This window comes from Phenylobacterium sp. J426 (genome assembly GCF_024699945.1).
In the GTDB taxonomy this organism is placed as follows: Bacteria; Pseudomonadota; Alphaproteobacteria; order Caulobacterales; family Caulobacteraceae; genus Phenylobacterium.
Window position 1 is genome coordinate 2,956,160 of sequence record NZ_JAJOMY010000001.1, and the last position, 443,845, is coordinate 3,400,004.

Annotated in this window: 421 protein-coding genes, 9 tRNA genes, 65 pseudogenes and 1 riboswitch (2 of these 496 cut by a window edge); of the genes and pseudogenes, 268 read left to right on the plus strand and 227 right to left on the minus strand. The window is 69.0% G+C overall.

Annotated features, from left to right (window positions below):
* Nucleotides 1-231 carry the 3' end of a DUF1993 domain-containing protein gene (locus LRS10_RS15580; RefSeq protein WP_257838074.1) on the plus strand. 276 nt of this gene lie to the left of the window's left edge, so only the last 231 of its 507 coding nucleotides appear in the window; the start codon falls outside the window, past its left edge; it ends in the stop codon at nt 229-231.
* A 13-nt stretch (nt 232-244) separates the two neighbouring features.
* Here the strand turns inward: LRS10_RS15580 and ruvX are convergent, their stop codons facing one another.
* Entirely contained in the window at nt 245-715 is a 471-nt protein-coding gene (gene ruvX / locus LRS10_RS15585) for a Holliday junction resolvase RuvX (RefSeq protein ID WP_257838075.1), read from the minus strand.
* Nucleotides 716-786: 71 nt separating this feature from the next.
* Between ruvX and gatC the strand changes: the two genes are divergently transcribed.
* Nucleotides 787-1,074 carry an Asp-tRNA(Asn)/Glu-tRNA(Gln) amidotransferase subunit GatC gene (gene gatC, locus LRS10_RS15590; RefSeq protein ID WP_257838076.1) on the plus strand — a complete coding sequence of 96 codons (288 nt, stop codon included), beginning with the start codon at nt 787-789 and terminating at the stop codon, nt 1,072-1,074.
* Nucleotides 1,074-2,547 (plus strand): annotated as a pseudogene (gene gatA / locus LRS10_RS15595) (Asp-tRNA(Asn)/Glu-tRNA(Gln) amidotransferase subunit GatA). Before gatC ends, gatA begins: the two are co-directional and overlap by 1 nt.
* Nucleotides 2,548-2,699: 152 nt before the next feature.
* Here gatA and LRS10_RS15600 read toward each other — a convergent pair.
* Complete coding sequence (locus LRS10_RS15600; RefSeq protein ID WP_257838077.1) at nt 2,700-3,014, minus strand: hypothetical protein; 315 nt, start codon at nt 3,012-3,014, stop codon at nt 2,700-2,702.
* Between the two features lie 138 nt (nt 3,015-3,152).
* Here LRS10_RS15600 and gatB point away from each other — a divergent pair, with 138 nt between their 5' ends.
* Complete coding sequence (gene gatB / locus LRS10_RS15605) at nt 3,153-4,652, plus strand: Asp-tRNA(Asn)/Glu-tRNA(Gln) amidotransferase subunit GatB (protein ID WP_257838078.1); 1,500 nt, start codon at nt 3,153-3,155, stop codon at nt 4,650-4,652.
* Nucleotides 4,653-4,667: 15 nt separating this feature from the next.
* On the opposite strand, the gene LRS10_RS15610 is transcribed toward gatB, so the two are convergent.
* On the minus strand, nt 4,668-5,117 hold the full coding sequence (locus tag LRS10_RS15610) for an RcnB family protein (RefSeq protein ID WP_257838079.1): 450 nt from the start codon (nt 5,115-5,117) through the stop codon (nt 4,668-4,670).
* Nucleotides 5,118-5,306: 189 nt separating this feature from the next.
* Between LRS10_RS15610 and LRS10_RS15615 the strand changes: the two genes are divergently transcribed.
* The 3 genes from LRS10_RS15615 (at nt 5,307) to LRS10_RS15625 (ending at nt 6,695) form a co-directional block, all read left to right on the plus strand.
* The gene (locus LRS10_RS15615; protein ID WP_257838080.1) at nt 5,307-6,047 is read left to right on the plus strand and encodes a glutathione S-transferase N-terminal domain-containing protein; all 741 of its coding nucleotides are present in this window, start codon (nt 5,307-5,309) and stop codon (nt 6,045-6,047) included.
* Nucleotides 6,048-6,225: 178 nt separating this feature from the next.
* Nucleotides 6,226-6,498: a sel1 repeat family protein gene (locus LRS10_RS15620; RefSeq protein WP_257839182.1), complete on the plus strand. Its 273-nt coding sequence runs from the start codon at nt 6,226-6,228 to the stop codon at nt 6,496-6,498.
* A 107-nt stretch (nt 6,499-6,605) separates the two neighbouring features.
* A tRNA-Ser gene (locus LRS10_RS15625) sits at nt 6,606-6,695 on the plus strand.
* Between the two features lie 59 nt (nt 6,696-6,754).
* On the opposite strand, the gene LRS10_RS15630 is transcribed toward LRS10_RS15625, so the two are convergent.
* Both LRS10_RS15630 and LRS10_RS15635 read right to left on the minus strand, forming a co-directional pair.
* Nucleotides 6,755-8,164 (minus strand): response regulator, encoded by a 1,410-nt coding sequence (locus LRS10_RS15630; protein ID WP_257839183.1) that lies wholly within the window; start codon nt 8,162-8,164, stop codon nt 6,755-6,757.
* A 141-nt stretch (nt 8,165-8,305) separates the two neighbouring features.
* Nucleotides 8,306-9,127 (minus strand): alpha/beta fold hydrolase, encoded by an 822-nt coding sequence (locus tag LRS10_RS15635; protein ID WP_257838081.1) that lies wholly within the window; start codon nt 9,125-9,127, stop codon nt 8,306-8,308.
* 193 nt (nt 9,128-9,320) lie between these two features.
* Between LRS10_RS15635 and LRS10_RS15640 the strand changes: the two genes are divergently transcribed.
* The 5 genes from LRS10_RS15640 (at nt 9,321) to LRS10_RS15660 (ending at nt 14,204) form a co-directional block, all read left to right on the plus strand.
* Nucleotides 9,321-10,244 (plus strand): redoxin family protein, encoded by a 924-nt coding sequence (locus LRS10_RS15640; protein ID WP_257838082.1) that lies wholly within the window; start codon nt 9,321-9,323, stop codon nt 10,242-10,244.
* 1 nt (nt 10,245) lies between these two features.
* Entirely contained in the window at nt 10,246-11,334 is a 1,089-nt protein-coding gene (locus tag LRS10_RS15645; RefSeq protein ID WP_257838083.1) for a hypothetical protein, read from the plus strand.
* A 205-nt stretch (nt 11,335-11,539) separates the two neighbouring features.
* Nucleotides 11,540-12,772: an NAD(P)/FAD-dependent oxidoreductase gene (locus tag LRS10_RS15650; RefSeq protein ID WP_257838084.1), complete on the plus strand. Its 1,233-nt coding sequence runs from the start codon at nt 11,540-11,542 to the stop codon at nt 12,770-12,772.
* On the plus strand, nt 12,772-13,116 hold the full coding sequence (locus LRS10_RS15655) for a nuclear transport factor 2 family protein (protein ID WP_257838085.1): 345 nt from the start codon (nt 12,772-12,774) through the stop codon (nt 13,114-13,116). The genes LRS10_RS15650 and LRS10_RS15655 overlap by 1 nt, the downstream gene beginning before the upstream one ends.
* Entirely contained in the window at nt 13,113-14,204 is a 1,092-nt protein-coding gene (locus LRS10_RS15660; protein WP_257838086.1) for an ecdysteroid 22-kinase family protein, read from the plus strand. The genes LRS10_RS15655 and LRS10_RS15660 overlap by 4 nt, the downstream gene beginning before the upstream one ends.
* A gap of 9 nt (nt 14,205-14,213) precedes the next feature.
* On the opposite strand, the gene LRS10_RS15665 is transcribed toward LRS10_RS15660, so the two are convergent.
* Entirely contained in the window at nt 14,214-15,692 is a 1,479-nt protein-coding gene (locus tag LRS10_RS15665) for an NAD(P)/FAD-dependent oxidoreductase (RefSeq protein WP_257838087.1), read from the minus strand.
* A gap of 294 nt (nt 15,693-15,986) precedes the next feature.
* On the opposite strand from LRS10_RS15665, the gene LRS10_RS15670 reads away from it, so the two are divergent.
* A complete protein-coding gene (locus LRS10_RS15670; protein WP_257838088.1) occupies nt 15,987-17,474 on the plus strand; it encodes an NAD(P)/FAD-dependent oxidoreductase in 1,488 nt (495 codons plus the stop codon).
* Nucleotides 17,475-17,490: 16 nt separating this feature from the next.
* Here the strand turns inward: LRS10_RS15670 and LRS10_RS15675 are convergent, their stop codons facing one another.
* The 4 genes and pseudogenes from LRS10_RS15675 to LRS10_RS15690 all read right to left on the minus strand — a co-directional run bounded on the left by LRS10_RS15675 (nt 17,491) and on the right by LRS10_RS15690 (nt 19,968).
* Nucleotides 17,491-17,715, minus strand: coding sequence for a hypothetical protein (locus LRS10_RS15675; protein WP_257838089.1), 225 nt, complete (start codon nt 17,713-17,715; stop codon nt 17,491-17,493).
* A 114-nt stretch (nt 17,716-17,829) separates the two neighbouring features.
* Nucleotides 17,830-19,212 carry an AMP-binding protein gene (locus LRS10_RS15680; protein ID WP_257838090.1) on the minus strand — a complete coding sequence of 461 codons (1,383 nt, stop codon included), beginning with the start codon at nt 19,210-19,212 and terminating at the stop codon, nt 17,830-17,832.
* Nucleotides 19,184-19,390 (minus strand): annotated as a pseudogene (locus LRS10_RS15685) (AMP-binding protein); the annotation flags it as partial. The pseudogene LRS10_RS15685 and the gene LRS10_RS15680, both read right to left, overlap by 29 nt.
* 116 nt (nt 19,391-19,506) lie before the next feature.
* A complete protein-coding gene (locus tag LRS10_RS15690; protein ID WP_257838091.1) occupies nt 19,507-19,968 on the minus strand; it encodes a hypothetical protein in 462 nt (153 codons plus the stop codon).
* Nucleotides 19,969-20,106: 138 nt separating this feature from the next.
* Between LRS10_RS15690 and LRS10_RS15695 the strand changes: the two genes are divergently transcribed.
* Complete coding sequence (locus tag LRS10_RS15695) at nt 20,107-20,259, plus strand: hypothetical protein (protein WP_257838092.1); 153 nt, start codon at nt 20,107-20,109, stop codon at nt 20,257-20,259.
* Here the strand turns inward: LRS10_RS15695 and LRS10_RS15700 are convergent.
* Nucleotides 20,256-20,795: a sigma-70 family RNA polymerase sigma factor gene (locus tag LRS10_RS15700; RefSeq protein WP_257838093.1), complete on the minus strand. Its 540-nt coding sequence runs from the start codon at nt 20,793-20,795 to the stop codon at nt 20,256-20,258. The two genes, LRS10_RS15695 and LRS10_RS15700, sit on opposite strands and share 4 nt — an antisense overlap.
* A 246-nt stretch (nt 20,796-21,041) precedes the next feature.
* Here LRS10_RS15700 and egtB point away from each other — a divergent pair.
* Nucleotides 21,042-23,255: pseudogene (gene egtB / locus LRS10_RS15705) on the plus strand (ergothioneine biosynthesis protein EgtB).
* Between the two features lie 9 nt (nt 23,256-23,264).
* On the opposite strand, the gene LRS10_RS15710 reads toward egtB, so the two are convergent.
* The 5 genes and pseudogenes from LRS10_RS15710 to LRS10_RS25210 form a co-directional block, all read right to left on the minus strand.
* A complete protein-coding gene (locus tag LRS10_RS15710; RefSeq protein WP_257838094.1) occupies nt 23,265-23,477 on the minus strand; it encodes a general stress protein in 213 nt (70 codons plus the stop codon).
* A gap of 282 nt (nt 23,478-23,759) precedes the next feature.
* A complete protein-coding gene (locus tag LRS10_RS15715; protein WP_308237967.1) occupies nt 23,760-24,968 on the minus strand; it encodes an ATP-binding protein in 1,209 nt (402 codons plus the stop codon).
* Nucleotides 24,969-25,092: 124 nt separating this feature from the next.
* Nucleotides 25,093-25,831: pseudogene (locus tag LRS10_RS15720) on the minus strand (response regulator).
* 66 nt (nt 25,832-25,897) lie between these two features.
* Nucleotides 25,898-26,254 carry an MBL fold metallo-hydrolase gene (locus LRS10_RS25205; protein ID WP_374570102.1) on the minus strand — a complete coding sequence of 119 codons (357 nt, stop codon included), beginning with the start codon at nt 26,252-26,254 and terminating at the stop codon, nt 25,898-25,900.
* Nucleotides 26,211-26,465, minus strand: a pseudogene (locus LRS10_RS25210) (MBL fold metallo-hydrolase); the annotation flags it as partial. The pseudogene LRS10_RS25210 and the gene LRS10_RS25205, both read right to left, overlap by 44 nt.
* Between LRS10_RS25210 and LRS10_RS25215 the strand changes: the two are divergent.
* The gene (locus tag LRS10_RS25215; protein ID WP_374570104.1) at nt 26,383-26,565 is read left to right on the plus strand and encodes a hypothetical protein; all 183 of its coding nucleotides are present in this window, start codon (nt 26,383-26,385) and stop codon (nt 26,563-26,565) included. The pseudogene LRS10_RS25210 and the gene LRS10_RS25215 overlap by 83 nt on opposite strands.
* Nucleotides 26,566-26,647: 82 nt before the next feature.
* Here the strand turns inward: LRS10_RS25215 and LRS10_RS15730 are convergent.
* Nucleotides 26,648-28,097 (minus strand): annotated as a pseudogene (locus LRS10_RS15730) (amino acid permease).
* Here LRS10_RS15730 and LRS10_RS15735 point away from each other — a divergent pair.
* From LRS10_RS15735 to LRS10_RS15745, 3 genes are all read left to right on the plus strand, one after another.
* The gene (locus LRS10_RS15735; protein ID WP_257839248.1) at nt 28,012-28,230 is read left to right on the plus strand and encodes a hypothetical protein; all 219 of its coding nucleotides are present in this window, start codon (nt 28,012-28,014) and stop codon (nt 28,228-28,230) included. The pseudogene LRS10_RS15730 and the gene LRS10_RS15735 overlap by 86 nt on opposite strands.
* A gap of 90 nt (nt 28,231-28,320) precedes the next feature.
* Nucleotides 28,321-30,765, plus strand: a complete 2,445-nt coding sequence (gene hrpB / locus LRS10_RS15740; RefSeq protein WP_257838095.1) for an ATP-dependent helicase HrpB — start codon at nt 28,321-28,323, stop codon at nt 30,763-30,765.
* Between the two features lie 72 nt (nt 30,766-30,837).
* A complete protein-coding gene (locus LRS10_RS15745) occupies nt 30,838-31,137 on the plus strand; it encodes a hypothetical protein (protein ID WP_257838096.1) in 300 nt (99 codons plus the stop codon).
* Between the two features lie 3 nt (nt 31,138-31,140).
* On the opposite strand, the gene LRS10_RS15750 is transcribed toward LRS10_RS15745, so the two are convergent.
* From LRS10_RS15750 to LRS10_RS15760, 3 genes are all read right to left on the minus strand, one after another.
* Nucleotides 31,141-31,599 (minus strand): carboxymuconolactone decarboxylase family protein, encoded by a 459-nt coding sequence (locus LRS10_RS15750; RefSeq protein WP_257838097.1) that lies wholly within the window; start codon nt 31,597-31,599, stop codon nt 31,141-31,143.
* 63 nt (nt 31,600-31,662) lie between these two features.
* On the minus strand, nt 31,663-32,451 hold the full coding sequence (locus tag LRS10_RS15755) for an RNA methyltransferase (protein ID WP_257838098.1): 789 nt from the start codon (nt 32,449-32,451) through the stop codon (nt 31,663-31,665).
* A complete protein-coding gene (locus tag LRS10_RS15760) occupies nt 32,448-33,371 on the minus strand; it encodes a class I SAM-dependent methyltransferase (RefSeq protein ID WP_257839185.1) in 924 nt (307 codons plus the stop codon). Before LRS10_RS15760 ends, LRS10_RS15755 begins: the two co-directional genes overlap by 4 nt.
* Nucleotides 33,372-33,510: 139 nt before the next feature.
* Here LRS10_RS15760 and LRS10_RS15765 point away from each other — a divergent pair, with 139 nt between their 5' ends.
* The 4 genes from LRS10_RS15765 to LRS10_RS15780 are packed head-to-tail and all read left to right on the plus strand — an operon-like array spanning nt 33,511 to nt 37,059.
* Nucleotides 33,511-34,146, plus strand: coding sequence for a TetR/AcrR family transcriptional regulator (locus LRS10_RS15765; RefSeq protein ID WP_257838099.1), 636 nt, complete (start codon nt 33,511-33,513; stop codon nt 34,144-34,146).
* A gap of 59 nt (nt 34,147-34,205) precedes the next feature.
* Nucleotides 34,206-34,937 carry an ABC transporter substrate-binding protein gene (locus LRS10_RS15770; RefSeq protein ID WP_257838101.1) on the plus strand — a complete coding sequence of 244 codons (732 nt, stop codon included), beginning with the start codon at nt 34,206-34,208 and terminating at the stop codon, nt 34,935-34,937.
* Entirely contained in the window at nt 34,934-35,920 is a 987-nt protein-coding gene (locus LRS10_RS15775) for an iron ABC transporter permease (RefSeq protein ID WP_257838102.1), read from the plus strand. Before LRS10_RS15770 ends, LRS10_RS15775 begins: the two co-directional genes overlap by 4 nt.
* Nucleotides 35,917-37,059, plus strand: coding sequence for an ABC transporter ATP-binding protein (locus tag LRS10_RS15780; protein ID WP_257838103.1), 1,143 nt, complete (start codon nt 35,917-35,919; stop codon nt 37,057-37,059). Before LRS10_RS15775 ends, LRS10_RS15780 begins: the two co-directional genes overlap by 4 nt.
* Nucleotides 37,060-37,335: 276 nt before the next feature.
* Here LRS10_RS15780 and LRS10_RS24510 read toward each other — a convergent pair.
* Nucleotides 37,336-37,659, minus strand: a pseudogene (locus LRS10_RS24510) (transglycosylase SLT domain-containing protein); the annotation flags it as partial.
* Nucleotides 37,660-38,207: 548 nt separating this feature from the next.
* Nucleotides 38,208-38,822 (minus strand): hypothetical protein, encoded by a 615-nt coding sequence (locus LRS10_RS24515; RefSeq protein ID WP_308237968.1) that lies wholly within the window; start codon nt 38,820-38,822, stop codon nt 38,208-38,210.
* Between the two features lie 478 nt (nt 38,823-39,300).
* Here LRS10_RS24515 and dapA point away from each other — a divergent pair, with 478 nt between their 5' ends.
* The 5 genes from dapA to LRS10_RS15810 all read left to right on the plus strand — a co-directional run bounded on the left by dapA (nt 39,301) and on the right by LRS10_RS15810 (nt 43,268).
* A complete protein-coding gene (gene dapA / locus LRS10_RS15790; protein ID WP_257838104.1) occupies nt 39,301-40,188 on the plus strand; it encodes a 4-hydroxy-tetrahydrodipicolinate synthase in 888 nt (295 codons plus the stop codon).
* Nucleotide 40,189: 1 nt separating this feature from the next.
* Complete coding sequence (gene smpB, locus LRS10_RS15795; RefSeq protein WP_257838105.1) at nt 40,190-40,648, plus strand: SsrA-binding protein SmpB; 459 nt, start codon at nt 40,190-40,192, stop codon at nt 40,646-40,648.
* Nucleotides 40,645-41,373, plus strand: coding sequence for a GNAT family N-acetyltransferase (locus LRS10_RS15800; protein WP_257838106.1), 729 nt, complete (start codon nt 40,645-40,647; stop codon nt 41,371-41,373). Before smpB ends, LRS10_RS15800 begins: the two co-directional genes overlap by 4 nt.
* 72 nt (nt 41,374-41,445) lie before the next feature.
* Nucleotides 41,446-42,189: a DUF885 family protein gene (locus LRS10_RS15805; protein WP_257838107.1), complete on the plus strand. Its 744-nt coding sequence runs from the start codon at nt 41,446-41,448 to the stop codon at nt 42,187-42,189.
* On the plus strand, nt 42,162-43,268 hold the full coding sequence (locus LRS10_RS15810; RefSeq protein WP_257838108.1) for a DUF885 family protein: 1,107 nt from the start codon (nt 42,162-42,164) through the stop codon (nt 43,266-43,268). Before LRS10_RS15805 ends, LRS10_RS15810 begins: the two co-directional genes overlap by 28 nt.
* A gap of 130 nt (nt 43,269-43,398) precedes the next feature.
* Here LRS10_RS15810 and LRS10_RS15815 read toward each other — a convergent pair whose 3' ends face one another.
* The 3 genes from LRS10_RS15815 to LRS10_RS15825 are packed head-to-tail and all read right to left on the minus strand — an operon-like array spanning nt 43,399 to nt 46,119.
* Nucleotides 43,399-44,781 carry a M20/M25/M40 family metallo-hydrolase gene (locus LRS10_RS15815; RefSeq protein WP_257838109.1) on the minus strand — a complete coding sequence of 461 codons (1,383 nt, stop codon included), beginning with the start codon at nt 44,779-44,781 and terminating at the stop codon, nt 43,399-43,401.
* 53 nt (nt 44,782-44,834) lie between these two features.
* Complete coding sequence (locus LRS10_RS15820) at nt 44,835-45,503, minus strand: uracil-DNA glycosylase (RefSeq protein WP_374570111.1); 669 nt, start codon at nt 45,501-45,503, stop codon at nt 44,835-44,837.
* Nucleotides 45,490-46,119: an NYN domain-containing protein gene (locus LRS10_RS15825; protein ID WP_257838110.1), complete on the minus strand. Its 630-nt coding sequence runs from the start codon at nt 46,117-46,119 to the stop codon at nt 45,490-45,492. Before LRS10_RS15825 ends, LRS10_RS15820 begins: the two co-directional genes overlap by 14 nt.
* Before the next feature lie 22 nt (nt 46,120-46,141).
* On the opposite strand from LRS10_RS15825, the gene folK reads away from it, so the two are divergent.
* The 8 genes and pseudogenes from folK to LRS10_RS15860 all read left to right on the plus strand — a co-directional run bounded on the left by folK (nt 46,142) and on the right by LRS10_RS15860 (nt 52,351).
* The gene (gene folK, locus LRS10_RS15830; RefSeq protein WP_257838111.1) at nt 46,142-46,648 is read left to right on the plus strand and encodes a 2-amino-4-hydroxy-6-hydroxymethyldihydropteridine diphosphokinase; all 507 of its coding nucleotides are present in this window, start codon (nt 46,142-46,144) and stop codon (nt 46,646-46,648) included.
* Between the two features lie 63 nt (nt 46,649-46,711).
* Nucleotides 46,712-47,122, plus strand: a complete 411-nt coding sequence (locus LRS10_RS15835; protein ID WP_257838112.1) for a YciI family protein — start codon at nt 46,712-46,714, stop codon at nt 47,120-47,122.
* Entirely contained in the window at nt 47,119-47,448 is a 330-nt protein-coding gene (locus LRS10_RS15840; RefSeq protein WP_257838113.1) for a hypothetical protein, read from the plus strand. The genes LRS10_RS15835 and LRS10_RS15840 overlap by 4 nt, the downstream gene beginning before the upstream one ends.
* Nucleotides 47,449-47,538: 90 nt before the next feature.
* Entirely contained in the window at nt 47,539-47,898 is a 360-nt protein-coding gene (gene rpoZ, locus LRS10_RS15845; RefSeq protein ID WP_068876771.1) for a DNA-directed RNA polymerase subunit omega, read from the plus strand.
* Between the two features lie 155 nt (nt 47,899-48,053).
* Nucleotides 48,054-50,222 (plus strand): bifunctional (p)ppGpp synthetase/guanosine-3',5'-bis(diphosphate) 3'-pyrophosphohydrolase, encoded by a 2,169-nt coding sequence (locus LRS10_RS15850; RefSeq protein WP_257838114.1) that lies wholly within the window; start codon nt 48,054-48,056, stop codon nt 50,220-50,222.
* A 97-nt stretch (nt 50,223-50,319) separates the two neighbouring features.
* Nucleotides 50,320-50,640: pseudogene (locus LRS10_RS25220) on the plus strand (tetratricopeptide repeat protein); the annotation flags it as partial.
* A 107-nt stretch (nt 50,641-50,747) separates the two neighbouring features.
* Nucleotides 50,748-51,959: a tetratricopeptide repeat protein gene (locus LRS10_RS15855; RefSeq protein ID WP_257838115.1), complete on the plus strand. Its 1,212-nt coding sequence runs from the start codon at nt 50,748-50,750 to the stop codon at nt 51,957-51,959.
* Entirely contained in the window at nt 51,959-52,351 is a 393-nt protein-coding gene (locus LRS10_RS15860; RefSeq protein WP_308237969.1) for a DUF6165 family protein, read from the plus strand. Before LRS10_RS15855 ends, LRS10_RS15860 begins: the two co-directional genes overlap by 1 nt.
* Here the strand turns inward: LRS10_RS15860 and LRS10_RS15865 are convergent.
* Genes LRS10_RS15865 through LRS10_RS15880 form a run of 4 tightly spaced genes read right to left on the minus strand, consistent with a single transcriptional unit; the run spans nt 52,348 to nt 54,667 of the window.
* Nucleotides 52,348-52,959, minus strand: coding sequence for a glycosyltransferase family 9 protein (locus LRS10_RS15865; protein ID WP_257838116.1), 612 nt, complete (start codon nt 52,957-52,959; stop codon nt 52,348-52,350). The two genes, LRS10_RS15860 and LRS10_RS15865, sit on opposite strands and share 4 nt — an antisense overlap.
* A complete protein-coding gene (locus LRS10_RS15870) occupies nt 52,911-53,270 on the minus strand; it encodes a hypothetical protein (RefSeq protein ID WP_257838117.1) in 360 nt (119 codons plus the stop codon). The genes LRS10_RS15865 and LRS10_RS15870 overlap by 49 nt, the downstream gene beginning before the upstream one ends.
* Nucleotides 53,267-54,232 (minus strand): alpha/beta fold hydrolase, encoded by a 966-nt coding sequence (locus tag LRS10_RS15875; RefSeq protein WP_257838118.1) that lies wholly within the window; start codon nt 54,230-54,232, stop codon nt 53,267-53,269. The genes LRS10_RS15870 and LRS10_RS15875 overlap by 4 nt, the downstream gene beginning before the upstream one ends.
* Before the next feature lie 18 nt (nt 54,233-54,250).
* On the minus strand, nt 54,251-54,667 hold the full coding sequence (locus LRS10_RS15880; protein ID WP_257838119.1) for a hypothetical protein: 417 nt from the start codon (nt 54,665-54,667) through the stop codon (nt 54,251-54,253).
* A 125-nt stretch (nt 54,668-54,792) separates the two neighbouring features.
* Here LRS10_RS15880 and pyrE point away from each other — a divergent pair, with 125 nt between their 5' ends.
* The 3 genes and pseudogenes from pyrE to acpS all read left to right on the plus strand — a co-directional run bounded on the left by pyrE (nt 54,793) and on the right by acpS (nt 56,529).
* Nucleotides 54,793-55,377 (plus strand): orotate phosphoribosyltransferase, encoded by a 585-nt coding sequence (pyrE, locus tag LRS10_RS15885; protein WP_257838120.1) that lies wholly within the window; start codon nt 54,793-54,795, stop codon nt 55,375-55,377.
* Nucleotides 55,374-56,135, plus strand: a complete 762-nt coding sequence (locus tag LRS10_RS15890; RefSeq protein WP_257838121.1) for a pyridoxine 5'-phosphate synthase — start codon at nt 55,374-55,376, stop codon at nt 56,133-56,135. Before pyrE ends, LRS10_RS15890 begins: the two co-directional genes overlap by 4 nt.
* Nucleotides 56,132-56,529: pseudogene (gene acpS / locus LRS10_RS15895) on the plus strand (holo-ACP synthase). The gene LRS10_RS15890 and the pseudogene acpS overlap by 4 nt, the downstream one beginning before the upstream one ends.
* On the opposite strand, the gene LRS10_RS15900 reads toward acpS, so the two are convergent.
* Nucleotides 56,526-57,428, minus strand: a complete 903-nt coding sequence (locus LRS10_RS15900) for an EamA family transporter (RefSeq protein WP_257838122.1) — start codon at nt 57,426-57,428, stop codon at nt 56,526-56,528. The pseudogene acpS and the gene LRS10_RS15900 overlap by 4 nt on opposite strands.
* Nucleotides 57,429-57,510: 82 nt before the next feature.
* On the opposite strand from LRS10_RS15900, the gene LRS10_RS15905 reads away from it, so the two are divergent.
* The 4 genes from LRS10_RS15905 (at nt 57,511) to era (ending at nt 61,771) form a co-directional block, all read left to right on the plus strand.
* On the plus strand, nt 57,511-59,253 hold the full coding sequence (locus LRS10_RS15905) for a DUF4153 domain-containing protein (RefSeq protein WP_257838123.1): 1,743 nt from the start codon (nt 57,511-57,513) through the stop codon (nt 59,251-59,253).
* A gap of 111 nt (nt 59,254-59,364) precedes the next feature.
* Entirely contained in the window at nt 59,365-60,141 is a 777-nt protein-coding gene (gene lepB, locus LRS10_RS15910) for a signal peptidase I (protein ID WP_257838124.1), read from the plus strand.
* Nucleotides 60,138-60,860, plus strand: coding sequence for a ribonuclease III (gene rnc / locus LRS10_RS15915; RefSeq protein WP_257838125.1), 723 nt, complete (start codon nt 60,138-60,140; stop codon nt 60,858-60,860). Before lepB ends, rnc begins: the two co-directional genes overlap by 4 nt.
* On the plus strand, nt 60,857-61,771 hold the full coding sequence (gene era / locus LRS10_RS15920) for a GTPase Era (RefSeq protein ID WP_257838126.1): 915 nt from the start codon (nt 60,857-60,859) through the stop codon (nt 61,769-61,771). Before rnc ends, era begins: the two co-directional genes overlap by 4 nt.
* Here era and LRS10_RS15925 read toward each other — a convergent pair.
* The 4 genes and pseudogenes from LRS10_RS15925 to LRS10_RS15940 all read right to left on the minus strand — a co-directional run bounded on the left by LRS10_RS15925 (nt 61,759) and on the right by LRS10_RS15940 (nt 65,491).
* Nucleotides 61,759-62,874 (minus strand): xanthine dehydrogenase family protein molybdopterin-binding subunit, encoded by a 1,116-nt coding sequence (locus LRS10_RS15925; protein WP_257838127.1) that lies wholly within the window; start codon nt 62,872-62,874, stop codon nt 61,759-61,761. The genes era and LRS10_RS15925 overlap by 13 nt on opposite strands.
* 3 nt (nt 62,875-62,877) lie before the next feature.
* A pseudogene (locus LRS10_RS15930) lies at nt 62,878-64,019 on the minus strand (molybdopterin cofactor-binding domain-containing protein); the annotation flags it as partial.
* Between the two features lie 3 nt (nt 64,020-64,022).
* Entirely contained in the window at nt 64,023-64,997 is a 975-nt protein-coding gene (locus tag LRS10_RS15935) for a xanthine dehydrogenase family protein subunit M (protein WP_257838129.1), read from the minus strand.
* A complete protein-coding gene (locus LRS10_RS15940; protein WP_257838130.1) occupies nt 64,994-65,491 on the minus strand; it encodes a 2Fe-2S iron-sulfur cluster-binding protein in 498 nt (165 codons plus the stop codon). The genes LRS10_RS15935 and LRS10_RS15940 overlap by 4 nt, the downstream gene beginning before the upstream one ends.
* Before the next feature lie 184 nt (nt 65,492-65,675).
* Between LRS10_RS15940 and LRS10_RS15945 the strand changes: the two are divergent.
* The 6 genes and pseudogenes from LRS10_RS15945 to LRS10_RS15970 all read left to right on the plus strand — a co-directional run.
* Nucleotides 65,676-66,161, plus strand: a pseudogene (locus LRS10_RS15945) (arylamine N-acetyltransferase); the annotation flags it as partial.
* A gap of 73 nt (nt 66,162-66,234) precedes the next feature.
* A complete protein-coding gene (locus LRS10_RS15950; RefSeq protein ID WP_257838131.1) occupies nt 66,235-66,477 on the plus strand; it encodes an arylamine N-acetyltransferase in 243 nt (80 codons plus the stop codon).
* Nucleotides 66,474-67,208: a DNA repair protein RecO gene (recO, locus tag LRS10_RS15955; protein WP_257838132.1), complete on the plus strand. Its 735-nt coding sequence runs from the start codon at nt 66,474-66,476 to the stop codon at nt 67,206-67,208. Before LRS10_RS15950 ends, recO begins: the two co-directional genes overlap by 4 nt.
* 80 nt (nt 67,209-67,288) lie before the next feature.
* Nucleotides 67,289-69,544 carry a DNA topoisomerase IV subunit A gene (gene parC, locus LRS10_RS15960; RefSeq protein ID WP_257838133.1) on the plus strand — a complete coding sequence of 752 codons (2,256 nt, stop codon included), beginning with the start codon at nt 67,289-67,291 and terminating at the stop codon, nt 69,542-69,544.
* Between the two features lie 459 nt (nt 69,545-70,003).
* Nucleotides 70,004-70,696 carry a mechanosensitive ion channel family protein gene (locus LRS10_RS15965; protein WP_257838134.1) on the plus strand — a complete coding sequence of 231 codons (693 nt, stop codon included), beginning with the start codon at nt 70,004-70,006 and terminating at the stop codon, nt 70,694-70,696.
* A gap of 16 nt (nt 70,697-70,712) precedes the next feature.
* The gene (locus LRS10_RS15970) at nt 70,713-71,273 is read left to right on the plus strand and encodes an NADPH-dependent FMN reductase (protein WP_257838135.1); all 561 of its coding nucleotides are present in this window, start codon (nt 70,713-70,715) and stop codon (nt 71,271-71,273) included.
* A 19-nt stretch (nt 71,274-71,292) separates the two neighbouring features.
* Here LRS10_RS15970 and LRS10_RS15975 read toward each other — a convergent pair whose 3' ends face one another.
* The 3 genes from LRS10_RS15975 to LRS10_RS15985 all read right to left on the minus strand — a co-directional run bounded on the left by LRS10_RS15975 (nt 71,293) and on the right by LRS10_RS15985 (nt 73,630).
* On the minus strand, nt 71,293-72,165 hold the full coding sequence (locus LRS10_RS15975) for a universal stress protein (RefSeq protein WP_257838136.1): 873 nt from the start codon (nt 72,163-72,165) through the stop codon (nt 71,293-71,295).
* 80 nt (nt 72,166-72,245) lie between these two features.
* Complete coding sequence (locus LRS10_RS15980) at nt 72,246-72,848, minus strand: NAD(P)H-dependent oxidoreductase (protein ID WP_257838137.1); 603 nt, start codon at nt 72,846-72,848, stop codon at nt 72,246-72,248.
* A 14-nt stretch (nt 72,849-72,862) separates the two neighbouring features.
* On the minus strand, nt 72,863-73,630 hold the full coding sequence (locus tag LRS10_RS15985; protein ID WP_257838138.1) for an SDR family NAD(P)-dependent oxidoreductase: 768 nt from the start codon (nt 73,628-73,630) through the stop codon (nt 72,863-72,865).
* A gap of 143 nt (nt 73,631-73,773) precedes the next feature.
* On the opposite strand from LRS10_RS15985, the gene LRS10_RS15990 reads away from it, so the two are divergent.
* The 7 genes and pseudogenes from LRS10_RS15990 (at nt 73,774) to greA (ending at nt 80,410) form a co-directional block, all read left to right on the plus strand.
* Complete coding sequence (locus LRS10_RS15990) at nt 73,774-74,403, plus strand: LysE family translocator (protein ID WP_257838139.1); 630 nt, start codon at nt 73,774-73,776, stop codon at nt 74,401-74,403.
* Between the two features lie 193 nt (nt 74,404-74,596).
* Nucleotides 74,597-74,851 (plus strand): annotated as a pseudogene (infA, locus tag LRS10_RS15995) (translation initiation factor IF-1); the annotation flags it as partial.
* Between the two features lie 222 nt (nt 74,852-75,073).
* The gene (locus LRS10_RS16000; RefSeq protein ID WP_257838140.1) at nt 75,074-75,931 is read left to right on the plus strand and encodes a DUF2189 domain-containing protein; all 858 of its coding nucleotides are present in this window, start codon (nt 75,074-75,076) and stop codon (nt 75,929-75,931) included.
* Nucleotides 75,932-76,011: 80 nt separating this feature from the next.
* Nucleotides 76,012-78,960, plus strand: coding sequence for a PAS domain S-box protein (locus LRS10_RS16005; RefSeq protein WP_257838141.1), 2,949 nt, complete (start codon nt 76,012-76,014; stop codon nt 78,958-78,960).
* A 162-nt stretch (nt 78,961-79,122) separates the two neighbouring features.
* Nucleotides 79,123-79,323, plus strand: coding sequence for a hypothetical protein (locus LRS10_RS16010; RefSeq protein ID WP_257838142.1), 201 nt, complete (start codon nt 79,123-79,125; stop codon nt 79,321-79,323).
* An 87-nt stretch (nt 79,324-79,410) separates the two neighbouring features.
* Nucleotides 79,411-79,866 (plus strand): pyridoxamine 5'-phosphate oxidase family protein, encoded by a 456-nt coding sequence (locus tag LRS10_RS16015; RefSeq protein WP_257838143.1) that lies wholly within the window; start codon nt 79,411-79,413, stop codon nt 79,864-79,866.
* 49 nt (nt 79,867-79,915) lie between these two features.
* Complete coding sequence (greA, locus tag LRS10_RS16020) at nt 79,916-80,410, plus strand: transcription elongation factor GreA (protein ID WP_257838144.1); 495 nt, start codon at nt 79,916-79,918, stop codon at nt 80,408-80,410.
* 6 nt (nt 80,411-80,416) lie between these two features.
* On the opposite strand, the gene LRS10_RS16025 is transcribed toward greA, so the two are convergent.
* Nucleotides 80,417-81,097 carry a PAS domain-containing protein gene (locus tag LRS10_RS16025; RefSeq protein ID WP_257838145.1) on the minus strand — a complete coding sequence of 227 codons (681 nt, stop codon included), beginning with the start codon at nt 81,095-81,097 and terminating at the stop codon, nt 80,417-80,419.
* A gap of 171 nt (nt 81,098-81,268) precedes the next feature.
* Between LRS10_RS16025 and LRS10_RS16030 the strand changes: the two genes are divergently transcribed.
* Together LRS10_RS16030 and LRS10_RS16035 are read left to right on the plus strand one after the other, a co-directional pair.
* Nucleotides 81,269-82,741: a M48 family metalloprotease gene (locus LRS10_RS16030; RefSeq protein WP_257838146.1), complete on the plus strand. Its 1,473-nt coding sequence runs from the start codon at nt 81,269-81,271 to the stop codon at nt 82,739-82,741.
* 51 nt (nt 82,742-82,792) lie between these two features.
* Nucleotides 82,793-83,509: a glycine zipper 2TM domain-containing protein gene (locus tag LRS10_RS16035; protein WP_257838147.1), complete on the plus strand. Its 717-nt coding sequence runs from the start codon at nt 82,793-82,795 to the stop codon at nt 83,507-83,509.
* Nucleotides 83,510-83,601: 92 nt separating this feature from the next.
* On the opposite strand, the gene LRS10_RS16040 is transcribed toward LRS10_RS16035, so the two are convergent.
* Nucleotides 83,602-84,591: a nitronate monooxygenase family protein gene (locus LRS10_RS16040; protein ID WP_257838148.1), complete on the minus strand. Its 990-nt coding sequence runs from the start codon at nt 84,589-84,591 to the stop codon at nt 83,602-83,604.
* A 244-nt stretch (nt 84,592-84,835) separates the two neighbouring features.
* On the opposite strand from LRS10_RS16040, the gene LRS10_RS16045 reads away from it, so the two are divergent.
* Nucleotides 84,836-85,636, plus strand: coding sequence for a DUF6544 family protein (locus LRS10_RS16045; RefSeq protein ID WP_257838149.1), 801 nt, complete (start codon nt 84,836-84,838; stop codon nt 85,634-85,636).
* 110 nt (nt 85,637-85,746) lie between these two features.
* On the plus strand, nt 85,747-86,277 hold the full coding sequence (locus LRS10_RS16050; RefSeq protein WP_257838150.1) for a hypothetical protein: 531 nt from the start codon (nt 85,747-85,749) through the stop codon (nt 86,275-86,277).
* On the opposite strand, the gene LRS10_RS16055 is transcribed toward LRS10_RS16050, so the two are convergent.
* The 3 genes from LRS10_RS16055 to LRS10_RS16065 form a co-directional block, all read right to left on the minus strand.
* On the minus strand, nt 86,249-87,193 hold the full coding sequence (locus LRS10_RS16055; RefSeq protein ID WP_257838151.1) for a TraB/GumN family protein: 945 nt from the start codon (nt 87,191-87,193) through the stop codon (nt 86,249-86,251). The genes LRS10_RS16050 and LRS10_RS16055 overlap by 29 nt on opposite strands.
* Before the next feature lie 89 nt (nt 87,194-87,282).
* A complete protein-coding gene (locus LRS10_RS16060; protein WP_257838152.1) occupies nt 87,283-88,161 on the minus strand; it encodes an alpha/beta fold hydrolase in 879 nt (292 codons plus the stop codon).
* 188 nt (nt 88,162-88,349) lie between these two features.
* Nucleotides 88,350-88,835: a flavodoxin family protein gene (locus LRS10_RS16065; RefSeq protein WP_257838153.1), complete on the minus strand. Its 486-nt coding sequence runs from the start codon at nt 88,833-88,835 to the stop codon at nt 88,350-88,352.
* Between the two features lie 417 nt (nt 88,836-89,252).
* Here LRS10_RS16065 and LRS10_RS16070 point away from each other — a divergent pair, with 417 nt between their 5' ends.
* The gene (locus LRS10_RS16070; RefSeq protein WP_257838154.1) at nt 89,253-90,269 is read left to right on the plus strand and encodes a serine hydrolase; all 1,017 of its coding nucleotides are present in this window, start codon (nt 89,253-89,255) and stop codon (nt 90,267-90,269) included.
* Nucleotides 90,270-90,418: 149 nt separating this feature from the next.
* Here LRS10_RS16070 and LRS10_RS16075 read toward each other — a convergent pair whose 3' ends face one another.
* Nucleotides 90,419-91,774 (minus strand): amidohydrolase family protein, encoded by a 1,356-nt coding sequence (locus LRS10_RS16075; RefSeq protein WP_257838155.1) that lies wholly within the window; start codon nt 91,772-91,774, stop codon nt 90,419-90,421.
* Nucleotides 91,771-93,087, minus strand: a pseudogene (locus LRS10_RS16080) (amidohydrolase). Before LRS10_RS16080 ends, LRS10_RS16075 begins: the two are co-directional and overlap by 4 nt.
* A 258-nt stretch (nt 93,088-93,345) precedes the next feature.
* Here LRS10_RS16080 and aspS point away from each other — a divergent pair.
* Nucleotides 93,346-95,124 carry an aspartate--tRNA ligase gene (gene aspS, locus LRS10_RS16085; protein ID WP_257838156.1) on the plus strand — a complete coding sequence of 593 codons (1,779 nt, stop codon included), beginning with the start codon at nt 93,346-93,348 and terminating at the stop codon, nt 95,122-95,124.
* A 40-nt stretch (nt 95,125-95,164) separates the two neighbouring features.
* On the opposite strand, the gene LRS10_RS16090 is transcribed toward aspS, so the two are convergent.
* Both LRS10_RS16090 and LRS10_RS16095 read right to left on the minus strand, forming a co-directional pair.
* Nucleotides 95,165-96,169, minus strand: coding sequence for a pentapeptide repeat-containing protein (locus LRS10_RS16090; RefSeq protein WP_257838157.1), 1,005 nt, complete (start codon nt 96,167-96,169; stop codon nt 95,165-95,167).
* Nucleotides 96,170-96,254: 85 nt separating this feature from the next.
* A complete protein-coding gene (locus tag LRS10_RS16095) occupies nt 96,255-98,759 on the minus strand; it encodes a ribonucleotide reductase (protein WP_257838158.1) in 2,505 nt (834 codons plus the stop codon).
* 189 nt (nt 98,760-98,948) lie between these two features.
* Here LRS10_RS16095 and LRS10_RS16100 point away from each other — a divergent pair, with 189 nt between their 5' ends.
* Both LRS10_RS16100 and LRS10_RS16105 read left to right on the plus strand, forming a co-directional pair.
* On the plus strand, nt 98,949-99,353 hold the full coding sequence (locus LRS10_RS16100; protein ID WP_257838159.1) for an NADH:ubiquinone oxidoreductase subunit NDUFA12: 405 nt from the start codon (nt 98,949-98,951) through the stop codon (nt 99,351-99,353).
* A 2-nt stretch (nt 99,354-99,355) separates the two neighbouring features.
* The gene (locus LRS10_RS16105) at nt 99,356-99,997 is read left to right on the plus strand and encodes a DUF2155 domain-containing protein (RefSeq protein ID WP_257838160.1); all 642 of its coding nucleotides are present in this window, start codon (nt 99,356-99,358) and stop codon (nt 99,995-99,997) included.
* Here the strand turns inward: LRS10_RS16105 and aat are convergent.
* The 4 genes and pseudogenes from aat to aroQ form a co-directional block, all read right to left on the minus strand.
* Entirely contained in the window at nt 99,925-100,584 is a 660-nt protein-coding gene (gene aat / locus LRS10_RS16110; RefSeq protein ID WP_257838161.1) for a leucyl/phenylalanyl-tRNA--protein transferase, read from the minus strand. The genes LRS10_RS16105 and aat overlap by 73 nt on opposite strands.
* 9 nt (nt 100,585-100,593) lie before the next feature.
* Nucleotides 100,594-101,948: pseudogene (accC, locus tag LRS10_RS16115) on the minus strand (acetyl-CoA carboxylase biotin carboxylase subunit).
* Between the two features lie 4 nt (nt 101,949-101,952).
* Nucleotides 101,953-102,441: an acetyl-CoA carboxylase biotin carboxyl carrier protein gene (gene accB, locus LRS10_RS16120; RefSeq protein WP_257838162.1), complete on the minus strand. Its 489-nt coding sequence runs from the start codon at nt 102,439-102,441 to the stop codon at nt 101,953-101,955.
* A 39-nt stretch (nt 102,442-102,480) separates the two neighbouring features.
* Nucleotides 102,481-102,918, minus strand: a complete 438-nt coding sequence (gene aroQ / locus LRS10_RS16125) for a type II 3-dehydroquinate dehydratase (RefSeq protein ID WP_257838163.1) — start codon at nt 102,916-102,918, stop codon at nt 102,481-102,483.
* A gap of 116 nt (nt 102,919-103,034) precedes the next feature.
* On the opposite strand from aroQ, the gene thiS reads away from it, so the two are divergent.
* From thiS to LRS10_RS16140, 3 genes are read left to right on the plus strand one after another with little or no spacing between them, the layout of a single operon-like run.
* Nucleotides 103,035-103,235, plus strand: coding sequence for a sulfur carrier protein ThiS (gene thiS / locus LRS10_RS16130; protein WP_257838164.1), 201 nt, complete (start codon nt 103,035-103,037; stop codon nt 103,233-103,235).
* 1 nt (nt 103,236) lies between these two features.
* On the plus strand, nt 103,237-104,025 hold the full coding sequence (locus tag LRS10_RS16135; RefSeq protein WP_374570133.1) for a thiazole synthase: 789 nt from the start codon (nt 103,237-103,239) through the stop codon (nt 104,023-104,025).
* Nucleotides 104,025-104,837, plus strand: a complete 813-nt coding sequence (locus LRS10_RS16140; protein WP_257838165.1) for an SDR family oxidoreductase — start codon at nt 104,025-104,027, stop codon at nt 104,835-104,837. Before LRS10_RS16135 ends, LRS10_RS16140 begins: the two co-directional genes overlap by 1 nt.
* A 158-nt stretch (nt 104,838-104,995) precedes the next feature.
* On the opposite strand, the gene LRS10_RS16145 is transcribed toward LRS10_RS16140, so the two are convergent.
* The 5 genes and pseudogenes from LRS10_RS16145 to LRS10_RS16160 all read right to left on the minus strand — a co-directional run bounded on the left by LRS10_RS16145 (nt 104,996) and on the right by LRS10_RS16160 (nt 110,069).
* A complete protein-coding gene (locus LRS10_RS16145) occupies nt 104,996-105,412 on the minus strand; it encodes a DsbA family protein (RefSeq protein WP_257838166.1) in 417 nt (138 codons plus the stop codon).
* Between the two features lie 199 nt (nt 105,413-105,611).
* A pseudogene (locus LRS10_RS16150) lies at nt 105,612-105,749 on the minus strand (DsbA family protein); the annotation flags it as partial.
* 27 nt (nt 105,750-105,776) lie between these two features.
* Nucleotides 105,777-107,202: pseudogene (locus LRS10_RS16155) on the minus strand (M48 family metalloprotease).
* A gap of 79 nt (nt 107,203-107,281) precedes the next feature.
* Nucleotides 107,282-107,986, minus strand: a complete 705-nt coding sequence (locus LRS10_RS24525) for a hypothetical protein (RefSeq protein WP_308237971.1) — start codon at nt 107,984-107,986, stop codon at nt 107,282-107,284.
* A gap of 76 nt (nt 107,987-108,062) precedes the next feature.
* Nucleotides 108,063-110,069 (minus strand): ribonuclease E/G, encoded by a 2,007-nt coding sequence (locus LRS10_RS16160; protein ID WP_308237972.1) that lies wholly within the window; start codon nt 110,067-110,069, stop codon nt 108,063-108,065.
* A gap of 460 nt (nt 110,070-110,529) precedes the next feature.
* Here LRS10_RS16160 and LRS10_RS16165 point away from each other — a divergent pair, with 460 nt between their 5' ends.
* Entirely contained in the window at nt 110,530-111,759 is a 1,230-nt protein-coding gene (locus LRS10_RS16165; RefSeq protein WP_257838167.1) for an N-acetylmuramoyl-L-alanine amidase, read from the plus strand.
* An 18-nt stretch (nt 111,760-111,777) separates the two neighbouring features.
* On the opposite strand, the pseudogene corA reads toward LRS10_RS16165, so the two are convergent.
* Nucleotides 111,778-112,744, minus strand: a pseudogene (gene corA, locus LRS10_RS16170) (magnesium/cobalt transporter CorA).
* A 203-nt stretch (nt 112,745-112,947) separates the two neighbouring features.
* On the opposite strand from corA, the pseudogene LRS10_RS16175 reads away from it, so the two are divergent.
* Together LRS10_RS16175 and prfB are read left to right on the plus strand one after the other, a co-directional pair.
* Nucleotides 112,948-115,384, plus strand: a pseudogene (locus tag LRS10_RS16175) (penicillin-binding protein 1A).
* 59 nt (nt 115,385-115,443) lie between these two features.
* Nucleotides 115,444-116,564: pseudogene (gene prfB / locus LRS10_RS16180) on the plus strand (peptide chain release factor 2).
* A 3-nt stretch (nt 116,565-116,567) separates the two neighbouring features.
* Here prfB and LRS10_RS16185 read toward each other — a convergent pair.
* The 4 genes from LRS10_RS16185 to tyrS form a co-directional block, all read right to left on the minus strand.
* Nucleotides 116,568-116,978 carry a polymer-forming cytoskeletal protein gene (locus tag LRS10_RS16185; RefSeq protein ID WP_257838168.1) on the minus strand — a complete coding sequence of 137 codons (411 nt, stop codon included), beginning with the start codon at nt 116,976-116,978 and terminating at the stop codon, nt 116,568-116,570.
* A complete protein-coding gene (locus LRS10_RS16190) occupies nt 116,959-118,113 on the minus strand; it encodes a M23 family metallopeptidase (RefSeq protein WP_257838169.1) in 1,155 nt (384 codons plus the stop codon). The genes LRS10_RS16185 and LRS10_RS16190 overlap by 20 nt, the downstream gene beginning before the upstream one ends.
* A 194-nt stretch (nt 118,114-118,307) precedes the next feature.
* On the minus strand, nt 118,308-118,769 hold the full coding sequence (locus LRS10_RS16195; protein WP_257838170.1) for a peroxiredoxin: 462 nt from the start codon (nt 118,767-118,769) through the stop codon (nt 118,308-118,310).
* Between the two features lie 11 nt (nt 118,770-118,780).
* Nucleotides 118,781-120,037, minus strand: coding sequence for a tyrosine--tRNA ligase (tyrS, locus tag LRS10_RS16200; RefSeq protein WP_257838171.1), 1,257 nt, complete (start codon nt 120,035-120,037; stop codon nt 118,781-118,783).
* Nucleotides 120,038-120,290: 253 nt separating this feature from the next.
* Here tyrS and LRS10_RS16205 point away from each other — a divergent pair.
* The 6 genes and pseudogenes from LRS10_RS16205 to LRS10_RS16225 all read left to right on the plus strand — a co-directional run bounded on the left by LRS10_RS16205 (nt 120,291) and on the right by LRS10_RS16225 (nt 125,804).
* Nucleotides 120,291-121,398: pseudogene (locus tag LRS10_RS16205) on the plus strand (anhydro-N-acetylmuramic acid kinase).
* Between the two features lie 16 nt (nt 121,399-121,414).
* Entirely contained in the window at nt 121,415-122,443 is a 1,029-nt protein-coding gene (locus LRS10_RS16210; RefSeq protein ID WP_257838172.1) for an amidohydrolase, read from the plus strand.
* Nucleotides 122,440-122,727: a hypothetical protein gene (locus tag LRS10_RS16215; protein WP_257838173.1), complete on the plus strand. Its 288-nt coding sequence runs from the start codon at nt 122,440-122,442 to the stop codon at nt 122,725-122,727. Before LRS10_RS16210 ends, LRS10_RS16215 begins: the two co-directional genes overlap by 4 nt.
* Before the next feature lie 87 nt (nt 122,728-122,814).
* Entirely contained in the window at nt 122,815-124,626 is a 1,812-nt protein-coding gene (locus LRS10_RS16220) for an NAD(P)/FAD-dependent oxidoreductase (protein WP_257838174.1), read from the plus strand.
* Between the two features lie 414 nt (nt 124,627-125,040).
* Nucleotides 125,041-125,304 (plus strand): annotated as a pseudogene (locus tag LRS10_RS25225) (M23 family metallopeptidase); the annotation flags it as partial.
* A 110-nt stretch (nt 125,305-125,414) separates the two neighbouring features.
* A complete protein-coding gene (locus LRS10_RS16225) occupies nt 125,415-125,804 on the plus strand; it encodes a hypothetical protein (protein WP_257838175.1) in 390 nt (129 codons plus the stop codon).
* On the opposite strand, the gene LRS10_RS16230 is transcribed toward LRS10_RS16225, so the two are convergent.
* Nucleotides 125,801-126,184 carry a nuclear transport factor 2 family protein gene (locus LRS10_RS16230; RefSeq protein ID WP_257838176.1) on the minus strand — a complete coding sequence of 128 codons (384 nt, stop codon included), beginning with the start codon at nt 126,182-126,184 and terminating at the stop codon, nt 125,801-125,803. The two genes, LRS10_RS16225 and LRS10_RS16230, sit on opposite strands and share 4 nt — an antisense overlap.
* 1 nt (nt 126,185) lies before the next feature.
* Nucleotides 126,186-126,836, minus strand: a complete 651-nt coding sequence (locus LRS10_RS16235; RefSeq protein WP_257838177.1) for an alpha/beta hydrolase — start codon at nt 126,834-126,836, stop codon at nt 126,186-126,188.
* Nucleotides 126,837-126,995: 159 nt separating this feature from the next.
* Between LRS10_RS16235 and LRS10_RS16240 the strand changes: the two genes are divergently transcribed.
* The 10 genes and pseudogenes from LRS10_RS16240 (at nt 126,996) to LRS10_RS16285 (ending at nt 134,538) form a co-directional block, all read left to right on the plus strand.
* A complete protein-coding gene (locus tag LRS10_RS16240; protein ID WP_257838178.1) occupies nt 126,996-127,433 on the plus strand; it encodes an Rrf2 family transcriptional regulator in 438 nt (145 codons plus the stop codon).
* A pseudogene (locus tag LRS10_RS16245) lies at nt 127,430-128,203 on the plus strand (cysteine desulfurase family protein); the annotation flags it as partial. The gene LRS10_RS16240 and the pseudogene LRS10_RS16245, both read left to right, overlap by 4 nt.
* A gap of 369 nt (nt 128,204-128,572) precedes the next feature.
* Nucleotides 128,573-130,042, plus strand: a complete 1,470-nt coding sequence (gene sufB, locus LRS10_RS16250; protein ID WP_257838179.1) for a Fe-S cluster assembly protein SufB — start codon at nt 128,573-128,575, stop codon at nt 130,040-130,042.
* Nucleotides 130,042-130,452 carry a hypothetical protein gene (locus LRS10_RS16255; protein ID WP_257838180.1) on the plus strand — a complete coding sequence of 137 codons (411 nt, stop codon included), beginning with the start codon at nt 130,042-130,044 and terminating at the stop codon, nt 130,450-130,452. Before sufB ends, LRS10_RS16255 begins: the two co-directional genes overlap by 1 nt.
* A 2-nt stretch (nt 130,453-130,454) precedes the next feature.
* Entirely contained in the window at nt 130,455-131,201 is a 747-nt protein-coding gene (gene sufC, locus LRS10_RS16260) for a Fe-S cluster assembly ATPase SufC (RefSeq protein WP_257838181.1), read from the plus strand.
* A complete protein-coding gene (gene sufD / locus LRS10_RS16265) occupies nt 131,198-132,223 on the plus strand; it encodes a Fe-S cluster assembly protein SufD (protein WP_257838182.1) in 1,026 nt (341 codons plus the stop codon). Before sufC ends, sufD begins: the two co-directional genes overlap by 4 nt.
* A pseudogene (locus LRS10_RS16270) lies at nt 132,223-133,436 on the plus strand (cysteine desulfurase). Before sufD ends, LRS10_RS16270 begins: the two are co-directional and overlap by 1 nt.
* 10 nt (nt 133,437-133,446) lie before the next feature.
* Complete coding sequence (locus LRS10_RS16275; RefSeq protein ID WP_257838183.1) at nt 133,447-133,809, plus strand: SUF system Fe-S cluster assembly protein; 363 nt, start codon at nt 133,447-133,449, stop codon at nt 133,807-133,809.
* The gene (locus LRS10_RS16280) at nt 133,809-134,219 is read left to right on the plus strand and encodes an iron-sulfur cluster assembly accessory protein (protein ID WP_257838184.1); all 411 of its coding nucleotides are present in this window, start codon (nt 133,809-133,811) and stop codon (nt 134,217-134,219) included. The genes LRS10_RS16275 and LRS10_RS16280 overlap by 1 nt, the downstream gene beginning before the upstream one ends.
* Nucleotides 134,220-134,265: 46 nt before the next feature.
* On the plus strand, nt 134,266-134,538 hold the full coding sequence (locus tag LRS10_RS16285) for a 2TM domain-containing protein (protein WP_257838185.1): 273 nt from the start codon (nt 134,266-134,268) through the stop codon (nt 134,536-134,538).
* Nucleotides 134,539-134,563: 25 nt separating this feature from the next.
* On the opposite strand, the gene LRS10_RS16290 is transcribed toward LRS10_RS16285, so the two are convergent.
* From LRS10_RS16290 to parE, 5 genes and pseudogenes are all read right to left on the minus strand, one after another.
* Entirely contained in the window at nt 134,564-135,367 is an 804-nt protein-coding gene (locus LRS10_RS16290) for an enoyl-CoA hydratase/isomerase (protein ID WP_257838186.1), read from the minus strand.
* 86 nt (nt 135,368-135,453) lie between these two features.
* Nucleotides 135,454-136,500: a GGDEF domain-containing protein gene (locus LRS10_RS16295; RefSeq protein ID WP_257838187.1), complete on the minus strand. Its 1,047-nt coding sequence runs from the start codon at nt 136,498-136,500 to the stop codon at nt 135,454-135,456.
* A gap of 100 nt (nt 136,501-136,600) precedes the next feature.
* Nucleotides 136,601-138,176, minus strand: a pseudogene (locus LRS10_RS16300) (DEAD/DEAH box helicase).
* A gap of 162 nt (nt 138,177-138,338) precedes the next feature.
* Nucleotides 138,339-139,016 carry a hypothetical protein gene (locus LRS10_RS16305; protein ID WP_257838188.1) on the minus strand — a complete coding sequence of 226 codons (678 nt, stop codon included), beginning with the start codon at nt 139,014-139,016 and terminating at the stop codon, nt 138,339-138,341.
* Nucleotides 139,017-139,066: 50 nt separating this feature from the next.
* A pseudogene (gene parE, locus LRS10_RS16310) lies at nt 139,067-141,120 on the minus strand (DNA topoisomerase IV subunit B).
* 157 nt (nt 141,121-141,277) lie between these two features.
* Between parE and LRS10_RS16315 the strand changes: the two are divergent.
* Nucleotides 141,278-142,183: an alpha/beta hydrolase gene (locus LRS10_RS16315; RefSeq protein ID WP_257838189.1), complete on the plus strand. Its 906-nt coding sequence runs from the start codon at nt 141,278-141,280 to the stop codon at nt 142,181-142,183.
* Here LRS10_RS16315 and LRS10_RS16320 read toward each other — a convergent pair.
* The gene (locus tag LRS10_RS16320) at nt 142,173-144,101 is read right to left on the minus strand and encodes a M61 family metallopeptidase (RefSeq protein ID WP_257838190.1); all 1,929 of its coding nucleotides are present in this window, start codon (nt 144,099-144,101) and stop codon (nt 142,173-142,175) included. The two genes, LRS10_RS16315 and LRS10_RS16320, sit on opposite strands and share 11 nt — an antisense overlap.
* 91 nt (nt 144,102-144,192) lie before the next feature.
* On the opposite strand from LRS10_RS16320, the gene LRS10_RS16325 reads away from it, so the two are divergent.
* Entirely contained in the window at nt 144,193-144,558 is a 366-nt protein-coding gene (locus LRS10_RS16325) for a Kazal-type serine protease inhibitor family protein (protein WP_257838191.1), read from the plus strand.
* On the opposite strand, the gene LRS10_RS16330 is transcribed toward LRS10_RS16325, so the two are convergent.
* From LRS10_RS16330 to LRS10_RS16340, 3 genes and pseudogenes are all read right to left on the minus strand, one after another.
* Nucleotides 144,555-145,052 (minus strand): DUF3237 domain-containing protein, encoded by a 498-nt coding sequence (locus tag LRS10_RS16330; RefSeq protein WP_257838192.1) that lies wholly within the window; start codon nt 145,050-145,052, stop codon nt 144,555-144,557. The genes LRS10_RS16325 and LRS10_RS16330 overlap by 4 nt on opposite strands.
* A 106-nt stretch (nt 145,053-145,158) precedes the next feature.
* A pseudogene (gene glnA / locus LRS10_RS16335) lies at nt 145,159-146,569 on the minus strand (type I glutamate--ammonia ligase).
* A 48-nt stretch (nt 146,570-146,617) separates the two neighbouring features.
* Complete coding sequence (locus LRS10_RS16340) at nt 146,618-146,956, minus strand: P-II family nitrogen regulator (RefSeq protein ID WP_257838193.1); 339 nt, start codon at nt 146,954-146,956, stop codon at nt 146,618-146,620.
* Nucleotides 146,957-147,195: 239 nt separating this feature from the next.
* On the opposite strand from LRS10_RS16340, the gene LRS10_RS16345 reads away from it, so the two are divergent.
* Genes LRS10_RS16345 through LRS10_RS16355 form a run of 3 tightly spaced genes read left to right on the plus strand, consistent with a single transcriptional unit; the run spans nt 147,196 to nt 150,761 of the window.
* Nucleotides 147,196-148,737 (plus strand): acetyl-CoA acetyltransferase, encoded by a 1,542-nt coding sequence (locus tag LRS10_RS16345; RefSeq protein WP_257838194.1) that lies wholly within the window; start codon nt 147,196-147,198, stop codon nt 148,735-148,737.
* Between the two features lie 6 nt (nt 148,738-148,743).
* Complete coding sequence (locus tag LRS10_RS16350) at nt 148,744-149,313, plus strand: histidine phosphatase family protein (RefSeq protein WP_257838195.1); 570 nt, start codon at nt 148,744-148,746, stop codon at nt 149,311-149,313.
* A gap of 29 nt (nt 149,314-149,342) precedes the next feature.
* Nucleotides 149,343-150,761, plus strand: coding sequence for an NAD(P)H-hydrate dehydratase (locus LRS10_RS16355; RefSeq protein ID WP_257839189.1), 1,419 nt, complete (start codon nt 149,343-149,345; stop codon nt 150,759-150,761).
* Here the strand turns inward: LRS10_RS16355 and LRS10_RS16360 are convergent.
* Together LRS10_RS16360 and LRS10_RS16365 are read right to left on the minus strand one after the other, a co-directional pair.
* Nucleotides 150,758-151,597 carry an HAD family hydrolase gene (locus LRS10_RS16360; protein ID WP_257838196.1) on the minus strand — a complete coding sequence of 280 codons (840 nt, stop codon included), beginning with the start codon at nt 151,595-151,597 and terminating at the stop codon, nt 150,758-150,760. The two genes, LRS10_RS16355 and LRS10_RS16360, sit on opposite strands and share 4 nt — an antisense overlap.
* Before the next feature lie 225 nt (nt 151,598-151,822).
* The gene (locus LRS10_RS16365; protein ID WP_257838197.1) at nt 151,823-152,845 is read right to left on the minus strand and encodes a lysylphosphatidylglycerol synthase domain-containing protein; all 1,023 of its coding nucleotides are present in this window, start codon (nt 152,843-152,845) and stop codon (nt 151,823-151,825) included.
* A gap of 86 nt (nt 152,846-152,931) precedes the next feature.
* On the opposite strand from LRS10_RS16365, the gene LRS10_RS16370 reads away from it, so the two are divergent.
* Nucleotides 152,932-153,603, plus strand: coding sequence for a BON domain-containing protein (locus LRS10_RS16370; RefSeq protein WP_257838198.1), 672 nt, complete (start codon nt 152,932-152,934; stop codon nt 153,601-153,603).
* A gap of 4 nt (nt 153,604-153,607) precedes the next feature.
* On the opposite strand, the gene LRS10_RS16375 is transcribed toward LRS10_RS16370, so the two are convergent.
* The gene (locus LRS10_RS16375; protein ID WP_257838199.1) at nt 153,608-154,018 is read right to left on the minus strand and encodes a hypothetical protein; all 411 of its coding nucleotides are present in this window, start codon (nt 154,016-154,018) and stop codon (nt 153,608-153,610) included.
* A gap of 68 nt (nt 154,019-154,086) precedes the next feature.
* Here LRS10_RS16375 and LRS10_RS16380 point away from each other — a divergent pair, with 68 nt between their 5' ends.
* Nucleotides 154,087-154,404: a polyhydroxyalkanoic acid system family protein gene (locus tag LRS10_RS16380; RefSeq protein WP_257838200.1), complete on the plus strand. Its 318-nt coding sequence runs from the start codon at nt 154,087-154,089 to the stop codon at nt 154,402-154,404.
* Nucleotides 154,405-154,468: 64 nt separating this feature from the next.
* On the plus strand, nt 154,469-154,870 hold the full coding sequence (locus LRS10_RS16385) for a hypothetical protein (protein ID WP_257838201.1): 402 nt from the start codon (nt 154,469-154,471) through the stop codon (nt 154,868-154,870).
* Here LRS10_RS16385 and LRS10_RS16390 read toward each other — a convergent pair.
* From LRS10_RS16390 to LRS10_RS16400, 3 genes are all read right to left on the minus strand, one after another.
* The gene (locus tag LRS10_RS16390; protein ID WP_257838202.1) at nt 154,820-155,392 is read right to left on the minus strand and encodes a YihY/virulence factor BrkB family protein; all 573 of its coding nucleotides are present in this window, start codon (nt 155,390-155,392) and stop codon (nt 154,820-154,822) included. The genes LRS10_RS16385 and LRS10_RS16390 overlap by 51 nt on opposite strands.
* Nucleotides 155,389-155,811: a YihY/virulence factor BrkB family protein gene (locus LRS10_RS16395; RefSeq protein WP_257838203.1), complete on the minus strand. Its 423-nt coding sequence runs from the start codon at nt 155,809-155,811 to the stop codon at nt 155,389-155,391. The genes LRS10_RS16390 and LRS10_RS16395 overlap by 4 nt, the downstream gene beginning before the upstream one ends.
* A 193-nt stretch (nt 155,812-156,004) precedes the next feature.
* Complete coding sequence (locus LRS10_RS16400) at nt 156,005-157,882, minus strand: ABC-F family ATP-binding cassette domain-containing protein (RefSeq protein ID WP_257839190.1); 1,878 nt, start codon at nt 157,880-157,882, stop codon at nt 156,005-156,007.
* A 254-nt stretch (nt 157,883-158,136) separates the two neighbouring features.
* Between LRS10_RS16400 and ndk the strand changes: the two genes are divergently transcribed.
* Nucleotides 158,137-158,556, plus strand: a complete 420-nt coding sequence (gene ndk, locus LRS10_RS16405; protein WP_257838204.1) for a nucleoside-diphosphate kinase — start codon at nt 158,137-158,139, stop codon at nt 158,554-158,556.
* Nucleotides 158,557-158,632: 76 nt separating this feature from the next.
* Nucleotides 158,633-158,992, plus strand: coding sequence for a DUF6481 family protein (locus tag LRS10_RS16410; RefSeq protein ID WP_257838205.1), 360 nt, complete (start codon nt 158,633-158,635; stop codon nt 158,990-158,992).
* A 9-nt stretch (nt 158,993-159,001) separates the two neighbouring features.
* On the opposite strand, the gene LRS10_RS16415 is transcribed toward LRS10_RS16410, so the two are convergent.
* Nucleotides 159,002-159,214, minus strand: a complete 213-nt coding sequence (locus LRS10_RS16415; RefSeq protein ID WP_257838206.1) for a hypothetical protein — start codon at nt 159,212-159,214, stop codon at nt 159,002-159,004.
* A 227-nt stretch (nt 159,215-159,441) separates the two neighbouring features.
* Here LRS10_RS16415 and LRS10_RS16420 point away from each other — a divergent pair, with 227 nt between their 5' ends.
* From LRS10_RS16420 to LRS10_RS16440, 5 genes are all read left to right on the plus strand, one after another.
* Nucleotides 159,442-160,080 (plus strand): DsbA family protein, encoded by a 639-nt coding sequence (locus tag LRS10_RS16420; protein ID WP_257838207.1) that lies wholly within the window; start codon nt 159,442-159,444, stop codon nt 160,078-160,080.
* Between the two features lie 95 nt (nt 160,081-160,175).
* Complete coding sequence (locus tag LRS10_RS16425; protein WP_257838208.1) at nt 160,176-160,793, plus strand: ATP-dependent Clp protease proteolytic subunit; 618 nt, start codon at nt 160,176-160,178, stop codon at nt 160,791-160,793.
* Nucleotides 160,794-160,933: 140 nt separating this feature from the next.
* On the plus strand, nt 160,934-161,224 hold the full coding sequence (locus LRS10_RS16430; protein WP_257838209.1) for a hypothetical protein: 291 nt from the start codon (nt 160,934-160,936) through the stop codon (nt 161,222-161,224).
* A gap of 4 nt (nt 161,225-161,228) precedes the next feature.
* Nucleotides 161,229-162,620, plus strand: coding sequence for an alpha,alpha-trehalose-phosphate synthase (UDP-forming) (otsA, locus tag LRS10_RS16435; protein WP_257838210.1), 1,392 nt, complete (start codon nt 161,229-161,231; stop codon nt 162,618-162,620).
* A 147-nt stretch (nt 162,621-162,767) separates the two neighbouring features.
* Complete coding sequence (locus LRS10_RS16440) at nt 162,768-163,712, plus strand: glycosyltransferase family 4 protein (RefSeq protein WP_257838211.1); 945 nt, start codon at nt 162,768-162,770, stop codon at nt 163,710-163,712.
* A gap of 4 nt (nt 163,713-163,716) precedes the next feature.
* Here LRS10_RS16440 and LRS10_RS16445 read toward each other — a convergent pair whose 3' ends face one another.
* Entirely contained in the window at nt 163,717-164,343 is a 627-nt protein-coding gene (locus LRS10_RS16445) for an HAD family hydrolase (protein ID WP_257838212.1), read from the minus strand.
* A 237-nt stretch (nt 164,344-164,580) separates the two neighbouring features.
* Here LRS10_RS16445 and clpX point away from each other — a divergent pair, with 237 nt between their 5' ends.
* The 9 genes from clpX (at nt 164,581) to LRS10_RS16490 (ending at nt 174,722) form a co-directional block, all read left to right on the plus strand.
* Nucleotides 164,581-165,843, plus strand: coding sequence for an ATP-dependent Clp protease ATP-binding subunit ClpX (gene clpX, locus LRS10_RS16450; RefSeq protein ID WP_257838213.1), 1,263 nt, complete (start codon nt 164,581-164,583; stop codon nt 165,841-165,843).
* Nucleotides 165,844-165,967: 124 nt separating this feature from the next.
* Nucleotides 165,968-166,693: a DNA alkylation repair protein gene (locus tag LRS10_RS16455; protein WP_257838214.1), complete on the plus strand. Its 726-nt coding sequence runs from the start codon at nt 165,968-165,970 to the stop codon at nt 166,691-166,693.
* A gap of 285 nt (nt 166,694-166,978) precedes the next feature.
* On the plus strand, nt 166,979-169,381 hold the full coding sequence (lon, locus tag LRS10_RS16460; RefSeq protein WP_257838215.1) for an endopeptidase La: 2,403 nt from the start codon (nt 166,979-166,981) through the stop codon (nt 169,379-169,381).
* 152 nt (nt 169,382-169,533) lie between these two features.
* Nucleotides 169,534-169,839: an HU family DNA-binding protein gene (locus LRS10_RS16465; RefSeq protein ID WP_257839191.1), complete on the plus strand. Its 306-nt coding sequence runs from the start codon at nt 169,534-169,536 to the stop codon at nt 169,837-169,839.
* Nucleotides 169,840-169,922: 83 nt separating this feature from the next.
* Nucleotides 169,923-170,023: riboswitch (yybP-ykoY riboswitch) on the plus strand.
* A gap of 85 nt (nt 170,024-170,108) precedes the next feature.
* A complete protein-coding gene (locus LRS10_RS16470) occupies nt 170,109-170,681 on the plus strand; it encodes a TMEM165/GDT1 family protein (RefSeq protein ID WP_257838216.1) in 573 nt (190 codons plus the stop codon).
* Nucleotides 170,682-170,707: 26 nt separating this feature from the next.
* The gene (locus LRS10_RS16475; RefSeq protein ID WP_257838217.1) at nt 170,708-170,872 is read left to right on the plus strand and encodes a hypothetical protein; all 165 of its coding nucleotides are present in this window, start codon (nt 170,708-170,710) and stop codon (nt 170,870-170,872) included.
* Nucleotides 170,873-171,008: 136 nt separating this feature from the next.
* Entirely contained in the window at nt 171,009-172,541 is a 1,533-nt protein-coding gene (gene istA, locus LRS10_RS16480) for an IS21 family transposase (protein WP_257839117.1), read from the plus strand.
* 9 nt (nt 172,542-172,550) lie between these two features.
* Nucleotides 172,551-173,291 carry an IS21-like element helper ATPase IstB gene (gene istB / locus LRS10_RS16485; protein ID WP_257836904.1) on the plus strand — a complete coding sequence of 247 codons (741 nt, stop codon included), beginning with the start codon at nt 172,551-172,553 and terminating at the stop codon, nt 173,289-173,291.
* Nucleotides 173,292-173,327: 36 nt separating this feature from the next.
* Nucleotides 173,328-174,722 carry a peptide MFS transporter gene (locus LRS10_RS16490; RefSeq protein ID WP_257838218.1) on the plus strand — a complete coding sequence of 465 codons (1,395 nt, stop codon included), beginning with the start codon at nt 173,328-173,330 and terminating at the stop codon, nt 174,720-174,722.
* 3 nt (nt 174,723-174,725) lie between these two features.
* On the opposite strand, the gene LRS10_RS16495 is transcribed toward LRS10_RS16490, so the two are convergent.
* Nucleotides 174,726-174,802, minus strand: a tRNA-Val gene (locus LRS10_RS16495).
* Between the two features lie 63 nt (nt 174,803-174,865).
* On the opposite strand from LRS10_RS16495, the gene LRS10_RS16500 reads away from it, so the two are divergent.
* The 3 genes from LRS10_RS16500 to LRS10_RS16510 all read left to right on the plus strand — a co-directional run bounded on the left by LRS10_RS16500 (nt 174,866) and on the right by LRS10_RS16510 (nt 178,581).
* The gene (locus LRS10_RS16500) at nt 174,866-175,783 is read left to right on the plus strand and encodes an aldo/keto reductase (RefSeq protein WP_257838219.1); all 918 of its coding nucleotides are present in this window, start codon (nt 174,866-174,868) and stop codon (nt 175,781-175,783) included.
* An 81-nt stretch (nt 175,784-175,864) separates the two neighbouring features.
* Nucleotides 175,865-177,787, plus strand: coding sequence for an NAD(P)/FAD-dependent oxidoreductase (locus tag LRS10_RS16505; protein ID WP_257838220.1), 1,923 nt, complete (start codon nt 175,865-175,867; stop codon nt 177,785-177,787).
* 20 nt (nt 177,788-177,807) lie between these two features.
* Nucleotides 177,808-178,581 carry an MliC family protein gene (locus tag LRS10_RS16510; RefSeq protein WP_257838221.1) on the plus strand — a complete coding sequence of 258 codons (774 nt, stop codon included), beginning with the start codon at nt 177,808-177,810 and terminating at the stop codon, nt 178,579-178,581.
* A gap of 48 nt (nt 178,582-178,629) precedes the next feature.
* Here LRS10_RS16510 and LRS10_RS16515 read toward each other — a convergent pair.
* Nucleotides 178,630-178,706 (minus strand) — tRNA-Asp (locus LRS10_RS16515).
* A gap of 191 nt (nt 178,707-178,897) precedes the next feature.
* Between LRS10_RS16515 and LRS10_RS16520 the strand changes: the two genes are divergently transcribed.
* From LRS10_RS16520 to lpxB, 43 genes and pseudogenes are all read left to right on the plus strand, one after another.
* Complete coding sequence (locus LRS10_RS16520; protein ID WP_257838222.1) at nt 178,898-179,275, plus strand: NADH-quinone oxidoreductase subunit A; 378 nt, start codon at nt 178,898-178,900, stop codon at nt 179,273-179,275.
* Nucleotides 179,245-179,826, plus strand: coding sequence for an NADH-quinone oxidoreductase subunit B family protein (locus LRS10_RS16525; RefSeq protein WP_257838223.1), 582 nt, complete (start codon nt 179,245-179,247; stop codon nt 179,824-179,826). Before LRS10_RS16520 ends, LRS10_RS16525 begins: the two co-directional genes overlap by 31 nt.
* Nucleotides 179,823-180,455, plus strand: a complete 633-nt coding sequence (locus LRS10_RS16530) for an NADH-quinone oxidoreductase subunit C (protein ID WP_257838224.1) — start codon at nt 179,823-179,825, stop codon at nt 180,453-180,455. The genes LRS10_RS16525 and LRS10_RS16530 overlap by 4 nt, the downstream gene beginning before the upstream one ends.
* Nucleotides 180,452-181,687: an NADH-quinone oxidoreductase subunit D gene (locus LRS10_RS16535; RefSeq protein ID WP_257838225.1), complete on the plus strand. Its 1,236-nt coding sequence runs from the start codon at nt 180,452-180,454 to the stop codon at nt 181,685-181,687. Before LRS10_RS16530 ends, LRS10_RS16535 begins: the two co-directional genes overlap by 4 nt.
* Nucleotides 181,684-182,358: an NADH-quinone oxidoreductase subunit NuoE gene (nuoE, locus tag LRS10_RS16540; RefSeq protein ID WP_257838226.1), complete on the plus strand. Its 675-nt coding sequence runs from the start codon at nt 181,684-181,686 to the stop codon at nt 182,356-182,358. Before LRS10_RS16535 ends, nuoE begins: the two co-directional genes overlap by 4 nt.
* A complete protein-coding gene (nuoF, locus tag LRS10_RS16545) occupies nt 182,358-183,671 on the plus strand; it encodes an NADH-quinone oxidoreductase subunit NuoF (protein ID WP_257838227.1) in 1,314 nt (437 codons plus the stop codon). The genes nuoE and nuoF overlap by 1 nt, the downstream gene beginning before the upstream one ends.
* Nucleotides 183,672-183,677: 6 nt before the next feature.
* Nucleotides 183,678-185,717, plus strand: a complete 2,040-nt coding sequence (nuoG, locus tag LRS10_RS16550) for an NADH-quinone oxidoreductase subunit NuoG (RefSeq protein ID WP_257838228.1) — start codon at nt 183,678-183,680, stop codon at nt 185,715-185,717.
* A 3-nt stretch (nt 185,718-185,720) separates the two neighbouring features.
* Complete coding sequence (gene nuoH, locus LRS10_RS16555; protein WP_257838229.1) at nt 185,721-186,809, plus strand: NADH-quinone oxidoreductase subunit NuoH; 1,089 nt, start codon at nt 185,721-185,723, stop codon at nt 186,807-186,809.
* Nucleotides 186,806-187,006, plus strand: coding sequence for a hypothetical protein (locus LRS10_RS16560; RefSeq protein WP_257838230.1), 201 nt, complete (start codon nt 186,806-186,808; stop codon nt 187,004-187,006). Before nuoH ends, LRS10_RS16560 begins: the two co-directional genes overlap by 4 nt.
* Nucleotides 187,007-187,013: 7 nt before the next feature.
* A pseudogene (gene nuoI, locus LRS10_RS16565) lies at nt 187,014-187,506 on the plus strand (NADH-quinone oxidoreductase subunit NuoI).
* Between the two features lie 61 nt (nt 187,507-187,567).
* The gene (locus tag LRS10_RS16570) at nt 187,568-188,191 is read left to right on the plus strand and encodes an NADH-quinone oxidoreductase subunit J (protein WP_257838231.1); all 624 of its coding nucleotides are present in this window, start codon (nt 187,568-187,570) and stop codon (nt 188,189-188,191) included.
* Entirely contained in the window at nt 188,188-188,493 is a 306-nt protein-coding gene (gene nuoK, locus LRS10_RS16575; protein ID WP_257838232.1) for an NADH-quinone oxidoreductase subunit NuoK, read from the plus strand. Before LRS10_RS16570 ends, nuoK begins: the two co-directional genes overlap by 4 nt.
* A gap of 7 nt (nt 188,494-188,500) precedes the next feature.
* On the plus strand, nt 188,501-190,735 hold the full coding sequence (gene nuoL, locus LRS10_RS16580) for an NADH-quinone oxidoreductase subunit L (RefSeq protein ID WP_257838233.1): 2,235 nt from the start codon (nt 188,501-188,503) through the stop codon (nt 190,733-190,735).
* Between the two features lie 15 nt (nt 190,736-190,750).
* Entirely contained in the window at nt 190,751-192,232 is a 1,482-nt protein-coding gene (locus LRS10_RS16585; RefSeq protein ID WP_257838234.1) for an NADH-quinone oxidoreductase subunit M, read from the plus strand.
* An 11-nt stretch (nt 192,233-192,243) separates the two neighbouring features.
* Nucleotides 192,244-193,675 (plus strand): annotated as a pseudogene (gene nuoN, locus LRS10_RS16590) (NADH-quinone oxidoreductase subunit NuoN).
* A gap of 4 nt (nt 193,676-193,679) precedes the next feature.
* On the plus strand, nt 193,680-194,420 hold the full coding sequence (locus LRS10_RS16595) for a biotin--[acetyl-CoA-carboxylase] ligase (protein WP_257838235.1): 741 nt from the start codon (nt 193,680-193,682) through the stop codon (nt 194,418-194,420).
* Nucleotides 194,421-194,428: 8 nt separating this feature from the next.
* Nucleotides 194,429-195,202 carry a type III pantothenate kinase gene (locus LRS10_RS16600; protein ID WP_257838236.1) on the plus strand — a complete coding sequence of 258 codons (774 nt, stop codon included), beginning with the start codon at nt 194,429-194,431 and terminating at the stop codon, nt 195,200-195,202.
* Nucleotides 195,202-196,884: a ribonuclease J gene (locus tag LRS10_RS16605; RefSeq protein WP_257838237.1), complete on the plus strand. Its 1,683-nt coding sequence runs from the start codon at nt 195,202-195,204 to the stop codon at nt 196,882-196,884. Before LRS10_RS16600 ends, LRS10_RS16605 begins: the two co-directional genes overlap by 1 nt.
* 50 nt (nt 196,885-196,934) lie before the next feature.
* Entirely contained in the window at nt 196,935-197,315 is a 381-nt protein-coding gene (locus tag LRS10_RS16610; protein ID WP_257838238.1) for a hypothetical protein, read from the plus strand.
* A gap of 48 nt (nt 197,316-197,363) precedes the next feature.
* A pseudogene (mce, locus tag LRS10_RS16615) lies at nt 197,364-197,787 on the plus strand (methylmalonyl-CoA epimerase).
* Nucleotides 197,787-198,047, plus strand: coding sequence for a DUF1467 family protein (locus tag LRS10_RS16620; protein ID WP_257838239.1), 261 nt, complete (start codon nt 197,787-197,789; stop codon nt 198,045-198,047). The pseudogene mce and the gene LRS10_RS16620 overlap by 1 nt, the downstream one beginning before the upstream one ends.
* A gap of 95 nt (nt 198,048-198,142) precedes the next feature.
* A pseudogene (proS, locus tag LRS10_RS16625) lies at nt 198,143-199,462 on the plus strand (proline--tRNA ligase).
* Nucleotides 199,463-199,518: 56 nt separating this feature from the next.
* Nucleotides 199,519-200,754 (plus strand): lipoprotein-releasing ABC transporter permease subunit, encoded by a 1,236-nt coding sequence (locus LRS10_RS16630; protein WP_257839192.1) that lies wholly within the window; start codon nt 199,519-199,521, stop codon nt 200,752-200,754.
* Nucleotides 200,747-201,436, plus strand: coding sequence for an ABC transporter ATP-binding protein (locus LRS10_RS16635; RefSeq protein WP_257838240.1), 690 nt, complete (start codon nt 200,747-200,749; stop codon nt 201,434-201,436). The genes LRS10_RS16630 and LRS10_RS16635 overlap by 8 nt, the downstream gene beginning before the upstream one ends.
* A gap of 131 nt (nt 201,437-201,567) precedes the next feature.
* Nucleotides 201,568-201,657: a cell division inhibitor SidA gene (gene sidA, locus LRS10_RS25230; RefSeq protein WP_374570193.1), complete on the plus strand. Its 90-nt coding sequence runs from the start codon at nt 201,568-201,570 to the stop codon at nt 201,655-201,657.
* 13 nt (nt 201,658-201,670) lie between these two features.
* Nucleotides 201,671-205,125 (plus strand): annotated as a pseudogene (gene dnaE, locus LRS10_RS16640) (DNA polymerase III subunit alpha).
* Between the two features lie 205 nt (nt 205,126-205,330).
* Nucleotides 205,331-205,666 (plus strand): hypothetical protein, encoded by a 336-nt coding sequence (locus LRS10_RS24530; RefSeq protein WP_308237973.1) that lies wholly within the window; start codon nt 205,331-205,333, stop codon nt 205,664-205,666.
* Between the two features lie 10 nt (nt 205,667-205,676).
* Nucleotides 205,677-206,024: a GNAT family N-acetyltransferase gene (locus LRS10_RS24535; RefSeq protein WP_308237974.1), complete on the plus strand. Its 348-nt coding sequence runs from the start codon at nt 205,677-205,679 to the stop codon at nt 206,022-206,024.
* Between the two features lie 202 nt (nt 206,025-206,226).
* A complete protein-coding gene (gene rpsB / locus LRS10_RS16650) occupies nt 206,227-207,102 on the plus strand; it encodes a 30S ribosomal protein S2 (protein ID WP_257838241.1) in 876 nt (291 codons plus the stop codon).
* Nucleotides 207,103-207,192: 90 nt separating this feature from the next.
* Nucleotides 207,193-208,128: a translation elongation factor Ts gene (tsf, locus tag LRS10_RS16655; RefSeq protein WP_257838242.1), complete on the plus strand. Its 936-nt coding sequence runs from the start codon at nt 207,193-207,195 to the stop codon at nt 208,126-208,128.
* 98 nt (nt 208,129-208,226) lie between these two features.
* Nucleotides 208,227-208,945, plus strand: a pseudogene (gene pyrH / locus LRS10_RS16660) (UMP kinase).
* Between the two features lie 47 nt (nt 208,946-208,992).
* A complete protein-coding gene (gene frr / locus LRS10_RS16665) occupies nt 208,993-209,559 on the plus strand; it encodes a ribosome recycling factor (protein ID WP_257838243.1) in 567 nt (188 codons plus the stop codon).
* Between the two features lie 42 nt (nt 209,560-209,601).
* Nucleotides 209,602-210,378, plus strand: coding sequence for a polyprenyl diphosphate synthase (gene uppS, locus LRS10_RS16670; RefSeq protein WP_257838244.1), 777 nt, complete (start codon nt 209,602-209,604; stop codon nt 210,376-210,378).
* Entirely contained in the window at nt 210,356-211,195 is an 840-nt protein-coding gene (locus tag LRS10_RS16675; RefSeq protein WP_257838245.1) for a phosphatidate cytidylyltransferase, read from the plus strand. The genes uppS and LRS10_RS16675 overlap by 23 nt, the downstream gene beginning before the upstream one ends.
* Nucleotides 211,186-212,389: pseudogene (dxr, locus tag LRS10_RS16680) on the plus strand (1-deoxy-D-xylulose-5-phosphate reductoisomerase). Before LRS10_RS16675 ends, dxr begins: the two are co-directional and overlap by 10 nt.
* A gap of 17 nt (nt 212,390-212,406) precedes the next feature.
* The gene (rseP, locus tag LRS10_RS16685; protein WP_257838246.1) at nt 212,407-213,621 is read left to right on the plus strand and encodes an RIP metalloprotease RseP; all 1,215 of its coding nucleotides are present in this window, start codon (nt 212,407-212,409) and stop codon (nt 213,619-213,621) included.
* A 29-nt stretch (nt 213,622-213,650) separates the two neighbouring features.
* A pseudogene (gene bamA / locus LRS10_RS16690) lies at nt 213,651-216,028 on the plus strand (outer membrane protein assembly factor BamA).
* Nucleotides 216,029-216,035: 7 nt separating this feature from the next.
* Entirely contained in the window at nt 216,036-216,692 is a 657-nt protein-coding gene (locus LRS10_RS16695; RefSeq protein WP_257838247.1) for an OmpH family outer membrane protein, read from the plus strand.
* A gap of 40 nt (nt 216,693-216,732) precedes the next feature.
* Nucleotides 216,733-217,734: pseudogene (lpxD, locus tag LRS10_RS16700) on the plus strand (UDP-3-O-(3-hydroxymyristoyl)glucosamine N-acyltransferase); the annotation flags it as partial.
* 9 nt (nt 217,735-217,743) lie between these two features.
* Entirely contained in the window at nt 217,744-218,214 is a 471-nt protein-coding gene (gene fabZ, locus LRS10_RS16705; RefSeq protein ID WP_257839193.1) for a 3-hydroxyacyl-ACP dehydratase FabZ, read from the plus strand.
* Nucleotides 218,215-218,218: 4 nt separating this feature from the next.
* Nucleotides 218,219-219,016: an acyl-ACP--UDP-N-acetylglucosamine O-acyltransferase gene (gene lpxA, locus LRS10_RS16710; RefSeq protein ID WP_257838248.1), complete on the plus strand. Its 798-nt coding sequence runs from the start codon at nt 218,219-218,221 to the stop codon at nt 219,014-219,016.
* Nucleotides 219,016-219,846, plus strand: coding sequence for an LpxI family protein (locus LRS10_RS16715; protein ID WP_257838249.1), 831 nt, complete (start codon nt 219,016-219,018; stop codon nt 219,844-219,846). The genes lpxA and LRS10_RS16715 overlap by 1 nt, the downstream gene beginning before the upstream one ends.
* Nucleotides 219,847-219,870: 24 nt before the next feature.
* The gene (lpxB, locus tag LRS10_RS16720) at nt 219,871-221,022 is read left to right on the plus strand and encodes a lipid-A-disaccharide synthase (protein WP_257839194.1); all 1,152 of its coding nucleotides are present in this window, start codon (nt 219,871-219,873) and stop codon (nt 221,020-221,022) included.
* A 54-nt stretch (nt 221,023-221,076) separates the two neighbouring features.
* On the opposite strand, the gene gltA is transcribed toward lpxB, so the two are convergent.
* The 3 genes and pseudogenes from gltA to lexA form a co-directional block, all read right to left on the minus strand.
* Nucleotides 221,077-222,357, minus strand: coding sequence for a citrate synthase (gene gltA / locus LRS10_RS16725; RefSeq protein ID WP_257838250.1), 1,281 nt, complete (start codon nt 222,355-222,357; stop codon nt 221,077-221,079).
* 57 nt (nt 222,358-222,414) lie between these two features.
* Nucleotides 222,415-223,822 (minus strand): annotated as a pseudogene (gene gltX, locus LRS10_RS16730) (glutamate--tRNA ligase).
* A gap of 552 nt (nt 223,823-224,374) precedes the next feature.
* Nucleotides 224,375-225,064, minus strand: coding sequence for a transcriptional repressor LexA (gene lexA, locus LRS10_RS16735; protein ID WP_257838251.1), 690 nt, complete (start codon nt 225,062-225,064; stop codon nt 224,375-224,377).
* Nucleotides 225,065-225,612: 548 nt separating this feature from the next.
* Here lexA and LRS10_RS16740 point away from each other — a divergent pair.
* Nucleotides 225,613-226,053 carry a hypothetical protein gene (locus LRS10_RS16740; protein ID WP_257836339.1) on the plus strand — a complete coding sequence of 147 codons (441 nt, stop codon included), beginning with the start codon at nt 225,613-225,615 and terminating at the stop codon, nt 226,051-226,053.
* Between the two features lie 402 nt (nt 226,054-226,455).
* On the opposite strand, the gene LRS10_RS16745 is transcribed toward LRS10_RS16740, so the two are convergent.
* The 4 genes from LRS10_RS16745 to LRS10_RS16760 all read right to left on the minus strand — a co-directional run bounded on the left by LRS10_RS16745 (nt 226,456) and on the right by LRS10_RS16760 (nt 230,034).
* Complete coding sequence (locus LRS10_RS16745) at nt 226,456-227,505, minus strand: IS110 family transposase (protein WP_257838252.1); 1,050 nt, start codon at nt 227,503-227,505, stop codon at nt 226,456-226,458.
* A 142-nt stretch (nt 227,506-227,647) separates the two neighbouring features.
* Nucleotides 227,648-228,421 (minus strand): indole-3-glycerol phosphate synthase TrpC, encoded by a 774-nt coding sequence (gene trpC, locus LRS10_RS16750; protein ID WP_257838253.1) that lies wholly within the window; start codon nt 228,419-228,421, stop codon nt 227,648-227,650.
* Nucleotides 228,418-229,431 carry an anthranilate phosphoribosyltransferase gene (gene trpD, locus LRS10_RS16755; RefSeq protein ID WP_257838254.1) on the minus strand — a complete coding sequence of 338 codons (1,014 nt, stop codon included), beginning with the start codon at nt 229,429-229,431 and terminating at the stop codon, nt 228,418-228,420. Before trpD ends, trpC begins: the two co-directional genes overlap by 4 nt.
* Before the next feature lie 12 nt (nt 229,432-229,443).
* Nucleotides 229,444-230,034, minus strand: coding sequence for an aminodeoxychorismate/anthranilate synthase component II (locus LRS10_RS16760; RefSeq protein WP_257838255.1), 591 nt, complete (start codon nt 230,032-230,034; stop codon nt 229,444-229,446).
* A gap of 50 nt (nt 230,035-230,084) precedes the next feature.
* On the opposite strand from LRS10_RS16760, the gene LRS10_RS16765 reads away from it, so the two are divergent.
* Complete coding sequence (locus tag LRS10_RS16765; RefSeq protein WP_257838256.1) at nt 230,085-230,288, plus strand: hypothetical protein; 204 nt, start codon at nt 230,085-230,087, stop codon at nt 230,286-230,288.
* Here LRS10_RS16765 and LRS10_RS16770 read toward each other — a convergent pair.
* The 3 genes and pseudogenes from LRS10_RS16770 to LRS10_RS16780 all read right to left on the minus strand — a co-directional run bounded on the left by LRS10_RS16770 (nt 230,254) and on the right by LRS10_RS16780 (nt 234,753).
* Nucleotides 230,254-231,225 carry a winged helix-turn-helix domain-containing protein gene (locus LRS10_RS16770; RefSeq protein WP_257838257.1) on the minus strand — a complete coding sequence of 324 codons (972 nt, stop codon included), beginning with the start codon at nt 231,223-231,225 and terminating at the stop codon, nt 230,254-230,256. The two genes, LRS10_RS16765 and LRS10_RS16770, sit on opposite strands and share 35 nt — an antisense overlap.
* Nucleotides 231,226-231,304: 79 nt before the next feature.
* Nucleotides 231,305-232,840, minus strand: a pseudogene (gene trpE / locus LRS10_RS16775) (anthranilate synthase component I).
* Entirely contained in the window at nt 232,837-234,753 is a 1,917-nt protein-coding gene (locus LRS10_RS16780; RefSeq protein WP_257838258.1) for a peptidylprolyl isomerase, read from the minus strand. The pseudogene trpE and the gene LRS10_RS16780 overlap by 4 nt, the downstream one beginning before the upstream one ends.
* Nucleotides 234,754-234,883: 130 nt before the next feature.
* On the opposite strand from LRS10_RS16780, the gene tpiA reads away from it, so the two are divergent.
* A complete protein-coding gene (tpiA, locus tag LRS10_RS16785; RefSeq protein ID WP_257838259.1) occupies nt 234,884-235,627 on the plus strand; it encodes a triose-phosphate isomerase in 744 nt (247 codons plus the stop codon).
* Here tpiA and LRS10_RS16790 read toward each other — a convergent pair.
* Entirely contained in the window at nt 235,624-236,037 is a 414-nt protein-coding gene (locus LRS10_RS16790) for a VOC family protein (RefSeq protein ID WP_257838260.1), read from the minus strand. The genes tpiA and LRS10_RS16790 overlap by 4 nt on opposite strands.
* A gap of 11 nt (nt 236,038-236,048) precedes the next feature.
* Nucleotides 236,049-236,588 carry a GNAT family N-acetyltransferase gene (locus tag LRS10_RS16795; protein WP_257838261.1) on the minus strand — a complete coding sequence of 180 codons (540 nt, stop codon included), beginning with the start codon at nt 236,586-236,588 and terminating at the stop codon, nt 236,049-236,051.
* 111 nt (nt 236,589-236,699) lie between these two features.
* On the opposite strand from LRS10_RS16795, the gene secG reads away from it, so the two are divergent.
* The 4 genes and pseudogenes from secG to rpmF all read left to right on the plus strand — a co-directional run bounded on the left by secG (nt 236,700) and on the right by rpmF (nt 239,473).
* Nucleotides 236,700-237,134 carry a preprotein translocase subunit SecG gene (secG, locus tag LRS10_RS16800; RefSeq protein ID WP_257838262.1) on the plus strand — a complete coding sequence of 145 codons (435 nt, stop codon included), beginning with the start codon at nt 236,700-236,702 and terminating at the stop codon, nt 237,132-237,134.
* A gap of 63 nt (nt 237,135-237,197) precedes the next feature.
* Nucleotides 237,198-238,839, plus strand: a pseudogene (locus tag LRS10_RS16805) (CTP synthase).
* A 16-nt stretch (nt 238,840-238,855) separates the two neighbouring features.
* Nucleotides 238,856-239,209 (plus strand): MmcQ/YjbR family DNA-binding protein, encoded by a 354-nt coding sequence (locus LRS10_RS16810; protein WP_257838263.1) that lies wholly within the window; start codon nt 238,856-238,858, stop codon nt 239,207-239,209.
* Between the two features lie 81 nt (nt 239,210-239,290).
* Nucleotides 239,291-239,473 (plus strand): 50S ribosomal protein L32, encoded by a 183-nt coding sequence (rpmF, locus tag LRS10_RS16815; RefSeq protein WP_257838264.1) that lies wholly within the window; start codon nt 239,291-239,293, stop codon nt 239,471-239,473.
* 63 nt (nt 239,474-239,536) lie between these two features.
* Here the strand turns inward: rpmF and LRS10_RS16820 are convergent, their stop codons facing one another.
* Complete coding sequence (locus LRS10_RS16820; RefSeq protein WP_257838265.1) at nt 239,537-239,836, minus strand: enoyl-CoA hydratase-related protein; 300 nt, start codon at nt 239,834-239,836, stop codon at nt 239,537-239,539.
* Between the two features lie 76 nt (nt 239,837-239,912).
* A pseudogene (locus tag LRS10_RS16825) lies at nt 239,913-240,311 on the minus strand (enoyl-CoA hydratase-related protein); the annotation flags it as partial.
* 112 nt (nt 240,312-240,423) lie between these two features.
* On the opposite strand from LRS10_RS16825, the pseudogene eno reads away from it, so the two are divergent.
* The 8 genes and pseudogenes from eno (at nt 240,424) to lpdA (ending at nt 248,407) form a co-directional block, all read left to right on the plus strand.
* Nucleotides 240,424-241,705, plus strand: a pseudogene (eno, locus tag LRS10_RS16830) (phosphopyruvate hydratase).
* A gap of 301 nt (nt 241,706-242,006) precedes the next feature.
* Entirely contained in the window at nt 242,007-242,303 is a 297-nt protein-coding gene (locus LRS10_RS16835) for a septum formation initiator family protein (protein ID WP_257838266.1), read from the plus strand.
* Between the two features lie 51 nt (nt 242,304-242,354).
* Nucleotides 242,355-243,389 carry a pyruvate dehydrogenase (acetyl-transferring) E1 component subunit alpha gene (gene pdhA, locus LRS10_RS16840; protein ID WP_257838267.1) on the plus strand — a complete coding sequence of 345 codons (1,035 nt, stop codon included), beginning with the start codon at nt 242,355-242,357 and terminating at the stop codon, nt 243,387-243,389.
* Nucleotides 243,386-244,792: a pyruvate dehydrogenase complex E1 component subunit beta gene (locus tag LRS10_RS16845; protein WP_257838268.1), complete on the plus strand. Its 1,407-nt coding sequence runs from the start codon at nt 243,386-243,388 to the stop codon at nt 244,790-244,792. Before pdhA ends, LRS10_RS16845 begins: the two co-directional genes overlap by 4 nt.
* Complete coding sequence (locus LRS10_RS16850) at nt 244,789-245,193, plus strand: GFA family protein (RefSeq protein ID WP_257838269.1); 405 nt, start codon at nt 244,789-244,791, stop codon at nt 245,191-245,193. Before LRS10_RS16845 ends, LRS10_RS16850 begins: the two co-directional genes overlap by 4 nt.
* Nucleotides 245,190-246,528: pseudogene (locus tag LRS10_RS16855) on the plus strand (pyruvate dehydrogenase complex dihydrolipoamide acetyltransferase). The gene LRS10_RS16850 and the pseudogene LRS10_RS16855 overlap by 4 nt, the downstream one beginning before the upstream one ends.
* 8 nt (nt 246,529-246,536) lie before the next feature.
* Nucleotides 246,537-247,016: a glutathione peroxidase gene (locus LRS10_RS16860; RefSeq protein WP_257838270.1), complete on the plus strand. Its 480-nt coding sequence runs from the start codon at nt 246,537-246,539 to the stop codon at nt 247,014-247,016.
* A complete protein-coding gene (gene lpdA, locus LRS10_RS16865; protein WP_257838271.1) occupies nt 247,016-248,407 on the plus strand; it encodes a dihydrolipoyl dehydrogenase in 1,392 nt (463 codons plus the stop codon). Before LRS10_RS16860 ends, lpdA begins: the two co-directional genes overlap by 1 nt.
* A 37-nt stretch (nt 248,408-248,444) precedes the next feature.
* Here lpdA and LRS10_RS16870 read toward each other — a convergent pair whose 3' ends face one another.
* The 4 genes from LRS10_RS16870 to LRS10_RS16885 all read right to left on the minus strand — a co-directional run bounded on the left by LRS10_RS16870 (nt 248,445) and on the right by LRS10_RS16885 (nt 251,859).
* A complete protein-coding gene (locus tag LRS10_RS16870; protein WP_374570221.1) occupies nt 248,445-248,810 on the minus strand; it encodes a DoxX family protein in 366 nt (121 codons plus the stop codon).
* 69 nt (nt 248,811-248,879) lie between these two features.
* Nucleotides 248,880-249,287, minus strand: coding sequence for a hypothetical protein (locus LRS10_RS16875; protein WP_257838273.1), 408 nt, complete (start codon nt 249,285-249,287; stop codon nt 248,880-248,882).
* Nucleotides 249,288-249,326: 39 nt separating this feature from the next.
* A complete protein-coding gene (locus LRS10_RS16880) occupies nt 249,327-250,880 on the minus strand; it encodes an AMP-binding protein (protein ID WP_257838274.1) in 1,554 nt (517 codons plus the stop codon).
* Nucleotides 250,881-250,971: 91 nt separating this feature from the next.
* Nucleotides 250,972-251,859 (minus strand): SIMPL domain-containing protein, encoded by an 888-nt coding sequence (locus LRS10_RS16885; RefSeq protein WP_257838275.1) that lies wholly within the window; start codon nt 251,857-251,859, stop codon nt 250,972-250,974.
* A gap of 125 nt (nt 251,860-251,984) precedes the next feature.
* Between LRS10_RS16885 and lipA the strand changes: the two genes are divergently transcribed.
* Both lipA and LRS10_RS16895 read left to right on the plus strand, forming a co-directional pair.
* Nucleotides 251,985-252,944, plus strand: a complete 960-nt coding sequence (gene lipA / locus LRS10_RS16890; RefSeq protein WP_257838276.1) for a lipoyl synthase — start codon at nt 251,985-251,987, stop codon at nt 252,942-252,944.
* 1 nt (nt 252,945) lies between these two features.
* On the plus strand, nt 252,946-253,422 hold the full coding sequence (locus tag LRS10_RS16895; RefSeq protein ID WP_257839195.1) for a type II toxin-antitoxin system RatA family toxin: 477 nt from the start codon (nt 252,946-252,948) through the stop codon (nt 253,420-253,422).
* 8 nt (nt 253,423-253,430) lie between these two features.
* Here LRS10_RS16895 and LRS10_RS16900 read toward each other — a convergent pair whose 3' ends face one another.
* The gene (locus LRS10_RS16900) at nt 253,431-253,922 is read right to left on the minus strand and encodes a CinA family protein (RefSeq protein WP_257838277.1); all 492 of its coding nucleotides are present in this window, start codon (nt 253,920-253,922) and stop codon (nt 253,431-253,433) included.
* 95 nt (nt 253,923-254,017) lie between these two features.
* On the opposite strand from LRS10_RS16900, the gene LRS10_RS16905 reads away from it, so the two are divergent.
* Nucleotides 254,018-254,710 carry a hypothetical protein gene (locus tag LRS10_RS16905; protein ID WP_257838278.1) on the plus strand — a complete coding sequence of 231 codons (693 nt, stop codon included), beginning with the start codon at nt 254,018-254,020 and terminating at the stop codon, nt 254,708-254,710.
* Between the two features lie 35 nt (nt 254,711-254,745).
* Entirely contained in the window at nt 254,746-256,302 is a 1,557-nt protein-coding gene (locus LRS10_RS16910) for a spermidine synthase (protein WP_257838279.1), read from the plus strand.
* 6 nt (nt 256,303-256,308) lie between these two features.
* Here LRS10_RS16910 and LRS10_RS16915 read toward each other — a convergent pair.
* Nucleotides 256,309-257,448, minus strand: a pseudogene (locus tag LRS10_RS16915) (bifunctional 2-C-methyl-D-erythritol 4-phosphate cytidylyltransferase/2-C-methyl-D-erythritol 2,4-cyclodiphosphate synthase); the annotation flags it as partial.
* 90 nt (nt 257,449-257,538) lie between these two features.
* Here LRS10_RS16915 and dusB point away from each other — a divergent pair.
* From dusB to hflX, 9 genes and pseudogenes are all read left to right on the plus strand, one after another.
* Nucleotides 257,539-258,546, plus strand: a complete 1,008-nt coding sequence (dusB, locus tag LRS10_RS16920; protein ID WP_257838280.1) for a tRNA dihydrouridine synthase DusB — start codon at nt 257,539-257,541, stop codon at nt 258,544-258,546.
* Nucleotides 258,543-259,662 (plus strand): annotated as a pseudogene (locus LRS10_RS16925) (nitrogen regulation protein NR(II)). The gene dusB and the pseudogene LRS10_RS16925 overlap by 4 nt, the downstream one beginning before the upstream one ends.
* Nucleotides 259,659-261,080: a nitrogen regulation protein NR(I) gene (ntrC, locus tag LRS10_RS16930; protein WP_257838281.1), complete on the plus strand. Its 1,422-nt coding sequence runs from the start codon at nt 259,659-259,661 to the stop codon at nt 261,078-261,080. Before LRS10_RS16925 ends, ntrC begins: the two are co-directional and overlap by 4 nt.
* A 144-nt stretch (nt 261,081-261,224) precedes the next feature.
* Complete coding sequence (locus tag LRS10_RS16935; RefSeq protein WP_257838282.1) at nt 261,225-262,217, plus strand: hypothetical protein; 993 nt, start codon at nt 261,225-261,227, stop codon at nt 262,215-262,217.
* Between the two features lie 34 nt (nt 262,218-262,251).
* Complete coding sequence (locus LRS10_RS16940; RefSeq protein ID WP_257838283.1) at nt 262,252-263,373, plus strand: PAS domain-containing sensor histidine kinase; 1,122 nt, start codon at nt 262,252-262,254, stop codon at nt 263,371-263,373.
* Between the two features lie 14 nt (nt 263,374-263,387).
* Entirely contained in the window at nt 263,388-264,779 is a 1,392-nt protein-coding gene (locus LRS10_RS16945) for a sigma-54 dependent transcriptional regulator (RefSeq protein WP_257838284.1), read from the plus strand.
* A gap of 1 nt (nt 264,780) precedes the next feature.
* Nucleotides 264,781-265,644, plus strand: a complete 864-nt coding sequence (locus LRS10_RS16950; RefSeq protein WP_257838285.1) for a D-amino-acid transaminase — start codon at nt 264,781-264,783, stop codon at nt 265,642-265,644.
* 102 nt (nt 265,645-265,746) lie between these two features.
* Nucleotides 265,747-265,992 (plus strand): RNA chaperone Hfq, encoded by a 246-nt coding sequence (gene hfq / locus LRS10_RS16955; RefSeq protein WP_111274395.1) that lies wholly within the window; start codon nt 265,747-265,749, stop codon nt 265,990-265,992.
* Nucleotides 265,993-266,039: 47 nt separating this feature from the next.
* Nucleotides 266,040-267,309 (plus strand): annotated as a pseudogene (gene hflX / locus LRS10_RS16960) (GTPase HflX).
* Here hflX and mazG read toward each other — a convergent pair.
* From mazG to LRS10_RS17010, 10 genes are all read right to left on the minus strand, one after another.
* A complete protein-coding gene (gene mazG / locus LRS10_RS16965; RefSeq protein WP_257838286.1) occupies nt 267,306-268,118 on the minus strand; it encodes a nucleoside triphosphate pyrophosphohydrolase in 813 nt (270 codons plus the stop codon). The pseudogene hflX and the gene mazG sit on opposite strands and share 4 nt — an antisense overlap.
* Nucleotides 268,119-268,194: 76 nt before the next feature.
* Nucleotides 268,195-268,686, minus strand: a complete 492-nt coding sequence (locus LRS10_RS16970) for a hypothetical protein (RefSeq protein ID WP_257838287.1) — start codon at nt 268,684-268,686, stop codon at nt 268,195-268,197.
* A gap of 102 nt (nt 268,687-268,788) precedes the next feature.
* Entirely contained in the window at nt 268,789-269,508 is a 720-nt protein-coding gene (locus LRS10_RS16975) for an SIMPL domain-containing protein (RefSeq protein WP_257838288.1), read from the minus strand.
* A 109-nt stretch (nt 269,509-269,617) separates the two neighbouring features.
* A complete protein-coding gene (locus LRS10_RS16980) occupies nt 269,618-269,998 on the minus strand; it encodes a putative quinol monooxygenase (protein ID WP_257838289.1) in 381 nt (126 codons plus the stop codon).
* Nucleotides 269,982-270,599: a phosphoribosylglycinamide formyltransferase gene (locus LRS10_RS16985; RefSeq protein WP_257838290.1), complete on the minus strand. Its 618-nt coding sequence runs from the start codon at nt 270,597-270,599 to the stop codon at nt 269,982-269,984. Before LRS10_RS16985 ends, LRS10_RS16980 begins: the two co-directional genes overlap by 17 nt.
* Nucleotides 270,596-271,426, minus strand: coding sequence for an MBL fold metallo-hydrolase (locus tag LRS10_RS16990; protein ID WP_257838291.1), 831 nt, complete (start codon nt 271,424-271,426; stop codon nt 270,596-270,598). Before LRS10_RS16990 ends, LRS10_RS16985 begins: the two co-directional genes overlap by 4 nt.
* Nucleotides 271,423-272,199, minus strand: a complete 777-nt coding sequence (locus LRS10_RS16995) for a TatD family hydrolase (protein ID WP_257838292.1) — start codon at nt 272,197-272,199, stop codon at nt 271,423-271,425. Before LRS10_RS16995 ends, LRS10_RS16990 begins: the two co-directional genes overlap by 4 nt.
* A 6-nt stretch (nt 272,200-272,205) precedes the next feature.
* Nucleotides 272,206-273,207: a DNA polymerase III subunit delta' gene (locus LRS10_RS17000; RefSeq protein ID WP_257838293.1), complete on the minus strand. Its 1,002-nt coding sequence runs from the start codon at nt 273,205-273,207 to the stop codon at nt 272,206-272,208.
* Nucleotides 273,200-273,835 (minus strand): dTMP kinase, encoded by a 636-nt coding sequence (gene tmk, locus LRS10_RS17005; protein ID WP_257838294.1) that lies wholly within the window; start codon nt 273,833-273,835, stop codon nt 273,200-273,202. Before tmk ends, LRS10_RS17000 begins: the two co-directional genes overlap by 8 nt.
* Nucleotides 273,836-273,874: 39 nt before the next feature.
* Nucleotides 273,875-274,804 (minus strand): septal ring lytic transglycosylase RlpA family protein, encoded by a 930-nt coding sequence (locus tag LRS10_RS17010; protein WP_257838295.1) that lies wholly within the window; start codon nt 274,802-274,804, stop codon nt 273,875-273,877.
* Nucleotides 274,805-274,920: 116 nt separating this feature from the next.
* On the opposite strand from LRS10_RS17010, the gene LRS10_RS17015 reads away from it, so the two are divergent.
* From LRS10_RS17015 to LRS10_RS17035, 5 genes are all read left to right on the plus strand, one after another.
* Nucleotides 274,921-275,011 (plus strand) — tRNA-Ser (locus LRS10_RS17015).
* Nucleotides 275,012-275,232: 221 nt separating this feature from the next.
* Entirely contained in the window at nt 275,233-275,859 is a 627-nt protein-coding gene (locus LRS10_RS17020) for a thermonuclease family protein (RefSeq protein ID WP_257838296.1), read from the plus strand.
* 50 nt (nt 275,860-275,909) lie between these two features.
* Nucleotides 275,910-276,491, plus strand: coding sequence for a hypothetical protein (locus tag LRS10_RS17025; protein ID WP_257838297.1), 582 nt, complete (start codon nt 275,910-275,912; stop codon nt 276,489-276,491).
* Nucleotides 276,488-276,622 carry a hypothetical protein gene (locus LRS10_RS17030; RefSeq protein ID WP_257838298.1) on the plus strand — a complete coding sequence of 45 codons (135 nt, stop codon included), beginning with the start codon at nt 276,488-276,490 and terminating at the stop codon, nt 276,620-276,622. The genes LRS10_RS17025 and LRS10_RS17030 overlap by 4 nt, the downstream gene beginning before the upstream one ends.
* A 197-nt stretch (nt 276,623-276,819) precedes the next feature.
* Complete coding sequence (locus LRS10_RS17035; protein ID WP_257838299.1) at nt 276,820-277,254, plus strand: TIGR02391 family protein; 435 nt, start codon at nt 276,820-276,822, stop codon at nt 277,252-277,254.
* A 58-nt stretch (nt 277,255-277,312) separates the two neighbouring features.
* On the opposite strand, the gene LRS10_RS17040 is transcribed toward LRS10_RS17035, so the two are convergent.
* From LRS10_RS17040 to LRS10_RS17085, 10 genes are all read right to left on the minus strand, one after another.
* Nucleotides 277,313-277,549 carry a hypothetical protein gene (locus tag LRS10_RS17040; protein ID WP_257838300.1) on the minus strand — a complete coding sequence of 79 codons (237 nt, stop codon included), beginning with the start codon at nt 277,547-277,549 and terminating at the stop codon, nt 277,313-277,315.
* A gap of 240 nt (nt 277,550-277,789) precedes the next feature.
* Nucleotides 277,790-278,041: a hypothetical protein gene (locus LRS10_RS17045; protein ID WP_257838301.1), complete on the minus strand. Its 252-nt coding sequence runs from the start codon at nt 278,039-278,041 to the stop codon at nt 277,790-277,792.
* A complete protein-coding gene (locus LRS10_RS17050) occupies nt 278,031-278,546 on the minus strand; it encodes a hypothetical protein (RefSeq protein WP_257838302.1) in 516 nt (171 codons plus the stop codon). Before LRS10_RS17050 ends, LRS10_RS17045 begins: the two co-directional genes overlap by 11 nt.
* 7 nt (nt 278,547-278,553) lie before the next feature.
* Nucleotides 278,554-279,531 (minus strand): phage major capsid protein, encoded by a 978-nt coding sequence (locus tag LRS10_RS17055; protein ID WP_257838303.1) that lies wholly within the window; start codon nt 279,529-279,531, stop codon nt 278,554-278,556.
* A 543-nt stretch (nt 279,532-280,074) separates the two neighbouring features.
* Complete coding sequence (locus LRS10_RS17060) at nt 280,075-280,503, minus strand: hypothetical protein (protein ID WP_257838304.1); 429 nt, start codon at nt 280,501-280,503, stop codon at nt 280,075-280,077.
* 1 nt (nt 280,504) lies between these two features.
* Nucleotides 280,505-280,771, minus strand: a complete 267-nt coding sequence (locus LRS10_RS17065; protein WP_257838305.1) for a hypothetical protein — start codon at nt 280,769-280,771, stop codon at nt 280,505-280,507.
* A gap of 380 nt (nt 280,772-281,151) precedes the next feature.
* Nucleotides 281,152-281,574: a hypothetical protein gene (locus tag LRS10_RS17070; RefSeq protein ID WP_257838306.1), complete on the minus strand. Its 423-nt coding sequence runs from the start codon at nt 281,572-281,574 to the stop codon at nt 281,152-281,154.
* 182 nt (nt 281,575-281,756) lie between these two features.
* A complete protein-coding gene (locus LRS10_RS17075; protein ID WP_257838307.1) occupies nt 281,757-282,188 on the minus strand; it encodes a hypothetical protein in 432 nt (143 codons plus the stop codon).
* A gap of 224 nt (nt 282,189-282,412) precedes the next feature.
* Entirely contained in the window at nt 282,413-282,778 is a 366-nt protein-coding gene (locus tag LRS10_RS17080; RefSeq protein WP_257838308.1) for a helix-turn-helix domain-containing protein, read from the minus strand.
* Nucleotides 282,779-283,134: 356 nt separating this feature from the next.
* Nucleotides 283,135-283,350, minus strand: coding sequence for a hypothetical protein (locus LRS10_RS17085; protein WP_257838309.1), 216 nt, complete (start codon nt 283,348-283,350; stop codon nt 283,135-283,137).
* A 215-nt stretch (nt 283,351-283,565) separates the two neighbouring features.
* Between LRS10_RS17085 and LRS10_RS17090 the strand changes: the two genes are divergently transcribed.
* From LRS10_RS17090 to LRS10_RS17100, 3 genes are all read left to right on the plus strand, one after another.
* Nucleotides 283,566-284,174, plus strand: coding sequence for a hypothetical protein (locus LRS10_RS17090; protein ID WP_257838310.1), 609 nt, complete (start codon nt 283,566-283,568; stop codon nt 284,172-284,174).
* Complete coding sequence (locus LRS10_RS17095; RefSeq protein ID WP_257838311.1) at nt 284,146-285,345, plus strand: site-specific integrase; 1,200 nt, start codon at nt 284,146-284,148, stop codon at nt 285,343-285,345. Before LRS10_RS17090 ends, LRS10_RS17095 begins: the two co-directional genes overlap by 29 nt.
* A gap of 332 nt (nt 285,346-285,677) precedes the next feature.
* Nucleotides 285,678-286,109 carry a DUF2147 domain-containing protein gene (locus LRS10_RS17100; protein WP_257838312.1) on the plus strand — a complete coding sequence of 144 codons (432 nt, stop codon included), beginning with the start codon at nt 285,678-285,680 and terminating at the stop codon, nt 286,107-286,109.
* Here LRS10_RS17100 and LRS10_RS17105 read toward each other — a convergent pair.
* Nucleotides 286,106-286,621: a TadE/TadG family type IV pilus assembly protein gene (locus LRS10_RS17105; RefSeq protein WP_257838313.1), complete on the minus strand. Its 516-nt coding sequence runs from the start codon at nt 286,619-286,621 to the stop codon at nt 286,106-286,108. The two genes, LRS10_RS17100 and LRS10_RS17105, sit on opposite strands and share 4 nt — an antisense overlap.
* Entirely contained in the window at nt 286,618-287,112 is a 495-nt protein-coding gene (locus tag LRS10_RS17110; protein WP_257838314.1) for a TadE/TadG family type IV pilus assembly protein, read from the minus strand. Before LRS10_RS17110 ends, LRS10_RS17105 begins: the two co-directional genes overlap by 4 nt.
* 150 nt (nt 287,113-287,262) lie before the next feature.
* Here LRS10_RS17110 and LRS10_RS17115 point away from each other — a divergent pair, with 150 nt between their 5' ends.
* Nucleotides 287,263-288,876: a pilus assembly protein TadG-related protein gene (locus LRS10_RS17115; protein WP_257838315.1), complete on the plus strand. Its 1,614-nt coding sequence runs from the start codon at nt 287,263-287,265 to the stop codon at nt 288,874-288,876.
* Here LRS10_RS17115 and LRS10_RS17120 read toward each other — a convergent pair.
* The 3 genes and pseudogenes from LRS10_RS17120 to LRS10_RS25235 all read right to left on the minus strand — a co-directional run.
* Nucleotides 288,827-289,360 carry an MOSC domain-containing protein gene (locus LRS10_RS17120; protein WP_257838316.1) on the minus strand — a complete coding sequence of 178 codons (534 nt, stop codon included), beginning with the start codon at nt 289,358-289,360 and terminating at the stop codon, nt 288,827-288,829. The genes LRS10_RS17115 and LRS10_RS17120 overlap by 50 nt on opposite strands.
* Before the next feature lie 84 nt (nt 289,361-289,444).
* Entirely contained in the window at nt 289,445-290,581 is a 1,137-nt protein-coding gene (locus LRS10_RS17125) for an MFS transporter (RefSeq protein ID WP_257838317.1), read from the minus strand.
* Nucleotides 290,582-290,633: 52 nt separating this feature from the next.
* Nucleotides 290,634-291,161, minus strand: a pseudogene (locus tag LRS10_RS25235) (MFS transporter); the annotation flags it as partial.
* Between the two features lie 87 nt (nt 291,162-291,248).
* Between LRS10_RS25235 and LRS10_RS17130 the strand changes: the two are divergent.
* Nucleotides 291,249-291,479, plus strand: coding sequence for a sulfurtransferase TusA family protein (locus LRS10_RS17130; protein WP_257838318.1), 231 nt, complete (start codon nt 291,249-291,251; stop codon nt 291,477-291,479).
* Here the strand turns inward: LRS10_RS17130 and LRS10_RS17135 are convergent.
* From LRS10_RS17135 to LRS10_RS17145, 3 genes and pseudogenes are all read right to left on the minus strand, one after another.
* Nucleotides 291,476-292,384, minus strand: a complete 909-nt coding sequence (locus LRS10_RS17135; RefSeq protein WP_257838319.1) for a YihY/virulence factor BrkB family protein — start codon at nt 292,382-292,384, stop codon at nt 291,476-291,478. The genes LRS10_RS17130 and LRS10_RS17135 overlap by 4 nt on opposite strands.
* A 196-nt stretch (nt 292,385-292,580) precedes the next feature.
* Nucleotides 292,581-293,691 (minus strand): annotated as a pseudogene (locus LRS10_RS17140) (CaiB/BaiF CoA transferase family protein).
* A gap of 59 nt (nt 293,692-293,750) precedes the next feature.
* On the minus strand, nt 293,751-294,515 hold the full coding sequence (locus LRS10_RS17145; RefSeq protein ID WP_257838320.1) for an SDR family NAD(P)-dependent oxidoreductase: 765 nt from the start codon (nt 294,513-294,515) through the stop codon (nt 293,751-293,753).
* 118 nt (nt 294,516-294,633) lie between these two features.
* Here LRS10_RS17145 and LRS10_RS17150 point away from each other — a divergent pair, with 118 nt between their 5' ends.
* Entirely contained in the window at nt 294,634-295,965 is a 1,332-nt protein-coding gene (locus LRS10_RS17150) for a diguanylate cyclase domain-containing protein (protein WP_257838321.1), read from the plus strand.
* Here the strand turns inward: LRS10_RS17150 and mfd are convergent.
* Together mfd and LRS10_RS17160 are read right to left on the minus strand one after the other, a co-directional pair.
* The gene (gene mfd, locus LRS10_RS17155; RefSeq protein WP_257839196.1) at nt 295,962-299,414 is read right to left on the minus strand and encodes a transcription-repair coupling factor; all 3,453 of its coding nucleotides are present in this window, start codon (nt 299,412-299,414) and stop codon (nt 295,962-295,964) included. The two genes, LRS10_RS17150 and mfd, sit on opposite strands and share 4 nt — an antisense overlap.
* 28 nt (nt 299,415-299,442) lie before the next feature.
* Nucleotides 299,443-299,730 carry a succinate dehydrogenase assembly factor 2 gene (locus LRS10_RS17160; protein WP_257838322.1) on the minus strand — a complete coding sequence of 96 codons (288 nt, stop codon included), beginning with the start codon at nt 299,728-299,730 and terminating at the stop codon, nt 299,443-299,445.
* A gap of 59 nt (nt 299,731-299,789) precedes the next feature.
* On the opposite strand from LRS10_RS17160, the gene recG reads away from it, so the two are divergent.
* Complete coding sequence (recG, locus tag LRS10_RS17165; RefSeq protein WP_257838323.1) at nt 299,790-301,862, plus strand: ATP-dependent DNA helicase RecG; 2,073 nt, start codon at nt 299,790-299,792, stop codon at nt 301,860-301,862.
* A gap of 101 nt (nt 301,863-301,963) precedes the next feature.
* Here recG and LRS10_RS24540 read toward each other — a convergent pair whose 3' ends face one another.
* From LRS10_RS24540 to kdsA, 5 genes and pseudogenes are all read right to left on the minus strand, one after another.
* Entirely contained in the window at nt 301,964-302,581 is a 618-nt protein-coding gene (locus LRS10_RS24540; protein WP_308237975.1) for a DUF3089 domain-containing protein, read from the minus strand.
* Between the two features lie 25 nt (nt 302,582-302,606).
* Nucleotides 302,607-303,071 (minus strand): annotated as a pseudogene (locus LRS10_RS24545) (DUF3089 domain-containing protein); the annotation flags it as partial.
* Between the two features lie 3 nt (nt 303,072-303,074).
* Entirely contained in the window at nt 303,075-304,076 is a 1,002-nt protein-coding gene (gene rfaD, locus LRS10_RS17175; protein WP_257838324.1) for an ADP-glyceromanno-heptose 6-epimerase, read from the minus strand.
* Nucleotides 304,073-305,542, minus strand: a complete 1,470-nt coding sequence (rfaE2, locus tag LRS10_RS17180) for a D-glycero-beta-D-manno-heptose 1-phosphate adenylyltransferase (RefSeq protein ID WP_257838325.1) — start codon at nt 305,540-305,542, stop codon at nt 304,073-304,075. The genes rfaD and rfaE2 overlap by 4 nt, the downstream gene beginning before the upstream one ends.
* Nucleotides 305,543-305,588: 46 nt before the next feature.
* On the minus strand, nt 305,589-306,446 hold the full coding sequence (kdsA, locus tag LRS10_RS17185; protein ID WP_257838326.1) for a 3-deoxy-8-phosphooctulonate synthase: 858 nt from the start codon (nt 306,444-306,446) through the stop codon (nt 305,589-305,591).
* 157 nt (nt 306,447-306,603) lie between these two features.
* Between kdsA and LRS10_RS17190 the strand changes: the two genes are divergently transcribed.
* From LRS10_RS17190 to LRS10_RS17205, 4 genes are read left to right on the plus strand one after another with little or no spacing between them, the layout of a single operon-like run.
* Nucleotides 306,604-307,815 carry a cyclopropane-fatty-acyl-phospholipid synthase family protein gene (locus LRS10_RS17190; RefSeq protein WP_257838327.1) on the plus strand — a complete coding sequence of 404 codons (1,212 nt, stop codon included), beginning with the start codon at nt 306,604-306,606 and terminating at the stop codon, nt 307,813-307,815.
* Between the two features lie 47 nt (nt 307,816-307,862).
* Nucleotides 307,863-308,864 carry a cysteine synthase A gene (locus LRS10_RS17195; protein WP_257838328.1) on the plus strand — a complete coding sequence of 334 codons (1,002 nt, stop codon included), beginning with the start codon at nt 307,863-307,865 and terminating at the stop codon, nt 308,862-308,864.
* A gap of 5 nt (nt 308,865-308,869) precedes the next feature.
* Nucleotides 308,870-309,712, plus strand: coding sequence for a 3-mercaptopyruvate sulfurtransferase (sseA, locus tag LRS10_RS17200; protein ID WP_257838329.1), 843 nt, complete (start codon nt 308,870-308,872; stop codon nt 309,710-309,712).
* 51 nt (nt 309,713-309,763) lie between these two features.
* The gene (locus LRS10_RS17205; RefSeq protein WP_257839197.1) at nt 309,764-310,204 is read left to right on the plus strand and encodes a GNAT family N-acetyltransferase; all 441 of its coding nucleotides are present in this window, start codon (nt 309,764-309,766) and stop codon (nt 310,202-310,204) included.
* A 464-nt stretch (nt 310,205-310,668) separates the two neighbouring features.
* On the opposite strand, the gene LRS10_RS17215 is transcribed toward LRS10_RS17205, so the two are convergent.
* Nucleotides 310,669-311,295, minus strand: coding sequence for a transporter substrate-binding domain-containing protein (locus tag LRS10_RS17215; RefSeq protein WP_257838330.1), 627 nt, complete (start codon nt 311,293-311,295; stop codon nt 310,669-310,671).
* Nucleotides 311,296-311,377: 82 nt separating this feature from the next.
* On the opposite strand from LRS10_RS17215, the gene metC reads away from it, so the two are divergent.
* The 5 genes and pseudogenes from metC to LRS10_RS25245 all read left to right on the plus strand — a co-directional run bounded on the left by metC (nt 311,378) and on the right by LRS10_RS25245 (nt 315,918).
* Nucleotides 311,378-312,565 carry a cystathionine beta-lyase gene (metC, locus tag LRS10_RS17220; RefSeq protein WP_257838331.1) on the plus strand — a complete coding sequence of 396 codons (1,188 nt, stop codon included), beginning with the start codon at nt 311,378-311,380 and terminating at the stop codon, nt 312,563-312,565.
* Nucleotides 312,566-312,631: 66 nt separating this feature from the next.
* On the plus strand, nt 312,632-313,627 hold the full coding sequence (locus LRS10_RS17225) for an SDR family oxidoreductase (RefSeq protein WP_257838332.1): 996 nt from the start codon (nt 312,632-312,634) through the stop codon (nt 313,625-313,627).
* Between the two features lie 85 nt (nt 313,628-313,712).
* Nucleotides 313,713-314,333: a hypothetical protein gene (locus LRS10_RS17230; RefSeq protein ID WP_308237976.1), complete on the plus strand. Its 621-nt coding sequence runs from the start codon at nt 313,713-313,715 to the stop codon at nt 314,331-314,333.
* A gap of 25 nt (nt 314,334-314,358) precedes the next feature.
* Entirely contained in the window at nt 314,359-314,511 is a 153-nt protein-coding gene (locus LRS10_RS25240; RefSeq protein ID WP_374570261.1) for a hypothetical protein, read from the plus strand.
* Nucleotides 314,508-315,918 (plus strand): annotated as a pseudogene (locus LRS10_RS25245) (NAD-dependent succinate-semialdehyde dehydrogenase). The gene LRS10_RS25240 and the pseudogene LRS10_RS25245 overlap by 4 nt, the downstream one beginning before the upstream one ends.
* Here LRS10_RS25245 and LRS10_RS17240 read toward each other — a convergent pair.
* The 15 genes and pseudogenes from LRS10_RS17240 to LRS10_RS17310 all read right to left on the minus strand — a co-directional run bounded on the left by LRS10_RS17240 (nt 315,869) and on the right by LRS10_RS17310 (nt 325,900).
* On the minus strand, nt 315,869-316,672 hold the full coding sequence (locus tag LRS10_RS17240) for a pseudouridine synthase (protein ID WP_257838334.1): 804 nt from the start codon (nt 316,670-316,672) through the stop codon (nt 315,869-315,871). The pseudogene LRS10_RS25245 and the gene LRS10_RS17240 overlap by 50 nt on opposite strands.
* 51 nt (nt 316,673-316,723) lie before the next feature.
* Entirely contained in the window at nt 316,724-316,924 is a 201-nt protein-coding gene (locus tag LRS10_RS17245) for a hypothetical protein (RefSeq protein ID WP_257838335.1), read from the minus strand.
* 112 nt (nt 316,925-317,036) lie between these two features.
* Nucleotides 317,037-317,525, minus strand: coding sequence for an OsmC family protein (locus LRS10_RS17250; RefSeq protein ID WP_257838336.1), 489 nt, complete (start codon nt 317,523-317,525; stop codon nt 317,037-317,039).
* A gap of 24 nt (nt 317,526-317,549) precedes the next feature.
* Nucleotides 317,550-317,626, minus strand: a tRNA-Arg gene (locus LRS10_RS17255).
* A gap of 17 nt (nt 317,627-317,643) precedes the next feature.
* A pseudogene (locus LRS10_RS17260) lies at nt 317,644-317,953 on the minus strand (ETC complex I subunit).
* A gap of 39 nt (nt 317,954-317,992) precedes the next feature.
* Nucleotides 317,993-318,069, minus strand: a tRNA-Pro gene (locus LRS10_RS17265).
* A 60-nt stretch (nt 318,070-318,129) separates the two neighbouring features.
* The gene (locus LRS10_RS17270) at nt 318,130-318,555 is read right to left on the minus strand and encodes a PaaI family thioesterase (protein WP_257838338.1); all 426 of its coding nucleotides are present in this window, start codon (nt 318,553-318,555) and stop codon (nt 318,130-318,132) included.
* On the minus strand, nt 318,548-319,042 hold the full coding sequence (locus LRS10_RS17275) for a DUF192 domain-containing protein (RefSeq protein ID WP_257838339.1): 495 nt from the start codon (nt 319,040-319,042) through the stop codon (nt 318,548-318,550). Before LRS10_RS17275 ends, LRS10_RS17270 begins: the two co-directional genes overlap by 8 nt.
* A 37-nt stretch (nt 319,043-319,079) precedes the next feature.
* Nucleotides 319,080-319,664, minus strand: coding sequence for a cold-shock protein (locus LRS10_RS17280; RefSeq protein ID WP_257838340.1), 585 nt, complete (start codon nt 319,662-319,664; stop codon nt 319,080-319,082).
* Between the two features lie 141 nt (nt 319,665-319,805).
* A tRNA-Glu gene (locus LRS10_RS17285) sits at nt 319,806-319,880 on the minus strand.
* Nucleotides 319,881-319,938: 58 nt separating this feature from the next.
* Nucleotides 319,939-321,729, minus strand: coding sequence for a single-stranded-DNA-specific exonuclease RecJ (gene recJ / locus LRS10_RS17290; protein ID WP_257838341.1), 1,791 nt, complete (start codon nt 321,727-321,729; stop codon nt 319,939-319,941).
* 80 nt (nt 321,730-321,809) lie between these two features.
* Complete coding sequence (gene glpX, locus LRS10_RS17295; RefSeq protein WP_257838342.1) at nt 321,810-322,763, minus strand: class II fructose-bisphosphatase; 954 nt, start codon at nt 322,761-322,763, stop codon at nt 321,810-321,812.
* Between the two features lie 61 nt (nt 322,764-322,824).
* A pseudogene (locus LRS10_RS17300) lies at nt 322,825-324,112 on the minus strand (homoserine dehydrogenase).
* Nucleotides 324,109-325,332, minus strand: coding sequence for an LL-diaminopimelate aminotransferase (locus tag LRS10_RS17305; protein ID WP_257838343.1), 1,224 nt, complete (start codon nt 325,330-325,332; stop codon nt 324,109-324,111). Before LRS10_RS17305 ends, LRS10_RS17300 begins: the two are co-directional and overlap by 4 nt.
* A gap of 124 nt (nt 325,333-325,456) precedes the next feature.
* Nucleotides 325,457-325,900, minus strand: a complete 444-nt coding sequence (locus LRS10_RS17310; RefSeq protein ID WP_257838344.1) for a hypothetical protein — start codon at nt 325,898-325,900, stop codon at nt 325,457-325,459.
* A gap of 78 nt (nt 325,901-325,978) precedes the next feature.
* Here LRS10_RS17310 and phaC point away from each other — a divergent pair, with 78 nt between their 5' ends.
* Nucleotides 325,979-327,901 carry a class I poly(R)-hydroxyalkanoic acid synthase gene (phaC, locus tag LRS10_RS17315; RefSeq protein WP_257838345.1) on the plus strand — a complete coding sequence of 641 codons (1,923 nt, stop codon included), beginning with the start codon at nt 325,979-325,981 and terminating at the stop codon, nt 327,899-327,901.
* On the opposite strand, the gene LRS10_RS17320 is transcribed toward phaC, so the two are convergent.
* Complete coding sequence (locus LRS10_RS17320; protein WP_257838346.1) at nt 327,898-329,097, minus strand: tetratricopeptide repeat protein; 1,200 nt, start codon at nt 329,095-329,097, stop codon at nt 327,898-327,900. The two genes, phaC and LRS10_RS17320, sit on opposite strands and share 4 nt — an antisense overlap.
* Before the next feature lie 158 nt (nt 329,098-329,255).
* Here LRS10_RS17320 and LRS10_RS17325 point away from each other — a divergent pair, with 158 nt between their 5' ends.
* From LRS10_RS17325 to LRS10_RS17340, 4 genes are read left to right on the plus strand one after another with little or no spacing between them, the layout of a single operon-like run.
* Nucleotides 329,256-329,585 (plus strand): PadR family transcriptional regulator, encoded by a 330-nt coding sequence (locus LRS10_RS17325; protein WP_257838347.1) that lies wholly within the window; start codon nt 329,256-329,258, stop codon nt 329,583-329,585.
* The gene (locus tag LRS10_RS17330) at nt 329,582-330,148 is read left to right on the plus strand and encodes a DUF1700 domain-containing protein (RefSeq protein WP_257838348.1); all 567 of its coding nucleotides are present in this window, start codon (nt 329,582-329,584) and stop codon (nt 330,146-330,148) included. Before LRS10_RS17325 ends, LRS10_RS17330 begins: the two co-directional genes overlap by 4 nt.
* A 13-nt stretch (nt 330,149-330,161) precedes the next feature.
* Nucleotides 330,162-330,743 carry a DUF2807 domain-containing protein gene (locus LRS10_RS17335; protein WP_257838349.1) on the plus strand — a complete coding sequence of 194 codons (582 nt, stop codon included), beginning with the start codon at nt 330,162-330,164 and terminating at the stop codon, nt 330,741-330,743.
* Nucleotides 330,634-330,957, plus strand: a complete 324-nt coding sequence (locus LRS10_RS17340; protein WP_257838350.1) for a DUF2807 domain-containing protein — start codon at nt 330,634-330,636, stop codon at nt 330,955-330,957. The genes LRS10_RS17335 and LRS10_RS17340 overlap by 110 nt, the downstream gene beginning before the upstream one ends.
* A gap of 86 nt (nt 330,958-331,043) precedes the next feature.
* Here LRS10_RS17340 and msrB read toward each other — a convergent pair whose 3' ends face one another.
* The 6 genes from msrB to LRS10_RS17370 form a co-directional block, all read right to left on the minus strand.
* Nucleotides 331,044-331,535 (minus strand): peptide-methionine (R)-S-oxide reductase MsrB, encoded by a 492-nt coding sequence (msrB, locus tag LRS10_RS17345; protein ID WP_257838351.1) that lies wholly within the window; start codon nt 331,533-331,535, stop codon nt 331,044-331,046.
* A gap of 43 nt (nt 331,536-331,578) precedes the next feature.
* Nucleotides 331,579-331,977 (minus strand): hypothetical protein, encoded by a 399-nt coding sequence (locus LRS10_RS17350; protein WP_257838352.1) that lies wholly within the window; start codon nt 331,975-331,977, stop codon nt 331,579-331,581.
* Nucleotides 331,978-332,053: 76 nt separating this feature from the next.
* Nucleotides 332,054-333,022, minus strand: a complete 969-nt coding sequence (gene argC / locus LRS10_RS17355; protein ID WP_257838353.1) for an N-acetyl-gamma-glutamyl-phosphate reductase — start codon at nt 333,020-333,022, stop codon at nt 332,054-332,056.
* A gap of 77 nt (nt 333,023-333,099) precedes the next feature.
* Entirely contained in the window at nt 333,100-333,591 is a 492-nt protein-coding gene (gene rpsI, locus LRS10_RS17360; RefSeq protein WP_257838354.1) for a 30S ribosomal protein S9, read from the minus strand.
* Nucleotides 333,591-334,064, minus strand: a complete 474-nt coding sequence (rplM, locus tag LRS10_RS17365; RefSeq protein WP_257839198.1) for a 50S ribosomal protein L13 — start codon at nt 334,062-334,064, stop codon at nt 333,591-333,593. Before rplM ends, rpsI begins: the two co-directional genes overlap by 1 nt.
* A 180-nt stretch (nt 334,065-334,244) precedes the next feature.
* Nucleotides 334,245-335,276 (minus strand): COX15/CtaA family protein, encoded by a 1,032-nt coding sequence (locus LRS10_RS17370; protein ID WP_257838355.1) that lies wholly within the window; start codon nt 335,274-335,276, stop codon nt 334,245-334,247.
* Between the two features lie 94 nt (nt 335,277-335,370).
* Between LRS10_RS17370 and LRS10_RS17375 the strand changes: the two genes are divergently transcribed.
* On the plus strand, nt 335,371-335,568 hold the full coding sequence (locus LRS10_RS17375) for a DUF2842 domain-containing protein (RefSeq protein WP_257838356.1): 198 nt from the start codon (nt 335,371-335,373) through the stop codon (nt 335,566-335,568).
* Here LRS10_RS17375 and LRS10_RS17380 read toward each other — a convergent pair.
* Nucleotides 335,565-336,242, minus strand: a complete 678-nt coding sequence (locus LRS10_RS17380) for a TonB family protein (RefSeq protein ID WP_308237977.1) — start codon at nt 336,240-336,242, stop codon at nt 335,565-335,567. The genes LRS10_RS17375 and LRS10_RS17380 overlap by 4 nt on opposite strands.
* A gap of 70 nt (nt 336,243-336,312) precedes the next feature.
* On the opposite strand from LRS10_RS17380, the gene LRS10_RS17385 reads away from it, so the two are divergent.
* Nucleotides 336,313-336,389, plus strand: a tRNA-Pro gene (locus LRS10_RS17385).
* Nucleotides 336,390-336,411: 22 nt separating this feature from the next.
* Here LRS10_RS17385 and LRS10_RS17390 read toward each other — a convergent pair.
* The 6 genes from LRS10_RS17390 to LRS10_RS17415 all read right to left on the minus strand — a co-directional run bounded on the left by LRS10_RS17390 (nt 336,412) and on the right by LRS10_RS17415 (nt 340,405).
* Complete coding sequence (locus tag LRS10_RS17390; RefSeq protein ID WP_257838358.1) at nt 336,412-336,822, minus strand: MerR family transcriptional regulator; 411 nt, start codon at nt 336,820-336,822, stop codon at nt 336,412-336,414.
* Nucleotides 336,823-336,837: 15 nt separating this feature from the next.
* Nucleotides 336,838-337,140 (minus strand): integration host factor subunit alpha, encoded by a 303-nt coding sequence (locus LRS10_RS17395; protein ID WP_257838359.1) that lies wholly within the window; start codon nt 337,138-337,140, stop codon nt 336,838-336,840.
* A 99-nt stretch (nt 337,141-337,239) separates the two neighbouring features.
* Nucleotides 337,240-338,220 (minus strand): beta-ketoacyl-ACP synthase III, encoded by a 981-nt coding sequence (locus LRS10_RS17400; RefSeq protein WP_257838360.1) that lies wholly within the window; start codon nt 338,218-338,220, stop codon nt 337,240-337,242.
* 1 nt (nt 338,221) lies between these two features.
* Complete coding sequence (plsX, locus tag LRS10_RS17405; protein WP_257838361.1) at nt 338,222-339,271, minus strand: phosphate acyltransferase PlsX; 1,050 nt, start codon at nt 339,269-339,271, stop codon at nt 338,222-338,224.
* A gap of 93 nt (nt 339,272-339,364) precedes the next feature.
* Complete coding sequence (locus LRS10_RS17410; protein WP_257838362.1) at nt 339,365-339,832, minus strand: DUF177 domain-containing protein; 468 nt, start codon at nt 339,830-339,832, stop codon at nt 339,365-339,367.
* Nucleotides 339,833-339,880: 48 nt separating this feature from the next.
* The gene (locus LRS10_RS17415) at nt 339,881-340,405 is read right to left on the minus strand and encodes a ubiquinol-cytochrome C chaperone family protein (protein ID WP_257838363.1); all 525 of its coding nucleotides are present in this window, start codon (nt 340,403-340,405) and stop codon (nt 339,881-339,883) included.
* 112 nt (nt 340,406-340,517) lie between these two features.
* On the opposite strand from LRS10_RS17415, the gene LRS10_RS17420 reads away from it, so the two are divergent.
* Entirely contained in the window at nt 340,518-341,006 is a 489-nt protein-coding gene (locus LRS10_RS17420; RefSeq protein WP_257838364.1) for an outer membrane protein assembly factor BamE, read from the plus strand.
* An 81-nt stretch (nt 341,007-341,087) separates the two neighbouring features.
* Here the strand turns inward: LRS10_RS17420 and LRS10_RS17425 are convergent, their stop codons facing one another.
* Nucleotides 341,088-343,208 (minus strand): sodium-translocating pyrophosphatase, encoded by a 2,121-nt coding sequence (locus tag LRS10_RS17425; protein WP_257838365.1) that lies wholly within the window; start codon nt 343,206-343,208, stop codon nt 341,088-341,090.
* 210 nt (nt 343,209-343,418) lie between these two features.
* Nucleotides 343,419-343,847, minus strand: a complete 429-nt coding sequence (locus tag LRS10_RS17430) for a hypothetical protein (RefSeq protein ID WP_257838366.1) — start codon at nt 343,845-343,847, stop codon at nt 343,419-343,421.
* A 115-nt stretch (nt 343,848-343,962) separates the two neighbouring features.
* Here LRS10_RS17430 and LRS10_RS17435 point away from each other — a divergent pair, with 115 nt between their 5' ends.
* Nucleotides 343,963-344,910: a retroviral-like aspartic protease family protein gene (locus tag LRS10_RS17435; protein ID WP_257838367.1), complete on the plus strand. Its 948-nt coding sequence runs from the start codon at nt 343,963-343,965 to the stop codon at nt 344,908-344,910.
* 3 nt (nt 344,911-344,913) lie between these two features.
* Here LRS10_RS17435 and thiL read toward each other — a convergent pair whose 3' ends face one another.
* The 6 genes from thiL to LRS10_RS17465 are packed head-to-tail and all read right to left on the minus strand — an operon-like array spanning nt 344,914 to nt 348,993.
* Nucleotides 344,914-345,861 (minus strand): thiamine-phosphate kinase, encoded by a 948-nt coding sequence (thiL, locus tag LRS10_RS17440; RefSeq protein ID WP_257838368.1) that lies wholly within the window; start codon nt 345,859-345,861, stop codon nt 344,914-344,916.
* On the minus strand, nt 345,845-346,294 hold the full coding sequence (nusB, locus tag LRS10_RS17445; RefSeq protein ID WP_257838369.1) for a transcription antitermination factor NusB: 450 nt from the start codon (nt 346,292-346,294) through the stop codon (nt 345,845-345,847). The genes thiL and nusB overlap by 17 nt, the downstream gene beginning before the upstream one ends.
* Nucleotides 346,291-346,755: a 6,7-dimethyl-8-ribityllumazine synthase gene (ribH, locus tag LRS10_RS17450; RefSeq protein ID WP_257838370.1), complete on the minus strand. Its 465-nt coding sequence runs from the start codon at nt 346,753-346,755 to the stop codon at nt 346,291-346,293. The genes nusB and ribH overlap by 4 nt, the downstream gene beginning before the upstream one ends.
* 10 nt (nt 346,756-346,765) lie before the next feature.
* The gene (locus tag LRS10_RS17455; RefSeq protein WP_257838371.1) at nt 346,766-347,356 is read right to left on the minus strand and encodes a riboflavin synthase; all 591 of its coding nucleotides are present in this window, start codon (nt 347,354-347,356) and stop codon (nt 346,766-346,768) included.
* 5 nt (nt 347,357-347,361) lie between these two features.
* Nucleotides 347,362-348,006, minus strand: a complete 645-nt coding sequence (locus tag LRS10_RS17460; RefSeq protein WP_257838372.1) for a RibD family protein — start codon at nt 348,004-348,006, stop codon at nt 347,362-347,364.
* 48 nt (nt 348,007-348,054) lie between these two features.
* The gene (locus tag LRS10_RS17465; RefSeq protein WP_257838373.1) at nt 348,055-348,993 is read right to left on the minus strand and encodes a LysR family transcriptional regulator; all 939 of its coding nucleotides are present in this window, start codon (nt 348,991-348,993) and stop codon (nt 348,055-348,057) included.
* Between the two features lie 106 nt (nt 348,994-349,099).
* Here LRS10_RS17465 and LRS10_RS17470 point away from each other — a divergent pair, with 106 nt between their 5' ends.
* Together LRS10_RS17470 and LRS10_RS17475 are read left to right on the plus strand one after the other, a co-directional pair.
* The gene (locus LRS10_RS17470) at nt 349,100-349,384 is read left to right on the plus strand and encodes a DUF4242 domain-containing protein (protein WP_257838374.1); all 285 of its coding nucleotides are present in this window, start codon (nt 349,100-349,102) and stop codon (nt 349,382-349,384) included.
* A gap of 66 nt (nt 349,385-349,450) precedes the next feature.
* Complete coding sequence (locus tag LRS10_RS17475) at nt 349,451-350,362, plus strand: diiron oxygenase (RefSeq protein ID WP_257838375.1); 912 nt, start codon at nt 349,451-349,453, stop codon at nt 350,360-350,362.
* A 99-nt stretch (nt 350,363-350,461) separates the two neighbouring features.
* On the opposite strand, the gene nrdR is transcribed toward LRS10_RS17475, so the two are convergent.
* Nucleotides 350,462-350,935, minus strand: coding sequence for a transcriptional regulator NrdR (nrdR, locus tag LRS10_RS17480; protein WP_257838376.1), 474 nt, complete (start codon nt 350,933-350,935; stop codon nt 350,462-350,464).
* A gap of 31 nt (nt 350,936-350,966) precedes the next feature.
* A pseudogene (gene glyA / locus LRS10_RS17485) lies at nt 350,967-352,257 on the minus strand (serine hydroxymethyltransferase).
* 197 nt (nt 352,258-352,454) lie between these two features.
* On the opposite strand from glyA, the gene LRS10_RS17490 reads away from it, so the two are divergent.
* Together LRS10_RS17490 and LRS10_RS17495 are read left to right on the plus strand one after the other, a co-directional pair.
* Nucleotides 352,455-352,889 carry a MucR family transcriptional regulator gene (locus tag LRS10_RS17490; RefSeq protein ID WP_257838378.1) on the plus strand — a complete coding sequence of 145 codons (435 nt, stop codon included), beginning with the start codon at nt 352,455-352,457 and terminating at the stop codon, nt 352,887-352,889.
* 3 nt (nt 352,890-352,892) lie between these two features.
* A complete protein-coding gene (locus LRS10_RS17495) occupies nt 352,893-353,135 on the plus strand; it encodes a hypothetical protein (protein ID WP_257838379.1) in 243 nt (80 codons plus the stop codon).
* A gap of 12 nt (nt 353,136-353,147) precedes the next feature.
* Here the strand turns inward: LRS10_RS17495 and hemA are convergent, their stop codons facing one another.
* The 4 genes from hemA to LRS10_RS17515 form a co-directional block, all read right to left on the minus strand.
* Nucleotides 353,148-354,377 (minus strand): 5-aminolevulinate synthase, encoded by a 1,230-nt coding sequence (hemA, locus tag LRS10_RS17500; RefSeq protein ID WP_257838380.1) that lies wholly within the window; start codon nt 354,375-354,377, stop codon nt 353,148-353,150.
* 190 nt (nt 354,378-354,567) lie between these two features.
* The gene (mmsB, locus tag LRS10_RS17505) at nt 354,568-355,458 is read right to left on the minus strand and encodes a 3-hydroxyisobutyrate dehydrogenase (protein ID WP_257838381.1); all 891 of its coding nucleotides are present in this window, start codon (nt 355,456-355,458) and stop codon (nt 354,568-354,570) included.
* Nucleotides 355,455-356,516, minus strand: coding sequence for an enoyl-CoA hydratase/isomerase family protein (locus LRS10_RS17510; protein ID WP_257838382.1), 1,062 nt, complete (start codon nt 356,514-356,516; stop codon nt 355,455-355,457). The genes mmsB and LRS10_RS17510 overlap by 4 nt, the downstream gene beginning before the upstream one ends.
* Entirely contained in the window at nt 356,513-357,652 is a 1,140-nt protein-coding gene (locus LRS10_RS17515) for an isobutyryl-CoA dehydrogenase (protein WP_257838383.1), read from the minus strand. Before LRS10_RS17515 ends, LRS10_RS17510 begins: the two co-directional genes overlap by 4 nt.
* A 98-nt stretch (nt 357,653-357,750) precedes the next feature.
* Here LRS10_RS17515 and hemB point away from each other — a divergent pair, with 98 nt between their 5' ends.
* Both hemB and LRS10_RS25250 read left to right on the plus strand, forming a co-directional pair.
* Nucleotides 357,751-358,767, plus strand: a complete 1,017-nt coding sequence (hemB, locus tag LRS10_RS17520; protein ID WP_257838384.1) for a porphobilinogen synthase — start codon at nt 357,751-357,753, stop codon at nt 358,765-358,767.
* Between the two features lie 50 nt (nt 358,768-358,817).
* Nucleotides 358,818-359,027, plus strand: a pseudogene (locus LRS10_RS25250) (NUDIX domain-containing protein); the annotation flags it as partial.
* Here LRS10_RS25250 and LRS10_RS17530 read toward each other — a convergent pair.
* From LRS10_RS17530 to LRS10_RS17540, 3 genes are read right to left on the minus strand one after another with little or no spacing between them, the layout of a single operon-like run.
* Complete coding sequence (locus LRS10_RS17530) at nt 359,009-360,013, minus strand: alpha/beta fold hydrolase (RefSeq protein ID WP_374570301.1); 1,005 nt, start codon at nt 360,011-360,013, stop codon at nt 359,009-359,011. The pseudogene LRS10_RS25250 and the gene LRS10_RS17530 sit on opposite strands and share 19 nt — an antisense overlap.
* Nucleotides 360,014-360,024: 11 nt before the next feature.
* The gene (locus LRS10_RS17535) at nt 360,025-360,507 is read right to left on the minus strand and encodes a GNAT family N-acetyltransferase (protein ID WP_257838386.1); all 483 of its coding nucleotides are present in this window, start codon (nt 360,505-360,507) and stop codon (nt 360,025-360,027) included.
* Nucleotides 360,504-361,370, minus strand: a complete 867-nt coding sequence (locus tag LRS10_RS17540) for an NAD(P)-dependent oxidoreductase (protein WP_374570305.1) — start codon at nt 361,368-361,370, stop codon at nt 360,504-360,506. Before LRS10_RS17540 ends, LRS10_RS17535 begins: the two co-directional genes overlap by 4 nt.
* Nucleotides 361,371-361,451: 81 nt before the next feature.
* On the opposite strand from LRS10_RS17540, the gene LRS10_RS17545 reads away from it, so the two are divergent.
* The 5 genes from LRS10_RS17545 to LRS10_RS17565 all read left to right on the plus strand — a co-directional run bounded on the left by LRS10_RS17545 (nt 361,452) and on the right by LRS10_RS17565 (nt 367,738).
* Nucleotides 361,452-362,357 carry a flagellar motor protein MotB gene (locus tag LRS10_RS17545; protein ID WP_257838388.1) on the plus strand — a complete coding sequence of 302 codons (906 nt, stop codon included), beginning with the start codon at nt 361,452-361,454 and terminating at the stop codon, nt 362,355-362,357.
* 76 nt (nt 362,358-362,433) lie between these two features.
* Nucleotides 362,434-363,207 (plus strand): arginyltransferase, encoded by a 774-nt coding sequence (locus tag LRS10_RS17550; RefSeq protein ID WP_257838389.1) that lies wholly within the window; start codon nt 362,434-362,436, stop codon nt 363,205-363,207.
* A gap of 96 nt (nt 363,208-363,303) precedes the next feature.
* Nucleotides 363,304-364,011, plus strand: a complete 708-nt coding sequence (locus tag LRS10_RS17555) for a chromosomal replication initiator DnaA (protein ID WP_308237978.1) — start codon at nt 363,304-363,306, stop codon at nt 364,009-364,011.
* An 18-nt stretch (nt 364,012-364,029) separates the two neighbouring features.
* The gene (locus tag LRS10_RS17560) at nt 364,030-366,237 is read left to right on the plus strand and encodes an RNA degradosome polyphosphate kinase (RefSeq protein WP_257838390.1); all 2,208 of its coding nucleotides are present in this window, start codon (nt 364,030-364,032) and stop codon (nt 366,235-366,237) included.
* Nucleotides 366,218-367,738, plus strand: coding sequence for a Ppx/GppA phosphatase family protein (locus tag LRS10_RS17565; protein WP_257838391.1), 1,521 nt, complete (start codon nt 366,218-366,220; stop codon nt 367,736-367,738). Before LRS10_RS17560 ends, LRS10_RS17565 begins: the two co-directional genes overlap by 20 nt.
* A 469-nt stretch (nt 367,739-368,207) precedes the next feature.
* Here LRS10_RS17565 and rnd read toward each other — a convergent pair whose 3' ends face one another.
* Nucleotides 368,208-369,383, minus strand: coding sequence for a ribonuclease D (gene rnd, locus LRS10_RS17570; RefSeq protein ID WP_257838392.1), 1,176 nt, complete (start codon nt 369,381-369,383; stop codon nt 368,208-368,210).
* Nucleotides 369,384-369,464: 81 nt separating this feature from the next.
* Between rnd and purM the strand changes: the two genes are divergently transcribed.
* From purM to LRS10_RS17585, 3 genes are all read left to right on the plus strand, one after another.
* Entirely contained in the window at nt 369,465-370,490 is a 1,026-nt protein-coding gene (gene purM / locus LRS10_RS17575; RefSeq protein ID WP_257838393.1) for a phosphoribosylformylglycinamidine cyclo-ligase, read from the plus strand.
* A gap of 89 nt (nt 370,491-370,579) precedes the next feature.
* Nucleotides 370,580-371,359 (plus strand): DUF3313 domain-containing protein, encoded by a 780-nt coding sequence (locus LRS10_RS17580; protein ID WP_257838394.1) that lies wholly within the window; start codon nt 370,580-370,582, stop codon nt 371,357-371,359.
* Between the two features lie 28 nt (nt 371,360-371,387).
* The gene (locus LRS10_RS17585; RefSeq protein ID WP_257838395.1) at nt 371,388-372,110 is read left to right on the plus strand and encodes a hypothetical protein; all 723 of its coding nucleotides are present in this window, start codon (nt 371,388-371,390) and stop codon (nt 372,108-372,110) included.
* Here the strand turns inward: LRS10_RS17585 and LRS10_RS17590 are convergent.
* The 4 genes and pseudogenes from LRS10_RS17590 to LRS10_RS17605 form a co-directional block, all read right to left on the minus strand.
* On the minus strand, nt 372,091-373,146 hold the full coding sequence (locus LRS10_RS17590) for a 2-oxoacid:ferredoxin oxidoreductase subunit beta (protein WP_257838396.1): 1,056 nt from the start codon (nt 373,144-373,146) through the stop codon (nt 372,091-372,093). The two genes, LRS10_RS17585 and LRS10_RS17590, sit on opposite strands and share 20 nt — an antisense overlap.
* Nucleotides 373,143-374,984 carry a 2-oxoacid:acceptor oxidoreductase subunit alpha gene (locus tag LRS10_RS17595; RefSeq protein ID WP_257838397.1) on the minus strand — a complete coding sequence of 614 codons (1,842 nt, stop codon included), beginning with the start codon at nt 374,982-374,984 and terminating at the stop codon, nt 373,143-373,145. Before LRS10_RS17595 ends, LRS10_RS17590 begins: the two co-directional genes overlap by 4 nt.
* Nucleotides 374,969-376,477, minus strand: a complete 1,509-nt coding sequence (locus LRS10_RS17600) for an FAD-dependent oxidoreductase (RefSeq protein ID WP_257838398.1) — start codon at nt 376,475-376,477, stop codon at nt 374,969-374,971. The genes LRS10_RS17595 and LRS10_RS17600 overlap by 16 nt, the downstream gene beginning before the upstream one ends.
* A gap of 67 nt (nt 376,478-376,544) precedes the next feature.
* Nucleotides 376,545-376,760: pseudogene (locus LRS10_RS17605) on the minus strand (glutamate synthase); the annotation flags it as partial.
* A 302-nt stretch (nt 376,761-377,062) separates the two neighbouring features.
* On the opposite strand from LRS10_RS17605, the gene LRS10_RS17610 reads away from it, so the two are divergent.
* From LRS10_RS17610 to LRS10_RS17620, 3 genes are all read left to right on the plus strand, one after another.
* Nucleotides 377,063-377,242, plus strand: a complete 180-nt coding sequence (locus LRS10_RS17610) for a hypothetical protein (protein WP_257838399.1) — start codon at nt 377,063-377,065, stop codon at nt 377,240-377,242.
* Nucleotides 377,243-377,309: 67 nt separating this feature from the next.
* The gene (locus LRS10_RS17615) at nt 377,310-377,828 is read left to right on the plus strand and encodes an AraC family transcriptional regulator (protein WP_257838400.1); all 519 of its coding nucleotides are present in this window, start codon (nt 377,310-377,312) and stop codon (nt 377,826-377,828) included.
* Complete coding sequence (locus tag LRS10_RS17620) at nt 377,800-378,324, plus strand: AraC family transcriptional regulator (RefSeq protein WP_257838401.1); 525 nt, start codon at nt 377,800-377,802, stop codon at nt 378,322-378,324. The genes LRS10_RS17615 and LRS10_RS17620 overlap by 29 nt, the downstream gene beginning before the upstream one ends.
* 65 nt (nt 378,325-378,389) lie before the next feature.
* Here LRS10_RS17620 and tig read toward each other — a convergent pair.
* Nucleotides 378,390-379,747, minus strand: a pseudogene (tig, locus tag LRS10_RS17625) (trigger factor).
* 179 nt (nt 379,748-379,926) lie between these two features.
* Between tig and LRS10_RS17630 the strand changes: the two are divergent.
* Nucleotides 379,927-380,011, plus strand: a tRNA-Leu gene (locus tag LRS10_RS17630).
* 48 nt (nt 380,012-380,059) lie between these two features.
* Nucleotides 380,060-381,286, plus strand: coding sequence for a glycosyltransferase (locus tag LRS10_RS17635; RefSeq protein WP_257838402.1), 1,227 nt, complete (start codon nt 380,060-380,062; stop codon nt 381,284-381,286).
* On the opposite strand, the gene LRS10_RS17640 is transcribed toward LRS10_RS17635, so the two are convergent.
* The 3 genes and pseudogenes from LRS10_RS17640 to LRS10_RS17650 all read right to left on the minus strand — a co-directional run bounded on the left by LRS10_RS17640 (nt 381,283) and on the right by LRS10_RS17650 (nt 383,524).
* Entirely contained in the window at nt 381,283-381,597 is a 315-nt protein-coding gene (locus LRS10_RS17640) for a peptidase inhibitor I78 (protein ID WP_257838403.1), read from the minus strand. The two genes, LRS10_RS17635 and LRS10_RS17640, sit on opposite strands and share 4 nt — an antisense overlap.
* Nucleotides 381,594-382,040, minus strand: a complete 447-nt coding sequence (locus LRS10_RS17645; protein WP_257838404.1) for a DNA polymerase III subunit chi — start codon at nt 382,038-382,040, stop codon at nt 381,594-381,596. The genes LRS10_RS17640 and LRS10_RS17645 overlap by 4 nt, the downstream gene beginning before the upstream one ends.
* A gap of 31 nt (nt 382,041-382,071) precedes the next feature.
* A pseudogene (locus LRS10_RS17650) lies at nt 382,072-383,524 on the minus strand (leucyl aminopeptidase).
* A gap of 140 nt (nt 383,525-383,664) precedes the next feature.
* On the opposite strand from LRS10_RS17650, the gene lptF reads away from it, so the two are divergent.
* The 10 genes and pseudogenes from lptF (at nt 383,665) to LRS10_RS17700 (ending at nt 394,270) form a co-directional block, all read left to right on the plus strand.
* Nucleotides 383,665-384,801 carry an LPS export ABC transporter permease LptF gene (gene lptF / locus LRS10_RS17655; protein WP_257838405.1) on the plus strand — a complete coding sequence of 379 codons (1,137 nt, stop codon included), beginning with the start codon at nt 383,665-383,667 and terminating at the stop codon, nt 384,799-384,801.
* Nucleotides 384,798-385,901 (plus strand): LptF/LptG family permease, encoded by a 1,104-nt coding sequence (locus LRS10_RS17660; RefSeq protein WP_257838406.1) that lies wholly within the window; start codon nt 384,798-384,800, stop codon nt 385,899-385,901. The genes lptF and LRS10_RS17660 overlap by 4 nt, the downstream gene beginning before the upstream one ends.
* An 88-nt stretch (nt 385,902-385,989) precedes the next feature.
* On the plus strand, nt 385,990-388,341 hold the full coding sequence (locus LRS10_RS17665; protein ID WP_257838407.1) for an LPS-assembly protein LptD: 2,352 nt from the start codon (nt 385,990-385,992) through the stop codon (nt 388,339-388,341).
* Nucleotides 388,331-389,719, plus strand: coding sequence for a peptidylprolyl isomerase (locus LRS10_RS17670; protein ID WP_257838408.1), 1,389 nt, complete (start codon nt 388,331-388,333; stop codon nt 389,717-389,719). Before LRS10_RS17665 ends, LRS10_RS17670 begins: the two co-directional genes overlap by 11 nt.
* Nucleotides 389,716-390,717 carry a 4-hydroxythreonine-4-phosphate dehydrogenase PdxA gene (gene pdxA, locus LRS10_RS17675; protein ID WP_257838409.1) on the plus strand — a complete coding sequence of 334 codons (1,002 nt, stop codon included), beginning with the start codon at nt 389,716-389,718 and terminating at the stop codon, nt 390,715-390,717. The genes LRS10_RS17670 and pdxA overlap by 4 nt, the downstream gene beginning before the upstream one ends.
* Nucleotides 390,714-391,539: pseudogene (gene rsmA, locus LRS10_RS17680) on the plus strand (16S rRNA (adenine(1518)-N(6)/adenine(1519)-N(6))-dimethyltransferase RsmA). Before pdxA ends, rsmA begins: the two are co-directional and overlap by 4 nt.
* A gap of 96 nt (nt 391,540-391,635) precedes the next feature.
* Nucleotides 391,636-391,944 (plus strand): annotated as a pseudogene (locus LRS10_RS17685) (5-oxoproline transporter, DUF969 family subunit); the annotation flags it as partial.
* A gap of 67 nt (nt 391,945-392,011) precedes the next feature.
* Entirely contained in the window at nt 392,012-392,329 is a 318-nt protein-coding gene (locus tag LRS10_RS17690; RefSeq protein ID WP_257839199.1) for a DUF969 domain-containing protein, read from the plus strand.
* Nucleotides 392,326-393,276, plus strand: coding sequence for a DUF979 domain-containing protein (locus tag LRS10_RS17695; protein WP_257839200.1), 951 nt, complete (start codon nt 392,326-392,328; stop codon nt 393,274-393,276). The genes LRS10_RS17690 and LRS10_RS17695 overlap by 4 nt, the downstream gene beginning before the upstream one ends.
* Nucleotides 393,260-394,270 carry a DUF2891 domain-containing protein gene (locus LRS10_RS17700; RefSeq protein ID WP_257838410.1) on the plus strand — a complete coding sequence of 337 codons (1,011 nt, stop codon included), beginning with the start codon at nt 393,260-393,262 and terminating at the stop codon, nt 394,268-394,270. Before LRS10_RS17695 ends, LRS10_RS17700 begins: the two co-directional genes overlap by 17 nt.
* On the opposite strand, the gene LRS10_RS17705 is transcribed toward LRS10_RS17700, so the two are convergent.
* Together LRS10_RS17705 and LRS10_RS17710 are read right to left on the minus strand one after the other, a co-directional pair.
* Nucleotides 394,267-394,527: a hypothetical protein gene (locus tag LRS10_RS17705; protein ID WP_257838411.1), complete on the minus strand. Its 261-nt coding sequence runs from the start codon at nt 394,525-394,527 to the stop codon at nt 394,267-394,269. The genes LRS10_RS17700 and LRS10_RS17705 overlap by 4 nt on opposite strands.
* Before the next feature lie 32 nt (nt 394,528-394,559).
* Nucleotides 394,560-395,135: a hypothetical protein gene (locus LRS10_RS17710; RefSeq protein WP_257838412.1), complete on the minus strand. Its 576-nt coding sequence runs from the start codon at nt 395,133-395,135 to the stop codon at nt 394,560-394,562.
* Between the two features lie 217 nt (nt 395,136-395,352).
* Here LRS10_RS17710 and LRS10_RS17715 point away from each other — a divergent pair, with 217 nt between their 5' ends.
* Nucleotides 395,353-395,904: a DUF4402 domain-containing protein gene (locus LRS10_RS17715; RefSeq protein WP_257838413.1), complete on the plus strand. Its 552-nt coding sequence runs from the start codon at nt 395,353-395,355 to the stop codon at nt 395,902-395,904.
* Nucleotides 395,905-395,909: 5 nt separating this feature from the next.
* Nucleotides 395,910-396,245, plus strand: a complete 336-nt coding sequence (locus LRS10_RS17720; RefSeq protein WP_257838414.1) for a hypothetical protein — start codon at nt 395,910-395,912, stop codon at nt 396,243-396,245.
* 2 nt (nt 396,246-396,247) lie between these two features.
* On the opposite strand, the gene LRS10_RS17725 is transcribed toward LRS10_RS17720, so the two are convergent.
* The gene (locus tag LRS10_RS17725) at nt 396,248-396,715 is read right to left on the minus strand and encodes a hypothetical protein (RefSeq protein ID WP_257838415.1); all 468 of its coding nucleotides are present in this window, start codon (nt 396,713-396,715) and stop codon (nt 396,248-396,250) included.
* Between the two features lie 503 nt (nt 396,716-397,218).
* Between LRS10_RS17725 and LRS10_RS17730 the strand changes: the two genes are divergently transcribed.
* Both LRS10_RS17730 and LRS10_RS17735 read left to right on the plus strand, forming a co-directional pair.
* Nucleotides 397,219-397,770 carry an OmpA family protein gene (locus tag LRS10_RS17730; protein ID WP_257838416.1) on the plus strand — a complete coding sequence of 184 codons (552 nt, stop codon included), beginning with the start codon at nt 397,219-397,221 and terminating at the stop codon, nt 397,768-397,770.
* Nucleotides 397,771-397,902: 132 nt separating this feature from the next.
* The gene (locus LRS10_RS17735; RefSeq protein WP_257838417.1) at nt 397,903-398,733 is read left to right on the plus strand and encodes an aldo/keto reductase; all 831 of its coding nucleotides are present in this window, start codon (nt 397,903-397,905) and stop codon (nt 398,731-398,733) included.
* A gap of 186 nt (nt 398,734-398,919) precedes the next feature.
* On the opposite strand, the gene LRS10_RS17740 is transcribed toward LRS10_RS17735, so the two are convergent.
* Together LRS10_RS17740 and LRS10_RS17745 are read right to left on the minus strand one after the other, a co-directional pair.
* Nucleotides 398,920-399,336 (minus strand): cytochrome c, encoded by a 417-nt coding sequence (locus tag LRS10_RS17740; RefSeq protein WP_257838418.1) that lies wholly within the window; start codon nt 399,334-399,336, stop codon nt 398,920-398,922.
* A gap of 2 nt (nt 399,337-399,338) precedes the next feature.
* Nucleotides 399,339-400,889: a flavin monoamine oxidase family protein gene (locus tag LRS10_RS17745; protein WP_257838419.1), complete on the minus strand. Its 1,551-nt coding sequence runs from the start codon at nt 400,887-400,889 to the stop codon at nt 399,339-399,341.
* A gap of 324 nt (nt 400,890-401,213) precedes the next feature.
* Here LRS10_RS17745 and LRS10_RS17750 point away from each other — a divergent pair, with 324 nt between their 5' ends.
* The 4 genes from LRS10_RS17750 to LRS10_RS17765 all read left to right on the plus strand — a co-directional run bounded on the left by LRS10_RS17750 (nt 401,214) and on the right by LRS10_RS17765 (nt 404,667).
* On the plus strand, nt 401,214-401,495 hold the full coding sequence (locus tag LRS10_RS17750; protein ID WP_257838420.1) for a hypothetical protein: 282 nt from the start codon (nt 401,214-401,216) through the stop codon (nt 401,493-401,495).
* 141 nt (nt 401,496-401,636) lie between these two features.
* The gene (locus LRS10_RS17755; RefSeq protein ID WP_257838421.1) at nt 401,637-402,629 is read left to right on the plus strand and encodes a hypothetical protein; all 993 of its coding nucleotides are present in this window, start codon (nt 401,637-401,639) and stop codon (nt 402,627-402,629) included.
* Between the two features lie 220 nt (nt 402,630-402,849).
* Nucleotides 402,850-404,316: a M10 family metallopeptidase C-terminal domain-containing protein gene (locus LRS10_RS17760; protein ID WP_257838422.1), complete on the plus strand. Its 1,467-nt coding sequence runs from the start codon at nt 402,850-402,852 to the stop codon at nt 404,314-404,316.
* Between the two features lie 168 nt (nt 404,317-404,484).
* Nucleotides 404,485-404,667: a DUF3606 domain-containing protein gene (locus LRS10_RS17765; RefSeq protein WP_257838423.1), complete on the plus strand. Its 183-nt coding sequence runs from the start codon at nt 404,485-404,487 to the stop codon at nt 404,665-404,667.
* Here the strand turns inward: LRS10_RS17765 and LRS10_RS17770 are convergent.
* The 12 genes and pseudogenes from LRS10_RS17770 to fabD all read right to left on the minus strand — a co-directional run bounded on the left by LRS10_RS17770 (nt 404,664) and on the right by fabD (nt 412,973).
* The gene (locus LRS10_RS17770; protein ID WP_257838424.1) at nt 404,664-405,110 is read right to left on the minus strand and encodes a GNAT family N-acetyltransferase; all 447 of its coding nucleotides are present in this window, start codon (nt 405,108-405,110) and stop codon (nt 404,664-404,666) included. The genes LRS10_RS17765 and LRS10_RS17770 overlap by 4 nt on opposite strands.
* Nucleotides 405,111-405,155: 45 nt before the next feature.
* On the minus strand, nt 405,156-405,491 hold the full coding sequence (locus tag LRS10_RS17775) for a hypothetical protein (protein ID WP_257838425.1): 336 nt from the start codon (nt 405,489-405,491) through the stop codon (nt 405,156-405,158).
* A 117-nt stretch (nt 405,492-405,608) separates the two neighbouring features.
* Nucleotides 405,609-405,785, minus strand: coding sequence for a hypothetical protein (locus LRS10_RS17780; RefSeq protein ID WP_257838426.1), 177 nt, complete (start codon nt 405,783-405,785; stop codon nt 405,609-405,611).
* Between the two features lie 103 nt (nt 405,786-405,888).
* The gene (locus LRS10_RS17785) at nt 405,889-406,368 is read right to left on the minus strand and encodes a flavodoxin domain-containing protein (protein ID WP_257838427.1); all 480 of its coding nucleotides are present in this window, start codon (nt 406,366-406,368) and stop codon (nt 405,889-405,891) included.
* A complete protein-coding gene (locus tag LRS10_RS17790) occupies nt 406,352-406,840 on the minus strand; it encodes a hypothetical protein (RefSeq protein WP_257838428.1) in 489 nt (162 codons plus the stop codon). Before LRS10_RS17790 ends, LRS10_RS17785 begins: the two co-directional genes overlap by 17 nt.
* Nucleotides 406,841-406,932: 92 nt before the next feature.
* The gene (gene gmk / locus LRS10_RS17795; RefSeq protein ID WP_257839201.1) at nt 406,933-407,538 is read right to left on the minus strand and encodes a guanylate kinase; all 606 of its coding nucleotides are present in this window, start codon (nt 407,536-407,538) and stop codon (nt 406,933-406,935) included.
* A gap of 116 nt (nt 407,539-407,654) precedes the next feature.
* The gene (locus LRS10_RS17800; RefSeq protein ID WP_257838429.1) at nt 407,655-408,536 is read right to left on the minus strand and encodes a YicC/YloC family endoribonuclease; all 882 of its coding nucleotides are present in this window, start codon (nt 408,534-408,536) and stop codon (nt 407,655-407,657) included.
* 163 nt (nt 408,537-408,699) lie between these two features.
* Nucleotides 408,700-409,551: pseudogene (gene mltG, locus LRS10_RS17805) on the minus strand (endolytic transglycosylase MltG); the annotation flags it as partial.
* Nucleotides 409,548-410,827: pseudogene (gene fabF, locus LRS10_RS17810) on the minus strand (beta-ketoacyl-ACP synthase II). The pseudogenes mltG and fabF, both read right to left, overlap by 4 nt.
* An 82-nt stretch (nt 410,828-410,909) precedes the next feature.
* Entirely contained in the window at nt 410,910-411,149 is a 240-nt protein-coding gene (locus LRS10_RS17815) for an acyl carrier protein (RefSeq protein ID WP_012522113.1), read from the minus strand.
* A gap of 123 nt (nt 411,150-411,272) precedes the next feature.
* Nucleotides 411,273-412,014, minus strand: a pseudogene (fabG, locus tag LRS10_RS17820) (3-oxoacyl-[acyl-carrier-protein] reductase).
* A gap of 14 nt (nt 412,015-412,028) precedes the next feature.
* Nucleotides 412,029-412,973 (minus strand): ACP S-malonyltransferase, encoded by a 945-nt coding sequence (gene fabD, locus LRS10_RS17825; protein ID WP_257838430.1) that lies wholly within the window; start codon nt 412,971-412,973, stop codon nt 412,029-412,031.
* 115 nt (nt 412,974-413,088) lie between these two features.
* Here fabD and LRS10_RS17830 point away from each other — a divergent pair, with 115 nt between their 5' ends.
* The 9 genes and pseudogenes from LRS10_RS17830 to alr all read left to right on the plus strand — a co-directional run bounded on the left by LRS10_RS17830 (nt 413,089) and on the right by alr (nt 422,247).
* Entirely contained in the window at nt 413,089-414,162 is a 1,074-nt protein-coding gene (locus LRS10_RS17830; RefSeq protein WP_257838431.1) for a zinc-binding dehydrogenase, read from the plus strand.
* A gap of 103 nt (nt 414,163-414,265) precedes the next feature.
* Nucleotides 414,266-414,790: pseudogene (locus LRS10_RS17835) on the plus strand (calcium-binding protein); the annotation flags it as partial.
* 62 nt (nt 414,791-414,852) lie between these two features.
* Entirely contained in the window at nt 414,853-415,404 is a 552-nt protein-coding gene (locus tag LRS10_RS17840) for a peroxiredoxin (RefSeq protein ID WP_257838432.1), read from the plus strand.
* A gap of 185 nt (nt 415,405-415,589) precedes the next feature.
* Nucleotides 415,590-415,952 (plus strand): 30S ribosomal protein S6, encoded by a 363-nt coding sequence (rpsF, locus tag LRS10_RS17845; RefSeq protein ID WP_257838433.1) that lies wholly within the window; start codon nt 415,590-415,592, stop codon nt 415,950-415,952.
* 15 nt (nt 415,953-415,967) lie between these two features.
* A complete protein-coding gene (gene rpsR / locus LRS10_RS17850; RefSeq protein WP_257838434.1) occupies nt 415,968-416,252 on the plus strand; it encodes a 30S ribosomal protein S18 in 285 nt (94 codons plus the stop codon).
* 13 nt (nt 416,253-416,265) lie between these two features.
* Nucleotides 416,266-416,856, plus strand: a complete 591-nt coding sequence (gene rplI / locus LRS10_RS17855) for a 50S ribosomal protein L9 (protein WP_257838435.1) — start codon at nt 416,266-416,268, stop codon at nt 416,854-416,856.
* Nucleotides 416,857-417,019: 163 nt separating this feature from the next.
* Nucleotides 417,020-419,491 (plus strand): TonB-dependent siderophore receptor, encoded by a 2,472-nt coding sequence (locus LRS10_RS17860; RefSeq protein ID WP_257838436.1) that lies wholly within the window; start codon nt 417,020-417,022, stop codon nt 419,489-419,491.
* A 168-nt stretch (nt 419,492-419,659) separates the two neighbouring features.
* A complete protein-coding gene (locus LRS10_RS17865; RefSeq protein ID WP_257838437.1) occupies nt 419,660-421,156 on the plus strand; it encodes a replicative DNA helicase in 1,497 nt (498 codons plus the stop codon).
* A gap of 1 nt (nt 421,157) precedes the next feature.
* Nucleotides 421,158-422,247: pseudogene (gene alr, locus LRS10_RS17870) on the plus strand (alanine racemase).
* Between the two features lie 6 nt (nt 422,248-422,253).
* On the opposite strand, the gene LRS10_RS17875 reads toward alr, so the two are convergent.
* Nucleotides 422,254-422,661 carry a YIP1 family protein gene (locus LRS10_RS17875; protein WP_257838439.1) on the minus strand — a complete coding sequence of 136 codons (408 nt, stop codon included), beginning with the start codon at nt 422,659-422,661 and terminating at the stop codon, nt 422,254-422,256.
* A 301-nt stretch (nt 422,662-422,962) separates the two neighbouring features.
* Between LRS10_RS17875 and radA the strand changes: the two genes are divergently transcribed.
* The 5 genes and pseudogenes from radA to LRS10_RS17900 all read left to right on the plus strand — a co-directional run bounded on the left by radA (nt 422,963) and on the right by LRS10_RS17900 (nt 428,195).
* Nucleotides 422,963-424,333, plus strand: a complete 1,371-nt coding sequence (gene radA / locus LRS10_RS17880; protein WP_257838440.1) for a DNA repair protein RadA — start codon at nt 422,963-422,965, stop codon at nt 424,331-424,333.
* Nucleotides 424,334-424,335: 2 nt separating this feature from the next.
* Entirely contained in the window at nt 424,336-424,953 is a 618-nt protein-coding gene (locus tag LRS10_RS17885) for a CvpA family protein (RefSeq protein WP_257838441.1), read from the plus strand.
* Nucleotides 424,950-426,450, plus strand: a pseudogene (gene purF / locus LRS10_RS17890) (amidophosphoribosyltransferase). The gene LRS10_RS17885 and the pseudogene purF overlap by 4 nt, the downstream one beginning before the upstream one ends.
* Nucleotides 426,447-427,436 (plus strand): bile acid:sodium symporter family protein, encoded by a 990-nt coding sequence (locus tag LRS10_RS17895; RefSeq protein ID WP_257838442.1) that lies wholly within the window; start codon nt 426,447-426,449, stop codon nt 427,434-427,436. The pseudogene purF and the gene LRS10_RS17895 overlap by 4 nt, the downstream one beginning before the upstream one ends.
* Before the next feature lie 12 nt (nt 427,437-427,448).
* The gene (locus LRS10_RS17900; RefSeq protein WP_257838443.1) at nt 427,449-428,195 is read left to right on the plus strand and encodes an SDR family NAD(P)-dependent oxidoreductase; all 747 of its coding nucleotides are present in this window, start codon (nt 427,449-427,451) and stop codon (nt 428,193-428,195) included.
* Here the strand turns inward: LRS10_RS17900 and der are convergent.
* The 12 genes from der to LRS10_RS17960 form a co-directional block, all read right to left on the minus strand.
* On the minus strand, nt 428,143-429,672 hold the full coding sequence (gene der / locus LRS10_RS17905; RefSeq protein WP_257838444.1) for a ribosome biogenesis GTPase Der: 1,530 nt from the start codon (nt 429,670-429,672) through the stop codon (nt 428,143-428,145). The genes LRS10_RS17900 and der overlap by 53 nt on opposite strands.
* A gap of 21 nt (nt 429,673-429,693) precedes the next feature.
* Nucleotides 429,694-431,082, minus strand: coding sequence for a PQQ-like beta-propeller repeat protein (locus LRS10_RS17910; RefSeq protein ID WP_257838445.1), 1,389 nt, complete (start codon nt 431,080-431,082; stop codon nt 429,694-429,696).
* Nucleotides 431,079-431,870, minus strand: a complete 792-nt coding sequence (locus LRS10_RS17915; protein ID WP_257838446.1) for a tetratricopeptide repeat protein — start codon at nt 431,868-431,870, stop codon at nt 431,079-431,081. The genes LRS10_RS17910 and LRS10_RS17915 overlap by 4 nt, the downstream gene beginning before the upstream one ends.
* An 81-nt stretch (nt 431,871-431,951) precedes the next feature.
* The gene (panB, locus tag LRS10_RS17920; RefSeq protein WP_257838447.1) at nt 431,952-432,779 is read right to left on the minus strand and encodes a 3-methyl-2-oxobutanoate hydroxymethyltransferase; all 828 of its coding nucleotides are present in this window, start codon (nt 432,777-432,779) and stop codon (nt 431,952-431,954) included.
* 2 nt (nt 432,780-432,781) lie between these two features.
* Nucleotides 432,782-433,153 (minus strand): hypothetical protein, encoded by a 372-nt coding sequence (locus LRS10_RS17925; protein WP_257838448.1) that lies wholly within the window; start codon nt 433,151-433,153, stop codon nt 432,782-432,784.
* Nucleotides 433,146-433,727 (minus strand): RNA polymerase sigma factor, encoded by a 582-nt coding sequence (locus LRS10_RS17930; protein ID WP_257838449.1) that lies wholly within the window; start codon nt 433,725-433,727, stop codon nt 433,146-433,148. Before LRS10_RS17930 ends, LRS10_RS17925 begins: the two co-directional genes overlap by 8 nt.
* A gap of 27 nt (nt 433,728-433,754) precedes the next feature.
* Nucleotides 433,755-434,135 carry a DUF6249 domain-containing protein gene (locus LRS10_RS17935; RefSeq protein WP_257838450.1) on the minus strand — a complete coding sequence of 127 codons (381 nt, stop codon included), beginning with the start codon at nt 434,133-434,135 and terminating at the stop codon, nt 433,755-433,757.
* A gap of 107 nt (nt 434,136-434,242) precedes the next feature.
* Nucleotides 434,243-434,548 carry a hypothetical protein gene (locus LRS10_RS17940; RefSeq protein ID WP_257838451.1) on the minus strand — a complete coding sequence of 102 codons (306 nt, stop codon included), beginning with the start codon at nt 434,546-434,548 and terminating at the stop codon, nt 434,243-434,245.
* Complete coding sequence (locus LRS10_RS17945; RefSeq protein WP_257838452.1) at nt 434,538-435,074, minus strand: RNA polymerase sigma factor; 537 nt, start codon at nt 435,072-435,074, stop codon at nt 434,538-434,540. The genes LRS10_RS17940 and LRS10_RS17945 overlap by 11 nt, the downstream gene beginning before the upstream one ends.
* Nucleotides 435,071-435,511: a hypothetical protein gene (locus LRS10_RS17950; protein WP_257838453.1), complete on the minus strand. Its 441-nt coding sequence runs from the start codon at nt 435,509-435,511 to the stop codon at nt 435,071-435,073. The genes LRS10_RS17945 and LRS10_RS17950 overlap by 4 nt, the downstream gene beginning before the upstream one ends.
* 133 nt (nt 435,512-435,644) lie before the next feature.
* Entirely contained in the window at nt 435,645-435,992 is a 348-nt protein-coding gene (locus LRS10_RS17955) for an ArsC family reductase (protein WP_257838454.1), read from the minus strand.
* 18 nt (nt 435,993-436,010) lie between these two features.
* A complete protein-coding gene (locus tag LRS10_RS17960) occupies nt 436,011-436,565 on the minus strand; it encodes a 2'-5' RNA ligase family protein (protein WP_257838455.1) in 555 nt (184 codons plus the stop codon).
* A 512-nt stretch (nt 436,566-437,077) separates the two neighbouring features.
* On the opposite strand from LRS10_RS17960, the gene LRS10_RS17965 reads away from it, so the two are divergent.
* Together LRS10_RS17965 and LRS10_RS25255 are read left to right on the plus strand one after the other, a co-directional pair.
* Nucleotides 437,078-438,094: an IS110 family transposase gene (locus LRS10_RS17965; protein ID WP_257817796.1), complete on the plus strand. Its 1,017-nt coding sequence runs from the start codon at nt 437,078-437,080 to the stop codon at nt 438,092-438,094.
* A 511-nt stretch (nt 438,095-438,605) separates the two neighbouring features.
* Nucleotides 438,606-438,898: pseudogene (locus tag LRS10_RS25255) on the plus strand (DUF2243 domain-containing protein); the annotation flags it as partial.
* A 407-nt stretch (nt 438,899-439,305) separates the two neighbouring features.
* Here LRS10_RS25255 and LRS10_RS17970 read toward each other — a convergent pair.
* The gene (locus LRS10_RS17970; RefSeq protein WP_257817830.1) at nt 439,306-439,668 is read right to left on the minus strand and encodes a response regulator transcription factor; all 363 of its coding nucleotides are present in this window, start codon (nt 439,666-439,668) and stop codon (nt 439,306-439,308) included.
* A gap of 427 nt (nt 439,669-440,095) precedes the next feature.
* Between LRS10_RS17970 and LRS10_RS17975 the strand changes: the two genes are divergently transcribed.
* A complete protein-coding gene (locus LRS10_RS17975; protein ID WP_257838456.1) occupies nt 440,096-440,728 on the plus strand; it encodes a TetR/AcrR family transcriptional regulator in 633 nt (210 codons plus the stop codon).
* A 230-nt stretch (nt 440,729-440,958) separates the two neighbouring features.
* Here LRS10_RS17975 and LRS10_RS17980 read toward each other — a convergent pair whose 3' ends face one another.
* The 4 genes and pseudogenes from LRS10_RS17980 to LRS10_RS17995 form a co-directional block, all read right to left on the minus strand.
* A complete protein-coding gene (locus LRS10_RS17980) occupies nt 440,959-442,038 on the minus strand; it encodes an MFS transporter (protein ID WP_257838457.1) in 1,080 nt (359 codons plus the stop codon).
* Between the two features lie 76 nt (nt 442,039-442,114).
* A pseudogene (locus tag LRS10_RS17985) lies at nt 442,115-442,534 on the minus strand (MFS transporter); the annotation flags it as partial.
* The gene (locus LRS10_RS17990; protein WP_257838458.1) at nt 442,521-443,645 is read right to left on the minus strand and encodes an HlyD family secretion protein; all 1,125 of its coding nucleotides are present in this window, start codon (nt 443,643-443,645) and stop codon (nt 442,521-442,523) included. The gene LRS10_RS17990 and the pseudogene LRS10_RS17985, both read right to left, overlap by 14 nt.
* Before the next feature lie 6 nt (nt 443,646-443,651).
* On the minus strand, nt 443,652-443,845 hold the 3' portion of the coding sequence (locus LRS10_RS17995) for a hypothetical protein (RefSeq protein ID WP_257838459.1). Its footprint extends 58 nt past the window's final position; 194 of the gene's 252 nt are visible here — the last part of the coding sequence; its start codon lies off the right edge, out of view — the gene reads right to left on this strand; its stop codon occupies nt 443,652-443,654.

Consider the following 443,845-nt stretch of genomic DNA (forward strand, 5'->3'; position numbering starts at 1 on the left):
GCTCGGGTGAAGGCCTATGTCGCCAGCGTAGACGCGGACCGGTTCGCCGGTCGCGAGACCGCCACCGCCACGGTCAGCCTCGGCGTCATGGAGCCGACGTTCCCGATCGGCCAATGGGTGCCGAACTTCGCGATGCCGAACTTCTATTTCCACCTCGGCATGGCCTACGCGATCCTGCGCCAGCGCGGCCTAGACCTGAACAAGCGGGACTGGTTCGCCGGCGGCCTCTGACGAACCCCGGGCTCTAGCCGTTCCGGAGCCGGTCCAAGGCGCCCTGCAAAATCCAGGCGGCGGCCATCTTGTCGACCACGTCGGCGCGGCGGGCGCGGCTCATGTCCGCCTCGCCGACCAGCATGCGGTTGACCGCCATGGTCGACATCCGCTCGTCCCAGAAGGCGATGGGCAGGTCGGGCCGCAGGCGCAGCAGGTTGCGGGCGAAGGCGCGGTTGGACTGGCAGCGCGCCCCTTCCGTGCCGTCCATGTTCACCGGCAGGCCGATCACGAGGCCCGAGGCCCGGCGGCTCTCCATCAGCTTGAAGAGCGCGTTCGCGTCGTCGGTGAACTTGGATTTGCGGATCAGCTCGAGCGGCGAGGCGACGAAGCGGGTGGCGTCGGAGACGGCGACGCCGATGGTCTTCTCGCCGAGGTCGAGGCCCACGAGGGGCGTGTTCTTCGCCGTCGCGGCGGGCAGTTCCAGAAGGTCGATGACGGCCATCGGCTCCTCATAGCTTGCAAAATGCTGCGCCGCACGGCTAACCCACGCCTCTGACTTCAAAGGAGGATGGCATGGCCATCGACGCCGCGACCGTGCGCAAGGTCGCGAGGCTCGCGCGGATCGCCGAGCCGGAGGACCGCCTGGAGCCGCTGGCCAAGGAGCTGTCCGGCATCCTGAACTGGATCGAGCAGCTGAACGAGGTCGACACCGACGGCGTCGAACCCATGACCACGTCGGTCGAGACGGCGCTGCCGATGCGCGACGACATCGTCACCGACGGCGGCGACCCGGCCAAGGTGCTGGCCAACGCGCCGAAGGCGAACAAGAACTTCTTCGTCGTGCCGAAGGTGGTCGAGTAATGGCCGAGCTCACCTCGCTGACGCTGAAGGCCGCGCTGGACGGCCTGGCGTCCAAGTCGTTCTCGGCGGTCGAACTGACCCAGGCGCACGTCGAGGCCGTCGAGGCCGCCCGCGCCCTGAACGCCTATGTCGTCGAGACGCCCGAGAAGGCGCTGGAGATGGCGCGCGCCTCGGACGAGCGCCGCGCCCGCGGGGGAGGCCGGCCGCCTGGAGGGCGCGCCGCTCGGCATCAAGGACCTGTTCTGCACCGAGGGCGTGGAATCGACCGCCGCCTCGAAGATCCTGCGGGGCTTCAAGCCGACCTACGAGTCCACCGTCAGCGCCAACCTTTGGCGCGACGGGGCGGTCATGCTGGGCAAGCTCAACATGGACGAGTTCGCCATGGGCTCGTCGAACGAGACCTCGGCCTGGGGGCCGGTGGCCAACCCGTGGCGGGCGGAAGGCGGCAACGCCAAGCTGACGCCGGGCGGCTCTTCGGGCGGTTCGGCCTCGGCGGTCGCCGCCGAGCTGTGCCTGGGCGCCACGGCCACGGACACCGGCGGCTCGATCCGCCAGCCGGCGGCCTTCACCGGCACCGTGGGCATCAAGCCGACCTACGGCCGCTGCTCGCGCTGGGGCATCGTGGCGTTCGCCTCGTCGCTGGACCAGGCCGGCCCGATGGCCCGCACGGTCGAGGACACGGCGATCCTGCTGTCGTCGATGGCCGGCCACGACCCGAAGGATTCCACCAGCCTGCCGGTCGAAACGCCGGACTTCGCCAGCTTCTGCGGCAAGTCGGTGAAGGGCCTGCGCGTCGGCATCCCGAAGGAATACCGCGTCGACGGCATGCCGGCCGAGATCGAGAAGCTGTGGGAGCAGGGCATCGCCTGGCTGAAGGAGGCCGGCTGCGAGATCGTCGAGGTCAGCCTGCCGCACACCAAGTATGCCCTGCCGGCCTACTACATCATCGCCCCGGCGGAGGCGTCCTCGAACCTCGCCCGCTACGACGGCATGCGCTACGGCCTGCGCGTCGACGGCCAGAACCTCACCGACACCTACGAGAAGAGCCGCGCCGAAGGCTTCGGCGACGAGGTGAAGCGGCGGATCCTGATCGGCACCTATGTGCTGTCGGCCGGCTACTACGACGCCTACTACCTCAAGGCCCTGAAGGTCCGCCGGCGCATCGCCGACGACTTCGACCAGGCCTGGCAGAAGGTGGACGCCCTGTTGACGCCGACCGCGCCGTCGGCGGCCTTCGCGCTCGGAGAGAAGTCGGACGATCCCGTCGCCATGTACCTGAACGACATCTTCACCGTGACGGTGAACCTGGCCGGCCTGCCGGGGATGAGCGTTCCGGCCGGCGTCGACGCGGGCGGCCTGCCGCTGGGCCTGCAGCTGATCGGCCGCAACCTGGACGAGGGCACGCTGTTCTCGCTGGGCTCGGCCATCGAGAAGGCCGCGGACTTCCGCGCCAAGCCTGCGAAGTGGTGGTGAGGTGACCAATCCCTCCTCTTCGGGGGAGGGAGAGCTCGCCGGAGGCGAGCAGGGTGGGGTTCGTGGACCAGGCTCGGCGCCCGGTCGTGACCTCCCCACCCGGCGGCGCTTGCGCGCCTGCCACCCTCCCCTGGAGGGGAGGGACTCGGGCCTTAGCTGATCTTGTCGAACTCGGCCTGGATTTCCTTGAGCTTGGCGTCGTCGATGGCGCCCTGGCTCATCGGGGCGACCTGGGCCAGCGTCATCGTGCCGATCTGGTCGTAATAGGCGGTGATCGCCGGGATCGCGGCCTCGAGGACGGCCTTGGCCTTCTCGTTCTTGACGATCTCGCCGATGGTCGTGCTTTCGACCGAGAGCTTGCCGGCGGCCGGTGCGGCCGCGCCGTGGTTGGCGTGGTTGTGCTCCTGGGCGAGCGCGGGGCCCGCGACGAGGGCCGCGGCGACGGCGGCGAGCGCGATGATCTTCATTTGGGTCTTCCTTCCCCCGGGGAGATTTGTCTGGACGCTGTAAAGCGCCACACAGCTTGAGGCCATTTCATGACGTTTGCGCAAGAGGGTACGTGATCGTGCTTCACCTCGCGCGCGACCGGCAGTAGGGAAACGGCCATGAGCGAGACCGCCACCCCCAAGCAGATCCAGGGCCGCACCGGGCCGTGGGAAATCGTCCTCGGCCTCGAGATCCACGCCCAGGTGTCCTCGAACGCCAAGCTGTTCTCAGGCGCCGCCGTGGGCTTCGGCGCGGGACCGAACGAGCAGGTCAGCCTGGTGGACGCGGCCATGCCCGGCATGCTGCCGGTCATCAACCGCCACTGCGTGGAGCAGGCGATCAAGGCGGGCCTTGGCCTGAAGGCGCAGATCAACCTGAAGAGCCGCTTCGCCCGGAAGAACTACTTCTACCCGGATCTGCCGCAGGGCTATCAGATCAGCCAGTTCGACGAGCCGATCGTCGGCGAGGGCGAGGTGCTGGTGGAGCGCGACGACGGCTCGACCTTCGCCGTGCGCATCGAGCGGCTGCACCTGGAACAGGACGCCGGCAAGAGCCTGCACGACCAGGACCCGAACTTCACCTACGTCGACCTGAACCGTGCGGGGACGGCGCTGATGGAGATCGTCTCGCGTCCCGACATGCGCTCGTCGGACGAGGCGGCGGCCTATGTAAAGAAGGTCCGCACCATCCTGATCTATCTCGGCGCCTGCGACGGCGACATGGAGAAGGGCAATCTGCGCGCCGACGTGAACGTCTCGGTCTGCCGTCCCGGCGACTACGAGAAGTACCGCGAGACCGGCAGCTTCAAGCACCTCGGCACGCGCTGCGAGATCAAGAACGTCAACTCGTTCCGATTCATGCAGCAGGCGATCGAGTACGAGGCCCGCCGCCAGATCGAGATCATCGAGGATGGCGGCAAGGTGGACCAGGAGACCCGGCTGTTCGATCCCAACAAGGGCGAGACGCGGTCGCTGCGCTCGAAGGAAGAGGCGCACGACTACCGCTACTTCCCCGATCCGGACCTGCTGCCGCTGGTGCTGGACCCGGCGTGGGTGAAGGAGATCGAGGGCCGGCTGCCCGAGCTGCCCGACGCCAAGAAGGCGCGCTTCCAGTCGCAGTACGGCCTGTCGGCCTACGACGCCGGCGTGCTGATCGCCGAACAGGCGAAGGCGGACTTCTACGAGGCCGCCGCCAAAGGTCGTGACGCCAAGCTGGTGGCCAACTGGGTGACCAACGACCTGGCCGCCCGCCTGACCGCCGCCGGCCAGGAGATTTCGGATTCGCCCATCGGCCCGGCGGCCATCGCCGAGCTGGTGCAGCTGATCGAAGAGGGCGTGATCTCGTCGAAGATCGCCAAGGACGTCTTCGAGCGGATGTGGGCGGGCGAAGGCGCGGCCTCGGAGATCGTCGAGAAGCAGGGGCTGAAGCAGGTCTCCGACACCGGGGCGCTGGAGACGATCATCGACGACCTGATCGCCGCCAACCCCGGCCAGGCCGCCGCCGTGAAGGACAAGCCCCAGGCGATCGGCTGGTTCGTGGGCCAGGTGATGAAGGCCACCCAGGGCAAGGCCAACCCGGGCGTGATCAACCAGCTGCTGAAGGCGAAGCTGGGGCTCTAGGCCCCGGCGTCGTCGTCAATCGGGGATGACGTCGAAGATGCGGCCTTCGCGGTCGGTCAGCACGAAGGCGTCGCCCGCCCGCCGCCAGGTGTAGCCGGCCGGCGGCGGCCGCAGGCGATAGCGCGGATAGTCGGCGACCGGCGGGCCGCGATACTCGGGCGGCAGCCAGCCGCCGGGTCGCGGGCCGGAATAGGCGCCGGGCGGCGGGCGATCGTCGTCGCGGCGGTCGTAGCCCCGGCGCTCATAGCCCCGGCGCTCATAGCCTCGGCCTTCCGGCGGACCGCGACGCTCGTAGCGCGGGCCGTCGTCGCCGCCGCGGCGCTCGTAGCCGCGTGGCCCTTCGGCGCGTCCGCGGCCCTGATTGCCGCCCTGGCCTCGGCCGTCCTTGGCGAACGCCAGGTCGGCCGCGATGGGCGAGGCGGCGACGGCCAGCACGGCGGCGAACATGAGGATCGGGCGTTGCATCACGCCTTCGGGTCTCCGAGGTTTCGGCAGCGAACGTACGATGACATGCGCCCGGCGTCGTGAACTGAGGCTGAACGCGCCACCGCAACGCTTGGGCGGGGCCGGAGGCTCCGCCGCGGCGGCTTGCCACAGGCGCGCGTCTCGCCATCTATGCCGTCAGGGCCAGGCATTTGAGCAAGAGGGAACGACATGGCTTCGCCGATCGAGGTGCATTACTGGCCGACGCCCAACGGGCACAAGGTGACCATCGCGCTCGAGGAGATGGGCCTGCCCTATGAGATCGTGCCGGTGAACATCGGCCGCGGCGACCAGTTCAAGCCCGAGTTCCTGGCGATCAGCCCCAACAACCGGATGCCGGCCATCGTCGATCCCGACGGCCCCGGCGGCCAGCCGATCTCGATCTTCGAGTCGGGCGCGATCCTGCAGTACCTCGGCCGCAAGACCGGCCAGTTCTATGGCGGCTCCGGCGACGAGGGCGAGCGGCGGCGCGTGGCCGTCGAGGAATGGCTGATGTGGCAGATGGCCAACCTCGGCCCCAACAGCGGCCAGGCCAACCACTTCCGCAACTACGCGCCCATGATGACGTCGGACCAGCGCCACATCGCCTATGGCGCGGTCCGCTATTCGAACGAGGTGCACCGCCTGTACGGCGTGATGGAGACGCGGCTGGAGGGGCACGAGTATCTGGCCGGCGAGTATTCCATCGCCGACATGGCGACGGCGCCGTGGGTCAGCGCCTGGAAGGCGCTGGGCATCCACTTCGACGACTTTCCGAAGACGAAGGCCTGGCACGAGAAGATCCTGGCGCGAGAGCCGGTGAAGCGGGCGCTGGCCAAGGGCGAGGAGCTGCGACGCGGGCCGGGACTGAACGCCTCGGGCAAGGATGCGGAAGAGGCGCGCAAGGTGCTCTTCGGACAACGTGCGCGCTAGGGCTGCGCGCCCCAGTTGAACGGCCGAATTCTAGGCCATTTCGCCGCACTGTTCTTGGATGAAGGCTGGACAACGGCGCGTTTAACCATGTGTTCAGCTTAACCTTGGTTACCTCGTACCTGTAAGCCGGAAGAGGGCTCGAGAATCGAGGCCGCCGGCTGAGACAGGGATGAAGATCATGCTGGCGAGCATGGAGATGAAGAGCGAAGGCTTGCCGCTCCCCACGGTCGACGCCACGGGCGACGAGCTGTTCCGACTGGGGCTGCTGTATTCGACGGGGCAGGGCGGCGCGCCGCTGGACTATGTTTCGGCGCACATGCTGTTCAACCTGGCGGCGATGCGTGGCTCGGTGGAGGCCAAGATCTACCGCAAGGAACTGGCGGACGAGATGGCCTCGGACGAGGTCGCCGAGGCCCAGCGCCAGGCGCGCGAGTGGCTGGCCCAGGGCTGAGCGGCGCCTGAGCGGCGGAAGGTCATTTTGCCCGGCGAGACCGCTAGGCAGAGCGACCTTCGTCCGCTAATAACCGCCCTCCGCGGGCGGTCTGCCGCCGGCGTGCTGGTGACGTGGCCGAGTGGCTGAAGGCAACGGTTTGCTAAATCGTCATACGTGAAAGCGTATCGAGGGTTCGAATCCCTCCGTCACCGCCACTCTGTTCCCGGACATCGGCCTCGCCCGCGCCGGCCTCTTCGTGGGGCGGGGGTCTGCCCTATTCCGCGGCCATGGCGGCCGTGGCGAGAACCTGGTGGAGCGCCTCGACGAGCGCGTCCGGACGGACCGGCTTGGCCAGGTGAAGATCGGCCCCGGCGGCCAGGGCCTCGCGGCGGTGGTGTTCCATGGCGTTGGCGCTGAGCACGATGATGGGCGTTCGCGCGCCGCAGGGCCGTTCCCGTTCCGCCTGGCGGATTTCGCGTATGGCGGTGAGCCCGTCCATGACCGGCATCTGGATATCCATCAGCACGACGTCGAAGGCGCGCGCGCGCCAGCTGTCCAGGCCGAGCCGGCCGTTGTCGGCGAGCACAAGGTCGACGTCGAAGGCCTCCAGAATCAGCTGCACGACCCGCTGGTTGGTGGGGTTGTCCTCGACATAGAGCACCTGCAGGCGTTGGTCCGGGGGCGGGGAGGCCTCGGGCGCGATCCCGGGCGGAGGGAGGCCGGCCGCGTGGGGCAGGCGTTCCAGGGGCAGGTCGACGACGAAGACGCTGCCCGCCCCGCGCTCGGAGGCGGCGGAAATCGACCCGCCCATGAGCTCGACCAGCGACTTGCAGATGAAGAGCCCGAGGCCCGCGCCGCCAAACCTGCGGGTCGGGCCGGTGTCGGCCTGGGCGAAGCGGTCGGAGAGGGTGGCGAACTCGGCGGCGTCGAAGCCGATCCCAGTGTCGGCGACCTCGATCCGGACCCGGCCCTCGTCCGACGACACGGCGAGCCGCACCTGCCCGGCTTCGGTGAACTTCAGCGCGTCTGAGGCGAGGTGTCCGACGATCTGCTTGAGCCGAACCGCATCGCCCAGATATTCGCCGCCGAGGTCCGGCGCGATGTCGACGACGAAGTCGAGTCCCTTCTCGCCGGCGCGCAGACGGGCGAGGTCGATGACGCCGCCGAGCTCGGCCAGAAGATCGAAGGGGCGAGCCTCGAGCTGCAGCGCGCCGGCCTGGACCCTGGAGACCTCTAGCATGTCGGAGATCAGCCGCTCGAGGCTGAGGCCCTGCGCCTGGATGATCTGCAGCAGCTCCTGCTGGCGGGCATCGAAGCCGTCATCGGCGAGAAGGCTGGCGGCGCCCAGGAGACCATTCAGCGGCGTGCGGATCTCATGGCTGATGTTGGCCAGGAAGTCGGCCTTGGCCTGGGCGGCTTCCCGGGCGACGCGACGGGCCTTCGGGACCTCGGCCTCGTAGGCCCGGCGGCCGGCCGCGCGCCAGACGGCGAGACGGACGAGCCCAGGGCCATCGACATCGGCGGGCGCCTGCGTGGCGTTCAGCATCACCGGCAGGCGCGCGCCGTCGGCCGTCACCAGGTCCAGGGCGATTTCGGCGAGCTGGCCGCCCAGCGCCAGTTCCTGGGTGAGCCTTGTCTGCAGCAGCAGGCGACTGGCGACGGTGAGCAGGGTGGCCAGCTTCACCCCGACCAAGCCGCCCGCAGGCCTCTGTGTCAGGCGCTCGAAATACGGGTTCGCGTAGCGGATCGTCAGGTCCGGCCCGAGCTCGACCAGGCCGCAGGGGGGCGTTGGCGAGCAGGTCTGGAGGGCCGTTAGGGGCGCCGTTCACTGCGGGGCCGTTCCGCGGCGGGTCTGATCGGCGAGGAAGGCGCCGATGCGCGAGATCACCTGATCGGGGTGCGTGAGGTGCGGGCTGTGGCCGCTCGCCTGCAGGACCTGGCGGGTGCTGCCTTCGATGGCCGCATTGACCCAGCGCCCGACCTGGGGCGGGGCGAGGGCGTCGTCGCTGCACTCGATCAGCAGCGTGGGAACGCGCACCTGCCGGTAGGCCGCGCGATGGTCGGACTTGAAGGTGGCGCGGGCGAAGTCGGCGGCGATGGCGGGATCCGCCTGGCAGACGTTGCGCCGCCACTCTTCCTCGAGCTGCGGCGCCTGGTCGGCGCCGAACACGATCGGCGACAGGACCTGCGAGAAGTCGATCTGGTTCTTGGCCATCAGCTCGAGCAGCTCGTCGAGGTCGGCCTCGGCGAAGCCGCCGACATAGTCCTCCGTGTCCGAGTAGCGCGGCGAGGCGCAGATCAGGACCAGACCTCCAAACAGCTCGGGCCGCTTCACGGCCGCCAGGACGCCGATGCTGGCGCTGACGGAATGGCCGACGAAGATCACGTCCTTGAGGCCCAGGTCGTCGCAGAGCTGGATGGCGTCGTCGGCATAGGCGTCAAGCGACCCGTAACGCTGCGGGTCGTAGCCGGAGGCGTTCGATCCCCCGGAGCCCACATGGTCGAACATCACGCAGGTGGCGCCCGCCGAGAGCTGAGGCGCCACGAAGCGCCACATGTTCTGGTCGCAGCCGAACCCGTGCGACAGAAGGAGCGTCGGGCCGCCCTCGCCGCGGATCGTGGCGTTGTTACGCTGTGCGGCGTTCATCGGACGTCAGGCTCCTGCACCCGACACCTGTTACGCGTGCAATCCCAAAATATCCTGAACGCGCCGCCGCCCTCGGGGCGGCCTGCTGCGCCGCCCTCGCAGTCTTCCCGGCCGCAAGGTGACGCCTCCGTCATCTTCTGGCCAATCGTTCGAACGTGAAGTATGCAGGGAGGTCATCACGCCGGAGAACGACATGCGCCGCTCGACCCTCGCCACCGCCGGGCTCCTGATCTTCGCCGCGACGCTGGGGTCGGCTGCGATCGCCAAGGGGCGGGTGGCGACGCCCGTCGCGGCGCCGGCCGCCAGCGTGACCACGGTGGACAACTTCCGTCTCGTGACCGCGGCGGGGCGCTCGGAAGATCTCTACCGCTACAGCGACGCCAAGGCGGTGGTGATCGTGATGCACGCCGTCGGCAGCCCGCAGGTGCGTGCGATGGCGCCGAAGCTCCGGGCGCTCCAGGAGGCGTACGAGCCGAAGGGCGTGAAGGTCCTGATGCTGAACTCGACGGCGAAGGACAGCCGCGAGGCCGTGCTGGCCGAGACGAAGGCGCTGGGCCTCGGCGCCGTGCCGGTGATGATGGACGACAACCTGCTGGTCGGCGACCAGCTGGGCGCAACGCGGGTGTCGGAAGTCTTCGTCATCGACCCGAAGTCGTGGAAGACGGTCTATCACGGCGCCCTCGCCGATGGCGCCAAGGGCGATGTCGCGGCGCGCGCCCTGGATGCGCTGATCGCGGGCCAGCCGGTGACGACGGCGTCGGTCCCGGCCAGCGGCGCGGCGATCAGCTTCCCCGACCGCCTGTCGGCGGCCAAGGCCAGGTTCGCGACGATCTCCTACGCGAAGGAGATTGTGCCGATCCTGGAAGAGAAGTGCGTCGCCTGCCACCAGCAGGGCGGCATCGCGCCGTTCGCCTTCGACAGCTACGAGAAGGTGAAGGGCTTCTCGCCGATGATCCGCGAGACCATCCGGACCGACCGGATGCCGCCGTGGGACGTCGATCCCAAGGTCGGCCACTTCAAGAACGACAAGAGCCTGACCCCGGCCGAGATCAAGACGCTGGTGCGGTGGATCGAGGCGGGGCGCGCCGCGCGGCGACGGACCCGACCGTCTGGCTGAGGTGAAGCACGTCGCGCCTGACTGGCCGCTGGGCACGCCGGACCTGGTCATCGAGATCCCGTCCTACACGATCCCGGCCAGCGGCATCGTCGACTACCAGTATCCGGTGATGGACAACCCGCTGAAGGAAGGCCGCTGGCTCAAGGCCTCGACCGCGCGGGTCCAGCAGCGCCAGGGCGTGCACCACATCCTGTCGGGCCACATCCCGGAAGGCGCCGACAAGATGGGCGGCATGTCCAACTGGGGCGGCAGCGTCGGCGGCTACACCGTCGGCATGGAGAGCATCGTCCAGCCGCCGGGCATCGGCAGCTATATCCCCGCCGGCGGCTCGATCGGCTACCAGATGCACTACACGCCGTTCGGCAAGGAAGTGCTCTCGACCCAGCAGATCGGGCTCTACTTCTACAAGCCCGGCGAGATGCCTGACCTGGTGATGCGCGAGAACACCATCGTGCAGTCGTTCATCAAGATCCCGCCAGGCGCCGAGGCGCACGAGGAGACCGGCTACCTGGCCTTCCCGCATGACGCGCTGCTGTATTCGGCGGTGGTGCACGCCCACTACCGCGGCACCTATTCGAACCTGAAGATCCGCTACCCCGACGGGAAGGAGAAGATGCTCCTGAACGTGCCGAAGTACGACTTCAACTGGCAGCGGATGTACGAGTTCGCCGAGCCCATCAAGGTGCCGGCCGGCTCGAAGCTGATCGCCACCTACATCTACGACAACTCGAAGCGGAATCCGGCCAACCCGGACCCGAGCAAGGAAGTCACCTGGGGCGACCAGTCGTTCGAGGAGATGTTCTTCACCCAGTTGCGCTATCGCTGGGTCGACGAGACGGCCGCCAAGCAGACGGACTACGACGAGCAGATGCTGAAGGGGCGGCTGATCGGCATGATGGACGCCAATCTCGACGACAAGGTCCAGATCGACGAACTGAAGGGCGGCATCGGCGACGCCATCCGGCCGCGCTTCGCCCTCGCCGACACCAACAAGGATGGCGGCATCGACGCCAAGGAGTTCGAGCCGATCCTCAAGATGATGGGCGAGGCCGGCCGCCGACGGGCGCCCCAGAAGACCGCGGCGAAGTAGCGCCTGGAGGCGCCCGCACGTCGCGGTGCGCCCCTCCGCCGACGACGTCCCGGGCTGGCGTGGGCGCTTCGGCGCAGGCGCGGTTCCGAGGCGCCGGGCGCGTGACGGGCGGCCAGGCCCGCGCTTCCCGCTTGGATGACGCCGCGTCGCCGTGGTTGGCTGCCGTCCAGGATCGCATCAGACGGTCCTTCCAGGGCAGGACATCATGCAGGCGTACGACCTCGTCATCGTGGGCGGCGGCATCGGCGGCGCGGCGCTGGCGACCGTGATGGCGCAGGCGGGCCGCTCGGTCCTGCTGCTGGAACAGTCCGAGAGCTACCAGGATCGCGTGCGCGGCGAGTGGATCGCGCCGTGGGGGGTGGACGAGGTGAAACGCCTCGGACTCTACGACCTGCTGCGCGCGGCGGGCGGCCACCATCTCGCCCGCCATGTGACCTTCGACGAGGGCAAGGACCCGGCCGCGGCCGAGGCCGAGGCCCTGCCGCTCGACATCTTCCGCCCGGAGGTGCCCGGGCCGCTCTGCCTGGGTCACCCGAAACATTGCCAGACGCTGTTTGACGCCGCCACGGCCGCCGGCGCCGAAACCCTGCGGGGCGTCCGGGTGATCTCGACGAGCGCCGGCGCCGCCCCGTCGGTGACGTTCGAGGCGGACGGGCAGGCGAGGGAGGTCCGCGCCCGCCTGCTGGTCGGCGCCGACGGGCGCACGTCCCAGGTCCGGGAGGCGGCGGGCATCCCGCTGCACCAGGACCCGCCGCACCATTGGTTCGCCGGCCTGCTGATCGAAGGCGCGCCCGGCTGGCAGGAGGACCTCCAGGCCATCGGCACGGAGGGCGACTTCGGTTTCCTCGCCTTCCCGCAAGGCGGCGGGCGCATCCGCCTGTACGGCGGCTACGCCCTGGACCAGGCGCGGCGGTTCAAGGGTCCGGAGGGGCCGCGCCGCTTCCTCGACGCCTTCGCCTTCGAGAGCGCGCCGGGCAACCGGCACATCGTCGAGGGCGAGCCGGCCGGGCCGCTGCTGAGCTACATCAACGCCGACGCCTGGACCGACCGGCCGTTCGCGCCGGGCGTGGTCCTGGTCGGCGACGCCGCCGGCTGGAACGACCCGATCCTGGGGCTCGGCCTGTCCATCACCTACCGCGACGTGCGCATCGTCAGCGACATCCTCAAGGCGTCCGACGACTGGTCCGAGGCGGCCTTCGCGAGCTACGCCGAGGAGCGCGCCGAGCGCCTGCGCCGGCTCCGGTTCGCCGCCAGGCTCCAGTCGGCGCTGGACATGGAATTCGGCCCCGAGGCGACGGCCCGGCGGCACAGCTATCACGCGCGCGGCGCGGCGGACCCGACCCTGAAGCTGCACGGCCTGGCGGTGATGGCCGGTCCCGAGCTCGCACAGCCCGAAATCTTCACCGAGGCCCACTGGAAGCGGGTGATGGAGGCCTGATGGATATCGCCGACTACAACGCCCGCTGGCTCAACGCCTGGACCGACAAGGACGTCGACGCGCTGTGCGGCTTCTATGCCGATGACTGCGTGTATCGCGATCCGCAGACCGCCGGCGGCCTCTCGGGACAGGCCGCGTTGCGCACCTATCTGACCGGCCTGTTCGCCGCGACGCCGGCCATGACCTACACGCCGGACGAGACCTGGCCGATCCCCGGCGGCTTCTGCGGCCGCTGGTATTGCGAGATCGAGGGCGGCGGCCGCCTGCGCGGCTTCGACCTCGTCATCCTGGACGGCGAGCGGATCGCCCTGAACGAGGTCTATGTCCACCAGATGCCCGCATGACCCAGACCCTCACGAAGCCCGACATCCGCCGGCCCGGCGACATCGACGCCGCCTGGCTGACCGCCGTCCTGCAGGGGCAGGGCGTGGACGCCGTCGTGGGCTCCTTCGAGGCGCGAAATGTCGGCACCGGGCAGATCGGCGAGAGCGTCCGCTTCCGGCTGACCTACGAACGCGACGCCGAGGGCGCGCCGCGCTCGCTGGTGGGCAAGTTCCCGTCGCCCGACGAGACCAGCCGCCAGACGGGCATCATGCTCAGCAACTACCTGCGAGAGGTGCGCTTCTACCAGCAGCTCGCGCCCAAGGCCCTGGTGCGCACGCCGCGTTGCTGGCTGGCGGACACCAACGCCGACGGCGGCGAGTTCGTGCTCATCATGGAGGACCTGGCGCCGGCCGAGCAGGGCGACCAGCTGAAGGGCGTCACCCTCGAACAGGCCCGCCAGGTGATGGAACAGGCCGCCCGCCTGCACGCCTCGCACTGGGGCGACGACAGTCTCGACGACCTGCCGTGGGTCTCCGGCTCGGCTGCCGCGCCGCCCAGCGCGGTGACGCCGGAGCTGGTCGGCCACCTGTGGCAGGGGTTCCGCGGTCGTTACGCCGAGCGGCTGCAGCCCTACTGGATCGAGGTGGGCGAGACGCTGACCCGGAACTGGGGGCGGTACACCCATATCCACGACGGGCCCCGGTGCCTGACGCACAACGACTTCCGGCCCGACAACATGATGTTCGCCACGCCGGCCGGCGGCCATCCGGTGACGGTGCTGGACTGGCAGTCCTTCGCCTATGCCGCCGGGGCCACCGACGTCGCCTATTTCCTGGCCGGGGCGCTGCCGCCGGACGTGCGGCGGGAGAACGAGGCGGAACTGCTCGCGCTATACCACCGCCACCTGACCGAGCTCGGCGTCAGCGGCTATCCGATGGCCGACCTTCGGGGCCACTACGCCCAGGGCGGCTTCCTGCTGTTCCTGACCGCCTTCTTCGCCTCGATGGTGGTGGTGCAGACTCCGCGCGGCGACGACATGTTCATGCAGATGCTGGGCAGCGCCTGCGACCACATCGCCGACCACGATGCGCTGAGCGTGCTGGCCTGACGCCGTACGTCAGGCGGGCTCGGCGGCCTTCGTCCGGGCCTCGACGCCCTCGTAGCGGAAGGCGGGGTCGTCGAGGTCGATCAGCGGCAGCTCGTCCTTCTCGCGCCAGTAGTCCTGGCTGTGCTGCCACTCCGGCTTGTCGCCGCGCTTGGGCAGGAGATGCATGGACCGCATCAGGTAGCCGGGGTTGAAGTTCTCCGGATCGATCCACGGCTGCAGCGGCATGTCGGCGTCCTCGGGCCGCAGCGCGACGGTGACCTTGCGGGCGCCCTTGGCGTCCATGTGTCCGAGGAGGCGGCAGACGAAGTCGGCCACCAGGTCGGCGCGCAGGGTCCAGCTCGCCCGGAAGTAGCCGAACACCCAGACGAGGTTCGGGACGCCGGTGAACATCATGCCGCGATAGGTGACCGTGTCGGCGAAGTTCAGCGCCTTGCCGTCGATGCTGAAGGCGATGTCGCCCAGGACGCTGAGGTTGAAGCCGGTGGCGGTGATGATGACGTCCGCCTCAAGCTCCTGGCCCGATGTGAGCCGGATGCCGTCCGGCGTGAAGCGTTCGATGTGGTCGGTCACCACCGAGGCCTGGCCTCGGTTCACGCACTGGAACAGGTCGCCCTCGGGCACGAAGGCGATACGCTGGCGCCACGGCCGGTAGCTCGGCGTGAAGTGCCGGGCCGTGGCCTCGGGACCCACGAAGGCGCTCACGCCAGCCAGCAGCTCCGCCTTGACCGCCTCGGGTTCCTCGAACGCGCGGCGGGTGAACTGGTCCTGGTCGTGCAACAGCTTGCGGCGGACGATCTCGTGGATCCAGCTCTCGTCGATCTTCAGCTCGCGCAGGATGTCGGCGAGCTCGTTGGCGTTGCGTCCGGGGATGAAATAGGTGGGCGAGCGCTGCAGCAGGGTGACGTGGCCGCAGGCGTCGGCGATCGCCGGCACGAGCGTGGCCGCCGTCGCGCCAGAGCCGATCACCACCACCTTCTTGTCGGCGAGGTCCAGGTCCTCGGGCCATGTCTGGGGATGGACGATGCGGCCCTTGAAGTCGGCCATGCCGGGCCACTGGGGGGTGTAGCCCTCAGCGTGGCGGTAGTAGCCCTGGCACATCCAGAGGAAGTTGCAGGTGAAGGCCACGGCTTGGCCGGTGTCCAGCCGCTCGGCCTCCACGGTCCAGAGGTTGTCGCGGCTCGACCAGGCCGCCGCGGTGATCCGGTGGCGATAGCGGATGTGGCGCGCGAGGTCGTTCTCCTCGATCACCTCGCCCATGTAGTCGAGGATCTCCTCGGCCGTGGCGATGGGCGGCCCGACCCAAGGCTTGAACCGGTAGCCGAAGGTGTAGAGGTCGCTGTCCGAGCGGATCCCCGGATATTTGTGGGTGAGCCAGGTGCCGCCGAAGCTCTCCAGGGTCTCCAGCACCACGAAGCTCTTGCCGGGGCATTGCTTCGTCATGTGGTAGGCGCCGCCGACGCCCGAGATGCCGGCGCCGACGATCAGCACGTCGAAATGCTCGACCCCGGTGCTGGCGCGAACGGCGCGCGGGGGGTGCGGAGACCTGGTTCATGGCGTCATCCCTGTCCGGCGGCGCTCGTGCGGCGCAGCTTCCCTGTCACGGCAGGATCGGGCCGTGGCTCAGGAAGCGATTTGATCCATATCAAGGGTAGGTAATCAATGATAACTTTGCGGCAGGTTCCCAGCGCCTCCGCGGGGCGGCGCCAAACCTTTGGGGCTGGTACCTGATCGACGTTCAGATATCTTCCCGGCCAACCGACCAGAACAGGGTGGACGCTTAGAATGGCTGTCGAACACTTCGACGTGGTGATCGTCGGCGCCGGCCTGTCCGGCATCGGCGCGGGCTACCACCTCAAGACCGAGGCTCCGGACCGCAGCTACGTCATCCTGGAAGGCCGGGACGCGATCGGCGGGACCTGGGACCTGTTCCGCTACCCCGGCATCCGGTCGGACAGCGACATGTACACCCTGGGCTATGCCTTCAAGCCCTGGACCGAGGCCAAGGCCATCGCCGACGGGCCCTCGATCCTGAAGTACGTCCGCGAGACCGCCGCCGAGCACGGCATCGACCGCCACATCCGCTTCGGCCATCAGGTGAAGGCGGCGTCGTGGTCGAGCGAGGCCGCGCTCTGGACGGTGGAGGCCCTCAGCGGCGGCAAGACCGTCCGCTTCACCTGCAACTTCCTGTTCCTCTGCGGCGGCTACTATTCGTACGAGGGCGGCTACACGCCGGAGTACCCCGGCCGCGAGCAGTTCAAGGGCGCCTTCGTCCATCCGCAGCAGTGGCCCGCGGGGCTGGACTACAAGGGCAAGCAGGTCGTGGTGATCGGCTCGGGCGCGACGGCGGTCACCCTCGTGCCGGAGATGGCCAAGCAGGCCGCCCACGTCACCATGCTGCAGCGCTCGCCCACCTACGTCGTTTCGCGCCCGGCCGAGGACAAGATGGCCAATGCGCTTCGCAAGTGGCTGCCGGGCAAGCTGGCCTACGACATCATCCGTTGGCGCAACGTCCTGTTCGGCATGTACTTCTTCAAGATGGCCCGCGAGAAGCCGGCCGCCGTGAAGGCGCGGATCCTGAAGATGGTGCGCGAGGAGCTCGGCCCCGACTACGACGTCGAGACCCATTTCACGCCCACGTACAATCCCTGGGACCAGCGCCTGTGCCTCGTGCCGGACAGCGACATGTTCAAGATGATCAAGTCCGGCGCCGCCTCGGTGGTCACCGACCACATCGAGACGTTCACGGAAGACGGCATCCGGCTGGCGTCCGGACAGGAGCTGAAGGCCGACGTGGTCGTCTCGGCCACCGGCCTTGTGCTGGAGGTCTGGAACGGGGTGGAGCTGACCGTCGACGGCCGCCGCGTCGACGCCTCGCAGACGCTCTCCTACAAGGGGATGATGTACGAGGGCGTGCCGAACATGGCCTCGGCCTTCGGCTACACCAACGCCTCCTGGACGCTGAAGTGCGACCTGACCTGCGAATACGTCAGCCGCGTCTTGAACCACATGACGCGCACCGGCCTGCGGCAGGCGACGCCGGTCAACGACGACCCGACCGTCCGGCAGGAGCCGTGGCTGGATTTCTCGTCCGGCTACGTGCAGCGCGCGATGGCCAAGTTCCCGAAGCAGGGGAACAAGCCGCCGTGGAAGCTGTACCAGAACTACGCGATGGACCTGATGGCCCTGCGCTACGGCAAGCTGGACGACGGCGTTCTGCGGTTCAGCAATCCCGCGTCCGCGGCGCGCGAGCCCAAGAAGCTCGCCGCCTAGCGGTCCGTCGGCGCGGTCAGTAGGCGAAACAGTCCGCCGGCGGACGTTCGGCCTTCGGCAGGGGCGCTTCGGCGCCGCCTGCGCCGCCCCGCGGCCAGCGCGAGGTGACGAAGTGGCCTTCGTCGGGATCGGGGCCAGGACGCGCCTTGGTGCGGCTCAGCTGAACCTTCAGGCGGGTGAGGAAATCGTCGAGGCTCTCGTCCGAGCCCGTCAGATCGGGTCTGAAACTGCGCTCGTGCATAGCGACGTTATACGCCGATCGATCTGCGGATTCCAGCCCCCGGCTTTGCTTTATTTCCGGTTAAGTCAACGGGCTTTGCTGTCGCGGAACCGACTTTTCAGGGGATAAGTCAGATCAGCCCACGTTCCGTTCGCGGCCTTCCCAGTACGGCTTGCGGAGTTCGCGCCGCAGGACCTTGCCCGAGGGATTGCGGGGCAGGGCGTCGACGAAGTCCACGCTCTTCGGGGCCTTGTAGCCGGCGATCCGCTGGCGGGCCCAGGCGATGATGTCGGCCGGATCGGGATCTTCGCCCGGCTTCTTCACGCAGACCGCCTTCACGGCCTCGCCCCACTTGTCGTCCGGCACGCCGATCACCGCCGCGTCGGCGACGCCGGGGCAGCCCAGGATCGCGTTCTCCACCTCGGCCGGATAGACGTTCTCGCCGCCCGATACGATCATGTCCTTCACCCGGTCGTGGACGAAGAAGAAGCCGTCGGCGTTCATGAACCCGGCGTCGCCCGTGCGCAGCCAGCCGTCGGGCCGGATCGTCTCGGCGGTGGCCTCGGGCCGGTTCCAGTAGCCGGCCATGATGATCGGGCCGCGGATCTCGATCTCGCCGATCTCGCCGGGCGCGACCTCCTCGCCGGCCTCGTTGGCGACCCGGACGCCCAGTCGGGGCCAGGTGTGGCCGCAGCTGCGGAGCAGTTCGCCGCGGTGGTCGGCCGGCGACAGGGTGGTCCCGGCGCCGCAGGTCTCGGTCATGCCGTAGAACTGGATGAAGCCGCACCCGAACCGCTCGGTCGCGGCCTTCAGCACCGCCTCGGAGATCGGCGAGGCGCCGTACGAGACGGTCTTCATCGTCGAGAAGTCGGTGGCCTCGATCCCCGGGGTCTGCAGCAGCACATTGATCATCACCGGAGCCAGGAAGGTGTGGTTCACGCCGGCCCGTTCGATGGTCTCCAGCACCTTGGGGGGATCGAAGTCGGCCATGAGGACGATGCGGCCGCCCGAGGCCAGCCCCGAGAAGCTGATGTTCGTCCCGGCCACGTGGAACAGCGGCATCAGGATCAGCACGGTGTCGTCGGCCTCGTAGGCGAAACCCGGCACCTCGAAGCGGAGTTCGAGGAAGGCGGCGTAGTTGCCGTGGGTCAGCCGCACGCCCTTCGGCAGCCCGGTGGTGCCCGAGGTGTAGAGTTGCAGGACGTCGTCCTCCAGCGTCGGACGCGCCAGGTCAGGCGCCGGCGCGGCCTCGCGCAGGGCCTCGAAGCTGTCGAAGCCGGGGTGCGCGCCGCCGACCGCGATCACCCGGATCGGGCGGTCGATCTGCGCCGTGACCGTTTCCGCACAGGCGAAGAATTCGGGGCTGACGAAGAAGACGTCGGCGCCGCTGTCGGCGAGGATGAAGGCGATCTCGGGCGGCGCCAGGCGGGGAGTTGATGGGCGCCAGGGCGGCGCGCGCCTTGGCGGCGCCGAAGAAGATCTCGTACCAGGCCTCGGAGGCCCGCCCCAGCCAGGCAACCCGGTCGCCGGGCTTCACGCCCGCGGCCTGCAGCAGACCCGCCACCTGGTTCGACCGCCGCTCCAGTTCCGAATAGGTGAGGGTCCGGCCTTCGAACTCGATGGCCACATGGTCGCCGCGCGTCGCGGCGTGCACCGACGGAATGTCGGTCAAAAGCTTGATGGCGTCCTGGCTCACGCGCGTTCCCCGTCTGAGCGTGCCTTCGCGGCCGCTCCTTTGTTGACTGGAACGCTAATAGACGCCGCGGGTCTCGCCAATGTGTCGCTGCGGCAGCGACGTGCGCGGCCCGCCGCTCAGCGGCGGCCGCGCGAGCGCCCGTAGGCCTCGTCGTAGCGCCGGCTGCGCTCGCGCCGCCAGGCCTGGTACTCCGCGTCGTGGCGGCGGAGCTGCTCGTCGCGCCAGCTGAGATAGTCGGCGTCATGCTCCACATGCGGGTGATAGGCGTAGTCGTGCGGGACGCCGAAATCCTCATAGCCCGAGATGTCGGGGTTCAGCTCGAGATCGCCGTAGGGCCCGCCCCGCTGACGCCAGGTCTCGCGGTCGCCGCCACGGGGGGCGCGCCGGTCATCCTCGCCGCGCCCGTACTCGCCGCGCTGGGGATCATAGCCCGAGCCGTAGTTGGTGCGGTCCTGGTCGTAGAGGGAGCCGTAGCGGTCGCGCCGCCAGGGCTCGTGCTCGCCCTCGCCGTGGCCGCCCCGGTATGTGCCCCTCTCTCCGCCGCCGCTCCATGAGTTGCGCTGGTCGCTGCGGTCCATCTCGGTCTCCTCCGGCGTTTTCAGCGTCAGCCTAACCGGCGGGGCGGCCGAGTGTTCCGCATTGTCGCACCCCGCTTGCGCCGGCCCGCGACGTCGGTCACTTGCGCGAAAAGCCGTCACCCGGCGGGAAGAGATGAGATGCGCAAGAGCGACAAGGCCGCCGCCCTCGACAAGGACCTGAAGGCGCTGTTCGGCGCCCTGCAGGCGCGTGCGCTGCCGGACCGCGTCCGCTGCGTGATCGATCAGATCTATGTCGTCGAGCCGCCGGAGCCGGTGCGCAAGGCGTCCTAGGCCGTGCCTGCCGCCGTCATCGACTCGAGCGCCATCACGTCGGTGGCGTCATCGGCGTCCATGATTTTCAGCAGCCTGGCCCGGGCCCGGTTCACCCGGCTCTTTATAGTGCCCAGCGCGCAGCCGCAGATCTCGGCCGCCTCCTCGTAGGAGAGGCCCGCCGCGCCCACGAGGATCAGCGCCTCGCGGTGCTCGGCGGGAAGCTGCTGTAGCGCCGCCTGCAGCGAGCGCATCGCGACGCTCCAGTCCTGGGTCGGCGGAGACTTCAGCGTGCTGGCGTACTCGCCCTGCTCGTCGCGGACCTCGCGGCGGCGGCGGAGGACGTTGGTGTAGTAGGTGTTGCGCAGGATCGTGAACAGCCAGGCCCGGAGGTTGGTGCCGGGCTCGAACTTGTCCCGGTTCGTCCACGCCTTGATCAGGGTGTCCTGCACGAGGTCGTCGGCGTCCGAGCCGTTGTGGCTGAGGGACCAGGCGAAGGCCCGGAGCGCCGGGATCATGCCCACCACCTCGTCCCGCCAACTGGACGTCGAATCCATACTGTCCTCTCGGGGGCCGGCCGCGCGGGCCGATCATTTGGCTAGCTGTCGATTGGCCCGTTCAACGCGTCCCCTATCCATCTGTTCCGGGAACCCGGAGCCGGAAAAGCTGACGGATTCTAGGAACTTCCGGCGCGAGGTGACGTTGCTGCCAAACGCTCCAGCTTCACAAAAGCGAATGGCGCGCGTTGCCGCTGCGGGGCGCCCAACCCACATGGTTGAGCTGGCGGCGCCTTGGGAGGGACCATGCGACCCATCGACCGTACGGGGGAGGCCCGCGCCGCGGGCGGACCCACGACCGCCTCCGAGACGCTGACCCGGTACCAGGCGGTCCGGCGGGCCAGCGAGGCGCTGATCCGGTCGCTGACGCCGGAGGACATGCAGGCCCAATCAATGCCCGACGCCAGTCCCACCAAGTGGCACCTGGCGCACACCAGCTGGTTCTTCGAGACCTTCCTGCTGCAGCCGGGGCTCGCCGGCTACAAGCCCTTCGACGGGCGGTTCGCCTATCTGTTCAATTCCTACTACGAGGCCGTGGGGCCCCGGCAGCCGCGCCCGGACCGCGGGCTGATCACGCGGCCGTCCCTGGACGATGTGCTGGCCTACCGCGCCCACGTGGACGCCGGCATGGAGCGCCTCCTGGCCGAGGATCTCGGCGCGCGCGCCGATCTGCTGGCTCTCGGGCTGCACCATGAGCAGCAGCATCAGGAGCTGATCCTGATGGACATCCTGCACCTGTTCGCCGCCTCGCCGCTGAAGCCGGCCTACGCCCCGCCGCGCACCGCCTCGGAGCGGACGCCGGCGCCGCTGGCCTGGTCCGGGTTCGAAGGGGGGCTGGTGGAGATCGGGCACGAGGGCGAAGGTTTCGCCTTCGACAACGAGACGCCGCGCCACAAGGTCTGGCTGGAACCGTTCCGCCTGGCCGACCGGCTGGTGACCAACGGCGAATGGCTCGCGTTCATGGCGGACGGCGGCTATCGCCGGCCCGAGCTCTGGCTCTCCGAGGGCTGGGCGACCGTACAGGCCGAGGGCTGGCAGGCGCCGCTCTACTGGGAGGAGGGCGAGCGGGGCTGGCAGGCCATGACGCTGCGCGGACTGCGTCCGGTCGACCCCGCCGCGCCGGTCAGCCACGTCAGCTACTACGAGGCCGAGGCCTATGCGACCTGGGCCGGCGCGCGTCTGCCTACGGAGGCCGAGTGGGAGCACGCCTCGGCGCAGGCCTGGCACGACGGCAATGTGCTGACCTCCGGCCATCTCACGGCCCAGCCGGCTCCGGCCGGCCGCGGCCTGCGCCAGATGTTCGGCGATCTGTGGGAATGGACCCGCAGCGCCTATGGCCCTTATCCGGGCTTCAAGCCCGCGGCGGGCGCGGTCGGCGAATACAACGGCAAGTTCATGGCCGGCCAGTTCGTGCTGCGCGGCGGCGCCTGTGTGACCCCCGGCGGGCATATCCGGGCGACCTACCGCAACTTCTTCTATCCGCAGCAGCGCTGGATGTTCTCGGGCGTGCGCCTCGCGAGGGACGGCGCCGGCGAGGCCGTCTCGGACTTCGAGGCCGACGTCCTGGCGGGGCTGAAGAAGCCGCAGAAAAGCCTGGCGCCGAAGTATTTCTACGACGCGGAGGGCTCGCGCCTGTTCGAGGCCATCACCGAGATCCAGGAGTACTATCCGACGCGCACCGAAATCGCGCTTCTGCGCGGCGCGGCCGCCGAGATCGCCGCCGAGATCCCCGAGGGGGCGGCGCTCGTCGAGTTCGGCAGCGGCGCCAGCGTGAAGACCAGGATCCTGCTCGACGCTGCGCCGCAGGTTTCGCTGTACGCCCCTATCGACATCAGCGGTTCGGCGCTGTCCGAGGCGGCCGGGGCCATCCGCGCCGACTATCCGCAGCTGGCCGTGGGCGCCGCTGCAGGACGATTTCACGCGGGCCCTACAATTGCCGGCAGAGGCGGCGGGTCGCCCGGTGGTCGGCTTCTTCCCCGGTTCGACCATCGGCAATTTCACCCCGGACGAGGCGGAGGCGTTCTTGGCGGGCGCCCGCCGGCTCCTGGGCGAGGGGGGGCGGCCTTCCTTGTCGGCATAGACCTGAAAAAGGACCGCGCGACGCTCGAGGCCGCCTACGACGACGCACTGGGAGTGACGGCGGCGTTCAACAGGAACCTGCTGGTCCGGATCAATCGCGAGCTTGAGGGAGACTTCGATCTCGACGCCTTCGCGCACCGGGCTGTCTGGAACGAGGCCGAGAGCCGGGTCGAGATGCATCTGATGAGCCTAAAGGATCAGGCCGTAACCGTCGCGGGCGAGCGCTTCCGCTTCGCGGCCGGAGAAACCCTGCACACCGAGAACTCCTACAAGTTCACCGTGGAAGGCTTCGGCGGCCTCGCAGCCCGCGCCGGGTGGCGGCTCGAGCGGTGGTGGGCCAGCGCCCACCCCGCCTTCGCCATGACGCTGCTTCGAGCCTAGGGCGAGCGCCTAGGACTCGCGGCCGCGCGAACGGCCGCCGCCGCGCGAAGCCTCGCCACCCTTGCGGCCGGCCGAGGCGGCGAGGTCACGGTCCTTGGCGAAGCTGCGCTTCTCGCCGGGGACGCTGGCCCCGCCCTTGCGGGCGATCTCACGGCGCCGCTCGGGGTTCATGGCCGCGAAGCCGCGGCGGGCTCGCGGCTTTCCGGTGTCAACGCTGGGCATGTTTCAACTCTCCTAATCGGGCGACGAGAGGGGGAGGTCTAGCGAGGCGCCTCCGACCGGCCGCTCGCCTTCACGCGGCCGTTCGGGATCTGGAGCCGGGACGGGGTCGTCGCCGCGGCTCACCGGGGCATTTTTGTCTTCTGGGTCTGCCGGTTCGGACATGGCGTCTCGCAGAGGTTAGCGGTCTGGCTAACCAACAAGGCCCGGCAGAGGTTGCGTGAACGGACGCTTCTTATTGCCGCCTTAATTGAGCCGCGGCGGCCGCGGTCGGCGCGCGGCGCTCTACAGGGGCAGCAGCACCCGCGCGGTGAGGCCGCCGCTGGGGCGGTTCACAAGGTCGACATCGCCGCCGTGCCCGCGGGCGATGGAGCGCACGACCGCCAGGCCCAGGCCGATTCCGCCGGTCTTGCGATTGCGGGACGGCTCGCGGCGATAGAAGGGCTCGAACACCCTCTCCGCGTCCTGCGGCGGGATGCCGGGGCCGTCGTCCTCGATCTCGACCACCACGTTCGTATCGTCCTGGAACACGCGGGCGCGGGCGCGGCCGCCGAACTTCACCGCGTTCTCCAGCAGGTTGGCGAAGAGGCGGCGCAAGGCCATCGGATCGCCGACGAGGACCACCTTGTCGCCCGGCTCCATCTCGGCGGGGGCGCCGGTCTCGGCCATCTCGTCGCACAGGCTTTCCAGGAGCGACGAGAGCTCCAGAGGCGTGCGTTCGCCTGCCCGGCTGGTGTCGCGCACGAAAGCCAGGGTGGCGGCGATCATCTCCTCCATCTGGTCGAGGTCCGAGGCGAATTTGGTGCGCTGGTCCTCGGGCAGGCCCTCGATGCGGAAGCGGAGGCGGGTCAGGGGCGTGCGCAGGTCGTGGGCGATCGCGCCCATCATCGCCGTGCGATCCTCGACGTACCGGCGCAGGCGCGTCTGCATCTCGTTGAACGCCCGCGTGGCCTGGGCGATCTCGATCGGGCCCTTGAGCGCCAGCGGCGGCGCAGTGGGGTCGCGGCCCAGCCGCTCGGCGGCGGTGGCGAAGCCCTTGATCGGCGCCGACAGCCGGCGGGCGAAGATCCACGCCACCGGGGCCATCGCCAGGGCCGAGAGCACGAACCACAGCGCCAGGCGCTTCTGCCAGTCGGAGAGGCCGAACGGCTGGCGGGTGCCGACCACCAGCCAGCGGCCGTCCGGCTGGCGGACGCCGAGCTCGAAGGGCGCGGTCAGGAAGTGTTCCTCGCGGACGCCCTCGCGGGCGGCGCGGTCGCGCAGCACGCGGCTCACCCGGCGGTCGGCGAGGGGACCCCGTTCGCCGGCGATCACCACATCGGCCACGCCGACGCCGAGGTCGGCGGCGATCCGCGCCCGGATGATCGGGATCGAACGGCCTTCGAGCGGCGGCGAGGGAGCCTTGTCCTCGAACCGCCGGCGCAATGGCGGGCGTTCGGTGAACGTCGGCGGGTTGCCAGCGGCGGTGCGCACGATCTCGACCACCCGGTACACGTCCGGCGTCGGCGGCGGCAGGCTGAAGAGCAGCAGGATGCTTATGGCCCAGGCCGCGACCAGGGTGAGCCCCGTCAGCGTCAGGAGCTGGACGAAGAACGAGGCGGCGGGCCCCCCGCGGGGCTCATGTGCGCTTCACCTTGGCGGTGAACATGTAGCCTTCGTTGCGGATCGTGCGGATCAGGTCATGGCTGTCGCCGCCGTCGTCCAGCTTGCGGCGAAGGCGGCTGATCTGGACGTCGATGGCGCGGTCGAAGGCGTCGCTGTCGGGTCCGCGGGCGTATTCCAGCAACTGGTCGCGGGTCAGCACCCGCTGGGGACGCTCGACGAAGGCGCGGAGCAGGCTGAACTCGCCCGACGACAGGTTCACGACCACGCCCGCGGGGGAGCGGAGCTCGCGCCGAACCAGATCGAGCCGCCAGCCGGCGAACTCGCAGCCGGCCCCCCAGCGCGCCCGGGGTCGCCCGCTGCTCGGCCCGGCGCAGAACGGCGCGCACGCGGGCCAGCAGCTCGCGCGGATTGCAGGGCTTGGCCAGGTAGTCGTCGGCGCCGAGTTCGAGGCCCACGATGCGGTCGGTGTCCTCGCCCATGGCCGACAGCATGATGATCGGCGGCCCGGTCTCGTTCGCGGTCAGCCGCCGGCAGATCGCCAGCCCGTCCTCGCCCGGGAGCATGACGTCCAGCACGATCAGGTCGACGGGCCCCCGTTCCAGGGCGCGTTCCATCTCGGGGGCGTCGGCGGCGGTCTCCACCTTGTAGCCATGGCGTCTCAGGAAGTCGGAGACGACGTCCCGGATGCCAGGATCGTCGTCCACCATGAGGATGCGCGCGCCGGCGCCGGCCATGTCAGCAGCAAGCTCCATGGGCGCCACCTTGCGGTGACGCGGTGACTCTCGAATGTCTCGGATGAAACGCGTGTGTCACGGCGCTCATTCGCCGGCCAGCACGTCGTCCGCCACGAAGGGGTTGCTGCGCCGCTCCTGGCCGAAGGTCGACATCGGCCCATGCCCCGGGACGAAGCGCACGTCGTCGCCCAGCGGCCACAGCTTGCGGGTGATGGAGTGGATCAGGTCGGCATGGTTCCCACGCGGGAAGTCGGTGCGGCCGATGGACCCCTGGAACAGCACGTCGCCGACCTGGGCGAACCGCGCCTCGCGGTGGAAGAACACCACGTGGCCGGGCGTGTGGCCCGGGCAGTGGATCACCTCGAACTCGGTCTCGCCGAGGCTCACCCTGTCGCCGTCGCCCAGCCAGCGGTCGGGGGTGAAGGTGCGGGCGTCGGGCATGCCCCACTTGGCCCGAGGCGCCGATGTCGTCGATCCAGAACTGGTCGTCCGGGTGCGGCCCCTCGATGGGAACGCCGGTGGCCTCCTTCAGCGCCGCCGTGCCGCCGGCGTGGTCGAGGTGGCCGTGAGTGATCCAGATCTTCTCCAGCGTCAGGCCCTGGTCCTTCAACGCCTGGAGCAGGCGCGGGACCTCGCCGCCGGGATCGATCACCGCCGCCTTCCTGGTCTTGGCGCACCAGACGATGGTGCAGTTCTGCTGCAGCGGCGTGACCGGCGCGACGACGGCGCGGATCGGAAGCGGAGGAGGCTGAGGCGCGTTCATGTCGCCCTATGATCGGGGTTCTGGCGCCCAAAGAAAAGGCCCGGGGGTCGCCCCGGGCCTCTCCGTCTCGTCTAGTCCCGCTGACCGGGGACCGGCGCGCCGGGCATCGGCGGCACCGGCCCGGGCGGAGCGTCCGCGTCGAGCTCCGGCACATCCACGACGCCGCGGCCCACGTGGCTCTTCCGGTAGCCATAAAGGAAATAGACCACCAGGCCGACGATGGCCCAGGCCACGAACATCAGCTTGGTCTCGTTCGGCAGGCTGAAGAACAGGTACACGCAGCCGGCCGCGGCGAGCGGGGCGACCACGAACACCGCCGGCGTGCGGAACGGCCGGGCCCGGGTCGGGTCGGTCCGGCGCAGCGTCAGCACCGCGATCGCGACCATGGCGAAGGCGAACAGCGTGCCCGAGTTCGAGATGTCGGCCAGCACGCCCACCGGGAAGAAGGCGGCGAACAGCGCCACGAAGACGCCGGTGACCACGGTGATCACGTGCGGCGTGTGGTACTTCGGGTGCACCTTCGACAGCACCGCGGGCAGCAGGCCGTCGCGGCTCATCACGAAGAAGATGCGGGTCTGGCCGAACATCATCATCAGGATGACCGAGGGCAGGGCCAGGCCGGCGGCGAGGCCGATCAGGTTGCCGATCTGCGGCCAGCCGATCTCGCGCAGGGTCCAGGCCAGGGCCTCCTTCGAGCAGACGACCTGCGACTCGCCGATGGCGGCGCAGGCGGCGGAGAGCTCGGGGCTGCCGGGGCGCAGGCCGGCGCCGTCGGCGCCGAGCACGGGCTGGGCGCCCACGGTGCCGATCACGCCCGAGGCGACCAGGATGTAGAAGATGGTGCAGATCGCCAGCGAGCCGATCAGGCCGATGGGCATGTTCCGCTGCGGGTTCTTGGTCTCCTCGGCCGCCGTCGAGACCGCGTCGAAGCCGACGTAGGCGAAGAAGATCGAGGCCGCCGCCGCCGAGATGCCGGCGATGCCGAGCGGCGCGAACGGAGTGAAGTTCTCCATCTTCATCACCGGCACCGCCAGGACGATGAACAGCGTCAGGGCCGCGACCTTGATGGCCACCAGCACGGCGTTGACCGTCGCCGACTCTCCGCGTGCCGATCACCAGCAGCCAGGTCACTAGCAGGGCGATGCCCATGGCCGGCAGGTTGACCATGCCGCCGTCCAGCGGACCGCGGACGAGGGCGTTGGGAATGTCGATGGCGAAGGCGTTCTCGATCAGGCCTACGACATAGCCGGACCAGCCCACCGAGACCGCGCCGGCGGCGACGGCGTATTCGAGGATCAGCGCCCAGCCGACCATCCAGGCCAGCATCTCGCCCATCACGGCGTAGCTGTAGGTGTAGGCGGACCCGGAGACCGGGACCATCGAGGCCATTTCGGCGTAGCAGAGCGCCGCCACGGCGCAGACGAAGCCGGCGATGATGAACGACATCATCATCCCGGGGCCCGCCTTCTGGGCGGCTTCGGCCGTCAGCACGAAGATGCCGGTGCCGATGATGGCGCCGATGCCCAGCATGGTGAGCTGGAACGCGCCTAGCGATCGTTGCAGTGATTTCTTCTCCGCGGTCGCCAGGATCGCGTCGAGCGGCTTAACACGCCACATATTCCCTCCGAGCAGCGGCCCCCCTGGCCGCCGTTGATCAAGTTTGGGCGGACCGTTGCGTGCTTGGCGCCTCGTGGTCAAGCGGCAACGCTGGCGGGGGCCGGGCGCATTGGCTACAGGCGCAGGGATGCTTCCCGTCCACGAGGCCCTGCCTGCGCTGAAGGCGCAGCTTGCCCAATCCAACGCCGCCGTCCTGGTCGCGCCCCCCGGGGCGGGCAAGACCACGGTCGCGCCGCTGGAATTGCTGGGGGAATCCTGGGCGGCGGGCGGGAAGATCATCGTCCTGGAGCCGCGCCGCCTGGCCGCTCGCGCCGCCGCCCATCGCATGGCCCAGACCCTCGGCGAACCGGTCGGCGAGACGGTCGGCTTCCGCGTCCGGATGCAGAGCCGGGTCTCGGCCCGCACGCGGATCGAGGTGGTCACCGAGGGCGTCTTCACGCGGATGATTCTCGCCGACCCGGAGCTGGCCGGCGTCGCCTGCGTCATCTTCGACGAATTCCACGAGCGCAGCCTGGACGCCGACCTGGGCCTGGCGCTGGCCCGTGACGCCCAGAAGGTGCTGCGCGACGACCTGCGGCTGCTGGTGATGTCGGCGACGCTCGACGGGGCGGCGGTGGCGCGGCTGTTGGACGACGCGCCGGTGGTCGAGAGCCGGGGCCGCATGTTCCCGGTGGAAACGCGGTACCTCGGGCGCGACGACAGCCAGCGGCTGGAGGACCGCGTCGTGCGCGCCGTCGAACGCGCCCTGGCCGAGGAGAGCGGCAGCGTCCTGGTCTTCCTGCCGGGGCAGGGCGAGATCCTGCGCACGGCCGAGCGGCTGGCGGAACGTCTTCGACGGCCGGAGGTGGATGTCGCGCCGCTCTATGGCGCCCTCGATCCCCGGGACCAGGATCGCGCGATCGAGCCGGCGCCCGCCGGCCGCCGGAAGGTGGTGCTCGCCACCGCCATCGCCGAGACCAGCCTGACCATCCAGGGCGTCCGGGTCGTCATCGACTGCGGCCTGGCCCGCGTGCCGCGCTTCGATCCCGCCAGCGGCCTGACGCGGCTGGCCACCGTCCGCGTCAGCCGCGCGGCCGCCGACCAGCGCCGCGGCCGGGCCGGGCGGACCGAGCCCGGCGTCTGCTACCGCCTGTGGGACGAGGCCGAGACCCGCGCCCTGCCGGCCTATGCCGATCCCGAGATCCTCGACGCCGACCTCTCGGGCCTGGCGCTGGATCTGGCCCGCTGGGGCGTGAAGGACCCGGCCGACGTCGCGTTCCTCGACCCGCCGCCGGCCGCCGCCTTTGGCGAGGCGCGGGCCCTGCTGCGACGCCTGGAGGCGCTGGGCGACGACGGGGTGCTCACGCCGCATGGGCGCGCACTGGCCGACTTCCCGCTCGCGCCGCGCCTGGCGCACATGGTGCTCAAGGCCGCCGACACCGGGCAGGCCGGCCGCGCGGCGCGGATCGCCGCCCTGATCACCGAACGCAATCTCGGCGGCCGCGACGCGGACCTGCGCCATCGCCTGGAGGGCCTGGAGCGCGACCGCAGCCCGCGGGCCCGCGACGCCAAGGCGCTGGCCGATCGCTGGGCCGGCCTCGCGCCGAAGGGCGGCCGCAAGGCCCAGGGAACCGAGCCCCTGTCGGACGGCCTGCTGCTGGCCTTCGCCTATCCCGAGCGGGTGGCCAAGGCGCGCGGCGGGCAGGGCGAATTCCAGCTGGTCAGCGGCCGCGGCGCCTTCGTGGAGCCCACCGATGCGCTGGCGCGCGAACGATGGCTGGCGGTGGCGGAGCTCGGCGGCGGCGACCGGCGCGACCGCATCCTGCTGGCGGCGCCGCTGGAGGAGGCCGAGCTCGCCGCCTTCGCCGATCAGTTCGAGGTCGAGGAGCGTCTGGACGAGAGCGGCGGCGGCCGGCTCCGCGCCAAGCGCCTGACCCGGCTGGGCCGGCTGACGATCCGCGAGGAGATCGACGAGAACCCGGATCCCGCCCTGATCGCCCGGGCGCTGGCCGACCGGGTCCGCCGCGACGGGGTGAAGATCCTGCCCTGGGGCGAGGCGGCCGCGTCCCTGCGCCAGCGGGCCGCCTTCCTGCGCGCCCGCGATCCCGCCTGGCCGGACCTGTCCGACGCGGCCCTGCTCGCCCGGCTCGACGAGTGGCTGGCGCCGGTGCTGACCGGCCTGCGGGGGCTCAACGCCCTGAAGCCGGACGTGCTGGACGGGGCGCTCCGCACCCTCGTGCCCTGGGACCAGCAGCGCCGGCTCGACGCCGAGGCGCCCGCCCGCTGGACCGCGCCGACCGGCAACAGCTTCGCGATCGACTATGCGGCCGAGGCCGGTCCCCGGGTCGACGTCCGCGTGCAGGAGGTCTTCGGCCTCGCCCAGCACCCGACCGTCGGCGGCGTCCCGCTGACGCTGAGCCTGCTCTCCCCGGCGCACCGGCCCATCCAGACCACCCGGGACCTGCCGGGCTTCTGGAAAGGCTCGTGGAAGGACGTGCGAACCGAGATGCGGGGCCGTTATCCCAAGCACGTCTGGCCGGAGGACCCCGCCGCCGCGACGCCCACTACGCGCGCCAAGCCGCGGGCGAGTTGACTCAACCGTCGGGTGAAACCTTTGGCGTTCCGGGCGTTTCCTTCCCAGGCGGCGATGCCGCCCGAGAGGATGGTGAGCGCTGTGGACGCCCGCGTCGCGCCTGGATTTGCCACCGGATCCGGCTCCGGTTCCGGCCTGAACCATGAGGACATCGCCGATCGCCTGTCCGAGATGATCGCGCTGCTCGAGGCGCTGGAGCAGGCGGAGTTCCTGAGCGAGGCGCCCGAGCGCGCGGGGGCCCGGGCGCGTCACCAGCTCGGCTCCAGCCTGCTCACGCTGCTGGCGCGCCAGCTCCGCGAGCTTCGCGCCGCGGTCGCCGATCCCGCGGTGGGCGTGCCGGCGGACGACCTGTCCGCCGAACTGCCGGCCTGAACGTCAGGCCGCGGCCTTCCAGGCCCTCGGGTGCTGCGTGCGAAAGCCGACCGCCAGCCGGTTCCAGCCGTTGATCGTCACGATCAGCATCGTCAGCCAGACGATCTCTTCCTCGCTGAAATGCGCCTTCAGCGGATCGTAATCGGCGTCCGGGGCCGCCGTGTCGGCCACCCGCGTCACCGCTTCGGTCCAGGCGAGGGCGGCGCGCTCCCGAGGGGTGTAGAGGCTGCTCTCGCGCCATGCCGCCAGCAGGTGCAGCCGCTCCTCGCTCTCTCCGGCCTTGCGCGCATCCTGGGTGTGCATGTGGAGGCAATAGGCGCAGCCGTTGATCTGCGAGGCGCGGGTCTTCACCAGCTCGGCCAGGGTGAAGTCCAGACCGCTGGCCTTCACGGCGTTCTCCAGGCCCAGCATGGCCTCGAGCGCCTGGGGCGCGACGGCGTAGTAGTTGAGGCGGGTGGTCATCGGGGGAGGTCCTTCTCTCTGGATGACCTCAGGACGCGCGGGCGCCGGCCCGTGTGACAGGCTTCAGCTCGTGGCGGCGTAGATCATGATCCCGGTCGCCACCGACAGGTTCAGGCTGTCGGCCCGGCCGCGCATGGGGATCTTCACGTTCAGGTCGGGCAGGGCGGCCATCTCGGGCGTCAGGCCCTGCTGCTCGTTGCCCATCAGGATCAGCGCCGGCTTGCGGTAGTCGGCCGTCGCGTGGCTCTGGGTGGCGCTCAGCAGCGTGCCGACCACCGAGCCGGGCCAGCTTGGCCGCCACGCTGCGAACTCCGCCTCCGTGGCACGCGACAGCGGCACGGCGAAGATCGAACCCATGGTCGCCCGCACAGCCTCCACCGAATAGGGATCGCAGCATTCGCCCACCAGGATCACCGCGCCGCAGCCCGCCGCGTCGGCGGTGCGCACGATCGTCCCGAGGTTCCCCGGGTCCCGCACGCGATGGAGTGCGACGACGCAGGCGGCCGCGCCCGGATCGATCTGGGCCAGCGGGCGGAAGACCTGGGGAAAGACGCCCACCACCGCCTGCGGATTGTCGCGCTTCGACACCTTGGCGAGGATGTCGTGGTTGACCTCGATGACCTCGCCGCCGGCGGCCCGCGTGGCCTGCGCGGCCTTCTTCAGCAGCGGATGGTCCGCGGCCTCGGGCCCGTGCATCAGGATTTTGGGGGCGTGGCCCAGCTCGACCCCTTCGGTGACGTGCTTCAGGCCCTCGGCCAGGAACAGGCCGGTCTCGTCGCGGTCCTTGCGCAGATGCAGGGCGCGGACGGCCTTCACCGTGGGGTTCGAAAGCGAGGTGACGGTGCGGCTCACGGAGCGCCCCCTTGAGACCACCGCGCGTAGAAGCTCATCCCGATCTGCCGCTCGGCGCCGTCCTCGACCAGCGCCAGCTCGCCCCAGTCGATCCGCCCGCCGCGATCCTGCAGCACCTCGGCCAGCAGGCCCGACAGCGCCGCACCCGAGATCCGCTCGGCATAGGCGTTGAGGATCAGGAACGAGGCGTTTTCCGAAAGAAGTTCGCCACATAGCCGCGCGAGTTCAGGCAGGTCCTCAAACAGGCGCCAGACCTGACCGTCGGGCCCGCGGCCGTACTTCGGCGGGTCCAGGATGATCCCGTCGTACTTCGAGCCGCGCCGCACCTCGCGCTGCACATAGCGGCGGGCGTCCTCGACGATCCAGCGGATCGGCCGCTCGGCCAGCTTCGACAGCTCGGCGTTTTCGCGCGCCATCGCCACCGCCTTCTTCGAGGCGTCGACATGGGTCACCTGCGCGCCCGCCGCGGCCATGGCCAGGGTGGCGACGCCCGTATAGCCGAAGAGGTTCAGCACCTTGGGCTGGGAGCCGTCCTGCCCCGCCCTGCGGACCGCCTCGTCGAGGAACGCCCAGTTGGCGGCCTGCTCGGGGAAGAACGCCAGATGGCGGAAGGCGGTGAAGCGGCCCAGGAACCGCACGTCGCGCCAAGCGAGCGGCCACGCCTCCTCGTGCCTGCCCTGGAAGCGCCAGCGTCCCGCATCCTCGTCGTCGGTCGCCGCCGCCGGGTCGAACACGGCGTCCGCCTTCGCCCAGAGGTGGGGTTTCTGCGGCGCCCACAGGCACTGGGGTTCGGGGCGCACGACGGTGTAGGACCCGTAGCGCTCCAGCTTCCGGCCGTCGCCGGAGTCCAGCAGGGCGTAGTCCGCCCAGCCTTCGGTGCGCATCACGCCGGGCGCGTCGGCGACGGTGGGGCGGCTCATGGCGGCCTTGAAGCGCAAGCTGCGCTCCTCGTCCAGTGCGTCGGCCGTCGTCCGCAGGCTGCCGCAACGTGGGCTTGCCACCGGTGGCGATTTGGGGTCCGGTGCGCGTCAGGGGCGAGTGCTTGGGGACCTGTGTGACGTGACGGCTGTTGGGACGACGACGCGGAAATCCGCGCGCAAGGCCAAGGGCGACGGACATCTGCGCCGCGCCGAGATCCTCGAGGCGGCGGAGCGCATCTTCGTGGCCGAGGGCTACGAGGGCGCGACGATCCGCAAGATCGCCGACGAGGTCGGCGTGTCCTCCACCGCGCTCTACATGCACTTCCAGGACAAGGGCTGCATCCTGCTCGAGATCTGCGAGCGGACCCTCAAGGCCCTCTACGAGACCAACCACGAGATCGCCGCCAAGCCGGTCGATCCGGTCGTCCGGGTGCGGATGATGCTGGAGGCCTACATGCGCTGGGGCCTGGCCCATCCCAACGCCTACCAGCTTGTCTATTCCACGCCGCGTCCGGTATCGGCGCAGCCCTGGCCCGAAGGCACGGCGGACCTGAGCCGACAATGCTACGAGATCTTCTCCGGCGTGGTGCGCGAGATCGCGGCGCTCGGCCGTCTGCGGACGGGCGGGGCCGATTCCGCGGCCCAGGCCCTCTGGATGGGCTGTCACGGCGTGGTGGCGCTGCTGACCGCGCGCCCGGGCTTCGGCTGGGCGGACCGCGAGGAGCTGATCCAGGTGAGCCTCGAAGGCATGCTGCACGGGCTGGTGGTGGACTGACACCCGCGCTGGCCGGAGCGGCTGCGCTGCTCGCCGGCGGCGCCGAGGCCGCTCCGCGGGTGCTGTCGCTCGATTCCTGTGCCGACCAGTACGTCATGGGTCTGGCCGCCCGGGCGGACATCGTCGGCCTGTCCACCCGCGCCGACGACGCGGACAGCCGCCTCCGCCATCTGGCGCGCGGCCTGCCGATGCGCCGGGTCGACCTGGAGTCGGCGCTGGCCGCGCGGCCCGACGTGGTCGTCCGCTACTGGGGTGGCGAGCCGCGGCTGATCGCGGCGCTGGAGCGGCGGGGGGTGCAGGTGATCACCATCCCGGACGCCACGGACTTCGACGATATCCGCCGCAGCGTCCGGCGGGTCGCCGCCGCTCTCGAACGCCGTCCGCAGGGCGAGGCCGCGATCGCGGGCATGGACGCCCGCCTGGCCCGCGCCGCCGCGCCCTGGAAGGGCGCGCGGGCGCTCTACATGACGCCGGGCGGCGTCACCGCCGGGCAGGGGACCCTGATCGACGCGGTGCTCCGCGCCGCGGGCATGACGAACGCCGAGGCCCGCCCGGGCTTTCAGACCATCTCCCTGGAAGACCTCGCCCTCGCGCCGCCGCAGGCGGTCGTGCTGGGCTTCTTCGACACCTTCCAGCTCTCGGGGGACAGCTGGGGCGTCGGTCGGCACCGGGTGCTGCAGCGGACGGCGCGCACGCGGCAGGTGGCCAGCCTGCCCGGAGCCCTTCTGGGCTGCCCGGATTGGGGTGCGGCCGAGGCGGCGAGCCTACTGGCCGCCAAGGCGCCGCCATGAGGCCGCTGGCGCTAAACTTTCTCCTGGCGATGGCGGCGCTGGCCTTCGCCGCCGGCGGCCTGCTGCTGGGCGAGACCCAGCTCACCTCCGCGCAGGTGGCCGGGGCGTTCGCCGAGCCACTCTCCGGTCCCGGCGTGGTGCTGTGGGAGATCCGTCTGCCGCGGACGGCCGCCGCCCTGGTGGTCGGCGCGGCCCTTGGCCTCGCCGGCGCCGTCATGCAGGGCCTGCTGCGCAACCCGCTAGCCGATCCGGGCGTGCTGGGCGTTTCCGGCGGCGCGGGCCTCGGCGCGGCGCTGGCCATCTCACTGGGCCTCGCCGCCACGCCCGGGGCCATCGAGGGGGCGGCCCTGGCCGCCGCCCTGCTCGTGGGCCTGCTGCTGACCGGGCTCGCCGCTCGTTTCCGCGAGCCGGAGACCCTCATCCTGTTCGGCGTCGCGCTCTCGGCGTTCCTCGGCGCCCTGACCTCGCTGGTGTTCAACTTCTCGCCGTCCCCCGTCACCCTGGCGGAGGTGTTCGCCTGGCTGCTGGGATCGGTCGCCAACCGCGACTGGATGGACATCGGCCGCCAGATCCCGGCGCTGGCGGTCGGCGTCGGCCTTTCGATCTACGCGGCCCGCGGACTCGTGATGCTGACGCTGGGCGAGGAGGCTGCGGCGCTCTCCGGGCTGCCGATGACGCGCCTGCGCGCCGCCGCAGTCGCCGGGGCCTCGCTGCTCACCGGCGCCTCCGTCGCCATGGCCGGCATCGTCGGGTTCGTCGGCCTGGCCGCGCCCCACCTGGTCCGCGCCGGATCCGGCGGCGATCCGGGTCGGGTGCTGCTGCCCTCGGCGCTGGCGGGCGCCGTGCTGCTGGCCGCCGCCGATCTGGCGGCCCGGCTGATCCCAACGGATCTCGAGCTGAAGCTGGGCGTCGTCACGGCGCTGTTCGGCGCGCCGCTGTTCGCCCTGATCGCGTGGCGCGCGGCGCGGAGCTGGCGCGGATGACGCCGGCGCTGCTCCTCGAGGACGCCGTCGTCCGCCGTGGCTCCGCGGCCGTGCTCCACGGCGTCGGTTTCGCGGCGAGGGCCGGAGAGGTCCTGGGCGTCGTGGGCGCGAACGGTTCGGGCAAGACGACTCTGCTGCGCGCCGCCCTGGGTCTCGTCCGGCTGGCTGGCGGCCGAGCCGAACTCGCCGGCCGCGAGGTGCGGACCCTGTCCGAGCCCGACCGCGCCCGGCTGGCCGGCTACCTGCCGCAGGACCGCCACGTCGGCTGGAACATGACGGCCTGGCGCATCGCCAGCCTCGGCGCCGTCCAGGCGCGGCCGGCGGAGGCCCGCGCCCGGGCTGAGGCCGCCCTCGACCGCGTGGGCCTCCTTGCCCTCAAGGACCGCGGGGTGCTGGAAATGTCCGGCGGCGAGCGGGCCCGGGTGCTGCTGGCCCGGCTGCTGGCGACCAATGCGCCGCTGCTCGTCGCCGACGAGCCGATCGCCGGCCTCGACCCCGACGCCCAGCTCCTGGCGCTGGACCTGCTGCGCGAAGAGGCCCGGCGAGGGGCGGCCGTCGTCCTGACCCTGCACGACCTGCCGCTCGCCGCCCGCTACTGCGACCGCCTGCTTGTCCTCAGTCGAGGACGGGTGCTCGCCGACGGTCCGCCCACGGGGGCGTTGACGCCGGCCGTCCTGGCCGAGGCCTTCGCCCTCGACGGCCGGTTGGCGCTCACCGCCGACGGCGCCATGCTGGCGGCGAAGCGGCGAGGGGGGGCGGCCATGAGGTTCGCGCGCTGGACGTTCACGCTGGGCGGGGTCTGGGGGATCCTGGTGGTCGCGCCCATGCTGTTCCTGGAAGGCTGGATCGCCGCCAACGACCGCGGCCCGACCGCCTATCCCGAGACCTACTATGGGTTCGTTGGTGCGGTGCTGGCCTGGCAGCTGGTCTATCTGACCATCGGGCGCGATCCGGCGCGCTTCCGGCCGATCATGCCGCTGGCGGTGCTGGCCAAGCTCGGCTTCGGCGTCACCGTTTGGCTGCTGTACGCCGCCGGCCGCACGCCGATGGGCGTGGCGCTGGTGGCGAGCCCCGACCTGGTGCTCGCGGCGCTGTTCTCCCTGGCCTACCTGCGGACGCGTCCGCAGGCGGAGGCCTAGGGGCTGGCCGTCTGCACCGGCATCAGGGACGGGTAGCCGTAGCCGCCGCGCTTCAGGTCGCTCGACAGCGTGATGGGGGGCCGAGCCGCCGTTCAGCTTGGCGCGATAGACCTGCATGTTTTCCATCACCCGCATGATGTAGTTGCGGGTCTCGGAGAACGGCACGCACTCGATGAAATCGAGCGGGTCGACCGCGGTGGTCCGCGGATCGCCGCACATGTTGATCCACTGGGCGGGCCGGCCGGGGCCGGCGTTGTAGCCCGCTGCGGCCATGATGTAGGAGCCCGAGAACCGGTCCAGCACCTGGCCCAGATAGGCCGAGCCCAGCTGCATGTTGTGTTCGGGGTCGTTCAGGCGATCGACCGTGTGCGAGACGCCGATCCGGCGGGCCACGAGGCTGGCCGTCGTGGGCAGCAGCTGCATCATGCCGCGGGCGTCGGCGCTGGACCGGGCGAGGGGATCGAAGCCGCTTTCCTGGCGCGTGATGCCCAGAACCAGCGCCGGCTCGGGCCCGCCGGCCACTGTCGGGGGCGTGCGGTAGGGATAGCCGCGGTCGCCCAGGATCAGCCCGCGCTGCGCCGCCGCGCGGACGGCCTTCATCGAGGTGTCCTGGTCGCCATAGGCCCGCGCCAGGTCGACCAGCTGGGCGGCCTCCTGGGTCGTGGGCACCACGTCGTCGATGTGCAGGGCGAAGACGCGGAACAGGTCGCGCTGGCCCTGTTCGACCAGCAGCCGGGCGGCCTGCACCGGCTCGCGGGCCTCGAAGCGCGCGCGATCGGCGGCGGTGATCTCAGGGTCTTTCGGCACGTTCAGCCGCAGCCCCAGCTTCTCGGCCGACAGCTGGCCGTAGAAGGTGGTCACGTGCTGGGCGCCCTGGGCGTAGAAGGTCTCGGCGGCGGCGTTCTCGCGGCGCGCCTCGGCCGCGCGGCCCTGCCAGTAGAAGGCCCGACCCTTGGTGATGGGCGAGGAGCCGATGCTTTCCAGGTTGGCGAAGTGCCGTCCGGCCGCCACGGGATCGTTCAGCTTCGAGAGCGCCAGCCAGCCGGCGTAGAACTCGGCGTCGGCCGCGTCCGAACCCTTGGTGAGGCCGGAATTGGCGGCCGCCTGATAGGCGCTGCGCCAGTCGCCGTTCTTGATCGCCGCCAGGGTCAGGCGATGCCGCTCGAACCAGATGCGGTCGGCCTGTTCGTCGGTGACGACCGTCCTGGGGAAGTTGGCCACCTGGGCGAGGGCCAGGGTGTCGAGCCCTTGCGCCGCAGATAGCCCGCCCGCTCGAAGGCGACGCCGGGCTGGGCCTGCTGCGCCGGCGTCAGCGCGCCGTACAGGTCGTTGGCGTTGGCCGCGTCGGCGCGCAGGGCGATGCGGGTCAGCGCCGCCGCCTGATCGCCGGCCGGCAGCAGCGCGATCATCTCGCGGGCGGCCGGCCCCTGGGCGCCGTACAGCAGGACGTCGGCGCGGCGCGCGTGGTCCTCGATCGTCAGCGCTTCGGGGAAGCGGGCCAGGATCGTGCGCTGGACGTCGGCCTCGAAGCTCCTGGTGGTCCACCAGCGGCGAATCAGGTCGCGGGCGACCTCGGTCTGGCCCTGCAGGCGATAGGCCGACGCCAGCGCCAGGGCGCCGTGGGCGGTCTGCGGCTCCTGGCCGGCGAACCAGGCGATCACCTCGGCCGGCGTCTTGCCCGACGTCGCCAGCAGCTTCTCGGCCGCGGCCTGGCGCCGGGCGCCGCGGGGCCAGCCGGCGAGCTCGCGGCGCGCAGTGTCCACGTCGTAGAAGCCGAGCGATTCTGGAATTGCCGTCGACGAGCGCCCAGGTGGCGGTCTTCTTCGCCATCGGATCGCTGATGCCGGCGATGGCGTTGCGGGCGCCCGAGATGTCGGCGCGCCGGGCGGCGTTCAGCGCGGTGGCGAACAGCGCCTGGTCGGCCGCGCTCAGCGTGCGGCTGCCCACGGGTCTCGGAGGCGCCGGCGCAGGCTGCGGCGCCGCTGCCGGCGGCGCGCGTTTGATCAGGTCGCCGATCGGGTCCGCGGGCTGGGCCCGGGCGACGGCGGCGGCCAGAGCCACGAGGCTCACGGCGAGGAAAACTTTGCGGGCCTTGGAGTCCAACCTCTCCCCCCCGGCGAAAACTGGAGACGATGATGCGAAACGGAATCGGCGTTGCGGGTTCGACCCACGCCAACATATTGTCCCGCGAAATCTGAACGTCGCCCCAACAAGCGACCTTTTCACGGCAATTTGCACACCATGTCCGAACCCATGTTCCGGGGCGTCCTTCCGGCGCTCGTCACGCCGTTCCGCAACGGCGAGGTCGACGAGGAGGCTTTCGTGGCCCTCGTCGAGAGGCAGATCGCAGGCGGCGTCCACGGGCTCGTGCCGGTGGGTACGACCGGCGAGACCGCCACCCTCAGCCACGCGGAGCATCGCCGCGTCGTGGAGCTCTGCGTGCAGACCGCGCGCGGCCGCGTGCCGGTGGTCGCCGGCGCGGGATCCAACTCCACCGCCGAGGCCATCGAGCTGGCGCGCCACGCCAAGACCGTCGGCGCCGACGCCGCCCTGGTGGTGACGCCGTACTACAATCGTCCGAGCCAGGAGGGCCTCTACGCCCACTACAAGGCGATCAACGACGCGGTTCAGCTGCCGATCCTGGTCTACAACGTGCCGGCCCGCACCAGCGTCGACATCTCGAACGCGACGCTGGAGCGCCTGGCCAAGCTGCCCAACATCGTCGGCATCAAGGACGCCACCGGCGACCTGCCGCGCGCCAGCCTGCAGCGCCTGGAGTGCGGCGACGACTGGGTGATGCTGTCGGGCAACGACGACGGGGGGCTGGGCTACATGGCCCACGGCGGCCACGGCTGCATCTCGGTGACCTGCAACGTCGCCCCTGAGGCCTGCGCCGACTTCTACAACGCCTGCATGGCCGGGGACTACGCCACGGCCCTGGCGCACCAGGACAGGCTGATCCGCCTGCACAAGGCGCTGTTCGCCGACGCCTCGCCGTCGCCCACCAAGTTCGCGCTGGCCCACCTGGGCCTTTGCGCCGACGAGACGCGCCTGCCGATCACGCCGTGCTCGGAGGCCGCCCGCGCCGAGGTCCTAGCCGGCCTGCGCGAGGCGGGCCTGACCGACTGACATGGCCGGGAAGCTGATCGCCGAGAACCGTAGGGCGCGGTTCGACTACTTCCTCGAACAGACCTTCGAGGCGGGCCTCGCCCTGACCGGGTCGGAGGTGAAGAGCCTGCGCAACGGCCGGGCCAACATCGCCGAGAGTTATGCGGCGGTCGAAGGCGACGAGATCGTGCTCGTGAACGCCGACATCCCGCCGTACGCCCAGGCCGGGCCGTACTTCAATCATGAGCCGCGGCGGCACCGAAAGCTGCTGATGAAGCGGCGCGAGATCGACAAGCTGATCGGCGCGGTCCAGCGGGAAGGGCGCACGATCATCCCGACCAAGCTCTACTGGAACGACAAGGGCCTGGCGAAGCTCGAGATCGCGCTGGCCAAGGGCAAGCAGACCCACGACAAGCGGCAGGCGACCGCCGAGCGCGACTGGCAGCGGGACAAGGCGCGTCTCCTGCGCGACAAGGGGTGATCGACCCCCGGCTCGTGGAGAGCCTCGAGCGCGCCACCGTCGAGGCGGTCGCTCCTGTCGAGGTGCTGGAGATCGCCGGCTGGCTGGTCCCGCTGGACGCCGGGACCGTCGGCCGCGCCAAGTCGGCCGTGCCGCTGTCGCACGAGGCCGGTTGCGAGGCGCTCGACGAGATCCTCGCCGCCTACGGGACACGCGGCCTGCCGCCCGCCTTCCGCATCGCCGACGTCGAGGGCCTGGACGAGGTCCGCGCGGCGCTGCAGGCGAGGGGCTTCGGGCCCGCCAAGCCGACCTGGGTGAAGATCGCCGACGCGCTGACCCTGTCCGGCTTCTGCGTTCCCGACGCCGAGCTGCTGGACACGCCCGACGCCGCCTGGGGCGAGGTGTTCCTGGGCGAAGGCTTCGATCCCGCCGACGGCGCGAGCCGCGTCGCCACCCTGACCCGGTCGCCGGACGCCCTCTATGGCGCGGTCCGAGAGCACGGCCGTACGCTCGCCGTGGGCGCCGTCAGCTTCGGCCGCGGCTGGGCCGGGGTGCATGGGATGCGAACCGCGCGGCACGCCCGCGGCCGTGGCTATGCCGGCCGCCTCCTGGCGGCGTTCGGCGGCGCGGCGCTGGCCCGCGACGTGCGACGGGTGTTCCTCCAGGTGGAGGAGCCGAACCCCGCCCGCAGCCTCTACCGCAAGGCGGGCTTCGAAGCGGCCTGGCGGTACTGCTACTGGGGCTAAGCCTGTCCAAGAATTCACTTCCGGCGCGGAGCGCCGGCGCCTAGACCTCCCAACACAACCTTGGGGGTTCTCATGATCCGTACCGCCTGTTCCGTCCTGGCGCTGACCGTCGCCCTGCTGGGCGCGCCCGCCCTGGCGCAAACCGCCGCCGCACCCGCCGCCGCGGCCGCCCAGTCCGAGGACGCGCGCCTCGCCGCCTTCTTCCAGGAGGCCTTCCTGGAGAGCGCCCGCCTCAGCCCCGAGACGCTGAGCCAACTGGGCATGAAGGAGCGCTACGGCGAACTCGGCGACTACACGAAGGCCGGTTCGGATCGGCAGCTCGCCGTCGCCGAGGCCCAGCTCGCCCGCATGAAGCGCGACTTCGACCGGGCGAAACTCAGCGCCAGCTCGCAAGTCTCGTACGACCTGTTCGAGAAGAACGTCGCCACCCAGCGGATGTTCGGCAAGTGGTACTGGCAGAGCTACGCCGTCACCTCGACGGGAAGCGCGCTCGACGGCCTGCCGGTGATGCTGATCAACGTCCACCGCGTGGACAGCGTCGCCGACGCCGACGCCTACGTCTCGCGCCTGCGGGCCGTGGAACGGGTGGGCGCGGAGGTCGCCGCGGACATCGACGAGCGGACGGCCAAGGGCTTCCTGCCGCCGGCCTTCGTCTTCGGCCGGGTGATCCCCGACGCGCAGAACCAGCTGAAGGGGGCCCTTCGACGGCGGGCGCCGACCACGCGGTCTGGGCCGACTTCAAGAAGAAGGTCGCCGCGCTGCAGACCGACGACGCCACCAAGGCCCGGTTGCTCAAGGACGGCGAGGCCGCGCTGAAGACCGGCTGGACGAACGGCTACAAGCGCTATGTCGCCAGTCTGGAGCGCATGCAGGCCAAGGCCACGACCGTGAACGGCGTCTGGGCCCTGCCGCAGGGCGAGGCCTTCTACGGCGACCTGCTGTCGTTCTTCACCACCACGCCGCTGACCGCCGATCAGATCCACCAGATCGGCCTGTCGGAAGTGGCCCGCATCCGCGGCGAGATGGGAGCCATCCAGAAGAAGGTCGGGTTCAAGGGCACGCTGAACGAGTTCTTCGCCCACCTGAAGACCGATCCGAAGTACCGCTATCCAAACACCGACGCCGGCAAGCAGCAGTACCTGGCCGACGCCAAGCAGATCATCGCCACCTACATGGATACCGCCGCGAACAAGCAGTTCTCGGTGCTTCCGAAGGGGGCTCTGGAGGTCCGCGCGGTCGAGCCGTTCCGCGAGAAGACGGCGTCCGTCGCCTTCTACAACACCGGCACGCCCGACGGCTCGCGGCCGGGCATCTTCTACGTGAACCTCTCGGACATGAACCAGGTGTTCAAGCCGCAGCTGGAGGCGATCGCCTATCACGAGGGCGCGCCGGGCCATCACTTCCAGATCGCCCGCAGCCTCGAGCAGACCGACCTGCCGATGTTCCGCCGGTACGCCTACCAGGGCGCCTATCAGGAGGGCTGGGGCCTCTATGCCGAGAAGCTCGGCAAGGAAGCCGGCTTCTACCAGGATCCCTACAACGACTTCGGCCGGCTCAGCCTGGAGATCTGGCGGGCGGCGCGCCTGGTGCTGGACACCGGCATCCATGCCAGGCGCTGGAGCCGGGACCAGGCCGTCCAGTACATGCGCGACAACACGCTGAACTCCGAGCGCGACATCCAGAGCGAGATCGACCGCTACTTCACGAGCCCCGGCCAGGCGACCAGCTACAAGATCGGCCAGCTGAAGATCAGCGAACTGCGGGCCAAGGCCGAGAAGCAGCTCGGTCCCAAGTTCGACATCCGCGCCTTCCACGAGACGGTGCTGGCCGCCGGCGCCATCCCGCTAGACGTCCTGGAACAGCGTGTGGACGCATACATCGCTGGAGCACGCTGAGGCGCACCCAAGTCCCTCATTCCGGCCGCCGCAAAGCGGAGAGCCGGGACCCAGGAGGTTCTGCAGTGCGGCGGCCCCTGGGTCCCGGACAGCCGTTGCGCGGCTTCCGGGACGCCAAGAAGGCGGATAGCTATTTCGCCAGGTCCTTCAGCAGCGAGCGCCAGTGGTCCAGGGAGCCGTCGATGGCGGCCACAGGCGCACGCTCGTTCAGGCCGTGGGCGAAGCTGTCCTCGTTGCGCATGAAGAGGCCCGACACGCCGTAGCTCGGTACGCCCAAGGCGCGGAAGTGCATGCTGTCGGTGGCCCCGCTCGACATCGAGGGCGTGACGGGCAGTCCGGGGTAACGGGCGTTCACCGCCTTCTTCACCGCCGCCATCACGTCGGGCCGCAACGGGGAGGCCGGGCTGTCTACCGAGCCGTCGTCCGTCACCCGCGCCACCGTCAGGCCGGGCTCGGCCATCACCTGGTCCAGCGTCTTGCGGACCTCCTCGGCCGGCGTGCCCGGGAAGATGCGGCAGTTGACGGTGGCCTCGGCGCGCTGGGGCAGGGCGTTCGGCGCGTGACCCCCGGAGATCATGGTCGCGACACAGGTGGTGCGCAGCTGGGGGGCGATGTCCTTGTCGGCAGAGAGCGTGGCGATCGCCTGCGGGTCCTGCGGGTTGGCGGCGAACCGCTTCAGCGCCTGGCCGACAGCCCCCGGTCGCTTGTCCGCCATCGCCGCGGCCGAGGCGCGGGTGATCTCGTTGGCCATGACCGGGAAGCGGTAGGCGTCCAGCTTCTTCAGCGCCTGGCTCATCCGGTAGATCGGGTTGCCGGGCGTCGGCGCGCTGGAATGACCGCCCGGATCGGTGAGGGTCAGGGTGAAGTCGGCATAGGTCTTCTCGGCCGCCTGCAGGCCGTAGGCGACCGGCTTGCCCTCGGCGTCCAGCGTGCCGCCGCCGCCGTCGGCGTTCAGGGCGAACTCGGCGCCCTTCAGCTCGTTGGCCAGCCACTGGGTCGTCACCATCTTGGTCTCTTCGTCGCCCGAGAGCGCCAGGATCACCTCGCGGCCGGGCTTCCAGCCTTCACGGCGCAGCTGGGCGAGCGTGGCGACCACCATCGAGACGTCGAACTTGTTGTCCTCGGCGCCGCGGCCATAGACGTAGCCGTTCTCGACGACCGCCTTGAACGGATCGCGCTCCCAATCCTCCCGCTTGGCCTCGACGACGTCCATGTGGCCGAGGATGACGATGGGTTTCTTGCTGCGATCCGAACCGGGATAGCGGGCGATGAGCGCCGCCGTGCCGGCCATCGGCCGAATGGTGATCTCGTCCGGCCGGTAGCCCGCCTTCACCAGCACGCTCTTCAGGTAGTCGGCGTAGGGGACCATCTGGTCACCGGGATTGACCGTCCGGAAGCGGACGCCGGTCGTGAGGATTTCGAGCGCCTGGTCGTGCAGTCCCGGCGGCGGGGCCGCGACGGCGGGCAGGGCGACGGCGGCGACGCAGGCCGAAACGAGCAGGGTGCGGATCACGCGGAACTCCGGGGCAAAGCTTGGCCGCGACGCTATAGGCCGCGCTCCGGCCGTCAACGGGGCGCGTCGATGATCGCCCGCGCCCGCCGGAAAACCGCCTCGAACATCTCCGGCGTCAGGCGCCCGGTGTTCGTGTTGAGGCGGGAGCAGTGGTAGCTGTTCAGCACCACGTACGGACCGGCCGGGAACTCGGTCCCGTGCCCCGCGATGCCCGCCGAGGCCTTCAGGCCCAGCGCCCGCAGCACGTTGCGCCGCGAGACGTCGCCCAGGGTGACGATGACCTTCAGGTTCGGGAGGTGCTCCAGCCGCGAGGTGAGGAACGGCCGGCAGGTCGCCTCCTCGATCGTCTCGGGCTTGTTGCCGGGCGGGGCGCAGCGGACGGCGTTGGTGATCATGCAGTCGACCAGCTCGACGGTGTCGTCAGCGCGAGCCTCGTAGCGCCCGCGGGCGAAGCCGGTCCTGATCAGCGTTTCGTAGAGGATGACGCCGGCCCCGTCGCCGGTGAACGGCCGACCGGTGCGGTTCGCGCCCATGCGTCCGGGGGCCAGGCCCACCACCGCCAACCGCGCCGCCGGGTCACCGAACGAGGCCACGGCGCCGTTGAAGCCGCCGGGCACGGAAATCTTGTTGGCCTCGCGGTACGCCACCAGCCGCGGGCATAGCGGACAGTCCGAGGGCGCCTCGGGCCCCGCGGTCACGGCGTTCACTTCAAGCGCCGGCATCGGCCAGGGGATTGCTGCGCGAGGCGCCCGGCGGGTCGTCGCGCTCCACGCGGGGGCTGTTGCTCTCCTGGATGAACTTGGGCAAGCGGGCCGGCCGGCCGATCAGGTCGGCGAGGTCGGCAAGGTCCACGAAGGTGTCCGCCTGCCGGCGCAGCTCGTCCGACACCATGGGCGGCTGGCTCTTCACCGTGGAGACCACCGTGACCCGGCAGCCCTTGCGCTGCACTGCTTCCACCAGCGCGCGGAAGTCGCCGTCGCCCGAGAACAGCACCACGTGGTCGACGCTGCCCGACATCTCCAGCATGTCGACGGCGATCTCGACGTCCATGTCGCCCCGCCAGCGCTTGCGGCCCTGGCTGTCGGTGTACTCCCGCGCCGCCTTCGTCACGAGCCGGTAGCCGTTGTAGTCCAGCCAATCGACCAGCGGCCGGATCGGCGAGTACTCCTCGTTCTCGACCAGAGCCGTGTAGTAGTAGGCCCGCACCAGCACGCTGCGCTTGCGGAACTCCTCGAGCAGCTTGCGGTAGTCGATGTCGAAGCCGAGGCTCTTGGCCGCCGAGTACAGGTTGGCCCCGTCGATGAACAGCGCCAGGCGGTCCGTGGGGTAGAAGCTCATCGCTAGGAAAATCCCGACATCTGTGGCGTCCGATCCGGACCGGGCGGCGGTCATCGCGCTGGGCAGCAATCTGGCGGGCGGCTTCGGCTCGTCCGAGGCGTTGCTGGAGGCGGTGCTGGCGCGGTTCCCGACGGTCGGCTTGAAGGTCCTTCAACGGTCGTCCTGGTGGCGCTCCGCCGCCTGGCCCGACCCGACCGGTCCTGAGTACCGCAACGGCGTCGCGCTTGTCGAGGCGGACCGCCCGCCGGCCGAGATGCTCCGCGCCCTGTTCGATATCGAGGCGCAGTTCGGTCGCATCCGCGGCGAACGCAACGCCGCCCGGACGCTGGACCTCGACCTGATCGCCCACGGCCGGACCGTGCTTGAGACACCCCACCTCACCCTGCCGCATCCGCGCGCCCACGAACGACGGTTCGTGATGGGGCCGCTGGCCGAGGTCGCGCCCGGCTGGACCCATCCGGTGCTGGGACGCAGCGCCGCCGAGCTTGCCGAAACGGCCTCCGTCGGCCTCGATGCGCAGCCGGCCTGAACCATTTTGTCGGCGGCTCGTCGGGCCGCGCGTCCTCGGGGCGCATCAAAGGGAGATCCAACCATGCGCTTCATGCTGATCCGCCACGCCGACGAGGCCACCGAGGCTGGCGTCATGCCCAGCCGCGAGCTCGCCCAGGCGATGATCGACTACCACGAGGAGATGGGCCGCCATCTGAAGGTGCTCGGCGGCGACGGCCTGCATCCCAGCCGCCGGGGCAAGCGCATCTCGTTCCCGGACGGCAAGCCGCTGATCGTCGACGGGCCCTTCGCCGAAACCAAGGAGCTCATCGCGGGGTACACCCTGGTCGAGGCCAAGGACTGGGACGAGGTCATGTCGTGGGCCGTGCGCTGGCCCTGCATCCTCGAGGAGGCGAACGTCACCCTCGAGGTCCGCCAGGTCTACGAACTCGAGGATTTCGGCGACGTCTTCGCGGGCGAGCTCGGCGACAAGGCGCGGCAGGCGATACCTTGAGCGTGCTGGCGGCGCCGCCGTGGATCCAGGTCCTGGTCGCCGCCGAGGCGGCTGCCATGGCCTGGCTGACCTGGCGCTTCGCCTGGCGAGGCCTCGCCTGGGGCCTTGCTGCGGCCCTCGCCTTCTGGTTCGTGCTGGGCCTTTCCGCCTCGTATCTCGTTAGCCGCCTGGAGGGCGGCGGCGCGACGCCGCTCGCCGACATCCTGGCGGGCGCGGTGAGCGGGACGGGCAGGGCGGCCCTCATCGCCCTGCCGCTCACCGCCGCCGGGGCCGTCCTCGGCGGTCTCCTGCGCCGCGTCCTCCGGCCGGCGAGGCGCGGAGCCTAGGCGCTGCGGCCGACCGCCCCGCCATGCGGCGTTGCACAATGGCGGCCGAACCTCTATTTTCGCCGGTTCTATCCCCGCTCTGAGGACTCCATGGCCCGCGTCACCGTCGAAGACTGCATCGAAAAGGTCCCGAACCGCTTCTCGCTGGTTCTGCTGTCCGCGCATCGCGCGCGCGCCATCTCGGCCGGCTCGCAGATCATGGTCGACCGCGACAACGACAAGAACCCGGTCGTGGCCCTGCGCGAGATCGCCGACGACGTGGTCGACGCCGAGGAGCTGAAGGAGACGCTCATCGGCACGCTGCAGCGCGTCGACGAGCGGTCGGAAGCCGAGGAAGAAGCCGAAACGCTCGCCCTGCTGGCCGATCCCACCCACATGCAGATGTCCGAACTCGAGCTGGTTCGCGCCCTGCAGAGCGACCGCGACGGCGGCCAGGAGGAGCGGTACTGAGCCCGGAAGGCGCAGAACCACTCATCCAAGAGGCGGCGACCGAACCCGCCGCCCTCCCGGAAGCTCGCCCGTCCAAGACGGCGACCGACGCTCCCGCTCCCAACGCCAATCCGGCGCCGATTTCAGCTCCGACGGCCGTTCCCAAGCGGCCGCGGATGCTGCGTCAGTTCGAACTGATCGAGAAGGTCAGGTCCTACGACCCCAGCGCCGACGAGGCGCTGCTGAACCGCGCTTATGTCTACGCGATGCGCCAGCACGGCTCGCAGAAGCGGGCCTCCGGCGACCCCTATTTCGCCCACCCGATCGAGGTGGCGGGCATCCTCACCGACTACCGGCTGGACACCGAAACCATCGTCACGGCCCTGCTGCACGACGTCATCGAGGATACCGACGCGACCCGTGAGGAGATCGACAAGCTGTTCGGCGCCGAGGTGGCCGAGCTGGTCGAGGGGGTCACCAAGCTCTCCAAGCTAGAGCTGTCCTCCGAACACCTCCGCCAGGCCGAGAACCTGCGGAAGTTCATCCTGGCGATCTCCAAGGACGTGCGCGTCCTGCTCGTGAAGCTGGCCGACCGGCTTCACAACATGCGAACGCTGCACTTCATCAAGACGCCGGCCAAGCGCGAGCGTATCGCCCGCGAGACGCTCGACATCTACGCGCCGCTGGCGCGCTCCATCGGCGTGCACCGCATCTGCGCCGAGCTGGAGGAACTGGCCTTCGCCCACCTCAACCCGGTGGCCCGCGACGCGATCATCCGCCGCCTGGAGGTGCTGCGCCACGAGCAGGGCGGGGCGGTCGCCCTGGTCAGCCAGGAGATCACCAGCCGCCTCGACACCGCGGGCATCCCCAGCCGCGTGTTCGGCCGCGAGAAGCACCCATTCTCGATCTGGCGGAAGCTGCAGCGCAAGTCGATCGGCTTCTCGCAGCTGTCCGACATCTACGCCTTCCGGGTGATCGTCGACAGCGAGGACGACTGCTACCGCGCACTCGGCGTCATCCACCGCGCCTGGCCCAGCGTGCCGGAACGGTTCAAGGACTTCATCTCGACCCCCAAGCGCAACAACTACCGCTCGCTGCACACCACGGTGGTCGGCCCGCGCGGCATGCGGATCGAGATGCAGATCCGCACCGAGGCCATGGACCTGGTGGCCGAAGAGGGCGTGGCCGCCCACTGGCGCTACAAGAACGAGAGCTACGGCTTCGACCCCGAGGCCCAGAGGGCCGCCGGCGGGCGCGACCCGCTGGTCAACCTGCGCCACCTCGTCCAGGTGCTGGAGCACGGCGGCGACGCCGAGGAACTGGTCGAGCACGCCAAGCTCGAGATGTACCTCGACCAGGTGTTCGTCTTCACGCCCAAGGGCCGCCTCGTCAGCCTGCCGCGTGGCGCGATGCCGCTGGACTTCGCCTACGCCCTGCACACCGACATCGGCGACACCACCATAGGCGTGAAGATCAACGGCGAGCTGAAGCCGCTGCGCACCACCCTCTCGAACGGTGACGTCGTGGAGGTGATCCGCGGCGGAAAGCCGGTGGTGCCGCCGGACTGGCGCTCGCTCACCGTCACCGGCCGCGCCCGCTCCGCCATCCGCCGCCACATCCGCCAGACCGAGCGCGAGGAGTTCGTGCGCCTCGGCCGCGCCACGGTGGACCAGGCCTTCGAGGCGGCCGGAAGGAGCCGCAAGGACGTGTCGCTGCGGCCGGCCATGGACCGCTTCGCCGTGGCCAGCGAGGACGACCTGTTCGACGCCGTCGGGCGCGGGCGGGCCCCGCCGAACCAGGTGCTGGAGGCCGTCTTCCCCGGCATGAAGGCCGCCGAGCGCGAGGCGGCCGCGGCCCGGCGCCACATCGAGGACGGGAAGTCCGCGCGGCTCTACGTGCGCGGGGGCGGCCTGACCCCGGGCGTCTCGATCCACTTCGGCGAGTGCTGCTCTCCGGTGCCGGGCGACCGTATCGTCGGCATTCTCGAGAGCGACGGCCGGGGCCTCACCGTCCACACCATCGATTGCGAGCGTCTCGAGGCCTTCGAGGACCGCGAGGAGCTCTGGCGCGACCTGCAATGGACGCCCGAGGCGGAGCGCAACGCGACGGCGCGCGCGCGCATCACCGCCACGATCCGCAACGCCCCGGGCGTTCTCGGGCAGGTCTGCGGCATCATCGGCGAGGCGGGCGGCAACATCGTCAACCTGCGCATGCACCACCGGCAGCAGGACTTCTTCGACGTGGACGTGGACGTCGACGTCAACGACGCCAAGCACCTGACCCACATCACCGCGGCGCTCCGGGCGAGCCCCAGCGTCGAGACGGTCGAGCGGACCAAGAGCTAGAGTCCGCGTGAAGGGGCCGTCGTTCCCGTCGCCGCCGGCGCCCTTGCCGGGCCTTGGCGCGCCGAAAGCGGCCGCGTCCGCGGTCGATCCGTTCGAGATGGCCGCCGGCCTGATGCAGCAGGGCCGCCTGGCCGAGGCCGAGCGCCTGTTCCGGGCCCTCCTCGCCCAGGAGCCGCAGCACGCCGAGGCGCTGCATGCCCTGGGCCTCATCGCCCACCGCGCCGGCCGGTCGGCCGAAGGGCTCGACCTGCTGAACAAGGCGCTGAAGGCTGCGCCGAAGTCGCCGATCATCCTCGCCAACCGCGGCCTGGTGCTGGCCGCGCTCGAGCGGTTCAAGGAGGCCCTGGCCGACTACGACCGCGCCATCGCCCTCAACCCGATGTTCGCGGAGGCCGTGTTCAACAAGGCCAACGCGCTCCTCCGTATGGGGGCCTGCCGCCGGCGCTGCAGGCCTACGAAAAGGCGCTGGCGCTCAATCCGCAGAACGCCATCTGGCACGCCGCCCGCGCAGAACTGCTGCGCCGCATGGCGCGGGAGGACGAGGCGATCCTGGGCTTCCGCGAGGCGGTGCGGCTGCAGCCGGGCCTCGGTGCGGCCCAGGCCCAGCTCGGCGACCTGCTGCTGGGTGCGGGCGAGGCCGAGGCGGCGCTCGAGGCCCTTGCGAGGGGCGCCGAGGCCGCTCCGAACGATGCCGGCGTCTTCTTCAACCTCGGCAACGCCCAGCGCCGCCTCGGGCGGACGGACGACGCTGTCGAGAGCTACGGCCGCGCCGTCGGCATCGATCCCGACTTCGCCATGGCGCACCAGAACCGCGCCGTCTGCCGTATGCTGCTGGGTGACTGGACCGGTGGATTCGAGGAATACGCCTGGCGCCACCGTTGTCCGGGGCCGGAGCTGCGCGCCTATCCGCAGCCGGCTTTCGACGGGACGCAGGACCTCCCGGGCCGGACGCTCTTCATCTACCCCGAACTGTTCCTCGGCGACCTGATCCAGTTCGGCCGCTACGCCCGGCTCGCCGAGGACCACGGCGCGCGGGTGATCCTCGCCGCGCCCACGACGCTCCACGGCCTGCTGTCGAGCCTCAGCCCCACGATCGAGCTGATCGGCAACGACGAGGCGCCCCCGGCTTTCGACCTGCACTGCCCGCTGATGGACCTGCCCAGGGTCTTCGGCGCCACGCCCGACGACGTGAAGGTGGCCGAACCCTATCTCCGCGCCCCGCCGGAGCGCGTCGCCGCCTGGCGCGACCGGATCGGCGAGGCCGGCTTCCGCATCGGCGTCTGCTGGCAGGGCAGCACCCGGGCCGGCGCCGACCTGATGGGCCGCTCATTCCGCCTCGCCGATCTCGCCCCGATCGCCGACCTGCCGAGCGTCCGCCTGATCAGCCTGCAGAAGCGCGACGGCCTGGACCAGTTGGCGGACCTGCCGCACGGCATGAGGGTCGAGACGCTGGGGGCCGGCTTCGACGAAGGCCCGCACGCCTTCCTCGACACCGCCGCCGTGGCCCAGGTCTGCGACATGGTGATCAGCGCCGACACCGCGCCGGCCCATGTGGCGGGCGCGGTCGGGGCCCGCACCTGGCTCGCGCTGCCGGCCACGCCGGACTGGCGCTGGCTGCTCGCCCGCGACGACACGCCCTGGTATCCCGCCATGCGGCTGTTCCGGCAGGCGGAGCGCGGCCACTGGGCTCCGGTCTTCGCCGCCATGGCCGAACAACTTTCGAAGGAGCTGTCCTGATGCCCGACGCGCCGGTCTCCTGGGGCGAGCTGATCGACAAGATCACCATCCTGGAAATCAAGGCGGAACGGCTCACCGCCCCGGCCGCGCTCGCCAACGTCCGGCGCGAGCTGGACGCCCTTCGCGCCGTCGAAGCGCAGCTGGCGCCCGATCCCGAACTCGCCCGCCTCAAGGCTAAGCTCGTCGAAGTGAATGGCGCGCTGTGGGACATCGAGGACGACATCCGCGAGAAGGAGGCGGCGAAGGATTTCGGCCCGCGCTTCATCGAGCTGGCGCGATCCGTCTACATCACCAACGACCGCCGCGCGGCGCTGAAGCGCGAGATCAACCGGGTCACCGCGTCCGACCTGGTCGAGGAGAAGAGCTACGCCGACTGGCAGGCCAAGCCCTAGCCAAGGCGGCGCGCCACCATTTCCAGCGCCTGCCGCCAATCGCCCGGGCGGCCCTGCCGGTACAGGCGGGCGCCGGGATACCAGAGGCTCCGGGCGCCTTCGCCCCACCGCCAGTCGACCCCGTGCGCCGGCAGCAGGATATGGACCGGCTTGCCCATGGCCCCGGCGAGGTGGGCCACCGAGGTGTCCACCGTCACCACCGCGTCCAGGCCAGCGATGATGTCGGCGGTGTCCTGCATGTCCCTCGCGCCCGTCTGGGCGGGATCCAGGCTCACTGTCGGGAAGGGGATCACGACGTCATCGCCTAGCGATCGGTGGCTGTCGTTAGGATGGGTGGGATTGCCGCGGCGGACCAGCCCGATCCCGCCCGTGGCGCTAGCAGGCGGGGTTCCGCGGAGATAGGGCTCGCCGGGGATCTTGAACTGGCCCAGCCGCAAGGGCAGGTCCGCGAGCATCACGAAGAGGTCCGGCTCCGGGAACTCCATCCTGCCCTGAGCCGCGACGAGACGAACACCCAGAGGCTCGAACAGCCGCGCCAGCGGCGGCAGGCAGACCAGCGTCACGTCCGCGCCGCGGGCTGCGAGCTGCGGCGCATAGCGGGCGAACATGATCTGGTCGCCCAGGCCTGCTCGGGCCAGATCACGATGTGGCGGCCCGCGATGTCCTCGCCCTGCCATTCGGGCACGCCGAGCGAGCAGCGCGCAATGCCGAGGCCCGGGACGCTCCAGCGATGAGCGTAGAGCGGCAGCCCCTCGCGCAGCTTGCCCTGCGCCATCAACGCCAGCGCCAAGGCATGCCGTCGTGCGGCGTCGCGCTGAGCCATGGCCGCGGCCTTGCGAAGGTGCGGCTCGGCCCGTGCCCACTCGCCCCGAAGCGCGTGGTAGCCGCCCCGGGCCTGCGGATCGGCGGGCCCGGTCACGGCCGACCGCCGGCGACCGCAAGCACATGCTCCACCCCGCGCACCACGGCGTCGCCGTGGGTGCGGCCCAGGATGCTGGTGTGCGTCGCCGCCGCGACGTTCTCGAAATAGCCGTGGGCGGACGCTTTGGCCGGGCCCATGCGCGGGCTGTCGGGCGCCCGGTCGCCGGCCAGGATCACGGCCACGGGCATCTCGCGGGGCAGGGGACCCGCCGCGATCGCCTGCCGCGCCGCCCGCTCCCACTGCAGGCCCTCGGCCGCCGCGCCGCGCGCATGCCGGCCGGAGACCCAGATACGCCGCTTCTCGGTCACCCGGTCCTGCGGCAGGCCGATCCGCTCGGCCCAGTAGTAAAGCGGCTTGGTCAGCCCGATCGAACCGGCCACGGCGCCGGTACGCGCCACCGCCTTGAATACGCCCAGGAACTTCCGCGTCCGCGGATCGTCGATGGCTTCCGGCGTCGTCGCGTCCACCAGCACGACGCCCAGCGTCCTGTCGGGGTGGGCGGTGGCGAACCGGCGCACGTGAAGCCCGGCCATGGAGTGTCCGACGAGGACGTAAGGGCCTTCGTCGCCCTTCGCCTTGATCAGCGCCTCGAGGTCGGCCAGCGCCGCGTCGCCGTCGCGCGGCGCGGGGCCCGCATCCGAGTAGCCCAGGCCGGCCCGGTCGTAGGCGCAGCTGCGCAGCCCCTTCGCGGCCAGTTTCTGCTGGAGGGCCGCGAAGTCGGTGGCGGCTCCGAACGCGCCGTGCTCGAGCCAGATGCTGGAGCGGGCGTCCGCCGCGCCTTCGCAGACGACCCGCAGCTTCCGACCCCCGACGTCGACGAACTCGCCGCGCGGCTTCGCGTGCGCCGCCGTCGCCACGACCACCAGACCCGCCGCGATCCACGCGCCCACGACGAGGACCACGCCCACCAGGAACTTCACCATGCGGGCAAGGTAGGGGGTGGGTAGGGCCTGCCGCAATGGGCCTGGTCCGGCCGACTACAGCTCGGGGAGCTTGGACGGCGTGTCGGTGAAGAAGATCTGTCCGACCGTCCACTCCTTGGGCGTGCGGTAGAGATGCATGTTGAAGAAGAGCGGCCCGCGCTCGGCGCGGACGAGATAATTTCGGCGAAGGTAGTTGGAGCCCCACTTCTCCTCGCCGACGAGCTCCCAGTCGATCACCTTCCCGTACAGCTGCAGGGCGTTTGAGGTCTGGCTCGCCAGCAGCTGGAGTTCAGTCTTCTTCTGCTCCATCAGTGTTCCGCGCCCGACGTTCGCGTACGCCGCGTTGGTATCGCCCCGCTGGATGTCCTTGAACAGCCGCTCGACGACCTGATCAGCCGAGTCCGGCTCCGCCGTCATCGCGACCGCCGGCGTGAAGAGCAGCGCAAGCGCCACCAGTAAGAACCTGAACATCTGAATCCCCCGACTGCCTAAGGACGCCAGGGTTGGGTATCCCGCAGGCCAAGGCAAGCAGGGCATGCCACGCCGCAACGGCTGGCATCTTCCGAACCCTGCGAAACGCGACTATCTCGGGCGCCATGAACACCGAAGACGTCCTCGAAGAGTTCCGCGGCGCCGGCGCGCTGCGCGAAGGCCACTTCATCCTGGCCTCGGGGCGCCACAGCCCGATGTTTCTGCAGAAGAACCTGGTCTTCCAGTACGCCGACCGCACCGAGCGGCTGTGCAAGGCGCTGGCCGAGAAGATCGTCGCCCAGTTCGGCAAGCCCGACGTGATCGTGGCGCCGGCCGTCGGCGCCATCATCCCCGGCTACGAGGTCGCCCGCGCCCTGGGCGTGCCGTCAATCTACGTCGAGCGCGAGGATGGCAAGTTCCGGCTGCGCCGCGCGTTCAAGATCGCGCCCGGGGCCAAGGTGGTCGTCGTCGAGGACGTGATCACCACGGGCGGCTCGTTCCGCGAGGCCGTCGAGCCCGTCCAGGAGGCCGGCGGCGAGGTGGTCTGCTGCGCCTGCATCGTCGATCGCTCGGGCGGCAAGGCCCAGGTCGGCTGGCCGCTGGTGGCGCTCGCCACCGTCGACGTCCCGTCCTACGCCCCCGACGAGATTCCGCCCGAGCTCGCCGCCATCCCGGCCGAGGAGCCCGGGTCGAAGAGGCTCCGGGGATGAGCAAGCTCAGGCTGGGCGTGAACATCGACCACGTGGCGACCGTCCGGAACGCCCGCGGCGAGAGCTACCCCGATCCCGTGCGCGCCGCCGAACTGGCGCTGGCCGCCGGGGCCGACGGCATCACCGCCCACCTGCGCGAAGACCGCCGCCACATCTCCGACGCCGACATCGACCAGCTGGCCGTCATCTGCCGCAAGCGCGGCCGCCCACTGAACTTCGAGTGCGCCGTGACCCCCGAGATGGAGGCGATCGCCCTCAAGCACCGTCCCCACGCCGCCTGCCTGGTGCCCGAGCGCCGCGAGGAGGTGACCACCGAGGGCGGCCTGAACGTGGCCGGCGGCCATAACACGATTGCGCCCGTGGTGAAGCGGATGGTCGAGGCGGGTATCCGCGTGTCCTGCTTCATCGACGCCGACCTGGCTCAGGTCGCCGCGTCGAAAGCCGTGGGCGCCCAGGTCGTCGAGTTGCACACGGGAGCCTATTGCGAGGCCGTCCGTCACGGTCATCGCGACCAGGCCGAACGGCTGCTGGAGAACCTGAGGGCCGCGGCGGGCGAGGCGGCTCGCCTGGGTCTGGAGGTCCATGCCGGTCACGGCATCGACTACGAGACGGTGAAGCCCGTGGCCGCCATCCCCGAGCTTGCCGAGCTCAACATCGGCCACTTCCTGATCGGCGAGGCGATCTTCATCGGCCTCGGTCCCGCCATCCAGCGGATGCGGGCGCTGATGGACGAAGCCCGCGCGCAGGTCGCGGCATGATCATAGGCATCGGCTCGGACCTGTCCGATATTCGCCGCATCCAGGCGAGCCTGGATCGCTTCGGCGACCGTTTCCGCCACCGGGTCTTCACCGAGCTGGAACGCACGCGCTCCGACCGCAAGGCCGACGCCGCCGCCAGCTACGCCAAGCGCTTCGCCGCCAAGGAGGCCTGCGCCAAGGCGCTCGGGACGGGCATGCGTCGAGGCGTGTTCTGGCGCGACATGGGCGTCGTCAACATGCGCTCTGGCCAACCCACCATGCAGCTCACCGGCGGCGCGCTGAAGCGGCTGGAGGAGATCACACCCCCGGTATGAAGGCGGTGATCCACCTGTCCCTGACCGACGATCACCCCTACGCCCAGGCCTTCGTGATCATCGAGGCGCTGCCGGCCTAGACCTGAGCTTGCGCGAGCCGCCGACGCTCCCAGGCCGGATAGAGGGTGTTCAGCGCCAGCCCGCCCAGAACGAGCACGGCCGCGGTGAGCTTCCAGGAGGTCAGCGGCTCGCCCAGCAGAAGAGCCGAGGCGCCCATGCCGAACACCGGCACCAGCAGCGACAGCGGCGCGATGGTGGCCGCGGGGTGCCGGGCGAGCAGCCAGGCCCAGCTCGCGTAGCCGAAGATGGTGTTGCCCACCGACTGCCACAGCACGCAGGCCCAGGTGCCGAGGTCGGCGGCGGCGAAGCCGCCCTGGATCGCCGGCCAGCCCTCGAAGAGGAACGACAGCACGAACAGCGGCGGCGCGGCGAAGAGGCTCGACCAGACCACATAGGCCAGCATGTTCACCGGCCCGGCCGTGCGGGCCACGGTATTGCCCCCGGCCCAGCCCAACGCGGCGCCCACCACCAGGGCCAGCCCCAGGACCGTCACCTCGGCGCTGGTGTGCGCCATGAGCCAGATCAGACCCGACGCCGCGAGCCCCAGGGCGACCAGCTGGAACGGCCGAATCTTCTCGCCGGCCAGGACCATGGCGAAGCCCACGGTGAAAAACGCCTGGATCTGCACCACAAGTGAGGCCAGCCCCGGCGAGATGAACTGGGTCATGGCGATGTAGAGCAGGCCGAACTGGCCCACCCCGATCAGCACGCCGTAGGCCGCCAGGTTGCGCCACGAGACCGCCGGCCGCTTGAGGAAGAACACCGCCGGCAGCAGGGCAAAGGTGAAGCGCAGGGCCGCGAACAGCAGCGGCGGCAGGTCGTCGAGCGCCCAGCGGATGACGACAAAGTTGGTCCCCCACACAGCCACCACGGCCAGCGCCAGGAGGGCGTGCAACGGCGGCAGGGCAGGGCGACTCATGCTTGCTAGATAAGGCTGCTAGCCTTGCCCCGCACCGTCCAGTTTCCGACGGGTGGACCGACCATCGCCATTGGGGAATGCGATGACCGAACCGCAGACGTCAGCCGCCTCGGGTCCGGCGCTGCTCGCGGCGCGGCTGGGGATCGGCTTCGCCCAGGGCGTGGCGCTCTACCTGCTGGAGCGCTTCGGCAAGGGCCTTCCCGACCCCGTGCTGGGCGCGCTGGCTCTGACCCTGATGCTCGCGCCCATCGTCGCGCTCGGCGCCATCGGCGCGACGCGGGCGCGCACGCTCGCCATCTGGCTGGCGACCGCCGTCCTGGCGCTTCTCGCGCTCGGCGCCTACGACGGTTTCGTCTTCAACTTCGAGACGCCGTACCGGTCCGAGTTCTGGCCGCGCGCGCCTCTGCTGTTCTTCGCCGCCACGGCGCTGTTCGTGGCCCACCACCTGATCCTGCCGGCCGACGCCGAACGGCGCTGGGTGGCCGGCTACAGCAGCTACTTCGACGAAGGATGGAAGGACGCTGTCCGCCTCGTGCTCGGCTGCGCCTTCGTGGGCGCCCTGTGGCTCCTGCTCTTCCTGGGCGCCGCGCTGTTCGACGCCATCCAGCTCAAGTTCCTGGGGGAGCTGATCCAGAAGCCTTGGTTCGCCTGGCCGGCCACCACGTCCTTCTTCGCCATCGCCGTTCACGTCACCGCCGCCCGCGCCGGCCTCGTGCTCGGCGCGCGGACGCTGGCGCTCAATCTGCTGGCCTGGCTGCTGCCGCTGATGACCGTCATCGCGGGCGGCTTCCTGGTGGCGCTGGCGTTCACGGGCCTTGGTCCGCTCTGGGGCACGGGGCGGGCGGGCGGCATCCTGCTCGCGGCGTCGGCGGCGCTGGTCGTGCTGCTCAACGCCACCTACCAGGACGGCGAGCGCGACGGCTATCCGCCGGTGCTGCTCAAGTGGGCGGTCCGGATCTCCGCCGTCCTGCTCGCGCCGCTGGTCGCCGTGGCGATCTACGGCCTCGCCCTGCGGATCGGCCAGCATGGCCTGACGCCCCAGCGCGTCCACGCCATAGCCTGCCTCGTCGTCGCGACCGCCTATGCGGCCGGCTACCTGTGGGCGGCGCTGGCGCGCGGCCCGTGGATGCGCCGCCTGGAGCGGGTGAACGTCCTCACCGCCCACCTGATCATCGCCGTGATCCTGGCCGTCTTCTCGCCAATCCTGGATCCCGCGCGGCTGTCCGTCGCCGACCAGATGGCGCGCTTCCAGAGGGGCAAGGTCGCGGCCGAGAAGCTCGACTACAGCTTCCTCGCCTTTGAGGGCGGGCGCTGGGGGCGGGAGGCCCTGTCCGAACTCCAGAAGGATGCGCGGCCGTTCGTTCGCGAGCGCGCCGGCGAGGCGGCCCGCAAGAAGCATCGTTGGGAAGACGTGACGCGGACGCCGCAGGCGCGGCGGATGTCCCTGACGGCGCTCGACACGCCGTTGCCGGAGAGCTTCCTCGCCCAGTCGTGGCCGGCCGAAGACGAGCCGTCGCGCGCGTGCGGCGACGCTTGCCCAGCCCTCGTCCGCGACGTCGATGGCGCTCCGGGCGACGAGGTGATCGTGCTTGCGACGCTCCCTCGGGTCTATTCGCAAGGCCCGGGGGGACGCTGGCGCCTGGTCGGCAGGTTGAGCAGCGCGCTTTGCGAGGGCGACCTCGAAGCGCTCAAGGCCGGGCGCTTCACGCTGCAGGACGCCGCAGGCAAGGCGGTTGTGATCGATGGAAGAGCGCGCAGCTTCGTGCGGGACACCACCTGTCCGGGAGGCGCACGACCGCCCGCGATGAGCGAACATCCGTGGTAAGCCGCACCGCCCGTGACGACGTGTTCACGGGCGTTCCGCTTGCCCGCAGGCTAAGCAGCGTCTAACCCACACTCCGCTTCGGTACGCCGGGGCGTCCTCCAGGGACGGTATATGAGCGAGAACGTGCAGGCCGCACACAGCCCCGACAAATCCGGCGCCGCCAACGAGTTCTTCGAGATCATCAAGACGGTGGTCTATGCGCTGCTGATCGCGCTGTTCCTGCGCGTGATCTTCTTCCAGCCCTTCACCATTCCGTCGGCCTCGATGGAGCCGAACCTGTACGAGGGCGACTACATCATCGTCTCCAAATTCAGCTACGGATACTCCAGGCACTCCATCCCGTTCAGCCCCGACCTGTTCGAAGGTCGCATCATGGGTTCGGAGCCGAAGCGCGGCGACATCGTCGTCTTCAAGCTGCCCAGCGACAACCGCACCGACTACATCAAGCGCGTCATCGGCCTGCCCGGCGACCGCGTGCAGATGAAGAACGGGCTGCTGCACCTCAACAACCAGCCGGTGCTCCGCGAGCAGCTGCCGGTGGGCCGCACCGACGCCGGCGGCTTCATCCGCGAGGTGGCGCAGTATCGCGAGACGATCGCCGGCCACCCCTTCGCCACCCAGGACTTCGGCACGGACGGCGACCTCGACAACACCGAGGCCTATGTGGTGCCCGAGGGGTACTACTTCATGATGGGCGACAACCGCGACAACTCGCTGGACAGCCGCGTGCCCCCCGGGGCGGGCGGCGTGGGCTTCGTCCCGGCCGAGAACCTGGTCGGCAAGGCGCAGATCATCCTGTTGTCCTGGGAGCCGGAGGCCTCGATCTTCAAGCCCTGGACCTGGGTGCTGGACGCCCGTCCCAGCCGCTTCTTCAAGGTCCTGCATTGAGCGGCGACAAGCGCGCCGCGGCCGTCGCCGAGCTGGAACGGCGCATCGGCTACGTCTTCGCCGACCGGGAGCTCCTGGAACGCGCCCTGACCCACGCCAGCGTCGGAGACGGGGCGCGCGAGGTGCGCCACAACGAGCGGCTGGAGTTCCTCGGCGACCGGGTGCTGAACCTGTGCGCCGCCGAGCGGCTGATGGCGCTGGATCCCGACGCCCGCGAAGGCGAGATGAGCCGGCTGCTGGCCAGCCTCGTGAACTATCACGCCTGCGCGCGGGCGGCGAAGCGGGCGGGCCTGCCCGAGGCCCTGCGCATGTCGGCCTCGGCCACCAAGGTCGGCGCGCGCAAGTCAGACGCCGTGCTGGGCGACGCCTGCGAGGCGCTGATCGCCGGTCTGTACATCGACGGGGGCCTGGAGACCGCTCGCGCGTTCTTCCTGAAGTTCTGGGCCGAGGAGTTCGCCAGGCTCGACGAGCCGCGCGCGAAGGACCCGAAGACCCAGCTTCAGGAATGGGTGCAGGGCATGGGCCTGCCGTTGCCGAGCTACGAGATCGTCTCCCGCGAAGGGCCCAGCCACGCGCCGTGCTTCACGGTGGAGGTGCGGGTCGAGAGTTTCGGCGCCGAGCGCGGGGAGGGGCCGTCCCGCCAGGCGGCCGAGAAGGCCGCGGCCCAGTCCATGCTTCTGAAACGTGAGGGCCCCGAGCCCGGAAAGGGCGCCGTATGAGCCGCGCCGGCTTCTGCGCCATCATCGGCGCGCCCAATGCGGGCAAGTCCACCCTGACCAACCGCCTGGTGGGCGCGAAGGTCACCATCGTGACCCAGAAGGTCCAGACCACGCGCTTTCCCGTGCGCGGCGTGGCCATCGCCGGCGACACCCAGATCGTGCTCGTCGACACTCCCGGCATCTTCCAGCCGCGCCGGCGGCTCGACCGCGCGATGATCCGCGCCGCCTGGGGCGGGGCCGAGGACGCCGATGCCGTGGTCCACCTGGTCGACGCCGCCGCCCAGCTCGGCGACAAGCCCGCCGACAAGAAGGCCAAGGTCGACGTGGAGACCATCATCGAGGGCCTCAAGACCTCCGGCCGCAAGGCCATCCTGGCGCTCAACAAGATCGACGCCGTCAAGCGAGACGAGCTGCTGGCGATCTCACAACGTCTATTCGAAACAGGTGTTTACGACGAGGTCTTCATGATCTCGGCGACCACCGGGTCGGGCGTCGACGACCTCAAGGCGCGCATCGCCGCCCTGATGCCGGAGGGCGTGTGGCTCTATCCGGAGGACCAGACCGCCGACCTGCCGGCCCGGCTGCTGGCCGCCGAGATCACTCGCGAGAAGCTGTACCTCCGCCTGCACGAGGAGCTGCCGTACGCGGCCACGGTCGAGACGACGAAGTTCGAGGAGAAGGACGACGGGTCCGCCCGCATCGAGCAGACGATCTACGTCGAGCGCGAAAGCCAGCGGCCGATCGTGCTGGGCAAGGGCGGCCAGACGGTGAAGTGGATCGGCCAGAAAGCCCGCGAAGAGCTCTCCGCCATCCTCGACCGTCCCGTGCACCTGTTCCTGCATGTCCAGGTCGACGAGAAGTGGGCCGACAAGCGCGAGTTCTACGGCCCCGGCCTCGACTACGACGCCTGATCCCGGAACCGTCCGAGGCCGGGCAGCAGCTTGTCCAGGGTGATCGGATAGTCCCGGACCCGCACGCCGCAGGCGTTGTAGATGGCGTTCGCCACCGCCGCGCCGACGCCGCAGATGCCGAGCTCGCCCACGCCCTTGGCCTTCAAGGGGCTCGCCTTGTCGTCGAGCTCGGGCAGGAAGACGACCTCCATGTCCGGAATGTCGGCATGCACCGGCACATGGTACTCCGCGAGATCGTGGTTCACGTAGGAGCCGAACCGCGGGTCCAGGGCCACTTCCTCGGTCAGCGCCGCTCCGATGCCCATGGTGACGCCGCCCAGGCACTGGGAGCGCGCGGTCTTCTCGTTGAGGATCCGGCCCGCGGCGTGCACGCTGAGGAACCGCCGCACCCGCACTTCGCCGGTGTCGATGTCGACGGCTGCCTCGCAGAAGTGCGCGCCGTAGGACTGCTGGGAGTACGTCTCGGCCAGGTCGCCGGGCTTGAAGTCGCCCAGCACCTCGATCGCGCCGTCCGCCGCCAGCTCCTCCAAGGTGCGCGAGACGTTGCCTGCGACCAGGGCGCCGTTCTCGAACCGCGCCTCGTCGGGCTCGACGCCTGCCCGCCGGGCCAGCTCGATCTTCAGCGCCTCGGCGGCCGTGTAGAGCGCCGCTCCCGAGCTGTTGGCCCCGAACGAGCCGCCGGAGCCTGAGGCCTCCGGATAGTCGGTGTCGCCCAGCCGCACCTCTACCCGCTCGGGCGGCAGGCCCAGCAGGTCGGCGCCGATCTGCGTCAGGATGGTGTAGCTGCCGGTGCCGATGTCGGTCATCGCCATCTCGGCCACCGCGCGGCCGTTCGGTTCGAGCCGCAGGCGGCACTTGGAGGGCTGCAGGATCACGCTGCGGCTCGCCGCCGCCATGCCGAGCCCGATCAGCTGCCGGCCCTCGCGCACCTGGCCGGGCTCCGCCTTCCGGCGGTCCCAGCCGAAGAGCCGAGCGCCTTCCTCCATGCAGGGGATCAGCGCGCGAGTGGAGAAGGGGACGTGTTTCTCCGGATCTTCCGGCGGCTCGTTGCGGCGGCGCAGCTCGATGGGATCAAGTCCGGCCTGCTCGGCCAGCTCGTCCATGGCGCACTCCAGCGCCATCATCCCCACCGCCTCGCCGGGGCCCGCATCGAACAGCCGATCGGCACGTCCAGCGTCACCAGCCGGTGCGTCGTACGCCGATCCGGCGCGTCGTAGAGGTTGCGGGTCTGCTGGGCGGCTGGCTCGTTGAACGTCTCGTCGGGATTGTTCTCGGACCAGACGTCGTGGGCGATCGCCGTCAGCCGGCCGCTCTCGTCGGCGCCCAGCCGGATGCGCTGGATCGTCGAGGGCCTATGCCCGGTCATCTCGAACATGTGGGTGCGCGGCAGCACCACCTTCACCGGCCGCCCCTTCAGCTTGTGCGAGGCCAGCGCCGCCAGGATAGCGTCGGCCCACACGTCCAGCTTCCCGCCGAACCCGCCGCCGATGTAGCGACTGATCATCCGCACCTTGTCCTTCGGCAGGCGGAAGGTGGCCGCCACGCTGCCGGCGCCGGGCGCCACCATCTGGTGCGAGGTGTGCAGCGTCAGCCGCTCGTCCGTCCATTCGGCGATGGTGGCGTGCGGCTCCATCATCGCGTGGCTCTGCACGGGCGTCGTGTACTCGAGGTCCAGCTGCACCGGAGCCTTGGAGAACGCCCCCTCGAAGTCGCCCACCAGGCTGTCGGCCTCGTCGTCGTCCGGGGGCGCGATCCCCTTGGTCATGTTCGGCCGCAGTTCGGTCTCGAACGTCTCGGGGTCGTAGGTGACCCGCACCAGGCGCGCGGCCGAGCGCGCCTGTTCGAACGTCTCCGCCACCACCAGGGCCACCGCCTGGCCGTAGTGGTCCACCTGGCTGTCATTCAGCTCGGGGACCGCCTTCTTGCCCGAGGTGGGCCCATCCGGCGTCCGCGGCGCCTGGCCGTTCGGCGGGTCGACGTTGCGCCAGGTCAGCACCGTCAGCACGCCCGGCTGCCGCTCCGCTTCCGCGGCGTCGATGTCCGCGATCCGGCCCTTGGCGATGGCGCCCGGCACGGGGTAGCCGTACGCCACCTGGCCGAAGCCTGCATACTCCGCCGCATAGGGCGCGCGGCCGGTGACCTTCAGCGCGCCTTCCACGCGGTCCAGCGGCTTGCCGACCGCGCCGTCAGGCCGGCGGTCGATCTCGGTGTCGCCGATGGGTTCCTTGAACTCGAACTCGAAATCCATGGCTCAGCCCTCGCAGCCGGCGATGACGCTGGCCAGCGTCTGGCGCGCCAGCGGGATCTTGAAGCCGTTCGCGCCATGGCCCCGCGCGCCGGCCAGCAGCACGTCGGCCGCCGCCTGGGCCGCCTGGCCAGGCTTGGCATCCGCCATCGCCGCCTCCGCCTTCTCCGAGCGCCACGGCTTGTGGGCCAGGCCGCCCATGGCGACGCGTCCCCCACGCACCCGGCCCTCGGCCTCGTCCAGCACCGCCGCCACAGACACCAGGGCGAAGGCGTAGGACGCCCGGTCCCGCACCTTGCGATAGACCTGTTGGCCCGGCGGCGGCGGCGGCAGGGCGACATGGGTGATCAGCTCGCCGGCCTCGAGCGTGGTGTCGATTTCGGGCCGGTCGCCCGGCAGCCGGTGGAAGTCGGCGATAGGGATCGACCGCTCGCCCTCGGCCGAGACCACCTCCACCGTCGCGTCCAGGACCCGCATCGCCACCGCCATGTCGGACGGATGTGTCGCGATGCAGTGGTCGCTCTGCCCTACCACCGCATGGATGCGGTTGAAGCCGGCCAGGGCCGAACAGCCCGAGCCGGGTTCGCGCTTGTTGCAGGGCTTGGCGGGGTCGTAGAAGTAGTAGCAGCGGGTCCGCTGCAGGAGGTTGCCGGCCGTCGTGGCGCGGTTGCGCAACTGGCCTGACGCCCCCGCCAGCAGGGCCCTCGCCAGCACCCCGTAACGGCTCCGCACCCGCGCATCGGCCGCCAGGTCGCTGTTGCGCACCAGCGCCCCGATCCTCAGCCCGCCGTCGGACGTCTCCTCCACCTGGTCGAGCCCCAGCCGGTTCACGTCCACCAGATGCGTGGGCGCCTCGATCTCGTGCTTCATCAGGTCGAGGAGGTTGGTGCCGCCGGCCACGAACCGCGCCTGCGGATGGCCCCGGATGGCGGCCACGGCGGCCTCCACGCTCTCGGGGCGCTCGTAGGTGAACGACTTCACGCCGCGCCTCCCACGTCCTTGATCGCCGCCAGGATGTTCGGATAGGCCGCGCACCGGCAGATGTTCCCGCTCATCCGTTCGCGCACCTCGGCGTCGGAAAGCTCCGGCTCGCGCTCCAGGTCCGGCGTCACGTGGCTCGGCATGCCGCCTGCCAGCTCCTCCAGCATGCCCACCGCCGAGCAGATCTGCCCCGGCGTGCAGTAGCCGCACTGGAAGCCGTCGTGGTGCAGGAAGGCCGCCTGCATCGGGTGCAGCCGCTCCGGCTCGCCCAGGCCCTCGATGGTGGTGATCTCGCTGCCCTCGGCCATCACCGCCAGGGTCAGGCAGCTGTTCACGCGCCGCCCGTCCATCAGCACCGTACAGGCGCCGCACTGGCCGTGGTCGCAGCCCTTCTTCGAGCCGGTCAGCCCCAGGTGCTCGCGCAGCGCGTCCAGCAGGCTGGTGCGGACGTCCAGCTCCAGAACCTTCGCCTCGCCGTTCACCTGCAGGCGCATGGTTAGCGTCTGGGGCGGGCGGGCGGCAGGTGCGCCCTTCGGAGCCCTGGGGGGCGGATACGTTCGGCATGGCTGAAGTCTCCCTCAGCCGGGCAACGCCGCAGCCGGGCGGATGATCCCTCGGCGTCCAAAAGACGCCGGCCGCGCTCTTCGCTTTGGCCAAGCCAGGCCCTAGATGTGCGGGATGGTCGACCTCGACGCCTATTTCGCCCGCATCGGCTACGCCGGCCCCCGCGCCGCCACCGTCGACGTCCTGCGCGACCTCCACCGGCGGCACCCGGCGGCGATCCCGTTCGAGGCCATCGACTGCCTGCTGGACCGCGGCGTCGACATCAGTCCAGCCGCCGTCGACGCCAAGCTGATCCATGCCCGCCGCGGCGGGTACTGCTTCGAGCACAACAGCCTGTTTCGGCGGGTGCTGGAGGCCCTGGGCTTCGAGGTCGAGGGTCTGGCCGCCCGCGTCCGCTGGAACATGGCGCCGGACGTTCCGCCCCAGCCGCGCACCCACATGGTCCTTCGCGTTGTCGCGGAGGGGCAGGCCTGGCTGACGGACGTCGGCTTCGGCGGCTGCGTGCTCGACGCGCCGCTGCGTTTCGAGCCGCACCTGGAGCAGGAGACGGCCCACGACCGCTACCGCCTGACGCCGGTCGGCGAGGACCTGCGCCTCGAGGTGCTTCGCGAGCCCGGCTGGGTCCCGGCCTACGACATCGGGCTGACCCCCCTGCGTGCCGCGCGACTACGAGATGGCCAACTGGTTCACCTCGACCCACCCGACAAGCCACTTCCGCCACAACCTGCTGGCCGCGCGGACGACGCCCGAGGCGCGCTACGCGCTGCTCTTCAACCAGCTCACCGTCCGGCCGCTGGACGGCCCGGTTGAGAGGCGCACGCTCGACGCCAACGGAATCGAGGCCGCGTTGCGCGATGTCTTCGGCCTGGCTGTCGAGCCCGACTGGCGGCCGATGATCGAAGCCGCTGTCCGGTGAACGAGTTCGAAGACGACGCCTACGTTCTGACCGCCCGGGTCCACGGTGAGAGCGGGGCGATCGTCGAGCTCCTGACCGAGCGGCACGGCAAGTACGCCGCCCACGTCGCCGGCGGCAATTCGCGCAAGATCCGCCCGTTCCTGCAGCCCGGGGTCCGTGTCCTCGTCCGCTACCGCGCCCGTGTCGCCGAGCAGCTCGGCTCGGCCCAGCTGGAGCCGGTGGGCGAGGGACCCGCGGCCCTGTTTGACGATCCCCTGGCGCTCTCGGGCCTCTCGGCCGCCGCCGCCGTCGCGGCCGGGGCGCTGCCCGAGCGCGAGCCGCATCCGGGCGCCTTCCTGGCCTTCGAGGCCCTGGTCGGCGCGCTCGCCCACCCCGACATCTGGCCCGCGGTGTTCGTCCGCTTCGAGGCCGGCCTGCTGCAGGACCTGGGCTTCGGCCTCGACCTGTCGAAGTGCGCCGCCACGGGCTCGGTCGACGACCTGGTCTATGTCAGCCCCCGCACGGGCCGGGCGGTCAGCCGGGCCGCCGGCGAGCCCTACAAGGACCGGCTGCTGACCCTGCCGCCCTTCATGCTGGCCGCCCAGTACGGCCTCGGCGCCGGCGACGTCTCGGCCGGCCTCGCGCTCACCGGCCACTTCCTGGAAGCCTTCATCTTCGGTCCGCTGAACCGCCCGCTGCCGCCCGCGCGCCTGTGGCTGCTCGACCGGCTCGAAGAGGCAGGCAGGCTCTAGCTTCGCCTCCACCCAAGGCTCGTCCTGCCTGCGGCGCTCCGGCGGATGCGGCGAATCCCCCGCCTTGCTAGAAGGTCCCCATGACCGTCATGACTGCCCCGCCCGGGTCGGGCGAACCCGACCGGATCATTGAAGAGCCGCTCTCGGAAGCTCTCAGCCGCCGCTACCTGGCCTATGCCCTATCGGTGATCACCGACCGGGCGCTGCCCGACGTGCGCGACGGCCTGAAGCCGGTGCAGCGCCGCGTGCTCTACGCCATGCGCGAGATGCGGCTGAACCCCGAGAGCGCGGCGCGCAAATGCGCCAAGGTCGTCGGCGAGGTGATGGGCGGCTATCACCCGCACGGCGACCAGTCGATCTACGACACCCTGGTCCGCATGGCGCAGTCCTTCGCCCAGCGCTACCCGCTGGTCGACGGCCAGGGCAACTTCGGCAACATCGACGGCGATAACGCCGCGGCCATGCGCTACACCGAGGCCAAGCTGACGGTGGCGGCGACCCTCCTGCTGGACGGGATCGAAGAGGACGCCGTCGACTTCAAGCCCACCTACGACGGCTCGGACGACGAGCCCGTGGTGCTGCCGGCCGGCTTCCCGAACCTGCTCGCCAACGGCAGCACGGGCATCGCGGTCGGCATGGCCACCTCCATCCCGCCGCACAACGCCGGCGAGTTGATCGACGCCTGCCTGCTGCTGCTGGACCAGCCCGAGGCCTCCACCGAGGCCCTGATGCAGCACGTCCAGGGTCCCGACTTCCCGACCGGCGGCGTCATCGTTGAGCCGCGCGGCAACCTGGCCGAGGTCTACGCCACCGGCCGCGGCGGCGTCCGCGTCCGCGCGCGCTGGGCGAAGGAGGATCTGGGCAAGGGGACCTACCAAATCGTCGTCACCGAGATCCCGTACCAGGTGAAGAAGGCCGACCTGGTCGAACAGCTGGCTGACCTCATCGAGGGCAAGAAGGCGCCGCTGCTGGGCGACGTGCGCGACGAGTCCGCCGAGGACGTGCGCCTGGTGCTGGAGCCCAAGAGCCGCAACGTCGAGCCGGAAGTGCTGATGGAGAGCCTGTTCAAGCTCTCTGACCTCGAGACCCGCTTCTCGGTCAACATGAACGTCCTGGACGCCCGCGGCACGCCGGGCGTGATGAACCTGCGCCAGGCGCTGCAGGCCTTCCTCGATCACCGCCGCGAGGTGCTGGTCCGCCGTGCGCGCCATCGGCTGGAGAAGATCGAGGCCCGCCTCCACATCCTCGACGGCCTGATGATCGCCTACCTCAACCTGGACGAGGTGATCCGCATCGTCCGGTTCGAGGACAAGCCGAAGGAAAAGCTGATCGAGACCTTCGGGCTCTCGGAGATCCAGGCCGACGCCATCCTCAACACCCGCCTGCGCCAGCTCGCCCGGCTGGAGGAGATGGAGATCCGCCGCGAGCACGCTGAGCTGTCGGAAGAGCGCGACGGCATCGTCAAGATGCTGGCCTCGGACAAGGCCCAGTGGAAGCTAGTCGGCGAGGGTTTGCGCCACGTGAAGGCCCAGCTGGGCGACCTCAACGTCCGCCGCTCCACCTTCGCCGAGGCCCCGCAGATCGACACCGAGGCGGCGCTCGAGGCCATGATCGTGCGCGAGCCGATCACCATCATCCTGTCCGAGCGCGGCTGGATCCGTGCCGCCAAGGGGCGGGTCGAGGACCCCTCGGAGCTGAAGTTCAAGGAAGGCGACAAGCTGCAGTTCCTGGTCCCGGCGGAGACCACGGACAAGCTGCTGATCTTCGCCTCGGACGGCCGCTTCTTCACGCTCGGCTGCGACAAGCTCCCGGGCGCCCGAGGCCACGGCGAGCCGCTGCGGCTGATGATCGACCTCGACGACCGCGTCGGCATCATCGACGTCTTCCCGCACAAGGCGGGGACCAAGCGACTGCTGGCCTCGAAGCAGGGCTATGGCTTCATCCTGCCCGAGGAGGAGGCCATCGCCTTCCGCCGCGCGGGCAAGCAGGTGCTGAACGCCGGCGATCCGACCAAGAAGGGCGAGGGGGCCGCCGTCTGCCTGCCGGTGACCGGCGACCAGGTCGCCGTCGTCGGCGACAACGGCAAGCTGCTGATCTTCCCCACCGCCGAACTGCCCGAGATGCCGCGCGGCAAGGGCGTGAAGCTGCAGAGCTACCGCGAGGGCGGCCTGCGCGACGCCATGGTCTTCAAGGGGGAGGAGGGCGCGACCTGGGTCGACGCCGCCGGCCGCACGCGGAACTGGGAAGAGTGGCGCGAGTGGATCGGGCGCCGGGCCGGCGCAGGCAAGCTGGCTCCCAAGGGCTTCCCGGCCAACAAGCGGTTCCGGCCGCGCTGATGGCGGCGCCCGCGGCCAAGGCGACCGAGGCGGTCGAGCTGCCCAAGGTCGACGTCTCCTTCGCCCAGGTCTGGATCGACCTGGTCGCCTGGGTGCAGGCCCACGGCGTGCAGATCGTCCTGGCCCTGGCGGCGGGTCTCGTCCTCTACCTGGCGCTGGAGCTCGTCCGGGGGCTCGCGTCGCGGCTGAAGGACCGGGCGGGCCAGCCGCTGGGCTTCCGCGCCCTGGTCGGCCGCGCGGCGTCAAAGACCACCCACCTGTTCCTGGCGCTGGCCGCCGCCCGCCTCGTCGTGGGTTACGCCAACCCGCCCGAGCCGGTCGCGGGCACGGTGCAGTTCCTATTCACGATCTCCGCCGCCTTGCAGGCCGCCATCTGGATCCGCGAGATCGTGCTGGGCCTCATCGAGCGCCGCACGGCGATGGAGGGCCACAGCGAGACCCCTGGCCAACGCCGCGGGGGTGATCCGGCTGCTGGTCACGGTCGTGATCTTCGCCATCGCGATCATCGTGGTGCTGGACAATCTCGGCGTGAACGTCACCGCCCTGGTGGCCGGCCTCGGCATCGGGGGCATCGCGATCGGCCTGGCCGCTCAGGGCATCTTCTCCGACCTGTTCGCGGCGCTCTCGATCATCTTCGACAAGCCGTTCCGGGTGGGGGAGACGATCACCTACGACACCTCCACCGCAACGGTGGAGCGCATCGGCCTGAAGAGCACGCGGCTGCGCGCCATCACCGGCGAGCGCAAGATCGTCTCCAACGCCAACCTGCTCCAGAAGGAGATCACCAGCTACCAGACGCTCGACCACCGGCGGCTGAAGTTCGTGCTGAGCGTGATCTACCAGACGGACCCCGAGCTCGCCGCCCGCATCCCCGGCATCCTGCGCGAAATCGTCGAGGCCGAGGGCGGGACCTTCGTGCGCGCCGGCTTCGTGGCCTTCGCCGCGAGCTCGCTCGATCTCGAGGTGGACTACGACGTGTATCGCCCCGAGTGGGACCAGATCCACGCAGTGCGTCACCGCATCGGCCTGTCGATCCTGCGGCGCTTCAAGGCGGAAGGGATCGAATTCGCCTATCCGACCCAAACCACCTTCACGGCTGCGCCCGACGGGCGGATGATCCTGCCGTACGCCGAGCGGGGCCCGCTGCCCTGACGCCGGAGGGCGCCCCATGTCCGCAGACACCGTTCACATCGTCGCCTTCGCCGGGAGCCTCCGGAAGGCCTCCTACAACCGGGCGCTGCTGGCTGCGGCCGCAGAGCTCGCGCCGCCGACGCTCACCCTCGAGGTCTTCGACCTGATCGACGTGCCGCTCTACAACGCCGACGTGGAGGCGGAGGGCGACCCGCCGGCGGTGGTGGGGCTGAAGCAGGCCATAGCCGCCGCCGACGGCGTGCTGATCGCCACGCCGGAGTACAACCACGGCGTCCCGGCGGTGACGAAGAACGCGGTCGACTGGGCCTCGCGCCCGCCGCGCGGCGCGGCGCTCGGCGGCAAGCCGGTGGGGATCATCGGGGCCTCGCCCGGCCAGACCGGCTCGGCCCGCGGCCAGAGCCAGCTGCGCCAGGCCTTCGAATTCACCAACTCCTACTGCATGCCGCAGCCCGAACTGCTGGTCTTCCGCGCCCACGAGAAGTTCGACGAGGCGGGGCGACTCGCGGACGAAGTCACCCGAACCTACCTCGGCAGGTATCTGACGGCCTTCGAGGCCTGGGTGCGACGGTTCGCCTGAGGAACGGGGCGGCCGGCTGCTAGTGGCTGGTCAGGATGAACCGGTGCGGCTCGCGCAGCAGGGTCCGCGTGACGCCGCCGAACACCCACTCCGCCGCCCGGCTGTGCCCGTAGGCGCCCATGACGATCAGGTCGGCGTCCGCGGCCTGCGCCACGCGGTCGAGCTCGCCGGCCACGGCCTCGTCACGACCGGTGACCACCTCGGTCCGCACGGTCGCGCCCTGGCGCTTCAGCATGGCCGCCACGTCGCCGGCCTGGAACGCCACGGCCTCGACGTCCTTGTCGGCGCACACGGCGGTGACGATCACCTCCTGGGCGGCGATCAGGAACGGCATGGCGTCGGCGATCGCGCGGCGGGTCTCGCGTGTGTCCTTCCACGCCACGACCACACGCTCCGCCCGCAGCCTGCGCGCCTCGTTCGGCACGATCAGAACCGGTCGGCCACTCTTCATCACCACCTCGGCCGGATCGGCGCTGCGATATGACGAGGCGTCCTGCCGCGGCGGGCTCATGACGATCAGGTCGGCGGCCCGACTGGCGTCGATCAGGGCGCGGTCGGGGAAGGCGTTCGCCTGGCGCCACTCGATCCGGACGCCGGCGGCGTCGCGGCGGAAGGCCTCTTCGGCGGCCCTGATGTTCCGGTCGATCTGCTGCTGGGCGGCGGTCAGCCATTCCGCCAGCACGACGCCGCCGAACGGATCCATCGAGAACGCCGCGTCCAGCATCTCGGCGCCCACGCCGATCAGCAGGGCGTCGCCGTCCCGCGCCAGATGGGCGGCGGCCTCCACGCGGTTGGACGCCGAAAGCTCCGGTTCGGCATGGACGAGAAGGGTGGCGAAGCAACGGGCCGCCGAACGCGCGGCCGGTACGGGACGATCCTGGGTCATGGACATGACGACCTCCTGCGGTTGCCGTCTCACTGTGCGCCCGGTTCGGCCGGCGGCATTGATCTGCCTCAACCGGCGGTCAGAGATCAGGCGGCGCCGCCCGCGGGGATCTGATCTCGGATCGTCTGTGCCACCCGCAGCAGGACCTCGTCGATCACGTCGGGCCGCACGTCTGACACCATGCCGCCAAAGTGGACGTGGTCGACGACGGACAGGCCGCACGTCCCGGCTAGATGATGGTCGAACAGCCGCTCGAGATCGTGCAGCACGTGGGTGTCCCGCATCCAGTGGTCGGGCGAGCCCGAGGTGGTGAAGCTGAGCAGCCGCCGGCCCGTCAGCCGTGGCTCGTTTCCGCCGAAGGCGGGCGTGAAGCCGAAGCCCATGCCGAACACCCGGTCGACATAGCCCTTCAGGATCGCCGGCGGCCCGTTGAACCAGACGGGATAGACGAGGACGAAAAGGTCGACGTCCGCCAGCCGCTCCCGTTCGGCGAGCACGTCGGGCCCGAAGCGCGGCTCGCCGGGACCCGGGATCTCCTCGGCCCGAAGGCAGGGGTCGAACCCCATGGCGTAGAGATCGCGAACGATCACCTGATGCCCCTGGGCCGTCAGGGCCTCGGCGCAGGCCTTGGCCAGGGCGGCGTTCAGGCTGTCCGGCGCGGGATGGGCGCGGATGACGGCGGCCTTCATCGACATCTCCTTCTTCAGCGGGCGGTGTAGCCGCCGTCGACGACGACTTCGGTCCCGGTGACGAACTTGGACTCCTCCGAGGCCAGGTAGACGCAGGCCCAGGCGATGTCGTCGGGCTCGCCCAGATGGCCCAGCGGATGCAGCGCCGCGACGGCCTCACGCCCGGCGTCTACGTCGCCCTGGCCTTGGAGGAAGCCTTCGACCATCGGGGTCCAGATGAAGCCCGGATGGACAGAGTTCACGCGGATGCGATCCGGCGCATAGAGCAGAGCATCGGTCTTGCTCATCAGCCGCACGGCGCCCTTCGAGGCGTGGTAGGGCGGCACGTCCGGCGCCGAGATCAGGCCATAGATGGACGAGAGGTTGATGATCGAGCCCGACCCGGCCTGGCGGAGATGCGGGATGGCGTGCTTGGTGCAGAAGAACACGCCCTTCACATTGATCGCCTGCACGAAGTCCCACTCGGCCTCGGTCAGTTCATGCGTCGGCTTGTTGGCCCCGGCCACGCCGGCATTGTTGACCAGGATGTGCAGGCCGCCGAACCGCTGGGCGATCTCGCCGATCACCCGCTGCACCTCGGCCTCCCGCGCCACGTCCAGGGTCCAGAAGCCGGCCTGATGGCCCGCGCGGCGCAGGTCCTCGGCCAGCGCCAGGCCTTCTTCTGCGCGAACGTCCGTGAGGGCGACGGCGGCGCCTTCTTCCGCCATCCGCCGCGCGATGGCGGCTCCGATGCCCACGGCCGCCCCGGTGACGACGGCGGTCTTGCCCTTCAAGCGATCCATGGCTTAGCTCCACGTCCTGCCGAAGCCTGCCCTCGGAGATCGCGCCGCACATTGCGCTGTATCAAGGGTGCGGCGGAAAGGGTCCCTAAGGTCCGCCCATGAGCCTCCACCTGAGCTTCCACCGCGCAGCGGGCGGCTGATCCGTGCCCGAGCTCGCCCGGCTGGCGCCCTTCTTCTTCGCGGTGCTGGTGCTCGAACTGACCCCCGGCCCCAACATGGGCTACCTCGCGGTCGTGGCCGGCCAGGCCGGACGGCGCGCGGGATTGGTCACCATCGCCGGAGTCACCGCCGGGCTGGGGCTCTGCCTCCTCGCCTCCATCGGCGGGCTTGCCGAGCTGATGGCGGCGCGGCCGTCGTGGCTGGAGGCCCTGCGGTGGCTGGGCGTCGGCTACTTCCTCTGGCTCGCGGCGGACGCCTGGCGGACAGCCGGCAGGCCTGCCGACCCGGCGCGAATCGACGAGCCGCGCCTGTTCGTCAGGGGCTTCGTGTCCAACCTGCTGAACCCGAAGGCGGCGCTGCTTTACGTCTCGCTGCTTCCGGGCTTCCTCGACCCGGACGCCGGACGCGTCGAGGTCCAGGCGCTGGCGCTGGGGCTCGTGCATATTGCGGTCAGCATCGCGGTGCACCTGGCCATCGTCCTGGGCGCGGCCCGGGCGGCCGACGCCCTGGCTGGCGACGGTCGGCTGGTCGCCTTGCAGCGCGGCGCGGCGCTGTTGCTGGTCGCCGTCGCCGCCTGGCTCGCGGCCGGCGCGTTCGCCGCGCCGGGCCCGTGACGCCCGTCGGGCGAGGAACTCCTGTCAATTTGCCGTACGATCGCCTATCTAGGGGCGCGCGCCGTCGGGTCTGTGCCGCTGCCGAAGCGGTCGATCAACGTCCGATGCGGCGCCCATTGGCGCACATCACGTCCAGTTCCGTTCCCGTCGCCCGGCCTGGCGCGACGAAGCGGTTCGGCCACGGTTTGCGTTGATGCGTAGAACGTCCTGTCCACGCCTGAAAGGAACACTCTTGGCGAAAGAAGAACTTGTCGAATTCGAAGGCCTGATCACCGAGCTCCTGCCGGAAGGCCGCTTCCGGGTGAAGCTCGAGAACGAGCACGAAATCCTGGCCTACACCGCCGGCAAGATGAAGAAGCACCGCATCCGCGCCATGGTCGGCGACCGGGTCACGGTCGAGATGACGCCCTACGACATGGATCGCGGCCGCATCACCTACCGTCACCGCGACAACGCGCCGCGCGTCGGGGCTGCGCACCCGCGTCCGCAGTATCGCGGCGGCCGCTAGGCGCTGAGCGCGGTCGAGCGCAGGTGATGCGCACGCGCCTGCCCATCCATGCTATGCTGGCGCCGTAACCCAAGGCGGCGGCCAGCGCCGGACCCTTGCGTACGATAGGAGCCTCGCGCCGCGCCGCGGCCTTGCCGAGAACAAGGCCCGAGAGGTGCTGTGATGGCTGCGACCGTCGGTAATCCGTTCGAATACGTTCTCAAGCGGCTGAGCTGGGCGCTCTCCGGCGGCGGTCGCGTGGCCGATCCGCTCGGCCGGGTTCACGCCCGCCACGTCCCGGAGGTGCTGCCTCTGACCGCGGCCGACCTGAAGGACGCCCTGCGCCGCGGCGTCGCCGACTTCGCCGCCGCGCGCGACGACGTCGCGTTCATCGCGATCTTCTATCCGCTGGCGGGCCTTGTCCTGGCGGCCGCCTTCCTCCGCTACGACCTCCTGCCGATGATCTTTCCGCTGGTGTCCGGCTTCGCGCTGCTGGGCCCGTTCGCCGCCGTCGGCCTCTACGAGATCAGCCGCCGTCGCGAGGCCGGCGAGGACGCCCGCTGGTGGCATGCGGCCTCGGTGCTGGGGGCGCCCGGCATGGGCGGCATCCTGCTGATGGGGCTGATCCTGGTCGGCCTGTTCCTGGCCTGGCTGGGCGTGGCCTACCAGATCAGCCTGCTGGCCTTCGCCGACGCGCCGCCGGTCACCTTCCGCAGCTTCCTCGCGCAGGTCTTCGCCACGGGCGAGGGCTGGGCGATGGCGATCATCGGCGTCGCCGTGGGTTTCGTTTTCGCCGCCGTCACCTTGGCTATCAGCGCCATCTCGTTCCCGATGCTCCTGGATCGGCGGGTGGACGTCGACGTCGCCATCCGGACCTCGCTGAAGGTCGTCGCCCGCAATCCGGGAATCATGGCCCTTTGGGGCCTCATCGTCGCCGGATCCCTGGCGCTCGGCGCGCTGCCGGCCCTGCTCGGGCTGATCGTCGTGGTGCCGGTGCTGGGTCACGCCACCTGGCATCTCTATCGCAAAGCCGTCGCCTGACGCCGTTCGGCGGCGGAACCTTCGGCGGATTCGGGGCTTAACATTTGGCGCCTAAGTCGACCCGGGCGTGGGGGGGAAGCATGTCCGGGGCCAAGGTCCAGTCCGTCGCTGAAATCATGGCATCGCTCGACCAGACGGTGTCGCCTCTGGGCGGCAAGGCCGACTGGCCGGCAGAGCTGTGCGCCGTCGTCGATCTGATCCTGCCCGCGAAGGCCGAGATCGTGCTGTTCTGGGGCCCGGACTACGTCGCGCTCTACAACGACGCCTATGCGCCAACGATCGGCGACAAGCACCCGCGCGCCTTCGGCCGCCCGGCGATCGAGCACTGGCGTGAACTCTGGGACGACCTCGAGCCGCTCCTCGCCGGCGTCCGCGCGAGCGGCAAAACCTTCCATGCCAAGGACCGGCCCTTCTATATCGAGCGTCGGGGAGGGGAGGGCGAGACGGTCTATTTCGACGTCTCCTACTCGCCGGTCCGCCGGGCCGACGGCGGGGTCGGCGGCGTGCTCTGCATCGTCAGCGAGACCACCAGCCGGGTCCGCGCCCTGGAACGGGTGGCGAATTCGGAGGCGCGGTTCCAGGCCATCGCCGATTCCATCGACCAGATGATCTGGGCCACCCGGGCCGACGGCTTCCACGACTACTACAATCGCCGCTGGTACGAATACACGGGCACGCCGTACGGCTCGACGGACGGCGAAGCGTGGAACGGCATGTTCCACCCCGACGACCAGACCCGCGCCTGGGAGGTCTGGCGCCGTTGCCTCGAGACGGGCGAACCCTATCACATCGAGTACCGCCTCCGGCACAGGTCGGGACAGTACCGCTGGGTGCTGGGCCGGGCCCAGCCGGTGCGCGACGAGGCCGGCCGCATAGCGCGCTGGTACGGCACCTGCACGGACATTCATGACCTGAAGGTCGCCCGCGACGCCCTGCAGGAGGAGCGCGAGGCGCTGCAGATCCTGAACGCGGTCGCCGCGCGGGTCGCGGCCGAGTACGACCTCGAGAAGCTGGTGCAGACCGTTGTCGACGCCGGCGTGGAGCTGTCGGGCGCCGAGTTCGGAGCCTTCTTCTACAACCTGCTCAACGCCGACGGCGAAAGCTACATGCTCTATGCGCTGTCGGGCGCCGAGCGCTCGGCCTTCGAGAAATTCCCGATGCCGCGCAACACGGCCGTCTTCGCACCCACGTTTGAAGGCGAGGGCATGGTCCGCTCCGCCGACATCACCCAGGATGCCCGATACGGGAAGAATGCGCCGCGCAAGGGGATGCCCGAGGGCCACCTGCCGGTGCGCAGCTACCTGGCGGCGCCCGTCACCTTGCGCTCGGGCGAGGTGGTGGGCGGGCTGTTCTTCGGCCACGCCGCGGCCGGGGTTTTCGACGAGCGGGCCGAGCGACTGGTCGAGGGGTTGGCCGCCCAGGCCGCTGTGGGCATCGAGACCTCGCGCCTGGTTCAGCGCCTCCAGCGGCTCAACGAGGGCCTGGAGGGCGAGGTCGCGGCCCGCACCGCCGAGCGCGACCAGATCTGGCGGACCAGCCAGGACCTGCTGCTGGTCGCCGGCCTCGACGGCGCGTTCCGCAGCGTCAGCCCGGCCTGGGAGCGCACCCTGGGCTGGCGGGCTGACGAACTGGTGGGCCGCAGTTCCGACTGGCTGACCCATCCCGAAGACTTGGAGCATACCCACGGCGAGATCGCGCGCCTCGTGGGCGGCGAGGTCACCGAGGCGTTCGAGAACCGCTTCCGCCACCGCGACGGCAGCTACCGCGTCCTGGCCTGGACGGCGACGCGGGAGGGCGAGCTGATCTACGCTGCTGGCCGGGATGTCACCGCCGAGCGCCGCCGCCAGCAGGAACTGTCCGACACCCAGGAGCGCCTGCGCCAGGCCCAGAAGATGGAGACCGTCGGCCAGCTCACGGGCGGCGTCGCCCACGACTTCAACAACCTGCTCCAGGTGGTCACCGGCAATCTCGAGACGCTGCAGCGCCATCTCGGTCCGGATCAGCCGCGCCTGCGGCGCGCCGCCGACAGCGCCATGACCGGCGCCCGGCGGGCCGCCACCCTGACCCAGCGTCTGCTGGCCTTCGCCCGCCGCCAGCCGCTGAACCCGCGGCCGCTCGATCCCAACAAGCTGATCCAGGGCATGGCCGAACTGCTGCACCGCACCCTGGGCGAGGCCGTCGCGGTCGAGACGGTGCTGTCGCCGGGCGCCTGGCGCGTCGAGGCCGACGCCAACGGCCTGGAAAACGCCATCCTCAACCTGGCCATCAACGCCCGCGACGCCATGCCGGCCGGCGGCAAGCTGACCATCGAGACGGCGAACGCCCACATCGACGCCGACTACGCCCGCCGCAACCTTGAGGTGATGCCCGGCCAGTACGTGATGTTCTCGGTCTCCGACACCGGCCACGGCATGACGGCCGACGTGGTCGAGAAGGCGTTTGAGCCCTTCTACACCACCAAGGAGGTGGGGCGCGGCACGGGTCTCGGTCTCTCCATGGTGTACGGCTTCGTCAAGCAGTCCGGCGGCCACGTGAAGATCTATTCCGAGGTGGGGCAGGGCACGACGGTGCGGCTCTACTTCCCGCGTCTGGCGAAAGCGGCTGACCTCGACGAGGACGAGCCGCCGGCCTACGCCCCCGAAGGCGACAACTATGAGACCATCCTGGTGTGCGAGGACGACGACGACGTCCGCGCCTATTCGGTGGAGGCGCTGCGCGAGCTGGGCTATCGGGTCCTGGAGGCTCACGATGGCCCCTCGGCCCTGCGGCTTCTGGAACGGCAGGAGGGCCGCGTCGACTTGCTGTTCACCGACGTGATCCTGCCGTCCGGCATGACCGGCGCCGAGGTGGCGAAGGCCGCGCGCGAGATCCAGCCGGGCCTGCCGGTCCTCTTCACCACAGGCTACGCCCGCAGCGCCATCGTCCACCACGGTCGCCTCGACCCGGGAGTCGAGCTGATCACCAAGCCCTTCACCTTCGCCGACCTCGCCGCCCGCATCCGCGACAGCCTGGACGCCGCCCGGCGCTGAAGCATCGGCGCCGTTCCGCCCCTATGTCGTTTCCTGACAGACGCCTTGCCTGCAACCGTGGGATGGTGAGCCATCGTCGACCACGGAGTTCGGGCGCCGGCGACTGAGAGAGTGGCCTGACCAGAGGCTCCGTGCTCCCGCCTGAAGCGACGGAGCATCCCCATGCCGGTCTATACCTTCCACCCCTGTCGACCCGACGGGACGTCCGACACCTTCCTGGCGCTCGACCTGCGCGGCGACCACGAGGTCGAGGTCATGGCATGCGACCTGCTCGTTCAGCACCCCAGCTGCGCCTGCATCGAGGTCTTCCAGGAAGACCGCCGCGTGGGGGAGTTCCACCGCGCCGGCGCCACGGTCGACTGAGCCTCCTGTCGTCGGGGTCTTGACATAGCGCAAGGCCAACGGCCGCGAGGCGGGACATCCTTCGTCGTCCATCGAAGGAGCCTGCTCATGGCCATCCCCGAAGATCTGACCGCCGTCCTCAGGGAGGGCCAGGACATGACCCTCGCCACCGTGATGGAGAACGGCGCCCCCCACGCCACCACGGTCAGCTATGCGAGCGACGGCCGCTCCGTCGTGTTCGGCTGTTCGGCGGCCTCGCAGAAGGCGCGGAACCTGGCGCGCGACCCGCGCGTCGCGCTGACCATCACCCTGCCGTACCGCGACTGGAGCCAGATCCGCGGCCTCTCCGCCATCGGCCGGGCCCGCCGCCTCGACGGCGACGAGGCCGCCGCGGCCGGCCTGTTGTTCCTGCAGAAGTTCAGCGAGCTGGCCCAGTACGTGGACACCGCGGACAGCTCCGAGCTCGCCCTGTTCGAGATCATGCTCGAGAACGTCGGCGTCCTCGATTACCGCAAGGGCTTCGGCCACGTGGAGCATGCCTGGCTGGTGGGCGAGCCCGCCTGAGCCGACAGAGGCCCTTCCACCGGGGCCGGCCAGCGCCTAAGTCCCTGTCATGGCCGTCGCATTCACCCGGGAAGAGGACTACGAGGCGCAGGCGGCCGACCTGCCCGACCGTCCGATCTCGCCGCACCCCAACCTGGTGACGCCGGAAGGGCTCGCCGCCATCGAGCGCGAGCTCGCCGCGGCGCGCGCCGCCTACACCGAAGCCCAGGCCACGGCCAAGGACGGGCCCGGCGTCAGCGCCGACCGCACGGCCATGGCTCGGGCCACGCGCGACCTGCGCTACTGGTCGGCGCGGCGCGCGAACGCCCAGCTGACCACGCCCGAGGGGCCCGCCGACAAGGCCCTGTTCGGACGCACCGTCGAGATCGAGCGCGAGGACGGCCGGCGGCAGGTGTTCCGCATCGTGGGCGAGGACGAGGCCGATCCCGCCCGGGGCAGCGTGTCCTACGTCTCGCCGCTGGCGAAGGCGCTGCTGGGAAAGGCGGTGGGCGACATCGTGACCGTCAACGGGGCCGAGGTCGAGGTCGTCGCCGTCCGGCCCTGAGCCGGCCTAGGTTTCGGCGGTCCCGCTCACGTCCTGGATCACCGCCGCCACCCCGCCGGTCATCAGCGGCACCACGTCGAACCGGAACACCTGGCCCGGACGCCCGGCCGAGGGGAGCTCCTGACGCTGAGGATTGCGCGTCTGCAGCACTTCGCGCACCAGCCGCCCCGGCGCGCTATCGGACGAGCCCGGGAACAGCTCGTCGATCGAGCGCTCCAGCATCTCCTCGCGGGTCAGGCCGTACAGCCGCGCCGCCGCGCTGTTGACGTAGGTGAAGCGCAGGTTGCGATCGAGGGCGACGTAGCCGTCGGCCAAGCCGTCCAGCGCCGCGGCCACGGCGGCCTCTGCGTCGTAGCGGACGGTGATGTCCTCGATGTAGACGAAGAAGCCGGGGATGCGCCCGTCGGCCTCCCGGGCCGGCGCGAACACCATCCTCACCCGCCGCGCGCCGCGCCGGCTGTAGGCCAGGCTGGACTCGAACTCCACCGTCCCGCCGTCCAGCGCGGTCTTGACGTAAACCTCGGTGCTCTCGGCCGCCTTGGAACCCAGCACATCGGCCAGGGTACGGCCCACGACCTTGTCCGCCGTCTGCCCGAACCACCGCTCGTAGGCCTTGTTCACGAACCGGTAGACGCCGGTCCGGTCGACATAGGTCGTGGGCAGCGGCGAGGCGGCGACCGCGCTCATCACCGCTTCAAGGGAAACGCCGTTTAACAAAGGAAAAGTCCGCAGGGGTCGGGCCTTTGCAGTAGAGCAAGCGCCCCGGCTTGGCGAGCGTTCCGCAGCCTTGGCCTTGCGCGGGCCGGAACCCAGCGGCGAAAAACGCTTTCTCCCCGGCGCAAACTCGGAGTGACGCCCATGACCGCCCGGCGACTGAAGCGCAAGATCCTGGCCGGCGCCTGCACGGCGGCCTTGGCCCTCCAGGCGACCGCCTCCGGCGCCGCAGCGCAGGGGATGAACCCTGGCAATCCGCCCGTGCCGCGCGAGCACGCGGCGGCGGTCGAGACCTACGGCGGGCTCTACACCGGTCCGGCCGCGGCCTACGTGGCCCAGGTCGGCGGCCGGGTCGCCCAGGTCTCCGGCCACCGGGCCGCCTGCGGCTTTCATGTGGTCAACAGCGACGTCGTCAACGCCTTCACCAGCCCGCCCGGCTGCCACGTCTACATCACCCGCGGCCTGCTGGGCCTGCTCAGCAGCGAGGACGAGCTGGCCGCCGTCCTCGGCCACGAGGTGGGCCACGTCACCGCCAACCACGCCGGCAAGCGCCAGCAGCGCAGCACCATCACCGGCCTTGGCGCGCTGATCCTCGGCGCCGCCACGGGCTCGAACGATCTCGCGCGGCTGGCGAGCGGCTTCGGTCAGCTCAACGTCCTGTCCTACTCCCGCGCCCAGGAGCTGCAGTCCGACCAGCTCGCCGTGCGCTACCTCACCGCCGCCGGCTACTCCCCCTATGCTCTGGCCGACGTCATCACCGCCCTGCAGGGCCAGGAGCAGCTGATGGCCCGCGTCAGCGGCCGCGAGCAGAAGGCCGCCCCCGCCTGGGCCCAGACCCACCCACTGCACGGTGACCGCATCACCCGCGCCGTCCAGCACGCCCGCGCCACCGGCCAGCCGCCCGGGCCCGAGCGCGAGGCGGAGTACCTCGCCCGCATCGACGGCCTGGTCTTCGGGGATGACCCACGGCAGGGGTTCGTCGAAGGCCGCCGCTTCATCCACCCCGATCTCGGCATCGCCTTCGAGGCGCCCCCCGGCTTCACCCTCACCAACGGCTCCAGCGCGGTGAAGATCGAGGGCCAGGGCGGACAGCAGGCGCTGTTCTCCACCGCCCCGCTGCGCGGCGGCCTGGAAGCCTATGCCGAGGACGCCCTGCGCCGGGCCGTCGGCCAGACCCAGGTCCAGACCGGGCGGCCCGAGCGCACCCGCATCAACGGCCTGGAGGCGGTGATCCTGCCGGCCAGGGCGCAATCGCAACGCGGTTGGCTGGACCTGACGGTGGCCGCCTACGCCACCGGCCCCGATACGGCCTATCACTTCGTCACCCTGGGCCCGGCCAACTCCGGCCGCACCTTCGAGCCGTTGATCGGCTCGTTCCGCCGCTTGAGCCGGGAGGAGGCCCGTACCGCCCGTCCGCGTGTGATCCAGGTGGTCCAGGTCCGCCCCGGCGAGACGGTCCAGTCCCTGTCGGGCCGCATGGCGGTCGAGGCCGCGCCCGAAGCCCACTTCCGGCTGCTGAACGGCCTGCGCGACGGCGACGAACTCCGTCCCGGGCAGCGGGTGAAGATCGTCGCGTACGAGGGCGGGCCGGCCCGGTCCGCCCGGCGCGGCGACTAGGGAACCTCCACCTTGGCGCAGGTGTTTGGCCGAGGAACGAAGGAAAAACCAATGCGCAAGAGCCTCATCGCCGGCGGCGTCGCCGCCCTGGCCCTCATCCCCAGCCTCGCCCACGCCCAGCAGACCTGCGAGGAGCGGCGCAACAACCGCATCGCCGGCACCGTCGTGGGCGGCGCGCTGGGCGCCATCGCCGGCAGCGCGGTGGCCGGCCGCGGCGACCGCAACGAAGGCGCTGTCATCGGCGGCCTGGCCGGCGCGGTCATCGGCAACCAGGTGTCCAAGGGCAACGGCGACTGCCGTCGCGCCTACGGCTGGTACGACAACAACGGCGTCTGGCACTCCAACGCTGTCGAGCGCAGCTATGCGCAAGGCTACTACGACCGGAACGGCAACTGGATCGAGGGCCGCCCGCCGGCCGGCGACTGGGATCGCAGCGGCCGCTGGGCCATGTCGGCGAACAGCTACGGCGCAAACGCCAACAGCTACGGCCCGCCTGGTTATACCTACCGCTACCGCTCGGAATGGCGCGACGCCCCTGAGGACATCCGGGCCCGCACCGACTGGCTCGAGAACCGGATCGTCCGCAGCCGCAACAGCGGCGCCATCTCCCGCCGCGAATCCCAGCAGGCCATGAACACCCTGCAGGACATCCGCCGCCAGGAGCGCACCTACTGGCGTGACGGCCGTCTCGACCCGCGCGAGGCCGACACCCTGATGGCCCGCCTCGACGACCTCAACGCCAAGATCCGCTACGACCGCCGCGACTAGGCGTCGCGTCGCCGGCTTCGACCTCCCCCGCGTCAGCGGGGAGGGGACGACCGGCTGCAGAGGGGCCGCCGGCCCCGCCGCTAGACGGCTGACTAGGCCGCGGCGCCGCTGCTCGCGAAGCGGTCCAGACGGCTGCGGATGATCGCGTCCGCCTCGCTCATGATGCGCTGGATCAGCTCGGCCACGGTGGGCACGTCGTGGATCAGGCCGACCACCATGCCGCAGCTCCAGCCGCCGGCGTCCATCTGCCCGTCCTTCATGATCGCGGGATAGACGCCGGCCACCTCGGGCGCGATGTCGGCGAAGGTGATCTTGTCGCCCAGCGTCCGCTCCTTCTCGAGCAGCCGCTCGACGCCGGCGTTGGTCAGGACGCGCTCGGTGTTGCGCAGCGGCCGCATGATCAGCCGGGTGTCCAGCTCGTTGGCGGCGAGGATCGCCTGCTTCACGTTCTCATGCACCGGCGCTTCGACGGTCGCGATGAAGCGCGTGCCCATGTTGATTCCCTCGGCGCCCAGCGCCAGCGCCGCGACGAGCTGGCTCCCGGTCGCACAGCCGCCGGAGGCCACGAACGGGATCTTCAGCTCTTCCGCCGCACGCGGCAGCAGCACCCAGTTGCCCACGTCGTCTTCCCCGGGATGCCCGCCGCACTCGAAGCCGTCGACGCTGACCGCATCGCAGCCGATCGACTCGGCCTTCAGCGAGTGCCGCACCGAGGTGCACTTGTGGATCACCTTGATGCCGGCCTCTTTCAGGGCGGGCAGCCACTTCTGCGGATTGTTGCCGGCGGTCTCCACCGCCTTGACGCCGCTCTTGACGATGACTTCGACGAAGCCCGGGTAGTCCGGCGGGGTCACGGCCGGCAGGAAGGTGAGGTTCACGCCGAAAGGCTTGTCGGTCATCTCGCGGCAGCGCCCGATCTCCCTGGCGAGGTTCTCGGGCGTGCCCTGGGTCAGTCCGGTGATGATCCCCAGCCCGCCAGCGTTGGACACCGCGGCCGCCATCTCGGCGTAGCCGACCATGTGCATGCCGCCCTGGATGATCGGGTGCTCGATGCCGAACAGTTCGGTGATCTGCGTCTTCATGGCCTTGTCCCCTGCAACGTCACCGGAAGGCGTACAGGGGCGCCGTGGCGTGCGGCAATCTGAATTGTCACGGAGAGAACGGCGGCGCGGAGCCCCTTACCTGGGACCGCGTGCTGATCTGGATCAAGGCGCCGCCGCCCGGGCGCGCGCGAAATAGGCGTGGAGGCGGTCTCATGACGGGTGGTCGCAGGAAGATGGTTCTGTTGGCGGGCGGGGGGCCGCCGTCGCCTTCGGCGCGGCGGCAGTGTCGCTTCTGGTCATGCGGGATGGCGACCGGCGCGCGGATGAGCAGGCGATGGACGCCCTGCGGCCGGGCGGCGCCGCAGCGCCCCGGACGTTCGATCCGGCGATGGTGGCCGATCTGCCGGAACCCGCGCGCCGCTACTTCCTGTACGCGATTACGCCGGGAGCCCCGCTGAGGCTCGTCGCCGACATCGAGATGACCGGCCAGCTCAGCCTCGGCTCAAAGGCCAAGCCCAACTATCTCTCCATGACCGGACGACAGGTGCTGCGGCTCGACGGGTTCGTGTGGCGGGTTCGGGCCGGCGGCCGCGGGATGTGGTTCTCGGGGTCCGACGGCTATGCGGACGGCGAGGGCTGGACCCGCTTCTGGCTCTACGACGCCATCCCGATCGTCCGTGAGGGCGGCGGAGACGACATCGCCAGGTCCGCGGCCGGCCGCGCGGTGGCCGAGTCGCTGTTCTGGGCGCCCGCCGCCCTTCTGCCGTCGGAACAGGTGCGGTGGGAGGCGGTCGACGGCGACACGGCCCGGGCGATCGTGACTGTCGCCGGGCATGAACATCGGGTGGAGCTCACCGTCGACCCCGACGGAAGACCGCGTTCGGTGTCCCTCATGCGCTGGAGCCGCGAGAACCCGGAGAAAACGTGGCGGCTGCAGCCTTTCGGCGGGACGATCGAGGCCATCCTGGAGGTCGACGGCTATCGGGTGGCCGAGGCGGTGGACGGGGGCAACTGGTTCGGAACGCCGGACTACTTCCCCTTCTACAAGGCGCGCGTCACGCGGATCAGCCTGCATCCGGGTTGAGCCTGCGGAAGACAACGTCCGCGCCTGCGCCAAGGAACGACCAGCAATCGGCGCCGGTCCGGCTTTCGGAGTGAAGTCAACGGGTAACCAGGATCTGTTCTAATGCCGCCATGCCTCAGTCCGACGCCCAACAGTACCCGGGTGAACTGACCACCTCCGCCGAGCTTCTCAGGCTTGCGGTCGAGTATCGCGCCGCCGCACAGGCGACACGGAAGCTCGGGCGACCCGGCGAGCGGTTATCTCTGGCGCCGTACAGACTGATCGCGATCCATGCGATCGAGCTCTATTTGAGCGCACTGTTATTGCACATCGGCCACAGGCACGCCCGCGTGCGGGGCCTGCAGCACGATCTGGCGGCTCGGGCGGACCTCGCCGCCCAGGGCGGCCTAAAGCTGCGCCTCAAAACCGATGCACATCTACGTACGCTCGCGGACACCCGTGAGTACCTGATCAGCCGTTACGCACCGGAAGCCGCCACCATGCTTTCGCAAGTCAACCGTCTGGCTGCGAGCCTCGACGAGGTGGCCCGGAAGGTCGAGGCGATCATCGCGCGGGCGCCGCCAGAACCTGGGTCGCACGCACAGTTCTTCGTCGTCGAACCCGTGCGCGCCGCTAGTCCACCAGCTCGGATGGATCGGTAATCTCGTAGCCGCGGCGGGCGAGCTGCTCGAGGACGCCGTCCCGCAGGAGCAACTGGCGCAGCGGGACAACGGCGACCGAGGCGCCGGGGGTCTTCAGGGCCTCGCTGATCGCTTCGACCTGGTCCATCACGCTGGCGGCGACGAAGGCGTCCATGAACAGCTCGCGGCAGATGTCGCCGCCCTTCGGGACGTCGAGCGCCCGCCGCACGTCGCCGCGAGCCCACGCCTCGGCCGCGGCGCGATAGCGTTCGGGCGGCGTCTCCACATTTTCGAGGTTGCCCTCCAGGCACTGCGCCACCTTCTCCTCCTCACGCATCTCGCGGGCGGCGGACTTCAGGACCGGCACGAAGCGGTGGGTGACATGCTCGACTTTCACCCGCCCGCGCCGCGCGAGGTCGCGCGCCGTCCGCTCGGGCGCCTGGCCGCCGTCCAGCTTCCAGTGGTCGTAGTAGTCGTTGCGCAGGAGCCGTCCCGCCCATACCGGCGTCCATCCGTCGTAGCGTGACGCCGGTTTGCCCAGGGCCGTGCGGGCGACGGCGAAGCGCGCGGCGAGTTCGGGCGGGACCGACTGCTCCAGCGGGGTCTTCTGCTTCAGCTCGCCCCGCAGCCTGAGCAGCGAGAAGGCGTCGCCGAGACCGACGGAGGCTCCCGATGGCAGGATGAGGGTCTTGGCGCCGCCGATCCTCTGCTCCAGCGGCGTCGCATTCCACTGCACCGACTTCGGCAGCGGCCCCATGGGACCGCCGAGAATCCAGACGACGGACTCGCCGTCCCGCACCTCCCACCATGCCGGATTGGGCTTCGCCGCCGTGACCACCAGGGCCTCGACGACCGTGTCCTGCCCGTCTTGCGCGGCGACCGCGCCCGGCGCGTAGCCTGCGAGGAGAGCGAGGACGGCGACGTGCAGCAGGCGCATGCCGTGATGCTTCTACGCCCGGTCTGGCTTGGCAAGCCGCTGCGGTGTTTGCGCCTGGCGCTCGCCGCCCTCGCCAGCATCAGGCCCGCCTATTCCGCGGGCTCCAGCGCCTCGCCAGCCACGGGGTCGCCCGCCAGGGTTCCGTCGAGCCAGGCCAGGATGTCGTGGTTGATGATCTCAGCGTGCGTGGAGGCCATGCCGTGCGGCAGGCCGGCATAGACCTTCAACGTGCCGTGCTTCACCAGCTTGATCGCCTTCAGCGCCGAGTCGTGGATCGGCACGATCTGGTCGTCGTCCCCGTGAAGGATCAGCACCGGCACGTCGATCTTCTTAAGATCGTCGGTGAAGTCCGTCTCGGAGAAGGCCTTGATGCAGTCGTAGTGGCCCTTCACGCCGCCCATCATCCCCTGCAGCCACCATTTGTCGATCAGCCCCTGGCTGACCTTCGCACCGGGCCGGTTGAAGCCGTAGAACGGCCCCGCCGGGATCTCCTTGAAGAACTGGGCGCGGTCGGCGAGCGTGCTGGCGCGGAAGCCGCCGAACACCTCCAGCGGGAGACCGTCGGGGTTGCTTTCCTTCTTCACCATCACGGGCGGCACGGCGCCGATCAGGACGGCGCGCGCCGCGCGGTCTGTCCCATGGCGGCCAAGGTAGCGGGCGACCTCGCCGCCGCCGGTCGAGTGGCCCACATGGATGGCGTCCTTCAGGTCCAATGCCTCGACCACCGCGCGCAGGTCGTCGGCGTAGGCGTCCATCTCGTTGCCGTCCCAAGTCTGGGTCGAGCGGCCGTGGCCCCGGCGGTCGTGGGCTACGGCGCGGTAGCCGTGGTCGGCGAAGAACATCATCTGCGCGTCCCAGTCGTCGGCGGTGAGCGGCCAGCCATGGCTGAACACGATGGGCTGCCCATCCTTGCGACCCCAGTCCTTGTAGAAGATCTGGGCTCCGTCCTTCGCGGTCACATAGGGCATTGCAGGCCTCCTTCGAGCTTGCGGGAGGGCAGGGGTTTCTCCTGCCGCGCGCGACCGTACGCCCGCTCCACGACGGCGCCGCGACGATCCGTTCGGCCTCTCGAAGATGTGAGCGGTATCTCTGCCGGCCCCGTCGTGGTGCGAACATTTTCGGCGCCCAGCGATCCGGAGGGCTGCGCCATCTTCCGTCAGAAGACGCCCATGGCGAGGCCGGCCGCCAATCCCTGGCCAAGGTCGCGGGCGGCCGAGAGGTCGGCGGGCTTCAGCATCTTCGGCGCCGCGATCGCCTCGGCGGTCTGGGCGTGGGTGCAGACGATGAGGGGCTCGGCCACGGCCTTCAGACGCCAGCCGGTCGCGATCCGGGCGAGCTGGCGCGCGGCGTTGCGTCCGTCGCTGCCGGCGGCGATCACGCAGCCATAGGGGCGGCCGTTCAGCCGCTCCAGCACGGCGTAGTAGGTGCGGTCGAAGAACTCCTTCATCTCGCCGGACAGCGCCGCCAGGTTCTCGGGACCGGCGAAGAGATAGCCATCGGCGGAGAGCAGGTCGTCCGCGCTCGCCTCCGCCGCCCGCCGCACCACCACCTCGGCCTCGGCCCGCGCTCCCTCCGCCGCCGCCTCGGCCAGGGCTTGCGAGGCGCCGGTGCGCGAATGCCAGACGATCAGGAGTTGTTTCATGACCTCAGCCTAGCTGTTGTGCGGAACGAAGCCGACCGTCTAGGGTCGCCGCAAACAAACCGAATGTTCGAGGGGGAGCTTCCATGATCATGACCCGCCGCCGCGCCGCGGCCCCAATGGCCATCGCGGCCGCCATCGCCCTGGCCGTGAGCCCTGCGTCGGGCTTCGCCCAGGCCGCGAGGAAGGCGCCGGCGCTGGAGCTCACCCAGACCGTCGCGCCCGAGGCAGTCGGCTTCGACAGCCAGCGGCTGGCCCGCCTCGACGCCTACATGGCCAAGGTGGTGGCCGACGGGCGCGTGCCGGGCATGACCACCTTCCTCGCCCGCCACGGCAAGGTCGTGTCGTTCAAGACCTATGGCGCGAAGAGCTACGGCGGCCCGCCGATGACCCCCCGACACCATCTTCCGCATCTATTCGATGACCAAGCCGGTCACCGGCGTGGCGATGATGATCCTGTTCGAGGAGGGCCGCTGGCGCCTCGACGACCCGGTCACCCGCTACGTGCCCGAGTTCAAGAACCTGAAGGTGGTCAAGAGCATCGACGGCAACGGCAATGTGACGCTCGAGGACATGCGCCGCCCGCCGACCATGCGGGAGATCATGAGCCACACGGCCGGCTTCGGCTACGGCCTGCAGGACGACCACCCCATCGACAAGCTGTACCGCGAGAAGGAGGTGCTGGGCGCGCCCTCCACCAAGGCCATGATCGAGCGCACGGCGCAGATCCCGCTGGTGTTCCAGCCGGGGACCAACTGGCGCTACTCCAGCTCGGTCGACATCCAAGGCTACATCGTCGAGAAGCTGACCGGCCAGACGCTCGGCCAGTTCATGGAAAGCCGCATCTTCAAGCCGCTACGGATGAACGACACGGCCTTCTACGTGCCCGCCGCGAAGGCGGGCCGCCTGGCGCCGGTCTACTACTTCAACCGCGACACCCAGAAGGTCGAGGAGGCCAAGCAGCTCTTCGGCGGCGACATGCCGACCTACCTCCAGCCGCCGGCGTGGGAGAGCGGCGGCGGCGGCCTGGTGTCGACCACCATGGACTATGCCCGCTTCGCCCAGATGATCGCCAACAAGGGTGAGCTCGACGGCGTCCGCATCCTGTCGCCGGCCTCGGTCGAACTGATGGGCACGAACGTCATCCCCAACGATGTCCTGGTCTCGTCCAACGGCACCACCGGCTCGCGCTTCAATGAGGCGGTGGGCTTCGGCATGGACTTCATGGTGGTCAACGACCCGCGTGCCGCCGGCACCCTGGAAGGCAAGGGCAGCATGAGCTGGGGCGGCGCGGCCGGCACCTGGTTCTGGGTCGACCCGACCAACGACATCATCTTCGTCGGCATGATCCAGCGCCTTGGCGGCTCCGGCGGCGACGACCTCGGCGCCGCGGCCCGCACGCTCACCTATCAGGCGCTGGTGAACCCGGAGAAGTGAGGTTTCCGTCCCTCCTCTTCAGGGGAGGGACAGCTCGCCGGAGGCGAGCAGGGTGGGGGTCTCTCGATCCGGCGCCGAGCCCGGTCGTGGTCCCCCCACCCGGCCGCTTCGCGGCCATCCTCCCCTGAAGAGGAGGGATCAGTTCTGACTTACTTCGAATACGCCGGCGGCAGGGGCCGGTTCAGGTCCTTGTACCGGTCGCGCAGCTCGTACTGGCGCGAGGTCAGGGGTTGGGGCTCGCCGCGGATCAGGATCAGTTGCGGCCGCGACAGGGGCTCGAAGGGATCGCCCGACCAGACCACCAGGTCGGCGTCCTTCCCTGGCTCCAGCGAACCCAGCCGGTTCGCCACGCCGAAGGCGCGGGCCGGGTTGATGGTCACCGCCTTCAGCGCCGCCTCGTAGGGCAGGCCGTAAGCCACCGCGTTGCCGGCGTTGTAGCGGGTCTCATGGGCCCGGTGGGCTCCGCCCTGGCCCTCGATGATGACGCTGACGCCGGCGGCGTTCAGCCGGGCGGCGTTCTCCAGGCTGGCGCCCAGGCTCTCGAAGCTGGCCGGGCGGTTCTGGATCGGATTGAGGATCACCGGCACGCCGGCGGCGGCGATCTCGGCCGCCACCCGCCAGCCCTCGGTCGCCCCCGACAGGATGACCTTCAGCTTCTCCTCCCGGGCCAGCTTGAGCACGGCCCGGATGTCCGAGGCGCGGTTGGCGACCGCGATCAACGGCATCCTGCCCTCGACGACCGGGATCAGCGCCTCGAGGTCGGCTTTCGACAGCGCCAGGTCGCGGTAGCCAGCCCGCTCGTAGGCTGCCCGGTTCGCCCGATAGGCCCGGACGTCCTGCAACACGGTCTTCAGGAGCACGATCTGCGCCCCCCGCGCGCCGCCCGACAGGTTCGCCCCGCGGTCGCCGAACGGCGCCACCATCGCCACCTTGGCGCGGACCAGCGGTTCGCCGTCCTCCGCCAACTGGATCACCGCCGCCTGGCCCGAGAACAGGCCGTGGGTGTGCTCCGAGGCCCCGCCGCCGGCCGTCAGATCCTCGGCGCCGTCGTGGCTGTGGCCGTCATCGTTGTCGCTGCCCCGGGTCGCCGGCCTCGGCGTCACCACGGCGCTGGTGATTCCGCCCAGCCGGGCCACCGGGATGACGAAGCTGTCGGGGTTGAGCGCGTACTGCACATCAAAGGCGGCGCTGAGCTCAGGGTTGTTGACGCTGGCGTCGGAGCCGAGGGCCCCGATCTCCACGGCGCCCAGCAGGCTGTTTGCGGCGACGAAGCCGGGGGTCACGATCCCGCCCTTTGCGTCGACCACCTCGGCGCCCGCCGGCGTCGGCACATTGGGGCCGACGGCGACGATCTTGCCGTCTCGGACCACCACCGTTCCCGAGGCGATCTCGCCGGCCGGCCCGGCGGTCAGAACCCGGGCGTTGGTGATGGCGTAGGTGGCCGCGCCGGCCGGCCCGGCGAACGCGACGCAGAGGGCCGCGACGGCGGTCAGGGTACGTTTCATCGCAGGCCCCCCAGGCCGAGCTCGAAGTCCGACTTGGCCTGGTAGGCCGGGTTCGTCCGGTCGTAGGTCACCGCCCCGTCGATCCATACGCGTTCAGCCCGCGCATAGACGGAGAAGGGGTTCTTGTCCCACAGCACCACGTCGGCGCGCTTGCCGGGCTCCAGCGTGCCGGTCTCCTTCAGGATGCCGATCGCCTTGGCCGGGTTCGCCGTGATCCACTTGATCGCTTCGGCCTCGCTGATCTGCAGGCCCGCGGCGCGGCCGGCGGCGAGAGCCTCGGCGGCCTCCTGGTTCAGTCGCTGGATCAGGTCCGGATCGTCGGAATGGATGATGGCGCAGGCGCCGGCGGCGTGGATCAGGGCGGCGTTCGCCTCGATGCCGTCGAACTGCTCCAGCTTGCCGCCCCACCAATTGGCCCAGGTGGCGGCGCAGATGTCCTTCTGCGCCAGCACGTCGGCGATCTTGTAACCCTCGGTCGTGTGATGGAACGAGGTGATCCTGTAGCCGAACTCGGTCGCCACATCGATCATCTGGGCCATCTCGTCGGCCCGGTAGCAGTGGTTCTGGACCAGGATTTCGCCGCGCAGCACCCCGCGAGCGTGTCGAGCTGCAGGTCACGCTTCGGCGGGTCGGCCTTGTCGCCGGTTTCCGACTTTGCGTGGTAGGCGTCCCACTTGCGGGCGTACTCGGCGGCGTTGATCCACGCGGCGCGGTAGCCCGCCACATTGCCCATCCGGGTCGAGGGCGACCGGTTGCGGCCGCCATAGACGCGCTTGGGGTTCTCGCCGCAGGCCATCTTCAGACTGTGCGGCGCGCCAGGGAACTTCATCGCCTGGGTCGTCCGGGCGGGCACGTTGCGGAGCGTGACCCCGCGGCCGCCGAACAGGTTGGCCGAGCCCGGCAGGATGTGGACGGTCGTGACGCCGCCCGCTCGGGCCAGGTTGAAGCCCGGATCCTGCGGCCAGACCGAGTGCTCGGCCCAGACCTGGGCGGTGTTCGGGTCGGTGATCTCGTTGCCGTCGGAGTGTGCGGGCACGGACGGGGGAGGGATAGACGCCAAGGTGTGAGTGGGCGTCGATGACGCCGGGCGTCACCCAGCGGCCGCGGGCGTCCACCACCTCGTAGCCGGCGGGCGGGGCGGCAGCGGGGCCGACCGACTCGATCCTGCCGTCCCGCACCAGCACCATGCCGTTCTCGATCTGCGCGCCCGTGCCGGTGAGGACGGTGGCGCCGACCAGGGCCGTGGCGCGGCCGGGCAGGGGGCGATAGGTGCTGGCGAAGGCCTCGCCCGAGGCTTCCAGACCCCGGGGCAGCGGCTTGCTGCTCGACGCCACGGCTTTCGGCGATTCCTCCGCCGTGGTGGCGCAGGCGGCGAGGCTCGCCGCCAGGCTGGCCGCCAGCGCGGCCTTCAGAATCTGTGACACTCGGGTCCCCCGAACTTTCCCGGCGCGGAGTTGAGGCGACGCCGGGCGTTCAAGTCAAGGTCGCAGCCGGGTCCGCCGTCCTTGACAAGCGAAGATGCGCATGCGCCCTTCCGCGCCTCGCAAATCAGCCGATTTCAGCCACTTTTCATGCACCTTTACCGCACCCACACCTGCGGCCAACTCCGCGCTTCCGACACCGGCTCGCAGGTCCGCCTGTCCGGCTGGCTTCACCGCAAGCGCGACCACGGCGGCCTGATCTTCATCGACCTGCGCGACCACTACGGCCTGACGCAGCTGGTGGTCGGCCCGTCCACGCCCGGCTTCAACCTCGTCGAGCACCTGCGCGCCGAGAGCGTGATCCGGATCGAGGGAAAGGTCGTCGCGCGTTCAGCCGAGACGGTGAACGCCAACCTTCCGACCGGCGAGGTCGAGGTGCAGGTGAGCAACGTCGAGATCCTGTCGGAAGCCGCCGAGCTGCCGCTGCCGGTCTTCGGCGAGCCCGAATACCCGGAAGAGATCCGGCTGAAGAACCGCTTCCTCGATCTGCGCCGCGAGACACTGCACAAGAACATCGTCCTGCGCTCGAAGGTCATCCAGTCGATCCGCAACCGGATGATCGCCCAGGGCTTCCTCGAGTATCAGACGCCGATCCTGACGGCCTCCTCGCCGGAGGGCGCGCGCGACTTCCTGGTGCCGTCGCGCCTGCATCCGTCGAAGTTCTACGCGCTGCCGCAGGCGCCGCAGCAGTTCAAGCAGCTCTTGATGGTCGCCGGCTTCGACCGCTACTTCCAGATCGCGCCCTGCTTCCGCGACGAGGACCTCCGCGCCGACCGCAGCCTCGAATTCTACCAGCTCGACGTCGAGATGAGCTTCGTGACGCAGGAAGACGTCTTCGCCGCCATCGAGCCCGTCATGCACGGAGTCTTCGAGGAGTTCGGCGAGGGCAAGCCGGTCACACCTTATCCTTTCCCGCGAATCCCCTATCGCGAGGCGATCAGCAAGTACGGCACCGACAAGCCGGATATGCGCAATCCGCTGGTGATGCAGGAGGTCTCCGACCACTTCCGGGGCGGCGGCTTCGGTCTGTTCGCCCGCATTCTGGAAGACGCCAAGAACGCGGTGTGGGCCATTCCCGCCCCCAAGGGCGGCAGCCGCGCCTTCTGCGACCGCATGAACAGCTGGGCGCAGGGCGAGGGCCAGCCGGGCCTGGGCTATATCTTCTGGTCCGAGGACCAGGGCGGCTGGGGCGGTCCGATCGCCAAGAACCTGGGGCCGGAGAAGACCGCCGCCGTCATGGGCCAGCTCGGCCTGGGCGCGGGCGACGCCGCCTTCTTCGTCGCCGGCGACCCGAAGGTCTTCTACAAGTTCGCAGGCTCGGCCCGGACCAAGGTGGGCACGGACCTGAACCTCATCGACGAGGGCAAGTTCGAGTTCGTCTGGATCGTCGACTTCCCGATGTTCGAGTGGAACGAGGACGAGAAGCGGGTCGACTTCTCGCACAACCCGTTCTCGATGCCGCAGGGCGAACTGGAAGCGCTGAACACCAAGGATCCGCTGGATATCCTGGCCTACCAGTACGACATCGTCTGCAACGGCTATGAGCTGTGCTCGGGCGCGATCCGGAACCACCTGCCCGAGATCATGATCAAGGCCTTCGCGACGGCCGGCTACGGACCGGAAGTCGTCGAGGAGCAGTTCGGCGGCATGCTGAACGCCTTCCGCCATGGCGCGCCGCCGCACGGCGGCCTGGCGCCCGGCATCGACCGGATCGTGATGCTGCTGGCCGGCCAGACGGCGATCCGCGAGGTCATCGCCTTCCCGCTGAACCAGCAGGGCGAGGATCTGCTGATGAAGGCGCCGTCCGAGGTGACCGAGAAGCAGCTCAAGGAGCTGCACATCCGGCTCGCGCCGCCGATCAAGGCCTAGTCGCCCTGGCCCCGCGGCCTTCGTGGACCGGGGCGGCGCCCTAGTCGCTCGGGCCGAGGGTGATGATGTAGCGCGGCCCCTCCGGCGATGATGGCGGGGCGGGCGGCGCAGGCGGCCGCGGCGGCTTCACGATGACGCGCACGCCCTGACAGCCCTTTCCGGTGAGTCCGGCCGGCAGCCTGGTCCGCGAGTCGGCGCAGGCCTCGTCCACCTGCTCCTGGGTCAGCCCCCGGGCGCCCGAGAGGTCGGCGCCCCCGATCATCGCCCGCCGCAGGTTCGCGTCGCGGAAGTCGGCGCCGTCGAAGCTGGCGTGGCTCATCGAGGCCCCCCGCAGCTCGGCCGAACGGAAGGACGCCTTGTCGAAGCGGCCGTGGGACAGCATGGCCGCCGTCAGGTCGGCGTCCTGGAACACCGCGCCGGTGGCGTCGACCTTCTGCAGGTTGGCCGCCTTGAGCGAGGCCGATCGGAAGCTGGCGCCCCGCAGCGTGGCCCGGCTGAAATTGGCGCCGGCGGCGTTGGCGTCGGTCAACACCGCCTTGGTCAGGTCCGCCGAGTCGAACATGCCGCCGCGCAGCTCGGCGCTGCGCAGCACCACGCCGACCATCACCGCCTTCTGGAACATCGCGCCCGTGGCGTCGGCGTCCGTGAAGTCGGCCTTGGTCAGGTTGGCCGAGCCGAAGTGCACGCCGTGCGCCTCCGCCGCCCGAAGCCGGGCGCTGGAGAGGTTGGCGTTCGAGAAGTTCGCGCCGCTCATTCCCGCGTCGGTAAGGTCGGCGCGAGACAGATCGGCCCCCTCAAAGGAGGAGGCCTGGAACCGCGCGTCACGCAGGTTCGCGCCGACGAGCGCTGCGCCCGAGAAATTGGCTCCGATGATGTGAGCGCCGGCCAGGTTGCGGCCGGACAGTTCGCACTTCACGCAGCTGCCGCCGAACGAGGTGCGGCGGGCCACTTCCTTGTCGCCGAATGCAAGAGCTTGCCCGGCCAGCGCGCTCGCCGCCAGGAAGGCGGCGGCGGCGATTTTCAGGCGGGCGGAACGCTGGGTCACTTCAGGCCATCCTCATGGTCTTGAGCCCCACCTGTGCTCCGGGCCGCCCCTCGGCGCCACTTAAATCGCTGTAACTTTGAGGAACTTAGCCCGTCTGGTCCTCGCCGAAGCGGCCCGCGCGTGCGCCGCATGTCTCGCAGATCATGGCCTGGCCCTTCCGCACCACGGCGATGTCGCCGCAGGCGGCGCACACCTCCGCCGCTTCCAGCACCGCAGGCCCCGGATTGCGGTTCGCGGTCGGCAGGAAGACGAGGTTGTCGGGGGTCGATCCGCGCGAGAACCCACGCGAGATGAAGCGCGAGGCCGGCTGCGGCGCGGGCTCGGCGTCGCCCGCGGAGTCATGGCCGGCATCGGCCTTGCCGTTGCCAAGGCCATCGGCGTTCAGCGCGCCCGGGTCCTCGCTAGCCAGGTCCGAGCGGCCCAGATAGCTGATCCCCAGCTCGCGGAAGATATAGTCGAGGATCGAGGTCGCCGACTTCACCGTGTCGTTGCCGGTGACCGGTCCGGCGGGCTCGAACCGGGTGAAGACGAAGGCGTCCACGAACTCCTCCAGCGGCACGCCGTACTGCAGCCCGATAGAGATCGCGATGGCGAAGTTGTTCATCAGGCTTCGGAAGGCGGCGCCTTCCTTGTGCATGTCGATGAAGATCTCGCCCAGCTCGCCGTCGTCGTACTCGCCCGTATGGATATAGACCTTGTGGCCGCCCACTGAGGCCTTCTGGATGTAGCCCTTGCGGCGGTCGGGCAGTTTGCGGCGTGTGCGGTCGCGCTCGACGATCCGCTCGACGATGCGCTCTTCCGGCGCTCCGGCGGCCTGCGGTGGCGGCTCCCGCCGCTCGGGCAGGTCTGCGACGCTGGGAAGCTCCAGGACGGCGTCGGCCGGCGCGGCCTCGCGACGCAGACGCAGGGGCAGGCGGCTCGCCGAGAGCGCGGCCTGGAAGTCGGCGGGTGTCGCGCGCCAGGGGAGGGCGGTTTCGACGACCGGCGGCGCATCGAGCGCTGGCCGAAGGACGCTGAGCATCTCGACCTTGGCCGCGACGCTCAGTTCGGCCGCCGGTCGCAGATGGCGCTGTTGCGCCTCGGTCCCGACGCCGCTTCCGGTCAGGGTGTCGGCGCCCAGAGCGTAGGTCTCGGCGGCGAGGGCGTCGTCGCAGGCGAATCCGGCCAGCGCCAGCACGTCCAGGGCGGGATCGGTCAGCTGCTCCGGCGTCGCGCCCAACACGTCGCGGAGGAACCCGTCGCCCAGGATGCGGGGGGCGAACGCCTCGGCGAGACGCGCGACGAACGGCAGCTCGGCCTCGGCGGCGGCGATCTCGTGCTCGGAGAACCCGCGCGCCGCCAGGGACTGGACGTTCACGCCGGGCGCCTCGCCCAGGCTGCGGCGGCCCAGCAGCACCGCCTCCGCAGCGGCGCGATCGAGGGCGAGCGCATCCAGCCCGCGTAGCGCCGCGTCGGAGAGCACGCGCAAGATCTCGCCTTCGGCCGTCTCGGCGAGCGTGACCGGGCCGTTCCAAGGAGCGGCGTCCAGCCGCCCGCCCAGGCGCAGCGCCAGTTCCGGATCGTCGAAGGCGCCTAAGCGGCATTCGACGCCAGCCTCGCCGATCACCCGCCTTGCGGCGGCGTAGAGGTCGTGCGCTGCGGCGCGGCCCTCGTCGCTGCCGTAGTCCTGGCCCCGCGCGACCAGCCAGTCGCCGAGGCCGGCGAGGCCCAGCAGCCCCGGCTCGTCGGTGGCCGCCAGCGCCACGGCCGCCAAGTGGACGGCGCCCTCGAAGGCGTCCCAGTCGAAGCCGGCCTCGCCGAAGAAGGCCATCAGGTCGACTCCGCCCCGCGGCCAGGCGGCCAAGCCCGCCAACGCCTCGCCATCGGCGCGTTCGCGGACCGCGATCACCGCGCCGGTCGTCCAGGCGGCGCGGGCGAGGGCTCGCATCTCCGGCGGATCGGCGTCGCCGATGCGGCAGATCAGGTCCGGCCCCGTGGGCGCGATGTTGGACGGCGGCGCGGGCCACAGGCTCTCGCCGCTACGGGCCAGCGCCACGGCGTCCAGGATGGCGGCGTCGGAGGCGCCGGCGGCGCGGGCGGCTTCGGCCGCGCGCGCCAGGCTGCTGTTGCGGGTCGGATCCGCGCAGGCCTCTGCGTCGCCCTCACAGCGCAGGATGGCGTCCATCACGGCCTGCAGCCGCGCCGACAGCCGCTCGGCCGCGGCCTGGGCCGCCTCCCGCCCCCGGTGGGCCGCCTCGAGCGCCTGCAGCGCGGGGACGAAGTCCGGAGCGGCGGCGTCGATCACCCGGAGCGTCCGCCGCGTCCCATCCACGATGGCCACCGCGCCCAACAGCAGCGCCTCGGTCAGCCCTTCGCGGAACCGGCGCCGCGCGCGGAGATCCTTCACCAGGCCCTTCGCCTGGGCGCGCGCCGTCAGGGCTTCCGAATATTCGACGATGGCGGCGGCGAGATCGACGCGGCCGCCGGCCCAGTCCAGCCAGGCTTCGACGCGGGCATCGGTCCAGTGGGCGGGCGCGTCCACCTCGACCAGCCCGTCGGGCCTCTCCACGATGCGGCCCTCTATTCCCACGCGCGGCGCGTCACGGCCCATGAGCGACTCCCCTGTCGGGAAGCCTAGGCCGGCGAGTCGCGGCGCGCCAATAGATGTTGGGTGTCTGCGCCCGCTCATCCCCAACATATTGCTTTCGCGGAAGGGTGGCGCGAGCGCTGGACGCTCATGGGGCGCCCGCCTATAGTCCGCGCGCGTTTCGAGCCCCGAGAGCCCGCTGAGAGCCCTTAAGTGTCTGTCCTGAAGACCATCTTCACCTGGTGGAACGGCGCCACCGCCGGCGTCCGCTTCACCATCGCCCGTCGCGGCGTGTTCGTCGGCCAGGACGACTACGGCAACAAGTACTACGAGGCGCGCGACGCCTCCGACAGCTACGACGCCAAGCACAAGCGCCGTTGGGTGATCTTCAACGGCTACGCCGAGGCCTCCAAGGTCCCGCCGGATTGGCACGGCTGGCTGCACCACACCTTCGCCGAGCCGCCCACGACCGCCCCGCTGCCGCGCAAGGGGTGGGAGAAGGAGCACCGGCCGAACCTCTCGGGCACCATCCATGCCTATCGGCCGAAGGGCTCGCTGGCCCGCGGCGGCGAACGCCAGCGCGCGACCGGGGACTACGAGGCGTGGAAGCCCGAATAGCCGTGGCCCGCCGCCCCGCCGCGTCCGCCATCCTCAAGCGCACGGTTTCCGCCGTCGCGGCGGGCGCCGTGCTGGCGGGCGGTCTCGTCGCGGCCCAGCCCATACCGCCGCCGACCAACCTGCCACAGGAAGCCGCGCCGCCCGGCGGGGAGGAGCCGCGGGCCCTCGCCATCCCGACGCCGGAGCCCCTGGCGCCGCCGCCGGTGGAGACCCAGGAGGCGGAGCCCGCGCCGGCGCCGAAGGCTCAGGTGGCGGAGAAGCCGGCCGAGGCCCCGACCCGACGCGCGCGCTACGACGTGGCGGTGATCCAGGCGCTGGACAAGGTCACGGCCGAAACCCTGAAGTTCGAGGCGCCGGTGGGCCGCCCGGTGCGCTGGAAAGGCCTGATCTTCACCGTGCGTGCGTGCGAGCGCTCGGCGCCTGACGAGCCGGTCGAGGACTCGATCGTCTATCTGACCATCGATTCCCAGCCGCGGCCGCAGCCCGGGCGCCCCACGCCGCCGCCGCGGCAGGCCTTCAAGGGCTGGATGTACGCCTCGTCCCCCGGGCTCCACGCCCTGGAGCACGCCACCTACGACGCCTGGGTGATCAGCTGCAGGGCCGCCGCGCCCGTCGCCGGGGCTCCGTCGGCGCCCCAGCGGTAGAAGTCGGCTTCGGCGGCCAGCGCCCGCCCAAGGCGGCGGTGGTATTCCAGCCGCGCGATCTCGGTCGCGCCGAACTGGGCCAGGTGCTCCGTCATGAACTGTGCGTCCAGCAGGATGTAGCCGCCGGCGATCAGCCGCGCGACCAGATGGACCAGGGCCACCTTCGAGGCGTCCCGCGCCCGCGAGAACATGCTTTCTCCGAAGAACGCGCCCTGCAGAGACACCCCGTAGAGGCCGCCCACCAGCTCGTCGTCCCGCCAGCACTCGACGCTGTGGGCGAAGCCATGCGTGTGGAGGTTCAGGTACAGCGACTCGATGGGGCGGTTGATCCACGTCTCCGTCCGCCCTGGGCCCGACGCGGCGCAGGCCAGAACCACCTGATGGAAGGCGGTGTCGATGCGGATCTCGAACGGCTCGGCCCGCACCGTGCGGGCCAGCCGCCTCGGTGCGTGGAAGGCGTCCAGAGGGATCACCCCCCGCCGCTCCGGGTCGATCAGGAAGACCCGCGCGTCCTCCCGCGCGTCGGCCATCGGGAAGACGCCGCGCGCGTAGCAGTCCAGCAGGTCGCGAGCCTCGAACTCGGCCATCGGCCGACCTTAGCCCTGAGCCTCCGCCTGCGCCTTCATCCAGCGTTCCAGCCAGTGGATGTTGTAGTCGCCGCGCAGGATGTCCGGCTGCACCAGCAGTTCCTGGAAGAGCGGGATATTGGTGTCGATCCCGCCGACGACGACCTCGCCCAGACAGCGGCAGAGGCGCGCGATGCACTCCTCCCGGTCGCGACCGTGCACGATGAGCTTGCCCACCAGGCTGTCGTAGTAGGGCGGGATCGAATAGCCGGCGTAGAGTGCGCTATCCATCCGCACGCCCAGCCCCCCGGCGCGTGGAAATCCGAAACCAGGCCAGGCGAAGGCGTGAAGGTCTTCGGGTTCTCGGCGTTGATGCGGCACTCGATGGCATGGCCCTCGAAGACCACGTCCTCTTGCCGGAACGACAGCGGCAGGCCGGCGGCGATGCGGATCTGCTCTCGTACCAGGTCGATGCCGGTGATGGCCTCGGTGACGGGATGTTCCACCTGCAGGCGCGTGTTCATCTCGATGAAGAAGAACTCGCCGTTCTCGTACAGGAACTCGATGGTGCCCACGCCCAGGTAGCCGATGGCGCGCACGGCATCGACAACCACCTTGCCGATCCTGGCCCGGGCGGCCGCGTCGATGACGGGCGAGGGGGCCTCTTCGAGAACCTTCTGGTGGCGGCGCTGCAGCGAGCAGTCCCGCTCGCCCAGGTGCACGACATTGCCATGGCTGTCGGCCACCACCTGCAGCTCGATGTGCCGCGGGGTCTGGAGGTAGCGCTCCATATAGACGGCGTCGTCGCCGAACGCCGCCTTGGCCTCGGAGCGCGCCGTCTGCACGGCCTCGATCAGGTCGTCCTCGGTCTGAGCCACCTTCATGCCGCGTCCGCCGCCGCCGGCCGCCGCCTTGATCAGCACCGGGAAGCCGATGTCCTTCGCCGCGGCGATGGCCTCTTCCTCGGTCGTGACCGCGCCGTCCGAGCCGGGCACGACGGGGATCCCGGCCTCCTTCACCGCCTGCTTGGCGGTGATCTTGTCGCCCATCAGCTTGATGTGCTCGGACTTCGGCCCGATGAACGTGAAGCCGTGCGCCTCGACGATCTCGGCGAAGCGGGCGTTCTCGGACAGGAAGCCGTAGCCTGGATGGATCGCCTGGGCGCCGGTGATCTCGGCCGCGGCGATGATCGAGGGGATGTTCAGGTAGCTCTTCGCCGCCGGCGCCGGCCCGATGCAGACGCTTTCGTCGGCCAGCCGCACCCACATGGCGCCGGCGTCGGCTTCCGAGTGCACGGCGACGGTGGAGATGCCCATCTCCTTGCACGCCCGGTGAACGCGAAGGGCGATCTCGCCGCGATTGGCGATCAGGATCTTGTCGAACATCGCTCTACTCGATGATCGCGAGCGGTTCGCCGAACTCCACCGGCTGCGCGTCCTCGACCAGGATCTGCACGACCTTGCCGCCCTTCGGCGCCGGGATCGGGTTCATGGTCTTCATCGCTTCCACGATGAACAGGGTCTGGCCGGCCTGCACGGTGTCGCCGACCTTCACGAAGGGGTCCGAGCCGGGGTTCGGCTGCAGATAGACGGTACCCACCATCGGCGACTTCACCTCGTCGCCCTTGGCGCGGGCCGGCGCGGCGGCCGGAGCCTCCGCCGCCGCCGGGACGGGCGCCGCCGCCGGGGCCGCATGGGCGACCGGGGCAGGGGCCGCGACGTGCACGGCGGTCGCCGTCAGCGTCTTCGCCACGCGGATCTTCAGCTCGCCCTGCTCGACCTCGATTTCCGACAGACCGGTCTCGGTCAGAATGTCGGCCAGTTTGCGCACCAGGCGGGCGTCGAACGGATCGGCGGGCGCCTTCGGACTGCTAGCCATGGAACGACCCTTTTTCTTCTCTAGAGACTTGTCGGGAAATCAGCGGGCCAGGCCCGCGGCGGCCTCGACGGCCAACGCGTAGCTCGACGCTCCGAAGCCGGAGACGACCCCGGTGGCGGCGAGCGAAACATAGGTCTCACGGCGGAACGCCTCGCGGGCGGCCGGGTTCGACAGATGACACTCCACCACCGGGATGCTGAGCATCTTCAGGGCGTCCAGGATGGCGATGGAGGTGTGGCCGTAGGCGGCGGGATTGAGCACCAGGGCGCAGGCGGCCTCGCGCGCCTCCTGGATCCAGTCGACCAGCTCGCCTTCGTAGTTGGATTGACGGAACACGACCTCACGGCCCAGGGACTTCGCGCGCGCCTCGCAGAGGCGGCGGACGTCTTCCAGGGTGTGATGACCGTAAATCTCCGGCTCGCGGGTCCCCAGGAGGTTGAGGTTCGGCCCGCTCAGCACATAGATCGGTTTCGACATTCGGCTCCGCCGTCGATTCCGCGCCCTTGTAACGGTCAGCGGCGGAGGCCACAAGCAAGCCGAACCCCCAAGCCGGCCCCCCATGTCTACGGGAGGGCGGAGTCGCCGAGCGTTTGATGCAACTGACCGTGAACGGAGAGAGCCGGAACTTCCAGGGCGTGCCTGATGTGGCCGCGCTCGTGGCGGCGCTCGGCCTCGACGCGCGTAAGGTGGCCGTGGAGCGGAACCTGGAGATCGTGCCGAAGTCCGCCTATGCGGCGACGGCGCTCTCCGACGGCGACCGGATCGAGATCGTGCATTTTATCGGAGGCGGCTGACGTGGACGGCTCGACCCAGACTGACGACATCTGGACGGTGGCCGGGCGCACCTTCCGCTCGCGCCTGATCGTCGGCACAGGCAAGTACAAGGACTACGCCCAGAACGCCGCCGCCGCCGAGGCCGCGGGCGCCGAGATCGTGACCGTCGCGGTGCGGCGAGTGAACCTGACCGATCCGAACCAGCCGATGCTGGTGGACTATGTAAAGCCCGACCGGTTCACCTTCCTCCCCAACACGGCGGGCTGCTTCACCGGCGAGGACGCCATCCGAACCCTGCGGCTCGCGCGCGAGGCCGGCGGATGGGACCTGGTGAAGCTGGAGGTGCTGTCGCAGACCAAGCACCTGCTGCCCGACATGGAGGAGACCCTGCGCGCTCTGAAGCTGCTCGTCGCCGACGGTTTCCAGGTGATGGTCTACTGCTCGGATGACCCGGTTTACGCCAAGAAGCTGGAGGACGCCGGCGCCGCCGCCATCATGCCGGCCGCCGCCCCGATCGGGTCGGGACGGGGCATCCAGAACTTCCTGAATCTCGGGCTGATCATCGAGCAGGCGACCGTGCCGGTGCTGGTCGACGCGGGCGTCGGCACGGCGTCCGACGCCGTGCTGGCCATGGAGATCGGCTGCGACGCCGTCCTCATGAACACTGCGATCGCCGAGGCGCGCGACCCGATCCGCATGGCGCGGGCCATGAAGCATGCCGTCATCGCCGGCCGCGAGGCCTGGCTCGCCGGTCGCATGGCCAAACGCAGCTACGCCGATCCATCCTCCCCCATGGCGGGGCTCATCTGATGGCCGGTAGAGAAGCGGACGTCCGCAGATCGATCTTCATCACCGGGGCCGCGTCGGGCATGGGGCGCGAGACCGCGCGCCTGTTCGCCGGGAAGGGGTGGTTCGTCGGGGCCTACGACCTCAACGAGGCCGGCCTGCAGGACCTGCAGCACGAGCTGGGCGCGGAGAACTGCCTGATCCGCCGCCTCGACGTGACCGACCGGGCCGACTTCCGGGCCGCGCTGGACGACTTCGGCCCGGCGGCCGGCGGACGGCTCGACATCCTCTTCAACAACGCCGGCATCGGCCGGGGCGGGCCATTCGACCAGCAGCCGTTCGAAGAGATCCTGGCCGTCGTGCAGGTGAACTTCATCGGCGTGCTGAACGGCATCTACGAGGCCGTGCCGCTGCTCAAGGCGACGCCCGGCTCGCTGTGCTTCACCACCTCGTCGTCGTCGGCCACCTTCGGCATGCCGGGCATCGCCGTCTACTCGGCCACCAAGCACGCGGTGAAGGGCCTGACCGAGGCGTTGTCCGTCGAGTTCAAGGCGCTGGGGATCCGCGTCGCCGACGTGCTTCCGGGCTTGATCGACACGCCCATCCTGCCGCCGGGCGCCGTGGACGCCGCGCCGAAGGAAGGCATGTTCCGCGCCATCCCGCCGGTCGAGGTCGCCAAGGTGGTCTGGGAGGCCTACCACACGGACAAGCTCCACTGGTACGTCCCCGAGGAGATCGCCGAGCTCGACCGCTCCGCAACGCTGACGCCCGAGGCGGTGCGCGACCAGCTGGCGACCGGCTCGCTGTTCTTCACGGAGACGCCGCCCAAGCCGTAACCGACGGCTGTAACGCTGCGCGAACCGTTTCGTACTCGCTTCAACGGCGGCCGCAGGGGATCGTGAGCCGGCCCGCGCAAGTCCCAAGCCAACGCGGGCTCGCCGGGCGGCGCGGATCCTCCAAGCCGCGCCGCCCGTCAGGCGACGCCGTTTCGGACTTAGGCCGGGTTGCCCGATGGGCGTTTCAGGCCCACGCCCTTGGCCTGGGTGATGGCGGCCTTCAGCGCCTCCATGTCGGCGCCGGGGATCACGCGGTCGCCCACCACGAAGGCCGGCGTCCCGTCGATATGCAGCGCCTGGGCGAGGGTGCGAACGTCCTGCAGATGCTGCCGGATGGCCGGATCGCGCGCCTGCTGCCGGGCGACCTGCGGATCGACGCCGTGCTTCGTGAAGATGCGGTCGATCGCCGCCTCGTTGAGCGGCTTGGCGGCCATCAGGTCGCCGTACAGCTCCAGCGACTTCGGCTTGGCGATCGGCGTCAGCACCATGTGGCCGGCGAGGATCGATTCCTCGGTCTGGAACGCGAATTCCTTGAAGACGAAGCGGACGTCCGGGTTGTCGCGGATCAGCTTCACCACCTCGGGGGGCCGCGATCTTGCAGTAGGCGCAGTTGTAATCGAAGAACTCCACCACCGTGATCGAGCCGTTCGGATTGGCCACGAAGTCGCGCGGATCGCGCTCCAGCTGCGCGCGGTGCTTGGCGAGCGCCGCCGTGGACGCCTTGGCCAGCTCCGCCTGTTGCTTCTGCTGCAGGGCGACCGACACCTCCTGCAGCACTTCGGGGTTCGCCAGCAGGTAGGCGCGCACGCGTTCGCCGAACGCCTCGTCGCTCTGCTTCTGGCAGCCCGAGAGGGCGAGGGCGGCGCTCAGCGCCAGGCCAGCAGTGTGGGCGGTCTTCACGATCACGGTCATAAGCCTTGGAGGGTTGTCTCGCGGCGCTCAGTTCGAGCGACGGGTGGTGGAGCCTTCGCGCGCCAGTTCGCGCATGTCCTCGCGCGTCGGCTCGGACGCCAGGACGATGTCGGTGGCGCGCCGCCACTCCGGACGGCCCTTGTCCAGCATCTCGCGGGCGCGCATGGCGAACACCCGCGCCTGCCGGCGGTCGCCGATCCAGAAGTTGTATTCGGCGGTCGCCAGTCTCGCCATGCCGTTCTGGCCCAGCTTGTCGTAGGCCTCGGCCAGCAGCCGCCAGGCCACGGCATTGTCCTCTTCCTGGGTCAGCGCCTTGCGCAGTTCGGCGACGCCTTCCTCGACCTTGGCCTTGTCGTCCAGGGCGATCAGCGTCTGGCCCAGATTGACGCGCAGCAGCGGCGCTTCCGGCTTCAGCGCCACCGAGCGGCGCTGCGGGGCCTCGGCCTCCTGCGTGCGGGCGTATTCGAACAGGATCTGGCCCTTGAGCTCCCAGAGGTACGGGTTCTCCGGCTGCTCCTCGAGCAGGGCGTCGATCAGCTTCAGCGCCCGATCGGGCTCCTTCAGTTGGTAGTAGGCGATCGCCCGGGCGTAGCGGGCCGGATACGAGGTGTCGGCCTCACTGTACTTGGTGATCGCCACCTGCGGATTGATGAAGCCTTCCAGCTTGGCCTTCATCACCGCGTGCTCGGCCAGCGCCTCGGGGCTGTCGACCTTGTCGTAGTTGGGGAGGGCGGCGACGCGCCGGCGCAGGGACTCCACGCGGTCAGACGAGATCGGGTGGCTGCGAAAGTACGCGAAGCGCCGGGCCTCGTCGAACACCTCCTGGTAGCGGAAGTTGTCGAAGAACTCGGCTAGCCCTCGTCCCGAAAGGCCCGCCTTGTCCAGCAGCGAGGCGCCCGCCTGGTCAGCGCGGGCCTCCTGCTCGCGGCTGAATCCCAGGGCGCCCAGGGTCCCGAAATAGCTGGCGCTGCCCGCCAGGCCGGCCGCGGCCTCGGGCGAGCCGGCGAGCGCCGCCAGCACGCCGAGACCCATGGTCAGCAGGAAGGGCCGCATGCCCGCCCGGTTCATCTCGTCGCGCCGGGCGCTGTGGCCGCCCGTGAGGTGGCCGACTTCGTGGGCGATGACACCCTGCAGCTCGTTGGGCGTGTCCGATTCTGAGGATCAGGCCGGTGTTGAACCCCATCACCCGCGGCGCGGCGAAGGCGTTCAGCTCCTTGCTGCCCACCAGCAGGATTTCGACGTTCCGGGGATCGATCCCCGCGGCTTGCAGGATCGGCTGCGAGTTCTTCAGCAGCGTCTCCTCGATCTCGGTGTCCCGGATCAGGGAGATGCCCTCCTGCGCCGCCGCCGGCCCGGGCCCGGCGACCACCGCGGTCGCCAGGACCAGGCTCAGCGCGACGCGCGAGATGGAGCGGGCCCATCTGGACAGCGCCGAGCTCGAGGAGGCCAACATCGAAGAGGCAGGGGGAGACCATTCTCTTAAGCTTCTCCAGACCGCCCCTCGATAAGCCCCGCTCGAATGTAGTCGCCCGTCAGCCGCGCCGCCACCAGCCTTTGCGCGGCGCCGGCGGCGGACCCGAGATCTCGTTCGGATCCGGCTCGCGTGGAGCAGGCGCGGGCTCCGCCTCGGCCATCGCCGGAACGGGTTCCGGCTCCGGCTCGGGCCGCGACTCAGGCCGGGACTCGGGCAGGGGTTCAGGGCTGGACTCGGGCTCGGCGGCGACGGGCGCCGCCACGGCCTCGGCCTCGACCGGAGCTGCGGCCTTGCGGCTGCGGCTGCGCGGCTTCTTCGGCGCAGGCGCGTCGACCTGCCCGGGGACAGCCTCCACCAGAGCCTCGGGGGCGGCGGCTTCGACAGCCGCGTTGCTCACCGGAGCCTCGGCCACGCCGTCGGCCGCCGGCGTCTCGGCCTCGAACTCGGCCTCCTTGCCGCGACCGCGCCCCCGCGAGCGCCGTCCGCGCTTGGGCTTCTCCTCCTCGGCCGGCAGTTCGACCCAGATCTCCTCGTCGACGCCGCCGGCGTTCGGCGAGGCGATCGCCGGGGCCGCGACGGCCGATCTGGAGGCGCTGGGCGCGGCCGCGGCGGGGGCCGGCTGGCGCGGCGGGCCCGCCTCGTTGGCGGCCGCGTTGGCCTTCAGGTCCTCGGCCGGGTCATACCAGACGAACGGGTCGTCGCCGTAGGGGACCCAGGGCCGGACCCAGGTGAAGGGATCGTGCGGACGGAAGTCGTCCCGCATGCGGCGCCCACCGCGACGGCCGCGCCGACGGCGACGGCCCTCGCGGCCATCCTCGTCCTCGCCATTGGCCTGGCGCTCACCCCCGACCTTCCCCGCGACCTTCGCCCCGGTTCTCGCCCCGACTGTCGGCGCGTCCTTCAGCGTGACCCTCGCCACGGCCTTCGCCACGCTCGTCGCCCCGCCGGCCGCGCCGGCGGCGCTGGCGTCCACGCCGGCCGCCTTCGGCGTCCTCGCGGTCGTCGCGCGGCGCGCGATCCTCGCGGGCCCGCGGGCGGGCTTCCGCGCCGTCCTCGGCGGTGTCGTCCTCGTCCTCGTCTTCGTCCTCGAAGGCCTCCTCGTCGTCCTCGTCCTCGAGGTCCTCGTCCTCGAAGGTGTCCTCCAGCTCGGCGGCGTCGGCCGGCGTGTAGGCGATCTGGGCCGGCGCCAGCACCGCGGCGTGCTCCGCGCGGGTCTCGCTCGCCGTGCGTTCGATGCCATGCTCGGCGTGCGCCATGTCGTCGTCGATCACGACCGTCACGAACAGGCCGAAGGCGTGGTGCAGCCTGGCGAGATGCGCGCGCTTCTCATTCAGGATGTATAGGCCGACGGCGCGCGGCACGGTCAGCGTCGCCTCGCCGCCGCCCTTCAGCGCCTCGATTTCCAGCGCCCGCAGCGCCGCCAGGGCGCTCGACTCGACCGAGCGGACCCGGCCGGTGCCGGCGCAGTGCTCGCAGACGTGGGTGGTGCCCTCCAGCACGCCGGTGCGGCGGCGCTGGCGGCTGATCTCCATCAGCCCGAACGGGCTGATCTTGCCCATCTGGACCCGGGCGCGGTCGTCCTTGAGGCAGTCCTTCAGCTTCTTCTCGACCGCCCGGTTGTTCTTCGCCTCATCCATGTCGATGAAGTCGATGACGATCAGGCCGGCGAGGTCGCGCAGTCGCAACTGGCGGGCGGCTTCCTCGGCCGCTTCCAGGTTGGTCTTCAGCGCCGTGGCCTCGATGTTGCGCTCGCGCGTCGCGCGGCCCGAGTTCACGTCGACGGCGACCAGCGCCTCGGTCTGGTTGATCACCAGGTAGCCGCCCGAACGCAGCGGCACGACCGGCGAGTAGATCTGCGACAGGTGGTCTTCCACCTTGTGCTTCACGAAGAGCGGCGTGGGCTCGCGGTAGAGCTGCACCTTCTTCGCCTGGCTGGGCATCAGCATGCGCATGAAGTCGCGCGCTTCCTTGAAGCTCGCCTCGCCCTCGACGAACACGTCGTCGATGTCCTTGTCGTAGAGGTCGCGGATCGCACGCTTCACGAGGTCCTCTTCCTCGTAGATCAGCGCCGGCGCGATCGAATGCAGCGTCTTCTCGCGGATGTTCTCCCAAAGGCGCAGCAGGTAGTCGTAGTCGCGCTTGATCTCGGCCTTGGTGCGCTTGGCCCCGGCCGTCCGCACGATCAGGCCCATGCCGTTCGGCACGTCGAGGCTCTGGACCACGCTCTTCAGCCGCTTGCGGTCGGTCGCGGTGGTGATCTTGCGGCTGATACCGCCGCCGCGGGCGGTGTTCGGCATCAGCACGCCGTAGCGGCCGGCCAGCGACAGATAGGTGGTCAGCGCCGCACCCTTGTTGCCGCGCTCCTCCTTGACGACCTGGACCAGCATGATCTGCCGGCGGCGGATCACTTCCTGGATCTTGTAGCGGCGCATCAGCCGCCGACGGCGACGGGCCAGCTCCTCCTCGACGACGTCGTCCTCGTCGTCCGAGGCGTTCAGGTCGACCTCGTCCTCGTCCTCCGGCGCGCGGGCCCGCGGCTCGTGGCGGTCCTCGTCGTCCTCCTCGGCCTCCTCGCGCAGCAGGGCTTCGCGGTCGGCGACGGGGATCTGGTAGTAGTCGGGGTGGATTTCGTTGAAGGCCAGGAAGCCGTGGCGGTTGCCGCCGTATTCGACGAAGGCCGCCTGCAGGGACGGCTCAACGCGCGTCACCTTTGCGAGATAGATGTTTCCTCGAAGCTGCTTGCGGTTCTGGCTCTCGAAATCGAACTCTTCAACGCGAGTCCCGTCGACGACCACCACACGCGTCTCTTCCGCGTGGGCTGCGTCGATCAACATGGTCTTGGACATTCAGTTCGTCTCCGCGGCGCGCGGCTTGGGCATGGCCCGGGCGCTGCCGGTGGTAAGGACGGACGCGCGCGCCGACCCGGAGGGCGCCGGAAGCGGCGTCTCGGGGGGCAAGGCCAGGATTGGCTTGAGCTGCGCAGCCCATCGGGTGTGTTCCTAGGCGCGCCACGAGCGGCGCGATCGGAGGAGGCGTGGTCGTCGAAGGTCTCGAACGAGGCCGACGCCGGTTTGCGTGACGCGCGGTCCGACGGGCCCGAAGCGGGCTCGACGTCGTCGCGCGGCGCGGACTTTGCAACACGGCGTCCGAAAAGGAAAGCACGCGCTGCTCGGCTCCTGCGACACGAAAGACCTCGTTAACCGATTGTCTACGGCCGCGGCCCGTATATGGCTGTCGATGTCGTGTTCTGCGACTCCGCGCGCGCGGATGTAGGGTGGCTTGATGTTGGGGCGAGCAGCTAGGGCGATGGCCGTGAACCGGGGGCGGGCGCTGCTCGCCGCGGTCGTCGCCGGCCTGGGCCTGGTCGCCGTGGCCGCCTCCCACGCCGCGCCCGATACGGTTTCCCTGCTCAAGGTGCGCCTGGGCGGCGAGGGGACCGAGACCCGCGTGGTCATCGACCTCGACAAGTCCGCCAGCGTGAAGGTCGTCTCCGACGGAGAGGCCGACCGGCGCGTCGTCGTCATGATGCCCGGGGTCGATGCGCCTGACGGCCTGCAGGGCGCGGGCCGCGGAGTCGTGAAGGCCTGGATGGTCGACGAAGTTCAGGGGCAGGCCCGCCTGCAGATGGACCTCGCGGCCGACGCCAAGGTGAAGCGTCGGTTCCTGTTGCCGCCGGCCGACGGCATCGCCCACTACCGCTATGTCATCGACCTCGCCGCCGTTGGGGCCTCGGGCGGGTCGGTCGGCGCGCCTGCCCCGGCCGCGACCCAGAGCGCGAGCCTGACCAAGGCCTCGGGCGCGGGCCCGACGCCGGCCGTGCGCACCCAGTTCCTGCCCGCCAAGAAACAGCCGCTGCCGCTGAAGAAGGTGATCGTCATCGACGCCGGTCATGGCGGTAAGGACGTGGGAGCCAGCGGAGCCCAGGGCTTCGAGAAGGAAATCAACCTCGCCGCCGCGCTGGCGCTCAAGGCCCGCCTGGAAAAGAGCGGCCGCTATCAGGTCGTGATGACCCGCAACTCCGACATCTATGTGCCGCTGGAAACCCGCGTCCGGATCGCTCAGCGGGCCAACGCAGACCTGTTCATCTCGCTGCACTCGGACTCCGGCCCGACCGCCAGCCTGAAGGGCGCCAGCGTCTACACCCTCTCCGACAAGGCGTCCCGGCGTTCGACCCAGTTCGTCAGCAAGGACGACTGGTTCATGAAGGCCAACCTGTCCGGCGACCAGGGCGTTCGCGACATCCTCTTCGACCTGACCCAGCGGGCCACCCGCAACCGCTCCGCCGTTTTCGCCCAGACGCTGCTCTCAAACATCGAGGGCGAGGCCCCGCTGCTTCGCCGCAGCCACCGCGACGCGGGTCTTGTCGTGCTGCTGGCCCCCGACGTGCCCGCCGTCCTGCTGGAGATGGGTTTCGTCAACAATCCCGAGGACGAGGCCCGTCTGCGCGACCCCGCCGCACGCGCCCGCCTGATGAACGCCGTCGCCGACGCCATCGACGACCACTTCGGCGCCGGCCTCAAGGTCGCGACGCGCTGATCCGGCGGTCCTTGGCCGTCACAGCCACTTCGAACGCTTGAATCCGATGTAGAGCGCCAGGCACACGGCCGCGATCGCCGCGAGGACCGCAAAGTAGCCGTACTTCCAGTGCAGCTCGGGCAGATAGTCGAAATTCATGCCGTAGATGCCGGCGATCGCCGTCGGCACCGCCAGGATCGCCGCCCACGACGCGAGCCGCCGGGTGATCGCGCCCTGGCGCTGCTGCTCCAGCAGGTTGCTGACTTCGAACACGGACGCGACGGTTTCGCGCAGGGCGCTGATGCGGACGCCGACCCGACGGACGTGATCGCGCACATTGCGGAAGTACGGCCGCACCTCGGGGTCGACGCACGGGAATTCCAGCCGCTCGAGCCGGCTCGCCATCTCCTCCATCGGTCCGAGGATGCGGCCGAACCGCAGCAGTTCGCGGCGGAGCTGGAACAGTTCGCGAATCTCGGCGCGGGTCAGGATGGCGTCCAGCGCCCGGTTCTCCATCGCTAGCACCGACTCTTCGATCTGGTCGGCGATCGGCGCATAGCCGTCCACAACGAAGTCGAGGATGGCATGAAGGACATAGTCCGCGCCGTGCTTCAGCAGGGCGGGGTTCGCCTCGAGATAGGCGCGAAGCTGGGTATGCGCCCGTGCGGAACCGTGGCGGACGGTGACGATATGGTTTGACCCCAGGAAGATGTGGGTCTCGCCGTAGTGGATGTGGCTGTCGTCCAGCTGCGCCGTGCGCGCCACCACGAACAGCTCATCGCCGTAGGTTTCGACTTTGGGCATCTGGTGGGCTGAAAGCGCGTCCTCGACCGCGAGCGGGTGCAGGCGGAAGCGCTCCTGAAGGGGCCCGCAGCTCGTCCGGCTCCGGCTCGTAGAGCCCGATCCAGACGAACTCGCCGGGTTCGAGCGCCAGGCCGTCGTCGCTCAGCGAGGCTTCCCGGACCCTCCGGCCGTCCTTGTACACATAGGCGGCGATGATGCTCATGCCCTGCACCTAGCCTCAGGCAGCAGGCCTGAACAGCCTCTGCTCGAACGTCGAGGTCGGCGCGGAGGCGGTCGTCCGCCGCGTTCCCGGGACTCCCCGCGGCCCGCTGACGCGGGACGGAGCCGACGGCGTTGGCGCCCGGCTCGACACAGGTTAGACCCGGGCCACTTGGCGGCGCGCGGGCGCCTCGGAGCGCATCTGACTTGACCTCTCCCGAAGGACAGCCTGGACCCGAGACGGCGCGGCCGCGGCGTGGGCTGGCCCTGGCGGGGGTCGTGGTCCTCAGCATCGTAGGCGTCGCCGCCTTCTGCGCCGCGATCTATGCGGCCTGGCTCTTCCACGACATGCCCGACGCCGGCGAGCTGGTCGACTATCACCCGCCCACCGCGACCCGCGCGTATGCCTGGGACGGCACCCTGATCGGCGAGTTCTCCCGTGAGCGGCGGATCTTCGTTCCGTACGAGGCGATCCCCAAGCAGACCGCCCAGGCCTTCCTGGCCGCCGAGGACCACGGCTTCTTCCACCACCGCGGCGTCGATGTGGGCGGGCTCGGCCGCGCCATGGCCAAGAACGTGCTCAACCTCGCCCAGGGCCGGCGTCTGGAAGGTGGCTCGACCATCACCCAGCAGGTGGCCAAGAACATCCTGCTCACCAGTGACGCCACCATCGGGCGCAAGCTGAAGGAGGCGATCCTGGCCTCGCAGCTCGAGGGCACGCTGACCAAGGAGCGCATCCTCGAGCTCTATCTGAACGAGATCTGGCTGGGCTACCGCTCGTACGGCGTGGGCGCTGCGGCCTACAACTACTTCGGCAAGTCAGTCAGCGAGCTGACCCTGGCCGAGAGCGCCTACCTGGCCTCCCTGCCCAAGGGGCCCGACAACTACCACCCCATCCGCCGCAAGCGGCAGGCGATCGCGCGCCGCAACTGGGTGATCGGCCAGATGGCCGACCTGGGCATGGTCAGCCGCGCCGAGGCCCGGGCCGCCCAGGCCGAGGACCTGAAGGTGCAGCCGGCCCCGACGCGGGCCCAGTATCGCGACGCGGACTATTTCGTCGAAGAGGTCCGCCGTCTGGCGCTGGGCATGGAGGAACTCGGGGACGAGCGGCTGAACGCCGGCGGCTATTATGTTCGGACCACGCTCGACCCGCGCCTGCAGAGCGCGGCGCGGCTGGCGTTGATGAACGGCCTCGAGGAGTACGACCGCCGCCACGGCTGGCGCGGCGCCTGGGGGGCAGGTGACCACGCTCGCCGGCTGGGAGGCCGAGGCGAAGAAGCAGGCTCGTCCCGCCGAGCGGCGTTCGTGGCGTCAGGCCGTCGTGACCAGCGTCGCCGGCGGCTCGGTTCAGGTGCAGACGGTCGATGGCGAAGCCGGCGCGCTGGCGGGCGAGGATGTCGCCTGGGCGCGCCGCGGCAAGGGCATCGGCACGGGCGACCTGATCTTCGTCGCGCCGAACGACAAGGGCGCGGGCTTCCGCCTGAAGCAGGTGCCTGCGGTGAACGGCGCCATGGTGGCGATGGAACCGAACTCCGGTCGCGTGCTGGCCATGGTCGGCGGCTATTCGTTCTCGCTGTCGAGCTTCAACCGCGCCACCCAGGCCTATCGCCAGCCTGGTTCGGCCTTCAAGCCGATCGTCTACGCCGCAGCGCTCGAAAGCGGCTACACGCCGGCCAGCACCGTGCTCGACGCGCCGATCACCCTGCGCGGGGCCGGCGGCCAAGCCTGGAGCCCGGAGAACTACAACCGCGAGTACTATGGCGCGCTGACGCTGCGCCGCGGCCTCGAACTGTCGCGCAACACCATGACCGTGCGCCTCGCGCAGGGCGTCGGGATGACCAAGATCAGCGACCTCGCCGTCCGCATGGGCGTCACCAACAAGATGGACAAGGTCCTGGCCATGGCCCTGGGCAGCGGCGAGACCACCGTCTTCCGCATGGCCGGCGCCTACTCTTCGTTCCTGAACGGCGGCCGCAAGGTGGAGCCGCACCTGATCGAGCTGGTCGAGGACCGCAACGGCAAGATCATCTATCGCGCCGACCGTCGCGAATGCCCGCGATGCGACGCCGGCTTCTCGGGGGCGGAGAGCCCCCGCATCCCGCGCACGGGCGCCCAGGTGATGGACCCGATCACCGCCTACCAGATCACCTCCATGCTGGAAGGCGTGGTGCAGCGCGGCACGGCCACCTACGCGTCGCGGGTGGGCAAGCCGCTGGGCGGCAAGACGGGCACGACGAACGACTACCGCTCCGCCTGGTTCATGGGCTTCTCGCCGCAGATGGTGGTGGGGGTCTTCATCGGGTTCGACGACAACCGCAGCCTGGGCGAGGGCGAGACCGGCAGCCGTTCGGCGGTGCCGATCTTCACCGAGTTCATGACCGAGGCGCTGAAGGACACGCCCGCCGTTCCATTCAAGGCGCCGAGCAACGCCAAGTACGCCACGATCCGCGGCATCCGCGAAGCCTTCCGCCCGGGCACCGAGCCGCAGGCCATGCAGGCGCCGGTCGGCGCCGCCGGCGTGCCCCAGGGGCCGCAGCCGTACAATAAGGTCTGGCAGGACGGCCTGACCGGGGCGCCCAACGCGGGCGCCGCCGTCGCCCCGCCGCCGCCCAAGAAGCAGGACGACCTGTCCGACCTCTTCTAGTCCGCTTGTGCTGACGGCCGGCGCGGACTATCTCCGCCGGCCTGATACTGGAGTGTCCCATGAGATTGGATGTCGAGGCCGCCAAGGCCGACATCGAGCAGTCGATCGAACTGCTCAGGAGGCGTCTTTGACTGGGAGCCTGCGCTCCGCAAGCTCGATGAGCTGAACGCCCGGGTCGAGGATCCGACCCTCTGGAACAACCCCGACGAGGCCCAGGCGGTCTCTCGCGAGCGCTCGCGGCTGTCCGGCCAGATCGAGGCCGTCCAGGCGCTGGAGCGCGATCTGGCGGACGCGTTGGGCTACGCCGAACTGGCGGACGAGGAGGGCGACGAAGGCTCCTTGGAGGAAGCCCGCGCCCAGCTGCGCGAGATCAAGGAGCGCGCCGGCCGCGCCGAACTCGAGGCGCTGCTGTCCGGCGAGGCCGACGGAAACGACGCCTTCGTCGAGATCAACTCCGGCGCCGGCGGCACCGAGTCCAACGACTGGGCCGGGATGCTGCTGCGCATGTACACCCGCTGGGCCAACGCCCACGGCATGCAGGTCGACTTCCTGGAAGAGACGCCGGGCGAACAGGCGGGCATCAAGTCCGTGACCCTGCAGGTGAAGGGGGCCGAACGCCTACGGCTGGCTGAAGACCGAGGCCGGAGTGCACCGGCTGGTGCGCATCTCGCCCTTCGATAGCGCCGCCAAGCGCCACACCAGCTTCGCTTCGGTCTGGGTCTATCCGGTGGTCGACGACACCATCGAGATCGAGATCAACCCTGCCGACGTCCGCACCGACACCTACCGGGCGTCGGGCGCCGGCGGCCAGCACGTGAACAAGACCGACTCGGCTGTGCGCCTCACGCACATACCCACCGGCATCGTGGTGGCCTGCCAGAACCAGCGCTCGCAGCACCAGAACCGCGACCAGGCCTGGAAGATGCTGAAAGCCCGCCTCTACGAGGCCGAACTGGAGAAGCGCGAGGCGGCCCAGCAGGCGCTGGAGGACCAGAAGACGGACATCGGTTGGGGCCACCAGATCCGCAGCTACGTGCTGCAGCCGTACCAGATGGTGAAGGACCTCCGGACCGAGGTGGAGACCTCCGACACCGGCGGCGTGCTTGACGGCGACCTCGACCAGTTCATGGGCGCAGCGCTCGCCCAGCGCGTGGGCGCCACCCGCGACGCGGCGGCCTGAGGCCTATTCGGCCGCCTCGGCGATCAGCAACGGCGCGGCCGCGGCGTCGGCGGGGAACATGAGGCTGCGGCCCTCGAAGTGGGCTCCGGCGTCGATAGCCAACTCCGAGTGACGGATGTCGCCGTCCACATGCGCGGAGGCGCAGAGGTGGACCTGACGGGCGCTGATCGTGCCCGTGACGCGGCCGCGGACTTCCACCGAATCGGCGGTCACGACGCCCTGTATCCAGGCGGTCTCGCCCAGGGTCAGCCGGCCGGCCGAGACATCGCCCTCGACCGCTCCGTCGAGGTGCAGGTCGCCTTCCGTGACGATGTCGCCGCGCACCGTGACGCCCGGCGCGATCAGGGAGGCCAGCGCCGGCTTGCGCGGCTGCGAGGCCGCGGTGTCGGGACCCTTAGTCGCCTTGCTGAACATACTGGCCGGCCTTCAGGAAACGGCCCGGGTTCTGGGCGCGCCCGTTCACCCATACCTCATAGTGAAGGTGGGTCCCAGTGGAGCGGCCCGTGGAGCCCATGGCGCCGATCCGCTGCCCGAGGGCGACGCGCTCGCCGGGCCGCACGCTGATACCCGAGAGGTGCGCATAGCGGGTCTTCAGGCCGCGGCCGTGGTCGATCTCGACGGTCTTGCCGTAGCCCGGACGCTGCCCCGTGAAGGAGACGACGCCCGGTCCGGTGGCCTGGATCGGCGTCGCGTGGCCGCCCGCGAAGTCGAGGCCCGAGTGGAACGCCGGCCTGCGGGTGAACGGATCGAACCGGACGCCGAAGCCGCTGGTCTGGGCGGCGTTGGAAGTCGGGCGGGCGAACGGCAGGTCCTGGGCCGCGTCGGTCAGGGCGCGCGTCTCGGAGACGTCACGGGCGGCGCGCTGGATGCGCACGGCGAAGTCCTCGTCCACGTCCAGGACGGCGGCGAGGGCGCGCGGGTCCTTGGATTCGATCAGCGGTCCGCCCAGCGAGCCGCTCTTGGGCACGAAGGCCGAAGGGGTCAGGCCGGCCATCCGGAACGCAAGCCGCAGCCGGTCCGCGCGGCTCTTGGCGAAGCTGTCGGCGGCGTCCAGTAGCTGCTCCTGGCCAATCCGGACCATCTCCACCCGCTTGACCGGATTGGAGGTCTCGTTCGCCAGGGCCCTGTTGATCGCCGGCGTCAGCGCCTCTGCGGCGCCCGGCGCGCCCTTGAGATCGGTGAGCAGCAAGGCGAGCGCGGCGTGGCGCTTCTCGATGCTGGCGGCGAGCTCGACGTTCGAGCCGGAAGCGGCGTTGAGCTGAGCCATCGCGCTGTCCAGCCGGGCCTGCCGGTCGGCGACATAACGCTCGGACTGCGCCTTCAGCTGCGCGATCTCCCGATCCGTCGCCGATGCCGACAGCAGGTTCACCAGCATGGCGGCGGTGCAGACGCCCATCCACAGCGCGCCGCCGGCCACCACGCCCGCGATGGCCATCTGCTTGGAGGAGGTGAGGACAAAGGCCTTCATGGCCCCGCCGGAGCGCACGTAGAGGTGCCGCTCCGGAAACAGGTCTTCAAGCGAACGACGAAGTCGCGCCAAACGTGTCATGCGTTTCGCTGAAGCCCCCGCCCCTAGGAACGGGAGGGATATGGAGGCAAATTTTTGGGGCAGGCAAGACGCGTTGTTACAAATTTAACCAAAAGCGTCGCGAGGCCGCAGGCTGCGCTCCGAATCGTCGTCCGTCCAGACGGCTGCGTACGGATTGTCCAGACCGCGGCGCCTGCGCCACAGCGCCGCCCGCTTTAGTTGGCGTTTACGGCGTCCAGAACCTGCTGCGCGTGGTTGGGCACCTTCACCTTGCGCCAGATGCGCATGATCCTGCCGTCCCGGATCAGGAAGGTCGACCGGTCGATACCCATGTAGTTGCGGCCGTAGAGCGTCTTCTCCACCCACGAGCCATAGGACTGGATGACCGTGCCTTCAGGGTCCGAGCCGAGGACGACGCCCAGGTCATACTTCGTCGCGAACTTCTGGTGCGACTTCACGCTGTCCTTCGACACGCCCAGGATCGTCGCACCGGCCTTGGCGAACTCGGGGGCAAGCGCGGTGAAGTCCTGCGCCTCGCGAGTGCAGCCCGTGGTGTCGTCCTTGGGATAGAAGTAGAGCACCAGCGTCTTGCCGGCGAAGTCGGAGAGGCGGACGGGGCCGTCCGCGGTGTCGAGTTCGAAGTCGGGCGCCGGGGCGCCTTCGGTCACGTCCGCCATCTCTTAGCTCCTCAGACCGGCTTCACCAGGACGATCTTCTTCTTGCCGGCGGCCAGCTTGACCACGCCGTCGATGAGGTCGGCAGAGGTGATCATTCGATTGCCGTCGGCGACCTGCTGATCGTTGACACGCAGGCCGCCGCCCTGGGCCAGGCGACGGGCATCGCCGCGCGAGGAGGCAAGCCCGGCGTCTGCGGCGAGCGCTGCGAGGGCGATCCCCGCCTCGAAGTCAGCCTTGGCCACTTCATGCGTCGGCAGATCCTCGGAAAGGCGACCTTCCTCGAAAGCGGCACGGGCGGCGGCTTCCGCTGTCTGCGCGGCTTCGGCGCCGTGCAGCATCCGGGTCGCCTCGTTGGCCAGCACCTTCTTTGCCTCGTTGATCTCGGCGCCCGGCAGGCTTTCCAGGCGAGCGATCTCGTCCAGCGGCAGGTCGGTGAACAGGCGCAGGAACCTGCCGACGTCGGCGTCCTCGGTGTTCCGCCAGAACTGCCAGTAGTCGTAGGGGCTCAGCAGGTCCGCGTTCAGCCATACGGCGCCCGAGGCTGTCTTGCCCATCTTGGCGCCCGACGAGGTGGTCAGCAGAGGCGTCGTAAGGGCGAAGGCCGCCTTCTGGTCCATCCGCCGAACCAGCTCCACGCCGTTGATGATGTTGCCCCACTGGTCCGAGCCGCCCATCTGCAACTGCACGCCCATGGCGCGGTTGAGGTGGCGGAAGTCCACCGCCTGCATGAGCATGTAGTTGAACTCAAGGAAAGTCAGCGGCTGCTCGCGCTCGAGCCGCAGGCGCACGCTGTCGAACGTCAGCATGCGGTTGACCGTGAAGTGCGGCCCGAACTCCCGCAGGAACTCAAGATAGCCCATCTGCGAGAGCCATTCGTCGTTGTTGACCATCACCGCGTCGGTGGGGCCATCGCCGAAGGCCAGGAACTTCTCGAACACGGTCTTGATGCCGGCGATGTTGCGCTCGATGTCGGCGTCCGTGAGCATCTTGCGGCTCTCGTCGCGGCCGCTGGGATCGCCAACCTTCGTCGTGCCGCCCCCCATGAGCACAACGGGCTTGTGGCCCGCTTGCTGAAGTCGGCGCAGCATCATGATCTGGATCAGGCTTCCGACGTGCAGTGACGTCGCCGTGGCGTCGAAGCCGATGTAGGCGCGGATGACGCCCTGGGCGGCGGCCTCGTCCAGTTCCTCGGGATGGCTGATCTGGTGGATGTAGCCGCGCGCCTGCAGCGTCGTCAGGAAGTCGGATTTGAAGGCGGGATCGGACATCTCGGGACCTCGCAGGACTTGGGTCGCCGGGCTCTAGCACGGGCGCGTCTGAGATTTCGAGGGACATGGCAGGCTCCTGAAGGGTGGGGAGGCCGGCGGTCCTGGATCTGATAGGAGAGGCGCCGGCCGTTTTGACGGCAGGCGCGAACGATCGGGCGCCTGCGCTAGGGCAGGCGGTAATAGCGGCCGGTGTTGGCGGCAGGTCCGATCATGGCGGCTAGCTAGCGATCCTCGGACATGGCAGTCAAGCCGCATGCGCGTGCTGGGATTCATGACCGGGACCTCCCTCGACGCCGTCGACATGGCGGTGCTGGAGACCGACGGCGAGACGATCCAGGCGTTCGGCCCGGCCGGGGAGCGCAAGCTGACGGACGCAACGCGCGACGTGCTTCTGGAGACCACAAGGCAGGCGCTGCAGTGGGCGCGGGGAACGCCGGAACCCGAGATATTCCACGAGGCCCGCGAAGCGGTGGCGAGGGAGCACTTCGCGGCGGCGGAGTCCTTCCTGGCCGAGCACAACCTGGCCTGGAGCGACATCGACCTGCTGGGCGTCCACGGGCAAACGGTCCTGCATGAGCGGCCGAAGGGGGGACGTCGTCGGGCGTACGGTCCAGCTGCTGGACGCCGGCCTGCTGGCCCAGCTCACCGGTCGGCCGATCGCCCACGACTTCCGAACCGCCGACGTGGCGGCCGGCGGGGAGGGTGCGCCGCTGGCCCCGATCTACCACCTGGCGCGAGCGCGGGCGTCCGGACTGGAGGCGCCGCTGGCGGTGCTGAACGTCGGCGGTGTCGCCAACATCACGTTCTGGAACGGCGGCGACGATATCGCGGCCTTCGACACGGGCCCCGGCAACGGGATGATCGACCTGTTGGTGCAGGCGCGGGGCGCCGGCCGCTACGACGCCGGCGGCCGCTACGCCAGCGTGGGCCGGGCCGACGAGGGCGTGGTCCGCGCCCTGCTGGCGCATCCCTACTTCGAGGCGCCCGCGCCGAAGTCGCTGGACCGTTACGACTTCTCCCTGGAGCCGCTGGACAAGCTGCAGCTCGAGGACGCCGCGGCGACTCTGGTCGCCTTCACGGCCGAGGGCGTGAAGCGCGCCTTCGATCTGATGGGCGCGATGCCCACCGAGGTGATCGTCGCTGGCGGGGGCCGGCACAATCCCGAGATCATGAAGGCGCTTGCGGCGCGGTTGCCTTGTCCGGTGACCACCGCCGAGGACCGCGCGTGGCGCGGCGACGCCATCGAGGCCGAGGCCTTCGCCTATCTCGCAGCTCGGACGGCGCGCGGCCTGCCGATTTCGTTTCCCAAGACGACCGGCGTGGCGGAGCCCATGACCGGCGGACGTATCGTACAACCTTGAAGTCGGGGAGTTGAGGATGAAGGGGCATTGGATCGGCGGCGCCGCGCTGGCGCTGGTCATGGCGGCGGCCGCGCCGGCGGCGGCGCAGGATCAGGCGGCCGGACCGTACGATGCGGCGGTGTTCGCCGCCGCCAGCAAGATCCAGCCCAAGGTCGTCAACTGGCGGCGCGACATCCACCAGAACCCGGAACTCGGCAACAGCGAGGTGCGCACGGCCAAGCTGGTCGCCGATCACCTGAGGAAGCTGGGCATCGAGGTCCGGACCGGCGTCGCCAAGACCGGCGTCGTCGGCGTGCTGAAGGGCGGCAAGCCAGGTCCCGTGGTGGCGCTGCGGGCCGACATGGACGCCTTGCCGGTGACCGAGCAGACCGGCCTGCCGTTCGCCTCGAAGGTGCGCACCACCTTCAACGGCCAGGAGACCGGCGTCATGCATGCCTGCGGCCACGACGCCCACGTCGCAATCCTGATGGGCGCCGCCGAGATCCTCGCCGGCATGAAGGCCGACATCCCGGGCACCGTGGTGTTCATCTTCCAGCCGGCCGAGGAAGGTCCGCCGGTGGGCGAGGAGGGCGGCGCGCCTCTGATGGTGAAACAAGGCGTGCTGGAGAATCCGAAGGTGGACGCCGTGTTCGGCCTGCACGTCGTTCCGGGCGACGCCGGTCAACTGCTGTGGCGGCCGGGGCCGATGATGGCCGCGTCGGATCGTTACGAGATCAAGCTCAAGGGCAGGCAGACGCATGGCGCCAACCCTTGGAACGGCGTCGACATCGCCTCGATGCAGGCCGAGATCGTGCTGGCCTTCAACCAGATCGCGGCGCGCCAGATCAACGTGACGCGGACGCCCACCATTCTGACCGTCGCGACGGTGCACGGCGGCGTCCGCTACAACATCATCCCAGACGATTTCACCCTGGCGGGCACGCTGCGCACCTTCGATCCCGACCTGCGCAAGGACGTGATGGCGAAGGCGGAAAAGGCGGTGGAGAGCATCGCCAGCCGCTACGGGGGAAGGGGGCGATCGAGTGGGGCACGCCGAACCCGGTGACCACGAACGACCCGGCGTTGACCGCCAAGATGAAGCCGACGCTCGCCCGCGCCGCCCGCGGCAGGATCAAGGACGACATCGACTACATCACGGGCGCCGAGGACTTCTCGTACTACCAGCAAAAGGTCCCGGGCCTGTTCTACGACCTGACGATCGGCAACCCGCCCGGCGTGAACCACTCGCCGTTCTTCAACGTCGTCGACGAGGGCGCGATGGAGGTCGGCGTGCGGGCTCAGGTGCTGACGGCCCTGGACTTCCTGTCGTCCGCCGGCGCGGCGAAGTAGCCGCTCACGCCACGTCACCCTTGCCGGTCAAACAAACGTTCGGCACGCTCCTTCCAAAGAAGACAACTTCGGCGGGAGGACGTCGCCATGGCGGATGATGTCGGCAAGATCGACGACCTGGGCTTCGATCCGGACGCGCTCGCGCGGAAGTATCGCGAGGAGCGCGACCGGCGCCTGCGGGCCGACGCCAACGAGCAGTACGTCGAGATCAAGGGCCGTTTCGCCCATTACCTCGAAGACCCTTACGTCGAGGAAGGCTTCCAGCGTGCGCCGCTGACCGACGAGGTCGAGGTGGTCGTGATCGGCGGCGGCTTCGGCGGCCAGCTCGCGGCGGCGCGCCTCAAGGAAGCTGGCGTCGAGGACGTCCGCATCATCGAGAAGGGCGGCGACTTCGGCGGCACCTGGTACTGGAACCGCTATCCCGGGGCCGCCTGCGACATCGAGAGCTACATCTACCTGCCGCTCCTCGAGGAGGTCGGTTACATCCCCGTGGAGAAGTACTCGCGGGCGCCCGAGATCCTCCGCCACAGCCGGGCGATCGGGGAGAAGTTCGGTCTCTACGAGAACGTCTGCTTCCAGACCGAGGTCACCGACCTGTCGTGGGACGAGGCCGCGTCGCGTTGGATCATCAAGACGAACCGGGACGACGCCATGAAGGCCCGTTTCGTGGTCATGGCGAACGGCCCGTTGCACCGGCCGAAGCTGCCGGGCATCCCTGGCGTCGAGAGCTTCCAGGGACACTCGTTCCACACCAGCCGCTGGGACTACGACTACACCGGCGGCGACTCGAACGGCGGGCTCGTCGGCCTGAAGGACAAGCGCGTCGGCGTGATCGGGACGGGCGCCACCGCCGTCCAGTGCGTGCCGCACCTCGGCGAATGGGCGAAGGAGCTCTTCGTCTTCCAGCGAACGCCGTCTTCGATCGACGTCCGCAACAACCGTCCAACGGACCCCGAGTGGGTGAAGTCGCTCCAGCCAGGCTGGCAGCAGGAGCGGATGGACAACTTCAACGTGCTCGTCTCCGGCGGCTTCGCGGACAAGGACCTCGTCAACGACGGTTGGACCGACATCATCGGCAACATCCTGCTGCTGGCGCGCCGCAAGGCCGAGGCCGGCGAGGCCGTCGACGATCCTGCCGCTCTCATGCAGCTGGCCGACTTCAAGAAGATGGAGCAGGTCCGCGCCCGCGTGGACAGCGTCATCCAGGACAAGGCCACCGCCGAGGCGCTGAAGCCCTGGTACAACCAGTTCTGCAAACGCCCCTGCTTCCACGACGAGTACCTGGCCACCTTCAACCGGCCGAACGTGCATCTGGTGGATACGCAGGGGAGAGGCGTCGAGCGCATCACCGAGCGGGGCATCGTCGCCAACGGCCGCGAATACGAGATCGACTGCCTCGTCTACGCCACGGGCTTCGAAGTCGGCACGTCGTATGCCCGGCGCGCCGGCTATGAGGTGAAGGGCCGCGGCGGCCAGACCCTCACCGACAAGTGGAAGGAAGGCGCCTCGACCCTGCACGGCCTGCTGAGCCGCGGCTTCCCCAACTGCTTCATCGTCTCGAACGTCCAGTCGGGCTTCTCGGCCAACTTCCCGCACATGATCAACGAGCAGGCCAAACACATCGCCTACATCGTGCGGAACGCGACGGATCGCCAGGCCCGCGTCGTCGAGCCCGCGCAGGAGGCGGAAGAGGCCTGGGTCGACACCATCGTGAAGCTCTCGGTGATGCGCGAGAACTTCCTGAAGGAATGCACCCCCGGCTACTACAACAACGAGGGCAAGGTGGAGCTGATGAACAAGCGCAACACCTCCTACGGCGCGGGGCCGGTGGCCTTCGCCAAGGTCCTCGAGGGATGGCGCGCCGACGGCGACCTGAAGGGACTTGAGCTCAAGTCGTAAGCCGCGGTTCTGCACGCGAGCGGCAAGGGGGCTGCATCCAGACCCGCAACAGCGACGCGGCCTCTTTCGCCGTCTGGGCTCACGCGCCAGTCTGGGCGTTCCTTTCCGGAGTGCCCCCCCATGCGCGCCGCGCCGATCGCCGCCTTCCTCGTCCTCGCCGCCTGCGGCGGTTCCAGCCCGCCGGCGGAGGCTCAGCGCCCGACCGCGACGGGCGAGGCTCCGCCCGCGCCGACGCCGCCGCCGACAACCGACGCCGACGCGCCGCAGTTCGTCCTTCCCATCGCCTGCACAATCGGCCGGGACTGCGAGGTGCAGCGCTACATGGACCGCGATCCAGGGCCGGGCGTGCTCGACTACCGCTGCGGACCGGCCACCAACGATGGCCACGAAGGGGTCGACATCCGGTTGCCCGACATGGCCGCCCAGGCGCGTGGGGTGGCCGTCCTGGCCGCGGCCGCCGGAACGGTGCTGCGCGTGCGAGATGGCGTCGAGGACATCTCGGCGAAGGTGGTCGGGGCGCAGAACGTCACCGACATCGGCTGTGGCAACGCCGTGGTGATCGGCCACGGAGGGGGCTGGACCAGCGCCTACTGTCACATGGCGAAGGGCAGCGTGCAGGTGAAGGCCGGCGATACGGTCGCGGCGGGCCAGCCGGTGGGCCGCGTCGGTCTGTCCGGGCTTACGGAGTTCCCGCATCTACACTTCTCGGTCCTGCACAATGGAGCGCTGACCGACCCCTTTGCGCCGGGGGCAGTGGCGCGCTTGGAGCCTGTCCCGCCCAGTCGTCGATGTGGACGGCCGAGGCGGCGCGGCAGTTCGGCTACCGGGAAGCCACGATCCTCAACGCGGGTTTCGCCGGCGAGACGCTCGACATGGAGAAGGTGGAGTGGGCGACCTTCGCGCCCGCCGCTGGCGATCCGCCGATTCTGGTCGCCTACATGCGGGCGATCATGGTCCGCCAGGGCGACGCCCTGCAGCTGCGGCTCACCGATCCCAAGGGCGCTGTGCTGGCTGAGACGACGACCCCGCCGATGGCCAGCTCACGGGCCCAGCAGCTGCAGTTCATCGGCAAACGCCGCCCCGCCGCGGGGTGGCCCAAGGGGGAGTATCGCGCTGAGCTCCGCGTGATGCGGAACGGCCGCGCCATCGCCGAGAAGCGGGTGCAGACGCGCCTCTAGGCGGTGAGTGTGACGTAGAGCTCGTTCTCGATCACCCACTGGCCTGTCACCTTGCGCCAGACGGCGAGGTAGCGCCCGCCGATCTGCGGCTGCCCCTTCCAGGTCGCGGTCCAGCGGCCGGCCTCCGCCGCACGCTCGCCGAGCGCGTCGGCCTCGACGGTGTCTGTCTCACGAACGTAGGTGACGAAGTCGGGATCGGCGAACTGGCCGGCGAAGGCGTCCACCACCTGATCGGCCCCCAGGATCAGCGCGCCGTCGCCGACGATCAGCTTCATGTCGGCGGCGAAGAAGGCCTTGAGCCGCGTCGCCTCATGGGCGGCGATCAGCTTGTTGGTCAGCCGCCGGCGGGCGCGGATCGCGTCTTCCGGCGCCGTCGCCATGTCAGGCCGGATTCGCCTCGAGGCGCTTGTCGAGATAGGCGCCGACCCGGCTTTCCACGTCGGGCAGGTTCTCCATCCAGAAGTGGCTGGCGCCGTCGACGATGTCGTAGTCGATGACGATGCCCTTCTGGGTGCGCAGCTTGGACACCACCCGCTCCACCTCGATCGGCGGCACCACGGTGTCGTTGCCGCCGTGGAGGATCAGGCCTGAGGCCGGGCAGGGGGCCAGGAAGGAGAAGTCGTAGGCGTTCGTCGGCGGACTCACGGAGATGAAGCCGTCCGTCTCGGGACGGCGCATGAGCAACTGCATGCCGATCCAGGCGCCGAAGGAGTAGCCGGCGACCCAGCACTGCGAAGCCGCCGGGTTGGTCGACTGCAGCCAGTCGAGCGCGGTGGCCGCGTCGGCCAGTTCGCCGATGCCGCCATCGAACTCGCCCTGGCTGCGACCCACGCCCCGGAAGTTGAACCGAAGCACCGAGAAGCCGCGCTTCATGAAGATGTGGAAGAGCTGCACGGCCACGGGGTTGTTCATCTGGCCGCCCGCCTTGGGGTGCGGGTGCAGGATGAGGGCGACCGGCGCGGTCTCGCTCTTGCCCTGCGTGTAACGGCCCTCGATCCGCCCGGCGGCGCCGGTCAGAACAACCTCTGGCATCTAGACCCCTCTTAGTCGGTCCTGAATACTTGACTGCTGCGCTAGGTCTTCCTAAGTCGCGACCATCCGGATGCGACCTGGTTCCTAGCCCCGCGCGAGGCGCGGCTTGTAGCACAGGCGGCTCGGGATGCGCGTGAAAACTGCATCGGGTTCCCGCTCATGCGACTCTCTACGAAAGGCCGCTACGCCGTCATGGCGATGGCCGACCTCGCCCGCCGCGAGGGCGAGGCCGCGCGGGCCGTGGCCCTGGCCGACATCGCCGCCCGGCAGGAGATCTCGCTGTCCTACCTCGAGCAGCTGTTCGCGCGCCTGCGCCGCAAGGGGCTCGTGAAGTCCGCTCGCGGCCCCGGCGGCGGCTACCGGCTGGCCCGCGCCGCCGAGGCCACCACCATCGCCGAGATCGTCCATGCGGTAGACGAGCCGCTCCGCGCGACGCGCTGCAACCATCCGGGCAAGGGCTGCATGGTGAAGGGCGAGCGCTGCCTCACCCACGATCTCTGGGCCGACCTTGGCCGGCAGATCGAGGATTATCTGGGGTCGGTCAGTCTGGCCGACGTGATCGGGAGCCGCCTGCGCGGCGGGCAAGTCGCGGCATGAGTGACGTCGTCTATCTCGACAACAACGCCACGGCGCCCGCGCGGCCGGAAGCGATCGAGGCCGTCGTCCATGCGCTGGGCGTCACCGGCAACGCCTCGTCGATCCATGCGTATGGCCGGGCGGCCCGTGCGATCCTGGAGGCGGCGCGCGAGGAGGTGGCCGGCCTGGTCGGCGCCGCGCCCGCCAATGTCGTCTTCACGAGCGGCGGGGCCGAGGCGAACAACCTGGTCATCGACAGCGCGGTCGCCACGGGTTCGAAGCGCCTGATCGTCTCGGCGATCGAGCATGCGACGATCATGGAGGCCGCCAAGGCGTCCGGCGCGGCCGTCGAGTTGCTGCCGGTCACCCGTGACGGTGTGGCCGATCTCGGCTGGCTGGCCGAGCGCCTGGGCCGGTGGGACGCCGCCGATGGCCGGCCGTTCGTCGCGCTCATGCTGGCCAACAACGAGACCGGGGTGATCCAACCGATCGTCGAAGCCGCCCAGCAAGTCCGCGCCGCGGACGGCTGGCTGCACGTGGACGCGATCCAGGGGCTCGGCAAGACGCCGGTCGATATGACGGCGCTGGGCGCCGACACGCTCGTCTTCTCGGGCCACAAGATCGGCGCGCCGCAGGGCGTGGGCGGCCTGGCCTTTGGCCCGCGCGCCGTTCTGGTGCGCCGCCAGCACGGCGGCGGCCACGAGCGCGGCCGCCGCGCGGGCACCGAGAACATCCCGGGCATCGCTGGGCTGGGCGCCGCGGCCAAGGTGCTGCGCGCCTCCCTCTCCGACAACACCCGCCAGGCGGTCTGGCGCGACGCCGCCGCCGAGCGCCTGAAGGCCGTCGGCGCGGTGGTCATGGGGGGAGGCCGCGCCGCGGCTGCCCACCACGCTCAATATCGCCGCGCCGGGCTGGCCCGCCGACCGTCAGGTCATGGCCCTGGATCTGGCCGGCGTCATGGTCAGCGCCGGCTCTGCCTGCTCCTCGGGCAAGGTCAAGGCCAGCCATGTGCTCACCGCCATGGACCAGGGCGACCTCGCCGGCTGCGCCATCCGCGTCAGCGGCGGGTGGAAGACCACCGAAGCCGACTGGAACAGGTTCGCCGACGCCTGGTTGGAGGCGCACGCCCGCTACACCGCTCGCCGCAAGGAAGTCGCCTGATGGCCGCCGTCAAACAGACCGTCGAGCACGTCCAGAGCCTCGAGAAGTACAAGCACGGCTTTGTCACGGACATCGATCAGGAGTTTGCGCCCAAGGGCCTGAACGAGGACATCGTCCGCTTCATCTCGGCCAAGAAGGACGAGCCGGAATGGATGCTGGCGTGGCGGCTGGAGGCGTTCCGTCGATGGCTGGCGCTCGAGGAGCCCGACTGGGCGAAGGTCAGCTTCCCGCGGATCGACTACCAGGATCTCCACTACTACGCCGCGCCCAAGGCCAAGGACGGGCCCAAGAGCCTCGACGAGGTCGATCCGGAGCTTCTGGAGACCTACAAGAAACTGGGCATCCCGCTGCGCGAGCAGGAGGTCCTGGCCGGCGTGCAGGGCGCGCCCCGCTATGCGGTCGACGCCGTGTTCGACAGCGTCAGCGTCGTCACGACGTTCAAGAAGGAGCTGGCGGAGGCCGGCGTCATCTTCTGCTCGATGAGCGAGGCGATCCGCGAGCACCCTGAACTGGTCAAGCAGTACCTCGGCACCGTCGTGCCGGTCAGCGACAACTATTTCGCCTGCCTGAACAGCGCGGTCTTCTCGGACGGCAGCTTCGTCTACGTGCCGCCGGGCGTGCGCTGCCCGATGGAGCTGTCGACCTATTTCCGGATCAACGCCGAGAATTCGGGGCAATTCGAGCGCACCCTGATCATCGCGGACAGGGGCGCCTACGTCTCATATCTCGAGGGCTGCACGGCCCCGATGCGCGACGAGAACCAGCTGCACGCGGCCGTGGTCGAGCTGGTCGCGCTGGACGATGCGGAGATCAAGTACTCCACCGTCCAGAACTGGTACCCCGGCGATCCTGAGACCGGGAAGGGCGGGATCTACAACTTCGTCACCAAACGGGCCGACTGCCGCGGCGACCGCGCCAAGGTGTCGTGGACCCAGGTCGAGACGGGCTCGTCGATCACCTGGAAATATCCCTCCTGCATCCTTCGCGGGAACGAGAGCGTGGGCGAGTTCTACTCGATCGCCATCACGAACGGCCGTCAGCAGGCTGACACCGGGACCAAGATGATCCACCTGGGGGCCAACACCCGCTCGCGGATCATCTCCAAGGGCATCAGCGCCGGGAAGAGCACCAACACCTACCGTGGCCTGGTTTCGGCGCACCCGAAGGCCAAGGGCGCGCGCAATTTCACCCAGTGCGACAGCCTGCTGATCGGCAAGCACTGCGCGGCGCACACCGTGCCCTACATCGAGGCGCGCAACGGGCACTCGGTGTTCGAGCACGAGGCGACGACGACCCGCCTCTCGGAAGATCAGCTGTTCTACGCCATGCAGCGCGGCCTTTCCCAGGAAGAGGCGGTCCAACTGCTGGTGAACGGGTTCGTCAAGGAGGTGCTGCAGGAGCTCCCGATGGAGTTCGCTGTCGAGGCCCAGAAGCTGGTGGCGATCAGCCTTGAAGGGAGCGTCGGCTGATGCCCGCGCGGACCAGCCGCAAGCCGAAGCCCTCGGTCACCCTGAAGGACGCCTTCGAGACGGAGTTCGCCCGCCGCGAGATGGAGCGCCGCGCCCGCGAGGAGGCCGAGCGGCTGCAGCAGGAGCAGGATCTCGCCAAGGCCGAGGCTCTGTTCGACGCCATCAACAGCGACGCCAAGTTCCTCAAGGCTCACGGCCTGACCGTCGACCGGCGCCGCTACACGGTCTCGGTCGATCACGCCAACTTCCGCATCGCCGCCTATTTCGAGGACGGCCAGGCGAGCGTCACATCCGCCGACAAGCGGTTCGCCAGCCCCGGCGCCGCTACGCCCCGCAAACAGGAATCCGTCGCGACCGTCGAGGACGCCGTGCGGATCATCGCCCAGTTCCTCGCCGACGAGATCCGCTAGACATGCTTTCGATTTCCAACCTGCACGCCGCCGCCGAGGACAAGGAGATCCTCAAGGGCCTCTCGCTCGAGGTGCCCGCCGGCGAGGTGCACGCGATCATGGGCCCGAACGGGGCCGGCAAGTCGACGCTGTCGTACGTGCTCACCGGCCGCCAGGGCTACGAGGTGACCGAGGGCTCGGCGACGCTGGACGGCGAGGACCTGCTGGCGCTGGAGCCAAACGAGCGCGCCGCCAAGGGCGTGTTCCTTTCCTTCCAGTATCCGCTGGAGATTCCCGGCGTGCCCGCGCTTACCTTCATCCGCACGGCGCTGAACGCCCAGCGCAAGGCGCGCGGCGAGGCGGAGATCACCGCGCCGGAGTTCCTGCGCCTGGCCAAGGCCAAGGCCGCCGACCTCAAGATCGACTTCGAGATGCTGAAGCGCGCGCTCAACGTCGGCTTCTCCGGTGGTGAGAAGAAGCGGATGGAAATCCTTCAAATGGCGATGCTTTCGCCGCGCTTCCTGATCCTGGATGAGACCGACTCCGGCCTCGACATCGATGCGCTGCGGATCGTCTCGGAGGGCGTGAACGCCCTGCGGTCGCCTGACCGTGGCATGCTGGTGATCACGCACTACCAGCGCCTGCTGGACTACATCAAACCCGACAAGGTCCACGTGCTGGCCGGTGGCCGCATCGTCGCCTCGGGCGGGCCTGATCTGGCGCTCGAGCTGGAGCGCGAAGGCTACGACAAGTACGCGAGGGCCGCTTGAGCGTCGCTGCCGCCATCCGCACAGGCGACGTCGCCGAGCTCCCGGGCAAGCGCGACGAGGACTGGCGCTGGACCGACCTGCGCGGCCTGATCCGCCAGGCGCCGCCGCCTTCGCAGCCGATCGCGCCGCAGGATTTCGGGACCGGGCCCTTCGACGCCATGGCCGAGGAGGTCCGGGTGCTGGCCAACGGCGCAGGCGACGTGCGGATCGAGGTGGGGCCCGCCAGCGACCGGACCGTGGCGCTGCGGGTGCTTGCGCGCGGCGAGGGCGGCCACACCGGCCGGGTCGCAGTGATGGTCGCGCCGGGGGCGCGCCTGACGCTGCTGGAGAGCTACGAAGGCGAGGGGGGCTACCTCGGCCACACCACTCTGACGATCGGCGTCAGCGAGGGGGCGTCCGTCGAGCGCATCGTTCTCGCGGCCGACAGCGCCGAAGGCGTGTCCGTCAGCCAGGCGCAGGTTCAACTCGAGGCGGGCTCGACCTATGCCCAGACGGTCCTGGCGACGGGCGCGCGCCGCCAGCGTCTCGAGACCCAGGTGAACCACCCCGGCGGGCATGCCGCGCTGCGGATGGACGGCGTCTATCTGCTCGCCGACAAGCGCCACGCGGACCTCACGACGGTGGTCACCCATGCCGCCGTCGACGGGACCACCGACCAGCTCATCAAGGGCGTGGTCCGGGACCAGGCGCGTGGCGTCTTCCAGGGCAAGATCGTGGTCGCCGAAGGCGCCGACCGCACAGATGCGCGCATGGGCCACCACGCCCTGATCCTGTCCGACCGCGCCGAGGTCGACGCCAAGCCCGAGCTGGAGATCTACGCCGACGATGTGTCCTGCGCGCATGGCAACACCATCGGCGCCCTGGACGAGGACGCCTTGTTCTACGCGCGCCAGCGCGGCATTCCCGAAGCCGAAGCGCGCGCCATGCTGACCGAGGCCTTCGTGGGCGAGGTGGTGGACCGGATCGGGCACGAGGGCGCGCGTGAGGCCGCCCGCGCCTGGGTCGCCGAGAGGCTCCGCTGATGGCCTTCGATGTCGAAAAGGTCCGCGCCGAGTTCCCGATCCTTGGTCGAGAAGTTCACGGCAAGCCGCTGATCTATCTGGACTCCGCGGCCTCGGCCCAGAAGCCGCGGGCTGTGATCGACGCCATGACGCGGGCGATGGAGCACTCGTACGCCAACGTGCATCGTGGCCTGCACACCCTCGCCAACGAGACGACCGACGCCTACGAGGCGGCGCGCAGGAAGGTCGCGGCCTTCATCAACGCCGGCGAGCACGAGGTCGTCTTCACCAAGGGCGGCACCGAGGCGGTGAACCTGGTCGCCGCGGGCCTGGGCGCCAGCCTGAAGTCCGGCGACGAGATCGTGATTTCCGAGATGGAGCACCACGCCAACATCGTGCCCTGGCACTTTCTGCGCGAGCGTCTGGGCGTGGTGCTGAAGTGGGTGCGCGTCACCGACGACGGCGCCCTGGACCTGGAGCACTTCCAGAGCCTGCTGGGGCCGAAGACGAAGCTGGTCGCGTTGAGCCACATGTCCAACGTGCTGGGCACGATCAACGACGCCAAGGCGCTCGCCCGCATGGCGCATGAGGCGGGCGCCCTCGTGCTGTTCGGCGGCTGCCAGGCGATCGTCCACAAGCCGGTGGACGTGAAGGACCTGGATGCCGACTTCTACGTCTTCTCCGGCCACAAGCTGTATGGCCCCACCGGCATCGGCATTCTCTACGGCAAGGCCGAAGAACTCGCGAAGCTGCCGCCGTACCAGGGGGCGGCGAGATGATCGGCATCGTCAGCCAGGATGAGATCACCTACGCCGACCCGCCGCACCGCTTCGAAGCCGGCACCCCGCCGATCCTGGAGGCGATCGGCCTGGGCGCAGCCATCGACTGGGTGGCCGGCCAGGATCGGCTCGCGGCGGCGGAGCACGAACACCGCCTGTACCAGCGGGTGCGGGACCGCCTCGCCGGGGCCAACTGGCTGAAGGTGATCGGCGACGCACCGGGCAAGGGCGCGATCCTGTCGTTCACCGTCGAAGGCGCGCACGCCCACGACGTGGCGCAGATCCTCGACCGCTATGGCGTCGCTGTGCGGGCCGGGACGCATTGCGCAGAGCCGCTCATGCGCCGTTTTGGCGTCACGTCGAGCGCGCGGGCCTCCTTCGCCCTATATAACACCGAGGAAGAGGCGGACGCGTTCGTGGACGCCCTCACCAAGACGCAAGCCTTCTTTGCCTGAAGTACGGATCATGGACGACGGCGCCAGCATCGAGACCCAGCCCTCCGCCCCGCTCACCCAGGCGGAGCTCGACCTGCTGACCGATCAGCTCGTCGAGAAACTGAAGACCGTCTACGACCCGGAGATCCCGGTCGACATCTATGAGCTGGGGTTGATCTACAAGGTCGATGTCTCGGACGACAAGGACGTCCTCATCGACATGACCCTGACCGCGCCAGGCTGTCCGGTGGCCGGCGAGATGCCCGGCTGGGTGGAAGACGCGGTCAAGGAGATCCCGGAGATCCGCTCCTGCAAGGTCGAGCTGGTCTTCGACCCGCCGTGGGACCCGTCGCGCATGAGCGACGAGGCGAAGCTTCAGCTCAACATGTTCTGATGGCGAACCTCGAAATCACTCCTCAGCCGCGCCAGCGGCGTCCGCGGCCCAAGGTCGTCACGCTCACCGAGCGGGCGGCCGCGCGGGTGCGCGAGATCATGGCCCAACCCCGGAAGGATGGGGCGGAGAAGCCTTACGCCGGGCTGCGTGTCGGCGTGAAGAACGGGGGCTGCGCCGGCCAGGAGTACGTCCTCGAGTACGCGGAAGCGGCCGATCCGCTCGACGAGGTGGTCGAGGACAAGGGCGTGACCATCCTGGTGGAGCCGAAGGCCGTGTTGTTCCTGATCGGCTCCGAGATCGACTACGAGGTCACGAAGCTGTCGGCGAAGTTCGTGTTCCACAATCCCAACGAGACGGACGCCTGCGGCTGCGGCGAAAGCGTCACCATTCAGCCCGCGGAACTGGATTAGGGCCGAAGATCGGCGTTATCCTCGTGGCCAGACGGGGAGAGCACCGATGACCGACGACGTCGAACTGCGCCGCATCGCCACGCGCCGCGCGGACATGAAGATCGCCTTCCGCGGCCACCTTCTGACCTATGCCATCGTCAACGCCGGCCTGGCGCTGATCAACCTGGTGACCACGCCGGGCGACTGGTGGTTCCAGTGGCCGATGTTCGGCTGGGGCATCGGTCTGCTGGCGCATGGCATCGCCACCTATTTCCACGGGGATGGCGGTCGCGAGCGGATGATCGAGGAAGAGCTGGAGCGTCTGCGCCAGAGGCGCTGACGCTCCGAAGGGGCCTGAAGCGCGGTCAGCGTCCCTTGAACTCGGCGGGACGCTTCTGGACGAAGGCCATGATGCCTTCCCGCGCGTCCTCCGTACGGCCGGCGTCGCCCTGCGAATAGGCTTCCGCCTCCAGTTGCAGGTGCCATGGGGCGTCCAGGGCGTCCCACACGAGGTTGCGGGTCATACCCAGCGAGGCCGGGCCCTCGGCGAGCGCTTTCGCGTAGGCCATCGCCGCGCCCAGCACCTCGCCGTCGGGCACGCACTTGTTGATCAGGCCCCACTCGGCGGCGGTCTTCGCGGGCAGCTTCTCGCCCAGCAGCATCAGCTCCATCGCGCGAGCCTTACCGACGAGGCGCGGCAGCAGCCAGGTCGCGCCGCCGTCCGGAACGAGGCCGATGCGACGGAAGGCCAGCAGGAAGTAGGCGCTCTCTCCGGCGACGGCGAGGTCGCACGCCAGGGCCAGCGACACCCCCACGCCGGCGGCCACGCCGTTGACCGCGGCCACAACCGGCTTGGGCGACCGACGCAGTTGGGTGACGAAGGGATTGTAGACGCGGAGGAGGGCCTGGTTCGGGCCCTTGCCGGAGTCGGTGGCGCGGCCGCCGGCGCCGCCCGACAGGTTGGCGCCCGAACAGAAGCCGCGGCCCTCGCCGGTGATCACGATGGCCCGCACCGCGTCGTCGTCGACCATCGCCTGGAACGCGCCGACGAGATCGCCCATCAGCTCCATGCCGGCGGCGTTGAGGGTGGAGGGGTCGGAAAGCGTGATCACGCCGACGCCGGCCTCGACCTGCGTCTTCACCTTGCTCGTCGCCTGTGCGCCGTCCATGGCGTCCTCCCTTGAGCTCTTTGGCCGATTGAAGGGAAGATACCCCGGCGTCAGCCAAGGGAAAACGTGAGCGACGGGCGGGCGCCCTAGGCCGCCGCGGCGACCGGATCGGCGCAGGACGTGCGGTTGCGTCCGCCGCGCTTCGACGCGTAGAGCGCGCCGTCGGCGCGTTCGATCAGGCTGGCGGGGCCTTCGTTGTCCCGCCGCTCGGCGATCCCCGCCGAAATGGTGATCGCTCCCAGGTCCTCGTTTGTCGAGCGACGCTTGAGGATGCGAGAGGAAACCTCTTCGCGCACGGCTTCGAGCACGGCCAGCGCGTTCCGTGCGCTCTCGCCCGGGAAGATGATGGCGAACTCTTCGCCGCCGTAGCGGGCCGAGACCCGCGGCGACGGGCTGTTTCGATCGATGACGCTGGCGACGTAGCGGATGACCTGATCGCCCGTCTGATGGCCCCAGGTGTCGTTGAAGGTCTTGAAGTGGTCGATATCGATGACCGCCAGGGTCATGGGCTCGCCCGACGCATTGGCGCAGGCGCGATCCAGCGCCTCGTCGAAAGCCTTGCGGTTGGCCAGGCCGGACAGGGCGTCCGTCATGGCGTCGCGCCGCACCTGTTCCAGGTGTTCGCGCAGGCGGCCCAGTTCGGCCGTCGTGTCGTGCAGCTGGCTTTCCAGCGCGTGGTTCTCCTCCCGCACCTTGCGGGTCGCCACGGTCAGGCTCTCGACCATGGATTTGATCGCCTGCGCGTCTTCGCCGTCCAGGGACTCGCTGGCGTTGGCCAGCTGCTGGCCGTAGGCCTCGGAGCTCTCGCGGGCGCTCTCGATGGCGCGGGAGACGCTGTCCAGCTCCTTCGACAGGGTCTGGCCGGCCTCGAGGATCTCGCCGTTGAGCTTGGCCTTGGGCAGGAACTGCGCCGCCAGCTGCTCGCCCAGGGCCTCGGTGAAAGGCTCGCGCTTCTCGATGAGGGCGTTGATCTCGGCCGCCAGGGGCGTGTCCTGGGCCGCGACGTAGTGCACCCAGAGCTCGAAGTTGAGCGCGGTCGGCCAGACCTGGTTGGCTTCCATCGCCTGGAGCGCCTTGCGGGCCAGGTCGTAGGCCTTGGGCCCCCTCAGTGATGTTTCGACATCGGTGGACATTCGCCGCGCCTTCAGTTCCCCGCCACGGCGCATGCGCTGTGGCTGTCGTGAAGCTTACGACGGACCCGCAAACGCGCGGTTAAAGCCCGACCGAGGGCGCTCAGCCCTTGGTTGAGCGCGGCGTCTTGGGCGGCAGCAGGAACGCCGGCACGTCGGCGCCGAAACCGACCACCCGATCCCCATCCTCTCGCGCGCTGCGGCGAGCGCGGTCGCCACGTTCACGCTCGGGCCGCTCGCGGTCGGGCCGCTCGCGTTCAGACCCCGTGCGCGGGGAGGGCTCGCGCTCCGTCCGTTCGGCGGTCGGGCGCTCCTGGCGCTCGGCGCGCGTGGTGTGAGCCGCACGTTCCGGACGTTCCCGGCGGGGCCGCGGGGCCTGCTCGGCGGCCGGGACCGGCGCCGCCGCCTCAACCTCGGGAAGGTCCTCCCGGCGAGGGCGGTCCTCTCGCGGCTTACGGTCACGCTCGCGGCCACGCTCTCGACCGCCGCGGCCCTCGGCGCGGCCCCGGCCGCGCGGCGCACGGGGTTCATCCTTGATGTTGGCCCAGTCGAGATCGAGCGTCACGGTCTCGGGCGTCTTTCCGATCAGCTTCAGCACCTTGTCCAGGTTCTTGGCGTCGGCCGGCGTCGTGATCATGAACGCCTCGCCCGTGCGACCGGCGCGGCCGGTCCGACCGATGCGATGGACGTAGTCGTCGGCGTGGTGCGGCACGTCGAAGTTGAAGACGTGGCTTACTGCCGGGATGTCGAGGCCGCGGGCGGCCACATCCGAGGCGACGAGCAGCTTCAGCCCCCCGCTCCGGAAGTTCTCCAGCGTCCGCATCCGCGTGGCCTGGTCGAGGTCGCCGTGGATCGCTGCGGCGTCCAGGCCGTGCTTCTGCAGGGGACTTCGCAACGATATCGACTTCCGACTTGCGGTTGCAGAAGACGATGCCGTTGTTGATGTCGGACCGGGCGATCAGCTCGCGCAAGGCCGTGCGCTTGGCCTTGGGATCCGTCGTCGGGATCGGGACCATGTACTGGGTGATGGTCTCGGCCGTCGTGGCGGGCCTGGCGACCTCGATCCGCACCGGGTCCTTGAGGAACTGCTTGGTCAGCCGGGTGATCTCGGGCGGCATGGTCGCCGAGAAGAACAGCGTCTGCTTGGCCGCCGGCGTCATCTTGAAGATGCGCTCGAGGTCGGGGATGAAGCCCATGTCCAGCATGCGGTCGGCTTCGTCGACGACCATCAGCTGGACGCCGGTCATCAGGAGCTTGCCGCGCTCGAAGTGGTCGAGGAGGCGGCCAGGCGTGGCGATCAGCACGTCGACGCCGCGGTCCAGTTTCTGTTCCTGATCCTTGAAGGAAACGCCGCCGATCAGCAGCGCCCAGGAAAGCCGCTGGCCCTGCGCATATTTTTCGAAGGAGGCGGAGACCTGGTCGGCCAGTTCGCGTGTCGGCGCGATGACCAGTGCGCGGGGCATGCGCGCCTTGGCGCGGCCGGCGGCCAGGCGGTCGATCATCGGCAGGGTGAAGGCGGCGGTCTTGCCGGTGCCGGTCTGGGCGATGCCCAGCACGTCGCGGCCGGCGAGCGCCACGGGAATGGCTTGCGCCTGGATGGGCGTGGCGGTCGTGTAGCCGGTTTCGGCGACGGCCTTCAGGGTCGCGGGCGAGAGGCCAAGATCGGAGAATTCGGTCATCAGTTACCGGTGGTGCGCCGCTCGCCCTGACAGGAAGGCAAGCGCGCGCGGCGGCGCGGGCGGACATCGCTGCGCGCGCGGAACATACGGAGAGGTCCGTTGAAGTCAACGCGCGGACGTCGACTGCGGGTCCATCGGCCGCAACGCCTTACCGGCTGCGGATCACATTGATCTGGACAAAGGCGCGGTAAAGTTGGGTCCGGGGACGTCGCAACTCGGCCTGGATCTCGCGGCGCGCGCGCCACTCCGCGAACGCCAGCGCCCGGCGCGCGCCGAACGCGCCGAGGCTGTCGAGCAGCGTCGGCCGGCTATTCGCCGGCATCCAACGCGCTCCTGCTCCGGGGAGCTCGGCCCAGCGAACGTCAGAGCGTTTGCGCGTCCTGGGCCGTGGACTGTTTTTTCCGGGGGCGCCTTGCTCTCGGGGGCCGACTCCGAAGCGCCATAGTCCGGCGTCCACGCCTCGGCCTCCGCGTCCTCACTGAAGCTCCGTCGCTCCACAGGGCCGCCGCTGCGCAGCGCCTCGGCGAAGGCACGGGCGGCTTCGGCGAGTGCATAGGCCAGCGTGGCGCTGGCGCCGCCCACGGCGCCTGCGGTGTCTTCGCCCGCCTGCACGACGCTATCCTTGGCGTCCTTGGCGACCCGTCGGACCTTCGGGTCGTCCTTGGCTTTCAAGCCGGCGGCGATCGCGCCCGCACCGAGGATGGCCTCGGCGATCAGGTGCTGGCCCTGCCGCGACGCCAGCAACTCCGCGAACCGGCCCTTGCGGACCGCTTTCGGCACCTTCACACCGGCGACCCGCTTGGGCAGGGCGCCTTTCGCCTTCTTCTTCGACTTCGACATGTCCGGCTCCTCGTGTCGCCGGACTAACGGGCTCAGGCTCTGCCGTGTTCCTAGACGTCGAGGTCGGCGGCCGCGAACTCGGCGTTCTCCTGGATGAAGCGGAAGCGGAGCTCGGGCTTGCGGCCCATCAGGGCCTCCACGAGATCCTCGACCGTCTCCTCGGCCCGCGGGAGCACGACGCGGGCCAGCGTCCGCGTCTTCGGGTCCATGGTGGTTTCCTTGAGCTGCGACGGCATCATCTCGCCGAGACCCTTGAAACGGCTGATCTCGGGCTTCTTGCCTTTGAACTCGCTGGCCAGCAGCTCGTCGCGGTGGGCGTCATCCTTGGCGTAGACGGCCTTGCCGCCATGGCTGAGGCGGTAGAGCGGCGGCAGTGCGAGGTAGAGGCGGCCCGAGCGGATGAGGTCCGGCATGGTCCGGAAGAAAAAGGTGATCAGCAGGCTCGCGATGTGGGCGCCGTCGACGTCGGCGTCGGTCATGATGATGATGCGCTCGTAGCGCAGCTCTTCTTCCTTGAACTTCGAGCCCGGCTGGACGCCCAGCGCGAGCAGCAGGTCCGACAGCTCCTTGTTGCCGCCGAACTTGTCGGTCGAGGCCGAGGCGACGTTCAGGATCTTGCCGCGCAGCGGCAGGATCGCCTGGTTCTTCCGGTCACGGGCCTGCTTGGCCGAGCCGCCGGCCGAGTCGCCTTCCACCAGGAACAGCTCCGCGCCGTCGATGGCGTTCCCGGCGCAGTCGGCCAGCTTGCCGGGCAGGCGCAGCTTGCGCGTCGCCGAGGCGCGGGCGACTTCCTTGTCCTTGCGCCGCTTCAGGCGCTCCTCGGCGCGTTCCACGACGAACTGGAGCAGGGCGCTCGCGGCTTTCGGCTGGGCCGTCAGCCAATGGTCGAACGGGTCGGCGAGGGCCTTTTCGACCAGACGCTGGGCCTCGCTGGAGGACAGCTTCTCCTTGGTCTGGCCCTGGAATTCGGGGTCGCGGATGAAGACGCTGACGAGGCTGCCGGCCTGGGCCACGACGTCGTCGGCCGTGATGATCCCGCCGCGCTTCTCCCCACCAGTTCCGCGTACTGCTTGAGCCCGCGGGTGAGGGCCGCCCGAAAGCCGCTCTCGTGCGTGCCGCCCTCAGGCGTCGGGACGGTGTTGCAGTAGGACTGGATGAAGCTGTCGGCCTCGCCGAAGCCGGCGGGCGTCCAGGCGACGGCCCACTCGACCTTGCCGGCCTCGCCGGGCCGCTCGTAGCGGCCGGTGAAGGGCTCCGGCGTGACCGTCTCCAGGCCTTTGATCCGCTCGGCCAGGAAGTCTGCCAGGCCGTTCGGGAAGCGGAACACCGCGTCCGCTGGCGTCTGGTCCTGGATGCGCGAGGGGTCGCACTTCCAGCGGATCTCGACGCCGCCGAAGAGGTAGGCTTTCGACCGCGCCATCCGGTAGAGTCGCGCCGGCTTGAAGACCGCGCCCTCGCCGAAGATCACCGGGTCCGGGAGGAAGGTGATCGCCGTGCCCTTCTTGCGGGTCGGGCCGATGTTCTCAATGGGACCCAGGGGCTTCCCGCGGGTGAAGGACTGCCGCCACTCGGCGCCGTCCTTGAAGACCGTGACCTCCACGCGCTCGGACAGCGCGTTCACCACCGAGACGCCGACGCCGTGCAGGCCGCCTGAGGTCTCGTAGGCCTTGCCCGAGAACTTACCGCCCGAGTGCAGGACCGTCATGATGACTTCCAGCGCCGACTTGCCCGGATGTTTCGGGTGCGGGTCGACGGGGATGCCGCGGCCGTCGTCGCGCACGGTCAGGGCGCCGTCGGCATCGAGCGTGACCTCGATGACCTTGGCGTGGCCGGCGACGGCCTCGTCCATCGCGTTGTCGAGCACTTCGGCGAACAGATGGTGCAGCGCCCGCTCGTCGGTGCCGCCGATGTACATCCCCGGCCGCTTCCGGACCGGCTCCAGGCCCTCTAGGACCTCGATGTCCTTCGCCGAGTAGCCGCCCGCCGGTTTGCCGGTCACCACGGCCGGATCCGGACGCGGCTCATGGCTCTCGGCCAGCGGCGAGGCCGGCGCGGGGTTCAGCGCGTCGTCGAACAGGGAGGCTTGGGCGGTCTTTGGGGACATCTGGTGAGTTTGGGGCGATTCTGGATCGGTCCCGTATGGCTGCCGGTTGAAGCCAGATCAATGCGGCGGCCTTGCGACCTATGCGCATCGCGATGCGCGGCTGCTGGGCTATCCTGTCGGCAGCGGCTCCGGCGAGAGCCCGGATCGAGGGGAAACAATGGCTTGGAAAGATCCCGACATCGAAGGCGTGCGCGCGTTGCTGGCGGCCGGTGCGCCGCAGCCGGGGCAGCCGGAGCCCACCATGGCCCAGCGCCGGGCCGCCATCGACGGCTTCGGCGAAATGGTTCCGTTGGCGGACGGCGTCAGCCTCGCGCCCGAGACTCTGGCCGGAATTTCCACTGAGCGGCACACGCCTCAGGGCGCGGTCGACGGCCGGCGGCTGCTCTATCTTCATGGCGGGGCCTATGTGATCGGCAGTCCCCGCAGTCATCGGCCGCTCGCGAGCCAGCTAGCGGTGGCCGCGCGCAGCGTAGCGGTCGTTCCCGACTACCGCTTGGGCCCGGAGAACCGGTTTCCCGCCGCTGTCGAGGATGCGGTGGCTGTCTATGCCGAGCTGCTGAAGGAAACCGACGCCGGCAGGATCGTCGTGGCCGGCGACTCCGCGGGCGGCGGCCTTTCCCTGGCGCTGGCCCTGGCGCTGAAGCAGCGGGGCCTGGCGCAGCCCGCGGGCTACTATGTGATCAGTCCTTGGGCCGATCTGACGCAGTCGTCCGAAACCTACCGAACGAAGGCGGCGACCGATCCGATGATCCAGCGCGACAACGTCGCGAGGTCGGCGGCTGACTACCTGGGCTCGGCCGATGCGCGGGATCCGCTGGCCTCGCCCGTGTTCGGCGATTTCCGTGACGTGGCGCCGGTCCTGATCCAGGTGGGGTCAGAGGAGACGCTGCTCGGCGACAGCCTGAAGGTGGCCGATGTCGCCGGTCAGGCCTGCGTCCAGGTGCGGCTCGAGATCTGGCCCGAGATGATCCACGTCTTCCAGGCGTTCTTCTTCCAGTGCGCCGCCGCCCGCCGTGCGATCGCGGACGCCGGCGCCTGGATGGAGGCGCGATTTACTTCCTAGGCGCGTAGATGGAGCCCAGGCGGTCGGGCGCGCCCTCGATCCTCTCCAGCCGAGGATAGCGCAGGCCGCCCCGCCATTCGAACGCCACGGTGCGGAAGTGGTCGCCGTCTTTCACGATCAGGCTGATCGGCTCGCCGGCCTTGGCCGCCTTGATGGCCTCCTTGAAGCGTCCCGTGTCGTAGGCGATGCCGTTCACCGCGAGGATCTGATCGCCGACCGTGAGCCCCGCCTTGAAGGCGGCGCTGTCCCAAAGAACCCCGGTGATCCGCGCCTCCCGGTTCAGCACCAGGCCGCCCGAGTAGGTGAGGTCGACGATCTTCCGGCTGGCCTCGTTGTCGGTCCAGTAGTCGGTCGGCGTCTCGGTATAGATCAGGCGGTAGCCGCCACGCTCCACCCCAGCCAATGGGAACTCGGGCGAGACCTGCCGCAGCTTGACGTCGAGGAACTTGCCCCAGTCGTACGGCTGCACCTTGTTTAGCGTCTCGACGACCTCCTCGAAGGTGTAGGTCAGCGGTTGCTTCCACTCGCCGTCGTTGACGCCGAAGAAGGCCTTGGCGAAGTCGTCGAGCGACTTCCGGCCGCCGGACCTCTCGCGGATGAGGGTGTCGACGTCGAGCCAGACGAGCTGGCCCTCCGAGTAATAGTCCTCGCTGCGCTGCCAGCTGGTCCACGGGATCGGTCGGCGGCCGGCGAGGATCGGGTCGTTCGTGGTGTCCTCGACCGAGCGCCACTGGGCCCCCGGGCGGCCCTCCGAGAACGTCGCCGCCGTCATGGCCAAAGCATCCAGGGTCTGCTGCTTGGTCACCAGTCCCGAGCGGGCGCCCAGCACGAAGCCCCAGTACTGGTCCTGCCCCTCGTAGACCCACAGGAGGCTGTCCCGCATGGGCTCGTTGAGCGTCGGCCGCCACAGGTCGGCGGGGCGTCGGTACTTGCCGTCCCAGGAGTGCGCGTATTCGTGCGGCAGCAGGTTACGGGCTGGCGCCGTCTTCGACCATTCGGTGAAGTAGGTGGGGGTGGTCCCGTTCTCGCTGGACCGCTGGTGTTCCAGTCCGATACCGCCCATCCGCTCGGTCAGGGCCAGCAGGAAGTCGTAGTGGTCGAAGTGGCGCGCGCCGAACAGCTTGTCGGCCTGGCGCACCAGTTCCCGGTGCTTCTCGATCTGCTCCGGTGTGGCTGCGAGCAGTTCCGGTCGATCGGCGACGATGTTCAGCCGCACAGGCGACTTGCCGCTGGTGTCGAGGTCGTAGCGCTTGAAGTACTTGCCGGCGAACAGCGGCGAGTCCGTGAAGGTGTCGAAGTCGGTCCGCTTGAAGCGCACCACACCGCCGGCCTCGGACTCGGTCTCCATCGCCGTGCCGTATCCCCAGCCCGCCGGCAGGCGGATCGAGGCGTCCACTGGGATGCGGCGCATGTAGTAGCCGGCCGGATACATCGCGAGCGAGATCCATTGGGCGTTCAGCATCTCGGGCGTGATGAGGACGCGGCCCTGGTCCGCGGCCGTGGGCGTGACGTGCTGGAACTCGACCTCCAGGGTGCGGGCCCCGGCCGGCGGCGTCACGTGGAACGAGAAGACCTCAATGGGGTCACGCTTCCACGCCAGCGGCTGGCCATCCGCCCGGAACGTTAGGCCGGCGATATTGTAGATCGGATTGCGCGGCGCGTGCCCGCCCGGCACCCACTTCGGGAAGTGGATGGTCATCGGTCCCGGCGCGGTGACGGGAATGGTCTGGCGGACCCGGAAGATCCGGCGCTCCAGGTCGGTGGCGTCGACGTCGACGGTGATCACCCCCGGGTAGGCCACGTCCCGCGGCTCAGCGACGGGCGGCGGCAACGGGGTCGGCTGAGGGCCCTGGGAGGGCTGGGCGACGGCGGTCCCGGCGGCGAGCAGGGCTACGAGGGCGAGGGCGGAGGAACGCATGGGCGACTTCTAGCAGCCCGCCGGCCGGCTGCAATTGGCCCCGCTTGCTCGGAACGACGTTAGGATGGCGTGCGTCTGCCGGGAGGACCCCATGATCGCAGCCAAATGCCTGACGAGCCTCATCGTGGCCGCCGCCCTGGGCCTGGCAGGGTGCCAACAGTCCACCGCCTCGACCGAGCCGCCCGCCGGCCCGCCGCCGAGCCGCGCCGTGGACACCGGGGGCGCCTGCGGCGGCATCGCCGGCTTCGCCTGCCGCGACGCCGACGACTATTGCCGGATGGCCACCGGCACGTGCCGCGTGGCTGACAACATGGGCGTCTGCATGACGAAGCGGCCCATCTGCACCCGGGAGTACCGCCCGGTCTGCGGATGCGACGGCAAGACCTACGGCAACGCCTGCGAGGCCAACGCCGCGGGGGTCAGCCTGGCGTCCGAGGGCGAGTGCGGCGCGGGTTAGGGGATTTCGTAGATGTGGTGGCGCACACCGTTCGCGAGTCGTTCGCCGACCCCCACCGCCAGCATCGCGTTCAGCCAGTCGTAGCGCCGGTCTGAGGTCTCGAAGACCGGCGCGATGCGCAGCCGGTATCGGCTGGGGTCGACCTGCGGTTGGGCCGGATCGCGAAACGCCTGGGCGACTTCCGGAGGGATCCACGTGCGGCCGGTGTAGGTGACGTAGATCAGCGCCCCGTCGTCCGTCTTCCAGATGCAGCGCGCGTCGAACGTGCCGGTCGCTGCGCCGTCCTGGCCGGCCCCGGTCGTCGACCAGTTGCCGCCGCCGGGCAGGATCTCGCCCCTCAGCCGCGGTCCCTCGAAGCGGCCGCCGGTGATGTAGCCGATCCGTCGGGTGGTCCAGGGCGAGGCGCCCAGGTCCAGGATCCCGTCCACCTCGAAGCGGGCGACGCACAGCGGGTGTCCGACCAGCGTCCGGTCGCCGAACTCGAATTCCGACATGGCGCGCCTCCTGCGCCGATCAACCGCGGGTGACCGAGCGGCAGCCAAAGGAAAAAGGGCCGCGGATCGCTCCGCGGCCCTTCCAATGCGTCTCAGGAAGTCTCGTCTAGCACGTGTAGTACATGGCGAATTCCACCGGGTGCGGGTGGAGCTGAAGGCGCATGACCTCTTCCATCTTCAGCTCGATGTAGCTGTCGATGAAGTCGTCATCCATGACGCCGCCCTTCTTGAGGAAGGCGCGGTCCTTATCCAGGCTCTCCAGCGCTTCGCGCAGCGAGCCGCAGACTTCCGGAACCTTCTTCTGCTCGCGGGGCGGCAGGTCGTAGAGGTTCTTGTCCATGGCCGGGCCGGGATCGATCTTGTTCTCGATGCCGTCGAGGCCCGCCATCAGCAGGGCCACGAAGGTGAGGTACGGATTGCCCATCGGATCGGGGAAGCGAGCCTCGATGCGCTTCGCCTTGGGGCTGTCGACGTGCGGGATGCGGATCGACGCCGAGCGGTTGCGCGACGAGTAGGCCAGCTTCACCGGGGCTTCGTAGCCCGGCACCAGGCGCTTGTACGAGTTGGTGGTCGAGTTGGAGAAGGCGTTGATCGCCTTGGCGTGCTTGATGATGCCGCCGATGTACCAGAGGCACATGTCCGACAGGCCCGCGTACTTGTCGCCCGCGAACAGCGGCTTGCCGTCCTTCCAGATCGACTGGTGCACGTGCATGCCCGAGCCGTTGTCGCCGAACATCGGCTTGGCCATGAAGGTGGCCGTCTTGCCGTACGCGTGGGCCACGTTGTGGATCACGTACTTATAGAGCTGCATCCGGTCGGCCATGGTGATCAGCTCGTCGAACTTGAGGCCAAGTTCGTGCTGGGCCGGCGCGACCTCGTGGTGATGCTTCTCGGGCTTCATGCCGAGTTCGCCCATCACCGCCAGCATCTCGCCGCGCAGGTCCTGGCCGCTGTCCACCGGGTTCACCGGGAAGTAGCCGCCCTTCGGGCCCGGACGATGGCCCATGTTGCCTTCCGGATAGGCCTTGGCCGACGACACCGGCAGCTCGGTCGAGTCGTACGAGTACCGCGTGTCATGGGGGGGCGGTGTTCCACTGCACGTCGTCGAACACGAAGAACTCGGCCTCGGGGCCGAAGTAGACCGTGTCGCCCACGCCGGCCGACTTCACGTAGGCCAGCGCCGCCTTGGCGATCGAGCGCGGGTCGCGGTTGTAGGGCGTGTTGGTGTCGGGGTTCACGACGTCGCAGAACAGGACGAGCGTGGTCTGCTGGTAGAAGGGATCGATGTGGGCCGAGGCGAGATCCGGCCGCAGCTTCATGTCGGACTCGTTGATGGCCTTCCAGCCGGCGATCGACGAGCCGTCGAACATGGTGCCGTCCGTCAGGAAGTCCTCGTCCACGAGGTCGATGTCGAAGGTGACGTGCTGCATCTTGCCCTTCACGTCGGTGAAGCGCACGTCGACGTACTTGACGTCCTTTTCCTTGATCTGGTCCAGGATGTCCTTCGCGGAAGCCATGTCGTTATCCCCTTGAGATGGTCTCGATCGGTGCGAGCTGGATTGAGGTCAGATGGCGACGGAGCCGGTCTCGCCGGTGCGGATGCGCATGACGTCCAGCACCTCCGAGACGAAGATCTTGCCGTCGCCGATGCGGCCGGTGCGGGCGGCGGCCGAGATGGCCTCGAGGGCCCGCGGCGCCTGGTCGTCGGCGACCACGACCTCGATCTTGATCTTGGGCAGGAAGTCCACGACGTACTCCGCGCCGCGGTAGAGCTCCGTCTGGCCCTTCTGGCGGCCATAGCCCTTGGCCTCGATGACCGTCATGCCCTGGACGCCCAGCTCCTGCAGGGCCTCCTTCACCTCGTCCAGCTTGAACGGCTTGATGATGGCTTCGATCTTTTTCATGGCTCAGCTTCTTGGCGGAGCGGCGTGCGCCGCCCCCGCGATTGGCCCGGACGGAGCACGCGGCGGCCGGCCGCCACAAGGAAACTCGGTTGCTTGCCGCGACGGCCGCCTGGGAAAATGGATCGTCGCCTAAAAATAAGGCGCCATGGGATCAAAAAACGGTCAGTCCGGAAAACGCCCGGCAAGGCGGCTTTCCTGGCCTAGGATGACCGATCAGCACGTTTGGAGGCGGGTCAGGCATGGGTGATCGCACCCCGGTTCTCATCGGAGCGGGTCAATTCACGTATCGGGGCGATCCGGCCTCGTCGCCGTCGCCGACGGCGCTGCTGAAGATTGCGGCGGAACGCGCGGCCCTGGACGCGGGCCTCGGCCCGGCCGGCCTGGCGGCGATCGACGCCCTGGCGGTGGTCGGCTTCACCATCGATGCGCCCGGGTCGAAGCGGGGCATGATCCCGCACTCGAACAATCCGCCGGCAAACCTCGCCAGGCAGATCGGCGCCCGGCCGCGCTGGAGCGTCTATTCCGAGATGGGCGGCAATACGCCCCAGTACCTGATCAACACGCTCGCCCAGAAGATCGCCCGCGGCGAGGCGGAGCTGGCGCTCACCGTCGGGTGCGAGTTCCTCGGCTCGGCCATGAAGCGCGCGACCCGTGGCCTGTCCTTCGACGACTGGAAGGCCGACGAGCCCGAGGACCTGCCGCCGCCCGAGCGGATCGGCGACCCGCGGCCCGGCGTCACCGCGTATGAGGCCCGTCACGGCCTGGACCGGCCGATCAATATCTATCCGCTGTTCGAAAACGCGCTGCGGGCCCGTGACGGACGCTCGATCCCGGATCACCAGCGCCGGATGGGCGAGCTGTTCTCGCGCTTCAGCGAGGTGGCCAAGGACAATCCTGACGCCTGGTTCCAGGTCGCGCGCTCGGCGGAAGAGATCGCCACGGTCTCCGAGAAGAACCGGATGATCGGCTTTCCGTACCCGAAGCTGATGAACGCCATCATGGAGGTCGATCAGTCGGCCGCCGTCATCGTCGCCAGCGAGGCCAAGGCGCGTGAGTTGGGCGTGCCCGAAGACAAGTGGGTCTATCTGCACGGCTGCGCCGACGCCGCCGACCTGTGGCACCCGCTGGACCGGCAGAACTTTCACTCGAGTCCCGCCATGCGGCGCACCGGCCAGAAGGCGCTTGAAATGGCGGGGATCGATCTCGACCAGATCGACCTGATCGATCTCTATTCCTGCTTCCCCGTGGCGGTGGAGATCGGCGCCGAGGAGTTGGGCCTGTCGCTTGACGATCCGCGCGGCCTGACGGTGACCGGCGGGCTGCCGTATGCCGGCGGACCGGGCAACAACTACGTCATGCACTCGGTCGCGGTGATCATGGAAAAGCTCCGCCGTCGGCCCGGTCAGTACGGCCTGATCACCGGCAACGGCTGGTACCTGACAAAGCAGTCCACCGGCGTCTACTCCACCAGGCGTCCGGACAAGCCGTTCGAGCGCGAGGATCCCGCGATCCTGCAGCGGGAGATCGACGCCCTGCCGCACCCCGAGATCGCCGAGCGTCCGGAGGGCCGCGGCGTCATCGAGACCTACACCGTCGTCCACAAGCGCGAGGGACCGTTCATGGCCATCGTTGTGGGGCGCGACGAGGCCGGCCGCCGCTTCGCCGCGAATACGCCCTCGGATGCAGCGCTGCTGTCGGGTATGGAGACCACGGAACAGGTCGGCCGGCCGGGAACGGTGCGGGTCGGCCCGGACGGGATCAACATATTCACACCGGACTAGCCCCGCATGGCGCGCCTATACCTGATCCGTCACGCACGGCCGTCCTCCACCTGGGGCGGCCACGACGACGATCCGGGGCTGGACGCGCAGGGCCAGGCGCAGGCCCAGGCGGCGCGGGACTGGTTGCTTGCATTGCCCGAGGCCGAGCGGCCCCGCCGGGTGGTGAGTTCACCGTTGCGCCGGTGTCGGGAGACGGCCGAGCCCACCGCCCAGGCCCTGGGTGTCGAGATCGAGATCGACGCCTTGGTGGGCGAGATCCCGACGCCCGGCGGGCTGGCCCACGACCAGCGGCCCGAATGGTTGCGGAAGGCGTTCGGCGGAACATGGGCCGAGATCGAGGGAGACCTCGACTACGATGCTTGGCGCGGCGCCGTCCTGGAGGCGTTGCGTCATCGCGGCGACACGGCGGTCTTCTCGCACTACGTGGCGATAAACGCCGTGGTGTCGCGTCTGACCGGCGATGATCGGGTGCTGGCCTTCCGGCCCGACCACGCCTCGATCACGGTCCTCGAGATCGGCGACGGGGACATCCAGCTGGTGGCGCGTGGGGCCGAAGCCCAGACGAGCGTGCTGTGAGGTCCCGCCCGATCCTGACGGTCGCTGAGATGACGGCCGCCGATCGCGCGGCGATCGAGGCGGGCACGCCGGGCGAGGTGCTGATGGAGCGCGCCGGCGCAGCGGTGGCCGACGCGATCTGCGCCAGATTCCGGCCGCAGCCGACCGTGGTGCTCTGCGGCCCGGGGAACAACGGCGGCGATGGCTATGTGGTCGCGCGTCTGCTGAAGGCCCGCGGCTGGCCTGCGGAGGTGAGGGCGCTCGCCGATCCCGCGACCGACGACGCCAGGGCCATGGCCGCGCGATGGGAGGGTCCGGTGCGCGCGCTGGATGGCGAGGCGGTGCAGGGCCTGGTCGTCGACGCGCTTTTCGGCGCAGGTCTCGCGCGGCCCCTCGACGGCGTGGCCCTGGCGGTCGCCCAACGCCTCGCGGCCCGGCCAGACAAGGTGGTCGCCATCGACGTTCCCAGCGGCCTGCCGGGCGACACGGGTCAGCCCCAAGGGCAGGCGGTGCAAGCCGCCCTGACCGTGACCTTCCACGCCCGCAAGCCGGCCCATGTGCTCGAGCCGGGCCGCAGCCTCTGTGGTGAGGTGGTCGTGGCCGACATCGGGCTCGGCGAGACGCCGAGTCGGCTGTCGGAAAACGGGGCGGAGCTCTGGCTCCATCGCTTTCCGTGGCCGACGGCGGCCTCCCACAAGCACGAGCGGGGCCGGCTGATCGTGGTGAGCGGCGACGCCTGGAGCACAGGAGCCGCACGCCTGGCGTCGCGCGCCGGTCTCCGCATCGGCGCCGGGCTGGTCACGGTGCTGTCGCCGAGCGAGGCGCTGGCCTCGAACGCGTCGCACCTCGAGGCCGTCATGCTGCGCCCCTTCGACACCGATGCGGAACTGGAACAGGCTGCGGCGGACGTCGACGCGGCGGTCATCGGACCGGCCGCGGGCGTCGACGAAGGTACGTTGCTGAATGTCCTTGCGCTTGCCCGCACCGGCGCCGCCCTGGTGCTGGACGCCGACGCCATCACCGTCTTCCGCGACGACCCGGAGGAGCTCTTCTCGGTCCTCGATCGGGACGACGTGCTTACGCCTCATCCGGGCGAATTCGAACGCCTCTTCCCCGGCCTGATGAAGGGTTCGCCCGAGCGGGTGACGGCGGCGCGCGAGGCGGCGCGCCGCGCAGGTGCGGTCGTGTTGCTGAAGGGCGCGGACACCGTGGTCGCGGCCCCGGACGGTCGGGCGGCGGTAAACGTGAACGGGTCGCCCTGGCTGGCCACGGCCGGCTCCGGCGACGTGCTGGCGGGCTTCATCGGCGGCCTGGTGGCCCAAGGCATGGAGAGTTTCGAGGCCGCCTGCGCCGGGGCCTGGATCCACGCCGAGGCGGCCGAGCTGTTCGGGCCGGGCCTGATCTCGGAGGACCTGCCGGGTCTCGCGCCGGCGGTGCTGCGGCGCCTTTACGAGGAGCGGCTGGGCTAGTCGAAAAGGTCGGCCCGCACGCCTCGGGCCATCTCCGCCAGGATGTCGGCGGCGAGTCCGTCCAACTCCGAGCCTTCCCGGTAGTCGCCGCCGGCCGCCAGCCGCGCCCGGCCGTCCTTGATCAGCTTGTCGGCCGCGGCCTCGGTGATCGGCGTTTCGGGGTCGTACACCGCCACCGGGTGGCCGCCGTGGTCGGTCATCACCCGCATGACCGGGATGTCGGTGAGCCCGTCGCCGAAAAACGCGATGCGACTGAACGGCACCGCCCGGTCGCGGTCGGGCTGGACGGCGTTGATCGCGTCATTGTCCCACTCGTCCAGCGTCCACTTGTTGATCCGGAAGAGGTACTGGGTCTTGCCCGTGTAGTTGATGGCCAGCGCCGCCCCCACCGCTTCGTCCTCGGCGTTGAACATGAAGGCGGAGGCGTAGATCCGCTCGAACCGGTCGGCGATCGGCGAGCCCTCGATGAGCTCCCGGTTGCCCGACGAGATGATGAAGTGGCGCAGATCCAGGCCGAGCGCCTCGGCGCGGGCGTTCTGGCGGCCGAACCAGTCCTCAACGCCCGGGAACAGCCGCAGGCTGGCCCCGCGCTTGCGCCAGCTGTCGCGCGACAACTCCAGGTCTTTCTCACGGGCCTTTTCCAGCATGAGGTGCATGTAGGCCAGGATGCCGTCGCCGCGCTGCGCCTCGGCCAGCCGCCGGGTCTCGGCCCAGAACTCGGCGTGGTCCAGGCCCAGCTCATCGGGAATGAACGCGTGCTCCTGCATGTTGCCGGGCGCCAGCGTGCCGTCGAAATCGTAGGCGAAAACCGCCAGGGGCCGTGGAGAAGCGTTCATCGCCGCTTCCTAGCCGATCGCGCCTTAACGGGCGATGCGCACCTGCAACACCCGAGCTTTGATGCTCCGGGTCGGGATCGTCGAACCCCGTTCGGCGTTCTGGCCGCATGGAAGGAAACGACACCATATCGGAGCTGGTGGCCGAGCTCAGGAGAGCGGTCATCGAGGCGGAGCGGGATCGCCCGCAACGCGAGATCGACCCGCCCGAGGCGCTTTCGAAGGCCGTTAACCCGGACCGCGCCGCCGCATAGCGTCAGCCGTCAGGGCGATGCCGGCGATCAGCAGCGGGAGCAGGAAGAAGGCGAGTCGATAGCCGAGGAAGCCCGCGGCGAGCGGGGCCGGCGGCACGCTGGCGAGCAGCGCCGACATCGAGCCCTCGAACACGCCGACGCCGCCCGGCACGTGCGAGATCAACCCGACCACGACGGACGGGGCGTACGCCCCCACGAAGCTGAAGTAGCCCACCGAGCCCTCGGGCAGGAGCGTCCAGATGATGCCGGCCGCCACGGCGTTGTCGAACGCGCCGAGCCCGATCTGCGCCAGCGCCACGCGCCAGGAGGGCAGCTTGAGACGGTAGCCGAACGCGCGGAGCGGCTGCTTGAGGTTCGCGCACAGCGCCACATAGGTGGCCACGGCGCCGAGCAGCAGGATGCCGAGGCTGTCGGCGACGGGACCGGCGATCCGGGTCGCTGCGTTGTGGTGCCCCTCCGCCGCCAGGAGGCTGACGCCGGCCAAAGCCGAAAGGCCGACGGCGAAGGATACGCCGTGGAACACGGTCGTCGCCGCCACCTGCTTCAGCGACACGCCGAACCGGCTGTAGAACCGCGCCCGCACCGCGCCGGAGACGAGCAGGTTCGCCCCGAGCGTATGTCCGATGGCGTTGGCCAGGAAGGAGCCCCAGAGCGCAGGCGCGACCGGCAGCCGCGCGCCGGCCCATCTCAAGCCGAACCACTCCACCACGCCCATCAGCGTGAAACTGGCCGCCGAGAGGACCAGCGCCAGGGCGACGTCGAGATAGCCCCAGGCCCGCATCGCTGCGCCGACCTCGGCCGGGCTGACGTCTCGGAACTCGCGCCAGAGCACCAGAACCGCCGCCCCCAGAAGCAGGAAGGGCACGACATGCAGCGCCCAACGCTTGATCAGCGGAAAGAAGCGCGAGCCCTGGGTCTCCGGCAGCGCGGCGGCCAGATCCTCTTCCAGGTCTTCCAGACCCGGGGTGTGGGGCTCGGTGGGATCCTGGATCTGCACGGGAAGAGGTCTCCCTTGAGTCGGAACCGAAGACCACGGCGCAGGTTCTTGCCAGCGACCTCGGAGAAACCAAGACGGAGGCGATCATGGCCCGGGAAGACTGGCGGGACGAGCACCACGAGCGGGACCGCGCATGGCGCGCGGAGCCGCGTGACCGTGACGATTTCGGCCAAGCGGACTACTCCACCGACTTCGCCTACGATTCTCGGACGCGCACGGGCTACCGCGCCGACGAGACGATCCGCGCTCGCCGCGACGACTACGGCCAGGCCGACTACACCACGGACTGGGCCTATGATCCCGAGCGCGGGCGGCCCTACCGGCGCTTCTCCAGCGAAGATCGCAGCTACGAACCGCGCGAGCCGTCGCGCTCCTGGAAGGATCGCGCGAGCGAATTCTTCGGCGGCCGCAGCCGCGATGAGGACGAGCGCCGGTTCGATGACGCTCGCCGGCTGGACGATGGGCGCGGCTATGACGCTGAGCGTCGCTACGACGAAGAACGGCGGTCGCGGCGCCGACGCGGTTCGTCGGATCGCGTGCTCTGGGCCGTGATCATGGAGCGGCTCGAGGACGACCGCCGGATCGACATGCGCGACGTGGACGTCATCGTCGAGGACGGAGAGGTCACGCTGAACGGCACCGTCCGCCGCAAGGAGGACAAGCGTCGCATCGAAGACGTGGCCGACATCGACGGGGTGCGGAACGTGCAGAACAATCTGCGCCTACGCGACCGTGATCGCGGGTGGACCTTCCTCTAGAGACCTAGGCCGGGGTCCGCGGGAACCGCCGCCGGAAGCGCTCTACGACGATGGGCGCGAAGGCGGCGGCCAGCCCCCCCAGATCGGCCACCCAGTTGTCCACCAGCGGGCCGAACGGCGCCCCCGACAGGAGGTGCGAGGCCTCGAGCACGGTCGCGAACAGGAAGTAGCCAGCCGCGATCCGCCGCAGGCGCGTGCGCGGCATGGCCGCCAGGCCGGCGAGGGCGGCGACGTAGAAGGCTGCGAAGTGCTGCAGATAGTGCGACTTCACGAAATCCGGGACCATCGACGGCGGCAGGAAGACCGCCACGACGATGGCGAGGATGGCGCCGACGAACGCCAGGCGTGCGAGAACGGCCAGCAGTCCACTGTCGGGATACCGGCCGTCGCCGAGAAGGGTGGTGTCCTGTTCCATCAGCCGCGACCCTAGGGCGAGAGGGCCTGCGTCGGAACCCCCGGCCCAGGCTCAGCCGTTGAAGCGCCATGAGCAAACCCGTCGTCGTCAACATTCCCCACCAGCTCGGCCGCGCCGAAGCCCGTCGCCGGATCGACGAGGGCATCGGCCGCCTGACCCAGCAGTTCGCCGCCATGGGCGAAACGCGCCATGCATGGGAGGGCGACATCCTTCGCTTCGCCGTCGCAGCCATGGGCCAGGAGGTGAACGGTTCGGTCGACGTGCGGGACCAGGAGGTCGTCCTCCAGGTCACGCTGCCGGGCTTCCTGGCGATGATCGCCAGCAAGGTCAAAGGCCGTATCCAGAAGGAGGGACAGATCCTGCTGGAGGACAAGCGGAAGGCCTGACCGCGGCAACCCGGGAGCCGTCCCAGGGGTTTAGCGGCTGAGCTTTAAGCAGGAGGGTTCCCCAATGCCGAACCGGCAGACCGAAGACGAGGCCAAGCGCGCGTTCACCCACGGGTCGAGCGGGGCTACGGCGGACATGGCCAGCGACAAGGGCGGCGCGCTGGAAGAGCACCGCCACATCGACGCGCCCCACATCCGATCGGCCGAGCCGCTGAAGGAAGGCGAGAAGCCCGACCACATGGCCGAACGCGAGGCCCAGGCCGAGGACCGGCAGGAGGCGCTGCTGGACGAGGCGATCGAGGAGACCTTCCTCGGGCTCGGATCCGATCAGCCCGAAGCACATCACCTGAACCCGCCTGAGCCGAGCTCATCAACGTTCGAAGGCGCCCCGGCGATGGCCGCGGGCGCCTTCCTGCTACTGGGCCTCGCCCACGGTGTCGGCCATCACCGCGCCCCGGACTCCTAGGGGCTGCTCCGGTCCGACGGTGGTGTCCTGGACGGTCTGGTGTTCGATCTCGGAGTTCAGCTCGGCGCCAAGCAGCACGACCTGGGCCGAGAAGTAGAGCCACATCATGAAGCCGATGGCCGCGCCCAGCGAGCCGTAGGTCTTCTCGTAGTTGGCGAAGTTGGCCACGTAGATCGAGAACGCGGCCGAGGCGATCACCCACAGCACCATGGCCGCTGCGCTGCCGGGCGTAATCCAGCGCCAGCGCACCCGGTCCCGGCTCGGACCGAAGCGGTAGAGGAGGGCGAGGCCCACCGCCAGGGCGAGCAGCAGGGCGGGGTAGGTGATCCAACGGAACATGGCGGCGGCTCCGGCGCCGGCGAACGGCTCGATGGCGGCCGGCGCTGCGAGGACGGCGATTGCGCTCAGGCCGAACAGCAGGAAGCCCACCGTGAAGGCGAGCGACGTCGCGGTCTTGCGGACGAACCCCCGCTTCTCCTTCTCGTCGTAAGCGATGTTCATGGCGGTGATCATGGCCTTCATCGCCCCGTTGGCGCTCCAGATCGACAGCAGCAGGCCGCCGACGAAGGCCAGCGACAGGCCCCCTCGTTGCCCGTCGACAGCCGGACGAGTTGCTCGCCCACCAGGCGCAGGGTGTCCGGGGGCAGGATGACCGACAGCACCTCCAGGTGCCGCTGGGCCTGGGCGACATCCGCGAAGAGGCCATACAGCGCAGCGAAGGCGCCGAGGGCCGGGAAGAGCGCCAGCAGGGTGTAGAACGTGACCCCGGCCGCGACGAGCGGGGCCTGGTCGTCCCCGAACTCCTTCCAAGAGCGGATCAGGATGTCCTTCCACCCCTTCGCGGGGATCTCGGCGGGACTTTCGGCGTGGCGGCCGCGGCTCGTGTCGTGAAGCTGCGCCGGATCGTCCGTGCTGCGGTTTGGGTTGGCCGCGTCGCTCACGCCTTCGGAAGCGCCAGTCCGCGGTGGGGGGCGGCAGCCCGGAAGGGCGGCGCGCGGCCGCTGGCGTCCGCGGCATCAGGGCGAGGCCGGCGAGAACGAGAAACGGGGCGGCCTTGCGGAGCGCCTGAGCCATGTACGCGACCTCCTGAAACAGCGGGGCTGCAACAGGCCGGCGAGGGCCGAGGTTCCCGGCTTAGGCTTTCAGCGCCTCGTAGGCTTCCTGAGCCTCCAGCCATTCCAGCTCGGCCGCCTCGACCGCCGCTTGGGCCGCGTCCCGGCGGCGACCCAGCTCGGCCGCCTTGCCGGGGTCCTTCGCAAACACCTGCGGATCGGTGAGGGCGCGGTCGATGTCCGCGAGCCGCTGCGTGGCCTGGGCAAGCGCCGTCTCGGCGGCCTCGGCGCGCCGGCGGGCTGAGCCGGTCGGGACCTTGATCTTCGGCGGCGCAGGTGGCGACGCCGGCTTGGGCGCCGCCTCGGCCTTGACCTGGGTGGGCGCGCGCGCCGCGACCCGGGCGCGGTCCAGAACGAACTGGGCGTACTCGTCCATGTCGCCGTCGAACGGCTGGATCGTTCCGTCGGCGGCCAGCCATAGCCGGTCGGCGACCAACTCCATCAAGGAGCGGTCGTGGGTGATCAGGATCACCGCGCCCTCGTAGTCGTTCAGCGCCTCCAGGAGCGCCCGGCGGCTGTCGATGTCCAGGTGGTTGGTCGGCTCGTCGAGGATCAGCAGGTGCGGCGCCTCCATGGCGACGAGGTTCAGCAGCAGGCGGGCTCGTTCTCCGCCGGACAGGCTGGAGACCTTCGTCTCGACCTTCTCGTAGCTGAAGCCGAACTGGGCGATCACCGAGCGGCGCTTGGCCTCAGTGGCGTCCGGCATGGCCCGACGGATGATCTCCAGCGGTGTGTCCTCCGGGTCCATCGCCTCGATCTGATGCTGGTGGAACCAGCCGACCTTCATCCGCTGCGAGCGGTGGAACTGACCCGATTCCACTGTCAGCGCGCCGGCCACAAGCTTGGCGAAGGTCGACTTGCCGGCTCCGTTGACGCCCAGCAGGCCGATGCGGTCGTCGATGTCGAGACGCAGGTTGAGCTTGTTCAGGATCGGCGGGCCGCCGTAGCCGACGACCGCATCCTCCAGCCGCAGCAGCGGCGGGGCCAGAGGACGCTCGGGCGATGGCAGCAGGAACGGCGCGACGTGCTCCTCGATCACCGCCGCCACCGGCGGCAGCTTGGCGATCGCCTTCAGGCGCGACTGGGCCTGGCGGGCCTTGGTCGCCTTGGCCCGGAAGCGGTCGACGAACGACTGCATGTGGGCGCGCTTGGCCTCGATCTTGGCGCGCGCCGCCTCCTGCAGCCGCAGCTTCTCGGCCAGTTGCCGCTCGAAGCTGTCGTAGCCGCCGGTGTAGAGCTCCAGCTTGCCGTCTTTCAGGTGGAGGATGTGATCCACCGAGTTGTTCAACAGTTCGCGGTCGTGGCTGATGACGATGGCGGTGTGCGGGTACTTCCGCAGCCGCGCCTCGAGCCAGAGCGCGCCCTCCAGGTCCAGATAGTTGGTCGGCTCGTCCAGCAGCAGCAGGTCGGGCTCGGCGAACAGGCTGGCCGCGAGCGCCACGCGCATCCGCCACCCGCCGGAGAACTCGGCCATGGGGCGAACGAGGTCGTCGTTCGAGAAACCCAGACCCGACAGGATTTCGGCGGCGCGGGACGGCGCCCGGTCGGCGTCGATCTCGATCAGCCGGTTGTAGATCTCGCCCATCTCCTCGGCCGGGGCGGTCTCCAGGCGCGCCAGCAGGGTCGCGCGCTCGACGTCAGCCGCCAGCACGGTGTCGAGCAGCGGAACCGGCGTCGCCGGATGCTCCTGGTCGACCGAGCCGATACGCGCAGCCTTCGGGAGGCTGATCTCGCCCGAGCCGAGGACGAGCTCGCCCAGGATCAGCTTGAACAGGGTGGACTTGCCCACGCCGTTGCGGCCCACGAGCCCCACCTTGGCGTCCTTGGGCAGGGACACGCCGGCGTGGTCGAAGAAGCGTCGCCCCCAGGCATCGAAGACGAGGTCGTTGATCTGAAGCATCGAGAGGAACTGAGGTGCAGGTTGGCGGGCGCGGACCGGCATGGGCCGGTCCCGCGTGTTCGAAGTCAGGTGGTTTTCAAGCCGCGCCGCCGCTGCCCTGACCAGACAGAGCGCGGCCCATAGCAGACGATCGACGGTTCGTCAGCGCCTGTTGCACCGCAGCGCCTTGGCGAAACGGGGTGTTTCCGCTATGGACGCGCCACCTCGCGGCGAGGCCCGCGATCCTCCCCCTTCGTCAAGAACAAGAAGACCCCATGACCGAACGCACCTTCTCGATCATCAAGCCGGACGCCACCCGTCGGAACCTGACCGGCAAGGTCAATGCGGTGATCGAGGACGCCGGCCTGCGCATCGTCGCCCAGAAGCGCATCCGCATGAGCCAGGCCCAGGCCGAGAAGTTCTACGAGATCCACAAGGAGCGCCCGTTCTTCGGCGAGCTCGTGGAGTTCATGACGTCGGCTCCGGTGGTCGTGCAGGTCCTCGAGGGCGACAACGCCGTCGCCAAGTACCGTGAGGTCATGGGCGCCACGAACCCGGCGCAGGCCGCCGACGGCACGATCCGCAAGCTGTACGCCGAAAGCGTCGGCGAGAACTCCGTCCACGGCTCGGACAGCCTCGAGAACGCCAAGCTCGAGATCGCCCAGTTCTTCTCGGACGACGAGATCGTCGGCTAAGCCCGACGCAACGACTTCGGCTCGGCGGCATTACCCCGCCGAGCCATTTCCTTCCTGACACCAATTCAAAGTGAGCATGCGAGAATCCAAGGTTATGCCTGGCTTCTCCGAGCGCCTTTCCGCACAGGCGGAAGCTCGGAAGGCCCTTCTAGAGAAGTTCAAGCCGAAGCCGACCGTCCGCGCGGAAGGCGAGGTGTTCGAGACCCGCGAGCAGCGCAAGGCGCGCGAGCTTGAGGAAGTCCGCGCCAAGCGCGCCGCCGAAAAGGAAGCCGCTCGCCTGGCCAAGGAAAAGGCCGAGGAGGACGCTCGTCTGGCGCGTGAGAACGACGAGGAGCTGCAGCTGGAGCTGAAGCGCGAAGAGCGCAAGGCCCGGAAGGCGGCGGCGAAGGCCGAGGCGCGCGCCAAGCGCGAGCTGAAGGCCCAGATGCGCCGCTAAGGCGCAGGCTCAGTCGTCGGCGGCGCCCGTCACCTTGCGGGACATCTCGCCGTAGTAGCCTTGGACGAGGAGCTCGACGGTTTCACCGCGCTCCTCGGCCTCGAAGGCCAGGTCCTTCGCCAGCTGGATTGCGGCGGAGCGCGAGAGGTCGTTTGCGACCGGCGCCCCGTCCCGGAAGACGGTCCAGTCGCCGTCCTTGAGCGTTACTGCGTATTGCACCATTCATAAGACCCCTGTGCGAACCTTCAGCGTACGAAATGCGCCGAAGGTTCCCGCAGCCGTCCCATCATGCTGCGTCGAAGCCGTTATTCGGCCGTGAAACGACGCCGGATGCAAATCTAGGTTGGCGCCGAGGCCGCCGTTCGCCTGCTCTTCTCAAATGACAGCCTGCGGCCATCTTCCCGTGACCTGACGCGGCTTCCCTGCGACACTCGAAGGCGGAGGTTTCGATGGCTTCTCCGCATCTCATCTACTTCGCCGATCCCATGTGCTCATGGTGCTACGGCTTCTCGCCGGTGGTGGAGGATATCCGCCGGGCGTTCGGCCGCGCGTTGCCGATCCGCGTCGTCATGGGTGGCCTTCGTCCGGGCACGGACAAGCCGATGACCGAGGAGGCCAAGGCGGAGCTCGCTGGGCACTGGTCCCATGTCCACGAGGCGACAGGACTGCCGTTCGACCGCGGCGCGCTGGACCACGAGGGCTTCCTCTACGACACCGATCCGGCGGCCCGGGCCGTGGTCGTGGTTCGCCGCGAGGGAGAGGAGCGGGCGGTAAGCTATCTCGGCCGCCTGCAGCGAGCGTTCTACGCCGAGGCGCAGGACATCACCTCAGGCGAGGTGCTCGCCGGCCTCGCCGCCGAGCTCGGCTTCGATCGCGGCCTCTTCCTGGAGCAATGGGGCTCGGAGGAAGCAAAGGCGGAAACCTGGCGGGACTACGCCGTCTCGCAGCGGGCTGGCGTAACAGGCTTCCCGACGCTCGTGGCCGGGCCGAACGAACAGGGCGCCTACGGCGTTGTCACGCGCGGCTATGCGCCGTCCGAACCGGTCGTCGCCACGCTCCAGGAGTGGATTTCACGCACTGTCGCCTGACCGGCGCCTTGCGCCGCCCCCGGGGGCGCGCGATATCGGAGGGGACGGCGCGCGCCCGGCCCGCGCCAAATGTCTCTGAAGGAAGCTTCCTCTCCATGCGTGATCCCGTCACCACCGCCCTGGGCCTCGTGCCGATGGTCGTCGAGCAGACGAGCCGGGGCGAGCGCGCCTACGACATCTTCTCCCGTCTGCTGAAGGACCGGATCGTGTTCCTCGCGGGTCCGGTCGAGGACGGCATGGCCAGCCTGATCTGCGCCCAGCTTCTCCATCTCGAGGCCGAGAACCCGAAGAAGGAGATCCAGATGTATATCAACTCGCCGGGCGGGGTGGTGACGTCGGGCCTCGCGATCTACGACACCATGCAGTACATCCGCTCGCCGGTGATCACCCTGTGCCTCGGCATGGCGGCCTCGATGGGCTCGTTCCTGCTGATGGCGGGCGAGAAGGGCAGCCGCATCGCGCTGCCGAACTCGCGGATCATGGTCCACCAGCCGTCGGGCGGCTACTCTGGCAAGGCGACGGACATCCAGCGCCACGCCGAGGACATCATCAAGACCAAGCGCCGGCTCAACGAGATCTACGCCAAGCACACCGGACAGCCGGTCGAGGTGGTCGAGGAGACGCTGGACCGCGACTACTTCATGACCGCCCAGGAGGCCAAGGATTGGGGTCTCGTGGATCACGTTTGGGAGAAGCGCGACAACGAGGGCTGATCCAGCCCCCAGCGACGAAATTCTGGCCCGGGCGACCCGCGTCGCCCGGGCCTTTTTCGTGTACGCCCAGGCGGTGCTCACATTTAGTTTAGCTGTGGCGGTGTTTGCGCGGCCGGTGACGTGGTCTATCTCGGTTCGTGATGAGGGACCTGAAGGATATCATTGAGCAGTTCGATCGATTTTCGACCGTCCTGATCGCAAGCAAGACTCCCGAGAATTCAGAGGGTGTTGTCGAAATACTCCTGGAAGCTGGGATCAATGTTGTTGGACCCGTAAGCCGCGCCAAGCATGCTCTGACGTTGGCGGCGCATTCGCCGATCGATCTGGCGTTGGTCACCGATGAGCTCGCTGGCGAGCGCAACGGTGCGGAGCTCGCCCGCTCGCTGGCGGATACGTGGGGCGTGCGCACGATCCCGCTCCCGGCGGCCTGAGCGCATGGGGCGTCTTATCGTGATCTCCAACCGGGTGGGGCCGACGAACTCCTCCGGGCCTTCCGTCGGCGGCCTCGCCATGGCGCTCGGCGCCGCCTTGCGGGAATACAACGGCGTGTGGTTCGGCTGGAGCGGCCAGACGGTCGACGCCTTCAGCGGCCAACTCGCGGTCCAACGGGAAGGCGGCGCGACGATCGCCACGGTGGATCTCGAGCCGCAGGACCGGGACGAGTACTACAACGGCTACGCCAATCGGACGCTCTGGCCGCTGTTCCACTACCGGATCGACCTTTCCGCCTACGAGCGGTCGTTCAACGAGGGTTATGCACGCGTCAATGCGCGGTTCGCCCAGACGGTGCTGCCGCTGCTGCAGCCCGACGACTTCATCTGGGTGCACGACTACCATCTGATCCCGCTGGCGCGGGAGCTTCGCCGCCGGGGCGTGAAGAACCGGATCGGCTTCTTCCTGCACATACCGTGGCCGGCGCGACGACTGTTCGCCACCCTTCCGTTTCATCGCGAATTGGTCGAAGCGGTCTTCGACTACGACCTGGTGGGCTTCCAGACGGAGGATTCCCTCAGCGCATTCGAGGACTACGTCGAGAAGGAAGAGGGCGGTGAGGTGCGGCCCGGCGCCGTGCACGCCTACGGCCGCACGCTGCGCACCGGCGTCTTCCCCATTGGCTTGGACGCGAAGAGCTTCGCGGAAGCCGCGACGGGAGAGACCGCCTGCGGCTGGCGCGACCGGATGAAGGTCAGCCTGGCGGGACGGCGCATGATCATCGGCGTGGACCGCCTGGACTACTCGAAAGGCCTCGAAGAGCGCTTCCTCGCCTACGAGGAGTACCTCCAGAACACCCCCGAGGCCCTTGAGCAGGTGTTCTTGCTGCAGATTGCGACGCCTAGTCGGGACGAGGTTCCGGCGTACCAGGAGATTCGCGCCCGGCTTGACGCCGTCAGCGGCCGCATCAACGGCGCTTTCGCCACGGCCGACTGGGTGCCGATCCGCTATGTGAACCGCGCGTATCGACGCGACGAACTGGCCGGCATCTACGGCGCCGCCGCAATCGGCCTGGTCACCCCCTTGCGCGATGGGATGAACCTGGTGGCCAAGGAGTACGTGGCTGCGCAGACCCCGGACGATCCGGGCGTCCTGATCCTCTCGAAGTTCGCCGGCGCGGCGGAGCAGATGGGCGAGGCCCTCATCGTCAACCCGTTCAGCCGGGAGGAGGTCTCGGACGCGATCGCCGCCGGCCTCGCGATGGGCCGCAGCGAGCGGATCCGGCGATGGGAGTCACTGATGGACGGCGTCCAAACCCATGATGTCAGCGCCTGGCGCGACGCCTTCGTGGACGCCCTGCGGACGACGCCGCGACCTGAGCTCGCAAAGGTCTAGGCCGCCCCGCGCCCTGCCGCGAGGGTCCGGCCCTTGCAGCGGCCGGTCCGCTCGAGGGGATCAGCGCTGCGTTCGGCTTGTCCGCGCGCGCCGGGCCGGTAGCCTAGGCTTGGGCTCGCGACAGCCCGAGTCGGAGGCGTTCGACCCTTGCGCATCTTCTACCTGACCGACGGCGATCACCGGTCGGGCGGCCAGCTCGTCAACCTGGACCATGTGACGACCCTCCGCAGGCTGGGCTACGACGCCCGGCTGCTCCTCGTTCCCCAGCCAGGTAAGCCGGCTGAAGTCCAGTTCCCGCCAGGTCGGGCCGAGCCGTGGCACGCCGACCTGCACAGCCTGACCGCCGCCGACTATGTGGTCGTAGGCGAGATGCATGGCCTGGCGGCGCAGTTGCTGAACGACAGCCCCGCCCGGAAGCTCATCCACAACCAGAACCTCTACTACACCTTCGTCGCTTTCCGTGATCTTCAGGTGATCCGCAACTGGGGCTGCCGAGGCATCCTCACCTGCAGCGGCGTGACGGCTGAGGCATTGCGGCGGATGGGCTGGGATGGGCCGACGTGGCCGGTCCGTCCGTTCATCGATCCGGTGTTCGCAACCACGCCGCCCGCCAGGCCGCGGCTCTCCGTCGCCGCCATGCCACGCAAGCGGCCGCATGACAGCCGCCTGATCCGGGGCCTGGCGAGATCCTGGCGGCCGACCCTCGAATTCGATTTCCACGAGATCGTGGGGCTGCCGCGCCAGGAGGTCGCCAAGGTGATGGCGGCCTCGGACATCTTCGTTTCGCTCAGCCGCGACGAAGGCCTCGGCCTTCCGCCTCTGGAGGCGATGGCGACGGGCGCCCTGGTGGTCGGGTTCCACGGCGGCGGCGGCCGCGAGTACGCCACCCCTGAAAACGGGGACTGGTTCGACGACGACCAGGTGTTCGAGGTCGCGGAGCTGCTGGTGCAGCGGCTGGATCAGCTCGCCGCCGGCGAAGGGTTCGAGGCCAGGCGAGAGGCGGGACGACGTACGGCTGCAGCCTTCAGCGCCGAGCGCTTCGAGGCTGAGCTCGCCGCCGCGTGGCGGCAGATCGCAGGGCCGCCTGGCTGAGGGGCTAGGGCTTGGCCGTGAAGACGCGGAAGCCAGCCTCGTCGGCGATGGCCAGCATCTCGGTGTCGCCCGACGTGTCGCCGTAGGCCGCCGCCAGCCGCAGCTCTGGCCCGAACACTTCGTGCAGGCGCACCACCTTCTCCTGTCCCCGGCAGTTGGGGCCTGAGAACGCGCCCACCACCCGGTTCTGCGGATCGAACGACAACTGCGTGCCCAGCACGAGATCCGCGCCCAGGCCGCGGCCGAAGGGGCCAACCACGATGTCCGGCGACGCGGTCACGATCACCATCCGGGCGCCGCGCTCCCGCCAACGCTTCCAGGTGGCCAGCGCGTCGGGCCGGAACAGCTTGCGGGCGAAGAGTTCCGCGAAACGGCTCGCGTCGGCCTCCAGCCGGTCGTGAGGCACGCCTTTCAGAAAGACCTTCACGGCCGCCGCCTTGATCCGGCCACGGTCGCGGTGGAGGACATAGGCGAGGGCGGCGGGGACCAACTGGAGGCAGCCGAGCCACCAGCGTAGCGGACCCGCCCGCCATTTCAGGAAGGTGGTGAAGCTGTCCTTGGTCGTGATCGTGCCGTCGAAATCGAAAGCGACGATCGGCGTTCCGGCCGCGGATGCGGGCTCTTGTGCCATTTCGGGCCGAATCCCATCTAAGAACACGAGGCGCCTATCCACAGGGCGTCGCGCCGCGTTTTGTCGCTCCGGCGAGCGAGCCCTTGTGATCCGAGGCCGGATCGGGGAATGTCAAGACTTGGACAACCCGCGGCGCGTATTCTGCATTGATACGGCGGACATGCCCCACGCCAGCGCCAAGGGGTGCGAGGCTGGCCAGATGATCGGCCCGCATCGTCGAGAGAGTGAGACCAGACCATGACCAAGGCCGCGAGCGGAGATTCGAAGAGCACGCTGTATTGCTCTTTCTGCGGCAAGAGCCAGCACGAAGTCCGCAAGCTGATCGCGGGCCCGACGGTGTTCATCTGCGATGAATGCGTCGAGCTGTGCATGGATATCATCCGGGAAGAGCACAAGATTTCCTTCGTGAAGTCGAAGGATGGGGTGCCGACGCCCAAGGAGATCCGCGAAGTCCTCGACGACTACGTGATCGGCCAGGACCACGCCAAGAAGGTCCTCTCGGTCGCCGTCCACAACCACTACAAGCGCCTGAACCACGCGACGAAGAACAACGATGTCGAGCTGGGCAAGGCCAACATCCTGCTGATCGGCCCGACCGGCACGGGTAAGACCCTGCTGGCCCAGACGCTCGCCAGGATCATCGACGTGCCGTTCACCGTGGCCGACGCCACGACGCTGACCGAGGCCGGCTACGTCGGCGAGGACGTCGAGAACATCATTCTGAAGCTGCTGCAGGCCGCCGACTACAACGTCGAGCGCGCCCAGCGCGGCATCGTCTACATCGACGAAGTCGACAAGATCAGCCGCAAGTCGGACAACCCCTCGATCACCCGCGACGTGTCGGGCGAGGGCGTCCAGCAGGCGCTCCTGAAGATCATGGAGGGCACTGTCGCCTCCGTGCCGCCGCAGGGCGGGCGCAAGCATCCGCAGCAGGAGTTCCTGCAGGTCGACACGACGAACATCCTGTTCATCTGCGGCGGCGCCTTCGCCGGCCTCGAGAAGATTATCTCGGCGCGCGGGCAGGGCACCTCGATCGGCTTCGGCGCCAAGGTCGCCGATCCGGACGAGCGCCGCACCGGCGAGATCTTCCGCCAGGTCGAACCGGACGACCTGCTGCGCTTCGGTCTGATCCCGGAGTTCATCGGCCGTCTGCCGGTGATCGCGACCCTGGACGACCTGGACGAGAAGGCCCTGGTGAAGATTCTCACCGAGCCGAAGAACGCCTTCGTGAAGCAGTACGTCCGTCTCTTCGAGATGGAGAACGTGGGCCTGACCTTCACCGACGACGCCCTGATGGCGGTGGCGCGCAAGGCCATCCAGCGCAAGACGGGCGCCCGCGGCCTGCGTTCGATCCTCGAAGGCGTGCTGCTCGACACCATGTACGAGCTGCCCACCTACGACGGCGTCGAGGAGGTGGTGGTGAACCAGGAGGTCATCGAGGGCCGCGCCCAGCCGCTGATCATCTACGCCGAACGTCGCGACAAGGGCGGCGCGGCCTGACCGACGCTCGCGCCCCGACCAGCCTTACGGCCCCGCAGGACCCCTGCGGGGCCGTTTCGATCTCTGCGCTTGCCGGCGGGCTCGGCGGAGCCCGATGCTCAGATCAGGTGACGGGGTCTGACGCATGGATGCGGAACACCTTCGGCTGATCGGCGCCATCGAAGCAGCGGCAGACCCGTCGCGCCGCCCGCCGTCCGGCTATTTTGGGCAGGGCGATCATCCGCTTTATGGGCTGAGCGTGCCGGCGAAGCGTGAGATCGCCCGTCGTTGGGTCCGCACCCATGACGAGGTGTCGCCGGAGCGTGTGCTGGCGCTCGTCGACAGCTTGATGGGCGGAGCTTCTTACGAGGAGAAGACCCTCGGGCCGCTGATACTGGGCTGCCACGCGAAGGCCAGGGCAGACGTTACGCCCAGCCATGTCGACCGCTGGCTCGGCGGCCTGCAGGGCTGGGCCGAGGTCGATCACCTCTGCCAGGGACTGTTTTCCGCCGACCAGCTTCTGGCCACATGGGTGGCTTGGGAGCCTGCGCTCGCCGCATGGAGCCGTGACGGCGCCATAAGCCGGCGGCGGGCGTCCTTGGTCCTGCTGACCGGCCCGACGCGCGCCTCGCCCGATCCGCGGCTCAAGGCCCGGGCCTTCGCCAATATCGACACCCTCGCGGCGGAACGGGATCCGCTGATCACCAAGGCGGTCTCATGGCTCTTGCGGTCCATGACCAGACATCATGCCGCAGACGTAGAGGCTTACGTCGCTGCGAACGCCGAGCGTTTGCCGGCGGTCGCGGTGCGCGAGGTGAGGACCAAGCTCGCCACCGGTGCGAAGTCGGGCCGCCCCGCACCGACCACTTGAGAACCCAGCGGCCACTGACCATCTATTGCGTGTGATCAAGGCAAATCCTTGCGCAGCTCGCATCCTTTCCTCTGGTAAAGCTAACCTGTGGACAGCGATGAGGCCGAGTGTCGCGCACGGTTATTGCGGCGCTTGAACCCCTCGCGAAACCGTCCACATAAATCACCGAACAACCGCCGTGGCCCGGCGGACGGGTCGTCCGACTCAGGCGCATCGTCTGAAGTGACCACGATCCGGCAGGCCAGGTCCGATCCAAACGGGCCGGCCAGGAGTTAAAGAAGCATCATGTCCGAGATTAAGATCCTCCCCATCCTGCCGCTGCGGGACATCGTGGTCTTCCCGCACCAGCCGGTTCCGCTCTTCGTCGGCCGCGAGAAATCCGTGCGTGCGCTGGAGGAGGCGATGCGCGCTGAGGGCAAGCAGATTCTGCTCGCCACCCAGAAGGACAAGGACGACGACGATCCGGCGCCCGACGCGATCTACGATGTCGGCGTGGTCGCCACGATCCTGCAGCTCCTGAAGCTGCCCGACGGCACCGTGAAGGTGCTGGTCGAGGGCCGCGCGCGCGCCGGCATCACCCGGTTCACCGGCCAGGCCGACTACTACGAAGCCGAGATCGCCTACGTGCAGGAAGACGGCACGGGCTCGCCCGAAGCCGAGGCCTTGAGCCGCGCGGTGATCGAGCAGTTCGAAAACTATGTGAAGCTCAACAAGAAGGTGCCGCCGGAGGCCCTCGCGGCCATCCCGCAGATCGACAATCCGTCGGAGCTGGCGGACCGCATCGCCGGCCATCTGTCGGTGAAGATCGCCGAGAAGCAGCAGCTGCTCGAGGTCTTCAACGTCGTGAAGCGCCTCGAGAAAGTGTACGCCCTGATGGAGGGCGAGATCTCGGTCATGCAGACCGAGAAGAAGATCCGCAACCGCGTGAAGCGTCAGATGGAGAAGACGCAGCGCGAGTACTATCTGAACGAGCAGATGAAGGCGATCCAGCGCGAGCTGGGCGAGCAGGACGACCACCGCGACGAGCTGCTCGAGCTCGAGAAGCGGATCAAGAAGACCAAGCTCTCCAAGGAAGCCCGCCAGAAGGCCGAGGCCGAGCTGAAGAAGCTCCGCAACATGAGCCCGATGTCGGCCGAGAGCACCGTCGTCCGCAACTACCTGGACTGGCTGCTGTCGATCCCGTGGGGCAAGGGCAAGGCCAAGCCGATCGACCTGCAGAAGGCCGAGGACATCCTCAACGAGGACCACTACGGCCTGGAGAAGGTCAAGGAACGGATCCTGGAGTACCTGGCGGTCCAGAGCCGCGTGGGGTCGCTCAAGGGCCCGATCCTCTGCCTCGTCGGCCCCCCAGGGGTCGGCAAGACCTCGCTCGGCAAGTCCATCGCCAAGGCGACCAGTCGCGAATTCGTGCGGGTGGCCCTGGGCGGCGTGCGCGACGAGGCCGAGATCCGCGGCCACCGCCGCACCTACATCGGCTCGATGCCCGGGAAGGTCATCCAGTCCATGAAGAAGGCCAAGACGACCAACGCCTTCTTCCTGCTGGACGAGATCGACAAGATGGGCTCGGACTGGCGCGGCGATCCGTCGTCGGCGCTGCTCGAGGTGCTGGACCCGGCGCAGAACTCCACCTTCGCCGACCACTACCTGGAAGTGGACTATGACCTGTCGCCGGTGATGTTCGTCACCACGGCCAACTCGCTCAACATGCCCCAACCCCTGCTGGACCGCATGGAGATCATCCGCATCCCCGGCTACACCGAGGACGAGAAGGTCGAGATCGCCAAGCGGCACATCCTGCCGAAGCTCACGAAGGACCACGGGCTGAAGCCCGAGGAGTTCGTGGTGCCGGAAGACAGCATCCGGGACCTGATCCGCTACTACACGCGGGAAGCCGGCGTACGTAACCTCGAGCGCGAACTGGGCAATCTGGCGCGCAAGACGGTTCGCGACCTTGTCCGCGAGAAGGTGGTCTCGATCACCATCGATGCGGAGCGCCTGGAGAAGTACGCGGGCGTCAAGAAGTACCGCTACGGCGAGACGGACAAGGAAGATCAGGTCGGCATTATCACCGGCCTGGCCTACACCGAGTTCGGCGGCGACATCCTGACGATCGAGGCCGTCAAGATGCCGGGCAAGGGCCGCATGACGGTCACCGGCAATCTGAAGGATGTCATGAAGGAGTCGATCTCGGCGGCGAACAGCTACGTTCGCAGCCGGGCCACGAAGTTCGGCATCGAACCGCCGATCTTCGAGCGGACCGACGTCCACATCCACGTTCCGGACGGCGCGACGCCGAAGGACGGGCCCTCCGCGGGCGCGGCCATGGCTACCGCGATCGTGTCGGTGCTGACGGGCATCCCGATCAAGGCCGACGTCGCCATGACCGGCGAGGTCACCTTGCGCGGCCGGGTCACCGCCATCGGCGGCCTGAAGGAGAAGCTGCTCTCGGCGCTCCGCTCGGGCGTCAAGACGGTGCTGATCCCGGAAGAGAACGAGAAGGACCTGGCCGACATTCCGGACAACGTGAAGTCCGGCCTGGAAATCATCCCGGTCTCGACCATGGATCAGGTGCTCGCCAAGGCGCTGGTGCGTCAGCCGACCCCGATCGAGTGGGATGACACGGCGCCCGTGGAAGTCGCGGCCGAGGAATCGGACACGGCGGACGTCGAGGCGGTCATCACGCACTGATCGCTCACCGGGCGATCACAACTTGTGACAAGCGCGCGGCGCGGGAGAAATCCCGCGCCGCTTCGTTTGACGGCCAAGCTCGGACGCGCCTTAAATGCCGGCGGGGGCGGTGCGGCGCGGTTGGGGCGCGCCGGCGGCTGGTCGAAAAACACATAAAAAACAGATGGTGGGAGACTGATCAGATGACGAAGGCCGAACTCGTCACGGCGATCGCCGACAGGGCAGGGCTGAACAAGGCGCAGGCCAAGGAAGCGCTAGAGGCCTTCATTGCCTCGGTTTCGACGTCGCTGAAGGCCGGGCGCGAGGTGCGGCTGGTCGGCTTCGGCAGCTTCGTGCCGGTGAAGCGTGCGGCGGGCATGGCGCGCAACCCCCGCACCGGGGAGAAGGTCCGGCGTCCGGCCAGCGCCACCTGTCGCTTCCGTGTTGGCGAAGGACTCAAGAGCACGCTCAACAGCTGAACCGGCCCCAGCGCCGAAGAGGGGCGGCCGTCTGCCACGGCCGCCGCTTTTCGGTTGCGGCCGACCTGCCAATCGCCTACCAGCCGGCCATCCACGGGGAGTAGCCGTCCGCGCGACAGCGGAGCCCGCGTCAACAGGCTTGCCTTCACGGCATGGCGCGAGCGGCGGACCTTCAGGTCCGGATTGGCGAGACCGGCGATGCGGCTTCGGCGCGGGCGCGACGGGGCATTCGCATCGTCGTGTCGACGCCGCGCCCTTGAGAGTCCGACTTGGAAGCCCTTCTCATCTCCACCGGCGTGGTGGCCGTCGCCGAGATCGGTGACAAGACCCAACTCCTCGCCATCGTCTTGGCCGCGCGTTTCCGCAAGCCGCTCCCGATCATTCTCGGCATTCTTGCCGCGACGCTGCTCAATCATGCCGCGGCCGCCACCATCGGCGTCGTCGTGGCGAAGTACCTCACGGGCTCGCTGTTCCAGGTCCTCGTCGGCGTAGGGTTCGTGGCGATGGCGGTGTGGGCGCTGATCCCCGACAAGGAGGATGAGGACGCGGGAGCCCGCACTCTCGGCGGCGTGTTCCTGACCACGCTGATCGCGTTCTTCCTGGTGGAGATCGGCGACAAGACCCAGATCGCCACGACGCTCTTGGCCGCGCGGTTCCAGGAGATCGCCCTGGTCACGGCGGGCACCACCCTGGGCATGATGGCGGCCAACGTTCCGGCGGTCTTCCTCGGCGAGGCGGCGACCAAGGTCGTGCCGCTGAACTACGTCCGCATCGGCGCCGCCGTGCTCTTCGCGCTCATCGGCGCCTCGGTGCTGCTGGCGGTGCTCTTCGGAGCGCGCTAGGCATGGCCGGCAAGGGGGGAGGCGGAATGACGGCTTCGAAGGTCGCCCAGGACGGCGACAAGGCGTTCCTCGGACATCCGAGGGCGCTGGGCTACCTGGCCTTCTCCGAGGCGTGGGAGCGCTTTTCCTGCGGATTCCGACGTGATCGCGCCCGCCGTTCCGATTTGATGCCGCCCACCATTCCGAAGTGATCCCGCCCACCGTTCCGGGATAACGCCGCCCAGGATCCGGGATGATCCCGCCCAGGCGGCCCGGCGGTCCAGGCCTTCGCCGACGCTAGGCTCTCCTCCTTTCGAGGAGAGGCCGATGCCGACGGAGAGGATTGCGATGCGCCGCGTGCGCGAGATGTTGAGGCTGCGCCTGGACGCCGGGCTTGGCGGGCGGGAGATCGCCCGCCGGATGGGGATCGCCCCGTCGACGTTCCGCGAGATGACGCGGCGCTTCGAAGAATCCGGTCTCGCCTGGCCGTTGCCGTTGGATCTGACGGACAGCGAGCTGGAAGACCGGCTCTACGGCGAGAGCAGGACAAAGCAGGGCTTCCGTCGGCGCGCCGAGCCGGACTGGGCGGCGCTCAACCGCGAGCTGAAGAAGAAGCACGTCACCCTGCAGATCCTGTGGGACGAGTACATCGAGGCTTATCCGGACGGCTATCGCTACAGCCGATTTTGCGAGCTCTACCGCAGCTGGGAAGCCCGCCTGCCGGTGACGATGCGCCAGACGCATCTTGGCGGCGACAAGCTCTTCGTCGACTACGCCGGCGACACCGTGCCGGTGATCATCGACCGCCGCAGCGGCAAGACACAGCCGGCGCACATCTTCGTCGGGGTGCTGGGCGCCTCCAGCCTGACCTTCGCCTGCGCCACCTGGAGCGAGAAGCTCCCCGACTGGGTCGACGGCCACGTGCAGGCCTTCGCCTTCTTCGGCGGCGCGCCGCGGCTGCTGGTGCCGGACAACCCCAAAGTGGCGATCATCAAGGCCTGCCTCTACGACCCGCAGGTCAATCGCACCTACGGCGAGCTGGCCGCCCACTACGACACCGCGGTGCTGCCGGCGCGGCCCAGGCGGCCGCGGGACAAGGCCAAGGTGGAAGCCGCAGTGCGGATCGCCGAGCGTTGGCTGCTCGGCAAGCTGCGCCATCGACGCTTCTACAGCCTGGCCGAGGTGAACGCCGCCCTGGGCGAGCTGCTGGTCTGGCTCAACGAGCAGCAGGTCCGGCGTTATCAGCGCCGCACCCGTCGCCAGCTCTTCGCGGAGATCGACGCCCCGCGGCTTAAAGCCCTGCCGGCCGAGCCCTATGCCCTCGCCGAATGGCGCGTGCGCAAGGTGGGGCTGGACTACCACGTCGACGTCGACGGCCACTTCTACTCCGTCCCCTACCGTCACGCCCGCGAGACGGTGGAGGTGCGGCTCACCGCCCGCGCCGTGGAGATCTTCCTGCACGGCGAGCGCATCGCCGCCCACCTGCGTGGCTCCGGCGACGGCAAACACACCACGCTCAGCGAGCACATGCCGGCCAGCCACCGCCGCTACAGCGACTGGACCATCGAGCGGATCCTGAGCGAGGCGCGGGCCTGCGGCCCTTCCGTGGCGCTGCTCTGCCAGGTGATCCTCGAGCACCGGCCGCACCCCGAACAGGGCTTCCGCACCACGATGGGGATCGTGCGCCTGGCCAAGGTCTACGGCGTCGCGCGCCTGGAGGCGGCCTGCGAGCGCGCCCTGCTGGTGAGCGCGCGCAGCTACGGCGCGGTCAAATCCATCCTCGACAACCGGCTCGACGGCCAACCGGTCCGGCGGCGCGACGGCGAGGCCGGCGGCGCCGTCGCCCACCCCAACATCCGCGGCTCAACCTACTACCACTGAGGAGATCTGATGCTGACCCATCCCACCTTCGACCAGCTCAACGTCCTGGGCCTCCAAGGCATGGCCAAGGCCTTCCGCGAACTGCTCGACAACCCCGAAGCCGGCGGCCTGGGACATGCCGACTGGCTGGCGCTGCTGCTGGACCGTGAAACCGTGCACCGACAGGACAAGCGTCTCGGCGCCCGGCTCCGCCATGCGCGGCTGCGCCACCACGCCGTCCCGGAAGACATCGACTACCGCGCCCCCCGCGGACTGGACCGCGGCGTCCTCACGACGCTGCTCAAAAGCCACTGGATCGACGCGGCCGAGAACCTGGTGATCTGCGGCCCGACCGGGGTGGGCAAGAGCTGGATCTCCTGCGCGCTCGGCCACAAAGCCTGCCGCGACAACCGCTCGGTGCTCTACGTCCGCGTCCCCAAGCTCTTCGACGAGCTGGCGCTGGCGCACGGCGACGGCAGCATCGGCCGCCGCTTCAAGAGCCTGGGCGCCGTGCAACTGCTGATCCTGGACGACTGGGGCCTGGAGCCGCTCGACGCCCAGGCACGTCACGACCTGCTCGAGATCCTCGAGGACCGTTACGGCCGGCGCTCCACCATCGTCACCAGCCAACTACCGGTCTCGGCCTGGCACACCGTCATCGGCGAGGCCACCTACGCCGACGCCATCCTCGACCGGCTCGTCCACAACGCCCACCGCCTGGACCTCAGCGGCGACTCCCTGCGCCGCCCGAAACCCGCCGATCAGGCTTGACCAGCCGGCCGAACCCCAGACAGATGAAACCTGTCGATGAAGGCTGTGCCGCTGGGCGGCATCAGATCGGAACAGCGGGCGAGATCATCTCGGAATAGCTGGGCGGCATCGTCGGAATCCGCACGCTTTTCCTACTACGGCATGCAGTCGCTGCTGGTCCTCTACATGACCAAGCAACTGCTGCTCACGCCGCATGTCGAGCAGATCGCTGGGTTCGAGGGATTCCGGGCCTTCCTCAGTGGCCTCTATGGGCTGGGCGGTGAAGCGACGACGCAGCAAGTCGCCTCCACCATCTTCGGCCTCTACACCAGCCTTGTGTACCTGACGCCGATCGCGGGCGGCTTTGTCGCTGATCGCCTGCTTGGCCGCACGCGCACCGTCATCGCGGGGGCGCTGCTGATGTCGGCTGGCCACTTCCTGATGGCCTTCGACGTCTCGTTCCTGCTGGCGCTCCTGTGCCTTGTGCTGGGCACCGGTTGTTTCAAGGGCAACATCGCAGGCCAGGTCGGCGGCCTCTACGGCGAGGGCGACCTCCGCCGGGCCGACGCGTTCCAGATCTTCTATCTCGGCATCAACGCGGGGGTCATCGCAGCTCCGCTCATCGCCGGCACGCTGGGAGAGAAGGTGGGGTGGCATTACGGCTTCGGCGCCGCCGGCGTCGGCATGTTGATCGCACTCTCCATCTACCTCGCCGGCCGCAGGCACCTGCCGCCCGACCCGCCGCTGAAGACGACGAGCATGGTCGACCGGCCCAAGCTCTCGCCCGCCGACTGGCGCACTGTCGGCGTTCTGGTGGCGCTGCTGCCCGTGCTGGCCGCGTCGGTGCTGGTGAACCAACAGATCTTCAACGCCTATCTCGTCTGGGCTGACACCAGCGTCGACATGACCCTTTTCGGAGAGACGCTGCCCACCACATGGCTGATCACGCTCGACAGCATCGTCTCCGTCTCCTTCCTCGCAGGCATGGTGGTGTTCTGGCGGATGTGGGCCCGCCGGTTTAGGGAGCCGGACGAGATCGGCAAGCTGACGATCGGCGCGTTCATCTCAGTGTTGGGCGCCCTCAGCCTCGCGGCCGGCGCGGCGATGGCGGCCGCGGCGGGGACCAAGGTCAGCCTGTGGTGGCTGATCGCCTTCGAGATCTTCAACAGCGCGGCCTTCGCCAACATGTTGCCGGTCTCGCTCGCCCTTTATGCGCGCGCCTCGCCACCTGCGGTGCTGGGGACCATGATCGGCGTCTACTATCTGCACCTCGTGGTCGGGAACCAGACCGTCGGGGTGCTCGGCACGTTGCTGGAGAAGATGCCGGCCGCGAACTTCTGGCTCATGCATGCCGGCATTGCCGCAGGAGCGGCCGTGGTCTTCCTGCTGGTCGGACGCTTCTTCGCCAGACTTCTGAGCCACGAGGCCGTCGGCGGCGGTCGAACGGGGTAGTGTTGGTGGGCGGCGAGGGATCCGAACCCCCGACCCTCTCGGTGTAAACGAGATGCTCTAACCAGCTGAGCTAGCCGCCCGCGCTGGCCTTCTAGAGCGCTCGACCGCGCGCGCCTAGCCGTTCGTGCGTATTGGAGCGATGCATGCGTCACCGCCCTCTGGGCAGCACCGGCCTGACCGTTTCCGAATTGGGGTTCGGCTGCGCCAGTTGGTGGGGCAAGCCGCAGTTTGGGGAACGGGAAGCGCTGGGCTTGGTGCACGCCGCGCTCGACCTCGGTTTCACCTTCTTCGACACCGGCGCAAGCTATTCCGCGGGCGAGGCAGAGCCGAGGCTCGGCCGGGCGCTGATGGACCGGGACCTCTCGCGCCTGGTGATCGCCACCAAAGCCGGCACCCATCACGCCGGCGGCGGGCGCATCGCCCGGGACTTCTCGCCTGCGGCCATCGTGGCTAGCGCCGAGCGCAGCGTGCGCAATCTTGGCGTCGAAGGCCTTGGACTCCTTCAGCTGCACGGCCCGGCGATCGGAGAGCTCAACGACGACCTGCGCGCCGCGTTGGCCGACCTCAAGGCGAGGGGAGTCATCCGGGCGCTCGGCGTCAACAGTTTCGATCCCGCGGTGATCGAACACGTCATCGGCCTGCCCGACTTCGATGTGGTTATGGTCGACTACAATGTTCTTCGGCCGGAGCGGGAGCCCCTGATTGCGCGCGCCGCGGCGGCGGGGAAGGGGGTGCTAGCCGGCATGGCGCTGGCCATGGGCCACACCCGGCCGCTGCTCTCACGCCTGAAGGGGCCGCAGGATGTCTGGTACGCCGCCCGCGCCTTCGCCCGGCATCGCGACGAGCTCGCCCGCGGCGCACGCTTCCGTTTCCTGCATCGCCAGCCCGGCGTGACCGGCTCACAGGCCGCTCTCGGGTACGTCCTGGCCAATCCGCAGGTGAGTTGCGCCGTTTTTGGCGCCACGCGGATGGCGCACCTGCAGGAGAACGCGCGCGCCTCGGCTCTGGATGTAAGCAGCCGGCTGATGCGCCAGATCCGCGAGGCGCAGGAGGCGGCCTGACGTGGGGTGAGGGCTTCCGCAGCTCGCCGCCGGGAGTCATGCTCCGACCCAGAAGAACAACGATAACTGCTGGGTAGGAACATGGCCGCAGGTCCGGATCTCGACACGATCCTAAAGGACGCCCACCTGCCGGCGCTGATGGCGGCGCTGGTTCACGTCACCGGCGACAAGGCATGGCTGAAGTCCGAGTGGACGCCGACGTACAATCCGCTCGCCAGGGACGACATCGGCATCCCCGAAGCGGAGCAGGCCAAGGTCCGCGAGGCGGCCAAGGCGGCGATCCTGGCCCATCTCGAAGGCAAGCCGATCCAGTTGCGCGACCCTGACCCGGCGACGCTGCGGCGGATGATCGACTTCGTGGCCGGCGCGCCGATCCCGGAGAGCTACGCAGACTTCCTTACCGACGAACTCGCGCTTGCCGGCAAATCGTCTAAGGACCCGCAGTTCGACCAGCCCAAGCTGCAAGCCGCCGCACGCAAGCTGAAGGTGCTGGTGATCGGCGCCGGCATGTCGGGCCTGCTGGCCGGCATCCGCCTGAGCCAGGCCGGCGTCCCCTTCGAGATCGTCGACAAGAACGCCGACGTGGGCGGCACCTGGTACGAGAACACCTATCCCGGCTGCCGGGTGGACAACTCGAACCACATGTACAGCTATTCGTTCGAGCCCAACCACTTCTGGCCGCAGCACTTCTCCACCCAGCCCGTGCTGCTGAGCTATTTCCGCGGCATCGCGGAGAAGTACGATCTGAGAAAGCACATCCGCTTCGAGACCTTTGTCGACGAGGTGGCGTGGGATGAGGCGCGCAACGTCTGGCGCGCGCGCTTGCGTGGCAAGGACGGAAAGATCGAGACCGTCGAGGCCAACGCGGTGATCAGTGCGGTGGGCCAGCTCAATCGTCCGAAGTTTCCCGACCTCGAGGGCCTCGGCAGCTTCGAAGGCCCGGCCTTCCATTCGGCGGAGTGGCGGCACGACGTGGAGCTGACGGGCAAGCGCGTCGCTGTGATCGGCACGGGCGCCTCAGCCTACCAGTTCGTGCCGGAGATCGCGCCCGACGTGGCCGAGCTGAAGGTGTTCCAGAGGACGCCGCCGTGGGGCCTGCCCGTGCCGCACTATCATGAGGACGTCGCCGAGGGGAAAAAGTGGCTCCTCGAGCACGTGCCCTTCTACGACAAATGGTACCGCTTCTGGCTCTTCTGGATGGTCACCGACGGCTTCCTGCCGATGGTGAAGTCGGATCCCGCCTGGAACGGCGGCCCCCGCGCCGTCGGTCCCGAGAACGCGATGCTGCGCGAGATGGTCGAGCAGTCGTTCGCCGCCCAGCTCGCCGACCGCCCCGACCTATTGCCCAAGATCACCCCGGACTATCCGATCGGCGGCAAGCGCGCCGTGCTGGACAATGGCGTCTGGCTCGCGGCGCTGAAGCGGCGGAACGTCGAGCTGATCACCGACAAGATCGCCCGCATCGATCCGAAGGGCGTCGTGACCGCCGACGGCGTGCTGCACGAGGTCGACGTGCTGATCTACGGCACCGGCTTCCAGGCCTCGAACTTCCTGTCGTTCCTGAAGGTGAAGGGCCGCGGCGGTCGCGAACTGCACGACGAATGGGGCGGCGACGCCCGGGCATACCTGGGCGTGACGATCCCCGGCTACCCGAACCTGTTCCTGACGTACGGCCCCAACACGAACATCGTCGTGAACGGCTCGATCATCTTCTTCTCGGAGTGCGCGATCCGTTACATCGTCGGCTGCCTCAAGCTGCTGGCCGAGACCGGGGCCTCTGCCATGGAGCCCAAGCGCGAGGTGCACGACGCCTTTAACGCCAAGGTGGATCAGGCGAACGAGGGCTGGGCCTGGGGCTCGCCGCACGTCTCCAGCTGGTACAAGAACGCGTTCGGCCGGGTTAGCCAGAACTGGCCGTTCGAGCTGATCGACTATTGGCGGGCGACGCTTGCGCCCAATCCGGACGACTATGTGCTGGAGCGGACGCCGGAAACGGTCGCCTAAGCTTGAGCGTTTGAGGCGTGATGCGCGCCCTGCTGATCCTTTCCGCCTTGGCCGTCGCGGCCTGCCAGCCGAAGGCAGGCGCTCCCGAGGAGGACGTTGAGGTCTCCCGTGTCATCCTCCCGGAGCCGGACTACACGCGCTACACGTGCGAGGATGGCCAGTCGACGCAAGTGAAGTATGTCGGTCAGGACCAAGCGACCGTGTCCCTCGGGCAGAGGACGCTGCATCTCAAGCGGGCCGTGAGCGCGAGCGGCGCTCGCTACACCGGCGGCGGCCTTCAGTGGTGGTCCAAGGGCGATCAGGGGTTCCGAGCGCCCCTTAAGCCCGGCGAGGACGTGGCGAGCGCCACACCGGTGCTGTGCTGGTCTGGTGACCCGCCACCGGTGCAACCGCCGGAACCTGGTGCGCCCGGCGGCCTGCCAGACGACCGCACACCCATTTCCGAAGCACCGTTCACACCGGACAGCGCCCAAGGAGCGGCGAACGTCGTGCAGACGTTCTATGCGCACTTGTCGGCGGGCAAGGCGGGCGAGGCCTCGAAGCTGATGCGCGGTGCGAGTCCGCCGGACCTCGATTCATACTGGAGCTATCAGGCGCTGGTGGGCGCGCCCGGCGAGATCGAAGGCGCGGCGGGGTCGCTGTTCGTCCGGGTGCCGGTCGTGATCTACGGCCGACTGCGGACGGGCCAGCCGATCCACCAGTCGGGCGACGCCGTGCTGCGCCGCTCCAACGATGTGCCGGGGGCCACGGCCGAACAGCGGGCATGGCGCATCGAGCGGATCGAACTGAGGTAGGATCTGGGGGTTCTCGCCGGCTTCCCGCGATCCGTGAGGAGAGGGAAGTGGCGCGAGTGACGGGGCTCGAACCCGCGACCTCCGGCGTGACAGGCCGGCGCTCTAACCAACTGAGCTACACCCGCGTAAGGCCCGGGGGCCGTGCGAGGCGGCTCTCATATGGGCGTGCTGGAATCGTGTCAACGGCAGAGTGCCGGCGGGGCGAAATTGACCCATCTAACGGCGGTTGATTGCGAGCGTTTCGCAACTGCGTCGGGCCGTTTGAAACCCCGGGAAGGATGGCCTAGAAGGGCGCCCGACTCCTCCCGAGGACTCCATGAACGCGTTCCTATCCGAGTACCTGCCCATCGTGATCTTCATCGGGATCGCGGCGGCGCTGGGTATCGCCTTCATTCTCGCCGCGGCCATCTTCGCCCCCAAGGCGCCGGACCCGGAAAAGCTGTCGTCGTACGAATGCGGTTTCAACGCCTTCGATGACGCGCGGATGAAGTTCGACATCAGATTCTATCTGGTCTCGATCCTCTTCATCATCTTCGACCTGGAAGTGGCCTTCCTGTTCCCGTGGGCGGTGTCACTGATGAAACTGCCGCCGGATGTGGCGCAGTTCGCCTTCTGGTCGATGATGACGTTCCTTGGCGTGCTCACGGTGGGCTTCATCTACGAATGGAAGAAAGGCGCCCTCGAATGGGAGTGATCGTTCCCGCGGGCTCCGCCGGCCGCACGACCGTCGAAGGCTATGATCCGAAGCTGCACGACCCGTACTTCGACGGCGTCTCGCAGCGGCTCGCGGACAAGGGCTTCGTCACCGCCGCCGCCGACGACCTGATCACCTGGGCCCGCACCGGCTCGCTGATGTGGATGACGTTCGGTCTTGCCTGCTGCGCGGTCGAGATGATGCAGGCTTCCATGCCGCGTTACGACCTGGAGCGCTACGGCTTCGCCCCGCGTGCCTCGCCGCGTCAGTCCGACGTGATGATCGTCGCGGGCACGCTGGTGAACAAGATGGCTCCGGCCTTGCGCAAGGTCTACGACCAGATGCCGGAGCCCCGCTACGTCATCTCGATGGGCAGCTGCGCCAACGGCGGCGGCTATTACTACTTCAGCTACTCGACCGTTCGCGGCTGCGACCGCGTCGTGCCCGTGGACGTCTATGTCCCGGGCTGCCCGCCGACCGCCGAGGCCCTGGTCTATGGCGTGCTGCAGCTGCAGAAGAAGATCCGCCGCACCGGGACGATCGTGCGATGAGCTGGCCCGCGACGAACTCAGACCTGGAGCAGCTGGGTCAGGCGCTGGTCGCCAACGGCGGCGGCCTTTTCGGCAGCCATGAGGTGGCCTACGGCGAGCTCACGATGACGGCGCCCGCCGGCCGTATCGTCGAGGCGCTGACGCTGCTGCGCGACGCCCACGGCTTCCACCAGCTGATCGACCTCTGCGGCGTGGACTATCCCGAGCGCGAGCGGCGCTTCGACGTGGTCTATCACCTGTTGTCGCTCACCAAGAACCGGCGGATCCGGGTGAAGGTGCAGACGGACGAGGACACCGCGGTGCCGTCGGTGACGAGCGTGCATCCCTGCGCCGACTGGTACGAGCGCGAGGCGTTCGACATGTACGGCGTCTTCTTCGACAACCACCCCGACCTGCGCCGAATCCTCACCGACTACGGCTTCCACGGCCATCCGCTGCGGAAGGACTTCCCGATGACCGGCTACGTCGAGGTCCGCTACGACGACGAGCTGAAGCGAGTGGTCTACGAGCCCGTCAAGTCGGTCGAATGGCGTAACTGGGACTTCCTCTCACCGTGGGAGGGCATGGAGCGCGGCTTCTCGCCCGTGCTGCCGGGCGACGAGAAGTCCGATGAGGCGACCAAGCCATGACCGGTCAGAACATCCAGGCCGCGCCCAACGACGCCAACGTCCAGGGCCTGCCCGAGACCAAGGTCCGCAAGTTCAACATCAACTTCGGCCCGCAGCACCCGGCGGCCCACGGCGTGCTGCGCCTGGTGCTGGAGCTGGACGGCGAAGTCGTGGAGCGGGTCGATCCGCACATCGGCCTGCTGCACCGCGGCACCGAGAAGCTGATGGAGGCGCGTCCGTACGCCCAGACGATCCCCTACATGGACCGGCTGGACTACGTGGCCCCGATGAACCAGGAGCACGCGTACTGCCTGGCCATCGAGAAGATGCTGGACGTCACGCCGCCGGTCCGGGCGCTGCTGATCCGCACGCTCTATGACGAGATCGGCCGCATCAAGAACCACCTGCTGAACGTCACCACCCAGGCGATGGACGTCGGCGCGCTCACGCCCCCGCTGTGGGGCTTCGAGGAGCGCGAGAAGCTGATGGTGTTCTACGAGCGCGCCTCGGGCGCTCGCCTGCACGCCAACTACTATCGCGTCGGCGGGGTCCGTCAGGACCTGCCGGAAGAGCTCGTCCGCGACATCTCGGACTGGTGCGACCAGTTCCCGAGGATCCTCGACGACATCGAGGGCCTGATCACCGACAACCGGATCTTCAAGCAGCGCAACGTCGACATCGGCGTGGTCTCGAAGGACGAGGCGATCGCCTGGGGCTTCTCGGGCGTGATGGTTCGCGGTTCGGGCATCCCCTGGGACCTGCGCCGCAGCCAGCCCTACGCCCTGTACTCCGAGATGGAGTTCGAGGTGCCGCTTGGCGTGAACGGCGACTGCTACGACCGCTACCTTTGCCGCATGCAGGAGATGCGGGAGTCGACCAAGATCATGAAGCAGTGCTGCGAGCGTCTGCTGAAGACGCCCGGCCCGGTGCTGGTCGACGACAACAAGGTGGCTCCGCCGCGGCGGGGCGAGATGAAGCGTTCGATGGAAGCGCTCATCCATCACTTCAAGCTTTACACCGAAGGCTATCGCACGCCGCCGGGCGACGTGTACGCCTGCGTCGAGGCCCCGAAGGGCGAGTTCGGCATCTATCTGGTCAGCAACGGCACCAACAAGCCGTACCGCGCCAAGATCCGCGCCCCGGGCTATCCGCACCTGCAGGCGATGGACTGGATGAACCGCGGTCACATGCTGGCCGACGTCTCCGCCATCCTGGGTTCGCTCGACATCGTGTTCGGGGAGATCGACCGTTGAGCGTCCGTAGGCTTTCACCCGTCCAGCCGGAAAGCTTCGCCTTCAGTCCCGATACGCTGAAGAAAGCCAAGGCCTGGATGGCCAATTTCCCGGCCGGCAAGCAGCAGTCGGCCGTCGTGCCGGTGCTGTGGCTCGTGCAGAAGCAGGAAGGCTGGGTCTCCGAACCCGCGATCCGTGCGGTCGCCGAACTGCTCGGCATGCCGGTGATCCGGGTGCTGGAGGTCGTAACCTTCTACACCATGTTCATGCTGGAGCCCGTGGGCACCCACGCGCTGGTGCAGGTCTGTGGCACCACGCCGTGCCAGAGCCGCGGCGCCGAGGCGCTGATGGACGTCTGCAAGCGCCGCATCGGGGCTCAGAACCATCGCTCGGCCGACGGCAAGTTCTACTGGCAGGAAGTCGAGTGCCTGGGCGCGTGCGCCAATGCGCCGATGGCCGCCATCAACGACTATTACTACGAGGACCTGACGCCGGAGAGCCTCGAGAAGCTCCTGAACGACTTCGCCGCAGGCAAGACCCCGCCGCCGGGGTCCGCCATCGGCCGCCAGGGCTCGGCGCCCGAGGGCGGTCCGATGACGCTGACGGACCCCAAGCTCTACGACGGCAGCCTCGCCAAGAAGATCAAGATCCCGAACCTGCCGGCCGCCGGTTCGGTGAAGGAGAAGGCGTGATGGTGGGCATCCTTGCCGACAAGGACCGCATCTTCACCAACCTCTACGGTCTGCACGACTGGGGTCTGGAAGGGGCGAAGACGCGCGGTTGCTGGAACGGGACGAAAGACATCGTCGCCCAGACGCCGGAGTGGATCTGCGACCAGATCAAGGCCTCCGGCCTTCGCGGCAGGGGCGGGGCTGGCTTCCCCACGGGGCTGAAGTGGACCTTCATGCCCAAGCAGGAGAGCGATCGTCCACACTACCTGGTGGTCAACGCCGACGAGTCCGAGCCGGGCGCGTGCAAGGACCGCGACATCCTGCGCAATGATCCGCACCTGTTGATCGAGGGCTGCCTGATCGCCTGCCGGGCGATCCGCGCGCACACCGCCTACATCTATATCCGCGGCGAGTACGTACACGAGCGCGAGCGCCTGCAGGCGGCCATCCAGCAGGCCTATGACGCCAAGCTGATCGGCCCGGGCAACGTCCATGGCTGGGACTGCGACGTCCGCGTCCAGCACGGCGGCGGCGCCTACATCTGCGGCGACGAAACCGCGCTGATGGAGAGCCTGGAGGGCAAGAAGGGCCAGCCGCGCCTGAAGCCGCCGTTCCCGGCCGGCGCCGGCATCTGGGGCGCGCCGACGACGATCAACAACGTCGAGTCGATCTCGGTCGTCGGAACCATCCTGCGCCGCGGCGCGGACTGGTTCGCGGGCTTCGGCACCGAGAAGTCGACGGGCACCAAGCTGTTCGCCGCGTCGGGCCACATCAACAAGCCCTGCGTCGTCGAAGACGCGGTCGGCATCCCCGTGAAGCAGCTGATCGAGGAGCACTTCGGCGGCGTTCGCGGCGGCTGGGGCAACCTCAAGGCGGTCATTCCCGGCGGCATCTCGGTACGCATGATCCCGGCCCACGAGGCCGAGGAAGCCGTGATGACCTACGAGGACCTGCAGGCGAGGGGCTCCGGCCTCGGCACCGGCACCATGATCGTGTTCGACAAGGACGCAGACCTGGTGAAGGCGATCGCCCGGGCCAGCTACTTCTACAAGCACGAGAGCTGCGGCCAGTGCACGCCGTGCCGCGAAGGCACCGGCTGGATGTGGCGGGTCATGGAGCGGATGGTCACCGGCGAAGCCGAGATGTCCGAGATCGACCTGCTGCTGGACGTCGCCAGTCAGGTCGAAGGCCACACCATCTGCGGCCTGGGTGACGCGGCCGCCTGGCCGATCCAGGGCCTCTTCCGCCACTTCCGCCACGAGGTCGAAGAGCGGATCAACAACTACCGCGCGCGCAAAGGCTCTTATGCCGGCGCGTCCATCGCGGCGGAGTAATCCGGAATGCCTATCGCCAAGGTCGACGGGGTCGAGGTCGAGTTCGAGCCGGGGATGAACGTCCTCCAGGTCTGCGAGCTGGCCGGTAAGGAGATCCCGCGCTTCTGCTACCACGAGCGGCTGTCGATCGCCGGCAACTGCCGCATGTGCCTCGTCGAGGTGAAGCCCGGCCCGCCGAAGCCGCAGGCGTCGTGCGCCCTGCCGGCCGCCGAGGGCCAGGAGATCTTCACCGACACACCGATGGTGAAGAAGGCCCGCCACGGGGTGATGGAGTTCCTGCTCATCAACCACCCGCTGGATTGCCCGATCTGCGACCAAGGCGGCGAGTGCGACCTGCAGGACCAGGCCATGGGCTATGGCCGCGACGACAGCCGCTACGCCGAGAACAAGCGGGCCGTCGAAGAGAAGTACATGGGTCCGCTGATCAAGACGGTCATGACCCGCTGCATCCAGTGCACCCGCTGCGTCCGCTTCATCACCGAAGTGGCCGGCGTGCCGGACATCGGCCTCATCTCCCGCGGCGAAGACGTTGAGATCACGACCTATCTCGACAAGGCGGTGGGCTCGGAGCTGTCGGCCAACGTCATCGACCTGTGCCCGGTCGGCGCGCTCACCTCGAAGCCGTATGCGTTCAACGCGCGGCCCTGGGAGCTGAAGAAGACCGAGAGCGTGGACGTCATGGACGCGCTCGGCTCGGCGATCCGGGTCGACGCCCGCGGCCCGGCCGTTCTGCGCGTGCTTCCCCGCATCAACGACGAGGTCAACGAGGAGTGGATCTCGGACAAGACGCGCTATGCGGTCGACGGCCTGTCGCGCCAGCGCCTGGACCGTCCCTACATCCGTGAAGCCGGCAAGCTGCGCGTCGCCGATTGGGGCGAGGCCCTGGAGCTGGTCGCGTCGAAGCTGAAGGCGACTTCGGCCGACCGCATCGGCGTGATCGCCGGCGACCTGCAAGACGCCGAATCCATGAAGGCCGCCAAGGACCTGTTTGGCGGCCTGGGCGTGACCAGCCTCGACTGCCGTCAGGACGGCTCCGTGCTGGGCGCGGGCCCGCGCGAGAGCTGGCTGTTCAACTCGACGCTGATGGGCATCGAGGACGCCGACGTCGTCCTATTCGTGGGCTCCAACCCGCGCATCGAGGCGCCGGTGCTGAACGCCCGCCTGCGCAAGCGCTGGCTCGCTGGCGCGCTGCGTGTCGGGGTCATCGGCGAGAGCGCCGACCTGACCTACGATTACGAGCACCTGGGCGCCGGCCCGGCCAGCCTCAACGGCCTCGCCAAGTCCAAGAGCGACTTCGTGAAGGCGCTCAAGGACGCCAAGGCCCCGGCCATCGTTGTGGGCGCCGGCGCGCTTTCGCGGGCTGACAGCGCCGCGGTGCTGCAGGCGGCGGCCTCGGTCGCCAAGGCGTTCGGCATGACCTGGAACGTGCTGCACACGGCGGCGAGCCGCGTGGGCGGCCTCGACCTCGGCTTCGTGCCGCAGGCCGGCGGCAAGACCGCGCGCGAACTCGTCCAGAAGGGTGCCGCCGACGTCCTGTTCCTGCTGGGCGCCGACGAGCTCGACCTGTCGAAGACCGACGCCTTCGTCGTCTATCTCGGCACCCACGGAGACGCGGGCGCCCACCGGGCCGACGTGATCCTGCCGGGCGCCGCCTACACCGAGAAGAACGGCATTTACGTGAACACCGAGGGCCGCGTGCAGCTCGGCTTCCGCGCCGTCTTCCCGAAGGGGGATGCCAAGGAGGACTGGGCGATCCTGCGGGCGCTTTCCGAGCGTCTGGGCGCCAAGCTGCCCTACGACAGTCTGGACCAGCTGCGCGCCACGCTGTTCGCCGAGCATCCGACCTTCGGCCGCATCGACTACGTGGCCGAGACGCCGGCGGCGTTCGACCTGGCCGGCCTCGGCACGAAGGGCGAGGTCTCGGACGACCCGTTCTGGAGCGGCGTGAAGAACTTCTACCTGACCAACCCCATCGCCCGCGCCAGCGTGACGATGGCCGAATGCGCCTCCCTCGCGGCCGGCGCCACGAAGATCGCGGCGGAGTAGGCGATGCAGACTTCCTTCTGGGAAACCCCGGGCGGCTGGACCCTGCTCACCGTCGGCCAGATCCTGGCGGTGATGATCTGGATCCTGCTGTCGCTGGCCTTCCTGCTGCTGGCCGACCGCAAGATCTGGGCGGGCGTTCAGATGCGGAAGGGCCCGAACGTCGTGGGCCCCTTCGGCCTGCTGCAGTCCTTCGCCGACTTCCTGAAGTTCGTGCTGAAGGAGATCGTCATCCCGTCGGGGGCCGACAAGGCGGTCTTCCTGCTGGCGCCGCTGATCAGTTTCACGCTCGCCTTCGCCGCCTGGGCGGTCATGCCGCTCGCGCCGGGCTGGGTGGTTTCCGACATCAACGTCGGCATCCTCTACCTGTTCGCGATCAGCTCGCTCGGCGTCTACGGCATCATCATGGGCGGCTGGGCCTCGAACTCGAAGTACCCGTTCCTGGGGTCGCTCCGGTCGGCCGCACAGATGGTGTCCTACGAAGTCTCGCTTGGCTTCATCATCGTGGCCGTCATCGTGCTCGCCGGCACCATGAACCTGCAGGGCATCGTCACCAGCCAGCAGGGCGGGTTCTGGAACTGGTACGCCTTCGGCGGCCCGGGCGGCATCGAGAAGCTGCCGCTGCTGCTGTTCATGATCCCGCTGACGGTGATCTTCTTCATCTCCGGCCTCGCCGAGACGAACCGTCCGCCCTTCGACCTGCCCGAGGCCGAGTCCGAGCTCGTGGCCGGCTATCAGGTGGAATACTCGTCGACCCCGTACCTGCTGTTCATGATCGGCGAGTACGCGAACATCGTGCTGATCTGCGCGATGACGACGATCCTGTTCTTCGGGGGCTGGACCGCGCCGTTCCCGACGCCGTTCACCGACGCCTGGCATCCGACGGCCGCCAGCTTCTTCTACTTCATGTGGTTCTTCCTGAAGGTCGTCTTCTTCTTCTTCCTGGTGTCGATGGCGAAGGCGATCGTGCCCCGCTACCGCTACGACCAGCTGATGCGACTGGGCTGGAAGGTGTTCCTGCCGTTCTCGCTGATCGCGATCTTCTTCATCTCGGGCTGGGCGCTGTTCGTGCTCAAGCCGGCGATGGGCTCGTGAGGACTGCGGTCGCCATGCTCTCGCTGCTGGCGCTGGGCGCGTGCGCAAGCGCGCCCGCCTTCCGCGACGAGGGCCTGGCGACCTACGACGCCATTCGCGACGCGCAGCAGGCCTGCGCCGCGAAGGGGCTGACCTTGAAACTTCGGGACCAGGGGGATTCCAGGCGTCTGGACCACTGGTCCTGTCAGAAGGACTGAGACTGAAATGCTGAACCGGATCGGTCAGGCGGTGAAGGGGGGCGGCCCTGCTGGACTTCGCCGGCGCCTTCGGCCTCGCCATGAAGCATATGGTGCGGCCCAAGAAGACGGTGCAGTACCCGCACGAACGCAACCCGCAGAGCCCGCGCTTCCGCGGCGAGCACGCCCTGCGCCGCTATCCGAACGGCGAAGAGCGCTGCATCGCCTGCAAGCTTTGCGAGGCCGTGTGCCCGGCTCAGGCCATCACCATCGAGGCCGAACCGCGCGCCGACGGTAGCCGCCGCACGACCCGCTACGACATCGACATGGTGAAGTGCATCTACTGCGGCCTGTGCCAGGAGGCCTGCCCGGTGGACGCCATCGTCGAGGGTCCGAACCTCGAGTTCGCTGTCGAGACCCGCGAGGAGCTCTACTACGACAAGGAGCGCCTGCTGGATAACGGCGACCGCTGGGAACGCGAGATCGCGAAGAATCTGGAACTGGACGCGCCGTACCGCTAAACCCGCGGCGCGATTCCGCCGGCCGCGACGCGGCTGATCTGAGGGACGAAAGACGAGCCGAATGCCCCTGCAGGCGATCGCATTTTATCTGATGGCGGCAGTCACCGTCGCAGCCGGTTTTGGCGTGGTCTCCGCGCGCAACCCGGTGCACTCGGTGCTGTGGCTGATCCTGGCCTTCTTCTCGGCCGCGGGCCTCTTCGTCCTGATGGGCGCGGAGTTCCTCGCGATGCTGCTGGTGGTCGTCTACGTGGGCGCCGTGGCGGTGCTGTTCCTGTTCGTCGTCATGATGCTGGACGTCGACTTCGCCGCGCTACGGCAGGGCTTCGCCCGTTACATGCCGCTGGGCCTGCTGATCGCCGGCGTTCTGGCGGTGGAGATGATCGTCGTCTCGTCGACCGTGGCCACGCGCGGCGCGGCCGCCGGCAACGACCTGCCGATGGCGAGCGGGCAGGGCGTCGACGTCACCAACGCGGAGGCGATCGGCCGGGTGCTCTACACGGACTACGTCTACTTCTTCCAGGCGGCGGGCCTGGTGCTGCTGGTGGCGATGATCGGGGCGATCGTGCTCACCCTGCGCCACAAGCCGGGCGTCAAGCGCCAGCTCGTCGCCGACCAGGTCCTGCGCACGCCGAAGACGGGCATGCGCATCATCGACATCAAGCCGGGCGAGGGGATCGGCGAATGATCGGCCTACCGCACTATCTGGCCGTCGCGGCGATCCTGTTCACGATCGGCGTCTTCGGCATCTTCGTGAACCGCAAGAACATCATCGTCATCCTGATGTCGATCGAGCTGATCCTTCTCGCGGTGAACATCAACCTGGTGGCCTTCTCGGTCTATCTGGGCAACGTGACGGGGCAGATCTTCGCCATGTTCGTCCTCACCGTCGCGGCCGCCGAGGCGGCCGTGGGCCTGGCCATCCTGGTCACGTTCTTCCGCAACCGCGGCGACATCGCCGTGGACGACGCCTCGATGATGAAGGGCTGAGCGAACCGTGGAAAACGCTGCCGTCCTCGTCACCGTCATCCTGTTCGGCCCGTTGCTGGGCGCGATCACGGCCGGCCTGTTCGGCCGAGTGATCCCGAGCAAGGTCAGCCAGGCCGTCACCACTGGCCTCCTGTTCCTGTCGGCCATCCTGTCGTGGGTGGTGTTCAGCCAATGGACCTGGGGCGGCCTCGAGCCGTTCACCGTCACCTACGCCCCGTTCATCCACGTCGGCGACTTCATCTCCAACTGGTCGTTCCGCCTGGACGGCCTATCGGCGGTGATGCTGGTGGTGGTCACGACCGTCTCGTCGCTCGTGCACCTCTATTCGTGGGGCTACATGGCCGAGGATCCGCACAAGCCGCGGTTCTTCGCTTACCTGTCGCTCTTCACCTTCGCCATGCTGGCGCTGATCAGCGCCGCCGACTTCATGCAGCTGTTCTTCGGCTGGGAAGGCGTGGGCCTGGCGAGCTACCTGCTGATCGGCTTCTGGTTCAAGAAGCCCACGGCCAACGCCGCCTCGATCAAGGCCTTCGTGGTCAACCGTGTCGGCGACTTCGGCTTCGCGCTCGGCATCATGACGGTGTTCTGGGCCTTCGGGACCATCCAGTTCGCCGAGATCTTCCCGCAGATCGCCGCCAACGCCGATCGCAGCTGGGAATTCATCGGCCGCGACTGGCGCCTGATGGATCTGGCCTGCGGACTGCTGTTCATCGGCGCCATGGGCAAGTCGGCCCAGTTCTTCCTGCACACCTGGCTGCCGGACGCCATGGAAGGCCCGACGCCGGTGTCGGCGCTGATCCACGCCGCGACCATGGTCACGGCTGGCGTCTACATGGTCTGCCTGCTGTCGCCGATGTTCGAATACGCCCCGGTGGCGAAGAACATCGTCACGGTGATCGGCGCGGTGACAGCGCTGTTCGCGGCGACCGTCGGCCTTACGCAGAACGACATCAAGCGTGTCATCGCCTATTCGACCTGCTCGCAGCTGGGCTACATGTTCTTCGCCGCGGGCGTCGGCGCCTACCAGGCGGCGATGTTCCACCTGTTCACCCACGCCTTCTTCAAGGCGCTGCTGTTCTTGGGCGCGGGCTCGGTCATCCACGGCATGGCGCACGAGCAGGACATGCGCCGCTACGGCGCGCTGACGAAGTACCTGCCGGTCACCTATGCGGTCATGACCATCGGCACGATCGCCATCACCGGCCTCGGCATTCCGTTCCTCGACTGGGGCTTCGCGGGCTTCTATTCGAAGGACGCGATCATCCACGCTGCCTACGAGGGCGCTCAGGCGGGTCACGCCATCGGCTGGTTCGCCTTCATCATTGGCGTGCTCGTGGCCGGTCTCACGGCGTTCTATTCCTGGCGCCTGGCGTTCTTCACGTTCAACGGCCACGCCCGCTGGACGTCGGAGGACCTCGAACACCACTGGCACAACCGCGACCATCACGCTGACGACGCCCACGGCGCGCACAGCGATCACGCTTCGGACGCTCAACACGAGACGCACGACGAGCCGCTAGCCAGCGACGATCATGCGCACGGTCATGGGCATGGCCACCACGGTCCGGCGCTGCCCCACGAGAGCCCGTGGAGCATGCGCATCCCCCTGATCGTGCTGTCGATCGGCGCCATCGCGGCCGGCTTCGCCTTCCACCATCAGTTCATCGGCGACGAGAAGGCAGAGTTCTGGAAGGGCGCGATCTACAACGCCCCGGTCGAGCACCACGGCGCGGCCGCCGGCGCCCATGCGGCGCCGGCCGGTCCCGACCATGCCACGACCGACGCGGCCCAGCATGCCGCCGGCCCGATCCCGGCGCCCGCCGTCGAGCAGCCCGCCGAGGAGCATCACGCGCCCGTGTGGGTGATCCTGGCTCCGCTGGTGGCTTCGGTGCTGGGCCTGGTGGTCGCAGCCTACGTCTATCTGCTGCGGGAAGGTCTCGGCGCACGCCTCGCCGCCCGCGGCGGCCCCCTGTACGTGTTCTTCTACAACAAGTGGTTCTTCGACGAGCTCTACCAGGCGACCTTCGTTCGGGCGGCCAAGTTCCTGGGCGACCTGTTCTGGAAGGGCGGGGACCAGAAGATCATCGACGGCCTCGGCCCCGACGGCGTCTCAGCGCTGTCGGTCAAGGTGGGGAAGGGCGCAGGACGCCTGCAGTCCGGATATGTCTACCACTATGCCTTCGTGATGCTGCTGGGCGTCGCGGGCCTGCTGACCTACGCCCTCTGGGCCTGGAACGCCTGAGGGGGATAACGACCAATGCCGCTTCTCTCCCTCATCACGTACGCGCCGCTCATCGGCGTCGCAGGTATCCTGGCGTTGCGCCTCATGGGCCGACCGGAGGACGCGAAGGTCGTCAGTGCGTCCAAGTGGATCGCGTTCGTCACCACGCTCGCGACGTTCGCCCTGTCGGTGCTGCTGGTCCTCCAGTACGATCCGTCCAACCCGGGCTTCCAGTTCGTGGAAGAGGCGCCGTGGTTCGCCGGCCTCAGCTATCGGATGGGCGTGGACGGCATCTCGGTCCTGTTCGTCCTTCTCACCGCCTTCCTGATGCCGCTCTGCATCGCCGCCTCGTGGACCTCCATTGAGAAGCGGGTGCCGGAGTACATGATCGCCTTCCTGGTCCTCGAGACCCTGGTGATCGGCGTCTTCTGTGCGCTCGACCTCGTGCTTTTCTACATCTTCTTCGAGTTCGGCCTGGTCCCGATGTTCCTGATCATCGGCATCTGGGGGGGGCGGCGCGTCTATGCGGCGTTCAAGTTCTTCCTCTACACCCTGCTGGGCTCGGTGCTCATGCTGGCGGCGATCCTCTACATGATCGCCACGACCGGCACGGCCTCGATCCCGGAGCTGATGGCGTACGACTTCCCGGGCGGGGTGCAGACCTGGCTATGGCTGGCCTTCTTTGCGTCCTTCGCCGTGAAGATGCCGATGTGGCCGGTGCACACCTGGCTGCCCGACGCCCACGTCGAGGCGCCGACGGCTGGCTCGGTCATCCTGGCGGGCATCCTGCTGAAGATGGGCGGCTACGGCTTCATGCGCTTCAGCCTGCCGATGTTCCCGAACGCGTCCGAACTGTTCGCGCCGCTGGTGTTCGCCATGTCGGTGATCGCCGTGATCTACACCTCGCTGGTCGCCTTCCGTCAGACCGACATCAAGAAGCTGATCGCCTATTCGTCCGTCGCGCACATGGGCTTCGTCACCATGGGCATCTTCTCGGGCAATGCGGCCGGCGAGCAGGGCGCGTTGTTCCAGATGATCAGCCACGGCGTGATCTCGGGCGCGCTCTTCCTCTGCGTCGGCGTCGTCTACGACCGGATGCACACCCGCGAGATCGCGTTCTACGGCGGCCTCGTGAACCGCATGCCTTGGTACGCCGCGGTCTTCATGCTCTTCACCATGGGCAATGTCGGCCTGCCGGGCACATCGGGGTTCGTGGGCGAAATCCTCACCATGACCGGGGCCTATCAGGCCTCCACCTGGACCGCCTTCCTGGCGGCGACCGGGGTGATCCTGTCGGCCGTGTATGCGCTGACCCTGTACCGCCGGGTCATGTTCGGCGAGCTCACCAATCCCAAGCTCGCCGCGATCACCGACCTCGACTGGCGCGAGGTTGCGATCTTCGCGCCGCTGATCGTCTCCACCCTGTACCTGGGCGTCCAGCCCAACATCGTCTTCAACCTGACCGCGGCCTCGGTGGACCAGCTCGTTGCTGTCTATCAGGCGGCCATCGGCGGGTGAGGGGCCTCTAGATGAATCTCGCTGCCGACCTCTCGCTTGCCTTCCCCGAACTGATCCTCGCGGGCGCGGCCCTAGCGCTGCTCGTGGTGGGCGCGTTTGCGCCGCGCGCCACAGCCGCGGTCGGCGCAGCGGCCGTCGTGGCGCTGCTTGGCGCCGCTGTCGCTGCCGCGACCCAGCCGTTCGGCGTCGCCTTCGGCGGCGGGCTGATCTCGGACGCCGCTGCGACGTTCTCGAAGGTGGCCATCTACGTCGCCTCGGCGATCGCCATTCCGCTCGCCCAGCCGTGGTTCGAGCGGCGCGGCGTGAAGAACTTCGAATTCCCCGTGCTGATCCTGCTCGCCGCGCTCGGCATGGGCATGATGGCCTCGTCGGGCGACCTCATCTCGCTCTATGTCGGGGTCGAGCTGCATTCGCTGGCGCTCTACGTCTTGGCTGCGATGCACCGCGACGACGCCAAGGCGTCGGAGGCCGGCCTGAAATACTTCGTGCTCGGCGCCCCTCTCCTCGGGCCTGCTGCTCTATGGCGCCAGCCTCATCTACGGCTTCGCCGGTTCGACGGTGTTCAGCGACATCGCGGTGGCCGTCCAGGGCGGCGCCAACACCGGCGTGCTGTTCGGCCTCGTCTTCCTGATGTGCGGCCTGGCGTTCAAGGTGTCGGCCGCGCCGTTCCATATGTGGACCCCCGACGTCTACGAAGGGGCGCCGACCCCGGTCGTGGCCTTCTTTGCCGCTGCGCCGAAGCTGGCCGCCATGGTGCTGTTCGCCCGCGCTCTGGCTGAGGGCTTCCCGGGCGCCATCCACCAGTGGCAGCAGGTGCTGGTCGCGATCGCCCTGATCTCGGTGGCCGTCGGGGCCTTCGCGGGTCTCGTGCAGAAGAACCTGAAGCGCCTGTGGGCCTATTCCTCGATCGCCAACATCGGCTATGCGGCCTTGGGCCTAGCCGCCGGCACGCAGGACGGCATCCAGGCGATGCTGGTGTTCATGGTGCTCTACATGATCGACGTGACGGGCTTTTTTGCCTGCCTGGCGGCGCTGTCCCGCCAGGGTCGATCCATGGAAACCATCGACGACATGGCCGGTCTCATCAAGGAACAGCCGGGAATCGCGCTGGCCATGAGCGCCTTCGCGCTTTCGGCGCTCGGCCTGCCGCCGTTCTCGGGGTTCTGGGCGAAATTCTACGTCTTCAAGGCGGCGCTCGACGCCGGCCTCTGGGTCCCGGCTGTGCTCGGCCTCGTCGGGTCCGTCGTGGCGGCGTTCTATTACCTGCGCCTCCTGAAGGCGATGTGGTTCGACGGCGCGAGCGGAGCCACCGACAAGCCGCCAATGGAGGCCAAGACCATCGCCGTCGCCTTGGCGCTGTTCTCCTTCCCCGTGGTGTTGATCGCGCTCACGTGGCTGGACCCGCTCGCCGCCGACGCAGCCCGCGCGTTCGGTCTGGCCTAGCCGATTGGCCGATCATCCGCCGATCGAGGCGTACGACAGCCTCGACTCCACGAACGCAGAAGCGCGGCGTCGCGCCGAGGCTGGAGAGACGGGCCCGGTCTGGATCACCGCGGCTCTGCAGACCGCCGGTCGCGGCCGGCGGGGCCGCGCTTGGTCGACGCAGCGAGGCAACCTCGCGGCTACGCTTCTGACCGTCACCGACGCGCCTGCCGCTGAGGCCGCCCAGTTGTCGTTCGTGGCCGCGCTCGCCGCCTGCGACTTGGCGGACGCCTGCCTGGGCGCCGGCGCGGCGCGCTTGAAGTGGCCCAACGACGTTCTGATCCATGGCCGCAAGGCGGTCGGCATTCTGGTGGAATCCGGCGCCCGCGGCGACGGTCGGCTTTGGCTCGCTGTCGGGATCGGCGTGAACCTCGCGCACGCTCCGGAGGATGTTGAACGCCCAGCCAGTGCGTTCGCCGACTTCATGCAGGGGCCGCCGCCCCAGCCCGTGGCGGCGCTGGAGGTGATGGCTCCCGCCTTCGAACGGTGGCGCCGCGCCTGGGTCACTCAGGGCTTCGCGCCGATCGCGCAAGCCTGGACGGAACGCGCCATGGGGCTCGGTGAGCGATGCGAGGCGCGGCTCCCGAGCCGCACCCTGTCGGGCGTCGCGGAAGGCATGGACTCGGACGGGGCGTTGCGTCTTCGGCTGGACGACGGCGGCCTTGAGCGCGTAACGGCGGGCGACGTGTTCTTCGGGGGCGTGTGAGGCAAGCGATGCTGCTGGCGATCGAACAGGGCAACACCAACACGCTGTTCGCCGTGCACGACGGCGAGCGATGGATCGCTCAGTGGCGGGCGGCCACGGACTCCAGCCGCACCGCTGACGAGTACGCGGTCTGGCTGTCTCAGCTGTTGGCCATGGCGGGCCTGGCGCTTGGGGCCTTCGACGGCTGCATCGTCTCGAGCGTTGTTCCGCAGTCGATCTTCAACCTGCGGAACCTGGCCCGTCGGTATCTGAAGGTGGAGCCGCTGGTGATCGGCGAGAATGCCGACCTGGGCATCGCAGTCCGTATCGACAAGCCGTCAGAGGCCGGCGCGGACCGCCTGGTGAACGCCATCGGCGCCCATGTGGTCTATGACGGCGCCCTTATCGTCATCGACAGCGGCACCGCCACCACGTTCGACGTCATCGCCGCCGACGGCGGGTTCGAGGGCGGGATCATCGCGCCCGGGATCAACCTGTCGATGGAGGCGTTGCACTCAGCGGCGGCGAAACTTCCGAGGGTCGCGATCCAGAAGCCGCAAAGGGTCGTGGGGACGGACACCGTGGGTGCGATGCAATCGGGCGTGTTCTGGGGCTACATTGCCCTGATCGAGGGCCTGATCGCCCGCATCAAGGCCGAGCGCGCTGAGCCGCTGACCGTTGTCGCCACCGGCGGTGTCGCCTCGCTTTTCCATGGCGCCACCAACGCCATCGACCACTTTGATCCCGACCTCACCATTCGCGGCATGCTGGAAATCTGGCGCCGCAACCAAGGCAAGGCTTGATGGCCCGTAACGACGCTGCCGACGAACTGGTCTTCCTGCCTCTCGGCGGGTCGAACGAGATCGGCATGAACTTCAATCTCTACGGCTTCGGGCCGGCGCACGACCGCAAGTGGATCGTGGTCGACCTGGGGGTCACCTTCGGCGACCAGACCACGCCGGGCGTCGAGGTGATCCTGCCGGATCCCGAGTACATCGAGGAATATGCCGACCGCATCCTCGGCATCGTGCTGACCCATGCGCACGAGGATCATATCGGCGCGGTGGCCTGGCTCTGGCCCCGCCTGAAGGCGCCCATCTACGCGACGCCGTTCACCGCCTTCGTGCTGCGCGAAAAGCTCCGCGAGGCGGATCTGCTGGACGAGGCCGAGATCACGGAGGTGCCGCTCGGCGGCCGGATCGAGCTCGGCCCGTTCAGCCTCGAGCTGATCACGCTCACCCATTCGATCCCAGAGCCCAACGGCCTCGCGATCAAGACGCCCCTGGGCACGGTGCTCCACACCGGCGACTGGAAGATCGACCCTGACCCGCTGCTCGGCGGGCCTACGGACATCGACCGCATCCGCGAACTCGGCGACGAGGGCGTGCTGGCGATGGTCTGCGACTCGACCAACGTCTTTCAAGACGGTCACGCCGGCTCCGAGGCCGAGGTCCGCGCCGCGCTCACGCCGCTGATCGGCGGCCTCAAGGGCAAGGTGGCGGTGGCCTGCTTCGCCTCCAACGTCGCCCGCATGGACAGCGTGATCCACGCCGCCGAGGCCGCCGGCCGCCGCGTTTGCCTCGTCGGGCGCTCGATGCACCGTATGGCGGCTGCGGCGAAGTCGGTGGGCCTGATGCAGGACGTTCAGCCATTCCTGGACGACAGCGAGGCCAAGCACCTGCCCGAGAGCCAGGTGCTCTACCTGTGCACTGGCAGCCAGGGCGAACCGCGCGCCGCGCTCGCGCGGATCGCGGACGGGACCCATCCGCACGTGAGCCTTGGCGCCGGCGACGCGGTGATCTTCTCCAGCCGGGTGATCCCCGGCAACGAGATCCCGATCCGCAATCTGCAGAACAATCTGACGGAACGGGGCGTGCGCCTCTACACCGAGCGCGACCATCCCGGCATCCACGTGTCGGGCCATCCGTGCCGCGATGAGCTGGCCGAGATGTACCGCTGGGCGCGGCCCGAGGTCGCCGTGCCCACCCACGGCGAGCGCCGCCACCTGATGGAGCATGCCGCCTTCGCCCGCGACCTGCAGGTGCCGCAGCAGGTGACGCCCCGCAACGGGGACATGGTGCGCCTGGCGCCCGGCCGCGCCGAGGTGATCGACGAGGTTCCCTCCGGCCGCCTGTTCGTCGATGCCGGCGTGCTGACGCCCGAGAACGGCCAAGCCCTCAGGGAGCGCCGCCACGCGTCCTACAACGGCATGATCGCCGTCTCCGTCGTGCTCGACGGACGCAGCAAGGTCGCCGCCGGGCCGCAGGTGAGGGCGCTGGGCCTGCCCGCCGACGAGGACTATCCGCTCGAGGAAGCCCTGGACGACCTGGCGGAGGAGGCGGAAGCCGCGCTTGGACGGCTGAAGGGGGAACAGCGCGAGTTGGACGACGAGGTCGAGACCGCCATCAGTAGGGCGGTGAAGAAGGCCTGCCAGCGCATCTGGGGCCGCCGCCCCGTGGTCGAGACGACGGTGCTCAGGGTCTGAGAACCCGCCTGGGTTGCGCTGAACGGCCAGCCACGGTGTAGCCTCGGCGCATGGAGATCGACGGCCGATTCCTGTCAGGGTTCGTGGTACTGCTGGTTATGGCCACATGGGCCGGCCTGCTGCTGCCGCCGATGGTCGGCGTCGGCGTGCTCATGGTCGTCAGGGGCCGTCCGGCGGCCCGCTGGCTGCTGTTGCTGCCGATCGTCTGGCTCGCGCCGCTCGCGGCGGCGATGGGCATCTCCACGGCCGAGCAAAGCGCCGCCGCCACCGGCCTCGGCTATCTCGCGCTGGCGGTCTGTGGCCTCATCGCGCCGACATTCGCCTGGCACACCCGGACGCTTTCGGCCCTCACGGTGAGCTGGCTGGGGCTGAACGTCCTCGTGACCTTCACGGCCCTCGCCCTCATCGGCCTCTTTCCCTTCACCACCTGACGCGGCGTGATCTCGCGCCCGGCCGCGGCTCGGCGTATACGCAGCCCCATGATCGGGAAACTCAATCACGTGGGCGTCGCCACGCCCTCCATCGACGAAGCGGTGAAGCTGTACCGCGACGTCCTCGGCGCCCACGAAGATCGGCGAGAAGTTCGTCATGCCCGAGCAGGGCGTCTGGGTCTGTTTCGTTGACCTGCCGAACAGCCAGATCGAGCTGATCGAGCCTGCCGGCGACAACTCGCCGCTCAAGGGCTTCCTTGAAAAGAATCCGGCGGGCGGGCAGCACCACATCTGCTTCGAGGTAGACGACATCATCGCGGCGCGCGATGACATGGCCGCCAAGGGCGCGACCGTGCTGAACAACGGCCAGCCGCGCATCGGAGCGCACGGGACGCCGGTGATCTTCGTCCATCCGAAGAACATGGGCGGCGTGCTGGTCGAGCTGATGGAAACGCCGAAAGGGGCGCACTGATGGGTCCGATCACCGCCGTCGCCATCTACCTGACGATCTGGTGGACGGTGCTGTTCACGGTGCTGCCGCTCGGGGTCCAGAGCCACTACGAGGCGGGCATCGACAAGGGCGACGGCGGCGATCCCGGCGCTCCGGTCGATCCCAAGCTGAAGCAGAAGTTCATCACCACGACCTGGGTCTCGGCCATCGTATTTGCCGTGATCTTCGCCATCGTCCAGTTCGGCCTGGTCAAGCTGCCCGCGCTCCCGTCGACCTACTAGGGAGCCCTTCGGCCACAGGCGCGTTGCCAAGCTTCCGGGCGGGAGGCTATCAACGCGCCTCGTTCCAGCCTTGAATCTCTAGGACACCCGAGACGATGCGCCTTTCGCGTTACTTCATGCCGACGCTGCGCGAGGCGCCCTCGGACGCCCAGATCGTCTCGCATCAGCTCATGCTCCGCGCCGGGATGATCCGGCAGGAGGCCGCCGGCATCTACGCGTGGCTGCCGCTCGGCCTGAAGGTGCTCAAGAAGATCGAGCAGATCGTTCGCGAGGAGATGGACCGCGCCGGCGCGGTCGAGCTGCTGATGCCGACGCTTCAACTCGCCGACCTGTGGCGCGAGAGCGGCCGCTACGACGACTACGGCGAGGAGATGCTGCGCATCAAGGATCGCCACGACCGGGACCTGCTGTACGGCCCCACGGCGGAGGAGGTCATCACCGACATCTTCCGAGCTTATGTGAAGTCCTACAAGGACTTGCCGAAGAATCTTTACAACATCCAGTGGAAGTTCCGGGACGAGCGGCGCCCGCGGTTCGGCGTCATGCGCGGCCGCGAGTTCCTGATGAAGGACGCCTATTCGTTCGACATCGACGAAGCGGCGGCCCGTCGGGCGTACAACCGGATGTTCCTGGCGTACCTCAACATCTACTCGCGGCTCGGCCTGCAGGCGATCCCGGTGCGGGCCGACACCGGCCCGATCGGCGGCGACCTCAGCCACGAGTTCATCATCCTGGCCGAGACCGGCGAGAGCGAGGTCTTCGCCCACCGCGACCTGGTCGAGATGGGCGCGCCGGGTCCCGACATCGACTGGGACGGCGACCTGGAGCCGCTCGTTCAGCAGCGCACCCGCCTCTACGCCGCCAGCGACGAGATGCACGACGCCGCCCGCTTCGAGGCCGAGGGCCCGAGGACAAACGCATGACCGCGCGCGGCATCGAGGTCGGCCACATCTTCTACTTCGGCGAGAAGTACTCGAAGCCGATGAACGCCAAGGTGACCGGGCCCGACGGCAAGGACGCGCCCGTGCATATGGGCTCGTACGGCGTGGGCGTCTCGCGTCTGGTCGGCGCGATCATCGAGGCCAGCCACGACGACGCCGGTATCATCTGGCCCGAGAGCGTCGCGCCCTTCGGCGCCGCGGTCGTGAACCTGCGCCCCGGCAGAATCCGCCGTCGACGAGGTGGCCGAGCAGGCCTATCGCGCCCTGCTGGCGGCCGGCGTGGAGCCGGTTCTTGACGACCGCGACGAGCGGCCGGGCGCCAAGTTCGCCTCGCTCGACCTCGTGGGCATCCCCTGGCAGCTGATCGTCGGTCCCAAGGGCGTGGCCGACGGCGTGGTCGAACTCAAGCGCCGCGCCACGGGCGAGCGCCAGACCCTGCCGCTCGAGGACGCCCTGAAGGTCATCACGGGGTGAACAACGGCGGCGCTGTCACGGGCGGTGCGGCGGCGCCCTTCGGCTACTGGGAGCGGATGCTCGCCGGCCGCTATCTGCGCGCCAAGCGCAGCCAAGGCGGCGTGGCGCTGATTTCGGTGATCTCCTTCGTCGGCATCATGCTTGCGGTGGCGGTGCTGATCATCGTCATGAGCGTGATGAACGGGTTCCGCGCCGAGATGCTGAACCGGATCCTGGGCTTCCAGGGGCATGTCTATGTCACCGGGGGCCTTCTGGACGGCGTCGAGCGTGACGCGGCGGTCCAGCGGCTGAAGCAGGTGCCCAACGTCATCCAGGTGGCGCCGATCATCGAGGCCCAGGCCATCGCGCTCGGTCCGACGCAGATCTCCGGCGCCATCGTCCGCGGCATAAGTCCCAAGGACCTGCAGGCGACGACCATGGTCGCCCAGAGCATCACCCGCGGCTCGTTGAAGGATTACGGGGCGGGCGAGTACGGCGGAGAGACCATCGTGGTCGGCGAGCGGCTGGCTCAGTCGCTGGGCGTCGCGCCCGGCGACGTTCTGACCCTGATCTCGCCCTCGGCCGGCGCCACCGCCTTCGGCGGCACGCCGATGCAGAAGGACTATGTGGTCGGGGCCACCTTCGCCGTCGGCATGAGCCAGTACGACCAGGCCTACATCTTCATGCCCTTCGAACAGGCCCAGCTTTTCTTCGGGCGGGAAGGCACCGCCGACGCCATCGAGGTGCGGGTCACCGATCCCGATCATGCGGCGCGGATGAAGGCCGCCATCGGCATGGCGGCCGGCCCCACGGGGATCGTGACCGACTGGACGCAGCGCGACAGCTCGTTCTGGGGCGCCCTGAAGATCGAGCGGACCATGATGCGGCTGATCCTGATGCTGCTCGTCGCCATCGCAGCCATGAACATCATCTCCGGCCTCGTCATGCTGGTGAAGAACAAGGGGCGCGACATCGCCATCCTGCGCACCATCGGGGCCGGGCAGGGCGCGGTCCTGCGCATCTTCTTCATGGCCGGGGCCAGCATCGGCGTCTTCGGCACCATCGCGGGCCTGCTGCTGGGCGTGGTGTTCTGCGCCTACATCACGCCGATCCAGCACGCGCTGGAGCTCGTCACCGGCGCCGTGCTGTTCTCGTCCGACGTCTATTTCCTCGACCGCGTGCCGGCGAAGCTGGATTGGGTGGAGGTGACCATCGTCGCCACCTGGGGCTTCGTGATGAGCTGCCTGGCCACGATCCCGCCCGCCTGGCGCGCCAGCCGCCTCGATCCGGTGGAGGCGCTCCGCTATGAGTGAGCCTGTCCTCTCCATCCGGGGGCTGGAACGGACCTACCGCACCGAGGCCGGCGCGCTCACGGTGCTGCGGGGCGCCGACCTCGACATCAACGCCGGCGAAATCGTTGGCCTGATCGGCCCCTCGGGCTCGGGCAAGTCCTCGCTGCTGCACGCCGCCGGCCTGCTGGAGCATCCCGACGCCGGCCGCATCACGGTGCTGGGCCGCGACTGTTCGAACCTCAACGAGCGCGAGCGCACGCGCGTGCGCCTGGCGACCATTGGCTTCGTGTACCAGTTCCACCACCTGCTCCCGGAATTCTCGGCGCTCGACAATGTCGCCCTGCCGCAGATGATCGCCGGCAAAAGTCACAAGGCGGCGCAGGACCGGGCGGCGACGCTACTGAGCGAACTGGGCCTCAAGGAGCGGACGCACCACCAGCCGGCCCAGCTCTCGGGCGGCGAGCAGCAGCGGGTGGCCATCGCCCGGGCGCTCGCCAACTCGCCCCGGCTGCTGCTCGCCGACGAGCCCACCGGCAACCTCGATCCGAAGACCTCGGAAGCGGTGTTCGAGAACCTCTATGCGCTGGCCAGGCGCCAGGGCGTCGCCGCCCTGGTGGCTACCCACAACCTCGAGCTCGCCAGCCACATGGACCGCGTGCTGACGCTGAAGGACGGCCACCTGGAGCCGTGGGTCAAGCCCTAAGCCCGAGCGTCAGCGCCGGGCGCGCCGCTCGTCTGCCAAGCAGGTTGACAGGAAGAACAAAAGGCGAATAAGAACGAAAGTAGAACCCATCACAGGTTGTCCACAAGGACGCCCACAGAAGGATGCGACACATGGTTCGCCTGGCGCGGGAATCGCTGGCCTTTGGCTCGGTCACCAGCTTTGTCTGGATGGTGTGTCACTTGGCGTCCGTCGTGAGCTGACGCCATGTCGCGGATGGGGGAGTTGGCCAGCTTGAGCGCGGAGAGTAGCGAGGGCTTTGTCCATCTCCGGGTCCGTTCCGCCTACTCGCTTCTGGAAGGCGCGATCAAGGCCGACAAGATCGGGGACCTCGCGAAGGGCTGGCATATGCCGGCCGTGGCCCTGACCGACCGCGCGAACCTGTTCGGCGCTCTTGAGTTTTCTGTCGCCACGAAGAGCTCGGGCGTTCAGCCGATCATCGGCTGTGCGCTGCCCGTGTCGGGGATCGGCGACCGTCCGCCCGAGCGCTGGGCCAAGACACCCACCGTCGTGCTGCTCGCCCAGAGCGAGGAGGGCTACCTCAACCTCTGCGAGTTGTCGTCCATCGCCTATGTGGACGCCGAGGCCACGGAAGAGCCGCACGTCCCCTGGTCCAAGGTGGTCGAGCGCTCGGCCGGCCTGATCCTGCTGTCGGGCGGCCCCGACGGTCCCGTCGACTGCCTTTTCGCCGGCGGCAAGGAGAAGGAGGGGCGCGCGGCGCTGGCCGAGATGAAGCGCGCGTTCGGAGACCGCTTCTACGTCGAACTTCAGCGCCACGGCATGCCGGCCGAGGCCGCCGCCGAGGGCGGCCTGGTGGCGTTCGCGTACGACGAAGACGTGCCGCTGGTCGCCACGAACGACGTCTATTTCAAGAACACGCAGATGTATGAGGCGCACGATGCGTTGCTGTGCATCGCGGACGGCAGTTTTGTGGGCCAGGACGAGCGGCGTCGAGTCACCGCCGAGCACTGGTTCAAGTCGCCGGCCGACATGCGGGCCTTGTTCCAGGACCTGCCCGAAGCCTGCGACAATACGCTGGATATCGCCCGCCGCTGCGCCTTCATGGTGCACAAGCGCGACCCGCTGCTGCCCAGGTTCACGACCGACGCCGGCCGCTCCGAGGCCGAGGAATTGGCGCACCAGGCTCGCGAAGGGCTGAAGGCCCGCATGTCCGCCGGCCAGGCTAACGCCTTCCCGCCCGAGGATTACGAGGCGCGGCTGGAGCGGGAGATCCAGGTGATCACCCAGATGGGGTTCCCCGGCTACTTCCTGATCGTCTCGGACTTCATCAAGTGGGCCAAGGCCAGGGGGATCCCGGTGGGGCCCGGTCGCGGCTCGGGCGCCGGCTCTCTGGTCGCCTATTCGCTGACCATCACCAATCTCGACCCGCTCCGCTACGGCCTGCTGTTCGAGCGCTTCCTGAACCCGGAACGCGTGTCGATGCCCGACTTCGACATCGACTTCTGCCAGGAGCGTCGCGAAGAGGTCATCAGCTACGTCCAGCAGCGCTACGGCGTCGACAAGGTCGCCCAGATCATCACCTTCGGCACGCTGCAGGCCCGCGCTGTCCTGCGAGACGTCGGTCGGGTGATGCAACTGCCGCTCGGGCAGGTCGACCGCCTGGCCAAGATGGTGCCTGCCAACCCCGCCAATCCGGTAACTCTGGCCCAGGCCCTGGATATCGAGCCGCGCCTCAAGGAAGAGCGCCAGCGTGACGAGGCCGTGGACCGGCTGATCACCGTCGCCATGCAACTGGAAGGGCTGTACCGCAACGCCTCCACCCACGCCGCCGGGGTCGTCATCGGCGACCGGCCGCTGACGCAGCTTACGCCGCTCTATCGCGATCCGCGCTCCGAGCTGCCGGCCACCCAGTTCAACATGAAGTGGGTCGAGAGCGCCGGCCTGGTGAAGTTCGACTTTCTGGGCCTGAAGACGCTCACCGTCATCGATCGGGCCGTGAAGCACCTGGAGAAACGCGGCGCGGCGATCGACCCCAACGCCCTGCCGCTGGATGACCAGCCCACCTACGATCTGATGAGCAACGCCCAGACCATCGGCGTCTTCCAGTTCGAAGGTCAAGGCATGCGTGATGCGCTGCGCCAGCTCCGTCCCAGCTCCATCGAAGACGTCACCGCCATCGGCGCCCTGTACCGCCCGGGCCCGATGGACAACATCCCGACGTTCGTGGACTGCAAGTTCGGCCGCAAGCCGATCGACTACCTGCATCCCACGCTGGAAGGGGTGCTGAAGGAGACCTACGGCATCATCGTCTACCAGGAACAGGTGATGCAGATCGCCCAAATCCTGGCGGGCTACAGCCTGGGTGAGGCCGACCTCCTGCGTCGCGCAATGGGCAAGAAGAAGAAGGAGGAGATGGACCTCCAGCGGGCGCGGTTCGTCTCCGGAGCCGAGGCCAAGGGCGTGCCGGGCGCCCAGGCCGGCGCCATCTTCGACCTGGTCGACAAGTTCGCCGGCTACGGCTTCAACAAGTCCCACGCCGCCGCCTATGCCTTCGTCAGCTACCAGACGGCCTGGCTGAAGGCGAACGCGCCCGTCGAGTTCTTCGCGGCCTCGATGAGCCTCGATATCGCCAATACCGACAAGCTGTCGGTCTTCTATCAGGACGCCAAGCGCTTCGGCGTAAAGATCCGGCCGCCCTGCGTGAACCGGTCTGGGGCCGACTTCGACGTTGAGAACGGCGAAGTGCTCTACGCGCTGGGCGCCATCCGCAACGTCGGCCTGCAAGCGATGGAGCATGTGGTTCAGGTGCGGCGCGAGGGCGGGCCGTTCCGGGACATCTTCGACTTCGTCGAACGGGTCGACCCGAAACAGGTCAACAAGCGCACCTTCGAGACGATGGCCCGGGCCGGCTGCTTCGACGCCATACACCCGAACCGCGCTGAGTTGATCGCCTCGGCCGATGCCTTGATCGGTCATAGCCAGGCGTTGGCTTCCGACCGCGCCGAGGGCAAGGTCAGCCTGTTTGGCGACGACCTGTCGGGGGGCATCGGCCGCGAATGACTCGCGCCGAGGCGTGGACGCCGACCGAGCGCCTCGACGAGGAACTGGCGGCGGTAGGCTTCTACCTGTCGGGGCATCCGCTCGAGGACATGATCGAGGCGCTGCGACGCCGCCGCACCGAGCTGCTAACCGATGCGATCGCCAAGGCCGCCGCCGGGGCCGAGGCGCTACGGATGGCGGGCGTGGTCCGCCGCAAGCAGGAGCGCCCTTCGCGCTCGGGCGAGAAGTTCGCCTTCGTGACCTTCTCCGACCCGACCGGCGAGTACGAGGTGCTGTTCCCGCCGGAATCGCTGAAGCGCTGCCGGGATCTGCTGGAGCCGGGCAAGGCCGTCGCCATCACCGTGCGCGCCAAGGCCAACGAGGGGGAGGTCCGCTTCTTTGGAGACAGCGTCGAGCCGGTTGAAAAGGCCGTCGAGAACGTGGTCGCAGGGCTCCGGGTCCACGTCGCGCCCCGCAGCGCCGAGATTGAAGCCTTGAAGAAGCGCCTGGAAGGCGTGACCAATCCTAGAGGCGGGGAGATCATCCTCGTCGCCCCCCTGGAGCTCGGCCGCGAGGTCGAGGTGAAGCTGCCTGGCCGGTTCACCTTGGACGGCTCCGTGCGGGGTGCGATCAAGACCGCGCCAGGCGTGGTGTTCGTGGAGGACGTCTGATGAGGAAGCTTGCCCTCGCGGCCGTCGTAGCCGGTCGTGTCGGTATCGACAGCGGCTCATGCCGGGTTCGGCGCTCCGGGCCAGACGCCGAAGCCGCCTGAGGCCCTCAAGCCTACGAGCCGTGGAAGCCGGGCTCGGTGTACGGGAAGCCAAAGTAGGCCCGGGAGCCGCGAGACGGTGATCCGCGACGAGGACAGGTGAGGGCATGGACGATCCGAATTCCGGACATCCTCTGGACCGCGCGGTGTGGGCGGCGCTGACCACCCGCCAGGCTCACCTGGCGCTGGGCGATCATCGCGCCCGCCGGCTCGCGCCGGAGTACGGCCTGTTCGCTGCCGCCGCCGACCGCTCGGCGGCAAACGTCGCTGCGCTCGCCGCCCTGGTTCGCGAGACCGGACCGGCCGCGCTCTTCGAGGCCGATCCGCCCCGCGAGCTGGAGGGGGTTACGGTCACGCCCGGCGCCCCTATCACCCAGATGATCGCCACGACGCCTGTCTTCGCGCCCACCGAGTTCGAGGTCCTGCGCCTTGGCGCCCGCTGACGCCGCCGAGATGCTCCAACTGGCGACGCTCACGAAGCCCGGCCCGTTTTTCAGTCGCACCCATCAGCTCGGCGCCTTCATCGGAGTGCGCGAGAACGGCCGCCTGGCCGCCATGTGCGGCGAGAGGCTTCGCCTGCCGGGTTACACTGAACTGAGCGCGGTCTGCACCCATCCCGACTTCCTTGGTCGCGGGTACGCCGCCGGGCTCATGAGTCTGGTCACCCAGGCGATCCTCGCGCGCGGCGACGTCGCCTTCCTCCACGTCTACGACCACAATACCCGAGCCATTGCCCTTTACGAGCGTTTGGGCTGGACGCGGCGCCGGGCCGTCGAGGTGATGTTTCTGGAGCCCGCCTGAGCTGTGAGCCCGCCTGAGCTGTGAGCTCGCCTGCGGGGCGGGCAAGAGCTTGCAATTCGGGCGCTTAACCCCTAAATGCGCGCCTCAATCCACACGCAGGCGTTCGGCGTGGCCGGGGAGACATCCCGTCCATCACCGTTCCGGTCCTTCCTCGGAAGGGTGCCTGCGGAGGTCCAACCGGAAGAAAGACGAGATACAGACGATGGCTCTGCCTGACTTTTCTATGCGCCAGCTGCTCGAAGCCGGCGCCCACTTCGGCCACCAGACGCACCGCTGGAACCCGAAGATGGACAAGTACATCTTCGGCGCGCGCTCCAACATCCACATCATCGACCTGTCGCAGACGATTCCGCTGCTGCACCAGGCGCTGGTGAAGGTCCGTGAAGTCGCCGCGGGCGGCGGCCGGATCCTGTTCGTCGGCACGAAGCGCCAGGCGTCTGATCCGCTGGCGACCGCCGCGAAGCGCTGCGCTCAGTATTACGTGAACCACCGCTGGCTGGGCGGCACGCTGACCAACTGGCGTACCGTCTCGGGGTCGATTCAGCGCCTGCGCGAACTGGAAGGCGTCGTCAGCGGCGAGGGCCAAGGCCGTTCCAAGAAGGAACTGCTGACGCTCACCCGCGAGAAGGACAAGCTGGAGCTGTCGCTGGGCGGCATCAAGGACATGGGCGGCATCCCCGACCTCATGTTCGTGATCGACACCAACAAGGAAGCGATCGCGATCCAGGAAGCCCGGAAGCTGAACATCCCGGTGATCGCCATCCTCGACACCAACTGCAACCCGGACGGCATCACCTATCCGATCCCCGGCAACGACGACGCGGCCCGCGCCATCCAGCTCTACTGCGACCTGATGGCCGACGCGATCCTCGACGGCCTGGCTGCCGGCCAAGCCGCCTCGGGCGTGGACCTGGGCGCTTCGGAGGCTCCGATTGAGCCGACGCTGGCGCGCGAGCTGACCCCGGAAGCGGCGGCTGAACCCGAGGTCACCGCGCCGGAAGCTGCGGCCCTCGAAGCCGAGATGACCGGCGCCGAAGCTCCCGCGGCCGATGCGGCGAGCGAAGAACAGGCCGGCTAGGCGCCTCCCGGCGCTGCGCTGACACGAAACTCTGATGACGAGCCCTCATGAAGGGGGCTCGTCACGATTCTAGCTTTGAAGGAGCCCACCATGGCGGAGATCACCGCTGCGCTGGTCAAGGAACTGCGCGAAAAAACCGACGCGGGCATGATGGACTGCAAGAAGGCCCTGCAGGAGAACGGCGGCGACATCGAAGCCGCGGCGGACTGGCTGCGCACCAAGGGCCTGTCGAAGGCGGCGAAGAAGTCGGATCGCGCCGCGGCCGAAGGTCTCGTCGCCGGCCTGATCAGCAACGACGGCAAGACCGGCGTTCTGATCGAGCTGAACGCGGAAACCGACTTCGTCGCCAAGAACGACAAGTTCCAGGACGCCGCCCGCCGGATCGCCGTCACGGCCCTGACTCACCAGGCGCTGGACACGCTGAACGACGCCAAGACCGAGAACGGTGAGGTCATCAACGACATCATCACCGGCCTGATCGCGACGATCGGCGAGAACATGCGTCTGCGCCGCAGCCACCGCCTGACCGTCGATCAGGGCGCCGTGGCGCTGTACCTGCACAATGTGCAGGGCGAAGGCGTTGCGCGTCTTGGTGTGCTGGTCGCCCTCGAAGGCGCCGGCGATCAGGCCGTGCTGAAGGACGTCGGTCGGAAGATCGCGATGCACGTGGCCGGTACGCCGACCCCGCCGCTGTCGCTGACGTCGGACGAACTGGATCCGGACGCCGTCGCCAAGGAGCGGGAAATCCAGACCCAGACGGCGATGGAGTCGGGCAAGCCCCGCGAGATCGCCGAGAAGATGGTCGAGGGCCGGATCCGCAAGTGGCAGGAAGAAGTGGTGCTTCTGAAGCAGCCCTTCGTCATGAACCCGGATCAGACGATCGAGCAGCTGATCGCCGAGACGTCCAAGCAGGTCGGCTCGCCGGTCGCGGTGAAGGGCTTCGTCCGCTTCGCCCTCGGCGAGGGTGTCGAGAAAAAGGTCGACGACTTCGCGGCCGAAGTGGCTTCGATGACCTCGGCGGGCTAAGGCCCGCACGAAACTGACCCTTTGAGGGCGCGGCGCGTTCGACGCGCGCCGCGCCCTTGATGTATCTACGTCCCGCGCCCTTACGAACTGGACCCGCCATGGCCGAAAAACCCCGCTACACCCGCGTGCTGCTGAAGGTTTCGGGCGAGGTCCTGATGGGCGACCAGCCGTTCGGCATCGACACCAACACGCTGGAGCGGACGGCTGAGGACATCGCCGAGGTGGTGCGCACGGGCGTTCAGCTCTGCTTGGTGATCGGCGGCGGAAACATCTTCCGCGGCGTTTCGCTCGCCGGTCGCGGCATGGAGCGGGCCAGCGCCGACTACATGGGCATGCTGGCGACGGTCATGAATGCCCTGGCCTTGCAGGCCGCGCTCGAGAAGATCGGCGTCTACACCCGCGTCCAGTCCGCGATCCCGATGGAGGCCGTCTGCGAACCCTACATCCGCCGCCGCGCGCAGCGGCACCTGGAGAAGGGTCGGGTGGTGATCTTCGCCGCCGGCGTCGGCGCGCCGTTCTTCACGACAGACCTCGGGCGCCGCGCTTCGGGCCGCCGAAATGGGTTGCGAGGCGCTGTTCAAGGGGACGAGCGTCGGACGGCGTCTACACGGCCGACCCCAAGAAGGACCCATCGGCCGAGCGCTATGAGACGCTGAGCTACACGGATGTCCTCGCCAAGGACCTTCGCGTCATGGACGCTTCCGCGGTGAGCCTGATGCGCGACAACCAGATCCCGATCGTGGTTTTCTCGATCCGCGAGCGGGGCGCCTTCCTCAAGGTGCTGAAGGGCGAGGGGACCTTCACCACCATCGCTTAGCCGCCTAGTTTCGGCGCTGCATGAATTCGAACGGGAGATAATCCGTCATGGCCACGACCGAGAAGCCGGTGCTTTCCAAGTACAGGGACCGCATGGACAAGGCCGTTGCGGCGCTGAAGGAGGAGTTCGGCTCGCTTCGCACCGGCCGCGCCTCCGCCAGCCTGCTCGACCAGATCCATGTCGAGGCCTATGGTTCGAACACGCCCCTCAACCAGGTGGCGGCCATCAGTGTCCCCGAGCCGCGGATGATTAGCGTCAACGTCTGGGATCGCGGCATGGTGGTGTCGGTCGAAAAGGCGATCCGGCAGTCCGACCTCGGCCTCAATCCGGTCGTCGACGGTCAGACGCTGCGGATTCCGATTCCGCCGCTCACGGAAGACCGCCGCAAGGACCTCGCCAAAATCGCCGGCCGTTACGCCGAGCAGCAGCGCATCGCGGTTCGCAACATCCGACGCGACGCCAACGACGACCTGAAGAAGGCCGAGAAGGACCACGTCATCAGCCAGGACGAGCAGAAGAAGATGGAAGCCGACGTCCAGAAGATGACGGACGAGGCCATCAAGCGCATCGACGAAGCCTTGAAAACCAAGGAACAAGAGATCATGCAGGTCTGATCCGGCGCTTCGCCGGAACGCCTCCCAGGATCGTCGCAACCGATGGCCGCCGAAGACAAGACGCCGTTCCCGGGCGCGCCAACGACAGCGGGCCAGGATCGGCCGCTGCACGTGGCCATCGTGATGGACGGCAACGGCCGCTGGGCCAAGCGCCGCGGGCTGCCGCGCACGCTTGGTCATCGCGAAGGCGTGGAGGCTCTGAAGCGCACGGTCTCCGCTGCGGCGGAGCAGAATATCCGCTGGCTGACGGTCTTCGGGTTCTCCACCGAGAATTGGAGCCGTCCGGCCGCCGAGGTTTCCGAGCTCATGGCGCTGCCCAAGCGCTACTTCCAGAGCGACATTGCGCGGCTCGAGCGTGAGGGCGTCCGGGTCCGCGTGATCGGTCGGCGCGAAGGCCTGTCCGACGATCTGGTCCAGATCATCGAAGACGCCCAGGCCCGCACCGCCAGGAACGACCGCTTCTTCCTGAATATCGCCTTCAACTATGGCGGCCAGGCCGACATCGCCGACGCCGCCCGGCGTTTCGCCGTGGAGGTGGCTGCAGGTCGCGCCAGGCCCGAAGATCTGGACGAAGCGCGGTTCGCCAGCTTCCTGGCGACCACAGGTTCGCCGCCGCCGGACGTTATCGTCCGTCCTTCGGGCGAACAGCGGCTGTCCAACTTCCTCTTGTGGGAGGCGGCCTACGCCGAGCTCGTCTTCCAGGACGTGCTCTGGCCTGACTACGGGGCCGAACACCTGAAGGCGGCCCTGGCGGCATTCTCCGCGCGGGACCGGCGCTATGGCGCGATCGTGGCCGATGACGTCCTCGCCGCCGGCTAAGCGGTTCAACTGGTCCAACCTCGGCCTGCGCATCGCCTCGGCTGCGGTGATTGCGCCGGCCGCGCTTGGCGCGGCCTGGCTGGGTGGCTGGCCTTACCTGGTGCTGATCGCGATCGGCGTCGCACTGCTGGCGCTGGAATGGGGCGGCATGAGCGCCCCCGTCGCGCCGACGCGTGTGTCGGCCGCGGTGACGGTGGCCGTGCTGGCCACAGTGTTTCTGGCCTATCTTGAGCAGACCGAACTGGCCTGGCTTGCCGTCGCCGTGGGCGCCGTCGCCGCGGCCCTCGTGGCGCGCGGGGTGGCGGAACGGCCCGCCGACGCCGCGTTCGGGGTGATCTATATCGCGCCCGCCGCCATCTGCCTGATCTGGCTCCGCGACAGTCATGAGATCCGCTCTCACCAGGGCCACTGGTGGCTGATGACCCTCTTCGCCGCGACCTGGGCCGCCGATATCGGAGCCTTCGCCGTCGGCAGCCTGTTGAAGGGGCCGAAGCTATGGCCGCGGTTTTCGCCGAACAAGACCTGGTCCGGGTTCGTCGGGGGCCTCGGCGCCTCGGCGCTGGCCGGCTTCGGCATGGCGTTCTTCAGCGTCTTTCAGCTCAACCTCGCCGCCGCCGCCTTTGTTGGCCTGTGCGTGGGGTTGGCCACGATGGCCGGTGACCTGTGGGAATCGGCTCTGAAGCGCCGGTTCGGGGTGAAGGATTCCGGTGATCTGATCCCAGGCCACGGTGGGCTGCTGGATCGGGTGGACGGTCTCATGTTCGCCGTTGTGGTCATGGCCCTCGTGCGGCTCGCCAATATCTGGGGATGGCATTGAATCTGCCGCGCAAGGTCAGCGTGCTGGGCTCCACCGGCTCGATCGGGGTTTCGACGCTGGACCTGTTCGAACAGGCGGGGGTCGAGGTTGACGTGGTCGCGCTGACCGCCGGCCGCAACGTGGAGCGCCTGGCCGACCAGGCGCTCCGCTGGCGGCCGAAGGTGGCGGTCATCGAGGACGAGCGCGCGCTGCCCCGGCTGCGCGAGCGGCTGAAGGGTTCCGGCGTCGAGGTCGCCGCCGGCGCTGCCGCCGTCAGGGACGCCGCCGCCGCCGACGCTCAGTGGGTGATGTCGGCTATCGTTGGCTTCGCAGGGCTGGGCGCCGACGCTGGCCGCGGCCAGGGCGGGCGCTGTGATCGCGCTCGCCAACAAGGAGAGCCTGGTCTGCGCCGGGCCTTCCCTGCTGCGGACGGCCAAGCTTGCCGGCGGCGCTGTCGTGCCGGTCGATTCGGAGCATTCGGCGATCTTCCAGGTTCTGGATCCTGCCGTCGCAGCCCAGGTCTCCCGCCTGATACTGACATCATCGGGCGGACCTTTCCGCTCGGCCACCCGAGATCAGATGGCGGCGGCGACGCCAGAGCGGGCGCTGGCGCATCCAAACTTCTCGATGGGCGCCAAGATTTCGATCGATTCAGCGACCATGATGAACAAGGGCCTGGAGGTCATCGAGGCCGCCTACCTGTTCGCCATGCCTCCCGAACGGATCGAAGTCCTGGTCCACCCGCAGCAGATCATCCATAGCCTCGTGGAATACGCCGACGGCTCAACCCTGGCGCAGCTGGGTCCGCCCGATATGCGCCCGCCAATAGCCTGCGCGTTCGCTTGGCCGGATCGTCTGCCCTGGCCGGCGCCGAAGCTCGATCTGGTCACTTCGGGGCCTCTGACCTTTGAGCATCCCGACCTCGAACGTTTTCCGGCCCTCCGTATCGCCAAGGAGGCGCTGCGGGCGGGCGGCCATGCGCCGGCGGCCATGAATGCGGCCAACGAGCGCGCCGTGGCGGCCTTCCTTGACCGCCGCATCGGCTTGCTCGACATCAGCTCCGTGGTCACGGAGACGCTGGAACGGCTGGACGGCGCGGATTTCGCAGCCGACAACAGCGACGCCCTGGAGTGCGCCAAGATGACCGACGCGGAGGCGCGGCGCGTGGCGGACGAGGTGGTGGGGGAACGGGCCCAGAGCCCCACCTGGGCCTGATGGAGTAGATCGGCGCAATGCACGTCCTACAGAACATCCTGCTGTACATCCTGCCGTTCGTGCTGGTGCTGGGCGTCGTCGTGACGGTCCATGAGCTAGGCCATTTCCTGGCCGCCAAGTGGCTGGGTACGAAGATCGACCGCTTCTCCATCGGCTTCGGCCGCGCGGTGGCGAGTTGGCGAGACAAGCAGGGCGTGGAGTGGCGGATCGGCTGGCTGCCGCTGGGCGGCTACGTCCGCTTCGCCGGTGACGACAACGCCTCATCGATCCCCGACGCCGACGACCTCGACGAAATGCGTCGCGATGTGGTGCGGCGCGAAGGCGTGGCGTCGCTCGGCCAGTACTTCCACTTCAAGCCGCTGTGGCAGCGCGCGATTATCGTTGCTGCCGGTCCGTTCGCGAACTTCGCTCTCGCCATCGCGATCTTCGCCGGCCTGATGATGAGCTTCGGCGAGATGGTGCTGCCGTTCCGCGTCGCCGAAGTGACGCCGAACAGCGCGGCCGCCGCCGCCGGATTCCGTCCGGGGGACAGGGTCGTGGCGGTGAACGGCCGCGAAATGACGGCCTTCAACGAAATCGCGCAGGTGATCGAGGTGCGGGGTGGGGTGCCGACGACCTTCACCGTCGACCGTGGGGGCCAGCGCCTTGATCTCGTGGCGACGCCCCGCTGGGAGGTTCGCGAAGATCGCATCGCGGGCAAGAAGACGGCTGGGACCCTGGGGCTCCGTCCCGCTCAGGAATTCTCGGACTACGTCCGCGTGCGCTATGGCCCGGCGGAGGCTCTGGTGGGCGGAGCCGCCCGCACGTGGAACGTGCTGGAGACCAGCGTCTATTACCTAGGGCGGATGATCACCGGCCAGGTGAGCACAGACCAGTTGCGTGGTCCGCTGGGGATCGCAAGCGTCACGAAGAACGTGGCTCAGGTCGGCGCCGAAGGCGCGCCGTCGGTCGGGGCCATGGTCATGGGTGTCGGTCTCAACCTGCTGCAGCTGGTGGCGCTCATCTCGGTGAGCATCGGTTTCATGAACCTGCTGCCGGTCCCCGTCCTCGACGGCGGCCATCTCCTGTTCTACGCCTACGAAGCGGTCGCTCGTCGCCCTCTTGGCGCCAAGGTTCAGGCTGCAGGGTACCGCGTAGGCCTTGCACTCGTCCTTGGTTTGATGTTGTTCGCGACCTGGAACGATTTGCAGCGCCTCCGTGTGTTCAATCTGTTCGGCGGCCTATTCTCCTAGGCCCTCGGTCTCACAAAACGGCTGATTCGATGCTCAAGAACCGCGCCCGCAGTGCTGCGCTAGCCTCCGGCCTTGCCCTTCTTCTGGGCTCGACGGCGCTCGTCGCGCCCACGCTTGCCTATGCCCAGCAGCAGAGTGGCGTGATCCAGAGGATCCTCGTCCAGGGCAACGAGCGGATCGAACAGGCGACCGTCGTCTCCTACCTGCCTGTGGGCGTGGGCGAGGAAGTCACACCCGAGAAGATCGACCTGGCGCTGAAGGCGCTGTTCCGGACCGACCTCTTCGCCGATGTGAAGATCGACTACCAGAACGGCGACCTCGTGATCACCGTCGAGGAGAACCCGATCATCAACCGGGTGATCTTCGAGGGGAACTCGGGGCTCAAGGAAGACAAGCTGCGCGACGAGGTCTCGATCCGTCCTCGCGGCATCTTCACGCGCGCAAAGGTGCAGAGCGACGTGCAACGCATCGTCGAGCTCTACCGCCGATCGGGCCGGATCTCGGCTACGGTGACGCCGCAGGTCATCGAGCTGCCGCAGAAGCGTGTCGACCTCATCTTCAAGATCGACGAGGGGCCGAAGAGCGGCATCCTGTCGGTCAACTTCCTGGGTAACAGGGCCTTCTCCGACAACGACCTGCGCGACGTCGTCGTGACCGAGGAGAGCCGCTGGTACAAGTTCTTCTCGAACAACGCGAACTACGACCCGGACCGCCTCGAATACGACAAGGAACAGCTGCGGAAGCACTACCGCAACCGCGGGTACTACGACTTCCGGGTCTCATCGGCGGTGGCGGAGCTGGCGCCCGACAAGAACGGCTTCGTGGTCACCTATACGGTGGATGAAGGTCCCCGGTACGAGTTCGGCAAGGTCGAGGTCCAGACCGAGCTGCAGAAGCTCGACAAGAACGTGCTGGCCGCCCTGCTGCCGATCCGCGAAGGCCAGACCTACCAGGATCAGTCGATCGAACAGGCGACGGACGCCCTGACGTTCGCGGCCGGCGCTGCCGGCTTCGCCTTCGTGGATGTGCGGCCCAACTACACGCCGAACCGGGAGACGCGGAAGGTCGACGTGACGTTCCAGGTCCGCGAAGGTCCGCGGGTGTACGTCGACCGGATCGACATCGTCGGGAACACCCAGACCCTCGACTACGTGATCCGGCGCGAGATGAACGTCGTCGAGGGCGATGCGTACAATCGCGCGCTCGTCGACCGGTCTCGCCGCCAGATCCGTGGGCTCGGCTTCTTCAAGGACGTCGAGATCACCGAAACGCCGGGTTCGGCGCCGGACCGCACGGCGCTTCAGGTGCGGGTCGAGGAGCAGCCCACCGGCGAACTGTCGTTCAGCGCCGGCTATTCGTCGGTCGACCAGCTCGTGCTCGACCTGGGCGTCACCCAGCGGAACTTCCGGGGCCGCGGCCAGGACGTCCGGGCCCGCGTCTCCGTCGGTTCGCTGCGCCAGCAGCTCGATTTCTCGTTCACCGAGCCGCGCTTCCTCGGTCGCGACGTGGCGGCCGGCATCGACCTCTATGGCTACCGCTACGATCTGTCGGACTATTCGGCCTACAAGACGACGACCTACGGCACGACCCTGCGGGCCAACTTCCCGCTCAGCCTGAACGCCCGCGGTTCGCTGCGCTATTCGTTGCGGCAGGACGAGATCGAGATCGCCGACTTCTACTGCGATCCGGCCGCGCCGGTGCTGTCGCTAGCGCTGTGCGGACAGCGCGGATCGAACATCACCTCGCTCGTCGGCTATGGCGTCCGCTTTGACCGCCGGAACGACTATCTGAACCCGACGCGCGGCTTCTACATCGACTTCGTGCAGGACTTTGCGGGTCTCGCCGGTGATGTGAACTACGTTCGCACCGAGGCCGAGGGCGGCTGGTACCACGGCTTCACGAAAGACTTCATCCTCAGCCTGACGGCGTCGGGGGGTACGTGGAGGGGTGGGCTGGCGACAGCGTCCGCATCAATGACCGCTTCTATAAGGGCGGGAACACCTTCCGAGGCTTCGAGACCGCCGGCATCGGTCCCCGGGACCTGTCGTTCACCCGGGCGGACGCGCTGGGTGGCAAGGCGTATGCCGTGGGCACCGTCGAGCTGACTGTGCCCACCTTCCTCCCCGAGCAGTACGGCATCAAGGCCGCGCTGTTCTCAGACGTGGGCACGCTGGGGCTGCTGGACAAGGTCGACAAGCAATGCCCGCCACCGGGTTCGGAAGCTTGTCCCCTCGGCGCCCGCGACCCGAGCATTCGGGACGACTTGTCGCTGCGCGCTTCGGCGGGCTTGAGTGTCTTCTGGCGTTCGCCGATGGGTCCGATCAGGTTCGACTTCAGCCGTGTTTTGGCCAAAGAGGACTATGACAAGACCGAGACCTTCCGGTTCTCCACCTCAACCAGGTTCTAGGAAACTCATGAACTACAAGACTTTTGCCGCGGCGAGCTGCGCCGCGACTGCGATCCTGGCCATCGCGGGCCAGGCGCTCGCCCAGACGCCCCCGGTGGCGCAGACCAACGCGCCGCCGCCGGTCACCCACGGCGCCCCCATCGCGGGCGTGTGCATCATGTCGATCCCGGGCGCCATCGCCGGCTCGACCGTCGGCAAGTACGTCGACACCCGCATGCAGCAGATCATCCAGCAGGTGAACGGCGAGCTGAACGGCGAGCGGACGGCCATCGAGAACGAGAGCAAGACGCTCCAGGGCCAAGCGGCCACGCTCGATCGGACGACGGCGGAACAGCGCGGCGCCGCCCTGCAGGTCCGCGTGAACGCCCTTCAGCGCAAGGCGCAGCAGCGTGAGCGCGAAGTGCAGGCCACCGAGCAGAAGGCGCTCGGCCGCGTGGGGCAGGAGATGGAGCCGCTGATCCGTCAGGTCTACCAGCAGCGCCAATGCTCGGTCCTCTTGAACCGTGACTCCATCGTGCTGGGCAATCCGGCCATGGACATCACGCCGGCCGTGGTCACGGCGCTGAACGCCAAGATCACCCAGTTCACCTTCGACCGCGAACGTCTGGACCAGCAGCCGGCCGCCGCTCCGGCGCCGACGCAGACGCCGCCGCAGCGCCGCTAGCGCCGGGCGCGGGTCGAGCCGAGCTCGCTTCAGACGGACCATGCCCGATCCGCGCTTCTTCGAGGACCTGGGACCCGTTCCCCTCGCCGAGCTGGCCAGGCTCGGCGGGGCGGAGATGTCCGACGCCGACCCGGCGGGTGTCGTCCTGATCCGGGGCGTGTCGATCCTCGCCCAGGCGGGACCCGACACGATTACCTTCCTGGCCGATCGCAAACACATCGCCGCTTTGGAAGGCCAGCCCGGGGCCTGTTTCGTGCAGGCGAAGGACGCGGCGGCCTTGCCGGCGGGATGTGTTGCGCTCGTCGCGACCAATCCCCAGGCCGCCTATGCCTTGGCGGCCCAGCGTCTCCACCGGCCGCGGACAGGCGGCGGCGAGGCGCGGGGGGCGGACGTCGAAGTGGAAGAGGGCGCCACGCTCGAGGCCGGAGTGGTCCTGGGTTCCGGCGTGAAGGTCGGCCGAGGCACCCGGATCGGCGCCAACACCGTGATCGGTCCCGGTGTCGCGATCGGCCGCGACTGTGACATCGCCGCGAACGTCACCATAGGCTTCACCCTGATGGGAGATCGTGTGCGCATTCTGGCCGGCGCACGGATCGGGGAGCCCGGCTTCGGCGCGACCGTGGGCCCGATGGGCTTGATCGACATTCCGCAACTGGGTCGTGTGATCATCCAGGACGGGGTGACAATCGGGGCCAACACGACCATCGACCGCGGCGCTTTCGACGACACTGTGATCGGCGAGAACACCAAGATCGACAACCTCGTGCAGATCGCCCACAACGTCCGCATCGGGCGAAACTGCGTCATGGCCGCTCATACCGGAATCTCCGGCAGTGTGGCGATCGGCGACGGTGCGCAGTTCGGCGGTCGCGCCGGCGTCGCCGACCATGTGACGATCGGCGCCGGCGCCCGGGTGGGCGCGGCTGCGGGCGTCATGAAGGACATCCCGGCCGGCGAGACATGGGGCGGCATGCCGGCTCGTCCCATCCGGGAATGGCTGAAGGAAACGGCGTGGCTCGCCCGGATGGCGAACCGCAGAGGGGGCTGGACAATGACGCGCAAGGCGCCTGCCGGGCAGGACCCGACGCAGATCGACATCACCGAGATTCTCGAGCGGATCCCGCATCGCTACCCGTTTCTGCTGGTCGATCGCTGCGAGGAGTACAAGCCGAACGAGTCGATCGTGGGCATCAAGTGCGTGACGGTGAACGAGCCTTTCTTCCAGGGGCACTTCCCGGACTATCCAGTCATGCCCGGCGTCCTGCTGATCGAGGCCATGGCTCAGACCGGTGCGGTCCTGATGTCGAAGTCCCTTGAGGTGGATACCGAAGGCAAGGCGATCTTCTTCATGTCGGCCGACAACTGCCGGTTCCGCCAGCCGGTGCGGCCCGGCGACGTCGTGCGGATGCAGGTGCGGGTGGTGAAGCACCGCGGCGACATCTTCAAGTTCGCGGGCGAGGCGCTGGTCAACGGCAAGGTCGCGGCCGAGGCTGAGTTCGCCGCCATGGTCGTGGAAACCTGAACTCGTGGCCGCGCAGGTCCATCCCACCGCCATCGTCGCTGACAGCGCCGAACTCGCCGACGGGGTGTTCGTCGGCCCTTTCTGCATCGTCGGCGAGGCCGTCAGGATCGGCGCAGGGACGCGGTTGCACGCCCATGTGGTGGTCGAAGGCCGCACGACGATCGGCGCCAACAACCAGATCCATCCCTTCGCCGTGCTGGGCGGTCCCCCGCAGCACACGGCCTACAAGGGCGAGGACACCGAGCTTGTGATCGGTGACAACAACCTCATCCGCGAACACGCGACGATGAACATTGGCACGCCGCACGGCGGGGGCGTGACGCGTGTGGGGTCCAATGGGCTCTACATGATCGAGAGCCATGTCGGGCACGACTGCATCGTTGGCGACAATGTGATCCTCACGAAGCAGGCGACCCTCGGCGGCCACTGCGAGATCGGCGACTTCGTCATCGTGGGCGGCCTGGCGGCGGTGCACCAGTTCACCCGGGTCGGCCGCCACGCGATGATCGGAGGCCTGGCTGCGGTCGTGAAGGACGTGATTCCGTACGGCTCGGTGTGGGGCAACCACGCGCACCTCGAGGGGCTGAACCTCGTGGGACTGAAGCGGCGCGGGTTCGATCGTGAGACCATCAATACGCTCCGGGCCGCCTATCGCCTGCTGTTCGCCGACGAAGGCACCTTTCAGGAGCGGCTTGAGGACACGGCAGAGACCTACGCCGCCAGCCCGCAAGTGATGGAGATCATCGACTTCATCCGCGCCGACGCCAGCCGGCCGCTCTGCCTGCCCGAACGCGAAGTCTGATGAAGAAGCTGGGGCTGATCGCCGGCGGCGGAGGCCTGCCGGTGGAGATCGCCGAGCACTGCGAACGCTCCGGCCGACCGCTCTTCGTGGTCCGGCTGAAGGGCTTCGCCGGCGGCGACCTGGCGCCGTACGCAGGCGCAGAGGTCGGCATCGCGGAGGTCGGCAAGTGCATCAAGGCGCTGAAGCGTGCGGGCTGCGAGGCGGTCTGCCTGGCCGGGAATGTGGCGCGGCCGGACTTCTCCAGCCTCGTGCCGGATCTCCAGGGCCTCAAGCTGCTGCCGAAGGCGATCGCCGCCGCGCGTCAGGGCGACGACGCCCTGCTGCGCCTCCTGGTCGACGTCTTCGAGAAGGAGGGCTTCGAGGTCGAGGGCGCGCATGAGGTCATGGACGACCTGTCGCTGCCGCTGGGCTACCTCGGGGGCCGCCGGGGGGCCGATGAGGACCTTCACGACGCGCAGCGCGCTCTGGACGTCGCGCGCGCCGTTGGACGTCTCGATGTCGGTCAGGCGGCCGTTGTCGCCCGCGGCCTGGTGCTGGCGGTGGAGGCCCAGGAGGGCACTGACGCGATGCTGACCCGCGTAGCGGGCTTGCCAGCGCATCTGAGAGGCTCGCCGGGCGCCGGTCGGGGGGTGCTGGCCAAGGCGCCCAAACCGATCCAGGAGACCCGTGTCGACCTGCCGACCATCGGCCCGGCGACTGTCGAGGGCGTTGCACGCGCCGGACTGGTCGGCATCGTCGGGGAAGCAGGGCGCCTCCTCGTTCTCGACCGCGCGGCGGTGATCGCGCGGGCGGACGAACTCGGCGTCTTCATCCTAGGGGTGGACGCCTAGGTGGCGGACGCGGCGGTCAAGGTCATGCTCGTCGCCGCCGAGGCCTCGGGCGACGACCGCGGCGCAGGGCTCATGCGAGCGCTGAAGCAGCATATGAGCTGCGGCGTCCGGTTCGTTGGCGTCGGCGGCGAGCGAATGCGCGCGGAAGGCCTCGATAGTCCCTTCGAGATCGCTGAGCTGTCAGTCCTCGGCCTCGTCGAAGGCCTCAAGGCCTATCCCAAGGTCGTGCGCCGCGTGCGCGAAACCACGGAGTTGGCGAAACGCGAACGACCGGACATCGTCGTCCTGATCGATTCCTGGGGCTTCACGCTGCGTGTCGCCAAGGCGTTGCGGAAGCTCGATCCGCATCTGCCGCTGGTAAAGTATGTGGGTCCTCAGGTCTGGGCCTCGCGACCGGGGCGGGCCAGGACGACGGCCGAGACGTTCGACCATCTGCTTTCCATCCACGCCTTCGATGCGCCGTACTTCGAGGCCGCAGGCCTCCCGGTCACCTTCGTTGGCAACTCGGCGCTCGCGGTGGACTTTTCCGCCGCGGACCCGGCTCGCCTCCGCACCCTGATCGGCGCAGGGGCCGGTGATCCGATCCTTCTGGTGCTGCCGGGCAGTCGTCCGGGGGAGATAGAGCGGGTGCTGCCGGCCTTCGAGGACGCCGTCCACAGACTGAAGGCGGATCGACCGGAGCTGCACGTGGTCGTGCCGGCCGCCGGAACTGTCGCCGACGCCGTGAAGGCCCGGGTCGCCGGGTGGCCGCACCGTGCCCACGTGCTCGAAGGCGAGGGCCCCAAGCGCGACGCCATGAAGGCGGCCACCGTGGCGCTGGCCTGCTCGGGCACCGTGACGACGGAGCTTGCCCTTGCCGGCTGTCCTATGGTCGTCGGCTACCGGCTCGCCCCGTTGACCTACGCCATCCTGAAGCGGCTGATCCGCACGAAGTATGTGACCCTGTTCAACATCGCCGCCGACGACATCGTCGCCCCCGAGTTGATCCAGGACGCCTGCAATGGGGAAGCCCTGGCGCGCGAGGTGGCGCTGCGTCTCGACGATCCCGGAATTCGCGAGCGGCAGGTGGCGCGACAGTATGCGGCCCTGGACAAGATGGGACGCGGCGGCGCGGATCCGAGCGAAGCGGCGGCCGCCGCGGTGCTGGATCTTCTGGAGCGGCGGACCGGCCGCTAAACGGAAAAGGCCGGACCTTTCGGTCCGGCCTTTCGACTTTCGCTTTCGAAGCGGTTAGCGCTTCTCGACGGCCACATAGTCCCTCTGCGGCGCGCCGGTGTAGAGCTGGCGCGGACGTCCGATCTTCTGCGACGGGTCCTCGATCATTTCCTTCCACTGGGCGATCCAGCCAACGGTCCGGGCGAGTGCGAACAGCACCGTGAACATCTCCGGCGGGAAGCCCAGGGCCCGCAGCGTGATGCCCGAGTAGAAGTCGACGTTCGGATACAGCTTGCGTTCGATGAAGAACTCGTCGCTCAGCGCAATCTTCTCCAGCTCCATCGCGACCTTGAGCAGCGGGTCGTTGGAGTGGCCGACGGCGGCGAGCACCTCGTGGCAGGTCGTCTGCATGACCTTCGCGCGCGGGTCGTAGTTCTTGTAGACCCGGTGACCGAAGCCCATGAGCAGGCGCTCGCGGTTCTTCACGCCCTTCACGAAGTCCGGGATGTTCTCGACGGTCCCGATCTCCTTCAGCATGTTCAGCGCTTCTTCGTTCGCGCCGCCGTGCTTCGGACCCCAGAGCGAGGCGATACCCGCCGCGATGCACGCGAACGGGTTGGCGCCCGACGAGCCGGCCAGGCGAACGGTCGAGGTGGACGCGTTCTGCTCGTGGTCGGCATGCAGGATGAAGATGCGGTCCATGGCGCGCGTCAGGACCGGGTTCGGCTTCCAGTCCTCGGCCGGGACCGAGAAGCACATGCGGAGGAAGTTCTCAGCGTACGAGCAGTCGTTCCGCGGATACACGAACGGCTGGCCCAGCGAGTACTTGTAGGCGCGGGCGGCGATCGTCGGAATTTTCGCGATCATCCGGTGGGCGGAGATCATCCGCTGTTCCGGGTCATCGATGTTGGTGCTGTCGTGATAGAAGGCCGACAGCGCGCCGACGGCGCCGACCATGATGGCCATCGGGTGAGCATCCCGACGGAAGCCTTGGAAGAAGCGGTCGAACTGCTCGTGCACCATCGTGTGGTAGGTGATGTTGTGCTCGAACTCGGCGTATTCGGCCGCTGTTGGCAACTCACCGTGCAGCAACAGGTAGCAGACCTCGAGGAAGCTCGACTTTTCCGCCAGCTGGTCGATCGGGTAGCCGCGGTGCAGCAGGATGCCCTGGTCGCCATCGATGAAGGTGATCTTGCTCTCGCACGAGGCGGTAGACGTGAAGCCTGGGTCGTAGGTGAAGACGTCGGCGCCGGAGTACAGCTTTCGGATGTCGACAACGTCCGGGCCAGCCGTACCCTTCAGGACGGGGAGCTCGACGGTGCTGCCGCCGATGCCGATCTTCGCCGTGTCGCCCATGCGGACTCCTTTCGCGGATGCGAGATGAAACGCTCGTTCGAGCGGCCTTATAACGCTTTACGCCCGGCGTGAAAGCGCATCGTCAAGGCGGGCCAGACTTTCCGCTCGGGTTAGCGCCACCATCGCACCAGCGAGGTCTGGGCGCCGGTGCGCCGCCCGAGAGGATTGCGCGCAGTTGCGGCCCGAATTTGCCGAGGCCGACGCCTTCCTGTTCGGCGAACGCGCGGATCGCGGCCTCCAGGTCCGGCACGTCCCAGTGGGGCAGGGCGTTCAGCGCGTCCCGCAGGCGCGAAAGGCGGCCCACCATCTCCTCGGTCATCGCCGCCTGCGCCTTCTCGGGCAACTCCAACGGCCGGCGCTTGAGCGCGAAGACCACAGCGTCCGCCAGCTCCAGCACCGTCTTGGCGCCGTCGCGGACGAAGGGAATGGTGCGCTCGATGACGGCGATGTCGCCCGTCTCCAGCGCCCAATCGCGGCTCGCCAGGACGTTCTCCACAAGCGCCGCGAGCCGCACGGGCTCCGCTTGACGGATGTAGTGGTTGTTCAGGTGGTTCAGCTTCGCCCAGTCCAGACGGGCCGGCGCACTGACCACGTCCTCGATGTCGAACCAGGCAATCGCCTGGGCGTCCGAGAAGATCTCGTCGTCGCCATGACCCCAGCCCAGCTTGGCGAGGTAGTTGCGCATTGTCTCGGGCAGATAACCCATGGCTTCGAAGTCGGTGACGGATTGAGCGCCGTGCCGCTTCGACAGCTTCGCGCCGTCCGGCCCGTGGATCAGCGGAAGATGGGCCCACACCGGGACCTCCCAGCCAAGACCCTGGTAGATAAGCGTCTGGCGGGCGGCGTTGTTGAGGTGGTCGTCACCCCGGATGACGTGAGTGATGCCCATGTCATGGTCGTCGACCACGACCGCCAGATTGTAGGTGGGCGTGCCGTCGGTGCGCAGCAGGATCAAGTCGTCCAGCGAACGGTTCTGGAAGCGCACCTCGCCCTTCACGGCGTCGGCGATGACCGTGTCGCCCTCAAGCGGCGCCTTCAGGCGCACGACGAACGGCCGGTCGGGTGCATCGTTCGGCGATGAGTCGCGCCAGGGCGAGCGCACGACGCGACCCTCCGCGCGCGCGGCTTCGCGTTCGGCCTCCAACTCTTCGGGCGTCATGTAGTCGCGATAGGCGGCGCCGTTGGCGAGCAGCGTATCCACCGCTTCACGATGGCGCGCCGCCCGGGCGAACTGGAAGACCGGCGGCTCGTCCGCCTCCAGGCCCAGCCATTTCAAACCATCGAAGATGACCTGAACGGCCGCGTCGGTGGAGCGCTCGCGATCCGTGTCCTCGATGCGCAACAGGAACTGCCCGCCGGTGTGCCGGGCATAAAGCCAGTTGAACAGGGCGGTCCTCGCCGTGCCAATGTGCATCATGCCGGTAGGCGAGGGGGCGATACGGGTGCGGACGGGACGGTCTGCCATCGATCTCGAGAGGTCTGGGGGAGCGGGCGCGGGGGCCGCGGCGGCGCCTCTTAGCACGCCGCTTCCGCGTGCGACCAGCCTCGCCACGGTCTGGACATGGCCGCAGGACCAGACTGAGGCGCAGCTCGACCGCTGGACCCTCTCGACGCCGGTGGCGTTCGGCGTCGGCTGCGCCGCCTACTTCGGGCTCCTGCGCAAACCCTTTGCGTAGGCCACCCTAGGCGGCGGCGCGCTCGCGCTCAGCGGGACGCCGACTTTCGGGCCGTGGGATCGGCGGAGCTCTATCGCGAGCCCCGGGGCGAGGCGTGGGCGCAGGATCGGTGCTGGCGACGACCGTGGACCTGGGGTTGCGATCCGCGATGATCTTCGCCCGTTGGCCGGGGAGCCCCGGCGGCCTCGGCGAGATCACCCGGCGGTTCTTGCATCTGGCGGCACGGCGCTGGCTCGCAGCGGTTTGACGGGCAGGAAGGCGTTACGAAAGCCGCCCGCCACGGCGTGGCGGGCGGGTGTCCATCGTCGATGTCGTGTCCGCCGCCGCCTAGCGGCGAGCGGCTAGTGATAGCGGCGGATCAGCCCAACCAGGCGACCCTGCACAGAGACCTGATCCGGTCCGAAGATGCGGGTTTCGTAGGCCGGATTGGCGGCCTCGAGGGCAATGGAGGCGCCCTTCTTCCGCAGGCGCTTCAAGGTCGCTTCCTCGCCGTTCACAAGCGCCACGACGATATCGCCCGAGTTGGCGCTGTCGGTGCGGCGGATGACCACGAAGTCGCCGTCCAGGATCCCCGCGTTGATCATCGAGTCGCCCTGGATCTCGAGGACGAAGTGCTCGCCGGCGCCCAGCATGGCTTCCGGCACCGGCAGGCGATCGCGTTCCTGCTGGATGGCCTCGATCGGGGTGCCGGCGGCGATCTTGCCGAGGATCGGCAACTCGCGTGTGTCATTGGCTGCGACGGGCATTTCCTTTGCGGCGTCCACGAGCTGGGGCTTGAACGGGGCGCGGCCCTTCGGCGGAGCCGCCGCGGTCGCCTGTTGCGGCAGGCGGACCACTTCCAGCGCCCGGGCCCGGTGGGGCAGGCGACGCAGGAAGCCCCGCTCCTCAAGCGCTGTGATCAGCCGGTGGATGCCGGACTTCGACGCCAGGTCCAGTGCTTCCTTCATCTCGTCAAAGGACGGCGAAACGCCAGTTTCCTTGATGCGCTCATGAATGAACATGAGCAGCTCGTGCTGCTTGCGGGTGAGCATCGGGCGACCTCTGGAACAAAGCGCAAACGTTGGCTCGTGTTCTCTAGGTGTTCCGAGTTAATGTCAAGTTCTCTAACCGCCTGCAACCCCCGGGCTGCTAACGCTTGGAATTCCCCAGGGATTTTGGGCCCGTAGCTCGGGCGTCGATGTCAGGTCAGCGCGAAGATCCCGAATCGAACATTCGGGGCGATCTGTCCTCGACAGCTGCTCTGTTCCGCGCAGGGATCGCAACGCCCAGCCTGAAGAGACCGAAGGGCTCAGAGGGCGGCTCCGGGGCGCGGAGACTCCCGTGGGAGGCTTCGGGAGGCGCAGCCGAGTAGAGCCCGACCCGCAGGGGCGCGTATTTGCGGAGTGCCTTCAAACCGCCCTCGCCATAAACTCGTCACCTGGTGAGGCTTCGCTTCTAACGCGATCTCACGCGGGGCGGTCATTTGGCACGTGGACGGGTTCCCCTTGGCGCAGCCGCGTTCTCGGTCCTCCTACATGTAGCTGCACTTAGCTGGCTGTTCCTGCGGGGGACCGAGGAGAGGGTGGCGGAGCCTCCCCCGATGGTCGTCGAACTGGTGGATTTGAGTCGCCCAGAGCCCAAGCCACCGCAGCGCGAGGCTGCTCAAACAGGGCGACCGCAAGTCGTTCAGCGAGTAGCTCGAGAGCCGGTCGAGAAGCTCCAGCTTAACCCGCCTGCTTCGGCGTCGACGCCAGCAAATTCAGCGCCGGACCTGATGGCGGCGCCTTTTGCAGAAGGCCGTCGCAAAGCCCCGCCAACCGAAAGCCGGCGCCGCCCTTGTGATCCAAGGGTGATCGACGAGACGTTGGAAGAGTGTCGGCGAGAACAGGAGATCGCGCGTGGCGTCACGCGTTCCTTCGATCCCCAGAACGGAGACGACGAGTTCGCGAGAGAGGCACGCAGGAAGGAAGCGATGAGAGCCTATCGTGAAGGCTCGGGTGGCTACCCTGGCCTGCGGTGCGCGATCTTTCACCGTTGCTGAACTTCAACAGCGCTCAGGCCGTGGCCATGCGGTAGTTCTGCCTTCCGTTAGACAATGCTCAAATGGTCGGCCGGGCGCCCCTCAAAGTCACGCGCGCAGTGCCGATGGCGCGCGGAGCGCGCGATCGAGCCTGCCTACGATCCCTGCGAGATCGGGCGCCCGGCCGTTGCGCAGCAACGGCGGATGTCGTCGTACGCAATCGTGTGCCGCTACCGAGAAGGAGGTCCAGATGTCAGGCGCATGGTTCTCTTCGAGGTCGGGCGAGCCGCCTCATCCTGGGTGGTTCGGTGGGAGTGGCGTCTCAGGGTTACACGCGCGGTCGGGGCACGCGATTGACATTGCGAGATCGCCAGACCCGTCGTCCTGACACGGACGCTTCCGCCTGGGAGCGGAAGATTTAGATCAGGCCGCCGCGGTCGCGGGCGGCTCCGATCGCCATTCGAATTGTGTGCCGTCGACCCAGATCGCGTGGAGCAGCACCGCGAGTTTGCGGGCGACGGCGACGCGCGCCCGCTTCAGACCGTTCTTGCGGGCGAGGCGCACGCCCCAGGCCTTCAAGGCGCACCACGAAGGGACCTGGTGCAGGAGGACGCCGGCGGCCTCGTACAAATATGTCCGCGCGAGCTCGTCTCCCGTCTTGGAGATGCGGCCGGTCCACTCGGACTCGCCCGACTGATAGACGCGGGGCACGAGGCCCAGATACGGGCCCACAGCCTGCGACTTGGTAAAGCGCTTCGGGTCGTCGATGGCGGCCTTGAAGGCCAGCGCCGAGATCGGGCCGATGCCGGGGACGGTCATCATCCGGCGGACGTCGTTGTCGTCTCGCGCCAGCCGGACGAGCTTCGTCGTGATGGCCTTCAGCTGCTCTTCGGTGGCGACCAAGACCGCCAGCAGAGGATCCAGCACCGGCCTCGCCCACTCATGCTCGGCAGCGAGCGCCTGCACCTTGGCGCGGAAGCCCTTGCCGGCGGTGGAGGTCCGCGCGAGTCCGAAGACCTTGAGGGTGCCGCGCAGCTGGTTGCTGACGTTGCGCACGACCTGCATGAGCTGCCGGCGGGACAGCAACAGGGCGCGCATGAACTGAGCGTCCATGCTGCGCACCCGCGCTTCGCGGTACCACCCCAGCCGCACCAGCTCGGCCAAGCCGCGCGCGTCGTTGCGATCGGTCTTCTGGACACGCAGGGACAGCGCTCGGTGAGCATGACGGGTGTCGAGACACACGACGGGCAAACCGTGGGCCTGAAGCTCGCGCCAAAGCCACGGCGCCGTGGTGCCGGTCTCCATACCCACGCGCTCAAGCTGCCCCACGGCATGCTTGCGGATAGCGCCGGCGATCATCGCGGCGTCGGTAGGGACCTTGGCCTCGAACAGCTTCTTGCCCGTGCCGTCGACAACGCACACGGCCGTCTCGGCCAACGAGACGTCCAGGCCAACATACGATTGTTGCTGCATCCCGAGATCCTCCTGCTGGTGGGTGCTGCCGCCCACCGTGCTGGTGGAATGGCGACGACAGGAAGGCGGTTATGCCAGGTTACGAACCTTCCCACTGAAAATGCGAAGGAATTCTGGAAGGCGCGGCGGCTGAACTTGCGACTCAGACCAGCAGTTGACGGGTTGCGGCTGTGACGTCCGGCTGACGCATCAGGCTCTCGCCGACCAGCATCGCCCGCGCACCGCAGCGTTCAAGCCGCGCCGCGTCGGCGGCCGTGAAGATCCCGCTCTCGGTGACGAGAAGGGCGTCGGGCGGAGCGAGCGCGGCCAAGCGCTCGGTATTGGCCAGATCGACGGTGAAGGTCCGGAGGTCGCGGTTGTTGACCCCCACGAGGTCAGCCCCAAGGCGACCGGCCCTATGCATCTCGGCCTCGTCGTGCACCTCGACGAGCGCATCCATTCCCAGGCGCCGCGCCTCGGACATCAGGTCGGCGGCTAGGGCGTCGTCGACCATGGCCAGGATGACCAGGATGGCGTCGGCCCCGAGCGCGCGCGACTCGGCGACCTGCCACGGGTCGATCAGGAACTCCTTGCGGATGCAGGGGAGGGCGACTGCGTCTCGGGCGGCGACCAGATAGTCGTCGCGGCCCGCGAAGCTCGGCGTGTCGGTCAGCACCGAGAGGCAGGCTGCGCCGCCGGCCTCGTAGGCGCGCGCGAGGGTCGGCGGATCGAAGTCGGCGCGGATGACGCCTTTGGACGGCGAGGCCTTCTTGATCTCTGCGATCAGCGCCAGCCGGCCTGGCGCGTGCTTACGCTCCAAAGCGGCGCGAAATCCCCGGGGCGGACTCGCCGAAGGCGTGATCGTCGGGCGGTGCGCCCTGCGCGCTGAGACCTCGTCACGCTTGTAGGCGGCGATCTTCTGCAGGATGTCGGTCACGTGGCGGTGGCCTCGACGAGCTTGTCGAGGGCCGCCTTCGCGCGGCCGTCGTCGAGGATGGCGTAGGCGAGCTCGACCCCCTCACGGAGCGTCTCGACCCTGTCGGCGACGAGAAAGGCCGCTGCGGCGTTCAGCGCGACGATGTCCCGGTAGGCGCCAGGTTCACCGCCGAGCAGTCGTCGCAGCGCCTCGGCGTTGTCGGCGGGCGCGCCGCCGGTGAGATCGGCGAGTGCGGCGCGGCGCAGCCCGACGGCCTCGGGCGTGATCGTGAAGAGGCGTACCTTGCCGTCGCGCAGCTCGGCCACGGCTGTCTCCCCGGTCGTGGTCATTTCATCGAGGCCCGAGCCGTGAACCACCCAGGCCCTTTCGGAGCCCAGCATGCCCAGCGCCTCGGCCAGAGGCTTCACCCAGCGCTCGGCGTAGACGCCCACGACCTGGCGCTCAGCCCCCGCCGGATTGGTCAGCGGCCCGAGCAGGTTGAAGATGGTCCGAAAACCCAGCTCGGCGCGGATCGGCGAGACATGGCGCATCGCGCTGTGGTGAGCCGGCGCGAACATGAAGCAGATCCCGGCGCTTTCCAGCGCCCGGATCTGAGCCTCCGGCGGGGCTGCGATGTTGACGCCGAGTTCGGTGAGCACGTCGGCCGTCCCGGACTTGGAAGACATGGCCCGATTGCCGTGCTTGGCGACCTTCAGCCCGCCGCCAGCCGCCACGAAGCCCACGGCGGTCGAGATGTTCAGGGTGTGCAGGCCGTCGCCACCGGTCCCGCATACGTCGATCGTGGGGAAGCCCGGCTCCAGACGAACCGCCGCCTGCCGCATGGCCCGGGCGCAGGCGGCGATCTCACCCAGCGTCTCGCCGCGCATGCGCATCGCTGTAAGCGCCGCGCCGACCTGAGCCGGGCTCGGCTCGCCCCGGAGACAGGCTGCGAAGAACGTGTCGGCGTCGCCATCCGACAAGGTCGCACCGTCGGCGAGGCGCGAGAGCAGCGGCTTGAAGGCGTCGGACATGGGGGGCGGAGATCAGGCCTGGGCCGGCCGCTTCACGCCGGCGATGTCGAGGAAGTTGCCCAGCAACTCATGGCCACACTCGGTGGCGATTGATTCCGGATGGAACTGGACCCCGTAAATGGGGCGCGTCTTGTGCTGCACGCCCATGATCTCGCCGTCGTCGGTCCAGGCTGTGACTTCGAGGTCCGCCGGGAGCGCCTGCTTCTCGACCGAGAGGCTATGGTAGCGCGTCGCCGTGAAGGGGTTCTTGAGGCCGGCGAACACGCCTCTCCCGTCGTGGTGAATGAGGCTGGTCTTGCCGTGCATCAGGGCCTTGGCGCGGACCACGTCGCCGCCAAACGCCTGGCCGATCGACTGGTGGCCGAGGCAGACGCCGAAGATCGGCAGGTCCTGCGGCGCGGCCGCCAGCAAGTCCAGGCAGATGCCCGCCTCGTTGGGCGTGCAAGGGCCTGGAGAGAGCAGGATGGCGTCAGGCTTCAGGGCCAGCGCTTCCTCGACGCTGACCGCGTCGTTGCGGACGACATGCGTCTCCGCGCCCAGCTCGTTGAGATAGTGGACGAGGTTGTAGGTGAAGCTGTCGTAGTTATCGACGACCAGGATCATCCGCTTCCATTAGGCTTTGCGGAGCCGTCCGCCAAGCGGGATGCTCCATCATGGCTGCCGACGATTCGCTCCTCGACCTAGAGGCCCTGGCGCGAGCTCGGGGGCTCCTTGCGCCTGGGGCGCGTCGTCAGCGCATGTGGCCTGTGTTGGCGGCTGCGGCGGCGCTGGCTGTCTCGGCCTTGGCTTTCGCCACCGCCATGATCGTGGCGCCGCCTCTGGTCACCTATTCGGTGGCGCAGACCGCGCCGGGCTGACGTCTTCCCCGCGCATCGGCGGGATCAGCCGGGCCCACGCCTCGACCACCCCTCGTTCGGCGAGGCCTGTGAACAGGCGCTGCACATTGACGGCGTTCTCCCTGAGGAAGGTCTGCCACGCCGGCCGTTCCATCACCTCATAGGGTGTGACCAGGCCGGTGCTGATCCGCAGAACGAGCCCCTGGTCGATGAGGCTCTTCACATGGCGGCGGACCGTCTCGGCGGGCATGCCCAGGCGATGCGCGATCTCGGCGACGCTGGTGCGGCCGGTGTCGGCGCTGATCACCGCCAGCAACACGATGACCGATGCGAGATCGCTCACCGCCGCAAGCAAGGCGTCCGTCGTGCGCAGCATGTAGTCCGCCAGGATCCGCGCCGCGGCGCGAACGGGGATGGTGGGCTCGGGCGGGTAGGCCGACCGCGGGAGCGGTTCCAGCAGGCCCGCGGCATTGGCCTGGTGGAAGAACAGCACGAGGCGGCGATGACTCTCCATCACCCCCTCCACGTAGCCGGGCGACGCGAGGTATGTCTCGGGGACGATGACCCCGCCGTCCACCGATGTGCAGGCGCCAAGCTGCTCGAGCCGGCGCACGTGGCGACGCACGGTCTCGAACGGCATGCGCAGCGAATTGGCGACGGCGTTGATGCTCACCGGTCGGCGGCGGGAATCGGGGGCTGGCGCCTCGAGGCGTCCGTGACGGATGCGGGTCAGCGGCTCATGGGTGAGGGGCGCGATGTTCGCCTGGTTGATGGCCATGATCAGAATGGCGTCGAGGCTGGATAGGCCGCCCAGGCCCATCGCCGCCTGATCGAGCATGAAGGCGAACGACAGCCGCCCAAGCTCCTGTTCGCGGCGCGTGGCCGCGGCCTCGTTCTGTCGTGTCCCCTCGTCCACGCGGCCGCTGTCCCAACCCAAGCGCACGCCCCCGTGGCGCACGGTTTCCCTTAGCTTGGAGCGCGCTGCAGGTTCTGCAACCTAAGCAATTACCCGTAATGGGCAGCCTGGCCCGCGCGGATTACACGAAGCGCCAGCTTTCCTCGGCCGCACGGCGCAGGGCCCGGGCCTTGTGCAGGGTTTCGTCGTACTCCGCGTCCGGATCGCTGTCGGCGACCACGCCGCCACCGGCCTGGACGTACATCATGCCGTCCTTGAAGAGCGCCGTGCGCAGGACGATGCAGGTGTCCACCGAACCGTCGCAGCCGAAGTAGCCGACGCCGCCGGCGTAACCCAGGCCCCGCTTCTCGATCTCCAGTTCGTCGATGATCTCCATGGCCCGCACCTTGGGCGCCCCGGACAGGGTGCCGGCGGGCAGGGCCGCCAGCACGACGTCCACCGGGTCCAGCCCCTCAGGCGCATCGCCTTCGACGTTGGACACCAGATGCATCACGTGGCTGTAGCGCTCGACGAAGAAGCTGGCGGTCACTCGGACCCGCGGAGTCCGCGAGGGGGGCCTGGGGTTCGTTCGAGCCTTGCGCCTTCAGCATGGCGACGCGGCCGACGTCGTTGCGGCCGAGATCCAGCAGCATGAGGTGCTCGGCCCGCTCCTTGGGGTCGGCGATCAGCTCGGCCTCGAGCGCGCGGTCCTCTTCCGGCGTCGCCCCGCGGGGCCGAGTGCCTGCGATGGGCCGGATGGTGATCTTGCCGTCCCGCAGGCGCACGAGGATCTCCGGCGAGGAGCCGGCCAGGTGGAAGTCGCCGAAATCGAGGAAGAACAGGAAGGGCGACGGGTTCGTCCGGCGCAGCGAACGGTAGAGCGCGAACGGGTCATGCCTGAACGGGCGCCCGGAAGCGGTGGCTGGGCACGACCTGGAAGATGTCGCCGGCGGCGATGTAGGCCTTCGCCTTGGCGACGATATCGCGATAGGCCTCGCGGCTGACCGGCGTCGTGAACTGGTCCGGCTCCGGCTGGCCAGCGCCGGACAGCGGAGGCGCCGGCCTGCGCAGGTCGGCCACGACCGCCTCCAGGCGGGCCCTGGCCGCAGCATAGGCCTCATCAGCCGAGGCGCGACCTGGCCGCACGGGCGTGACGAGGATGATCTCCTGGGCGATGGCGTCGAAGATGGCGACGATCGACGGCCGCGCCAGCACCGAATCCGGCAGACCAAGCGGGTCGGGATTGACGTTCGGCAGTCGCTCGACGAGCCGGATCATGTCGTAACCCACCGCACCGAACACGCCGGCGGCCATCGGCGGCAGGCTCGGCGGCAGCTCGATCCGTGATGCAGCGATCAGGTCACGGAGCAGAATCGAGCGCCCCGCCCGGCTGAGGCGTGAAGCGCCCGGCGGCGATGTCCTCGCCTTCCGCCGCCTCGGCCTGGTCGCCCCGGCAACGCCAGACCAGGTCTGGCGCAAGGGTGATGATCGAATAGCGGCCCCGCCAGGCGCCGCCCTCGACGGACTCGAACAGGAAGGCATAAGGACGCCCGTGCCCGATCTTGAGGAAGGCCGAGACGGGCGTCTCGAGATCGTCGACGAGCCGGGTCCAGACGACCTGTGGCGCGCCGCCGTCATAGGTGGATCGGAACGCCTCGAACGCAGGCTCGGGCGTCACTTCTTCGTCTCCGCCTTGCCCTCGGCGGCCAGCGGCTCCATGCCGATGGCGGCGCGGGCCCGGTTCACGTCGGTTCGGACCTTCAGCTTGGTGCGGGCCGCCGCCTGAGCGGAGTCGGCGATCTCGCGGAACATGGTGCTGGCGAGTTCGGGGCGGCTCTGCTCGGCCAGCATGGCGGCCAGGGGCCCCGGCTGCATCCGCACCTCGCCGACCTGACCCACCGAGAACGCGAACTCGCGCGCACGGGTCACGAACACCTCGTTCGGCTTCGTCGCGAACGCGCGGGCCATCAACTCTCGCGAGACGTCCTGGCGCTGGCCGGCGTTCTGACGCGACAGCTCGGTGAGCTGGGACACGGACGTCCCAGCCGAGGCGGCGACCGCGGCGAGCGACTCGCCCTTGCGGATGCGATCGGCGAGCTCGTTGGCGCGCGTTTCCATCCGGGAGGCGGTCTCTCGCGCCGTCCACACGCGGGCGAGTTCGGTGCGCACCTCCGCCAGCGGCGGCAGCGTCGGCGGAACGATGCGCTCGACCTTGACGGCGAAGAACTCGCCTTCGCCCGCGTCGACCAGGTCGCTCTCCCCGCCGCCGGGGAGCGAGAACGCCTGCTCGAGGATCTGCGGCGTCAGGCCAGCAACCGGACGACCCTGGGCGTCGACGCCTTGCTTGACCACGGGGCCGACCGTCATCGCGGGCACGCCAGCCTTCTGCGCAGCGGCGGCGAGGTCAGCCCCGCCTTGGTGGGCCTGATCGTAGGCCTGGGCGAGATCATAGGCCTTCTGGGCGGCGGCGTTCTTGCGCAGCTCGGCCTCCAGCATCGGCCGGGCCTCTTCCAGGGTGATGGTGCGGCCGGGCGTGATCGCAAGCACCTTCACCACCGCCAGGCCAAGCTCGCCTTGCGCCTGAGCCACCTGGCCCGCTGGCAGGCGGAACGCGGCTTCGGCCACACGACGATCAGCGATCGCCGTGCGGGGCCTGTTCTCGTAGGTGATGGCGTCCACGCCGACCGCCTTGGCGACAGCCGCTGGGGCCTCGCCGCGCTCGAGCCGGGCCTGGATCTGTTGGGCGGCGGCGGCGTCCTTGGCCGGAATCTGCACGAGCGTGCGGGTCTCGGGTTGGGAGAGCGTGTCGCGCCGGAAGTCGTAGAGCTTCTGGAGCTCGGCCGGATCCACCGGAGCGTTCGCCGCCACGGCCTGCGGGCTGAACCGCACGACGGTCAGCACGCGCATCTCGGGACGCGTCAGCTGCGCCGCGTTCTGCTGCATGAACTGGGTGAGCTGGGCGTCCGTGGGCGCGGCTACGGCCGGGACGCTCGCCGGCGTGATGTTGAAATAGGCCACGTTCCGGCTCTCGAGCCCGTATATGGCCGCCAGGGCCCCGTAGGCGCGTGGGGCCCGAAGACCTTCGCCCACGCCCGAGCCCCAGTGCTGAGCGGCCATCTGGTCCGCGAGCACGCGGTCGAAATCCTCCGGCCGCAGGCCGTTCTCGCCGAGGCGTTGTTCGAAGGTCTTGCGGTCGAACCGGCCGCTGATGGGGTCGAAGAAGGCCGGGATCTTCTGGATCTCGGCGACCAGCAGCTTGTCGGAAGGCCGGATGCCCATCCGGCTCAGCATCTCCGCGAAGGCTTCCCGCGTCGCCAAGCCGCTCAGCACCTGGCGGTCGATGCCGTTCTCCGACGCCATCTCGGGGGTGATCGGCTGGCCGGCCTGCTGCTCGAGGTCCTTGCGGTACTGATCATACTCGCGGCGGAATTGGGCCGAATTGATCACGCGCGACCCCGCCTTGATCACTTGGTCGCCCATCGTCCCGCGGAACACGTCGTTGATGCCGAAGATCGCGAAACTGACGATCAGCAGCCCGATCAGGATGGCGGCGACCCAGGACTTCGCGAAGGTGCGAATGGCGGCGAGCATGAAACGAAACCCTTTCCGGGGCGCAGACGTGCCGGCCGGTATAGTGGAGGCCGCTTCCGTACGGCAAGCAGGTGACAGGCGACGCGGCTTGCCTTAACCGCGCCGGGCAGTTCGACGGAAGTGAGACGAGATGACCGCGCCCCAGCCGCTGATCGCCGGAAACTGGAAGATGAACGGGACCTCGGCCTCGCTGGCCGAGGCGCGCGCCATCGCAGACGGGCTTGGCGACGGGCCGGCGCGGGTGGCGATCTGCCCGCCGTCGATCCTCACCCACCGGATGAGCGAGGCCTTGGCGGGATCCAAGGTGCTCGTAGGCGGCCAAGACGCGCACTGGGACGACGCTGGCGCGTTCACCGGGGATATCTCGGCCGAGATGCTGGCCGACGCCGGCGCCAAACTCGTGATCCTCGGCCATTCCGAGCGCCGCACCGGCTATCGCGAGACCGACGACGTCGTCGCCTCGAAGGTGAAGGCGGCGCTGCGCGCCGGGCTGGAGCCCATCGTCTGCGTCGGTGAGACCCTGGAGGAGCGCAAGGGCGGCCGGGCGCTCGACGTTGTGACGGGGCAGGTGCGGGGCTCGCTGCCAAGGGAGCTGGCCGGGACGCCATTCTCCGTCGCCTACGAGCCGGTCTGGGCGATCGGCACCGGCCTTACGCCGACCACGCCGGAGATCGAAGAGGTCCATCGGGCGATCCGCGCCACGCTCATCGAACTGTTCGGTGAAGCCGGCCGCAGCGCGCCGATCCTGTACGGCGGCTCGGTGAAGCCCTCGAACGCCGCCGAGATCCTTCACGCTGACGAAGTCGGCGGGGCGCTGGTCGGCGGCGCGTCGCTGAAGGCGGACGACTTCTTGGGGATCGTGCGCGCGCTCTAGGCGCTGGGCCCCTTGAGCTCGACCGTGTTGCCTTCGGGGTCGCGGATGTAAAGCGAGAAGCCGTCGCCGTCGGCGCCATACCGCGGGCCCTCGTCGACGATTTCGACGTCCATTGCCGTCAGATGGGCGCGGATGGCGGCTGCGTCGAACGGGCGGACCTGTAAGGCGAAGTGATCCAGGTTACGACCGTTGTCGCCTGGACCGACGCCGCCGAGACGGCCGAGCGGCCCATCAAGCGTGACCAGATCGATCATCTGCGGACCGGCCCGAACGTGGGTCAGGCCAAGTTCGGGACGGTCCCGGTCCACCGTCAGGCCCAGGACGCCGCAGTAGAACCCCAGCATCCGCTCCTTGTCGCGGACGCGGAGCACGATGTGGTCAAACCCCTGTACGGCGATGGGATGGGTCATGCGCCGAGACTCTACAGCAGCAGCCCCCAGAGGCGGCAGTCCCGCCGTTCGCCGTCCTCGAGAATATGTCCCCGCAGCAGGCCTTCCTCCTCGAAGCCGAGCTTCTCCAGCACCGCTTCCGAGCGCCGGTTTCCCAGGTGCGTGCGCGCAGCGAGCTTCCGCAGGCCGTTGCTGGCGGCGTAGGCGATCACGGTCCGCATCGCCTCGAGGCCATATCCCTGGCCCCAGGCGTCTCGGCTGAGCATGAAGCCGATCTCCGCCCGCCGGTGACGCCGGTCGATCTCCGTCAGGTCGAAACAGCCGACGAAGGCACGGTCGGCGAGGGTGCGGATGGCCCAATGCATCGCTCGGCCTGCGGTCATCGCCTCTACCTGGCCGCCGACCACCTTGGCCACGACGTCCGGGTCGTCGTGTTCGGGCGCATCCCAGTAGGAGAGGACCTCCGGATCGCCCAGCACCGGGAAGATCGCTTCGGCGTCGGCGGCGTTCAGCGGATCCAGCCGGAGCCGCTCGGTTTCGAGGATCGGCAGGCGACGGAGATCGAGAATCATCACTTGTCCCGAGGCTGCGGTCCACTAGCTATGGCTTTGGGCGCGGGCAGGTGGTAGAGCGCGCGCTTCATTTCGGGCGGGTGTGGCCGCCGAAACGCACCGGATAGGTTCATGCTGCTCACGCTGCTCCTCGTCATCGAGGTCATCGTCGCCTTCTTCCTGATCGTCGTGGTCCTGCTGCAGCGATCGGAGGGCGGCGCGCTCGGCATGGGCGGCGGGCCGTCGGGTTTCATGACCGCACGCGGCGCGGGCGATCTGCTGACGCGGACCACCTGGATCCTGGGCGCCGTGTTCTTCGCGCTGGGCCTGCTGCTGACCGTCATGGCGGGCCGCGAGCGGGGCGACTCTTCGGTGGTCGATCGCCTGAAGGTCGACGCCATTGACCCGAACAGCCTGAACCAGCCGCGGCCGCAGCCGCCGGCGGGACAACCGAATGCTCCGCAGCAGGCGCCGTCTCCGTTCCAGGCTCCGGCCCCGGTCGTCGGCAATCCGTTCGCGGGCGAGCCGGTCCAGCCGACGCCGCAGGCTCCGGCGCAGCCGCAATAAGCCGTGGATCATTTGCATTGTCGGGCGGGCCGCTCGACCGAATCACGGCTAATCTGAACGCCCATGGCCCGGTACATTTTCATCACCGGCGGCGTGGTCTCCTCTCTGGGTAAAGGTCTCGCGTCCGCCGCTCTCGGCGCGCTTCTTCAGGCGCGTGGCTACAAGGTTCGGCTACGAAAGCTGGACCCCTATCTCAACGTCGACCCGGGGACGATGAGCCCCTACCAGCACGGCGAAGTCTTCGTGACCGATGACGGCGCCGAGACCGATCTCGACCTGGGGCACTACGAGCGCTTCACCGGCGTCTCGGCGACGCGCAACGACAACATCACGACCGGCCAGATCTACAAGACGATCATCGAGAAGGAGCGCCGGGGGGGATTACCTCGGCGCGACCGTCCAGGTGATTCCGCACGTCACCGGCGAGATCAAAGACTTCGTCCTGTCGGATCCCGGCCCTGACGTGGACTTCGTGCTGATCGAGGTCGGCGGTACGGTGGGCGACATCGAGGGATTGCCGTTCTTCGAGGCTATCCGCCAGCTGGGCCAGGAACTGCCGCGCGGCCACGCCTGCTACATCCATCTGACGCTGCTGCCTTACATCAAGACGGCCGGCGAGATGAAGACGAAGCCCACGCAGCACTCGGTGAAGGAGCTGCGGTCGATTGGCATCCAGCCCGACATCCTGCTCTGCCGCTGCGAGCAGGAAATCCCCGAGGGCGAGCGCAAGAAGATCGCCCAATTCTGCAATGTGCGACCAAGCGCGGTCATCCAGGCGATGGACAGCGCGAACATCTATGCGGTGCCGCTCGACTATCACCGCCAGGGTCTCGACACGGAGGTCCTCGACGTCTTCGGCCTGACCGAAACCGCGCCAAAGCCCGACCTGTCGCGGTGGGAAGGCATCTCGCACACGCTGAGCCATCCCGACGGCGAGGTGAACATCGCGGTGGTCGGCAAGTACACGGCCCTGACCGACGCCTACAAATCGCTCGTCGAGGCGCTGATCCACGGCGGCGTGGCCAACAACGTCCGGGTGAAGCTCGACTGGATCGAGGGCCAGGCCTTCGAGAAGGAGGAGGCGCTGATCGCCGAGCGACTGACCAACGTCCACGGCGTACTGGTGCCCGGCGCCTTCGGCGAGCGCGGCTCGGAGGGGATGATTCGGGCTGTGCAGTTCGCTCGTGAGCACGACATCCCGTATTTCGGCATCTGCTTTGGCATGCAGATGGCCATGATCGAGGCGGCGCGGAACCTCGCGGGGATCAAGCAGGCGTCATCGACCGAGTTCGGCCCGACGTCCGAGCCCATTGTCGGTCTGATGACGGAGTGGGTGCGCGGCAATCAGAAGGAAACCCGGGCCGAGGGCGGCGAGATGGGCGGCACGATGCGGTGCGGCGCCTACGAGGCCGTGCTGGTTCCGGGTTCACGCGTGGCGGAGATCTACGGAGCCCCTACGATCCAGGAACGCCACCGGCACCGTTACGAGGTCAACATCGGCTACCGGGAGCGCATCGAGGCCACGGGTCTCAAGTTCACCGGGCTGTCGCCTGACGGGCAGTTGCCTGAGATCTGCGAGCGGCAGGACCATCCCTGGTTCGTTGGCGTCCAGTACCATCCCGAGCTGAAGAGCCGTCCGTTCGACCCGCACCCGCTGTTCGCCAGCTTCATTGGCGCGGCGAAGGAGCGGAGCCGGCTGGTCTAAGCGTCTGGGATGGCGGATGCTCGCGGTCATGCTGACCCGAGAAGACGTCCGCGCGGCGGCTCTGGCCCTTCCTGAGGCCTACGAGGAGGAGCACTTCGACGTCCCGTCCTTCCGGGTGGCGAAGAAGATCTTCTGCACCGTGCATCAGGACCAGCCCCGAATCGTCCTGAAGCTCGATCCCGACGATCAGCATAATCTGGTCGACGGCGTCGGCCTGCGACCGGTGGACGGCGCCTATGGCCGCAAGGGGTGGACCTACGCCTATTTCGAGAGCCTGGAGGCGGACCGCCTGGCTACCCTGTTGCGGCTGGCCTGGGCGACCGTGGCCCCCAAACGGCTGCTGAACGGCGGAGGCCGATCTGCGGCTTGATCCGGCTGCGGGTTTCATGCATACACCCGCGCTCACGTCGGCGGCCCGGTTCGGCCGCCGCAATCATTTCGAGATACTCCGATGGCCGTTCCTAAGAGAAAAACCTCGCCCTCGCGGCGGAACATGCGTCGCTCGCACCACGCGCTGGGCCCGAACGCCTATCATGAAGACAAGGAGACGGGCGAGCTGAAGCGTCCGCACCACGTCGACCTGAAGACCGGCATGTACAAGGGCCGCCAGGTCCTGGCGCCGAAGGAAGACTAAGCTTCTTTCAAGACAGTTTGCGCGGCCCCGCCTGGCCTCTAGGCGGGGCCGTTTGCATGTCCGCTACTGAGACCGCCCGCGGGCCTGCACGGCCGCACGGCGTTCGGCCACCATCTCGGGCGTGACCGCCGAGTTGTAGGCCACCGAGCGCTCGTGCTCGAGCGCAAGGCCGTCGCCCAGGCTCCGTTCGTAGCCGTCGTCGATCATGGCCTTGTAGGTCATGAGCATGTCGGTCTCGATGTCGGCCATCTGGCGGGCCAGGGTCAGCGCCGCCTCCACCAGTTCGGCCGGCTCGACCACGCGGTTCACCAAACCCCATTCGTAGGCCGTCTGGGCGTGCAGGAAGTTGCCGGTGAGCGACAACTCCTTGGCGCGGTAGGGGGCCGATCACCCGTGACAGCTTCTGCGACAGGCCCCAGCCAGGTGTGATGCCGACCCGGGCGTGAGTGTCGGCGAAGCGGGCGTTGGTCGAGCAGATCAGAACGTCACAGGCGAGCGCCACCTCGAAGCCGCCGGTGATGGCCACGCCGTTGATGGCGCCGATGATCGGCTTGTCGGTCGCGAGCAGGGCGCGGGCGGGGTTCTCGGCGGGGTCGGTGGCGTTGGCCGCGCCCATGCCGAGGGGGTCCGAGGACAGCTCCTTGAGGTCCAGGCCGGCGGTGAAGGCGCGCTCGCCGGCGCCGGTCAGCACGATCACCTTCACCGACGGATCATTGTCCAACTCCACCATCGCCTGCCGCAGGGCGCCCCGCAGCCCGCGAGACAGGGCGTTCATGGCCTCCGGCCGGTTCAGCGTAACCAGGGCCACGCCCTCGTGGGGCTTGTCTATGAGCAGCATAATGTTCCTCCGGTTTTCGCCCCGATGCGCCGTCGACGCCGGGGGAAGTCAAGTTGCCCGGCGAGCGGAAGCTGGCTAAGGCTCCCGCGCCGCCGAAACCCTGAGGAGTCCCATGACCGAGATCGTCGACATCACCGCCCGTGAGATCCTGGACAGCCGGGGTAACCCGACCGTCGAAGTCGACGTGGTCCTCGAGGACGGCTCCATGGGCCGCGCCGCCGTCCCTTCGGGCGCCTCGACCGGCGCCCACGAGGCGGTGGAGAAGCGCGACGGCGAGAAGGGCCGCTACCTCGGCAAGGGCGTGCGGCAGGCCGTCGAGGCCGTGAACGGCGAGATCTACGATGCGCTCTCGGGCTCCGACGCCGAGGACCAGCGCCGCATCGACCGCCTCCTCATCGAGCTGGACGGCACGCCGAACAAGGCCCGCCTGGGCGCCAATGCGATCCTCGGCGTCAGCCTGGCGACGGCGAAGGCCGCGGCGAGCTCGGCGGCGCTCCCGCTCTACAAGTACGTCGGCGGCGTCTCGGCCCGCATCCTGCCGGTGCCGATGATGAACATCATCAACGGCGGCGCCCACGCAGACAATCCGATCGACATCCAGGAGTTCATGATCCTGCCCACCGGGGCCGACACCTTCGGCGAAGGCCTGCGCATGGGCGCCGAGATCTTCCACGCTTTGAAAGCCCAGCTGAAGGCGGCGGGCCACAACACCAACGTCGGCGACGAGGGCGGGTTCGCGCCCAACATCGGCTCGGCGGAAGCCGCGCTGGAGTTCATCGTCAAGGCCGGTGAGAGCGCCGGCTACAAGGCGGCCCAGGACTTCCACCTGGGCCTGGACGTCGCCTCCACCGAGTTCTTCAAGGGCGGCAAGTACGTCATGGAGGGCGAGGGGCAAGACAGTCGACCCGTCAGGCATGGTCGACTACCTGGCCGATCTGGTGGCCAAGTTCCCGATCGTCACCATCGAAGACGGCTGCGCGGAGGACGACTTCGACGGCTGGAAGCTGCTGACCGATCGCCTGGGCGGCAAGGTCCAGCTGGTCGGCGACGACCTGTTCGTGACCAATCCCGAGCGTCTGGCAATGGGCATCGGCAAGGGCCTGGCCAATTCGATCCTGGTGAAGGTCAACCAGATCGGCACGCTCAGCGAGACGCTCGACGCGGTCGATATGGCCCACCGCAACAGCTACACGGCCGTGATGAGCCACCGTTCGGGCGAGACCGAGGACTCCACCATCGCCGACCTGTCGGTCGCCACCAACTGCGGTCAGATCAAGACCGGGTCGCTGGCCCGCTCGGATCGCACCGCCAAGTACAATCAGCTGCTCCGCATCGAGGAAGAGCTGGGCGACCAGGCGATCTACGCTGGCCGCCGGGCCCTGCGCGCGCTCTAGGGCCTAGCGGCGCTCGTCGCAGGGCGGGCCGAGACAGTCCGGGCCGAGACAGTCCGGGCCGTACGCCGCGGCCCGGATGTTCCCGTGCGGGTGCGTCAGCCGGCGTTTGGACGAAGAGCGCCGCCGCCAGCGATCCGCCATCTGCACGTTGGGGAGCATCGATCGCGCCGGGATGGCCCGAGGGGCTGCTTGTCCTCCTTCCACAGACGCGGGCGAGCGCCGATCGCAGTGGGGACGGTTAGCGCCACATTAAGCATGGCGGCCCCAGAACACCGGGGTCCTGCCAAGGGATTCGCAGCCGTTGTTCGCCCGTCTCCGTCCGTACCTGTCGACAGCCGCCCTGGCGCTGCTGATCTTCTACTTCGGCTTCCACGCCTTCACGGGCGAGGGCGGGCTTCTGCGGTCAAATCAGCGCGACGCCACCCTGCTGGCCAAGCAGCGCGAGCTGGCGGCGGTGACCGACCAGCGGCGGGACCTGGAGATTCGCGCCCAGCTGCTGCGCGATCAGAGCCTTTCAGCCGACCTCCTCGAGGAAAGGGCGCGCTCTCTGCTAGGCTTTGCTGACCCAAGGGACTATGTGATCCGGATGAAGCCCTAGCGCCCCGTCGAGGGTTCTAGAGGACACCTACATAGGATCACGGAGACACGCATGGCGCGCGGGCAGACCGGTGAAGCCGGTCGGCGAAAAGCCAATGGCGAAGGCGGCAACGCTCACGCCGGCAAGGACGAGCTTCTCAAGTACTATCGGGACATGCTGCTGATCCGACGCTTTGAGGAGCGGGCCGGTCAGCTCTACGGCATGGGCCTGATTGGCGGCTTCTGCCACCTGTACATCGGCCAGGAGGCGATCGCGGTCGGCGTCCAGGCGATCAAGCAGGATGGCGACCAGGTGATCACCGGCTACCGCGACCACGGGCATATGCTGGCCTGCGGCATGGACCCGCGCGAGGTCATGGCCGAGCTCACGGGGCGGGCCGGCGGCTCGTCCAAGGGCAAGGGCGGCTCGATGCACATGTTCTCGACCGAGGCCGACTTCTACGGCGGCCACGGAATTGTGGGCGGGCAGGTCAGCCTCGGAACGGGCCTGGCGCTCGCCAACAAGTACCGGGACAACGGCAAGGTCAGCTTCACCTACTTCGGTGACGGCGCGGCCAACCAAGGCCAGGTCTACGAGAGCTTCAACATGGCCGAGCTGTGGAAGCTGCCGGTCGTGTACGTGATCGAGAACAACCAGTACGCCATGGGCACGGCGATCGAGCGTTCGTCGTCCGAGACCCGTCTGCACAAGCGCGGCGTGTCCTTCGGCATCCCGGGCGAAGAGGTCGACGGCATGGACGTGCTGGCCGTAAAGGCGGCCGCCGAGAAGGCGGCCGAGCACGCGCGTTCGGGCAAGGGCCCGTACATCCTGGAGATGAAGACCTACCGCTACCGCGGCCACTCCATGAGCGACCCGGCCAAGTACCGGACCCGCGAGGAGGTGGACGAGGTCCGCAAGACCCGCGACCCCATTGACCATGTCGAGGAGCTACTCGAACAGCACGGCTGGGCCGACGAGGCGACGCTGAAGGCCATTGACGCCGAGGTGAAGCGCATCGTCGCCGACGCCGCGGAATTCGCCCGCACCAGCCCCGAGCCGGAGCCCTCGGAACTCTACACGGACGTCTATACCGAGGTGGCGCAATGACCGACATCCTGATGCCGGCCCTGTCGCCCACCATGGAGGAGGGCACGCTCGCCAAGTGGCATGTGAAGCCCGGCGACACCGTCCGCTCGGGCGACGTGATCGCCGAGATCGAGACGGACAAGGCGACCATGGAAGTCGAAGCCGTCGACGAAGGCGTCGTGGCCGAGATCCTGGTGCCGGAAGGCTCCGAAGAGGTGAAGGTCAATACCCCGATCGCCCGACTCCAGGGTGAGGGCGGGGCGTCTGCCGCTTCGGCGCCGGCCCCTGTCGAGAAGCCCGTTCAGGCGACGGAGGCCTCAGCGGGCGATCCCGAGAAGCAGCCGCCGGAAACGGCCAAGACCCAGCCGGAAGGCGAGGGGCCTGCCCCCGTGCGTCCGGCCGCCGAGCCGCTGAAGGATCCGGAACTGCCCGAGGGCGTGAGCCTCGTGAAGGTCACCGTTCGCGACGCCCTCCGCGACGCCATGGCCGAGGAGATGCGGCGCGACGAAGCCGTCTTTCTGATGGGCGAGGAAGTCGCCCAGTACCAGGGCGCCTACAAGGTCAGCCGCGAGCTGTTGCAGGAGTTCGGCGAGCGCCGGGTGATCGACACCCCGATCACCGAGTACGGCTTCACCGGCCTCGGCGTGGGGGCGGCGATGGCGGGCCTGAAGCCTATCGTCGAATTCATGACCTTCAATTTCGCCATGCAGGCCATTGATCATATTATCAATTCGGCGGCGAAGACCCTCTATATGTCCGGCGGCCAGCTGAAGACCTCCGTGGTCTTCCGCGGCCCCAACGGCGCGGCCGCCCGCGTGGCCGCCCAGCACAGCCAGGACTACGCCGCCTGGTACGCCCACGTGCCGGGCCTGAAGGTCATCGCGCCGTATGACGCGGCCGACGCCAAGGGCCTGCTGAAGGCCGCCATCCGGGACCCGAACCCCGTCGTCTTCCTCGAGCACGAGATGATGTACGGCCAGGAGTTCGACGTGCCGGAAGGCGTCGACTGGGTGCTGCCGATCGGCAAGGCCAAGGTGCGGCGCGAGGGCAAGGACGTCACCATCGTCGCCTATTCGCGGATGGTGGGTCTGTCGCTGAAGGCGGCCGAGGAACTGGCCGCCGAAGGCATTGAGGCGGAGGTCATCGACCTGCGCACCCTGCGCCCGCTGGACCACGAGACGGTCGTCGAGAGCGTCAAGAAGACCAACCGCCTGGTCACCGTGGAGGAAGGCTGGGGCCCGATGGGCGTCGGCTCCGAGGTCGCGGCCCGGGTGGTCGAGCACGCCTTCGACTATCTCGACGCCCCTCCGGCCCGCGTCTGCCAGGAGGATGTGCCGCTGCCGTATGCGGCCAACCTCGAGGCGCTGTCGCTGCCTTCGGTTGAGAAGATCGTCGCGGCGGCCAAGGCGGTTTCGTACCGATGACCGACGGGCTGGTCTGGCGCGCGGGCGGCTGTCACTGCGGCGGCGTCCGCTTCGAGGCGGCGCTGCCGGCCCGGGTGGAAGCTCAGGCCTGCAACTGCTCGATGTGCGCCAAGACCGGCTTCGTACACATCATCGTGCCGGAAAGCCGCTTCCGCCTCACCAGGGGCGCCGAGCGGCTGGCCGAGTACACCTTCAACACCCGGGTGGCGAAGCACCTCTTCTGCGCCGAATGCGGCGTGAAGAGCTTCTACCGCCCCAGGTCCAATCCCGACGGCTGGAGCGTGAACGCCCGCTGCCTCGACAGCGTCGAGGGGCTGGAGATCGCGATCGAGGCCTTCGACGGCCAGAACTGGGAGGCGAACGCCGCCGGTCTGGCCCATCTTTCCAGGGAACCCGCATGACGGACATCCTGATGCCCGCGCTCTCGCCGACGATGGAGGAGGGCACGCTGGCCAAGTGGCACGTGAAGACGGGCGACACCGTTCGCTCGGGCGATGTGATCGCCGAGATCGAGACCGACAAGGCGACCATGGAGGTCGAGGCGGTCGACGAGGGCGTCGTCTCCGAGATCCTCATCGCCGAAGGCTCCGAGGGCGTGAAGGTCAACACGCCGATCGCCCGCTTGCAGGGCGAAGGCGAGGCTGCTGCGGCGCCTGCGCCGGCCGCGAAGGCCGAGGCCGCTCCCAAGGCCGAAGCCGCGCCGCCGGCGGAAACCGACTCGGCTCGCGCCAGCCGCGAGCAGGCGACCGATCCGGTGAGCAAGCCCGCTCCAGTGGCGGCGGCGCCTGCGCCGGCGAAGGCTCAGCAGACCGGCGAGCGCATCTTCGCCTCGCCGCTCGCGCGTCGTCTGGCGGAGCAGAAGGGCCTCGACCTTTCCGCCGTGAAGGGCTCCGGTCCGCACGGCCGTATCGTCAAGGCCGACATCGACGCCGCCCAGCCGGGCCAGGCGAAAGCGCCGGCCGCTCAGCCGTCGGCCGCGCCGCAGCAGGCGTCGGCTGCGGCTGCGCCGCGCCAGGTCCAGAGCCTGGAGCAGCAGGGCATCCCGGCAGGCAGCTACGACCTCATTCCGCTCGACGGCATGCGCAAGACCGTCGCCCGCCGGATGACCGAGAGCTTCCGCGACGTGCCGCACTTCCCCCTGACCATCGACCTCGAGATCGATGGCCTGCTGGCGGCGCGTACCCGGATCAACGCGCTGCTCGAGAAGGAGGGCGTGAAGGTCAGCGTCAACGACATGGTGATGAAGGCCGCCGCCGTGGCCCTGAAGCGCGTTCCCGAGGCCAACGCTTCCTACACGCCGGAAGGCATCGCCATGCACCATCATGCCGACATCTCGATGGCGGTGGCGGTGCCGGGCGGCCTGATCACGCCGATCATCCGCGCCGCCGAGACCAAGGGCCTGGCCCAGATCGCCAGCGAAGCCAAGGACCTCGCCGAGCGGGCCCGCAACAAGAAGCTGAAGCCCGAGGAATTCCAGGGCGGCACCTTCAGCGTCTCGAACCTCGGCATGTTCGGCATCAAGACCTTCGCCTCGATCATCAACGAGCCGCAGGGCTGCATCATGAGCGTCGGCGCGGGCGAGAAGCGCCCGGTCGTGCGCGGCGACAAGATCGAGATCGCCACCGTCATGTCCGTGACGCTCACCTGCGACCACCGCGTCGTGGACGGCGCGACGGGCCCGCTTCCTGCAGGCGTTCAAGGCGCTGATCGAAGAACCGCTGACGATGATCGTCTGAGGCCGGCGATGACCAGCATCTACGACTTCACCGCCGAGACCATCGACGGCCAGCCGGCGCCGCTCGCCGACTATCGTGACAAGGTCGTGCTGATCGTGAACACCGCCAGCAAGTGCGGCTTCACCAAACAGTACGCGGGGCTGGAAGAGCTCTATCGGAAGTATCGCGACCGCGGCCTGGTGGTGCTGGGCTTTCCCTGCAATCAGTTCGGCCAGCAGGAGCCTGGCGACGCGGAGGAGATCAAGTCCTTCTGCTCGCTGACCTACGACGTCGACTTCCCGATGATGCGCAAGGTGGACGTGAACGGCCCGAGCGCGCACCCGCTCTACGCCTACCTCAAGGCGCAGAAGAAGGGCGTGCTGGGCACCGAAGGTATCAAGTGGAACTTCACCAAGTTCCTCGTGGACCGCTCAGGCAAGGTCACGGGCCGTTTCGCCCCCACCGTTGAACCCAAGGCGCTGGAAGGCGCGATCGAGGCTTTGCTCTGATGGCGGATCAGTTCGACGTCGTGGTCATCGGCTCTGGCCCGGGTGGCTATGTCACCGCCATCCGCGCCTCGCAGCTGGGCTTCAAGACCGCCATCGTTGAGCGGTCGGAACTGGGTGGCATCTGCCTGAACTGGGGCTGCATCCCCACCAAGGCGCTGCTGAAGTCCGGCGAGGTCTACGAGCAACTGGATCACCTGAGGGACTACGGCCTGTCGGTGGAGAAGCGCGGCTTCGACTTCGACGGCATCGTCCAGCGCTCGCGCAAGGTCGCCGCCCAGATGAACTCGGGCGTCACCTTCCTGATGAAGAAGCACAAGATCGAGGTGGTGCAGGGGACAGCGAGGCTTGAGAAAGGCTCGCCCGCGCCGACCGTCGTGGTGGGCTCACGGAAGCTCACCGCCAAGCACGTGATCCTGGCCACGGGCGCCCGGGCTCGCACGGTCCCTGCAATAGGCCTGGAGCCAGACGGTGAGCGGGTCTGGACCTACCGCGAGGCCCTCGTGCCGAAGGCTGCGCCGAAGTCGCTCGTCGTCGTGGGCTCGGGCGCCATCGGCATGGAGTTCGCCAGCTTCTACCGGGCCCTGGGCTCGGAGGTGACGGTGATCGAGATGATGCCGCGCATCCTTCCCGTCGAAGACGAGGAGATCTCCAAGACGGCCCGCAAGGTGTTCGAGAAGCGCGGGATCAAGTTTCGCGTGCCGGCCAATGTGAAGAAGCTGACCAAGTCCAAAACGGGGGTCAGCCTGGATATCGAGGCCGACGGCAAGGCCGAGACGCTGAACGCTGAGGTCTGCATCGTCGCCATCGGCATTGTGGGCAATGTCGAGGACCTCGGCCTCGAGGCCCTCGGCGTGAAGGTCGAGAAGACCCACATCGTCACGGACAAGCACGGCGCGACGGGCGTGCCCGGCCTCTATGCGATCGGCGACGTGGCCGGCCCGCCGTGGCTCGCCCATAAGGCCAGCCACGAGGGCGTGCACTGCATCGAGCACATCGCGGGCCTGAGGCCGACGAACCTGACCTCGCCGATCCCCGGCTGCACCTACACGACGCCCCAGATCGCGTCGGTGGGCCTCACCGAGGCTCAGGCGAGGGAACAGGGGCTGGACCCGAAGGTCGGGCGTTTCCCGTTCCGAGTGAACGGCAAGGCCGTGGCCGCCGGCGAGGTCGACGGCCTGGTGAAGACCATCTTCGACGGCAAGACGGGCGCCCTGATCGGCGCCCACATGGTCGGCCACGAGGTCACGGAGATGATCCAGGGCTTCGCGCTGGCGATGACGCTGGAAGCCACCGAGGCCGAGATCCAGGCCACGGTCTTCCCGCACCCGACCATGAGCGAGGCCATGCACGAGGCCGCGCTCGACGCCTACGGACGCGTGCTGCACCTCTGACGTGAAACGTCCCGGCCTTGGCCGGGGCGCCGCCGTCTCAGGTCTTCTTCCGCAGGATCGCGTCCAGGCTCCACGGGCCGGGGCCGGCGAACACCAGGTAGAGGAAGACGAAGCAGAACATGATGGCGAGCTCGCCACCGTTCAGCGCGGGCCAGAAGCCCTGCGAACCGTGTGCCATGAAGTAGGCCACGGCCATCTGGCCGGAGCAGACAAACGCCGCGGCGCGCGTGAACAGGCCGAGCGCGATGAGGCCTCCGCCGACCACCTCGATCCATGCGGCCGCCACGAGCATCGGGGGCAACGGATCCGGCGCGCCTTCCTGCGGCCCCGGAAAATCGAACAGCTTCATCAGCCCGTGCTGCATGAAGAGCAGGGCGGTGATGATCCGCAGCACGCTCAGCACGCGCGGCGCCCAGACGTCGAGGTTCGGCATGGTTGGTCCCTCCCACCGGCCAACGCCGGCAGGGGGAGCTCAACGTGGACCACCGTTATTGTCCAGCGTGGGACCCAATAGGGCGTGGAGCACGAAGGCGGCTGCGGCCAAGCAAGCGACTTGCAGGGACGTGATCGACCCGAACGCCCAGATCTTCGCAACCTCGGCCAGGGCCATCCCCGCGAGCCCGACGCCCGCAGCCACAACAGCTACCCCGATGGTGGCCATGATGCGCGGAAGGCCGGAGCGGCTCAGCGGATACGATGCTGCTCCTGCGGCAAGCATCGGCAGGCTCGAGGTGATCATAGCCGCCGGGAACAGGAGGAACGGCAGGCTGAAGAGCATGGCGTCGCCGGAGCCGCCGGTTGGCTTGGCTAAGGCCCATACGAACCCCACGATCGCATAAAGAGCCGCAGCCGCCAGCGACCCGGCGATCATGAAGGTCAAGGCCGGCATACAGACGACGCGTACAACCGACCGTTCCACCTAGGCCGCCCGCCGCAGCTCCGCCTCGACGATCCGCTGCAGAGCCACGTAGTCGGTCTTGCCGGTGCCCAGCACCGGGATTTCCGGCACGCGGATGATCTTGCGTGGCACGGCGAGCTCCGGGGCCCCGATCTTCTGGGCGTGGGCCAGCAGCGGGCCGGGCTCGGCGCTCCGCTGGTCCGTGACCAGGATCAGCCGCTCGCCCTTCTTCGGGTCGGGCATGGCGACCACGGCGTGACGGCAATCCGGCCAAACGGCCGAGGCCAGGTCTTCCGCGGCGGTCAGCGAGACCATCTCCCCGCCGACCTTGGCGAAGCGCTTCACGCGGCCCAGGATCTTCACCCAGTCGTCGTCGGTGATCGACACCACGTCGCCGGTGTTGTGCCAGCCGTCGGGCAGAGGCTCGACCGACCCGTCGGGTTGCAAGTAGCCCGACATGACGTTGGGACCACGCACCAGCATCTTGCCGCCGCCTGGAATGCCTTCCACCGCTTCGAGCTTGACCTCGATGCCCGGCAGCAGCCCGCCCACCGTCCCGCGACGGTTGTCGACGGGCGTGTTCACCGCGATCACCGGCGAGCATTCGGTGGCGCCATAGCCTTCCAGGAGCGGAATAGGCCCGAACTTCTCGGCGATGAGATTGTGCGTCTCGTCGCGCACCTTCTCCGCCCCGCAGACCACGAAGGTCAGCCCCGACAGCTCGTCCGCCTCGGCGGCGCGGGCGTACTGGTTCACGAAAGTGTCGGTGGCCAGCAGGACCGCTGCCTTGCTGTCCTTGATCAGCGGGGGGATCTGCTTGGTGTGCAGCGGCGAAGGGTACTGGAACGCCTTCATCCCCGTGAGCACCGGCAGCAGGACGCCGCCTGTCAGGCCGAAGACATGGAAGATCGGCAGCGGGTTGAAGAACACCCAGTCGGGGTTCAACGGGATGTGCTGGGCGATCTGCCGGCAGTTGGCGACGAGGTTGGCGTTCGACAGCACGACCCCCCGTGGGGCCCCGAAGCTGCCGGAGGTGAAGAGAATTACTCCGGGATCGGACGGCGCGACGGGCGCCCGGAACTGCCGCGGCAGGGCGCCGGCCGCCGCGGCGAACAGCTTGTCGCTGAGCCCGATCGTGGCGCGGACGTCTTCGAGGTAGGTAATCTGGGTCTTGGTCTCGAGCGCGTCGATCAGGTCGTGCAGCTTGCCCTGCTCGACGAACCGATGGGACGTCAGCACCCGCTGGATGCCGGCCAGTTCGCAGGCGGCGCGCAGGTTGCGGATCCCCGCGGTGAAGTTGAGCATCGTCGGCACGCGGCCAAAGGCATGCAGGGCGAAGAAGGTCACGACACCCCCCGCGCTCGACGGCAGCATGACGCCGACCCGCTCGCCCTTCCTGGTCATGGCTGACAGCTTCCGGCCCAGCGCAAAGGCGGCCCGGATCAAGTCGGTATAGCTGAGGGGGTTGCGCTCCTGGTCCTCCAGGATCGGCTTCTTGGCCCCATAGGTCTTCGACGCGTCGATCAGGGCGTCGAAAATGGAAGACTGCGCCTTGGCGCTGTCGAACGGACGCAAGGGCGCACGCTCCCGGACTGTTATCGTTGGTCGGGGAACCTATCCCTCAGTCACGGCGATGAAAAGATCGGTTACATCGCGTGAGGCGGCGCTAGCCCAGGCTGAAGATCACGCACGCCTTCTGCTCGAGCCGCTGGAGCGGCGGGTTCAGCGGCAGGCGGATCGCTTCGGGATCCAGCTGCTGGCCCGCTCGAGCTGCGGTCACCGTTACGTCCTCCACGCGCCGTTCGACCGGCGGCACGGGCAGCGGCGGAGGCGGCGGAGGGGCTGGCGGCGGCACCTGATAGGCGCCCGTGTCGCCGCCGTAGCTGCGGCCGGCGCCGGTGACCAGCACGTCGGTCTCGCAGGCCCGTCCGGTCGGATCGATCAGCTTCACGGTCCCCAGGCGGGCGCCGGCGGCGGCCGTCGCCAGCTCGCCGCGCCGCTTGGCGTCCTCGACGGCCAGCCTGAACATCTGAGTCAGCGTCTCGTTCTCGGGCTGCAGGCGGAAGCGAACCGGCTGCGTCGACGATGGCTTGGCCGCCATCAGGGTCGCGTAGACCCGCTCGGTCAGCCGGATGTCCCGGATCTCGACGGCGACATTGGCCACGACCTGGTAGCGCTCGATTTTGTCGGCGCGCTGGTTCTCGTTCACATCGCCCTGACGATCCCGATACTGGTCGTAAAGCGGCTGGATGCGGAACGTGGTCTCCACCCGCACCTTGTCGGCCCCATAGCCCGCCAGCGCCTGCCCCAGCGTACGCACCTTGTCGGCGGCGGCCCGCTGCGCTGCTGCGGCGTCACGATCGATGGCGTCGTAGGTCGCGGTCACCTGGGCGCGGTTGGCGGGAACCTCGGTCCACACATGGCCGGTAGAGGCGAGGATCGGGCGCTCCATCCACCAGGGCGCGGGCTCGAAAGGCCGCGCCGCCACGCCCGGCGTCTGGGCGAGGGCGGGGGCGGCGACAAGGGCGAGGGCGAGGGTGGCGAGCGTCCGCATGCGATCTCCGGTCAGGTCTCGTCCCACCATAAGCGTAGTGGAGGCGGCGCCAATCTGTGGTGCGGTCTGGCGTCGCGACGCATCGCGCGCTTGATCCGAGGGCCCCAAGCGACGATTTAAGCGCCATGGCCGTGGTCATCGACACCGTGGGCGCGCGACCGCGTCACCCCGAGAAGCAGGCGAATCCCGACACGCCGCTGCTCAAGAAGCCCGAGTGGCTGCGTGTCCGCGCGCCGGGCTCGCCCGGCTACATGCAGACCCGGGAGATCGTGAAGACCAACCGGCTGGTCACCGTCTGCGAGGAGGCCGGCTGTCCCAACATCGGTGAGTGCTGGGACAAGAGCCACGCCACGTTCATGATCATGGGCGAGACCTGCACGCGGGCCTGCGCCTTCTGCAACGTCGCCACCGGCAAGCCGCTGCCGCTCGACCTGGACGAGCCGGGACGGGTTGGCGAGGCGACCGCCAAGATGGGCCTGAAGCACGTGGTCATCACCTCGGTGGACCGCGACGACCTGGCCGACGGCGGGGCGCGGCACTTCGTGGAAACCATCCGAGCGATCCGGGCGGCGTCGCCGACGACCACCATCGAGATCCTGACCCCCGACTTCGCCCGCAAGCCGGTCGCGGCGCTGGAGTCGGTGATCGACGCTCGGCCCGACGTCTTCAACCACAACCTCGAGACCGTGCCGCGGCTCTACCTCGGGATCCGCCCGGGCGCCCGCTACTACCACTCCCTGCGGCTGCTGGAGCGGGTGAAGGAGCGCGACCCCACCCAGTTCACCAAGTCCGGCATCATGGTCGGCCTCGGCGAGACGAAGGAGGAGGTCATGCAGGTGATGGACGACATGCGCTCCGCCGGCATCGATTTCATCACTATCGGTCAGTACCTGCAGCCCACCCGCAAGCACGCCCCGGTCGACCGTTTCGTCCACCCGGACGAATTCCGGGCGTTGGAGGAGATCGCCCGCGCGAAGGGATTCCTGATGGTCTCGGCCAGCCCGCTCACCCGCTCCTCGCACCATGCGGGCGAGGACTTCGCGCGCCTGCAGGCGGCCCGTCGGGCCAAGGAAGCGGCCGCGTAGGATCTTGCGGCACCACGTTTCCAAGCAGTTGCCCTACACCCCCGACCAGCTGTTCGAACTGGTCGGCGACGTCAGCCGCTACCCAGAGTTCGTCCCCTGGATCACCGCGCTCCGCACCTGGAACGCGCGCAAGCTCAGCGAAGGGGTCGACAGCCTCGACGCGGAGGCCAGCGTCGGCTTCGCCTTCCTGAAGGAACGTTTCGCCACCCGGGTCCGCCGGGATGCGCTGAACCGGCAGATCGACGTCAGCCTGCTCTCCGGCCCGTTCCGCAAGCTGGTGAACCGCTGGCGCTTCCTCGACGCCGGGCACGGCTGCACCCGCATCGAATTCGACATCGAGTTCCAGTTCAAGTCGCGCCTGCTGGAAGGGCTGCTGAAGGCGAATTTCCACCACGCGGTGGAGAAGCTGATGGGCTGTTTCGAGGCGAGGGCGGCTTCGCTCTACGGCCGGGCGGAGCCCGAGATCTCGCCGGGCTAGTCTCGAAGCTAGCTTAGCCGGTCCAGCATCGCCTGCAGGGCCGACTGCACGGCGGCGAGCTGGATTTCCTCCCGCGTTTCGAACTCGAACAGCTCCGCCTTGTGCAGGATCCGCTCGTTCGCGCGCGCCGTGGCGATATGTACGGTGCCCACCGGCTTCATCGCCGTTCCGCCGCCCGGACCGGCGATGCCCGTGATCGCGACCGCGAGATGGGCGTTCGACGCCTCCAGGGCGCCCTCCGCCATCATGCGGGCCACGGGCTCGGACACCGCGCCCAGGTCGGCGATGAGATCGCCTGGCACGCCCAGCAACTCCTGCTTGGCGCGGTTGGAATAGGTGACGAAGCCGCGCTCCAGCACGTCGGAGGCGCCGGCGATGGATCCGATCGCACCCGCCACCAGTCCCGCCGTGCAGCTCTCGGCCGTGACGATCCGCAGGGACCGCTGACGGGCTTCGTCGATCAGCAGCCGGGCCAGGGTCACGATCTCGAGCGGGAACATCGGGGCGTGCTCTCCTGCAGGTTGCCGCCGCTTTGGGCTTGTCGCGAGACCACAAGCACCGGAAGTTCCGACTCGATCAAGGGCCGGGAGACCGAATGACCACGCTCGCCGCTACCGCGCGTCCGGCCTATGCGCCGCCGGCGCTGTTCGCCGTCACCACGTTCTCGAGCGCGGCGCTGGTCTTCCTGGTGCAGCCCATGGTGGCCAAGCTGGTCCTGCCGCTGCTGGGCGGCAGCCCGTCGGTCTGGAACACCAGCATGGCGTTCTTCCAGCTGGCGCTGCTGGTCGGCTACTTCTACGCCCACGCGCTCCAGCGGATCGCCTCCGTCCGTCGGCAGGCGATCGTCCATTGCGCGGCCCTGCTGGTGGCGGCGCTCGCCTTGCCGCTGCGGGTGAACGGCCTGGCTGGACCGCCGTCCTCCGAGCATCCCAATCTCTGGCTGCTTGCGGTCCTGTCGCTCTCCATCGGCGCGCCTTTCGCCATCCTCTCCGCGACCGCGCCGCTGGTCCAGGCCTGGTACGCCCGCACGATCGGACAGGCGGAGGGGAAGGAGCCTTACGTCCTCTACGCAGCAAGCAATCTTGGCAGTCTGCTGGCGCTGCTCGCCTACCCGGTGATCGTCGAACCGCTGTCTACCCTGGCCGGCCAGCGTTACGGCTGGAGCGCGGCCTACCTGGGTTTCGTCCTGCTGATGGCGACGCTTGGGCTGCTGGCGACGCGAGGCGCGGTTGCGGCGGCCGAAGAGGCGCCCAAGGCGGCCGCCCCCCGCGCTGGGCGGACCGACTGACCTGGATCGGCCTCGCCGCCATTCCGGCGAGCCTCATGCTGGGGGTGACGGCCCACCTAACCACCGATGTGGCCTCAGCGCCGTTCCTGTGGGTGCTGCCGCTGGCGCTGTACCTCACCACCTTCATCATCGCCTTTCAGGCCAAGCCGGCCATCTCGCCGGCGCTCACCCTGGTCTTCCAGGCCGCCGCGCTCGCGGCCTGCGCGGCGTTGTTGCCGTTCCGCTCCAGCAACTTCGTGCTGCAGTTCTTCGTGCACCTGGCGGCGTTCTTCCTGACCGCGCTGATGTGCCATCAGCGGCTGGTGGCGCGCCGTCCAAACCCGGCGCACCTGACCGAGTTCTATCTCTGCCTTTCGATCGGCGGCGTCGTGGGCGGGGCGTTCAACGCCTTCGTGGCCCCGGTCATCTTCAACAATGTCTGGGAATATCCGCTGGTCCTGGCGCTGGCCTGTCTGGCGCGCCCCTGGGGTCGGCTGGACAAGGTGGAGCCCGGCGCCTGGGTCCTGATGGTCCTGGGGGTCGTCGCGGCGGCGGCCATGCCGATCCTGCTCACCGGCGTCGGGAGCAGGATGACCGCTGAGACGGTCGTGGGCGCCTTCGACCAGTCCGAGTTGTTCGACATGGGGATGAAGGGGCTGCTGGTCCTCTCTGTGATCTGCGCGTTCCTGGTGCGGTCGCGGGCCGTCTTCTTCTTCGTCGTCGTCGCGGTCCTGTCGTTTTCGGCCCAGGCCGCGGCCGACCGCACGGACACCCGCCAAAGCTGGCGCAGCTTCTTCGGCGTGATGAGCCTGTCGCAGACCTATGTCTCGAGCCTCGGCGGTGAGGTCCGGATGCTGGCGCACGGCACCACGCTCCATGGCGCGCAGTCGTTGAACCCGGCCTACAGCTGCAACCCGCTGGTCTACTACACGCCGCGCACGCCGATCGGTCAGGTGTTCGCCGGCAAGCAACAGGAGCGCGCCAGCCTGCGGATCGGCGCCGTAGGCCTCGGCACCGGCTCGGTGGCGGCCTACGTGCGGCCCGGAGATCATCTGACCTTCTTCGAGATCGACCCGCTGGTGCAGCGGATCGCCACGGATCCCGCGTACTTCACCTACGTCAGAGGGTGCGCCAAGGGTCAGGTCGACTTCGTGATCGGCGACGCGCGCCTCACGCTGCAGCAGCAGCCGGCGAACACCTATGACGTGTTGCTGATCGACGCGTTCTCGTCCGACGCCGTGCCGGCCCACCTTCTCACGGTCGAGGCCCTGCAGGGCTATCTGGCGCGTATCAAGCCCGACGGGGTGATCGTGTTGCACCTGTCCAACCGCAACCTGGATCTCATGGGCCCGGCTCAGGCGGTCGCGCGGGCGGCGGGCGGACGGGCCCTGGTCCAGGGCTATCGACCCGATCAGTCTGCGCAGGGGAGCTGGGAATCGGCCGAGGACGTGGTGATCGTCGCCCGCAGCGACGCGGCGCTGGCCGCCTTCGCGGCCGATCCGCGATGGGAGCGCGCCAACCCGTTCCTGGCGCGGCCTTGGCGCGACGACTACACGAACCTGGCCGGCGCGCTGTACGCCAACCTCAAGATGCGCTGGACCTGGCTGCCCTAGATCAGGGGGCGTCTCCACGGACACGACAGCCTGGGCCATGAGGCCTTCTTCGCGCCCGGTGAAGCCCATGCCCTCGGTCGTGGTCGCCTTTACGCTCACCCGGTTCACGGGCAGGCCCAGCAGCTCGGCGATGCGCTCGCGCATCGCGTCGCGGTGCGGGCGGATCTTGGGTCGTTCGCAGACGAGGGTGACGTCGGCGTTGAGGATGCGGCCGCCCTGAGCGCTCACCAGGTTCACGGCATGCGTCAGGAACTGATCCGAGGATGCGCCCTTCCAGCGCGGATCGGTCGGCGGGAAGTGCTCGCCGATGTCGCCCTGAGCAATCGCCCCGAGGACGGCGTCCGTCAGCGCGTGCAGGCCGCAGTCAGCATCGGAGTGGCCCACCAGCCCCACGTCGTGCTGAATCCGCACGCCACAGAGCCAGACGACGTCCCCGGGGCCGAAGCGATGGGCGTCGATCCCGTGGCCCATGCGGATGATCCGACGGCCGGAGGCGAGTTGCTCAGCCAGCAGGAAATCCTGGGGGTAGGTCAGCTTCATCAGCAGCGGGTCGCCGGCCACCATGGCGACGTTGCCGCCGGCGCGCTCCATGACCGAGGCGTCGTCGGTCGGCTCTTCCGTCGCCGGCCACCGGCGGTAGGCCGCCTTCAGCTTGCCGACCCGGAACGCCTGCGGCGTTTGGGCGCGGTAAAGCCCCTCTCGCGGAACGGTTTCGTCGACCAGGCCTTCGCCGCGCTTCAAGGTGTCGGGCACGGGCAGGGTAGGGATCGCGCCGTCGGCGACGTCGAGAGCTGCGAGCAGTCGGTCGACATGCGCCTGGGTGACGAAGGGGCGAGCGGCGTCGTGGATCAGGACCGCCTGGGTCCGCGTGGCGGTCAGCGCCGCGAGGCCCGCCTGGACGGATTCCGCCCGGGTCTTGCCGCCGGTCACCGCACGCCAGTTCACCAGTCCGGCCAGAGCCTCATCCGCATGGCCCAGACGGTCGTGGGCGACGACGACGACCACTTCGCGCGCCCCGGCGGACAGCAGGCCCTCGACCGACCAGCGCAGCAGTGGGCGTCCGCCCAGGCTGCGCCAGGCCTTGGGTTCGCCCGGTCCGGCCCTCAGGCCAGACCCCGCTGCGACAACGACCGCCGAGAAACTCATGGCGCCGTCTTAGAAAACTGCGGGGCTTTCTTCCAGCTTTACGGCGCTCGACAAATTGCCTAAAAACACGGCGGTGGGGATGATTAAGAAATGAGCACAAAGCTCAAGGTTGGCAGTGTTGATGTCGGCGGCCGCGCCTGGATCGCGCCGATGACCGGCGTGTCCGACCTGCCGTTCCGCAAGGCCGCCAGCCGCCAAGGCGCGGCCTACGTCGCAACCGAGATGGTCGCCTGCGCCGAGTTCTCCCGCGGCCGACCCGACGTCGTGCGGCGCGCCGCGGTGGGCGAGGGGCTTCCGCTCATGGTTGTCCAGCTCGTCGGCCGCGAGGCCGAGCACGTCCGCCGGGGCGCACGCCTCGCCGTGGAGGCCGGCGCACAGATCGTCGACCTGAACTTCGGCTGCCCCGCCAAGGAGGTGACCGGCATCGCCGCCGGGTCGGCGCTGATGCGCACGCCCGAGCTGGCGGCCGAACTCATGGCGGCTGCGGTCGAGGCCGTCGACGTGCCGGTGACTGTGAAGATGCGCCTTGGCTGGGACGACGCCTCCAGGAACGCCCCAGAGATCGCGTCCCGCGCGGAGGCGCTGGGCGTGCGGGCCGTGACGATCCACGGCCGGACCCGCTGCCAATTCTACAAAGGCGCAGCCGACTGGAGCGCCGTGAAGGCCGTGAAGGACGAGGTCCGTATCCCGGTCATCGTCAACGGCGACATCGTCGACGGTGCGACGGCGCGTGCGGCCCTGGCCGCCTCCGGCGCCGATGCGGTGATGGTGGGCCGCGGCGTCTACGGGAAGCCGTGGGTGGCCGCCCAGATCGAGACGGAACTTGCCGGCGGGACGTTCGTCGCACCCGATCGCGAGACCCGGCTGGGGATCGCGCTGGATCATTTCCGCGACACGCTCAAGTTCTACGGCGATCGCCTCGGGCTTCGCATCTTCCGCAAGCACCTGGCGAGCTACATCGAAAACGCCCCCTGGCCTGACGATCCGCAGGTCCGGAGAGAAGCGCGCGCGGCGCTGTGCCGCCTGGAGGACGCCTCTGAAGTGGAACGGGGTCTCGCGGCCCTGTGGGGGACTTCAGATCACAGGTTGGCGGCATGAATGGAAGTACGCGGACAAGGACAACCGGGCGCGATCCCGACCTGCTGAAGGCGGCGGCCTTCGACCTCAGTCCCGATCCGTCGATGGTGGTCGACGCCGAGGGCGCGCTCGTGGCGGTGAACGAGGCTGCCGAGGCGCTGTTCGGCCAGGGGCTGGGCCTTCTGGCGCGGGGCCGCTTCCGCGCGGCCTTGCCGCCGGGCTCGGCCTTGGTCTCCCTGCTGAACCGGGCGCTCGACGAAGGCGCGCGGGTTCGCGAGCGCGGCGTGCACATCAGCCTCTTCGGCCTGCCTCCGTTCGAGGCGGACGGCGCCGCAGCCCCGCTGGGTGACGGTTCGGTGCTGCTGACCCTTACGGTCAAGTCTGGCCTCGGCGTGGAGCGAGGCCCCACGGAAGCCGCGGGGCTGCGCTCGCTGGTGGGCCTCGGCCGCATGCTGGCGCACGAGATCAAGAACCCGCTGGCCGGAATCCGCGGGGCCGCTCAGCTGCTGAAGGCCGGCGCGAAGAGTGAGGACGCCCCCGCTGGCGCAACTCATCGTCGACGAGACGGATCGGGTGAAGCGCCTCGTTGAGCGGATGGAGGCGTTCTCGGACGACCACCTGCCGCAGCTCACGCCGCTGAATATCCACCAGATCCTCGATCGGGTGAGGGCCCTGGCCGCCAACGGCGTGGCCGACGGCCTGGTGCTCCGCGAGAAGTACGATCCGTCGCTGCCGCCGGTGCTGGGCGACGAAGACCAACTGATCCAGATCTTCCTCAACCTGGTGAAGAACGCCGCCGAGGCGGCGCATGCCCGTGGCGACGGCCGCGGCGAGATCGCGATCCACACCGCCTACCGCCACGGCGTTCGCGTTCGCGCAGCCAGCGGACAGGCGCTGCGGGGCGCGCCGCTGGAAGTGCGGATCCAGGACAACGGCCCAGGCGTGCCCGAGCACCTGCGCGAGAGCCTTTTCCAGCCTTTCGTCAGCTCCAAGCCCAGCGGCGCCGGCCTCGGCCTGGCCCTGGTCGCCAAGCTCGTCGCCGGCCACGGCGGCCTGATCGACTTCGAATCCGAGCCCGGCCGGACCGTCTTCCGCGTCCTGCTGCCGATCGCTTCCGCCGAGGGTGCCTCAGAATGAACGCCGCTTCGAAGAAGATCCTGATCGCCGACGACGACAGTTCGATCCGGCTGGTGCTCAGCCAGGCGTTCACGCGGCTCGGCTATCAGGTGCGCGCCACGGGGAACGCCACGACCCTGCTGAAGTGGGTCTCGGACGGCGAGGGTGACCTGGTGGTGACCGACGTGGTCATGCCGGACGAGAACGTCTTTGACGTCCTGCCGCGCATCAAGAAGCAGCGGCCCAAGCTGCCGGTCATCGTCATGAGCGCCCAGAACAACCTCATCACCGCGGTGAACGCGGCCGAGGTCGGCGCCTTCGAGTATGTGCCAAAGCCCTTCGACCTGGACGACATGACCTCGGCCGCCCGGCGCGCCCTGTCGCGGCCGGCCGACAGCGAGGCCTCGAAGGCGCAGGCGAGGGCGGTGCGCGACGATCGTCTGCCGCTCATCGGCCGCTCGGGGCCCATGCAGGACGTCTATCGGACCATCGCCAGGCTCGTCGGCGCGGATCTGACGGTCCTGATCACCGGCGAGAGCGGCACCGGCAAGGAACTGGTCGCCCGGGCCATGCACGACATGGGACGTCGGCGCGACGGCAAGTTCGTGGTCATCAACCTGGCGGCCACGCCGCGCGAGCGCGTCGAGACCGAGCTGTTCGGGAAGGAGGACGGCGACTACGGCAAGCTGGTCGACGCCGATGGCGGCACGCTGTTCCTCGACGAGATCGGAGACATGCCGCTCGACGCCCAGACCCGGCTGCTGCGCGTCATCGACGGCTCCGAGCCGGCCCTGAACCCGAAGACGGGCCGCAGGCCGAACGTGCGAATCATCGCCGCGACCAATCGTGACCTGCGCGCCCTGATCCAGCAGGGGCTGTTCCGCGAGGACCTCTTCTTCCGCCTGAACGTGGCGCCGCTGCGTCTGCCGCCCCTGCGCGACCGTGTGGAGGACATCCCGGACCTGGCCCGCGCCTTCCTGCTTCGCGCCAACCGAGAGGGCTTGCCGGCCAAGACGATCGATGCCGGCGCCCTGGAGCGGCTGAAGCGGCACAGCTGGCCGGGCAACGTGCGCGAGCTCGAGAACCTCGTCCGCCGAGTCTGCGCGCTTTACGGCGAGGACTTGATCAGCGCGCGCATCATCGAGAAGGAGCTCGCCGACCAGCAGCCGGTCGTGCAGGGCCAGGAAGGACCCGCAACGCTGGCCCAGCTCGTGGAACAGAAGCTGGCCGGCTACTTCGCCGACCAGCCCGACGGCATTCCGCCGCCGGGTCTCTACGACCGGGTGCTGGAGGAGGTGGAGCGGCCGCTCATCCAGCTCACGCTGTCGGCGACGCGGGGCAATCAGGTGCGCGCCGCCGAGATCCTCGGCCTCAACCGCAATACCCTGCGCAAGAAGATCCAGGACCTCGGCGTGGAGATGGCCCGCGGCCGGCGCTAGCCCGCTGCTGAAGCTTCACGGCAACATAGCTGTTGAGTTTGGAGCACAGGTCCCTAGTCTCCCGACGCGATGGCGTTGCTAAACAGTCCCGCTTTCCTGACGCCCGCCATCGGTTGGGCGCGACGGTCGCTGGAGTCGCGGCTGGTGCTCGGCGTCGGCTACGGCGTGGCCGTCGGCCTGACCGTGCTCGCCATCATCCTGGCCGCGTCCCCGCCCCAGACGGGTCCCCTGGGGCCGGCGAGCCGGCTGATCCTGACGCTGCTGGGGCTCAACCTCGTCATCATCCTCTTACTGATGGCGGCCGTGGGGCTGCGAATCGGAGAGTTGCTCCGCGCCAGGACAGAGGACGCCGGCGCGCGCCTGCACGTGCGGTTCGTGCGCCTCTTCGCCTTCGCCGCCGTGGCTCCCGCCGCAGTCGTCTTCATCTTCTATGGCGTGCTGGTCAGCCGCGGGGTGGAGAACTGGTTCTCCGAACGGGTCCAGACAGTCGTCGAGAACGCTGCGACGGTGTTCCGCTCCTACGTCGACGAGCAGACCCGCTACATCGTCGAGCACGTAACGCCGATGGCCGCCGACCTGAACCGTGAAGCCGGAGCCTTGCAGGCCCGGCCTGATCAGGTTGACGAGTATCTGGATGCGCTGGCGTCGTATCACGCCTTCCCGGCGGCCTATCTGGTGGACCGCCAGGGCCGGGTGCTGGCCAAGGTCGAGAGCGCCGATGCCCCACCCTACGTGCCGCCGCCCAGGGCGGGTTTCGACGCCGCCGACCAGGGTGAGATCTACGTCCCGGACTTCACCGGCGCCGACGTCATGCGGGCGCTCTACAAGCTGAATGCCTACGACGAGGTCTATCTGTACATCGCGCGCCCCCTGCGTGAGGGCATCGTGGCCTATCTTCGTCAGGCGGAGGGCTCGCTCGTCTCGTACCGGGATGTGGCGCAGAACCGAGAGCGTATCCAGACCATCTTCGCCCTGAGTTACGCCGAAACCGCCCTGCTGGTGCTGGTCGGAGCCGTGTGGCTGGGCCTGGGCGCCGCCAACGCCATCTCCGCCCCCGTCGCCCGTCTGGTGCAGGCCGCGGGGCGCGTGGCCGGGGGGCGACCTGGACGCCCGCGTGGACGCGGACGGAGATCCTGAAGAGATCGCCGTTTTGTCACGTGCCTTCAACAGCATGACGCACGATCTTCAGGTGCAGCAGGCAGCGTTGCAGAGCGCCAGAGAAGAGGCCGAGAGCCGCCGCCAGTTCATCGAGACGGTTCTGGCCGAGGTGAGCGCCGGCGTGATCGGTCTCGACGCTCGCGGCCGGATTTCGGTGGCCAACCGGCAGGCGGCCCTGCTGCTGGCGCTGCCCGGCGACCATGGCCGCGGACGGAAGCTTGCGGATGTGGCTCCAGAGCTGGCGGAGGTCGCCGCCGGCGCGGGCCGTGGCGGCGAGGCTGAGGAAGAGGTCGACGTCGTGCGCGGCCGCGACAGCCGCCGTCTGCGCGTGCGGGCCAGTCACAGCGAGGGCGGGCTGGTGCTGACCTTCGACGACATCACGCGGCTGGTCACGGCCCAGCGCAACGCGGCTTGGCGCGACGTCGCCCGCCGCATCGCCCACGAGATCAAGAACCCGCTGACGCCGATCCAGCTGTCGGCCGAGCGCCTGCGGAAGAAGTACCGCAAGGACATCGCCGAGGCGGAGCTGGAGACCTTCGACCGCTGCACCGACACCATCGTCCGGCAGGTGGGCGACATCGGCCGCATGGTGGACGAGTTCTCGGCATTCGCGCGGATGCCTGCGCCCAAGTTCGCCCAGGTCGACGCCGAAGAACTGCTCCGCGCTGCGGTCTTCGCCCAGCGTGTGGCGAGCCCGGACCTGACCGTTGAACTGGAAGAACCGACGCCCGAGGCGGTCCTGCGTGCGGACGGCCGGATGCTGGCGCAGGCGCTGACGAACGTCCTCAAGAACGCCGCCGAGGCGGTGGACGCGCAGCGTGGGCGCTCCCCAAGGCTGAAGGGGCGGATCACCGCACGCCTGCTGGTGGAGGACGCCCAGGTGGTGATCGAGGTCGAGGACAACGGCGTGGGCCTGCCGGCCAAGGACCGCGACCGGCTCACCGAACCCTATGTGACGACGCGCGAGAAGGGCACGGGCCTCGGCCTCGCGATCGTGAAGCGAATCCTGGAAGACCACGGCGGCGAGCTGGAGCTCTCCGATGCGCGGAGCGGGCAAGGCGCCTTGGCGATCCTGCGCCTGCCGACGGCCACGACCGTGCGCATCGGCGCTCCGGCAGGCGCCGTGACGGCTTGAGAGGACTGGAAGGCATGGCGTCTGACGTTCTGGTGGTCGACGACGAGGCGGACATCCGCGAGCTGGTGGCGGGGATCCTCTCCGACGAAGGCTACGCGGTCCGCACGGCCAACGATTCGGAGTCGGCCCTGGCGGCCATCCGGGCGCGGAAGCCTGCGCTGCTCATCCTGGACATCTGGATGCAGGGCGGCGGCATGGACGGGCTGGAACTGCTCGACATGGTGAAGGAGCTCGACGCCGACCTGCCGGTGATCATGATCTCGGGACACGGCAACATCGAGACCGCCGTCAGCGCCATCAAGCGCGGCGCCTATGAGTTCCTCGAGAAGCCGTTCAAGTCGGATCGCCTGCTGCTGGTCGTCGAGCGTGCGCTCGAAGCCGCCAACCTGCGCCGGGAGAACCGTCGTTTGCGCACCCAGGCGATCACGCCCGAGGGGTTGCTGGGCAAGTCGATGCCCGCCCAGCAGCTGCGTCAGATGATCGCCAAGCTTGCCGGCGCCAACAGCCGGGTGCTGATTTCGGGACCGCCGGGCGCCGGCAAGGAGACGGTGGCGCGGTTGATCCACGCCGCCAGCCACCGCACGCGCAGCGAGTTCGTCCCCATCAGCGCCGCCGGCATGACGCCCGAACGCATGGACATCGAGCTGTTCGGCCAGGAAGGCGAGGGCGGCCGCCCCGCCAAGATCGGCGTGTTCGAGCGTGCCCATGGCGGAACGCTCTATCTCGACGAGGTGGCCGACATGCCGCGCGAGACGCAGGGCCGTATCCTGCGCGTGCTCGTCGAGCAGCGGTTCCGGCGCGTGGACGGCGACTACGACGTTCAGGTCGATGTCCGCGTGATCTCGTCCACCTCCAAGGACCTGCGCGAGGAGATCGCCGCGGGCCGCTTCCGGGAGGATCTGTTCCATCGGCTGAACGTGGTGCCGGTGAACGTCCCGGGGCTTGCGGAGCGCCGCGAGGACATCCCGGAGCTGATCGAGGACTTCATCACCCGGATCTGCGAGGCGACGGGTCTTCCACGTCGCCGCCTGTCGGACGATGCGCTGGCCATGCTGCAGGTCCGCGCGTGGCCCGGGAACCTCCGGCAGCTGCGCAACAACGTGGAACGGATGCTGATCCTGGCGTCGGGCGCCCCGGCCGAGCCGATCACCGCCGAGATGCTGCCACCCGAGGCCTCGGTGAACGACCAGGCCGGCTCCTTCGGGGCCGAGCGGATCATCGCCCTGCCGCTGCGCGAGGCGCGCGAGGTGTTCGAGCGCGAGTACCTGAACGCCCAGATGCTTCGCTTCTCGGGCAACATCAGCCGAACCGCCGCCTTCATCGGCATGGAGCGCTCAGCCCTGCACCGCAAGCTGAAGTCGCTCGGCCTGTCGGGCGGTCGGCCGCTCGAAACCGAGGACGCGTAAGGTGGGGCGCATCGCCTATGTGAATGGCCGCTTCGTGCCGCACGCCGAGGCCTTCGTGCACATCGAGGACCGCGGCTATCAGCTGGCCGACGCGGTCTACGAGGTCTGGGCGCTGTTCGGCGGCAAGCTCGCCGACGCCGAGGGTCACTTCGTGCGCCTGGAACGGAGCCTGTCGGAACTGCAGATCGACATGCCGATGAGCCGCGCTGCGTTGACGACTGTCCTTCGCGAGGCCGTGCGCCGCAATCGCGTCGCCGAAGGGCTCGTCTATCTGCAGGTCAGTCGCGGTGTCGCCCCGCGCGATCATGCCTTCCCGAACCCGCCCGTCAGACCCGCCGTGGTGATCACGGTCAGCCGCGTCGATCGGGCGGCGACCGAGGCGCGGGCCGCCAAGGGCGTGGGCGTCGTCACCACGCCGGAGAACCGCTGGGGGCGATGCGATATCAAGACCGTCGGCCTCCTGCCGAACGCGCTGGCCAAGCAGAAGGCCCGCGCCGCCGGGGCCGTCGAGGCCTGGTTCGTGGACGAGCTGGGTCTCGTCACCGAAGGCGCCTCGTCAAACGCCTGGATCGTGGATCAGGACGGGATCCTGCGCACGCGCGACACCAATGCGAACATCCTGCGCGGCGTGACCCGCCACACGCTGATGGACGTGATCCGGGAAGCAGGATTGAAGGTCGAGGAGCGGCCGTTCACCCCCGAGGAGGCCCGAGCGGCGAAGGAGGCCTTCATCACCGGCGCTGGCACGATCGTCCTGCCGGTCGTCAGTGTCGATGGAAAGCCGGTGGGCGAGGGGGCGGTCGGCCCCGTCGCAACCCGGCTCCGCAGCCTCTATATCGAGCGCGCCAAGGCCCAGGCCATCTGATCCCGTCCGCGCGATTGCGCGCGTCGTCAAAGCCTGCTTAGCGTGCCCTTGCGTGTGTGGGCGGATTTGGCCGCCCGATCCAAAACCAGAAGGCGTAAAGCCATGAGCGACAAGAAACAGAACCTCCAGGACACGTTCCTGAACAGCGTCCGGAAGTCGAAGACCCCTCTCACCATCTTCCTCGTGAACGGCGTGAAATTGCAGGGGGTCGTGAGCTGGTTCGACAACTTCTGCGTTCTGCTCCGCAGGGACGGGCAATCCCAGCTCGTCTACAAGCACGCGATTTCCACCATCATGCCGGCTCAGCCCGTGCAGCTCTATGAGCCGGCCGACGACGAGGCCGATTGAGCTCTTCGAAATCCGTTGACCGCGAGGCGCCCATCCAGGGCGCCTTGGTGATCCATCCCGATCGGGAGGGCCGCGACAGCGCGCGCCATTCCGAGGCGCGGCTGGAGGAGGCCACAGGCCTCGCGCTCGCCCTCGATCTCGAGGTCCGCGAGGCGATCGTCGTTGGCCTGCGCAAGCTCACCCCTGCCACCCTGTTCGGCCGCGGCAAGGTCGAGGAGATCGCCACCCTGGTGGAGGTCGAGGAACTCGACGTCGTGGTGGTGGACGACTCTCCTGACCCCGGTCCAGCAGCGCAACCTCGAAAAGGCCTGGAAGGCGAAGGTCATCGACCGTACCGGCCTTATCCTGGAGATCTTCGCCCGTCGCGCGCGCACGCGTGAAGGCCGGCTGCAGGTGGAGCTGGCCAGGCTGACCTACGAGCGCTCGCGCCTCGTCCGCACCTGGACCCACCTGGAGCGCCAGCGCGGCGGCTTCGGCGTCATGGGCGGCCCCGGCGAAACCCAGATCGAGACCGACCGGCGGCTGATCGCCGAGAAGATTGGCAAGCTGAAGCGCGAGCTGACCGAGGTGCGCCGCACCCGGACGCTGCAGCGCTCGGCGCGGCGGCGCGTGCCTTTCCCGAGCGTCGCGCTCGTCGGCTACACCAACGCCGGCAAATCGACGCTGTTCAACCGGCTGACCAAGGCCGATGTCGTCGCTCAGGACATGTTGTTCGCCACGCTCGACCCCACCCTCCGCAGCCTCAAGCTGCCGGATGGCCGTGACGCCATCCTGTCGGACACCGTGGGCTTCATCTCCGACCTGCCGCACGAGCTGGTCGAAGCTTTCCGCGCCACCCTGGAGGAAGTGCGCGAGGCCGATGTCGTCCTGCATGTGCGCGACATCGCCAGCGACGAGAGCGCCGCCCAGGCCAAGGACGTCCGCGAAGTGCTCGAGCGCCTCGGCCTCGACATGGACGAGCGTCGCATCCTCGAGGTCTGGAACAAGGTCGACCTGCTGCCGGAGGAGGCCCGCGAAGAGGTGATCGGCGACGCCCGCCGCGCGCATCCGGCGGCCGTGCCGGTCTCGGCCGTGACAGGCGAAGGGACTGACAGCCTCCTGGGCGCCATCGCCGCGCTTGTCGACGAGGCGCCGCCGGTGGAGATCCACACGCCGGCGGGCGAGGGCGCGGCGATCGCCTGGCTCTACCGTCATGGACGGGTCATCGAGCGGGAAACCGCCGACGACGGGAGCGTGCGGATGTCTGTGAGCCTGACGCCCCAGGCGCTGGGGCAGTTCGAGCAGCAGTTCCCCCAGGCGCGGCTGGGCGAGGGCTAGGCCCGCTCCGCCGCCTTGGCTTCGTCCCACAGGGCGTCCATCTCGGTCAGGTCCGATTCTTCGGGCGTCCTGCCACGCTCCGCGAGCTTCTGCTCAATGTGCCGGAAGCGGCGGGCGAACTTGGAGTTGGTGTAGCGAAGGGCGTCTTCGGGGTCGACGTCCAGGGTGCGGGCGAGGTTGGCGACCACGAACAAGACATCGCCCATCTCCTGGCGGGCCTTTTCGAGATCACCGGCCTCGATCTCGCGAACGAGCTCCCCGACCTCCTCGTGCAGCTTGGCCACCACGTCCTGCACGGTCGGCCAGACGAAGCCGACGCCGGCGGCGCGTTTCGACAGCTTCACGGCCCGGGTGAGGGCCGGCAGACCGGTCGGCACGTCGTCGAGCAGGCTCTCCTGCCGGCCCTTCGTCCGCCGCTCCTGCGCCTTCAGCTGCTCCCAGCCCGCCTTCTGCGCGGCGACCGAGGCGTACGCCTCATCGCCGAACACGTGGGGGTGCCGGCGGACCATCTTCTCGTTGATGGCGCGGGCCACGTCGTCGAAGTCGAACGCGCCCTGTTCCTCGGCCATCCGGGCGTGGAAGACCACTTGCAGCAGCAGGTCGCCCAGTTCCTCCTTCAGGTCCGGCAGGTCGTTGCGCTCGATGGCGTCGGCGACCTCGTAGGCTTCCTCCACCGTGTAGGGCGCGATGGTGGCGAAGGTCTGCTGCTGATCCCATTCGCAGCCGTCCTCCCGATCACGCAGGCGGGCCATGATGGCGAGCAGGCGATCGATGGGCCGCAGGTCGGCCGGCGGGGCAGGTCGCGTCATGGGAGATCTCGGTGACGAAAGCGGCGCGCGGTGATCAGACCGCGCGCCGTCCGGGGGCGCAAGACGCTCTGGTGGTTCAGCGCTGCGCTAGACGCGCGTCGTTCCGGGCCAGGCGCGCGGCGAAGCGATCGAAGGACACTTCGGCGTCCGACCACACCCAGTCGCCGTAGGCCTGGCGGATGTCGCTTTCGTACCAGCGGTAGCTTAGCGGCGTCACGGTGCCGTCAGCCGCGATGAGCCGACCTTCGATGGCGGCCCCGCCGATCCCGAAGCTTTCCATCGACAGGCCGGGGGTGTCGGCCAACTGCTTGAACGTCGGCCGGTTGGGCTTGGCGTCGGTCAGTACGAGCTCGATCTGGGCGTCCTGGTGAGCGCCCGACTTGGTGAGCCTGCGTTCGACTTCGCCGCGAAGGCTGTCGGCCAGCCGCTGCACGTCGCGAACGCCGTACGTTTTCTCGGCCTTCGCCTGCAGCTCGGGGCCGATCGTGACGGAAACGGTCGCCGGAGCGGCGAGGGCGGTCGAGGCGCTGGCGAGGAGCGCGGCGGCCGCAAAGGCAAGGAAGCGCATGCGGGTCTCCCGGGGAATATACAGTAAGAACTTAACACATGGGGAAGGGCGCGCCAGCCCGCAAGCTGAGCGCATCGGATCTCACTCCCATTTCATGCGGTTTCAACGCAAAGCATAGCTGACGGTCGTGACCACGCGGACCTTCTTGAACACCTGCGACGAGGGGTCGTAGCCTACGTCGTCGCGGCCCAGGATCTCGAACGAGCCCTGAGTGGCCGAGCGGATGCCGCCGAGCTTCGCGCCGGAGTCGCGCGCGAACTGCTGGGCGCCGGAGCGGGCGCTCGCGGTGGCCTCCGCGATCATCGGCGGACGGACGTCGTTCAACTTCGTGAAGAGGTATGATGGGCCGTTGTAGTCCTGCAGGACCACGCCCTCGCGGATCAGCTGGTCGAGCTGGCGGGTGGTGGCCTGGACCCGGTCGACGTTGGTGGTCCGAACGATCACCGTCTGGGCGACGCGATAGCGAGCGGCGACGTTCTGCTGCTGATACTCGCGGGCATACTGATCGGTGACTTCCAGACGGCCGAGGTCGATCTCGGCCGTCTGGTAACCCTGAGCGGCCAGGAACCGGCGCAGCGTGGCCGTGTCGGCGTCGACGTCGGCCTGTACCGCCTGGAGGTCGTCGCCGGCGGCGGCGAACTTCAGAGGCAGAACAGCCAGGTCGGCCTTGACGATACGCTCCGAGAAGCCACGAACGGTGACCGCACGATTGCCGCCCTGGGCGTTCTGCAGGCCCGAGCCGATGAAGGCGCCTGCGACGGCCGCGCCAAGCCCCACGACGGCGGCGCCGGCCACGGCGGGGGCGAGATAGGGGTTCGGCATGGGACCTCCAGAGCGGCAGGAGGGCATAGCCGCGCTTGGCTGACAATCAGCTGAACAGATCGACGGTCTTCTCGCCTAAGGAATATTATCGGAAATTACGCAGGCGGCCTTAGGCCTTCAGGCCGTAGCCGCCGACGGGGTTCGTCTCGAACCGCTCGCCGAAGCCCGCGATCAGCGGTCGAGCCTGTGCGATCGTCGCCTGCACCGCCGGCAGCTTGAGAGACGCCTGATGATGGGCCGCGTCGATCCAGACCTCGGTGATCCAGAGGGCGTCGGCGTTCGCCGGATCCGTCGCCACCACATAGCTCAGGCAGCCCGGCATGGCCTGGGTTCCTGCCAGCATGGCTTCGATCAGCGCGTCGCGTCGCCCGGGCTTCGCCAGCATCTTGCCGATCAGTCCGTACATCCCGGGCGCGCCTTGAGCGGCCTGGTCCCCGACCGCCGCCAACGCCACCGTCCCGAGACCGAACGCCCTACGATCCAGCTCCATCCGGCAACTCCATCTCGCCGCTGGCGATCCTGCGGAGCGTATCCACGAAGAACGCCGGCTCAAGGCTCTTCACGCGCTCCTCGAGGGTCTCGGGGGTGTCGCCGGTCTCGATCGGAACGTCGAGGCCGCCCAGGGCCGGTCCGTGATCGTACTCCTCATCGACGACGTGGATGACGATGCGGCTGGCGGCCCGCCCGGAAGCCAGCACCGCCTCGTGGACGCGTCGGCCGTACATCCCTTGGCCGCCGAACTCCGGCAGCGGCCCGGGGTGGATGTTGAGGATGCGGCCGCCGTAACGTGCGAGCGTTGCTGGACCCAGGCGACGCAGGTAGCCCGACATGACGATCAACTCGACTCCGGCCGCCGCCATGGCGTCGGCGAGTTCGATGTCCGCGGCCTCAGGGTTCGAGACCGTGGGAACGCAAAGGGTCTGCAGGCCCACGCTCTGCGCCCATTCCAGCGCACTGGCCTTGCGGGTGTTCGTCACGAGAAGCCGCGCGTCCGCGTCCAGGCGGCCGGCCTGGATGGCGTCGTACACGGCGCGCGCGCTCGAGCCGTTTCCGGACGCGAGGAAACCGATCTTAAGGGGTCGGGAAATCACGCGTTTTCGGCCCGAAGCTGATGTTCGAACGCGAGGCCGTCATAGGCCGGTTCGACGTTCTCCGGCAGCTCGGCCGCGAGGGTGTCGAAATCGAGATCGATGTGCATGTTGGTCAGGATGGTCCGCCGCGGCCTTACCCGTTCCACCCACTCCAACGTGCGCTCGAGGTGGGCGTGGGTCGGGTGCGGCCGGTATCGCAAGGTGTCGACGATCCACACGTCGAGGTTCGCCAGGGCCTGGAACGCGGCGTCGTCGAGCCCCACCACGTCGCTCGAGTAGGCGACTCCCCCGAAGCGGTAGCCCACCGAACGCACACCGCCGTGGTCCTGGTCGAAAGTGCGCACCGGGATCGGGCCGGAAGGCCCCTGCACGGCCCAATCGTCGCCGTGCGCCGGGATCAGCCGTTCGTCGCAGATGGCGGGATAGCCTCCTTCCCCTTCGAAGATGTAGCCGAACCGGCGCTTCATGGTCGCCTGAGTGGCGGCGTCCATGAAACACGGAATCCGCGCCTGCTGGCGGAGGTAGAAGGCCCGCACGTCGTCAAGCCCATGCACCTGGTCGGCGTGGTCGTGCGTCAGCAGCACCGCATCGACGCGCTTGACGCCCGCCCTGGCGGTCTGGATGCGCAGCTCGGGCGAGGCGTCCACGAGGACGGTTGTCTCCGCGCCCTCTTCCCCGCCTGGCCTTTTCCGCCGCACGAGCATCGAGCATCGGGTCCGGAAGTTCTTCGGATTGCGGGGATCGCAGGCGCCCCACTCGCCATCAGCCCGGGGTACGCCGCCGGACGAGCCGCAGCCCAGGATCACCACCTCCAGCACGTCGCTCACGGCCGCGGGATCCGATCGAACAGGTTAAAGAAGGCGTCTTCGGTCCTGGCTTCAGCTTCGGTCAGGCTCCAGCCGCGGATCTCGGCCAGCTTGGCCAGGACGTGCGGCAGGAACGCCGGCTCATTACGCCGGCCGCGGTAGGGCACAGGGGCGAGATAGGGGCAGTCGGTTTCGACGATGATGCGGTCTGCGGGCATCTCGGCGACCACAGCCCGAACGTCGTCGGCGGTCTTGAAGGTCGCGATCCCCGCCACAGAGAACCACGCGCCAAGAGCTGTGGCCCGGCGGGCCAGCTCCAAGCCCGAGGTGTAGCAGTGCATCAGGATGCGAAACGGCCCTCTGGCGTACTCCTCCTCGAGGATCGCGCCCATGAGGTCGTCGGCCTCCCGCGTGTGGACCACCAGCGGCAGGCCGGTCTCCCGCGCCGCCTGGCAGTGGACACGGAACACCTTCGCCTGGATTTCGCGCGGACTGAGATCGTAGTGGAAGTCCAGGCCGCACTCGCCGATGCCGACGACGCGCGGGTCCTGCGCCAGCCGTACCAGCGTTTCGGCCGAGAGCTCAGGGTCCTCCTTGGCCTCGTGCGGATGCGTGCCGACGGTGCACCAGATGTCCGGATGCATGGCCACGCCGCGTACGGCCTCGAAGTTCGAGACGCGGTCGCAGATGTTGACCATCAGGCGCACGCCGGCCGCCAAGGCGCGGCTGATCACCGCCTCGCGGTCGTCGTCGAATTGCGGCGCGTGCAGGTTGACGTGGCTGTCGATCAGCATGGGGCCTTAGGCCTGGGCGGCCAGCTTCAGTTCCGTGAGCGCCGTGAACAGCGCATCCGTTCGGTCGAGGTTGAGCGCCTCCACCTCGCGCGGCAGGCGCTGCAGCGTCTCCCACGCCTGCGCCCAGCGATCAAGCGGGCCGATCCCCTGCGCCGCCCGGTCGGCGACCATGCCGTGCACGCGGTCGGCCAGCCGGTCGAACAGCAGGGAGAAGGCCTGGGCCCCCTCCCCGCCCCGGAAGCCCTCGGCGAGCGCAAGCGCGCGGGTCTCGTCGACGCGAGGCAGCTCGGCCAGGAGCTCCCGCGCCGCGTCGTCCACGGCGATCGCCTTCATCGCCGAGAGCTGCAGCGCACGGCCCGGCGCGCCGCCCGCCATCCGCGAAAGGCGCAACGCCTCTTCCGGGTTCACTTCGGCGTGGCGGCTCACGAAATCCGCCGCCTCCTCCAGCTCCAGGGCGTGGAAGGCGAGCCGGCGGCATCGCGATCGGATCGTCGCGAGAAGGCGGCCAGGCGAGTGGGAGACCATGAACAGGACTCCCCGCGGCGGCGGCTCCTCCAAGGTCTTCAGAATGGCGTTGGCGGCGTTCACGTTCAGGTCGTCGGCGGCGTCGATGATCGCCACGCGATGCGGCGCGCTCGCCGGTGATTTCGAGAAGAACTCGCCCAGCTTCCGCGCGTCTTCCACAGGGATCACCTTGCGCGGCTTGCCGTCCGGCCCCTCGCGCTCCAGCACGAGCAGGTCGGGATGGCTGCGGGCCGCCACCTGGCGGCTGATCGGATGGTCTGGGTCCGACCCCAACTCGCCCCAGCCGGGCGCCGGCGGCGCCCCCAACAGGCGACGGGCGGCGCGATAGGCGAACGTGGCCTTGCCGACCCCTTCGGGGCCGGTCAGCAACCAGGCGTGGTGCAGCCGGCCACGGGCGCGGGCCTCCTCGAAAGCCGTCTCCGCGCCGCCCTGCCCCTGCAGCTGGAAGACCTCCCGGGGATGCGGGACTCCTTCGCTAGCCATGCACGGCAAGCCGCTCGGAGATCGCCCGCCACACCTCGGCCTCGACGGCGTCGATGGGGGCGGTGGCGTCGATGACGGCGCAACGCTCCGGCTCGGCCGCCGCGATGGCCCGGAAGCCCTCGCGCAGGCGGGTGTGGAAGGCCATCCCCTTGCTTTCGAACCGCATCTCCGCCCCAGCCCGGGCGTGCGCCCGCTCCAGCCCCACCTCGGGCGGCAGGTCGAAGACCAGAGTCAGGTCCGGGCGCACGTCCTCGAGGATATGGGTCTCCAGGGCGGCGATCAGCGCGGGCGCCGTCCCGCCGGCTGCGCCCTGGTACGCGCGGGTGGAATCGGCGAATCGGTCGCAAACGACGAAGGCGCCGCGGGTCAGGGCCGGGCGGATCACTCGCTCGATGTGATCACGCCGCGCCGCATACATGAGAAGCGTTTCGGTCACGGGGCTCCAGCGGTCCGCCGCGCCGTTGAGCACCAGGTCCCGAATGCTCTCCGCGCCGGGCGAGCCGCCTGGCTCCCGCGTGGTGACCACCTCAAGCCGCTGGGCTTCCAGGCGTGCGGCGAGCCGCTTCACCTGGGTGGATTTCCCGGCGCCCTCGCCGCCCTCGAAAGTGATGAACCGCCCGCGCGCCACGCGGCCAAAATGGCCCGTTCGCGTCAGGAGTCCAGAGGTCTAGAACGCGCGCACGACGCGGGCGTCGGCGAAGCCGATCTCGGCCACCCGGTCGCGCAACGCATAGGCTTCGGCCTCGCCGGCCGGCGCAGGCAGGACGACGCGGTAGAGGGTCATGCCATCCGGCCGTTGGAGGGGCTCGATGGTCGCCTCGCCGGCGATCGACAGCTGCGACACCGCCCGCTGGGCGTTCCCCTCGCTCGCGAAGGCGCCGGCCTGCACGCGATAGGCCGCAGGCGGCGGTGTCGCAGCCATCACATACGCGGCCGTGGGCGGGGCGGCGGGCGGCAGGCCCAGGGTGCTCACCGGTTCGGGACGGGGCGGTAGGCCGGCGGCGATCTGCGCCGGCGCCCCATCGTACTGCGACGGCGCCGGCCGAGGCGCGGCGACGCGGGTCGCGGGCGCGGAGGCATAGCGTACGCCGGCGTCGCGGCCCAGCAGCGGGGCCGGCCCGATGTAGCGCACGCGCACCCTGGCGACGCCCTTGCGTTCGTAATCGAGCTGGCGCGCCGCCTCGCGGGAGAGGTCGATGATCCGGTTGTCGACGAACGGACCGCGATCATTCACCCGGACCTGGATCTTGCGACCGTTCTCCAGGTTGGTCACTTCGACGATCGACGGCAGCGGCAGGGTGGTGTGGGCGGCGGTCATCGCGTTCATGTCGAAGAGCTCGCCATTGGCGGTGGCCTTCATATGGAAGGCGTCGCCGTACCAGGAGCCGATGCCGATCTTGTCGTAATCCGGCTCCTCGCGGGGCACGTACCAGATGCCGCCGATCTGATAGGGCTTGCCGACCTTGTACCCCCCCGCCGCTGGGGGCGCGCTCGCGGCGCCACGGGGCTCCGTGCCGTACCTCGGCGTGACGCAGGCCGCGAGCGCGCTGCTTGCCAGCAGCACGCCGGCCAGGTTCAGGATGCGGGCGCGGGCCATGCTCTCCTCCCCGAGATCAAGCGTGAAGCTTGGCCGGCAAGCCTTGCGTCACGGTTAATGGAGGGTTGCGGTGGAGCAGCCCGCCCTCGCCTGCTATAGGCGGCGTCCGCCGCGCTGGATGGGTGGCCGAGTGGTTTAAGGCAGCGGTCTTGAAAACCGCCGTGGGTTCACGCCCACCGTGGGTTCAGAATCCCACCCCGTCCGCCAGAACATGCGGGGCTAAGGTGTTCTCATCACACGAGAATGTCTTAGCCCCTCCCCGGCTTGGGTGGGCGTGCGGCCATCGTCCTAATCCCTTGCGAGGCCACAGCGAGGCCACACGAGCTCGCGAAGCGCGTTCGCGGCATGTACCGCCCTTCCCTCGGATCGAGGCGGCGGCGACCCGCCCAATGGGCGTAGTTTTAACCGCACGCGGGTACGCTCTCGGCATGAGCCACACCCTTGCCCGCTCCCTCACCCTCGGCGTCCTCGCCACCCTCGCGGTCGCCGGAGCCGCCCACGCCGACCAATGCAAGGCCATCCCCGACAACGGCCCCATGCCCGCGTACCTCGCGCCGGGAAGCACCTTCCGGGGGGCGGTCAAGGTGGTGATTGACGGCGACTCCATGTGCGTGGCGCGCGGTGCTGGCCCGGAGAATTTGGTGGAGGTGCGGTTGGCCGACTTCCACGCCCCCGAGTTCAGCCAACCCGGCGGACCGGCGGCACAGAAGAAGCTCGCGGCGCTCGTCTTGGGGCGCGAGGTGGTGTGCAAGGCGGGGTCACGCACCCACGACCGGGTGGCCGCCCAATGCACCCTCAATGGCCGCGCCATCGGTTCGTTGATGCGCCAAGCTGGCGTGACCGAGGGCGGGAACGGCACGCGGCGAGCGGCTCCGGTTGCTCGGCCGGTCCAGCCTCAACCTTTCGCGGGCTCGCCCGGCTGGTCCTACCGGAATTGCCGCGAGGCTCGTGAGGCCGGAGCCGCGCCGCTCTATCGCGGCCAGCCGGGGTATGGCGCGCACATGGACGGCGACGGCGACGGGATTGCATGCGAGCCCTACCGGGGGCGGCGCTAGCGTCGGAGTTGCCTGTTCGCAGAATCGGCCGTGGGGCCACGTTATGCGCCATGTACGTCCACATCACCCCCGAGCTTACGTGCGCGGCCCAAACCCTCCGTGTTGCCGAACACCTAGAGGCCGCCGCGTCAGACCCTCAACGCCTCGTGGACGCCGTGCGGTGCGCCCATCTGGCCATCATGGCGGCTTGCACCGTCGCCCTCACCGGCACCGCCGGAGTGGGTGCCTACTCCGACAAGCTGGCGGCCAAGCACCTCAAGTTCATGGGCGGGGAAATTCCCGACATGCCCGAGGACCACACGTTGCCCTTCGCGGCCCTCTTTCAGCGCGTCCAAGAACCCGACCGCATGGACTTCTCGGGGCCGCTCACGTTCACCGAGCACGAGCGGAAGGCGGCCCGGACGCTCGATTGGCTCCGAGGGCTCATCGACCACCCAAAGGCCACCTCGTGGTCCGTGGAGCGGGACACATTCGCGGTCGTCCTAGCGGCGTTCCCGACCATGTTGGAGAAGTGCATGGGCGCGGCCGGTCACAGGTACCTAGACGGGCCGGATGAGGACGTTGCGCGCGGCCTCGCTCGGGTACGCGCCGCGCTAGCCGCATCCATCCCACCCATGGAGCCGAACGAGTGACTCGCCTTCCGCAAGAGGTGCCCGACGTGGACGTGCTCTTGGCGCTTGCGCCCGAGGAGCTTGGCGGCGTGTTGCTCAAGCTGGCCGCCGACCCAGAACACCGAGGCATGTTCAGCTTTGAGGGATCCTAGGCGACACGGCGCTCTATCCTCCCCTTCACGCGGAAGGAAACGCGCCGGGGTACTACCCGCGAGCACGGGAACAGCAAATCCTCCAAGCTACCTCGGAGGCGTGGCAATGGCTCGAAACCGCGTTGCTCATCATGCCCGCGCCCGGTGTGAACGGGCGCAACGGTTGGCGCGTCCTAACCCGCCGGGGGCGCGCCCTCGTGGAGCAAGACCGGTTCGATGAGTACCGCTCTGCGGTGGAGTTCCCGAAGGCCCTCCTACATCCCCGCATCGCGGACGACGTGTGGCTGCAACTCGCCCGGCGTGACCTATCGTTGGCGGTGTTCATCGCGTTCAGGACCGTGGAGGAAGCGGTTCGCGAGGCCGGAGGCTTCCCACCGGAGAAGGTGGGGGTGTCCCTCATGCGGGACGCCTTCAAGCCGGGCGTTGGCCCGCTCGCCAAGCACGAGGAACCCCACGCCGAACAAGAGGCGCTCGCCAGCCTCTTTGCGGGTGCCATCGGCTCGTACAAGAATCCCCACTCCCACCGGACGGTCGAGGTGACGGACATGCGGGAAGCCCAAGAAATGGTGCTCTTGGCTTCGCACCTACTCCGCATCGTGGACGCGCGCGCGGCGGGCGAGGAACGCGGCTAGAGGCGAACCGGCCCCGGCGGCTCCGCTCAAACGTCGGGCAGTTCAGCTTTGAGCCAACCTAAGCGATACCGCGCTTCCCGTCCGCCTTCCGCCGCGCCTCGCGCTTGGCCTCATCGTCAACGTGTACGAAGTAGGCCGTGAGCACCGCTCGGGCGTTGGACTCGTACACGCCGCGCCGGTCGGGTGACAGTTCCTGAAACGGCACCTTGTGGCCCGGCACCGCGCTCATCGCGTGCTCATACCCGCCTTGGGCACCGGCCAACACCTCGGCGTCGGTCGGGGTTCGTTTGCTCATGGGTCCTCCGTGTCGTCGGCCGTTCCATTGCCCCATACCGTCGAGCGCCCCCCGGGGGCTAGGAAAGCCCGCCCGGTGCAACTCCGACACCGGGCGGGCGCGCTCCCTAGCTAGCGGGAGGCCGCCCCCGGCCACTTAGCGTGCTTGCCGGGCCGGGAGCGAGGGTGAGAGCCGCCGGAAGGCTGTGGCGGCCCTCTGCCAAGTCGCGCGACGTTGGGGCTTCGTGCGCGCGCCGTGGGTTCAGTTCAGCGTCGGGCGGTCGGCCTCCAAGGCGTCGGCCATGTACCGGAGTTGGGCGACAATCACGGGCACGTCGTCCGCTTTGACGTGGCCATGCACGAGCGCGCCTAGAACACGGATGAGCCCCATCGCGCCCTTGGCCACCCTGTACCGCCGTAGGAGGTCGGCCGACTCGGGGTTTGAGCCCGCGTCCGCTTCCAAGATGGCGAGTTCTTCCGCCGTGAAGGGCGGCACTTCGGGCTCAACGGTCATTGCGGTTCTCCAATTCGGTCACCCGCCCTTCAAGCTCCGCGACACGTCCGGCTAGCGCCTCCACAAGCTCGGCAAGCTCCCGGTGGTCCGACCGGATGAGGCGAAGGTGCTTGCCTACGCCGTCGCCAATCGTCGTGGTGAGCATGCTCGCCCACCGGGAGAGGGTGTCCCGCGTCACCGGCTTGGCGGCCTTGGGCGCTCGGCGCTGGACGGCAGCGGCTAGCTGGCGGCGCACGGGCGCGGGTTCGGGCGGTCGGCGGGAGGCCTCGGCGCGGCGTTGGGCCACCAATCCTCGGCGGGTGGCCTCGCGCCGGAAGTGCGGCTCACCCTCCAGCAACGCGAGGTCGGCGGCCGTTAGCACCTCGTCGCCTGGGAGGGCCACGCGCTCGGGAGCGGCGTGCGTCACCGGCTCGGCGGCGGCTGGCGGGATGCCGAGAATGGCGCGGTTGGCCTCGGCGCTCACCTCGCGGGCGCGGTCGAGGATGGCTTGGGCGGCGGGGCTCATGGCGGCGCTACCACGCCACGTCGGTCATGTACGCCACCGCGCCCGAGCGCCGCGCCCACGTGGCCGAGAGGATGCACCGGACGCCCAGTGAGTCGGTCTGGAACAAGCTGCGTAGATTGCCCGCCGAGACATTGGGCGTGCCCGGCGTGGAGATTGCAGCCGGGTCGTCGGCCTCCATGTGGAGCAACGCATGAATCGAGCGGTCGAAGTCGGGCGTCGGGTCCACCGAGGCCGCGACGGTGCCGGGGTCGATGGCGATGATTGTTCCCGGCGCGACGCCTACGCTCGGCAACACCTCCACCTCGCGGCCTTGGAGGCGAAGGGCGGCAGTGAAGGCTTGGGCCGGGTTGGCAACGAACACCACCTCGCGCCCACCGGCCGCGAACACGGCTCCTGCCAGCTTGGCGAGGTCCGCTTGCATCGCGCTCTCCCCACCACCGGCCGTCGCGGTAAGCGGCGCAATGCCGTTCAGGAGGCCAGCCGGGCGAGAGTCGGTGGCGGCCTCCGGGGAGAACGCCGAGGCGTCCAGCGACACCGAGGCGTCCTCCTCTAGCAGCGTCCGAAAGGCGGCCTCGCCGCCCGCCTCGGCAACCTGGCGCGTGAGGACGACAAGCCCGCCGAGCTTGGACATGGGGCCGATGACGGTGGAGCCGAGGTTGGCTTGCCGGACCGGGATGGGCGCGCCCTCCTGAACCCACGACATTGTGCCGCCCGTTGCCGGGTCGAGGCGGCCCGGAACGGCCACGGAGCCCACGCCCGCGAGGTCCACCCGGAGGGCTCGGGCGAACAGCCGCCCGGCCGCGCTCTGCGGGAGGTTGGCGACGAAATCGAGCACGGCTTGCCCGGCAAGTGCGCCCGCCCAACCGGTGTCGCCGGTGCTCGCGGGCGCAACGGCCGCGCGTTGCAGGAGCGCGAGCGTCACGGGCTCGTCGCCGTACAGTTGGCGAGCGACCGCCACCGGGTCGCCGTTCCGTCCGGCCAGCATGTGGACGAGATCCGGCTCGGATGAGGGCGGCGCGCGGAGGCTCGGCGGGTTCGGGGCGAAGGGGAATGGGGGGCGCGTGCTCATGGCCTCACGATGCCGAGCCACGCGGGGCGGCGCTGTATATGCGTCACGGTTTTTGAAGGCGGCCCAACACCTCCGCGACGCTTGCGCGTGCGGCACCCTCGCGCCGCACGAGGTCGTCAATCATGCGCCCTAGGGCACGTCCCACGGCCGCGCGGTCGGTGGGGCCGTTTCGGGGTAGCCAGCCGAGGTCGAGCAAGAGCCGCACGGTGTCCCCCAAGCTTTCCAGCGGCACCGGGGGCGCGGCACCATCACGAGCGTGCCCGGCGCGGTCCTTGGCATTCCGAAGCCGAAGGCGTCGCATCCGCGCAGCGTGGAGCTTGGCGGCGCGCACCTGTTTCGGTGTCCGCTGGCGGGTGATTGTCGGACTCCCGAGCGTTGGGGCCGCTCCGACGACGCCCACCGCCGCAAGGGCGTGAACCACCGGGGCCTCGGGCTCGTGTACGCGTGCAAGGGCGGCGGTCATTTGCGCCACCTCAAGCGAGCCCGTTCCTCGGCCGCGAGGACGCCAAGACGCTCAAGCGCGGTGGCCTCGGCCTCGCCGTTCCGCCGTCCGCCGGGACACGAGAACCGCCACCACGCCCACGGCCGGGTGCCCGGGCCGCCGGGAACCACACGGGTCCACGGGTCGGGGTCCACCGCCTCGGGCGCGGCGGCAACCCACCAGGTGGTGAGGCTCGCGCCGTGCATCGCCCAATCCACCCGCATGGCCGCTTCCGCCTCCCGGTGTTCCTCCGCGGTGGCTTGGTCCAGCGTCGAGGCGCTGTGGCCGGGGAAGTAGCCCTTGCCGAACAGCAGCAGGCTATCCGGGCCGCGCAGCAGGCTTTGCCGCTTGAACGGGTCGAGCACGGGACCGCCCCACGGTCGTATGCGGGTGCGACGCGACGGCATGTCAGTACCCCGCTCCCGGCGGGCGGCCGGGTCCGTCGCGAGCGGGCTCCACGTCCAGATTCAGCGCCTTGAGCGCCGCCAAGAGGCCGGTGCGGGAGTCGCGCTCAAGCACACATGCCGGGTGAGCCTTCGGACAGCCATACCGGTCCAGAATCATTGCGCCGTCCCGGGCGATGGCCTCTTGCGCGGACGCCATACGGTCGGCGCACTCGGCGGCGGTCTGGGCGAGCGCGAGTCCGGCCGCGTCGGCAATGCAGTACTCGCTCACAAGGCGTTGCCACAATTCGCGGCCACGTGGCCCGAGGTGCTTCGGGGGTTGAGGGGCGTTCATGTCAACTCAGTCTCCGTGGGCGGGATTCACGCGTGTGTTTGCCCGCCGTCGCCTTCCGCGAGCGCCGCCGTAGGAACCCAAGCGGCCCCCCCGGTGAAGCTTGTTGACCCATGCTCGTGGTGAGCGGTCCACGACGGCGCGGGGTTCGTCTGTGGCCCGTCCGCTCCGGTCCGCGTCCACCGCACCGGGCCGGGCCATGCTCTCCGCGCGTGTCACACGGCCGAGCGTGGGAGCGCCGTGCACGGGCGCATGAGTACCGGCGGTGCGGTGGTGGGGCCGAAGGCTTGCGGGGCCTTGGCGGGGCTCGTGCGGGGCGGTCACGGTTCGCCCTCCCCAAGCCGGACCCAACATGCGCCGAGGACGGCGGCCCTCACGATGCGGGGAGCCCGACGCTTCACCACCTCGCCCTCGGCCCACGTCAGCAGCTCGTGGCCGCCAATGCTCTGCAACCGCTCGCCCAACACCCGAACGGCAAGCGCGGCGGCGCTGGCGGTGGGAGCTTGGGCGATGAACGCGGCGGCGGTCTTGCGGGTCTTCGCCAGGACGAACGAGTCGAGGCCGAGGAGGTGAGCCCGGGCACCCGGCGCGGCGATGGCGGCCAACAGGGTGTCCAACGTGTCGAGGATGCCAAGCACCTCGGCCCGGTAGGTCGGTGGCGTGGGCACCTCCACAACCTGTCGGGCTCGTGGAGCACGGCGGCGGTCCGGCTTGGGTTCGTGGTCGGCGTGGGCGAGGGTCACGACTCGGCTTGCTCCTCAACGTGGTGCTGCGGGGGGTGTGTCGGCCGAAAGCTCGGCGTCGGCGTACGCGGCCACGGCCTTGAGGGCGGCGCGAATGTCGCTCGGTGGGCGAAAGGCCAAGGCCCGGTTGGCGGCGTCGCGGAGCGCGGCGTGGACGGCTCGGCGGGGATAGGCGCGGGTTGTCACGCGGCACCTCTTGCGGCGGGTGTTGGCTGAGTCTGGTCAGGTTCCAGACGCTGCGAGGCGGGTTCGGCTTCTGCGAGGGCTTGGGCCGCCTCCGTCCACGGCTCGGGCTGATAGTCCGCAAAGCTCGCCACCACTTGCTGCGCGTCGGCGTCGCGTTGCTCGGCTCGGCGCTTGTGCCGCCGCGTGGGTGGGGCGGGCTGCGGGTTCTCGCTTGGCGGCTTGTGCTTCCGCGCTACCTCGGCCGCGAGGAACGCCCCTAGGTCACGGATGCACCCGGTCGCATGGGCCACGCCGTCCACCACGACGGCTCTCACCGTGGGCCAATGCCGCCCCTCATCCCGCCAAGCCTTCACGGCCTTGCCGACGTGCGGGCGGTCGAGTTCATGCACCGAGGCCAGTTCGGGGCACGCGTCGAGCAACGCGGCCACCGGGTCGGCTGGCCACCCCTCGTCCACTTCGATGGAATCGACCGAACCCGCCGCGTCGCTTCCGAGCGGCGCGGAGTCGTCGTCTCTAGTTGGACTAGTTGAGTCCTTAGTTGATTCAGGGGGCTGCGTAGCCCTCTCCCCGGGGGCTGCGTAACCCTCTCGGTGAGGGCTAGCTAGCCCTCTCCCCTCCTGTGGGGGGTGGGGGCTGCGTAGCCCTCTCCCTCCTATACCCTCATCTGCCTTGGGAGGGGTTGCGTAGCCCTCTCCCTCCCATCGTGAAGACCCGGCTCCACGCCTCTCGGCAACGTCGGAACATAGAGGCTGGACTCCGCGCCTCGCCCCTCCCGGGCCGTGCGGAGGTATCCGGCTCTTTCGAGGTTGGCGATGAGGCGACGGAGGTTGCGTTTCTCGATGCCCAACACCTCGGAAAGCCAGCCGAGGCCGGTGAAGGCACCGCCGCGCTCCGGGTTGAATTTGTTGAACATGGCAACGGCCACGTCCGTCTCCCGGCCACAGAAGCCGTGAGCGGCGACGGCCTCAAGCCAACCGATACGGAAGGCGAGGTCAGCCCAAGCTGGCGGGGCGCTCATGCGCGCCTCCCGAGCTTTGTGCGGGTCGCGCGGCGGGGTACACTTCGGGCGGTTGGACTTGAGCGTTGGGCTCGGGGCGCTGGCGGCGCTCCGGGCCTTCGCTCATTTGGCGGCGTGCCTCGGCGCACCCGGAGGATGCCGAGCGCCCGGGCTGCGGCGTGCCTCCGCGCAAGCGCCGTTGCGTGTGGCCATCGACGCCGAAACTCGGAGCCAAGCTCGGAGGCCGGGAGCCGCCCGGCCGCGTCCGCGAGCCATCGGGCCATCCCATCATCAGGTAGTGGCGACCCTCGGGGCCGCTCGGTCACGCTCATGGAAAGCTCCACTGAGTTGGCGTGGCGTGACCGTGGTTGGCCGGTTCAGGCGGCGGCGGTGTCGTCGCCTAGGAGCATGGCTCGCACCCGAGCCACCTCCGCTTGGGTGATGCGGTCACGTCCGGCGAAGCGGACGACCCGCACCTCCCCGTTCTTCACCGCCGTGAGCAACGACTTGTACGAAACCCCGAGCGCCGCGCTGGCCTCGGGAAGCGAATAGCCCGCGCGGGGATTGCGCGGTTTGAAGGGTTGAAGCTCCATCGGACTGGCTCCGTCGTGTTCTCTACGTGTTCCTTTCTGTGATGCGGATAATAGCGAGTCAATCCGCATATTGAGCTTGCCGCGACGTTTTTTCGTCAGCTATGAGAGAGGCAGAAACAGGCAAGAACGGAACGAGAGGGAAAACCGAGGTGCGGGAGCCGTTGGTGTTTCGAGGCCGAAGCTGGCCAGCCGCGAGAGGCACCCCCGCCGCGCGGTTGGGCGACGGCGGCGAGTTCGGCCTTGGCTCCGTCCTCGTCCATACGAGCGGTGCCGGTCGGGAATACGAGGTGCGCGAGCCTCAAGCGTGGTGGCGGGACTTTGCCGAGGTCGCGCCGCACGATGAGCGCCGCGCGGTGTCGTTCGTGCAACGGCGCGGCGACCCGGCGGGCGTCCTCTCCCCGACTAATCCCGTCTCCACGACGGCCGAGGCGTGGGTGTCGTTGCGCGCCCTACTCCGTGCCGCCGCGCGGGCATGGGAGCCGGGGCGCGAGAACGCCGAGAGCCGATACGGCCACGGCGGCGTCTCTCCGTCCGATGCCGTGAGGGAGTTCCTTGGCGCGCTCGGCCCCGGCTGGACCGATGAGCTTTCCGTCACTTACGACGGGCTCCAGCCGGTGACGGTCGCCAGGACCCTCCGCGCCTTCATGCTCGCCTCCGCAATGGCCTCCCTTCGCCACCGCGCACCCATGCGCTGGTGCGCCTACTGCCATTCATGGTTCCACCCGGCCCGCACCGACGCGCGGTTTGACACCGCCTCGTGCCGCGCGGCCTTCGCCAACCGCAGGAGTTCGCCCCATGGCGTCGCATCGCAAGATAAAGACTAGGGCCGGGAGCGCTCGTTGGGAGGCGCGGTGGCGCGAGCCCGGACCGGGCGGCAAGACGGTGGACCGCAAGCGCAACTTCTCCACGGAGAAGGAGGCGAAGGCACACGCCCGCAAGATGGCCGAGGAACGCGAGGCGCGCGGCGTCGGTGACATCGGCAAGCACACGGTGGCCACGTTCCTGCGCCGTTGGCTGGACCACCTCGAAAGCCGGGCGGACTGTGCCCCCACGACGCTCGCGGGCTATCGACGCCATGCCGAGGCGGCCATCCACCACATCGGCCACGTCCCGCTCGAAAAGCTCGCGCCGCTGGACCTTGACCGGCTGTACGCCACCTTGCTGGCCAAGGGCGGGCGGCCCTACGCGAACGGGAAACCGCCTAAGCCACTGTCCCGCCAAAGCGTCCTTCACATCCACCGCGTGGCTCACACCGCGTTCAAGCAAGCCGTGAAATGGAAGCTCATCGGTGAAAACCCCGCCGCCAACGCCACCCCACCCTCGGTGCCTGACCGGCACACGCGCGGGTACACCAAGGCCGAGACTACGAGGGTTCTAGAGGCGGCCAGCGGCGACGCGGTGGGCTATTGCGCCCTCGCCCTCTTGCTCACGACCGGAATCCGGCGCTCGGAGCTATTGGGGCTCGCGCTGGACAGCTTGGACCTTGAGGCGGGCACCATCGCCATCCGGCGCACCGTCACCGAGGTGCGGGGCATGCCGCCCGTGGTCCGAGAGATAACTAAGAACAAGTCCTCCCGGCGCACCCTCTCCATACCGCCCGCCGTCGTGACGCTCTTACGGGCTCAAAAGGCGCGCGTGCTTGAGGACGCGATGGCTTGGGGAGCCGAGTATCACCGCGACCCGATGTACCTTTTCCCGGGGCTCGCGGGCGCTCCAATGGACCCCATGGCCTTGACCGTGAAGCTCCGTCAGTTTCGACGGCGGGCGGGCGTCGAGGATGTCCAGCCGGTCCACGGCTGGCGGCACTCGGCGGCGAGCTTGCTCATCGCGGACGGCACCGACGTTAAGACCACCCAAAGCCGCCTCGGGCACTCCACACCCGTCATCACGCTCAAGCTCTACGCCGACAAGGTGGACGAGCGGGACCGGGCGGCGGGCGAGTCCTTGGCCGGGTATCTTGGCCCGGTTCCGAAGGCCGCGAGCGACGGCGCTTGAGGCCACAACGAGGCCACACGAGAGCTTGCACGGGGTGTGCAAACGCTAGAATGGCCGAACCCCAGAGAGGCCAATTTGCACAATCCGTGCAATGGCTTACGGGAAAATTCGGCAAGGCCGGGAAAGAGGCGGAAAGCGCCTTTTCGGTCTTGAAAACCGCCGTGGGTGGAAGCTCACCGTGGGTTCGAATCCCACCCCATCCGCCATTGCGCTTCCGCGGCGCAGGGCTGACGAGGCGAGACGCCGTTCAGGTTCCGTCCACCAAACTCCTGACAGATGCTGAGGTCGGTCGCGTTTGCACGTCCGCCGAACTGCGGTAGCTGAGATCCTGAATGCGCATCTCCAAGATCGTCCTTGCCCTGATGGCCACGGCCCTGCTTGCGGGTCCTGTCGCAGCCCAGGCTCCTGTCGCGGGCGGAGGGCAGATCTACGGCGTCTGGCGCAATCCGAAGAACAGCGTCCACGTGGATGTGCGCCCCTGCGGCCCGAGCGCCTGCGGCTACGTCGTCTGGGCGAACGCCGAGGCGCAGGCTGATGCCCGCGACGGCGGCACGCCAAACCTCATCGGCCTGCAACTCTTCCGGAACTTCAACCCACAGGCCAATGGCCGCTGGCGGGGCAAGGTGTTCGTCCCGGATCTCAACGCCACCTTCAGCGGCACGGCGGAACTCCTCGACGAGGACAGGCTGCGCGCCCGTGGCTGTCTGATCGCCAACATCGCCTGCAAGTCGCAGGTCTGGGTGCGCGTCGCCGCGCCGCGCTAGCGCTTCTCCACCTTGGTCGCGACCCGGGGCCGGACGTAGGCGGTCTGACGCAGGGTGAACTTGTCCAGCAGGTACACGCTGATGGCGGGGCGATAGTCGTAGCGGGCCTCGGCTACGATGATGCTTTCGTTGGGGGCCAGGAAGTTGGGGGGCGCGGTTGCAGCGGGGGCCGCCCCGAAATTTCGACCGACGCTCCAGTCCACGACCACGGCGCCTTGCGCATTGGCCGTGAGGCTGGTGATCCGCTCGCCCAGCGGCGCGGTGGGATACGGCCGCATCATGGCGTCGCCGGCCAGCAGGATATCCGCTAGATCCGCGTCGCTCACGGTCCGGGACTGGGATGTGACGTCTGCGATGGAGGCGGCCACATGCCCCACGCGCGTTCGAACCTGCCAGGCCTGTACAAACTCCACGACCGCGAGGTGCATGAACACCAGGAACGGCAGGATCAGGGCGAATTCCACCGCGGCCGCACCATGCTCGTCCCGGCCAAACCTGCGAAGCGCATTCATTTGTACGGCTCGTTCTTGAACGCCGTGCGCGCGTCGAGCAGCACCTCGCCCGCGGCGCTGGGGGTTCCGTAGAAGCCGAGTTGCGGCGTCAGCAATGGATACCGATAGCTGGCGCGAACCATGATGATGTCGCCCGCGCTCCCCTTGTTGAACGTGCCGTCCGGCAGCCCGCTCGCCGCAGCGGCGGCCTGGCCGAAGTTGGCGTATCGCTGGACGCTGACCTGCAGGCGCGCGCGGCACTCGTCGTTGTCCTCGCCGAGAGCCTGGCAGACGAACGCCTCGAACTGTGGCGCATCATTGGGGCCGTCGGACTGCCCGGTCCGGATCATGCGGCCGGTCCGGGCGATGGCGTTGTCGAGGCCGGCCGACATCATGCCGACGACCGCCACCTCCAGGGTGGCGAACAGGAGGAAGATCAGGATGGGCGCCACGATCGCGAATTCGATCGCGGTCCCGCCTCGCTCGTCCTGATAGAAACGGCGCGCAGCCACGGAGGCGCTCCCTTGAAGGTCCGCGCGCATGCTGACCCGGGCCGGCAAAGGCCGGGTTAAGTCCTGGGGCGTCTTGGTGGACGAGCCTTAACCAGTTCCGATCACTCGCCGTTAGCGGCGTTCGGCCATGCTCGCGGGGCTATGGGCATCATGCGCATGACTTGGCCGCGCCTCGTCCGCGGCCTGATCGGCCGATGGGCCGACGACCGCGGCAACGTCGCGATCACGGTGGCGATCGCCATGCTGCCGATCTCCTTCGGCACGCTGGCGGCCGTCGACCTGGCGCGCGGCGCCAGCGCCCGCGTTCAGCTCCAGGACGCCCTCGACGCCGCCGCCCTGGGCGCGGCGCGATCGACGTCCAACGATCCGGCGATGCTTCAGGCCAGCGGCGAGCGGCTGCTGCGCCAGAACCTCGCGCTGGGCTCCGACTTCGAACTGATGTCCTCGTCCTTCCGGTTCGGCGAAGGCAACAGAGTTCTGGCGAGCGCGCAGATCCGCGTGGAGCCCTACGTGGCCGGCATGATCGTCGCGCCGAACATGGACATCAACGTCAGCACGGATGTCGTGCGCGCGGGCATGAAACTCGAGATCGCGATGGTCCTCGATAACACCGGGTCCATGGATCAGAACAACAAGATGTTCTACCTCAAGGACGCGGCGACGAAGTTCGTGAGCAAGATGGAGGAAGCCTCGAAAGGCGCTTCCGAGCCGAACACCATCAAGATCTCGCTGGTCCCCTTTTCACACACCGTTCGGCTGAGCCCGTCGCTATATCGAAACGCGGTCTGGATCGACCAGAACGGCGTCTCGCCCATCAACAACGAGATCTTCACGACGGCCGAAGGGACCCAGTGGGCCAACCGCTTCACGCTGTTCCAACAGCTGGGCGAGAGCTGGGCCGGCTGCGTCGAGAGCCGTCAGGCGCCGTACGACGTGCAGGACACGCCGCCAAGCGCCGGAGCCACCCTGTTCACCCCCTATTTCGCGCCCGACGAACCCGATGTGAAGGCTGACTGGTACTTCGACAGCTTCCCGCACAACTACCTGTCGGACGAGGTCAAGAAGGGCGCCGACTGGCGGGTGCGTTTCGGCAACCTGGCCAAGTACAACAAGAGCTTCCGCACGGATCCAAACAAGGGGCCTAACACGGGCTGCAACATCAGTACGATCGTGCGGCTCACGACCGATTTCTCAGCTCTGCGCACCGCCATCAACCAGATGAATGCCTCAGGCTCGACCAATATTCCGATCGGTCTTGTCTGGGGCTGGCACACCCTGGCGCCGATGGCCCCGTTCAACGATGCGGTGCCCTACCGAACCGACAAGCACAAGAAGATCGTCGTCCTGATGACCGACGGGCTGAACGAGATCCGGCAGATCGATACGCCGAACGGTTCCACCTACACTGGCATCGGGCACGCGCGGCAAGGCCGGATCATCAAGGCGGATGGAACGCCGATGAACCAGAACACCAGCGACCAGGACCGCACGGCCGCGCTCGATCACCGCTTGAGCCTGCTGTGCAACAACATGAAGGCCGCGGCGAAGGACATCGAGATCTACACCATTCGTGTCGAGGTGAACTCGGGGTCCAGCAACGTGCTCAGGAACTGCGCGTCCTCGCCAGACAACTATTACGACGGAAGAACGCGTCGCAGATGGCGCTCGCCTTCCAGAGCATCGCAGGTCAGATCGCAGCCCTGCACCTCGCCCGCTAGACCGGGCGCAACGCCACCTGCGGGCCGTCGGGAAGTTGGACGGTGATGCGATCTCCCGCCCTCGCCTCGCCGCCGGCCAGCACGATCGCCATGACGCCGGCCTTGCGGACGGGTTCGCTGCCGGGTCCTCGTCCGAGGCAAGCCTGCATCAGCCCGGGCGCTATGGCTTCCAACTGAACGCAGGGATTGCGCAGGCCGGTCAGTTCGAGAACCACCGTGTCGCCGACATGCACTCGCGCCCCTTTCGGGAGGGAGAGCAAGTCGAGGTCGCGTGTGGTGATGTTCTCGCCCATCAGACCCGGACGAACGGCGAAGCCCTGAGCCGCCAGCTCGTCGAAAAGCTCGGCGTGGATCAGATGCACCTGCCGGAGGTTCGGCAGGCCGGGATTGAAGCGGCGGCGACTGCGATGTCGCACCTTCGACCCGCAGTGGGCGTCGCCCTCCACGCCTTCCCCGGCGATCAGCCGGATCATCAATTGATTGGGCTTGTCGACGCCGTGGCTCTTCTTGCGGCTCACCGCCACGACCATGCCTGCCCCGCCGGATCCCATGGTCTAGGCATAGACCCGTTCGGGCGCGACGTCAGCGGCGCAACAGACGGCCGCTCTCGGCGTTCACGCTTCATGACCCCGATGCCAGGCCTTTCGATGGAAGAACGGGGCCTCCTCCGCGAGGCCCTCAACGGTCCGCTCGTCGACCGCGACCCTGTCGCCGTCGGCCTGTGCATCCGGCTTTGCGGGCTGAAGCTGCTGCAGCGTGCCGGGGGCATCGCCGCCGCCAACGGCTGGCGCGGTTCGCCCAACGCGTTCTTCCTGACGCGGGATGGCTGGGAGCTGATGAAGCTCGAGCGCCGCGGACCGGCGATCCGCCGCGCGGTCTAGGAAGCGTCGTCCCTTGCGAGGGACAGCGGCGCAGCCACCTCTTCCAGCGACTTCCTCTCGGCCCGCACCCCCAGCCACAGGGCCATGACGGCGGCCACGAGCATCAGGACGCCGCCAAGCAGATAGCCGTGGAAGATCTGGCTCCGCTCCCCGGTGTCGATCAGGGGCGCCGAACAGCGCCGGTCCAGCCACCCCGCCCAGAAGCGTGCCGGTTGCGTAGAACAGGGAGATCGTGATGGCGCGCGTCTCCAACGGAAACAGTTCGCCGACCGTCAGATAGGCGGCGCTCGCACCGGCCGAGGCGAAGAAGAAGATCACCATCCACGCCGCAGTCTGGGTTTCGGCAGTCAGAGCGCCTTCGGCGAACAGCCATCCCGTCAGGCACAGCAGCGTCCCGGCCACAGCGTAGGTGGCCGAGATCATGATCTTGCGCCCGATACTGTCGAACAGCCGTCCCAGCAGCAGTGGCCCGGTGACGTTCCCGAGCGCGAACGGCAGCATGAACCAGCCGATGTTCTCCGCGGCCACGCCATAGAAGCGGGTGAGGATCAGGGCGTAGGTGAAGAAGATGGCGTTGTAGCAGAACGCCTGGGTGGCCATGAGCACGAGCCCCAGGGTCGTCCGCCTGGGATGATCCTTGAACAATGTCCGCGCGATGTCGGCCCACCGGGTCGGCCCGCGATGCACGAATGTCAGCCTGGGGAGCGGCCGGATCATCGGCGGCAGCGCCACGTGGCGTTCCACGCGCGCCTCGATCTGACGAACCACGGCCTCGGCCTCGTCCGGGCGGCCGTGGGTGAGCAGCCAGCGCGGGCTCTCCGGAATGTAGCGCCGCACGAAGACGATGATCAGGGCGAGCAGTCCCCCCAATGATGAAGGCCAGCCTCCAGCCCAGCGCCTGGTCCACCACGTCGGGGTCGAGCACCACGAGGGAGCCCATGGCCCCCAGCGCGGCGCCGATCCAGAAGCTGCCGTTGATGGCGAGCGCGGTCTGGCCGCGCCGCCGTGCGGGAATCAGTTCGTCGATGGCGGAGTTGATCGCACCATACTCGCCGCCGATGCCGGCGCCCGTCAGGAAGCGGAACAGCAGGAATGACCAGTAGTCCCAGGCGAAGCCGCTCAGGACTGTCGCCACCATGTAGACGAGCACGGTGATCGTGAAGAGCCGCTTCCGCCCATAGGCGTCCGTAAGCCGTCCGAACACCACGGCTCCGATAACTGCGCCGAGGATGTAGGCGCTGGCGGTCCAGCCGATCTGCTGGGCCGTGAGGTTCAGACCGTCGGGCCCGGCGATGGCCGGCGAGAGCGAGCCCACGAGGGTCACCTCAAGGCCGTCCAGGATCCAGGTGACGCCGAGCGCGATCACCACCAGCCAGTGGAAACGGCTGAACGGCAGGCGATCGAGCCTGGCCGGAATGTCCGTCGTGAAGACCTTCCCCGTCCCGTGCATCCGCGTCCCGACCTCTCCCTGGTGCGGCGTCAACGCGTGAAGGCCAAGCTTGGGTCCCGCATGGCGACTGGTGTAGAGGCCGCGACCATGTCGTCCGAAGAAACCTTGGTGGACGCCCGCGGCCACCGCTGCCCCGTGCCCACGCTGCGATTGCGCCGTGCGTTGGAGGCTGCTCCAGCTGGCGGCCGCGTCCGTCTGCTGGCCGACGACCCCCTCGCCCGTATCGACGTGCCGCATTTCGCCGCCCAAGCCGGAGCCACGGTGCTCGAGCAGGCCGAGACCGACGGCGACCTGAGCTTCCTGGTCGCGAAGCCCTAGGCGCGACGGCGTCTGTGAAGCGCCAGTTCGACTTCGGTCGCCAGCGCGCCGCCGAAGAACAGGGCGTTCACGTTCCAGGACAACCAGATCAGGAAGATCACGACCGTGGCCACCGACCCGTAGGTCGCGCCGAGTTGGGCGATCTGCTCGACGTAGAAGCCCAGGGCCCACGACGCGAAGATGCACAGCGCCGCCGCCGCCGCACCGCCCAGAAACGACGCGCGCCAGTCGACCGGGTCCCGCGACATCGCCCAGCGATAGATCAGCGTCATGCCGGCGGCCATGCCGGCGCTGGCCCAGGTCCATTCGCTGTACAGCCACCAGGCGCCGCGTAGAGGCCGCAGGTCGAAGGTCTCGCCGAGGATACGGAAGCCGAAGAACACGATCGACAGCGCGCCAAGCCCGGTGAAGACGGCGATCAGCACGCCCAGGGCCAACAGGTTGAAGCCGACGAAGCCTCGCGGCTTATCTTCGTCGTGAATGAAGGACAGCCCCGCAAGCAACGCCTTGAAGCCGCGGTGGGTCGCATAGCCGCCGACCACCAGGGCGATGCCGCTCTGCACCGAGATCGCCTCGAACGGCGCGTGGCTGAGCCGCAGCATCTCGCTCTGGAAGATCAGCCGGGCGGCGTCGGGCATGAGCCGGGCCAGGTATTCGCCCTGGGCCGCCGCCTGGGCAGGGTCGGAAACCAGGCTGTAGACGCCCATCAGGATCGCCAAAGCCGGGAAGATCGCCAGCATGGCGAAGAAGCTGACGCCCCCGGTGTAGAGCATGACGTCCCGGCCCCAGAGGCGGGTCAGCGACCTGCCCATGATGACCATGGCCGTCCGCGCCCAATGCGTGGGGTCCCAATCCATGGCGCGCAGCCGTGCGGCGAGGCTCTTCATCGCGCGCAGGGTGGTCAAGCGGTCCCTGACTCGCAACCCGCGTCGGCGAGACGGTCAAAACCATAACGGCCCGCTACCCTGGGGTAGCGGGCCGCCGATGGGCGTGTCGTTCCATCCGGGGCGGCCGCCGCTTCGAGGGACGGGAGAGCGCGACGACCGTCCGATGCGGAACTTGCGGCTCGCCGGCTGAACCCAGTCTGAACGGCGCTTTCAGCTACAGCGCTGCGATCTCGGCCTCGGAGAAGCCCCAATCCTTCAGCGCCTCGGCGTTATGCGCGCCCACCTGAGGCGGCGGGCCCTGTATCTTGCCGGGAGTGGCCGAGAACCGCGGCGCGGGCGCCGGCTGGATGACGCCGGCGACCTCTACGAACGTCTCGCGGGCCTTGTTATGGGCATGCTGCGGCGCCTCGTCGAGGTCGAGGATCGGGGCGAAGCAGACATCGGTCGCCTCCATGAGTTCGCACCATTCCGCCTGGGTCTTGGCGCCGATCACCTGAGCCAGCTTCTCGCGCAGTTGGGGCCACGCGCTCTTGTCCATCTGTCGCTGGAAATCGGGGTCCGTGATGCCGGTCTTCTCCAGCAGCAGCGCGTAGAACTGCGGCTCGATCGAGCCGATCGACACCCACTTCCCGTCCGAGCACTGGTAGGTGTCGTAGAAGTGGGCCCCGCCATCCAGGAGGTTCGAGCGTCGCTGCTCCGTCCACATGCCGGACGCCTTGAAGCCGTAGAACATGGCCATGAGCGAGGCGGCGCCGTCGCTCATGGCGCAGTCGATGACCTGACCCTTTCCGGTCTCACGGGCGCTGATCACGCCGGCCAGGATGCCGAAAGCAAGATAGAGCGCTCCGCCGCCGAAATCGCCGACCAGATTCAGAGGCGGGACCGGCTTTTCGTCAGTGCCGATGGCGTGCAGCGCGCCGGTGATGGCGATGTAGTTCATGTCGTGGCCAGCGGCCTGGGCGTAGGGGCCGGTCTGGCCCCAGCCGGTCATGCGACCGTAGACCAGCTTCGGATTGCGCTTCAACGCCACGTCCGGACCAAGGCCTAGCCGCTCCATCACACCCGGCCGAAAGCCCTCGAAAACGACGTCGGCCTTCTCCATCAGTTTCAGGCAGGTCTCGACCGCGTCAGGTGACTTGAGGTCCAACGCCACCGAGCGGCGGCCGCGCGCGGTGATGTCCGAGGGCGCGCCCCCCGCGTCCGCCCTTCCGATCGATGCGGATCACGTCCGCGCCCAGGTCGGACAGCAGCATGCCGCAGAAGGGCCCGGGACCGATCCCGGCGAATTCGACGATCTTCAGGCCCGTGAGCGGTCCCTGGCGCATGGCTTCCTCCTGGTTTGCGGCGAACCTAGGAACGATGACGCGCCGTCAGCCAAGTCACGCTAGCCGCCCCCGGGAAGAGACTGGCCATCGTCCACCGTCACAAGCGTGCCCGTGATCGCCTTCGCGCCCGGTCCGGCCAGCATCATGAAGGCGGCGTCCAGATCGGAGGCCTCCATCAGTCGGCGGCGGGGGAAGCCCTTCAGCTGCTTCTGCCCGCCCTCGGTGGGCCACCACGCATCGTTGATCGCCGTCTCGATGTAGCCGGGGCACAAGGCGTTCACGGCGATGCCGCGCCGGGCCCACTCGCGCGCCAGGCTCTTGGTCAGCATGCCGACCGCCGCCTTCGACCCGCAGTAGGCCGACAGTCCGGGCAGGACGGTGTGGCTGGCGATGGAGCCGATGTTGACGATGCGGCCCTCGACACCGGCGGCGATCATCCGCCGGGCGGCCTCGACGGCGGCGAAATAGGTCCCGCGCACGTTCACGGCGAAGGTGTTGTCGAAATCCTCGATCGAGATGTCCAGCGCCAGGCCCTCGCCGCCGACCCCGGCGTTGTTCACCAGGATTTCGATCGTTCCGAGCTTGGCCTGAATCTCGTCGAAGGCAGGCCCGATGGCGTGAGCATCCGCCACGTCGAGCGGCAGCGCCAAGGCCTTGCCGCCGGCCGAATTGATATCTTCGGCGAGCGCCTCGATGCGGTCTACCCGGCGCGCGGTGATCGCCACGGCCGCGCCTTCCCGCGCCAGCAGGCTCGCGAAATGCGCGCCAAGGCCACCGCTCGCGCCGGTCACCACGGCGACCTTCCCAGACAATTGTCCCGACATCCCCTCGTTCCTCCGACGCTTCAGCGTTTCTGCAACCATTGCGCGCGCCTAGTCTCTGCGGCTTTGGGCCCGCGCGATTCCGTGCTTAGGACAGCGACGGGCGTTTTGGGATGGGGAAATGGCGTCAGGCGTACAGGCCCGGGTGTTGATCGCAGCGCGCGATGATTCCGTGGCCGGACCTCTCGCCGAAGGGCTGGATCGCCTCGGCTGGCGCACAGTGACCGCACGCCGGCTCGTCACGGCCGAGACCGCGTTGTCGGATCTGCAGATCGAAGCCGCCATCATCGATCTCGCCGGCTTCGGCGACGAGGCCGAGGGCATCGCCGGGCGGCTGAAGGCCGCCTGTGCTCCACGCCGTCTTCCGGTCATCGGCATGGGCAGACCTGACCCTTTCCTGAAGGACCTGGGATTCGATCTCGTGGTGGCTCCGCCATTGCACCCGGCTCAGGCGGCCATGCGGCTGGAAAGCCTCGTCCGCACGGCGGTGTCCGAGGAGGAGTTCGAGCTTCGCCTCGAGAGCTTCGCCGAGCGGGGCCATCTGCTGGAGCTGCCGGCCGACGATCCCACGCCCTACCGGGTTCTCGCCATCGGCGAGCCGGCGCCCCAGTTCCTGGCGCTCTCCAACGCACTGGCCCGCAACGGCGCCGAGGTCACCGGCGCCTTCACCGCGTTCACGGCCTTCGATTTCCTGCATGAGCGGCCGTTCGACGCCGTCGTGCTCTGGGCCGGCGACAGTCCGCAGGAGGCGCTCTCCATCGCCGCCGGCATGCGTCGCAATACGCGTCTCTATCACACGCCCGCCCTGCTCTATCTCAAGGGCGAGGCCACGCTGACGGCCGCGGAGGCCTACAACCGCGGCATCAGCGACGTGGCGACGCCGGACACCGCCGAAAGCGAGACGGCTCGCCGGGTCGTCGAACTCGCCCGCGCGTTCCGCCGGCAAAAGGCGGTGCGCGACGCGCTGGAGCAGGCCCGCCATTCGGGCCTGATGGACGCCGCTACCGGCCTGTTCACCCGCGATCTGTTCGCCGCTCACCTCGCGCGGCTGGCGCGCGCCTCGCGGGCGCGCAATCGGCCGCTGAGCGTCTGCGTGCTGAAGCTGGCCGAAAAGCCCGAACTCCGCGCGCCCCGCGCCGGCGGCTGGGTGGCCCGCGCCGTGCCCCAGATCGGCTCTATGGTGGGCCGTCTCGTTCGGGTCGAGGACACGGGCGCCCGGCTCGGGCCGGAGGTGTTCGCTCTCGCCCTCCCCGCCACGCCGCTGCACGCCGCCGAAGCCGCGGGCCAGCGCATCTCCGCCGTCATCGGCTGCACGGCGTTCGAAGCCGGCCAAGGGAACAAGCCGTTTGTCGTCGACTTCGACATGGGCGCCGCCGAGGTCACGTCCCCGGACGCCGTCGTCCAGGCCCTCGAGCAGGCCGCCGCGGCCGCCGCCGGGCGCAAGGCTGGTTAGGCCGCCAGCTTCGCGAGCTCCCGAAGGACCTTCTCCGCCGCATCGAGGCGCTGCTTCGGCGTCTCCCACTCGCCCTTCACCACGACCTTGTTGTCGGGGCGGAGCTTCCAGGCGACCTGGTTCTTGGCCAGGAATGGGATCAGGTTCTCAGGCTTGGCGAACTGGTCGTTGCGGAACGTCACCACGGCGCCCTTCGGACCGACGTCGATCTTCGAGACGTTGGCCTCGCGGCACAGGCCCTTGATGGCGACGACCTTCAGCAGCTGGTCGGCTTCGGCCGGCAGTGGGCCGAACCGGTCGATCAGCTCGGCCGCCAGCGCTTCGCGGTCGTCCGCCTTCTCGGCGTCCGAGATCCGACGGTAGATCGCCAGGCGGACGTTGAGATCCGGGATGTACTCGTCCGGCAGAAGCACTGCCGCGCCGGTGTTGATCTGCGGGGACCAGCCGCGATCGTGGACGAGGCCCTCGGCGCCGGCGCGGGTCTTCAGCTCGTTCACCGCATCCTCCAGCATCTGCTGGTACAGCTCGACGCCGATCTCGCGGATATGGCCCGACTGCTCCTCGCCCAGCAGATTCCCACCGCCGCGGATGTCGAGGTCGTGGCTGGCCAGCTGGAAGCCGGCGCCCAGGTTGTCGAGGGATTGCAGCACCTTCAGGCGCTTCTCCGCCGACAGGGTCAGCTGCTTCTCGGCCGGCGTGGTCATGTAGGCGTAGGCCCGCGCCTTCGACCGGCCCACGCGTCCGCGCAGCTGGTAGAGCTGCGCCAGGCCGAACATGTCGGCGCGATGGATGATCAGGGTGTTGGCCGTCGGGATATCGAGGCCGCTCTCCACGATCGTGGTCGACAGCAGCACGTCGTACTGGCCGTCGTAGAAGGCGGTCATCACCTCCTCGAGCTGGGTCGGGCTCATCTGGCCGTGGCCGACCACGAACTTCACTTCGGGGACCTGTTCGCGCAGGAAGCGTTCGAGCTCCGGGAGGTCGTTGATCCGCGGGGCCACGAAATAGGCCTGGCCGCCGCGGTACTTCTCGCGAAGCAGCGCCTCGCGGACGACCACCGGATCCCACGGTGTGATGTAGGTCCGAACCGCCAGGCGATCGACCGGGGGCGTCGCGATGATCGACATCTCCCGGATGCCGGACAGCGACATCTGCAGCGTCCGCGGGATCGGCGTCGCAGTCAGCGTCAGCATGTGTACGTCGGCCCGAAGCTCCTTGAGCTTCTCCTTGTGCTTCACGCCGAAGTGCTGCTCCTCGTCGACGATCACGAGGCCGAGGTCCTTGAAGCTGACCTGCTTCGAGAGCACCGCGTGCGTGCCGACGACGATCTCGACCTCGCCCTTGGCCAGCCCGTCCCGCGTTTCCGCAGCTTCCTTGGCGGGCACGAGACGCGACAGACGCCGCACCTTCACGGGCCAGCCCTCGAACCTCTCGGTGAAGGTCTTGTAGTGCTGACGGGCCAGGAGCGTCGTGGGGGCCACGATCGCCACCTGCTGGCCGCTCATCGCCACCACGAAGGCCGCACGCAGCGCCACCTCGGTCTTCCCGAAGCCCACGTCGCCGCAGATCAACCGGTCCATCGGCTTGCCGGCGGACAGGTCCTCCAGGACGTCTCCGATGGCCATGAGCTGGTCGTCGGTTTCCTCGTACGGGAAGCGGGCGCAGAACTCGTCGAACACGCCCTGCGGCGGCTCCACGGCGTCGGTCGTCTTGGTGGCGCGCTCCGCGGCGATGCGGATCAGGCCGTCGGCCATCTCGCGCAGGCGCTCCTTGGCCCGTGCTTTGCGCGCCTGCCAGGCGGCGCCGCCCAGCCGGTCCAGCTGCACATTCTCGCCGTCCGCGCCGTAGCGGGTCAGCAGGTCGATGTTTTCTACGGGTAGGTAGAGTTTGGCCTCGCCGCCGTAGTGCAGCTCCAGCGTGTCGTGTGGCGCGCCCTGCACGTCCAGGGTCTTCAGGCCCGCATAGCGCCCGATGCCATGGTCGATATGCACCACCAGGTCGCCGGTCGTCAGCGCCGACGCCTCGGCCAGGAAGTTGGAGGCCCGCCGCCGCTTGCGCGGTCGCGCCAGCCGGTCGCCCAGGATGTCCGTCTCGGAGATGACCGCCAGGCTGTCGGTCTCGAAGCCGTGGTCCAGCGGCAGCACGACCCGCTGCGGCTTCTTGGGATCGGCGGCCTTCGCCTGGTCCCAGTAGGACGCCAGGGGCAGGCTCTTCAGCCCGTGGTCCGACAGCATGTGGCCGAGGCGGTCCGACGAGCCGTCCGACCATGAGGCGAACAGCACCCGCTTGCCGTCGCCGGACAGCTTCTTCGCGTGGTCGACCGTCGCCTCGAACAGGTTGACGCTGTCCAGCTTGCGCTCCGGCCCGAAGTCGCGCCCCTGGCGAGCGCCCATGTCGAGCACCGCCTCGCCTTCGGCCTCGTTGAAGGCCGAGAAGCGCCGCGTCGCTCGCTTCGCCAGCAACTCCGCCCACTCATCCTTGCCGAGATAGAGCCGCGTGGGCTCCAACGGGTGGTAGTGGGTCTTCCGCTCGTTCGCCGTCCGGCTCTCGTAGGCGTCAGCGATCATCGCCAGCCGTTCGTCGCGGGCGTCGCGGGAGAGGTGGTCGAGCGCGATCAGCGCATCTGCCGGCAGATAGTCGAAGAGCGTCCCCAGGTCGCCGTAGAACAGCGGCAGGTAGTGCTCCATCCCCGCGCGGCGGCCGCCTTCCGAGATCGCGGCGTACAGCGGGTCGTCGCCCGGCGCGCCAAAGCTCTCGAGGTATCCGGTTCGGAAGCGGCTGATGGCGTCGGCGTCCAGCAGCGCCTCGCTGACCGGAAGCAGGCTGACGTCCTTGAGCTGCTTCGTGGAGCGCTGGGTCTCGGGGTCGAAGGCGCGGATGCTCTCCAACGTGTCGCCGAACAGGTCCAGGCGCACGGGCTCCTCGGCCGTCGGCGGAAAGACGTCGATGACGCCGCCGCGGATGGCGAACTCGCCCTTGTCGGAGACGGTCGAGGCGCGGCTGTAGCCGTTGACCGCGAAATAGCGTTCGAGGTCGCCGATATCGACGGAGTTGCCGACCTTCGCCGCATAGCTGGCGCGCTTGACGAACTTCACGGGCGGCACGCGCTGCAACAGCGCCGGGACGGATGTCACCAGCAGGACGGGCTTCTTGTCATCGAGGCCGTGGGCGAGCCGCGAGAGCGTCGCCATGCGCTGGGCGGCGATACCTGGCGAAGGCCCGATCCGGTCGTACGGCAGACAGTCCCAGGCCGGGAAGGTGATCACCTCGACGCTCTCCGCGAAGAACCGGAAGGCGTCGACGAAGGCCGAGATGCGAGCGCCGTCGCGGGCGACGAAGACCGACAGGCCCTTCCGCGCCTTGACCACGTCCGCCATCACCAGCGCATCGAAGCCCTCGGGCGCCCCGACCAGGTCCAGACGGCCGGGATCCTCGGCGACCCGACGCAGTTGGGCGGCGCTCACCGGCCGCGAACCGTCAGCTGCCACCGGCCATCCCCTTGGCGTAAACTTCGTCGCGGAAGAGTTTGAGACGGTTCATCAATTCGCCATCGAACTCAGGCGGCGTCGGCTGGGTGTCGAGGATCCAGCCGTAGAGGTCCTGGTCAGGCTGCTCCAGCAGCCGCTCGAACCAGTCGAGTTCCTCGGGCGAGAACGTCGAAACGTGTTTGTCCGCGAACGGCCCCAGAATGAGGTCCGCTTCCCGGAAGCCGCGGCGCCAGGCCCGCAGCTTCAGCTTCTTCAGCCGTGCATCTTCAGTCGTCATAAGGAGGTCGGGGATATAGAGGTCCCCTCGCCTCTGCGCCAGTGAGCTATGCTCGAAGCATGCGGCCGGAGATTCTGTTCCCGCTTTTCGCACCGGTGAACACGCTCAAGGGGGTCGGCCCGCGGGTGGCGCCCCTGCTTGACCGGGTGGCCGGCCCGATCGTGCGCGACGTGGCCTTCCTCAAGCCGCACACGGTGGTCCGCCGTACGCCGGCCGTCCTGTCGGCGGCGCGCGACGGCGAGATCATGACCTTCGAACTGGTCATCGAGGAGCATCAGAAGCCGCGGGTGAACAGCCAGCCCTGGCGGATCCGCGCCTCGGACCCCACCGGTTGGATCACCCTCGTCTTCTTCGGCCGCTTCGGCGACGGCCTGGAAAAGCGACACCCGGTCGGCGCGCGCCGGATCGTCTCGGGCAAGGTCGGCGACGACAAGTTCGGCCGCCAGATGGTCCACCCCGACTACATGGCCGATCCGGAGAAGGCGGAAGAGATTCCGGAGATCGAGCCGATCTATCCGGCGACCGAGGGCCTGCCAGCCCGCCGCGTTCGCACCTTCGTGCTGGAGGCGCTGGAAAAGACGCCGGAGCTGCCCGAGTGGCAGGACCCCGCCTATCTGGCGCGCGAGCGTTTCCCGGCCTGGCGCGAGGCCCTGGCCCGCTTGCACGCGCCGGAGAGCGAGGCCGACCTCTCCCCGCTCACGCCTCACATGCGCCGCCTGGCCTACGACGAGCTTCTGGCCCACCAGCTGGCGATGGCCCAGCGCAAGGCCGCACGTCGGCGGGAGCCCGCCGCGACCGTCGCCGCCAGCGAGGCCGCCGCCCGCGTGCAGGCCGACCTGCCCTTCGCCTTCACGGGCGCCCAGGCGCGCGCCCTGGCCGACATCCGCGCCGACTTCGGTTCGGGCGAGCGGATGAGCCGGCTCGTCCAGGGCGACGTCGGCTCGGGCAAGACCGTCGTCGCCATGTGCGCCATGGCCGATGTCGCGGCCGCCGGCGGCCAGTCGGCGCTGATGGCGCCGACCGAAATCCTCGCCCGCCAGCATTACGAGACCATCTCGGGCCCGCTCTCTGCGCACGGGATCGACGTCGTTCTTCTGACCGGCCGCGACAAGGGCAAGGCCCGCGCCGAGAAGCTGATGGCGTTGGGATCAGGCCAGGCGGCCGTCGCCGTCGGCACCCATGCCCTGTTCCAGGACGATGTCGCCTTCCGCAAGCTGCAACTCGTGGTCATCGACGAGCAGCACCGCTTCGGGGTGGCCGAACGCCAGCGGCTGCAGGGCAAGGGCCAGGCGACCCACCTGCTGGCAATGTCGGCCACGCCGATACCGCGGACGCTGGAACTCACCGTCTACGGCGACCTCGACGTGAGCCGGATCGACGAGAAGCCGCCGGGCCGCACGCCCGTCGCCACCCGCGCCGTGCCTATGCCGAGGATGAGCGAGGTCGTCCAACGGCTGCGCGAGGTCGTGGCCGCGGGCGCCCAGGCCTTCTGGATCTGCCCGCTGGTTTCGGAGTCCGAAGTCAGCGACCTGGCCGCCGCTGAGATGCGAGCGCTCGCGCTTAAGAAGGTGCTGCCGAGCGTCGGCCTGGTCCATGGCAAGATGACAGGGCCGGAGAAGGACGCCGTGATGGCCGACTTCGCCGACGGCAAGCTTTCGGTGCTGGTCGCGACCACGGTGGTCGAGGTCGGCGTCAACGTGCCGAACGCCACGATTATGGTCATCGAACAGGCCGAGCGTTTCGGTCTGGCCCAGCTTCACCAGCTCCGCGGACGGGTCGGCCGTGGCGCGCGCGAGAGCGCGTGCGTGCTGCTGTACGACCCGCCGCTGTCCGAGACCGCCCAGCAACGGCTCGACATCCTGCGGCGCACCGACGACGGCTTCGTCATCGCCGAGCGCGACTTGGAGCTGCGCGGCGGCGGCGACGCGCTCGGCCTCCGCCAGTCAGGTTTCCCGGACTACGTGTTCGCCGATCCCTTCGCGCACCGAGAGCTGATCGCCGCCGCCGGCGACGACGCGAGACTGATCATCCATCGGGACCCCGAGCTCGCGAGCGAGCGCGGCAAGGCGCTTCAGGTGCTCCAGGAGCTCTTCGACTGGAAGGCCAACTTCGCCCTGCGGGACGCGGGCTAGATGCGCACCGTCCGCTTGCCGCGGTTCTCGCCGTGCAGCAGGCCGACGAGCGCCTGCGGCAGGTTCTCCAAGCCGTCGATGACGTCCTCTGTCGGCCCCCCTCAGGGCGTGGCGTCGGACCGGGCCTGATAGGCGGCGAGCCGCGCCTTCGCGTCCGCCTCGAGGTCGGCGTAGAACAGGTTGAAGCCGGGCGACCGGCGCCGATCGGCCCAGGAGCCAGTCTTCCGAAGCGACGCCGACTTGGCCTGGCTCACGTGCAGGACGCCGTCTTCGCAGCGGGCGCTGACCTGGCGGGCGAGGAACGCAGGTCGAGCGCCCCACTCCAGGCCGGTGGCATTGGCCGCGCCTAGGTGGAGCCGCGCCGGCGCCGGCGTCTCCGTGACAGCGCCCAGCACGGGGTTGAAGCAAAGGGCCGGCCGGGGCGTCAGATTCACGAGGTCGCCGCGGTCGTTCCACACCAGGGCCCGGTCGAGCCTTCGCTTCGCGGCGTCGAAGGCGCCCTCCTCCACCCGCGTCCAGGCGGCGAGGCAGCCCGTCTGCCCGCCCTCCATGCACGGCGGGATCGGCGGCCGATCGGCCGGCGCCACGGTGTCGATCAGATAGGCAGCCACCAGCCGCGATCGCAGCACCGGATCGCGGGCGATCTCTTCCTCCAGGAGCCGCAGCCCGAGCGTGCCGCCCTGCTCGACCCCCCACCAGCAGGAAGGGCCGCCCTCCATTGTCGCGCTGGACGTAGGTGCGGAAGGCGTCGGCGACGTCGCCATAGGCGAAGCGGCGCGCCTCCCGCGCGTCCTCGCGCAGCGTCAGCAGGCTGTAGAGACTGGCCTGCCGATATCGGGGTGCATAGACGCGCGCCACGCTGACGAAAGGCCCGACGTAGTTCGGGGCCATGGTCTTGCGGAATTCCTCCACCGTCTCGGCGTCGTCCAGCGGTGCGTTCCAGTGGCGGCCGCCCTTGTAGGTGGTGGGGGCGATGAAGAAGACGTCGGCCGCGCGATCTCCCTGTCCGTTCGGCCGCAGCGACCAGGCCTCGGCCTGCGCATAGTCCGGCGCCGGCGGAGGCTGATACGTCTGGAACGGCGCCTTCGGGTCCAGCGCCGTCTGCTGGAGATCGCCCCAGTAGACCCCGATCGTCGCGCCCACCAGCAGCACGATCCCGAGCAGCAGGAGCGTGAGCCACCGGCGCCGGCGGGGCTGGGGCTCGCTCATGGGCTAGCGGTAGGGGTCAGGTTGGCTGAGAAAGCCGCCGACATAGTCGCTGATCCCGTCCTCAAGTGAGGTCATCTTCCGGGGGTACCCCGCCTGGAACAGCCGATCCATCCGCGCCTGCGTGAAGTACTGGTACTTGTCGCGAATGGCCGGCGGCATCGGCGTGTATTCGATCTGAGCCGGCTTGCCCGCGGCGGCGAACACGTTGCGGGCCATCTCCTCGAACGTCCGCGCCTCGCCGCTCCCCAGGTTGAAGATGCCGTTCACCTGAGGATTGTCGAGCAGCCAGCGGGTGACCTCGGCGGCGTCGCGCACGTAGACGAAATCCCGCTTCTGCCCGCCGTCGGGCACGTCCGGGCGGTAACTCTTGAACAGTTGCACGCCCTGACCGGCGCGGACGTGCGGCCAGATCTGGGCGGCGACGGATTTCATCGAGTGCTTATGCTCTTCGTTCGGCCCGTAGACGTTGAAGAACTTCAGCCCCACCCATTGCGGCGGCGCGTAGTCCCGCGCGGCCTGCCGCGACGCGAAGACGTCGAACAGCGCCTTGGACCAGCCGTAGGTGTTGAGCGGTCGGAGCCGCGCTAGGGCCTCAAAGTCGTTGTCGTCGTCGAAGCCGTGTTCGCCCGCGCCGTACGTGGCCGCCGAGCTCGCATAGACCAGCCGCCGCTGCCGGTCGGCGCACCAGCGGAACAGGTCCCGGCTAAGGGTGAAGTTGGAGTGGATGATCTTGTCGGCATCCGGCTCGGTCGTGGACGAAATGGCGCCCATGTGGACCACCATCTCGACGTCGCGCCAGCGCTTCTCCAGCCACTCGAACATGTCTTCGGGCGCGACGAAGTCGCCGATGGGATGCTTGGCGATATTGCGCCACTTCCCGAGCTCGGCCTCCCGCAAGCGATCGCAGACCACCACGTCCAGGGCGCGGTCCTCGGCGAGCTTGGCCACGATATTGGAGCCGATGAAGCCCGCACCTCCTGTCACGAAGACGATCCTGCGGGTCATGTGGGTTCCTTCTTCATGCGGGCGATCGCCGAGGTGGTGGAATAGCCGTCCACCAGGGCGGCCAACCTCACCTCGCCACCCCAGGACTTCACCTCGGCGGCGCCGACGACCTCGCTCTCCGAATAATCCGCACCCTTGATCAGGACGTCGGGCCGCGCGGCTTCGATCAGCTTGAGCGGGGTCAGCTCCTCGAACGGCGCAACGAGGTCGACGCTCTGCAGGCCCGCGAGCACGAGGGCGCGGCTTTCCAGATCGTTCACCGGCCGTCCTTCACCCTTCAGCGCCTTGACCGAAGCATCGGAGTTCAGGCCGACGATCAGCCGGTCGCACCAGGCCTTCGCCTGCGCCAGGTAGGCAACGTGGCCGCGGTGGAGGATGTCGAAGCAGCCGTTGGTGAAACCCACCCGCAGGCCTTGGGCGCGCCAGCGGGCGACTTCCTCGGCCATCCGCTGAGCCGTGGCGATCTTCGCCTCCGCCGGCGCCATGTGGGCCGTCAGGACGGCCTCGATCAGCTCGTCCGGCCCCACGGTCGCCGTGCCCGCCTTGCCCACCGCGACCCCGGAAGCCAGCTGGGCGAAGGCGATGGCGACCTCCAGCCCGGTGTCGGCGGCCAGCGCGAGCCCCAGCGCCGCGAGCGCGGTGTCGCCCGCCCCCGATGCATCGAATACCTCGCGCGCCACGGTGGCGAAGTGCCGGACCGGTTCACCGCGGAGCGCCAGGGATACGCCCTTGCCGCCGCGGGTGACCAGCACGCCCTTCGCCGGCCAAAGCTCCAGGGCGCGCTGCAGCGCGGCCGCGACTTCGGCGTCACTTTCCGTCGGCATGTCGGTCGCGTGGGAAAGCTCGAGCGCGTTCGGCTTGATCAGGTCCACCTCGCCATAGCGCGCAAATGACCTGGCCTTGGAATCCACCACCACCTTGGCGCCGGTCTCGGCGGCGGCCTCTCGGCAGGCTGCGATGACCGCATCGGTGACCACGCCCTTGCCGTAGTCGGACAGGAGGATCACGCCCGCGCCACGCGCCGCGTCCTTGATGGTGCGCGCGAGGCGCTGCTCGCACTCGCCGGTGACCGGGCGGCTCTCCTCCAGGTCCACCCGCAGCAACTGCTGTCCCCCCGAGACGAACCGGGTCTTGCGCGTGGTCGGACGAGAGGGGTCCGTGACGAGATAGCCCTCGATCAACGGCTCCTCGACCACGAGGCGAGAAGCTTCATGGCCGTCCGCATCGCCGCCGATGACCCCCACCAGGGCGACCGATCCGCCGAGGGCGGCCACGTTGCGCGCCACGTTCCCGGCGGCGCCCAGCATGACGATGTCGTGGCTGCGCGCCATCACCGGGATCGGAGCCTCCGGCGATATGCGACTCACCGAGCCGTAGACGAAGCGATCGACCATGAGGTCGCCGACGCAGGCGACCCGCTTTCCGGGAAGGTCGGCGAGGAGGTGCTGGAGAGCGGCCAGATCCATGGCTTCGAGGGTGTGCGGCGCGTTGGGCGCAGGGTCAAGCCGGGCGTCAAGGCGCGCGGGCGACCTCGTGCAGGGCCTTCAGCTTGCCGAGCAGCGCCTCCGCGCTGTCTAGCGCCAGGCAGCTGGGCGCATCGCACAGCGCCTTGTCAGGCTCGGGATGGAATTCGAGGAAGACTCCGTCGGCGCCCGAGACGACGGCCGCCTTGGCGATCGTCGCCACCCCCTCGCGCCGGCCGCCGGTCGAGGCGCCCGCGGTTCGCGGGTCGGCGCCCGGCAGCTGTACCGCATGCGTGGCGTCGATGGTCACTGGCACGCCCAGCTTCTTCATTTCATCCAGACCGAGCATGTCGACAATGAGGTTGTTGTAGCCGAACGAGACTCCGCGCTCGCACAGGATGGTGATGTCCGCGCCGTCCACCGCCTCCTTCACCTTCGAGACGATGTTCTTGGCGTCCCATGGGGCCAGGAACTGTCCCTTCTTCACGTGCAGCAGGCCGCCCGTCGCGTGGATAGCCCGCGCCGCGGCCACCACGAGGTCGGTCTGGCGGCACAGGAAGGCCGGGATCTGCAGCAGGTCGATCACGTCCGCGAGCGCGGCGGCCTGGTCCACCTCGTGGATATCGGTGGCGAGCGGCGCGCCGACCTGCTCCTTCACCGCCTTCAACATCTTCAGGCCGGCGTCGAGGCCCGGTCCTCGATAGCTGGTGATCGATGAGCGGTTGGCCTTGTCGAAGCTCGCCTTGAATATGAATGGCAGGCCCAGACGATCGCAGATCGCCTTCAGATGCCTCGCCGTCTCCAGCGCCAGGCCTTCGTCCTCCAGCACGTTCAGGCCGGCGATGACGGTCAGCGGCTGGCCGTCGCCGACAGCGAGGTTCCAGCGGTCGAGCTTCAGGACGGCCATGGGTCACTCCTTGCGCGGCGGGCCTAAGTGGCCCGACCGCCTGCCGACCGCAAGTCCGGTGCATCCGCCGCTCAAGCCTGGCCGTACGTCTGGAGAGCCGATCTGCACGCGTTGCGAGATCGGTGTTATCTTCCAGTAACGCTTAGGGGGAGCGACCATGGGCCTGGATCGTCTGATGCAGCCGCTCGATGGCGCGCCCGCCGCCTTCCAGGCGGCCGCGCGCATCATGACCCGCAATTGGCAGACGGGCGTGCTCGTCTTCGTCCTGCCGGACGGCCGCGAGCTGCGCCTCTCGGCCGATCGGCCGGGACCTGAAGGACATCTGATCGTCCGTGATTACCGGTTCATGCGCAGGGTCCTGGCGTCGGGCGACATCGGCCTCGCCGAGGGGTACATGGCCGGCGAGTGGGATACGCCGGATCTGTCGGCGCTGTTGGAGGTGCTCGCCCTCAACTTCGACAACATCGAGCGGGTGGCGACAGGCAGTCCGCTGATGTCCCTGCTGCACTTCGTGCAACACCTGCTGCGGCCGAACACCCGCGACGGCTCCCGCAGGAACATCCATGCCCACTACGATCTGGGGAACGCGTTCTATTCCCGTTGGCTGGATCCGACGATGACCTACTCCGCGGCCCGTTTCGCAAAGCCAGGAGAGGCTCTCTCCGAGGCCCAGAGGCGCAAATACCGCACCCTGGCGGAGAGCATGGACCTCAGGGCGGGGCAGCATGTTCTGGAGATCGGCTGCGGCTGGGGCGGTTTCGCCGAGTATGCCGCCCGCGAGGTCGGCGCCCGGGTCACGGGGATCACCATCTCGGAAGAGCAGTACAGGTTCGCCAAGGAGCGCATGTTCGCTCAGGGCCTCAACGAGCGGGCCGATATCCGCCTGATCGACTATCGAGATGTCGACGGGCAGTTCGACCGCGTGGCGTCCATCGAGATGTTCGAGGCGGTGGGCGAGCGGTACTGGCCCACCTATTTCGGGAAGGTGCGCGAGAGTCTGAAGCCCGGCGGTCGCGCGGGACTTCAGATCATCACCATCCAGGATGAGCTCTTCGAGGACTATCGCCGCCGCGCCGACTTCATCCAGAGGTACATCTTCCCGGGCGGGATGCTGCCGTCCGAGGCGCGGCTGAAGGCGGAAACCGAACGCGCCGGGCTGTCCTGGGCCGGCGTCTCGCGGTTCGGACAGCACTACGCCGACACGCTCGCGGAATGGGCCAGCCGCTTCGAGGGCGCCTGGGACGATATCAAGCGGCTCGGCTTCGACGAGCGCTTCCGCAAGCTCTGGCGCTTCTACCTCTCGTACTGTGAGGCGGGCTTCCGCACCGCACGCACCGACGTCGTTCAGCTCAGCTTGTCCCGGGCTTAAGCCTTTCTGGCCTGTCGAAACGCGCCGGGCTTGCCTAAGTAGCGGCCATGCAAGTCGCCAACAGCGTCCTCGATCTGATCGGCAACACGCCGCTCCTCCGCCTGCGCCGCGCCAGCGAACTGACCGGCTGCGAAATCCTTGCCAAGGCCGAGTTCATGAACCCCGGTCAGTCGGTCAAGGATCGGGCGGCCCTGCAGATCGTCCGCGACGCGGAACGTAGGGGCCTGTTGCGGCCGGGCGGCCGCATCGTCGAAGGCACCGCCGGCAACACCGGCATCGGCCTGGCGATGGTCGGCAAGGCGCTCGGCTACACGTGCACGATCGTGATCCCCCGCACCCAGAGCCAGGAGAAGAAGGACGCCATCCGGCTCTATGGCGCCGACCTCGTCGAGGTGGACGCCGTGCCCTACGCGAACGAGAACAACTATGTGAAGTATTCCGGGAGGTTGGCGGCCGAACTTAATGAGCGCGAACCGGCGGGCGCCGTCTGGGCGAACCAGTTCGACAACGTCGCCAATCGCGAAGCCCACGTCCACGGCACCGGGCCGGAGATCTGGCGTCAGACAGGCGGCAAGGTCGACGGCTTCATCTGCGCCGTCGGATCGGGCGGAACGCTGGCCGGCGTGGCTGAGGCGCTGCGCGCCCACAAGCCCGACGTCGTCGTCGGCCTAGCCGATCCTCACGGCGCGGCGCTTTACAGCTACTACGCCGATGGCGAACTGAAGGCCGAGGGCAGCTCCATCAGCGAAGGAATTGGCCAGGGCCGCATCACGGCCAATCTGGAGGGTCTGAAGATCGACCGCGCCTACCGCATCTCGGACGAGGAGATGCTGCTCGCCATCTACGATCTGATGGAGTTCGAGGGGCTGGTCATGGGCGGCTCCACGGGCATCAACGTCGCCGGAGCGATCCGGATGGCCAAGGATCTGGGGCCCGGCCACACCATCGTGACCGTGCTCTGCGACCACGGCCAACGTTACCAATCGAAGATCTTCAACCCCGCGTTCCTGCGCGAGAAGGGCCTCCCCTGCCCGCCCTGGCTGGAGTGACCGCAATGACGGATCCGATGGTCTCCACAGACTGGTTGGAGGCGCGCCTCCACGATCCGGAGATCCGCATCGTCGACGCGACCCTGCCGCTGGTCGGGCAGCCTGGCCGTGGTCGTGACACCTACGAGGCGGCCCACATCCCGGGGGCGGTCTTCTTCGACATCAACGTCATCGCCGATCCCACGACCGACCTGCCGCACATGCTGCCCACCGCCGAGGCCTTCGCGGAAGCCGCCGGGTCGCTAGGGCTCGGCCGCAGCAGCACCATCGTCGTTTACGACGCACACGGCCTCTATTCAGCTCCGCGCGTCTGGTGGACCCTGCGGGCCATGGGTTACCCGAACGTGTTCGTTCTGGATGGCGGCCTGCGCAAATGGCGCGCCGAGGGCCGCGTCGTCGTCAGCGACGCCGCAGCCCCCGCGCCGGTCGCCACCGACACCGCCTTCCGTGCCGAACTCGTACGCGATCTTGCGGAGGTGCGGCGGCATCTGGAGGCGGGCGACGCCCAGTTGCTGGACGCCCGCTCGCAGGCGCGCTTCTCGGGCCAGGCTCCGGAGCCTCGCGCCGGTCTCCGCTCCGGCCATATGCCCGGCGCCTTGAACCTGCCTTTCGACGGTGTCGTCGCCGCAGACGGCACGCTGAAACCCGAAGGAGAGCTGCGCGAGGCCTTCGCCGGAGCCGGCGTGGACCTTGGCCGCCCCATCGTGACCACCTGCGGCTCCGGGGTCACCGCCGCCGTGCTGGCCCTTGCGTTGGCTCGGCTCGGCGTCGACGACGTGGCGGTCTACGACGGATCGTGGACGGAATGGGGCGGCCGCCCCGACACCGCCGTCGTGACCGGAGGCTGATCCATCGAGATTCGCCCAGCTCGTCCCGAAGACCTTCCCCACCTGCCGCGGATCGAACGCTCAGCCGCCCAGGCGTTCCAAGGCCGTGACGTCCCCGCCTTCCTTCTTGTCCACGCCTCGCCGCCTGAGGCATGGCGGCCGCAGTTGAAAGCCGGAACGCTCTGGGTCGTCGAAAGCGAAGGCCAGGTGGTCGCCTTCCTTGCCGCCACCGCGACGGGCGATCGCCTGCACATCGACGAAGTCGACGTGGACCTCGGGGCACAGGGCCGCGGCGTCGGCCGTCGGCTGATCGGCCATGTCGTCCGCTGGGCGCGAGACGCCGGCCTCGCGCAGCTCAGCCTCACGACCTTTCGGAGCGTGCCTTGGAACGGCCCCTTCTACGCCTCGCTGGGGTTCGTAGAGGACGCCCGCCTGCCTGAGCTGCAGGCCATCCTGGCCGCAGAGGCCGACAAGGGGCTGTCGGACCGCTGCGCCATGGTCCTCGCGCTCTAGCGGATCGGGGGGCGTACATCAGGCCCGGCTTGGGCGCGGTCCAGAGCGCATTCAGACCGCGGTCCAGTTTCAGGGCGGAGTCGGCTCCGAGATCGCGGCGGAAGAGCTCGTGATAGGCGCCGACCTGCTTGATCGCCTGATAGGCCCAGTCGACCTTAAGCCCGAGCAGCACGCCGAGTTCGCCTTCCACACCCAGCAGGCGTCGCGTCTCCGGATCGGTGGCCGTCTCCCGCGCCTGTTCCACGGTCCGCGAGCTCAGCCCCAGCTCCTCGGCCAGGATCAGCGCCCGCACCGTCCACGCCACGACGTCAGCCCAGGCGGGGTCTTCCTGCCGCACGACCGGCCCCAGCGGTTCCTTGGAGATGACGTTGGGCAGGATCACGTGGGCCCCGGGGTTCGCCAGCAACGAGCGGGACGCAGCCAACGCGGAGATGTCCGCGCTGAAAGCGTCGCACGCGTCGGCTTCATAACGCTCCCGCGCCTCGGCCTCGGTCGCCACCACGACGGGCCGGTAGCGCATCCCCCGGACACGGAAGAAGTCGGCCAGGTTCGCCTCGCTGGCCGACCCCGCCTGGATACAGATGCGGGCGCCGCTCAGTTCTTCCGCGCTGGAAAGGCCCAGCGCCTGCGGCGCCCAGGAACCCCTGACCGTCGAAATAGGTCGTCACGGGGAAGGTCAGGCCCAGGCCGGCATCGCGCGAGAGCGTCAGCGACGTGTTGCGCGAGAGCACATCGATCCGGCCCGCCTTGAGCGCGGCGAAGCGATCCCCGCCGTCGATCGGCGTGAACCTGACCTTCGTCGCGTCGCCGAGTACGGCGGCAGCCAAAGCGCGGCAAATGTCGACGTCGAAGCCGCGCCAATCGCCGCGGGCGTCCTTGAACGCGAAGCCGGGCAGCGCCGGATGAACTCCGCAGGCGAGGTAGCCGCGCGCGCGGACAGCCTTGAGGGTGGGGCTTTCAGACGCGGCATAGTCAGGCGCAGCCGTCGTCGCCTTCACCGGCGGCGCTTTCGGCTCGGGCTCCGGCGCCGGGCGGCTGTCGCACCCTGCAAGCAAGAGCGCCATGGCGGCCGTCAGCGCCAGCCGGATCATCCCTGCTCCTTGAATCGGGGAAACGCGGAGGTCTAAGTGCGACCGGCACTTTCGCCAGCGTCGCCCACGGCTGCAACCCCGCATGTCCTCCGGCCCTCCTTCCGGCTCTTCCGACCAGACCCGCCTGATCCACGCCGGGAGCCATCCGCAGCCGCTGAGCCGCACGGTGGGGCCCCCGGTGCAGAAGGGCTCGACCGTTCTGCTCCCTGACGCGGCCTCGCTCTACGATGAGGACAGCTGCGTAACCTACGGGCGCGCCGGCCTAGCCGCCCAGAACGCCCTGAAGGCGGCGCTGGCCGCCATGGAAGGCGCCGTAGGCGTAAGTTTGTACCCCTCCGGGCTCTCGGCCATCTCGGGTGCTCTTCTCGCGGTCCTTCGCGCCGGCGACGAGGTCCTGGTGGTCGACAGCATCTACAAGCCCGTCCGCCGCTTCTGCGACGAGGTGCTGGCCCGTTTCGGCGTGGCCGTGACCTACTACGACCCGCTGCAGCCGCCGGCCGACCTTGTGAGCGGCGCTTCGCCGTCGACGCGCCTGATCCTCATGGAGAGCCCCGGCTCCCTGACGTTCGAGGTCCAGGACGTTTCGCAGATCGCCGAACTCGCGCGGGCGCGCGGGATCCTCACGGCGATCGACAATACCTGGGGCGCCGGTTTCCTGTTCCGACCGCTCGAGCACGGCGTCGACCTCTCGCTGCAGGCCCTCACCAAGTATGTCGGCGGCCATTCGGACGTCTTCATGGGCTCGGCCGCCGCTCGCGACCCGGCCCTCGTCCGCAAGCTGGACGACGGCGTGCACCACCTCGGCTGGTCGGTGTCGGGCGAAGACGCTTATCTGATGCTGCGTGGGTTGCGCACCCTGCCGACCCGGCTGGCCGCGCAGGGCGCGGCCGGCCTTGAAGTCGCCGCGTGGCTGAAGGGGCAGCCCGAGGTGCTCGAGGTCCTGCATCCGGCCCTGCCGGGCGCGCAGGGTCACGAACTCTGGGCGCGCGACTATAAGGGCGCCTGTGGGCTTTTCGGCTTCACCCTGCGGCCCGCGCCACAGGCGGCGGTCGACGGCTTCCTCGACGCCCTTCAGGTCTTCGGCCTCGGCTTCTCCTGGGGCGGCTTTGAAAGCCTGGCTATCTGGTGCGACCCGCAGCTCCGGCGCCGCAGCTTCGCCCGGGACCTTCGCGGGCCGCTCATGCGGCTGCACATTGGCCTGGAGGCGCCGGAGGATCTGATCGCCGACCTGCGCCGCGGGCTCGACGCATACGCCGCGCTTCTGCCCTAGGGCGGAACCTCGCCCGTCCTGCCGGATTGGTCCGCCGAGCCAACAAGCCAGAGGAGGACGGACCTCATGAGCGAGCCCAGCAACGAGCACCAGGGCGAACACCGCCAAGACGCCCAGCGCGTCGCAGATCACGAGCGCGAAATCCAGGACAGGATCGAGGCCAAGGAAGCGCGGTCGTTCGAGCCAGACGACGAGGAGCCGCCGCAGACCGGCGCCCGCGCCTATCCGACGCCGCCCCTCCCACGCGAGAGTCTGGAGAAGCCCGGGCGCGAAGGCGACCTCGACCTCAAGCCGATGTGGGACGCGCCCTACTACAAGGGATCGGGCAAGCTCGCGGGGATGGCGGCCATCGTCACGGGCGGCGACAGCGGCATCGGGCGCGCGATCGCCGTGCTGTTCGCCCGGGAGGGCTGCGATGTCGCCATCGCCTACCTCGAAGAGCACGAAGACGCGAAGATCACCCAGCAAGCGGTTGAAAAAGAGGGCCGGAAGGCGATCCTGCTGCCGGGCGACGTCTCCGATCCCGCCTATGCGCAAGACGCGGTCGCCAAGACCCTGGAGGCGTTCGGCAAGCTGGATATCCTTGTCAACAACGCCGCCTTCCAGATGCACGCGAAATCGATCGAGGACATCGAGTACGATCACTTCGATCGCACGCTGAAGACCAACCTCTACGGCTATTTCAACATGGCCAAGGCGGCGGTCCCGCACCTGAAGGCCGGCGGTTCGATCCTCAACTGCGGGTCGGTGACGGGGATCCGCGGCTCGCAGGAGCTGCTGGACTATTCGATGACCAAGGGCGGCATCCACGCCTTCACCCGGTCGCTGTCGGGCAGCCTGATCAAGAAGGGCATCCGGGTGAACGCCGTGGCTCCGGGACCGGTCTGGACGCCGTTGAATCCCGCCGACAAGCCGGACAAGACGCCCGAGTTCGGCAAGGACACGCCCATCGGTCGCCCGGCGCAGCCGGAGGAGATCGCACCGGCCTTCGTCTTCCTGGCGTCGCCCCAGACGGCCAGCTACATCACCGGCGAGATCCTGCCGGTGATCGGCGGCTACTAGAGGATAGGACCCCATCGAGGCCTGGCTCGAACCGTTCCTGGCGGCGGAGCGCCTGCCCGCGCGCTTCGCCGACACGGTCGAGCGGGTGTGCCGCCCCCTCGCCGGCCAGGCCGCACGGCTGGCCGACATCCGCGGCTCGGTTGTCGTCGGCCTCTGCGGCGCCCAGGGGTCCGGCAAGTCGACCATCGCCCAGGCGACCGTGAAACTGCTGCAGGCCCAGCAGCGCGTGGCGATCGCTGTCTCGCTGGACGACTTCTACCTCGGCCGAGAGGCGCGCACCTGGCTGGCCGGCCAGGTCCACCCGCTGCTCGCCACCCGTGGCCCGCCGGGGACACACGACGTCGCGATGGCCTGCGGCGTACTCGACGCGCTCGCCGAACCCAGCGCCGCCGCCCTGCCCGCCTTCGACAAGTCGACGGACGAGCGGCGGCCGAAGCCCGAGTGGCGCACCGTCGCCGGTCCGGTCGAGGTGGTGATCCTGGAGGGCTGGTGCATCGGGGCCGCGCCACAGCCCCCCCGCCGACCTCAGCCGGCCCGTCAACGAACTGGAGACCGAGGAGGACCCCGACGCTGTCTGGCGAACCTATGTGAACCGCCAGCTCGCCGGGCCCTACCAGGCGCTGTTCCGCCGACTCGACGCGCTGGCCTTCCTCCAGGCGCCAGGGTTCGAGGTGGTCGCCGGCTGGCGGGCGGAGCAGGAGGCTAAGCTGCGCGATCGCACGGGAGCGGGCATGAACGACGCCGAGATCGCGCGCTTCGTGCAGCACTACGAGCGCCTGACCCGCTGGCTTCTGGCGGAGCTGCCCTCGCGCGCCGATATGGTCGTCGAACTCGACGCCGACCGGCGCGCCACCCATGTCCGCGTCTCCGGAGACTTCACATGACCGAACGCCCGACCTTCCAGACCGTCGATCCGGCCACGGGCGAACCCGGCAAGCGGTACGAGGGTCACACGCCGCAGGAGGCCCGGGAGATCGCGCGATCCGCCCGAGCGGCCTTCGAAGGCTGGTCCAAGACCTCCTTCGAGGAGCGCGCCCGCCTGATGCGCGCCGCAGGCGAGGTCCTGCGCGATCGCAAGGACCATCTGGCCGAGCTGATGTGCGCCGAGATGGGCAAGATCCTCGCCGACGGTCGCGCCGAGGTGGAAAAGTGCGCGACGGCCTGCGATTGGTTCGCCGACCATGCCGGCGCCTACCTCGCCGAGGAGGATCTCGAGTTTCCCGGCGCCCAGCGCGCCAAGGTCGTCTATCGCCCCCTCGGCACGGTGCTGGCGGTGATGCCTTGGAATTTCCCGTTCTGGCAGGTCTTCCGCTTCGCCGCACCGACCCTGATGGCCGGCAATACCGGGCTCCTCAAGCACGCGTCCAACGTTCCGGGCTCGGCGCTGGCCATCGAAGAGGTGTTCAAGGCTGCCGGCTTCCCGGCCGACGTGTTCCGCACTGTGCTGATCCCCGCCTCCGGCGTGCAGGCCCTGATCGAGGATCCCGTGATCGCCGCCGTCAGCCTGACCGGCAGCGTCGAGGCCGGTCGCAAGGTCGCGGCGCAGGCCGGCGCCGTGCTGAAGAAGTGCGTCCTGGAACTCGGCGGCAGCGACGCCTATCTCGTTCTCGACGACGCCGACATTCGCGCGGCGGCCAAGGTGGCGGCCCAGGCGAGGATGGTGAACGCCGGCCAGAGCTGCATCGCGGGCAAGCGTTTCATCGTGCTGACGGCGGTCCGCGAGGCGTTCGAACAGGCGCTGGCGCGCGAGATGGCGGCCTTCGTCATGGGCGATCCGCGTCGCGACGACACCAAGCTCGGTCCGCTGGTCCGCGTCGCCGACCGCGATGGCGTGCACGACCAGGTGAAGCGCAGCCTCGACGCCGGCGCCCGCCTGCTGACCGGAGGGGTGGTCCCCGACAAGCCGGGCGCATGGTATCCGCCGACCGTTCTGGCCGACGTGAGGCCAGGCATGGCCGTCTATGACGAGGAGGTCTTCGGTCCTGTCGCAGCCGTGATCGAGGCCGCCGACGAGGCGGAGGCGATCCGCATCGCCAACGACAGCGAGTTCGGCCTCGGCTCTGGCGTTCTCACCGGCGATCTCGCGCGCGGCGAGCGGCTTGCGTCGGATTCTGCTGGACGCCGGGATGAGCTTCGTGAACCAGAACGTCCGCTCCGACGTCCGCCTGCCCTTCGGCGGCGTGAAGCACTCGGGGTACGGCCGGGAGCTCACTCGCTTCGGCATCCGCGAGTTCGTCAACATCAAGTCTGTCGTGGTGGCGAAGGAACCGTCCTCGGACCGGACGGAATAGAGGCGCGGATGATCGCGTCCCGCTCGTCGGGGCGGAGCAGCCGCCAGCGGCCCTCCGGCAGGTCGCCCAGATTCAGCGGGCCCACGCGGACTCGCAGCAGGTCGACGACCCGAAGTCCCACGAGGTCGCACATCCGACGGATCTGGCGTTTGCGACCCTCCTTGAGCACGAAGCGCAGCGTGTTTCCCTCGACGACCGACACCTTGGCCGGCTTCAGCTTGCGGCCGTCCAGCTCGAGGCCGTGCCGCAGGCGTCCGAGCTTGCGCTCCTCCACCTGGCCCGTGACGCGGACCAGATACTCCTTCTCGAGGTCGCTCTCAGGTCCGATCACCGCCTTGGCCAGCACCCCGTCGCTGGACAGGATCAGAAGCCCGCGGCTGTCCTCGTCGAGGCGGCCCAGCGGCGGCAGGCTGGCGCCGGACGCGGGCGCTTCGCCCTTCCCGACGAGGTTTCCCTTGGTCAACAGCCGCACCGCGGGGGTGTGGCCTGGCTCGGGCTGACCGGAAACATATCCCACCGGCTTGTTGAGCACCGCCGTGAAGCCGACCAGCGACTCGGCGGCGCGATCGGCGAGCGTCAGGGTTTGCCCCGGCAGGATCTTGCGGCCGGCGTCGGCGACGGTCTCCCCGTCGATGCTCACGAGCCCGTCGGCGATGAGCGCTTCCGCTTCGCGCCGGGAGCACACGCCGCTCTGCGCGAGCCACTTGTTCACCCGTTGCGGTTCGGGTTCCTCATATCGCCGGGTCCAAGCCATCTGCGTCTCTAGGAGGCGCGGGCGCGTCCCGGCAAGTCCCTGGCTCCGCCGTCAGCCCTGCGCCAGCCAGGCGGTGATATAGGCGTGGGTCTTGCGCGCCAGTTCGGATGGGCCGGAGAAGTAGAACTCGCTGCCGAACCAGCCGCGCTTCTCGCTCCAGCGGATCGGTCCGGTGTCCTCGCCCTCCAGCACCTGACGCAGCTTCTGCCGCTTGGCGCGAGGGACGAAGGACACGTAGGTCGCATCGCTCATGGCAGCCTTCCTCGTCTCACCCCGGTCATACGATGGGCAGGTGAGTCTGCGGCGGAGGAATGGCGAAAGGTGACGCTTGTTCGTCGAATTTTCTGGGGATTACTGCGGCCGGTCAGTCGGCGCAGGCCTCTTCCATCGCCTGCATGTGGCCGACGCCCGAGCGTTCCAGGGCGGCCAGATCGGGCGGCGAGGCCTGGACGGTGATGATCTCCGATCCGCCCGCCAGCGTACGGTGGACGGGACATTTGTCGGCGATCTCCATCAGCCGGCGACGTTGATCGCCATCGAGCGGCCCCTCCAGCGTCACTTCCCGCGCGAAGCAGTCCTTCGCGCTGGGGGCCCGAGAGTGCAGAACCCGGACGGTCGCCCGCTTCAGCGGCCAGCCCTTCCGCTCTGCGTAGAGGCGCAAGGTCATGACCGTGCACGCGCCCAGGGCTGAGGCCAGGAGATCGTACGGGTTGGGGCCCGAGCCCAGCCCGCCGACATCTGTCGGCTCGTCAGCCAGGAAGACCGCGCCGCCCGCTAGCACCTCGACCTGGAACTTGCCGACCCCTGTCTCAGTGACGGTCACGGCGTCCGGATCGGCCTCAGGGCGAGTCATGGCGGCGGCTCCAGCCTCGGAAGGTGGCGCGCCCGGCAGGATTCGAACCTGCGACCACATGCTTAGAAGGCACGTGCTCTATCCAGCTGAGCTACGGGCGCTCAAGAAGTTGAACGGGTCAGTGCGTCCAGGGGAATCCTGCGGCCGAATGCGAAGTTGTCCGCATAGGCCTTGATGATCCGTTTGGCGGGCTTCGGATCGACGAGCTGGAAGGCGATGCCGTGCTGCTCGGCGTAGCGCACGGCGTCTTCCTTCGCCTCGAAGGTCAACCTCACCTGGCTGCTCTCTGTGTCCGAGGTTTGGGTCCAGCCCATCAGCGGATCGGGTCTGCGAGCGTCCTTCGGCTCGAACTCGAGCACCCATTCGTTCGTCTTGGCGCGCCCCGACTGCATGGCGGTCTTGGACGGGCGAAAGATGCGCGCGAGCATGCGACTGATCCCAGATCCTCTAACGTTCGGCCCCAACGCTGGTCGGGGCGGCAGGATTCGAACCTGCGACCCTCTGCTCCCAAAGCAGATGCGCTACCAGGCTGCGCTACACCCCGTATGCGTTGGAGGCCCTGCAATATGGGCGTTTCAGGATTTCCGCAAACGCAACCAGCAACCTAGCCCCGGCGCGCCATCAGCTTGAAGACGCCCGATGCGCGCACGACGTCCACGCCCCGCGAGCGCGCGACGCCTTCGGCGAAGCCGATGTCCTTGGTCGCCCGCGTCATCCGCGCCTCGCCCACCACCCATTCGCCGAGCCTCGCCATGTGAAGGAAGTCGGTCGAAAGATGGATCGTCATCGCCACTTGTCCCGTGCCGCGCCCCACCGCCATGGCCAGCAGACCGTCCATGAACGCCGACAGCATCCCGCCATGCACCAGGCCCAGTCCGTTGGCGTGCCTGGGGAGCGCGAAGAACGCCTGACCGACGGTGTCCGGATCATCGCCGACACGATGAAAATAGGGTCCATTGTGCGTCGAGAAGGGGCCGCGGGCGTCGGATTGGACGAATCCCTGCGGCGGCTCGGGGATCAGGTCAGCCAACGGGGATGGCCCGATGCTGCACCTTGTCACCCGGTAGCAGCCCGAGCTGGGCGGCCCTCCCCGCCGCGAGCTCCAGGACGAATTGAGCCGGCGCGCTCGACGGCAGCGGCCGTTCGTCGAGCGGGCGGGCGTTGCGCACGATGGAAACGACGGCGCCGTCAGGCCCGATGTAGATGATGTCCAGGGGGATGAGCGTATTGCGCATCCAGAACGCCTGGAAGTCTGCCTTCGGGAAGACGAACAGCATGCCGCGGTCCGCCGCGAGCCCCTTACGGCACATGAGGCCGAACTCACGCTCGCGCGGACTGTCGGCGATCTCGACCATGAATTTGAACGCGCCCTTCGGCGTGGTGACGCTCAACGGCTCGAGGGGTTTAAGCTCGGGCTGCCCCTTGCAGTCGGCCGGATTCTGACGCGGCAGCTGGGCCTGCGCAGGCCCCGTCGCAACCCACAGTGCGGCGGCGGCCAGCAAAACGCGGCCGGTCATTGCAACTCTCAAGAAGCAGGTCTCCGAAGCGGTCGTCTCAGCTCAGACTAGACGCTTCGATCTCGGCCACAACAAGACCCTTCGGACCCTCGGCGAACCGCACCATGACGCTGTCACCAGGCTGGAGGTCTTCCATGCCTGACCGGCGCAGAGTCTCGATGTGGACGAAGATGTCGCCCGGCTGGCTGTCGCGGACCACGAAGCCGTAGCCTTTCGCCCGGTTGAACCACTTGACCTTCGCCTGCTCCAGCGGGCCCGTGGCCTCCATCGTCCGACGCGGCGGGCGGGCCCCAGCGAAACCCAGGCCGTCACCCCGGCGAGCGCCTTCCGCGCGCGGCCGCTCGGGCGTCGCCGTGCTCTCGTCCAGCGACAGGACCTCGGCGACCTGCCAGCCCTTTGGCCGACGTACGACGTCGCAGGTGATCATCGAGCCTTCCAGGCAATGCTCGCGTCCGGAGCTGCGGAGGCTGGTCACGTGCAGCAGCACGTCCTTCGTTTCGGTCTGGGCGGGATCGTCGGGGACGATGAAGCCGTAACCCTTGCCTGCGTCGAACCACTTGACGCGGCCGGTGATCCGCACCGGGTCGGGCACGTCCACCTGCTCGAAATCTAAACCAGCCATTCGCCCCTCGGCCCCATCTCCCCGAAACAATCGGCCGGGCCAACTATAACAGTGTTCTTGTAACGAAGCGGGCGTCAATGGGGAATCGCGTGACGTCGCGCGGCGCAAGGCCGTATTTCCACTCAATTCGGGGAAGTCGCGTGGCAGTCCCTAGGGGAGTCGAACCCCTCTCTCCAGGTTGAAAACCTGGCGTCCTAACCGATAGACGAAGGGACCGCGTGCGCGAGGCCGGGTCTATATCCGCGCTCCCGAGGCCGCGCAAGGCCCTGACGGACTAAATTCTTCGCGGATCCGCCACGTCCTCGATTTCCAGCTCAACGCTCTCGCGACCCTGCCAGTCGTCGGGTTTCAATCGGCCGGCGACATGCACGGCGCCGCCTTCCTGCAACAGCCGCTTTCCGGCCTCGGTGTCGCCCATCCGCCAGGCCACGGCCTTGAGCTTGCCGCCGGAGCCGTCCGTTAGGGTGCAGCGCACGTGGCCGCCCTTCAGGGCCATCGGGCGTTCGATCCGCACGTCGGCGGCGGCGAACATCGGTTCCGGGTTCCCTGGCCCGAACGGCGCCAGGCGTTGGAATTCGGTCCAGAGGCGTCGGTCGCAGCCGCGCGCGGTGACCAGCGCATCGATCTCGAGGCCATCCTCGGCCGCGGCGACGGCCTGTTCGTCGGCCAGCCGTTCGCACAGGAACGCGCGCAGCTCAGGAATCGCGTCCGGCCGCACCGACAGCCCCGCGGCCATGGCGTGGCCGCCTCCAGCCAGGAGGAGGCCTTCCTCGTAAGCGGCCTGCACCGCTTGCCCCAGGTTGACGCCTGGCTGCGAGCGGCCGGAGCCCTTGCCGACGTTGGCCGCCCGGTCCACGCCGATGACGATGCAGGGCTTGCGATAGCGTTCGCGCAGACGCCCTGCGACGATGCCGATCACGCCGGGATGCCAGTCATCCTGGGCGACCACCAGGCAGGCCGCGTCGGTCTGGTTGCTCTGTTGCTCGATCCACCGCACCGCCGCGTCCAGCACATCGGCCTCGACCTGCTTGCGCGAAGCGTTCAGTGCGTCGAGCTCGGCCGCCAGCATCGCCGCCTCCTCGACGTCATCGGTCGACAGCAGCCGAGCCCCGAGATCCGAGCGGCCGATCCGTCCGCCGGCGTTGATCCTCGGCCCCAGCAGGAATCCCACGTGGAAGGTCGAGGCCGCGCCCGTGGCCTTCGCGACGTCGCGCAGCGCCATGAGGCCGGGGTTCTTCCAGCCCGACATCACCTTCAGGCCCTGGGCCGCCAGGGCGCGGTTGAAGCCGGTCAGGCGGGTCACGTCGCAGATGGCGCCCATGGCCGCGAGGTCGAGCCAGGCCCGCAGGTCCGGCTCCGAGGCCAGCCCGCGCTTCCTCGCTTCGCGATTCAGCGCCGCCAGCAGCACGAAGGTCACGCCCGCCGCAGCCAGATGCCCCTGCCCTGACGTACAGTCCGGCCGGTTCGGGTTAACGAGGGCCTCGACCTTCGGCGCCTCGCCCGGCCGCATCAGGTGGTGATCGATGACGACGACGGGCAGGCCGATCTCGGCTGCGCAGGCGAGCGCATCGTGCGCCGCGGCCCCGCAGTCCACCGTCACGACCAGTTCCGCGCCCTCGGCCTTCAGGCGCCTGAACGCCGCCGGCGAGGGGCCATAGCCTTCGGTGATCCGGTCGGGGACATAGATCGCGATCTCCTGGCCCATGGCCCGGAACCACCGCACGAGGAGAGCCGCCGAGGACGCCCCGTCGACGTCGTAGTCGGCGAAGACCACGATCCGGCGCTTGGCCTCTAGCGCGCTCACCAGGATCTCGGCGGCGCGGTCCATGTCGGCGAAGCCCGACGGGTCGGGGAACAGCGCCTTCAGGGTAGGATTGAGATAGTGGCCGCCCTGCCCATCCTCGATGCCGCGCGAGGCCAGCGCCCGGGCAAGCGGCTCGGAAAGTCCAAGCGACAGCTGGTGGCGGCGGGTCAGGTCGGCGCAGGCCGCGCGCTCTCGCCAGGCCCGGCCCGACAGCGAGCGGGAGACGCCCAGGTAGCCCAACTGTCCGCCGCCGTCCGCCATCCGCCCACTATCCGCTGCTGGCGACTGAGTCGCCAGCAGCGGCAGGGTCGCAGGCGTTTACGTCAAACGCGGTCGTTGGGTCAGATCGGCCGCTTCATCCGCACGTCGCGCACCGTCTGGGTGGCGCTGTCCATCACCAGGGTGTGCGTGTGGACATGCCCGTCCGAGAACCGCACGCCGTCCAGCAGCGCGCCCTTGGTGACGCCCGTGGCCGCAAAGATCGCGTCCGCGCGGACCATCTCGTGCAGGTCGTACTTCTTGTCGAGGTCGGTGATGCCGACGCGGCCGGCGCGTGCGCGCTCATCGGCGTTGCGGAACACCAGACGGCCCTGGAACTGGCCGCCGACGCACTTGAGCGCAGCGCACGCCAAGACGCCCTCGGGCGCCCCGCCCTGTCCCACGTAGAGGTCGATGCCGGTTTCCGGGTCCGTCGTGTTGATCACGCCGGCCACGTCGCCGTCGGTGATCAGATGCACGCGCGCCCCTACCGAACGGACAGAGGCGATGATGTCGGCGTGCCGCGGGCGGTCCAGGATGCAAACCGTGATCTCGGTCGGCTCCACGCCCTTGGCCTGGGCCAGCGCCTGGACGTTCTCGGCAGGCGTCTTGTCCAGGTCGATCACGCCGGCCGGGTATCCGGGCCCGCAGGCGATCTTGTCCATGTAGGTGTCGGGCGCGTTGAGCAGCGTGCCCTTGGGCGCCCAGGCCATCACGGCGCAGGCGTTGGCCATGGCCTTGGCGGTCAGCGTCGTGCCTTCCAGGGGGTCGAGGGCGATGTCGATCTTCGCGCCTTTGCCCTTACCGACCTTCTCGCCGATGTAGAGCATGGGCGCTTCGTCGCGCTCGCCCTCCCCGATGACGATCTCGCCGTCGATCTCCAGGTCGTTCAGCGCGGTGCGCATGGCGTCCACGGCCGCCTGGTCGGCGGCCTTCTCGTCGCCGCGTCCGACCAGCTTCCACGCCGCGATCGCCGCGATTTCGGTCACCCGCGCGGCGTCAAGCACCAGCCCGCGGTCCAGCCCTTCAGAACTCATTCCGTAGCGTCTCCAGCCTCTTGGCGATGCGCCTTAGCGGAAGCTGCGCGCCGCGTCATTCTCAGATGCGTGCGATGCGCAACATCCGGGGCGATTCCAGCACCGCCGGCAGGTCGGCGATGCGTGCGATGGCGGCGGTGAGCACCGATTCCGCCACCGCATGGGTCGTCAGAACGATCGGGACGCCGTTGGCGTTCTCCACCGGCTTCTGCAGGAAGCTCTCGATCGAGACGCCGGCCTCAGCCAGGGTTTCCGAGACGGCGGCGATCACGCCGGGCTCATCCTTCACCAGGAACCGCAGATAGGCGCGGCTGAGGTTCTTGGACGGGTCCACCGGCTCGAACGGCTGGAGCGTCTGCGCCGGCGCCTGGAAGACCGGGCGCACGGCGCCGGTCATCACGTCGGCGATGTCGGCCGCCACCGCGGCGGCCGTCGGCCCGGCGCCCGCGCCGGCGCCCCTGGACGAAGATCCGGCCGACCCGCGCCCCTTCGATGAAGAGCGCGTTCAGCGCCCCGCCGGCCTGGGCCAGGGGATGGTTCAGCGGCGCCAGGGACGGATGCACCCGCACAAGGACGCCATCCGCGGAGCGGTCGGCGGAAGCCACCAGCTTGATCCGGTAGCCCAGGTCCTTCGCCATGTGGATGTCGAGCAGGTCGACCTGGTCGATCCCCTCGATCTCGGCGGCCGCGTAGTTCGGCGCGCAGCCGAAGGCCAGCGCCGCGAGGATGCTGATCTTGTGGGCGGCGTCGAACCCGCCCACGTCCATCGTCGGATCGGCCTCGGCATAGCCCAGCCGCTGGGCCTCGGCGAGCACCTCGGCGAACGAGCGGCCGGTCGCCTCCATCTCGGTCAGTATGTAGTTGCACGTGCCATTGAGGATGCCGGCGACCGACTTGATCTCGTCGCCGACAAGCGCCTCGCGGACCATCTTCACCGCCGGCGTGCCGCCCATGACGGCGGCCTCGAACAGCAGCGGCGCGCCCTGGGCCTCGGCGAGCGCGGCCAGCTCGGCGCCATGCTCGGCGATCAGCGCCTTGTTGGCCGTGACGACCGGCTTCCCGGCCGAAAGCGCCGCCTCCACCGCCGCCTTGGCGGGCCCGTCAGAGCCGCCGATCAGTTCGACAAAGACATCCGTCTCGTCCGACTGGGCCAGCGCCACCGGGTCGTCGAACCAGGCGAGCTTCGAGATGTCGAACGGACGTGGCCGCGAGCGGGAGCGCGCCGACACCCCGGTCACCAGCGCCTGCCCCCCGGCGGGTGCGAAGCCCGGCCGCTCGTCCAGGAACTTCAGAAGGCCGGCGCCGACGGTGCCCAGGCCCGCCACGCCGATACGCCAGGTCTTGCTCATGACTGCGCTGCGAGCGCGTTGTGCGCCCGTCCCAGGATCTCGTCGGCGTTAGACAGGAACTTCTTCACGTTGCGGGCGGCCTGACGGATGCGCTGCTCGTTCTCGACGAGACCGATCCGCACATAGCCCTCACCGTACTCGCCGAAGGCGATGCCGGGCGCGACGGCCACCCCCGCCTCCTCGACCAGCAGCTTGGAGAACAGCATCGAGCCGGCCTCCCTGTAGGCTTCCGGAAGCGGCGCCCAGGCGAACATGGAGGCCGGCGGCGCGGGAATGTCCCACCCGGCCCGCTTCATCGCGTCGATCAGGGTGTCGCGGCGGCTCTTGTAGATCGCCCGGATCTCCTCCACGCAGTCCTGCGGCCCGTTCAGCGCGGCTGCGGCCGCCACCTGGATGGGCGTGTACGCTCCGTAGTCGAGATAGGATTTCACCCGGGCGAGCGCCGCGCACATGCGCTCGTTGCCGACGACCATGCCGACCCGCCAACCCGCCATCGCGTAGGTCTTCGACAGCGAGTTGACCTCGACGGCGATGTCCTTCGCCCCATCCACCTGCAGGATCGAAGGCGGCGGGTTGTTGTCGAAGTAGATCTCCGAGTAGGCGATGTCCGAGAGCACGAGCATCTCGTGCTTCTTCGCCAGCGCCACCACCTCCTTGTAGAAGTCGAGGTCCACCCACTGGGCCGTCGGGTTCGACGGATAGCTGACAATCAGCACGCTGGGCGGCGGCGCCGAGTGCTTCACCGCGCGGCTGATCCCGGCGAGGTACTCCTCGGGCGACGGAGCCGGCACGTGACGGATCACCCCGCCAGCCATGATGAAGCCGTAGGCGTGGATCGGATAGGCCGGATTGGGGCAGACGATGACATCGCCGGGCGCGGTCAGCGCTTGCGCCAGGTTCGCGAAACCCTCCTTCGAGCCCAGGGTGGCGATCACCTCGGTGTCCGGGTTCAGCTTCACGCCGAAGCGCTTGCCGTAGTAGCCGGCCATGGCCTTGCGCAGGCCGCCGATGCCCTTGGAGGCCGAGTAGCGCCCGGCCTTCGGGTCGCGCGCCGTTTCGACCAGCTTGTCGACGATGTGCTTGGGGGTCGGCATGTCGGGATTGCCCATGCCGAAGTCGATGATGTCGACGCCCTGGCCGCGCAGGCGGCCCTTGATCTTGTTGACCTCCTCGAAAACGTAGGGAGGCAGGCGTCGGATACGGTGGAACTCGGGTGTCATGTCAGGAGGCCTTCGCCGCACTCATGCCCATGCGGCTCCGGTATGAGCTGGGGTTCGGCATCGATAGACTCCGGGCCGGAGTCCGCCAAGCCGCGTTTCGGGAATTCTATGCCTCCGCGACGCCTCAGCGCGGCGGAGGCGGGGTAGCTCGTTCCCGAAGCCCGCGGGCGAAGGCGTCCGAATCTTGCGTGGCCGTTGCCGGCAGCTCGGGGCCGGCGTCTCGACGGGCCCTCTCGGCGAACGACTCGCTGGCCTGCAGGGTCCAGGTGTCGGGCTCGGTCGCCCGGATCAGCTCGGCCCCGGCCGCCTTCACACGCTCAGCCTCACGGCCGTAGAGGCCCACCGGTCGCAGGTCCTTCGGCACGGCCGGGATGTCGCGGAAGCTGGGATAGTCCTGACGGGCGTTCGCCACCTTGGCGACTTCGGCCGCCACGGGCGAGTTCGGGTCGACCTTCGCATCGACGAACGGATTGGCCACGCAGGCCGAGAGGAGGCTCGCGGCCCCGCAGGTCGCCAGGAGCCTGGCGACGCGGCGGGCGTTCTCAAAAAGCGGGCGCGGCGCATTCATCTAAGTCACGCTCTTATGCGATGATCGTCCGGGGCGGAAGTCCGTGAGAGACTTTCCCTCGTCAGGGAGACTCGGCCCATGAGTGAAGAGACGACGGTGAAGTCCGGCAAGGGCAAGCTGAAGAAGCCGCCTTTGCCGGAGGAGAACCTGGCCGAGGCCTTGGCGCCCGCGCCGCCGCCGACCGCCGCAGAGAATCCCCAGCCGTCCTTCGATGCGATGGAGTTCACCGCCGAACAGCGCGAACAGCTGGAGAAGCTGTCGGGCAACCTCGCCCGGGCGGCGTTGGCCGCCCAGGGCGCGATCGCCGAGATGGCCCTCCGCCAGGCGGACCGTCCCGCTGCATTGTCGCCCGACCCCTTCAACGTGACGCCCGCGCTCACCCAGGTGATGAATCGCCTGGCCGCCCAGCCCGACCGGCTGATGAGGGCGCAGGCCGACCTCTTCAGCCGATACCTCGAACTCTGGCAGTCGGCCGCCCGGCGAGTTTCGGGCGAAGCCGTCGATCCGGTGGTGCAGCCGGCCAAGGGCGACAAGCGGTTCGCAGATCCCGACTGGTCCGAGAACCCCGTCTTCGACGTCATCAAGCAGTCCTATCTCCTGACCTCCAACTGGCTGAACGGCCTGGTGTCCGAGGTCGACGGCGTGGACCCGCTGGAGAAGCGCCGGGTCGAGTTCTTCATGAAGATGCTCACCGACGCGTTTTCGCCCTCGAACTTCCTTGCCTCGAACCCCGCAGCCCTGAAAGAGGTGATGGCCACGGGCGGCGAGAGCCTGGTCAAGGGCATGGAGAACTTCGCCGCCGATCTCGCGCGGGGTGGTGGCCAGCTGTCGATCGCCCAGACGGACTACGACCTCTTCAAGATCGGCGAGAACGTCGCCACCGCGCCCGGCAAGGTCGTCTTCCGCAACGAGATCATCGAGCTGATCCAGTACGCGCCGACGACCGAGCAGGTGCACGAGATCCCCCTGGTGATCTTCCCGCCCTGGATCAACAAGTTCTACATCCTCGATCTGCGGCCCGAGAACTCCATGATCCGCTGGCTCGCCGACCAGGGGATCACCGTCTTCGTCGCCTCCTGGGTCAATCCGACGCCGGAGCTCTCGACGAAGACCTTCGAGGACTACATGCGCCAAGGCATCTACGAGGGCGCGGCGGCCGCCATCGAGCAGTGCGGCGTCTCCCACGTGAACGCGGTGGGCTATTGCATCGGTGGCACCCTGCTCTCGGCCACCCTTGCACATATGGCCGCCAAGGGCGTGCAGCCGATCGGCGCCGCCACGTTCTTCGCCGCCCAGCAGGATTTCTCCGAAGCCGGCGACCTGCTGCTCTTCACGAACGAGGACTGGCTGAAGACGCTCGAGCAGAAGATGGACGAGGGCGGCGGGGTGCTGTCGGGCCAGGCCATGGCCGATACGTTCAACGCCTTACGCGCCAACGACCTGATCTGGTCTTTCTTCGTGAACAACTATCTGCTGGGCCGCGAGCCCAAGCCCTTCGACCTGCTGTTCTGGAACTCGGACCAGACCCGCATGCCGAAGACCCTGCACCTCTTCTATCTCCGGCGCTTCTACGGCGACAATGCGCTGGCCAAGGGCGAGCTCGTCCTCGATGGCGTGAAACTGAACCTCGGCGACGTGAAGATCCCGATCTACGTCCAGTCCTCGAAGGAGGACCACATCGCGCCCGCCCGCTCGGTGTACAAGGGCGCGAGGCTGTTCGGCGGCCCGGTGACCTTCACCATGGCCGGCTCCGGCCACATCGCTGGCGTCATCAATGCGCCCGCCGCCAACAAGTACCAGCACTGGACCCGCGACGACCTGCCCGAAAGCCTCGAGGCCTGGCAGGCTGGCGCCAGGGAGGCCGCGGGCTCCTGGTGGCCGCACTGGGTCGCCTGGCTGAAGGCGAAGTCGGGCGGCCTGATCCCCGCCCGCGATCCCGCGAAGGGCAAGCTGAAGCCGCTCGGCGATGCGCCCGGCGAATATGTGAAGGTCCGCAGCTAGGCGCGGCAGGTCCACGCGGCAACAAGGTCCGCCACCACGCCGGCCCAGTCGCCGTGGGACGGCTGCCGGAACAGCCGCGCCGTCGGGTACCAGGGCGAATGCGCCCTTCCCTGCATCCATCGCCAGTCGGCGTTGAACCAGGGCAGCAGGATCCAGACCGGCTTGCCCAGCGCGCCGGCCAGGTGCGCCGCGGCGGTATCGACGCTGATGATGAGGTCCAGCCGCTCCATCTGGGCGGCGACGTCGGCGAAGTCGCCGCCGGGCGGTGGCGTCAGTTCGACGAGCTGGGCGCCGGCATCGGCCAGCGGTTGCAGGATTTCGAAGGCTGGCAGCGAACGATGCGGGTTCGGCGTCGCCCGGCCTTGCCACATAACGCCCACGCCGCCTGTCTGCGCGAAGCCGCCCCACTTCGTCTTCCGGTCCTGTGGCGTCGATAGGTACGGCGCGGCTGGCAGGGTCGCCATCGTCACGCCAATGCGCCCCGGGATCGACTGCAGCCAGGTCCAGTAATCCGGCTGGGCCAGCGCCATCTGCGCCGACCGCTCGACCACCCGCACGCCCAGCGTCGCGAACAGCGCCGACAGCTCCGGTGGCGCGACCAGGGTGACGTCGGCGCCGCGCTTCGCCAGGTCCGGCGCGAACCGCGCGAACTGGATCTGGTCGCCGAAGCCCTGCTCGGGCCAGATGAGGATCGAGCGGCCGTCCAGCGGCTCGCCGCGCCACTCGCGCGGAAAGGGCGGCGCATCGATGTGCGCCCCGCCGAGGTCGCGCCGCGCCTCGAACAGCGGCCAGGCCTGGGTGAAGTCGCCGCGTCCGAGATGGATGTGAGCCAGGTCGAGCTTGGCCCGCCACAGTGACGGGTCCTGCCGCAGCGCTTCATCGTAAAGCCGCTCCGCCTCGTCCCACCGCCCGGTCGCTTGCAGGAGGTTGCCGAGCCGGTGGACGGCCGCCGTCATCCCGGGCTTCAGCCGGACCGCGTCCCGCAGCGCCTGCTCGGCTACTTCGTGCCGCTCCAGGCCCAGCAATGCGGCCCCGAGGTTGAACCGCACTTCGGCGCTGGTGGGCGCCACCGCCGCGATCCGCGTCCATAGCGCCGCGGCCTCGGCCAGCCGCCCGGCGCTCTGCAGCGCGGTGGCGTGCTGCACGGCGGCCATGATGTTGCCCTGGCTCAGCCTGGCGAATGGATCGGTGATCAAGACGCGGCCGCGGCTCCCCCGTGAGGCGGCCAGCGTCTCCCTGGGCCCGGGCCACCTGTCAAGCAACGCCGCTGTCCAAGGTTACTAACGTTTAATGCACGCTACCTTGCAGCGCCCACTACCTGTCGGTACACCAGAGCCCAGGAAGGAGCTCCGCCGTGCCGGAACCCATTGAGATCCAGCTGAAGAAAGGGGCGCTCGAACTCTGCGTTCTCGCCCTGCTCCACAGCCAGGACAGCTACGCCTATGAGATCGCCAGCCGCCTCTCCGACCAGATCGGGATGGGCGAAGGCACCATCTATCCGCTGATGCGCCGGTTGCAGTCGGACGGGCTTGTCGAGACCTATCTCGTGGAGAGCCCCGCGGGACCGCCGCGCAAATACTACCGGCTCACCGAGCCCGGCAAGCGCAGCTTCGCAAGCCAGAAGGACGCCTGGAGCTCGTTCTCCGGCGCCGTCGACCAGATCGTCTTTGGAGGGGCCAAATGACACGTCAGGCTTTCATGGCCCGGTTGCGGGAAGGCCTGCGCGGCCTGCCTCCGCAAGCCGTCGCCGACATCGTCGCCGACTACGAGGCGCACTTCACCGAAGGCGAGGCGGCGGGCCGCAGCGAGGCGGACGTCGCCGAGGCGCTCGGCAATCCCGACCGGCTCGCCCGCGAGCTCAAGGCCGAGGCGCAGCTGACCCGCTGGCGCGAGGAGCGCAGTCCCTCGTCTGCCGCCGGCGCCGTCTTCGCGGTCCTGGGCCTGGGCGCGATCGACATCCTGATCCTGCTGCCGATCCTTATGGCGGTGGCGGGCACGCTGTTCGGCCTCTTCATCGCGGTGATCGCCTGCTTCTTCGCCGGCGGCCTGCTGTTCGCCGCCGCGCCCTTCGTCGACCCGCCGGGCGGGACGGTGGCGGGCGTGCTGGCGGGAATCGGCCTGATGGCGGGCGCGACGTCCTTCGGCGCGATCCTGACCCTCGTCAGCATCGGCCTGATGAACGCCCTCGTCTGGTACGGGCGTCTTCACTACCGGCTGCTGAAGCCGGCTCTTGAACCTCAAGCCTAAGGGAGCGCACGCCATGATCCGGAATCTCGTCGTGATCGCCGTCGCCGGCTTCGTGCTCTGCCTCGCCGCGCTGTCCGCCGCCTTCGCCATCGGCGGACCCGACGCCATCGCTCGCGGCGGCTGGCACTGGGCCGGCGGCTGGGACCGGGACCACTGGGACTATGACTGGGACATCGACGTGCCGGAGAGCCGCGGCCCGGTGGCGACCCGGACCTTCCCCTGGGATGGCTCGGACCGCCTGAGCCTGAGCATACCGGCGGACGTCACCTACACTCAGGCTGATGGCCCGGCCCAGGTGGTGGTGACGGGGCCCCAGCGACTGCTCGATCGGATGTCGGTCGAAGACGGCCGCATCCGCGTCCGCAAGGCGGGCTGGGGGGTCCGCAAGGTGCAGATCGCCGTGACCGCCCCCCAACATCAGCCGCTTCCACCTGTCTGGCGCCAACCGGCTGACCATCCGCGACTACAATCAGCCCACCCTGTCGGTGGACGTCTCGGGCGCGTCCAAGATCGAGGCGCGCGGCCAGACCCAGGAGCTCGACATCGACATCTCGGGCGCCGGAGAGGCCGAGATGGGTCGGCTGGTCACGCGTGACGCCAAGGTCGACATTTCGGGCGCCGGCGAGGCGACGGTGGCGCCGACAGGCCGCGCCCGCCTGCAGATCTCCGGCATGGGCGAGATCAACCTGCTGACCGATCCGGCCGAGCTCGAGACCGACATCTCCGGGGCCGGCCAGATTCATCGTCGCCAGGGCGACGCGCCGGCGGCGGGCACGCAAGAAGCGGCGCCGGCCAAGACCAGCACCTGACACGTTCTGCAGACTGTCCCCCAAGCCAGCCTGCATAACTCGGGCCCGCGCTCCCCCGCGGGCCCGTTCTTTGTCCGAGGGCCGCTCTAGGCCGGCACGAATTTCAGAGCCACGCCGTTGTTGCAGTAGCGCAGGCCGGTGGGCCTGGGACCATCGTTGAACACGTGCCCTTGGTGGCCGAGGCATTGGGCGCAGTGGTACTCGGTGCGCGGGACGCCGATCTTGTAATCGGTCTTGGTCTCGATGGCGCCGGGGATCGCGCGGTAGAAGCTGGGCCAGCCGGTGCCGCTTTCGAACTTCCACTCGCTCTTGAAGAGCGGGAGATCGCAGCCGGCGCAGACGAACGTCCCCTTGCGCTTCTCGCCGTTCAGCGGGCTGGAGCCCGGGCGTTCCGTGTCCTCGTGACGAAGCACGCGGTAGGCGGCTGGGGACAAGCGCTGCTTCCACTGCGCGTCCGAGATCTTCCGCACGGGTGATGCCGCATAGCGGTCGGCGGCCAAAGTCGAGCCAGGCAGGCCGGAGAGTGCGATCAGCGAGGCGCCCAGCAGGAAGGCGCGCCGTTCGGTGTTCGTGTCCATGCTCCGATTACGTGGACCGACAGGCACGGGATGCAAGCGCAGCCTATTGGATGACAAAGACGAAGGTCTTCTCGACCTGATCCTCGATCAGCACGCGCACGACGTAGCGTCCCGCCGGATGGTGCTTGTCCGCCGACCAGACATTGAGGATCACGCCGTCATCGGGCGTCACGGTGCGTTCGCGTACGATCGGCGCGACGCCGTCCGGCCCGCTCAACTCCTCGCGATAGCGCACCTGCCGCTTCGGCGTGTCCAGCAGCATCATCCAGCCGTATTCCGGCTTGCCGGCCCGCAGAACCGTCCGCGTCGGGGTGAACGTCCCTTTGGCGTCGTCGAAAACGCCGAAATCGGACGCCACGATGCTCGTGCGCGCCTCGGCCAGCGCCAAGCCGGGCGACAGCAGAACGATGGCCGTCGCCGCGAGTCTCTGGATCGTCTTCATTTCAGCCCCGCCGATGACACGGCAGGAGACGCCCGAACGACAGCGCCGACCAGACGCCATGCGGTCGCAGCCGACGCTAGAGGCCGGCCGCCTCGTCGAGACCGAGCATAAGGTTCAGGTTCTGAACTGCGGCGCCGGATGCGCCCTTGCCGAGGTTGTCCAACAGGGCGATCAGCCGCGCCTGGCCGGACTGGGCGTTGCCGAACACGAACAGCCGCATGCAGTTCGTGTCGTTCAGCGCCTCGGGATCGAGGGCCTCGACGTGGCCGGCGGCCCCGGCGCGGGTTCTCTGCAGCTCGGCGCACTCGGCTCCGCCCGCCACCTCCACAAAGGTCTCGCCGGCGTAGTAGGTCTCCAACGCCACGTGCAGGTCGGACGGGTCCGGCTTACCGGGCAGCGCCCAAAGCTGAAGCGGAACCTCCACCAGCATCCCCTGAGCATAGCGGCCGACGGATGGCGCGAAGACCGGCGGATGGGCGATGCCCGTGTAGGCCTGCATCTCGGGCAGATGCTTGTGCGCCAGCGGCAAGCCATAGGCCCGGAAGACATCGCGGGCGCCCCGTTCCTCGAATTCGGCGATGAGGCCCTTGCCGCCGCCCGAATAGCCCGAGATCGCGTTCACGGTCAGCGGGAAGGCGACGGGGATGAGACCGGCGTCCACCAGCGGCCGCACCAGGGCGATGAAGCCCGTCGGGTAGCACCCGGGGTTCGCCACCCGCGTGGAGGCGCGGATCGCCTCCCGCTGGTTCCGGTCCAGCTCGGCGAAGCCATAGGTCCAGCCCGGCGCCACGCGGTGCGCCGTCGAGGCGTCGACCACCCTCACCTTCTCGTTGCGGATCAGCGACACGGCCTCCTTGGCGGCGTCGTCGGGCAGGCACAGCACGACGGCGTCGGCCGCGTTCAGCAACTCGGCGCGGGCGCCGGTGTCCTTCCGCCGGGCGGGATCAATCGACAGGATCTCGATATCGGTGCGGCCTTGGAGCCGCTCGCGGATCTGCAGTCCCGTGGTGCCGGCTTCGCCGTCGATGAAGACCGTGTGGGCCATGGTGGACTCCGGACAAAGAGAAAGGGCGCTCCGGTTTCCCGAAGCGCCCTTCCGAATACGCGAGTTGTCGCGCGCGGTTAGCGCTTCGAGAACTGGAAGCTGCGGCGGGCCTTGGCCTTGCCGTACTTCTTACGCTCGACGACACGCGGGTCGCGGGTCAGGAAACCGTGCGGCTTCAGGACCGAGCGCAGACCCGGCTCGTAGTAGGTCAGGGCCTTGGCGATGCCGTGGCGGACGGCGCCCGCCTGGCCCGACAGGCCCGAGCCTTCGACGGTCACGACGACGTCGAACTGGCCGAGACGGTCGGCGATCTGCAGCGGCTGGGCGATCATCATGCGCAGCACAGGACGCGCGAAGTAGATCTCCTGGTCGCGGCCGTTGATCGTGATCGCGCCCTTGCCCGGCTTGATCCACACGCGGGCCACCGCGTTCTTACGCTTGCCGGTCGCATAGGCGCGGCCCTGGGCGTCGATCTTCGGCTCGCGGACGACGGCGTCTTCGGCCGCTTGCGTGCCGAGGCCCTTCAGGGCGTCGAAGCCGGTCGCTTCTTGGGTGTTGGCTTCGCTCATTACGCGCTCCGCACGTTCTTGGCGTTCAGGTCGGCGAACGCGATGGTCTCGGGGTTCTGGGCCGCGTGCGGGTGCTCGTCGCCCGTGTAGATGCGCAGGTGCGTCATCTGCTTGCGGGCCAGCGGGCTTTCCTTCGGCAGCATGCGCTCGACGGCCTTCTCCAGCACGCGCTCGGGGTACTTGCCGCCGAGGATCTGGCCGGCGGTGCGTTGCTTGACGCCGCCCGGGTGGCCGGTATGCCAGTAGAAGATCTTGTCCGACAGCTTCTTGCCGGTGAACTTCACCTTGTCCGCGTTCACGACGACGACGAAGTCGCCGCAGTCCACGTGCGGGGTGTAGTCGGGCCGATGCTTGCCGCGAAGACGCATGGCGATGAACGAAGCCAGGCGGCCGACCACGGCGTCCTTGGCGTCGACCACGATCCACTTCTTCTCGACCTCGGCGGGCTTCAGCGAAGCCGTCGTAGCCTTCAACATGGTGTAATCCGTCAGAATGGTGCGGGTGCGCGAACGTGCGTCCCCGACGTGAGGCGCGGCATATGCCGCTCCAAAGCCGCAATGTCAACGCCGTTTTGCGTCGCGAGTTTCGACAAAAGACTGTGAAAACAGTGAGTTATCGTTAGTGGTATTATGATACCGCGTCTTTTCTGGGCGTCAGATGCGCCGGGTCCGCCAGGCGAACGCCGTCGCCACGCCGAGAACGAGCGCCGCCACGAGCTGGTGGGCGATGCCAAGGCTGAGCGGAACGCGGGCCATCAGGGTGGCGACGCCCAGCACCACCTGCAGCAGCACGGCGGCCGCCAGCGCCACGCCCAGCATCTTGCTCTCGCGGTGGAGATAGTTCGAGCGCCACGCCGACAGCCCCACAGCGACAGCGACGCCGGTGACGAGATAGGCCATGAGCCGATGATGCAGCTGTACGGCGCCCTGGCTGTGCGCCAGCGTCCCCCACAGCGTCGCCGCCGCATAGTCCTCGGGGACCAGCCGCCCGCCCATCAGCGGGAAGTCGTTGTAGACCAGGCCCGCGTCGTTCCCGGCCACCAGGGCGCCCAGCAGGATCTGGAAGTAGATCAGCGCCAGCAGCCAGGCCGCCCTGCGCCCCCAGGGGCTGGGAAGCGTTTGCCGTGCGCCGCCCGCCCAGGCGTCGAGCGCGGTCCAGACGAGCAGCGACAGCAGCGCAAACGCCAGACCCAGGTGGACGGTGAGCCGTTCGGGCGCCACCGAGACCCGCTCGGTCAGCCCGCTCGCCACCATCCACCATCCGACGGCGCCCTGCAGCGCGCCCAGCACGAAGATGCCGACCAGGCGCCAGGTCAATCGTCTGGGAATCTCCCGCCGGATCGCGAACCACACGAACGGGGCGAAGAAGACCAGGCCCGTGAGTCGTCCGAGGAACCGGTGGCCCCACTCCCACCAGTAGATCGTCTGGAACTCGGCCAGGCTCATCCCGCGGTTCACCTGCTGGTACTGCGGGATCTCGCGATACTTGGCGAACTCCGTCTGCCAGGCCTGCTCGCTCAGCGGGGGGATCGCGCCCGTGACCGGCCGCCACTCTGTGATCGAGAGGCCGGAGTCCGTCAGCCGCGTGGCGCCGCCCACGATCACCATGGCCAGCACGAAGGCGGCCACCACGAAAAGCCAGACGGCGACAGGCTTGGAGCGATCGGAACGCAGGAACGAGGTCATGAGGTCTGCGGGGTGGCGCCGCTTGTGGGCCGAACTTGGGCCGCTCCTTTATCGCTCTTGGGCCGGAAGCGCGACCCCGCTATAGCGCAGCCCCATGACCGCACGCGTGCGCAAGCTCATCGGCCTGTTCGGGATCGTCGGGTTCCTGCTGTTCTACGTCTGGGCGGTCGCTTCGATCGGCGCCTTCGTCGCCGACCATTGGGCGGCCCAGCTCGCCTACTACGGCCTGGCCGGCATCCTCTGGGGCGTGCCGATCCTTCCGCTCATCACCTGGATGAACCGCGGGCGTTAGCGCACCCGAACTGGAGGCCGCATCGGCGGCGGCTTCGGGAACACGACACGGAACGCCACGCGCCCAGGTCCCTCGGGCGCATCCGGACCCGCCTTGATGTACCTGCGCTCAGCCATCCGCAGAGCAGCGGATGAGAATGCAAATCCACCGGGCGCCTCCTCGACCGAACGGCAGGCGTCAAGAGCCCGCGCCTTGCCGACCAGGCAGTCGATGATCGCGACTCCGCCAACCCCTGCCCGATAGGCATTGTCAGGGAAATACGGTCCGGGCGGCCCCAGGTGGCTCCACCGTGTCGGGTCGCCGAACACCACATCCCGCGGCCGCTCCGGCAGCTTGAACCGGATCGGGAGCAGCAGCGCATTCCCCACGCCATGAGCTTCCACGTTCCAGCGAAACTTCGGGATCAGGCTCAGCGCGGCCGCGCCGAATCCCGCGTCAGCGGGCTCCTCGGACACGATCGTGCAACTGCTGAGCCGACCTGCCGCGTCCGCAGCGCACGATAGGGTTGCGATCCCCTCCACCCCTCCGTCCGACGCCTTCGCAGGATAGGCCGCGAGCAGATCCTCGGAGGAGGGGAGCATTGACCAGCGGCTCGCCGCCATCTGGGCCACGGCGACGTCTGAACCGGCTGAGGCCAAGACCAGCGCCGCGCTCAGGAGTGAAGTACGCCGCATCGCTCCCCCGAAAAATGCGCTTGCCGGTCTGGCTGCTTCCGCTAGAAGACCCGCCTCGCCGACCGGCCTGCGGAGCGTAGCGCAGCCTGGTAGCGCACTTGACTGGGGGTCAAGGGGTCGCAGGTTCGGATCCTGTCGCTCCGACCATCGGCCGGCGGCGAGTTTTCCTTCAGCCCTTGAGCAGCGCGTCGAGACGCTGCTTGGCGCTCTCCAGGTCGCGCAACGCAGTCAGTAAGGCCTCGGTGTTTCCTGGCGCGGTCTTCGGGCTGCCGGATGACGCGGCTGGCGCGGTCCCAACCGCAAACGCGCCGCCCTCGCCCGCCGCGATCAGGCGCTTCAGCCCCTGTTCGCGGTGCAGCTTCTGCACGCCCTTGATGGTGTAGCCCTCGTCGTGCAGCAGCCGGCGCACGCCACGCAGCACCGCTATGTCGGCGGGCCGGTAGAACCGGCGGCCGCCCGCCCGCTTCATGGGTCGGATGAAGGCGAACTTGGTTTCCCAGAACCGCAGCACGTGCTGGGGCACGTTGAGCTCGTCCGCCGCTTCGGAGATCGTGCGGAACGCGTCCGGGCCCTTGGCCACGGCGTTACGGCGTCCTCACCGCGATAGCGCCTGGTCGACCCGCGCCTTCATCACTTGCGAGGCGCGGAAGCCAATCACGCGGCGGGGTTCGATGGCGGCGGGCTCGCCGGTCTTCGGATTGCGGCCCATCCGGGCGCGCTTGGAGCGGACCTGGAACACCCCGAACCCGGAGAGCTTCACCTGCTCGCCGCGCTCCAGCGCCTGGCACATCAGTTCGAGCACCCGCTCGACGAGTTCGCTGCAATCCTGGCGGGTGAGGCCCACCTGTTCGTGCACGGCCTCGCAGAGGTCCGCCCGGGTGACGGTCGCCCCCTTCATCCTTACGCTGACCCCCCGCCGAGACATCGTTCATGGATCTTGATTGTCCTATCGGCTCAAAGACTTCAAGTCACGCTTTGCAGGCCCTGGTTAAGGCGCCTACAGCCGCAGCACGCAGGCGCCCCAGGTGAGGCCGCCGCCCATGGCTTCGAGCAGCAGCAACTGGCCCGGTTTGATTCGGCCGTCGTGCACGCCCTGGTCGAGCGCCAGGGGGATGGACGCGGCAGAGGTGTTGGCGTGTTCGGCCACGGTCGAGATCACCTTGGTCTCGTCGATACCCAGCCGCTTCGCCACCCCTTCCAGGATGCGCTGGTTGGCCTGGTGCGGAATGAACCAGTCCACCGAAGAGACCTCGACCCCGGCGTCCGCGGCGGCGGCGGTCACCGCCTCCGAGATGTTCACCACGGCGTGGCGGAACACCTGATTGCCCTGCATCCGCAGATAGCCGGTGGTCCGCGTCGTCGACACGCCGCCGTCCACATACAGAAGTTCCTGCTTGGTGCCGTCGGCGCGCAGGGCGAAGCCCAGAAGGCCGCGGTCGGCCGTCGTCCCCTCACCTTCCCCCGGCTCCACCACGACCGCGCCGGCGCCGTCGCCAAACAGCACGCAGGTGCCGCGGTCGGTCCAGTCCATCAGGCGGGTCATGCACTCGGCGCCGATCACCAGCGCGCATTTCGCGCGGCCGCGGGCGACGAACCCGTCCGCCGTGGACAGCGCGTAGACGAAGCCCGAGCAAACCGCCTGCACATCGAAGGCGATGCCAACCGGCGCGCCAAGCTTGCGCTGCACGATGGTGGCCGTCGCCGGGAAGGTCAGGTCAGGCGTGGTCGTTGCCACGATGATCAGGTCGACGTCGTCCGGCGTGCGGCCCGCCGCGGCCAGGGCGCGCCTCGCGGCCTCCACCGCCAGGTCCGAGACCGGCTGGTCGTCCGCAGCCTTGCGGCGCTGGGTGATGCCTGTTCGCTCGCGGATCCACTCGTCGGAGGTCTCGACGATCTTGGCGAGGTCGTCGTTCGTGACGATCCCATCAGGGAGATACCCCCCGACCCCGGTGACCACGCTACGCAGGACTTTAGACACTCTAGGCGGCTCCGTCCGCAGGGGCCGCGGAAGAGAGCGCGGCGGGAAGGCGCCTCATATTCCGTTCGATCTCCGAGGCAAACCCGCTTTGCGCGACGTCAGCTGCGGCGCGGATGGCCATGGCGAACTGCCGGTCGTCGGCTCCGCCGTGGCATTTCAGCACCAGGCCGTTCAGGCCGAGCAGCGGAGCGGCGGGCGGCGGATTGATCCTGTCCCGGAAGCGGAGCAGCGACGGTCGCGCCAACAGCGCGCCCAGGCTCGAGAACGGCCCGGCGGTGAGCGCGGACTTCAGCTCGCCGTACATGAACTTCGCCGCGCCCTCCATGGACTTCAGCGCGACATTCCCGGTGAAGCCGTCGGTGACGATCACATCGACAGTGCCCTTGGTGATGTCGTCACCCTCGACGAAGCCCCGATATTCCAGGTCGAGGCCACCCTCACGGAGGATGCGGTTGGCTTCGCGGACCTCTTCATGGCCCTTCATCTCTTCCGAGCCGACGTTGAGCAGGCCGACGGTGGGCCGGGCGACCCCATGGGCGGCGCGGTGATAGGCCTCTCCCATGATCGCGAACTCGACGAGCCGCTCAGCGTCGCAATCGACGTTGGCGCCCACGTCGAGGAAGGTGCTGACGCCCTTGGCATGGGGGATGGACGCCACCAGCGCCGGGCGATCGAGGTCGGCGCTCATCCGCAGGATCAGCTTGGAGATCGCCATCAGAGCGCCCGTATTGCCGGCCGAGACGGAGACGCTGGCGGCGCCCTCTCGGATGGCCTCGACAGCGTTCCACATCGAGCTGCCCTTGGCCCGCCGCAGCGCCTGGGCGGGCTTCTCATCCATGCCGACGACACGTTCGGCGTGGCGAAGCTCGACGCGCTCGAGGAGGCCGGAGCACTTGCTGACCTCCGCCCGCAGCTGCGTCTCGTCTCCGTGCAACAGGCAGCGCACGTGGGCTGGCAAGTCCTTGAGGGCTCGCGCGGCGGCCGGAACCACCACGGACGGGCCATGGTCGCCGCCCATGGCGTCGATGGAAATCACCAGAGGTTGGGTCAAGTCGGCGCTTTCGTCCCTCGGCGGCCTTCAGCCGGAATCACCGCGACCATACGCGCCGGTTTCCATTCTGAAAACTGGAGCCGCGGTCGCGCCTCAGCCCTTCGGCTCCTGGAGCTTCCTGAGCACCGCAAAAGGAGACTCCTCCTCCTGCGGCGGCTGGTAGTCGAACGTAGCGCCCGGCTTCCGCGGGAACGGGTCGAGCTCCAGCGACAGGTGCTCTACGACATATTCGGTCACGTCGATGGCGTCGCTCGTCAGCACGTCCGGCGGGTCGTCCGCTTCCAGATCCAGCTCCATCTCGCCGACCTCGGGGTCGGGCGCGTTTTCGCTGCCCGGCGGGACCACGCGGGCGAAAACCTCGCCGGACACCGCCTGTTCGAACGGGTCGAGCGTCACCCCGCAGACGTATTCCACCACAGCATCGAACCGGCCCGACACCTCAGCGCCGTCCAGCCACGGCTTCACCGTCACGTCGGCGGTCAGACTGGGCAGGCTGCGCAGGCCCAATCGCTTGGCGATCGCGGCGCGCTCGGTCTCGTCCGGCGCCAGCGCCAGACGCACCGGCCCCCCGGTTCACCTCGTGCAGCTTCAGCGGCTTGCCCCAGGCGCTCATGCGGCCCTCCAGTCGACCTTGCCGGCCAGCAGGTCCTCCAAACGATTGGCGGCCAGCGCCTCCCGCTGCGCGAGCACGTAGTCGGCGAGCTCGGCGGAACGATCCGCCACGCCGGCGTACACCGTTCGGCCCATGACCGCCTCCAGCGGAGCCCGGTCGGGGAGCAGGTCCAGCGCTTGCTGGTAGTTCTTCCCTCGGCCGTAGAAGGCCTCTCCCAGCTTCCGCATCTTCTTGCCCACCACCATGTCGCCCACGCCCAGCTCGCGCAGCGCGTCATCGAGGTGGCTGACGTAGGCGTCGAACAGCGCCTGGGACACCTCGGTTGCGGCCGCGCCGTGCCCTCGCAGCCGCTCCAGCAACAGCACCACGTGCAGGCTGTAGATCTCGAAGCGGCCTTCCGGCGTGTCGGGCGCCCCAAGATCGCGATACAGCGCCGGCGACCGCGCCTGCTCCACCACCCGCGCATACAACGCGCGCCCGGCGGTCCGCGCCGGCTTGGGCTTGAACAGGCTCTTCAGCATGGGTCGGCCTCGATTTCGCCAAGGAACGTGGCTAAAGGCGGCATTGAACTAAGGGGCGGCCGGCGATAGGTCAAAGCCTCTTGCCTTTCAGGTGACTTGGAAACCCGACCGAATGTTCCGCAGAGCCGCCCCCGCCGCCCTCGCCGTGGGCCTCCTCGCCGGCCTCGGCGCCTGTGCGCCGATCACGACCTACTCGGGTTTCCAGGCCATCGACGCCAATCCGCAGGACGTGAAGGTCGGGACCGACACCAAATCGACGGTCCGCGCCAAGCTGGGGTCGCCGTCCGCGCAGTCGACGTTTGACGCGAACACCTGGTTCTACGTGAACCAGATCAAGCAGCGGGTCGCCTTCCGGAAGCCGCAGGTCACCGCCCGCAACGTCACCGCCATCGAGTTCAGCAAGGAGACCGAGGCGGTCGTCGCGGTGAACAACTACACGCTCAAGGACGGAAAGGTCGTCGCCTTCAACGGCCGGGAGACTCCGACGCGCGGCCGCGAGATGACCGTGCTTGAACAGCTGCTGGGCTCGGTCGGTCGATCGGGCATGCTGCCCCGCGACGACGAAGGCGTGCCCGGTTCCCGGCCGGGGGACCGGCGCTAGCGCTGTCAATCGCCAGACGCCTACGAACGAAAACGCCCCGGAGATTGCTCTCCGGGGCGTCGTCTTTTCAGGACCCTCCGATCAGCCCGAGTGGGCGAGCACCGCCAGCAGCAGCAGAGCCACGATGTTCGTGATCTTGATCATCGGGTTTACGGCCGGACCCGCCGTATCCTTGTAGGGGTCGCCAACGGTGTCGCCGGTCACCGCCGCCTTGTGCGCGTCGGAGCCCTTCCCGCCGTAGTGACCTTCCTCGATCAACTTCTTGGCGTTGTCCCAGGCGCCGCCGCCGCTGGTCATCGAGATGGCGACGAACAGGCCGGTGACGATCACCCCCATCAGCATGGCGCCGAGGGCCGCGAAGGCGTCGGTGTTGCCGGCGATCGCGCGGATCACGAAGAACAGCAGCACCGGCGAAACCACGGGCAGCAGCGACGGCACGATCATCTCGCGGATCGCCGACTTAGTCAGGATGTCGACGGCGCGGCCGTACTCCGGCTTCACCTCGCCGGTCATGATCCCCGGGTTCTCCTTGAACTGGCGCCGCACCTCGGCGACGACCGACTCAGCGGCCCGACCCACGGCGGTCATGGAAAGGCCGCCGAACAGGAACGGCAGCAAGCCGCCGAACAGCAGGCCGACCACCACGTACGGGTTGGACAGGTCGAAGGCCACCGCGCCCAGTCCGTCGAAGAACGAGCCCGGCGTCGCATTGGCCGAGAAGAACTTCAGGTCCTCGGTATAGGCCGCGAAGAGCACGAGGGCGCCGAGGCCCGCCGAGCCGATGGCGTAGCCCTTGGTCACCGCCTTGGTGGTGTTGCCGACCGCGTCCAGGGCGTCGGTCGAGACACGCACTTCCGGGGGAAGGCCGGCCATCTCGGCGATGCCGCCGGCGTTGTCGGTCACGGGGCCGAAGGCGTCGAGGGCGACGATGAAGCCGGCCAGCGACAGCATGGCCGTCGTGGCGATGGCGATGCCGAACAGGCCCGCGAGGTTGTAGGTGACGAGGATGCCGATGATGATCACCAGCGCCGGCAGCGCGGTGGACTCCAGCGACATGGCCAGGCCCTGGATCACGTTCGTGCCGTGGCCCGAGACCGAGGCCTTGGCCACCGACTTCACCGGCCGGAAGCCGGTGCCCGTGTAGTACTCGGTGATCACCACGATAGCCGCGGTGACCAGGAGGCCAAGGACGCCGCACCAGAAGAGTTCCATGGCCCCGAAGGTGAAGGCGCCTGCGGTGACCGTCTCCGGCACCAGGCGGTCAGTGACGAACCAGATGGCCGCGATCGAGGCGAGGCCGGTGACGATGAGACCCTGATAGAGGGCTCCCATGATGTTCTTCTTCTTGCCGAGGCGGACGAAGAACGTGCCAAGGATCGAGGTCAGGATGCACACGCCGCAGATGGCGAGCGGCAGCAGCATCATGTCGAGTTCGACGCCCGAGCCGCGGAAGAAGATGGCGGCCAGGACCATGGTGGCGACCGTGGTCACGGCATAGGTCTCGAACAGGTCGGCGGCCATGCCGGCGCAGTCGCCGACGTTGTCGCCCACGTTGTCGGCGATGGTCGCGGCGTTGCGCGGATCATCCTCGGGGATGCCGGCTTCCACCTTGCCCACCATGTCGCCGCCCACATCGGCGCCCTTGGTGAAGATCCCGCCGCCCAGACGGGCGAAGATCGAGATCAGCGACGCGCCGAAGCCGAGGGCGACGAGGCTGTCGACGACGGTGCGGCTCGTCGGCTCGTAGCCGAGGCCATAGACCAGGAAGGCGAAGTACACCGACACGCCCAGCAAGGCGAAGCCGGCGACCAGCATGCCGGTCACGGCGCCGGATCGGAAGGCCATCGAGAGGCCCCGCTCGAGGCTTTCGGAGGCCGCCTGGGCGGTTCGCACGTTGGCGCGGACCGAGATCAGCATGCCCGCGAAGCCCGCCAGCCCCGAAAGCACGGCGCCGACGGCGAAGCCGACGGCCGCTTCCCAGCCCAGCAGGAAGAAGGCGGCGATCAGGATCACCACGCCCACGATCGCGATGGTGGTGTACTGGCGGTTCAGGTAGGCCTGCGCGCCCTCCTGGATGGCGGCGGCGATTTCCTGCATGCGCGCGTTGCCGGGCGAAGCTCGCAAGAGCGAGCTGCTCTGTACGGCGCCGTAAAGCACCGCGAGCAAGCCGGCGACGATCACCAGCGTAAGCGTAAGACTCATGTTGTGCGCACCCCTTTGCGATCTGCGCGGTAGGGGCGCCGGCAGCCCAAGCGGGCTGATCCGGCGAACTCCCAGCCCTTGTTCGTTTCCCCAGTAGCCGCCGGGCGCTCTCACGGGCCAAGCGGGACCGGGAGCCTACTCAGGTTTCCGAGGCGCGCGCAACCTGCCCTACCGGCGCCCGACGAACGCCGGAATCCGAGGCCTCCGCGCCTAGAGCCGGGGCGTGGCCACCCGCCGGCGTGGCTGCTGCGAGGTGACGACGACCGACTTGATCTGGCCGGGCCCCGCGATGCCGGCGCCTTCGCGCATTACGGCCGCGATCAGCTTTGCCGTATCGATCTTGTTGTGGTCGGCGGCCAGGGTGAACGGCGTCCGGTGGCCGGCCCGGACGAGCGCGTCGCGGAACTGCGGCTCCTTGGCCCGGAGAGGCGTCGGGTTGGCGGTAGGCGCGAGGTTGATGCGAACGTACACGAAGACGTAGTTCACCAACCGACCGTCGGCGACGATGGGCAAGGCGACCGGCAGAAGTTCGACGTACTGGCCGGCGTCCTTCGGCGGCGCCTCGGTCTTGCCGGCGGCTATCGCGGCGGCCGGCGCGAACGCGATCAAGGCGGCGGTGAGCAGGGTGCGGCGGACCATGAGCCATCCTCCGCCCGATCCGGTTGCATCATCCTTTCCTGCTCCGCCGACCGTGGTTGCGGTTGCAGAACGGTGGTATCCTCGATTGCGACAGAATTGGGGAGGAGGTCGGAGCATGTCTCCGAGCAGACGTCAGGCCGCTATCGGTCTCCTGACCACAGGCGCTGCGGCGACGCCGCTTGGACGGGCGATGGCTGAGGATGCGTCGCGGGCCGAGGCGCCCGAGATCGAACACGGCCCTGACGAACGCCTCCAGGCCGGCCAGGACAAGTACACCCACATGATGGCCCCCGTGCTGATCAACGGCCGCGGCCCCTACCAGTTCGTGCTCGACACCGGCGCCAACGTCAGCTGCGTCTCGCACGCGCTCGTCGAGCAGCTCGATCTGCAGCCGGGCCGGCCCCGGCGCGTCCATACCATCGTCGGCGTCCGCGAGCGTCCCAGCGTGGTGATCGACGAACTGACGGTCGGCAACCGCGCCCGTCGCGACGTCGAAGCCCCGGCCCTGCCAATCAAGGGCCCCGGCGTCGACGGGATTCTCGGGGTCGACTGGCTGAAGGGCCAGCGGCTGGTGCTGGACTTCAAGAAAAACGAGATCGAGATCACCAAGTCGAAGTCGGATCACGCCCATCCCGGCCGGGTGGTCGTGGTTCCGGCCCGCCGCAAGCACGGCCAGTTGACCATCATCGACGCCGACCTGAACGGGGTCCCGATCAGCGCCATCATCGATTCCGGGGCTCAGGGCACGCTGTGCAACGGGCCGTTGCGCGACCTTGTCCGAGCCTCGGAGCAGCGGCATGGCAAGACGGGGCCGCCGCAGTCCGTCCGCATGGAATCGCTGGCCGGAGAGGTCTTCCACGGCGAGTCGGTGTTCCTGCCCTTCCTCCGCCTGGGCGGCCTCCATCTCGGAAACGTGCAGGTGACCTACGCCGACATGCACGTGTTCCGGATCTGGGAGCTGGAGAAGAAGCCGGCGCTGGTGATCGGGATGGACCTGTTGATGCAGTTCGAGCAGGTCGCCCTCGACTTCGGCCGTTCCGCCGTGCGCTTCGAGTTCGTGTGACGTTCAACCGTGCCGCCAGCCCCCGGCGCCGGGGTCGATCGTTCGGCCCTGGGCGGTGACGGTGACTTCCTCGCCCTCGACGACCTCGCCGATGACGGCGAACCCCGCAGGCTTCTTCAGGCCGGACGGCATGGTGCAGACCACCTCGTAGTCGTCGCCGCCGGTGGCCAGCCGAAGCAGCGCCCGGCCGACGTCCGGCTGCCGTTCCAGCCAGCTCGCGGCCGCGCCGGAGAGCGGCAGGGCGTCCAGGTCCAGATGCAGGCCGACTCCGCTGGCCCGCGCGATGTGGCCAGCGTCCGCGATCAGTCCGTCCGAGACGTCGGCCGCCGCCGTCGCCTTTTCCCGCAGGGCCCGACGCAGGTCGAGCCTTGGCTGCGGCAGCCTGTAACGGTACGCCAGGGTCCCGTCGGGGTCCGCGATCTCGCCCTTCACGGCGGCCAGCCCGAGGGTGGCGTCGCCGATCGTCCCGCTGACCATCAGCCGATCCCCGGGCCGCGCGCCGCCTCGCCGCACCATGCGTCCCTCCGGCGCCCACCCGAAGGCCGTGAGGCTGGCGGTGAAGGGCCCGGGCGTGGCGACGGTGTCGCCGCCCAGCAGCGCCACCTCGTACTGCTCGAGATCGGAGGCCAGGCCCTGGGCGAACCGCTCGCGATCGCGGGCGGCGAAGCCCGACGGCCACGCCACGCCGAGCAAGCAGCCAAACGGCTCGGCTGCCTTCGCCGCCAGATCCGACAGGTTCGCCCGCACCAGCTTGCGCGCGACCAGGTCAGGCGCTTCGCCCGCCGGGAAGTGCACGCCCTCGACGATCGCGTCCTTCGTCACCACCAGGTCGTGACCCGCCCGCGACGGAATGGCCGCGGCGTCGTCGCTGAGCTGGAACGCGCCGGGGTAGCCGCGCGTCAGCGGCCGGAAGAGCCGCGCGATCTCGCCGAATTCATCCAGGCCGGACATCGCGGGCCACGCCGTCCAGCGCGCCGTTCACGAAGCCGGGCTCAGGGCCCTCGAAGAAGCTCTTGGTGAGCTCGACGTACTCGTCGATGGCTACCTCGGTCGGGACGTCGGGTCGGTGCTTCAGCTCGAAGGCGCCCGAGCGGAGGATGGCGCGCACGGTCGCATCCAGCCGTTCAAGCCGCCAGCCGCTGGCCAGCCGCTTCACGATCGCCGCGTCGATCGCCTTCTGCTCGCGGACCACGCCGCGCACCAGTTCGGCGAAGAAGTCCTCATCCGCCGTCGCCAGGGTCTCGCCTTCGACGTCGCGGTCGAAGCGGTGGTCCATGAACTCGCGGATCACGGCCTCCACGCCGACCGAGGAGACCTCCATCTGGTACAGCGCCTGCACGGCCGCCAGCCGCGCAACCGAGCGGGACTGCCTGGGCGCACTCATCGGCCGCCCGCCGTCAGCTGCTGCTTCAGCGCCGCCATGGCCAGCGCCGCCCGCGCCGCACCCCCGCCCTTGTCGCCCTCGCTAATCCGGGCCCGCGCCCAGGCCTGCTCGTCATCCTCGGTGGTCAGGATGCCGTTGCCGATGCACAGGCCCTTGCGGACGGTCAAGTCCATGATGCCGCGGGCGCTCTCGTTCGAGACGATCTCGAAATGATAGGTCTCGCCGCGGATCACGCAGCCGAGGGCCACGTAGGCATCGTAGCGCACGCCGCTCGGACCATGGCCGGCCTCCTCGGCCAGCGCGATGGCGCCCGGGATCTCCAGCGCGCCGGGCACCGTGACCACGTCGAATTCCGCGCCATAGGCCTTCAGTGCGTCGCTCGCGCCTTCAAGAAGCGCGTCGGCCAGATCGTCATAGAAGCGCGCCTCGACGATGAGGACGCGGAGAGGTTCTTCGCTCATGCCCGCCCCTTTAGGCGGTTTCGCGCCAGCGGGCGAGATATCTGGCGAGCATGTCGATCTCGAGGTTCACCCGCGAGCCCGGTTTCAGCTCGCCCAGCGTGGTCACGTCCCAAGTGTGCGGGATGAGATTGATGCCGAAGACGTCGTCTTCCACCTCGTTCACCGTCAGCGACACCCCTTCCACGGCGATCGAGCCCTTCGGCGCGATGTAGCGGTGCAGCGGCCTGGGCGCGCGGATTCGGACCCGGTGCGACCCGCCCTCCTCCGAGACGCTCACCACCTCGCCCACGCCGTCGACGTGGCCCGAGACGATGTGGCCGCCCAGCTCGTCGCCGACGCGGGCCGCCCGCTCCAGGTTCACCCGATGGCCCTCGCGCCATTGGTCCAGGGTGGTCTTCGACAGCGTCTCGCCCGAGACCTCGACGGCGAACCAGCCGGGGCCCTTCTCCACGACCGTCAGGCAGCAGCCGGCGTGGCTCACCGAGGCGCCGATGTCGAGGCCGCTCGTGTCGAACGCCGTCTCGATCTCGAACCGGCGATCGCGCTCGGTGTCCCGCACGGCGCGCACGCGCCCCACGTCGGTGACGATGCCGGTGAACATTCTTCTCAGAGCCTCTCGTACCGCTCCCAGAGGTCGTCGCCGACGCTCTGGATTTCCACGCGCGCGAAATGGGGCGCGTCGACCAGCGCCGCAACGGCCAGGGCGCCCACGCCCGGACGGCCCTCGCCGCCGATCACGATGGGGGCCCGGAACCACTCCAGCCGATCGACCAGACCGCATCGCAGGAAGCTCGCCGCCACCTGCCCGCCGCCCTCGACGAAAATCCTCGAAAGGCCCTCGCCGGCAAGGGCCTGCACGACCGTCTTCAACTCCGGACGATCTTCGCCGACGGCCTTGACCCGCAGCACCCGGACGCCCGCCGCGACCAGCTCCGGCTCGGGCGGCGTCGTCGCGACAACATAGGTTGGGACTTCGCGTGCGGTCAGCACCAGCTTGCACGCGGGCGTGAGCCGTTGCCGGCTGTCCAGAACCACGCGGGCCGGCTGGCGGCCGTTCCAGCCCGGCAGGCGCACGGTCAGTTCCGGATCGTCGGCCAGCGCCGTCTCGATACCCACCAGCACCGCGTCGTGCTCGGCACGCAGCTGGTGCACGGCGCGCCGCGCGGGCTCCCCGGTGATCCAGCGGCTTTCGCCGCTCGCCGTGGCGATGCGGCCGTCCAGCGACGTGGCGAGCTTCAGGGTGACGGTCATTCGAGGGGTACATGGCCGGAAAGGCCGTCGCCGACAAGGCGGCGGGGCTCAGTCCGGGGCGGCGCCCACCGCGCCGGCCAGCCAGCCGCGCGTCGATCGGGCCTCCTCCAGCAGCCACTCCCGGAACCGCTGCACCGGGCGCCGTCCCTCGGCATCGGCGCGGAAACGCGCCTGGAAACCGTGAGCGCTCCACCGCCCCGTCAGCACGGGGTACGGCAGGCCGATCTCCCCGGCGTCCAACCGGTCTCCGATGAGGGCCATCCCGCACAGCGTCACGCCGGCGTCGGCCCGCACGGCGTCAAGCGCCGCCGTGATGCGGCGGAAGCGCATGCCGCGCTCCGGCGCGCTCCGCTGCATCCCGTTGGCCGCCACCCACTCGGGCCAGGAGAGTCCCGCGGGGTCGTCCTTGTAGAAGTCGAGGTGGACCAGCGGGAAACCCTCAAGCCTCATCTCGCGCGGTATCAGCGACGTCCGCTCCACGTTCTCGGGAGAGCAGACCGGCAACACATAGTCGCGGAACAGCAGGTCGGTGTTCGGCGCGCCACGCGGCGGGCCGTAGCTGATCTCACAATCCACACGCCCGATGCGATGTGGAGCCTCGCCCTCGCCGTTGATGTTGAACAGGATGTTCGGATGCGCCGCGCGGAACCACTTCAGCCGCGGCGCGAGCCACAGGTCGACAAAGTCCGACGCCGCCGCGATGTGCAGCTCGTGCCCCCGTTGCAGTTCGAGCTCCCGGGCCGCCGCCGCCAGCTCCTCGAAGCCCCGGTTTAGGTGACCCAATGCCGGGATCAGCCCCGGCGCGGGCCGCAGGCCCGATCGGCCGCGCGTCAGCAACTCGACTCCCAGGTAGTCCTCCAGCGCCTTCACCCGCTGGCCGACCGCGGCAGGCGTGATGCCCAGCGCCTCGGCGGCCGCGGTGAACGAGCCCTTCCGGACCGCCAGCTCCAGCGCTTGGAGCGACCTTAGGTACGTCGGCGCGACCATGGAATCGTACTAAGCAAAAGCTTTAGTCATGGCCAGATTGTTTAGATTGCAGCGTTCGCCCGCCAACGCGACACTGGGGCATCGAGGAAGTGCACGAGGCGGCGCCATGGGCCAACTCAGACGTTTCCTGGTCGAGCGCGACGTCTCCGGCATAGGCGGCATGTCCATTGTCGAACTGTGCGGCGTCGCCCGCGCCTCGAACCAGGCGATCGAGAAGATCGGCGGGACCATCCAGTGGCAGCACAGCTACGTGGCCGGGGACCGGACGTACTGCATCTATCTCGCCGACGGTGAGGACACGATCCATGCCCACGCCGAACTCAGCGGCTTCCCGGTGACCCGGATCACCGAGGTGCCGCAGATCATCGACCCGACAACCGCCAACAACTGACGGCGGCTGCTCCACCCGCCGCGGCAGCGCCCCGGAGGGCGCGGCGCCGCGCGAGGAGACCACATCATGATCCAAGGCCACAGCTACGAGCGACTGCTCGAGATTTCGAAGCGCGTGAACTGGCGCATCGAGGACATCATCGGCCCCGACAAGCCGATGGACTTCGCCCGGCATTTCCTGCCGGAGACCTTCGCCCGCACCGGCGAGCTCGACTTCCTGAGCCCCGACGAGCGGCTGAAGCTCAACCAGATCCGCGGCTTCGGCTACCTGGCCATGTTCGAGTTGGTCGAGCGCTGCATCCTGCCTGCCATCGAGCAGCACGTGCCGTCAAGGCCCGGCCAGGACCCGCACCGCACCGCGGCCCTGCAGAACTTCGCCGACGAGGAAGCCAAGCATATCGAGCTCTTCGTGCGTTTCCGGAAGGCCTTCACCGATGGCTTCGACGTCGCCTGCGCCGTGATCGGCCCGGCCGAGGACATCGGCGCGATGATCCGCAGCCACGGCAAGCTCGGGGTCGCGCTCTTCGTGCTGGCGATCGAATGGGCCACCCAGCAGCACTGGCTGGAGAGCGTGCAGGACGACGAGGGCCTCGATCCGCAGTTCAAGAGCCTGCTCAAGCATCACTGGATGGAGGAGTCGCAGCACGCCAAGCTGGACGCCCTCGTGTTCTACGAGCTCGCCGAGAAGGCGGGGCCTGAGGGGGTCATGCAGGCGGTGCAGGAGTTCCTGCAGATCGGGGCCTTCCTCGATGGCGGCCTTGCGCAGCAGGTGGCGTTCGACCTTGACGCCTTCGAGCGCGCGACCGGCCGCTCCCTGACGCAGGACCAGCGCGCCGCCTTCACGGCGCGCCAGCATCAGGCTCAGCGCTGGACATTCCTGGGCTCGGCTTTGGTCAACCAGGGCTTCCTGAAGGCGCTGGGCGAGGTCAGCCCCGCCGGTCGCGCCAGACTGGAAGAGGTCGCGCCGGCGTTCTGCTAGCCGTGCGCCGCAACGGCCGGTCCGCGAGCGGCCGCGAGCGGCGCAGGGCCAGGGGCGTCGGCCGGCCCCCCGTACCGGCCGGCGTCCCGACCTTTTCGACTAACGGCCGTCGTCGGTCGTCTCGCTCAGGCCTTCCTCGCCGAGGAAGCGGGCGAAATCCTGGGTCTCGCGGAAGTCGCGGTACACCGAGGCGTAGCGGACGTAGGCCACGTCATCGAGTTGCTTGAGCTGCTTCATGACGAGCTCGCCGACCGCGGAAGACGAGATCTCGGTTTCGCCCATGCTCTCGAGCTGTCGCACGATGGTCGAGATCATGCGCTCGATCCGCTCGGGCTCGACCGGCCGCTTGCGCAGCGCGATCATCAGTGAACGCGCGAGCTTGTCCCGGTCGAACGGCGAGCGTCGTCCCGACCGCTTCACGATCGTCAGCTCGCGCAGTTGCACCCGTTCGAAGGTCGTGAAACGACCCTCGCATTGCGGGCACAACCGGCGACGCCGGATGGCCGCGCCGTCCTCCGACGGGCGGCTGTCCTTCACCTGGGTTTCGTCGTGGCCACAGAACGGGCAGCGCATATTTAGCCCCCTACCCGGCCACTTAACGCTATTAGGAGTAGATGGGGAAGCGCTTCGTCAACGCCAGCACCTCGCCCCGCACCTTCTGCTCCACCGCACCGGAATCCTCGCCGGTCGAGACCGCGTCCAGCACCTCGCCGATCCAGCGGCCGATCTGGCGGAACTCCTCGACGCCGAAGCCGCGGGTCGTGCCGGCGGGCGAGCCCACCCGCAGGCCCGAGGTTTGCATCGGGGGGCAGCGGGTCTCCCGGGATAGAGTTCTTGTTGGTGGTGATGCCGGCCCGCTCCAGCGCCACCTCGGCCTGGGCGCCCGAGACGTTTTTCGGCGTCAGGTCGACCAGCATCAGGTGGCTGTCGGTGCCGTTCGAGACGATCTTGAAGCCTACGCTCTGCAGGCTGTCGGCCAGTGCGCGCGCGTTCTCGATCACCTGCTTGGCGTAGGTCTTGAATTCGGGCTTCAGCGCCTCGCCGAACGCGACCGCCTTGGCGGCGATCACGTGCATCAGCGGCCCGCCCTGCAGGCCTGGGAACACCGCGCTGTCGATCTTCTTGGCCAGCTTCTTGTCGTTGGTCAGGATCAGGCCGCCGCGGGGACCCCGCAGGGTCTTGTGCGTCGTCGTCGTCACGATATGGGCGTGCGGGAACGGGTTCGGGTATTCGCCGGCCGCGATCAGGCCGGCGTAGTGGGCGACGTCGCACATCAGGACCGCGCCAACCTCGTCGGCGATCTCGCGGAACTTCTTGAAGTCGATCTGGCGCGAATAGGCCGAGCCGCCGGCAATGATCACCTTCGGATTGTTCGCCTTGGCGACCTCATAGGCCTCGTCATAGTCGATCAGGTGGTCCTGGGCGCGGACGCCATAGGCGACCGGCGAGAACCACTTGCCCGATTGGTTGACGCTCTTGCCGTGCGTCAGGTGGCCGCCGTGGTCCAGGTTCATGCCCATGAAGGTGTCCCCCGGGGTCATGGTGACCATGAACACCGCCTGGTTCGCCTGGCTGCCCGAGTGCGGCTGCACGTTGGCGAACTCGCAGCCGAACAGCTGCTTGGCGCGCTCGATGGCGATGGTCTCGACCTCGTCCACCACCTCGCAGCCGCCGTAGTACCGCTTGCCCGGATAACCCTCGGCGTACTTGTTGGTCAGAACGGACCCTTGGGCGTCCAGCACCGCCTTCGAGACGATGTTCTCGGACGCGATCAGTTCGATCTGGTGCTGCTGCCGCTTCAGCTCGCCGTTGAGCACCGCGGCGACCGCTGGGTCGGCCTGATCGACGCCCTTGCCGAAGAACTCGTCGGTCTGGGCTTGCGATTGCACGTGCACGTTCAAGGGCTGGCCTTTCTGAGGCTGGGTGAGTCCGGGGCGGCGGAGCCGGTTCTTTACTCCCTTGGAACGCCGCTTCCAACCGCAACCCCCGCCGGATGGCCGGAACAAATCCCGGGCTTCGGCGTTCAGCGACTCAGGCCGAGGTGCAGGCGCGCGCCCGGGCCTCCCAGTGCAGCGTGGAAGAAGGGGGATCTATGAGCGTTGGACCCGACACCGGGGCTCCGTCGGGAGAAGACATCCTGCGCCTCGGTGCAGGCATCGTCGCCGCCTATGTCAGCCGCAACGCCGTTTCGGCCGAGGCGGTGCCGGACATCATCCGCACCGTTCATCAGACACTCGAACAACTGACCCGGGCGCCGACGGCGCCGGTCTCCGAGGAGCGCCCCAAGCCGGCCGTCCCGGTGGGCCGTTCCATCCAACACGACTACATCGTCTGCCTCGAGGACGGGAAGAAGCTGAAGATGCTCAAGCGGTACCTCAGGTCCCGCTACAACATGAGCCCGGACGAGTACCGCCGCCGCTGGGGGCTGGCGCCCGACTATCCCATGGTCGCCCCGGCATACGCGGCTCGCCGGTCCGATTTCGCCAAGAAGATCGGCCTCGGCCGCGGCGTCCGACGGAGGAAGTAGAACATGCCCCGGGTTACGACCGATCCAGCCCTGCGGCCGTTCAGCGAGAGCGGCTATGAGATTCTCGACGAAGAGCTGGAGACGCGCCGCGAAGTGGCCATCTGGTCGGTCGACCCGCTAACGCCCAAGCTGGGCGACCTGTTCACGGTGGAGAGCCGGGGCGTGGTCCACGAGATCGCGGTCGTCCAGCTCACCACCTTCCGCGGCGGTTGGAGTGCGGTCTGCCGGGTGACCGACGTCTTCTGACGAAGAAGCCGCCTAGGCCGCGACGCCGCCGACCCGCTTGATGTTGCAGTGGACCCAGAGCGCTTCCAGCGCGTGGGCCAGCTTGTCCATCATCTCGTCGGTGTGAGCCGGGGACGGCGTGAAGCGCAGACGCTCGGTGCCGCGAGGCACTGTCGGGTAGTTGATCGGCTGGACATAGATGCCGTGCTCTTCAAGCAGGATGTCCGAGATCATCTTGCAGTGGACGGGGTCGCCCACCAGCACCGGCACGATGTGGCTGACCGAAGGCATGACCGGCAGGCCGGCCTTGGCCAGGCGCGCCTTGAGCGTCGCGGCGCGCTCCTGGTGCGCCTCGCGGACCTCGTTGTGCTCCTTCAGGTAGCGAATTGAAGCCGCCGCGCCGGCCGCAAGCGCCGGCGGAAGCGACGTGGTGAAGATGAAGCCGTCGGCATAGCTGCGGATCGCGTCGACGATCACCGCGTCGGCCGCGATGTAGCCGCCCATGACGCCGAACGCCTTGCCCAGCGTGCCCTCGATGATGTCGATCTCGGCCATCAGGCCGTCGCGCTCGGCCACGCCCGCGCCGCGGGGGCCGTACATCCCGACCGCGTGAACCTCGTCGATGTAGGTCATGGCGCCGTACTTCCGGGCCAGGGCGATGGTGCCGGCGATGTCGGCGATATCGCCGTCCATCGAGTAGACGCTCTCGAAGGCGATCAGCTTCGGCACGTTCGGATCGGCCGCCGCCAGCAGGCTTTCCAGGTGCTCGAGATCGTTGTGGCGGAAGACGTGGCGCTGCTCGCGCTTGCCGGCCCGAATCCCCGAGATCATAGAGTTGTGGTTCAGCTCGTCCGAGAAAACCTGCAGGCCCGGCAGGATCTTGTAGAGCGTCGACAGCGTCGCCTCGTTGGAGACGTAGCCCGAGGTGAACAGCAGGGCCGCTTCCTTGCCGTGCAGGTCGGCGAGCTCACGCTCCAGCTCGACATGGTAGTGCGTGGTGCCCGAGATGTTGCGGGTGCCGCCGGACCCCGCACCGGCTTCCTCGATCGCCTGGTGCATGGCGTCGAGCACGACGGGGTTCTGCCCCTGGCCCAGGTAGTCGTTCGAGCACCAGACGGTCACTTCGGTCTCGGAGCCGTCCGCACGGGTCCAGGTGGCCTTCGGGAACGCGCCGCGGTGGCGCTTCAGGTCCGCGAACACGCGGTACCGGCCCTCCGAGCGGATGTTCTCCAGAGCGGTGCGGAAAGCTGACCTGTAATCCATCGACTTGATCCCGGCATGTCGCTGCGAAGCGGCCGGCCCCTTGAATACGTCTGCCTTTTGGCGCCGGGATTTCACAATGTCCATAAACTCGGACGCCGCAGCCGATCAGGTTTCGTGACCGACCGCGCAGATTACGTGAGCCGCCACGCACCGCCTGTCGTTGACCAAGATCAACGAGCGTCGCCGAGCTCTAGGCCGGCAGCTTGCCCCGCAGCATCTCGAGGATCGCCGAGAAGTCCTTGCCGCCGCCGCCCAGGCGATCGAACAGGGCGTAGAGGCCCTCGGCGCTGGCGCCCAGCGGCGTGGCGGCGCCGGCCTTGGCGGCCGCCTCCTGGGCGAGCTTCAGGTCCTTCAGCATCATGGCGGTGGCGAAGCCGCCCTCGTAGTTGCGGTTCGAGGGCGCCGTCGGCACCGGGCCTGGCCAGGGGCAATAGCTGGTCAGGCTCCAGCACTGGCCAGACGACTGTGAGCTGATCTCGTGGAACTTCACCGGGTCCAGGCCCAGCTTCTCGGCCAGCGCCAGGGCCTCGCACACGGCGATCATCGAGATGCCTAGGACCATGTTGTTGCAGATCTTGGCCGCCTGCCCGGCCCCGTGATCGCCGGCCCGGATCGTCGCCCGGCTCATCGGAGCGATGACCTGTTCCACCTGAGCGAAGTCGGCCTCGTCGCAGCCCACCATGAAGGCCAGAGTGCCGGCGTCGGCCGCCGCCGTGCCGCCGGAGACCGGGGCGTCAGCGAAGCGGAAGCCCTGATCCTTCGCCTGGGCGGCCACCGCCCGCGCGCTCTCCACGTCGATGGTCGAGCAGTCGATCAGCAAGGACGTCTTCGGCGCGTTCGGGAACACCTGCTCCGCATAGACCGAGCGCACGTGCGGCCCGGCCGGCAGCATGGTGATGATGGCGTCGGCGTCCCTGACCGCCTCGGCCACCGAGGTCGCCTTGGCGCAGCCCGCGCCCGCCGCCTTGTCTAGCGCCGCCGCCGACAGGTCGAAGGCCATCACCTCTCGGCCCGCCTTCGCCTGGTTGGCGGCCATCCCGCCGCCCATGTTGCCGAGGCCGATGAAAGCGATGCGGGTCATGCGGAGAGCTCCGGAAGCGGGGTCCATTCCTGGTCGGCCGGCAGAGGGGCGAAGATCTCGTCGAGCGCGGCCGAGGTCACCTCCTCGACGCTCGCCGGCTTCCATCGCGGGGTATTGTCCTTGTCGACGATCACGGCCCGCACGCCCTCGATGAAGTCGTGCTTCTGAACGACGCGGGCGCCGATCCGGTACTCCATGGCCATGTTCTCGGCGAAGGTCTCCGCCAGGGCGCCCAGCTTCAGCTGGCGGAACGCCACCTTCATCGTCTGAGGCGACTTGCTTGCCATGACCCTGAGCTGGTCGGCGGCCCAGTCGCTGTTCGACGCCTTCAGCGCCGCCAGGATGGCCTCGACGTTGTCGCCCCCGAAGACCTTGGCGATCTCGTCCTGATGCTGCGCCAGCGGCGGCCGGCCCGCATCGTCCTCGAACTCGGTCAGAAGGGTCTCGACCTTCTTCGGATCGGCGACGATGGCCGCCTTCAGCGCGGCGACCTTGGCGCTCTGGACGTAGTCGGTGGCGATGCCGAGAAGCTCGCAGTCGGCGGCCTTGATCCGCGCGCCGGTCAGCGCCAGCCACAGCCCTATGTGGTCTGGCATCCGGCTCAGGTACCAGCCGCCCCCAACGTCGGGGAACAGGCCGATCCCCGTCTCGGGCATGGCGAAGGTTGTGCGCTCAGTGGCGACGCGGAACCGGCAGGGCCGGGACAGGCCGACGCCGCCGCCCATGGTCACCCCGTCCATGATCGCGACGGTGTGCTTCGGATAACAGAACAGCAGGTGGTTCAGCCGGTACTCGGTGTGGAAGAACTCGCGCGCCGCCGCGCCGTCGCCCTGCCCGCTCTCGGCCAGCATCCGGATGTCGCCGCCGGCGCAGAATCCCCGCTCGCCCGCATGGTCCAGCAGCACGAGCTCGACCGCCGGATCGTCCTTCCACGCCAGCAGGGCGGCGGTGATGTCGCGGCACATCTGCGTGGTCAGCGCGTGCAGCGCCTGAGGACGGTTCAGCGTGATCCGGCCGACACGGCCCTCGACGCGGGTCAAGACTTCCGGTTCGCTCATCCGCGCAGCAGCTCCCGGGCGATGATCACCCGCATGATCTCGTTGGTGCCTTCGAGGATCTGGTGGACCCGCAGGTCGCGCACGATCCGCTCGAGCGGGAAGTCCCTAAGATAGCCGTAGCCGCCGTGCAGCTGCAGCGCCTGGTTGGCCACCTCGAACCCGCCGTCGGTGGCGAAGCGCTTGGCCATGGCGCAGTACTGCGTCGCCTTTGGATCTTTGTTGTCGAGCGCATGCGCCGCGCGCCGCACCATCAGCCGCGCCGCGTCCAGTTCGGTGGCCATGTCCGCCAGCCGCCACTGCAGACCCTGGAAGTCGGCCAACGGCCGCCCGAACTGCTTGCGGCTGCCGAGGTATTCCCGGGCCGTCTCCAGCGCAAACCCCGCGCCCCCCAGCGAGCAGGACGCGATGTTGATCCGCCCGCCGTCCAGGCCAGCCATGGCGAACTTGAAGCCCTCGCCCTCCTCGCCGATCCGGTTGGCGGCGGGCACCTGGCAATCGTCGAAGTTCACCTGCGCGGTCGGCTGGGCGTTCCAGCCCATCTTCTTCTCCTGGGCTCCGAAAGACAGCCCCGGCGTGTCCTTCTCGACCACGAAGGCGGACACGCCCTTGGCGCCCTCGCCGCCCGTCCGCGCCATCACGACGTAGATGTCCGAGGATCCGGCGCCCGAGATGAACGCCTTGGAGCCGTTCAGCACATAGGCGTCGCCGTCACGGCGCGCCGTCGTCTTCATCGCCGCCGCGTCCGAGCCCGAGCCCGGTTCGGTGAGGCAATAGGAGGCGATCAGCTCCATCGTGCAGAGCCTCGGCAGGTACCGGGTCCTCAGCTCGGCCGAGCCGAACCGGTCGATCATCCAGGAGGCCATGTTGTGGATCGAGATGAACGCCGCCGTCGCCACGTCGCCATACGAGAGCTGCTCGAACACGATCGAGGCGTCCAGGCGGCTCAGGCCCGAGCCGCCGACGTCCTCGCGCACATAGAGGCCGGCGAAGCCCAGCTCGGCGGCCTTGCGCAGCACGTCGACGGGGAAGTGCTTGTCCTCGTCCCATCGCGCCGAGTGAGGCGCGAGCTCAGCGGCGGCGAAGTCGCGCGCGGCGTCCTCGATGGCCCGCTGATCTTCCGTCAGGTTGAAGTCCATGGGCCGGGAGTTCGCCCGCCGCTTCCGCGGTGTCAATCTAACCTTGGGGCAGGCTGTAGCTCTTGCCTTCCGCCCGTCTCCGGGTCCAAAGCCCGGCCATGACCAAAGCGCCCCTCGCCGCCTACCCCGCGCTCCGCCTGCGCCGTCTGCGCCAGGCCGACTGGATCCGCCGCCTGGTCCGCGAGACCGTCCTGACCCCCGCCGACCTGATCTGGTCGATGGTGGTGCACGAGGGCGACGGCGAGATCCGGGTAGGGTCGATGCCGGGCGTGAACCGGCTATCTGTGAAGGACGCGGCCAAGGCCGCCAAGGAGGCCCAGGCGCTGGGTATCCCGGCCATCGCCGTCTTCCCGCACATCGACGGCGCCAAGAAGGACGCCTCTGGCTCGCTCGCCGCCGACGCGAACGGTTTGGTCTGCAACGCCGTAAAGGCGATGAAGGACGCCGCCCCCGACGTTGGCATCATGTGCGACGTCGCGCTCGATCCGTTCACCGACCACGGCCACGACGGCCTGATCGAGAACGGCCGCATCCTCAACGACGCCACCATCGAGGCCCTGGTCGCCCAGGCCCTGGTCCAGGCCAAGGCCGGCTGCGACATCCTCGCGCCCTCCGACATGATGGACGGTCGTGTCGGCGCTCTGCGAACCGCCCTCGAGGCCGAGGGGCTCCAGGACGTGATGATCATGTCCTACGCCGCCAAGTACGCCTCGGCCTTCTACGGCCCGTACCGCGAGGCCATCGGCTCCGGGAAACTCGGGACGGGCAGCGTCGACAATCCCGGCGACAAGAAGACCTACCAGATGGATGCCGCCAACCAGGCCGAGGCGCTGCGCGAAGTCGCTCTCGATATCGCCGAGGGCGCCGACATGGTGATGGTCAAGCCCGGCATGCCCTACCTCGACATCGTCCGGCAGGTCGTCGACGCGTTCCAGATGCCGACCTTCGCGTTCCAGGTTTCCGGCGAGTACGCCATGCTTATGGCCGCCGCCCAGAACGGCTGGCTGGATGAGGAGCGCGCCATCCTAGAGAGCCTCGGCGCCTTCAAGCGCGCCGGCGCCTCCGGCGTGATCAGCTACTTCGCGCCGCGGGCGGCGCGGCTTCTCGGCGCGTGATCGTCGAGGTCGTCGGCGCCCTGATCCGGGACGCCGAGGGCCGGCTCCTGGTGGTCCGCAAGACCGGGGCGCAGCGCTTCATGCTCCCCGGCGGGAAGCGGGAGTCTGGGGAGGATGATCTGGCTGCCCTGGCGCGGGAGCTGCGCGAGGAACTGGGCGTGGCCCTCGTCTCGGCGGAGCCGCTCGGCCGGTTCGAGGCCGCCGCAGCAAACGAGCCGGGAGCCACCGTGAGGTCGTCCGCCTATCTGGCGGAAGTGACCGGAGAGATCCGCATGGCGGCCGAGCTCGAAGCGGTGCTCTGGATCGATCCGGCGACGCCGCGAGACGCACCGCTCGCCCCGCTGCTGGAACTGCGGATCCTGCCGGCCCTCAACGCGCTTCCGTAAGCCAGGCGCGCAGGATCGCGTTGACCTGCTCCGGCGCCTCCTGCTGCACCCAATGGGAGACGTTCGGCAGCCGCCGGATCGTGAGGTCCTTCACATAGTCGCCCGTGCCGTCGAGAAGCTCTGTTCCGAGGGCGGCATCCTCCCTCCCCCCAGACGATCAGGGTCGGCGTTTCGATCACCGGCCATGGGCCCGCCAGCTTGCCCTGCAGTCGTAGAGCAGCGCGGTACCAGTTGATCATCCCCCGCATGGCGCCCGGCCGCTGGGCGTCGCGGGCGTACCGGTCCAGCACGTCGGGCGTGAAATGCGTCTTGTCGACGGCCATCTCGTAGAATGCGCGCCGCACTGCACGCGCGTCGCGGGCCGTCGTCACCCACTCCGGCAGGCCGGGTATCTGGAAGAAGAACATGTACCAGCTCTTCGCCAGTTGGGCCCAGTTGCCCTTCCGCAGGTTCGCCGCCATCACCGCCGGATGCGGCACGTTCATGATCACCAGCCGCTCCAGGGGCCGCACACGGTTCGCGGCGAAGGTCCAGGCCAGCCCCGCGCCCCAGTCGTGGCCGATCAGCGTCACCGCCTTCGCGCCGCTCGCATCGATCAGGGCGGCGACATCCTCTATCAGCCGGTCGATGAGGTAGGACGGCACGTCCTGCGGCTTCGGTTCGGTCTCGCCGTAGCCCCGCAGGTCCGGCGCCCAGGCGCGGTAGCCCATCTCCGCCAGCAACGGCAGCTGGTGGCGCCACGAGAACCGGCTCTCCGGGAACCCATGCAGACAGAGCGCCAGGCGGTCGCCGCTTCCCGCCTCATCCACGGCGAACCGGAAGCCGTTGGCCTCCACCGTCCGCGTCGTCATGGCCCCCATGGATCCCTCCCTCACGTCGAGAAGTAGGCGCTCGGCTCCTCATACCCGGGCAGGTTGATCATCTGGACGAAGCGTAAGCCAATCTTCTCCAGCACCCGCTGCGAGGCGGTGTTCCCCGGGGCGGTGATCGCCGCCACCTTCGCAAGGCCCATGGCGTCCCGGGCATGGGCCAGAACCACGCGCGCCGCCTCCGTGGCGTAGCCGTGGCCGGCGTGGCGCGCCAGGAACGCATAGCCGATATCCGGGCTGTCCAGGCCCTCGCGTCCCACCACGATGCCGCACATCCCAACCGCCTCGCCGGCGCCGGTGCGCACGACGAACCAGGGGCTCTTCGAGAAGCGATCGGCGATATAGGTCCGCGCGTCATCCAGGCTGCGCACGCCTCGGTCGCCGATGTTGGCGATCCAGCCCGGATCGTTCAGAAGCTCCAGGACGAAGGCCGCGTCGGCCTCGGTCGGCGGGGTCAGCGTCAGCCGCTCCGTCGTCAGCATCATTCGGGTCGCTCCAGCCGCGCGACGAGACTGGAGGTGTCCCATCGGCTGCCGCCCATCGCCTGCACCTCGGCGTAGAACCGGTCGACCATCGCGGTCATCTCCAGCTTGGCTCCGTTGCGCTGAGCCTCGTCCAGCAGGAGGCCCAGGTCCTTTCGCATCCAGTCGACGGCGAAGCCGAAATCGAACTTGCCCTGCGCCATCGTGGGCCACCGGTTGTCCATCTGCCACGACTGGGCGGCGCCCTTGGAGATCGCCTCCAGAACGCCCTGCGGGTCGAGGCCCGCCCGCTTGGCGAAATGCAGCCCCTCGGCGAGCCCCTGGACCACGCCGGCGATGCAGATCTGGTTGACCATCTTGGTGAGCTGGCCTGCCCCGGCCTCGCCCATCCGGCGGATGGCCTTTGCGTAGGCCGCCATGACGGGCTCCGCCTTGGCGAAAGCCGCCTGGTCGCCCCCGCACATGATCGTCAGCTGACCGTTCTCGGCGCCGGCCTGGCCGCCGGAAACCGGCGCGTCCACGAAAGCGCGACCGCGCCGCCCCGCCAGGTCCGCCATCTCCCGCGCCACCACGGCCGAGGTCGTGGTGTGGTCGACGATCACCGCGTCGGGTGACAGGGCCTCCAGCGCTTCGCCCACGACCTGGCGCACATCGTCGTCGTTGCCGACGCACAGGAACAGAATATCGGCGCCCGCGGCGGCTTCCGCGACTGTCCCGCCCGTCCGGCCGCCGTGCGTCTCGACCCACCGCCGCGCCTTCTCGGGACTGCGGTTGAAGACCGCGACCTCGTGACCGGACCTCGCCAGGTGCCCCGCCATCGGAAAGCCCATCACGCCGAGACCGGCGAACGCCACCTTCATACCCACGCGCTCCGTAACCTTAGCTGCATCTTAACGAGCAGCCTTCACCTTCACCCCCGCTCTAGCAGGCGGACTCGGGGTGGACCAATGTCGGTGGGCGACCAGCCGATCGTCATCAAGAAGATCAAGAAGGGCGGCGGCCACGGCCACCATGGCGGCGCCTGGAAGGTCGCCTACGCCGACTTCGTGACCGCCATGATGGCCTTCTTCCTGCTGATGTGGCTGATCAACACTACCAGCCCCGAACAGAAGCGCGGCATCGCCGACTATTTCGCCCCCGCCAGCGTGTCTGAAACCACGTCCGGCGCCGGCGGCATTCTGGGCGGCAACGCCCTGGGCGCGGACGGCTCCAAGAGCGCCGGGGCCTCTGCGATCATCGAAGAGTTGGCCCCGGACAGCCGCAATCCCAACGACGGCAGGAACCGCGACGCTTCCAAGTCGGACTCGCTCGAGGCCGCTTCGACGCAGGCGCTGCGCGATGCGCTGCAGAAGCGCGAGGAGGCGGCCTTCGCCTCGGCCGCCCAATCGCTCCGCCAGGCGCTGCAGGACATGCCGGAGCTGGCCGAGCTTTCGAAGAACATCCTGATCGACCAGACGCCCGAAGGTCTGCGGATCCAGCTCGTCGACCAGGAGGGCCGCTCGATGTTCAACCAGGGATCGGCCCAGCCCAACGACCGCGCCAAGCTGCTGCTGCGCGCCGTGTCCAAGGTGATCAACCAGCTGCCCAACCGCGTCAGCATCTACGGCCATACCAGCGCCAACAGCGGCGGCGCGAAGTCCGAGGCCGACTGGCCTCTTTCCGCCGCCCGCGCCGATGCGTCGCGGCGCGTGCTGCAGGGTTCCGGCGTAGAGGCCGACCGCATCTACCAGGTTTCCGGCAAGGCCACGTCCGAGCCGCTCTACCCGGACGATCCGACCCTTCCCGGCAACCGTCGGATTGCGATCGTGTTGTTGCGTGAGGCGCCTGTCCTTCCGCAGGACGCGGGGTTGTAGCGAAGCGCCTTGCGCAACCGCCCCGCATGACGCCTAATTCGTTGAGGCGCTTTGATTTAGGGGCGGTCGCACACTCGTGACGCAGCATTTCCCGACCCGACAGCTCAGGTTCTTCCTGACCGCGCCGTCGCCTTGCCCCTACCTGCCAGAACGTTATGAGCGGAAGGTCTTCGCTCACCTGCCGCTTTCCGACGGGGCCACTGTCAACGACAGCCTGACCCAGGTCGGCTTCCGCCGATCCCAGAACATCGCCTATCGACCGGCCTGCGAGGCCTGCTCCGCCTGCGTCTCGGCGCGGATCCCCGCCTCGGACTATGTCTTCTCGCGCTCGGAGCGGAAGGTGCTGGCCCGGAACGAGGACATCGAGCGGCATCTCGTCGAGGCCGAGGCCACCATGGAGCAGTTCGACCTGCTCCGCCGCTACCTGCTGGCGCGCCACGCCGACGGCGGCATGGCCGAGATGACCTGGCCCGATTACGTCGCCATGGTCGAGGACACGGCGGTCCGCACGCACCTCATCGAATACCGCACGAAGTCGCCGGACGGCGGCCCGGGTGAGCTGGTGGCCTGCGCGCTGGTCGATCTGATGAGCGACGGCCTGTCGCTCGTCTACAGCTTCTACGACCCCGGTATGAAGCGGCGCAGCCTGGGCTCGTTCGTGATCCTCGACCACGTCGTCCAGGCGTGTCTGACGACCCTGCCCTACGTCTATCTGGGCTACTGGGTCCGCGGCTCGGAGAAGATGGATTACAAGGTCCGCTTCTCGCCCATCGAACTCCTCAAGGCGGAGGGCTGGGCGATCATGTCCAGCCGCGACCTGCGGCCGAAGGACGAACTTCCCCGCCTCTAGCCTGTGGAAGGCGGTGACGAACCGGCGGCCGCGATGGCTTCCCCTCGTTCGCGCCGCTAAACACTCGGGCGTGATGCTTTCCCCAGGACCCGGCGCATGGCGCGGCAGCTTCGGCTGAGCCTCGGCCGCCCCACGGCCTACGCCCGCGACGAATTTGTCGTCGGAGCCTCCAACGCGCCCGCCGTGAGGATGGTTGACGCCTGGCCCGCCTGGCCCGGCGGCGCTCTCACCCTCGTGGGACCGGAAGGCTCGGGCAAGACGCATCTGGCCCAGGCGTGGGCCGCCAGCGCAGGTGCGGCCGTGCTCGACCGCACCTCCCCCGACATCGCTGAGGCCGAGCGCCGGCCCGTGCTGGTCGAAGACGTCGACCAGGGCGTTCCGGATGAGGCGCTGTTCCACCTGATCAACCTTGCGGCCCGGGACGGTGGCGGCCTGCTGCTGACCGCGCGCAAGGCGCCGGCGCTGTGGTCAGCCGCCCTGCCCGACCTGCGCTCAAGGCTGAACGCGCTGCCGGTCGCCGAGATCGAGCCGCCGGACGATGCGCTGCTGGAGGGGTGCTGCGCAAATTCTTCCGCGCGCGGAATATTCGCCCGCCGGACGAGGTATATTCTTACCTTCTGCGACGCATGGGCCGGTCGATCCCGGACGCCCAGGAGATTGTCCGCAGGCTCGATGAGGCCGGCGACGAGGGCTTCAGGCCGGTCACGCGGGTGCTTGCCCGCCAGATTCTTGAGGGCGATAGTCAAAATCTTGATCTTTTCGAGTGATAACTCGGGCTCGGAACAGGTTGATCACCAACTCTGAGCTCCAGGAGCGGTCCTGATGTCGCAAGTCGCGCCGTACGCCTCGCAGTCTGCGAACGACGGGGCGCGCGCCGGGCATGGCTGGGACGGCGAACTCGCGGGCTCGCAAGCCCGGTTCTTCAACCGCGAACTGTCCTGGCTGGCGTTCAACCGGCGGGTCCTTGCCGAAAGCATGAACCCGCGCCACCCGCTGCTGGAGCGGCTGCGGTTCCTGGCGATCAGCGCCGGCAACCTCGACGAGTTCTACATGGTCCGCGTGGCGGGGCTGAAGGCCCAGGTCCGGGAACGGGTCCGCGTCTTCAGCCAGGACGGCCTCACGCCTTCCGAACAGCTGGCGCGCATCAACGCCGAAGCCGCCGACCTGATGGCCGACCAGCAGGTGCGCTGGCGCGAGATCACCGGTGAACTGGCCGCCGAGGGCCTGCATGTGGTCTCGGGCGGCGACATCACCGAGGCCGAGAAGGCCTCGCTGGAGAGCCGCTTCCTTTCCGAGCTGTTCCCGGTCTTGACGCCGCTCGCCATCGACCCAGCACATCCCTTCCCGTTCATCCCGAACCTGGCGTTCTCGCTGGTGCTCAACCTCCGCCGCCTGTCGGACGGCCGGCGCCTGCACGCCCTCGTGCCTCTCCCGGCGCAGGTGGCCCGCTTCTGGGAGCTGCCGCACGCCAAGGGGGGCCGTAAGCGGGACCGGCGCTATCTATCGCTCGAGGGCATCGTCGCCCTCTTCCTCGACCACCTCTTCCCCGGCTGCGAGGTCGAGAACCAGGGCGTCTTCCGCCTCATCCGCGACTCCGACGTGGAGATCGAGGAAGAGGCCGAGGACCTGGTCCGCGAGTACGAGGCCCTGCTCAAGCAGCGCCGAATGGGTTCGGTCGTGCGCGTCGAGATCGAGGCCGCCATGCCCGAGGAGCTGCGCGCCTTCATCTGCGAGAATCTTGACGCCAATCCCGAGGACATCATCCTCATCGACGGGCTGCTGGGCCTGGACGAGCTCTCGCAGCTCATCCCCGCCGACCGTCCCGAGCTGAAATTCAAGCCGTTCGAGCCGCGCTTCCCCGAGCGTATCCGCGACCACGGCGGCGACTGCTTCGCCGCTATCCGCGAGAAGGACATCCTGGTCCATCATCCGTTCGAGAGCTTCGACGTCGTCGTGCAGTTTCTGCGCCAGGCGGCCCGCGATCCGAACGTGCTGGCCATCAAGCAGACGCTCTACCGGACGTCCAAGGATAGCCCGATCGTCGCTGCGCTCATCGAGGCGGCCGAGAACGGCAAGAACGTGACCGCGGTCGTCGAGATCAAGGCCCGCTTCGACGAGGAAGCCAACCTCAAATGGGCGCGCGATTTGGAGCGCGCCGGGGTCCACGTCGTCTTCGGCTTCATCGAGTACAAGACCCACGCCAAGCTCTCGACGGTGGTCCGCCGCGAGGGCGACAGCCTGCGCAGCTACTGCCACTTCGGGACCGGCAACTACCACCCGATCACGGCGCGCATCTACACCGACCTGAGCCTCTTCACGACCGACGCGGCGCTCGCCCGCGACAGCGCGCGGCTGTTCAATTTCGTCACCGGCTACGCCCAGCCCGAAAGCCTCGAGAAGCTCTCCTTCTCGCCGGTCACCATGAAGCGCGACCTTCTGCGGTACATCGGCCAGGAGGCCGAGAACGCTCGGGCCGGCCTGCCGGCCGCCATCTGGGCCAAGCTGAACGCCCTGGTCGACGCCGACGTCATCGACGCCCTCTACGCGGCCAGCCAGGCTGGCGTGGCCATCGACCTGGTGGTCCGCGGGATCTGCTGTCTGAGGCCCGGCGTTCCCGGCCTCTCCGAGAACATCCGTGTGAAATCCATCGTCGGCCGCTACCTCGAACATTCGCGCATCGTGGCCTTCGCCAACGGCCACGCCATGCCGTCGGCTCAGTCGCGGGTCTTCATCTCCTCCGCCGACTGGATGCCGCGCAATCTCGAGCGCCGCGTCGAATGTCTGACGCCCATTGAGAACCCGACGGTGCATCAGCAGGTTCTCCAGCAGATCATGCTGGCCAACCTGAAGGACGAAGCCCAGAGCTGGACCTTGGACGCCGAGGGCCGCTATAGGCGTGAACCGTCCTGGGACCACCCCAACGCCTTTTCCGCGCACGAGTATTTCATGACCAATCCCAGCCTCTCCGGCAGAGGCCAGCGAGTGAAGGACATGCCGCGCGCGATCGACCATGTGGCCCCGCGCGGATAGCCGCTCCGCCGCCGTCGGCGTGCGCCCCGAAGCCCGGCAGGCCGCCGTTATCGACGTCGGCTCGAACTCGGTGCGCCTCGTCATCTACCGGATCGACGGCCGCGCGCTCTGGACCATCTACAACGAGAAGGTGGTCGCGGGCCTCGGGCGGGATCTGCCCGCCACCGGCCGGCTTAATCCGGAAGGCGTCGAGGCCGCCATCTCGGCGCTCCGCCGTTTCCGCGCCGTCCTCGACGGCTGGCAGGCATCCGAGGTGACGACCGCCGCCACCGCCGCGGTCCGCGAGGCCGCCGATGGCCGTGCCTTCCTCAAGCGCGTGAAGGACGAGACCGGCCTCGAGGTGCGCATCCTCTCCGGCGAGGAGGAGGCCCATTACGCGGCGCTTGGCGTTCGGGCCGGCGATCCGCAGGCCGAGGGCGTCGTCGGCGACCTCGGAGGCTCCAGCCTGGAGCTCATCCGGCTCAACGGCGCAGCGCCGGTGGAGGGCGTGACCTTGCCGCTCGGCCCCTTCGCCCTGGGCGCGCCCAAGCCGCTGGACGTCGATCGCATCCGCCGCACCGTCGATGGCCATCTCGCGCCCCACGCCAACCGCTTCGCCGGCCGCGATTTCCATGCCGTCGGGGGCGCCTGGCGAAACCTCGCCCTGCTGCACATGCAGCTCGCCGACTACCCGCTGCACGTCGCCCATCAGTATGAGATGAGCCGCGCCGACGCCCTCGATGTCGCCCGCTTCGTCGAACGGCAATCGCGCTCGTCGCTGGAGCGGATCCAGGGGCTATCCAAGAAGCGTTTCGACACCCTGCCCTATTCGGCCCTGGTGCTTGACCAGCTGATCGAGCGGCTGGGGCTCGAGCGTGTCGTGATCTCGGCCTACGGCGTCCGCGAAGGGATGCTCCTGGAGGCCATGCCCGCGGAGGTCCGCCGGCGCGATCCGCTGATCGAGGGCTGTGACGCGCTCACCGCGCAGAAGGGCGTATCGCCCGACCTCGGGCCGGCTCTGGAGGCCTGGATCGGCGGCCTCTTCGAGAAACTGCCGCATGTCTTCGGCGCGGCGCGCGACCGGGTGCTGATCTCCGCCGCCTGCCGTCTGGCCGACCTCGGCGCCCGGCTGCACCCCGACCATCGCGCCGACCTTGCCTTCGAGCAGGTCCTGCGAGCGCCGATCGCCGGCATGGATCACCGTGAGCGGGCCTTCCTGGCGTCCACCGCCTACGCCCGCCACTCGTCTGCGGCCGCCACACCCGAACCGGACACGATGGCCCGGCTGCTCTCCCCCGACCGCCGGCAGCGCGCGCGCGCCCTAGGCTCGGCCATCCGCCTCGGCTGCGACCTGTCGGGCCGCAATCCCCGCCTGTTGGAAAGCTCGAGCCTTGCGCTCCGCGGCGATCGCCTGGCGCTGACGACGGTCTCCGGCTGGGAAGACATGCTGCTCGGCGAACAGACCGCCAAGCGGGCCCAGGTCCTGGCCCAGGCGCTGAAGCTCAAGCTGGAGATGGGCTGAGCCGCTTGCCGCATAGCAAGAGGGCGGCGCCCCGGTCGCCCGGAACACCGCCCTCTGAACCAGATCCGTTGGGGGACCTGAGCCTCAAGGTCGGAGGAGGTCTCCGCGTCGCCGGTCGCCCGGCTCGGCCTTGCTCCGCCCCCGTTGCCGCCTCCCGGAGCTCCGGCTCGGTCGCCCCGAGGGGTTTCCGCGCCGTCCGTCCTGGAGGGGCCTTCCGCTCGCCTCTCGGTCCGGTCTCCCAGTCGCCTGGCTTCTCGGTCCGCCGCGCCGCAGTCCCTCTCGGCAAGGTCACGATCACCCACGTCCCGGCCGGCGGCAAGCGGTGTTCGGCGAACGGTTGTGCATCGTACGGGGAAGATGCGGTGGACAGGCTGTGGAAAGCGCGCGGAGCAACGACCAAAGCTGAGCCGTTTCAGCCGCTTGAGGTTATCCGCAGATCTTAGAGACCGGCTGCCAAAGCAGTCGGCCGCTAGGCCGACGCCGCCTTCGGCGCCCGTCGCACCTCGACCACCCGCACGCGCGTGCCGTCCAGCACCAGGGCCAGTTCGCCGCGCTTCAGCTTCAGGGCGTCCTCGCCGAACGCCTCGCGCCGCCAGCCCTTCAGGGCCGCCGTTTCGGCATTGTCGTGGTTGGCGATCTGCTCCAGATCCGCCACCGTGGCGATCAGCTTGGAAGCGACGCCCGCCTCCTCCGCCCTGGCCTTCAGCAGCACCTTCAGCAGCTCGACCACGGCGCCTGCCGCCGGCGATGTCGGCTGGCGGGCCTTCTCGATCACGGGCGCATAGGCTTCGGGATCCTTCAGGGCCTCGCGAACGGCAGCGATCAGATCCGGCCCGAACCGCGAGCCCGAGAAGCCCTTCGGCACCGAGCGCAGGCGGTCCAGCGCATCAGCGTCGGTCGGGGCCTGGGTGGCGATCTCGTCGATCGCTTCGTCCTTGAGGATGCGGCCGCGCGGCTGGTCGCGCAGCTGCGCTGTCCGCTCGCGCCACGCCGCCACGGCCCTATAGACCGCCAGGTACTTGGCCGTATGCCGCCGCGGCCGCAGGCGCTTCCAGGCGTTGTCCGGCTCGACGTCGTAGTTCGCCGGGTCGGTCAGGTCTTCCATCTCGTCGGTGACCCAGGCGAGGCGCCCTTCCCGCTCCAGCCGCTCGCGCAGCATCGGGTAGAGCCTGGCGAGGTGCGTCACGTCCGCGAGCGCATAGGTCAGCTGGTTGTCCGAGAGCGGCCGGCGGGCCCAGTCGGTGAACCGTGAACTCTTGTCGAGCTCGATCTTCAGCATCTGCCGCACCAGCGCGTCATAGGCGATCTGCTCGCCGAAGCCCGCCGCCATGCCGGCGACCTGCGTGTCGAACAGCGGGCGCGGCATGGCGCCCAGGTTGTTGAAGATTTCCACGTCCTGTCGGGCGGCGTGGAAGACCTTCAGGATGCTGCTGTCCTTGAGGATCTCCAGGAAGCAGCCCAGGTCCAGACCGTCCGCCAGCGGATCGATCGTCGCTTCGGCGTTAGGGCTCGCGGCCTGGATGAGGCACAGCTTCGGCCAGTAGGTCGTCTCGCGCATGAACTCGGTGTCCACGGCGACGAACGGCTGGCCCTTGATCTTCGCGCAGAACGCCTCGAGTTCCGCGGTGGTTGTGATCGGCGTCATCAATTAGCTATAGCCCCGCGCGCGCCCGAGTCTGCAAGTCCGCATGCGCGGCGGTCTCCAAACACTATAGGCCTTCCCAGAATGTCCGAGCGTCCGAACGGTCTCACCTACGCTCAAGCCGGCGTCGACATAGACGCAGGCAACGCGCTCGTCGAGCGGATCAAGCCGCTGGCGAAGTCCACGCGCCGTCCCGGCGCCGACTCCTCGCTGGGCGGCTTCGGCGCGCTGTTCGACCTGAAGGCCGCCGGCTACGACGATCCGCTGCTGGTCACGACGACCGACGGCGTCGGCACAAAGCTGAAGGTCGCCATCGAGACGGGGATCCACGACACGGTCGGCGTCGACCTCGTGGGCATGTGCGTCAACGACCTGCTGGCCCAGGGCGCCGAGCCGCTGATGTTCCTGGACTATTACGCGACCGGCAAGCTCGACGTCGACGCCGCGGCGGCCGTCGTCGCCGGTATCGCCGAGGGGTGCCGTCAGGCCGGCTGCGCCCTCGTGGGCGGCGAGACCGCCGAAATGCCTGGCATGTACGCCGAGGGCGACTACGACATGGCCGGCTTCTGCGTCGGCGCCGTCGATCGCGACAAGGTGCTGCCGCGGCTGGGCGACCAGAAGGAAGGCGACATCCTCATCGGCCTCGCCTCCTCGGGCCCGCACTCAAACGGCTATTCGCTGATCCGCCGCATCGTCGAGCGCTCGGGCCTCGGCTGGGACGCGCCCGCCCCGTTCGCCGAGGGCAAGACGCTGGCCGCCGCCCTGCTGGAGCCGACGCGGATCTACATCAAGACCGTCCTGCCGCACCTGAAGGCCGGCCGCATCAAGGGCCTGGCGCATATCACCGGCGGCGGCCTCATCGAAAACCCGCCGCGGGCCATCGCGGAAGGTCTCGAGGCGAAGTTCGACTGGAGCGCCTGGACCCTGCCGCCCGTGTTCGAATGGCTGCAGGCCGCCGGCGGCGTCTCCGAGCACGAAATGCGCCGCACCTTCAACTGCGGCGTGGGGCTCGTGCTGATCGTCGATCCGCACGACCTGCCCGACGTGCTCGAGGGTCTGGTCCGCGATGGCGAGGACGCCTTCGTCGTCGGAGAACTGGCGAAAGCCTGACGCTTCCCCCGCGACAGCTTCACAGGACGACTTGCGATTTCATGCGTTGAAGGTGCGTCCTTCAACCCAGGGTCAACGTAGGGGCCTGCATGAAACCGATCCTTGCCCTCCCGCTCGCGCTGGCGTTGGTGGCCTGCGCCACGCCTCATCGCCCGTCCGACTTCCTGACCAGCTACGAGGGCCTCGAGGCGCGCGAAGGCACGGTGCGGGCTGATATCCGCGAGCGGCGCGACGATGCGGCGCTCGCCGGCGTCCGCCGCGTGGTGCTCGCCCCGACGATCCTGATGCCCGACGCCAAGGCCAAGCTCGGCTGGCTGTCCGAGAGCGAGCAGACCCTCCTCCTGCGCGAGGTGGACGCCCAGCTCTGCTTCGAGGCCTCCGAGCGCTACGAGCTGGTGAAGGAGAACGCCGACGCCAGCCTGCGGGCCGCCGTCACCCGCGTCGGGGCGACGAACGCCGCCGGCTCCCTGGCCTCGGCGGCCGCGGGCTTCTTCATCCCCGGCCCGATCGGCCTGCGCGTGCCCGGTTCGACGGGAGGCCTCGGAGCGGAAGCCGAGTTGCTCGCTCGCGACGGTCGGCAGCTCGCCGCGATCACTTGGAACCGCAACGCGACGCCGATCGGCACCGACAATCCCTCCCTGAGCCGGGTCGGCGATGCGCTGCAGTTCGCCGAGCCCTTCGCCGACGATGCGGTGAAGGCGCTGAGCGCCAGCGACGCCAGGTCGGGTGAGATCCCCAAGCCCGATCCGTGCGCGGAATACGGCCCGCGGATCCGCCCTGAAGGTTGGCTCACCAAGTTCGCCACCGGCCTCTACATCCCCGAGACCAGCGCCGCCAAACCAGCCAAGGACGAGTCGAAGGAGCCCTAGTCTTGAAGGACGCCCCCGAAAGCTGGCGGTGATCGCCGCGGTCGTCTTCGCCATCGCCGCGCCGGCGAGCCAAGCCTACTTCGACGTCGGTCTCTCGGCCTCGGAGTTCGCCGACCAGGGAAACAGCACCCTCCGGGCCGCCGGCTACGCCTTCTCGATCTGGAGCCTGATCTACCTGGGTCTCGCGGCCTATGCGATCTGGCAGGCCCTGCCGCGCAACACCGGCAACGCCGCGATCCGCGCCCTGGCGTGGCCGTCGGTCTTCACCATCGCCGCCACCGGCGCCTGGATCTACGCCTCGGCCTTCAACGCGCGCTGGCTGACCGTCGCCATCATCGCCGCCGCGGCGGCGGTGATGATCTTCGGCCTCATGCGCGCCAGCCGGGGCAAGAGCGCCTTCCTGGACTGGTTGCTGGTCTGGTGGCCGCTCGGCCTGCTCGCCGGCTGGCTCACCGTCGCCTCAGCGGTGAACATCCTGACCATCATGACGGCCGAAGGCCTCATCGCTCCGGACCCCGCAGTGCTCTACGGCGCCGCTGGCGTCCTTATCACGACCGGCGTGGCCCTCTGGGTCCTGAGGCGCACTGCCGTCCTGCCATACGGCGCGGCGGTCGCCTGGGGTCTCGTCGCGGTGTGGGTCGCCGAGCGTCCCGACAATCCCATCGCCGCCTGGCTGGCCCTGGCCTGCGCGATAGCCGTCGGCCTCGCCGCCGCATGGTGGGGGCGGCCCGCTACCTCAGGGAGGCGTTGATCGCCGCCAGCGCCGCCTGGCCAGGCACGAGCTCGGCCTCGCCCAGCTGGTTCAACGGCGTGTCGACCGTGCCGACGCTGTCGTGCAGGTCGCCGGCGTCGGGATCGACGAACAGCAGCCCCGTCACGATCTGGCCCCGCGCTTGCCGCGCCTGCAGATAGCCCAGCGCCTGGGCCCGGTTGTTGGGATTGTACAGCTCGGCCAGCTTGTGCAGCGACAGGATCGAGCCGTCGTGCTGCTGCACCCGCACCGTCTCGCCGGGCTTGTAGTCGACGTGGATCGGATCCCGGGGCGTGATCACGTCCAGCCGGTTCACGGCCTCGTTGTGCTCGCGCACGTAGTCGAAGCTCTTGGTCGAGCCCGGGTGGTTGTTGAACTGCACGCAGGGGCTGATGCAGTCGATGAACGCCGCGCCCTTGTGCGCCAGCCCGGCCTTGATCAGCGGCACGAGCTGCGCCTTGTCGCCCGAGAACGAGCGGGCCACGAAGGTCGCGCCCATCTGCAGCGCCAGGCTCACCATGTCGATGCCCGCGTCGTGGTTCACCACGCCCCGCTTAGACTTCGAACCCTTGTCCGAGGTCGCCGAGAACTGGCCCTTGGTCAGGCCATAAACGCCGTTGTTCTCGACGATGTAGAGCATGTTCACGCCCCGCCGGATGGCGTGGGCGAACTGGCCGAGGCCGATGGAGGCGCTGTCGCCGTCACCCGAGACTCCGAGGTAGATCAGCTCCCTGTTCGCCAGGTTCGCGCCGGTCAGCACCGACGGCATCCGGCCGTGCACGGTGTTGAACCCGTGGCTGTTGCCCAGGAAGTAGTCCGGGGTTTTCGACGAGCAGCCGATCCCCGACAGCTTCGCCACCCTGTGCGGCGGCAGCTCCAGCTCGAAGCAGGCCTGGATGATCGCCGCCGAGATCGAGTCGTGGCCGCAGCCCGCGCACAGCGTCGAGACCGAGCCCTCGTAGTCTCGCCGCGTGTAACCCAGGCCGTTGGTCGGCAGCTTCGGGTGATGGAGCTGGGGCTTGAGGATATAGGTCATTCCGCCGCCTCGATCTGGCCCAGGGACAGCAGTTGCCCGATCTCGCCGGCGATGAAGCGAGCGGTGATCGGCGTCCCGTCGTAGTGCAGCACCGGAACCAGCTTGGACGGGTCGACGCCGATCTCGGTCATCAGCAGGGTCCGCAGCTGGCCGTCGCGGTTCTGCTCGACGACAAACAGCCGGTCATGGGAGGCGATGAATTCATCCACCGCATGGGCGAAGGGAAAGCCCCGGACGCGCAGTGCGTCGAGCCGTCGCCCCTGGGCCTCCAGGATCTCAAGGGCCTCGTCCATGGCGACGCTCGTGGAGCCGAAGTAGATCACCCCGTCCTTGGTCTTGCCCTTGGCGGGCTTGAGCACGGGGGCCGGAACCAGCGTCTTGGCCGTTTCGAACTTCCGCAGCAGCCGCTGCATGTTGTCGACATAGACCGCGCCCTCCTCCGAGTAGCGCGCATATGGGTTTCGCGAAGTGCCGCGGGTGAAGTAGCCGCCCTTGGTCGGGTGGGTTCCGGGATAGGTGCGGAACGGGATGCCGTCGCCGTCCACCTCCTTGTATCGCCCGAAGTCGGCGCCCGCCTCCAGCTCCTCGGCCGTCATCACCTTGCCGCGGTCAAGCTTGCGGCTGTCGTCCCAGGCGAAGGGCTTGGTCAGCCATTCGTTCATGCCGATGTCGAGGTCCAGCATGACGAAGACCGTCGTCTGCAGGCGGTCGGCGAGATCGAAGGCCAGGGCGCCCATCTCGAAGCATTCGCCGGGATCGGCCGGCAGCAGCAGCGGGTGCTTGGTGTCCCCGTGACTGGCGTAGGCCGCGGCCAGCAGGTCCGCCTGCTGGGTTCGGGTCGGCATGCCGGTGGACGGTCCGCCCCGCTGAACGTCGAAGATCACCGCTGGGATCTCGGCGAAATAGCTGAGGCCGATGAACTCCGTCATCAGCGAAACGCCCGGCCCTGACGTCGCGGTGAACGCCCGGCAGCCGTTCCAGCCCGCGCCGACCACCATGCCGATCGAGGCGATCTCGTCTTCGCCCTGGATGATCGCATAGCGGGCCTTGCCGGTGTCCGGGTCCACCCGCAGGTCCTGGCAATAGGCGGTGAACGCCTCGGCCAGGGAGGTCGACGGCGTGATCGGATACCAGGCGCAGACCGTCGCCCCGCCATAAACGGCGCCGAGCGCCGCCGCCTGGTTTCCTTCGACGTAGATCCGGTCGCCCACCGCATCGGCCTGACGCACCTGCAGCGGCAGGGGTGCGAGGTTCTGTTTCACATGGTCGAGACCCATGTGGAGGGCCTCGACATTGGCGCGGATCAGCTTGTCGCGGCCGGCGAAATCCTCCGCAAGCAGCGCCTCGATGGCGCTTACATCCATGCCAAGAAGTCCCGCTAAGGCTCCGACATAGATGATGTTCTTGAACAGTTGCCGCTCGCGCGGCAGCTCGTAGGCCTCGTTGCACATGGCCGTCAGGGGCACGCCGATGACGGCGATATCGTCCCGGAACCTCGAGGGCGGGATGGGCCGGGTGGAGTCATAGAACAGGAACCCGTTGCTCTCGATTTCGGCCAGGTCGCGGTCCCAGGTCTGAGGGTTCATCGCCACCATCAGATCGACGCCGCCGCGCCGGCCGAGGTGACCCGCCTCGGTGATCCGGACCTCGTACCAGGTGGGTAGGCCCTGGATGTTCGACGGGAAGATGTTCCGCGCCGCCACCGGCACGCCCATCCGCAGGATGGAGCGGGCGAACAGCCCATTGGCGCTGGCCGAGCCCGAACCGTTCACATTGGCGAACTTGACGACGAAGTCGTTCACACGGGGGGCCGCCCCACTCTTCACCGGCTGAGGCATGCCGCCTCCGCCTGGGTGGTCTCCAGGTAGAATTTCTGCATGTCCCAGGCCCCCGTCGGACATCTCTCTGCGCAAAGCCCGCAGTGCAGGCACACGTCCTCGTCCTTGACCATGATCCGTCCGGTGGAGAGCGTCCCCGACACGTAGAGATCCTGGGTAAGGTTCAGCGCCGGCGCCTTCAGCCGCGTGCGGAGCTCAGGCTCGTCCACCTCCTCGGTGAAGGTGATGCAGTCCATCGGGCAGATATCGACGCAGGCGTCGCACTCGATGCACAGCTTGTCCGCGAACACCGTCTGGACGTCGCAGTTCAGGCACCGCTGCGCCTCGCCCAGCGCCAGCTCGCGATCGAAGCCGAGTTCGACCTCCAGCCGAACATCCTGCAGCGCCTCGGCCTTCTCCCGCATCGGCACCCGGTAGCGGCGATCGTTCGAGACGTCGTTGTCATAGCTCCACTCGTGGATGCCCATCTTCTGGCTCACCAGGCTGGCGCCCGGCGGGGGCCGCTGCGCCACGTTCCGGCCCTCGCAGAACAGGTGTATCGACACCGCCGCCTCGTGGCCGTGCGCCACCGCCCAGATGATGTTCTTCGGCCCGAACGCCGCGTCCCCGCCGAAGAACACGCGCGGGTTCGTCGACTGCATCGTCAGCGGGTCGACCTTGGGCATGCCCCAGTCGTCCCAGTCGAGCCCGATATCCCGTTCGATCCAGGGGAAGGCGTTCTCCTGGCCCACAGCGATCAGCACGTCGTCGCAGGCGTAATGCTCGTCCGGCTGGCCCGACGGGACCAGCTTGCGCCGCCCCGCGTCGTCATAGACCGCTTCGACCACCTCGAAGACCACCCCCGTCAGCTTGCCGCCCTCGTGGGTGAAGGCCTTCGGGACGCGGTAGTTGAGGATCGGGATGTCCTCGTGCATCGCGTCCTCCTTCTCCCAGGGAGACGCCTTCATCTCCTCGAAACCGGAGCGCACGATCACCTTCACGTCGGTTCCGCCGAGCCGTCGCGACGTGCGGCAGCAGTCCATGGCCGTGTTGCCGCCGCCCAGCACGATCACGCGCCGGCCGATCTTCTCGATGTGGCCGAACGAGACCGAGGCCAGCCAGTCGATGCCGATGTGGATGTTGGCCGCCGCCTCCTGCCGGCCCGGCAGGTCCAGGTCGCGGCCCCGCGGCGCGCCTGAGCCCACGAACACCGCGTCATAGCCGTCTTCGAGCAGCGCCTTCAGGCTGTCGACGCGCTGGCCCAGGCGCAGGTCCATCGGCGCAAGCCGGGTCACGAAGCCCACCTCCTCGTCGATCACCTCTTCCGGCAGGCGGAAGCGCGGAATCTGGCTGCGGATGAAGCCGCCGGCCTTGGCGTCCTGATCGTACAGGACGATCTCGTAGCCCAGCGGCGCGAGGTCCCGCGCCACCGTCAGCGACGCCGGTCCCGCGCCGACCAGGGCGACCCGCCGCCCGTTCGGCGCGGCCGCCGGCTCCGGCATGCGGGCCAGCACGTCCCCCCTTGTTGTCCGCCGCGACCCGCTTGAGCCGACAAATGGCCACCGGTTCTTCCTCGACCCGCCCGCGCCGGCAGGCCGGTTCGCAGGGGCGGTCGCAGGTCCGGCCCAACACGCCCGGAAAGACGTTGGACCGCCAGTTGATCATGTAGGCGTCGGCGTACCGGCCGTCGGCGATCAGGCGGATGTACTCGGGTACGGGCGTATGGGCCGGACAGGCCCACTGGCAATCGACGACCTTGTGGAAGTAGTCGGGCCCCTCGGTACGCGTGCGCTGCAAAACAGGTTTCCTTCCCGCGACGCTCTACTCCCGCGGCGGCGAAGTCGAACCTGCTTCCGCAGGTGGCTCCCCGGCCCCGGCGCGGCGTTCAATCCGCCAACGCTACGCCTCATCCGGCCGCCTCGCCAACCATGTTCTGCGATTTGTGTTCGGCGAGGCATCCCTCGCAGGCTCGGCGTGCAGCACCCCTGACGCGATCGTGAGCTTTTCTGGAGAGCGTCGCCGTGGCGGCGTCAGAGGGTGAATGATAACTTAACGGCGGGAGAGAGAGGTCCGCGCTGCGGGCCCGAGGGAGACTGCCGATGGATCTGCCCACCGACCGCGTTCCCGATACCGTGCTGGCCCAGGACCTCATCGACGTCCTGCCGCCGGACGTCCTGGTTCTGGACGCGCCCGACGTGCTCGATCTGCACCGCGAGATCAATGCCCGCCGCGCCCAGCTTGAAAATCCCGAACTTTTGCGGCGCATCCGTTCGCTCTAGCCGCTGCATCCAACCCGCCCCGCCCACGCCTCTATCGTCCTGAGGACGTGCAGCGCATGGGGTGATGATGGCCGGATTGACGGTCGGAGCAGGGTTCGTCCGGGGCCTCCTGGACTTTGCGGTCCGCAAGGGCGCCGACCGGCGGACGCTTTCCGCCCGCGCGCGGCTCGACCTCGCCCAGATCGCCGACGAGGACGCCCGCCTGCCCTTCCAGGCCTATGTCGACCTGATGCACGCCGCCCAGGCGCTGACCGGCGACCCGGCGCTGGCCCTGCACTACGGCTCGGACGTCGATGTCGCCGACATCTCGATCGTCGGCCTCATCGGCCAGGCCTCGGCCGACGCCATGGAGGCCTTCGTCCAGCTGAACCGCTACGTCCCGCTGATCGTCGAGACCCGCAACGCGGACGATGGCGACCGCTTCCGCATGACCATGGACGCCCGCGGCCTCTGGATTGTCGATGCGCGCCTCGACGCCAACGACTTCCCCGAGCTCACCAGAATCCGCCTTCGCCCACATCGTCTGCTCGCCGCGCCGTCACGGTCACCAGCTGCGCGTGAAGGCGCTCCACGTCACCCACCCTGATCCCGGATATCGCGCTGAGTACGAGGCGCTGTTCGGTTGCCCTGTCACCTTCGAGGCCGACCGCAACGCCTTCCTGATCGATCCCGCCTGGCCCCAGGCGCCGGTCCAGCACCTGCCGCGCTACGCCTTCGACGTGCTGTCGGGCCACGCCGAGGGGCTGCTGGCGAGCCTCGCCTCGGCCGGCACGGTCCGTGGGACCGTCGAGAAGCACCTGGCCGCGATGCTGCACACCGGCGAGGTGGGCGTCGACGCCGTGGCCGCCCGCATGGCCATCAGCCGTCAGACCCTCTATCGCAAGCTCAAGGCCGAGGGCGTCACCTTCGAGCAGGTCCTCGACGAACTGCGCGAGGCGCTGGCGCTGCGCTACCTCAAGGGCCGGAGGGTCTCGGTCAACGAAACTGCCTACCTGGTCGGCTTCTCCGATCCCGCGGCCTTCTCCCGCGCCTTCAAGCGCTGGACCGGGCTCAGCCCCCGCGAGGCCAGGAACGCCGCCTAGGCCCAAACGAAAACGGCGCCGCCCGGGGGCGACGCCGCTTCGAACTCTCCTTGGGCCTGAAGGGCTTAGCCTTCGTAGCCTTCCGGCAGGTCGTCCTCCTTCAGGAGCTCGTCCTTCTCGACCTTCTTGTCCTCGACCTTGGCCTTTTCGATGATCAGGTCGACGACCTTGTCCTCGAAGATCGGCGCGCGCAGCTGCGCCTGGGCGTTCGGGTTCTGCCGGAACAGGTCGAAGATCTGTTGCGCCTGCGGGCCGTAGCGCATGGCTTCGCGGCGCATGGCCTCGGCCAGCTCCTGGTCGGTCACCTGGACGTTGTTGGCCCGGCCAATCTCCGCCAGCACCAGGCCCAGGCGCACGCGGCGTTCGGCGATCTTGCGATATTCCTTCTCGAGCTGCTCGTCGCTCTTCGCGGCGTCGTCCTCCGGCAGGTTGCCGGCGGCCTTGTCCTGCTGGACCTGGTTCCAGATCGAGGCGAACTCGGCTTCCACCATCTTCGGCGGCAGCGGGAACTCGTGCTTCGAGTCCAGCTCGTCCAGCAGCGCACGCTTCAGCTTGAACCGGCTGGCGCCCTGGTACTGCTGCTCGAGGTTGGTCTTCAGCAGCTCCTTCAGCTTCTCGAGGTTCTCGATCCCCAGGCGTTCGGCGAAGGCGTCGTCGGCGACGGTGTCCACCGGAGCCTTCACCTCCTTCACCTTGGTCTCGAAGACCGCTTCCTTGCCGGCCAGATTGGCGGCCTGATAGTCGGCCGGGAAGGTCACCTTGACCTCGACGTCGCTGTCGGGCTTGGCCCCCTTCAGCTGGTCCTCGAAGCCCGGGATGAACTGTCCCGAACCCAGCACCAGCTCGACGTCTTCGGCCGTACCGCCCTCGAACGCCTCGCCATCGATGCGGCCGATGAAGTCGATGACGACCATGTCGCCCTCGGCGGCCTTCACGGCCTTGCCGGTCTTGGCTTCGTAGGTCTTGTTCTGGCCGGCGAGCTCGGTGACCGCCTCCTCGACTTCCGCATCCGTCGGCTCATAGACCGGCCGCGTCAGCGACAGCGACGCGGGGTCGACCGGCTCGAACTCGGGCATCAGGTCGACGGCCACCTCGAACGCCAGGTCGGCCTTGCCGTCCAGCACGCCCTGGATGTCGCCTTCCGGCTTCAGCTCGGGCTCGCCAGCGGGACGCAGCTTGTTGTCCTCGAGCACCTTCTGGGTCGTCTCCGACAGCGTCTGCTCCAGCACCTCGCTCATCAGCTGCTTGCCGTAGAGGCGCTTCACGTGGGCCGCCGGCACCTTGCCGGGACGGATCCCTTGACGTTGAGGGTCGGGGCGATCTCCGCGATCCGCGCTTCCAGACGCTCGCTCAGGTCCTTCTGAGGAACCGTCACGCCGTAGACGCGGCTCAGGCCTTCACCAGACTTCTCAACGACTTGCATCGACATTCTCAACTTCCGGACGGCGCGCGAAACGCACGCCTGCAGGTCCGCCTTCAGGTGGAATAGGAAGCGCCGCCGAAATCGCCCGGCGGCGCGGCGCGCCCTTATGTCATGGGAGCTTGCGCGCTCCAAGAGCCTTGACGAGCCGCGTTCGGCCCGCGATGGCATGCCGCCCACATGCGGATGTGGCGGAATTGGTAGACGCACTGGATTTAGGTTCCAGCGCCGCAAGGCGTGGAGGTTCGACTCCTCTCATCCGCACCAGCGTTCGCCGGGCGTGACAGCATCGTCGCGGCCCGGCACAAGGGCGCCATGTCGGAAGGCGTCCTCTTCGTCCACAACAACTTCCCCGGTCAGTTCCGTGACCTGGCGCGCAGCCTCGCCGCCCGCGGCGTCGCCTGCTGGGGCATAGGCCAGGACCACGCCCCGGCCATGCCCGAGGTCCGGACGGCCCGCTATCGCCTCAGCCGCGGCAGCACCCCGGGCCTGCCGCCGGCGGTCGTCCGGCCGGAGGCCGACCTGCTGCGCGCCCACGACGCCTTCCGCGCCGCCCAGGCGCTCAAGGAGCACGGCTGCGATCCGGCGGTCATCGTCGGCCATCCCGGCTGGGGCGAAACGCTGCATCTGAAGGAGGCCTTCCCCAACGCCCGCCAGGCCCTTTTCGCGGAGTTCTTCTACCACGGCCGCGGCTTCGACGTCGGTTTCGACCCCGAGTTCCCGCAGCCGACCGAGGAGGAAGTCCAGCGCGTCAACGCCAAGGGCCTCAGCATGGCCTACGCCTACGCCCATGCCGACGCCATCGTGACGCCGACGCCCTTCCAGGCGTCCACCCTGCCGCCGGTGTTCCGGGAACGGGCGCGGATCATCCACGAGGGCGTCGACGTCGGCGCGATCGCTCCGGGTCCCGCCGAGCCGTTCGAACTGCCCGACGGCCGGGTCCTGGCCCCGGGGACGCCCGTCGTCACCCACGTGAACAACAACATGGAGCCCGCGCGCGGCCTGCACATCTTCGCCCGCGCCCTGCCCCGCCTGCTCGCCGAGGTTCCCGAGGCGCATGTCGTGGTGATCGGCCAGGAGAAGAAGTCCGGCTACGGAGCCGCCGCCCCCGACGACCTCACCTGGAAACAGTGGGCGTTCCGTGACCTCCCCATCGACCCTGCCCGCGTTCACTTCCTCGGCAAGGTTCCGCATGCGCGGATGCTGGCGGCCATGCGGCTCTCCACCGCGCACGTCTACTACACCATCCCTTTCGTGCTCTCCTGGTCGCTGGCGGAAGCGATGGCGCTTGGCTGCCACGTGATCGGCTCCGACACCGCGCCGGTGCGCGACGCCATTCAGGACGGGGTCAACGGCCGTCTGCTGCCCTTCTCGGACCACGAGGCGCTGTCGCAGGCGTTGATCGAGGCCTGCCGCGACCCGGCCGCCGCCGCGCCGCTGCGCATGGCGGCCCGAAATACCGCCGAGGCCATGTTCGACCGCGACAAGGGCCGGCAGGCCTGGTTCGACCTGCTCGTCGAGCTAGGGCTGCGGATCCCCTAGCCGCACTTCACTTCCTTGATCAGCCCTGTCTGGGCGTCGAAGAAGAAGTTCAGCCGGTTCGGATTGAAATCCAGCGTCACCGGGCAGGTGGTGCAGGCGACCCGCTGCAGTTCGGGCCTGAGCGGCACTGGGATCTCCGTCCTGGGTCGCCCCACCAGGCCCCTGACCGCCTCGACGCCACAGGTGTCCGGCGGCGGCGGGGGCGCAGCGACCGGCGGCGACGCGGACGGCGGATCAGGCTGCGGCGCTGGCGCCGGCGGCGGGGTCGCACAAGCCGCCAGGATCAAGGTCGCCGCCGCCGCCCATCTCATGCCTGCTTCTCCCAGCCTCTCGCCTGCTGCTTCCAGTACGACACCGCAAGCCCCTGGCCCTTCGCCGCGCTCCAATGCCGGCGCGCTAGCGCCAGCTGATCGGGGTCATTGCCGTCGAAGAGCACCACGCAACGCTGGTATCCGTCCAGATCTCCCGGCGCGGCGCCGTCCACGAGGAACAGCGCGTCGGCGCCGTTCGGGTTCTCGAAGGCTGTCGTCAGCAGGATCGGCTGGCGTGCGGCCTGCGGGTCGTCCACGGGCGCATGCGGCAGGAAGCTGTCGTCGCGGTAGCTCCACAGCCAGCCGTCGAGATGCTCGATCCGCTCGGGCGCACCCGAGCGGACCACCGCCCGCCAACCCCGCTGGAGCGTCTTCTCCAGCAGCTCGGGAAGGGCCTGGTCCAGGCCCGTCCGCTCCAGGTGATAGAACCAGACCTCCGCCATGGCGCGCCGTTCCGCCGAGCCCTCTCGGGCGTCAGCCCTCGTACCGGTCCTGCACCATCCGGTTCAGCAGGCGCACGCCGTAGCCGGTGGCGCCGTCCGGGATAGTCGGCACGATCGACGGCTTCTTCCAGGCGGTGGAGGCGATGTCCAGGTGCGCCCACGGCACGCCGTTGACGAACTTCTGGATGAACAGGGCCGCGGTGATCGAGCCCGCCGGGCGGCCGCCGATGTTCTTCATGTCGGCGATCGGCGAGTCCAGCTGCTTGTTGTACTGGTCCGGCAGCGGCAGGCGCCACAGCGGCTCGCCTTCGGTCGCGGAGGCCGCCAGCAGATGGCCCGCCAGTTCGTCGTTGTTCGAGAACAAGCCGGCGTAGTCATTGCCGAGGCTGATGATGATGGCCCCGGTCAGCGTGGCCAGGTCGACCATGAACTTCGGCTTGAACCGGTCCTGGCAGTACCAGATGGCGTCGGCCAGGACGAGGCGGCCCTCGGCGTCGGTGTTGATCACCTCGATCGTCTGGCCGGACATCGAGGTCACCACGTCGCCCGGGCGCTGGGCGTTGCCATCGGGCATGTTCTCCACCAGGCCCAGGATCCCGACCGCGTTGACCTTGGCCTTGCGGGCGGCCAGCGCATACATCAGGCCCGCAACCGCGCCCGCGCCGCCCATGTCCCACTTCATGTCCTCCATGCCCTCGGCGGGCTTGATGGAGATGCCGCCGGTGTCGAAGCACACGCCCTTGCCGATGAAGGCCACCGGCTGGGCGTTCTTGTCCTGGGCGCCGTTCCAGCGGATCACCACCAGCTGACTCTCCCGGACGCTGCCCTGGCCGACGCCCAGCAGCGATCCCATGCCCAAGGCCTTCATCTGGTCTTCGCCCAGGATCTCGACGTCCAGACCGAGCCGCTCCAGCTCCTTCACCCGGCGCGCGAACTCGGCCGGATAGAGGACGTTGGCGGGCTCCGAAACCAGGTCGCGGCTGAAGCTCACCGCGTCGGCCAGCGCCGCCAGCGGCGGGAAGGCCGAGAGCGCGCCGTCCGGATCACCCGTCGCCACCTGGGTCTTCACGATCGACGGCTTCTTCTCGGCCGGCTCCTTGGTGCGGTACTTGTCGAACCGGTAGCAGGCCAGGCGCACGCCCAGGGCCGCCCGCGCGGCCAGGTCGGCGTCGCCGTTCGGCGTCTCGATGCGCAGCAGTCCGAGCCCCGAGGTCTTCACCGCCGCATAGGCGCTCGCCGCGGCATGCTCGGCCCCCAGGGCATCGAAGGCGTCGCGCTTGCCCGCGCCCACCAGCACCAGCCGCGCCGCGTCGGTCCCCTGGGGCGCCAGGATGTCCAGCGTCTGACCCTTCGCGCCGGTGAACCGGCTGCCGGCCGCCGCCTGGGCGAGCGCGCCGTCCAGCGCTTCCCCCCTCGAACACGATCCGGGCCAGCGCGGACTTCGGCGCGAGAGCGGCGGATGCGGCGACGAACTCGATTTCCATGGAAACTCTCTCGTTGGCTTCGACAGTCTGGCCGGGCGGCCGGCGTCGCGCGGTTGTCTGGCGCGGCGACGCATGATTTAGAACACCTCCGCGGCCGGGGCAGGCCCTAATCTGCGGGGACGCCTCTTTTCGCAAACCCCATGCGCCTGATCGACCGATATCTCCTGCGGCAGCTCCTGGGCCCCGTGCTTCTCGCAACGCTCGCGTTGACGGGCGTGGCGCTGCTGAGCCAGACCCTGTCGGGGCTCGACCTGATCGTGAACCAGCGCCAGAGCGCGCTGGTGTTCCTGAAGGTCACGCTGCTCGCCATGCCGCAGCTCATCAATATGGTCCTGCCGATCGCGGTGTTCGTCGCCGCCCTCGTGGCGCTGAACCGGCTGCACACCGAGCAGGAGATCGTCGTCTGCTTCGCCGGCGGCATGAGCCGCTGGCGGGTGATCTCGCCGGCCATGCGGCTGGCGGGCGCCGTCGCCTTCGTCGCTCTCGTGATGAACCTGTGGATCCAGCCGTGGGCGTATCGCGAGATGCGCAACGAGCTGTTCCAGATCCGCACCGACCTCGCCTCGACCCTGGTCCGGGAGGGCGAGTTCACCGAGCCCGCGCCCGGCCTCACCGTCTATGCCCAGGACGTCGACGGCGCCGGCAACCTCGAGAACCTGTTCATCCACCAGGAGAAGGCCGACGGGTCGGCCACCACCTACACCGCCGAAGAGGGCCGCGTGGCGCGCAGCCAGGGCCGGCCGGTGCTGGTGATGAAGAACGGCTCCAATCAGGAGTTCTCCCGAACGGGGGTCCTGAACTACCTCACCTTCGACGAATACATCTTCGACCTGAGCGCGCTATCCGGCGGCGATGAGCGCGTCCACTACAAGCCGTCGGACCGCTACCTGCACGAGCTGTTCTTCCCCGACCTGCAGCAGGACTGGGAACGCCGCAACCGCCTGGACCTGCTGGCGGAAGGACATGCGCGGATCGCCTCCCCGCTCTACAACATCGCCTTCATGGCGATGGCCCTGTCGGCGATCATCGGGGGCGGCTTCTCGCGCCTGGGCTACGGCCGCCGCATCGCCGCTATGGGCGCGGCCGCGGCCTTCGTCCGTATCCTCGGATTCCAGGTGCAGGCGGCCGCCGAGGACGGCGCCTGGCTCAACCTGCTCCAGTACCTGGTGCCCCTCGCCGCCACGGCGCTGGCCTTCCGCAGCATCTTCAGGCAGCGGGTCAGCCGCTATATCGACATCACGCGCCGCCCCGCGCGCATCGCCGGCGCGCCCGCGTGACCGGCTTCGGACGTCTCGAGCGCTATGTGATGGCGCGGATGATGGGCGGCGTGGGCGCGGCCCTGGCCGTCATTTCGGCCGTCATCCTGCTCATTCAGTTCGTGGAGCTGTCCAGCCAGGTCGGCACCCGAGCGGACGTCGGCGCCTCGTCCATCTTCGGCCTGACGCTTCTGCGTGCGCCGGCGCTGATCCAGATCCTGCTGCCGTTCTGCTTCCTGTTCGGCGGCATGGGTGCCTTCGTCGGCCTGAACCGCAAGAGCGAACTCGTCGCCATGCGCGCCGCCGGGGTCTCGGCGTGGCGCTTCATCCTGCCCTCGGCGGGCTTGGCGGCGGCGCTGGGCGTCCTTGCCGTGGGTCTGCTCAATCCGGTCTCCGCCTCGCTCAACGCCCGCTTCGAGGCCGAGCGCGCGCGGCTGATGGAGAACTATCTCGGCGACCGTCCACAGGACGTCTGGATCCGCCAGGGCGACGACCGCACCCAGATCGTCATGCACGCGCGCGATCGCGAAACCCGGGCGGGGACCGTCATCCTGCGTGGCGTGTCGGTCTTCATCTACGAGAAGGATGAGCGCGGCGCCCCCGAGTTCCGCCGCCGGCTGGAGGCGACCGAGGCGCGGCTGATGCCGGGCTTCTGGCGGCTCAGCAACGTGGCCGAGGCCGGCGCAGGGCAGAGTTCGATCCGCTCCGAGAGCCTGTCGATCCGTTCGACGCTTGACGCGGAGGCGGCCATGGAGCGCTTCGCCTCGCCCGAGGCCATCGCCTTCTGGCGGCTGCCCGCCGCCATCCGCCTGACGGAACAGGCCGGCTTCTCCGCGGCCGGCTACCGGCTGCGGCTGCAGCAGCTGCTGGCGACGCCGCTTCTCTATGCGGCGATGTCGATCCTGGCGGCCGCCTTCTCCCTGCGCCTCGCCCGCCTGGGCGGCCTCGCGGGGCTCGCCGGGGCGGGCGTGGCCTTGGGCTTCATCATGTTCTTCTTCAACCAGTTCGCCGGCGCGCTGGCGAAGGCCGACATTATTCCGCTCGCGGCGGCCGCCTGGGCGCCCGTGCTCGTCGCGCTGCTCGCGGGGCTGAGCCTGCTTTGCTACACCGAAGACGGTTGAATCATTGGACGGCCGGGCTATGCATCGCCGCTGTAGGCGCGAGCCCGGCCACAACGCGCGCAGGCGCGAGAGGGGATACGAGAGCTTCATGAGTCCGCGTCGGCGTTCGCCGCAGGCAGGCAAACGCGCCCTCCTGGCCGGGGCTGCGATGGCGATCCTGTGCGGGTCCGCCGCCCTCGCTCAACCCGCGGGCCAGGCGATCACGAACAACGCTCAGGCCGCTGCGCCGGCGGGCCGCGACGGCCTTCAGCAGGACGAGCTCTACATGGAGGCCGACGAGGTCGTCCGCGAGGACGAGATCGGCCGCACGACCGCTCAGGGCAACATCGAGGTGCGTTACAACGGCCGCACGCTCCGCGCCGACCGTATGGTCTACGAGGAGGGTTCGGGTACGATCCGCGCGCTCGGCAACGTCGCGGTGGTCAACGCCGACGGCTCGGCCGAGTTCGCCGACGAGATCCTGCTGGACGACGAGATGCGCGCGGGCGTCGCCCAGGGCTTCTCCGCCCGTCTCCCCGAGAACGTCAAGGTCGCCGCGGCCAGCGCCGTGCGCCGGAACGAGAATATCCAGGAACTCAACCAGGCGATCTACACGCCCTGCGAGATCTGCGCGAAGGACGGAACCTACAAGCAGCCCACCTGGTACATCTCGGCCGACCGGGTGGTGCAGGACAAGAAGCGCCGGACCATCACCTATCGCAATGCGCGTTTCCACGTCCTGGGCGTGCCGCTGCTGTACCTGCCGGTGTTCTGGCACGCCGACCCGCAGGCCGGCCGCTCCTCCGGTTTCCTGCCGCCGAAGGCCTCGGCCTCCGACCGCCGCGGCGCCTCGTACGAGCAGCCCTACTACTGGGCGATCTCGCCCTATTCCGACCTGATCGTCAGCCCGCAGCTGAACTCGAAGGTGAACCCCTTCCTGAACCTGCGTGGGCGCAAGAGCTTCTACTCCGGCGAAGTCGACCTGCGCCTGGGCTATACCCGCGAACGCGACTTCGATGGCAAGGGCAACGAGTTCGGCGAGCAGACCAACCGGAGCTACATCCTCGGCCGGGGCGCCTTCCGGATCAACGAGGACTGGCGCTGGGGCTTCACCGCCGAGCGGGCTTCGGACGACCTCATCTTCGACAAGTACGAGATCGGCAGCGTCTACGAGACGCGCGGCCCTTACGTCGCCGACGACCGGCGGCTGATCTCGCAGATCTACGCCATCCGCCAGGACGAGCGGTCATATCTCTCGGCGGCGGCCATGACCATTCAGGGTCTGCGCTCCTCGCTCGACTTCGTCGATCCGCTGACGGGCTTCGCGCCCGGCGAGAACGACCGCGTGTTCCCGGTGATCGGCCCGCTCGTGGAAGGTCGCTACGACGTGGGCCGGGTGGCCGGCGGCCGCCTGCGCGTCAACACCTCGGCTGTCGTCCTGAGCCGCGAGCAGTCGCCGTCCGACCTGTCGGTGCGGCTGCCCGGTCTCGACAGCGCCCGCGCCACCGGAGAGCTCAACTGGCGCCGCGACTTCACCTCCGCGGCCGGCCTGCGCGTGTCGCCTTTCGTCAGCGCCCGCGTCGACGCCTATCGCCTGGACGACATCCTCACCGGGCTCGGCGCCGCGACCCGCAAGGACGACATGACCCGCGCCCTGGCGACGGTCGGCGCCGACATCACCTACCCGGTCTTCCGCCGCTTCGGCGACAAGACGGTAGTCCTCGAGCCCGTGGTCCAGCTCCTGGCCTCGCCCGACGCCAAGCAGGTGGTCATCGGGACCGACCCGCGGGGCGAGCCCGTCTATCTCAACGAGGACAGCGTCGCCTTCGAGTTCGACGAGACGACCCTCTTCCGGCCGAACAAGTTCCCCGGCTACGACCTCTACGAGGACGGCGTGCGCCTGAACGTCGCCGGCCGGGCCATGGTGCTCTGGGATGACGGCCGCCGGGCCAACCTGCTGGTGGGGCGCTCGTTCCGCACCGAGGAGAACCGGGTGTTCCCCGAGCGCTCTGGCCTGCGCGGCAAGGCCTCGGACTGGATCGTTGCCGCCGACGCCCAGCCGTTCCGCGGCGTCTCGATGTTCGCCCGCGCCCGTCTCGACGGCGACACCCTTGACATCCGTCGCCTGGAAGCCGGCGCGAACGTCGCCAACAGGTACGGCAACGGCTTCGTCCGCTACCTTACCGACGACTTCGACATCAATGGCGTCAAGCGCGAGAACCTCGACCTTGGCGGCGAGCTCTACCTGCCCAAGGGCTTCGGCGTCAGCTTCTACGGCAGCCGCGACATGAACCAGGAGGCGTGGGTCATCCGGGACCTGGGCGTCTTCTATCGGGACGACTGCATCCGGGTGGATGTGATCTATCGCCGCGAAGACATCATCATCGGCCGTCTGCTACCCAGCGAGACCGTCTCGGTGCGCCTAACGCTCGCCACATTGGGCGGAACAGATGGCCGCTAGAACTATGGGCGAATACCGCCCGCTCAAGGAAACGATCTCGTCCATGAAGTCCTTCGTCTCGGGCCCGCAAACCGTCTCGGGCCTGGCGCGGAGCGCGGCGTTCGCCTGCGCGCTCATCGCGGCGGGCTCGCCGCTGGCCTACGCCCAAGCTCCTCAGCCGACCGTCGAGTCGCCGCCGCCCGCGCCCACCGGCATGTCGGAATCGGTGGCCGCCGTGGTCAACGACCAGATCATCTCCACCTACGACCTCGGCCAGCGCATGCGGCTGTTGATCGCCACCTCCGGCGTCCAGCCCACCGAACAGACCCTGCCCCAGTTCCAGCGCGAGGCCCTGATCAGTCTCGTCGACGAGAGCCTGCAGTTCCAGGAGCTGCGCCGCGTCGAGCGCGAGCAGAAGATCGACATCATCGCGGGGAACGAGGAGGTCGACCAGGAAATCGCCGACATGGCGCAGTCCAACAACATGTCGCGCGAGCAGTTCCTGCAGTTCCTGCAGAGCCGCCAGATCGGCATCGACACCCTTCGCCAGCAGATCCGCGCCCAGATCAGCTGGGCCCGGTGGATCCGCGGGCGCTACGGCTCGCGGCTGCGCATCGGCGACGACCAGATCGCCGCCACCCAGGCCAAGATGGCCGCCGACGCCGCCAAGCCGCAGTACCAGATCTCGGAAGTGCTGATCGACGCCAACCGCGTCGGCGGCATGCAGCAGGCGATGCAGGGCGCTCAGCAGCTGGTCGCTCAGATGCAGCAGGGCGCGCCCTTCCCGGCCGTCGCGCGTCAGTTCTCGGCCCTGCCGACCGCCGCCGCCGGCGGCGACGCAGGCTGGGTCGGCCAGGGCGAGATGCCGCCTGAGGTCCAGCAGGTCGTCGAGCAGATGCGTCCGGGTCAGCTCTCCCAGCCGGTCGCCGTCCGCGACGGCGTCTACATCGTCTATCTGCGCGACAAGCGGGCGGGCGGCGGGACCACGCTGGTCAACCTCAAGCAGGCCGCCGTGGCCCTGCCTCAGGGCGCGGACGAGGCTGCCGCGCGCGCCAAGCTCGAACAGCTGCGTCCGCAGATCACCAGCTGCGACACGTTGGAAGCCGCCGCCGCCAAGTTCGACGGCGTGGTGGCCTCCGACCTCGGCGAGGCCGAGCTCTCCGACCTTGCGCCGCAGTTCAAGACCGCCGCCGAAAGCCTGCAGGTCGGCCAGGTGTCCGAACCGATCCGCACCGGCGCCGGCCTCCACCTCGTCGCCGTCTGTGGCCGCAGGGCCGCCGGCGGGGCCAACATGGAGCGCGACGCCATCGAGAACCGGCTCTACGGCCAGCAGCTCTCGATGATCGCCCGGCGGTACATGCGCGACCTGCGCAACTCCGCCACCATTGAGACGCGGTGACGGCCGGCCCCCTTGCGCTGACCCTCGGCGATCCCGCGGGCGTCGGCCCTGAGATCGTCGCCAAGGCCTGGCACGCGCTTCGCGCTTCAGGTCCCGCCTTCATGGTCGTGGGCGACGCCCAGGCCGTGGCCTCCGCGCCCGGCGGCGCGGCGCCGGTCCGTCCTGTCCACAGCCCGGACGAGGCCCGAAGGGTCTTCGCCGAGGCGCTGCCGGTGCTCGACGTACCGCTGAAAGCCCCGGTGATCGCCGGCCAGCCGTCGGCCGCGGCCGCGCCCGCCGTCATCCGCTGGATCGAGACCGCCGTTGGCCTGGCGCTGTCGAAATCGGTCTCCGGCGTCGTCACCGCGCCGATCGCCAAGGCGCCGCTCTACGAAGCCGGCTTCAGGTTCCCCGGCCACACCGAGTTCCTGGGCGAGCTCACCAACAGCACCGCCTTCGATGGCGCCCGCGGGCCGATCATGATGCTGACCGCGGCCGACCTCCGCGTCACCCTCGTCACCGTCCACGAGCCGATCGCCCGCGTTCCGGCCGCGCTCTCGATCGAGGGGGTCGTCACCGCCGGCCTGGTCACCGCCCAGGCGCTGCGGCGCGACTTCGGCGTCCAGACGCCGCGGCTGGCCGTGGCAGGCCTCAATCCCCACGCCGGAGAAAGCGGCGGCATCGGGCGCGAGGAAATCGAGATCATCGAGCCGGCGGTCCGCGCGCTGAAGGACCTCGGCGTGGACGCCCGGGGCCCCTACCCGTCCGACAGCCTGTTCCCCGCCGAGATGCGCGCCGGCTACGACGCCGCCCTCTGCATGTTCCACGACCAGGCCCTGATCCCGGTGAAGATGCTGGACTTCTGGGGCGGCGTGAACGTGACGCTCGGCCTGCCCATCGTCCGCACCTCCCCCGATCACGGCACGGCCTTCGACATCGCCGGGCGCGGCGTCGCCCGGCCCGACAGCCTCATCGCCGCCCTGCGCCTCGCCGCCCAGATCGCCGCCAACCGCGCATGACGCTCGAAGATTTGCCGAGCCTGCGCGCGACGCTCGAGGCCCACGGTCTGTGGGCCAAGAAGGCGTTCGGGCAGCATTTCCTCCTCGACCTCAACATCACGCGCAAGATCGCGCGCCTGGCGGAGGTCGGCGAAGGCGACCATGTGATCGAGGTGGGGCCGGGGCCCGGCGGCCTGACCCGCGCCCTCGTCGAAACGGGCGCTCGCATCACCGCCATCGAGAAGGACGACCGCTTCCGCCCGCTGCTCGAGGAATTGGCCGCCGCCTCCGACGGGCCTGGCGCTCATCTTCGGCGACGCCCTGACGACCGATGAAGCCGCCCTCTCGCATGGCCGGCCCGCCCATCTCGTCTCCAACCTGCCCTACAACGTCGGGACGCCCCTGCTGATCAAGTGGCTCACGGGGCCCTGGCGGCCCGCCTCGCTGACGCTGATGTTCCAGAAGGAAGTCGCCGACCGCATCGTGGCTGCCCCCGGCGAGGACGCCTACGGACGCCTCGCGGTGATCGCCCAGGCCGCGGCCCGGGCCCGCCCGGTTCTGGACGTGCCGGCCCGCGCCTTCACCCCGCCCCCGAAGGTGGAGTCGGCCGTCGTCCGGGTGGAGCCGCGCGCCGATCCACCGACGGCGGAACGCCTCCACGCCCTGCAGAAGGTCACCGCCGCCGCCTTCGGCCAGCGCCGCAAGATGCTCCGCTCCAGCCTGAAGGCGCTCGGCGGCGAGCAGCTCGTTCTCGCCGCCGGCCTCGATCCCGCCGCGCGGGCGGAGGTCATCGCGGTCGACGGCTTCCTGGCGCTCGCCGACGCCTGGCTCGCGCGGCGCTGAAGCCCGGCGTTCGACCCGACGTCGAGAGGCCCGCGGCGTAGGCCGTTGCGGAAGCGGGCTCCAGCCGCTCCAATGGCCGAGAATCGGGGGTTCTGAATGCTGACCCTGTTGGGTGTCGTCGTCGTGGTGGTGGGCTTCGCCGCGCGCCTCAATCCGCTGCTCGTGGTGATCCTGGCCGCCTTCACGACGGGCCTCTTCGCGGGTCTGTCGCCGGTGGAGGTGCTGGCCGCCTTCGGCAAGGCGTTCAACGAGAACCGCTTCGTCACCGTGGCCTATCTCGTGCTGCCGATGGTCGGTGTCCTCGAACGCGCCGGCCTGCAGGAGCGCGCGCGCGCCTTGATTGCAAAGTTCCGAGGCGTCTCGGTCGGACCCTTCCTCATCGTCTACCTGGCCCTGCGCCAGATCACCGCCGCCATCGGCCTGCACTCGATCGCAGGCCAAGCCCAGAGCATCCGCCCCCTCGTCGCCCCCCATGGCCGAGGGCGCGGTCGAGGCGCGGCTCGCCGACCAGGGGCGCGAACTCGACGACGAGACACGCCACGCGGTGCGCGCCCAGGCCGCGGCCACCGACAACATCGGGCTGTTCTTCGGCGAGGACATCTTCATCGCCATCGGCTCGATCCTGCTGATGGTGGGCCTGTTGGCGGCCAGCGGCATCACCCTGGATCCGCTACACCTGTCGCTGTGGGCCATCCCGACGGCCATCGCCGCCTTCCTCATCCACGGGACCCGCCTCCTGCTCTTCGACCGCAGGCTGAAGGCGGCCCGCGCGGGGTCCCGCGCGCCATGATCAAGCTGTCTCTCGTCTATCTGCTGGCGGGGCTGGTCTTCGCCGCCTTCGCGGTGTTCAGCGCGTTGGACCGCAGTAACGCGAAGCGTTTCGGCAATGCGGCCTTCTGGGGCCTGGTGGCCGCGAGCTTCCTGGTCGGCGACCGCCTGGGCGACCTCGGAAATGGCGTGCTGGTCCTGGGCCTGGGCCTTCTCGCCGGCTTCGGCCTCCTCGGGCGCGGCCAGCCCTTGACCACCTCGCCCGAGGAGCGACGACGGCTGTCGGAGCATTTCGGCAACCGGCTGTTCGTCCCGGCGCTCACCCTGCCGGTGGTGGTCGCGCTCGGGGTTCTGGTGCTCAAGCCGCTCACGATCGGCGGCGCGCCGCTGTTCGACCCCAAGCAGGCGACGCTGATCTCCCTGGCGCTTGCCGCCGTGGCCGCCGTCGTCGTCGCCCTCGTGCTGCTGCGCCAGCCGATCGTCTCCCCTCTGCAGGAGGGCCGCCGGCTGATGGACACCGTCGGCTGGGCTGCCCTGCTGCCGCAGATGCTCGCCGCCCTGGGCGCCGTCTTCGCCTTGGCCGGCGTCGGCGAGCTGATCGGTCAGCTCGTCACCGCCTGGATCCCGCTCGACACCTTGTTCGTCGCCGTCGCGGTCTACTGCGTCGGCATGGCGGCCTTCACCGTCATCATGGGCAATGCCTTCGCCGCCTTCCCCGTGCTCACGGCCGGCGTCGGTTTGCCCATCCTGATCAAGGGGTTCGGCGGAGATCCTGCAGTTGTTTGTGCGATCGGGATGCTGTCGGGGTTCTGCGGCACCCTGATGACGCCATTGGCCGCCAACTTCAATCTGGTGCCGCCCGCCCTGCTCGAGCTGCCCGACCGCTACTCGGTCATCAAGGCCCAGATCCCGACGGCCCTGCCGCTGCTGATCGTCAATGTGGTGCTGATGTATGTCCTCGCCTTCTGAGCCGCCCGCCGGCGTGACGGCCGAGCTGGCCTCGTCCTTCGCCCGCATCGCCCTGGGCCATGTGGCGCGGGAATATCCCAACAAGCTGGATCACGTGCTCGACGGGCCGGACGACGCCAAGGGTCCCCGCGCGCTCCATCCGATCTACTTCGGCAGCTTCGACTGGCACTCGTGCGTCCATGGCTACTGGACGCTGGCGACCTGCCTGCGCCTCTTTCCGGACATGCCCGAAGCGACCGCGATCCGCGCCCGGTTCGATGCGGCGTTCACGCGCGAGAACGTCGCCGCCGAGGTCGCCTACCTCGGCCGCGCTTCGGCGCGGGGCTTTGAGCGCCCCTACGGCTGGGGCTGGCTGCTGAAGCTGCAGGCGGAGCTTCTCGCCCATCAGGACCAGCCCTGGGCCCGGCTTCACCAGCCGCTCGCCGACGCCTTCGTCGTCCGCTTTTCGGACTTCCTGCCGAACGCGACCTATCCGATCCGCACCGGGGTCCATTCCTCCACCAGCTTCGCCATCGCCCTGGCGGCCGACTACGCGCGGCTGCGCAATCCTGCGCTCCTGGAGCTGTTCACCCGCAAGATGCGCGCTTGGCACGCCCAGGACCGTGACGCTCCGGCCTGGGAGCCCTCGCTGGACGAATTCCTCTCCGCCACGCTGACGACCGCGGAATGCCTCCGGCGCCTGCTGCCCCCCGACGAGTTCGCCGCGTGGTTCGCCGCCTACCTGCCGCACATCGCCGACGGCCGGCCCGAGACGCTCTTCACCCCGGCCGTCGTCAGCGACCGCACCGACGGCAAGATCGTCCACCTGGATGGTCTGAACCTGTCCCGCGCCTGGTGCTGGCGCGCGCTGGCGCCTACCCTGTCCGGCGCCGCCCGTGTCGCAGCAGAGCAGGCCGCCGATCGCCACCTCGCCGCCAGCCTGCCGCATGTCGCGGGCGACTACATGGGCGAACACTGGCTGGCCTCGTTCGCGCTCCTGGCGCTGACTGCCTAGCCGTCGGAGGCCAGCACCGCCTGCGCCGCCTCCGTCAGGGCCCACCGCGACCGGCAGGAGGCTTGAGCGGCCAGACGCCCGTCCCATCCAACGAACGCCAGCCAGCCGCGCTCCCCCAGCGCGAAGCATCGGCGCTCACGCTGGAATCCGTCGTCCAGCCGCTCGCCCCCTTCGTAGAGCACATTGACCAGTTCCCCGCCGGGCAGCGCCTCGCTGAGCAGTTGCCGGTTGGGAGGCGAGAGGTCCTCGACGTTCACGGCGGGTCTCTCCTTGCCAAATGATGCGAGAGCTAAGGAAAGCGCGCTTCGCAGCCGCGGCAAAGCGGCGCATTAACCATGCCTGTGGAAAGCCGGCGCCTGACCGGGGATAAGGCTACTGCAGCGACAGGATGACCGGGAACGAACCCTTGTAGACGCCAGGAGCCGCCCCCCGCCTGGACCCCTACTTCTCCCTGCACCGCCACGGAACGGCTCCCGCGACCGCCATAGGCGCCCGGCAGGCTGTTCACGGCGCCGGAGGGCGTCAGCTGCAGCATGACCTCGCCCACGCCATCGCTCCGCGTCAGCCTGAGCGACGACGGCATCGCGATGTTGTAGCTGTCGCCGGCGACCCCGCTGACCTCGTAACGGCCGCTGACCGCCTGCGCCGTGACGCCGCCGCGTCCGGGCTGGCTGATCGGCGCGACCGAGATCTCCGAGCCCTTGCCCAAGGCCGGCGGGTCGATGATCGTCACGCTGCCGCGGGCTTCCACAGTGCTGGAATGCTGGGCGTGCGCCGGCGCGGCCGCGCCCATGACGCCGGCCAGCATCGCTGCCAGCGCCGCTGCCGGTGCGGCTTGCGCCGCGACATTGCGTTTCGCCCCCATGACGCCGCCAGCCTAGTCGTCCGCGCCGAGGAGGACAATGCCGTGGGTCGTCCCGCCCCAAATTGGGTTGGCGCCCGCGTTGCAAACATCAGCGAGCACCGGTATCAGCCCGGCTTAGCTGTAAGCTTTCGGTACAGCCCCGCTGCCCGAAACAACTTTAGCTAAGTCTAGGCGCGAAAAAATACCCGTTTAGATAGCGCTTCTACTGAGGTTCATCGTGGGTCACGCCCGGAAAATCTGCATTGCCGCCGCGACGGCCACCGTCGCCGCCGCGCTGGCCTCGACGGCCTGCGCCCAGGCCTCGGCGACCGCCCAGACCAATTCGACGGTCACGGTGTTCCGGCCGATCACCCTGACCAAGAACACAGACCTGTCGTTCGGCACGGTCGTCCGCCCGACCGCTGGCTCGGGCACGGTGACCATCGCCGCGGCCGACGGGGCGCGCACCCTCGACGGCAGCGGCGCCCTGCTGTCCACGGGTCAGCCGAGCACCCAGGCCGCGCCGGGCCGCGCCACCTATACGGTGAACGGCGAAGGCGGTCAGACCTTCTCGATCTCGGTTCCGGCGAACTTCAACATGACCCGTTCGGGCGGTTCCGAAACCATCACGGTGGTTCTCACGCCGTCGGCGACGACCGGCAACCTCAGCAACGCGCTGGGAGCGGCCGGCACGGCCAGTTTTGGCGTCGGCGGCCAGATCCCGATCGACAGCGCCACCGCCGGCGGCGCCTATTCGGGTTCCTTCACCACCACGGTGGCCTACAACTAGGGCCCATGGCCCGAGCTTCCCTCCGAGTCGCCGCCCTCGCGCTCGCCGCATTCACGGCGGGGTGCGCCACCGAGTTCGAAGGCGAAAGGCCGTCGAGCCTCTACGGTCAGCACACCGACGCCGCCGTCGCGCTGTACGGTCCGTGGGACGAAGCCCTCAACCTGAACGGCCAGCGCTACTATCTCTGGCGAAGGAGCGTCGAGACCGACGAGGGCCTCAGGTTCTGCGAGCTCCGGCTGGAAGTGACCGAGCGCAACGTCATCGCCCGGCGCCTGCTGCAGGGTTATCCTGACGCCTGTCAGTTGTTCGCCGCCCGCTTCGTCGCGGGCGACCGAAACTAGCCTCAGCCGGGTCGACGCCTGGCGTTCAGCAGGTCGGTCCAGCGCCAGTTTCCACCGCCCAGCGCCACGCGCGAGCCGTCCGCCATTGAGATCAGCACCAGGCCCCGCATGGGCTCGTTGCGACAGGCCTCTGGCGCAAAGGCCACCTCCATGGAGATGGCCTGCCGAACGCCGGCCAGGCCCTTGCCCTCCTGGCCCGGGTTCCGCACCCAGTCGCCGTTCCAGATCAGCAGCGCGTTGCGGCCAGCGTTGGCGCCACGATGGGCCGCGCCGATGGCTTCGCGGACCTGAACGTCCTTCCGCAGCGCCGCCTGCAGCCGCTCGACCATGTCGCAGCCGCCGCCGCTCCCGTCGCCCGCGCCGGCCCCCGTCCCGCCGCCGGACCCTGCCCCCGCGGTCCGCGCCCCGGCGAGCTGCGCCTCGCTCACCGTCACCACGGGCGCGGGATCGGGCGCCGGCGCGTCCGCCACCGCGACGCGCAGCGGTTCCACCGTCGGCGGAGGGGGGCTGCCGGCCGTGCGCGCGCCTTTGGCGGCGGCTTGGGCGCCTCGGCTGGCTGGGGCGAGGTCGCCGGCGCACCGCCTAGGGGCTCCGGCTCCGTCGGCTCGGGCGGATCCGGCGGCCGCGGCGGCTGCACGAGGCTGACGACGATCGGGTCCGGCTCAACTCGGATCGGCGCGTCGGCCTGGCTGGCGATCAGCACGAACGGGATCGCCGCGTGCGCCAACAGGCTCAGCCCCGCCGCCGCGCCGCGCCGCCGCCGGCCAGCGGCTCTGGTCCCCGCGGCTCCGGTCGTTCTCCGTCCTCCCATCGCGCGAGGCTGGCCCGCCGGTTCGTCAGGATCGTGGCGGCTCTTACAGTCAAGCTGCCCCGTTCTCGCCACGGTCGCGTCATGGCTAGGCCACGCACAGCAACACACCTTGGCTGCGGCGAAGCGCCTTGGGGTGGGGCCTTTGCGAGAAGGAAACGAGACTTGAAAGACGGGAAGCTTAGGGTGGCGGCCATCGGCGGCGCGCTGATTTTTGCAGGCCTCGCGGCGAGCGGCTGCGCCAGCCATCGGTTCGTCCGCGACCAGGTGGCTGTGGTCGACACCCGCGTGACGACGGTGGAAGGCACGGCCGGCGAGGCCCTGGCCCGGGCCAATGCGGCCCACAAGCTGGCCGAGGGCAAGTTCCTCTACCAGGTGGTCCTCTCAGACGACTCCGTGAAGTTCCCCACGGATGTGCACTCGCTCTCGCCCGAGGCCGAGGCGCGGCTGAATGAGTTCGCCGAGCGGCTGAAGACCGAAAACCGCAATGTCTACCTGGAAATCCAGGGCCATACCGACGCCAGCGGACCCGAGGCGTACAACGACCGGCTCGGCGAGGCGCGGGCGGAAGCGGTCCGCAAGTACCTCGCCAAGCAGGGCGTGGCGCTGAACCGGATGGCCACCATCTCCTACGGCGAAGAAGCGCCGGTCGCGCCGAACGACACCCCGGACGGCCGGTCGCAGAACCGCCGGGTGGCGATCGTGGTGCTGAGCTAAGGGCGCAGGCGGAGGCTCGCGAGCTTCCGTCGGGCTCTGGGGCAAGGCGGCGGCTCCTCCCGGGGCCGCCGCCAGCCATTGCCATCCGGCCTGGAGGACCTAGCTGAGGCTCCTATCAGCGTGGAGCCCTTCATGACCGCCCAGCCCCTCGTCCAGCTCAGCGACGGAAACGCCATTCCCCAGCTCGGGCTCGGTGTCTGGCAGACGCCGAACGACGTGGCGGTCGAGGCGGTCCGCACGGCCCTCGAGGCCGGCTACCGGCACGTCGACACCGCCGCCATCTACGGCAACGAGGAGGGCGTCGGCCACGGTCTGCGCGCCGCCGGCCTGCCGCGTCGGGAGGTGTTCGTCACCACCAAGGTGTGGAACGAGGAGCAGGGCTACGACGAGGCCCTGCGCGCTGCGCGCGCCAGCCTTCAGCGGCTGGGCCTGGAACAGGTCGACCTGCTGCTGATTCACTGGCCCTCCCCTTGGCGCGGCAAATACATCGAGACCTGGAAGGGCTTGGTCCAGGCGCAGAAGGACGGCCTCGCCCGGTCCATTGGGGTCTCCAACTTCGAGCCCGAGCATCTGGAGCGGATCATCGGGGAGACCGGCGTCGCGCCCGTCCTCAACCAGATCGAGCTGCATCCCCGTTTCCAGCAGAAGGCTGCGCGTGCGGTCAACGCCGCCCATGGCGTGAAGACGGAGTCCTGGAGCCCGCTCGGGCAGGGGCGGCTCCTGACCGATCCCGTGATCGCCAACATCGCCCGCAAGCACGGCAGGACGCCGGCCCAGGTGATCATCCGCTGGCACCTGGACAACGAACTCGTCGTCATCCCGAAGTCGGTGACGCCGCACAGGATCCGCGAGAACTTCAACGTCTTCGGCTTCCGGCTCGACGCGGACGATATGGCCGCGATCGGCGCCCTGGACGATCCCGAAGGCCGCATCGGCTCGCACCCTCTACACGCGAAGTTCTGACGGCAAGAGCTTGAACGAGTTGGTGGAGTCCCCATGTTGAAGCGGCGCGGGGCGAACCCCGCGGGTGCGTCGCCCGCCTGATCACCGGGCAAGCCCGCGAACACCCCCGCGACGGCCAGGACGACACGCAGCGGTGGCTCCGCCTTTAGTCTCCGCCCGGAGATGCGTTCGTTCTGGCAAGCATCCCTACTGCCCCCGCATCGCCTGCACGTCCGACGCCGTGACCGGCTCGGCATAGGCGTTGCCGAAGTGGGTGCGCAGATAGGCGACGACCTCGGCCACCTGTGCCGGCGTCAGCGCCTCCTTGAACCCGGGCATGCCGGCCTTGCCGTTGTCGACCATGTAGATGGCGTAGGCCGCGGTCCCCAGCCGCGCGTTCGCGGCCAGCGCCGGGAATCTCGCCGCCCCGGCCGCGCCCTTGCCGCCCGCCATGTGGCAGACCTGGCAATAGACCTCATAGACCTCGGCCCCGTTCTTCGGGACCATCGGCCGCGCGCCGCCCGGGCCGGGCTCGTCGGCGTCCGCCCCCTTCGCCCCCACGGCCAGGGCGGCCAGCGCCGCCGCCGCCACGATCCATCGCCTTTCGGTTCGAAGCTTGTGCATGTTCAGGCCTCCAGCGCGCGTTTGTGCAGGCGCGTGATGGCGTCGATCGACGACAGCAGCGCCCCTTCCATCCAGCAGCCCACATAGCTGGCGTGCTCCCCCGCCAGCACGATCCGGTCCTCCATCGCGACCAGGGTCTGGTAGTGGTCGCGCCGGCTCTCCTCGTTCCACCGGGCGCAGCAGCCCATCACCCAGGGCACGCGGCTCCAGGCGACGCTGGCGCCGTTCAGGAACTCCTTGCGGTAGGCCTCGGGGTGGAAGACGGCCCCCTGCGCCAGGGCGGCCTCGATCCGCTCGGCCGGGCTCATCCCGCCCAGATGGTAGCCGCCGGGGCCGTTGGCGAAGGCCCCCAGCAGCACCGCCGGCCCGTTCGAGAAGAATCCCGAGTTGGGATACGAGATCAGGCCGATCTCCTGGTTGGTGAAGCTGTGCCCGCCGAAGATCTCCTGATCCTCCTCCCAGAAGCGACGGCGCATCTCGAGCCCGATCTTGACGCTGGAGGAGTACGGCACGGCGTTGATCGCCGCGGTCATCTTCTCCGACAGGTTGGTCTCGATCTGCGACAGCACCGTCAGCGGAATGGTGCAGACGCAGTAGTCGGCGGCCTCCGTCTTCACCTGACCCGAGAGGGTATCGGCGTAGGTCACCGTCACGCCCGCCTTGTCCTGCATCAGTCGGGTGACCCTGGCGCCGTGGACGACGAGGCCTTGCACCTGCCGGGCGAAGGCGTCGCCGATCTTCTGCATCCCGCCGACCGGCTGGAACATGGTCGTCTGGAACTCGTGGTTCATGAAGAAGGCCAGGTTCGCCCAGATCCCCGACTTCAGGACTTCGCCGAACGCATACGGCTCCGAGGGCTTGGGGGCGCCGTTCACCCCGCCCCCGGGCGGCAGGGCCCAGCCCCGCGACCGCGACGCCCGCTCCCCGCGGTATCGCATGTCCTTGTCCAGCAACCCCCAGCCCCGCAGCGCCTCCTTCAGGCGGTCGAGGTCCTCGGCCGTCAGCTGCTGGTCCAACCCCTTCTGGTCGATCGACTTGCCGAGGATCTCGGCGATGTTGCCGTTGAAGTCCGCCGCCAGGGCCCGGTAGCGCATCGGCTGGCCGCCGAACGCCTCCGTCGAGTGCACATAGGCGTTGTGATTCAGCTGGATGAACGGCTCCAGCGCCACGCCGAAGGCCTTGCAATAGTGCAGCAGCGTGCGGTGGTGGTGCGGGATGCGCCACGGACCGGGGTTCAGGTAGTTGCCCTTGGCGAACCGCACGTCCTGGGCCGCGCCGCCCATCTCGGTGTAGCGGTCGCCCCCATACAGCGACCAGGCCCGGCCGCCGGCCCGCTGCTGGAACTCCAGGATCTTTACCTGGTAGCCGGCCTTGCGCAGCTCGTAGGCCGCAAGCATCCCGGCCAGCCCCGCTCCCAGCACCACCACCCGCGCGCCCTTCCGGGCCCCCGTCAGCTGCGGCGGCCCGTCGAACCGGGTCTCCGCGGCGTGCCCGAAGGTGGTCATCATCTGATAGACCGCCGCCGTGCCGCCGATCAGCCCGATCGCATGCATCAGCTGTCGCCGCGTCGGTCGTCCCTGCGCCTGCTCCATACTCGTTCCCACACCCCCGCTGAAACCCGGAGGCATGGTAGGAACGGCGCCGCGGCGCCCGCACGTGCTGCAATGCAAAATCGCCGGCCCATCCGCTGCTTTGGCTAGCCGGCGCGCAGCCTGCGCAAAGCCTGGGCGCCGGCCCCTCCGGCCGCGCGAGGAACCGCCTGCGGCCACGCTCGTTTGCACGCCGCAGGCCGGGCTTATGTCGGCTGGCCGCCAAAGGCGTGCGCCTGCGACACCAGTGCCCCGCTAGCAATTCGTTCAAACCATAGGGAGCCCCGCATGCTGACTATCCGTCGCACCGCCCTCGCCCTCACCGCCGTGGGCGGCGCCTTTGCGCTCAGCGCCTGCGCCACGGTCTCGTCCGTCGAGCGCGCCCAGGCCACGGCCGACCAGGCGCTGTCCACGGCCCAGGCCGCCCAAGCCGCCGCCCAGCAGGCCCAGAGCGCCGCCGACGCCGCCAACGCCGCGGCGCAGCGCGCCCAGTCGACGGCCGATCAGGCCGCCGCCGCCGCCGCCGCCGCCGCACAGTCGCAGCAGCGCCGGGCCGGCGAGCGCGGCTGACGCCGATGGCCGCCGGGGCGTGTCCCCGGCGGCCGTTGCGCGCAGGAGCAACATCCTGCAACCTGAGGTTTCGCGCGGCTCGACCGATACTCGTCTCGGGCCGTGGACCGACTCGCTGGAGCCGGGGCTAGCTCGGAACCGATGGAGAGCCGCGGAACGCTGACTCCGCCGCACGCGCAGGCCGGCGCTGACAACGCCCAGGTCGTCCGGGCCGACGCCCCGGCGTCTGCGTTTCCGCACGCCCTGCATCGCGCGGGCGTCGTCTTCCTTCTCGACATCGTGGCCTTGGCCCGTCACGGCCGCCATCCGCTCGACGCGCTGCTGCTGGCGGTGATCGTCCAGGCGAACGCCGCGCCGGGGGCCGACGCCGCCGACCTCAAGACCTCTGACGCCCAGCGGCGGCCGATCAGCGTCAACGCCCTGGCCAACTCCCTGCGCCTGCCTTTCGAGAGCGTCCGGCGCCGGGTGCACCGCCTGGCGGCGGAGGGGCTGTGTCAGGTGTCGCGCGCCGGCGCCGTGGTTCCGGCCGCCGTCCTCGGCCATCCCGCCTACGTCGAGGGCGTCGCGGGCGCCTGCGAGCGGCTCCGGCTGTTCTACCTCGAGCTCCGCGCCATGGACGCCCTGCCCGACCTGCCGCTCCCGGCGTCCGAGGATCCTGCGGAGCTGACCGCGCCGGTCCCGACCGCCTCGGTGGCCCGCATCCTCGCCGACCACGCCCTGCGGGTCATCGATGTGGCCCTCGCCGTCTACGGCGACGTGGTCGACGCCCTGATCCTCTTGGAGACGTTCTGCGCCAATACCGAGGGCCTGCCCTTCATCGGCGCGCCCGCCGCCGACGAGGGGCCGTTCCGGGTCTACGACGACGCCGAACGCCGGCCGATCCTGCTCTCCCCCCTGGCCCGGCGCTCGGGCTTCGCCATCGAGACCGTGCGCCGCCACGCCGAGGAGCTCATGGCCCAGGGCCTGATGCGGCGCGCCGGCCGCGGCTACATCGTGCCCGCCGCCGCGCTCGCGGGCCCCGCCGTAGTCCGGTTCGCCTTGGAGAACGCGGTCCAGACCCGCCGGATGTTCGGCCAGCTCGCCCAGCTCGGCGTCCTCGCCGCCTGGGAGCGCCAGGCCGAAGGCGCCGCCTAGACGCAGAACGGCGCGCCGGTGTCACCCGGCGCGCCGCCGATGGGGAGACCCACCTGTACGCGAGGCCGCTTCGAGGGACGGGAGAGAACGGCCCCGGTCCAGCACATGTCTACGGCCCGCTGGCTGTACCCAGCATGAACGGAATGGGCTCAGGGCGCGCAACATCCGCACTGGAGCAATCGGCCGCGACGCCGCATGCTGCGGCGCCTGGAGGAGCGCCATGCCCGCCCCCGCCGAAGCCATCGCCGCGATCCACGCCGCCCTGCCTGCCCGGCTGGACGTCTGGGGCCCCACGCCGGACCAGCCGCTGACCATCACCTACGCCTTCAAATCCGAGCAGTCGGCGGAGTTCCTGCGCCCGTACCTTGGCTGGTCCGCCTGGACCGAAGCTCAGAAGGCCGCCGTTCGCCAGGCGCTGGCCGAATACGAAAGCGTCATCAATGTGCGCTTCGTCGAGCTCGCGCCCGGCCCTTCCAATCCGATCATCGCCTTCGGTCGCGTTGACGTCGCCTCGGTCGCCGAGACCTGGTGGAGCCTGTCCATCGGACCGGACGCCGCCGGTCAGCCGGCCATCAAGCGATGGGACGCCGGGGTCGTGTTCGACGACGACGTCGACCTCACCGACCCCAACCGGCAGTGGCTGATCCTGCACGAGATCGGCCATGCCCTGATGATGAAGCACACGGGGGACTACGACACGACGGGCAAGTCGACGCCGGGCCCGTTCCTGCCGGCGGCCGAGGACAATCGCGACCACACCGTCATGTCCTATGTCCGCGAGGACGGCGCGGCCAACGCCACCCAGCTCCAGCTCTACGACATCGCCGCCCTGCAGGCCCGCTGGGGCGCCAACACCCAGGCGGCGGCCGGCGACGACGTGTATGTCTTCGCCGCCGATCCCAGCATCTTCGCCATCTGGGACACTGGCGGGACCGACCGCATCGACGCCGCCGGCGCGCCGGGTCCGGTGCGCATCGATCTCGCGGAAGGCGCCTTCTCGCAGCTCACCGGCCAGAACCGCATCTCGATCGCCTGGGGCTCGCGGATCGAGGACGCCACGGGCGGCGCCTTCGCCGATCGGCTCTCGGGCAACGACCTCGACAACCGGCTGATGGGCGGCGCAGGCGACGACACGCTTTTGGGCGGCGCGGGCCGCAATGTGCTCCGCGGCGAGGCGGGCGACGACAGCCTCCTGGGCGGCGACGACTTCGACGACCTGCATGGCAACATCGGCGAAGACACCGTGCGCGGCGGCGGGGGCGACGATTGGGTGGTCGGCGGCCAGGGGCGTGACGAGCTCTTCGGCGACGCCGGATTCGACATCGTCTACGGCAACCTCGGGGACGACACCTGCGAGGGCGGCGCGGGTGACGACTGGGTCCGCGGCGGCCAGGGGAACGACGTGGTGCGCGGCGGCGACGGGAACGACTGGCTCTGGGGCGATCGCGGCGACGACACGATCAGCGGTGGGGCCGGCGCCGACGACTTCCATCTCCAGGCCGGCTGCGCCCTCGACCTCGTTGTCGACTTCAGCTTGGCCGACGGCGATCGCGTCTTCGTGGACGGCGGCGTGGCCTATACGGTCAGCATCTGGGGCGCCGACACGGTCATAGACCTGGGGGGCGGCGATCGTATGGTGCTGCTGGGCGTCCAGCTGCCGCCCGGCGCGTGGCTTGTCGTCGGCTGAGCTCAGCCGTACCGCTCCACCTCCCGCGACGCGCGGAATGCCGGCGGCGGCACGTGCGACGGATGCCACGGCGGCTCCGACCCCTCGCACGAACGCGCGCAAAGATGAAGAACCTTATGCGAACATTCGGGTCTGTGCTACGGCTCGCCGGGAACACGGAGAGCATGCATGGCCGGCCTGAAGGACAAGCGGGGTTTCATCGACAAGGACCGGCTCGACCTTTCCGAGCGTAAGGCCGTCGAGTACTGGATGAAGCGCTGGGGCGTCACCCGCGACCAGCTCACCGCCGCGCACCGCAAGGTCGGTCGCCTCACCAAGGATATCGCCGCCGAGCTCGGCAAGAAGCGCTAGTCGAGCGTCTTGCGCATGGCCAACGCTGGCCCGAACAGCGTCGCCGCCGCGCCCGTCTCGACAAACCCGCACCGCAGGTAGAACGCTCTGGCGTCGGGGTTTGCCACGACGGTCATCACGTGTGCGCCTCGGCCCCGCACCAACGCCTCGCACGCGTCCACCAGCGCTCGGCCCAGGCCGCGGCCCCAGGCGCCCGGCTCCACGAACAACCCGTCCAGTTCCGCCTCGCTGTCCGACGGAAACTCCAGGGCCGCCAGCCCCAGGATCTCGCCGTCAGCGTCGGCGAGCAGCACCTGGCCGGCGCTCAGCTGCCGCTCAGGGATTTCCACCACTCCGGGATTGGCCAACAGCTCGGCGCGATACGCCCCGCCTTCCAGCGAGGCGCGCATCTGCAGCGCCTCTAGCGCCGCCTTCTCCTCGACCTTCGCCGTGCGGATGCGCAACACGCCCTCCTGCCAGCAGCCGCCGTGGCCGACAACCCGCCGAGCCTACTCCGGCGCGACCTCCTCGGCCGAATTGTCCCCGAACTCCGCCGCCCCAATGAAGGCGACGCCGGCCTCGTCCAGCACCCACATGCCCAGGAAGGCTGAGCTGGTCGGATCCAGCTCCTCGTCGATCCGGTCGCCGTCGTACAGGCCGACGTTGCTGTAGTCGAAGTCCAGGTTCAGCTGGTTCGCCAGGCCGAGCATCTCGTCGGCCATCCGACGCGAGTAGCCGATGGCTTCGCTTTCGTTGGCGAAGTCGTCCGCCAGCGTGTTGATCTCGGCCTCGTCGCTGCCTTGAGCTGCGCTGGTGGTGACGATGGTGTAGACGGGCATGGACATCTCTCTCGCTTGCGTCCGCCTCACCTACCCTGTTCCGGCCTCGAGCGGGGGACAAAGTGGACGATCGCCGGTCGATCGATGCGCCACCGGCGACCGCGTACGGCGAGTTCTGGCCCGTTAGCTCTGTCCGGCCAAGCCTGTCGACTGCTGCCGCTCCTGGGCGATCTGGCGGTCCTTGTCGGGCCCGTCGGCGCTGCGGTCGGTCTGCGGCGGCGAGGTGTCCTCATGGTCGGGACGTATGCCTCGCTGCGCCCGCGCCGGCTCCTGGTCGTTGTCGCGCTGGTTGTTGGTCATGGCGGCCTCCTCTGACTGCGGAAGGCCAACCGGAGCGCGGGGCGATTGTTCCCGGCGCCGCCGCCGCCCACGATGAACGCCGCGGCGCGCCAGGGGCTGTTTGCTAGACCGGCGCCGCGCGGGCCGCGGCGGCATCGGCGAAGTCCCCGACGAAGCGCCTGAGTGCGGCGTAGTCCGCAAGGTCAAGGTCGCGGCTCGGCGGGAGCGCGATCGCGTTCTTCTCGGACAGCAGCGTCACCGCAAGGCCGCGGAAGTAGTCGTACCCGGTGTGGCGGATCCGTCCGCCGCAGTGATGCACGGCGTCCGGAGCCCAGAGCGTCTCCTCCCGCAGGCCGTCCACACAGGCGTCGAGGGACAAGCCGTCCGGCTGCGGCACCCCCGCCGCAGCCAGGGAGACCGACACCAAGGCGGTCGGCGCGGCGTTCAACGCCTCGCGGTTCGTCTGCACGAAGGCGACCACGGAGGACTGATACCGGCTCCAGTGGAGCGAACCTACGACGACGACGAGTTCGAAATCGGAGACCGGCGACCCCGCGGCGGCGGCTTTCGCGTGCGTGATCGTGACCTCACGGCCGGGCGCCACGGAGTTCCTCGGCGACGACGTCCGCCACCTGCTGCGCGTGGCCCTCGGTGCTGCCGAAAACCACGAGCGCGCGGCCCGCGGCGGCGGCGGAGCTGCGTTGCCGAACCTTGGACGTCAGGGCCTCGCGAGAGACCGGTTCCGCCGTGGAGATCGAAGGCCCCGGCGAAGGCGCGAACTGGTCGAGATCGCGGCTCAGGAGCCGCAGCTCCTCCGCGATCGCAACGGCGCGCGCATCGGGGAGATGGCGCACCACATCCATGACACTCGTCTCCTGCGGGTCGTCAGGGTGGCGCTTGGTGAGGCCGGCGTGGAGGTCCGAGAAGCGGGCGCGGAGCTCGCCGGCCGGCAGATGCTCGGGCAGAAGCGTATGCATCTTCAGGTACGCCGCGTAGAGCAGGTCTCGAAGGTCGCCCTGTCCGTCCAGAGTCGCGGCAGCCGCCCGCAGGCGCTCCCTCGCGTAGTCGATCCTCATGTGGCCGCACTCAGCGTTTCCCGGCTTTGCGCCCTAAGCAACGCCGGAGGCCCGTCACGCGATCCGCACCGGCGGCTGCGCAAGGTGTGGCGCTACTCCCCCAGCAGGCCGTCCACGAACCCCGGCAGCCAGGGATTCCGGCCCGGCTTGATACGCTCGGCGCGGTAGATGTGACCGAGGTCCGCATAGGCTCGGTCGAAGTTCTTGTTCACGATGACGTAGTCGTAGGCGGTCCAGTGGGCGATCTCTTCGCGGCCCAGCCGCAGACGCGCCTCGATCACCTCGTCCGAATCCTGCGCGCGGGCTCGCAGGCGCCGCTCGAGGTCGCTCCACACCGGCGGCAGGATGAACACTCGGACGCTGTCGTCCGGCTGCTTCTCGGCGATCTGCGCCGCGCCCTGCCAGTCGATGTCGAACAGGACGTCGTGGCCGGCTTCGAGCGCCTCCAGCACCGGCTGCTTCGGCGTGCCGTAGTAGTTGCCGTTGACGGTGGCGTACTCGAGGAACTCGCCGCGGGCGATCATCGCCTCGAACTCGTCACGGGTCTTGAAATAGTACTCCCGCCCCTCCTCCTCGCCGGGCCGGGGCGCGCGCGTGGTCGCCGAGATCGACAGCCGCAGTTCGGAGTGGTCGGCCACCAGCCGCCGCGACAGCGAGGTCTTCCCCGCCCCCGCCGGGCTGGAGATCAGCAGCATCATCCCCCGCCGGACGGTTTCCCACGGCCGGGCATGTTCGTCGTGCGCGCTCACGATGAATCAGATCCTTCTCGAACGGCCCCTCATGCCACCAGACGCGGCATTGGAGGAAGCCGAGCCTACTCCACGTTCTGCACCTGTTCGCGGAACTGCTCGATGGTCGCCTTCAGCTCCAGCCCCGTGCCCGTCAGAGCCGAGAGCGCCGACTTCGAGCACAGGGTGTTGGCCTCACGCATGAACTCCTGGGTCAGGAAGTCGAGCCTGCGCCCCACCGCGCCATCGGTCGCCAGCAGGCCGCGCGCCGCCTCCACATGGCCGGCCAGGCGATCCAGCTCCTCGCGCACGTCGGCCTTGACCGCCAGGGCGGCGGCCTCCTGCACGATGCGGTCCTCCGAGGCCGCGTCTCCCGCCAGCTCCTTCATCCGCGCCTCGAAGCGCGCCTTGATGGTCACGGGCTGCTCCGCCGCCTGGGAGCCGGCCTGCGCGATCAGTTCGGCGATCCGGTCCAGTTGCCCGCCCAGCACCGGCAGAAGCTGTGCCCCCTCCTGCCGTCGCGCCGCCAGCAGCTCACCCAGCGCCACGCCGATCGAGGCCGCCATCGCCGCCTCCAGGGCCGCCATGGCGTCGGGGTCCTGCTCGCCGTCGTCGGCCTCGATCACGCCGCGGAGGGCCAGCAGTCCGTCCATGGAGGGCGGCGAGGCCCGGCCAGCGTCCACCAGCGGACGCGAAGCCTCCAGGTAGCGCTCGAGCTGGTCCAGGTTGATCCGCACGGCCGCGCCGGCCTCCGACCGCTTGGCCTGCACGCCCACGGTCACCTGGCCGCGCTGAAAGCGGCCCTGCGCCCCATCGCGCGCCGCCCGCTCCAGACTGTCGAAGCCCGGCGGTCCGCGGAACCGCACCTCCAGGTTCCGGCCATTCACGCTGCGGGCCTCGGCCGCCCAGGTCCACCCGCCCAGCGCCCCCTCGGCGCGGCCGAAACCGGTCATTCCGCTGATCGCCATCACCGACCTCCTTGCGCGGCCGCCGCCGCGGCCCGCTGGCGTTCGATGGCCCGCCACTTCGCCACGTTCGCCTGGTGCTCGGGGTAGGTCCTGGCGAACACGTGCCCCCGGTCCCGTCGGCGACGAAGAACAGCTCGTCGGTGTTCGGCGGATTCAGCACCGCCTCCAGCGACGCCCGTCCGGGGTTGGCGATCGGCGTCGGCGGCAGCCCGTCCACCCGATAGGTGTTGTAGGGCGTCACCCCGGCCACCTCGCTCGCCAGCAGGCCGCGGCCCAGCGGCCGGCCCTTCGAGATGCCGTAGATGATCGTTGGGTCGCTCTCCAGCCGCATGCCCTGGCGCAGCCGGTTCACGAACACCGCCGCCACCCGCGGCCGCTCGGCGGCCACGCCCGTTTCTTTCTCGACGATGGAGGCCAGGATCACCGCCTCCTGCGGCGTGTCGAACGGCAGGCCCGGCTGCCGCTTGGGCCAGAGCTCGGCCATCGCGTCGTCGTGGGCCTTCCGCATTCGGTCGATCACCGCCGTGCGGTCGTCGCCCCGCTGCACCTGGTAGGTATCGGGCAGGATCGAGCCCTCCGGCGGCTCAACCGCCACGCCCGTCAGCACCGGCTGGCGGTTGACGGCCTCGGCGGCCATGCCGCTCGTCCAGCCCTCGGGGATGGTGATCAGGTGCCGCACCACTCGCCCGGCGCGGATGTCCGCCAGCACGCTGGCCATCGAGGCGCCCGAGGCGAATTCGTACTCCCCGGCCTTCAGCTGGCTCGCCGCGCCGGTGGCTCGCGCGGCGAACGCGAAGAGGCCCGCCGAGTTGATGGCGCCGGCCGACTTCAGATCCGAGGCGATGCGGTTGAGGCCCGAGCCGCGCTCCAGCACCACGACCGTGACCTCGCCGGCCTTCGCCCTGGGGCCGGGCCCGTTGTAGCTCCACAGGGCCGCGACCAGCAGTAGCACGCCCAGCCCGACCGCGGCGATCGCGGCCAGGCTCAGGGTGCGTCGGCTGACCGGGCGGCTCACGCGTGCTTCTTGAAGATCACGCAGGCGTTGGTGCCGCCGAAGCCGAAGCTGTTCGACATGGCGACGTCGATCTTCATTGGCTTGGCTTTGTGCGGGACCAGGTCCAGCTTGGTCTCGACGTCGGGGTTGTCGAGGTTGATGGTCGGCGGGGCGATCTGGTCGCGGATGGCCAGGATCGAGAAGGCCGCTTCAAGCGCCCCCGCGGCGCCCAGCAGGTGGCCGGTCATCGACTTGGTCGAGCTCATCGCCTTGCCCGGCGCCGAATTGCCCAGCAGGCGCTCGACCGCGCCGAGCTCGATGCCGTCGGCCATGGTCGAGGTGCCGTGCGCGTTGACGTAGTCCACGTCGGCCGGCTGCAGGCCGGCGTCCTTCAGGGCCGCGGTCATGGCCCGGAAACCGCCGTCGCCGTCCTCGACGGGCGCGGTGATGTGGAAAGCGTCGCCCGATAGGCCATAGCCTGCGACCTCGGCGTAGATCTTGGCGCCGCGCGCCTTGGCGTGCTCCAGCTCCTCCAGCACGAGGACGGCCGCGCCCTCGCCCATGACGAAGCCGTCGCGGTCCTTGTCGTAGGGCCGGCTGGCCTTCTCGGGCGTATCGTTGAAGGCCGTCGCCATGGCGCGGCAGGCGATGAAGCCGGCGATGCCCACCGGCACCACGCTGGCCTCCGCGCCGCCGCAGATCATCACGTCGGCGTCGCCGTACTTGATCAGCCGGGCCGCGTCCCCGATCGCGTGGGGCCCGTGGCGCAGGCCGTGACGACCGCGTGGTTCGGGCCCTTGAAGCCGTACTTGATCGAGACCTGGCCGCTGGCCAGGTTGATCAGCGCCGAGGGGATGAAGAACGGGCTGACCCGGCGAGGACCCTTCTCGTGCAGCTCGATGGCCGTCTCGGCGATAGTGCCCAGGCCGCCGATGCCGGCGCCGATCATCACGCCCGTGCGCTCGCGGTCCTCTTCGCCCTCCGGCGTCCAGTTCGCGTCGCGGACGGCCTCATCGGCCGCGGCGATGGCGTAGAGGATGAAGTCGTCGACCCGCCGGCGGTCCTTGGCCGACATGGTCTGGTCGGGGTCGAAGCTGCCCTCGACGTCCGGCCCGCCGCCGCCCCGTCCGTCGACGCGCGGCACCTCGCAGGCGATCTGGCAGGCGTAGTCCGTCGTGTCGAAGGCGGTGATCTTTCCCGCTCCGGACGTGCCGGCCAGGATCTTCTTCCAGGTCAGCTCGGTCCCCTGGCCCAGCGGGCTCAGGATGCCGATGCCAGTGACGACGACACGACGCATGGGCGATCCTCAAATGAAAACCGCCGCGGACTCCGGTCTAAGGGAAGCCGCGGCGGTCGAATTCTCTAACGATTCGCGCGCCTTAGGCGCCGAGCCGCTCCTGGATGAACTTCACGGCGTCGCCGACGGTCTGGATGTGCTCCGCCGCGTCGTCCGGGATTTCGATGTCGAACTCTTCTTCGAAGGCCATCACCAGCTCGACGTTGTCGAGGCTGTCGGCGCCCAGGTCGTCGATGAAGCTGGCCTTCTCGGTGACCTTTTCGGGATCGGCGTCGAGGTGTTCGATGACGATCTTACGGACGCGTTCAAGGACGTCGGACATTAGGTAGGTCCCTCAGGGGTTAGTCAGGTGCTTGCATCGACGACGGCGACTTCGAAGTCAACCGCCGCATTGGTGTTCAAGTTCGGCGGGGCCGTAGCATGTTCCTCCGGACTTTGGCGAGCCTCAGATCATCACCATCCCGCCATTCACATGGAGCGTTTGGCCGGTCACATAACCCGCTTCCTCGCTCGCGAGATAAACGCAGGCGGCGGCGATCTCGCTCCCGGAGCCGAGGCGTTGGGCGGGAATCGTCGACAGGATCTGCGCCCGCTGCTGCTCGTTCAGCGCGTCGGTCATCGGGCTCTCGATGAACCCCGGCGCCACGCAGTTCACAGTGATTCCCCGCGTGGCCACTTCCTGGGCCAACGCCTTGGAGAAGCCGATCATCCCGGCCTTCGAGGCGGCATAGTTCGCCTGTCCGGGGTTACCGGTAACGCCCACGACGGAGGTGATGCCGATGATCCGGCCCTGGCGACGCTTCATCATGCCCTTCACGGCCGCTCGCGAGAGCCGGAAATAGCTCTCCAGATTGACTTTCAGGACCGCCTCCCAGTCCTCGTCCTTCATCCGGAGCAGCAGGCCGTCCTTGGTGATGCCTGCGTTCGCCACCAGGATGTCGATCGGCGCGGCCGCCGCGGCCTCGGCGGCGTCGATCAGGCCGTCCACGGATGCGGAAACCGCCAGATTGGCCGGCGCGATCACCGCGCGCTCGCCTAGCGCGGCCGCCAACTCCTGGAGTACGGCCTCGCGTGTGCCGGATAGCACAACTCTGGCGCCCTGGGCGTGCAGTCCCCCTGGCGATCTCGGCGCCGATGCCGCCGGTGGCGCCGGTGACGAGCGCGGTCTTGCCGGTCAGGTCGAACATCTGTCGTCTTTCTCTCAGAGCGTCTTGGCGAAGGCCTCGAGGTCGGCCGGCGTATTCAGCGGGACAGCCTCGGCGTCGGGCGCGATGCGCTTGACCATGCCCGACAACACCTTGCCGGCGCCGGCCTCGGCGAAGCGGGTCACCCCACCCTCGCCCGCCATCCACTGGACGCTCTCGCGCCACCGCACGCGGCCGGTCACCTGTTCCACCAGCAGGCGACGGATCGCCTCGGGGTCGTTCGTCGGCTGTGCTGTGACGTTCGCCACGACCGGCGCCCGCGGCGCCACGATCGCGGCCGCCGTCAGCGCGTCGGCCATCTCGTCGGCCGCCGGCTGCATCAGCGGGCAATGGAAGGGCGCGGAGACGTTCAGCGGGATCGCCCGCGCGCCAAGCTCCTTGGCCTTCTCGATAGCCCGGTCGACCGCCGCTTTCGCGCCCGAAATCACGACATTGCCCTGATTGTTGTCGTTGGCGACGACGCAGATGCCGACCTCAGCACCAGCCTTCGCCGCCTCTTCCGCCAGGGCCAGGTCCGTCTTCGGCCCGATGAGGGAGGCCATCGCCCCCTGCCCGACGGGAACGGCGCGCTGCATAGCCTGGCCACGCAGCTTCAGCAGTCGCGCGGTGTCCGAGACGCTGAGCGCGCCCGCGGCTGCGAGGGCCGAGTATTCGCCCAGACTGTGGCCCGCCACAAAGGCCGCCTTGCCCACGGACACGCCAAACTCCCGCTCCAGCGTCCGCACGACGGCCAAGGACACCGCCATGAGGGCCGGCTGAGCGTTCTCGGTCAGGGTGAGCTGGTCCTCGGGACCATCCCGCATCAACGCCGAGAGCTTCTGCTTCAGCGCCTCGTCCACCTCCTCGAACACCTCCCGGGCCGAAGCGAAGGCCTCGACCAGTTCGTGGCCCATTCCGACGGCCTGACTGCCCTGTCCGGGGAAGATGAAGGCGAGGCTCATCCGCGAGGCTCCGCACGTTGTGATTCCGAAGGCGCGAGGGTTAGGGGATTAGGCTAGGCTGGACAAGAACGACCGCACGCGGCCGGCAAGAGCCGCATCCGGGAAGGGGAAACGCATGAAGGCCGTCGTCCGGCGCAACAAGCAGCTGATCTGTGACGAGGTTCCGGACCTGACGCCTGAGCCGGGCCAGCTCCTGGTGAAGACGCTGGCCTGCGGGATATGCGGCTCGGACCTTCATGCGCTGCATCATATGGAACACATGATCGACCTGTCGCGGCGCGCGGGCGCCCCCGACAATGGCTTCGATCCCCGCGCTGACACGGTCTTCGGTCACGAGTTCTGCGCCGAGATCCTGGACCACGGTCCGGACTCCCCCAAGGCGCTCAAGGCCGGCGCCCGGGTGGTCAGCGTGCCGGCGGTGATGGCGTCCACCGGTCTGGAGCTGCTGGGCTTCTCCAACCGGCTTCCCGGCGGGTTCGCCGAGCGCATGGTGTTGTCCGAGGCGATGGTGCTGGAGGTGCCGAATGGCCTGCCCACCGAGCACGCCGCAATGACAGAGCCGTTCGCCGTCGGCCTGCACGCTGTGGCCAAGGCTCGGCTGGAGCCGAAGTCGGCCTCGCTGGTGGTGGGGTGCGGGCCGGTGGGCCTGGCGGTCATCGCCGCCCTCAAGGCCAGGGGCCACGGACCGGTGATCGCCGCGGATTTCTCTCCGCGCCGCCGCGCGGCGGCGGAGCGGCTGGGCGCCGATATCGTCATCGACCCGGCCGTCGAGAGTCCGCACGACCGCTGGGAAGGGCTGGGTGTGCCAAAGACCCGCGCCGCCCAGTCGATGGTGCAGATGATGGGCGGCAGCTTCGCCCGTCCGGTGCTGTTCGAATGCGTCGGCGCGCCGGGAGTGCTGCAGTCGCTCATCGAAGCGGCGCCGGCCGGCGCCCAGATCGTCGTCGCCGGCGTATGTATGGAGACCGACCGCATCGAGCCCTCCATCGCGATCACGAAGGAGATCGAGCTCACCTTCGTGCTTGGCTACACGCCGGAGGAGTTCGCCACGACCCTTCGCCACCTCGCAGACGGCGTGATCGACGTGTCTCACCTTGTCACCGGGCAGGTTGGGCTGGACGGCGTGGCGAACGCGTTCACCGCGCTCGGCGATCCGGAAGCGCACGTGAAGATCCTGGTGACGCCCTAGAAGTCGCCCGGTCCGCCTATCGCCGCCGAACGGGTCCGCTCGCCCCGCCGGTAGGCTTCGACCGCCTGCCGGTACGCCGGGCTGCGTCGTCGGCTTCGCCGGCGACGACACGCTGTGTGGCGACAATCAGAACGACACGCTCTATGGCCGCGCCGGCAACGACGTGCTGCACGGCGACAACGGCGAGGACAAGCTTTACGGCGAGGCCGGCAACGATCGCCTGCAGGGCGGGAATGGCAAGGACACGCTGTGGGGCGGCGCCGGGAACGACGTCCTGTTCGGCGAGAACGGCTCTGACCGGCTGGACGGCGGAGCCGGCAACGACACGCTATGGGGCGGGAATTCGCCCGACGAGTTCGTCTTCCGCTTCGACGGCGGAGACGACATCGTCATGGATTTCGATCCCAGGAACGAGAAGATGTACTTCGACATCTCGATGTTCGGGGAAGATAGTTCGTTCGCCGCCCTCAAGGCCAGCGGCCGCCTTGAGCAGACGCTGCTGGGCACGGTGATCCACTACGATGGCTCGGACGGCCAGGCGCATACCATCACCCTGATGGGCGTGTCGCTCAACGCGCTGAAGGCGTCGAACTTCGACTTCAGCATGCCGGGTGACATCTTCGGCTAAGGCGATAGCATCCGCCTCGAACGCTCCCCCGTATCTCGGCGGAGCCACCTCGGGAGAACGTCATGCATCGCACCCTGCCCGCCGCGGCCGCCGCCGTCCTTCTCGGCGCGCTCGTCGCAACGCCCGCCGCCGCGGCCTTGAAGGCCGGCGATAAGGCGCCGGACTTCACGTTGAGCGGCTACCAGGCCGGCAAGCCCATCACCTTCTCGCTCGCCGAGGCGCGTAAGAAGGGCCCGGTTGTGCTGTATTTCTTCCCGGCGGCGGACACGAAGGGCTGCAACATCGAGGCCAAGATGTTCGCCGACGCGACGCCGCAGTTCAAAGCCGCTGGCGCCACCGTCATCGGCGTGACCGCCGGCCAGCTCGACAAACTGCAGAAGATCTCGTCCGACACCGACAAGTGCTCGGGCAAGTTCCCGGTGGCCGCCGACCCCGGCGCCAAGATCGCCAAGCAGTACGACGCCATCCTGCCGATGAAGCCCGACTGGAGCGATCGCACGTCCTACGTCATCAGCAAGGACGGCGCCGTCGTGCATGCCTATTCGAAGTTGGATCCGTCCGAGCACGTCGCCGAGACGCTCGCGGCGGTGAAGGGCTTGAAGGGCGGCAAGTAGCGGAAAAGGGGAAAAGCCTTGCCCTGACAGGGCTTTTCGCTTATCTGCCCGCCTCTTCACGGAATGCGGTCTCACGCGGAACGCGAATGGGTCGGGAAACTCCCGGCCGCCGCGCTGAGAGCCATCGTTTCCGGCGGACCTTCCGCCGCCGGACGCGCCGCCTTCCACACTGGAAGAAGGAAAATATGGCCCTCTACGAACACGTGGTCATTTCGCGGCAGGATATCTCGCCGCAACAGGCCGAAGCCCTGAATGACCAGCTCAAGGCCCTCATCGAACAAGGCGGCGGCAACGTCGCGAAGATCGAGTACTGGGGTCTGCGTAACCTGACCTACCGGATCAAGAAGAACCGCAAGGGTCATTACTCCCTGCTCGCCATCGACGCCCCGGCTGACGCCGTGAAGGAGATGGAGCGCCAGCTCTCGATCAATGAAGACGTGCTGCGCTACATGACCGTCCGCGTCGAGGAACTCGACCTCGAGCTCTCCCCGATCCTCGCCCGCCGCGATCGCGACCGCGAACGCCGCGACGACGCTCCGCAATTCTAAGAAAGGGAGGGCTCCATGTCTGAAGAAACCTCCACGGCCCCGGCCGCCCCGGCCGCCGGCGCCTCCAGCGGCGGCGCCCGCCGTCCGTTCTTCCGCCGCCGCAAGGTGTGCCCGTTCTCCGGCGCCAACGCCCCGAAGATCGACTACAAGGACGTCAAGCTCCTGCAGCGCTACGTTTCCGAGCGCGGCAAGATCGTCCCGTCGCGCATTACGGCGGTGTCGGCCAAGAAGCAGCGTGAACTGGCCAAGGCCATCAAGCGCGCCCGCTTCCTGGCCCTGCTTCCCTACGTCGTGAAGTAAGGGGAAGAGGCACATGAAAGTCATTCTGCTCGAACGGCTGGAAGGCTGGGGCACGCTCGGCGACGTGGTCAACGTCAAGGACGGCTACGCCCGCAACTTCCTGCTGCCCCGCCAAAAGGCGCTCCGCGCCAATGCGGCGAACCTGAAGGTCTTCGAAGCCCAGCGCTCCGAGATCGAGGCGCGCAACGCCAAGGCCAAGGAAGCTGCCGGCAAGGCCGGTGAAAAGCTTGACGGCACGCAGTACGTCCTGATCCGTCAGGCGGGCGAAAGCGGCCAGCTGTACGGCTCGGTCGCCGGTCGCGACGTGGCCGACGTGATCAATGCCGAAGGCGGCAAGGTCGAGCGCTCGATGGTCGTGCTGGACAAGCCGATCAAGACGCTCGGCATGCATGAGGTTAAGATCCGCCTCCACTCGGAAGTCGTGGTCTCCGTGACGCTCAACATCGCCCGTTCGCAAGACGAGGCCGATCGTCAGGCGCGCGGCGAGAACGTCATCAGCTCGCAGTTCGAGGAAGAGCGTCTGGCCGCCGAACAGGCCGCCGCGGACCTCCTCGAAGGTGGCGCTGGCCAAGCGGCCTCGGAGTATTCCGAAGCCGAGGCCTAAGGTCGCACGTTCATCGTGTGCGGACGGCGCGGGAGCGATCCCGCGCCGTTTTGCTTTGTCGCTGTTGCAGAATTGTCATTCCCCGCGCCAGCGACGCTTCTTAGCTTGACCCGACCAAACGCCGTTCTCGGGATCGACCCGTGCGGGCAGAGGGGGCAAGTCCATGAAATACCGTCACATGCTGTTCGCGGCCGCATCGGCCGCCACGCTCTGGTCCGGCGCAGCCTACGCCCAGACGCCGGGCGCCGATGTCGAAGAAGTCGTGGTCACTGGAACGCGCACTGAAGGCCGGACCCGGCTGCAGTCCCTCGCCCCGGTCGACGTGGTGAATCAGGAAGCGTTGACCCGAGCCGGCGTCACCGAGGTCAACCAGGCGCTTTCGGTCACCCTGCCCTCGTACAACTTCCCCCGCCCCGGGCTCGCCGACGGAACGGACACGGTGCGCCCTGCCACCCTGCGCGGGCTGGCCCCGGACCAGACCCTGGTGCTCGTCAACTCCAAGCGGCGCCATTCGGCCTCGCTGGTGAACGTCAACGGCACTGTCGGCCGCGGCTCTTCGGCCGTCGACCTCAACACGGTCCCATCCGCCATCGTGCAGTCGATCGAAGTCTTGCGCGACGGGGCCTCGGCCCAATACGGCTCGGACGCCATCGCCGGCGTGCTGAACCTGCGCCTGCGCGAGGCCTCCAGCGGCGGCGCGATCAACGCGACCTACGGGGCGCGCGTGACAACCGTCTCCACTCTCGTGGGCCCGACGCCAGCCGGCGCCGCCTGGACTGTGGCCGACAAGGCCAAGTATGACCGCACCGACGGCGAGACGATCAACCTCAATGCGTGGGTTGGTCTCCCGCTGGGCGCCGACGGCTTCCTGACGGTGGCCGGCGAGTACCTCGATCAGAAGAAGACGATCCGGACCGCACCAGACTGGCGCCAGCAGTATCCGCTCGTGAACGGGGCCTTCGATCCCCGCGAGGCGACGATCAACCGCTACAACGCCTGGTACGGCGAGCCCGAGATCGAGCAATACACGCTATTCGCGAATGCAGGTTACGATCTGAGTGAGGACGCGGGCCTTTACGGCTGGGCCAGTTACCAGAGCCGCGACTCCGTCTCGGCGGGCTTCTTCCGGCGGGCGCTCGACGACCGCAACGTGATCCAGATCTACCCCGACGGCTTCCTGCCGCTGATCAATCCGAAGGTGACCGACTTCTCGGCGGCGGGCGGCGCCACCTGGACGCTCGCCGGCTGGGACATGGACACGTCGGTGGTCTACGGGTCGAACAAGATGGATTTTACCATCCGCGACACGCTGAACCGGTCCATCGGCCCGACCAGCAAGACGGTCTTTGCCGCTGGCGGATTCAAGTACGACCAGCTGGTCTTCAACACCTCGGCGGTGCGCCAGTTCGACGTCGGCCTGGCCTCGGCCCTCAATGTCGCGGCGGGGGTGGAGGTGCGCCGTGAGGGCTATGAAATCTTCGCCGGTGAGCCCGACTCCTACCGCAACGGCGGCGTGCTGCTGAATGGCCAGCCGACGCCCTCCGGCGCCCAGGTGTTCCCCGGCTTCCGGCCCTCGAACGAGGTCGACAAGCACCGTCATTCTGTCGGCGCCTACCTCGACCTCGAGGCCAACATCACCGATCGGCTGGTGGCTTCGGCCGCAGTCCGGGCCGAGGACTATTCGGATTTCGGCAGCACGGTGACCGGCAAGCTCGCAGCCCGCTTCGAGCTCACTGACGCTCTCGCTATCCGCGGCTCGATCCAGAACGGCTTCCGGGCGCCCTCGCTGCAGCAGCAGTACTTCACGGCGACATCCACGAACTTCATCAATGGCGTGCCGTTCGACATCACCACCTTCCCGGCCACCGATCCCGTGGCCGCGGCCCTGGGCGCCAGGCCGCTCGATGCCGAAAAGTCGGTCAACTACGCCATCGGCGCCGTGCTGCGGACCGGCAGCTTCAGCTTAACCGTCGACGCATACCGCATCGAGGTGGAGGATCGCATCGTTCTGTCCGAGAACCTGACGCAGACGAACGTCCGCGCCTACCTGACCTCGCAGGGGTTCGTTGGCATCGGCGGCGGCCGGTTCTTCATCAACGGTGTCGACACCACCACCAAGGGGGTCGACATCGTGGCCAACTACAAGCTGCGGACCGACGCGGCTGGCGAGTTCAACTTCACCGCCGCGGCGAACTTCAACTCGACCAAGGTCACCAAGGTCCCCACGACGGCCCAGCTATCCGCGCTGAACCCCGCGCCGGTGCTGTTTGACCGGGTGAACGTCCTGACCTTTGAGGAGGGCACGCCGGACTCGAAACTTTCGGGCTCAGTGGACTGGCAGTTGGGTCCGTTCGGCGCCACGGTGCGCGCCACCCGTTACGGCGAAGTGTTGAGCCCCGGCACGAGCGCGGCGCTCGACCTCACGCTTGACGCCGCCACCTTGGTGGACCTCGAGGCGCGTTGGAATGTGACCGAGCAGGTCCGCCTCACGCTCGGCGCGGACAACGTCTTCGACGAGTATCCGACGAAGTCCCCGCCGAGTCTCAACTCTACCTCCAACACGCCGTTCTCCAACTACTCGCCGTTCGGCCGCTCGGGCCGCTACGTGTACGGGCGGGTGGCCTACAGCTGGTAGGCGCGGCGATCGTCCAAGGGTAAGCGTCAGCGGCGCGGATCTCCGGATCCGCGCCGTTTCGCGAGGCCAAGCTTCAATCCACAGGTTCAGAAAACTTCTGGGGACGAGTCGCCGCAGCGACATCCGGCGCCCGTGATCCGCCGCAATGGGCCAGCTATCGAATGATCCATGGCGATCGTTCCGGCTCTCGATCTGCGTCCCGTTCCGGACGCCCCCCAGGATGTCGCGGTCAACCGGCCGCCCTCGAACATCGAGGCCGAGCAGGCTCTGCTGGGCGCACTGCTCTTCGACAACGCCGCCTTCGAACGCCTTGGCGACAACCTGCAGGCGCGCCACTTCTTTGAGCCGTTCCACCAGCGGCTGTTTCAGGCCATCGAGACCTATGTCCGTAAGGGCCAGCTGGCCGAGCCGATCCTGATCGCCGAGCAGTTCGCCCGGGACCCCGCGTTCGAGGAACTCGGCGGCGTCCGCTACCTGGCCGCCTTGGTGGACCGCGCGCCACCGGCCGCCAACGCCCCGGATTACGCCCGCGCCATCTACGACCTGGCCCTGCGGCGCGACCTCATCCGCATCGGCGGCGAGATCGCCACGGACGCACAGGCCGGCGACGTCGAATTGGACGCCCAGGAGCAGATCGAGAAAGCGGAGCAGCAGCTCTACCAGCTCGCCGAGAGCGGCGGCGTCAGCCAGGGCTTCGTGCCGTTCGCCGACGCCATTCAGGGCGCGATCGCCATGGCGGCGGAGGCCCATAGTCGGGACGGCGGGCTGGCAGGCCTCTCCACGGGCCTCGTCGACCTCGACTCGAAGATCGGCGGACTGCACCCGTCGGATCTGGTGATCCTCGCCGCGCGCCCTTCGATGGGTAAGACCTCGCTGGCGTGTAACATCGCCTTCGACGTCGCCCGTCACTACGCCTACGAGCCTCAGCCCGACGGCTCCAAGAAGACCGTCCGCGGCGGCGTCGTCGCCTTCTTCTCGCTGGAAATGAGCGCCGAGCAGTTGGCGCTTCGCCTCCTGGCCGAGGCCTCAGGTGTGTCCGGCGACCGGCTTCGCAAGGGCGAGATCGACGCCATGGAGTTCGGCCGCCTGCGCGACGCCGCGCTCGAGATTCAGGAAGCGCCGCTCTACATCGACGCCACGGGTGGCATCACCCTGGCCAAGCTCACCGCCCGATCGCGGCGCCTGAAGCGGATGTTCGGGCTGGACCTGATCATCGTGGACTACCTGCAACTCGTGACGACCGGCGCAGGAGGCCCGGACAACCGGGTGCAGGAGGTGTCGATGATCACCCAGGGTCTGAAGGCGCTCGCCAAGGAGCTCTCGGTCCCGGTCATCGCGCTTTCCCAGCTCAGCCGCCAGGTCGAGAACCGTGAAGACAAGAAACCTCAGCTTTCGGACCTGCGGGAATCCGGCTCCATCGAGCAGGACGCCGACATGGTGATGTTCGTCTATCGCGAAGAGTACTATCTCAGCCGCCTGGAGCCCCAGCCGAACACGCCGGAGCATTTCGAGTGGCAGGAGAAGATGGACAAGGTCGCCGGCCTCGCCGAGATCATCATCGGCAAGCAGCGCCACGGTCCCATTGGCACGGTGCGCCTGTCGTTCAACTCCGACACCACCAAGTTCGGCAACCTGGCCCAAACCGGCCGCTACGATCCCCACTAGGGTGAGCGCGGCGTCCCGAGCGCGCCTGACCGTCGATCTCGACGCGCTCGCCCACAACCATGCCATCCTGACGCGGGCCGCGGCCGGGGCCGAGCTCGCCCCGGTGGTGAAGTCCGGACGGCTACGGCCTGGGGGCGGGTCCGGTGGCGCGACGCCTGCACGCCGAGGGTGCGCGCAGCTTCTTCGTCGCCCGGCTCGACGAGGGCGAGCACCTGCGGGCGGCCCTCGGTGACCGCGCGGCGCGGATCTACGTCCTCGACGGCTTTACGCCGGGCAGCGGACCCCGCTTCGCAGCGGCCGGCCTCACGCCGGTGCTCACCGCCCTCCCCCAGGTATCGGCCGCCGCAGCCTGGGCGGCCGCCAATGGCGACATGGCCGCCGCGCTGCACGTCGACACCGGCATGAACCGGCAGGGCCTCACGATCGACGAGGCTCGGTCCATCGTCCAGGCGCCCGACCGGCTGCGCGGGCTGGAGGTGATCCTGCTGATGAGCCACCTAGGCTCGGCCGCGGCGCCGGAGGACCCCCGCAGCGCTGCTCAGCTTGAGGCGTTCCGCGCGATCCGCCCGCTCTTCCCCGAGACTCCCGCCAGCCTGGCGGCCTCGGCAGGCATCTTCCTGGGGCCCGACTATCGCTACGACGTGGTCAGGCCGGGCGTGAGCCTCTACGGCGGGGGGCCGCTGGACCAGCCTGACGAGCGTCTCAAGGCGGTGGCGACGCTTACTGCGCCAATCCTCGACATCCGCAACCTGCGACCCGGCGATCGCCTCGCATACGGCCGCCAGTTCACCGCCGACCGCCCGATCCGCGCCGCCATCGTGGCGGCCGGCTACACGGACGGCATCGTCCGGGCCGCCAACGCGGGCGGCTACGCCTGGGCCGCAGGCGGACGCCGGCCGCTGCTGGCGGTGACCATGGACGTGCTCGCGATCGACATCGGCGACAGCGCGGTCCGCGTCGGCGACCAGGTGGAGTTGCTCGGCCCCAACGTCCACCTCGACGACCTCGCCGCCGCCGCCGGCACCGTCGCGCACGAGGTCCTCGTGCGCCTCAGCCGACGGGCTGAGCGGATCTATCTCGGCGAGGACTAGTCCCGCCTATCCCATCAGAAGCGGCCCACCCAATTCCGCCGCGCGCGCCATGGCGGTGGCGCGTAGGACGGCGAGCAGGATCAGGCCCAGCAGGACGGCGGCGAAATAGGTGAGCGTGTGGGCCGGGTCGGACCGCATCAGGCGGGGAAGGCCCAGGTACAGCGTCCAGCCGGCATAGAGCGCCGCCAGCAGTCCAACAGGCAGTGCAAGGTTCGGGTAGAGATGGGCGACCCCGGCGAGCCACAGCGCCGTGCCGGAATAGGCGGCGAGCTTCAGCGCCTGGTCCGGCTCGCGCAGCCCGCCGAAAGGCCGAGCGATGGCCGCGATCCAGAGCGCCAGCAGCCACACGACCGCGAAGGTGGTGAAATAGCCGGTCGCCGCCTTGGCCAGGACGCCCAGCGGCTGTTCCCGCACGCCCACGTCGCCGATGCGCGGGGGAAGACGAGTTCGCCCAGCGTCCCACATAGGGCTGGGATGGCGGCGAGAGGGGCCACATAGCGTAGCAGGATCTGACGCGCGTCGCCGGGCTCCGGGCCGACCTCGTCCCAGGTCCGCCCTGGCCTCACGATCATCGCGCCAGCCCTGGCGGCCAGCCGCGCCCAATCCATCCAGCCCTCCGCCGATTCCGCCTCATCGGTAGCACAGGGTGTCGCACCGGACAGACCCCGCAACGTCCGTGGGCTAGACTTTCCGCCTACCGAATCAGGAGCTTCCCTTGGCCCGCGACGGCGCCGTCTACGCCTGCCAGTCCTGCGGCGCGGTCCAGACCAAGTGGTCCGGACAGTGCCCGGCGTGCGGCGCTTGGAACACCCTGGTCGAGGAACTGACGACCCGGCCGCCGGGGGCGCTGAAGCCGACATCGAAGATCGCCCGCGGCCGCGGGCTCACCTTCCAGGGACTGGAGGACGAGGTCCCCGCCCCACCGCGCCTGACGACCGGCGTCGAGGAATTCGACCGCGTCTGCGGCGGCGGCGTCGTACCGGGTTCCGCCATCCTCCTGGGCGGCGACCCCGGGGTCGGCAAGTCGACCCTGCTGTTGCAGGTTGCGGCGAGCGCTGCCCGACGCGGGGTGCGATGCGCCTATATCTCCGGGGAGGAGGCTGTCGAGCAGGTGCGCGGTCGCGCCCAGCGGATGGGCCTGGCCGACGCCCCGGTGAAGCTGGCGGCCGAGACGAGCCTCAGGGCCATCGTGGACGGCCTCAAGGCCGATGAGTTCGACCTGGTGGTGATCGACTCCATCCAAACCATGTGGAGCGACGCCCACGAGGCGGGCCCCGGGTCGGTCACCCAGGTGCGTGCGGCGGCCGGCGAACTCGTCCGCCTGGCCAAGAAGCGCAAGGTGGCGGTGATCCTGGTGGGCCATGTCACGAAGGAAGGAACCATCGCCGGTCCCCGCGTCGTCGAGCACATGGTCGACGCCGTTTTCGCTTTCGAAGGCGAGCGCGGCTATCCCTTCCGCATTCTCCGCGGCGCCAAGAACCGCTTCGGGGCGACCGACGAGATCGGCGTCTTCGAGATGAACGATGCGGGCCTCGCTGAGGTGAAGAACCCTTCGGCGCTCTTCCTCAACACCTCGGGCGCGCGGGCGGCGGGCGCGGCGGTGTTCGCCGGGATCGAAGGCTCGCGTCCCGTGCTGGTCGAGATCCAGGCCTTGGTGGCGCCCTCCGCCTACGGCACCCCGCGCCGCGCCGTGGTGGGCTGGGACGCAGGACGCCTCGCCATGGTGCTGGCGGTGCTGGAGGCCCGGTGTGGCCTTGGTTTCGGCGACCGCGACGTCTATCTGAACGTCGCGGGCGGGCTTCGCATCACCGAGCCGGCTGCGGACCTCGCCGCCGCCGCGGCGCTCGCCTCCTCCGCCTTCGACGAGGCCCTGCCGCAAGATTGCGTGGTCTTCGGCGAGATCAGTCTGTCGGGGGAGGTGCGATCGGTCAGCCGCATGGACGCTCGGCTCAAGGAAGCCGCCAAGCTCGGCTTCCGTCGCGCGCTGGGGCCCGCTGACGTCGAGGCGGCGGGCGGCATGAAGTTCACCGGCGCGAGCCGACTGGCGGACGCCGTCCGCCGCATCAACGAGGCGTCCTGGGACTAGACATGGGATTAGGGCTCACACAGTTCGACCTGATCGTCCTGACCCTGCTGCTGATCTCCGGCGCCGTGGGCTTCGCACGGGGGGCCGTGCGCGAGGTGGCGGCGCTGGTGGCTCTGCTCGCCGCCGGTTTTCTGGCGATCTTCGGCCTGCCGGTCTCCGCCCCGATTGTGCGCGAGGTGGTGCGGCCCGACTGGCTGGGCACGGCGGCGGCGCTGATCTTGGTGTTCCTGATCACCTACATCCTGCTGCGTCTGATCGGCGCAGGCCTTGCGAAACGGGTCCAGGCCACCGACGTGGTGGGCGCGCTGGATCGGTCAGTCGGCCTGCTGATCGGGCTCGGGCGCGGTCTTTTGGTGCTCGGAGCCCTGTTTCTCATGTTCAACGCGGCGACGCCGGAAGACCTGCGGCCGCGGTGGATCACCGGAGCCGCGACCTGGCCTCTGGCGGGCGAGATGGGCGACTTCATAGAAGGGCTCGCGCCGAAGGGTCTGGATCTTGCCGCCGCTCTGGGCCCAGCTTTCGACAACGCGGTTCGGAACGGGTCAGGTGACAGACGCGTGACGGACGGCTACGACGCGCCGCGAACCGGCAAGGCGGACGATCTGGAGAGGTCTCGATGACCCTGAAGACGCAGCCCTATGAGCGATGGTCCCCGCCACCTCGGGATCCTGATGACGATACGCCACGCCTGGAGTGCGGGGTCTTCGGGGTCTTCAATACGCCGGCGGCTGCGGCCGTCGCCGCGTTGGGCCTGCATGCCCTGCAGCATCGCGGACAGGAAGCCTGCGGCATCGCCTGCTTCGACGGGCAGCGCTTCCACACGGAACGGCATATGGGCCACGTGGGCGACGCGTTCGGCGGCGGCGACCTGACCGAGCGGCTGCCGGGCCACTCGGCCATCGGCCACACGCGCTATTCGACGGCCGGCGGCAGCTTCATCCGCAACGTCCAGCCGATGTTCGCCGATCTCGAGGCCGGCGGCATCGCCCTGGCTCACAACGGCAACCTGACCAACTTCTTGACGCTTCGCGAGCAACTGGTCGCCGAGGGCGCAATCTTCCAGTCCACCTCGGACTCCGAGGTGATCCTCCACCTGATCGCCCGCTCCCGGAAGCCGAAGTTCCTCGACCGCTTCATGGACGCGCTGGGCCAGATCGAGGGCGGTTACGCCCTCGTGGCCTTGACCAACAAGAAGCTGCTCGGCGCCCGCGATCCCCTGGGCATCCGGCCCCTGGTCCTGGGCGATCTCGATGGCAAGCCGGTGCTGGCCTCCGAAACCTGCGCGCTCGACATGGTGGGCGCCACCTTTGTCCGTGACGTTGAACACGGCGAGGTCGTGGTCATCGACGAGGGCGGCATCCGCAGCTTCAAGCCCTTCCCGGCGCAGCGCGCCCGGCCGTGCATCTTCGAGTACGTGTACTTCGCGCGCCCCGACTCGGTGGTGAACGGCCGCTCCGTCTACGACGTGCGCAAGCGCATGGGGCGCAGATTGGCCCAGGAGACGCCCGCCGACGTCGACGTGGTCGTGCCAGTGCCGGATTCCGGCGTGCCGGCGGCGCTGGGCTATGCCCAGGAAGCAGGCCTGCCGTTCGAGATGGGCATCATCCGCAATCACTATGTCGGCCGCACCTTCATCCAGCCGACGCAGGGCCAGCGCGAGCTCGGCGTGCGGATGAAGCTGTCCCCCCAATCGTTCGGTGCTCGCCGGCAAGCGGGTCTTGCTGGTCGACGACTCGATCGTGCGTGGCACCAATTCGGTGCGCGTGGTCCGGATGGTCCGCGAGGCGGGCGCCACAGAGGTGCACCTGCGCTCGGCCTCGCCGCCGATCCAATGGCCCGACTACTACGGCATCGACATGCCCGATCGGGAGAAGCTGCTGGCTGCCAATCACTCGATGGAGGAGATCGCGAAGCTGCTGGACGTCGATTCGATGGGCTACTTGTCCGTCGACGGCCTCTACTGGGCGATGGACGCCGACAAGCGCGACCCAGCCAACCCGCAGTTCACCGACCATTACTTCACCGGCGACTACCCCACCCGGTTGCTGGACCGGGAGATCGCCGAGGGCCGCAACCAGGCCGTGGAGCGCCAGCTCTCGTTCCTGGTCGACGCGTGAGCGGAGACAGGCCGGGCTTCAGGCTGAAGCTCGACTGGTATCTGATCCTCATCATCCTGATGGGCGTGGCCGCGACGGTCGCGCCAGTGCGCGGCGACGCGGCCGTGGCCTCGGGCTGGATGACCAAGGCGGCGATCGCGCTGGTCTTCTTCCTGCACGGCGCGCGGCTGTCGCGCGAGGCGGTGATCCGGGGGATGATGCACTGGCGGCTGCACCTGGTGGTGCTGGCCTCGACCTTCGCCCTTTTCCCGCTGCTGACGCTGGGCCTTGCCGCCCTGCCCGCCTGGATCACGCCGCCGGAGCTGGCGGTGGGGCTGGTGTTCCTGGGCTGCTTGCCATCGACCATCCAGTCCTCGATCGGCTTCACGGCCATCGCCCGCGGAAATGTGGCGGCGGCGGTTGCGGCTGCATCGGCGTCGAACCTGATCGGCATCGCGCTGACGCCGTTGCTTGTCGGCCTGCTGCTTCAGGCCCAGGGGAGCATCGACGCTTCGTCGGTTCAGTCGATCGTCTTGCAGCTGCTCGTCCCCTTCGCCGCCGGTCAGGCGCTGCGGCATTGGGTGGGCCCCTGGATCACGGCGCGAGCCAGGGTCCTTTCGTGGGTCGACCGCGGCGCGATCCTGCTGGTCGTCTACACCGCCTTCTCCGGAGCGGTCATCGAAGGCGTCTGGACGCGACTCGGCGCGCTGGACCTGATGCGCCTACTGGTCCTTTGCGGCGCGCTGCTGGCGGTCGTGCTGGCGATTACCGTCGGCGCGGCGCGGCTGCTGGGCTTCGACAAGGCCGATGAGGCGGCGATCGTCTTCTGCGGCTCCAAGAAGTCGCTGGCCAGCGGCGCGCCGATGGCGGCGGCCCTTTTCCCGGCGGCTGTGGCGGGCGTGGCGATGATCCCGCTGCTGGTCTTCCACCAGATCCAGCTGATGGCCTGCGCCGCCATCGCCCAGAGATACGCCGCGCGGCCTGACAACGGGGACGATCGGGGCTAGAGAGGCGCCCTCATGTCCGACCTCCCTCTCCAAGACCGCATCGCCCTCGTCACTGGCGCCAGCCGCGGCATCGGCCGCGCGGCCGCCATCGCGCTGGCCAAGGCCGGCGCGCACGTCGTCGCCGTGGCCCGGACCTCCGGCGCGCTCGAAGAACTCGACGACGACATCCGCCAGGCGACCGGCCAGTCCGCGACCCTCGTGCCGATGGACATCGCCGAGGACGGCGCCCTCGACCAGTTGGGCCTTGCGCTCCATCAGCGGTTCGGCCGGGTCGACGTGCTGGTTCACGCCGCGGCGATTCTGGGCCCGATGACGCCCGTCGCCCACATCGAGCCCAAGCACTGGGACCGCGTCATGGCGGTGAACCTGACCGCCTCCTACCGGCTGATCCGCAGCGTGGAGCCGCTGCTGCGGGCATCGGACCGCCCTCGGGCGATCTTCCTGACCTCGGGGCGCGCGGCCCGGCCGAAGGCGTTCTGGGGTCCCTACGGCGCGACCAAGGCGGCGCTGGAGAACCTGGTCCGCACCTGGGCGGACGAGCTGGAGAACACCCCGATCCGCGCGGCGATCCTCGATCCCGGCGCCATGCGCACCAAGATGCGGGCCGAGGCGTTTCCGGGAGAAGATCCGAACGAGCTGCCGGACCCGGCGGAGATCGGGCCCCTGATCGTCGACCTGGCGCAGGCCGAACTAGGCCTGCCGACCGCTAACGTGGTCTTTTCGGATTGGAAGACGCCCGCGACGCCCGCTTCGGCTTGACGCCTGGCCTGGCCAGCTTGGCCGATTTGCCGCGCGTGGCGGTCTTCTTCGGCTTGGACGGCTTCGCAGGCTTCGGCGGCCCCTCGGACACTTTCCGCGCGCGACCGCGTGGCGCGGTCTTGGCTGGCCCCGACTCGCCGTCCTCCGCGAAGGGGTTCTTGTTCGACCGCACGGAGACGCGGATCGGCACGCCCGGAAGATCGAAGCTCTCGCGGATGGAGTTGATCAGGTAGCGCTTGTAGTGGTCCGGCAGCTGGTCGGCGCGGCTGGCGAACAGCACGAACGTTGGCGGCCGGGCCTTGGTTTGCGCCATGTACTTCGGCTTGACGCGACGGCCGCCGACCGCTGGCGGGGGGTGACGCTCGACCGCCATTTTCAGCCAGTCGTTCAGGTCGCGGGTCTTCACCTTCGTGGACCAGTCGCCGTAGGCCTTCAGCACCGCCGGCATCAGGCGATCGAGGCCGCGGCCGGTCTCTGCGGACAGCGCGACGATCGGCGAACCCTTCACCTGCGGCAGGAGGCGGTTGGTCTCCTCGATGATCTCGGCAAGCTTGGCCTGCTGATCCTCGACCAGGTCCCATTTCGCCAGCACGAAGACTAGTGCGCGCCCTTCCCGCTCCACCAGGTCGGCGATCTGCAGGTCCTGGATCTCCAGCGGATGCGTGGCGTCCATGACGAGCAGCACCACCTCGGCGAAGGTGATCGCCCGGATGGTGTCCTGGGTGGAGAGCTTCTCGAGCTTCTCGTGGACCTTCGCCTTGCGGCGCAGCCCCGCGGTATCGACGAGCCTCACGCGGCGACCATCCCATTCCCAGTCGACGGGGATCGCGTCGCGGGTGATGCCGGCCTCGGGGCCGGTCAGCAGGCGCTCCTCGCCGATCAGGCGGTTCACCAGCGTGGACTTGCCGGCGTTCGGGCGACCGACGATGGCGATGCGGACAGGCTTGTCCGGCTCGTCCTCCTCCTCCTCGAAGTCCTCGTCCTCGGACCAGACGGCGGCGATGGCGGCGTAGAGGTCGGCCATGCCCTCGCCGTGCTCGGCGGAGATCGGCACCGGCTCCCCGAGGCCCAGGCCCCAGGCGTCGAGCACGCCGCTCTCGCCTTGACGGCCCTCCGCCTTGTTGGCTGCCAGGATAACCGGCTTGTCGGCCTTGCGCAGGATCTCGGCGAAGATGCGGTCGGCCGGCGTCACGCCTTCCCGGCTGTCCATCACGAAGAGCGCCACGTCGCACTCTTCGACGGCGAGTTCGGTCTGGGCCCGCATCCGGGCCTCAAGGCTCTCGTCGGTGACGTCCTCGAAGCCGGCCGTGTCGATCAGTTCGAGATCGAGGTCGCCCAGGCGGCCCGTGCCGAAGCGGCGGTCGCGCGTCACGCCCGGCCGGTCGTCGACGATGGCGAGCTTGCGACCGGCCAGCCGGTTGAACAGCGTGGACTTGCCCACATTGGGGCGGCCGACGATGGCGAGCTTCAGGGGCATGTCGTCAGCCTAAACGCAGTCCTAGCGGAGCGCGACCAGAGTGGCCTCGTCGGTGATGACATAGATCGTATCACCCATGGCGATCGGCGCGATCATGGCCGGCCCGCCCAGGCTGATCCGCCGCTCGACCTCGCCTGTCTTGGCGTTGAGCACCGCGAGGTCGCCGGTCTGGCCGGCGACGATCAGCTTGTTGTTGGTCAGCATCGGTCCTGACCAGATCGGCTTGGTGACCCGCTGGCCGCCGATGCCCAGGAAGCCGCCCTTCTTCTTGCCCTTGAAGCCCTCGTTCAGGTCCCGAATCCAGTAGATCTGGCCTGTCTCGCGGGAGGCGCAGATCACCTCACCGGTCTTGGAGACGACATAGACCACATCGCCCGCCGGCAACGGCGAAGTGATGCCGACGACCGGCAGGCTCCAGAGCGCCTGACCCGTGCGCAGGTCGATGGAGGCGAAGACGCCGGAGTGGCTGACCGCGAAGACGTCGCCCTGATAGATCACCGGACGACCGGGGATGTCGCGGATCTCGGACAGCGCACTGGTGCGGCTGGCGCGCGAAAGCGCCTCGTTCCACAGATCGTTGCCGTTCGCAGCCCGCAACGCCACCAGCTCGCCGGACCCGAAGGCGGCGACCACCGTGTCGCCGGACACCGCCGGGCTCGACGCGCCCAGGATGCGCGCCGATTCCGCCAACGCCTGGTAGGTCCAACCCGGCTGCCCAGTGGCGGCGTCGAAGGTCAGCAGGGTGTTGTCCAGCGAGACCACCATCACCCGGCCGCCGGCGACGGTCGGCGCGCCATGCACGGATTCGCTGGTGCGGGTGCGCCAGCCGATGGCGCCGGTGTTGGCGTCGATCTGAAGAACCTGCCGCCAGCCCGAGGAAACGTAGAGCTTGCCCTCGGCGTAGGCGAGCCCGCCGCCGAACGCGAGCTTGTCGCGCTTGTTGTCGCCAGGGTTGGTGCCGGTGCGCCAGATCTGCGCGCCGGTGCGGGCGTCGTGGGCCGAAACGCGGCCTTCGGCGTCCATGACGAAGACCTTGCCGTCGGCCGCGACCGGCGGCGCCGTGACGTAGCGGCCGCGCTGCGAGCCTTCGCCGAAGCTGCGTTTCCAGGCGATCGACAGGTTGGGCGCTGCGTCGACATGGTCCACCGACTGCTCGGGGGAGCCGCCAGGCAGCGGCCAGGCCGCCACCGTCTGAGGCGTCGGCAGAGAGAAGTCGACGCCCTTCAGCGCATCGGCCGGCTCCAGACGCTGGTCGGCGGGGACGATGGAGATGCGTTCGCCCTCTCCAGCCGTCTCAGCCGGACCGTCGCTCCGGTCGAAGGGGTTGAGACGGCCGAGCGTCGAGCAACCGCTCGCGCCCAGCGCGGCGATCATGCAGGCGGCCAGGAGGATCTTGCGGCGCGACGTCATTGCGGTCCGTTGGCTTGCGGTTGCGGCTGCGGCTGGGCGGGTCCCTCGACGGCGCCTTGCTGGCCGAGGACGGCGCCGGGCGGCACCACCATCGGCGGCGGCATGGCCGCGGCCGACTTCACGATGCCGGGCAAGGCCTTGGCCGAGCCCGAGTCGATGAGGCCGACGGCGGCCTGGGCGCGGGCCCGGACACCGTCCGGCGCGTCGAGACTCTGCTGGAGCACGACAAAGTCGCCGCGGGCTCCTGCGGTGTCGCCGGCCATCAGCTTGGCGAAGGCCAGGGCCTCACGAGCCTGCACCCGATACGGGCGGCCTTCCTTCATCAGGGGCGTCAAGCGCGTCTCCACGTCCTTGTAGGGGGCCGTGTCGAGCACCGCGAAGGCGGATTTGAGGCGAGCGACATCGCCCAGCACGTCGTCCGGGGCCGCGTCAGCAGCCTGATCGAGCAGCTTCACGGCCTCGTCGGTCTTGTTCTCACGTTGGGCGAAGGCCGCCAGCTGCATCAGGGCCAGCGTCTTGTAGCCGCCGGCCGGGGATTGCGAGACCTCGGTCCACAGGGTCCGGGCGCGCGCCTCGTCGCCCTGGACGAAGGCCTGAGCGCCTGCGTGGTACTTCTCGGAGGCGTCCGCGACCACCTTGTTGCGCCAGGTGTCCCAGCCCCAATAGGCCAGCGCGGCGATCAGCGCAGCCGCAGCGATCGCCAGGACCCACGGCAGGGCCTTGCGCGCAAGCGACTGGTAGCGGTCGGAGCGAAGCTGCTCCTCGACCTCTTCGAACAGATCCGTCACGTGAAGGGGACTCCGGACTCTCTTAGGCTTGCCGTTCGGCAGAGGCCGGGAACCTATAGCGCGCCGCAGGCCGCCGCAACGCTACCCAGCTTTGGCGAAGTAGATCTCGGCAGGACCCGGGAATCGGCGGGCGCGGACGTCCTCAGCGTAGCTCGACACCGCCCGGCTGATCTCGCCGCGCAGATCGCCGTAGCGACGGACGAACTTCGGCGTCCAGTCGAACAGCCCCAGCATGTCGTCGGTCACCAGGATCTGGCCGTCGCAGCCAGCCGAGGCGCCGATGCCTATGGTCGGGACCTCAACGGCTTCGGTGATCTCGCGGGCCAGACCTTCCGCCACGCCCTCGACGACGATCGCGAAGGCGCCGGCCACGGCGGTCGCCTTGGCCTCTTCCAGAATGCGACGGCGCTCCTCGCCGGCCCTGCCCTTGGCCTTGAAGCCGCCGTCGACCAGCACCGCTTGCGGCCGCAGCCCCACGTGGCCCATCACCGGAATGCCGCGCTTCACGAGGTATTCGATCGTGTCGATGATGGTGGCTCCGGCCTCAACCTTCACCGCCTGGGCGCCGGTCTCCTTCATGACACGCGCCGCGTTGGCATAGGCCAGCTCGGCCGAGCCCTCGTACGAGCCGAACGGCATGTCGACGACGACCATCGCCCGCTTCGAGCCTCGCATGACCGCCTGGCCGTGCAGGATCATCATCTCGAGCGTGACGCCGACGGTGTTCGGCAGGCCATGGACGACCATGCCGACGCTGTCGCCCACCAGCAGAAGATCGCAGTGCTCGTCCAGCAGTTCGGCCATGGGCGCGCTGTAGGCGGTCAGACAGACGACGGGCGTCTGCCCCTTGCGCGCGGCGATGTCCGGCGCGGCGACGCGACGGACGGCTTCCTGCCGGTGGCTGGACAAGGTCAGATCTCCTCGATCACCCGGGACAGGGCGAAGCCCATCAATAGCACGGCGAGACCAACCGAGATCCAGATCCCGAACCCGCCGGACAGCGCGGAGATCATTTCGGTGCTGGGGGCCACGTCCGCGAGGCCGGCGCCGAGCGCCCGCGCGGATTGCTCCGCCGACTCGACGCGCTCGAACAGGTTCGACATGACGAGCTGGCTGGCGCCGATCAGGCCGCCCACCACGCCGCCCGCGCCGATCAGCCAGCGGCGGGTCTGCCAGCCGCGGTTCAAGCGGCGCTCGATGCCCTGGGCGAACGCCTGGCAATCCGGAAGCTCGGGCGCTTCGGCGAACAGGCGCTCCAGGCGGCGTTCGAAATCGTCAGCCATTGCCGCGCCTCCCTTCCAGAACCGCGCCGTCGGCCGGCGCCAGTCGCGTTCTGAGCTTTTCCAGACCACGTTTGACATGGGATTTGACCGTTCCAAGCGGCAGGTTCAAGGCCTCCGCCGCTTCGCTGTGGGACAGACCCGCCCCGAAGCAGAGCGAGACGCACAGCCGCTCCACCTTCGACAGCACCTTCATGGCTTCATCGAGGTCGATGCGGTGATCGGCGTCGCCGCCGCCCACGATCTCCTCGTCCTCTGCGCTCTCCGCCGCCAATTCCGTGAGCCGGCGCTCGCGCTGCAGGCGGCGCAGGTACTGGCGCGCGGCGATGCGCTTCACCCAGGCGGCGAACGTCCCCTCGCCGCGGAACTCGGCGATCCGTTGAAAGGCCGTCAGGAAAGCGTCCTGGGCCACGTCGTCGGCCTCTGCCGCCTGCGCGCCCATCCGGCGCAGCAGGTATCGGACGGCCGAGCCGTGGCGGCGCGCAAGCTCCCCGAAGGCGCGCCCCTCACCCGCCGCCGCGTAGGAGCAGAGCTCCACGTCGTGCAGGCTGGCGAAGCTCGATGGTTTGCCCGGCATGGGCGTGAACCCCTCTTCGGCCGATGCCTAGGACTTCGGCTTGTTGATGAGGCCGAGGATGACGAAGGCCAGTCCGATGAAGCCCGGGAAGGCGGCGAAGCCCAGGAACCAGTAGGCCGCGTCCGGCTCTTCGAAGCCGACGATCAGGCCCAGCGCGACCAGGCCCAGCGCAACGGCGATCCAGACGATGCCGGTCCGCAAGTCGCGTTGTGGCGACGGCGGCAGCGCGGGCGACCGGACATTCGTCGACATGGCGTCGACCATTTCCTGGGGCAGCGGCTGGCCGCGCTCGATGGCCGCACGCAGGGTTTCCGCCATCTTCTGCCGCTCTTGGCTGCGGAAGTAGCGGGGCGCGATCACAATGGCCGCGATCATGGCGAAAAACGCGAGTGGGATCAGGATCTCCACGGGCTCTCTCCTCTTCTCATTATCTCGGCGGGCGCCACCGCCCGTCTCTGATCAGAAAGAGACCGGACGACGCGCGAACAGATGCAGCTAAGCCTGTGAAACTTTGGTCATGATTCCAGCCCGAGCGCCGTCCGGGGACGCCCGCCGAGGATGACTACCGCCCCGGCAGCGAGCGCCAGCAGCGCTGCGGTCGGCGCGAGCTCGTGCGAAAGCCGCACCATGGCCGGCAGCACCACGGGCCATAGCGCCCACAGCGCGAGGCCGCCGACGACCGGCCCGCCGGCCAGGACCCCCAGGTCGGCCCGGAACTCCCGACGCATCACCCGTTGCATCACCGCCGTCGAGAACTCCGGATCGCGGGCCGGGGGCTCGTCTCCCGCGAACAGCGCCTTCAGCCGATCGTCAGCGTCCATCGCGATCCTCCAACGCCTGCAGGAGCCGGGCCCGCCCCCGCGTCACATGAGACTTTACCGTGCCCAGCGGGAGACCGAGCGCCTCGGCAGCCTCCCCGTGGCTGAAATCGCCGGCCAGACACAGCGCCACGCAGGCCCGCTGGTCGGGCGATAGTCCGGCCAGCGCCGCCTCCAGCGCCAGCCGGTCGTCCTCGAAGCGCGCGCCCACCTGCGGGCGTTCCGCCTCGTAGCTCGCCTCCCGCGCGCGGTCCCGCCGCCGCGAGCGCAGGGCCGTCAAGTGCTTACGATAGCCGATGCCGCACAGCCATGCGCGCACGCTAGCCCCCGACTTCAACTGGCCAATCCGCGACCAGGCCGCGACAAACGTCTCCTGGGCCAGGTCGTCGGCGAACGCCCAGTCTCCGCAGGCGCGGCGCAGGAAGGCTCGGAGCGGCTGCTGGTGACGCTCCACGAGCCGCGCGAACGCCTCGGTCGAGCCGCGCCGGGCGGCGGCGACCAGCGCCTCGTCCGCCCCCTCCGGGGTCATCGGCCGCGCAGGGTATAGCTGAGCACGGCCACGATGCCGTGGCCTACCGCGACGCAGGTGAGGATGATCGCCACCAGCCGGAACGGCCAGTAGTCGGACGCCGGCCCCGCGTACTCCGCCGCCAGCCAGAAGCCGGCCGCCACCGCGCCGGTGACCAAGGCGGTGCGCAGCGCCCAGTAGGGGCTGCGATAGCGTCGGCGCATGTGCCGCCGCCGCTCGCCCCAAGCGTATTCGTCATCATCCACGTCATCGAGTTCGGTGTCGCGGATCACCTTCAGCAGTTCGGCCGGCGGGTCTTTGCCCTGGCTGGTGTAGGCGCGCAGCAGGTCAAGGCGGGCTTGGCTGCGCTTGTAGGCCAGCCAGCGGTCCCAGGCGCCGAAGACGAAAAAGCCCAGGGGGAACAGCAGCCACCAGTAGCTGCGGAACAGGTCTTCCATGATGAAGCTCCAAGCGGCGGGCGGGGCCGTCGCCCCCCGATGGAGCCCCTGCCCGCCTGCCTTCACCCCCTAGTCGCCGCCGACGCTGCGATTGGATGCGAAGCCTGGGCGCTCTTCGTCCGGCGGGGCGCCGTCAGGTGAAGATCGCCGCGTAGACCTCGGGCTTGAAGCCAACCGTCAGCTCGCCGTCTATGTCGAGGACCGGGCGCTTGATCATCGACGGCTGGGCCAGCATCAGGTCGATCGCCTTGGCCTCGTCGATCCCCTGCTTGTCGGCGTCCGGCAGCTTCTTGAATGTGGTCCCGGCCCGGTTCAGCAGCGGCTCCCAGCCTGTCTTCCCGACCCAGCCTTCCAGCGTCGCGCGGTCGACGCCCTCCTTCTTGTAGTCGTGGAAGCGGTAGCCGACGCCCTGGTGGTCGAGCCAGGTCCAGGCCTTCTTCATCGTGTCGCAGTTCTTGATGCCGTAGAGGGTCACGGCCATGGCGGTCTCCGTCCTGAGCTAGCCAGCCAGCGGGAAGCGCTCGATCACCTCGAAGCGGCCTTCGCCATGGACGGCGTGGATGAGCACGAACTCCTCGACCGCCCACTCGACCGGCTCCACGAACGTCTCGGGGACGTCGGCCCGGTCGTAGATCAGCGTCATGTGCGGCTCGTACGATGGGTCGCGGCGCGACGCCATCCCCGCGCGGACGAGTTCGTGGTGGAGCGCATCGTAGAGCGCGTGGACCCCGATGACGCCGTCCTCACCCCAGAGGACCAGGGGGCGCTCGCCGGCGCCGCGCCCCCAGCTTGCCAGTCGGTTGAGGGCGATCGTGAACCGCCGGCCCTCGATGCGGCGAACGACGTCGACCGCCTTCTCGAGGATGGGTCCCGGCGGACGCTTGAACGTCCCCAGGTTGAAGAGCGAAACGTGCAGCCGGTTGGCCGCCACGGCCCTGCCGATCAGGCGATGTCTGCGCCGGACACCCTCCAACCGCTCGGCCGCGGCGGCGGCCGCCTCAGGCGTGGGCTGCAGGGCCAGGTAGAAGACGTGTTTGCCGGGAACGGCGGCCATGCGGGGTTAGCCTATTCCCACTCGATTATCTTCGAATGCCCTAAATTTCTGATTAGACGATACATTCTCGCTCACGCGGATTTGAATACCGTCTGAGATACCGTCAGAATCTTTGGCTGGCGGATTGATGATGCGGAGGCACATCAGCAATGGGCGAGAGCAAGAACGGCTCCACGAACCGGAGAATAGCAGAGTCCCCTCCCCGCAGCACGCCTTCGCTGAGAAGGGAACTGGGCAGCCTTGTTTTACGGGTATGCAGGGACCGCCCCTCCCGAAGCTTCGGGCGCGATGGAAGCAGACGCCACCGTCCTCACGCCGGCGCTGAGCGCGCCTCAGGTACTTCACCGGGCGTTGTCATGAGCTACCCGGGAACCGCGGCGGCCTCGTACAGTTCAGCTGCAAGGAGGATCGCCATGTTCAAATCACCCTTGATGGGGTGGATGGCCCCCCTCAGACCGACGCCGAAGCGTCATGGTGGTCGTCATCTTGCCATTGCGCGGAGGAGACCATCCATGGGTGAGATTACCACAGTGGCCGTCGACTTGGCCAAGCGCGTGTTCCAGGTTCACGGCGTCGACGCGGCCGGCAACGTGGTGCTGCGGCGCCAGCTCCGTCGGTCAGAGGTGTTGCCCTTCTTCGAGAAGCTGAGCCCGGTCATCGTGGGCATGGAGACGTGCTCCGGCGCTCACTATTGGGGCCGGCTTCTCGCAGGCATGGGCCACGAGGTTCGGCTTGTGCCGCCGATCTACGTGAAGCCTTTCGTCCAGCGCCAGAAGAACGATGCGGCGGACGCTGCGGCGATCTACGAAGCGATCAGCCGGCCGTCGATGCGGTTCGTGCCGGTGAAGACGACCGACCAGCAGGCTGCCCAGGCGGCGCTCCGCACCCGGGAACTCTTGGTCCGACAGCGCACCATGGCGGTCAACGCCTTGCGTGGGCACTTGGCGGAGTTCGGCATCACGGCCGGCGTCGGGCTGCACAACCTGCCGACGCTGCTGGAGCGATTAGACGCGACGACGGAGGCCCCGGACTACGCACGGGAGAGCCTGCAACTGCTGATCGACCAGATCGAGGACTGCAGCGACCGCATCGGCAAGCTCGACGTCGTGATCGCGCGCCGCTGCCGCGCCGATCCAGACGCCCGACGCCTGATGACAATCCCGGGCATAGGACCGCTCACCGCGAGCGCTCTCCTGGCGACCGTGCCGGATCCGGCCCGCTTCAAATGTGGCCGACACTTCGCAGCCTGGCTGGGGCTCGTACCCCGACAGCACTCCACAGGCGGCCAGGCGCGGCTGGGCCGGATCAGCAAGATGGGCGACAGGACCCTGAGACGACTGCTGGTCTCGGGCGCCGTGGCGGTGCTGTTGGCCGCGCGCCGGCGACCCGGCTTTAGCGACAGCTGGCTTGGCCGCCTGCTCGCGCGGAAGCCGCTGTTGCTGGCAGCCGTAGCGCTCGCGAACAAGCATGCGCGGATCGTCTGGGCATTGCTGGCGAAGGGCGGCGTCTATCGCGAAGCGGCGGCTTAGGAGCTTGCCCGCTGCATCTCGCGGCGGGCGGTGTGTGCGTCGGCGACGACGGAGGTGATGGCGACGGGTCGACACCTGGGCTCGGGCAAACCATGCGAGTCGTAGCGCCTCGAGCGCGTACCCTTGATCGGGACCCGAGCCCCGCGCACTCCATCAGGGCCAGCAGCCGAAGATGACTGCACCGACAGGCCGGACACATGACCGCGCGCCGAGCCACCGCCACTCACCTTCGTTGATGTGTCTGATCGCTCCGGTGGAGGCCGGCAGCGAGGGGAGCCGGCTGGCTTCGAGCCGTCAAGGACAAGCCGGCTTCGCCGGGCGCGCGTCCCGCGCGCTCCTTGACCGCTCTTCACCAGCCGTCTGTGGGGCTGCCATGCCCTCCAGGGAAGGGTAGCCCTCGCTGGCGCGAGGGCTCTTGCGCGGAAATCGGTTGCCGGGGTGGGGCCATCCACACAGGACCCGCTGGGGCGCTGTTCTCGGCTTTGCGCTGGGCGGCTTCTTCGACGGCATCGTGCTGCACCAGATCCTGCAGTGGCACCACCTCCTGAGCCTGGTGCCTGGCATGGCCGACATGCGCCTGCAGGTGCTGTGGGACGGCTACTTCCATGCCTTGATGTACGTCGTCGCGGCGGTCGGCTTGTTTGGCTTGTGGCGCGCCCACAAGAGCCGAGAGGAAGACGCCCGCTGTTCGGCTCAGTCCTCCTCGGTTTCGGCGTCTGGCACATCGTCGACAGCGTCCTCTCGCACTGGGTGCTGGGCATCCACCGCATCAAGCTCGACATTCCCAACCCGCTCATGTGGGATCTTATCTGGTTCGCCGCTTTCGGCGCGCTGCCGCTCATCATCGGATTCCTGATGCTGCGGGGCTTCCGTCCGGGCGCACCGAGAATCTCGGGCCCGGCCGCCGCCGTGCTCCTGCTGGGGCTGATCATGGGCGGCCGGAGCCTGGTCGCTCAAGCCACCGCCGGACCAGCCGTTCACCACCGTCGTCTTCGCGCCCGGGACGAACCCGAACCAAGTCTGGTCCGCGCTCTCCGCGACGGACGCCCGGCTCGTCTGGACGGACCCGTCCATGGGTGTGGTGGTCGTCGATGCGCCGGCCGACCAGCGGTGGTCCTTCTACCGGCACGGCGCGTTGCTGGTGAGCGGCTCTGGCGTGCCGGCTGGCTGCTTCAACTGGAGCCGGGCCTGAGAGACGCACCTAGGTGCATCTAACGACGCCGCCGGCGAAGCACCGCCCGGACCCGCGCCAGCAACTCCCGGGGATTACACGGCTTGGACAGGTAATCGTCGGCGCCCCCTTCCAAGCCCCTGATGCAGTCTGAAGCACTGTTCATTTTGGAATGGATAATGACGGCGGGCGCGTTCGGCCGTGTGCTGAGACATGAGCACAGCTCAATGCCGTCCTCCGCTTCCGGGAGCGCTAGTTCGATGATGACGAGATCAGCGCCTTGGCTCGCGAGGAGGAAGACTGCTTCGGTCGAGTTGGCCGCAGCCTCGACTTCAAAGCCGTGCTGCTCCAGAAGGCAAGCCAATCGCCGCCGCGCGGTCCCGTCCGGATCTACGACGAGCACCCGGGCGCTGCAGGGGCGTTGAGGCGCGGGGGCCAGCATTTCAGAAGTGTCGCGGCCGCACGTTTCCGCATTGTTTCGGGAAGGCCGGCCCAGCGTACCTTTGGGCTGCGACGCCTTTCGCCCTGGGATCGACGCCGGGTCCCTGCCCGTACGTGTCACCCGCAGGCTTCGCCTCCCACCGCGACGAGACACGCACTCGATCCCAGGCTGTCCCGAGTTCGAATGCTCCGCCGTGGCGCACGGCCCAGTCCGTACAATGTGCAAGGATGGGCGTCCGGAGAGCTCGGTGGTTCCCGCTGGCGGGGCGAGCCCTTTCAGTTGTAGAACGGCTAACGCTTCGGGCGCCGGAAGGCGCTAGGAAGTCAAGTCGAGGCGCTCGTGCAGCGCCGGCGCGGTGCGAGCCACCGCCGGTTTGTGTGGAAGGCGGATGGCGCGGGCAAGGGGCGGGATCGACCATCAAAAGACCACCGCACTCCTGAAGGCCGCAGAGGCCCTGATCTCCCGACGGGGGGTGGGCGTCTCTCTTGTCCAGATCGCTCGGTCGGCCGGAGTGTCCAAGCAGACCCTCTACAATCGATTTGGGGGTCGAACCGGATTCTTCACCGCCCTGGCTGCGGACCAGGCGGCAAACTGTCCGCCGCCCGCGATTGGCCAGCCGGCTGGACGCACGCCGTCGGAGGCGCTGGAGAGATATGCGGTCGAAATGCAGGCCTACCTCAATCGACCGCTAACCCGCGAATTGCTCGCGCCGCGCACGATCGAGACAGAAGCCGCCGGCGCCGCTTGGCGGGAGGATGTGCTGGGACGTGCCCGGCGCGACCTCGAAGGCTGGTTCGTCCAGCAAGCCAACACCGGCCGGTTGCACGTCTCAGATCCAGATGTGATGGCCGCGTTGCTGATCCAGCTGTGCGTGGCCGAGACGCTGGCGCCGATCGTGCCGTCCGGCGAACCGGCTTCGCCTTCGGCGGCGAAGCCTCTGGTGTCGCGCGTTGTCCAGGCTCTCTTCACTTTCGAGGGGCACCCCCGCGGAGCTGGCGAATCCCCATCTCCGCGCACGTAGCGGTGCACCGCAGGCCCGCCCGGCGCCTTGGAAAAAGCCAACAGCTCCCGCGCCAGCCCGCGGAAACGTCGCCGGATTGGGCCAGCATGACGCTGCGCAACCGCCGCGGTGGAATTCGAGCGCCGGTCGCAGGGCCATGAACACCTTGTCGAGGTGCGGCGGCGGCCGAAGATCAGCGGACGCGGGCCCTCCGAAGGCTGCCGACCTGGCGTTCACCCGGCTTGCTGGTCCTAGCGGTCGGAGACAAGACGACTTCGACCTGCCGAGCTGATCGCCCGCTGCAGTATGATCGTCGGAATGATTGCCGCGACGAACGCGATGGCGGTGAGAAGGAAGCCGTCCCGGAACGCCGCTGCGGATGACTGAGCATAGACGGCTTGTCCCAGCAGCCATCCAGCCGCCGCCCCTTGCTCGGGACCGGACAGGCCAAGCTCCGCCATGATCCGGCTCGCCTGCCCCAGGTATTCTGCAGTCGCGGCGTTGTCGGGGGTCTGAGTCGCTGCGAAAGCCTCGCCATGAAGAATCGTTCGCCGCTCCAGGAGGACGGAAAGCAGGCCAGTGCCCAGCGCGCCCCCGAGTTGGCGCGTGAAGTTCATGGCCCCGGAGCCCTGGGCCAGCAGGTGCGGCGGCAGGACCTTCAGCGAAGCGGCGCTGAGGGAGGGAAAGACCGCGCCCATCCCGATCCGGCTGATCACCGTCCACCAGGCGAGCGTCCAGAACGCCGTACCGGCCGTCACGTGAGATGTCAGCCATGACGAGTAGGCGAACACGGCCAGCCCGAAACCGATCATGAGGCCCGGCGAAAGCTTGTCGCTGAGCGCGCCAGCCAACGGGAAGACTACGACGAGCGCGAAACCTGCGGGCATCAGCAGCAAGCCGGCCTGCGTCGGCGTATAGCCCTGGATCTGCTGCACGAAGACCGGCAGAAGGTAGGTCGAGCCAAAGAGCCCGGCTCCGAGCACAAAGCTGACCACGGACGCCGCTGCGAAGGGCCCATTCCGGAAGAGACGCAAATCCAACAGCGGCTCGCGCGCTGTCAGCTCGCGGCACAGGAACGCCGCTCCGGCGGCCAGCGAGAGGGCGAAGCATCCCAGCACCGGATTGGATTCCCAACCCGCCCGCTGCCCCGAGGACAGGCCCTGCAGAAGCGCCAGCAGGAACACCGAAAGGATGACCATAGCTTGCCAGTCGAGCTTCGGCCTCGCAGCAAGGGGATCGCGGCCCGGCAAGAACAAGTGCGCCAAGGCCATTCCGCCGAGGCCGAACGGGATCCCAAGGTAGAACAGGAACCGCCAATTGAAGCTGTCCATGAGGAGGCCGCCGACCCAGGGGGCCAAGCGCGGGCGCAAGCACGACGCCGATCCCGAAGATGCCCATGGCAGCCCCGCGCCGCTCCGGAGGGAAGACCTGAAACATCGTTACCATGGCGAGCGGCTGGACCACACCGGCGGCAAGGCCCTGCAGCACGCGGCTGACCACCAGCACATTCTGGTCCGGCGCGAGCCCTCCGAGGATGGAGCCGAAGAGGAAGAGGCCCAGCGCTCCGACCATGGTCGCCCGCTGCCCAGCGGCGCGTTCGCACCAGGCGGTCATCAGCATGGTCACGGTCATGGCGGCGAGAAAGCCGGTGGACAGCCACTGAACCTCCGTCGCGCTCATCCCGAACTCGCCCATGATGGCCGGCACGGCGACGTTGACGATGGTCGACGACAATACAACGGCCACGGCCGAGACCATCGCCGTCACCGTCGCCAGCCAGCGATAGCCAGCTCCGTAGCGTTCGAAGAGCTCGCTAGTCGACCGCATCGATGTTGACCTCAACCATCATGCCGGGCCGCAGGAACCCATTCGACTCTTCCAGAACAAGTCGCACCGGCAGGCGCTGGGTGACTTTCGTGAAGTTGCCGCTGGGGTTCGGATTGGGCAGCAGAGCGAACTGACTGGTGGCGGCGCCGCCGATCCGCTGCACCCGAGCTTTGAATTTGCGGCCAGGGTAGGCGTCGACCTTTACCGTCGCCTGGGCGCCCACCGCGAGTTTTCGGAACTCCGTTTCCTTGACGTTCGCGTCGACCCAGACGTTCCTGGGGTTGTGGTACATCAGGATCCGGGCGCCCGGCGTGACGAACTCGCCCGCATCGACGAACGTCTGGTCTATCACGCCGTCGAATGCCGCCACGATCTCCCGCCGCGAGAGGTCCAGCGAATGCTGCGCTCTCTTCGCGAGGAGACCGGCGCGTTGCGCGTCGAGAGCTGCGATCTGTTCATTCAGGACGTCAGCGTCATCCCGCCCGGAGGCCGTGACGTAGACATCCCCCCGCGCCGCGTCGACTGCGGCTTTTGCTCGGTCGACGGCCTTTTCGGCCGCCGTCAGGCGCGCCTGGTCTTCCTCGAGCCGGCTCCTGGCGAGCAGTCCCTTGCTGTACAACGTCTGTGTGCGGCTGAAGGCGCTGCGGGCCAGCTTGAGGTCCGCCTGCGCAGCTGCGAGCCCGGCTTCGGCCTGCAGCACTCCGGCATTGGAGACCTCGACGGCGCGTCCGACGCGCGAGTTGATCGCCGCCTGCTGGGCGCGCAGCTGTGCCGTCTGAGCCTCGAGTGCGGCGATGTTGGCCTCGATCTCCTGCAGGGCGAACTCGGCGTCGCGGGGTTCGAGCCGCACCAATACCTGCCCGGCGCGCACCGCGTCCCCCGGGCGGACCTTCAATTCCACCACACGACCGGCCGCTTCGCTCGCCAGCGCCACGACGTCGGATGCGATCCGCGCGTCGTTGGCGTAGACGTGCTGCCCCCGCGCATGGATAAAGCCGCCGGCGCAAACGACGGCGGCAGCGGCGAGGACGCTGGCCAGGGCGATCTTGCGCCTTGCTGCACGGGGCCTCGCCTTGGCGGCGCCGACATCTGTTTGGCTTTCTCCGGACATCTCAACCTACTCCAGACGCTCACTGATGCGGCGAAGGACAGATACGGTCGTGCCGAGATCGTCCTTCGGGATCCCGTGCAGAATTTCCTCCCGCAGCGCGTCGGCGACCTCCGTGATGTGGTCCAACACGGGCTGGGCCCCTGGTGCGAGCTGTACGAGCTTGGCGCGTCGATCTCCGGCGACCGCCTCACGGAAGATCA

Coding starts and splice junctions, on each gene's coding strand:
- ruvX (WP_257838075.1), bottom strand. CDS start 715: ATGGCCGTCATCGACCTTCTGGAACTGCCCGCCGCGACGGCGAAGAAC.
- gatC (WP_257838076.1), top strand. CDS start 787: ATGGCCATCGACGCCGCGACCGTGCGCAAGGTCGCGAGGCTCGCGCGG.
- LRS10_RS15600 (WP_257838077.1), bottom strand. CDS start 3,014: ATGAAGATCATCGCGCTCGCCGCCGTCGCCGCGGCCCTCGTCGCGGGC.
- gatB (WP_257838078.1), top strand. CDS start 3,153: ATGAGCGAGACCGCCACCCCCAAGCAGATCCAGGGCCGCACCGGGCCG.
- LRS10_RS15610 (WP_257838079.1), bottom strand. CDS start 5,117: ATGCAACGCCCGATCCTCATGTTCGCCGCCGTGCTGGCCGTCGCCGCC.
- LRS10_RS15615 (WP_257838080.1), top strand. CDS start 5,307: ATGGCTTCGCCGATCGAGGTGCATTACTGGCCGACGCCCAACGGGCAC.
- LRS10_RS15620 (WP_257839182.1), top strand. CDS start 6,226: ATGCTGGCGAGCATGGAGATGAAGAGCGAAGGCTTGCCGCTCCCCACG.
- LRS10_RS15635 (WP_257838081.1), bottom strand. CDS start 9,127: ATGAACGCCGCACAGCGTAACAACGCCACGATCCGCGGCGAGGGCGGC.
- LRS10_RS15640 (WP_257838082.1), top strand. CDS start 9,321: ATGCGCCGCTCGACCCTCGCCACCGCCGGGCTCCTGATCTTCGCCGCG.
- LRS10_RS15650 (WP_257838084.1), top strand. CDS start 11,540: ATGCAGGCGTACGACCTCGTCATCGTGGGCGGCGGCATCGGCGGCGCG.
- LRS10_RS15655 (WP_257838085.1), top strand. CDS start 12,772: ATGGATATCGCCGACTACAACGCCCGCTGGCTCAACGCCTGGACCGAC.
- LRS10_RS15660 (WP_257838086.1), top strand. CDS start 13,113: ATGACCCAGACCCTCACGAAGCCCGACATCCGCCGGCCCGGCGACATC.
- LRS10_RS15670 (WP_257838088.1), top strand. CDS start 15,987: ATGGCTGTCGAACACTTCGACGTGGTGATCGTCGGCGCCGGCCTGTCC.
- LRS10_RS15675 (WP_257838089.1), bottom strand. CDS start 17,715: ATGCACGAGCGCAGTTTCAGACCCGATCTGACGGGCTCGGACGAGAGC.
- LRS10_RS15690 (WP_257838091.1), bottom strand. CDS start 19,968: ATGGACCGCAGCGACCAGCGCAACTCATGGAGCGGCGGCGGAGAGAGG.
- LRS10_RS15695 (WP_257838092.1), top strand. CDS start 20,107: ATGCGCAAGAGCGACAAGGCCGCCGCCCTCGACAAGGACCTGAAGGCG.
- LRS10_RS15700 (WP_257838093.1), bottom strand. CDS start 20,795: ATGGATTCGACGTCCAGTTGGCGGGACGAGGTGGTGGGCATGATCCCG.
- LRS10_RS15710 (WP_257838094.1), bottom strand. CDS start 23,477: ATGCCCAGCGTTGACACCGGAAAGCCGCGAGCCCGCCGCGGCTTCGCG.
- LRS10_RS25205 (WP_374570102.1), bottom strand. CDS start 26,254: ATGCCCGACGCCCGCACCTTCACCCCCGACCGCTGGCTGGGCGACGGC.
- LRS10_RS15735 (WP_257839248.1), top strand. CDS start 28,012: ATGAACGACATCATCATCCCGGGGCCCGCCTTCTGGGCGGCTTCGGCC.
- hrpB (WP_257838095.1), top strand. CDS start 28,321: ATGCTTCCCGTCCACGAGGCCCTGCCTGCGCTGAAGGCGCAGCTTGCC.
- LRS10_RS15750 (WP_257838097.1), bottom strand. CDS start 31,599: ATGACCACCCGCCTCAACTACTACGCCGTCGCGCCCCAGGCGCTCGAG.
- LRS10_RS15760 (WP_257839185.1), bottom strand. CDS start 33,371: ATGAGCCGCCCCACCGTCGCCGACGCGCCCGGCGTGATGCGCACCGAA.
- LRS10_RS15775 (WP_257838102.1), top strand. CDS start 34,934: ATGAGGCCGCTGGCGCTAAACTTTCTCCTGGCGATGGCGGCGCTGGCC.
- LRS10_RS15780 (WP_257838103.1), top strand. CDS start 35,917: ATGACGCCGGCGCTGCTCCTCGAGGACGCCGTCGTCCGCCGTGGCTCC.
- dapA (WP_257838104.1), top strand. CDS start 39,301: ATGTCCGAACCCATGTTCCGGGGCGTCCTTCCGGCGCTCGTCACGCCG.
- smpB (WP_257838105.1), top strand. CDS start 40,190: ATGGCCGGGAAGCTGATCGCCGAGAACCGTAGGGCGCGGTTCGACTAC.
- LRS10_RS15805 (WP_257838107.1), top strand. CDS start 41,446: ATGATCCGTACCGCCTGTTCCGTCCTGGCGCTGACCGTCGCCCTGCTG.
- LRS10_RS15820 (WP_374570111.1), bottom strand. CDS start 45,503: ATGCCGGCGCTTGAAGTGAACGCCGTGACCGCGGGGCCCGAGGCGCCC.
- LRS10_RS15825 (WP_257838110.1), bottom strand. CDS start 46,119: ATGAGCTTCTACCCCACGGACCGCCTGGCGCTGTTCATCGACGGGGCC.
- LRS10_RS15835 (WP_257838112.1), top strand. CDS start 46,712: ATGCGCTTCATGCTGATCCGCCACGCCGACGAGGCCACCGAGGCTGGC.
- rpoZ (WP_068876771.1), top strand. CDS start 47,539: ATGGCCCGCGTCACCGTCGAAGACTGCATCGAAAAGGTCCCGAACCGC.
- LRS10_RS15850 (WP_257838114.1), top strand. CDS start 48,054: ATGCTGCGTCAGTTCGAACTGATCGAGAAGGTCAGGTCCTACGACCCC.
- LRS10_RS15855 (WP_257838115.1), top strand. CDS start 50,748: ATGGCGCGGGAGGACGAGGCGATCCTGGGCTTCCGCGAGGCGGTGCGG.
- LRS10_RS15860 (WP_308237969.1), top strand. CDS start 51,959: ATGCCCGACGCGCCGGTCTCCTGGGGCGAGCTGATCGACAAGATCACC.
- LRS10_RS15865 (WP_257838116.1), bottom strand. CDS start 52,959: ATGTTCGCCCGCTATGCGCCGCAGCTCGCAGCCCGCGGCGCGGACGTG.
- LRS10_RS15880 (WP_257838119.1), bottom strand. CDS start 54,667: ATGTTCAGGTTCTTACTGGTGGCGCTTGCGCTGCTCTTCACGCCGGCG.
- pyrE (WP_257838120.1), top strand. CDS start 54,793: ATGAACACCGAAGACGTCCTCGAAGAGTTCCGCGGCGCCGGCGCGCTG.
- LRS10_RS15890 (WP_257838121.1), top strand. CDS start 55,374: ATGAGCAAGCTCAGGCTGGGCGTGAACATCGACCACGTGGCGACCGTC.
- LRS10_RS15900 (WP_257838122.1), bottom strand. CDS start 57,428: ATGAGTCGCCCTGCCCTGCCGCCGTTGCACGCCCTCCTGGCGCTGGCC.
- LRS10_RS15905 (WP_257838123.1), top strand. CDS start 57,511: ATGACCGAACCGCAGACGTCAGCCGCCTCGGGTCCGGCGCTGCTCGCG.
- lepB (WP_257838124.1), top strand. CDS start 59,365: ATGAGCGAGAACGTGCAGGCCGCACACAGCCCCGACAAATCCGGCGCC.
- era (WP_257838126.1), top strand. CDS start 60,857: ATGAGCCGCGCCGGCTTCTGCGCCATCATCGGCGCGCCCAATGCGGGC.
- LRS10_RS15925 (WP_257838127.1), bottom strand. CDS start 62,874: ATGGACGAGCTGGCCGAGCAGGCCGGACTTGATCCCATCGAGCTGCGC.
- LRS10_RS15940 (WP_257838130.1), bottom strand. CDS start 65,491: ATGCGCCTGCAGGTGAACGGCGAGGCGAAGGTTCTGGAGCTGGACGTC.
- LRS10_RS15950 (WP_257838131.1), top strand. CDS start 66,235: ATGGCCAACTGGTTCACCTCGACCCACCCGACAAGCCACTTCCGCCAC.
- parC (WP_257838133.1), top strand. CDS start 67,289: ATGACCGTCATGACTGCCCCGCCCGGGTCGGGCGAACCCGACCGGATC.
- LRS10_RS15970 (WP_257838135.1), top strand. CDS start 70,713: ATGTCCGCAGACACCGTTCACATCGTCGCCTTCGCCGGGAGCCTCCGG.
- LRS10_RS15975 (WP_257838136.1), bottom strand. CDS start 72,165: ATGTCCATGACCCAGGATCGTCCCGTACCGGCCGCGCGTTCGGCGGCC.
- LRS10_RS15980 (WP_257838137.1), bottom strand. CDS start 72,848: ATGAAGGCCGCCGTCATCCGCGCCCATCCCGCGCCGGACAGCCTGAAC.
- LRS10_RS15985 (WP_257838138.1), bottom strand. CDS start 73,630: ATGGATCGCTTGAAGGGCAAGACCGCCGTCGTCACCGGGGCGGCCGTG.
- LRS10_RS16000 (WP_257838140.1), top strand. CDS start 75,074: ATGGCTGCGACCGTCGGTAATCCGTTCGAATACGTTCTCAAGCGGCTG.
- LRS10_RS16005 (WP_257838141.1), top strand. CDS start 76,012: ATGTCCGGGGCCAAGGTCCAGTCCGTCGCTGAAATCATGGCATCGCTC.
- LRS10_RS16010 (WP_257838142.1), top strand. CDS start 79,123: ATGCCGGTCTATACCTTCCACCCCTGTCGACCCGACGGGACGTCCGAC.
- LRS10_RS16015 (WP_257838143.1), top strand. CDS start 79,411: ATGGCCATCCCCGAAGATCTGACCGCCGTCCTCAGGGAGGGCCAGGAC.
- greA (WP_257838144.1), top strand. CDS start 79,916: ATGGCCGTCGCATTCACCCGGGAAGAGGACTACGAGGCGCAGGCGGCC.
- LRS10_RS16025 (WP_257838145.1), bottom strand. CDS start 81,097: ATGAGCGCGGTCGCCGCCTCGCCGCTGCCCACGACCTATGTCGACCGG.
- LRS10_RS16030 (WP_257838146.1), top strand. CDS start 81,269: ATGACCGCCCGGCGACTGAAGCGCAAGATCCTGGCCGGCGCCTGCACG.
- LRS10_RS16035 (WP_257838147.1), top strand. CDS start 82,793: ATGCGCAAGAGCCTCATCGCCGGCGGCGTCGCCGCCCTGGCCCTCATC.
- LRS10_RS16040 (WP_257838148.1), bottom strand. CDS start 84,591: ATGAAGACGCAGATCACCGAACTGTTCGGCATCGAGCACCCGATCATC.
- LRS10_RS16050 (WP_257838150.1), top strand. CDS start 85,747: ATGCCTCAGTCCGACGCCCAACAGTACCCGGGTGAACTGACCACCTCC.
- LRS10_RS16055 (WP_257838151.1), bottom strand. CDS start 87,193: ATGCGCCTGCTGCACGTCGCCGTCCTCGCTCTCCTCGCAGGCTACGCG.
- LRS10_RS16060 (WP_257838152.1), bottom strand. CDS start 88,161: ATGCCCTATGTGACCGCGAAGGACGGAGCCCAGATCTTCTACAAGGAC.
- LRS10_RS16065 (WP_257838153.1), bottom strand. CDS start 88,835: ATGAAACAACTCCTGATCGTCTGGCATTCGCGCACCGGCGCCTCGCAA.
- LRS10_RS16070 (WP_257838154.1), top strand. CDS start 89,253: ATGACCAAGCCGGTCACCGGCGTGGCGATGATGATCCTGTTCGAGGAG.
- LRS10_RS16075 (WP_257838155.1), bottom strand. CDS start 91,774: ATGAAACGTACCCTGACCGCCGTCGCGGCCCTCTGCGTCGCGTTCGCC.
- aspS (WP_257838156.1), top strand. CDS start 93,346: ATGCACCTTTACCGCACCCACACCTGCGGCCAACTCCGCGCTTCCGAC.
- LRS10_RS16095 (WP_257838158.1), bottom strand. CDS start 98,759: ATGGGCCGTGACGCGCCGCGCGTGGGAATAGAGGGCCGCATCGTGGAG.
- aat (WP_257838161.1), bottom strand. CDS start 100,584: ATGGCCGAGTTCGAGGCTCGCGACCTGCTGGACTGCTACGCGCGCGGC.
- accB (WP_257838162.1), bottom strand. CDS start 102,441: ATGGCTAGCAGTCCGAAGGCGCCCGCCGATCCGTTCGACGCCCGCCTG.
- aroQ (WP_257838163.1), bottom strand. CDS start 102,918: ATGTCGAAACCGATCTATGTGCTGAGCGGGCCGAACCTCAACCTCCTG.
- thiS (WP_257838164.1), top strand. CDS start 103,035: ATGCAACTGACCGTGAACGGAGAGAGCCGGAACTTCCAGGGCGTGCCT.
- LRS10_RS16140 (WP_257838165.1), top strand. CDS start 104,025: ATGGCCGGTAGAGAAGCGGACGTCCGCAGATCGATCTTCATCACCGGG.
- LRS10_RS24525 (WP_308237971.1), bottom strand. CDS start 107,986: ATGCGGGACGACTTCCGTCCGCACGATCCCTTCACCTGGGTCCGGCCC.
- LRS10_RS16160 (WP_308237972.1), bottom strand. CDS start 110,069: ATGTCCAAGACCATGTTGATCGACGCAGCCCACGCGGAAGAGACGCGT.
- LRS10_RS16165 (WP_257838167.1), top strand. CDS start 110,530: ATGGCCGTGAACCGGGGGCGGGCGCTGCTCGCCGCGGTCGTCGCCGGC.
- LRS10_RS16185 (WP_257838168.1), bottom strand. CDS start 116,978: ATGTTCAGCAAGGCGACTAAGGGTCCCGACACCGCGGCCTCGCAGCCG.
- LRS10_RS16190 (WP_257838169.1), bottom strand. CDS start 118,113: ATGACACGTTTGGCGCGACTTCGTCGTTCGCTTGAAGACCTGTTTCCG.
- LRS10_RS16195 (WP_257838170.1), bottom strand. CDS start 118,769: ATGGCGGACGTGACCGAAGGCGCCCCGGCGCCCGACTTCGAACTCGAC.
- tyrS (WP_257838171.1), bottom strand. CDS start 120,037: ATGTCCGATCCCGCCTTCAAATCCGACTTCCTGACGACGCTGCAGGCG.
- LRS10_RS16210 (WP_257838172.1), top strand. CDS start 121,415: ATGAAGGGGCATTGGATCGGCGGCGCCGCGCTGGCGCTGGTCATGGCG.
- LRS10_RS16220 (WP_257838174.1), top strand. CDS start 122,815: ATGGCGGATGATGTCGGCAAGATCGACGACCTGGGCTTCGATCCGGAC.
- LRS10_RS16225 (WP_257838175.1), top strand. CDS start 125,415: ATGTGGACGGCCGAGGCGGCGCGGCAGTTCGGCTACCGGGAAGCCACG.
- LRS10_RS16230 (WP_257838176.1), bottom strand. CDS start 126,184: ATGGCGACGGCGCCGGAAGACGCGATCCGCGCCCGCCGGCGGCTGACC.
- LRS10_RS16235 (WP_257838177.1), bottom strand. CDS start 126,836: ATGCCAGAGGTTGTTCTGACCGGCGCCGCCGGGCGGATCGAGGGCCGT.
- LRS10_RS16240 (WP_257838178.1), top strand. CDS start 126,996: ATGCGACTCTCTACGAAAGGCCGCTACGCCGTCATGGCGATGGCCGAC.
- sufB (WP_257838179.1), top strand. CDS start 128,573: ATGGCCGCCGTCAAACAGACCGTCGAGCACGTCCAGAGCCTCGAGAAG.
- LRS10_RS16255 (WP_257838180.1), top strand. CDS start 130,042: ATGCCCGCGCGGACCAGCCGCAAGCCGAAGCCCTCGGTCACCCTGAAG.
- sufC (WP_257838181.1), top strand. CDS start 130,455: ATGCTTTCGATTTCCAACCTGCACGCCGCCGCCGAGGACAAGGAGATC.
- LRS10_RS16275 (WP_257838183.1), top strand. CDS start 133,447: ATGGACGACGGCGCCAGCATCGAGACCCAGCCCTCCGCCCCGCTCACC.
- LRS10_RS16280 (WP_257838184.1), top strand. CDS start 133,809: ATGGCGAACCTCGAAATCACTCCTCAGCCGCGCCAGCGGCGTCCGCGG.
- LRS10_RS16285 (WP_257838185.1), top strand. CDS start 134,266: ATGACCGACGACGTCGAACTGCGCCGCATCGCCACGCGCCGCGCGGAC.
- LRS10_RS16290 (WP_257838186.1), bottom strand. CDS start 135,367: ATGGACGGCGCACAGGCGACGAGCAAGGTGAAGACGCAGGTCGAGGCC.
- LRS10_RS16295 (WP_257838187.1), bottom strand. CDS start 136,500: ATGTCCACCGATGTCGAAACATCACTGAGGGGGCCCAAGGCCTACGAC.
- LRS10_RS16305 (WP_257838188.1), bottom strand. CDS start 139,016: ATGTCGAAGTCGAAGAAGAAGGCGAAAGGCGCCCTGCCCAAGCGGGTC.
- LRS10_RS16315 (WP_257838189.1), top strand. CDS start 141,278: ATGGCTTGGAAAGATCCCGACATCGAAGGCGTGCGCGCGTTGCTGGCG.
- LRS10_RS16320 (WP_257838190.1), bottom strand. CDS start 144,101: ATGCGTTCCTCCGCCCTCGCCCTCGTAGCCCTGCTCGCCGCCGGGACC.
- LRS10_RS16325 (WP_257838191.1), top strand. CDS start 144,193: ATGATCGCAGCCAAATGCCTGACGAGCCTCATCGTGGCCGCCGCCCTG.
- LRS10_RS16330 (WP_257838192.1), bottom strand. CDS start 145,052: ATGTCGGAATTCGAGTTCGGCGACCGGACGCTGGTCGGACACCCGCTG.
- LRS10_RS16340 (WP_257838193.1), bottom strand. CDS start 146,956: ATGAAAAAGATCGAAGCCATCATCAAGCCGTTCAAGCTGGACGAGGTG.
- LRS10_RS16345 (WP_257838194.1), top strand. CDS start 147,196: ATGGGTGATCGCACCCCGGTTCTCATCGGAGCGGGTCAATTCACGTAT.
- LRS10_RS16350 (WP_257838195.1), top strand. CDS start 148,744: ATGGCGCGCCTATACCTGATCCGTCACGCACGGCCGTCCTCCACCTGG.
- LRS10_RS16355 (WP_257839189.1), top strand. CDS start 149,343: ATGACGGCCGCCGATCGCGCGGCGATCGAGGCGGGCACGCCGGGCGAG.
- LRS10_RS16360 (WP_257838196.1), bottom strand. CDS start 151,597: ATGAACGCTTCTCCACGGCCCCTGGCGGTTTTCGCCTACGATTTCGAC.
- LRS10_RS16370 (WP_257838198.1), top strand. CDS start 152,932: ATGGCCCGGGAAGACTGGCGGGACGAGCACCACGAGCGGGACCGCGCA.
- LRS10_RS16375 (WP_257838199.1), bottom strand. CDS start 154,018: ATGGAACAGGACACCACCCTTCTCGGCGACGGCCGGTATCCCGACAGT.
- LRS10_RS16380 (WP_257838200.1), top strand. CDS start 154,087: ATGAGCAAACCCGTCGTCGTCAACATTCCCCACCAGCTCGGCCGCGCC.
- LRS10_RS16385 (WP_257838201.1), top strand. CDS start 154,469: ATGCCGAACCGGCAGACCGAAGACGAGGCCAAGCGCGCGTTCACCCAC.
- LRS10_RS16390 (WP_257838202.1), bottom strand. CDS start 155,392: ATGAAGGCCATGATCACCGCCATGAACATCGCTTACGACGAGAAGGAG.
- LRS10_RS16400 (WP_257839190.1), bottom strand. CDS start 157,882: ATGCTTCAGATCAACGACCTCGTCTTCGATGCCTGGGGGCGACGCTTC.
- ndk (WP_257838204.1), top strand. CDS start 158,137: ATGACCGAACGCACCTTCTCGATCATCAAGCCGGACGCCACCCGTCGG.
- LRS10_RS16410 (WP_257838205.1), top strand. CDS start 158,633: ATGCGAGAATCCAAGGTTATGCCTGGCTTCTCCGAGCGCCTTTCCGCA.
- LRS10_RS16415 (WP_257838206.1), bottom strand. CDS start 159,214: ATGGTGCAATACGCAGTAACGCTCAAGGACGGCGACTGGACCGTCTTC.
- LRS10_RS16420 (WP_257838207.1), top strand. CDS start 159,442: ATGGCTTCTCCGCATCTCATCTACTTCGCCGATCCCATGTGCTCATGG.
- LRS10_RS16425 (WP_257838208.1), top strand. CDS start 160,176: ATGCGTGATCCCGTCACCACCGCCCTGGGCCTCGTGCCGATGGTCGTC.
- LRS10_RS16430 (WP_257838209.1), top strand. CDS start 160,934: ATGAGGGACCTGAAGGATATCATTGAGCAGTTCGATCGATTTTCGACC.
- otsA (WP_257838210.1), top strand. CDS start 161,229: ATGGGGCGTCTTATCGTGATCTCCAACCGGGTGGGGCCGACGAACTCC.
- LRS10_RS16445 (WP_257838212.1), bottom strand. CDS start 164,343: ATGGCACAAGAGCCCGCATCCGCGGCCGGAACGCCGATCGTCGCTTTC.
- clpX (WP_257838213.1), top strand. CDS start 164,581: ATGACCAAGGCCGCGAGCGGAGATTCGAAGAGCACGCTGTATTGCTCT.
- LRS10_RS16455 (WP_257838214.1), top strand. CDS start 165,968: ATGGATGCGGAACACCTTCGGCTGATCGGCGCCATCGAAGCAGCGGCA.
- lon (WP_257838215.1), top strand. CDS start 166,979: ATGTCCGAGATTAAGATCCTCCCCATCCTGCCGCTGCGGGACATCGTG.
- LRS10_RS16475 (WP_257838217.1), top strand. CDS start 170,708: ATGACGGCTTCGAAGGTCGCCCAGGACGGCGACAAGGCGTTCCTCGGA.
- istA (WP_257839117.1), top strand. CDS start 171,009: ATGCGCCGCGTGCGCGAGATGTTGAGGCTGCGCCTGGACGCCGGGCTT.
- istB (WP_257836904.1), top strand. CDS start 172,551: ATGCTGACCCATCCCACCTTCGACCAGCTCAACGTCCTGGGCCTCCAA.
- LRS10_RS16490 (WP_257838218.1), top strand. CDS start 173,328: ATGAAGGCTGTGCCGCTGGGCGGCATCAGATCGGAACAGCGGGCGAGA.
- LRS10_RS16500 (WP_257838219.1), top strand. CDS start 174,866: ATGCGTCACCGCCCTCTGGGCAGCACCGGCCTGACCGTTTCCGAATTG.
- LRS10_RS16505 (WP_257838220.1), top strand. CDS start 175,865: ATGGCCGCAGGTCCGGATCTCGACACGATCCTAAAGGACGCCCACCTG.
- LRS10_RS16510 (WP_257838221.1), top strand. CDS start 177,808: ATGCGCGCCCTGCTGATCCTTTCCGCCTTGGCCGTCGCGGCCTGCCAG.
- LRS10_RS16520 (WP_257838222.1), top strand. CDS start 178,898: ATGAACGCGTTCCTATCCGAGTACCTGCCCATCGTGATCTTCATCGGG.
- LRS10_RS16525 (WP_257838223.1), top strand. CDS start 179,245: ATGGAAGAAAGGCGCCCTCGAATGGGAGTGATCGTTCCCGCGGGCTCC.
- LRS10_RS16530 (WP_257838224.1), top strand. CDS start 179,823: ATGAGCTGGCCCGCGACGAACTCAGACCTGGAGCAGCTGGGTCAGGCG.
- LRS10_RS16535 (WP_257838225.1), top strand. CDS start 180,452: ATGACCGGTCAGAACATCCAGGCCGCGCCCAACGACGCCAACGTCCAG.
- nuoF (WP_257838227.1), top strand. CDS start 182,358: ATGGTGGGCATCCTTGCCGACAAGGACCGCATCTTCACCAACCTCTAC.
- nuoG (WP_257838228.1), top strand. CDS start 183,678: ATGCCTATCGCCAAGGTCGACGGGGTCGAGGTCGAGTTCGAGCCGGGG.
- nuoH (WP_257838229.1), top strand. CDS start 185,721: ATGCAGACTTCCTTCTGGGAAACCCCGGGCGGCTGGACCCTGCTCACC.
- LRS10_RS16570 (WP_257838231.1), top strand. CDS start 187,568: ATGCCCCTGCAGGCGATCGCATTTTATCTGATGGCGGCAGTCACCGTC.
- nuoK (WP_257838232.1), top strand. CDS start 188,188: ATGATCGGCCTACCGCACTATCTGGCCGTCGCGGCGATCCTGTTCACG.
- LRS10_RS16585 (WP_257838234.1), top strand. CDS start 190,751: ATGCCGCTTCTCTCCCTCATCACGTACGCGCCGCTCATCGGCGTCGCA.
- LRS10_RS16600 (WP_257838236.1), top strand. CDS start 194,429: ATGCTGCTGGCGATCGAACAGGGCAACACCAACACGCTGTTCGCCGTG.
- LRS10_RS16605 (WP_257838237.1), top strand. CDS start 195,202: ATGGCCCGTAACGACGCTGCCGACGAACTGGTCTTCCTGCCTCTCGGC.
- LRS10_RS16610 (WP_257838238.1), top strand. CDS start 196,935: ATGGAGATCGACGGCCGATTCCTGTCAGGGTTCGTGGTACTGCTGGTT.
- LRS10_RS16620 (WP_257838239.1), top strand. CDS start 197,787: ATGGGTCCGATCACCGCCGTCGCCATCTACCTGACGATCTGGTGGACG.
- LRS10_RS16630 (WP_257839192.1), top strand. CDS start 199,519: ATGCTCGCCGGCCGCTATCTGCGCGCCAAGCGCAGCCAAGGCGGCGTG.
- LRS10_RS16635 (WP_257838240.1), top strand. CDS start 200,747: ATGAGTGAGCCTGTCCTCTCCATCCGGGGGCTGGAACGGACCTACCGC.
- sidA (WP_374570193.1), top strand. CDS start 201,568: ATGGTTCGCCTGGCGCGGGAATCGCTGGCCTTTGGCTCGGTCACCAGC.
- LRS10_RS24530 (WP_308237973.1), top strand. CDS start 205,331: ATGGACGATCCGAATTCCGGACATCCTCTGGACCGCGCGGTGTGGGCG.
- LRS10_RS24535 (WP_308237974.1), top strand. CDS start 205,677: ATGCTCCAACTGGCGACGCTCACGAAGCCCGGCCCGTTTTTCAGTCGC.
- rpsB (WP_257838241.1), top strand. CDS start 206,227: ATGGCTCTGCCTGACTTTTCTATGCGCCAGCTGCTCGAAGCCGGCGCC.
- tsf (WP_257838242.1), top strand. CDS start 207,193: ATGGCGGAGATCACCGCTGCGCTGGTCAAGGAACTGCGCGAAAAAACC.
- frr (WP_257838243.1), top strand. CDS start 208,993: ATGGCCACGACCGAGAAGCCGGTGCTTTCCAAGTACAGGGACCGCATG.
- uppS (WP_257838244.1), top strand. CDS start 209,602: ATGGCCGCCGAAGACAAGACGCCGTTCCCGGGCGCGCCAACGACAGCG.
- LRS10_RS16675 (WP_257838245.1), top strand. CDS start 210,356: ATGACGTCCTCGCCGCCGGCTAAGCGGTTCAACTGGTCCAACCTCGGC.
- rseP (WP_257838246.1), top strand. CDS start 212,407: ATGCACGTCCTACAGAACATCCTGCTGTACATCCTGCCGTTCGTGCTG.
- LRS10_RS16695 (WP_257838247.1), top strand. CDS start 216,036: ATGAACTACAAGACTTTTGCCGCGGCGAGCTGCGCCGCGACTGCGATC.
- fabZ (WP_257839193.1), top strand. CDS start 217,744: ATGACGCGCAAGGCGCCTGCCGGGCAGGACCCGACGCAGATCGACATC.
- LRS10_RS16715 (WP_257838249.1), top strand. CDS start 219,016: ATGAAGAAGCTGGGGCTGATCGCCGGCGGCGGAGGCCTGCCGGTGGAG.
- lpxB (WP_257839194.1), top strand. CDS start 219,871: ATGCTCGTCGCCGCCGAGGCCTCGGGCGACGACCGCGGCGCAGGGCTC.
- gltA (WP_257838250.1), bottom strand. CDS start 222,357: ATGGGCGACACGGCGAAGATCGGCATCGGCGGCAGCACCGTCGAGCTC.
- lexA (WP_257838251.1), bottom strand. CDS start 225,064: ATGCTCACCCGCAAGCAGCACGAGCTGCTCATGTTCATTCATGAGCGC.
- LRS10_RS16740 (WP_257836339.1), top strand. CDS start 225,613: ATGGTCGTCGAACTGGTGGATTTGAGTCGCCCAGAGCCCAAGCCACCG.
- LRS10_RS16745 (WP_257838252.1), bottom strand. CDS start 227,505: ATGCAGCAACAATCGTATGTTGGCCTGGACGTCTCGTTGGCCGAGACG.
- trpD (WP_257838254.1), bottom strand. CDS start 229,431: ATGTCCGACGCCTTCAAGCCGCTGCTCTCGCGCCTCGCCGACGGTGCG.
- LRS10_RS16760 (WP_257838255.1), bottom strand. CDS start 230,034: ATGATCCTGGTCGTCGATAACTACGACAGCTTCACCTACAACCTCGTC.
- LRS10_RS16765 (WP_257838256.1), top strand. CDS start 230,085: ATGGCTGCCGACGATTCGCTCCTCGACCTAGAGGCCCTGGCGCGAGCT.
- LRS10_RS16780 (WP_257838258.1), bottom strand. CDS start 234,753: ATGCTCGCCGCCATTCGCACCTTCGCGAAGTCCTGGGTCGCCGCCATC.
- tpiA (WP_257838259.1), top strand. CDS start 234,884: ATGACCGCGCCCCAGCCGCTGATCGCCGGAAACTGGAAGATGAACGGG.
- LRS10_RS16790 (WP_257838260.1), bottom strand. CDS start 236,037: ATGACCCATCCCATCGCCGTACAGGGGTTTGACCACATCGTGCTCCGC.
- LRS10_RS16795 (WP_257838261.1), bottom strand. CDS start 236,588: ATGATTCTCGATCTCCGTCGCCTGCCGATCCTCGAAACCGAGCGGCTC.
- secG (WP_257838262.1), top strand. CDS start 236,700: ATGCTGCTCACGCTGCTCCTCGTCATCGAGGTCATCGTCGCCTTCTTC.
- LRS10_RS16810 (WP_257838263.1), top strand. CDS start 238,856: ATGCTCGCGGTCATGCTGACCCGAGAAGACGTCCGCGCGGCGGCTCTG.
- rpmF (WP_257838264.1), top strand. CDS start 239,291: ATGGCCGTTCCTAAGAGAAAAACCTCGCCCTCGCGGCGGAACATGCGT.
- pdhA (WP_257838267.1), top strand. CDS start 242,355: ATGGCGCGCGGGCAGACCGGTGAAGCCGGTCGGCGAAAAGCCAATGGC.
- LRS10_RS16845 (WP_257838268.1), top strand. CDS start 243,386: ATGACCGACATCCTGATGCCGGCCCTGTCGCCCACCATGGAGGAGGGC.
- LRS10_RS16850 (WP_257838269.1), top strand. CDS start 244,789: ATGACCGACGGGCTGGTCTGGCGCGCGGGCGGCTGTCACTGCGGCGGC.
- LRS10_RS16860 (WP_257838270.1), top strand. CDS start 246,537: ATGACCAGCATCTACGACTTCACCGCCGAGACCATCGACGGCCAGCCG.
- lpdA (WP_257838271.1), top strand. CDS start 247,016: ATGGCGGATCAGTTCGACGTCGTGGTCATCGGCTCTGGCCCGGGTGGC.
- LRS10_RS16885 (WP_257838275.1), bottom strand. CDS start 251,859: ATGCGGACGCTCGCCACCCTCGCCCTCGCCCTTGTCGCCGCCCCCGCC.
- lipA (WP_257838276.1), top strand. CDS start 251,985: ATGGCCGTGGTCATCGACACCGTGGGCGCGCGACCGCGTCACCCCGAG.
- LRS10_RS16900 (WP_257838277.1), bottom strand. CDS start 253,922: ATGTTCCCGCTCGAGATCGTGACCCTGGCCCGGCTGCTGATCGACGAA.
- LRS10_RS16905 (WP_257838278.1), top strand. CDS start 254,018: ATGACCACGCTCGCCGCTACCGCGCGTCCGGCCTATGCGCCGCCGGCG.
- LRS10_RS16910 (WP_257838279.1), top strand. CDS start 254,746: ATGCTGGGGGTGACGGCCCACCTAACCACCGATGTGGCCTCAGCGCCG.
- dusB (WP_257838280.1), top strand. CDS start 257,539: ATGAGCACAAAGCTCAAGGTTGGCAGTGTTGATGTCGGCGGCCGCGCC.
- ntrC (WP_257838281.1), top strand. CDS start 259,659: ATGAACGCCGCTTCGAAGAAGATCCTGATCGCCGACGACGACAGTTCG.
- LRS10_RS16940 (WP_257838283.1), top strand. CDS start 262,252: ATGACGCACGATCTTCAGGTGCAGCAGGCAGCGTTGCAGAGCGCCAGA.
- LRS10_RS16945 (WP_257838284.1), top strand. CDS start 263,388: ATGGCGTCTGACGTTCTGGTGGTCGACGACGAGGCGGACATCCGCGAG.
- hfq (WP_111274395.1), top strand. CDS start 265,747: ATGAGCGACAAGAAACAGAACCTCCAGGACACGTTCCTGAACAGCGTC.
- mazG (WP_257838286.1), bottom strand. CDS start 268,118: ATGACGCGACCTGCCCCGCCGGCCGACCTGCGGCCCATCGATCGCCTG.
- LRS10_RS16970 (WP_257838287.1), bottom strand. CDS start 268,686: ATGCGCTTCCTTGCCTTTGCGGCCGCCGCGCTCCTCGCCAGCGCCTCG.
- LRS10_RS16975 (WP_257838288.1), bottom strand. CDS start 269,508: ATGCCGAACCCCTATCTCGCCCCCGCCGTGGCCGGCGCCGCCGTCGTG.
- LRS10_RS16980 (WP_257838289.1), bottom strand. CDS start 269,998: ATGGAGCTGGATCGTAGGGCGTTCGGTCTCGGGACGGTGGCGTTGGCG.
- LRS10_RS16995 (WP_257838292.1), bottom strand. CDS start 272,199: ATGCTGATCGACAGCCACGTCAACCTGCACGCGCCGCAATTCGACGAC.
- LRS10_RS17000 (WP_257838293.1), bottom strand. CDS start 273,207: ATGGCTAGCGAAGGAGTCCCGCATCCCCGGGAGGTCTTCCAGCTGCAG.
- LRS10_RS17010 (WP_257838295.1), bottom strand. CDS start 274,804: ATGGCCCGCGCCCGCATCCTGAACCTGGCCGGCGTGCTGCTGGCAAGC.
- LRS10_RS17020 (WP_257838296.1), top strand. CDS start 275,233: ATGAGCCACACCCTTGCCCGCTCCCTCACCCTCGGCGTCCTCGCCACC.
- LRS10_RS17025 (WP_257838297.1), top strand. CDS start 275,910: ATGTACGTCCACATCACCCCCGAGCTTACGTGCGCGGCCCAAACCCTC.
- LRS10_RS17040 (WP_257838300.1), bottom strand. CDS start 277,549: ATGAGCAAACGAACCCCGACCGACGCCGAGGTGTTGGCCGGTGCCCAA.
- LRS10_RS17045 (WP_257838301.1), bottom strand. CDS start 278,041: ATGACCGTTGAGCCCGAAGTGCCGCCCTTCACGGCGGAAGAACTCGCC.
- LRS10_RS17050 (WP_257838302.1), bottom strand. CDS start 278,546: ATGAGCCCCGCCGCCCAAGCCATCCTCGACCGCGCCCGCGAGGTGAGC.
- LRS10_RS17055 (WP_257838303.1), bottom strand. CDS start 279,531: ATGCTGGCCGGACGGAACGGCGACCCGGTGGCGGTCGCTCGCCAACTG.
- LRS10_RS17060 (WP_257838304.1), bottom strand. CDS start 280,503: ATGCCGTCGCGTCGCACCCGCATACGACCGTGGGGCGGTCCCGTGCTC.
- LRS10_RS17080 (WP_257838308.1), bottom strand. CDS start 282,778: ATGAGCGCCCCGCCAGCTTGGGCTGACCTCGCCTTCCGTATCGGTTGG.
- LRS10_RS17085 (WP_257838309.1), bottom strand. CDS start 283,350: ATGGAGCTTCAACCCTTCAAACCGCGCAATCCCCGCGCGGGCTATTCG.
- LRS10_RS17095 (WP_257838311.1), top strand. CDS start 284,146: ATGGCGTCGCATCGCAAGATAAAGACTAGGGCCGGGAGCGCTCGTTGG.
- LRS10_RS17100 (WP_257838312.1), top strand. CDS start 285,678: ATGCGCATCTCCAAGATCGTCCTTGCCCTGATGGCCACGGCCCTGCTT.
- LRS10_RS17105 (WP_257838313.1), bottom strand. CDS start 286,621: ATGAATGCGCTTCGCAGGTTTGGCCGGGACGAGCATGGTGCGGCCGCG.
- LRS10_RS17115 (WP_257838315.1), top strand. CDS start 287,263: ATGCGCATGACTTGGCCGCGCCTCGTCCGCGGCCTGATCGGCCGATGG.
- LRS10_RS17120 (WP_257838316.1), bottom strand. CDS start 289,360: ATGGTCGTGGCGGTGAGCCGCAAGAAGAGCCACGGCGTCGACAAGCCC.
- LRS10_RS17130 (WP_257838318.1), top strand. CDS start 291,249: ATGTCGTCCGAAGAAACCTTGGTGGACGCCCGCGGCCACCGCTGCCCC.
- LRS10_RS17145 (WP_257838320.1), bottom strand. CDS start 294,515: ATGTCGGGACAATTGTCTGGGAAGGTCGCCGTGGTGACCGGCGCGAGC.
- LRS10_RS17150 (WP_257838321.1), top strand. CDS start 294,634: ATGGCGTCAGGCGTACAGGCCCGGGTGTTGATCGCAGCGCGCGATGAT.
- LRS10_RS17160 (WP_257838322.1), bottom strand. CDS start 299,730: ATGACGACTGAAGATGCACGGCTGAAGAAGCTGAAGCTGCGGGCCTGG.
- recG (WP_257838323.1), top strand. CDS start 299,790: ATGCGGCCGGAGATTCTGTTCCCGCTTTTCGCACCGGTGAACACGCTC.
- LRS10_RS24540 (WP_308237975.1), bottom strand. CDS start 302,581: ATGGAGGGCGGCCCTTCCTGCTGGTGGGGGGTCGAGCAGGGCGGCACG.
- rfaD (WP_257838324.1), bottom strand. CDS start 304,076: ATGACCCGCAGGATCGTCTTCGTGACAGGAGGTGCGGGCTTCATCGGC.
- rfaE2 (WP_257838325.1), bottom strand. CDS start 305,542: ATGGATCTGGCCGCTCTCCAGCACCTCCTCGCCGACCTTCCCGGAAAG.
- kdsA (WP_257838326.1), bottom strand. CDS start 306,446: ATGGCCGTCCTGAAGCTCGACCGCTGGAACCTCGCTGTCGGCGACGGC.
- LRS10_RS17190 (WP_257838327.1), top strand. CDS start 306,604: ATGGGCCTGGATCGTCTGATGCAGCCGCTCGATGGCGCGCCCGCCGCC.
- LRS10_RS17195 (WP_257838328.1), top strand. CDS start 307,863: ATGCAAGTCGCCAACAGCGTCCTCGATCTGATCGGCAACACGCCGCTC.
- sseA (WP_257838329.1), top strand. CDS start 308,870: ATGACGGATCCGATGGTCTCCACAGACTGGTTGGAGGCGCGCCTCCAC.
- LRS10_RS17215 (WP_257838330.1), bottom strand. CDS start 311,295: ATGATCCGGCTGGCGCTGACGGCCGCCATGGCGCTCTTGCTTGCAGGG.
- metC (WP_257838331.1), top strand. CDS start 311,378: ATGTCCTCCGGCCCTCCTTCCGGCTCTTCCGACCAGACCCGCCTGATC.
- LRS10_RS17225 (WP_257838332.1), top strand. CDS start 312,632: ATGAGCGAGCCCAGCAACGAGCACCAGGGCGAACACCGCCAAGACGCC.
- LRS10_RS25240 (WP_374570261.1), top strand. CDS start 314,359: ATGAACGACGCCGAGATCGCGCGCTTCGTGCAGCACTACGAGCGCCTG.
- LRS10_RS17240 (WP_257838334.1), bottom strand. CDS start 316,672: ATGGCTTGGACCCGGCGATATGAGGAACCCGAACCGCAACGGGTGAAC.
- LRS10_RS17245 (WP_257838335.1), bottom strand. CDS start 316,924: ATGAGCGATGCGACCTACGTGTCCTTCGTCCCTCGCGCCAAGCGGCAG.
- LRS10_RS17250 (WP_257838336.1), bottom strand. CDS start 317,525: ATGACTCGCCCTGAGGCCGATCCGGACGCCGTGACCGTCACTGAGACA.
- LRS10_RS17275 (WP_257838339.1), bottom strand. CDS start 319,042: ATGACCGGCCGCGTTTTGCTGGCCGCCGCCGCACTGTGGGTTGCGACG.
- LRS10_RS17280 (WP_257838340.1), bottom strand. CDS start 319,664: ATGGCTGGTTTAGATTTCGAGCAGGTGGACGTGCCCGACCCGGTGCGG.
- recJ (WP_257838341.1), bottom strand. CDS start 321,729: ATGGCGGACGGCGGCGGACAGTTGGGCTACCTGGGCGTCTCCCGCTCG.
- glpX (WP_257838342.1), bottom strand. CDS start 322,763: ATGAGTTCTGAAGGGCTGGACCGCGGGCTGGTGCTTGACGCCGCGCGG.
- LRS10_RS17305 (WP_257838343.1), bottom strand. CDS start 325,332: ATGACACCCGAGTTCCACCGTATCCGACGCCTGCCTCCCTACGTTTTC.
- LRS10_RS17310 (WP_257838344.1), bottom strand. CDS start 325,900: ATGAATGCGCCGCGCCCGCTTTTTGAGAACGCCCGCCGCGTCGCCAGG.
- phaC (WP_257838345.1), top strand. CDS start 325,979: ATGAGTGAAGAGACGACGGTGAAGTCCGGCAAGGGCAAGCTGAAGAAG.
- LRS10_RS17330 (WP_257838348.1), top strand. CDS start 329,582: ATGACACGTCAGGCTTTCATGGCCCGGTTGCGGGAAGGCCTGCGCGGC.
- LRS10_RS17335 (WP_257838349.1), top strand. CDS start 330,162: ATGATCCGGAATCTCGTCGTGATCGCCGTCGCCGGCTTCGTGCTCTGC.
- msrB (WP_257838351.1), bottom strand. CDS start 331,535: ATGGACACGAACACCGAACGGCGCGCCTTCCTGCTGGGCGCCTCGCTG.
- LRS10_RS17350 (WP_257838352.1), bottom strand. CDS start 331,977: ATGAAGACGATCCAGAGACTCGCGGCGACGGCCATCGTTCTGCTGTCG.
- argC (WP_257838353.1), bottom strand. CDS start 333,022: ATGGCCCACACGGTCTTCATCGACGGCGAAGCCGGCACCACGGGACTG.
- rpsI (WP_257838354.1), bottom strand. CDS start 333,591: ATGAGCGAAGCCAACACCCAAGAAGCGACCGGCTTCGACGCCCTGAAG.
- LRS10_RS17370 (WP_257838355.1), bottom strand. CDS start 335,276: ATGACCTCGTTCCTGCGTTCCGATCGCTCCAAGCCTGTCGCCGTCTGG.
- LRS10_RS17375 (WP_257838356.1), top strand. CDS start 335,371: ATGACCGCACGCGTGCGCAAGCTCATCGGCCTGTTCGGGATCGTCGGG.
- LRS10_RS17380 (WP_308237977.1), bottom strand. CDS start 336,242: ATGCGGCGTACTTCACTCCTGAGCGCGGCGCTGGTCTTGGCCTCAGCC.
- LRS10_RS17395 (WP_257838359.1), bottom strand. CDS start 337,140: ATGAAGGGGGCGACCGTCACCCGGGCGGACCTCTGCGAGGCCGTGCAC.
- LRS10_RS17415 (WP_257838363.1), bottom strand. CDS start 340,405: ATGCTGAAGAGCCTGTTCAAGCCCAAGCCGGCGCGGACCGCCGGGCGC.
- LRS10_RS17420 (WP_257838364.1), top strand. CDS start 340,518: ATGTTCCGCAGAGCCGCCCCCGCCGCCCTCGCCGTGGGCCTCCTCGCC.
- LRS10_RS17425 (WP_257838365.1), bottom strand. CDS start 343,208: ATGAGTCTTACGCTTACGCTGGTGATCGTCGCCGGCTTGCTCGCGGTG.
- LRS10_RS17430 (WP_257838366.1), bottom strand. CDS start 343,847: ATGGTCCGCCGCACCCTGCTCACCGCCGCCTTGATCGCGTTCGCGCCG.
- LRS10_RS17435 (WP_257838367.1), top strand. CDS start 343,963: ATGTCTCCGAGCAGACGTCAGGCCGCTATCGGTCTCCTGACCACAGGC.
- thiL (WP_257838368.1), bottom strand. CDS start 345,861: ATGTCCGGCCTGGATGAATTCGGCGAGATCGCGCGGCTCTTCCGGCCG.
- nusB (WP_257838369.1), bottom strand. CDS start 346,294: ATGAGTGCGCCCAGGCAGTCCCGCTCGGTTGCGCGGCTGGCGGCCGTG.
- ribH (WP_257838370.1), bottom strand. CDS start 346,755: ATGAGCGAAGAACCTCTCCGCGTCCTCATCGTCGAGGCGCGCTTCTAT.
- LRS10_RS17455 (WP_257838371.1), bottom strand. CDS start 347,356: ATGTTCACCGGCATCGTCACCGACGTGGGGCGCGTGCGCGCCGTGCGG.
- LRS10_RS17460 (WP_257838372.1), bottom strand. CDS start 348,006: ATGACCGTCACCCTGAAGCTCGCCACGTCGCTGGACGGCCGCATCGCC.
- LRS10_RS17465 (WP_257838373.1), bottom strand. CDS start 348,993: ATGGTCGCGCCGACGTACCTAAGGTCGCTCCAAGCGCTGGAGCTGGCG.
- LRS10_RS17470 (WP_257838374.1), top strand. CDS start 349,100: ATGGGCCAACTCAGACGTTTCCTGGTCGAGCGCGACGTCTCCGGCATA.
- LRS10_RS17475 (WP_257838375.1), top strand. CDS start 349,451: ATGATCCAAGGCCACAGCTACGAGCGACTGCTCGAGATTTCGAAGCGC.
- nrdR (WP_257838376.1), bottom strand. CDS start 350,935: ATGCGCTGCCCGTTCTGTGGCCACGACGAAACCCAGGTGAAGGACAGC.
- LRS10_RS17490 (WP_257838378.1), top strand. CDS start 352,455: ATGAGCGTTGGACCCGACACCGGGGCTCCGTCGGGAGAAGACATCCTG.
- LRS10_RS17495 (WP_257838379.1), top strand. CDS start 352,893: ATGCCCCGGGTTACGACCGATCCAGCCCTGCGGCCGTTCAGCGAGAGC.
- hemA (WP_257838380.1), bottom strand. CDS start 354,377: ATGGATTACAGGTCAGCTTTCCGCACCGCTCTGGAGAACATCCGCTCG.
- mmsB (WP_257838381.1), bottom strand. CDS start 355,458: ATGACCCGCATCGCTTTCATCGGCCTCGGCAACATGGGCGGCGGGATG.
- LRS10_RS17510 (WP_257838382.1), bottom strand. CDS start 356,516: ATGAGCGAACCGGAAGTCTTGACCCGCGTCGAGGGCCGTGTCGGCCGG.
- LRS10_RS17515 (WP_257838383.1), bottom strand. CDS start 357,652: ATGGACTTCAACCTGACGGAAGATCAGCGGGCCATCGAGGACGCCGCG.
- hemB (WP_257838384.1), top strand. CDS start 357,751: ATGACCAAAGCGCCCCTCGCCGCCTACCCCGCGCTCCGCCTGCGCCGT.
- LRS10_RS17530 (WP_374570301.1), bottom strand. CDS start 360,013: ATGGGGGCCATGACGACGCGGACGGTGGAGGCCAACGGCTTCCGGTTC.
- LRS10_RS17535 (WP_257838386.1), bottom strand. CDS start 360,507: ATGATGCTGACGACGGAGCGGCTGACGCTGACCCCGCCGACCGAGGCC.
- LRS10_RS17545 (WP_257838388.1), top strand. CDS start 361,452: ATGTCGGTGGGCGACCAGCCGATCGTCATCAAGAAGATCAAGAAGGGC.
- LRS10_RS17555 (WP_308237978.1), top strand. CDS start 363,304: ATGGCGCGGCAGCTTCGGCTGAGCCTCGGCCGCCCCACGGCCTACGCC.
- LRS10_RS17560 (WP_257838390.1), top strand. CDS start 364,030: ATGTCGCAAGTCGCGCCGTACGCCTCGCAGTCTGCGAACGACGGGGCG.
- LRS10_RS17565 (WP_257838391.1), top strand. CDS start 366,218: ATGTGGCCCCGCGCGGATAGCCGCTCCGCCGCCGTCGGCGTGCGCCCC.
- rnd (WP_257838392.1), bottom strand. CDS start 369,383: ATGACGCCGATCACAACCACCGCGGAACTCGAGGCGTTCTGCGCGAAG.
- purM (WP_257838393.1), top strand. CDS start 369,465: ATGTCCGAGCGTCCGAACGGTCTCACCTACGCTCAAGCCGGCGTCGAC.
- LRS10_RS17580 (WP_257838394.1), top strand. CDS start 370,580: ATGAAACCGATCCTTGCCCTCCCGCTCGCGCTGGCGTTGGTGGCCTGC.
- LRS10_RS17590 (WP_257838396.1), bottom strand. CDS start 373,146: ATGACCTATATCCTCAAGCCCCAGCTCCATCACCCGAAGCTGCCGACC.
- LRS10_RS17595 (WP_257838397.1), bottom strand. CDS start 374,984: ATGCCTCAGCCGGTGAAGAGTGGGGCGGCCCCCCGTGTGAACGACTTC.
- LRS10_RS17610 (WP_257838399.1), top strand. CDS start 377,063: ATGGATCTGCCCACCGACCGCGTTCCCGATACCGTGCTGGCCCAGGAC.
- LRS10_RS17615 (WP_257838400.1), top strand. CDS start 377,310: ATGGCCGGATTGACGGTCGGAGCAGGGTTCGTCCGGGGCCTCCTGGAC.
- LRS10_RS17635 (WP_257838402.1), top strand. CDS start 380,060: ATGTCGGAAGGCGTCCTCTTCGTCCACAACAACTTCCCCGGTCAGTTC.
- LRS10_RS17640 (WP_257838403.1), bottom strand. CDS start 381,597: ATGAGATGGGCGGCGGCGGCGACCTTGATCCTGGCGGCTTGTGCGACC.
- LRS10_RS17645 (WP_257838404.1), bottom strand. CDS start 382,040: ATGGCGGAGGTCTGGTTCTATCACCTGGAGCGGACGGGCCTGGACCAG.
- lptF (WP_257838405.1), top strand. CDS start 383,665: ATGCGCCTGATCGACCGATATCTCCTGCGGCAGCTCCTGGGCCCCGTG.
- LRS10_RS17665 (WP_257838407.1), top strand. CDS start 385,990: ATGAGTCCGCGTCGGCGTTCGCCGCAGGCAGGCAAACGCGCCCTCCTG.
- LRS10_RS17670 (WP_257838408.1), top strand. CDS start 388,331: ATGGCCGCTAGAACTATGGGCGAATACCGCCCGCTCAAGGAAACGATC.
- LRS10_RS17690 (WP_257839199.1), top strand. CDS start 392,012: ATGGCCGAGGGCGCGGTCGAGGCGCGGCTCGCCGACCAGGGGCGCGAA.
- LRS10_RS17695 (WP_257839200.1), top strand. CDS start 392,326: ATGATCAAGCTGTCTCTCGTCTATCTGCTGGCGGGGCTGGTCTTCGCC.
- LRS10_RS17700 (WP_257838410.1), top strand. CDS start 393,260: ATGTCCTCGCCTTCTGAGCCGCCCGCCGGCGTGACGGCCGAGCTGGCC.
- LRS10_RS17710 (WP_257838412.1), bottom strand. CDS start 395,135: ATGGGGGCGAAACGCAATGTCGCGGCGCAAGCCGCACCGGCAGCGGCG.
- LRS10_RS17720 (WP_257838414.1), top strand. CDS start 395,910: ATGGCCCGAGCTTCCCTCCGAGTCGCCGCCCTCGCGCTCGCCGCATTC.
- LRS10_RS17735 (WP_257838417.1), top strand. CDS start 397,903: ATGACCGCCCAGCCCCTCGTCCAGCTCAGCGACGGAAACGCCATTCCC.
- LRS10_RS17740 (WP_257838418.1), bottom strand. CDS start 399,336: ATGCACAAGCTTCGAACCGAAAGGCGATGGATCGTGGCGGCGGCGGCG.
- LRS10_RS17745 (WP_257838419.1), bottom strand. CDS start 400,889: ATGCATGCGATCGGGCTGATCGGCGGCACGGCGGCGGTCTATCAGATG.
- LRS10_RS17750 (WP_257838420.1), top strand. CDS start 401,214: ATGCTGACTATCCGTCGCACCGCCCTCGCCCTCACCGCCGTGGGCGGC.
- LRS10_RS17755 (WP_257838421.1), top strand. CDS start 401,637: ATGGAGAGCCGCGGAACGCTGACTCCGCCGCACGCGCAGGCCGGCGCT.
- LRS10_RS17760 (WP_257838422.1), top strand. CDS start 402,850: ATGCCCGCCCCCGCCGAAGCCATCGCCGCGATCCACGCCGCCCTGCCT.
- LRS10_RS17765 (WP_257838423.1), top strand. CDS start 404,485: ATGGCCGGCCTGAAGGACAAGCGGGGTTTCATCGACAAGGACCGGCTC.
- LRS10_RS17775 (WP_257838425.1), bottom strand. CDS start 405,491: ATGTCCATGCCCGTCTACACCATCGTCACCACCAGCGCAGCTCAAGGC.
- LRS10_RS17780 (WP_257838426.1), bottom strand. CDS start 405,785: ATGACCAACAACCAGCGCGACAACGACCAGGAGCCGGCGCGGGCGCAG.
- LRS10_RS17790 (WP_257838428.1), bottom strand. CDS start 406,840: ATGAGGATCGACTACGCGAGGGAGCGCCTGCGGGCGGCTGCCGCGACT.
- gmk (WP_257839201.1), bottom strand. CDS start 407,538: ATGATGCTGCTGATCTCCAGCCCGGCGGGGGCGGGGAAGACCTCGCTG.
- LRS10_RS17800 (WP_257838429.1), bottom strand. CDS start 408,536: ATGGCGATCAGCGGAATGACCGGTTTCGGCCGCGCCGAGGGGGCGCTG.
- LRS10_RS17815 (WP_012522113.1), bottom strand. CDS start 411,149: ATGTCCGACGTCCTTGAACGCGTCCGTAAGATCGTCATCGAACACCTC.
- fabD (WP_257838430.1), bottom strand. CDS start 412,973: ATGAGCCTCGCCTTCATCTTCCCCGGACAGGGCAGTCAGGCCGTCGGA.
- LRS10_RS17830 (WP_257838431.1), top strand. CDS start 413,089: ATGAAGGCCGTCGTCCGGCGCAACAAGCAGCTGATCTGTGACGAGGTT.
- LRS10_RS17840 (WP_257838432.1), top strand. CDS start 414,853: ATGCATCGCACCCTGCCCGCCGCGGCCGCCGCCGTCCTTCTCGGCGCG.
- rpsF (WP_257838433.1), top strand. CDS start 415,590: ATGGCCCTCTACGAACACGTGGTCATTTCGCGGCAGGATATCTCGCCG.
- rpsR (WP_257838434.1), top strand. CDS start 415,968: ATGTCTGAAGAAACCTCCACGGCCCCGGCCGCCCCGGCCGCCGGCGCC.
- rplI (WP_257838435.1), top strand. CDS start 416,266: ATGAAAGTCATTCTGCTCGAACGGCTGGAAGGCTGGGGCACGCTCGGC.
- LRS10_RS17860 (WP_257838436.1), top strand. CDS start 417,020: ATGAAATACCGTCACATGCTGTTCGCGGCCGCATCGGCCGCCACGCTC.
- LRS10_RS17865 (WP_257838437.1), top strand. CDS start 419,660: ATGGCGATCGTTCCGGCTCTCGATCTGCGTCCCGTTCCGGACGCCCCC.
- LRS10_RS17885 (WP_257838441.1), top strand. CDS start 424,336: ATGGGATTAGGGCTCACACAGTTCGACCTGATCGTCCTGACCCTGCTG.
- LRS10_RS17900 (WP_257838443.1), top strand. CDS start 427,449: ATGTCCGACCTCCCTCTCCAAGACCGCATCGCCCTCGTCACTGGCGCC.
- der (WP_257838444.1), bottom strand. CDS start 429,672: ATGCCCCTGAAGCTCGCCATCGTCGGCCGCCCCAATGTGGGCAAGTCC.
- LRS10_RS17910 (WP_257838445.1), bottom strand. CDS start 431,082: ATGACGTCGCGCCGCAAGATCCTCCTGGCCGCCTGCATGATCGCCGCG.
- LRS10_RS17925 (WP_257838448.1), bottom strand. CDS start 433,153: ATGGCTGACGATTTCGAACGCCGCCTGGAGCGCCTGTTCGCCGAAGCG.
- LRS10_RS17930 (WP_257838449.1), bottom strand. CDS start 433,727: ATGCCGGGCAAACCATCGAGCTTCGCCAGCCTGCACGACGTGGAGCTC.
- LRS10_RS17940 (WP_257838451.1), bottom strand. CDS start 434,548: ATGGACGCTGACGATCGGCTGAAGGCGCTGTTCGCGGGAGACGAGCCC.
- LRS10_RS17945 (WP_257838452.1), bottom strand. CDS start 435,074: ATGACCCCGGAGGGGGCGGACGAGGCGCTGGTCGCCGCCGCCCGGCGC.
- LRS10_RS17950 (WP_257838453.1), bottom strand. CDS start 435,511: ATGGAAGACCTGTTCCGCAGCTACTGGTGGCTGCTGTTCCCCCTGGGC.
- LRS10_RS17955 (WP_257838454.1), bottom strand. CDS start 435,992: ATGGCCGTGACCCTCTACGGCATCAAGAACTGCGACACGATGAAGAAG.
- LRS10_RS17960 (WP_257838455.1), bottom strand. CDS start 436,565: ATGGCCGCCGTTCCCGGCAAACACGTCTTCTACCTGGCCCTGCAGCCC.
- LRS10_RS17965 (WP_257817796.1), top strand. CDS start 437,078: ATGGGTGAGATTACCACAGTGGCCGTCGACTTGGCCAAGCGCGTGTTC.
- LRS10_RS17975 (WP_257838456.1), top strand. CDS start 440,096: ATGGCGCGGGCAAGGGGCGGGATCGACCATCAAAAGACCACCGCACTC.
- LRS10_RS17980 (WP_257838457.1), bottom strand. CDS start 442,038: ATGGACAGCTTCAATTGGCGGTTCCTGTTCTACCTTGGGATCCCGTTC.
- LRS10_RS17990 (WP_257838458.1), bottom strand. CDS start 443,645: ATGTCCGGAGAAAGCCAAACAGATGTCGGCGCCGCCAAGGCGAGGCCC.